General features: G+C 73.7%; 326 protein-coding genes, 3 pseudogenes and 1 riboswitch (1 of these 330 cut by a window edge). Of the genes and pseudogenes, 159 read left to right on the plus strand and 170 right to left on the minus strand.

Going from position 1 to position 354,739, the window contains the following annotated elements:
- The 3 genes from KIS93_RS52255 to KIS93_RS52265 form a co-directional block, all read left to right on the plus strand.
- On the plus strand, positions 1 to 450 hold the final stretch of the coding sequence (locus tag KIS93_RS52255; protein WP_155126669.1) for a bifunctional sugar phosphate isomerase/epimerase/4-hydroxyphenylpyruvate dioxygenase family protein. The gene continues 1,293 nt to the left of window position 1, outside the view; only the last 450 of its 1,743 coding nucleotides appear in the window; its start codon lies off the left edge, out of view; it ends in the stop codon at positions 448 to 450.
- Positions 451 to 539: 89 nt separating this feature from the next.
- On the plus strand, positions 540 to 1,850 hold the full coding sequence (locus KIS93_RS52260) for an MFS transporter (protein WP_080037410.1): 1,311 nt from the start codon (positions 540 to 542) through the stop codon (positions 1,848 to 1,850).
- Entirely contained in the window at positions 1,847 to 2,626 is a 780-nt protein-coding gene (locus tag KIS93_RS52265; RefSeq protein ID WP_080037411.1) for an N-acyl homoserine lactonase family protein, read from the plus strand. The genes KIS93_RS52260 and KIS93_RS52265 overlap by 4 nt, the downstream gene beginning before the upstream one ends.
- 5 nt (positions 2,627 to 2,631) lie before the next feature.
- Here KIS93_RS52265 and KIS93_RS52270 read toward each other — a convergent pair whose 3' ends face one another.
- From KIS93_RS52270 to KIS93_RS52295, 6 genes are all read right to left on the minus strand, one after another.
- On the minus strand, positions 2,632 to 3,333 hold the full coding sequence (locus tag KIS93_RS52270; protein ID WP_080037412.1) for an ABC transporter ATP-binding protein: 702 nt from the start codon (positions 3,331 to 3,333) through the stop codon (positions 2,632 to 2,634).
- Positions 3,330 to 5,135, minus strand: a complete 1,806-nt coding sequence (locus KIS93_RS52275; RefSeq protein ID WP_080037413.1) for a branched-chain amino acid ABC transporter ATP-binding protein/permease — start codon at positions 5,133 to 5,135, stop codon at positions 3,330 to 3,332. Before KIS93_RS52275 ends, KIS93_RS52270 begins: the two co-directional genes overlap by 4 nt.
- Complete coding sequence (locus KIS93_RS52280; RefSeq protein WP_080037414.1) at positions 5,132 to 6,001, minus strand: branched-chain amino acid ABC transporter permease; 870 nt, start codon at positions 5,999 to 6,001, stop codon at positions 5,132 to 5,134. The genes KIS93_RS52275 and KIS93_RS52280 overlap by 4 nt, the downstream gene beginning before the upstream one ends.
- 1 nt (position 6,002) lies before the next feature.
- Positions 6,003 to 7,145 carry an ABC transporter substrate-binding protein gene (locus KIS93_RS52285; protein WP_080037415.1) on the minus strand — a complete coding sequence of 381 codons (1,143 nt, stop codon included), beginning with the start codon at positions 7,143 to 7,145 and terminating at the stop codon, positions 6,003 to 6,005.
- A gap of 110 nt (positions 7,146 to 7,255) precedes the next feature.
- A complete protein-coding gene (locus tag KIS93_RS52290; RefSeq protein ID WP_080037416.1) occupies positions 7,256 to 8,971 on the minus strand; it encodes a thiamine pyrophosphate-binding protein in 1,716 nt (571 codons plus the stop codon).
- Positions 8,968 to 10,416 (minus strand): aldehyde dehydrogenase family protein, encoded by a 1,449-nt coding sequence (locus KIS93_RS52295; protein WP_155126672.1) that lies wholly within the window; start codon positions 10,414 to 10,416, stop codon positions 8,968 to 8,970. Before KIS93_RS52295 ends, KIS93_RS52290 begins: the two co-directional genes overlap by 4 nt.
- A gap of 413 nt (positions 10,417 to 10,829) precedes the next feature.
- On the opposite strand from KIS93_RS52295, the gene KIS93_RS52300 reads away from it, so the two are divergent.
- Both KIS93_RS52300 and KIS93_RS52305 read left to right on the plus strand, forming a co-directional pair.
- Entirely contained in the window at positions 10,830 to 11,987 is a 1,158-nt protein-coding gene (locus KIS93_RS52300; RefSeq protein WP_080037417.1) for a CaiB/BaiF CoA transferase family protein, read from the plus strand.
- A complete protein-coding gene (locus tag KIS93_RS52305) occupies positions 11,984 to 12,730 on the plus strand; it encodes a citryl-CoA lyase (protein WP_080037418.1) in 747 nt (248 codons plus the stop codon). Before KIS93_RS52300 ends, KIS93_RS52305 begins: the two co-directional genes overlap by 4 nt.
- 78 nt (positions 12,731 to 12,808) lie before the next feature.
- Here the strand turns inward: KIS93_RS52305 and KIS93_RS52310 are convergent, their stop codons facing one another.
- A complete protein-coding gene (locus tag KIS93_RS52310) occupies positions 12,809 to 14,947 on the minus strand; it encodes an outer membrane protein assembly factor BamB family protein (RefSeq protein WP_186404951.1) in 2,139 nt (712 codons plus the stop codon).
- A 174-nt stretch (positions 14,948 to 15,121) separates the two neighbouring features.
- Between KIS93_RS52310 and KIS93_RS52315 the strand changes: the two genes are divergently transcribed.
- The gene (locus KIS93_RS52315) at positions 15,122 to 16,063 is read left to right on the plus strand and encodes a ThuA domain-containing protein (RefSeq protein WP_080037420.1); all 942 of its coding nucleotides are present in this window, start codon (positions 15,122 to 15,124) and stop codon (positions 16,061 to 16,063) included.
- 28 nt (positions 16,064 to 16,091) lie between these two features.
- On the opposite strand, the gene KIS93_RS52320 is transcribed toward KIS93_RS52315, so the two are convergent.
- On the minus strand, positions 16,092 to 16,835 hold the full coding sequence (locus tag KIS93_RS52320; protein WP_186404952.1) for a helix-turn-helix domain-containing protein: 744 nt from the start codon (positions 16,833 to 16,835) through the stop codon (positions 16,092 to 16,094).
- A 79-nt stretch (positions 16,836 to 16,914) separates the two neighbouring features.
- Between KIS93_RS52320 and KIS93_RS52325 the strand changes: the two genes are divergently transcribed.
- The 5 genes from KIS93_RS52325 (at position 16,915) to KIS93_RS52345 (ending at position 20,657) form a co-directional block, all read left to right on the plus strand.
- Positions 16,915 to 17,334 carry a VOC family protein gene (locus KIS93_RS52325; protein WP_080037422.1) on the plus strand — a complete coding sequence of 140 codons (420 nt, stop codon included), beginning with the start codon at positions 16,915 to 16,917 and terminating at the stop codon, positions 17,332 to 17,334.
- Positions 17,335 to 17,409: 75 nt separating this feature from the next.
- Positions 17,410 to 17,793 carry a pyridoxamine 5'-phosphate oxidase family protein gene (locus KIS93_RS52330; RefSeq protein WP_080037423.1) on the plus strand — a complete coding sequence of 128 codons (384 nt, stop codon included), beginning with the start codon at positions 17,410 to 17,412 and terminating at the stop codon, positions 17,791 to 17,793.
- Complete coding sequence (cbiE, locus tag KIS93_RS52335) at positions 17,790 to 19,001, plus strand: precorrin-6y C5,15-methyltransferase (decarboxylating) subunit CbiE (RefSeq protein ID WP_186404953.1); 1,212 nt, start codon at positions 17,790 to 17,792, stop codon at positions 18,999 to 19,001. The genes KIS93_RS52330 and cbiE overlap by 4 nt, the downstream gene beginning before the upstream one ends.
- Positions 18,998 to 19,753 carry a precorrin-4 C(11)-methyltransferase gene (gene cobM / locus KIS93_RS52340; RefSeq protein WP_080037424.1) on the plus strand — a complete coding sequence of 252 codons (756 nt, stop codon included), beginning with the start codon at positions 18,998 to 19,000 and terminating at the stop codon, positions 19,751 to 19,753. Before cbiE ends, cobM begins: the two co-directional genes overlap by 4 nt.
- Positions 19,754 to 19,919: 166 nt before the next feature.
- Positions 19,920 to 20,657: a cobalt-precorrin-6A reductase gene (locus tag KIS93_RS52345; RefSeq protein WP_080037426.1), complete on the plus strand. Its 738-nt coding sequence runs from the start codon at positions 19,920 to 19,922 to the stop codon at positions 20,655 to 20,657.
- 1 nt (position 20,658) lies between these two features.
- On the opposite strand, the gene cobJ is transcribed toward KIS93_RS52345, so the two are convergent.
- The 3 genes from cobJ to KIS93_RS63960 all read right to left on the minus strand — a co-directional run bounded on the left by cobJ (position 20,659) and on the right by KIS93_RS63960 (position 25,232).
- Positions 20,659 to 22,287: a precorrin-3B C(17)-methyltransferase gene (gene cobJ, locus KIS93_RS52350; protein WP_080037427.1), complete on the minus strand. Its 1,629-nt coding sequence runs from the start codon at positions 22,285 to 22,287 to the stop codon at positions 20,659 to 20,661.
- A 5-nt stretch (positions 22,288 to 22,292) separates the two neighbouring features.
- Positions 22,293 to 22,913 carry a precorrin-8X methylmutase gene (locus tag KIS93_RS52355; protein WP_080037428.1) on the minus strand — a complete coding sequence of 207 codons (621 nt, stop codon included), beginning with the start codon at positions 22,911 to 22,913 and terminating at the stop codon, positions 22,293 to 22,295.
- A gap of 546 nt (positions 22,914 to 23,459) precedes the next feature.
- Positions 23,460 to 25,232 carry a hypothetical protein gene (locus tag KIS93_RS63960; protein WP_080037429.1) on the minus strand — a complete coding sequence of 591 codons (1,773 nt, stop codon included), beginning with the start codon at positions 25,230 to 25,232 and terminating at the stop codon, positions 23,460 to 23,462.
- Between the two features lie 20 nt (positions 25,233 to 25,252).
- A riboswitch (cobalamin riboswitch) is annotated at positions 25,253 to 25,443 on the plus strand.
- 38 nt (positions 25,444 to 25,481) lie between these two features.
- On the opposite strand from KIS93_RS63960, the gene KIS93_RS52370 reads away from it, so the two are divergent.
- Positions 25,482 to 29,396, plus strand: a complete 3,915-nt coding sequence (locus tag KIS93_RS52370; RefSeq protein WP_080037430.1) for a cobaltochelatase subunit CobN — start codon at positions 25,482 to 25,484, stop codon at positions 29,394 to 29,396.
- Here KIS93_RS52370 and KIS93_RS52375 read toward each other — a convergent pair.
- From KIS93_RS52375 to KIS93_RS52405, 7 genes are all read right to left on the minus strand, one after another.
- Positions 29,351 to 30,868: a cobyrinic acid a,c-diamide synthase CobB gene (locus tag KIS93_RS52375; RefSeq protein ID WP_080037431.1), complete on the minus strand. Its 1,518-nt coding sequence runs from the start codon at positions 30,866 to 30,868 to the stop codon at positions 29,351 to 29,353. The two genes, KIS93_RS52370 and KIS93_RS52375, sit on opposite strands and share 46 nt — an antisense overlap.
- Complete coding sequence (cobO, locus tag KIS93_RS52380) at positions 30,862 to 31,464, minus strand: cob(I)yrinic acid a,c-diamide adenosyltransferase (RefSeq protein WP_080046560.1); 603 nt, start codon at positions 31,462 to 31,464, stop codon at positions 30,862 to 30,864. The genes KIS93_RS52375 and cobO overlap by 7 nt, the downstream gene beginning before the upstream one ends.
- A gap of 2 nt (positions 31,465 to 31,466) precedes the next feature.
- A complete protein-coding gene (locus KIS93_RS52385; RefSeq protein ID WP_155126675.1) occupies positions 31,467 to 33,791 on the minus strand; it encodes a VWA domain-containing protein in 2,325 nt (774 codons plus the stop codon).
- Positions 33,792 to 33,794: 3 nt separating this feature from the next.
- Positions 33,795 to 34,631, minus strand: a complete 837-nt coding sequence (locus KIS93_RS52390; protein ID WP_155126678.1) for a histidine phosphatase family protein — start codon at positions 34,629 to 34,631, stop codon at positions 33,795 to 33,797.
- A 5-nt stretch (positions 34,632 to 34,636) separates the two neighbouring features.
- Positions 34,637 to 35,497, minus strand: a complete 861-nt coding sequence (locus KIS93_RS52395; protein WP_080037433.1) for a CbtA family protein — start codon at positions 35,495 to 35,497, stop codon at positions 34,637 to 34,639.
- 12 nt (positions 35,498 to 35,509) lie between these two features.
- Positions 35,510 to 35,713: a CbtB domain-containing protein gene (locus tag KIS93_RS52400; RefSeq protein ID WP_080037434.1), complete on the minus strand. Its 204-nt coding sequence runs from the start codon at positions 35,711 to 35,713 to the stop codon at positions 35,510 to 35,512.
- A 235-nt stretch (positions 35,714 to 35,948) separates the two neighbouring features.
- Positions 35,949 to 37,154 (minus strand): cytochrome P450, encoded by a 1,206-nt coding sequence (locus tag KIS93_RS52405; protein ID WP_230466041.1) that lies wholly within the window; start codon positions 37,152 to 37,154, stop codon positions 35,949 to 35,951.
- 89 nt (positions 37,155 to 37,243) lie between these two features.
- On the opposite strand from KIS93_RS52405, the gene KIS93_RS52410 reads away from it, so the two are divergent.
- Positions 37,244 to 37,882: a TetR/AcrR family transcriptional regulator gene (locus KIS93_RS52410; RefSeq protein WP_246005496.1), complete on the plus strand. Its 639-nt coding sequence runs from the start codon at positions 37,244 to 37,246 to the stop codon at positions 37,880 to 37,882.
- Positions 37,883 to 37,949: 67 nt separating this feature from the next.
- On the opposite strand, the gene KIS93_RS52415 is transcribed toward KIS93_RS52410, so the two are convergent.
- From KIS93_RS52415 to KIS93_RS52425, 3 genes are read right to left on the minus strand one after another with little or no spacing between them, the layout of a single operon-like run.
- Positions 37,950 to 38,411, minus strand: coding sequence for a hypothetical protein (locus tag KIS93_RS52415; protein ID WP_080037436.1), 462 nt, complete (start codon positions 38,409 to 38,411; stop codon positions 37,950 to 37,952).
- Positions 38,404 to 39,012 (minus strand): RNA polymerase sigma factor, encoded by a 609-nt coding sequence (locus tag KIS93_RS52420; RefSeq protein WP_080037437.1) that lies wholly within the window; start codon positions 39,010 to 39,012, stop codon positions 38,404 to 38,406. Before KIS93_RS52420 ends, KIS93_RS52415 begins: the two co-directional genes overlap by 8 nt.
- Positions 39,013 to 39,046: 34 nt before the next feature.
- The gene (locus KIS93_RS52425; RefSeq protein ID WP_080037438.1) at positions 39,047 to 40,369 is read right to left on the minus strand and encodes a S8/S53 family peptidase; all 1,323 of its coding nucleotides are present in this window, start codon (positions 40,367 to 40,369) and stop codon (positions 39,047 to 39,049) included.
- 120 nt (positions 40,370 to 40,489) lie between these two features.
- Between KIS93_RS52425 and KIS93_RS52430 the strand changes: the two genes are divergently transcribed.
- The 5 genes from KIS93_RS52430 to KIS93_RS52450 all read left to right on the plus strand — a co-directional run bounded on the left by KIS93_RS52430 (position 40,490) and on the right by KIS93_RS52450 (position 47,460).
- Positions 40,490 to 43,174 (plus strand): CHAT domain-containing protein, encoded by a 2,685-nt coding sequence (locus tag KIS93_RS52430; RefSeq protein ID WP_155126681.1) that lies wholly within the window; start codon positions 40,490 to 40,492, stop codon positions 43,172 to 43,174.
- 92 nt (positions 43,175 to 43,266) lie between these two features.
- Positions 43,267 to 44,964 (plus strand): peroxidase family protein, encoded by a 1,698-nt coding sequence (locus KIS93_RS52435; protein ID WP_080037440.1) that lies wholly within the window; start codon positions 43,267 to 43,269, stop codon positions 44,962 to 44,964.
- A gap of 114 nt (positions 44,965 to 45,078) precedes the next feature.
- Complete coding sequence (locus tag KIS93_RS52440) at positions 45,079 to 46,314, plus strand: hypothetical protein (protein ID WP_155126684.1); 1,236 nt, start codon at positions 45,079 to 45,081, stop codon at positions 46,312 to 46,314.
- Positions 46,315 to 46,423: 109 nt separating this feature from the next.
- Positions 46,424 to 46,672: a hypothetical protein gene (locus KIS93_RS52445; RefSeq protein ID WP_186404954.1), complete on the plus strand. Its 249-nt coding sequence runs from the start codon at positions 46,424 to 46,426 to the stop codon at positions 46,670 to 46,672.
- 5 nt (positions 46,673 to 46,677) lie between these two features.
- Entirely contained in the window at positions 46,678 to 47,460 is a 783-nt protein-coding gene (locus KIS93_RS52450; RefSeq protein ID WP_186404955.1) for a sensor histidine kinase, read from the plus strand.
- A gap of 27 nt (positions 47,461 to 47,487) precedes the next feature.
- Here the strand turns inward: KIS93_RS52450 and corA are convergent, their stop codons facing one another.
- The gene (corA, locus tag KIS93_RS52455; protein ID WP_080037443.1) at positions 47,488 to 48,480 is read right to left on the minus strand and encodes a magnesium/cobalt transporter CorA; all 993 of its coding nucleotides are present in this window, start codon (positions 48,478 to 48,480) and stop codon (positions 47,488 to 47,490) included.
- Complete coding sequence (locus KIS93_RS52460) at positions 48,440 to 49,945, minus strand: MFS transporter (protein WP_080037444.1); 1,506 nt, start codon at positions 49,943 to 49,945, stop codon at positions 48,440 to 48,442. The genes corA and KIS93_RS52460 overlap by 41 nt, the downstream gene beginning before the upstream one ends.
- A 65-nt stretch (positions 49,946 to 50,010) precedes the next feature.
- Here KIS93_RS52460 and KIS93_RS52465 point away from each other — a divergent pair, with 65 nt between their 5' ends.
- Both KIS93_RS52465 and KIS93_RS52470 read left to right on the plus strand, forming a co-directional pair.
- A complete protein-coding gene (locus tag KIS93_RS52465; protein ID WP_080037445.1) occupies positions 50,011 to 50,715 on the plus strand; it encodes an ArsR/SmtB family transcription factor in 705 nt (234 codons plus the stop codon).
- Positions 50,716 to 50,818: 103 nt separating this feature from the next.
- Positions 50,819 to 51,184 carry a bleomycin resistance protein gene (locus KIS93_RS52470; RefSeq protein WP_222107973.1) on the plus strand — a complete coding sequence of 122 codons (366 nt, stop codon included), beginning with the start codon at positions 50,819 to 50,821 and terminating at the stop codon, positions 51,182 to 51,184.
- Between the two features lie 19 nt (positions 51,185 to 51,203).
- Here the strand turns inward: KIS93_RS52470 and KIS93_RS52475 are convergent, their stop codons facing one another.
- From KIS93_RS52475 to pdhA, 3 genes are read right to left on the minus strand one after another with little or no spacing between them, the layout of a single operon-like run.
- Positions 51,204 to 52,589, minus strand: a complete 1,386-nt coding sequence (locus KIS93_RS52475) for a dihydrolipoamide acetyltransferase family protein (RefSeq protein ID WP_080037447.1) — start codon at positions 52,587 to 52,589, stop codon at positions 51,204 to 51,206.
- Positions 52,586 to 53,602, minus strand: coding sequence for an alpha-ketoacid dehydrogenase subunit beta (locus KIS93_RS52480; RefSeq protein ID WP_080037448.1), 1,017 nt, complete (start codon positions 53,600 to 53,602; stop codon positions 52,586 to 52,588). Before KIS93_RS52480 ends, KIS93_RS52475 begins: the two co-directional genes overlap by 4 nt.
- Before the next feature lies 1 nt (position 53,603).
- Positions 53,604 to 54,710 (minus strand): pyruvate dehydrogenase (acetyl-transferring) E1 component subunit alpha, encoded by a 1,107-nt coding sequence (gene pdhA, locus KIS93_RS52485; protein ID WP_080037449.1) that lies wholly within the window; start codon positions 54,708 to 54,710, stop codon positions 53,604 to 53,606.
- 134 nt (positions 54,711 to 54,844) lie between these two features.
- Here pdhA and KIS93_RS52490 point away from each other — a divergent pair, with 134 nt between their 5' ends.
- On the plus strand, positions 54,845 to 55,396 hold the full coding sequence (locus tag KIS93_RS52490; RefSeq protein ID WP_418114235.1) for an Lrp/AsnC family transcriptional regulator: 552 nt from the start codon (positions 54,845 to 54,847) through the stop codon (positions 55,394 to 55,396).
- 3 nt (positions 55,397 to 55,399) lie between these two features.
- Here KIS93_RS52490 and KIS93_RS52495 read toward each other — a convergent pair whose 3' ends face one another.
- Genes KIS93_RS52495 through KIS93_RS52505 form a run of 3 tightly spaced genes read right to left on the minus strand, consistent with a single transcriptional unit; the run spans position 55,400 to position 58,582 of the window.
- Entirely contained in the window at positions 55,400 to 56,524 is a 1,125-nt protein-coding gene (locus tag KIS93_RS52495; RefSeq protein ID WP_080037451.1) for an NAD(P)/FAD-dependent oxidoreductase, read from the minus strand.
- A 57-nt stretch (positions 56,525 to 56,581) separates the two neighbouring features.
- Positions 56,582 to 57,460, minus strand: coding sequence for an RNA polymerase sigma factor SigJ (sigJ, locus tag KIS93_RS52500; protein WP_080046563.1), 879 nt, complete (start codon positions 57,458 to 57,460; stop codon positions 56,582 to 56,584).
- Positions 57,461 to 57,505: 45 nt separating this feature from the next.
- Positions 57,506 to 58,582 (minus strand): threonine aldolase family protein, encoded by a 1,077-nt coding sequence (locus tag KIS93_RS52505; protein ID WP_080037452.1) that lies wholly within the window; start codon positions 58,580 to 58,582, stop codon positions 57,506 to 57,508.
- 175 nt (positions 58,583 to 58,757) lie between these two features.
- Here KIS93_RS52505 and KIS93_RS52510 point away from each other — a divergent pair, with 175 nt between their 5' ends.
- Positions 58,758 to 59,552: a class I SAM-dependent methyltransferase gene (locus KIS93_RS52510; protein ID WP_230466042.1), complete on the plus strand. Its 795-nt coding sequence runs from the start codon at positions 58,758 to 58,760 to the stop codon at positions 59,550 to 59,552.
- Positions 59,553 to 59,579: 27 nt separating this feature from the next.
- Here the strand turns inward: KIS93_RS52510 and KIS93_RS52515 are convergent, their stop codons facing one another.
- The 3 genes from KIS93_RS52515 to KIS93_RS52525 form a co-directional block, all read right to left on the minus strand.
- Complete coding sequence (locus KIS93_RS52515; RefSeq protein WP_080046565.1) at positions 59,580 to 59,921, minus strand: TraR/DksA family transcriptional regulator; 342 nt, start codon at positions 59,919 to 59,921, stop codon at positions 59,580 to 59,582.
- A gap of 164 nt (positions 59,922 to 60,085) precedes the next feature.
- Entirely contained in the window at positions 60,086 to 60,463 is a 378-nt protein-coding gene (locus tag KIS93_RS52520) for a hypothetical protein (protein ID WP_155126687.1), read from the minus strand.
- A gap of 62 nt (positions 60,464 to 60,525) precedes the next feature.
- On the minus strand, positions 60,526 to 61,746 hold the full coding sequence (locus tag KIS93_RS52525; RefSeq protein WP_080037454.1) for a cytochrome P450: 1,221 nt from the start codon (positions 61,744 to 61,746) through the stop codon (positions 60,526 to 60,528).
- 75 nt (positions 61,747 to 61,821) lie between these two features.
- Between KIS93_RS52525 and KIS93_RS52530 the strand changes: the two genes are divergently transcribed.
- Entirely contained in the window at positions 61,822 to 62,580 is a 759-nt protein-coding gene (locus KIS93_RS52530; protein ID WP_080037455.1) for a class I SAM-dependent DNA methyltransferase, read from the plus strand.
- Between the two features lie 15 nt (positions 62,581 to 62,595).
- On the opposite strand, the gene KIS93_RS52535 is transcribed toward KIS93_RS52530, so the two are convergent.
- Both KIS93_RS52535 and KIS93_RS52540 read right to left on the minus strand, forming a co-directional pair.
- Complete coding sequence (locus KIS93_RS52535) at positions 62,596 to 64,059, minus strand: aldehyde dehydrogenase family protein (RefSeq protein WP_080037456.1); 1,464 nt, start codon at positions 64,057 to 64,059, stop codon at positions 62,596 to 62,598.
- A gap of 131 nt (positions 64,060 to 64,190) precedes the next feature.
- Positions 64,191 to 65,018 carry an IclR family transcriptional regulator gene (locus KIS93_RS52540; protein WP_230466043.1) on the minus strand — a complete coding sequence of 276 codons (828 nt, stop codon included), beginning with the start codon at positions 65,016 to 65,018 and terminating at the stop codon, positions 64,191 to 64,193.
- A gap of 122 nt (positions 65,019 to 65,140) precedes the next feature.
- On the opposite strand from KIS93_RS52540, the gene KIS93_RS52545 reads away from it, so the two are divergent.
- Entirely contained in the window at positions 65,141 to 66,604 is a 1,464-nt protein-coding gene (locus tag KIS93_RS52545) for an aldehyde dehydrogenase family protein (RefSeq protein ID WP_080037457.1), read from the plus strand.
- Positions 66,605 to 67,074: 470 nt separating this feature from the next.
- Here the strand turns inward: KIS93_RS52545 and KIS93_RS69345 are convergent.
- A pseudogene (locus tag KIS93_RS69345) lies at positions 67,075 to 67,722 on the minus strand (glycoside hydrolase family 11 protein); the annotation flags it as partial.
- Positions 67,723 to 67,983: 261 nt separating this feature from the next.
- Between KIS93_RS69345 and KIS93_RS52555 the strand changes: the two are divergent.
- The 12 genes from KIS93_RS52555 (at position 67,984) to KIS93_RS52610 (ending at position 78,635) form a co-directional block, all read left to right on the plus strand.
- Positions 67,984 to 68,580, plus strand: coding sequence for a TetR/AcrR family transcriptional regulator (locus KIS93_RS52555; protein ID WP_080037459.1), 597 nt, complete (start codon positions 67,984 to 67,986; stop codon positions 68,578 to 68,580).
- Positions 68,577 to 69,578, plus strand: a complete 1,002-nt coding sequence (locus KIS93_RS66620; RefSeq protein WP_080037460.1) for an alpha/beta fold hydrolase — start codon at positions 68,577 to 68,579, stop codon at positions 69,576 to 69,578. Before KIS93_RS52555 ends, KIS93_RS66620 begins: the two co-directional genes overlap by 4 nt.
- A 105-nt stretch (positions 69,579 to 69,683) precedes the next feature.
- Positions 69,684 to 71,309: a TIGR04028 family ABC transporter substrate-binding protein gene (locus KIS93_RS52565; protein WP_080037461.1), complete on the plus strand. Its 1,626-nt coding sequence runs from the start codon at positions 69,684 to 69,686 to the stop codon at positions 71,307 to 71,309.
- Entirely contained in the window at positions 71,306 to 72,238 is a 933-nt protein-coding gene (locus tag KIS93_RS52570) for an ABC transporter permease (protein ID WP_080037462.1), read from the plus strand. The genes KIS93_RS52565 and KIS93_RS52570 overlap by 4 nt, the downstream gene beginning before the upstream one ends.
- Complete coding sequence (locus KIS93_RS52575; protein WP_080037463.1) at positions 72,235 to 73,113, plus strand: ABC transporter permease; 879 nt, start codon at positions 72,235 to 72,237, stop codon at positions 73,111 to 73,113. The genes KIS93_RS52570 and KIS93_RS52575 overlap by 4 nt, the downstream gene beginning before the upstream one ends.
- Positions 73,110 to 74,657 (plus strand): dipeptide ABC transporter ATP-binding protein, encoded by a 1,548-nt coding sequence (locus KIS93_RS52580; RefSeq protein ID WP_080037464.1) that lies wholly within the window; start codon positions 73,110 to 73,112, stop codon positions 74,655 to 74,657. Before KIS93_RS52575 ends, KIS93_RS52580 begins: the two co-directional genes overlap by 4 nt.
- On the plus strand, positions 74,654 to 75,646 hold the full coding sequence (locus KIS93_RS52585) for a putative FMN-dependent luciferase-like monooxygenase (RefSeq protein ID WP_080037465.1): 993 nt from the start codon (positions 74,654 to 74,656) through the stop codon (positions 75,644 to 75,646). The genes KIS93_RS52580 and KIS93_RS52585 overlap by 4 nt, the downstream gene beginning before the upstream one ends.
- Positions 75,643 to 76,230 carry a CMD domain protein gene (locus KIS93_RS66625; RefSeq protein WP_080037466.1) on the plus strand — a complete coding sequence of 196 codons (588 nt, stop codon included), beginning with the start codon at positions 75,643 to 75,645 and terminating at the stop codon, positions 76,228 to 76,230. Before KIS93_RS52585 ends, KIS93_RS66625 begins: the two co-directional genes overlap by 4 nt.
- Entirely contained in the window at positions 76,227 to 76,793 is a 567-nt protein-coding gene (locus KIS93_RS66630) for an alkylhydroperoxidase domain protein (protein ID WP_080037467.1), read from the plus strand. Before KIS93_RS66625 ends, KIS93_RS66630 begins: the two co-directional genes overlap by 4 nt.
- Entirely contained in the window at positions 76,790 to 77,410 is a 621-nt protein-coding gene (locus KIS93_RS52600) for a VOC family protein (protein WP_080037468.1), read from the plus strand. Before KIS93_RS66630 ends, KIS93_RS52600 begins: the two co-directional genes overlap by 4 nt.
- A gap of 23 nt (positions 77,411 to 77,433) precedes the next feature.
- On the plus strand, positions 77,434 to 77,982 hold the full coding sequence (locus tag KIS93_RS52605) for an OsmC family protein (RefSeq protein WP_080037469.1): 549 nt from the start codon (positions 77,434 to 77,436) through the stop codon (positions 77,980 to 77,982).
- A gap of 176 nt (positions 77,983 to 78,158) precedes the next feature.
- Positions 78,159 to 78,635 (plus strand): DoxX family protein, encoded by a 477-nt coding sequence (locus KIS93_RS52610; RefSeq protein WP_080037470.1) that lies wholly within the window; start codon positions 78,159 to 78,161, stop codon positions 78,633 to 78,635.
- Positions 78,636 to 78,637: 2 nt separating this feature from the next.
- Here the strand turns inward: KIS93_RS52610 and KIS93_RS52615 are convergent, their stop codons facing one another.
- Complete coding sequence (locus KIS93_RS52615; protein WP_080037471.1) at positions 78,638 to 79,513, minus strand: sigma-70 family RNA polymerase sigma factor; 876 nt, start codon at positions 79,511 to 79,513, stop codon at positions 78,638 to 78,640.
- 83 nt (positions 79,514 to 79,596) lie between these two features.
- On the opposite strand from KIS93_RS52615, the gene KIS93_RS52620 reads away from it, so the two are divergent.
- Positions 79,597 to 80,046, plus strand: a complete 450-nt coding sequence (locus KIS93_RS52620) for a carboxymuconolactone decarboxylase family protein (protein WP_080037472.1) — start codon at positions 79,597 to 79,599, stop codon at positions 80,044 to 80,046.
- 587 nt (positions 80,047 to 80,633) lie between these two features.
- On the opposite strand, the gene KIS93_RS52625 is transcribed toward KIS93_RS52620, so the two are convergent.
- A complete protein-coding gene (locus tag KIS93_RS52625; RefSeq protein ID WP_080037473.1) occupies positions 80,634 to 81,707 on the minus strand; it encodes a LacI family DNA-binding transcriptional regulator in 1,074 nt (357 codons plus the stop codon).
- On the opposite strand from KIS93_RS52625, the gene KIS93_RS52630 reads away from it, so the two are divergent.
- Positions 81,706 to 82,452, plus strand: a complete 747-nt coding sequence (locus KIS93_RS52630; RefSeq protein WP_155126690.1) for a hypothetical protein — start codon at positions 81,706 to 81,708, stop codon at positions 82,450 to 82,452. The two genes, KIS93_RS52625 and KIS93_RS52630, sit on opposite strands and share 2 nt — an antisense overlap.
- A gap of 43 nt (positions 82,453 to 82,495) precedes the next feature.
- Positions 82,496 to 83,947 carry a Gfo/Idh/MocA family protein gene (locus KIS93_RS52635; RefSeq protein ID WP_230466044.1) on the plus strand — a complete coding sequence of 484 codons (1,452 nt, stop codon included), beginning with the start codon at positions 82,496 to 82,498 and terminating at the stop codon, positions 83,945 to 83,947.
- Between the two features lie 325 nt (positions 83,948 to 84,272).
- Here the strand turns inward: KIS93_RS52635 and KIS93_RS52640 are convergent, their stop codons facing one another.
- The 4 genes from KIS93_RS52640 to KIS93_RS52655 form a co-directional block, all read right to left on the minus strand.
- Positions 84,273 to 84,809 (minus strand): GNAT family N-acetyltransferase, encoded by a 537-nt coding sequence (locus KIS93_RS52640; RefSeq protein ID WP_186404956.1) that lies wholly within the window; start codon positions 84,807 to 84,809, stop codon positions 84,273 to 84,275.
- 22 nt (positions 84,810 to 84,831) lie between these two features.
- Positions 84,832 to 85,593: a FadR/GntR family transcriptional regulator gene (locus KIS93_RS52645; RefSeq protein WP_080037476.1), complete on the minus strand. Its 762-nt coding sequence runs from the start codon at positions 85,591 to 85,593 to the stop codon at positions 84,832 to 84,834.
- A complete protein-coding gene (gene mqo, locus KIS93_RS52650; protein ID WP_080037477.1) occupies positions 85,586 to 87,058 on the minus strand; it encodes a malate dehydrogenase (quinone) in 1,473 nt (490 codons plus the stop codon). The genes KIS93_RS52645 and mqo overlap by 8 nt, the downstream gene beginning before the upstream one ends.
- A gap of 62 nt (positions 87,059 to 87,120) precedes the next feature.
- Positions 87,121 to 88,131 carry a polysaccharide deacetylase family protein gene (locus KIS93_RS52655; protein ID WP_080037478.1) on the minus strand — a complete coding sequence of 337 codons (1,011 nt, stop codon included), beginning with the start codon at positions 88,129 to 88,131 and terminating at the stop codon, positions 87,121 to 87,123.
- A gap of 200 nt (positions 88,132 to 88,331) precedes the next feature.
- Between KIS93_RS52655 and KIS93_RS52660 the strand changes: the two genes are divergently transcribed.
- Positions 88,332 to 89,153 carry a TIGR02452 family protein gene (locus tag KIS93_RS52660; protein ID WP_080037479.1) on the plus strand — a complete coding sequence of 274 codons (822 nt, stop codon included), beginning with the start codon at positions 88,332 to 88,334 and terminating at the stop codon, positions 89,151 to 89,153.
- A 5-nt stretch (positions 89,154 to 89,158) separates the two neighbouring features.
- On the opposite strand, the gene KIS93_RS52665 is transcribed toward KIS93_RS52660, so the two are convergent.
- Genes KIS93_RS52665 through KIS93_RS52685 form a run of 5 tightly spaced genes read right to left on the minus strand, consistent with a single transcriptional unit; the run spans position 89,159 to position 93,785 of the window.
- Positions 89,159 to 90,151, minus strand: coding sequence for a P1 family peptidase (locus KIS93_RS52665; RefSeq protein WP_080037480.1), 993 nt, complete (start codon positions 90,149 to 90,151; stop codon positions 89,159 to 89,161).
- Positions 90,148 to 90,903 (minus strand): hypothetical protein, encoded by a 756-nt coding sequence (locus KIS93_RS52670; protein ID WP_222107974.1) that lies wholly within the window; start codon positions 90,901 to 90,903, stop codon positions 90,148 to 90,150. The genes KIS93_RS52665 and KIS93_RS52670 overlap by 4 nt, the downstream gene beginning before the upstream one ends.
- Positions 90,904 to 90,943: 40 nt before the next feature.
- Entirely contained in the window at positions 90,944 to 91,681 is a 738-nt protein-coding gene (locus KIS93_RS52675) for an ABC transporter ATP-binding protein (protein WP_080037481.1), read from the minus strand.
- Positions 91,678 to 92,778, minus strand: a complete 1,101-nt coding sequence (locus KIS93_RS52680; protein WP_080037482.1) for a FecCD family ABC transporter permease — start codon at positions 92,776 to 92,778, stop codon at positions 91,678 to 91,680. The genes KIS93_RS52675 and KIS93_RS52680 overlap by 4 nt, the downstream gene beginning before the upstream one ends.
- Positions 92,775 to 93,785, minus strand: a complete 1,011-nt coding sequence (locus KIS93_RS52685) for an ABC transporter substrate-binding protein (RefSeq protein ID WP_080037483.1) — start codon at positions 93,783 to 93,785, stop codon at positions 92,775 to 92,777. Before KIS93_RS52685 ends, KIS93_RS52680 begins: the two co-directional genes overlap by 4 nt.
- 231 nt (positions 93,786 to 94,016) lie before the next feature.
- On the opposite strand from KIS93_RS52685, the gene rpoB reads away from it, so the two are divergent.
- The 3 genes from rpoB (at position 94,017) to KIS93_RS52700 (ending at position 102,634) form a co-directional block, all read left to right on the plus strand.
- Complete coding sequence (gene rpoB / locus KIS93_RS52690; RefSeq protein WP_080037484.1) at positions 94,017 to 97,481, plus strand: DNA-directed RNA polymerase subunit beta; 3,465 nt, start codon at positions 94,017 to 94,019, stop codon at positions 97,479 to 97,481.
- A 157-nt stretch (positions 97,482 to 97,638) separates the two neighbouring features.
- Entirely contained in the window at positions 97,639 to 99,075 is a 1,437-nt protein-coding gene (locus KIS93_RS52695; RefSeq protein WP_080037485.1) for a serine/threonine-protein kinase, read from the plus strand.
- Positions 99,076 to 99,313: 238 nt separating this feature from the next.
- Positions 99,314 to 102,634 carry a CARDB domain-containing protein gene (locus KIS93_RS52700; protein ID WP_080037486.1) on the plus strand — a complete coding sequence of 1,107 codons (3,321 nt, stop codon included), beginning with the start codon at positions 99,314 to 99,316 and terminating at the stop codon, positions 102,632 to 102,634.
- On the opposite strand, the gene KIS93_RS52705 is transcribed toward KIS93_RS52700, so the two are convergent.
- Positions 102,627 to 103,631 carry a serine hydrolase domain-containing protein gene (locus KIS93_RS52705; RefSeq protein ID WP_080037487.1) on the minus strand — a complete coding sequence of 335 codons (1,005 nt, stop codon included), beginning with the start codon at positions 103,629 to 103,631 and terminating at the stop codon, positions 102,627 to 102,629. The two genes, KIS93_RS52700 and KIS93_RS52705, sit on opposite strands and share 8 nt — an antisense overlap.
- Positions 103,632 to 103,718: 87 nt before the next feature.
- Complete coding sequence (locus KIS93_RS52710) at positions 103,719 to 104,675, minus strand: GlxA family transcriptional regulator (RefSeq protein ID WP_080037488.1); 957 nt, start codon at positions 104,673 to 104,675, stop codon at positions 103,719 to 103,721.
- Positions 104,676 to 104,799: 124 nt separating this feature from the next.
- On the opposite strand from KIS93_RS52710, the gene KIS93_RS52715 reads away from it, so the two are divergent.
- The gene (locus KIS93_RS52715; RefSeq protein ID WP_186404957.1) at positions 104,800 to 105,273 is read left to right on the plus strand and encodes an AfsR/SARP family transcriptional regulator; all 474 of its coding nucleotides are present in this window, start codon (positions 104,800 to 104,802) and stop codon (positions 105,271 to 105,273) included.
- On the plus strand, positions 105,204 to 105,653 hold the full coding sequence (locus tag KIS93_RS52720) for an AfsR/SARP family transcriptional regulator (protein ID WP_186404958.1): 450 nt from the start codon (positions 105,204 to 105,206) through the stop codon (positions 105,651 to 105,653). The genes KIS93_RS52715 and KIS93_RS52720 overlap by 70 nt, the downstream gene beginning before the upstream one ends.
- Before the next feature lie 15 nt (positions 105,654 to 105,668).
- Here the strand turns inward: KIS93_RS52720 and KIS93_RS52725 are convergent, their stop codons facing one another.
- On the minus strand, positions 105,669 to 106,340 hold the full coding sequence (locus KIS93_RS52725; protein ID WP_080037490.1) for a macro domain-containing protein: 672 nt from the start codon (positions 106,338 to 106,340) through the stop codon (positions 105,669 to 105,671).
- Positions 106,341 to 106,513: 173 nt separating this feature from the next.
- Here KIS93_RS52725 and KIS93_RS52730 point away from each other — a divergent pair, with 173 nt between their 5' ends.
- Complete coding sequence (locus tag KIS93_RS52730; RefSeq protein WP_080037491.1) at positions 106,514 to 108,115, plus strand: ADP-ribosyltransferase domain-containing protein; 1,602 nt, start codon at positions 106,514 to 106,516, stop codon at positions 108,113 to 108,115.
- 2 nt (positions 108,116 to 108,117) lie between these two features.
- Here KIS93_RS52730 and KIS93_RS52735 read toward each other — a convergent pair whose 3' ends face one another.
- The 4 genes from KIS93_RS52735 to KIS93_RS52750 all read right to left on the minus strand — a co-directional run bounded on the left by KIS93_RS52735 (position 108,118) and on the right by KIS93_RS52750 (position 112,802).
- Positions 108,118 to 109,542: an L-fucose/L-arabinose isomerase family protein gene (locus tag KIS93_RS52735; RefSeq protein WP_080037492.1), complete on the minus strand. Its 1,425-nt coding sequence runs from the start codon at positions 109,540 to 109,542 to the stop codon at positions 108,118 to 108,120.
- Between the two features lie 14 nt (positions 109,543 to 109,556).
- Positions 109,557 to 110,387: a discoidin domain-containing protein gene (locus KIS93_RS52740; protein ID WP_080037493.1), complete on the minus strand. Its 831-nt coding sequence runs from the start codon at positions 110,385 to 110,387 to the stop codon at positions 109,557 to 109,559.
- A 13-nt stretch (positions 110,388 to 110,400) separates the two neighbouring features.
- Entirely contained in the window at positions 110,401 to 111,972 is a 1,572-nt protein-coding gene (locus tag KIS93_RS52745) for an alkaline phosphatase D family protein (RefSeq protein ID WP_080037494.1), read from the minus strand.
- Positions 111,973 to 112,064: 92 nt separating this feature from the next.
- Positions 112,065 to 112,802 carry a DeoR/GlpR family DNA-binding transcription regulator gene (locus tag KIS93_RS52750; RefSeq protein ID WP_080037495.1) on the minus strand — a complete coding sequence of 246 codons (738 nt, stop codon included), beginning with the start codon at positions 112,800 to 112,802 and terminating at the stop codon, positions 112,065 to 112,067.
- A gap of 252 nt (positions 112,803 to 113,054) precedes the next feature.
- Between KIS93_RS52750 and KIS93_RS52755 the strand changes: the two genes are divergently transcribed.
- Genes KIS93_RS52755 through KIS93_RS52770 form a run of 4 tightly spaced genes read left to right on the plus strand, consistent with a single transcriptional unit; the run spans position 113,055 to position 119,492 of the window.
- A complete protein-coding gene (locus tag KIS93_RS52755) occupies positions 113,055 to 114,362 on the plus strand; it encodes an extracellular solute-binding protein (protein ID WP_080037496.1) in 1,308 nt (435 codons plus the stop codon).
- Complete coding sequence (locus tag KIS93_RS52760) at positions 114,359 to 115,273, plus strand: carbohydrate ABC transporter permease (protein WP_080037497.1); 915 nt, start codon at positions 114,359 to 114,361, stop codon at positions 115,271 to 115,273. Before KIS93_RS52755 ends, KIS93_RS52760 begins: the two co-directional genes overlap by 4 nt.
- On the plus strand, positions 115,270 to 116,082 hold the full coding sequence (locus KIS93_RS52765) for a carbohydrate ABC transporter permease (protein WP_222107975.1): 813 nt from the start codon (positions 115,270 to 115,272) through the stop codon (positions 116,080 to 116,082). The genes KIS93_RS52760 and KIS93_RS52765 overlap by 4 nt, the downstream gene beginning before the upstream one ends.
- Entirely contained in the window at positions 116,079 to 119,492 is a 3,414-nt protein-coding gene (locus KIS93_RS52770) for a hypothetical protein (protein ID WP_080037498.1), read from the plus strand. The genes KIS93_RS52765 and KIS93_RS52770 overlap by 4 nt, the downstream gene beginning before the upstream one ends.
- A 13-nt stretch (positions 119,493 to 119,505) precedes the next feature.
- On the opposite strand, the gene KIS93_RS52775 is transcribed toward KIS93_RS52770, so the two are convergent.
- On the minus strand, positions 119,506 to 120,333 hold the full coding sequence (locus KIS93_RS52775; protein WP_080037499.1) for a GAF domain-containing protein: 828 nt from the start codon (positions 120,331 to 120,333) through the stop codon (positions 119,506 to 119,508).
- A gap of 45 nt (positions 120,334 to 120,378) precedes the next feature.
- Positions 120,379 to 121,674: a PP2C family protein-serine/threonine phosphatase gene (locus tag KIS93_RS52780; RefSeq protein ID WP_230466045.1), complete on the minus strand. Its 1,296-nt coding sequence runs from the start codon at positions 121,672 to 121,674 to the stop codon at positions 120,379 to 120,381.
- Between the two features lie 469 nt (positions 121,675 to 122,143).
- Here KIS93_RS52780 and KIS93_RS52785 point away from each other — a divergent pair, with 469 nt between their 5' ends.
- Entirely contained in the window at positions 122,144 to 122,452 is a 309-nt protein-coding gene (locus KIS93_RS52785) for a S1 family peptidase (RefSeq protein WP_186404959.1), read from the plus strand.
- A 28-nt stretch (positions 122,453 to 122,480) separates the two neighbouring features.
- Here KIS93_RS52785 and KIS93_RS52790 read toward each other — a convergent pair whose 3' ends face one another.
- Positions 122,481 to 122,786: a hypothetical protein gene (locus tag KIS93_RS52790; protein ID WP_080037501.1), complete on the minus strand. Its 306-nt coding sequence runs from the start codon at positions 122,784 to 122,786 to the stop codon at positions 122,481 to 122,483.
- A 175-nt stretch (positions 122,787 to 122,961) separates the two neighbouring features.
- Here KIS93_RS52790 and KIS93_RS52795 point away from each other — a divergent pair, with 175 nt between their 5' ends.
- From KIS93_RS52795 to KIS93_RS52815, 5 genes are all read left to right on the plus strand, one after another.
- Positions 122,962 to 125,322: a glycoside hydrolase domain-containing protein gene (locus tag KIS93_RS52795; protein ID WP_268967005.1), complete on the plus strand. Its 2,361-nt coding sequence runs from the start codon at positions 122,962 to 122,964 to the stop codon at positions 125,320 to 125,322.
- Complete coding sequence (locus KIS93_RS52800) at positions 125,319 to 126,593, plus strand: glycosyltransferase (RefSeq protein WP_080037503.1); 1,275 nt, start codon at positions 125,319 to 125,321, stop codon at positions 126,591 to 126,593. Before KIS93_RS52795 ends, KIS93_RS52800 begins: the two co-directional genes overlap by 4 nt.
- Before the next feature lie 469 nt (positions 126,594 to 127,062).
- Positions 127,063 to 129,579, plus strand: a complete 2,517-nt coding sequence (locus tag KIS93_RS52805) for a CBM35 domain-containing protein (protein ID WP_222107976.1) — start codon at positions 127,063 to 127,065, stop codon at positions 129,577 to 129,579.
- A 150-nt stretch (positions 129,580 to 129,729) separates the two neighbouring features.
- Positions 129,730 to 130,038 carry an antibiotic biosynthesis monooxygenase family protein gene (locus KIS93_RS52810; protein WP_080037505.1) on the plus strand — a complete coding sequence of 103 codons (309 nt, stop codon included), beginning with the start codon at positions 129,730 to 129,732 and terminating at the stop codon, positions 130,036 to 130,038.
- A gap of 65 nt (positions 130,039 to 130,103) precedes the next feature.
- Positions 130,104 to 130,733: a TetR/AcrR family transcriptional regulator gene (locus tag KIS93_RS52815; protein ID WP_080037506.1), complete on the plus strand. Its 630-nt coding sequence runs from the start codon at positions 130,104 to 130,106 to the stop codon at positions 130,731 to 130,733.
- A gap of 36 nt (positions 130,734 to 130,769) precedes the next feature.
- On the opposite strand, the gene KIS93_RS52820 is transcribed toward KIS93_RS52815, so the two are convergent.
- From KIS93_RS52820 to paaA, 8 genes are all read right to left on the minus strand, one after another.
- On the minus strand, positions 130,770 to 131,618 hold the full coding sequence (locus KIS93_RS52820; RefSeq protein ID WP_080037507.1) for a 3-hydroxyacyl-CoA dehydrogenase family protein: 849 nt from the start codon (positions 131,616 to 131,618) through the stop codon (positions 130,770 to 130,772).
- A complete protein-coding gene (locus KIS93_RS52825; protein WP_080037508.1) occupies positions 131,615 to 132,373 on the minus strand; it encodes an enoyl-CoA hydratase/isomerase family protein in 759 nt (252 codons plus the stop codon). Before KIS93_RS52825 ends, KIS93_RS52820 begins: the two co-directional genes overlap by 4 nt.
- The gene (locus KIS93_RS52830; protein WP_080037509.1) at positions 132,370 to 133,560 is read right to left on the minus strand and encodes a thiolase family protein; all 1,191 of its coding nucleotides are present in this window, start codon (positions 133,558 to 133,560) and stop codon (positions 132,370 to 132,372) included. The genes KIS93_RS52825 and KIS93_RS52830 overlap by 4 nt, the downstream gene beginning before the upstream one ends.
- 29 nt (positions 133,561 to 133,589) lie before the next feature.
- Complete coding sequence (gene paaE / locus KIS93_RS52835; RefSeq protein ID WP_222107977.1) at positions 133,590 to 134,672, minus strand: 1,2-phenylacetyl-CoA epoxidase subunit PaaE; 1,083 nt, start codon at positions 134,670 to 134,672, stop codon at positions 133,590 to 133,592.
- A gap of 3 nt (positions 134,673 to 134,675) precedes the next feature.
- Positions 134,676 to 135,164, minus strand: coding sequence for a 1,2-phenylacetyl-CoA epoxidase subunit PaaD (paaD, locus tag KIS93_RS52840; protein ID WP_230466460.1), 489 nt, complete (start codon positions 135,162 to 135,164; stop codon positions 134,676 to 134,678).
- Positions 135,165 to 135,330: 166 nt separating this feature from the next.
- Positions 135,331 to 136,188 carry a 1,2-phenylacetyl-CoA epoxidase subunit PaaC gene (paaC, locus tag KIS93_RS52845; RefSeq protein WP_246005497.1) on the minus strand — a complete coding sequence of 286 codons (858 nt, stop codon included), beginning with the start codon at positions 136,186 to 136,188 and terminating at the stop codon, positions 135,331 to 135,333.
- 7 nt (positions 136,189 to 136,195) lie between these two features.
- On the minus strand, positions 136,196 to 136,489 hold the full coding sequence (gene paaB / locus KIS93_RS52850; protein WP_080037512.1) for a 1,2-phenylacetyl-CoA epoxidase subunit PaaB: 294 nt from the start codon (positions 136,487 to 136,489) through the stop codon (positions 136,196 to 136,198).
- On the minus strand, positions 136,486 to 137,439 hold the full coding sequence (paaA, locus tag KIS93_RS52855) for a 1,2-phenylacetyl-CoA epoxidase subunit PaaA (RefSeq protein WP_080037513.1): 954 nt from the start codon (positions 137,437 to 137,439) through the stop codon (positions 136,486 to 136,488). Before paaA ends, paaB begins: the two co-directional genes overlap by 4 nt.
- A 104-nt stretch (positions 137,440 to 137,543) precedes the next feature.
- On the opposite strand from paaA, the pseudogene paaZ reads away from it, so the two are divergent.
- Together paaZ and KIS93_RS52865 are read left to right on the plus strand one after the other, a co-directional pair.
- Positions 137,544 to 139,581, plus strand: a pseudogene (gene paaZ / locus KIS93_RS52860) (phenylacetic acid degradation bifunctional protein PaaZ).
- Positions 139,578 to 140,366, plus strand: a complete 789-nt coding sequence (locus tag KIS93_RS52865; RefSeq protein ID WP_222107978.1) for an enoyl-CoA hydratase/isomerase family protein — start codon at positions 139,578 to 139,580, stop codon at positions 140,364 to 140,366. Before paaZ ends, KIS93_RS52865 begins: the two are co-directional and overlap by 4 nt.
- Positions 140,367 to 140,387: 21 nt before the next feature.
- On the opposite strand, the gene KIS93_RS52870 is transcribed toward KIS93_RS52865, so the two are convergent.
- Both KIS93_RS52870 and KIS93_RS52875 read right to left on the minus strand, forming a co-directional pair.
- A complete protein-coding gene (locus tag KIS93_RS52870; RefSeq protein WP_080037515.1) occupies positions 140,388 to 141,260 on the minus strand; it encodes a M23 family metallopeptidase in 873 nt (290 codons plus the stop codon).
- Positions 141,261 to 141,421: 161 nt separating this feature from the next.
- The gene (locus KIS93_RS52875) at positions 141,422 to 141,979 is read right to left on the minus strand and encodes a TetR/AcrR family transcriptional regulator (RefSeq protein WP_155126693.1); all 558 of its coding nucleotides are present in this window, start codon (positions 141,977 to 141,979) and stop codon (positions 141,422 to 141,424) included.
- A gap of 67 nt (positions 141,980 to 142,046) precedes the next feature.
- Here KIS93_RS52875 and KIS93_RS52880 point away from each other — a divergent pair, with 67 nt between their 5' ends.
- The gene (locus tag KIS93_RS52880) at positions 142,047 to 142,787 is read left to right on the plus strand and encodes an SDR family NAD(P)-dependent oxidoreductase (RefSeq protein WP_080037517.1); all 741 of its coding nucleotides are present in this window, start codon (positions 142,047 to 142,049) and stop codon (positions 142,785 to 142,787) included.
- 26 nt (positions 142,788 to 142,813) lie between these two features.
- On the opposite strand, the gene KIS93_RS52885 is transcribed toward KIS93_RS52880, so the two are convergent.
- The 13 genes from KIS93_RS52885 to KIS93_RS52945 form a co-directional block, all read right to left on the minus strand.
- On the minus strand, positions 142,814 to 143,074 hold the full coding sequence (locus KIS93_RS52885) for a hypothetical protein (RefSeq protein ID WP_080037518.1): 261 nt from the start codon (positions 143,072 to 143,074) through the stop codon (positions 142,814 to 142,816).
- 92 nt (positions 143,075 to 143,166) lie between these two features.
- Entirely contained in the window at positions 143,167 to 144,501 is a 1,335-nt protein-coding gene (locus KIS93_RS52890) for a hypothetical protein (RefSeq protein ID WP_080037519.1), read from the minus strand.
- Between the two features lie 78 nt (positions 144,502 to 144,579).
- Positions 144,580 to 145,578, minus strand: a complete 999-nt coding sequence (locus KIS93_RS68565; RefSeq protein ID WP_080037520.1) for an ABC transporter ATP-binding protein — start codon at positions 145,576 to 145,578, stop codon at positions 144,580 to 144,582.
- On the minus strand, positions 145,575 to 146,618 hold the full coding sequence (locus KIS93_RS68570) for an ABC transporter ATP-binding protein (protein ID WP_080037521.1): 1,044 nt from the start codon (positions 146,616 to 146,618) through the stop codon (positions 145,575 to 145,577). The genes KIS93_RS68565 and KIS93_RS68570 overlap by 4 nt, the downstream gene beginning before the upstream one ends.
- A 1-nt stretch (position 146,619) precedes the next feature.
- Entirely contained in the window at positions 146,620 to 147,588 is a 969-nt protein-coding gene (locus KIS93_RS52905; RefSeq protein ID WP_080037522.1) for an ABC transporter permease, read from the minus strand.
- Positions 147,589 to 147,623: 35 nt separating this feature from the next.
- Positions 147,624 to 149,132, minus strand: coding sequence for an ABC transporter permease (locus KIS93_RS52910; protein WP_080037523.1), 1,509 nt, complete (start codon positions 149,130 to 149,132; stop codon positions 147,624 to 147,626).
- A 93-nt stretch (positions 149,133 to 149,225) separates the two neighbouring features.
- Positions 149,226 to 150,926 carry an ABC transporter family substrate-binding protein gene (locus tag KIS93_RS52915; RefSeq protein WP_246005498.1) on the minus strand — a complete coding sequence of 567 codons (1,701 nt, stop codon included), beginning with the start codon at positions 150,924 to 150,926 and terminating at the stop codon, positions 149,226 to 149,228.
- A 580-nt stretch (positions 150,927 to 151,506) separates the two neighbouring features.
- Positions 151,507 to 151,794: a DUF1905 domain-containing protein gene (locus KIS93_RS52920; RefSeq protein WP_080046571.1), complete on the minus strand. Its 288-nt coding sequence runs from the start codon at positions 151,792 to 151,794 to the stop codon at positions 151,507 to 151,509.
- Between the two features lie 106 nt (positions 151,795 to 151,900).
- Positions 151,901 to 152,344, minus strand: a complete 444-nt coding sequence (locus KIS93_RS52925) for a hypothetical protein (RefSeq protein WP_186404961.1) — start codon at positions 152,342 to 152,344, stop codon at positions 151,901 to 151,903.
- A 1-nt stretch (position 152,345) separates the two neighbouring features.
- Positions 152,346 to 152,663 carry a PadR family transcriptional regulator gene (locus tag KIS93_RS52930; protein WP_080037525.1) on the minus strand — a complete coding sequence of 106 codons (318 nt, stop codon included), beginning with the start codon at positions 152,661 to 152,663 and terminating at the stop codon, positions 152,346 to 152,348.
- Positions 152,664 to 152,757: 94 nt separating this feature from the next.
- On the minus strand, positions 152,758 to 153,138 hold the full coding sequence (locus tag KIS93_RS52935; RefSeq protein WP_080037526.1) for a carboxymuconolactone decarboxylase family protein: 381 nt from the start codon (positions 153,136 to 153,138) through the stop codon (positions 152,758 to 152,760).
- On the minus strand, positions 153,135 to 153,965 hold the full coding sequence (locus KIS93_RS52940) for an NAD(P)-dependent oxidoreductase (protein ID WP_222107979.1): 831 nt from the start codon (positions 153,963 to 153,965) through the stop codon (positions 153,135 to 153,137). Before KIS93_RS52940 ends, KIS93_RS52935 begins: the two co-directional genes overlap by 4 nt.
- Positions 153,966 to 153,985: 20 nt before the next feature.
- Positions 153,986 to 155,473 carry an aldehyde dehydrogenase gene (locus KIS93_RS52945; protein WP_080037528.1) on the minus strand — a complete coding sequence of 496 codons (1,488 nt, stop codon included), beginning with the start codon at positions 155,471 to 155,473 and terminating at the stop codon, positions 153,986 to 153,988.
- Positions 155,474 to 155,549: 76 nt separating this feature from the next.
- Between KIS93_RS52945 and KIS93_RS52950 the strand changes: the two genes are divergently transcribed.
- Genes KIS93_RS52950 through hemC form a run of 3 tightly spaced genes read left to right on the plus strand, consistent with a single transcriptional unit; the run spans position 155,550 to position 157,623 of the window.
- The gene (locus tag KIS93_RS52950) at positions 155,550 to 156,242 is read left to right on the plus strand and encodes a hypothetical protein (protein ID WP_080037529.1); all 693 of its coding nucleotides are present in this window, start codon (positions 155,550 to 155,552) and stop codon (positions 156,240 to 156,242) included.
- 54 nt (positions 156,243 to 156,296) lie between these two features.
- Positions 156,297 to 156,641, plus strand: coding sequence for a VOC family protein (locus tag KIS93_RS52955; RefSeq protein WP_080046572.1), 345 nt, complete (start codon positions 156,297 to 156,299; stop codon positions 156,639 to 156,641).
- Between the two features lie 46 nt (positions 156,642 to 156,687).
- The gene (hemC, locus tag KIS93_RS52960) at positions 156,688 to 157,623 is read left to right on the plus strand and encodes a hydroxymethylbilane synthase (protein WP_080037530.1); all 936 of its coding nucleotides are present in this window, start codon (positions 156,688 to 156,690) and stop codon (positions 157,621 to 157,623) included.
- A gap of 4 nt (positions 157,624 to 157,627) precedes the next feature.
- Here hemC and KIS93_RS52965 read toward each other — a convergent pair whose 3' ends face one another.
- The 6 genes from KIS93_RS52965 to KIS93_RS52990 are packed head-to-tail and all read right to left on the minus strand — an operon-like array spanning position 157,628 to position 162,286.
- On the minus strand, positions 157,628 to 158,173 hold the full coding sequence (locus KIS93_RS52965) for a nuclear transport factor 2 family protein (RefSeq protein WP_222107980.1): 546 nt from the start codon (positions 158,171 to 158,173) through the stop codon (positions 157,628 to 157,630).
- Positions 158,174 to 158,175: 2 nt separating this feature from the next.
- Entirely contained in the window at positions 158,176 to 158,367 is a 192-nt protein-coding gene (locus KIS93_RS52970) for a ferredoxin (protein WP_080046574.1), read from the minus strand.
- A complete protein-coding gene (locus KIS93_RS52975) occupies positions 158,364 to 159,686 on the minus strand; it encodes a cytochrome P450 (RefSeq protein WP_230466047.1) in 1,323 nt (440 codons plus the stop codon). Before KIS93_RS52975 ends, KIS93_RS52970 begins: the two co-directional genes overlap by 4 nt.
- A gap of 11 nt (positions 159,687 to 159,697) precedes the next feature.
- Complete coding sequence (locus tag KIS93_RS52980; protein ID WP_080037531.1) at positions 159,698 to 160,474, minus strand: SDR family oxidoreductase; 777 nt, start codon at positions 160,472 to 160,474, stop codon at positions 159,698 to 159,700.
- 14 nt (positions 160,475 to 160,488) lie between these two features.
- Complete coding sequence (locus tag KIS93_RS52985; RefSeq protein WP_246005499.1) at positions 160,489 to 161,685, minus strand: cytochrome P450; 1,197 nt, start codon at positions 161,683 to 161,685, stop codon at positions 160,489 to 160,491.
- A gap of 4 nt (positions 161,686 to 161,689) precedes the next feature.
- Positions 161,690 to 162,286 carry a TetR/AcrR family transcriptional regulator gene (locus tag KIS93_RS52990; protein ID WP_080037532.1) on the minus strand — a complete coding sequence of 199 codons (597 nt, stop codon included), beginning with the start codon at positions 162,284 to 162,286 and terminating at the stop codon, positions 161,690 to 161,692.
- An 84-nt stretch (positions 162,287 to 162,370) separates the two neighbouring features.
- Here KIS93_RS52990 and KIS93_RS52995 point away from each other — a divergent pair, with 84 nt between their 5' ends.
- A complete protein-coding gene (locus tag KIS93_RS52995; protein ID WP_080037533.1) occupies positions 162,371 to 163,348 on the plus strand; it encodes a hypothetical protein in 978 nt (325 codons plus the stop codon).
- 23 nt (positions 163,349 to 163,371) lie between these two features.
- Here KIS93_RS52995 and KIS93_RS53000 read toward each other — a convergent pair whose 3' ends face one another.
- From KIS93_RS53000 to KIS93_RS53030, 7 genes are all read right to left on the minus strand, one after another.
- The gene (locus KIS93_RS53000) at positions 163,372 to 164,118 is read right to left on the minus strand and encodes an enoyl-CoA hydratase/isomerase family protein (RefSeq protein ID WP_080046576.1); all 747 of its coding nucleotides are present in this window, start codon (positions 164,116 to 164,118) and stop codon (positions 163,372 to 163,374) included.
- Between the two features lie 19 nt (positions 164,119 to 164,137).
- Positions 164,138 to 164,764 (minus strand): response regulator, encoded by a 627-nt coding sequence (locus KIS93_RS53005; protein ID WP_080037534.1) that lies wholly within the window; start codon positions 164,762 to 164,764, stop codon positions 164,138 to 164,140.
- Positions 164,765 to 164,807: 43 nt separating this feature from the next.
- A complete protein-coding gene (locus tag KIS93_RS53010) occupies positions 164,808 to 165,728 on the minus strand; it encodes a sensor histidine kinase (RefSeq protein ID WP_186404963.1) in 921 nt (306 codons plus the stop codon).
- 210 nt (positions 165,729 to 165,938) lie between these two features.
- Entirely contained in the window at positions 165,939 to 167,063 is a 1,125-nt protein-coding gene (locus KIS93_RS53015; RefSeq protein ID WP_186404964.1) for an NYN domain-containing protein, read from the minus strand.
- A gap of 100 nt (positions 167,064 to 167,163) precedes the next feature.
- Positions 167,164 to 167,736 (minus strand): dienelactone hydrolase family protein, encoded by a 573-nt coding sequence (locus KIS93_RS53020; protein ID WP_080037536.1) that lies wholly within the window; start codon positions 167,734 to 167,736, stop codon positions 167,164 to 167,166.
- 70 nt (positions 167,737 to 167,806) lie between these two features.
- Complete coding sequence (locus KIS93_RS53025) at positions 167,807 to 171,277, minus strand: WD40 repeat domain-containing serine/threonine protein kinase (RefSeq protein ID WP_080037537.1); 3,471 nt, start codon at positions 171,275 to 171,277, stop codon at positions 167,807 to 167,809.
- A gap of 6 nt (positions 171,278 to 171,283) precedes the next feature.
- Complete coding sequence (locus KIS93_RS53030) at positions 171,284 to 172,585, minus strand: MFS transporter (RefSeq protein WP_155126699.1); 1,302 nt, start codon at positions 172,583 to 172,585, stop codon at positions 171,284 to 171,286.
- Positions 172,586 to 172,940: 355 nt separating this feature from the next.
- On the opposite strand from KIS93_RS53030, the gene KIS93_RS53035 reads away from it, so the two are divergent.
- Positions 172,941 to 173,642 carry a GntR family transcriptional regulator gene (locus KIS93_RS53035; protein ID WP_080037538.1) on the plus strand — a complete coding sequence of 234 codons (702 nt, stop codon included), beginning with the start codon at positions 172,941 to 172,943 and terminating at the stop codon, positions 173,640 to 173,642.
- A gap of 150 nt (positions 173,643 to 173,792) precedes the next feature.
- Entirely contained in the window at positions 173,793 to 174,905 is a 1,113-nt protein-coding gene (locus KIS93_RS53040) for an NAD(P)/FAD-dependent oxidoreductase (protein ID WP_222107981.1), read from the plus strand.
- A 6-nt stretch (positions 174,906 to 174,911) separates the two neighbouring features.
- Here KIS93_RS53040 and KIS93_RS53045 read toward each other — a convergent pair whose 3' ends face one another.
- The 3 genes from KIS93_RS53045 to KIS93_RS53055 form a co-directional block, all read right to left on the minus strand.
- Positions 174,912 to 175,835: a phosphotransferase gene (locus tag KIS93_RS53045; protein WP_186404965.1), complete on the minus strand. Its 924-nt coding sequence runs from the start codon at positions 175,833 to 175,835 to the stop codon at positions 174,912 to 174,914.
- A gap of 38 nt (positions 175,836 to 175,873) precedes the next feature.
- On the minus strand, positions 175,874 to 177,253 hold the full coding sequence (locus KIS93_RS53050; protein ID WP_080037540.1) for an MFS transporter: 1,380 nt from the start codon (positions 177,251 to 177,253) through the stop codon (positions 175,874 to 175,876).
- Positions 177,254 to 177,667: 414 nt separating this feature from the next.
- Complete coding sequence (locus KIS93_RS53055; protein WP_080037542.1) at positions 177,668 to 178,357, minus strand: flavodoxin family protein; 690 nt, start codon at positions 178,355 to 178,357, stop codon at positions 177,668 to 177,670.
- 94 nt (positions 178,358 to 178,451) lie between these two features.
- On the opposite strand from KIS93_RS53055, the gene KIS93_RS53060 reads away from it, so the two are divergent.
- Entirely contained in the window at positions 178,452 to 178,904 is a 453-nt protein-coding gene (locus KIS93_RS53060) for a MarR family winged helix-turn-helix transcriptional regulator (protein ID WP_080037543.1), read from the plus strand.
- 17 nt (positions 178,905 to 178,921) lie between these two features.
- On the opposite strand, the gene KIS93_RS53065 is transcribed toward KIS93_RS53060, so the two are convergent.
- Positions 178,922 to 179,803 carry an aminoglycoside phosphotransferase family protein gene (locus KIS93_RS53065; protein ID WP_080046578.1) on the minus strand — a complete coding sequence of 294 codons (882 nt, stop codon included), beginning with the start codon at positions 179,801 to 179,803 and terminating at the stop codon, positions 178,922 to 178,924.
- A 178-nt stretch (positions 179,804 to 179,981) separates the two neighbouring features.
- Between KIS93_RS53065 and KIS93_RS53070 the strand changes: the two genes are divergently transcribed.
- The 7 genes from KIS93_RS53070 (at position 179,982) to KIS93_RS53100 (ending at position 186,857) form a co-directional block, all read left to right on the plus strand.
- Positions 179,982 to 180,758, plus strand: a complete 777-nt coding sequence (locus KIS93_RS53070) for an SGNH/GDSL hydrolase family protein (RefSeq protein WP_155126702.1) — start codon at positions 179,982 to 179,984, stop codon at positions 180,756 to 180,758.
- Positions 180,758 to 182,017, plus strand: a complete 1,260-nt coding sequence (locus KIS93_RS53075; protein WP_080037544.1) for an acyltransferase family protein — start codon at positions 180,758 to 180,760, stop codon at positions 182,015 to 182,017. Before KIS93_RS53070 ends, KIS93_RS53075 begins: the two co-directional genes overlap by 1 nt.
- Positions 182,018 to 182,052: 35 nt before the next feature.
- Positions 182,053 to 182,649, plus strand: coding sequence for a GerMN domain-containing protein (locus KIS93_RS53080; RefSeq protein ID WP_222107983.1), 597 nt, complete (start codon positions 182,053 to 182,055; stop codon positions 182,647 to 182,649).
- On the plus strand, positions 182,646 to 183,329 hold the full coding sequence (locus KIS93_RS53085; protein WP_080037545.1) for a response regulator transcription factor: 684 nt from the start codon (positions 182,646 to 182,648) through the stop codon (positions 183,327 to 183,329). Before KIS93_RS53080 ends, KIS93_RS53085 begins: the two co-directional genes overlap by 4 nt.
- Positions 183,326 to 184,774, plus strand: a complete 1,449-nt coding sequence (locus KIS93_RS53090; RefSeq protein ID WP_080037546.1) for a sensor histidine kinase — start codon at positions 183,326 to 183,328, stop codon at positions 184,772 to 184,774. Before KIS93_RS53085 ends, KIS93_RS53090 begins: the two co-directional genes overlap by 4 nt.
- A 71-nt stretch (positions 184,775 to 184,845) precedes the next feature.
- Positions 184,846 to 186,660: an MFS transporter gene (locus KIS93_RS53095; protein WP_186404966.1), complete on the plus strand. Its 1,815-nt coding sequence runs from the start codon at positions 184,846 to 184,848 to the stop codon at positions 186,658 to 186,660.
- On the plus strand, positions 186,549 to 186,857 hold the full coding sequence (locus KIS93_RS53100; RefSeq protein ID WP_186404967.1) for a hypothetical protein: 309 nt from the start codon (positions 186,549 to 186,551) through the stop codon (positions 186,855 to 186,857). The genes KIS93_RS53095 and KIS93_RS53100 overlap by 112 nt, the downstream gene beginning before the upstream one ends.
- A gap of 64 nt (positions 186,858 to 186,921) precedes the next feature.
- On the opposite strand, the gene KIS93_RS53105 is transcribed toward KIS93_RS53100, so the two are convergent.
- The 4 genes from KIS93_RS53105 to KIS93_RS53120 form a co-directional block, all read right to left on the minus strand.
- Complete coding sequence (locus KIS93_RS53105) at positions 186,922 to 187,179, minus strand: hypothetical protein (RefSeq protein ID WP_080037548.1); 258 nt, start codon at positions 187,177 to 187,179, stop codon at positions 186,922 to 186,924.
- Between the two features lie 140 nt (positions 187,180 to 187,319).
- Positions 187,320 to 187,898 (minus strand): TetR/AcrR family transcriptional regulator, encoded by a 579-nt coding sequence (locus KIS93_RS53110; protein ID WP_080037549.1) that lies wholly within the window; start codon positions 187,896 to 187,898, stop codon positions 187,320 to 187,322.
- Complete coding sequence (locus KIS93_RS53115) at positions 187,895 to 188,686, minus strand: SDR family NAD(P)-dependent oxidoreductase (RefSeq protein ID WP_080037550.1); 792 nt, start codon at positions 188,684 to 188,686, stop codon at positions 187,895 to 187,897. The genes KIS93_RS53110 and KIS93_RS53115 overlap by 4 nt, the downstream gene beginning before the upstream one ends.
- A gap of 33 nt (positions 188,687 to 188,719) precedes the next feature.
- Positions 188,720 to 189,700, minus strand: coding sequence for a patatin-like phospholipase family protein (locus KIS93_RS53120; RefSeq protein WP_155126706.1), 981 nt, complete (start codon positions 189,698 to 189,700; stop codon positions 188,720 to 188,722).
- 99 nt (positions 189,701 to 189,799) lie between these two features.
- On the opposite strand from KIS93_RS53120, the gene KIS93_RS53125 reads away from it, so the two are divergent.
- Entirely contained in the window at positions 189,800 to 190,468 is a 669-nt protein-coding gene (locus KIS93_RS53125) for a class I SAM-dependent DNA methyltransferase (protein WP_080037551.1), read from the plus strand.
- 12 nt (positions 190,469 to 190,480) lie between these two features.
- Here the strand turns inward: KIS93_RS53125 and KIS93_RS53130 are convergent, their stop codons facing one another.
- Positions 190,481 to 191,776, minus strand: a complete 1,296-nt coding sequence (locus KIS93_RS53130; protein ID WP_230466049.1) for an FAD-binding oxidoreductase — start codon at positions 191,774 to 191,776, stop codon at positions 190,481 to 190,483.
- Positions 191,777 to 191,868: 92 nt separating this feature from the next.
- On the opposite strand from KIS93_RS53130, the gene pdxR reads away from it, so the two are divergent.
- From pdxR to KIS93_RS53180, 10 genes are all read left to right on the plus strand, one after another.
- Positions 191,869 to 193,287: a MocR-like pyridoxine biosynthesis transcription factor PdxR gene (pdxR, locus tag KIS93_RS53135; RefSeq protein ID WP_080037553.1), complete on the plus strand. Its 1,419-nt coding sequence runs from the start codon at positions 191,869 to 191,871 to the stop codon at positions 193,285 to 193,287.
- A 90-nt stretch (positions 193,288 to 193,377) separates the two neighbouring features.
- Positions 193,378 to 194,043: an ABC transporter ATP-binding protein gene (locus KIS93_RS53140; protein ID WP_080037554.1), complete on the plus strand. Its 666-nt coding sequence runs from the start codon at positions 193,378 to 193,380 to the stop codon at positions 194,041 to 194,043.
- Positions 194,044 to 194,134: 91 nt separating this feature from the next.
- Positions 194,135 to 195,457, plus strand: a complete 1,323-nt coding sequence (locus KIS93_RS66640) for an ABC transporter ATP-binding protein (RefSeq protein WP_230466050.1) — start codon at positions 194,135 to 194,137, stop codon at positions 195,455 to 195,457.
- 208 nt (positions 195,458 to 195,665) lie between these two features.
- Positions 195,666 to 197,933, plus strand: coding sequence for an FtsX-like permease family protein (locus KIS93_RS68575; protein ID WP_329607762.1), 2,268 nt, complete (start codon positions 195,666 to 195,668; stop codon positions 197,931 to 197,933).
- Between the two features lie 67 nt (positions 197,934 to 198,000).
- Positions 198,001 to 199,092, plus strand: a complete 1,092-nt coding sequence (locus KIS93_RS53155) for a FecCD family ABC transporter permease (protein WP_080037556.1) — start codon at positions 198,001 to 198,003, stop codon at positions 199,090 to 199,092.
- Complete coding sequence (locus KIS93_RS53160; RefSeq protein ID WP_080037557.1) at positions 199,092 to 199,862, plus strand: ABC transporter ATP-binding protein; 771 nt, start codon at positions 199,092 to 199,094, stop codon at positions 199,860 to 199,862. Before KIS93_RS53155 ends, KIS93_RS53160 begins: the two co-directional genes overlap by 1 nt.
- Before the next feature lie 13 nt (positions 199,863 to 199,875).
- Positions 199,876 to 200,970: an ABC transporter substrate-binding protein gene (locus KIS93_RS53165; RefSeq protein WP_080037558.1), complete on the plus strand. Its 1,095-nt coding sequence runs from the start codon at positions 199,876 to 199,878 to the stop codon at positions 200,968 to 200,970.
- Positions 200,971 to 201,026: 56 nt separating this feature from the next.
- Entirely contained in the window at positions 201,027 to 202,319 is a 1,293-nt protein-coding gene (locus tag KIS93_RS53170) for an MFS transporter (protein WP_222108007.1), read from the plus strand.
- Between the two features lie 84 nt (positions 202,320 to 202,403).
- Complete coding sequence (locus KIS93_RS53175) at positions 202,404 to 203,801, plus strand: FAD-dependent oxidoreductase (protein WP_080037560.1); 1,398 nt, start codon at positions 202,404 to 202,406, stop codon at positions 203,799 to 203,801.
- A gap of 59 nt (positions 203,802 to 203,860) precedes the next feature.
- Complete coding sequence (locus KIS93_RS53180; RefSeq protein WP_080037561.1) at positions 203,861 to 204,199, plus strand: ArsR/SmtB family transcription factor; 339 nt, start codon at positions 203,861 to 203,863, stop codon at positions 204,197 to 204,199.
- 4 nt (positions 204,200 to 204,203) lie between these two features.
- Here KIS93_RS53180 and KIS93_RS53185 read toward each other — a convergent pair whose 3' ends face one another.
- Entirely contained in the window at positions 204,204 to 204,587 is a 384-nt protein-coding gene (locus KIS93_RS53185; RefSeq protein ID WP_155126712.1) for a hypothetical protein, read from the minus strand.
- A 40-nt stretch (positions 204,588 to 204,627) separates the two neighbouring features.
- On the opposite strand from KIS93_RS53185, the gene KIS93_RS53190 reads away from it, so the two are divergent.
- From KIS93_RS53190 to sigJ (KIS93_RS53200), 3 genes are all read left to right on the plus strand, one after another.
- Positions 204,628 to 204,774, plus strand: a complete 147-nt coding sequence (locus tag KIS93_RS53190; RefSeq protein ID WP_155126715.1) for a hypothetical protein — start codon at positions 204,628 to 204,630, stop codon at positions 204,772 to 204,774.
- A 130-nt stretch (positions 204,775 to 204,904) separates the two neighbouring features.
- On the plus strand, positions 204,905 to 205,648 hold the full coding sequence (locus KIS93_RS53195) for an SDR family NAD(P)-dependent oxidoreductase (protein WP_080037563.1): 744 nt from the start codon (positions 204,905 to 204,907) through the stop codon (positions 205,646 to 205,648).
- Positions 205,649 to 205,680: 32 nt separating this feature from the next.
- The gene (gene sigJ / locus KIS93_RS53200; RefSeq protein WP_080037564.1) at positions 205,681 to 206,652 is read left to right on the plus strand and encodes an RNA polymerase sigma factor SigJ; all 972 of its coding nucleotides are present in this window, start codon (positions 205,681 to 205,683) and stop codon (positions 206,650 to 206,652) included.
- Positions 206,653 to 206,995: 343 nt separating this feature from the next.
- Here the strand turns inward: sigJ (KIS93_RS53200) and KIS93_RS53205 are convergent, their stop codons facing one another.
- Entirely contained in the window at positions 206,996 to 207,430 is a 435-nt protein-coding gene (locus KIS93_RS53205; RefSeq protein WP_080046582.1) for a MarR family winged helix-turn-helix transcriptional regulator, read from the minus strand.
- Between the two features lie 95 nt (positions 207,431 to 207,525).
- Between KIS93_RS53205 and KIS93_RS53210 the strand changes: the two genes are divergently transcribed.
- Both KIS93_RS53210 and KIS93_RS53215 read left to right on the plus strand, forming a co-directional pair.
- On the plus strand, positions 207,526 to 208,881 hold the full coding sequence (locus KIS93_RS53210) for an MFS transporter (protein ID WP_186404968.1): 1,356 nt from the start codon (positions 207,526 to 207,528) through the stop codon (positions 208,879 to 208,881).
- A gap of 36 nt (positions 208,882 to 208,917) precedes the next feature.
- The gene (locus KIS93_RS53215) at positions 208,918 to 209,343 is read left to right on the plus strand and encodes a GlcG/HbpS family heme-binding protein (RefSeq protein WP_080037565.1); all 426 of its coding nucleotides are present in this window, start codon (positions 208,918 to 208,920) and stop codon (positions 209,341 to 209,343) included.
- 104 nt (positions 209,344 to 209,447) lie between these two features.
- Here KIS93_RS53215 and KIS93_RS53220 read toward each other — a convergent pair whose 3' ends face one another.
- Together KIS93_RS53220 and KIS93_RS53225 are read right to left on the minus strand one after the other, a co-directional pair.
- A complete protein-coding gene (locus KIS93_RS53220; protein WP_080037566.1) occupies positions 209,448 to 209,813 on the minus strand; it encodes a hypothetical protein in 366 nt (121 codons plus the stop codon).
- Between the two features lie 99 nt (positions 209,814 to 209,912).
- Positions 209,913 to 210,809, minus strand: a complete 897-nt coding sequence (locus tag KIS93_RS53225) for a TIGR03620 family F420-dependent LLM class oxidoreductase (protein ID WP_080037567.1) — start codon at positions 210,807 to 210,809, stop codon at positions 209,913 to 209,915.
- Positions 210,810 to 210,908: 99 nt separating this feature from the next.
- Here KIS93_RS53225 and KIS93_RS53230 point away from each other — a divergent pair, with 99 nt between their 5' ends.
- Positions 210,909 to 211,487, plus strand: a complete 579-nt coding sequence (locus KIS93_RS53230; protein WP_080037568.1) for a TetR/AcrR family transcriptional regulator — start codon at positions 210,909 to 210,911, stop codon at positions 211,485 to 211,487.
- 44 nt (positions 211,488 to 211,531) lie between these two features.
- Here KIS93_RS53230 and KIS93_RS53235 read toward each other — a convergent pair whose 3' ends face one another.
- Together KIS93_RS53235 and KIS93_RS68015 are read right to left on the minus strand one after the other, a co-directional pair.
- Positions 211,532 to 214,873 (minus strand): 3-keto-alpha-glucoside-1,2-lyase-like domain-containing protein, encoded by a 3,342-nt coding sequence (locus KIS93_RS53235; RefSeq protein WP_080037569.1) that lies wholly within the window; start codon positions 214,871 to 214,873, stop codon positions 211,532 to 211,534.
- A gap of 240 nt (positions 214,874 to 215,113) precedes the next feature.
- Entirely contained in the window at positions 215,114 to 216,115 is a 1,002-nt protein-coding gene (locus KIS93_RS68015) for a LysR family transcriptional regulator (RefSeq protein ID WP_080037570.1), read from the minus strand.
- Between the two features lie 229 nt (positions 216,116 to 216,344).
- Between KIS93_RS68015 and KIS93_RS66655 the strand changes: the two genes are divergently transcribed.
- The 3 genes from KIS93_RS66655 (at position 216,345) to KIS93_RS53250 (ending at position 219,755) form a co-directional block, all read left to right on the plus strand.
- Positions 216,345 to 217,034 (plus strand): MFS transporter, encoded by a 690-nt coding sequence (locus KIS93_RS66655; protein ID WP_246005500.1) that lies wholly within the window; start codon positions 216,345 to 216,347, stop codon positions 217,032 to 217,034.
- A gap of 5 nt (positions 217,035 to 217,039) precedes the next feature.
- Positions 217,040 to 217,570: an MFS transporter gene (locus tag KIS93_RS63975; protein ID WP_246005505.1), complete on the plus strand. Its 531-nt coding sequence runs from the start codon at positions 217,040 to 217,042 to the stop codon at positions 217,568 to 217,570.
- Between the two features lie 130 nt (positions 217,571 to 217,700).
- On the plus strand, positions 217,701 to 219,755 hold the full coding sequence (locus tag KIS93_RS53250) for an NACHT domain-containing protein (protein WP_080037571.1): 2,055 nt from the start codon (positions 217,701 to 217,703) through the stop codon (positions 219,753 to 219,755).
- Here KIS93_RS53250 and KIS93_RS53255 read toward each other — a convergent pair.
- Positions 219,721 to 220,608 (minus strand): LysR family transcriptional regulator, encoded by an 888-nt coding sequence (locus KIS93_RS53255; protein ID WP_230466054.1) that lies wholly within the window; start codon positions 220,606 to 220,608, stop codon positions 219,721 to 219,723. The two genes, KIS93_RS53250 and KIS93_RS53255, sit on opposite strands and share 35 nt — an antisense overlap.
- 109 nt (positions 220,609 to 220,717) lie before the next feature.
- Between KIS93_RS53255 and KIS93_RS53260 the strand changes: the two genes are divergently transcribed.
- The 11 genes from KIS93_RS53260 (at position 220,718) to KIS93_RS53310 (ending at position 234,667) form a co-directional block, all read left to right on the plus strand.
- The gene (locus tag KIS93_RS53260) at positions 220,718 to 221,137 is read left to right on the plus strand and encodes a hypothetical protein (protein WP_080037572.1); all 420 of its coding nucleotides are present in this window, start codon (positions 220,718 to 220,720) and stop codon (positions 221,135 to 221,137) included.
- Complete coding sequence (locus KIS93_RS53265) at positions 221,130 to 222,905, plus strand: multicopper oxidase family protein (RefSeq protein WP_230466055.1); 1,776 nt, start codon at positions 221,130 to 221,132, stop codon at positions 222,903 to 222,905. Before KIS93_RS53260 ends, KIS93_RS53265 begins: the two co-directional genes overlap by 8 nt.
- Before the next feature lie 153 nt (positions 222,906 to 223,058).
- The gene (locus tag KIS93_RS53270; protein ID WP_080037574.1) at positions 223,059 to 225,152 is read left to right on the plus strand and encodes a YcaO-like family protein; all 2,094 of its coding nucleotides are present in this window, start codon (positions 223,059 to 223,061) and stop codon (positions 225,150 to 225,152) included.
- The gene (locus tag KIS93_RS53275) at positions 225,145 to 227,097 is read left to right on the plus strand and encodes a TOMM precursor leader peptide-binding protein (protein ID WP_080037575.1); all 1,953 of its coding nucleotides are present in this window, start codon (positions 225,145 to 225,147) and stop codon (positions 227,095 to 227,097) included. The genes KIS93_RS53270 and KIS93_RS53275 overlap by 8 nt, the downstream gene beginning before the upstream one ends.
- Before the next feature lie 35 nt (positions 227,098 to 227,132).
- A complete protein-coding gene (locus KIS93_RS53280) occupies positions 227,133 to 228,062 on the plus strand; it encodes a SagB/ThcOx family dehydrogenase (protein WP_186404969.1) in 930 nt (309 codons plus the stop codon).
- Between the two features lie 185 nt (positions 228,063 to 228,247).
- Positions 228,248 to 228,979 (plus strand): nitroreductase family protein, encoded by a 732-nt coding sequence (locus KIS93_RS53285; RefSeq protein ID WP_186404970.1) that lies wholly within the window; start codon positions 228,248 to 228,250, stop codon positions 228,977 to 228,979.
- Positions 228,969 to 229,148, plus strand: coding sequence for a thiopeptide-type bacteriocin (locus tag KIS93_RS53290; RefSeq protein ID WP_080037577.1), 180 nt, complete (start codon positions 228,969 to 228,971; stop codon positions 229,146 to 229,148). Before KIS93_RS53285 ends, KIS93_RS53290 begins: the two co-directional genes overlap by 11 nt.
- A 119-nt stretch (positions 229,149 to 229,267) precedes the next feature.
- Positions 229,268 to 232,141 carry a lantibiotic dehydratase gene (locus tag KIS93_RS53295; protein WP_155126721.1) on the plus strand — a complete coding sequence of 958 codons (2,874 nt, stop codon included), beginning with the start codon at positions 229,268 to 229,270 and terminating at the stop codon, positions 232,139 to 232,141.
- Positions 232,138 to 233,106: a lantibiotic dehydratase C-terminal domain-containing protein gene (locus tag KIS93_RS53300; RefSeq protein WP_186404971.1), complete on the plus strand. Its 969-nt coding sequence runs from the start codon at positions 232,138 to 232,140 to the stop codon at positions 233,104 to 233,106. Before KIS93_RS53295 ends, KIS93_RS53300 begins: the two co-directional genes overlap by 4 nt.
- Before the next feature lie 8 nt (positions 233,107 to 233,114).
- Positions 233,115 to 233,477 (plus strand): lantibiotic dehydratase C-terminal domain-containing protein, encoded by a 363-nt coding sequence (locus tag KIS93_RS53305; protein WP_222107985.1) that lies wholly within the window; start codon positions 233,115 to 233,117, stop codon positions 233,475 to 233,477.
- The gene (locus KIS93_RS53310) at positions 233,465 to 234,667 is read left to right on the plus strand and encodes a thiopeptide maturation pyridine synthase (protein ID WP_186404973.1); all 1,203 of its coding nucleotides are present in this window, start codon (positions 233,465 to 233,467) and stop codon (positions 234,665 to 234,667) included. Before KIS93_RS53305 ends, KIS93_RS53310 begins: the two co-directional genes overlap by 13 nt.
- 118 nt (positions 234,668 to 234,785) lie before the next feature.
- On the opposite strand, the gene KIS93_RS53315 is transcribed toward KIS93_RS53310, so the two are convergent.
- Positions 234,786 to 235,433, minus strand: a complete 648-nt coding sequence (locus tag KIS93_RS53315) for a GntR family transcriptional regulator (RefSeq protein WP_155126724.1) — start codon at positions 235,431 to 235,433, stop codon at positions 234,786 to 234,788.
- Between the two features lie 101 nt (positions 235,434 to 235,534).
- Here KIS93_RS53315 and KIS93_RS53320 point away from each other — a divergent pair, with 101 nt between their 5' ends.
- From KIS93_RS53320 to KIS93_RS53330, 3 genes are read left to right on the plus strand one after another with little or no spacing between them, the layout of a single operon-like run.
- Positions 235,535 to 236,116, plus strand: a complete 582-nt coding sequence (locus tag KIS93_RS53320; protein WP_080037581.1) for a YbhB/YbcL family Raf kinase inhibitor-like protein — start codon at positions 235,535 to 235,537, stop codon at positions 236,114 to 236,116.
- Positions 236,113 to 236,517 (plus strand): cupin, encoded by a 405-nt coding sequence (locus KIS93_RS53325; RefSeq protein WP_080037582.1) that lies wholly within the window; start codon positions 236,113 to 236,115, stop codon positions 236,515 to 236,517. The genes KIS93_RS53320 and KIS93_RS53325 overlap by 4 nt, the downstream gene beginning before the upstream one ends.
- A 39-nt stretch (positions 236,518 to 236,556) precedes the next feature.
- Positions 236,557 to 237,291, plus strand: coding sequence for a TetR/AcrR family transcriptional regulator (locus KIS93_RS53330; RefSeq protein WP_080037583.1), 735 nt, complete (start codon positions 236,557 to 236,559; stop codon positions 237,289 to 237,291).
- Between the two features lie 104 nt (positions 237,292 to 237,395).
- On the opposite strand, the gene KIS93_RS53335 is transcribed toward KIS93_RS53330, so the two are convergent.
- From KIS93_RS53335 to KIS93_RS53350, 4 genes are all read right to left on the minus strand, one after another.
- Positions 237,396 to 238,253, minus strand: a complete 858-nt coding sequence (locus KIS93_RS53335; RefSeq protein WP_080037584.1) for an NmrA family NAD(P)-binding protein — start codon at positions 238,251 to 238,253, stop codon at positions 237,396 to 237,398.
- A 70-nt stretch (positions 238,254 to 238,323) separates the two neighbouring features.
- Entirely contained in the window at positions 238,324 to 239,130 is an 807-nt protein-coding gene (locus KIS93_RS53340; protein WP_080037585.1) for a siderophore-interacting protein, read from the minus strand.
- Positions 239,131 to 239,143: 13 nt separating this feature from the next.
- The gene (locus KIS93_RS53345; protein ID WP_080037586.1) at positions 239,144 to 240,052 is read right to left on the minus strand and encodes a PDR/VanB family oxidoreductase; all 909 of its coding nucleotides are present in this window, start codon (positions 240,050 to 240,052) and stop codon (positions 239,144 to 239,146) included.
- Between the two features lie 15 nt (positions 240,053 to 240,067).
- Positions 240,068 to 240,712, minus strand: a complete 645-nt coding sequence (locus KIS93_RS53350) for an MSMEG_1061 family FMN-dependent PPOX-type flavoprotein (protein WP_080037587.1) — start codon at positions 240,710 to 240,712, stop codon at positions 240,068 to 240,070.
- A gap of 70 nt (positions 240,713 to 240,782) precedes the next feature.
- Here KIS93_RS53350 and KIS93_RS53355 point away from each other — a divergent pair, with 70 nt between their 5' ends.
- Complete coding sequence (locus KIS93_RS53355) at positions 240,783 to 241,397, plus strand: TetR/AcrR family transcriptional regulator (protein ID WP_080037588.1); 615 nt, start codon at positions 240,783 to 240,785, stop codon at positions 241,395 to 241,397.
- 10 nt (positions 241,398 to 241,407) lie between these two features.
- On the opposite strand, the gene KIS93_RS53360 is transcribed toward KIS93_RS53355, so the two are convergent.
- From KIS93_RS53360 to KIS93_RS53365, 3 genes are all read right to left on the minus strand, one after another.
- Complete coding sequence (locus KIS93_RS53360) at positions 241,408 to 242,514, minus strand: cytochrome P450 (protein ID WP_246005501.1); 1,107 nt, start codon at positions 242,512 to 242,514, stop codon at positions 241,408 to 241,410.
- Entirely contained in the window at positions 242,502 to 242,657 is a 156-nt protein-coding gene (locus tag KIS93_RS63980) for a hypothetical protein (protein WP_222107986.1), read from the minus strand. Before KIS93_RS63980 ends, KIS93_RS53360 begins: the two co-directional genes overlap by 13 nt.
- Positions 242,658 to 242,739: 82 nt before the next feature.
- The gene (locus tag KIS93_RS53365) at positions 242,740 to 243,657 is read right to left on the minus strand and encodes an AraC family transcriptional regulator (RefSeq protein WP_080037589.1); all 918 of its coding nucleotides are present in this window, start codon (positions 243,655 to 243,657) and stop codon (positions 242,740 to 242,742) included.
- Positions 243,658 to 243,739: 82 nt separating this feature from the next.
- Here KIS93_RS53365 and KIS93_RS53370 point away from each other — a divergent pair, with 82 nt between their 5' ends.
- Together KIS93_RS53370 and KIS93_RS53375 are read left to right on the plus strand one after the other, a co-directional pair.
- Complete coding sequence (locus tag KIS93_RS53370; RefSeq protein WP_080037590.1) at positions 243,740 to 244,585, plus strand: NAD(P)H-binding protein; 846 nt, start codon at positions 243,740 to 243,742, stop codon at positions 244,583 to 244,585.
- A gap of 99 nt (positions 244,586 to 244,684) precedes the next feature.
- Positions 244,685 to 245,872, plus strand: coding sequence for an RCC1 domain-containing protein (locus KIS93_RS53375; RefSeq protein WP_186404974.1), 1,188 nt, complete (start codon positions 244,685 to 244,687; stop codon positions 245,870 to 245,872).
- A 16-nt stretch (positions 245,873 to 245,888) separates the two neighbouring features.
- Here KIS93_RS53375 and rodA read toward each other — a convergent pair whose 3' ends face one another.
- From rodA to KIS93_RS53395, 5 genes are all read right to left on the minus strand, one after another.
- Positions 245,889 to 247,049 (minus strand): rod shape-determining protein RodA, encoded by a 1,161-nt coding sequence (gene rodA, locus KIS93_RS53380; protein ID WP_080037592.1) that lies wholly within the window; start codon positions 247,047 to 247,049, stop codon positions 245,889 to 245,891.
- Positions 247,043 to 248,902, minus strand: a complete 1,860-nt coding sequence (mrdA, locus tag KIS93_RS53385) for a penicillin-binding protein 2 (protein WP_230466462.1) — start codon at positions 248,900 to 248,902, stop codon at positions 247,043 to 247,045. Before mrdA ends, rodA begins: the two co-directional genes overlap by 7 nt.
- The gene (gene mreD, locus KIS93_RS66660; RefSeq protein ID WP_155126727.1) at positions 248,784 to 249,566 is read right to left on the minus strand and encodes a rod shape-determining protein MreD; all 783 of its coding nucleotides are present in this window, start codon (positions 249,564 to 249,566) and stop codon (positions 248,784 to 248,786) included. Before mreD ends, mrdA begins: the two co-directional genes overlap by 119 nt.
- Positions 249,556 to 250,476, minus strand: coding sequence for a rod shape-determining protein MreC (gene mreC, locus KIS93_RS53390; RefSeq protein WP_155126730.1), 921 nt, complete (start codon positions 250,474 to 250,476; stop codon positions 249,556 to 249,558). The genes mreD and mreC overlap by 11 nt, the downstream gene beginning before the upstream one ends.
- A 102-nt stretch (positions 250,477 to 250,578) precedes the next feature.
- A complete protein-coding gene (locus KIS93_RS53395; RefSeq protein WP_155126734.1) occupies positions 250,579 to 251,607 on the minus strand; it encodes a rod shape-determining protein in 1,029 nt (342 codons plus the stop codon).
- Between the two features lie 211 nt (positions 251,608 to 251,818).
- Here KIS93_RS53395 and mobA point away from each other — a divergent pair, with 211 nt between their 5' ends.
- Entirely contained in the window at positions 251,819 to 252,736 is a 918-nt protein-coding gene (mobA, locus tag KIS93_RS53400; protein ID WP_080037597.1) for a molybdenum cofactor guanylyltransferase, read from the plus strand.
- 153 nt (positions 252,737 to 252,889) lie between these two features.
- Here the strand turns inward: mobA and KIS93_RS53405 are convergent, their stop codons facing one another.
- Positions 252,890 to 253,732 (minus strand): PaaX family transcriptional regulator C-terminal domain-containing protein, encoded by an 843-nt coding sequence (locus tag KIS93_RS53405; RefSeq protein ID WP_186404975.1) that lies wholly within the window; start codon positions 253,730 to 253,732, stop codon positions 252,890 to 252,892.
- 40 nt (positions 253,733 to 253,772) lie between these two features.
- Between KIS93_RS53405 and KIS93_RS53410 the strand changes: the two genes are divergently transcribed.
- Positions 253,773 to 254,432 (plus strand): VC0807 family protein, encoded by a 660-nt coding sequence (locus KIS93_RS53410; RefSeq protein ID WP_080037599.1) that lies wholly within the window; start codon positions 253,773 to 253,775, stop codon positions 254,430 to 254,432.
- Between the two features lie 10 nt (positions 254,433 to 254,442).
- On the opposite strand, the gene KIS93_RS53415 is transcribed toward KIS93_RS53410, so the two are convergent.
- Positions 254,443 to 254,784, minus strand: a complete 342-nt coding sequence (locus KIS93_RS53415; RefSeq protein WP_080037600.1) for an ArsR/SmtB family transcription factor — start codon at positions 254,782 to 254,784, stop codon at positions 254,443 to 254,445.
- A 103-nt stretch (positions 254,785 to 254,887) separates the two neighbouring features.
- Between KIS93_RS53415 and KIS93_RS53420 the strand changes: the two genes are divergently transcribed.
- Positions 254,888 to 256,333, plus strand: a complete 1,446-nt coding sequence (locus tag KIS93_RS53420) for an MFS transporter (RefSeq protein ID WP_186404976.1) — start codon at positions 254,888 to 254,890, stop codon at positions 256,331 to 256,333.
- A 105-nt stretch (positions 256,334 to 256,438) separates the two neighbouring features.
- On the opposite strand, the gene KIS93_RS53425 is transcribed toward KIS93_RS53420, so the two are convergent.
- The 11 genes from KIS93_RS53425 to KIS93_RS53475 form a co-directional block, all read right to left on the minus strand.
- On the minus strand, positions 256,439 to 257,491 hold the full coding sequence (locus KIS93_RS53425) for a hypothetical protein (protein ID WP_080037601.1): 1,053 nt from the start codon (positions 257,489 to 257,491) through the stop codon (positions 256,439 to 256,441).
- 11 nt (positions 257,492 to 257,502) lie between these two features.
- Positions 257,503 to 257,871 carry a helix-turn-helix domain-containing protein gene (locus KIS93_RS53430; protein WP_155126737.1) on the minus strand — a complete coding sequence of 123 codons (369 nt, stop codon included), beginning with the start codon at positions 257,869 to 257,871 and terminating at the stop codon, positions 257,503 to 257,505.
- Positions 257,872 to 257,891: 20 nt separating this feature from the next.
- A complete protein-coding gene (locus KIS93_RS53435) occupies positions 257,892 to 258,881 on the minus strand; it encodes a LacI family DNA-binding transcriptional regulator (RefSeq protein WP_222107987.1) in 990 nt (329 codons plus the stop codon).
- A gap of 143 nt (positions 258,882 to 259,024) precedes the next feature.
- Positions 259,025 to 260,725, minus strand: a complete 1,701-nt coding sequence (locus tag KIS93_RS53440) for a CBM35 domain-containing protein (protein ID WP_080037604.1) — start codon at positions 260,723 to 260,725, stop codon at positions 259,025 to 259,027.
- Position 260,726: 1 nt separating this feature from the next.
- A complete protein-coding gene (locus tag KIS93_RS53445) occupies positions 260,727 to 262,634 on the minus strand; it encodes a glycoside hydrolase family 127 protein (protein WP_080037605.1) in 1,908 nt (635 codons plus the stop codon).
- A gap of 17 nt (positions 262,635 to 262,651) precedes the next feature.
- Entirely contained in the window at positions 262,652 to 263,458 is an 807-nt protein-coding gene (locus tag KIS93_RS53450; RefSeq protein ID WP_080037606.1) for a carbohydrate ABC transporter permease, read from the minus strand.
- Positions 263,455 to 264,384, minus strand: a complete 930-nt coding sequence (locus KIS93_RS53455) for a carbohydrate ABC transporter permease (RefSeq protein WP_080037607.1) — start codon at positions 264,382 to 264,384, stop codon at positions 263,455 to 263,457. The genes KIS93_RS53450 and KIS93_RS53455 overlap by 4 nt, the downstream gene beginning before the upstream one ends.
- An 11-nt stretch (positions 264,385 to 264,395) precedes the next feature.
- A complete protein-coding gene (locus tag KIS93_RS53460) occupies positions 264,396 to 265,646 on the minus strand; it encodes a sugar ABC transporter substrate-binding protein (RefSeq protein ID WP_080037608.1) in 1,251 nt (416 codons plus the stop codon).
- A gap of 66 nt (positions 265,647 to 265,712) precedes the next feature.
- Complete coding sequence (locus tag KIS93_RS53465) at positions 265,713 to 266,735, minus strand: LacI family DNA-binding transcriptional regulator (RefSeq protein ID WP_080046589.1); 1,023 nt, start codon at positions 266,733 to 266,735, stop codon at positions 265,713 to 265,715.
- Between the two features lie 369 nt (positions 266,736 to 267,104).
- Complete coding sequence (locus KIS93_RS68020; protein ID WP_080037609.1) at positions 267,105 to 268,670, minus strand: ankyrin repeat domain-containing protein; 1,566 nt, start codon at positions 268,668 to 268,670, stop codon at positions 267,105 to 267,107.
- Positions 268,671 to 268,856: 186 nt separating this feature from the next.
- A complete protein-coding gene (locus tag KIS93_RS53475) occupies positions 268,857 to 269,225 on the minus strand; it encodes a VOC family protein (RefSeq protein WP_080037610.1) in 369 nt (122 codons plus the stop codon).
- A 79-nt stretch (positions 269,226 to 269,304) separates the two neighbouring features.
- Here KIS93_RS53475 and KIS93_RS53480 point away from each other — a divergent pair, with 79 nt between their 5' ends.
- Positions 269,305 to 269,586: an NADPH-dependent FMN reductase gene (locus tag KIS93_RS53480; RefSeq protein ID WP_230466058.1), complete on the plus strand. Its 282-nt coding sequence runs from the start codon at positions 269,305 to 269,307 to the stop codon at positions 269,584 to 269,586.
- 167 nt (positions 269,587 to 269,753) lie between these two features.
- On the opposite strand, the gene KIS93_RS53485 is transcribed toward KIS93_RS53480, so the two are convergent.
- Entirely contained in the window at positions 269,754 to 270,236 is a 483-nt protein-coding gene (locus KIS93_RS53485) for a winged helix-turn-helix transcriptional regulator (protein ID WP_080037612.1), read from the minus strand.
- Between the two features lie 134 nt (positions 270,237 to 270,370).
- Between KIS93_RS53485 and KIS93_RS53490 the strand changes: the two genes are divergently transcribed.
- Positions 270,371 to 271,069, plus strand: coding sequence for an SDR family oxidoreductase (locus tag KIS93_RS53490; protein ID WP_080037613.1), 699 nt, complete (start codon positions 270,371 to 270,373; stop codon positions 271,067 to 271,069).
- A gap of 98 nt (positions 271,070 to 271,167) precedes the next feature.
- Here KIS93_RS53490 and KIS93_RS53495 read toward each other — a convergent pair whose 3' ends face one another.
- On the minus strand, positions 271,168 to 271,722 hold the full coding sequence (locus tag KIS93_RS53495) for a tetratricopeptide repeat protein (RefSeq protein WP_222107988.1): 555 nt from the start codon (positions 271,720 to 271,722) through the stop codon (positions 271,168 to 271,170).
- Positions 271,723 to 271,727: 5 nt separating this feature from the next.
- Positions 271,728 to 272,972, minus strand: coding sequence for an FUSC family protein (locus KIS93_RS53500; protein ID WP_080037614.1), 1,245 nt, complete (start codon positions 272,970 to 272,972; stop codon positions 271,728 to 271,730).
- A gap of 169 nt (positions 272,973 to 273,141) precedes the next feature.
- On the opposite strand from KIS93_RS53500, the gene KIS93_RS53505 reads away from it, so the two are divergent.
- The 5 genes from KIS93_RS53505 (at position 273,142) to KIS93_RS53525 (ending at position 279,353) form a co-directional block, all read left to right on the plus strand.
- Positions 273,142 to 273,582 carry a MarR family winged helix-turn-helix transcriptional regulator gene (locus KIS93_RS53505; protein WP_080037615.1) on the plus strand — a complete coding sequence of 147 codons (441 nt, stop codon included), beginning with the start codon at positions 273,142 to 273,144 and terminating at the stop codon, positions 273,580 to 273,582.
- Between the two features lie 82 nt (positions 273,583 to 273,664).
- Positions 273,665 to 274,957, plus strand: a complete 1,293-nt coding sequence (locus tag KIS93_RS53510) for an alpha-amylase family glycosyl hydrolase (protein WP_222107989.1) — start codon at positions 273,665 to 273,667, stop codon at positions 274,955 to 274,957.
- Between the two features lie 97 nt (positions 274,958 to 275,054).
- Positions 275,055 to 277,316: a tetratricopeptide repeat protein gene (locus KIS93_RS53515; RefSeq protein WP_080037617.1), complete on the plus strand. Its 2,262-nt coding sequence runs from the start codon at positions 275,055 to 275,057 to the stop codon at positions 277,314 to 277,316.
- Positions 277,317 to 277,459: 143 nt separating this feature from the next.
- The gene (locus KIS93_RS53520; protein ID WP_080037618.1) at positions 277,460 to 278,428 is read left to right on the plus strand and encodes an alpha/beta hydrolase; all 969 of its coding nucleotides are present in this window, start codon (positions 277,460 to 277,462) and stop codon (positions 278,426 to 278,428) included.
- Positions 278,429 to 278,489: 61 nt separating this feature from the next.
- On the plus strand, positions 278,490 to 279,353 hold the full coding sequence (locus tag KIS93_RS53525; RefSeq protein WP_080037619.1) for an alpha/beta hydrolase: 864 nt from the start codon (positions 278,490 to 278,492) through the stop codon (positions 279,351 to 279,353).
- Between the two features lie 45 nt (positions 279,354 to 279,398).
- Here the strand turns inward: KIS93_RS53525 and KIS93_RS53530 are convergent, their stop codons facing one another.
- Positions 279,399 to 280,184, minus strand: coding sequence for an ROK family protein (locus KIS93_RS53530; protein WP_246005506.1), 786 nt, complete (start codon positions 280,182 to 280,184; stop codon positions 279,399 to 279,401).
- Complete coding sequence (locus KIS93_RS66670) at positions 280,076 to 280,687, minus strand: ROK family transcriptional regulator (protein WP_246005502.1); 612 nt, start codon at positions 280,685 to 280,687, stop codon at positions 280,076 to 280,078. The genes KIS93_RS53530 and KIS93_RS66670 overlap by 109 nt, the downstream gene beginning before the upstream one ends.
- A 55-nt stretch (positions 280,688 to 280,742) precedes the next feature.
- On the opposite strand from KIS93_RS66670, the gene KIS93_RS53535 reads away from it, so the two are divergent.
- Positions 280,743 to 281,366 (plus strand): HAD-IA family hydrolase, encoded by a 624-nt coding sequence (locus tag KIS93_RS53535; RefSeq protein WP_222107991.1) that lies wholly within the window; start codon positions 280,743 to 280,745, stop codon positions 281,364 to 281,366.
- Between the two features lie 28 nt (positions 281,367 to 281,394).
- Entirely contained in the window at positions 281,395 to 282,540 is a 1,146-nt protein-coding gene (locus KIS93_RS53540) for an epoxide hydrolase family protein (RefSeq protein WP_080037622.1), read from the plus strand.
- A 6-nt stretch (positions 282,541 to 282,546) separates the two neighbouring features.
- Here the strand turns inward: KIS93_RS53540 and KIS93_RS68025 are convergent, their stop codons facing one another.
- Both KIS93_RS68025 and KIS93_RS53545 read right to left on the minus strand, forming a co-directional pair.
- Positions 282,547 to 282,669: a hypothetical protein gene (locus KIS93_RS68025; protein ID WP_268966941.1), complete on the minus strand. Its 123-nt coding sequence runs from the start codon at positions 282,667 to 282,669 to the stop codon at positions 282,547 to 282,549.
- A gap of 344 nt (positions 282,670 to 283,013) precedes the next feature.
- Positions 283,014 to 283,988: a helix-turn-helix domain-containing protein gene (locus KIS93_RS53545; RefSeq protein ID WP_080037623.1), complete on the minus strand. Its 975-nt coding sequence runs from the start codon at positions 283,986 to 283,988 to the stop codon at positions 283,014 to 283,016.
- A gap of 86 nt (positions 283,989 to 284,074) precedes the next feature.
- Between KIS93_RS53545 and KIS93_RS53550 the strand changes: the two genes are divergently transcribed.
- Genes KIS93_RS53550 through KIS93_RS53560 form a run of 3 tightly spaced genes read left to right on the plus strand, consistent with a single transcriptional unit; the run spans position 284,075 to position 286,606 of the window.
- On the plus strand, positions 284,075 to 285,259 hold the full coding sequence (locus KIS93_RS53550) for an MFS transporter (protein WP_080037624.1): 1,185 nt from the start codon (positions 284,075 to 284,077) through the stop codon (positions 285,257 to 285,259).
- Positions 285,260 to 285,296: 37 nt separating this feature from the next.
- Positions 285,297 to 286,034, plus strand: a complete 738-nt coding sequence (locus KIS93_RS53555; protein WP_080037625.1) for an alanyl-tRNA editing protein — start codon at positions 285,297 to 285,299, stop codon at positions 286,032 to 286,034.
- The gene (locus tag KIS93_RS53560) at positions 286,031 to 286,606 is read left to right on the plus strand and encodes a helix-turn-helix domain-containing protein (RefSeq protein ID WP_080037626.1); all 576 of its coding nucleotides are present in this window, start codon (positions 286,031 to 286,033) and stop codon (positions 286,604 to 286,606) included. The genes KIS93_RS53555 and KIS93_RS53560 overlap by 4 nt, the downstream gene beginning before the upstream one ends.
- Before the next feature lie 36 nt (positions 286,607 to 286,642).
- On the opposite strand, the gene KIS93_RS53565 is transcribed toward KIS93_RS53560, so the two are convergent.
- On the minus strand, positions 286,643 to 287,449 hold the full coding sequence (locus KIS93_RS53565) for an SDR family oxidoreductase (protein ID WP_080037627.1): 807 nt from the start codon (positions 287,447 to 287,449) through the stop codon (positions 286,643 to 286,645).
- A 63-nt stretch (positions 287,450 to 287,512) separates the two neighbouring features.
- On the opposite strand from KIS93_RS53565, the gene KIS93_RS53570 reads away from it, so the two are divergent.
- The 10 genes from KIS93_RS53570 (at position 287,513) to KIS93_RS53615 (ending at position 298,541) form a co-directional block, all read left to right on the plus strand.
- Complete coding sequence (locus tag KIS93_RS53570) at positions 287,513 to 288,289, plus strand: helix-turn-helix domain-containing protein (RefSeq protein ID WP_080037628.1); 777 nt, start codon at positions 287,513 to 287,515, stop codon at positions 288,287 to 288,289.
- A gap of 104 nt (positions 288,290 to 288,393) precedes the next feature.
- Positions 288,394 to 289,377 carry a sugar ABC transporter substrate-binding protein gene (locus tag KIS93_RS53575; protein WP_155126740.1) on the plus strand — a complete coding sequence of 328 codons (984 nt, stop codon included), beginning with the start codon at positions 288,394 to 288,396 and terminating at the stop codon, positions 289,375 to 289,377.
- Positions 289,374 to 290,405, plus strand: coding sequence for an ABC transporter permease (locus KIS93_RS53580; protein WP_080037630.1), 1,032 nt, complete (start codon positions 289,374 to 289,376; stop codon positions 290,403 to 290,405). Before KIS93_RS53575 ends, KIS93_RS53580 begins: the two co-directional genes overlap by 4 nt.
- Positions 290,402 to 291,160, plus strand: a complete 759-nt coding sequence (locus KIS93_RS53585; RefSeq protein WP_186404977.1) for an ATP-binding cassette domain-containing protein — start codon at positions 290,402 to 290,404, stop codon at positions 291,158 to 291,160. Before KIS93_RS53580 ends, KIS93_RS53585 begins: the two co-directional genes overlap by 4 nt.
- A gap of 331 nt (positions 291,161 to 291,491) precedes the next feature.
- Positions 291,492 to 292,799 (plus strand): MFS transporter, encoded by a 1,308-nt coding sequence (locus KIS93_RS53590; RefSeq protein WP_080037631.1) that lies wholly within the window; start codon positions 291,492 to 291,494, stop codon positions 292,797 to 292,799.
- Positions 292,796 to 293,776 (plus strand): hypothetical protein, encoded by a 981-nt coding sequence (locus KIS93_RS53595; RefSeq protein WP_080037632.1) that lies wholly within the window; start codon positions 292,796 to 292,798, stop codon positions 293,774 to 293,776. The genes KIS93_RS53590 and KIS93_RS53595 overlap by 4 nt, the downstream gene beginning before the upstream one ends.
- Positions 293,764 to 294,798: a DUF917 domain-containing protein gene (locus KIS93_RS53600; protein ID WP_186404978.1), complete on the plus strand. Its 1,035-nt coding sequence runs from the start codon at positions 293,764 to 293,766 to the stop codon at positions 294,796 to 294,798. Before KIS93_RS53595 ends, KIS93_RS53600 begins: the two co-directional genes overlap by 13 nt.
- A gap of 148 nt (positions 294,799 to 294,946) precedes the next feature.
- Entirely contained in the window at positions 294,947 to 296,620 is a 1,674-nt protein-coding gene (locus KIS93_RS53605; protein ID WP_080037634.1) for a PucR family transcriptional regulator, read from the plus strand.
- Between the two features lie 192 nt (positions 296,621 to 296,812).
- Positions 296,813 to 297,664, plus strand: coding sequence for a metallophosphoesterase family protein (locus KIS93_RS53610; protein ID WP_418114285.1), 852 nt, complete (start codon positions 296,813 to 296,815; stop codon positions 297,662 to 297,664).
- Positions 297,665 to 297,752: 88 nt separating this feature from the next.
- On the plus strand, positions 297,753 to 298,541 hold the full coding sequence (locus KIS93_RS53615; RefSeq protein WP_080037636.1) for a hypothetical protein: 789 nt from the start codon (positions 297,753 to 297,755) through the stop codon (positions 298,539 to 298,541).
- A 30-nt stretch (positions 298,542 to 298,571) separates the two neighbouring features.
- Here the strand turns inward: KIS93_RS53615 and KIS93_RS53620 are convergent, their stop codons facing one another.
- Positions 298,572 to 299,702: an aminotransferase class I/II-fold pyridoxal phosphate-dependent enzyme gene (locus KIS93_RS53620; RefSeq protein WP_080037637.1), complete on the minus strand. Its 1,131-nt coding sequence runs from the start codon at positions 299,700 to 299,702 to the stop codon at positions 298,572 to 298,574.
- Positions 299,699 to 300,322, minus strand: coding sequence for a helix-turn-helix transcriptional regulator (locus KIS93_RS53625; RefSeq protein ID WP_080037638.1), 624 nt, complete (start codon positions 300,320 to 300,322; stop codon positions 299,699 to 299,701). The genes KIS93_RS53620 and KIS93_RS53625 overlap by 4 nt, the downstream gene beginning before the upstream one ends.
- Before the next feature lie 109 nt (positions 300,323 to 300,431).
- Here KIS93_RS53625 and KIS93_RS53630 point away from each other — a divergent pair, with 109 nt between their 5' ends.
- Both KIS93_RS53630 and KIS93_RS53635 read left to right on the plus strand, forming a co-directional pair.
- Positions 300,432 to 301,013: an ArsR/SmtB family transcription factor gene (locus KIS93_RS53630; protein ID WP_080037639.1), complete on the plus strand. Its 582-nt coding sequence runs from the start codon at positions 300,432 to 300,434 to the stop codon at positions 301,011 to 301,013.
- Positions 301,010 to 302,299 (plus strand): MFS transporter, encoded by a 1,290-nt coding sequence (locus tag KIS93_RS53635; protein WP_186404980.1) that lies wholly within the window; start codon positions 301,010 to 301,012, stop codon positions 302,297 to 302,299. The genes KIS93_RS53630 and KIS93_RS53635 overlap by 4 nt, the downstream gene beginning before the upstream one ends.
- A gap of 27 nt (positions 302,300 to 302,326) precedes the next feature.
- On the opposite strand, the gene KIS93_RS53640 is transcribed toward KIS93_RS53635, so the two are convergent.
- The 3 genes from KIS93_RS53640 to KIS93_RS53650 form a co-directional block, all read right to left on the minus strand.
- Positions 302,327 to 303,955, minus strand: a complete 1,629-nt coding sequence (locus KIS93_RS53640) for a hydantoinase B/oxoprolinase family protein (protein WP_080037641.1) — start codon at positions 303,953 to 303,955, stop codon at positions 302,327 to 302,329.
- Positions 303,952 to 305,976, minus strand: a complete 2,025-nt coding sequence (locus tag KIS93_RS53645; RefSeq protein ID WP_080037642.1) for a hydantoinase/oxoprolinase family protein — start codon at positions 305,974 to 305,976, stop codon at positions 303,952 to 303,954. Before KIS93_RS53645 ends, KIS93_RS53640 begins: the two co-directional genes overlap by 4 nt.
- An 84-nt stretch (positions 305,977 to 306,060) precedes the next feature.
- Positions 306,061 to 306,420, minus strand: coding sequence for a hypothetical protein (locus KIS93_RS53650; protein WP_080037643.1), 360 nt, complete (start codon positions 306,418 to 306,420; stop codon positions 306,061 to 306,063).
- Between the two features lie 79 nt (positions 306,421 to 306,499).
- Here KIS93_RS53650 and KIS93_RS53655 point away from each other — a divergent pair, with 79 nt between their 5' ends.
- Complete coding sequence (locus KIS93_RS53655; RefSeq protein WP_080037644.1) at positions 306,500 to 307,120, plus strand: YigZ family protein; 621 nt, start codon at positions 306,500 to 306,502, stop codon at positions 307,118 to 307,120.
- A 24-nt stretch (positions 307,121 to 307,144) separates the two neighbouring features.
- On the opposite strand, the gene KIS93_RS53660 is transcribed toward KIS93_RS53655, so the two are convergent.
- Complete coding sequence (locus KIS93_RS53660; RefSeq protein ID WP_080037645.1) at positions 307,145 to 308,374, minus strand: isochorismate synthase; 1,230 nt, start codon at positions 308,372 to 308,374, stop codon at positions 307,145 to 307,147.
- 218 nt (positions 308,375 to 308,592) lie between these two features.
- On the opposite strand from KIS93_RS53660, the gene KIS93_RS53665 reads away from it, so the two are divergent.
- Positions 308,593 to 309,432 carry a GDSL-type esterase/lipase family protein gene (locus KIS93_RS53665; RefSeq protein ID WP_080037646.1) on the plus strand — a complete coding sequence of 280 codons (840 nt, stop codon included), beginning with the start codon at positions 308,593 to 308,595 and terminating at the stop codon, positions 309,430 to 309,432.
- Between the two features lie 10 nt (positions 309,433 to 309,442).
- On the opposite strand, the gene KIS93_RS53670 is transcribed toward KIS93_RS53665, so the two are convergent.
- A complete protein-coding gene (locus KIS93_RS53670; protein ID WP_222107992.1) occupies positions 309,443 to 310,156 on the minus strand; it encodes an HNH endonuclease family protein in 714 nt (237 codons plus the stop codon).
- Positions 310,157 to 310,484: 328 nt separating this feature from the next.
- Between KIS93_RS53670 and KIS93_RS53675 the strand changes: the two genes are divergently transcribed.
- Complete coding sequence (locus KIS93_RS53675) at positions 310,485 to 315,017, plus strand: nSTAND1 domain-containing NTPase (protein WP_080037648.1); 4,533 nt, start codon at positions 310,485 to 310,487, stop codon at positions 315,015 to 315,017.
- A gap of 142 nt (positions 315,018 to 315,159) precedes the next feature.
- Here the strand turns inward: KIS93_RS53675 and KIS93_RS53680 are convergent, their stop codons facing one another.
- On the minus strand, positions 315,160 to 315,465 hold the full coding sequence (locus KIS93_RS53680; RefSeq protein WP_080037649.1) for a hypothetical protein: 306 nt from the start codon (positions 315,463 to 315,465) through the stop codon (positions 315,160 to 315,162).
- Between the two features lie 117 nt (positions 315,466 to 315,582).
- On the opposite strand from KIS93_RS53680, the gene KIS93_RS53685 reads away from it, so the two are divergent.
- The 8 genes and pseudogenes from KIS93_RS53685 to KIS93_RS66675 all read left to right on the plus strand — a co-directional run bounded on the left by KIS93_RS53685 (position 315,583) and on the right by KIS93_RS66675 (position 323,466).
- Entirely contained in the window at positions 315,583 to 315,960 is a 378-nt protein-coding gene (locus KIS93_RS53685; protein WP_080037650.1) for a YbaB/EbfC family nucleoid-associated protein, read from the plus strand.
- The gene (locus KIS93_RS53690) at positions 315,961 to 319,953 is read left to right on the plus strand and encodes a hypothetical protein (RefSeq protein ID WP_080037651.1); all 3,993 of its coding nucleotides are present in this window, start codon (positions 315,961 to 315,963) and stop codon (positions 319,951 to 319,953) included.
- The gene (locus KIS93_RS53695) at positions 319,950 to 320,462 is read left to right on the plus strand and encodes a hypothetical protein (protein ID WP_080037652.1); all 513 of its coding nucleotides are present in this window, start codon (positions 319,950 to 319,952) and stop codon (positions 320,460 to 320,462) included. The genes KIS93_RS53690 and KIS93_RS53695 overlap by 4 nt, the downstream gene beginning before the upstream one ends.
- Positions 320,463 to 320,539: 77 nt before the next feature.
- Positions 320,540 to 321,007 (plus strand): fluoride efflux transporter FluC, encoded by a 468-nt coding sequence (locus tag KIS93_RS53700; RefSeq protein ID WP_080037653.1) that lies wholly within the window; start codon positions 320,540 to 320,542, stop codon positions 321,005 to 321,007.
- Positions 321,004 to 321,360: a fluoride efflux transporter CrcB gene (gene crcB / locus KIS93_RS53705; protein ID WP_080037654.1), complete on the plus strand. Its 357-nt coding sequence runs from the start codon at positions 321,004 to 321,006 to the stop codon at positions 321,358 to 321,360. Before KIS93_RS53700 ends, crcB begins: the two co-directional genes overlap by 4 nt.
- Positions 321,361 to 321,469: 109 nt before the next feature.
- On the plus strand, positions 321,470 to 322,528 hold the full coding sequence (locus KIS93_RS53710) for a class I SAM-dependent methyltransferase (RefSeq protein ID WP_080037655.1): 1,059 nt from the start codon (positions 321,470 to 321,472) through the stop codon (positions 322,526 to 322,528).
- A 24-nt stretch (positions 322,529 to 322,552) separates the two neighbouring features.
- Positions 322,553 to 323,037, plus strand: a pseudogene (locus KIS93_RS63985) (S1C family serine protease); the annotation flags it as partial.
- A gap of 213 nt (positions 323,038 to 323,250) precedes the next feature.
- A complete protein-coding gene (locus tag KIS93_RS66675; RefSeq protein WP_335673940.1) occupies positions 323,251 to 323,466 on the plus strand; it encodes a PDZ domain-containing protein in 216 nt (71 codons plus the stop codon).
- Here the strand turns inward: KIS93_RS66675 and KIS93_RS53720 are convergent, their stop codons facing one another.
- The 6 genes from KIS93_RS53720 to KIS93_RS53735 form a co-directional block, all read right to left on the minus strand.
- A complete protein-coding gene (locus KIS93_RS53720) occupies positions 323,467 to 324,759 on the minus strand; it encodes a glycosyltransferase family 4 protein (RefSeq protein WP_080037657.1) in 1,293 nt (430 codons plus the stop codon).
- Positions 324,760 to 324,924: 165 nt separating this feature from the next.
- The gene (locus KIS93_RS53725; protein WP_080037658.1) at positions 324,925 to 328,065 is read right to left on the minus strand and encodes a S41 family peptidase; all 3,141 of its coding nucleotides are present in this window, start codon (positions 328,063 to 328,065) and stop codon (positions 324,925 to 324,927) included.
- Positions 328,066 to 328,148: 83 nt separating this feature from the next.
- Positions 328,149 to 328,271: a hypothetical protein gene (locus KIS93_RS68030; RefSeq protein ID WP_268966942.1), complete on the minus strand. Its 123-nt coding sequence runs from the start codon at positions 328,269 to 328,271 to the stop codon at positions 328,149 to 328,151.
- Between the two features lie 101 nt (positions 328,272 to 328,372).
- Positions 328,373 to 330,385, minus strand: a complete 2,013-nt coding sequence (locus tag KIS93_RS53730; protein WP_222107995.1) for an elongation factor G — start codon at positions 330,383 to 330,385, stop codon at positions 328,373 to 328,375.
- Positions 330,386 to 331,116: 731 nt separating this feature from the next.
- Entirely contained in the window at positions 331,117 to 331,308 is a 192-nt protein-coding gene (locus KIS93_RS69350) for a hypothetical protein (RefSeq protein WP_420895891.1), read from the minus strand.
- 29 nt (positions 331,309 to 331,337) lie between these two features.
- Complete coding sequence (locus KIS93_RS53735; protein WP_420895892.1) at positions 331,338 to 332,147, minus strand: radical SAM protein; 810 nt, start codon at positions 332,145 to 332,147, stop codon at positions 331,338 to 331,340.
- Between the two features lie 132 nt (positions 332,148 to 332,279).
- Between KIS93_RS53735 and KIS93_RS53740 the strand changes: the two genes are divergently transcribed.
- Complete coding sequence (locus KIS93_RS53740) at positions 332,280 to 332,561, plus strand: DUF3040 domain-containing protein (RefSeq protein WP_080037660.1); 282 nt, start codon at positions 332,280 to 332,282, stop codon at positions 332,559 to 332,561.
- A 544-nt stretch (positions 332,562 to 333,105) separates the two neighbouring features.
- Here KIS93_RS53740 and KIS93_RS53745 read toward each other — a convergent pair.
- The 4 genes from KIS93_RS53745 to KIS93_RS53760 form a co-directional block, all read right to left on the minus strand.
- Positions 333,106 to 334,143: an RNA polymerase sigma-70 factor gene (locus KIS93_RS53745; protein WP_080037661.1), complete on the minus strand. Its 1,038-nt coding sequence runs from the start codon at positions 334,141 to 334,143 to the stop codon at positions 333,106 to 333,108.
- 96 nt (positions 334,144 to 334,239) lie between these two features.
- A complete protein-coding gene (locus KIS93_RS53750; protein WP_080037662.1) occupies positions 334,240 to 334,842 on the minus strand; it encodes a dihydrofolate reductase family protein in 603 nt (200 codons plus the stop codon).
- 9 nt (positions 334,843 to 334,851) lie between these two features.
- The gene (locus KIS93_RS53755) at positions 334,852 to 335,670 is read right to left on the minus strand and encodes a metalloregulator ArsR/SmtB family transcription factor (protein WP_080037663.1); all 819 of its coding nucleotides are present in this window, start codon (positions 335,668 to 335,670) and stop codon (positions 334,852 to 334,854) included.
- A gap of 47 nt (positions 335,671 to 335,717) precedes the next feature.
- Positions 335,718 to 336,464, minus strand: coding sequence for a siderophore-interacting protein (locus KIS93_RS53760; RefSeq protein ID WP_230466059.1), 747 nt, complete (start codon positions 336,462 to 336,464; stop codon positions 335,718 to 335,720).
- A 91-nt stretch (positions 336,465 to 336,555) separates the two neighbouring features.
- On the opposite strand from KIS93_RS53760, the gene KIS93_RS53765 reads away from it, so the two are divergent.
- Complete coding sequence (locus tag KIS93_RS53765) at positions 336,556 to 337,278, plus strand: TetR/AcrR family transcriptional regulator (protein WP_230466060.1); 723 nt, start codon at positions 336,556 to 336,558, stop codon at positions 337,276 to 337,278.
- Here the strand turns inward: KIS93_RS53765 and KIS93_RS53770 are convergent.
- From KIS93_RS53770 to KIS93_RS53780, 3 genes are read right to left on the minus strand one after another with little or no spacing between them, the layout of a single operon-like run.
- Positions 337,267 to 337,749 (minus strand): OsmC family protein, encoded by a 483-nt coding sequence (locus tag KIS93_RS53770; RefSeq protein ID WP_080037665.1) that lies wholly within the window; start codon positions 337,747 to 337,749, stop codon positions 337,267 to 337,269. The two genes, KIS93_RS53765 and KIS93_RS53770, sit on opposite strands and share 12 nt — an antisense overlap.
- 57 nt (positions 337,750 to 337,806) lie before the next feature.
- Positions 337,807 to 338,691: a helix-turn-helix domain-containing protein gene (locus tag KIS93_RS53775; RefSeq protein WP_080037666.1), complete on the minus strand. Its 885-nt coding sequence runs from the start codon at positions 338,689 to 338,691 to the stop codon at positions 337,807 to 337,809.
- Between the two features lie 45 nt (positions 338,692 to 338,736).
- Positions 338,737 to 339,330, minus strand: coding sequence for a TetR/AcrR family transcriptional regulator (locus tag KIS93_RS53780; protein WP_080037667.1), 594 nt, complete (start codon positions 339,328 to 339,330; stop codon positions 338,737 to 338,739).
- Positions 339,331 to 339,426: 96 nt separating this feature from the next.
- Between KIS93_RS53780 and KIS93_RS53785 the strand changes: the two genes are divergently transcribed.
- Genes KIS93_RS53785 through KIS93_RS53800 form a run of 4 tightly spaced genes read left to right on the plus strand, consistent with a single transcriptional unit; the run spans position 339,427 to position 342,247 of the window.
- Positions 339,427 to 339,861, plus strand: a complete 435-nt coding sequence (locus tag KIS93_RS53785) for a nuclear transport factor 2 family protein (RefSeq protein WP_080037668.1) — start codon at positions 339,427 to 339,429, stop codon at positions 339,859 to 339,861.
- Positions 339,858 to 340,670 carry an NmrA family NAD(P)-binding protein gene (locus tag KIS93_RS53790; protein WP_080037669.1) on the plus strand — a complete coding sequence of 271 codons (813 nt, stop codon included), beginning with the start codon at positions 339,858 to 339,860 and terminating at the stop codon, positions 340,668 to 340,670. The genes KIS93_RS53785 and KIS93_RS53790 overlap by 4 nt, the downstream gene beginning before the upstream one ends.
- A 51-nt stretch (positions 340,671 to 340,721) precedes the next feature.
- Complete coding sequence (locus tag KIS93_RS53795) at positions 340,722 to 341,375, plus strand: PadR family transcriptional regulator (RefSeq protein WP_080037670.1); 654 nt, start codon at positions 340,722 to 340,724, stop codon at positions 341,373 to 341,375.
- A gap of 2 nt (positions 341,376 to 341,377) precedes the next feature.
- Positions 341,378 to 342,247 carry an alpha/beta fold hydrolase gene (locus KIS93_RS53800; RefSeq protein WP_186404982.1) on the plus strand — a complete coding sequence of 290 codons (870 nt, stop codon included), beginning with the start codon at positions 341,378 to 341,380 and terminating at the stop codon, positions 342,245 to 342,247.
- 123 nt (positions 342,248 to 342,370) lie between these two features.
- Here the strand turns inward: KIS93_RS53800 and KIS93_RS53805 are convergent, their stop codons facing one another.
- From KIS93_RS53805 to KIS93_RS53825, 5 genes are all read right to left on the minus strand, one after another.
- Positions 342,371 to 343,945, minus strand: a complete 1,575-nt coding sequence (locus KIS93_RS53805) for a penicillin-binding transpeptidase domain-containing protein (protein WP_230466061.1) — start codon at positions 343,943 to 343,945, stop codon at positions 342,371 to 342,373.
- Positions 343,946 to 344,022: 77 nt separating this feature from the next.
- A complete protein-coding gene (locus KIS93_RS53810; protein WP_230466062.1) occupies positions 344,023 to 344,682 on the minus strand; it encodes a lysophospholipid acyltransferase family protein in 660 nt (219 codons plus the stop codon).
- 267 nt (positions 344,683 to 344,949) lie between these two features.
- Positions 344,950 to 345,546: an NUDIX hydrolase gene (locus KIS93_RS53815; RefSeq protein ID WP_080037673.1), complete on the minus strand. Its 597-nt coding sequence runs from the start codon at positions 345,544 to 345,546 to the stop codon at positions 344,950 to 344,952.
- Positions 345,547 to 345,558: 12 nt separating this feature from the next.
- Positions 345,559 to 346,722 carry a sensor histidine kinase gene (locus tag KIS93_RS53820; protein WP_080037674.1) on the minus strand — a complete coding sequence of 388 codons (1,164 nt, stop codon included), beginning with the start codon at positions 346,720 to 346,722 and terminating at the stop codon, positions 345,559 to 345,561.
- Entirely contained in the window at positions 346,719 to 347,372 is a 654-nt protein-coding gene (locus KIS93_RS53825; RefSeq protein ID WP_080037675.1) for a response regulator transcription factor, read from the minus strand. Before KIS93_RS53825 ends, KIS93_RS53820 begins: the two co-directional genes overlap by 4 nt.
- A 101-nt stretch (positions 347,373 to 347,473) precedes the next feature.
- Between KIS93_RS53825 and KIS93_RS53830 the strand changes: the two genes are divergently transcribed.
- Genes KIS93_RS53830 through KIS93_RS53845 form a run of 4 tightly spaced genes read left to right on the plus strand, consistent with a single transcriptional unit; the run spans position 347,474 to position 351,247 of the window.
- Entirely contained in the window at positions 347,474 to 347,995 is a 522-nt protein-coding gene (locus KIS93_RS53830) for a hypothetical protein (RefSeq protein ID WP_080037676.1), read from the plus strand.
- The gene (locus tag KIS93_RS53835) at positions 347,992 to 349,050 is read left to right on the plus strand and encodes an efflux RND transporter periplasmic adaptor subunit (protein WP_080037677.1); all 1,059 of its coding nucleotides are present in this window, start codon (positions 347,992 to 347,994) and stop codon (positions 349,048 to 349,050) included. Before KIS93_RS53830 ends, KIS93_RS53835 begins: the two co-directional genes overlap by 4 nt.
- On the plus strand, positions 349,047 to 349,919 hold the full coding sequence (locus KIS93_RS53840) for an ABC transporter ATP-binding protein (RefSeq protein WP_155126743.1): 873 nt from the start codon (positions 349,047 to 349,049) through the stop codon (positions 349,917 to 349,919). The genes KIS93_RS53835 and KIS93_RS53840 overlap by 4 nt, the downstream gene beginning before the upstream one ends.
- Positions 349,919 to 351,247, plus strand: coding sequence for an ABC transporter permease (locus KIS93_RS53845; protein WP_080037678.1), 1,329 nt, complete (start codon positions 349,919 to 349,921; stop codon positions 351,245 to 351,247). Before KIS93_RS53840 ends, KIS93_RS53845 begins: the two co-directional genes overlap by 1 nt.
- A gap of 51 nt (positions 351,248 to 351,298) precedes the next feature.
- On the opposite strand, the gene KIS93_RS63990 is transcribed toward KIS93_RS53845, so the two are convergent.
- Together KIS93_RS63990 and KIS93_RS53855 are read right to left on the minus strand one after the other, a co-directional pair.
- A complete protein-coding gene (locus KIS93_RS63990) occupies positions 351,299 to 351,886 on the minus strand; it encodes a hypothetical protein (RefSeq protein WP_080037679.1) in 588 nt (195 codons plus the stop codon).
- A 71-nt stretch (positions 351,887 to 351,957) separates the two neighbouring features.
- A complete protein-coding gene (locus KIS93_RS53855) occupies positions 351,958 to 353,940 on the minus strand; it encodes a HelD family protein (RefSeq protein ID WP_080037680.1) in 1,983 nt (660 codons plus the stop codon).
- Between the two features lie 67 nt (positions 353,941 to 354,007).
- Between KIS93_RS53855 and KIS93_RS53860 the strand changes: the two genes are divergently transcribed.
- Entirely contained in the window at positions 354,008 to 354,610 is a 603-nt protein-coding gene (locus KIS93_RS53860; protein WP_080037681.1) for a TetR/AcrR family transcriptional regulator, read from the plus strand.
- Positions 354,611 to 354,739 lie beyond the last annotated feature (129 nt).

Raw genomic sequence — 354,739 nt, forward strand, 5'->3', positions numbered from 1 at the left:
CTCGGCCTGCGCCCGCAGGAGAGCCTGGAGCTGCCGGACCCGTACGGCCTGCTGCGCAGCAAGGCCATGTCGGCCCCGGACGGCGCGGTCCGCATGGTGGTGAACATCGCCCAGGTCGGCGCCGGCCACCTGCCGTGGCAGCACATCGCGCTGGCCTGCGACGACGTCGTGGCGGTGGCGCGCAGGCTGCGGGCGGAGCGGCCGGGCCTGCTGCTGCCCATCCCCGGCAACTACTACGACGACCTGGAGGCCCGTTACGAGGTCGATCCGGAGCTGCGCCGGCTCGGGGTGCTCTACGACCGCGACGCGGACGGCGGCGAGTTCCTGCACCTGTACACGGTGACCGTGGGCCGGGTGTTCTTCGAGCTCGTCCAGCGGGTCGGCGGCTACCAGGGGTACGGCGCCGGCAACGCGCCGATCCGGCTGGCCGTGCAGCACGCGAGCGGGTAATCCCGCGGCAACACCCTTGTAATGTACGAACCAGTGAGTTAGTTTCCTGTAACCGCACTACCCCCCGACGTCACCCTGAGGAGCATATTGTGACGGTGCAGGGCAAACCCCGCAAAGCGGCCATTGCAGCCTGGATCGGCAGTGCCTTGGAGTACTACGACTTCTTCATCTACGGCACGGCCGCCGCGCTGGTCTTCAACAAGATCTTCTTCCCGTCCTCCTCGCCCGCCACCGGGACGCTGCTCGCCCTGGCCACCTTCGGCGTCGGCTACCTGGCCAGGCCGGTGGGCGCGTTCGTCCTCGGGCACATCGGTGACAAGTTCGGGCGCAAGCGGGTGCTGGTCACTACGCTGCTCATGATGGGCGGCTCCACGTTCCTGGTCGGCTGCCTGCCCACCTACGACCAGGTCGGGCTGGCCGCGCCGATCATGCTCGTGCTGCTCCGCCTGCTGCAGGGCTTCTCCGTCTCCGGCGAGCAGGCGGGCGCCAACTCCATGACGCTGGAGCACGCCCCCGAGCACCGCCGCGCGTACTACACCAGCTTCACCCTCAACGGCACCCAGGCCGGCCAGATCATCGCCACCGCGATCTTCCTGCCCATCGCCGCCCTCCCCGAGGAGCAGCTGCTGAGCTGGGGCTGGCGGGTGCCGTTCTGGCTGAGCGTGATCGTGGCCGTGGTCGGCGTCGTCATCCGCCGCACGCTGGAGGAGACGCCCGCCTTCGAGCAGGAGGTCGCCACCAACACGGTGGCGAGGATGCCGCTGGCCGTGCTCTTCCGCGAGCAGTGGCGGGACGTGCTGCGCGTCGTCGTCGCCGCGGTCATCGCCTCGGTCAGCACGATCTTCACCGTGCACGCCCTGTCGTACGCGGTCAACACGATGGGCCTGGAGCGCGGCCCGATGCTCTGGGTCGGCGTGCTGGCCAACGTCGCCGCCGTGATCACGATCCCGCTGTGGGGCAGGCTGTCGGACCGGGTCGGCCGCAAGCCGGTCTTCGTCGGCGGCTCGCTCGGCTGCGCGGTGCTGATGTTCGCCTACCTGTGGTCGATCTCCGCCGGCGACTACCTGCTGATCTTCCTGGCCGGCATCCTGATGTTCGGCGTCGTGCACAGCGCCACCAGCGCCGTGTGGCCCTCCTTCTACGGCGAGATGTTCACCACCCGGGTCCGCCTGTCGGGCATGGCGATCGGCACCCAGATCGGCTTCGCCATCGCCGGCTTCGCGCCCACGGTGGCCACGGCCGTGGCCGGCACCGGGCCGGGCAGCTGGCTCGGCGTCTCGGTCCTCACCGCCGTGGTGTGCCTGGTCAACGTGGCCGCCGTTGCGACCGCGCGGGAGACGTACAAGGTGCCGACCGGGCAGCTCGGGCTCAAGCTTCCGGCCGGACGGGTGAAAGTGTGAGCGCGCGGTACACCGTCCACGCCGTGCGTTACGCCCAGCGGGACGCACGGCGCGGCGAGCACTTCCACGGCCACGAGCCCGGCGGCGACAGCCCTCACCCGACCTCCTACTACGTCTGGGCGGCCGTCTCCGCCGAGCACACGGTCGTCGTCGACACCGGCATCGCGCCGGAGCGGGCGGCTCGCGTCCAGGGCCTCGACTACCGCTGCTCACCCGTCGAGGCCCTGGCCGAGCTCGGCATCGACGCCGACTCGGTCGACCACGTCGTGCTGACCCACCTGCACTACGACCACACCGGCACCGCCCGCGACTTCCCCCGGGCCCGCTACGTGGTGCAGCGGGCCGAGCTGGACTACTGGAGCGGCCCGTGGGCCGAGCGGATCACCCGCGAGCGCTGGCTGCTCGACGACGCCGACCTCGCCCACCTGACCTCCGCCGGGAAGGACGGCCGGGTGGACGTGGTGGACGGCGACGCCGTCGTGGCGCCCGGCCTGAGCGTGCACCTGGTCGGCGGGCACACGGCGGGCATGCAGGTGGTGCGGGTCGCGACCGCCCGCGGCCCCGTGGTGCTGGCCTCCGACGCCAGCCACTTCTACGAGAACATCGAGACCGACCGCCCGTTCCCGATCCTGCACAGCATGCCCGGCATGTACGGCGCCTTCGACCGCATCAAGGAGCTGGCCGGCGGCCCCGGGCTCGTGGTCGCCGGCCATGACCCCCTCGTGCTCGAACGTTTCCCGCTGCGCACCCCCGACGTCGCGGTGATCAGCCCGTAACAGGGTCAGAGGCCGAGGTAGATGCGCCGGACCTGCGGGTCGTCGCTCAGCTCGGCCGAGGTGCCGCTCGCGGCGATCTCGCCGTTCTCCATGACGAGGCAGGTGGTGGTGACGTCGAAGGTGAGCTTGGCGTTCTGCTCGACGAGCAGGATCGCCAGGCCACCGGCGTTGAGCTGCTTCAGCACGCCGGCGATGTCGCCGACGAGCTTCGGCGACAGCCCCATCGACGGCTCGTCGAGCAGCATCACCTTCGGCCGGCACATCATGGCCCGGCCGACGGCCAGCATCTGCTGCTGCCCGCCCGACAGCGCGCCGGCCAGCCGGCCGCGCATCTCGCCCAGCACCGGGAACAGCTCGTACACCTCGTCGATCGGGGTGCGCTTCCAGCTGCTGGTGTACGCGCCGAGCAGCAGGTTCTTCTCGACCGTGAGCCCGGGGAAGACGTGCCGGCCCTCGGGGACGTAGCCGATGCCGTGCCGCACCAGCGTGTGGGCGGGCGCGCGCAGCAGGTCGTGCGCGCCGAACCGGATGGCCCTGGCCTGGCGGGGCGCGAGGCCCATGATGGCCTTGAGGGTGGAGGACTTGCCGGCGCCGTTCGCGCCGATGATGCCGAGCGACTGGCCCGGCTCGACGGTGAACGACACGTCGTGGGCGGCGCGGACGCCGCCGTAGTGCACCGACAGCCCTTCGACGGTGAGTGTGCTCATCTGGTGGCCTCCTCGACGGCGGCTTCCGCGCTCTCCTCGGTCGGCGCGGCCATCGAGTCGCCGAGGTAGGCGGCGACGACGTCCGGGTGCACGGCGACCTCCGCGGGCGGGCCGTCGGCGATCACCTTGCCGCTGGACAGGACGGTGACCTGGTCGCACAGCGACATGACCAGCCCCATGTTGTGCTCGATGATGATCACGGTGACGCCCGCGTCCCTGATGGAGCGGACGATCTCGGCGAGCTGGCGCACCTCCTCGCCGTTCAGCCCGGCGGCGGGCTCGTCCAGCAGCAGCAGGTCGGGTGCCATGGCCATGGCGCGGGCCAGCTCGATGCGGCGCTGGATGCCGTACGGCAGCGAGCGCGGCTCGGCGTCGGCCACCTCCGCCAGCCCGAACCGCTCGATCAGCGCGCCGGCCCGCCGGCGCAGCGCCCGCTCGTAGCCCAGCACCTTCCACGGCACGCTCGGGTAGCGCCAGATCCACCAGGTGCGGGTGCGGTCCAGGCCGAGCAGCAGGTTCTCGCGCACGCTGAGGTCCTCGAACAGGCGCAGGTTCTGGAACGTGCGCGCGACCCGGCGCTGCGCGAGCCGGTACGGCGCCATCCCGGTCACCTCGCGCCCGCGCAGCAGCACCGCCCCCTGGCCGGGCGTGTAGAAGCCGCTGATCACGTTGAACAGCGTCGTCTTGCCCGACCCGTTCGGCCCGACGATGCCGCGGATCTGCCCTTCGGGCACGGTCAGCGACACCTCGTCGAGCGCGACCAGGCCCTTGAAGCGCATGGTGACGCCGCGGATCTCCAGCACGTCCGCCCCGCCGGCGCGGGCCGCCGCCTCGTATGGCTGGAACGGCCCGAGCTGAGCCCGCGAGCCGCCGCCGCGCCGGCGCAGCAGCGACCGGAGCTGGCCCGGCAGGCCCGCCAGGCCCTTGGGCGCGAACACCACCACCAGCACCACCACGAGGCCGTAGCCGAGCTGGGCGTAGCCGGAGGCGTCCAGCAGCGCCTCCCTGACCAACGACAGCGCGACCGCGCCGACGACGCAGCCGAGGATGCTGCTCCGCCCGCCGATGATCACCATGGCGAGCAGCAGGAACATGTTCGCGATGTTGAACGACTCGGGGGCGACGAAGCGGATCAGCCCGGCGTACAGGATGCCGGCCAGGCCGCCGTACAGGCCGGACAGCACGAACGCGGTCATCCGCAGCAGCGGGATCTCCGCGCCCAGCGCCCCGGCGGCCAGGTCGTCGTCCCGCATCGCGCGCAGGCGGCGGCCCAGCGGCGAGCGGACGACGAGCAGCGCGAACGCCAGCGCGACCGCGAAGACGACCAGCTCGACGTAGTAGAACAGGTAGCCGCTGGACAGGTCGACGCCGAACATGGGCGGCACCGGCAGGTCGCTGATGCCCTCGGCGCGCCCGGCGACGTGCGCGTTGGTGACCCAGTTGGTGAACGCCAGCGCCAGGCCGAGCGTGACGATGCCCAGGTAGTGCGACTGCATGCGCAGCGCGGGGATGCCGGCCAGCAGGCCGGCCACGACGGCCGTGACCAGGGCGAGCAGCGCCGCCGTCCAGAAGCCGAGGCCCGCCCGCGTGGTCAGGATGGCGACGGTGTACGCGCCGACGCCGAAGAAGGCGACCTGAGCGAGGTTGATCTGCCCGGCCACCCCCATGGTCAGGCCGAGCCCGACGGCCAGGATCGCGAAGATGATCGCGACGTCGGCGACGTGGATGGCGTACCCGCCCAGGCCGTACGGCAGCAGCCAGGCGGCCACCGCCGCGAGGATGATGAACAGGATGCGTCTCACGCGCGATTCACCGTGGCCTCTCCGAAGATCCCGGTGGGGCGGATCATGACGATGACGGCGAACACCAGGAACGTGACCAGCTCGGAGTACTCCTGGAAGTTGCCCGCGGCGAACGCGTCGAGCAGGCCGAAGGCCAGGCCGCCGACGATCGCGCCGGGCATGCTGCCGAAGCCGCCGAGCATGGCCGCGGCGAAGCCCTTGATGCCCAGGGTGCCGCCCATGGTCGGGTTCACGTACAGCATGGGGCCGATGAGGCTGCCCGCCAGCGCGGCCAGGCCGGCCCCGATGGCGAAGGCCATGGCGTTGCTGCGGCCGACGTGGATGCCGCACGCGGTGGCCGCCTGGTGGTCCATGGCGACCGCCTGCATGGCCGCGCCCCGCTTCGTGCGCTGCAGGAACAGCGCCAGCAGCCCGGTCGCGGCGGCCGCCACGGCGATCACCAGCAGGCTGTAGGTGGGGATGCGGATCCCGGCCACGTCGATCGGCCCCGTCGCGACCGGCGACGGCACGGCGTGCCCGGTCGCGCCCCAGACGAGGACCGCGCCCGCCTCCAGCACCGCGCCGAAGCCGATGGTGCCGATCAGCATGAGCGTGAAGTCCTTGTTCTCCAGCGGGCGCAGGAAGCGCTCGATGACCAGGCCGATCAGGGCCGTCACCGCGATGGCGACCACGATCGCGACCGCGAACGGCAACCGCGTGGCCAGGTAGAAGGTGGAGGCGGCGTACGCGCCGATCATGACGACGCTGCCGTGGGCGAAGTTGACCAGGCCCATGGTGCGGTAGACGATCGAGAAGCCCATCGCCACCAGCGCGTACACCGCCCCGAACGTGACCCCGCCGATCAGGGTCTGGAGGAGGACCTGCACGTCAGCTCGCGGCCTCGGGCACGACCTTGCCGTCCTTGACCAGGCCGATCTTGGTCTCGTGGATGCCGACGCCGTTGGCGTCGTAGGTGTAGGTGCCGAGCAGCCCGGCGCGCTTGACGCCGCGGATGGCGTCGGCCAGCTTCTGGCCGCCCTCGCCCCTGGTCTGCTTGAGCGCCTCGACGAGGATCGAGGCCCCGTCGTAGGCCTTGGCGACGTGCATGCGGGCCTCCTCGTTGTAGGCGGCCTTGTACTTGGCGGCGAACTCCTTGATCTCCGGGGTGGCCTCGTTGCTCAGGTAGGGGGAGCTGACGATCGTGCCTTCGGCGTTCTTCACGCCGGCGGTGGTGGCGTACACGTCGGTGCCGACGGGCGCGCCGCCCGCGAAGACGGCCTTGATGCCCAGCTCGCGGGCCTGCTTGGCGATCAGCCCCGACTGGACCTCCTCGGCGCCGATGAACAAGACCTCGGGGTCCTGCTCGCGGATCTTCGCGAGGTTGGCGTTGAAGTCCTTCTGGTCGGGGGTGACGACCTCGTCGGCGGCGGGGGTGACGTTCCTGGTCTTGAGGGAGTTGAGGAACGCGTCGTGCTCGCCGGCCCCGTAGGCGCCGTTGTTGCTGATCAGCGCGATCTTCTTCATGCCCTTGTCGTCGACGAGGTACTTGGCGAGCGTCTCGTCGAAGGTGACGCTGGTCGGCGCGTTGAGGAAGAGGAACGGGCTCTTCAGCTCGGCCAGCTTGGGCGACTGGCCGGAGGTGATGTTCGGGATCTTGGCGTCCTTGAGTATGGGGGCCATGGCGAGGGTGACCGCGCTCTCGGCGGTGCCAAGCATCGCGACGTACCCCTCGGCGGCGATCTTCCTGGCCACGTTGGTGCCCACCGTGGGGTCGCCCTGGCTGTCGAAGAGGTCGAGCTGGATCTGCCGGCCGTGCACGCCGCCGGCCTTGTTGGCCTCGTCGATGGCGAGCTTGACGCCCTTGTGCTCCCACTGGCCGAGCGAGCTGAGCTGGCCGCTCTGCGCGTTGACGTTCGCGATCTTGATGGGGCCGGTGGCGGTGGCGCCGGACCCGGCCTGCTGGCCGGGCGGGGCGCAGGCGGCGAGCGCCAGCAGGGCGGCGGCCGCGATGGTGGATCTCGTGAAACGCACGGTTCACCTCTAGGGGGGTGGGTGAGAGTTAATTCACGGACTAGTACGTTCGTTATAAGCGACGGGGCAAGCGGAGGGAATCTCGAACGTGCAACGGTTTGCGGGCCCGATCAGTCGGTGAACAGCCCCTGGTAGATGTCCTTGATGTTCCAGTGACCCGGCGTCGGCACCGGCTCGTTGACCATCGGCACGTCGATCACGGCCGGGCGCCGGCTCGCCGCCGCCGCGCGCAGCGCCGCCCCGAGATCGCCGGGCGCGGCGACGGTGTGGCCGTCGGCGCCGCACGCCCTGGCCAGCGCGGCGAAGTCCGGGCTGTACGGCCGCCCCGACGGATCGGTGAAGTCGCAGCCGTGGCTGCGGCCGAAGTGCGCCGACTGCAGGTCCGAGATCGTGCCGTGCGCGCGGTTGTTCATCACCACGAAGATCACCGGCGCGCCCTGCTCGACCGCCAGCGGCACGGCCGGCAGCTGCGCGCTCATGCCGCCGTCGCCGATCAACGCCACCACCGTCCTGCCCGGCCGCGCGAGCTGCACGCCGACGGCGGCGGCCGGCCCGAACCCCATGGTGGAGGCCCCGCCCGGCGTGATGAAACGGCCTTCCGCGGGCAGCTCGTAGCACTGGGCGACGCCGTTCTTGTTCCAGCCCACGTCCGTCACCAGGATCGTGTCCGGCGGCAGCGCGTCCCGCAGGTCGCGCAGGATGCGCTCGGGACGCAGCGGGAAGTCCGCGCTCGCGCCCCGCTCCCTGCTGGCCGCGAACAGCTCCGTGCGCGCCCGCATGATCTGCTCGCGCAGCTCCGCCCGCTCGCGCGCCGGATGCGCCAGCGCGGCTTCCGCGATCGCCTCCGCCGCGAGCCGCACGTCGGCCACGGCGCCGAGCTCCGCCGGGTAGTTGCGGCCGATCTCGGCCGGGTCGATGTCGATCTGGATCAGCGTGCTGCCGGAGAAGTCCCAGGTGAAGCGGGGATCCCAGGAGCTGGCGTCGGTCTCGGCGAACCGGGTGGCCAGCGCCAGCACCACGTCCGCCTCACGTGCGTAGGTGTTGGTCAGCTCCAGCCCCCAGAAGCCCGGCATGCCGATGACCAGCGGATGCGCGTCCGGCACCGTGCCCTTGGCCATGAGCGAGTGCGCGATGGGGATGTCGAGGTGCTCGGCCAGCCGCAGCAGCGGCCCGGCGTCCTCGCGCAGGCCGCCGCCCACGTAGATCAGCGGGCGCTCGGCGCCGGCCAGGCGCGCGGCGATCAGCTCGGCCGTCCCCTGCGGCAACGCCGGCGGGGCCGCGTGGCTGACCGGCGGGAACGGCGCGGCGGGCCGCGAGAAGACGTCCATCGGCACGTTGACCAGCACCGCGCCCGGCCGCCCCGACGTGGCCGTCCAGAACGCCCGCTCGACGAACCGGCCCAGGTCCTGCGCCCGGTGCACGTTCCAGGCCCGCTTGACGAACGGCCGGAACACGCTCGCCTGGTCCGCGTCGGCGTGCAGGTTGATCTCCTGGTGCGGATGCCGGCCGTGATAGTACGACGGGATGTCGCCGGAGATCACCACCAGCGGCACCGAGTCCAGCGCCGCCGTCATCACGCCCGTCGCGGCGTTCGTCAGGCCGGGCCCCACGTGCACGAGCAGCACGCCCGGCTTGCCCGAGGCGCGGGCGTAGCCGTCGGCGGCGTGCGCGGCGGCCTGCTCGTGGCGGGCGATGACGAACCGGATCGGGCTGTCGGCCAGCGCGTCCAGGACCGCGATGTTGGTGTGGCCGCAGGTGCCGAAGACGTACTCGACGCCGAGCGCCTCCAGCTGCCGGACCAGCGCGTGGGCTGCCGTGTCGGTCACTCGTCCCCCCAGATGGACAGGCCCTTGAGCATCAGGGTCTTGGTCACGGTGAAGTCCTCGATCATCCAGCGCGGCGACTCGCGGCCGATGCCCGAGTCCTTCACGCCGCCGAACGGCACGTGGTCGAGGCGGAAGTTCGACGAGCCGTTCACGACCAGGCCGCCGACCTCCAGCTCCCGCCACGCGGTGACGACGCGGCGCACGTCGTGGGTGAACAGCCCGGCCTGCAGCCCGTACGAGCTGCGGTTGCACTCCTCCAGCACCTCGTCGAACCCGTCGTAGGGCAGCACGGCCACCAGCGCGCCGAACACCTCCTCGCGCACCACCCTCGCCTCGGCGGGCGGGGCGACCACCACGGTCGGCGCCATCACGGCGCCGTCGCGGGTGCCGCCGGCGGTCACGCGGGCGCCCTGCCCGGCGGCCTCGGCCGTCCAGCGCACCACCCGCTCGGCCGCGTCGTCGTCCACCATGGAGCCGACGTCCGTGCCAGGGTCCAGGGGGTCGCCCACGGCCAGCGCCTTCACCTGCGTGGTCAGCGCGTCGGCGAACTCCTCGAACCGGGCCCGCTGCACGTAGACGCGCTGCACGGAGATGCAGCTCTGGCCGGAGTTGCTGTAGCCGGTGCGGGCGCACGCCAGCGCCGCCTCGGCGACGTCGGCGTCCTCGCACACGATGGTCGCGGCGTTCCCGCCGAGCTCCAGCATGACCCGCTTCGGCCCGGCCGCGTGCGCGACGGCGTGCCCGGCCGTCACCCCGCCGGTGAAGCTCACCACGGCGATCTCCGGCGCCGCGCACAGCCGCGCGCCCACGTCGGCGCCGCCGTGCAGCACCTGCACCGCCTCGACCGGCATCCCGGCCTCCAGCAGCAGCTCCACCAGCGCCGTGGAGACCGCGGGCGCCTGCGGCGGCGGCTTGACGATCGTGGTGTTCCCGGCCGCGAAGGAGGCGGCGAGCTTGTGGGCGAGCAGGTTCGCCGGGGCGTTGAACGGCGTGATCGCCAGCACCGGTCCGGCCGGGGCGCGCTGCGTGAGCGCCGTGTTGCCGACCCCCCGGCCCCAGCCCGCCACGGGCAGCACCTCGCCGCCGATCGCCCGGGCCTCGGCGGCGGCGACGGCCAGGGTGTCGGCGACGCGCAGCACCTCGCCGCGCCCGTCCTTGAGCGGCTTGCCCAGCTCCAGCGCCAGCAGCCGGGCCAGGCGCTCGCCCCGCTCGGTGACCAGGGCGGCGGCCCGCTCCAGGATTCCGGCGCGGGTGGCGGGCGCCAGCCGCGCGATCCGCCGGGCGGAGCGCCGGGCGTAGGCCAGGGCGGCGGTGACGTCCTCGGGCCGCGCGGTGCGGGCCCGGCTGACGGGCTCGCGTACGTACGGGCCGACGCGTTCGGCCTGCGGGCCGTCGGTGAGCCACTGCCCGGCCACCAAGGATCCGGCTTCGTGGATGGTGTTCATGATGACTCCCACTGAATCCGCTCAGCGGTTCTGATAATCCGCAGTGTGGATTGCCTCACGGTATGAGCCGGGCGAACGTTATGGCAAGAGCGTCGGGCGATCCGCTTGATGGAGCATATGGACCGCTGTGCGGACTCGGTGTTAGCGTACGGCCATGCCTTCGAACAACGGGGGTGTGCGCACAGCACGCCCGTGCGGGCCAGGTGCGCCCACGAGCTGGGAGCGCGGCACCGGGAGAGCGTCGACCTCTACGTGCCGCGCGACGTGCGCCGCGGCCCTGAGGCTGAGCGGCCCCACCGTCCGCTTCGGCGCGGACCGGGTGCGGGAGTTCGCCGCGGATCTGCGCGAGGCGGCCGAGCGGATGTCGCGGCGCGGGTTCGACCATCCTCTGACTTGACTCACATGGAGCGTGCATGCAGCAGTTGCCACTGGACGGCGTCAAGGTCGTGGACCTGACCAACGTGCTGGCCGGGCCGTACTGCAGTTACCAGCTGATGTTGTTCGGCGCGGAGGTGTTCAAGGTGGAGCTGCCCGGCACCGGGGACCTCGCCCGGCGCCTCGGCCCCGACCCCGAGCTCAACCAGGCCGGCACCGGCGCGTCCTTCCTGGCCCAGAACGCCGGCAAGAAGTCCGTCGAGCTCGACCTGAAGAGCCCCGCCGGGCGGGCCGCGTTCGAGTCGATGCTCGCCGGCGCCGACGTGCTGCTGGAGAACTTCAGGGCCGGGGTGCTCGCCAGGCTCGGCTACGGCTGGGAGCGCCTGCGCGAGCTGAACCCCCGCCTCGTCTACTGCGCCATCTCCGGCTTCGGGCAGAGCGGCCCGATGAGCGGCGCGCCCGCCTACGACCAGATCATCCAGGGGCTGTCCGGCATGATGAGCGTCACCGGCACCCCCGGCACCGCCCCGCTGCGCGTCGGCTTCCCCATCTGCGACACCGTCGGCGGGCTCATGGCCGCCCTGGCCGTCTCCGCCGCGCTGGCCGGGCGGCACCGCACCGGGCGCGGCTGCTTCCTCGACCTGTCCATGCTGGAGGCGTCCATCTCCGCGATGGGCTGGACCGTCTCCAACTACCTCGTCAGCGGCGTCGAGCCGGAGCCGATGGGCGACCAGAACGCCACCGCCGCCCCGTCCGGCACGTTCGAGACCGCCGACGGGCCGCTCAACATCGCCGCCAACCAGCAGGCCCAGTTCGAGACGCTGTGCCGGCTCGTCGGGCGGCCCGACCTGCCCGCCGACCCGCGTTTCGCCGGCCGCGAGGCCCGCAAGACGCACCGGCCGGAGCTCAACCAGGAGCTCAACCAGGCGCTGCGGGCCAAGACCGCGCTGGAGTGGGAGGAACTGCTCGCCGCGGAAGGCGTGCCCGCCGCCCGCATCCTCACCGTCCCGCAGGCGCTCGCCCTCGACCAGGTACGCCACCGCGGCTTCCTGACCGAGGTGCCCTTCCCCGGGGCGGGGGAGCGGCAGGTCACCGTCACCGGCAACGGCGTCGTCGTGGACGGCGTCCCGCTGCGCCCGCGCGGGCCCGCCCCGCTGCTCGGCGAGCACAACGCCGAGGTCGAGGCGGCCTCATGAGCACGCACGACGCCGCCGCCGACTGGTGGGGCACCGCGGTCTCGCGGATCGAGCCCGACGTCATCGAGCTGCGCGGGCAGCCCGTGCAGGACCTCATCGGGCGGATCGGGTTCGCCGAGCTGGTCTGGCTCATGCTGCGCGGCGAGCGCCCCGAGCCCCGGCAGGCGGCCCTGCTGGAGGCGGCGCTGGTCTCGTCGGTCGACCACGGGCCGCACGCGCCGTCCATCGCCGTCGCCCGGATGGCCGTCACCTGCGGGGTCGGCCTCAACAACGCCGTCGCCACCGGGGTCAACCTGCTCGGCGACGTGCACGGCGGGGCCGGCGAGCAGTGCGTCGGGCTGCTGGAGGAGATCGTCACGGACGGCGACGCCGCCGCCGTGGTCGCGCGGTGGCGGGCCCGCGACAAGTACCTGCCCGGCTTCGGGCACCGCTTCCACACCCGCGACCCGCGCCGCGACCCGCTGCTCGGCCTCGTGGAGCGGGCCGTTGCCGACGGGGTGGTGGCGGGCGCGCACCTGCGGGCCGCGCTCGACGTCGAACGGCTGATCGCGCCCGTGCCCATGAACATCGACGGCGCGACCGCCGTCGTCTACGCCGAGCTGGGCTTCCCCGCGCCCCTGGCGCGCGGCCTGTTCGTGCTCAGCCGCTCCGTCGGGATCCTGGCCCACGCGTGGGAGGAGAGCGGGCAGGGGCGGCGCAACAAGGGGCCGATCCCGCCGTCCATCCTGCCGACCTGGCTGTGAGCGGCACTCAGGACAGGGCGGGGCCAGCCGCCGGCGGGAGAGCGCGTCCGGGGGCGGCGGTTTCGCCGCCCGCTGAGCTCAGTAGACGACGATCTTGCCGGTGTTCTGCGGGAAGATCGCGTCGTTGTAGAAGAACTCGCCCGGCGTGTCGAAGGTGTGGGTGAACGACTGGCCGGGCATGAGGACGCCGGTGTCGAACTCGTACTCGAAGAACGAGACGGCGGCGTGCGCGAAGGCGTTGTCGGCCGGGTTGACGAACGTGACCGTGGTGCCCTTGGGCACCCGCAGGTGCTGCGGCGCCATGGCGTTCTGGGCGACGGTGTTCTCGGTCGCGCCCGGCCGCTGGTTCGCCGCGTCCCAGACCCGGCCGAGCGTGACCGTGGTGCCGGTGACGGCCGCCGCCCTGATGTCGTTGCGCCGCTTCGGCGGCGTCGGCGCGGGGGCCGGCGGCACCTTGCCGCCCAGCTTGAACGCCCACAGGTGGTCGCCCCTGGGGATGTCCGGGTACGGCAGGCCGTTGCCGCCCGCCAGCACCGCGACGTACTGCTCGCCGTCGATCTCGTAGCTGATCGGGCTGGTGTGCACCCCGGCGCCGCACTGGAAGCTCCACAGGACGCTGCCGTCGGTGTCGTCCATCGCGTGCAGCACCCCGTCCGGGCCGCCCTGGAACATCACCCGGCCCGCCGTCGTCAGGATGCCGTTGCCGTGGGCCAGCGACCACTCCCGGTCCAGCGTCCAGACGGGGGTGTTGGTGCGCGGGTCGACGGCCGCGATGCCGCCGGCGAAGTACTCGCCGAGCGGGCGGGAGGTGTTGACGCGCCCGTCGCGGCTGTTGGAGAAGCCGGAGTTGATCAGCCCGTAGCCGACGTAGATCCAGCCGGTGTGCGGGTTGTACGACAGGTGCGCCCAGTCGGCGCCGCCGCCCGCGCCGGGGAAGATGATCGTGGCCCGGTCCCAGTGCGGCGTGAAGAGGCCGCCCCAGGCGTAGAACGGCACCGGCCGCGTCGCCTTGCCGAACTCGGGCGCCTGCGTGATGAACGGCTTCCCGCCGGGGAACGGCTGCGTGGCCGCCGTCTTCTGCTTCGGGTGCTGCGGGACGGGCCGCTCCTCCATGCCGTGCAGCGGCTCGCCGCTCTCCCGGTCGAGGATGTAGAACATGCCGACCTTGCTGCCGTACACGACGGCCTTGCGCAGGCGGCCCTTGACCTTGATGTCGATCAGCACGGGCGCCATGACGTTGTCGAGGTCCCAGATGTCGTGGTGCACCGACTGGAAGTGCCACCTGCGCCTGCCGGTCTTGGCGTCGATGGCCACGATCGAGTTGGCGAACAGGTTGTCGCCGCCCCGGCTGGAGCCGTCCAGGCGCGGGTAGGAGCCGCCGAACGTCCAGTAGACGAGCCCGAGGTCGGGGTCCACGGCGGGGTGGATCCACGGGACGGCGCCGCCGGTCTTCCACGACTCGCCCTCCCAGGTGTCGTTGCCGAACTGGCCCTCGCCGGGGCACGACCAGAACGTCCAGGCGACCTCGCCGGTGGCGGCCTTCAGCGCGTACGCCCGGCCGCGCGCGCCGCCGGTGCTGCCCTGCATGCCGACGTAGATGAGCCCGTCCCAGTAGACGACCGCGCCGGCCAGCGTCCCGGTCAGCCCGCCGCACTGGCCGTTCTGCGGGTCGCAGCCGCCCGTGTCGCCGCCGCCCTCGCCGTCGGTGATGAGCTGCCGCTGCCAGGCGATCTCGCCGGTGTCCTGCTTCAGCGCGTAGACGATGTTGGCGCCGGAGGTGGAGAAGACCAGGCCCTCGCCGAGCGCGACGCCGCGCATGTTCGTCTGCTTGGTGCCCAGGTTCGTCTTCCACTTGACGGCGCCGGTCCTGCCGTCCACGGCGAAGACGTTCTGCTGGGTCGTCTGGACGTACAGGACGCCGTTCTGCACGACGCAGGTGCTCTGCTGGGCGGCCGACGTGCTGCCGCCCTCCAGGTTGACGTGCCAGGCGCCGCCGAGGCGCCGCACCGTGCGCGGCGTGATCTGCCTCAGCGGGGAGTAGTTGTGGTTGCCCAGGTTGCCGCAGACCTTGGGGAAGTCCTTGCCGGTCACGCCGAGTGCGGCCGGCTGCCGTTCCAAGGGCTCTGCGCGGGCCGGTTCTGCTTGGGCGGGCTCCGTGACGGCCGCGGAGGCGGTGAGGGTGGCCGCCGCGCCGAGGAGGAAGTTTCGTCGTTCCACGGGCACCAAACCTTCATGGTCCATCTGACGGACCGCTAGATCCGTACGACGGACGCACCATAAGTCCGGTCCGGCGGTGAAGGCAAGAGCTTGTCGGCGGAAAGATCCGCAGTTACGCTCAAGCCCCCGAGTGGACCAGTTGATCCATCTGGTGGATCGTCATGCGAGGTGCCCATGCGCAGCAAACTCTCCATCGCCGCCGCGGCCGGGGCAGCGCTCCTGCTGCTCACCGCCACCGCACCCGGCTCCGCCGCCTCCCCGGAACCGGCGCGCGACCTCGGCGACCCCGACTACGGCGTCTGCCGCGGCACCGACCCCCGCTGCTACCACGACTGGGGCAACTTCGACCCGGCCAAGGGCTACAAGCTGCTCGTCTACAGCCGCACCGCCGGCCCCCGCCACGCCCACCTCGGCACCCCGCTCGGCCCCGGCCTGAACCCGCCGCTCAACGCCGACAACGTCGCCGTCAAAGCCATGATCAAGCTCGGCCAGGAGAACGGCTTCACCGTCGACTACACCGAGGACGTCACCCAGCTCTCCTCGGCCGGCCGCCTGCTGAACTACAACGCCGTCATGTTCCTCAGCACCACCCGCGACGCCCTCGACGACGCCGCCCAGACCGCGCTGCGCCAGTACGTCCGCGCCGGCGGCGGCTTCATCGGCGTGCACAACGCCTTCGGCACCGAGTACAACTGGCCCTGGTACGAAGGGCTGCTCGGCAACGCCAACTTCTACGACCACGGCGCCAACCAGCCCGGCACCGTCGTCACCGTGAACCGCCGCGACGCCTCCACCCAGGGCCTGCCCCGCACCTGGGCCTTCACCGACGAGTGGTACAACCTCATCCCCGCACCCACCCGCGTCCGCGTGCTCGCCGAAGTGGACGAGAGCACCCTGGCCCAGGGCGTGCGCGGCAACCTCGGCCACCCCGGGCACGGCGAGCACCACCCCGTGAGCTGGTGCCAGTACTACGACGGCGGCAAAGCCTGGCTCACCACCCTCGGCCACGACGTCAAGGCGTGGACCGACGAGCCCATGGCAGGCGACCAGTACTTCGTCCAGCACCTCCTCGGCGGCGTCAAGTCCGTGCTGGGCCTCGCGCCCTTCTGCCGCTAGCCGTGCCGGGCCTCGCGCCCTTCTGCCGCTAGGCCGGCCCGCTCTCGACCTGCGTGAAGATGCACACGCCCGCCTCGCCGACCGTACGCAACAGGGAGAAGGTGAACCCGCCGGCCGTCACCGGAGCGAACTCCCGCACCGTCCGGCACTCCCACCAGTGCGCCGCCTCGGGCCGCTGCTCGTGCAGCAGCTCCACCACAGCGGCGGCCCGCGGATCGCCCGGGGCAAGACCGGTGCTCGCCCGGAAGTGCTCGTACAGGCCGCGCAGCACCGGCTCCACCTCCGGCCGGCCGGCGGCGGCCAGCGTGATCAGCAGGTTGCGCCGCTCGGCCGGCACGCCCGCCGGATCGCCCCAGAGCCGCCGGTAGGCGTCATTGCAGCCGAGGAGGTCGAAACGGGCGTCCACGGCGGCGGCCGGCGTCCGCGTCCAGCTCTCCAGGAGCGCCCGCGTCGGCTCGCCCAGCACCGCCCCGCCCGGCGCCGGGGGCGGCAGGAACCCCGCCAGCGCCAGCGTGTGGCGGTGCGCGTCGGCGTCCATGCCCAGCACCCGGCAGATCGCGTCGAGCACCTGCCGCGTCGTGCTCGCCCGGCCCTGCTCCAGCCACGTGTACCAGGCGACGCTCACCCCCGCCAGCGTCGCCACCTCCTCGCGGCGCAGCCCCGGCGTGCGCCGGCGCCCCGTGCCGCCCAGCCCGACGTCCTGCGGGCGCACGTGCTCGCGCGCCGCCCGCAGGTGCGCGCCCAGCTCGCGGCGCAGCGCGTCGTCGGTCATGAACGCGATCCTATGAGCCGTACTCATCCCATGAACCACCCCCTGCCTGCACCCGTGCCCTCCCCCTCACGCTGGAGGCATGACCGATCGACTGTGGCGCGAGCGCAACGACTCCTCCGGCCTGACCGAGCCCCGCGTGCTCATCCGGGTCTTCGTCGGCCCTGACGAGCTGGACGGGAGCATCGACTTCTACGAGCGGTTGCAAGGCGTGCGGGCCGACGCCCGCTTCGCCTTTCCGGCGGCGACGCTGGAGCTGGCCACCGTGGGGGCCTTCCTGATCATCGCGGGGGACGCGGAGGCGGTGCGGCCGTTCCGCGACACGGTGGGCACCCTGCTGGTGGACGACGTGCGGCCGTACTACGAGCGGCTGGTGGCCGAAGGGGCGGAGATCGTCTTTCCCCTGCAGGAGGTGCCTACGGGGGCGGGCTTCAACGCCAGGCATCCCGACGGGACGGTGGTGGAGTACGTCCACCACCGCCCCACCCCTGACGGGCGTTGAGCGACCCCCGGGGGCCGTCGCCTCGTCGATGCGGGCCTATACGATGTGCCTCGCTGGAATCACCCGAGGAGGATCGTGAACCTGGCCGAGCAGGGCAGCGCGTTCGCCGCGTTCTGGCAGGAGCGGCACCTGTGCACGCTGTCCACCGCGCGCCCCGGCGGGCCGCCGCACGTGGTGCCGGTGGGCGCGACGCTGGACCTGGAGGCCGGCGTCGCCCGGGTGATCACGTCGGGCACCTCCGCGAAGGCCAGGCTCATCGCCGACGGCGCCTCCGTCGCGTTGTGCCAGGTGGACGGCCGCCGCTGGTCCACCCTGGAGGGCCGGGCCGTCGTCCGTACCGAGCCGGAGGAGGTGGCCGACGCCGAGCGCCGCTACACGGCCCGGTACAAGCCGCCCCGCCCCAACCCCGCCCGGGTCGTCATCGAGATCCGGGTGACCCGCGTCCTGGGCAACGTGTGATCACCGTCGCCGGCATCGGCGCCGACGGCTGGGACGGGCTGCCCGACGCGGCGCGGCGCGCCCTGGAGTCCGCCGAGGTCGTCATGGGCGGCCCTCGCCACCTGGATCTCCTGCCCGCGTCCGTACGGGCGGAGCGGGTGGCGTGGCCGTCCCCGCTGCTCCCGGCGCTGCCCGGCCTCATCGAGCGGCACGCGGGGCGCGAGGTGTGCGTGCTGGCCAGCGGCGACCCCATGTTCTACGGCATCGGCTCCACCCTGGTCCGACTCGTGGGCGCGGCGGGCGTCCGGGTGCTGCCGCACGTGTCGTCGCTGTCGTTCGCCTGCGCCCGCCTCGGCTGGCCGGTCGAGCAGGTCGAGACCGTCAGCCTCGTCGGCCGCCCGCCCGAGACGCTCAACGCCGCCGCGCTGCCCGGCCGCCGCATCGTCGTGCTGGGGGCCGGGCCCGGCACTCCGTCCCAGGTCGCCGCCCTGCTGACCGCCCACGGGTACGGCCCGAGCGCCATGACGGTGCTGTCGGACCTGGGCGCGGCGACCGAGACGATCCAGCACGGCACCGCCGGCACCTGGGCCGGGCCCGCCGCGTCCCCGCTGCACGTGATCGCCGTCGAGTGCGTCGCCGGCCCGGACACCGAGCCCATGGCCCTGGTGCCGGGGCTGCCCGACACCGCGTACGAGCATGACGGGCAGCTCACCAAGCGCGAGGTCCGCGCGGTCACCCTGTCACGGCTCGCCCCGCTCCCCGGCGAGCTGCTGTGGGACGTCGGCGCCGGCGCCGGCAGCATCGCCGTCGAATGGATGCGCAGCCACCCCACGTGTGCCGCCGTCGCCGTCGAGAGCAGGCCCGACCGCGCCGCCGCCATCCGCCGCAACGCCGCCCGCCTCGGCGTCCCGTCCCTGCGCGTCGTCGAAGGCACGGCCCCGGCCGCGCTGGACGGGCTGCCCGCGCCCGACGCCGTGTTCGTCGGCGGCGGCGTCACCGCCCCCGGCCTCCTGGAACGCTGCTGGTCGCACCTGCGCCCCGGCGGCAGGCTCGTCGTGAACGCCGTCACCCTCGAATCCGAAGCCCTCATCGGCCAGTGGTACGGGCGGCTCGGCGGCGACCTCGTACGCCTGGCCGTGCAACGAGCCTCCCCGGTGGGCGGCTTCACCGGATGGCGGCCCGCCATGCCGGTGACCATCTGGTCCCTGACCAGGAAGGACGACACGTGACCGTGTACTTCATCGGTGCCGGCCCCGGCGCCGCCGACCTGATCACCCTGCGCGGGCTGCGCCGGCTGCAGACGGCCCCCGTGTGCCTGTACGCGGGCTCGCTCGTACCCCGCGAACTGCTCGACTCCTGCCCGCCCGGCACCAGGCTCGTCGACACCGCCGACCTGAACCTCGACGAGATCATCGCCGAGCTGGTCGCCGCCCACCGCGCCGGGCATGACGTCGCCCGGCTGCACTCCGGCGACCCGTCCGTCTTCAGCGCCGTCGCCGAGCAGATGCGGCGGCTCGACACGCTCGGCGTGCCGTACGAGGTGGTGCCGGGCGTGCCGGCGTTCGCCGCGGCGGCCGCCGCGCTCGGCAGGGAGCTGACCGTGCCCGGCGTCGGCCAGACCGTCATCCTCACCCGCACCTCCGCCCGGGCCACCCCCATGCCGGAGGGCGAGGACCTGGCCACGCTGGGGGCGAGCCAAGCCACGATGGTGCTGCACCTGGCCGTGCAACGCATCGACCAGGTCGTCGCCGAGCTGCTGCCCTCGTACGGCGCCGACTGCCCCGCCGCCGTCGTCGCCCGGGCCAGCAGGGCCGACGAGATCGTCCTGCGCGGGACGCTGGCGGACATCGCGGACCAGGTCCACGCGGCCGGCATCCGCCGCACGGCCGTCATCGTCGTCGGCCGCGTCCTGTCCGCCACCCACTTCCCCGACAGCCACCTCTACAGCGCGGCCCGCGACCGGGCGCTCGGGGGATCCTGATGCCGTACGGGCGGAACCTGGCGCGGGGCTCGGCACGGGGGCGCGGGATGCGGATGCCGTACGACTGGGATCCGGCGCGTGGCCGGGAGTTGACGTGCGGCCTGAAGCTGGCGTGTGGCCTGAAGCTGGCGTGCGGCCGAGAGCCGGTGCGCGGCTGGGAGTCGGCGTGCGGCGGGTCCTGATCCTTGGGGGCACGGCCGAGGCGCGTGCGCTCGCCGCCGAGCTGACCGCCCTTCCCGGCCTGCACGTCGTGTCGTCGCTGGCCGGACGGGTGAACAACCCGCGCCTGCCCGTGGGCGAGGTGCGCGAGGGCGGCTTCGGCGGCCCGGACGGGCTGGCCGCCTACCTGACCGACGAGCACATCGACGCGCTCGTGGACGCCACGCACCCGTTCGCCCAGCGCATGACCGCGTCGGCCGCCGCCGCCTCGGCCGCCACCGGCGTGCCGCTTCTGGTCCTGCGCCGGCCCGGCTGGCAGGAGAGCGCGGGCGACACCTGGCAGCGGGTGGACTCCCTCCAAGCCGCCGCCGCGCTGCTCCGGCCCGGCGCGAGGGTGTTCCTCACGACGGGCCGCCGCAGCCTCCCCCTTTTCACCGGCCTCCTCGGGGTGTGGCTGCTGGCCCGGTCCGTGGACCCGCCGGAGCCGCCCGTCCCGCCCAACGTGCACGTCCTGCTCGACCGGGGCCCGTACACCGTCGAAGGCGAGCGCGCCCTCATCCGCGAGCACGCGCTCACCGTGCTGGTCACCAAGGACAGCGGCGGCACCCTGACCGCCGCCAAGCTCACGGCCGCCCGCGAGCTCGACCTGCCCGTCATCATGGTGAATCGCCCGCCCCTCCCACCCGGCGTCCACCTCGTGGACACCGTGGCGGAGGCGGCGACCTGGGCGGCGACCCAGACCTGACTCACGGATAACGGCGAGGCGTGTAGACCAGCCCGCGATCGGTGACCCGCGTCGTGGAGGAGCCGACGATCAGCAGGCAGCGCATGTCCACCTGCCCCGGATCCAGCTCACCCAGCGTCGTGACGGTCACGCTCTCCTCATCACCCCCCACGTTCCGCCCGATCACCACCGGCGTGGCCGCGTCCCGGTGCTCCAGGAGCAGGTCACGGGCCGCCGCGAGCTGCCACGTCCGGCTGCGCGACGCCGGGTTGTACAGCGCCAGCACGAGATCCGCCCGCGCCGCCGCCGTCAGCCGCCCGGCCACCACCTCCCACGGCTTGAGCAGGTCGGACAGCGACACCACGCAGTAGTCGTGCCCCAGCGGCGCCCCGACCCGGCTGGCCACCGCCTGCGCGGCCGTCAGCCCGGGCACGATCCGCACCGGCACGTCGGGGAAGTCCTCCGCCGCCTCCATGATCGCGCTCGCCATGGCGAACACCCCGGGGTCCCCCGACGACACCACCGCCACCCGGGCGCCGTCGCGGGCCAGCTCCAGCGCGTGCCTGGCACGCTTGGCCTCCACCCGGTTGTCGGTACGGTGGCGGCGCTGACGCGGGTTCGGCGGCACCCGGTCCACGTACGGGCCGTACCCGACGATGTCGGTGGCGGCGGCCAGCGCCCCCTGGGCTTCGGGCGTCAACCACGACCGCCCGGCCGGCCCCAGCCCCACCACGAGCACTTCCCCCGGCCCTTCGCCGTGCGCCGCGCCAGGCACCTCAGCCCGTACCAGCCCCGGCGTGTCACCCCGCACCGGCCCCGGCGTGTCACCCCGCACCGGCCCCGGGGTGTCACCCCGGACCGGCCCCGGCACCACGCCAGGCGGCTTCTCGCGTGAGGCATCGGCCGCCACCGCTTCGGGCATTTGGAACGCGCGCTCGGCAGGGCTGGTGAGCAACGCCAGCGAGAAGTACGGCACGCCGTCGGCATCCACGTCCTTCAACGGCGCGACCCGCTCGGCCCCCATCGTGGCGCGCTCGACGTACCAGGCGTCGTCCAGCCGCCCGGCCTCTGCCAGCGCGTCGCGTACCTTCCCGAACGTGCGGCCTAGCTTGAGCACCGCCGCCGAGTCCGTCTCCCGCAGCCGCTCCGCCAGCACCTCGGCCGGCAGTGTGCCGGGCAGCACGGTCAGCACCTCGTCCCGCTCCACCAGCGGCCGGCCGAGCACGGCGGACGCGGCGCTGACGGACGTCACGCCCGGCACCACCTCGGTCTCGTAGCGGTGCGCGAGCCGCTTGTGCATGTGCATGTACGAGCCGTAGAACAGCGGATCGCCCTCGGCCAGCACCACCACGGTGCGCCCGGCGTCCAGGTGCGCGGCCAGCCGTTCCGCGCAGTCGGCGTAGAAGTCGTCGAGCGCGCCCTGGTAGCCGCCGGGATGGTCGGTGGTCTCCGTCGTCAGCGGGTACAGCAGCAGCTCCTCGATCTGGTCCCCGCTCATGTACGGCAACGCGATCGAACGGGCGATGCTGCGGCCGTGCCTGGCGGCGTGATACGCGATCACGTCGGCCTCGCCGATCAGCCTGGCCGTCTTCACCGTGACCAGCTCCGGGTCACCGGGGCCCAGGCCGACCCCGTACAGGCGTCCCTTCATCGTCCTCATTCCGTCTCGTCCGCGATGGCGTTGACCGCCGCCGCCGTCATCGCACTGCCGCCGCGACGGCCGTGCACCACCAGGTGTTCCAGGTCGCTGGCGGCCAGCGCCTGCTTGGACTCCGCCGCGCCGATGAACCCCACCGGCACGCCCAGCACCGCCGCCGGCCGTCCCGCACCCTCCGCCACCAGCTCCAGCAGCCGGAACAACGCGGTCGGCGCGTTCCCGATCGCCACGACCGCGCCGTCGAGCCGGTCCCGCCACAACTCCAGCGCGGCGGCACTGCGCGTGGTCCCCAGCCGCTCCGCCAGCTCCGGCACGCGCGGGTCCGGCAGCGTGCACAGCACCTCGTTCCCGGCGGGCAGCCGGCGCCTGGTCACGCCGGAGGCGACCATCATGGCGTCACACAGCACGGGCGCGCCCGCCCGCAACGCCTCCCGCGCCCGCACCACCACCCCCGGCGACCAGGCCAGGTCGCGAACGAGGTCGGTCATGCCGCAGGCGTGAATCATCCGCACCGCCACCTGAGCCACCTCGGGCGGCAGGCCGGTGAGGTCGGTCTCGGCGCGGATGGTCGCGAACGAACGCCGGTAGATCTCGGCGCCGTCACGGATGTAGTCGGTCACGGGTGCTCTTTTCCGGTGGCTGTGTCATCACGGTCGCCTCGCTTGAAGCCGCCGCCGAGCGGTGGCGACGGCCGTCATCGGCACCGCCGCTCGCGCCCGACCGCCGCCGCTCGCACTCGACCGCCGACGGCCGCGCTGGCCGCGCAGGTCGACAGGTCGGCAGGTTGCGCAGGTTGTGCGGCTGATTGTGCGGCTGATCGTGCAGGTAGTGCAGGTCGGCTGATCGTGTTGATCGGCTGGTCGTGCAGGTCGGTAGGTCGCGCTGGTCGCACACGTTGTGCGGCTTGGTAGTGCCGGTCGGTGGGTCGCGCTGGTCGCGCACGTTGTGTGACTGGTAGTGCAGGCCGGCTGGTCGCACAGGTAGCGCAACCGCTTGGTCATGCAGGCCTGCTGGTCGTACAGGTAGCGCAACCGCTTGGTCGTGTAGGCCGGTAGGTCGTGCAGGCCATGCAAGTTGCGCTGGTCGTGCAGGTGGGCACTGGTCGTTGGCTGGGTCCCTCGCCGATATCGTGCGGGTTGACGGGAGCCGACCGTCGGCGGCGGGCCTCACTGGGGCTGCCGGCGGTAGCCGTCGCCGGTGGCGATCACCTCGACGACCCGGCCGCGTGGTAGGCCGCAGCGCCGTTCGCAACCGGCCCAGTGGACGGGCGTCTCGGGGGCGCGGTCCAGGCCCTCCACCCAGCGCCGCGCGTCCGCCTGCACGTCCGCCAGCGCCTTCCCGCAGCCGGGACGGCCGGTGCACGCGGTGACCCCCGCCCAGGGCGAGGCCGGATCGGTGACGAGTCCCGCGTCCGCGAGCGCCCGCTCCGCACGGTCCGCCTCGGCGGGGGAGAGGTCGAGCAACACGGCGGTCCGCCACGGAGTGAACCGCACGGCGGGACCGCTGTCGGCGAGAACCCGGAGTTGAGCGGGCGTCAGCCTCCCGAGCGGCACCAGCACCTCCAACGCCACCCGCCCATCCCGCTGCACCACCCGCCCAGCCCTTCGCAGTCCGTGGGCGGAGTCGTTGGTCGCTGCCTGGATCGCCGGTCCGATGGCCGGATCGTTGGTCGGGTGCTGGATCGTTGGTCCGGTGATCGGTCCGCTCGTCAGCGCGCGAACGTCTGGGTTGGTGGTCAGGCGGGCGGTGATGCGGGCCGGGCCGTTCTCGAGCTCCTGGATGCGCCAGGCGAGCGGGGCGTCGTCCGGACGTTCGTCGAGGAACGCCTCCGCAGCGGCGATCATCAGTGGCACGGCGGCCTCGGGCCCGCAGGTCAGCCCTGTGTCGCAGCCCGCCAGGAGCAACCGTCCCCCGCCGGAGCGACCGTCCCCCTGTGCGTCACCGGAGGGCGCGTCGGCGTGCGGGTCGGCGGAGCGTCCGCTGGCGTGCCCGCCGCCGGAGCTCCCGTCCGCGTGCGCGTCGCCGGAGCTCCCGTCCGCATGCGCGTCGCCGGAGCGTGCGTCCACGTGCGCTTCGGCGGAGCGTCTGCCGGTGTGCCTGCCGCCGGAGCCTTCGCCCGTGTGCATGTCACCGGAGGGCAAGTTCGCGTGCGCGTCGCCGGACGGTGCGTCCATGTGCATCTCGGTGGAGTGTCCGCCGGCGTGCGCCTCGCCCGCGCGCGTCGCGCCAGAGCGTCCGTCAGCGTGCGCACCGGAGCGTCCGTCAGCGTGTGCGCCGGAGCGTGCGTCCGTGTGCGCTCCGCCGGAGCGTCCGCTCGCGTGCGCCGTTCCGAAGCGTGCGTGCGCCTCGCCCGAGCGTGCGTCCCGGAGTGCGGCGCTGGAGGGTGCGTTGTCCCAAGGTGGGATGGTCGGCGCTTCATGGAAGTGCGTGGGGCGCGGCGTGGCGGCAGCATGGTTTGCCACGTACGTCACGTCCGCCCCGAGCCCCGCCACGTCGCCCGTGCCGTCGTCCACCGCGAACAGGAATCGCCCAGGCAGCCCCGCCAGCCGAGGCCGGGAGCACAGGGCCTGGTCGAGGGCGTGGACCAGGGGGGTGGGGTCCAGTGATCCGCCGGTGCGCCGGCCGCTCAGGGGGGAGGCGATGATGTTGCGGACGCGTTCGTGTGCGGGGGATGGGAGCAGGCCCGCCGTTGCGAGGTGGTCGGCGAAGGCGGTGGGGGAGTGGAGGCCGCGGACCTGGAGGTTCGCTCGTGAGGTGAGTTCGAGGACGCCGGAGCCGAATTTCTCGGCGCAGTCGGCGAGCGTGTGGAGCTGGGCGCGGGACGCGGCTCCGCCGGGCAGGCGGACGCGGGCCAGCGGGCCGTCGGCGGCCTCGTGTACCTGTAGCGCGCCCGGACAGGCGTCAGGACGGGTCCGTCCGGAAAAGTCGGCTATGGACACGAAGAGGATGGTAACGCCAGTTCTGGTGGAGGCCGGTCTTGCCGTAGTCTCCTCGTAGGCGACGGCAAGGGAGGAAGCCGGTGTGAAACCGGCGCGGTCCCGCCACTGTGACCGGGGAGCGAGCCCCACCGCAGGCCACTGCCCGGCGACGGGTGGGAAGGCCGGGGTGAGCGCGGATCCGGGAGCCAGGAGACTCCTGCCGTCGCGTCACCCGCGACCGGGGCGAGGACCCCGAGGGAGGAATGCGCCGTGCCTGGCGACAGCCGTACCGTCCTGCTGCTCTCGACATCGGACACCGACCTGCTGAGCGCCCGCGCGAGCGCCGCCCCCTACCGGCTGGGCAACCCCGCCAGGCTGACCCCCGACGACCTGCCCGCGCTGCTGGAGGGTGTGGACGTGGTCGTCGTGCGGCTGCTCGGCGGCCGGCGTGCCTGGGCGGAGGGCCTTGACGCGCTGCTGGCCGGCCCCCGGCCGGTGGTGGTGCTGGGCGGGGAGCAGGCGCCGGACGCCGAGCTGATGGAGCTGTCCACGGTGAGCGGCGGCGTGTGCGCGGAGGCGCACGCGTACCTGGCGCATGGCGGCCCCGCGAACCTGGGCGAGCTGCACGCGTTCCTGTGCGACACGGTGCTGCTGACCGGGCGCGGGTTCGCGCCGCCGGCGCCGACCCCGTCCTGGGGGAGGCTGGAACGGGCGGCCAGGTCGCACACCGGGCCGGTGATCGGGGTGCTCTACTACCGGGCGCACCACCTGGCCGGCAACACCGCGTTCGTGGCGGCGCTGTGCGACGCCGTCGAGGACGCGGGCGGCCAGGCAAGGCCGATCTTCTGCTCGTCCCTGCGCACCGCCGGGCCCGACCTGCTCGACGCCCTGCGCGCCACCGACGCGCTCGTCGTGACGGTGCTGGCGGCAGGCGGCACGCGCCCCGCCACCGCGGGCGCGGGCGGCGACGACGAGGCGTGGGACGTGGGCGCGCTGGCCGCCCTCGACGTCCCGATCCTGCAAGGGCTCTGCCTGACCACCGGCAGGCAGGCGTGGGAGGAGAACGACGACGGCCTGTCGCCGCTGGACGCGGCCTCGCAGGTGGCGATCCCCGAGTTCGACGGGCGGATCATCACGGTGCCGTTCTCGTTCAAGGAGATCGACGAGGACGGGCTGACCGTCTACGAGGCCGACCCCGAGCGGGCCGCCCGGGTGGCCGGCATCGCGGTGCGGCACGCGCTGCTGCGCCACGTCCCGCCCGGCGAGCGGCGCCTGGTCGTCATGCTGTCGGCGTACCCGACCAAGCACTCCCGCGTCGGCAACGCCGTCGGCCTCGACACCCCCGCCAGCACCGTACGGCTGCTGGCCAGGCTCGCCGAGGCCGGCTACGACCTGGGCGACGGCTTCCCCGGCGTCGCCGAGCAGGACGGCGACGCGCTCATCCACGCTCTCATCGCCGCCGGCGGACAGGACCCGGACTGGCTGACCGAGGAGCATCTGGCGGGCAACCCGGTACGGATCTCCGCCGCCTCGTACGAGCAGTGGTACCGCACGCTGCCCGACGACCTGCGGGCCGCGATGGAACGCCACTGGGGCCCGCCCCCCGGCGAGCTGTTCGTGCACGACGGGGACATTGTGCTCGCCGCCCTGCGCGCCGGGAACGTCGTCGTCATGGTCCAGCCGCCGCGCGGCTTCGGCGAGAACCCGATCGCCATCTACCACGACCCCGACCTGCCGCCCAGCCACCACTACCTGGCCGCGTACCGCTGGCTGTCGGCCGAGTTCGGCGCGCACGCGATGGTGCACGTCGGCAAGCACGGCAACCTGGAGTGGCTGCCCGGCAAGTCGGCCGGCATGTCCGCCGCGTGCGCCACCGACGCGGCGATCGGCGACCTGCCGCTCGTCTACCCCTTCCTCGTGAACGACCCCGGCGAGGGCACCCAGGCCAAGCGGCGGGCGCACGCCGTGCTGGTCGACCACATGGTGCCGCCGATGGCCAGGGCCGACACGTACGGGGACATCGCGCGGCTCGAACAACTCCTCGACGAGCACGCCACCATCGCCGCCATGGACCCGGCCAAGCTGCCCGCGATCCGGGCCCAGATCTGGACCCTCATCCAGGCCGCCCGGCTCGACCACGACCTGGGGCTGGCGGACCGGCCGCACGACAGCGAGTTCGACGACTTCCTGCTGCACGTGGACGGGTGGCTGTGCGAGGTGAAGGACGCGCAGATCCGCGACGGTCTGCACGTGCTCGGCCAGGCGCCGGCCGGGCCGGTGCGGGTGGATCTGGTGCTGGCCATGCTGCGGGCGCGGCAGCTCTGGGCGGGCCGCGAGACCCTGCCGGGGCTGCGCGAAGCCCTCGGCCTGGCGGAGGACGGGACGGCGGGGCTGGCGGCCGTGGATCGGGCCGAGGCGGTGGCCCGTGCGCTGGTGGAGGGGATGGAGGAGCGGGGCTGGGCGCCTGAGACGGCACCTGAGGTCGTCCGCGCCGTCCTCGCCGACGCCCTGCCGGACGCCGTTCGGACGCCGCCCGCCGACCGAACGCCGGCCGCGAAAGGGACGCCGCTCGCCGACGGGACGTCGCTCGCCGACCGGCCGCCGCCCGCTGACGGGCCTCCGCCCGCCGACCGAACGCCGCCCGCCGACCGGCCGCCGCCCGCGAAAGGGACGCCGCTCGCCGACCGGACGCCGCCCGCTGACCGGGCGCTGCTTTCTCGCCAGAAGCCGGACGCCGAGCGGGGCGCGTCCGATGACGTGGACGTGTCCCCGGGGCCCGACACCGGCCTCGTCACGCGCATCCTCACCTTCGCCGCCACCGAGATCGTGCCCCGGCTGGCGCGCACCACCGACGAGCTCGACCACGTCCTGCACGCTCTGGACGGCGGTTACGTCCCGGCCGGGCCCAGCGGGTCGCCGCTGCGCGGCCTGGTCAACGTGCTGCCGACCGGCCGCAACTTCTACTCCGTCGACCCCCGCGCCGTGCCCAGCAGGCTGGCCTGGGAGACCGGCCAGGCGATGGCCGAGTCGCTGCTGGAGCGCTACCGCGTCGACACGGGGGAGTGGCCGCGCTCGGTGGGCCTGTCCGTGTGGGGCACCAGCGCCATGCGGACGGCGGGCGACGACGTGGCGGAAGTGCTCGCGTTGCTCGGCGTCCGGCCCGAGTGGGACGACGCCTCCCGCCGCGTGACCCGCCTGGAGCCGATCCCGCTCGCCGAGCTGGGCCGGCCCCGGATTGATGTGACGGTGCGGATCAGCGGGTTCTTCCGGGACGCGTTCCCGCACGTGGTGAGCATGCTCGACGATGCCGTACGCCTCGTCGCCGGCCTGGACGAGCCGCACGAGCACAACTATGTACGCGCCCACGTGGCGGCAACGCTGGCCGGCACGCCGGCCGGCCCTTCGGCGGGCTCAGCGGCGGGCTCAGCGGCGGGGAGTGACGAGCGGCGGGCCACCATGCGGATCTTCGGCTCCGCGCCCGGCGCGTACGGGGCCGGGCTGCTGCCGCTCATCGACAGCCGCAACTGGCGCGACGACGCCGACCTGGCCGAGGTGTACGCCGTCTGGGGCGGCTACGCCTACGGCCGTGACCTCGACGGCGTCGCCGCCCGCCCGCAGATGGAGGACGCCTACCGCCGGATCGTCGTGGCCGCCAAGAACGTCGACAGCCAGGAGCACGACATCGCCGACTCCGACGACTACTTCCAGTACCACGGCGGCATGGTCGCCACCGTCCGCGCCCTCACCGGCAGGGCCCCGGCCGCGTACGTCGGCGACAGTACCCGTCCCGACGCCGTCCGCACGAGGACGCTCTCGGAGGAGACCGCCCGCATCTTCCGCGCCCGGGTCGTCAACCCGCGCTGGCTGGCCGCGATGCGCCGGCACGGGTACAAGGGCGCGTTCGAGCTGGCCGCGACCGTCGACTACCTGTTCGGCTACGACGCCACCACCGGCGTGGTCGCCGACTGGATGTACGACAAGCTGACCGAGACGTACGTGCTCGACCAGGACAACCAGGCATTCCTGGCCGAGTCGAACCCATGGGCCCTGCACGGCATCGCCGAGCGCCTCCTGGAGGCGGCCGAGCGCGGCATGTGGGAGCACCCGGACCCCGACGTGCTGCGCGGGCTGCAGGAGGTCTACCTCAAGACGGAGGGCGACCTGGAGGACGACACCAGCCGCTGAGCCGCCGCCGGGCTGCCCGCCCAGTGCAGGTGCAGGTAGGAGGCCGTCACCAGAGCATCGCCGTACCCGTCGACGCCGCTCCGGCCGCCGGCACCGGCGCGGTCGGCGCCGATGCCAGCGCCGCTCCGATCGGTGCCGCCCTCGTGATGAGGGTCCGCCCAGCGGAACAGCGGCCCGGACGCGTGAGCGACCGCCGTCCGATGGAACTCGTGCCCGCGAAACCGCTCGCCCGGCCTCGTGAGCGGGGTGCGGGCGAGCGCGACGGCCTCCCGGTAGCCGAGCGTGAGCCGGGACGTCATCGACGCCCGGCCGGGCACCCGGCCGCACATGCGCCGCCCGTCCAGCTCCTCGCACAGGTACAGCAGCCCCGCGCACTCGGCCGCGATCGGCCCGCCGAAGGCCGCCACCTGGTCGCGCAGGGGCTCGTTGGCGGCCAGCTCGGCGGCGTACACCTCGGGGAAGCCGCCGCCGATCACCAGCGCGCCGGCGCCGTCGGGCAGGCGCTCGTCGCGCAGCGGGTCGAACGTCACGACGTCCGCGCCCGCCGCCCGCAGCAGCTCCACGTGCTCGGCGTACCCGAACGTGAACGCCGCCCCTCCGGCGACGGCCACCACAGGCCGCTCCCGCCCGCCGCCCGGGGCCGGATCCCCGGGGGACGGGTCCGGCGCCGGCACGGCGACCACCCCGCGATCGGCCGCGTGACCCGGATCCCTGCGGGACGCGGCCGGCACCGCCATCACACCGGGACGGTCCGGATCCCAGGGGGACGCGGCCAGCGGCGGCGCCGAGGCGGCCAGCCGGAGCAGCGCGTCGAGGTCGCACGACCGGGCCACCAGGGCGGCGAGCCGGTCCACCGCGGCCACCGCCTCGCCCCGCCGTTCGGCCGCGGGCACCAGCCCCAGGTGGCGGGACGGCGTGAACACGGCATCGTCCCGCCGCACCGCCCCCAGCACCGGCACCCCGATCCCGGCCAGCGCGGCGCGGCACAACTCCTCGTGCCGCGCGGACCCGACCCGGTTGAGCACGACCCCGGCCACCCGCACCCGCGTGTCGAACGTGGCGAACCCGTGCACCACCGCCGCCACCGACCGGCTCTGCCGCGCCGCGTCCACGACCAGCACCACGGGGGCGTCCAGCAGCCGGGCGACGTGCGCGGTCGAGGCGAAGTCGGTGTCCCCCTTGCCGTCGAACAGCCCCATCACCCCCTCGACCACCGCCACGTCACACCCGGCCGCCCCGTGCAGGAACAGCGGCACCACCCGCTCCTCGCCCTGGAGCCACGGATCCAGGTTCCGGCCGGGCCGCCCGGTGGCCAGCGCGTGGTAGCCGGGGTCGATGTAGTCGGGGCCCACCTTGTGCGGCGAGACCCGCAGGCCGCGCGCCTGCAGCGCCGCCATGAGCCCGGTGGCCACCGTCGTCTTCCCGCTCCCGGACGCCGGCGCGGCGACGACCAGCCGCGGGATCGTCACCACTCGATGCCCTTCTGCCCCTTCTGCCCGGCATCCATGGGATGCCGAACCTTGCCCATCTCCGTCACCAGATCCGCCACCTCGACCAGCCGCTCGGGCGCGTCGCGCCCGGTGATCACGACGTGCTGGTTGCCCGGCCGCGCGGTGAGCGCCGCCAGCACGTCGTCCAGGTCGAGCCAGCCCCACTTCAGCGGGTACGTGAACTCGTCCAGCACGTAGAAGCGGTACGTCTCGGCCGCCAGGTCCCTTTTGATCTGCTCCCAGCCCTCCCGGGCGTCGGCCGCGTGATCCTCCTCGCTGCCCGGCCGCTGGATCCACGACCAGCCCTCGCCCATCTTGTGCCAGGTGACGGGGCCGCCCTCGCCGCTGTCCCCGAGCACCTTGAGCGCCCGCTCCTCGCCGATGCGCCACTTCGCCGACTTCACGAACTGGAACACCCCGACCGGCCACCCCTGGTTCCACGCCCGCAACGCCATGCCGAACGCCGCCGTCGACTTGCCCTTGCCGGGCCCGGTGTGCACGATCAGCAGCGGCCTGGTGCGGCGCTGCCGGGTGGTGAGACCGTCGTCCGGCACGACGGCCGGCTTCCCCTGCGGCACGATCAACCCACCTTCCTGGAAACGCCCGCTCTGTGGTCGTGCTCGGGAGTGCGGGTCCTGCGGTCGTGTCTTGGAACGCGCGCCCTGTGGTCGTGGACGACCGAGCCGAGATCGGTCAGCGAGTCGAGGGGGACGAGCCGCGCCCGCAGCCGGGCCGCCAGCCGTACCGCCAAACCGAGCCGCACCGGGCCGCTCTCGCAGTCCACGACGACCGCGGCCGTGCCGGCCAGCAGGGCCGCCGCGCGTTCCACGTCGCCGCCGGACGTGGCGCGCCCGTCGGTCACCAGGACGAGCAGGGGGCGCCTGGCGGGGTCGCGCAGCCGTTCGACGCGCAGCACCTCCGCCGCCCGCGCCAGCCCCGCCGCCAGGGGCGTGCGTCCGCCGGTCGCCAGCGTACGCAGCCGCGCCGCCCCCGCCTCCACCGACGACGTCGGCGGCAGCGCCACCTCGGCCCCCGCGCCCCTGAACGTCACCAGCCCCACCTTGTCGCGCCGCTGGTAGGCGTCGAGCAGCAGGCTCAGCACGGCTGTCTTGACCGCCGTCATCCGCTTGCGCGCCGCCATGGACCCGCTCGCGTCCACCACGAACAGCACGAGGTTCCCCTCCCTGCCCTCGCGCACCACCTCGCGCAGGTCGTCCCCGCGCAGCACCAGCCCGGGGCCGCCGCGCCCCCGCTCCCGCTGGTACGGCGCCGCGGCCCGCAGGGTCGCCGCCACGTGCAGGTCACGCACCCGCGCGGACGGCCGGCGCGCCCCGGTGCCTCGCCCCTGCGAGCCCCGCGCCCTGGACCGCCGCCCGGCCGCCCCCTCACCCACGCCCGGCACCTCCAGCAACGGCACCCGGTACGGCCGCGCCACCCCGGCCACCCGCAACACCCCGGCCCCGCCATCCACCCCCGCTCCTGCCGAGCCGTCGCCGTCCATCCCGAGGTCCGCCGGGCCGGTCCCGCACCGGTTGCGGTGCGACGCCCGCTCCGCCTCATCATCGGCCGAGGATGAGTGGTGGGCGCCGGGGGTTGCGCCATCGCGCCAACCCTCCGCCGCGGCCCCGGATCCGGGCGGCGGCCGGCGGCGATCGCCCGAATGTCCTCGCCGCCCACCTCCCGTCTGGTCGTCCGGGCTGTCACCGGACACGTGGCCGTCGCCCGGATGGCCGGGGGCGGTGCCGCCGGTGCCAGTGCCGGAGTTGGAGTCGGTGCCGGAGGGCCGGTCCGAGCCGCCGCCGGACCCGCCAGGTCCGCCAGGCCCGCCAGACCCGCCGGGCCCGCCAGGTCCGTCCGGTCCGCCGGACCCGTCGGGGTCGTCATCGTCGTCGCCGGACGTCCGTTCCAGCAGCTCCTCCAGCAGCGCCTCGTCCAACCCCGGCGCGTCGAACGGATCCCGCCGCCTCCGGTGCGGCAGCGACAGCCGGGCGGCGGCGCGGACGTCCTCGGTGGTGACCCTGTCCCGGCCCTGCCAGGCGGCGTGGGCGACGGCGGCGTTCGCGGTGACGAGGTCGGCGCGCAGCCCGTCCACCTCGAACGCCGCGCACACCGTCGCAATCTGCCGCAGCCGCGCGTCCGGCAGCCGCACCTGCGCCACCCGGGCCCTGGCGGCGGCGATCCGGCGGGCCAGCACCGCCTCCGCGCCGGCCCACCGCGCCGCGAACGCCTCGGCGTCGGCGTCGAACGCGAGCCGCCGCCGTACCACCTCGGCGCGTTCGGCGGGGTCGCGGGACGCCTTCACCTCGACCGTCAGCCCGAACCGGTCGAGAAGCTGGGGGCGCAGCTCGCCCTCCTCCGGGTTCATGGTGCCGACGAGCAGGAAGCGGGCCGCGTGGCGGACGGACACGGACTCGCGTTCGACGTAGCACGTGCCCAGGGCGGCGGCGTCGAGGAGCAGGTCGATGAGGTGGTCGTGGAGGAGGTTCACCTCGTCCACGTACAGGACGCCGCGATGGGCGGCGGCCAGCAGGCCCGGCTCGAACGCCTTCACCCCCTCCGTCAGCGCCCGCTCCACGTCGAGGGAGCCGACCAGCCGGTCCTCCGACGCGCCGACCGGCAGCTCCACCAGCGCGGCCGGACGACTGACCCCCTCGGCGCCCGGATCATGCGGCCCATCGGGACACTCGGGCGCCGGCGCCGCCGGATCACACGCGAACCTGCACCCCGGCACCACCTCCACGGCCGGCAACTGCGCCGCCAGCGCCCGCACGATCGTGGACTTGGCCGTGCCCTTCTCACCGCGCACCAGCACCCCGCCGACCCGGGGCGAGACGGCGTTGAGCACCAGCGCCAGCTTCAGGTCGTCGAGGCCGACCACGGCACTGAACGGATAGGTGACGATCAAAGCTCAGACCTTTCGGTTGACGTACGCCACCCGCCAGCCGTCCTGCGCGGCGACCAGCTCGGTGGCGGACAGGGGCGCGAGATCGAACCGGGCGGCACCCACGGGGCCCAGCCCCAGCGCATGCCCGATCGCCGCCCTGATGACCCCGACCTCACAAACCACCACCCCACCCACCCACGCCCCGCCGACCTCCGCCCGCTCGGCGGGCGTGCCCAGTTCGGCGGACCTGCGCGGGCTGGAGGGCGTGTTCGGCTCGGACGGTGTGCGCCGCCCGCTCACTGTGTGCTGGTCGGGCGGCGGATGCTGCTCGGCCGGTGTGTGCCGCTCGGCGGGCGCATGCTGCTCGGCAGGCGTGCGCAGGTCGAACGGTGGGCGCTGCCTTCCCGGCGTGTGCTGGTCGGGCGGCGGATGCTGCTCGGCCGGTGTGTGCCGCTCGGCGGCTGTGGGCTGTGTGGTCGGTGTCGGGGCTCGGGTTGTGTCGAGCCAGGTCGCCACCCGCTGGGCCAGTGCGGCCAGGCTCTCGCCGCCGTGGGGGGTGGCGTGCGGGTCTGAGAGCCAGCGGGCCAGGGCCTCGGGCTCCTCTCTCGCGACCCGTTCGTACGGCAGGCCGCGCCACCGCCCGCAGTCCGCCTCTCCGAGCGCATCGCAGACACGTGGTTGCAGGCCCATGGCGAGGGCGGTCTGCCATGCCGCGCGGGCAGGGGAGACCCACGCCACCCGGCCCGCCACCAGCGGCCGGAGGGCGGCGGCGCGGGTGAGGGCGGCCGGGTCGGCGTCCTCGTCGGCGGGGAAACAGGCGGCGCGCATGCCGGGTGTCGTCGCGTGCCGGATGAACAACACCCGGATCAGCTCGACGATCCCGAAGACGAGGGCAGGGGTGCGGAGGCCGGTGACCCGGGCGTGGTCAGGGGGTGGCGGGCCGCTGCCCGGTCGCCGGCCCAGCCGAACAGCACGCCGAACGCCGCCCAGAACACGAGTTGCGTCCCGAGCGAGGCGATGCGGAACTCCCACAGCAACGCCGCGGGAAACCCGTCGGGCACCTCGTTGACGGCTGGCAGCAGCACCCAGGCCGCGATCACCGGGACGAGGAAGGCGCCCGTGGCGGCGACCCCCCGGACCCAGGGGTCCGGTGATGTGACGCGCCGGGCCGTGGCGACGGCGATGGCCGTGGCGGCGAGCCCGACCAGGACGATCACCACGTACAGGAGCGTGCGGCCGTTGATCGTCTCAGGGTCGCCCACTGCGGGTGGGTTGGCGGGATATTTCAGGAACGGGACGAGCACGACGGCGGTGAAGGCGGCGCCGGCGGCGGCCACCGCCAGCCGTCCGTCCGAACGCGGGCCGACCCGGCCCCGCAGCCCGGCGAACACGAGCGCGAAGACCCCGCCCACCGCGAGCCCGTACAGGCCGGTGGCGAGGAAGAGCCCGGCCTTCTGCACGGGCCTGGAGACCGTGGCCTCATCCCCGTGAGAATGGCCGCCCGCCTCCCCGGAACCAGCCGTGTGGTCGTGCCCGGCCGCCTGGTCGTGGCCGGCTGACTCACCGGTGCCGGTCCCAGCGCCGGTTCCGGCCTTTGCCGCGGCTGCCTCTTCGAGGGCGATCGCGCTGTCCACGTGCGGCTCGCCCACGACGAAGGCGAAGCCGCCCGCGATCAGTCCGGCCAGCAGGCCTGTCAGCAGGCCCCTGACCAGCAGGGTGCGTACCATCGCGCGCGCCGCCTAGTGGCAGGGCACGCCGAGCAGGTGGCGCCCGTCGTGCATCAGCTCGTGCAGGAGCGCCCCCGTCTGGGAGACGGTGCCGTTGTCCATGAGGACGAGGTACGCGACGAGCAGCAACACGGGCACGGCCAGCACCAGCCAGGGGCGCAGGCGGGGGAAGGGAATGGCGGTGGTGGCGGCGGAAGGAGTGGAGGTGCCACTCATCTGATCCTCCTCAGGGTTGACGCGTCCCATACAGCGAGGTCACGGCCGCCAAGCGACCTGGCTCCCGGGATCTGGGTCCCGGATACAGTGGCGCGTCCGCACCGGCATCTCACCGGATTTCCCTTGGACAACCGTGAAATCTACCGGAACGTATCCTTCTATCCGGTTCGCGTCAACATCATGGCCGGTCGCCCGACCCGCCGGATGGGCGGGCAGGCGACCGGGAAGAGGGTTCCTACCAGGTGACGGGCAGCTCGTGCATGCCGTACACGGTGGAGTCGTCCTTGAACGACAGCTCCTCGGCGGGCACCGCGAGCCGCAGGCCGGGCACGCGCCGCAGCAGCGTGTTGAAGACGATCTCCAGCTCGACCCGGGCCAGGTTCTGGCCGAGGCACTGGTGGGGGCCGTAGCCGAAGGCGAGGTGGCTGCGGGCGTCGCGGTCGATGTCGAACCGGTCGGGGTCCTCGAACGCCTCGGGGTCGCGGTCGCCGGCGTTGGCCAGCATGACGACGCCGGACCCGGCGGGGATGACGGTGCCGCTGAGCTCGACGTCCTCCCGCGCGACCCGCGCCATCGCCAGCTCGGCGATGGTGAAGTAACGCAGCATCTCCTCCACCGCGTTCCCGATCTTGTCGGGGTCCGCGCGCAGCGCCTCCATCGACTCGGGGTGCTGGAGCAGCATGTACGTGCCCAGGGAGATCATGTTCGCCGTGGTCTCGTGCCCGGCGATGAGCAGCAGGAACGCCAGGCTGAGCAGCGCCGTGTGGTCGGCCTCGCCGCTCTCGCGCTGCTTGACGATCTGGCGCCCGAGCAGATCGTCGGTGGGCTCCTGCTCCTTGGCCGTGATCAGCTTGTCGAGGTAGATGACCAGCTCCAGCACGGCGTGCTGCCGCTCCTGCTCGGTGGCCGCGCGGTTGAGCAGCTGCGCCGAGTGGACCTGGAAGAAGTCGTGGTCGGAGTACGGCACGCCGAGCAGCTCGCAGATCACCAGCGACGGCACCGGCAGCGCCAGCGCCTTGACCAGGTCGGCGGGGCGCGGGCCGTCGAGCATGGCGTCGAGGTGCTCGTCCACGATCTGCTGGATGCGCGGCCGCAGCGCCGCCATGCGCCGGACGGTGAACTCGCCGATCACCTGGCGGCGGGCCTGGGTGTGCTCGGGCGGGTCCATCTCCAGCAGCATCTTCGGCAGCGGCGAGTCGGCCATCTGCCCGTCGGCCTTGCTCAGCCGGGGCGCGTTGGGGTGGCGGCGGTCGGCGCTGAAGCGCGGGTCGCTCAGGATCGTGCGGATGTCCTCGTAACGCGTGGCCGCCCACGCCTCGCGCCCGGTGGCGAGCATGACCTTGGTGACGGGCTGCTCGCGCAGGAACCGCAGATGCTGCTCGGCGGGGGCGAACGGGCAACCGCGGGCGGTCTGGAGCGTTTCGGTGGAGTCGGTGGTCAAGGCTCTCCCATCAACATGGTGTCCGACAGCACAACTTCCCTACACCTGTAGCCTAACCTTCAATTGTTCGGGAGACTACACTGACGTGCGTGACGACGACCACCAGAGACCGCGGCGAGGAACAGGTCGATCCGCGGGTGCGTCGCACTCAGGCGGCGCTGCGGGCGACTCTCATCGAGCTCGTCCAGCACCGTGACCTGTCCAGGATCAGCGTGGCCGACGTCGCCGAGCGGGCCGGGGTGAGCCGCTCCACGTTCTACGACCACTACCGCGACGTGCACGAGCTGGCCGCGGCGGCCTGCACCGCCATGATCGACGAGCTGATCGAGGCCATCCCCGGCCGCACCCCTGAGGCACCTGCCGGGCACGCGCCGGCCGCCCCGACGGGTCCGTGTGGCCCGGGCGAGACGGAGCGGCAGGGCCCCGAGGTTCCGCCCGACACGCTGCTCACCTTCTTCGCGCACCTCGCCGAGCACGCCAGCCTCTACCGCAGCGTCCTGGGCCCGCAGGGCAGCGCCCGCGTCATGGACCACCTGCGCCACCGCGCCACCGTGGCCGTCTACGCGCACCGCACCGGCACCCCGCCCCCGGCCCGGCCGAGACCCCGCACGACGTGCGGGCCGCTTTCACGGCGGGCGCCCTGCTCAGCGTCGCCACCCACTGGCTGCGGCGCGGCTGCCCCTGCTCGCCCGCCGAGATGGCCGCCCAGACCCTGCCGCTCCTCCTGACCCTCTACCGCGAGGACGACACCGCGCAAAGCGAGGACGACACCGCCTAAGGCGAGGGCGACACCGCCTAAAGCGTGAACCAGCTCGTCGACACGTCGAGCCCCGTCCGGGTACGGCAGTGGAGCCGGAACGGCCCGTCCGGCTTGCCGCGGATGACGAACACCCCCATGTCGTCGATCTCCAGCGGCCCCCCGCTGCCCGCCCGCCCCTGCACCCGGACCTCCCCCGCCTGCGGCGGCACCACCTGCCCGAGCAGGGAGCTGTCGGTGATCTCGAGCTCGATCGTGAGCCGGCTGGCGGCGAACGTGAGTGCCCGCAGCACGGCCGAATCGGCACGCAGGGCCGGCACGGCCTCGGCGTGCACGGCGGAGTCGTAGGTCAGCTCCGCCAGCTCCATGTCGAGGTCGACGTCCCGCCAGGCGAACGCCGCCCGGCCCGCCTCGACGATCTCGCGCGGGACGGCCTCGGCGGCCGTCATGGCCGCGCGCAGCCGGGAGAGGAGCTCGTCATCGTCCCACGCCTCAGACATGGCTTTCACCTTCCCGCACTTCGGCGTCCGCGCTCATCAGCGCGGACAGCGCCGCGTCGGCGCGCAGCCGCGCCAGGCAGCGCGAACGGGTGGGGCCGATGCTGCCGACCGCCATGCCCAGCCGCGCGGAGATCTCGCTGTAGGGGACCTCCCGCACGAGGAGCGACAGCAGGCGCCGGCAGCCGGGCGACAGCTCGGCAAAGGCGGCGCGGAGCACGGCGTTGCGCTCGGCCTCCTCCAGCGCCCGCGCCACGTCGTCGCCCACGTCGTCGCCCTCGTCGCCGGAGACGGCGGCGGCGTCGAGCGGGTACTCGGCGCTGTCGCGCTGGTACCTGACCCGGCGCACGCGCACGCACTCGCGCTTGGTCGTGGTGGCCAGCCAGGAGCCCAGCCGCTCGGGGACCCGCAGGCGGGACAGGTGCTCCACGGCCCGCATCCAGACGTATTGGACGACGTCGTCGATGTCCCTGCGGTCCAGCCCGTACGCCTTGCAGATCGACCAGAGCATCGGCGCGTACCGCTCGACGAGCTGCTCCCACGCCCGCTGGTCACCGTCGCGGGCGCGGATGACCAGCGTGTCGACCGCGATGCTGTCGGGCATGGCACGTCCCTCGCAGGCGCCGCCCGCGTCGCCATCACGTCACTCGCACGATCTCGACGCCGGCGGGCGGGGCGGACTCGTCGGTGTTCGGGGTCTTCCCAGGGTCCTCCCCGAACAGCCCGTCCGCCACCTCCAGGACGGAGATTCCCTTCGTGTACGCCTGCTGCGCGATCGCGCCTCCGGCGTACGCGGCGGAGAACGAGCTGCCGCTCCACGTGGCGTAGCCGGGCGGCGCGAAGCAGGCCGAGCGGTCCGTCACCTGCGCCACCCCCTTCAGCACGTCGAGGTCGGCCATCCAGACCTGGCCGGGCAGGAACAGGCCGCGCAGGTTCACGCCGGGCGCCGTGCAGTCGGTCCAGGGCGCCTCGTCCGGGGTGGGGGAGAAGAACGCGGGCGAGCCGTGCGCGCTCCTGGCCCCGACCGCGATGACGGTGGAGCTGGCGGCCGGCCACATCGGGATGTTCGCCGGCAGCTCGGAGAACTGGGTGCCCTCCGGCGCCTCAGCCATGTTCTGGCCGTTGTTGCCGAGGGCGGCGACCTTCACGATGCCGGCCGTGCGCTCGCAGGCGCGGGCCAGCGCGACCGGCTCCCGGCCGTCGGCGGTGGCGCCGCCCAGCGCGATGATCATCATGTCGAGGTCGTCGTCGAGGGCGCCGGCCATCGCGGTGGCCAGCTTCCACGAGTTCGTGGTCAGCCGCTCCTCGTCCAGCACCGGGTAGACGACGAACTCGGCGTCCGGCGCCTGCCGCGCCGCCACCGAGGCGACGAAGATCGCGTGCCCGCTGAACGACACCCACTCCGGCCGGTCGTCGAGCAGCGCGTCGTCGCCGGCGAGCACGTACCGGCCGGCGAACTTGCGGTGCGCGTGCATGGGCGTGTCGAACACGCCGATGCGCGGCCGGCGGCGCGTCGAGGCCGAGCGCGCGGGCAGGTCGAACGCGGGCGCGGGCCGCACGTCGCCGACGCTGCCCCCGCTGTACGGCGAGCCCTCGATGTTCTCGTACACCCGGTTCTTCGCCACGACCGGCCGGTAGCCGGCGTGCTCGGCGGCGGACTTCTCCCGCACGTGGAACAGCAGCAGGTCCAGGTCGGAAGGCTCCTCGCCGTCCTCGTACGCGCCCACGGCCGCCGCCTTGACCCGCTCCCTGAGCCCGGGGTCGAGCTTGCCGGCGCCCTGCGCCAGCCCGTCGAGCTCGAACAGGTCGAGCCCGAGCCGCCGGTCGGAGGCGACGCGCTTCTGCTCGATCCCGAGCGCGGTGAGCTCGCCGCCCACCAGGCGCACGTCCTTCGGATCGATGATGATCTGGTCACGGAAGAACGCCTCGATCCGGCGCCTGACCACGTTGTAGTCGGCCATCGCTGTCTCCTCGGGTGGGGTGGTGGCGGGGTGGGGTGGTAGCGCGCGCTGAGAAACAGAGAGCAGTTGTCGCCGCCGTGATACATCACACGCGGGCGCTGACGCGGCACACTCCCGTCCGTGAGTCAGAGCCCTTCCGATCCGGGCGCGGAGTTGCTGCGGCTCGCCGAGTCCGACCCCGCGCGCCTGATGAGCGTGGCCGCCGGCGTGGCGCGGCGGGCGCGGGCCGCCGGCGACCTCGGGCTCGCCTCGGTCGCGGCGCGGGCCCTGGGCATCGCGTCGCTGCACGTCACCGACCTGCCGGTGGCCGCGCGGCACCTGCGTGACGCCATCCGGCTGGCCGAGCGGGCCGGGGCGCCGGAGCTGGCCGCGCAGGCGCGCCTGCGCCTGTCGTTCGTGCGCTGCGTGCAGGGACGCATGGAGCAGGCGCTGGGCGAGGTGGACCGGGCGGTGCCCGACCTGCGCGGCGCGGGCCGGGCCAGGGCCGAGGCGCAGCGGGCCGTGATCTTCAACCACCTGCGCCGGCCCGACGAGGCGCTGGCCGCCTACCGGCTCGCGGTGCCCGCCCTGCAACAGGCCGGCGACCACCTGTGGCTGCAACGCGTCCTGTCGAACCGGGCGATCGTGCACGGCTACCGCAACGCGTTCGCCGCCGCCGAGCACGACCTGCACGAGGCGGAGCGGCTGTGCCGGCGGCTCGGCCTCGACCTGTCGCTGGCCATCGTGTGGCAGAACCTCGGCTGGATCTGCGCCCACCGCGGCGACGTGCCGGCCGCGCTGCGCTACCTCGACCTCGCCGAGCGGCGCTTCCGCCGGCTCGGCACCCACCAGCTCTGCTGGACGCTGGCCGACCGGACCGAGCTGCTGCTGTCGGCCGGGCTCATCGCGGAGGCCAGGGAGGCGGCCGAGGAGACGCTGGCGGAGTTCGGGCGGCGCAAGCGCAAGGTGGGGCTGCCCGAGGCCCGGCTGCTGCTCGCGCGCACGGCGTACCTGGAAGGGGAGCACGAGCAGGCCGTGCGCGAGGCCCGGCGCGCGGCGCTGGCGTTCGGCCGGCAGCGCCGGACGGAATGGGCGGTGCTGGCCAGGTTCGTGGCGGTGCGGTCGGCGGCGGCGCTGGAGCCGGGACGCGTGAGCGTCGGGCGCGTCGAGCGGTGCGCGGACGAGCTGGCCGCGGCCCGCTGGCTCGGCTCCGAGGTGGAGGCCCGCATGCTGGCCGCCCGGCTGGCCGCCGCACGCGGCTGGCGCGGGCGCGCCCGCCGCCAGCTCCGGCTCGCCGCGCGGCGACGGCGGCGCGGGCCCGCCATCCAGCGCGTGCAGGCCTGGCACGCCGAAGCACTCGTACGGCTGGCGGACGGCGACCGCCGCGGCGCCAAGATCGCGCTGCGCACCGCGTTACGCGTCCACGACGAGCACCGCGCCACCCTGGGCGCGACCGACCTGCGCGCGCACGCGTCCGGGATCCGCGTCGGGGCGGCCGAGCTGGGCCTGCGGACCGCGCTGCGGGACGGCCGGCCCGAGGAGGTGCTGGCCTGGGCGGAGCAGGGCCGCGCCCGGCACCTGCTCATGAGGCCCGCCCGGCCGCCGGACGACCCCCGCCTGGCCGGCCTGCTCGGCCGGCTCCGGGTGGTGGTCGCCGGGATCCAGGACCGGCGCGCCTCAGGGGAGAGCACCGCCGGGCTCACGGAGCGGCAGGTGGCGCTGGAGCGGGAGATCCGCGACTACTGCCGCCACCACGCCGAAGGCGCCGCCCTCGCAACGCTCGCCGCGCCCGTGCCGCCCCGCGAGCTGGGGCGGGCGCTCGGTGACCGGGCACTCGTCGAGTTCCTGCACGTGGACGAGACGATGTACGCCGTCACCGTCGTCGAAGGGCGGGTCCGGCTGCGCGAGCTGGGGCCGCTGGGGCCGATCCGCTCGCTCGTCGAGCGCGTGCCGTTCGCCCTGCGGCGCATGGCCAGGCGGCAGTCGCTGCCCGGCAGCCAGGACGCCGCCGAGCTGCTGCTGCGCGGCACCGCCGACCGGCTCGACGCGCTGCTGATGCGGCCGCTCGCCGGGGACGTGGGGGACCGGCCGCTGGTGGTGGTGCCCAGCGGGCCCGTCCAGGCGCTGCCGTGGTCGGTGCTGCCGTCGTGCGCGGGCCGCCCCCTGTGCCTGTCACCGTCGGCCACCCTGTGGCACGCCGGCGACCAGGCAGGCGGGACGCGGACGGGAGACCAGGCCGGCGGGACGCGGACGGGAGGCGGGCGGGTGCTGGCGGCGGCCGGGCCCGGCCTGCCCGGGGCGCGCGCGGAGGCCGAGGGGGTCGCGTCCATCCACGCGGTGCCCGCCCTGGTCGACGAGGCCGCCCGTACGGAGGCGGTGCTGGCCGCGCTGGACGGCGCCGGGCTCGCGCACATCGCCGCGCACGGCCACGTCCACCCCACCAACCCGCTGTTCTCCTCCCTGCGCCTGGCCGACGGCCCGCTCACCGTCTACGACCTGGAACGGCTGCGCCGCCCGCCCCGCATCGTCATCCTCGCCGCCTGCGACAGCGGCCGGTTCGTCGTCCGGCCGGGGGACGAGCTGCTCGGGCTCAGCGCCACGCTCCTGGCCCTGGGCACCCGCACGATCGTGGCGCCCGTCCTGTCCATCCTGGACATCGAGAGCACCACCCTCATGATCGCCCTGCACAAGCTGCTGGCCGCCGGCCACTCCACGGCCGCCGCGCTCGCTCAGGCACAGCGGCAGGTGGCGGGGGAGGACCTGGCCGCGTACGCGGTGGCGGCCGGGTTCGTCTGCATGGGGGCGGACTCGACCGTCCCCGGATGACCGCCGCGAACGCACCCGTATCAAGCCGCGGCCCGGACGCTCTGGTGCGGATTGCGGGCGAACCCCGACCCGACGGATGGAGCTGATCGCACATGAACCGTCACCAGCGCGGCGAGTACTACGTCACCCGCGAGGGCGTCTACCGGCCCGGCCAGGGCGCCGGCTGCCGGCCGGCCTCGACGTGGGAGGAGCTGCGCCGCTTCCGCTTCTCCCGGCTCGTCCCCCTCTGCCACGACCGGCCCGTGCCGGCCGGCGGCACCGTGGACACGGCTCTGTCCGAGCGCATCGCCCTGGCCATGACCCCGGACGGCGCCACCGACCGCCCCGACTCCGCGATCCCGGCCGGATACACCTACCTCGGCCAGTTCGTCGACCACGACCTCACCGAGAACAAGACCCGCGGCTCGCTCGGCGAGCGGGTCACCGTCGAGCAGCTCGTCCAGGGCCGCTCCCCGGCACTCGACCTCGACTCCCTCTACGGACTCGGCCCCGGCCACCCCGACAGTGCCAGGTTCTACGAGCCGGACGGCGTGCGGCTGCGCACCGGCCGCACCGCCGGGGTGGACGGGCTGCCCGACCTCGACGGGTTCGACCTGGCGCGGGAGGACACCGAGGAGGGCGGGCGGGCGCTGATCCCGGACGCCCGCGACGACGAGAACCTGGCGGTCGCGCAGCTCCACCTCGCGTTCGTCCGCTTCCACAACCGGATCGCGGGCGATCTCGCGGCGCGGGGCGTGCCCCGGGCCCTGCTGTTCGAGCAGGCGCGGGAGAAGGTCGTCCTGCACTACCAGTGGGTGCTGCGGCACGACTACCTGCCGAGGATCGTCGACCCCGCCATCGTCGAGGACGTCTTCACCCGCGGCCGCCAGTTCTTCGAAGTCCCGCTCGACCCGTACCAGGACCTCTACCGGGGCGGCACCGGGACCGGTCCTGGGGGCGGTCCTGGGGGCGGCGACCCGTACGCGAGCGCCGGGCAAGGGCAGCCGCCCACGATGCCCATCGAGTTCTCGATCGCCGCGTTCCGGATCGGGCACAGCATGGTGCGCGACGCGTACCAGTGGAACAGCGTCTTCAACAGCGACCGCCGGACCGACAACCCCCGGCAGAAGGCGCCCGCGACGCTGCCCCTGCTGTTCAGCTTCTCCGGCACCGCCGGCGTCCTGACCGGCGGCAGGCGGCTGCCGTCCTGCTGGATCCCCGACTGGCGGCGCCTGTTCGACCTCGCGGGCGATGGCGAGGCCGGCCCCGCGTGCGCCCCGCCCGGCGGCCGGGTCAACCGGGCCAAACGCATCGACACGCTGCTGGGCCGCTTCCTAGGGCAGCTCCCGCCCGCCTCGTTCGGCGGCTGCGCGCAGCACGTCCCCGCCATCGAGCGCAACCTCGCCTACCGCAACCTCGTCCGCGCCGACATGGTCGGCCTCGCCGGCGGCCAGCAGGCGGCCGAGTTCATGAAGCTCACCCCGCTCGGCGCCGACCAGATCCTCGCCGGCCACCAGGGCGCCGACCTCACCACGCTCGACGCCGGCGACCGGCACCGGGTCGTCACGCGCACGCCGCTGTGGTTCTACGTCCTGCGCGAGGCGGAGCTCAACGACGGGGTGCTCACCGGCGTCGGCGGCCGCATCGTCGCCGAGGTGCTGCACCGCGCCATGGAGGGCAGCCGGTACTCGATCGTCCGCCGCCCCGCCTGGCAGCCGGACCTGCGCTCGTCTTCCGGCCGGTTCACGATGGCGCATCTGGTGCTGCACGCGTTCGACCACGACCCGCGCCTGCTGAACCCGGTCGGGTGACGCCCTCCGCTCGGGCCTTCGTCTAGTACGTACGGGCGCGCGGCCCTGGTTCACTCCCATACCCCTTGGCGGTGCACCCGCGGCGACCGGCCCGAACCGCCCCACAATGAGCCAATGACCTACCCAATGGAGCCCCACCCCGACGACCCCTGGGGCCGGCCCGCACCCCAGCCCCACGACCACCCCGGCCCGGTCGCGCCGCCTCCCCGGCACGGGGCGCCGGCCGCCCCGCCTCCGGAGTACGGGGGGTGGGGCGACGCCGGCGGCGGGCCACGCCACGGCCCCGGCCGCCCGGAGCCCGGCCCGCAGCCCCGCCAGGGCGGGCCGCCACGCGACGCCTATGGCGCGCCCCCCGACGCGGGACCTTACGGGCCGCCCCGCGACGCTTATGGACCGCCGCCCGATCCGGAGTCCTACGGGCCGCCCCGCGACGCTTATGGACCGCCGCCCGAGCCCGGCCCCTACGGGCCGCCTCACGACGCTTACGGGCCGCCGCCCGACCCCGGCCCCTACGGGCCTCCTCCGCACGCGAACCCCCAGACCACCTACGCCGCCCACCCCTACGACCTGGCCCAGAACCCGTACGACTACGGCGGCCTGCCGGTCAAGCGGCACAACACCCTGCTCATCGGCCTGTCCGCCGGCCTGGGCATCGTCCTCCTCCTGGGCGGCACGGCCGGCGCGGTCGCCTACTTCAACACCACCCGCGCCCAGACCACCGGCCTGTCCGGCACCGGGACGTCCGGCCCTACGACGGCACCCCTGCGATCCGACCCGCCGGCGGCCGAGCCGTCCGAGGAGCCGTCCGGAGAACCATCAGAGGAGGCGTCCGACGGGTCTTCGGGCACCACGCGGGGCACGGCGCAGGCCGCACCCGGCTCGCCGATCGAGCACACCGAGTTCGGCGACTGGAAGTTCCGCTTCGAGGGCGTCAAGTTCGAGGCGAACAAGGTCGGGGGCTGGTCGTACGACACGTGCGACCCGGTGGACGGCCAGGGCGTGCTGGCCAGGAACAAGTGCGAGCGGGCCATCCAGGTCGCCTACTCGGCGTACCGGGGGCACCTGCGGGCGGTGCAGGTGACGATGGCGTTCCCGACGGACAAGGCGGCCAAGGCCGCCGCCGCGCGGCTGGCCAAGCTCGACGCGAGCGCGGTGAACATCCGCAGCGACATGACCCTCGACACGTTCGCGTACGGGCAGATCCGCGCCAACGTCGCCAAGAAGTACGTGATCGCCACCATCGTCACCGCCGACCGGACCGCCAAGCCCAAGGCGGACAAGTTCCACCTGTACCTCCAGGCGGACGCCATGAGCTACTTCCTGCTGCGGGACGTGACCATCACCAGCTGAACCCCGCCGTGCGGCATCCGGGTCCGCTGTCAGGGGGAGGCGATGTGCTGTCAGGATCACCCGTTAGGCGGAGTCGCGGGCGGGGGCGCCGACCCTACGATCGGGGGCCATGACGTGGACGCGGCTGAGGGACGTACGCCTCATTCCCGTGGTGTTCGGACCTCTGGTCGCCGTGCTGGCCGTGGCCGAAGCCCGGCTCGGCGCCCTGCCCGGCGGCGCGTGGCTGCCCGGGGTCGGGATGGGCGCGGCCCTGGTGCTCGCCGCCTGGCGTCCCTGGCCGGCGCCCTCGTCGCGGCCCTCTGCCTGCTTGCCGGCCCGCTCGTCCTCGGCACGCCGGGCAGCTCGGCCGCGACGGTGACCGGCATGATCGGCACGCTCCTCTGGACGGGCTGGAGCGCCGGGCGCGCGGCCCGGCGCTCCCGCGAACACGCGACCCGCCTCGCCGACCTGACGGCGGCGCTGGAGGTGGAGCGGGAGGTGAGCGCGCAGGTGGCGGTGGCGTTGGAGCGCACGCGCATCGCGCGGGAGGTGCACGACGCGGTCGCCCACTCGGTGAGCGTGATGACCCTGCAACTGGGGGCGTTGCGGCGGCTTCTCGGTGACCGGCCGGCCGAGCGGGAGGTCGTGGCCGGGCTGGAGCGGCTCGGGCGGCAGACGGTGGAGGAGATGTGCGGCCTCGTCGGCCTCCTGCGCGAGCGTGGGGACGGTGAGCACGTGGATGGCGAGCACGTGGCGCCGATGCCGACGCTGGTGCGGCTGGACGAGCTGATCGAAGACGTCCGGGAGGCCGGCCTCGCCGTGACGCTGGACGCCCCCGCCGACCTGCCCCGGCTGCCGCCCGTCCTGGACGTCACGGCGTACCGCGTGTTGCAGGAGGCCCTGACGAACGTGCTGCGGCACGCCGACGCCGCCCCGACGGCGGTCGCCATCGGCTACAACGAGCAGGCCCTCACCCTGGAGGTCCGCAACGCCCCGTCGGGCGCGACCGGCGCGCCCGTTCTGGCGGGTGCGGGCGGGCGCGCCGGGCACGGGCTGGTGGGTATGCGGGAACGGCTGGCGATGGTGCAGGGCAGCCTGCACACCGGCCCGGAGCCGGACGGCGGTTTCACGGTACGCGCCCGCTTCCCGCTCCCGCGCACCTGGTGAAGACCTCCCGCTCCCGCACCCGGGGCGTCAGAGCCACCCGCTCCGGCGCAGGAGCCGGAAGACGACGACCACGGCGACGGCCATGAGGATCAGCGCGAGGGGATAGCCGAAGGCCCAGTGCAGCTCGGGCATGTGGTCGAAGTTCATGCCGTAGATGCCGGCGATCATGGTGGGCACGGCGATGAGGGCCGCCCACGAGGAGATCTTGCGCATGTCGGCGTTCTGCTGCATGGCAACCTTGTTCTGCTCGCGCCCGGTCAGCGCCAGGTGGGCGGTCAGGGCGCTGGTGAGGAGCTCGTTGTGCTCGTCCACCTGGGCGTCCACGCGCAGCAGGTGGTCGAGCACGTCGCGGAACTGCTCGCGGGTGGCCGAGCACAGCTCCACCCGGCCCTTGACGATCTCCTCCAGCACCGGGATCAGCGGGTCCTGCGCGGTGCGGAATTCGAGGACCTCGCGTTTGAGCGAGTAGATGTCCTCGGTGGCGTCGGCGTACTCGCCGCTGAAGACACGGCGTTCGAGTGCGATCAGGTCGCCCTCGATCTCGTGCGTGATGCGGCCGTAGTCGTCCACGACCTGGTCGCAGATCGCGTACAGCACCCCGGAGGGGCCGGCGGCGAGCAGGGCGGGGTCGGACTCGAGGCGGCGGCGCACCGCGCCGAGCGGCGCCGCCTGCCCGTGCCGGACGCTGATGACGAAGTCGTGGCCGAGGAACAGGTTGATCTCGCCGACCTCGATGTCGGAGGTCTCGTCGGCGTAGAGCAGCGGCTTGAGCACCACGAACAGGGTGTCGTCGTAGCGTTCGAGCTTGGCGCGCTGGTGGGCGTGGATGGCGTCCTCGACCGCGAGCGGGTGCAGCTTCACCTCGTGGGTGATCAGGTCGAACTCCTCCTGCGAGGGGTCGTGCAGGCCGATCCACAGGAAGGAGTCGCCCCTGGCCCGTGCGGCGTTGAAGGCGTCGCTGATGTCGCCGGTGATGGTCTCACGCACGCCGTCGCGGTAGATCGCCTGGTCCACAATCACACTCGGTATTGTCGCGTACGCGGACAACTCGCCCGCACGGGCCGTCGTCACCGGCCTCGCGCACCGGCCGCCCGCTCCGGCCGCTCGCAAATCCCCCGCGCGGCGGGCGAATGGCGAGGACGGTCAGGGCGGCGGCGAGCAGGAAGGCGGCGGCGCCCGCCACCGCCTGCGCCCGCAGCCCCGCCACCAGCCCGCCGCCGTGCGCGACCAGCGTGCCGACCAGGGCCACGCCGATGGCGCTGCCCGTCTGCCGGGCGGCGTTGAAGACGGCCGACGCGGCCCCGCCCAGCTCGGCGGGCGCCGCCTCCATGACGGCGGCGGTGGCGGCGGGCATCGTGAACCCGGTCCCGAACCCGGTGAGCACCATCGGCGCGACCAGCGCCCAGTACGCCGTGTCCCGGTCGGCGACGAGCCAGCCGAGCAGCCCGGCCGCGCCGAGCACCAGCCCGTACGCCATCGGCACGTGGGGGCCGCGCCGCCCGGCGAGCCGCCCGCCGAGCGGTGAGGCGATCATGGGCATCAACGCCATGGGCAGCATGGCCAGCCCGGTCGGCAACGCGCCGAGCCCCCGTACCTGCTGGAAGTACAGCGGCACGGCGAACAGCAGCCCGTAGAACCCGAGGTTGAGCAGCACGCCCACGACCGCCGACGCGGAGAACCGCCGCTCGCCGAACAGCTCCAGCGGCACCATCGGCGCCCGCGCCCGCCGTTCGAGCAGCAGGAAGGCCGGCAGCGCCAGCCCGAACAGGACGAACCCGCCCAGCGTCAGCGGCGACGCCCAGCCGTGCCCGCCCGCCTCGATCAACGCCCAGGTCAGCCCGCCCAGGCACAGGGCCCCCGTCACCTGGGCGGGCACGTCGAGCCCGGCGCGGGGGCCGGACGGGGCGGGCGCGGGGACGTACCTTCTGGTCAGGTGGAAGCCGAGCAGCCCGAACGGCAGGTTGACGAAGAACACCGAGCGCCACCCGGCGGCGGCCACCAGCACCCCGCCGAGCACCGGCCCGGCTGCGGCGGCGAGCCCCGCGACCATGCCCCACACGCCGAACGCCCGCGCCCGCGCCCCGCTGTCGGGGTAGGCGGCGCGGAGCAGCGCGAGCGAGGCCGGCACCATCATCGCGGCGCCCGCCCCCTGCACCAGCCGGGCGCCGACCAGCACGCCGGCGCTCGGCGCCAGCCCGCACGCCGCCGACGCCACCGTGAACACGGCCAGCCCCGCGAGGAACACCCGCCGGCCGCCGACCCGGTCACCGAGCCCGCCGCCCATCAGCAGCAGCCCGGCGAACGCGAGCGTGTAACCGTCCACCACCCACTGCAGGACGGTCAGATCGGCACGCAGACTCGCGCCGATCACGGGGACGGCGACGGCGACCACGGTGACGTCCAGGATGACGAGGAAGTAGCCCAGGCAGAGCGCGACCAGCGGCCACCTGCCGGCGGAGGAGCGGTGACGTTCGGGAACAGCCATGACCCCAGCCTCGTACGGGATGACTACGGTGCTCGCCGAAGTGTCCCCGGCATAGCCTGGACGTCATGTGGAAGACCGCGACGGAGACCGACATCGCCGAGGTCGCGGCGGCCATCGGCGACCCCTCGCGCGCCAAGGTGCTGCGCGCCCTCGCCGACGGCGGCGCCCTGCCGGCCGGCGCGCTGGCCGCCGAGGCCGGCGTCAGCCTGTCCACGATCAGCGGCCACCTGGCCCGGCTGCGGGAGGCCAAGCTGCTCACCGTCGAGCACGACGGCCGGCGCCGCTACTACCGCCTGGCCAGCACCGACGTGGCCCGCGCGCTGGAGGAGCTGGCCAGGATCGCCCGGCCGCTGCCGGTCCGCTCGCTGAGCGACAGCGTGCGCGCGCACGCGCTGATGCGGGCCCGGCTGTGCTACGACCACCTGGCCGGGCAGCTCGGTGTCGCGCTGCTCGCCGCGCTGGTGGACGGCGGGGTGCTCGACGGCAGCGGCGGCGGCTACCGGATCACCCCGGCTGGGCTCGGCGTGCTGGGCGACTTCGGCATCGACGCCGGCGAGTTCTCCCGGCGGCGGCCCGCGATCCGCTACTGCGTCGACTGGGGCGAGGGCCGCCACCACCTGGCCGGGGCGCTGGGCGCGGCGGTGACGCGGCGGCTGTTCGAGCTGGAGTGGCTGCGCAAGGGGCGGGCCAGGCGGGTCGTGCACCTCACCGACGCCGGCCGCACCGGCCTGCACCGGACGTTCGGCGTCCCCCTCGACTGGGACGCCTGAGCCGCGGGGCGGTTGGGACGGCTGAGCTGAGCGGCGGGCGGGACTTCCGTTCATCCGGAAAGCGGGCCTACCCGGGGCACAATGGGGAGCGAGGAGGTTCGCGGTGGCCGATGGAGTGGTGTTCGAGAGCGTGGCGCCGGTGGTGCCGGTGCGGGACCTGGACGCGGCGATGGAGCGCTACCGGCGGCTCGGCTTCGGCGTGCGCGCCTACGAGGGCGGCGCCCGTTACGCCTTCGTCGAGCGCGGCGGGGTGTCGCTGCACCTGACCGAATGGGCCGAGCACGACCCCAAGCGCAGCGGCGCCGCTGTCTACCTGTACGTGTCCGACGTGGACGCCCTGCACGCCGAGTGGGCGGCGGCCGGCGTCCCGGGGCGGCTCGGGCAGCCCCAGGACACCGAGTACGGGCTGCGCGAGCTCGCCTACGTCGACCCGGACGGAACCCTGCACCGCGCCGGCTCACCCCTCTGAGCCCCTCTTAGACCGTCGGTCAGAGGTCCGCCAGCAGGGTCGCCGGGCGTTCCACGCAGTCGGCGACGTAACGCAGGAAGCCCCCTGCGACGCCGCCGTCGCACACGCGGTGGTCGAACGTGAACGACAGCTGCGTGACCTTGCGGACGGCGAGGGTGCCGTCCAGCACCCACGGCCGGTCGATGATGCGGCCGACGCCCAGGAGCGCCGCCTCCGGATGGTTGATGATCGGCGTGGAGCCGTCCACGCCGAACACGCCGTAGTTGTTCAGCGTGAACGTGCCCCCCGTCAGCGCCTTCGGCGGCAGCGTGCCCTCGCGGGCCAGGGCGGTCAGGCGGGCCAGCTCCGCCGCCAGCTCCGTCAGCGTCATCCGGTGGGCGTCGTGGACGACCGGGACGACCAGGCCGCGCTCCGTCTGGGCGGCGAAGCCCAGGTGGATCTCGGGGTAGCGGACGATCTCGGCGCGTTCGAGGTCCACCGTCGAGTTCAGCTCCGGGTAGCGGCGCAGGCCGGCGACGCAGATGCGGGCCAGGAGCGCCAGCAGCCCGATCCGCCGGTCCGGGACGGCCGCCCGCAGCGCGTCCTTGATCTCCAGCAGGCCGGTCGCGTCCACGTCCACCCAGGTCGTGGCGTCGGGGATCTCGCTCCTGCTCCGGGACAGCTTCTCCGCCACCGCCCGGCGCAGCCCGCGCAGCGGGATGCGCTCCGGCTCCTGGGGTGAGGCGGCGGGCGCACCTTGAGGCGCGGCAGGGGCGGCGGCGGGTGTGCTCGGGCGTGGTTCCGGGACGCGTGCGCCGGCCTCCGCGATGGCCCGCTCGACGTCCTTGCGCAGGATGACCCGGTTCGGGCCGCTGGGAGTGATCCGCGCCAGGTCGAGACCGTTCTCCTGCGCCAGCCTGCGCACCAGCGGCGAGATCACACGCGGCGCCCCGCCCCGGTCCGCGCCGCCGCGCGGGACGGCGGCCGGCCCCGCGGGCTGCGCGTCGGCGTGCGGGACCGCGCTCAGCGCGGCTCCATGGGCGGCGCCGGCGGCGGTGCGACCCCTGCGCCGGCGGCGGCGCCCAGCGAGGTGGCCGGTGCCGTAGCCGATCAGGACATTTCCGGATCCGGCCTGCTCCTCCTCCCGGTACCGCTCCGCCGCCGGGTCGGCCCCGCCGCCCGGGCTGATGGAGATGAGCGGATCACCCACCGAGAGGGTCGTCCCAGCGGGTGCGTGCAGCTCCAGCACCGTGCCCGCGTAAGGGACGGGCACCTCGACGGCGGCCTTGGCCGTCTCGACCTCCACCACGATCTGGTCGACCGCGACCGTGTCCCCCACGGCGACCTTCCAGACGAGAACCTCGGCCTCCGTCAGCCCCTCGCCGAGGTCGGGCAGCCGGAAGAGCTGGGCCTCAAGGGTGTTCACGCGGCCCCCCTCGACAGGTGCCGGACGTCGGGCCGGTCGTCGAACTGAAGCCGGTCCACCGCGTCCAGGATCCGGTCGACCCCGGGCAGGTGGACGTGCTCCAGCTTCGGCGGCGGGTAGGGGATGTCGAACCCGGCGACCCGCAGCACGGGCGCGGCCAGCGAGTGGAAGCACCGCTCCTGCACCCGGGCCGCGATCTCGGCCCCCACGCCCGCGAACCCCTGCGCCTCCTGCACGACCACGCACCGCCCGGTGCGCCGCACCGAGGCGGCCACGGTCTCGTCGTCGAACGGCACGATCGTGCGCAGGTCGACGACCTCCAGGTCCAGGCCGTCCTCGGCGGCGGCGGAGGCGGCCTCCAGGGCGACGGGCACGGAGGGGCCGTAGGCGACGAGGGTGGCGTCGCGGCCGGGCCGCCGCACCACGGCCCGCCCGAACGGGGCCGCCGCGCGCCGCTCCAGCGCCGCCTCGGCCTTGGCCCAGTACAGCTTCTTCGGCTCCAGGAACACGACGGGGTCGGGGTCGGCGATGGCGTCCCGCAGCAGCCAGTAGGCGTCCTCGGGGGTGGCGGGGGTGACGACCTTCAGTCCGGGGGTGTGCGCGTAGTACGCCTCGCTGGAGTCGCAGTGGTGCTCGACCCCGCCGATGCCGCCCGCGTACGGGACCCGGATCACCATCGGCAGCGCCAGCCGCCCGCGCGTGCGGTTGCGCAGCTTGGCGACGTGCGAGGCGATCTGCTCGAACGCCGGGTAGGCGAACGCGTCGAACTGCATCTCCACGACCGGGCGGAAGCCGCCCATGGCCATGCCGACCGCGAGCCCGACGATGCCGGATTCGGCCAGCGGCGTGTCGAAGCACCGCTCCTCGCCGAAGTCCCTGGTCAGCCCGTCGGTGATGCGGAAGACGCCGCCGAGGGGGCCGACGTCCTCGCCGAAGACGAGCACGCGTTCGTCGTCGCGCAGCGCGTCGCGCAGGGCGGTGTTCAGTGCCTGCGCCATCGAGACGGTGGGCATGTCAGCTCTCCTGTGCGTTCAGCTCGGCCCGCAGCTGCTCGCGCTGTTCGAGGAGCTGGGGGGTGGGCTCGGCGTAGACGTGGTCGAAGATCTCGAGGAGGTCGGGCTCGGTGTCGGCGTTCATGCGGGCGCGCAGCCCGGCCGCGAACGTCTCGCCCTGGGTGCGGGCGGACTCGACGTCGTCGTCGGTGAGCAGGCCCCGCCCGCGCAGGTACGTCTCCAGCCGCCGCACCGGGTCGGCCCCGGCCCAGCGGCGCACCTCGTCGTCGTCGCGGTAGCGGCCGGCGTCGTCGGCGTTGGTGTGCGCGTCCATCCGGTACGTGTGCGCCTCGACGAGGAACGGCCCCCGTCCGCTACGGGCGTGCTCGACGGCGGCGCCCAGCACGGACAGCACGGCCACGAGGTCGTTGCCGTCCACCTGCTCGGCGGGCACGCCGTACCCGACGCCCTTGTACGCCAGCGCCGGCGCCGCGCTCTGCTTGGCCAGCGGCACGGAGATGGCGTACTTGTTGTTCTGCACGAAGAAGACCACGGGGGCCTTGAGCACGGCGGCGAAGTTGAGCGCCTCGTGGAAGTCGCCCTCGCTGGTGCCGCCGTCGCCGACGAAGGCCATGGCGACGCCGTCCTCGCCCTTGCGGCGCAGCGCCTCGGCCATGCCGGTGGCGTGCAGCACCTGCGTGGCCAGCGGCGTGCACTGGGGGGCGACGCGGGTGGCGGCGGGGTCGTAGCCGCAGTGCCAGTCGCCGCGCAGCAGCGTCAGCACCTCGACGGGGTCGAGCCCGCGCGCGACGAGCGCGACCGAGTCGCGGTAGGTGGGGAACAGCCAGTCCCGCTCGCGCAGCGCGAGCACGCCGCCGACCTGGCAGGCCTCCTGGCCACGGCTGGAGGGGTAGACGGCGAGCCGGCCCTGCTTGGTCAGGGCGGTCGCCTGGGTGTCGAAGCGCCGCCCCACGACCATCCACCGGTACGCCTCGCGCAGCAGCTCGTCCGGCGGGATGGCGTACCCGGCGGGTGCTTTCACCGCGGTGCCGCTCTCATCGACGAACCGGATGGGGGCCGGTGAGGGCAGCAGCTCCCGCACGGCTTTCGCCGACGTCTTCGTGGACATGGGAGAGCTCGCTTTCTGCCGAGATCCTTCCTGAGGACATTTGTCACAGAAAGCGTCCGCCTGCCTGGCCATCCGTTCAAGACTCGGCGGATAATGAGCGACAAATGGTTCGCAACCCATCTTCGGGAGGCCAATTGTCGTCGGAAGGGGCCCACGGAAGCGGCTGGCCAGGACATTCGGCCGCCGGGCTGGACGCGGTGGATCGGGCGATCATCGCCGAGCTCCTGCGCGACGGCCGGATGTCGGTGCGCACGCTGGCCGAGCGCGTGCACATCTCGCGCGCCAACGCCTATGCCCGGCTCACCCGCCTGATGGACGACGGCGTGATCACCGGGTTCACCGTCGAGCTCGCGCCGCACAAGGCCGGCCTCGGCACGAGCGCGTACGTGTCGGTGACCATCGAGCAGAACTCCTGGCGCGCGGTGCTGGCCCAGCTCAAGGAGATCCCCTTCGTCGAGCACTTCGCCATGGTCGGCGGCGACTACGACATCCTGGTCCTGGTCAGGACCCCGGACAACGAGACGCTGCGGCACGTGGTGCTGGAGCGCATCCAGGACGTGCCGGGCGTGCTGTCGACGCGGACGTGGCTGGTGTTCGACGAGGCGCGGGGCAGCGGCGCCCACTGGAGGGCGCCGGACCAGAGCGGCGGACCGGAGCGCCGGGCCAAGGCGCCGGACCAGGCGTGACGGTCAGAACGGGATCGGCAGGCGGACCATGCCGGCCAGGGCGAGAAGCTGCTCGGCGTCGTCCACCGGCGGCTGGATCCGGCGCATGATCCACTGCTTGACCTCCTTGCCGCGCTCCCCGCTGAGCGCGACCTGCCGGTCCCAGCCCTTCGTGTAGAGGCCGCCGGCGGCCCCCAGGTCCAGGCAGGTCACGTACGGCGCGGGCGCGAAGTCGATCGGCTCCAGGCCGAGCAGGTCGGCGGCGGCGTTGTGGCCGGCCGTCTTGCCCATCGGGGTCGCGTGCTGGCAGCTCTGCATGACGTCGTGGGAGTCGTCGAAGCGGGCCGCCGCCACGTCCCCGGCCGCGAACACCGCGCCCGACGGCTCCTCGACCCGCATCCACCGGTCGACGGCCAGGCGGCCGAGCCGGTCGCGGCGCGCCGGGACCTGCTCGGTGAGCGCGTCGGCCCGCATCCCCGCCGTCCAGATGACCGCGTCGGCGGCGACCCGCGTCCCGTCGGACAGGACCGCTGCGCCCGGCTCGACGGCGTGCAGGGAGGTGCGCAGGCGCACCTCGATGCCGAGCCGGTCGAGGGCGTCCTCGATGGACGGGCGCGGCGTCGGCCCCAGGTCGGGCCCCACGACGTCCGCCCGCTCGACGAGCACCACCCGCCCGCGCCCGGCCAGCTCGGTCGCCACCTCCAGCCCCGTGAACCCGGCCCCGACGACCACGGCCGTGAAGCCCTCGCGGCCCCGCAGGTGGTCGGCCAGCCGCCGGGCACCCCGCAGCGTGTCCACGTCGAACAGCAGCCCGGCCCCCGGCAGCTCCGGCCGCACCAGCCGGCTGCCCGTCGCCAGCACCAGCCGGTCGTAGCCGAGCACGTCCCCGCCGGCGTGCACCTCGCGGCGCTCCACGTCGATCCGCTCCGCCCAGGCCCGCCGGTGCCGGACGTCGATGGGCTTGAGCAGCCCGGCCAGCGGGACGGTCGCCCGGTCGGGCTCGGCCTCGTACATGCGGGGGCGCAGCACGAGCTCGTCGTCCGGCGCGACCAGCGTGATGTCGAGGTCGGCGCCGTCGCGCACGCGCGCGGCCGCGGCCGCCGCCCACACTCCGGCGAACCCGGCACCGAGGATCACGATGTGCGGCATGTGTGTCTCCTTCGTCAGTGACGTCCTGGTGGTCGCCAGGGAGACAACACAGCCCGCTCAAAGGTGACTGAGATGCCGGAGCTTGTCCGGATTCACCACCCGCCAGATGGTGACGATCCGCCCGTCGCGGATCTCGAACGTGTCCACCCACACCGGCACGCCGTCCCGGTAGGTGACCAGCGCCGGCTGCCCGCCCACCTCGATCGGCTCGATCCGCTCGGCCGGGCGCCGCCCCTCGATCCAGGCCAGCATCGAGGCCAGCCGGTCACGGCCGCGCACCGGCACGCGGGCCGCCGTGGTCCTGCCGCCGCCGTCGGCGACGTACACGACGTCCGGATGCAGCACCGCCACCAGCCGGGCCAGGTCGCCGGCCTGGGAGGCGGCGCGGAAGGCGGCGACCACCCGCTCCCGCTCGCCGCGCGCGGCCTCCGGCTCGCGCTCGCGCGCCGCCGCCACCCGGGCGCGCGCCCGCGAGGCCAGCTTGCGGGTGGCCGGCACCGACTTGCCGAGCACCTCGGCGATCTGCTCGAACGGCAGCCCGAACACGTCGTGCAGCACGAACGCCACCCGCTCCGGCGGCGCCAGCTCCCGCATCACCACCATCATGGCGGTGCCCACCGACTCGTCCACGAGCACCGGGCCGGCCGCGTCGGGCCCGGTCAGCAGCGGCTCCGGCAGCCACGGCCCGACGTAGTCCTCGCGCCGCACCCGGGCCGACTTCAGCACGTTGTACGACGTCCGCGCCGCCACCGTGATCAGCCACGCCCGCAGGTCCACCACCCGCTCCAGGTCGTCCGAGGCCGCCGCCGCCCGCAGCCAGACGTCCTGCACGACGTCCTCGGCCTCGGCCACGCTGCCCAGCAGCCGGTACGCGGCGCCGAACACGGCTGGCCGGTGCGACTCCCACTCCTCCCGCAGACGCGGACTCAGCTCCATCCCGCGCATTCTAGGCACGCGCGTGTCCGGCCCCCGAAGGGTGGTTCACTTGGCGGTGCGGACCAGCACGTCGCGGATGAGGGCGGCCACCTCCTCGGGGGTGAAGTCCATCGCGTTCTCGCCGACGGTGACCTCGAAGCTGCAGCGGTACGGGTCGGGCCCGCCGCGCACCCGCCCCCAGAGCTGGACCCCCTGCTCCTCCAGCAGCTCCCGCCCGGCCCGCTCGACGGCCCGCCTGGGCGCCGGCAGGTGCACGTGGAACAGCGGCGTCTGCGGCACGTCGGGCCGGGTGCGGGCGGCGCCGTCGGCGTTGACGGCGGCGGCGATCGCGATCGCGTGCTCCCGGTAGGCGGGCATGCGCTCGGCAATGGTGTCGAGGCCGGTCAGGGCGGCCAGGGCGAGCGGCCACGCGTCGGCGATGCCGCCGCCGAGCCGCTGCCGCCACACCCCGGCGGCGGCCACCGTGGCCGCGTCCGCGGCGAGCACGGCGCCCCGGACGCCTTGGAGGCTCTTGTAGAGGGAGACGTACACGGAGTCGAACAGGCCGGCGATCTCGTTCAGCGGCCGGCGGTAGTACGTCTGGGCCTCCCACAGCCGGGCCCCGTCGAGGTGCGCGGCGGCGCCGGTGGCCCGGACCAGCCCGACCTGCTCGCCCAGCTCGTCCCACTCGGGGAGCAGGCCGCCGAGGTCGCGTTGCGGCAGCTCCCAGACCACCGCCGCCAGCGGCTCGCCGATGGAGGTCAGGTCGTGCGCGGTCATCAGCTCGTACGGGTCGCCGGTGCGGCGGAAGCGCAGCCCGTGGACCGCGTTGTAGCCCTGCTCCTCCCACACGTCGAGGTGGCTGCACGGGTGCCCGGCGAAGGTGCGGCGCCCGCTGCGGTCGGCGTGCACGCGCAGCACGGCCTGCTGCGCCATCGTCCCGCTCGGGAAGAACAGCGCGCGCTCCTTGCCGAGCAGCCCGGCCAGCCGCCGCTCCAGCACCGCGACCGGGCCGTCGGGCCCGTCGGGCGGGGTGTCGTCGTCCACCAGCTCCAGCATCCGCTCCAGCACCACGCGCGGCCTGCGCCGCAGCGGCGCGTGCAGGAACAACGCCCGTCGTACGGGCGGAGGGTCATCGGCCATGTCCGGCTCCCAGCACGTCGTTCGCACGAGCATACCGATCGCCCCTGAGGCGGGGCCCGGACGCGGTCTTGTGGCGAGGAGCGGCCAAGGGGGTGTCCCGGCGGGCTCCGGCTTGTCACACTCGGGGCCGTAGCCGGCCATCGCCGGCGCCGGCCGCCCCTCCGAGGAGACGCCTGTGACTGTGATCGACGACCTGCCCGCCCCGCGTACGGCCGTACCGCTGCTCCTCGGCGCCCTCGCGACGAGCGCGCCGCTCGCCCTGGGCCTGGAGCCGTCCGGGGCGGAGGTGCTCATGATGGGCGCCGGCCTGCCCGTACGGCTGCGCCCGCTGCGCCGCCGCCTGGCCAGGCTCATGTACGACCAGCGCTACGGCGTGAACACCGCGGACTTCGCCGACCTCGCCGACTTCGGCCTCGACCACCCCGAGCGCGTCTACTACTCGCCGGCCCACTGGGGCACGCTGCGCCGGGCGCTGCCCGCCGGCGAGGTCAGCCACCGGGACGTGTTCCTCGACCTGGGCGCGGGCAAGGGCCGCATGGTGCTGGAGGCGGCGGGCAGGTACCCGTTCCGGCGGGTGATCGGGGTCGAGCTGTCGCCGGAGCTGACCGAGGTGGCCAGGGCGAACCTGGCCAGGACCAGGCTGCGGCTGCGCGCCCGCGAGGTCGAGTTCGTCAGCTCGGACGTGCTCGACTACGACATCCCCGACGACGTCAGCGTGGTGTTCCTGAACAACCCGTTCCGCGGCCGCACGTTCGCCGCCGCCATGGAGCGGCTGCTGCACTCGGCCGACAGGAACCCGCGCCCGATCACCCTCATCTACTTCAACCCCGTCGAGGAGGCGCACCTGCTGAGCACCGGCCGTTTCCGTCACCTCCGCACAGTGGCCCGCACGGTCGCGCCGTGGCGGCGGCGCGGGGAGGCGGGCGTGTTCGGCACGACCCGCGTGTACGCGGTGACCGCGCGGGGGTGATCCCTGCCCCCCGCGCGGCCTGGAGGGTTACGCCGTCTCGGCCCGGCGCTGGCAGCCGATGCAGTAGCGGGCCAGCGGGCGGATCTTGAGCCGTTCGAACGGGATGCCCGCCCCGCATTCCCCGCAGCGGCCGTAGGTGCCGGCGGCCAGCCGGTCGAGCGCCTGCGTCAGCTCGGCGATCGCGCGGTCGGCGGTGGTCAGGGAGACGAGCAGTTCCTGCCACGTGTCGTCGGCGCCGGTGCTGTCCTGCGCCTCGGCCCGCAGGCCGAGCAGGTGGCGGCTGCGCCGTTCGAGCTGCTCCTCGATGTCCTGGCGCAGCGCTTGGAGCTGGACGGTGCTGAGGTGTGCGTTGGCGTTGGTGTCGGCCATGGTCGCGAAAGGTCCTTCGTCGCAGGTGGGCACGCTGATGAGGCGGCCGGCACGCACCGGGCCGGCCGTCGTGGGGAGCCGCCGCTTCGCGCGGGCCGCCGTGAGGCGGGCACGCGCGGCAAGGCCCCGCGGACGTCCGCGGGGCTTCAGGGGTGGTGGGGCGGCTAGGTCAGCGGCGGGCTGCGTGACCCGGTGGGCAGGTGGGCGAGCTGCTGCGGGTCGCGGAGCGCGGCCTCGTCGTGGCCGGGCGACGGCAGCAGCGCCGGCTGGGCGGCCTCGGCCTGCCGCTCTCCGCGCAGCGGCGGCCACAGCGACAGCACGTGGTGCTCGCGCACGCTGGTGGCCTGGGGCGGCAGGCCGGCCGGTTCGGCGCCCGGGTCGCCCAGGCTCCACACCTGCTCGTACGCCGTGCCGGACGGCAGGCCGAAGCCGGTGCCGGAGGTCCAGGAGGCGCCGACGACGAGCAGGGACAGCAGGACCAGGCCCATCACGCCGGTGAACGCGATGGACCTTCGTGGTGCGGTGCGCCACGGTCCCGTCATACGGGCGACCATAGCCCAGACGTCGCAAAAGGGCATGTAGTTAAACGGCGCAGCCCTGGTGGTCAGTCGTCCCAGGTGACGGGGAGCCGTTCGACTCCGTAGATGTCCAGGCCGCCGCGCAGCGGCACCTCCGCGGCGGGCACGGCCAGGCGCAGCGTGGGGAAGCGCCCGATCAGCGCGGGGATCGCCACGCGCAGCTCCACCCGGGCGAGCTGCTGGCCCAGGCACTGGTGCACGCCGTGCCCGAAGGACAGGTGCCCGGTGGCGGGCCGGCGCAGGTCGAGGACGTCCGGGTCGGCGAACCTGGCCGGGTCCCTGTTGGCGGCCTGCACCGACACGACGACCGTCTCGCCGGCCTTGACCAGGTGGCCGCCCAGCTCGACGTCCTCCAGGGCGGCCCGCTGGCCGGTGTGGGCGATGCTCAGGTAACGCAGCAGCTCCTCCACGGCCTGGTCGGCCAGGTCCGGTTCCGCCCGCAGGGCGGCGAGCTGGCCGGGGTGGCTCAGCAGGGCGAACGTGCCCAGCGCGATCATGTTCGCGGTGGTGTCGAGCCCGGCGCCGAGCAGGAACGCGCCGACGCCGGCCAGCTCCTCGTCGCCGAGGTCGGTGCCGGTCAGGTCGCCGAGCAGGTCGTCGGTGGGGTGGGCCCGCTTGGCGAGCACCAGCTCGTGCAGGTACTCGGCGAGCGCGCCGAACGCCGCGTGCTGCTCCTCGCCGGTGTGCTCGCCGCCCGCCAGCACCGCCGCGTGCCGCTGGAAGGTCTCGCGGTCGGCGTACGGGACCCCGAGCAGTTCGCAGATCATCTGCGCGGGCACCGGCTGGGCGAACAGGCGCACCAGGTCGGCGGGCGGGCCGTGCTCGGCCAGGACGTCGAGCTGCGCGGCGGTGATCTGCTCGACGCGCTCGGCGAGCAGGCTCATGCGGCGGACGGTGAACTTGCCGATCAGCAGCTTGCGGAAGCGGGTGTGCTCGGGGGCGTCGATCGCGGTGAGGTCGCCGACCGCCCCGGGCGGCATCTCGTCGAACGCCACGCCCGGCAGCGGGTAGTGCATCAGCTCGGGCCGCGAGCTGAACCGCTGGTCGCCCAGCACGGCGCGGACCAGGGCGTGCCCGGTCACCAGCCATCCCTCGTGCCCGTCGGGGAAGGTCAGCCGCTTGATCGGCGCCTGCTCCCGCACCTCGGCCAGCTCCGGCGGCGGGTCGAAGGGGCAGCCGGGGGCGCGGGTGAGGGGCAGCTCGGCCAGCGGCAAGTGAGATTCGTACGTGAACGATGTTCTCTGCATAGGAACACTGTACGCAAACCAGAGACGATGTGCGCGCCTCTGTCGCGAAAAGGCGGTCGCGCTCACAGTGGCCGTATGCCGCAGAACACCTTCGACGCCCGCCTGGCCGAGACCTACGAGGCGAAATGGCCCGAGCTGTTCGACCCCGCCGTGGTCGAGCCGGCCGTCGACTTCCTCGCCGGGCTCGCAGGGCCGGGCGCCGCACTGGAGCTCGGCGTCGGCACCGGACGCCTCGCCCTGCCGCTGCGCCGGCGCGGCGTCCCCGTGCACGGCATCGACCTGTCGGCCGCGATGATCGCCCAGCTCCGGTCCAAGCCCGGCGGGCAGGACGTCGGCGTGACCGTCGGCGACTTCGCCACCACGCGGGTGCCCGGCACGTTCGCCCTCGCCTACCTCGTCCGCAACACGATCACGAACCTGACCACGCAGGACGAGCAGGTCGAGTGCTTCCGCAACGTGGCGGCGCACCTGGAGCCGGGCGGCTGCTTCGTCATCGAGGTGTACGTCCCCGAGCTGCGGCGCCTCCCGCCCGGCCAGACCGTCCACCCGTTCGCCGTGACCCCGGAGCACCTGGGGTTCGAGGAGTACGACGTGGCCGCGCAGCTCGCCGTCTCCCACCACTACTGGACCGTGGACGGGCAGGTGGAGACGTACTCCTCGACCCACCGCTACGTGTGGCCGGCCGAGCTGGACCTGATGGCGCGCCTGGCCGGCATGACGCTGCGCGAGCGCTGGGCCGGCTGGCGGTGCGAGCCGTTCACCGGCGACAGCAGGAGCCACGTCTCCGTCTGGCACAAGCCCGCGACGCGGGGCGCACGTCAGACCGGCGGGTGATGCGCCGGGCGCGCGTCAGAACGGGTAGCGGGGCGGCTCGCCGCGCAGCGTGATCCAGCGGGTCTCCGTGAACGCCTCGACGTTGGCCGCCGCCCCGCCGAAGCGGGAGCCGGTGCCGGAGGCGCGCACGCCACCGAACGGCGCGTTGGCCTCGTCGTTGACCGTCTGGTCGTTGATGTGCACGATCCCCGTCGGGATGCGCTCGGCCACGGCCAGGCCGCGCATCACGTCCCGGGTCACGATGCCGAGCGACAGGCCGTACTCGCCGGCGGCGGCCAGCTCGGCGGCCTCCTCCGCGGAGGAGACGCGGGTGACGGGCGCGACCGGGCCGAAGACCTCCTCGGCGAACGCGGGCGCGGTCAGCGGCACGTCCGCCAGCACCGTCGGCCGGTAGAAGAGCCCGTCGTACGTGCCGCCGGACGCGGCCCGCGCGCCCTGCTCGACGCTCGCGGTCACCAGGCGGTGGATCTTGTCGCGCTGGCCGGCGTCGATCACGGGCCCGAGCGCGACCTCCTTGGTGGCCGGGTCGCCGACGGGCAGCGCGTCGGCCTTGGCGGCCAGCCCCTCCACGAACGCGTCGTACAGCCGGTCGGCGACCAGGTGGCGGCCGGTCGTCATGCAGATCTGGCCCTGGTGGAAGAACGAGCCCCAGGCGGCCAGGTTCACGGCCGCGTCCACGTCGGCGTCGTCCAGCACGAGCAGCGCCGAGTTGCCGCCGAGCTCCAGGTGGGCCCGCTTGAGGTGCTTGCCGGCCAGCTCGCCGATGCGCCGGCCGACGGCGGTGGAGCCGGTGAAGGAGACGACCCGCACGTGCGGGTCCGTGATCAGCGCCTCGCCCACGTCGGGGCCGCCCGGCAGCATCTGCAGCACGCCCGGCGGCAGCCCCGCCTCCTCGAACACGCGGGCCAGCAGCGTGCCGCCGGTGACCGCCGTCCGCGGGTCGGGCTTGAGCAGGACGGCGTTGCCGAGCGCGAGCGCCGGGGCGACCGACCGGACGCCCAGGATGATCGGCACGTTGAACGGCGAGATCACCGCCACCACCCCGGCCGGGACCCGCCGCGCCAGCGACAGGCGCGGCTGCTCCGACGGCAGCACCTCGCCGATCGCCCGCGCGGGCAGCGCCGCCGCCTGGTAGCACTCCTCGGCGGCCACGTGCAGCGCGAACCCCGCCATGCCGGGGACCGCGCCGACCTCGCGCACGTTCCAGCCGCTGATCTCCTCGGCGTGCCGCTGCCACAAGTCGCCGGCCCTGCGCAGGACGGCGGCGCGGGCGGTGTGCGGCAGCGCGGCCCACTCCCGCTGCGCGGCGGCGGCGCTCGCGGCGGCCTCCGCCACGTCCTCGGGCGTCGCCCGCCCCATCCGGCCGAGCTCGCCGCCGGTGGCGGGCTCGACGACCGCGTAGTCGCCGCCGCGGGCGGCCGACCACGCGCCGTTCTTGTAGATGTTCGCCTGCCATTTGACGCTGTCGAGCAGTCCCATGGGCGGTTCCTCCTTGTACGGGCGTCACGGCCGGGCCGGCGGAAGTTGAGGTGACGCTACGGAGGGGACCCCATCAGGGCAACAGAACGTTCGGAGGGCTGGAACGCGATTTCCCCCACCGGAACAGTGAGTCAGGGGCGGTGGCCGAGGCGGCGGGAGATCTCGGCGGTGGTGCGGCGCAGCGGCGGCTCGATGCGGGCCGCCAGCGCCTCGACCGCCGTGGGCGCCACGGTGAGGTGCACGGCGACGTTCACCGCCGCGACCACCTCGCCCGAGCGGTCGCGCACCGGCGCCGCGAACGAGCGCAGCCCCGGCGCCAGCTCCTCGTCGTTGACCGCCACCCCGCTCTGCCGCACCTTGGCCAGCGCCGCCGTGAGCTGCTCGCGGTTCGTGATCGTCTTGGGGCCCCTGCGGGCCATGTCGGTGTGGTCGAGGATCTGCCGCAGCGCCGCCGCGTCCTTGAAGGCCAGCAGCACCTTGCCCATCGACGTGCAGTACGCCGGCAGCCGCGAGCCCACGTGCAGGTTGAGGTCCATGGCCGCGGCGTTGCGCCGGGCGCTGCGGCGGCGGTCGACGTAGACGACGTCGGGGCCGTCGCACAGCCCCATGCTCACGGTGCAGCCCGTCTCGTCGGCCAGCGCCTGCAGCAGCGGGCCCGCCACCTTGCCCAGCTCCATGGAGTCGATCGCGGCGAACCCCAGGTCGGCGGCCCGCGGGCCGAGGAAGTACTTCCTGGTCTCGGGGTCCTGCTGGATGTAGCCGAGCTTGGTGAGCGTGGCGACGTAGCGGTGCGTCGTGCTCTTGTTGAGCCCGACCGTCCGCGCGAGGTCGGCGATGCCCAGCACGGAGCGGTTGCCGGTGAAGGCGGACAGGATGCGCAGGCCGCGCTCCAGCGAGACGGAGAACGAGGCGCCGGCGGCCGGGCGGCCGCGCGGGCGAGGGCTGTCGTCGGCGGTCACGAGGGTCAGAATAGAGGCCTGCCGTTCCGCATGCTCGAACGCTCGTTGGGGGCGTCGCTCGCGGGGTGGCACTCTTACGAGCCGGAGGGGTGACGACGAGCACGCGAGGAGAGACGAGCCTGATGTCCGAGGGGTGGCACGTCGGGCACTTCATCGGCGGGGAGTGGTGCGCGGCCGTTTCCGGGCGTTCCTCTCCGAACCGGTCACCATGGTCGGGCCGGACGCTCGGCGAGGTCGCCGCGGGCGACGGCGAGGACGCCGGGCGGGCCGTCGCCGCCGCGCACGAGGCGTTCGCCGGCTGGTCGCGGGCGCTGCCGGAGCAGCGCCAGCAGGTCTTCCTGCGCGCCGCCGCCATCCTGGAGCGGCGCGGCGGCGAGGTGCTGGCCGCGCTCGCCGCCGAGACCGGCTGCGGCCGCCACTTCGGCGAGATCCAGCTCGACCTCACGGTCAAGCTGCTGCGCCAGGCCGCCCACCTGCCCTACCGGCCGTCCGGCGAGCTGCTGCCGTCCGACGTGGCGGGCACCCAGGCGATGGCCGTACGCCGCCCGGCCGGCGTGGTGGCGGCCATCGCGCCGTGGAACGCCTCGCTCACCCTGTCGGGCCGGGCCATTGCCGGGCCGCTCGCGCTCGGCAACACGGTGGTGCTGAAGCCGTCCGAGGAGTCCCCGTACACCGGGGGCGCGCTGTGGGCGGAGATCATGGCGGAGGCGGGCCTGCCCCCAGGGGTGCTCAACGTCGTCACCCACGCGCCCGGCGAGGCCGGCGCCGTCGCCGACGCGCTGCTGGCGAGCCCGCTCGTCAAGCGGGTCAGCTTCACCGGCTCGACGCCCACCGGCAGGCGGCTGGCCGAGCGGGCCGGCCGCCACCTCAAGCGGGTCCTGCTGCAGCTCAGCGGCCAGAACCCGCTCATCGTGGCGGCCGACGCCGACCTCGGCTACGCGGTGGACGCCGCGACGTTCGGCGCGTTCGTGCACCAGGGGCAGGTGTGCATGTGCGCCCGGCGGATCTACGTCGAGCGCCCGCTGGCCGAGGCGTTCGCCGAGCGGTTCGCGGCCAGGGCGGCGGCCCTGCCCATGGGCGATCCGGCCGACCCCGCCACCGTCGTGGGCCCCGTGATCAACGAGTGGGCGCTGGCCCTGCTCGACCGCCGCGTGAAGGAGGCGGTGGGGCTCGGCGCCCGCGTTCTGGCCGGCGGCGTCCCCGCGCCGCCGTGCTACCCGGCCACGGTGCTCACCGACGTCCCGGACGAGGCGGAGATCGCGCAGGGGGAGACGTTCGGGCCGGTGGTGGTGCTGGAGACGGTGGAGTCGGCCGAGCGGGCCGTCGCCCGCGCCAACCGCTCCGACCTCGGCCTCGTCGCCTCCGTCATCACCGGCGACAGCCGCCGCGGCCTGCGCCTGGCCGCCGCCCTGGACGCCGGCATCGTGCACGTCAACGACCAGCCGGTCAACGACGAGCCGCACATGCCGTTCGGCGGGGTCAAGGGCAGCGGGTGGGGGCGGTTCGGGCTGGGGTTCGCGGCCGAGGAGTTCTGCGAGACGCAGTGGGTGACGGTACGCGACCAGGGCCGCGCCTTCCCGTTCTGAAAATCCCTTGCTGGGACGCGGGGTGGCGCGGCGGCCAGGAGGTACCGCCGCGCCACGGGCTCTTCCCGCGGGTTTCCCGGCCGGGTCAGCCCGCGCTGCAGGAGACCGTCGGCCAGGTGTAGTTGCCGTTGTGCTGGATGGTCACGCCCCAGTTGTTGCCGCTGCCGTTCGGCGTGGCGGTCAGCACCTGGGAACTGGGATAGCTGGCGTTGATGTTCCAGGTGGCGATGACCTTCGCGGGGGAGGGCACGTTCATCGTGACGGTCCAGTTGCTGGAGCCGCTGACCGACACGTTGAGGTTGTAGCGGTCGCTCCACTGCTGGCCCGCGGACAGCGTGGCGGTGCAACCGCCGCCGCCCCGCCACCGCCGCCGCCCCGCCGCCCCCGCCGCCGCCGGAGGAGCCGCCGACCGTGATGTTGGAGTTGCCGCTGCTCTGGTAACCCTCGGTGGCGAGGATCTGGTAGTCATGGGTGCCCAGGTTCATGCCGTAGCGGGCCCAGGCGTCGAAGTGGTTGCCGGCCGTGATGGTGCCGCCGGTCTTCTTCTGCTGGCGTACGCTCCAGTACTGGTTGAAGGTGCGGGTGCCCTCGATGGACGGCGCGTTGTAGCGGGTGGTCTGGTAGATGTCGTACGTGCCGCCGTCGCTGGTGACCGTGCCCTTGTACGTGCCGGTGGGCCGGTAGGTGCCCCAGTTGTCGACGATGTAGTACTCGACGAGCGGGTTCCTCGTCCACCCGTACAGCGTCAGGTAGGCGTTGCCCGACGGGTTGAAGCTGCCGGAGTAGCTGACCGTTCTGCGGCCGCCGGGGTTCCAGCCCTTGCCGGCCACGAAGTTGCCGGTGTTGCGCCACGACGTGCTGTAGTTGCCGCCGGAGCCCAGCTCCATGGAGACCGTGCCCTGGCTGTCGGTCCAGAACGAGTAGAAGTACCCGTTGTTGGTGCCGGTCTGGTTGGTGGTGATGGCCGCGTGCGCGACGCTCGGCAGCATCGCCACGGCCAGCGCCGCGACCACGGCGAAGGCCCGGCCAGCGAGCCGCCTCATGCGTCCGCGCCGGCGGCTCGGTGGGGGGTGGGGGCGTCGTTCATCTGAGTGCTTCCTTCTCGTGAAGGTGGGCATCTTCGAAACTATCGGAACGGTGGCGAAAGTATCGGGCGCATTGTGTGAAGTTGTCAATGTTTCTGGTCAGAGTGTGAGGGGTCGGGTGGGTGGGGAGTGGCGGGGTGGGTGAACGGCCTGGTCAGGGGGCTCACAGGAGGGGGTGTGGGGCGGTGAAACTTTCAGCGTGCCGCCGAAAATTACCGGACCGTCTGGAAAAGAGGATGCTTTCCTAGGAGTATTAGATATAACCTAAGGGCTCTAGGAAAGGGGTGACGTGCATTGGCACGGATGGGGCTGACGGCCGAGCGGGTGACGCTCGTCGGGGCCGAGCTGGCAGACGAGGTCGGGCTCGAGCACGTGACGATGTCGGCGGTGGCGCGCCGGCTCGGGGTGAAGGACGCCAGCTTGTACGCGCACGTCCGCAACCTCGACGACCTGCGCGGCCGGATCGCGCTGCTGGCGGCCGACGAGAAAACCGTCCGCATCGCGGAGGCCACCGCCGGCCGGGCGGGCAGGGACGCCCTCGTGGCGTACGCGAACGCGTGGCGGGCCTACGCCCACGAGTGCCCCGGCCGCTACACCGCGACGCAGACGCCCATGGAGATCGACCCCGAGCTCGTGGCCAGGGCCACCGGGCCCCGGCGGGCGATCGAGCTGACGTACCGCATGCTGCGGGCGTACGAGCTGGACGAGCCCGACCTGACCGACGCGGTCCGGCTGCTGCGCAGCACGCTGCACGGCTTCGTCAGCCTGGAGGCGGCGGGCGGGTTCGCCCACGCCCGGCCGGCGGAGGCCACCTGGGCGCGCAGCCTCGACGCCCTGCACACCCTCCTGGAGAACTGGCCCGCACATCCGACTGAAGGAGATTCGACATGACCGGCACCAGTCCTGCCGTCGGCCACCTGCGCGTGGACGGCGCGAACATCCGCTACGAGGTGCGCGGCAGCGGGCCGCTCCTGCTGCTGATCCCCGGCGGCACGGGCGGCGCCGCCGCGTTCGACGGGGTCGCGGACGACCTGGCCGGCGAGCACACGGTCGTCTCGTACGACCCGCGCGGCCTGTCCCGCAGCCCCCTCGACGACCCGGAGGCCCCTCAGACGGTCGCGCAGCAGGCCGATGACGCGTACCGGCTGCTGGAGCTGCTGGCCCCGGGGGCGCCCGCCCGCGTGGCCGGCTGCAGCTCGGGCGCGATCGCCGCCCTGCACCTGCTCGCCACCCACCCGGAGCGGATCGAGCGCGTCGTAGCGCACGAGCCGCCGCTGGTGGAGGTGCTGCCGGACGCCGCCGTGCACCGCGCGATGCTCGCCCGCGTCACCGACACCCTCCACCGCGAGGGCCTGATGCCGGCGGCGACCATGTTCGCGGCCGGCCTCGCCGCAGAGGCGAGCAAGGACCCCGCTCCCGCAAGCGCCGCTCCCGCAAGCGGCGCCCCGGCAAGCGCCGACCAGGCAGGCGGCACTCCGGCAAGCGGCACTCCGGCAGGCGGCGCCCCGGCAGGCGGCACTCCGGCAAGCGGCGCCCCGGCAGGCGGCGTCTCCAGGAGCGATGCGCCCGCGAGCGCCGCTCCCGTCGAGTTGCCGCCTCAGGCGGCGGCGCGGGCCGAGCGGACGCTGGCCGACCTGCCGTACTTCCTCGGCCGGATCGTTCCCAGCTTCATGACCTACGCCCCCGACCTGGAGCGGCTGCGTACCCTCTCGGACCGGCTGGTGCTCGCGGCCGGCGAGGACTCGCGCGGCGAGCTGCCCCACCGCACCGCCGCCTGCCTGGCCGAGCGGCTGGGCACGGAGTTCGTGCTCTTCCCGGGCGGTCACGTGGGCCTGACCACGCATCCCGCCGAGTTCGGCGCGCTGCTGCGCAAGGTGCTGAACGCCTAGCCACGCCACCCTCGACCAGTCACCAAGACCCCCGACTTGATTTTCTACTATTTAGGTAGGTTAAGCTGGTTTAGCTTCCAGACGTTCATGAAGGGCAGTACCCCCATGTCTCCATCCAGACCGCTGCGCACCGTCGTCACGCTCACCCTCGTGGGCCTCCTCGGCGCCTGTGGCGGCGCCGGGGGAGCCGCCGGCCCGGCGCCCGGCGGCGACGGCACGCCCGTCCAGGGCGGCACGCTCACCTACCTGGAGCATCAACCGCCCACGTGCCTCTACCTGCCCGCCGCCGGCTTCTATCCGAACGGCGGCATCCTCAACCAGATCACCGACAAGCTCACCTGGCAGAACCCGGAGACGCTCGAGATCGAGCCGTGGATCGCCACCAAGTGGGAGATCAACGAGGACGCCACCGAGTACACCTTCCACCTGCGCGACGGCGTCACGTTCAGCGACGGCACCAAGCTGGACGCCGACGCCGTCGCCGCCAACTTCGACGTGTACGGCCTCGGCGACGACAAGCTCAAGCTGCCCGTCGCCGAGTTCGTCAACAACTACGAGCGCAGCGAGGTGCTCGACCCGCTCACCTTGCGCTTCCACTTCGACAAGCCGTCGCCCGGCTTCCTCCAGGGCACCTCGGTGATCGGCGCGGGCCTGGTGTCGAAGAAGACGATCTCGCTGCCGTACGAGCAGCAGTGCCAGCTGAAGAACATCGTCGGCTCCGGCCCGTTCACCCTGAAGAACCAGATCGTCGACAAGGAGGTCGACCTGGTCGCCAGGAAGGACTACAACTGGGCGCCGCCGTCGTCGAAGCACCAGGGCCGCGCGTACCTCGACGAAATCAAGATCATCGTCACGCCGGAGGACAACGTGCGCGTCGGCGCGCTCACCTCCGGCCAGGCCGACATGGTGCGGTACGTGCAGGCGTACGACGAGCAGACCGTCAAGGACGCCGGCTTTACCATCTACGCCGAGCCCACGCGAGGCGTGAACAACGGCCTCTACCTGCGGCCCGGCAACAGCCTCATCAAGGACGTGAACGTCCGCACGGCGCTGCGGCTCGGCACGAACGCCAAGGAGATCGTCGACACCCTCTTCACCGCCAGCTACCCGGTCGCCACGTCCGTGCTCAGCCACCTCGCGCAGGGCTACGTGGACCTGTCCAAGGAGCTCGTCTACGACCCGGCCAAGGCGAACGCGCTGCTCGACCAGGCGGGCTGGGTCAACGGCGCCGACGGCGTCCGCGTCAAGGACGGCAAGCGGCTGCAGCTCGGCGTGTTCGTCTCCGGCCCGCAGCCGCTGTCCAAGCAGACCCTGGAGCTGGTCGCCCAGCAGTGGACGAAGCTCGGCGTCAAGCTGGAGATCCGCCCCGCCGACGCCGGCACCCAGGCCGTCGACATCAAGGACGCCGAGAAGACCGCCATCCAGCACGGCATGGTCGGCCGCGCCGACCAGGACGTGATCAAGAGCCACTTCCACAGCAAGAACCGCGACGTCATCCTGTCCGACGACAAGAAGCTGGACCGGCTGCTGGAGGAGGAGTCCGCCGAGCCCGACGTGAGCCGGCGCAACGCCAAAGTCGCCGAGATCCAGCGGTACGTGATCGAGCAGGGCTACGCGATCCCGCTGTTCGAGGAGCCCCAGGTGTACGGCGCCGCCCCGTACGTGCGCGGCGTGGCCTTCGAGGCGGTCGCCCGGCCGTGGTTCTACTCCGTGTGGAAGGCGCGGCAGTGACCCGCTACCTGCTGTCGCGCGCCGGGCAGGCCGCGCTCGTGCTGTGGGCCGCCTTCACCGCGAGCTACGTGCTCCTGCAGCTCCTGCCCGGCGACTCGATCCTGATCAAGTTCCAGAACCCGGAGCTCGGTCTGTCGCCGCAGCAGATCGCCGAGATCCGCGCGTACTACGCCGGCGCCTCGCCGCTGGCCGACTACGCCCACACCCTGCTCGGCTTCCTGACCGGCAGCTTCGGCTACTCGATCGACACCGGCACGCCCGTGGTCGAGCGGCTGGCCGAAGCGCTGCCCGAGACGGCCCGGCTGGCGTCGGCGGCGTTCCTGCTGGCCGTGGTGATCGCCGTGGTCATCGCGTTCGCGGCCAGCTACAGCTCGGCCTCCTGGCTGCGCGGGGCGCTGCTGTCGGTGCCGTCGTTGTTCATCTCGGTGCCGGCGTTCTGGCTGGGCATCCTGCTGATCCAGATCTTCTCGTTCCGGCTGCGGCTGGTGCCGGTGATCGGCGGCAGCGAGGTGCAGCAGCTCGTCCTGCCGGTGCTGACGCTGGCCGTGCCGATCTCGGCGCCGATCGCGCAGGTGCTGGCGCGCGCCATCGACCAGGTGTACGCGCAGCCGTTCGTGCCGGTGATCGCGGCCAAGGGCGCCTCGCGCTGGTGGATCCTGTGGCGGCACGTGGCCCGCAACGCCGTGCTGCCGACGCTCACCGTGGCCGGGCTGACGCTCGGCGAGCTGATCGCGGGCTCGGTCGTGACCGAGACCGTCTTCGGCCGGGCCGGGATCGGCCGGCTCACCGAGCAGGCCGTCAACGCGCAGGACACGCCGGTGATGCTCGCCGTCGTGGTGCTCGCCGCCGCCGTGTTCGTGCTGGTCAACCTGCTGGTGGACGTGCTGTTCCCGATCCTCGACCCCCGGCTGAAGGGAGCGGCGGCATGACGGGCGCGTCTGTCCCGGGCGCGGGCGGCGTGGGGAGCGGCGGCGTGCCGGTCCCGGCGCGCGTGGCGCGGCGGCCCAGGGGCCGGGTGCCCGTCGGGCTGGTGGTGGCCTGGCTGGTGGTCGGGCTCGTGCTGCTCTGGGCGGTCGTGCCCGGCCTGTTCACCGCGTACGACCCGATCGCCGGCGTACCGGCGGAGAAGCTGCGCCCGCCGGGCGCCGGCCACCTGTTCGGCACCGACGCGGTCGGGCGGGACGTCTTCGCCCGGGTGGTGCACGGCTCGGTGCACTCCCTGTCGGGCGCGCTCGTCGCCGTCGGGGTGGGCCTGCTGCTCGGCACGCTGCTCGGCCTGCTGGCCGGCGCCGCCGGCGGCGTGGCGGACGCGGCGGTCATGCGGGTCGTGGACGTGCTGCTGTCGGTGCCCGGCCTGCTCCTGGCCCTGACCGTGATCATCCTGCTCGGCCCGGGCACGGTGAACGTGGCGATCGCCGTCGGCATCGGCTCCGTCGCGGCCTTCGCCCGGCTGGCCCGCGCCGAGGTCGTCCGGGTGCGGCGCACCGACTACGTGGAGGCCGCGTTCGGCAGCGGCGGCAGGTTCGGCGCGGTGTTGTGGCGGCACGTGCTGCCCAACTCGCTCGGCCCCGTCGTCGCGCTGGCCGCCCTGCAGTTCGGCGCCGCCATCCTGGCCATCTCGACGCTCGGCTTCCTCGGCTACGGCGCCGAGCCGCCCACCCCCGAGTGGGGGCTGCTCATCGCGGAGGGGCGCAACTACCTGGCCACCTCGTGGTGGCTGACCACCCTGCCCGGCGCCGTCGTGGTGGCCGTGGTGCTGGCCGCCGGACGCATCAGCCGCTCGATCGGAAGGGAACGCGGATGAGCCTGCTGGAGGTGCACGACCTCAAGGTCTCCTACGACGGCCGCCCGGCGGTGCACGGCGTGTCCCTGTCGGTCGAGCCGGGCGAGGTCGTGGCCGTCGTCGGCGAGTCGGGGTCCGGCAAGTCCACCACGGCCCACGCCCTCATCGGGCTGCTGCCGTCCAACGCCACCCTGGACGCGGGCCGGATCCTGTTCGGCGAGGCCGACCTGGCCGGCTGGTCGCAGCGCCGCCTGCGGTCCGTGCGCGGCAGCCGGATCGGCCTCGTCCCGCAGGACCCCGCCAACTCCCTCGACCCCGTCAAGACCGTCGGCGCCCAGATCGGCGAGGTGCTGCGCGTGCACGGCGAGCGCGACCGCCGCAAGATCCGTGCCCGCGTCCTCGACCTGCTCGCCCGCGTCGGCCTGCCCGACCCGGAGACGCGCGCCCGGCAGTACCCGCACGAGCTGTCCGGCGGCATGCGGCAGCGCGTGCTCATCGCCGCCGCGATCGCCCTGCGGCCGAGCCTGATCATCGCTGACGAGCCGACCAGCGCCCTCGACGTCACCGTGCAGCGGCGCATCCTCGACCTCATCGACGACCTGCGAGCCGAGTACGGCACCGCCGTCCTGCTGGTGACCCACGACCTCGGCGTGGCGGCGGGCCGCTCGGACCGGCTGGTCGTGATGAAGGACGGCCGCGTCGTGGAGCGCGGCCCGACGTCCTCGGTGCTGGCCGCCCCGCAGGAGGGCTACACCAAAAGGCTGCTGGACGACGCCCCGGCCCTGTCGGCGCGGCCGTTCCCCGACCATCCGGGCGGGCCGCCCGCGATCGTGGTGCGCGACCTGGTCAAGGAGTTCCGCGTCGGGCGGCGCCCGTTCCGCGCCGTGGACGGCGTCTCCTTCGAGGTCACCCGCGGCACCACCCACGCGCTGGTGGGGGAGTCCGGCTCGGGCAAGACGACCACGGCCAGGATGGTCGCGCGGTTCGCCACGCCCACCTCGGGAACGGTCAGCATCGCCGGGGCGCCGGACGGCCGCCGCTTCCGCCGGCACGTGCAGCTCGTCTACCAGAACCCGTACGGGTCGCTCGACCCTCGCCAGACCATCGGAGAGATCATCGAGGAGCCGCTGCGCAACTTCGGGCTCGGCGACCGCCCCGCCCGGCGCGCCCGCGTCGCCGACCTGCTGGAGCGGGTGGCGCTGCCGGGCGAGCTGGCCGCGCGCCGGCCGCGCGAGCTGTCCGGCGGGCAGCGGCAGCGGGTGGCCATCGCCCGCGCGCTGGCCGCCGAGCCCGAGGTGCTGGTGCTCGACGAGGCGGTCTCCGCGCTCGACGTCACCGTGCAGGCCCAGATCCTCGCCCTGCTCGAACGGCTCCAGCGCGAGCTGGGCCTGACCTACCTGTTCATCTCGCACGATCTGGCCGTGGTGCGCCAGATCTCCCACACCGTCTCCGTCATGAGCAAAGGACGCATCGTGGAAACCGGAACCACCCGCCAGGTCTTCAGCGACCCCCGGCACGACTACACCCGAGAGCTGCTGGCCGCGATCCCGGAGCGCGTCCGATGAGGCTGGGCTTCTTCACCCGCCTGCTGGACGACGCGCCGCCCGCCGAGCGCTACCGGCTGGCCGCCGAGCAGATCCGGCACGCCGAGGCGCACGGGTTCGATACCGCGTGGGTGGCGCAGCACCACTTCGACGGCGAGGAGGGCGGGCTGCCCGCGCCGCTGGTGTTCCTGGCCCACGTCGCCGCCACGACCCGGCACATCAGGCTCGGCACCGGCATCATCACGCTGCCGCTCGAACACCCGCTGCGCGTCGCCGAGGACACCGCCGTGCTCGACCTGCTCACCGGCGGGCGGCTGGAGGTGGGCGTCGGCGGCGGCGGCACCCCGTCGGCGTTCGGGCCGTTCGGGCACGACGCCGCCGACCGCGCCGCCCTGTACGCCGAGCACCTGTGGGCGCTGCGCCGCGCCTGGGCCGGTGAGGACCTCGGCGGCGGCAACCGGCTCTACCCGCCCGCGCCCCGCCTGCTCGACGCCGTGTGGGAGGCCACGTTCTCCGTCGCCGGCGGGGCCAGGGCGGGGCGGGCCGGCCACGGGCTGATGCTCTCCCGCACCCAGCCGCGGCCCGCCGAGCGGCCCCAGGCCACGCTGGCCGACCTGCAGCTCCCCATCGTCGAGGCGTACCACGAGAGCCTGCCGGCCGGCGCCACCCCGCGGATCATGGCGTCGCGCACCGCGTTCGTCGCCGACAGCCGCGCCGACGCGCTGCGCTACGCCGAGATCGGGCTCGGCCGGCGCCGGCTGCCGTTCGAGCTGCCCGGCAGTGACCTCGACAGCCGCATCACCGCCTTCGACGTGCACCTCGGCACCCCGCAGGACGTCATCGACAGCCTGCGCGCCGACCCCACCCTGCAGCGGGCGACCGACCTGGTCTTCCAGGTCCACTCGGTCGATCCGCCGCACCCCCTGGTCCTGCGCTCCATCGAACTGCTGGCCACCGAGGTCGCCCCCGCGTTCGGCTGGCGGCCCACCGTCGAATTGAGCAAGAAATGATCACTGACGTCATCGACCACCTGGCCGGGATCACCCCCGGCTCCTCCCTCGACCGGCTGCGCGACCGGCGCCCCGACGCCCGCGAGCACGCCCAGCGCGGCTACGACGCGCTCTTCACCCCCGACGACGAGGGCGAGGTGACGCTCGTCGAGCGCGACGCCGTCGCCGCCTTCGTCACCGGCCTGCACCAGGACCTCACCGTCGCCCGCTTCTACGCCGACCGCCTCGCCGAGCTGTCACCCGGCCTGCTCAAAGCCGTAGAGACCGAGATCGAGGCGGGCCGCGCCACCGGCCCCTACGGCGTCTACGAGGGCGCCCTGGCCGCCGAGAGCCTTGAGGGCCCGCGCTACCGCGCCAGCGACCCGGCCGCGCTCGGGGTCCGGCTGGCCGCCGCGTTCGAGCACGCCCACCTGCTCGTCTTCCGCCCCCGCGAGGCCCGCGCCGACGCGCTGCGCGACCTGCGCGCCGCCGGCTGGAGCGAGACCGGCGTCGTCACGCTGTCGCAGCTCGTCGCGTTCCTCAGCTTCCAGGTACGGGTCGTCACCGGCCTGCGCCTGCTCAACCAGGAAGGGGTCACCGCATGACCGGGTTCACCACGGAACGGCTCGGCTGGCGGCCCTGGCTGGAGCCCCTGACCGAGGACGAGCTGACCGACGCCCACCACGAGGCCCTGGTCGACCGGGCCCGCGCCGCCTCCCCGTACTTCCGGCTGCTCGCCCGCGACCCCGACGTCCTGCACGCCCGCACCAAGACCGACCAGGACATCTTCTACAACCCCGACGGCGGGCTGCCACGCGCCGAACGCGAGCTGGCCGCCACCGCCACCTCCCGCCACAACGGCTGCGTCTTCTGCGCCTCCGTGCACGCGCGCTTCGCCGGCCACTACTCCAAGCGGCCCGGCGACGTGCGGCGGCTGCTCGACGAGGGGGTGGACGCGCGGCAGGACGCCCGATGGCGGGCCATCATCGACGCCGCCGTGGCGCTGGCCTCCACCCCGTCCACGCTCGGCCCCGAGCACCTGGCGGCGCTGCGCGCGGCCGGGCTCGACGACCTCGCCATCAGCGACCTCGTCCACGCGGGGGCGTTCTTCGGCTGGGCCAACCGGCTCATGCTCTCGCTCGGCGAGCCCACCCAGGAGGAGAAGTGACGGAACCTCAGCTCGACCACCTCGTCTACGCGGTGCCCGACCTCGCCGCGGGGGTCGCCGAGTTCGCCGAACGCACCGGGATCACGCCGGTGCGCGGCGGCAGCCATCCCGGAGGCACGGCCAACTACCTCATCCGCTTCGGGTCCTCCTCCTACCTGGAGATCATCGGCCCGGACCCGGAGGCCGGCGTCCGGCCCCGGGCGTTCGGGCTGGAGACGCTGACCGAGCCGCGCCTGGCCGCCTGGGCCGTGCGGCCCGGCGACATCGACAAGGCCGTGCGGCTGGCCCGCGAGCGCGGCCACGACCCTGGCGACGTGCAGCCCCTGTCGCGGCGCACTCCCGCCGGCGAGCTGCTGGAATGGCGGCTCACCCGGCGCGAGGACCCGGCGGAGGTGCGGCCGGTGCCGTTCCTCATCGACTGGGGCGGCACCCGCCACCCCGCCGACTCCGACCTGCCACTGGCCGGCCTGATCTCCTTCTCCGCCGCCCACCCCGACCCGGACGCGCTCCAGCGGGACCTGGCCGCGCTCGGCGTCCGGCTCGACGTCGCCGCCGGGCCCGAGCCGTCGCTGCGCGCTGTCATCGGCACCCCGCGCGGCCACGTCACCCTGCGCTGACACTTCTCCGAGGAGCGTTCTTCATGACCACCCTGCGCGAATACCTGTCCCACAAGCGCGCCGCCCTGCTCGCCCGCCGGGAGGCCCCCGCCACCGGCCCGGTCCCGCTGCGCGCCCGCGTCACCGCCGAGGGCCGCAGCGGCATCCGGCGGATCAGGATCAGGGACTTCCAGCTCATCAGCGACAGCGGCCCCGACTTCGCCGGTTACGACCTCGGCCCCACCTCGCCCGAGCTGCAGACCGGCGTGCTGGGCAGCTGCGTCACCCACATCTTCCTGATCAAGGCGGCCGAGCTGGACGTGCCGCTCGACTCGCTGGAGGTGGACGTGCACGCCGAGTACGACCCCCGCGCCCAGGGGCCGGACGGTGACGTCCCCGTGCATCCGTACGGGTTCCGGTACGAGGTGCGGATCGCGTCGCCCGCGTCCGACGAGGAGCTGAAGGCCCTGCAGGCGGAGGTTGAGCGGGTCTGCCCGATCCTCAACCTGATCCGCAACCCGCAGCCGGTGACGGGCACGCTGGTCCGCACCGACCCGCAAGCGGTGGCGATACCACCGCAGCAGTACGCCTGACCTGGCCGCCGCCACCCCCTAGGGCGAACCCCTGAGACCTGTGGCAGTACGCCGCACCCCCCGCGTACGTGCGACGGCGTACCCCAGGTGTCTCCTCCAGCCCGACGCTCCCCGCCGGTCGGTTCCGCGAACCTGAACCACGACGGAACACCACACCGACAGGCAGGGAGCACACCATGACCACGATCACCACCGCCGACACCATGATCACCAAGCTGTCCGGCTGGCTGGCCCGGCACAGCATCGACGTCCTCCGGGTCAGCCTCGGGCTGGTCTTCGTGGCCTTCGGCACCCTCAAGTTCTTCCCCGGCGTGAGCCCGGCCGAGGCGCTGTCGGTGGCCACGCTGGAGAAGCTGTCCCTGGGCCTGCTGTCCGGCTACGCGGCGCAGGCCGTGATCGCCGCCATGGAGGTCTTCATCGGGCTCACGCTCGTGACCGGCAAGCTGCTCAAGACGGGGCTGGTCGTGATGACGGGCGCGCTCGTCGGGTTCTTCGCCCCGTACGTGCTCTTCTTCACGAACCTGTTCCCCGGCGCCCCCACTCTTGAGGCGCAGTACATCTTCAAGGACATCGTCCTGGCCGCGGCCGCCATGGTGATCGGCGCCCGCGCCCTCGGCGCCCGCCTGGTGCCGTCCCGCGACCGCGCGGTGTGACCTCACCCCGATGCCGGCAGGTTCATCGCCGCGAGCTTCACCGGGTCCACCACCACGGAGATCCGGGCGACCCTGCCCGCCACCACGGTGAACGACATGACCGACAGCGGGCTGCCGTCCTCGCGCCACGACGCGACCGCCGGCAGCCCGTCGACCAGCACCCAACCGCCCCGCGTGGCCGCGCCGGCCGCCATCCGCGCGCTGGAGGCGACCTCCGTGGCGCCGAGCGTGACGACCAGCCCGCCGGGAGTGTCGACGGTCAGCCGGACGTCCGGATCGAGCACCCGCAACAACCCCTCGAAATCGCCGAGACGAGCAGCGGCCAGGAACGCCTGCACCACCTCCCGATGCTCCCGCCCCGACGCCGCCGGCCGCTCGCTCGCCCGCACCTTCCTGCGGGCGCGGCTGGCCAGCATCTTGGCGGCGTCCGCGGAACGGCCCAGGATCTGCCCGATCTCGTCGAACGGCACCCCGAACAGGTCGTGCAGCACGAACGCCAGCCGCTCGCTCGGCCCCAGCGACTCCAGCACGACGAGCAGCGCCAGCCCCACCGAATCGGCGAGCGCCACGTCGTCCTCCGGCGCGGCGCCGCCGGCCGTCCCCTCCAGCTCGGGCAGCCGATCGTCGTACGACGCCTCCGGGCGGGCCTGGCGCGAGCGCAGCACGTCCAGACTGATCCGCCCGACCACGGTGGTCAGCCAGCCGGCGAGGTTGCCGATGGCCGCCGCGTCCTGGCGGGACAGCCGCAACCACGCCTCCTGCACCACGTCCTGCGCGTCGGCGTGCGAGCCGAGCATCCGGTACGCCACCGCGTGCAACCGCTCCCGCTGCCCCTGAAACGCCTCGGCCACCGGCCCCGCCGCACCGCTGTCGGACATGTCGTTACCTTTCTCCGAACTCCTCCGTCATCACTCATGACGCGCCCGGACGGGCACACGTAACCGACGAAGGAGCACCACCGATGCAAGCACGCCTGCGGAGCCGCCCGAACCCCGACATCACCACCGCCGTCCAGCACCTCTACAAGGCGATCCACTCGGCCGGCACCGACCCCCTCCTGCTCGACCTCATCCACCTGCGCGTCAGCCAGGTCAACAGCTGCAGCCCCTGCGTGTACGCCGCCGTGACCTCGGCGAAGCGGCGCGGGGAGAACGACGAACGCCTCCACAGCGTGGCCGCCTGGCGCGAAACCCCCTTCTTCACGGACGCGGAACGGGCCGCCCTCGCGCTGGCCGAGGCCGCCACCCGCATCCAGGACGGCGCACCGGGCGTGACGGACGAGATCTGGGACGCCGCCGCCGCCCACTTCTCCGAGGACCAGCTCTCCTCGATCCTGACGGAGGTCGCCCTCACCAACTTCTTCAACCGCATCAACCGCGCCCTCGGCGAACAGGCCGGCAAAACCTGGTGACCTGCCCCTCCCGGCGCTCGCCCCGGCCACGCCCCGGCCACCCACCCGCCGACCAGTCTCCCGCCCCTGCGCCCAGCGCACTCCACCACCCGCCCGCCGGACAGGCTTCCGCCCCTCGCGCCCAGCGCATTCCGGCACCCGGTCGCCCGACAGGCTCCGGCACCCGTCCGCTGGGCGTGCTGTCGGCACTCGCCTGCCGACAGCCCGCGGCACCGAACCCGCCGAGGCATTGGGCGGCTCGGCTCTGCCGGGCGCTGCGGCGCTTTGTCCCCCGCTGGTCACGCTGGTCACGCTGGTCGCGCTGTGGCCCCGGCCCGTTGGTTGGGCTGGGGCGGGTGGCCCGCTGGGTGTCCTGAGGTGGCGCGACCGGCGGGAGGTGGCGGCGCGTCGGCCGCATACGCGCGTTGGACGGGCATGGCCGCCCGGCCGTCGCCATGGGGCAGCGGCCCGGATGCGGCGGGGCAGCAGGGCAGGCCACAGGCCACAGACCACAGACCACAGACCACAGACCACAGACCACAGACCACCAGGGCACCAGGCCACTGGGCACGAGGACAGCAGGGCGGAGGCGGTGCGTCGGCGCGGGGTCAGCGTGCTTCGTCGGGGGCGGGGCCGGTTGACTCGCGCCAGATGACCTGGGTGAGCGGTTCGTCATCCTCGGGGCCTGGCTCGCCGCGCAGCACGCCCAGCAGCCGGGCCAGCACCCGCCGTCCCAGCCGTTCGTGATCGACGCGGACGGTGGTGAGCGAGGGCGGCAGGAACGCGCCCACGGGGTTGTCGTCCCAGCCCGTGACGCTCAGGTCGGCGGGCACCCGCAGCCCGCGCTCCCACGCGCCCCGGATCGCCCCCGCCGCCACCAGGTCGTTGGCGGCGATGACGGCGGTGACACCGCTGCCGGCCGGCAGGTCCAGCACCGCCTGCCGGGCCGCCGCCGCCGACCACCGGCAGTCGATCACCCCGTACGACTCCAGCCCCAGCCGGTCGAGCGTGTCGAGGTAGACCTGCCGGCGCTCCCGGGCGGAGGCGTGCGCGTAGTCGCCCGCCAGGTGCAGGAACCTCCGGTGCCCGTACGCGGCCAGCCCCTCGACGATCTCGGCCATGTGGGAGGCGTCGGCGAGCTCCCCGACCCCGCGCATGCGGTCGTCGTAGTCGGGCGACACGACGACCGGCACGCTGCCCGGCCGCTGCGTGGGAAGCGACATCCGCGTCAGCGACACGATCCCCTCGAACAACCCGGAGTCGGACAGCTCAAGCGCCCGCTGCGCCCACGTCTGCGGGGAGCCGCCGAGCGTCACGACCTCGACCACGTACCCCGCCTCGTGGGCCGCCGTGGTGGCACCGGCTAGCAGCTCCAGCGCACTGACGGCGGTGCCGGCGGGCAGGAGCATCGCCAGCCGCCCGGTGCGGCGGTTGCGCATGGCGCGGGCGACGAGGTTGGGCCGGTAGTCGAGCTGCTCGATCGCCGTCTTGATGCGCTCGCTGGTCTCCGCCTTCATCCCCGCGCCCCCGAACTTGAGGTACCGCGACACGGTCTGATGCGACACCCCGGCAAGCCTCGCCACCTCCATGATGGTCGGCCGCTTCGCCACCACGCCCCCCACAACGCCCGCCCACTCCACCGCCCACTCCACCGCCGACCCCTCCGCATCGTCCGCCCGCATGGAAGCCGTGTCGTCCCCGGTGGCCGCCCTCTTCGAGCCCGCGTCGTCCCTGGTGTCCGCCCGCTTCGCGGCCGCGCTGTCTGCGCTCTCTGCGCTGTCCGGCCGCTTCGGGGTCGCGCTGTCTGCGCTGTCCGGCCGCTTGGGGGTCGCCTGCTCCATGGTGGCCACTCGCTTCGTGGGCGCGTCGGCGCTGACCGCCCGCTTCGTGGGCGCGTCGTCGGCGCTGACCGCTCGCTTCGACGCTGCGTCGTCCCTGATGGCCGCGCGCTTCGTGGTCGCGTCGTCCCTGGTGGCCGCGTGCTCCGTGCTCGCGTCGTCCCTGGTGGCCGCGCGCTTCGTGGGCGCGTCGGCCGCGATGGCCGCTCGCTTCGAGGCTGCGTCACCCCTGGTGGCCGCGCGCTCAGTGGTCGCGTCGCTCGCGATGGCCGCTCGCTTCGAGGCGGCGCCGTCCTTGACGGCCGATCGCCTCGTGGTCGTGCTCTCTGTGGGGGTCGGCCGCTTCGCTGCCGCGCCTTCCTCGGCGACCGCCCGTTTCGACGCCCGGCCCTTCTTGATGGTCGGTCGCTGCATGGCCGCGCCCTCACTCACCCGGTACTCCTCGCTCGGCCGTGGTCCGCCCGTCCGGTACGCAGCTTCAGGGTATCGGTGGCGGGAGACGTCTTCGCCGTTGGGGATGAACGTTCACTATGAAGCGTTCCCACCCTTCTTGACCTCCAGATGGCGGGTCACTAGCGTGCGTGGATGAACGTTCACTTTAAGCCGTTCAGGCAACACCGAGAAGGACCCCCGTGACCCACCCCGTGGATCAGAACCCCACCGCCCCCGCCCCCGCCTCCCACATCAGCACCGAGCCGGGCGCCGGCGTGGTGCCGCAGTTCGCCGCCCCGCCGCCGTCGCGCGCCCGCCGCCGCTACGCCGTGGCCGGCACCGGGCACCGGGCCGGCATGTACGTCGCCGCGCTGACCGGCGACCACGCCGACGTGGGCGAGCTCGTCGCCTGGCTGGACCCGAACCCGGCCCGCATCGACTACTACGACGCCCAGGTGGGCGCCGCGCTGGGCCTCGACGGCCCGGCCGGGCTGCCGCGATACGTCCCGGGCGAGTTGGCGAAGATGGTCGCCGAGCAGCGCGTGGACGTCGTGATCGTCACCAGCCTCGACCGTACCCACGCCGAGCTGGTCGACGAGGCGCTGCGGGCCGGCGCGGACGTCGTCGTGGAGAAGCCGCTGACCATCGACGCCGACGGCTGCAGGCGCATCACCAAGGCCGTCGCCGACACCGGCCGCGACGTCGTCATGACCTTCAACTACCGGTACGCCCCCCGCAACTCCACGCTGCGCCAGGTCATCGCGTCGGGCGCGATCGGCGAGGTCACCAGCGTGCACTTCGAGTGGGCCCTCGACACCGTCCACGGCGCCGACTACTTCCGCCGCTGGCACCGCGACAAGGCCAACTCCGGCGGCCTGCTCATCCACAAGGCCAGCCACCACTTCGACCTCGTCAACTGGTGGCTCGCCGACACCCCCGCCAAGGTGTACGCGTCCGGCGCGCTGCGCTTCTACGGCGACCGGAACGCCGCCGCGCGCGGCATGGGCGAGCGGCCCGAGCGCGGCACCGGCACCCACGGCGACCCGTTCTCCCTGGACCTGCGCGCCGACCCCCGCCTGGACGCCCTCTACCTCCAGGCCGAGCAGCACGACGGCTACCGCCGCGACCAGGACCCGTTCGCGCCCGGCGTCACGATCGAGGACAACATGGCCGTCCTCGTCAACTACCGCAGGGGCGCCCGGCTCAGCTACTCGCTCAACGCGCACAGCCCCTGGGAGGGCTACCGCGTCACCGTCAACGGCACCGCCGGCCGGGCCGAGCTGGAGGTCGTCGAACGCGGCTTCATCGAGCTCGACGCCGACGGCAACGCCGTCCTCGACCCCTCCGCCACCCCGCTCGGAGCGCACGACCCGCTGCGTCCCGAGGGCGAGCGGCTCGTCGTCCAGCGGCACTGGCAGCGTCCCGAGGAGGTGCCGATCCCCGCCGGGATCGGCGGCCACGGCGGCGGCGACGCCATCCTTCTCATGGACGTCTTCCGCCGCGACCTCCGCATCGGCGACGACCCCCTCGGCCGCGCCGCCGACTACCGCGACGGCCTGCGCGCCGTCGCCGTCGGCATCGCCGCCAACGAGTCCCTTCTGACCGGCCACCCCGTGACCGTCGACGACCTCGACCTCGGCACCGACCTCTGACCCCACCCACCCCCATCGCCGCCGCCCCGCCGCCCACGCCGTTGCCGGGCTCGGGCAGTACGTGCCGGGTTTGAGCACGGGTCGGGCACGGCTCCGCGCCGGCTCGGGCGGTACGGGCAGTGCCGGGCTTGGGCAGGAGGACCGCCGTGACGAGGACGGGCGTCGCGTTCGCCAAGCGGCATCCGGGCCAGGCCGTGCTGTGGGCGGGTCGTGTGGCGTGCGGACCCGGGCGTCCAGCCCGTGGAGTGGGGCGTGCGCGCGGGCTGTGCGGCGTGCGGGCCGTGGCCTGGGGGATGGGCGGGCCGGACGGCGGGTGGGTGGGGCGTCAGTCGAGGACGCGGGTGAAGCGGACGGCCTCCTCGCCGTACCCCATCGCGGTGTAGAAGCGGCGGGCGGTCGTGTTGCCCGCCGCCGTCTCCAGCGTGAGGTGGCGCACGCCCTGCCCGCGCGCCCAGTCCTCCGCCGCGCTCAGGAGCCGCCGCCCCAACCCCATGCGTACGGCGTGCGGGGCCACGGCGAGCTCGCCGACGTAGGCCTCCGTCGGGCCGGTGAAGTGGCGGTGCGTGTTGACGGAGACGACGCCGACGACTTCGCCGCCGGAGGCCTCGCCGTCAGAGATCTCTCCGCCAGAGAACTTGCCGTCGCGGGGCTGAGCGCCGGTGACGGCCACGAACACGGCGCCCGGCTGCCGCTGCTCGGGGACGAAGTAGCCCGCGAGCCACTGCCGGGCCGCCTCCACGACGGCCTCGGGGCCGCGCCACTCCGCCACCCCGCCGGCGAGCCGGGAGACGAGCCGCATGACGGTGTCCCGGTCCTCGGGCCGGGCGGGACGGACCTGGACATTTGGGTGCTCGATGGTCATGGCCTGAAGCATGCCAGCTCGATCAGCCCTGCAACCGGGCGATGGACGCGTCGAGGTGGGTGCGCATGGCGGCCGCCGCGCCCAGGGCGTCCCCTGCGGCGATGGCGTCGCGGATGCGGCGGTGCTCGCCGAGCACCTGGTCGAGGTGGGCGGGGTCGGGGTCGGGGCCGGCGTACGGGCGGGTGATGGCGCCGGGGCCGAGCGTGTCGAGGAGGTCGAGGTAGAAGCGGTTGGCGGTGGCGGCGGCGATGGCGCGGTGGAAGGCGAAGTCGGCCTCGACGGCGTCGCTGGCGCCGCCCCTGACGGTGGCCGTGCGGCGGAGTGCGGCGTCGATGGCGGCGAGCGCGGCGGGCGTGTGGCGGGTGGCGGTGAGGGCGGCGGCCTCCACCTCGATGCCGCGCCGCAGCTCCAGGAGATGCAGCCGGTCCTGCCGGTTGCGGACCGTGCCGAGCGAGTGCGTGAAGTCCTGCGCCGCCGGCCTGGCCAGGACGGAGGTGCCGCGCCCGCGCCGCGTCTCGACCAGCCCGGCCGCGCGCAGCCGCGAGATGGCCTCGCGTACGACGGTGCGGCTGACGTCGAACCGGACGGCCAGCTCCCCTTCGGACGGCAGCAACTCCCCGGGCTGCCACTCACCGCTCCCGATGCCGCGCCGCAGCTCGCCCTCCACCCGATCCGCGAGACTCGCCCCATGACCGGCCGGGCTCGCGCCTTGCCGGGCCGGGCTGTCGCCGTCGGCGCGGCTCGGGGTGCGATCGGTGCGGCTCGTGCCGTGGTCGTCAGCCATGGTCCGCCCCCAGGCCCAGGGCTTCGGTGGTGCGCGAAGTGATGGCGCGGAGCAGGTCAGGGTGGTTCGCCAGGGGGAGGCCGTAGGAGGGGAGGAGGTCGCGGAGGGCGGGCCGCCAGTCCCGTACGTGGTCGGGGAAGGCGCGTTCGAGCACGTCCAGCATGATCGCCACCGAGGCGGACGCGCCCGGGGAGGCGCCGAGCAGGGCGGCGAGGCCGCCGTGGGCGGAGGTGACGACCTCGGTGCCGAACCCGGCGATCGACCCCCTCCCGTTCACCCGCTTGACGACCTGCACCCGCTGCCCGGCGGTGACGAGCTCCCAGTCGCGCGCCCGCGCGTCCGGGGCGAACCGGCGCAGCGCCCGCAGCCGGCCGCCGGGCGTCAGGGCGAGCTGGCCGACGAGGTAGCGCAGGAGGTCGTGGTGGTGGCGGGCGGCGCCGAGGAGGGTGCCGGCGTTGCGCGGGGTGATCGAGCGCGGCAGGTCGGACAGCCGGCCGCGCTTGAGGAAGCGCGGGGAGAAGGCGGCGAACGGGCCGAACATGAGGTAGGTGCGGCCGTCGACGACGCGGGTGTCGAGGTGCGGCACCGACAGCGGCGGCGCCCCGCGCTCGGCGTGGCTGTAGACCTTGGCGTGGTGGCGGGCCAGCAGCTCGGGGTTGTCGGTGCGCAGGAACCGGCCGCTGATGGGGAAGCCGCCGTAGTCGCGGATCTCGGGCACGTTCGCGCTCTGGAGCAGCGGCAGTGTCCCGCCGCCGGCGCCGAGGAACACGAACGGGGCGCGGACGGCGTGCTCGCGGGCGCCGTGCAGGTCGCGTACCCGCAGCAGCCAGGATCGCCCGTCGCGGCGCAGCGCCCGCACCTCGTGCCCGGTGCGCACCTCCACGGCCATGGCGGCGAACAGCCGCCGCGTGAGCACCCCGTAGTCGACGTCGGTGCCGCCGCGGGTGCGGCAGACGGCCATCGGCGCGCGCTCCGAGGAGGAGCGGCCGGCGAACATGAGGGGGAGCCACCGCGCCATGACGTCCCGGTCGGTGGTCAGCTCCATGCCCTCGAACAGCGGGTGATCGCGCAACGCCGCGTACCGCAGCCGCAGGTGCGCGACGCCGGCGGCGCCGTGGGCGAAGGAGTAGTGGGGGACCGGCCGGATGAAGCCGGCGGGGTCGCCGAGCGTGCCCTCCTCGACCAGCCGCGCCCAGAGCTGCCGGGACAGCTGGAACTGCTCGCCGACCGCGACCGCGCCGCTCACGTCGATCGAGCCGGCGCCGGTCAGGGGCGTGTAGTTGAACTCGCAGAGCCCGGCGTGGCCGGTGCCCGCGTTGTTCCAGGGGGACGAGCTCTCCAGGCCGAGGCCGTCCAGCCGGTCGAGCACGAGGATCGACCAGTCGGGCCGCACCCGGCGCAGCAGCACGCCGAGGGTGGCGCTCATGATGCCGCCACCCACCAGCACCACGTCGTAGCCGCTCACCTGATCTCCTCCTAGCGACCTGTCATACAAGAGACACTCCTGTATAACAGGTCGCGGAGGGTTCAGGCGGTGCTGCAGGAGACCGAGGGCCAGGTCCAGACGCCGTTGTGCTGGATGGTGAAGCCGAAGGTGTTGCCGCTGCCGTTCGGCCGCATCGTCATGACGTAGCCGCTGGAGTCCCACGACGGGGTGCCGTTCCAGGTCGCGATGACCTTCTGCGGCCGGTTCAGGGTGACCGTGACGACCCAGGAGCTCGTGCCCGAGACCGTCACCGACAGGTTGAAGCGATCGCTCCACTGCTGGCCCTGTGAGATGGTCGCGGTGCAGGTCCCGCCGCCGGGCGGCGGGGAGGTCGGCGGGTTCGAGCCGCCGTCGGGGGCGACGGCCCGGCCGGTGGCGGGGGAGATCATCCCGGCGCACAGGTTGCGGCTGCGCAGGTTCGCGGCGATCTGCGGGATGGCGGCCAGCGTCGTGGCGTACTGGTCGTGCATGAGGATGACCTGGCCGTTCTGCAGCCGGCCCGCCGCCTGGACGATCTGCGCGGTGCTCGCGCCGTTCCAGTCCTGCGAGTCGACGTCCCAGATCACCTCGGTCAGGCCGAGCTGCTGCTCCACCGACCGCAAGGTGCCGTTCGTCTCCCCGTACGGCGGGCGGAACAGCTTCGGCGCCGTGCCCGTGACCTGCTGGATGACCTGCTGGGTGCGCTGCAGCTCCGACAGCATCTGCGAGCTGCCGAGCTGCGTCAGGTGCGGGTGCGACCAGCTGTGGTTGCCGATCCACATGCCCGCGTCCCGCTGCGCCCTGACCAGGCCCTGGTTGTTCTGGGCGTTCTGCCCGATGTTGAACATCGTGGCGCGCAGGCCGTTCGAGGTCAGGGCGTTGAGGAGGTTGGCGGTGTTGCCGGCGTTCGGGCCGTCGTCGAACGTCAGCCCGACGTACCCGGCGCTGCAGTCGGCGGCGGCGCGCTGGCGGTCGGCGGCCAGGGCCGAGGTGGCGGTGACGGCCAGGCAGAGGGCGAGGAGGGCGCCCAGGAGCCCGGCGGCCAAGGCTGAACCGCGTTTCCGATCGATCATCGCTGATCCCTTGATCGTGGGGGTGGCTTGCGGACATTGTGGGGACGCCTCCGAAACGTGTCAACGGAGGTTGGAAATGTTTCGGCAACAACGCGCTTACCATGCGGATATCCGCAGCTACAGAAGCCGAAATATTTCGGAAGGGTGGTGAAAGAAAAGCGCTTCTTTCACGAAGCGATCACCACCTACGATGAGGACGCGTGAGTGGAAGATTGCGCCAGGTCGCGGCCGACAACGAGCGGATCGCCGCCGAGGGCCGCTACCAGGCCGCCGACGGCACCATCGTCGAGGTGGGCCCCGCGCTGCGCGCCGCGATGGCCGGCACCGTCAGCCATCCGCCCGACGGCCCCCTGGAAAGGGCGGGCGCGGGCACGTACCGGACGGTGTTCGAGGTCACCGGCGAGGGCAGCCTGGGAGCGGCGCGGCGGCTGCACCTCGACGGCGCGGACGGCATCGCGGTGCTCAACTTCGCCTCCGCCCGCAACCCCGGAGGCGGATACCTCAACGGCGCGAAGGCGCAGGAGGAGGACCTGTGCCGGCACGCCCTGCTGTACCCGTGCCTGCTGCGGGCGCCCGACTACTACGCCTCCCACCGCGCCTCGGCCGACCTGCTCTACAGCCACCGTGTCATCTGGTCGCCCGGCGTGCCCGTGCACCGGGGCGAGGACGGGCGGCTGCTGGCCGAGCCGTACCTCGTCTCGTTCCTCACCTCGCCCGCGCCCAACGCCGGGCAGGTGCTGCGGCGCGACCCCGGCGCGGGGGAGCGGGTCCGGCGGGCGCTGGACGAGCGGGCGGGGCGCGTCCTGGAGGTGGCCGGGCATCACGGCGCCCGCGCGCTGGTGCTCGGGGCGTGGGGGTGCGGCGTGTTCCGCAACGACCCCCGCCAGGTCGCCGGAGCCTTCCACGCCCACCTGACGGGGGGCTTCGCGGGGGTGTTCGAGCGGGTGGTGTTCGCCGTGTGGGACAGGAACCCGGAGTCGGCGAACCGGGCCGCCTTCGCCGAGCGGTTCCCGGCAGGGTAGGGCCGTCAGCCCGCCAGCAGCCGGTCGTACGGCACCGCGTGGCTCGTGTGCCCGTGCACCCCGGTCGTGGTCGTCGCCATGAACAACGAGTTCAGCAGCGCCTCCTCGACGGCGTCCATGACCGCCGCGAACACCGGGTCCAGCGCCGCGTCGGGCAGGACCGGCCGCTGCGTGGCGGTGCTGAAGGCGATCGCGTAGTCGCCGCTGCCGTGCGCGTACGACGCCCCCACCCGCCCCATCGCGAAGATCGCCCGGCGGGCGAGGCGGCCGAGCTGCCGGGCGTCGAGCGGCGCGTCCGTGGCCAGCACGATCACGCAGGAGTTGCCCGGCGGCCGCACGCGGGCCGCGCCGGGGACGAGTTCCTCGACCGGCATCGGGACGCCCCGCACGGTCAGCACCCCGCCGAAGTTGGCCTGCACGAGCGCCCCGACGGTCACCGGCATCCCCGCTTCGACCTGCCGGGACGAGGTGCCGATGCCCGCCTTGAACCCCAGGGCCGTCGTCCCCGTGCCCGCCCCCACGCAGCCCTCCGCGGGCAGTCCGCCGGACGCCCCCTCCAGCGCGTCGAGGACGTGCCGCTCGGTGATCGGGCGGCGCCGGATGTCGGACAGGAAGCCGTCGTTCGTCTCACCGACGAGCGGGTTGAAGGACAGCCCGCGGGGATGGGCCCGCATCAGGTACGTGAGCACCGCGTCGGCCGCCCGGAACACCGACAGCGTTCCGGTCAGCACGATGGGCGACTCCAGCACGCCCAGCTCGTCCACCTGGGTCGAGCCGACCAGCTTGCCGTACCCGTTGCCGGTGTGGACGGCGGCGGGCAGCGGGCGCGGCGGCCGGGGGACGACGGCGGTGACGCCGGTGTGCAGATCGGCGCCGTCGTCGATCGTGGTGTGCCCCACCAGGACGCCCTCGACGTCGGTGATCGCGTTCAGCGACCCGGTCGGCAGCGCGCCGACGACGACGCCGAGCTCGCGCGCCCGCGAACGCCCGCTGCTCATGACGCCCGCCCGGGCGACGGCGGAGGCGACTGCTCGCGCGGGGGCGATGGCTCGCGCGAGGGCGACGGCTCGTGCGAGGGCGAGGGCGAGGGCGACGGCTCAGGCGGTGGCAGGTAAGGGCGGAAGTGCTCGGCCACGAGGTCCGCGACGGCGCCGGCGTCGAGGGTGCCGTCGACCTCGATCACGCGGATGCCGAGCCGCCGGGCCGAGAGCACGGCGTCCTCGGCGACGAGCCGGTCACGTTCGAGCCGGTTGCGCTGCGCCCGGTCCGGGTCGCTGACCCCGGCGGGCGCGGCGGCGGCGCGGGGCAGCTCGCGCACCTGCCGCGCGCGGAACTCCGCGGTGGGCACCATGACGACCATCTGCCGGGCAGAGCCGATGATCGGCGCGACCAGCTCGGGCCGCAGCCCCCAGCCCTCGGCGAGGATCGGCCGCCCGGACACCAGGCCGCGCAGGTCGTCGAGCGCCCACCCGAACCGGACGGGAAAGCCGGCCAGCGTCTCCGCCGCCATCTCGGCGGGCGTGGAGCGCACCCACATGGTGTCGGGGTCCGGGCCGCCGGGCGGCTCGCCGAGCAGGACGCGGCGGGCGACGCGGCGGTCGTCGTGGCCGCGGGCGTCGTGGTAGTCGTAGTGGTAGGCGGTCAGCCCGTACCGGCGGGCGAGCAGCCGGGCCACGGTCGACTTGCCGGCCCACTGCCCGCCGCCGATCCACAGGGCGCGGCGCGGCGTCTCATCGGGGTCCCACGTCACGGCCGCCCTCCTCGATGATCTTCCTGCCGTAGGCGAGATCCTAGAGGGCGAGCCGTTCGAAGACGAGCTGGGTGCGCCGCACCGCGCGCACGCCGTACACCTGGGAGATCAGCTCGGGCGTGAGCACCTGCTCGGGCGGGCCGCCGGCGAGCACGCGGCCGGCGCTCATGACGTACAGGCGGTCGCAGAACGCGGCGGCCTGGTTGAGGTCGTGCAGGACGGCCAGCGTCGCGACGCCCAGCTCGCGCACCAGGTGCAGGATCTCCAGCTGGTGCCGGATGTCGAGGTGGGAGGTGGGCTCGTCGAGCAGGAGCAGGCGCGTCTCCTGCACCAGGGCGCGGGCGATGAGCGCGCGCTGCTTCTCGCCGCCGGACAGCGTGGCGTAACCGCGCTCCTCCCCGCCGCCCAGGCCGACGCGGTCGAGGGCCCTGGCGCAGCGTTCCTCGTCGGCGGCGGCGGCCCGCTCGTACGGCGTGCGCCCCATCAGCACGACCTCGCCCACCGTGAAGTCGAGCTCGGCGGGCGTCTCCTGGGCCACGACGGCGGTGCGCCGGGCCGACTCCCGCCAGGACAGGCGGTGCACGTCGTCGCCGTCCACGGTGATGAGCCCGGCGGAGGGCCGCAGCGCCCGGTAGATGGTGCGCATCAGGGTGGACTTGCCGCAGCCGTTCGGCCCGACGAGGGCGACGAACTCGCCGTCGTCCACCACGAGGTCGGCCTCGTGCACGATGGGCCGCCCGTCGAGCCGCACGGAGACCCCGCTCAGGTCGAGCCTCATCCGACCGTCACCGCCCGGTCCACCGAGCGGCGGCGCAGCAGCCACAGGAAGAACGGCACGCCGAACAGCGCGGTGACGATGCTCAGCGCCAGCTCCTGCGGCGCGTTGACGGTGCGCGCGGCGACGTCCACGAGCTGCAGGAACGCCGCGCCGAGCAGCGCCGTGACGGGCAGCACCCGGCGGTGGTCGGCGCCGACGAGCAGGCGGGCCGCGTGCGGCACGATCAGCCCGACGAACGCGATCGCGCCGCTGGTGGCCACCAGCACGCCGACCAGCAGCGAGGTGAGCACGAAGAGCGTCAGGCGCAGGCGGTGCACGTTGACGCCGAGGGAGACGGCGGTCTCCTCACCGGCGGTCAGCGCGTTGAGCTGCCGGTGTTGCAGCAGCAGGTACACCAGCCCCGCGGCGAGGACGGCGGACGGCAGCGGCAGCATCTCCCATCGGGCCCCGCCCAGGCTGCCCATCAGCCAGAACAGCACCTGCTGGGCCGCCCGCCCGCTCTGCGCCTGCTGCAGCACGAAGCTGTAGAGCGACTGGAACAGGTAGGCCAGCGCCACGCCGGCCAGCACCAGCCGGGACGGCGTGATCCGGCCGGCCCGCTGCGCCAGCACGTACACCAGGCCGAGCGCCAGGAGGGAGCCGGCGAAGGCGGCGCCCGACAGGGACAGGCCGCCCAGCGTCGAGTAGCCGAGCACCAGCACGAGCACCGCGCCGCAGGACGCGCCGGAGGAGATGCCGAGCAGGAACGGGTCGGCGAGCGGGTTGCGGACGAGCGCCTGCAGCACCGCGCCGACCACCGACAGCCCGGCCCCGACGAGCAGCGCCAGCAGCGCGCGCGGCAGCCGGTACTCCCAGACGATCTGCTCCTGCACCGGCGTCCAGGTGCGCGCGACCACGCCGGGGGCGAGGTGGTCGGCGACGATGGCCCACGCCTGCGGCAGCGCCACGTGGACCGCGCCGATGCTCACCGCCAGCCACGTCGAGGCGACCACGGCCACCGCCAGCGCGGCGACGAGCAGGATGTAGCGGCGGCGGCGCCGACCGGAAGGCGTGGTGCTCGCGAGGCGGGCGGCCGGTGCGAGGGTGTCGCCGGTCATCCGGTGAACGCGTCCGGGTGCAGGAAGCGGGCGATGTCGACGACGGCCAGGAGGTTGCGGTAGCCGGGGTGCTGGGCCGAGACCGGCAGCGGCAGCACCCGCCTGTCCCTGGCGGCGGGGCTGTTCCTGGCGATGGACAGGGCGTCGGCGGTCTTGGCCGCCACGCTGGGCATCGTCTCGCCGCGCAGGGTGGCGTACTCGCTGACCAGGATGGCCTCCGGCTGCGCGGCGCTGACCTGCTCCACGCTGACCTCGGTGTAGTCGCCCTTGACGGCGGCCAGCACGTTCTGCCCGCCGGCGGCGGTGATCATCTGGTGGGTGATGCCGGAGCCGCCGTAGGCGTTGACGGGGCCCTTGCCGCCGTCGGTGGCCAGCACCTTGACGGGCGGCCGGCCGCTGACGCGCGTCCGGACGTCGTCGAGCTTGCCGCGCAGGTCGGCGACCAGCTTCTCGGCGCGGTCGGGGACGCCGAAGATCCGGCCGAGGTTCTGGATGTCGGTGAAGGTCTTGTCCAGGGTGTACTGGAGCGTCTCCTCGGGGCTGCACCAGCCGCCCAGGATGTAGACGGGGGAGCCGGCCGCGTCCAGCTCCTCCACGGTGGCGTAGCCGCCGCCGGCGTCGAAGCCGGCCATCGCGTTGTCCAGGACGAAGTCGGCGCCCTGGGCGAGCATGACCTCCTTCTGCGGCAGCATGATCGTCGGCGAGATCTCGGGGATCTTGTCGTACTGCTCCTTCTGGCCGGGCAGGAACGCGCTCTCGGAGAAGTTCGTGCGCCCGGCGACCCGGTCGCCGAGGCCGAGGGCGAGCAGGGTCTCCAGGGCGGGGTGGTAGCCGGTCACGACCTTGGAGGGCGGCTCGTCGAAGGTGAGGGTGCGCCCGCAGTTGATGATCGTGACGGGGAAGCCGGCCCGCGGTGCCGCGCCGGTCGCGCTCTCCTGCCGCGCGGCGGGGGCCTGACCGCACGCGGTCAGCGTCAGGGCCGCCATCAGGGCGAGCAGCCTTCTCATGGTTCTCCGGTGGTGAAGGTGGGACGATCGGGGCCCATTGTGCACATACTCCGCAATTGCTAGCAAGTTGCAACTAGGCGGCTCGCCGGCCGCCGGTTTGACTCGGGCATGGGGGGTGTGGGATATTGATGGCGGCAGATGGAGTTGACACACTAATTAGGCGTGGACTTCCGTTTGCCTATTGCGTTATGCTGCCGTCCTTCGCCTTCGTATCCTCCGGAAGGACATCTGTTGGCAGCCTCTCCCAACGCCTCTCCGCACGCCTCCGCTGTACCTGCTGGTCCACGCCGTGTCTCTTTCGCGCGCATTCAGGAGCCTCTGGAAGTTCCCGACCTTCTCGCTCTGCAGACCGAGTCCTTCGACTGGCTGCTCGGAAACGACAGGTGGAAGGCCCGGGTCGAGGCGGCCCGCCAGGCCGGGCGCAGGGACGTCCCGACCCAGTCGGGTCTCCAGGAGATCTTCGAGGAGATCAGTCCGATCGAGGACTTCTCGGGGACCATGTCGCTGTCGTTCCGCGACCACCGCTTCGAGCCGCCCAAGTACTCGGTCGACGAGTGCAAAGAGAAGGACATGACCTATTCCGCCCCGATGTTCGTGACGGCGGAGTTCATGAACAACACCACCGGCGAGATCAAGAGCCAGACGGTGTTCATGGGCGACTTCCCGCTCATGACGCCGAAGGGCAGCTTCATCGTCAACGGCACCGAGCGGGTCGTCACCTCGCAGCTCATCCGCTCGCCCGGCGTCTACTACGAGCGCACCACCGACAAGACCTCCGACAAGGACCTGTACGGCTGCAAGGTCATCCCGTCCAGGGGCGCCTGGCTGGAGTTCGAGGTCGACAAGCGCGACAGCGTCGGCGTGCGCATCGACCGCAAGCGCAAGCAGCCCGTCACCGTGCTGCTCAAGGCGTTCGGCTGGACGGCCGAGCGGATCCTCGAGCGCTTCGGCCGTTTCGAGTCGATGCGGGCCACGCTGGAGAAGGACCACACCGCCGGCCAGGACGACGCCCTGCTCGACATCTACCGCAAGCTGCGGCCGGGTGAGCCGCCGACCAAGGAGTCGGCGCAGACCCTGCTGGAGAACCTCTACTTCAACCCCAAGCGGTACGACCTGGCCAAGGTGGGCCGCTACAAGATCAACAAGAAGCTCGGCCTCGACGTCGACATCAACGTGACCGTCCTGACCGAGGACGACATCGTCGCGATGATCGAGTACCTGGTGCGGCTGCACGCCGGCGACGAGCCCACGGGCCTGCCGCTGGAGGTCGACGACATCGACCACTTCGGCAACCGGCGGGTGCGCAGCGTCGGCGAGCTCATCCAGAACCAGGTCCGCCTGGGCCTGTCCCGCATGGAGCGCGTCGTGCGCGAGCGCATGACCACCCAGGACGTCGAGGCGATCACGCCGCAGACCCTGATCAACATCCGCCCGGTCGTGGCGTCGATCAAGGAGTTCTACGGCACCTCCCAGCTCTCGCAGTTCATGGACCAGACCAACCCGCTGGCCGGCCTGACCAACAAGCGGCGGCTCAACGCCCTCGGCCCCGGCGGCCTGTCCCGCGAGCGGGCCGGCATGGAAGTGCGCGACGTGCACCCGTCCCACTACGGACGGATGTGCCCGATCGAGACCCCCGAGGGCCCCAACATCGGCCTCATCGGCTACCTCGCGTGTTACGGCCGCCTCAACGCCTTCGGCTTCATCGAGACGCCCTACCGCAAGGTCGTCGACGGCAGGGTGACCGAGCAGATCGACTACCTCACGGCCGACGAGGAGGACCAGTTCGTCATCGCGCAGGCGAACTCGCCGCTGACGCCCGACGGCGTGTTCGCCGACCAGCGCGTGCTGGTGCGCACCAAGGGCGGCGAGTTCGAGTACGTCCGCTCGGCCGAGGTCGACTACATCGACGTGTCGCCGCGCCAGATGGTGTCGGTGGCCACCGCGATGATCCCCTTCCTGGAGCACGACGACGCCAACCGGGCACTGATGGGCGCGAACATGCAGCGCCAGTCGGTGCCGCTGCTCAAGAGCGAGGCGCCGCTGGTCGGCACCGGCATGGAGTATCGCGCCGCGACCGACACGGGCGACGTGATCAGCGCGGAGAAGGCCGGTGTGGTGGAGGAGGTCTCCGCCGACTACATCACGGTCATGAACGACGACGGCACCCGCACCACCTACCGGGTCGCCAAGTTCAAGCGCTCCAACCAGGGCACCAGCTTCAACCAGAAGCCGATCGTGGCCGAGGGCGACCGCGTCGAGGTCAACCAGGTCATCGCCGACGGCCCCTGCACCGACAACGGTGAGATGGCGCTGGGCAAGAACCTGCTGGTGGCGTTCATGCCGTGGGAGGGCCACAACTACGAGGACGCGATCATCCTGTCCCAGCGGCTGGTGCAGGACGACGTGCTCTCCTCGATCCACATCGAGGAGCACGAGGTCGACGCCCGCGACACCAAGCTGGGCCCCGAGGAGATCACCCGCGACATCCCCAACGTCTCCGAAGAGGTCCTGGCCGACCTCGACGAGCGCGGCATCATCCGGATCGGCGCCGAGGTCGTGCCCGGCGACATCCTGGTCGGCAAGGTCACGCCCAAGGGTGAGACGGAGCTGACCCCGGAGGAGCGGCTGCTGCGCGCGATCTTCGGTGAGAAGGCCCGCGAGGTGCGCGACACCTCGCTGAAGGTGCCGCACGGCGAGTCCGGCCGGGTGATCCACACGCAGGTGTTCAGCCGGGACGAGGGCGACGAGCTGCCGCCGGGGGTGAACGTGCTGGTCCGCGTCCTGGTGGCGCAGAAGCGTAAGATCACCGACGGCGACAAGCTGGCCGGCCGGCACGGCAACAAGGGCGTCATCTCCAAGATCCTGCCGGTCGAGGACATGCCGTTCCTGGAGGACGGCACCCCGGTCGACATCATCCTCAACCCCCTCGGCGTGCCCGGCCGGATGAACGTCGGCCAGGTGCTGGAGACCCATCTGGGGTGGATCGCCGCCCGCGGCTGGGACATCTCCGGCGTGCAGGAGGCGTGGGCCGAGCGGCTGCGTGACAAGGGCTTCGAGAAGGTCGCCCCGCGCACCAACATGGCGACCCCCGTCTTCGACGGCGCGAACGAGGAAGAGATCATCGGGTTGCTCGGCAACACCATCCCCACGCGCGACGGGGATCGGCTCGTGCAGGGCGGCGGCAAGGCCCGGCTCTTCGACGGGCGCTCCGGCGAGCCGTTCCCGTACCCGATCGCGGTCGGCTACATCTACATCCTCAAGCTGCTGCACCTGGTCGACGACAAGATCCACGCCCGGTCGACCGGCCCCTACTCCATGATCACCCAGCAGCCGCTCGGCGGTAAGGCCCAGTTCGGCGGCCAGCGCTTCGGTGAGATGGAGGTGTGGGCCATGGAGGCCTATGGCGCCGCGTACGCGCTGCAGGAGCTGCTGACCATCAAGTCCGACGACGTTCTCGGCCGGGTGAAGGTCTACGAGGCCATCGTCAAGGGCGAGAACATCCCCGAGGCGGGCATCCCCGAGTCCTTCAAGGTGCTGATCAAGGAGATGCAGTCGCTGTGCCTCAATGTCGAGGTGCTCTCCAGCGACGGCGTGTCCATCGAGATGCGTGACACCGACGAGGACGTCTTCCGCGCCGCCGAAGAGCTCGGCATCGACCTGTCCCGGCGCGAGCCGAGCAGCGTCGAGGAGATCTGACCTCCGGCCCGGGTGCGGCGCCGAAAAACCCGGAGGCGCCGCACTCGGGCAGATCTTCGCTTACTGTGCATTTTGGGGGACGTGCTGCGGGACAATGTCCGGGCCGACGCACACGAAAGCGCGGCGCGACGGGGGAACACGGAGGATGACGCCGGGAATGAGCACGCAGACGCATGAGCACCTAGGCCCGTACCGGGTGGTCAGGAAGATCGGCGAGGGCGGCATGGGGGTCGCCCACCTCGGTCTCGACGGCGCGGGGCGGCAGGTCGCCATCAAGGTGCTGCACCCGCACGTGGCCGCCGACCTCAAGGCGCGCGACCGGCTGTTCCGCGAGGTGGAGACCATGCGGCGGGTGCGCAGCTCGTACGTCGCCGAGGTGCTCGACGCCGAGCTGTCGGGCCCCCGGCCGTACGTCGTGACCCGGTTCGCGCCCGGCCGCACGCTGGAGGACACCGTGCTGTCCGAGGGGCCGCTGCCGCCGCACGAGGTGATCAGGCTCGCCCAGGGGCTGTGCCAGGCGCTGGTCGACATCCACGCGGCCGGCGTGATCCACCGCGACCTCAAGCCGTCCAACGTCATGATCGTCGAAGGCCGGCCGCTGGTCATCGACTTCGGCATCGCGCACCTGGTCGACGCGGCCAGGCTGACGCAGAGCGGCATGTTCGTCGGCACGCCCGGCTACCTCGCGCCCGAGATCATCCGCGGCTCGCACATCACGCAGGCGGCCGACGTGCACGCGCTGGCCTCGACGGTGTTCTTCGCCGCCACGGGGCTGCCGCCGTTCGGCACCGGGACGTTCGAGGCGGTCTGCTTCAACACCATGGAGGGGCGCTCGCAGATCGACAAGGCGCCGGCCTGGCTGCGCGACTGGCTGAGCCGGGCACTGCAGGTCGAGCCGTCGGCCCGCCCCAGCGCGGGCGAGCTGCTGCGCCTGGCCGGGGCGCTCGACCCGGCGGGCCGCGTGCCGCAGGCGCGCGGCGGCCGCACGGTGGCCATGAACACCCTCTCCGACCTGCTCCCGCCGGTCCAGTACGCGCCCAGGCGCGAGGAGGAGGAGCCGCCGCACACCGTGCGGGCCGAGCAGCCGCAGGAGCGCCGCCCGTCGCCGCCGCCGCGTCCGGCGGAGCCGTTCGAGCTGCGGCGCTTCGTCAAGAGCAGCGGGTTCGTCGGCGTGCTCGGCGTGGTGACGCTGGTGGCGCTGACCGTGGCCATGCCCGTCGCCATGGGCCTGCTGGTGGCGGCGCTCACGCTGGCCCTGCGCGCCGGCGACCACTACTTCGCCGAGGAACGGCCGGAGCTGACCAGGGCCGCGCTCGTGGCGATGGGCAACCTGCTGCTGTCGCTGGCGCTCGGCATCGTCGCGGCGGGCCTGCTGCACATGGCGGGCCGGGTGAGCACCAGCCACGCCGAGTCGCTGGCCGCCGGGGCCTTCACGCTGGGGTTGTTCGTGCTGCCCGGCTCGGCGGCGGTGCGGCGGGCCGCCTCGAACGTCCTGGCCCGCCTCCTGCCCGGGCACAGCGCGACGGTGGTGTCGGTGGCCGTGATGGGGCCGGTCGCCCTGATCACGGTGATCATCGCGCTCGTGGGGCTCTGACCACGTAAGGGGCCGCAAACGGCCCGCCGCGGAGCGCAAGTCTTGCGTCTTCTTGACGCAGGCGCTTGCGCTCCGTTTTGTTTCGCCACCCGCGCAGCTCAGAGGCGTCACCAGGGCGAAGATCGATTCTGCGGGTGTCGCTCGCAGTTATTTCTTTGCGCAATCTCGTCGAAATATTGCGGCCATCTGCTCGACATCTTATGGTGCGGCCATCCGTCCTATCGAAGGGCCACCCCCCATGCGAGCACTGTTTGCCGCCCTTGCGTTACTCCTCGGATTCCTCGCGGCACCCGCCGCACACGCCGCCGCCGACACCAACCTCGCCGCCGGCAAGACGGCCACGGCGAGCAGCTTCACCGACGTCTACCGCCCGGCCAACCTCACCGACGGAAACCAGGCCACCTACTGGGAGTCGGCCGGCAACGCCTTCCCGCAGTGGGCGCAGGTCGATCTCGGCGCCGCCGCGAGCCTGAGCAAGGTGGTGCTCAAGCTGCCCTCCGGCTGGCCGAGCCGCACCGAGACGCTGGCCGTCCAGGGCAGCACGAACGGCTCCAGCTTCACCACCCTGGCCGCCTCGGCCACCTACACGATCAGCCCGGCAGCCACCGTCACGCTGCCCGCCGACACCACGGCCCGCTACGTCCGCGTGCACATCACCGCCAACGCCGGCTGGCCGGCGGGGCAGCTCTCGGAGCTGGAGGTGTGGGGGAGTGCCCCGGACAACCCCGGTCCTGGAGGCCCGAACCTGGCTCTCGGCAAGACCATGACCGAGTCGGGTCACACCCACACCTATGCCGCCGCGAACGCCAATGACGACAACCTCCAGACGTACTGGGAGGGCGGCGCCTACCCGGCCACGCTGACCGCGCAGCTCGGCGCGAACGCCGACCTGACGGCCGTCACCCTCAAGCTGAACCCGGACCCGGTCTGGGGCCGCCGCACCCAGACGGTGCAGGTGCTCGGCCGCGAGCAGTCCGCCACCGCCTTCACCACCCTGGCCGCCCAGGCCACCTACACCTTCGACCCGGCCATCGGCAACACGGTGACGATCCCGGTCTCCGGCAAGGCCGCCGACGTGCGCCTGCAGTTCACCGCGAACTCCGGCGCCCCCAGCGGCCAGGTCGCCGAGTTCCAGATCTTCGGCACCCCGGCCCCCAACCCCGACCTCGTCGTCACGGGCCTCACCTGGACGCCCGCCGCGCCCACCGCGACGACCGCGATCACCGTGGCGGCCACGATCAGGAACGCGGGCACCGCCGCCTCCGCCGCGACCTCGGTGAACCTCTACCTGGGCGGCGCCAGGGCGGGCAGCGCCGACGTGGGCGCGCTGGCCGCCGGAGCCTCCACCACCGTGTCTGCGAATATCGGGACAAGGAGGGCCGGTACGTACCAGGTCTCGGCCAAGGTGGACGAGGACGGGAACGTCCCCGAGCAGAACGAGGCCAACAACGCCCACACCGCGCCCACCTCCCTGATGGTCGCCGAAGCCCCCGGCCCCGACCTGCGCGTGCTGAGCATCAGCCCCACCCCGCCGAACCCCGCCGCCGGCACGCGCGTCACGTTCACCGTGGCCGTGCAGAACCGCGGCACCACCACGACCGGCACGACCACGGTCACCCGGCTGACGGTGGGCGGCACCACGCTCGACACCAGCACCGCGGCCATCGCGGCGGGCGCGACCGCGAACGTGGCCGTCACCGGCTCCTGGACCGCCGCCACCGGCGGCGCCACGATCGTCGCCACCGCCGACGCGACCGGCGCCGTCACCGAGACCGACGAGAGCAACAACACGCTCTCGCAGGCGATCACCGTCGGCCGCGGCGCCTCGGTGCCGTACGTCGAGTACGAGGCCGAGTCCGCCGCCTACCAGGGCACCCTGCTGCAGGCGGACCCGCTGCGCACGTTCGGCCACACGAACTTCGCCACCGAGTCGTCCGGCAGGAAGTCGGTGCGGCTCGACAGCACCGGCCAGTACGTCGAGTTCACCTCCGCCAACCCGGCCAACTCGATCGTCGTGCGCAACTCGATCCCGGACGCGCCGGGCGGCGGCGGCATCGACGCCACGATCAGCCTCTACATCGACGGCGCGTTCGCCCGCAAGCTCACGCTCTCCTCCAAGCACAGCTGGCTGTACGGCACCAGCGACGACCCGGAGGCGCTGACGAACACGCCGCAGGCCGACGCCCGCAGGTTGTTCGACGAGTCGCACGCGCTGCTGTCGCGCTCGTACCCGGCGGGCACGAAGTTCCGCCTCCAGCGGGACGCCGGCGACACCGCCGCGTTCTATATCATCGACCTGATCGACCTGGAGGACGTGGCCCCGGCGGCCACCAAGCCGGCCGCGTGCACCTCGATCACCGAGTACGGCGCCGTCCCCGACGACGGCAACGACGACACGGCCGCCATCCAGCGCGCGGTCACCGACGACCAGAACGGCGTCATCGACTGCGTGTGGATCCCGCCGGGCCAGTGGCGGCAGGAGAAGAAGATCCTCACCGACGACCCGCTGAACCGCGGCCCGTACAACCAGGTCGGCATCAGGGACGTGACGATCCGCGGCGCCGGCATGTGGCACTCCCAGCTCTACACGCTGACCGAGCCGCACCTGGCGACGGGCGGCATCAACCACCCGCACGAGGGCAACTTCGGCTTCGACATCGACGACAACGTGCAGATCTCCGACCTGGCCATCTTCGGCTCGGGCCGGATCCGCGGCGGCCCCGGCGGCGCCGAGGGCGGGGTCGGGCTGAACGGCCGGTTCGGCCGCAACACGAAGATCTCGAACGTGTGGATCGAGCACGCCAACGTGGGCGTGTGGGTCGGCCGCGACTACGACAACATCCCGGAGCTGTGGGGGCCCGCCGACGGCCTGCAGTTCAGCGGCATGCGCATCCGCAACACCTACGCCGACGGCATCAACTTCAGCAACGGCACCCGCAACTCGCGCGTCTTCAACTCCTCCTTCCGCACCACGGGTGACGACGCGCTGGCGGTCTGGGCGAACCCGTACGTGAAGGACCCGGCGGTGGACATCGCGCACGACAACCAGTTCCTCAACAACACCGTGCAGCTCCCGTGGCGGGCCAACGGCATCGCCATTTACGGCGGTCACGGCAACAGGATCGAGAACAACCTGATCTACGACACCATGAACTATCCCGGCATCATGCTGGCCACCGACCACAACCCCCTGCCGTTCTCCGGCCAGACGCTCGTCGCCGGGAACGCCCTCTACCGCTGCGGCGGCGTCTTCTGGGGCGAGGCGCAGAAGTTCGGCGCCATCACCCTGTTCGCCCAGAACAGGGACATCACCGGCGTCACCATCCGCGACACCGAGATCCACGACTCGACCTACGACGGCATCCAGTTCAAGGGCGGCGGCGGCGCCATGCCGGACGTCGCGATCACGAACGTGCGCATCGACCGGTCGAACAACGGCGCCGGCATCCTCGTCCAGGGCAGCGCGCGCGGCAGTGCGACCCTGACCGGCGTCACCATCACGAACTCGGCCACCGGCGACATCGTCAAGGAGCCGGGCTCGACCTTCGTGATCAACTGAGGTCCGCGGCCCTGGAGCCGCAGTAGCAGGCCTGGTAGAGGGCGGTGAAGGTGGCCAGGAAGTCGTTCCAGTCGCCGTTGAGGTTGGCCACGAGGATCCGGGTGCCGTCGCGGTCGCCCATCGCGTACGTGATCGAGCCCTGGATGTAACCTCCGCCGCCCCACAGGGTCACCCCGCACGGGAGCCGCTGGGAGTAGACGCCGAGCCCGTAGGCGGTGTCCGGCACCCAGCCGGCGCCGTCCGTCGGGACGGTCGTGAACAGCTCGCGCTGCTGCTCGGCCGGCAGGAGGTGGCCGCGCAGCAGCGCGCCGAGGAAGCGGCGCAGGTCGGCGGCCGTCGAGACCATGCCGCCGGCGGCTCCGGCCCAGCTCAGGTCGGCGCCGGTGACGTCGTGGACGTCCGCCGGGTTGCCGAGCTCGTCGGCCTTGGAGTAGTGCCGGGCGTGCGGGGCGCGCAGCGTGTTGTCGGTGCCCGGCAGATACGTTCCGGTCAGGCCCAGGGGGCGGGCGAGGCGGCGCTCGATCTCGCCGGCGAGCGTGCCGCCCGTCGCCTGCTCGACGATCAGCCCCGCCAGGTTGTAGTTGACCTTGGAGTAGATGAAGCGGGTGCCGGGTTTCTCCGGGGCGGGCGGCGTCTGGCCGGGGAAGGCGTCGGGCAGGCCGCTGGTGTGGTTGAGGAGCTGCCTGATCGTGATCGCGGTGCCGTCGCCGCCGAGGTGCTCCTCGACCACGCCGGGCAGCCACCGCGCGACGGTGTCGTCCAGGCCGAGCCCGCCTTCGGCGGCCAGCCGCAGGACCACCGTGCCGACGAACGCCTTGGTGAAGCTGCCGATGCGGAAGTGCTCGCCGGGCCGGCGCGGGCGGCCGGTCGTCAGGTCCGCCACGCCCGCCGTGCCGGACCAGGCCCGGGTGCCGTCGATCTCCAGCTCGGCGAGGACGCCGGGGCCGCCGCCGGCCACGGCCTGGTCGAGGGCGTGCTGGAGCTGGGCATGCGTCATCGTTCCTCCTGTGCGTGATGGGGGAGCGCCCTTGTCCGGGCATAAGCAACCGTAGTTGACTACATCGGGGTTAGTCAACGCGAGTTGCTAACGTTCGGCCGCCCGGAACCGGGACGGCGGGACGCCCGCCCACGCCACGAACGCCTGGCGGAAGGTCTCGGCGGAGGCGAAGCCGCAGCGGCGCGCGATCGCGGCGAGCGGCTCGCTCGTCCGGGTCAGCAGGTGCGAGGCCACCTCCATGCGCATGTCGCGCACCAGCCGCGACGGGGTCCTTCCGACGTGCTCGGCGAACAACCGGTTCAGATGCCGCTCGCTCACCCCCGCGAACGCGGCCAGCTTCGCCACGCCCAGGTCGCCGTCCAGATGGCCGATGATGTGGTCGATCACCCGCCGCACCACGGCCTGGTCGGAGCGCGGCAGGTTCGTGAACAGGCTGAGCTGCGTCTGCCCGCCCGGCCGCTGCAGGTACGTGACCATGCCCATGGCCACCCGGCGGGCGATCTCGGGCCCGTGGTCCTCCTCGATGAACGACAACGTCAGGTCGAGCGCCGCCGTGACCCCGCCCGACGTGGAGACCTCGCCGTCCCTGACGAAGATCGGCGCCGGATCCACCCGTACCTTCGGGAAGCGCGCGGCGAGCCGGGCCGCCTCGTACCAGTGCGTGGTGGCCCGGCGGTCGTCGAGCAACCCGGCGGCGGCCAGCACCGTCGCGCCCGTGCACACCGACGCCACCCGCCGCGCGAGGCCGGCCAGCCGCGTCACCTGGCCCACCAGCCTGGGGTTGGCGGCGGCGGCCTCGTGCCCCTGCCCGCCCGAGACGATCAGCGTGTCGATCGGGCCCGCCACGCCGTCGAGGCGGCCCTGCCCGCGCACCTCGATCCCGGAGTCGCAGCGCACCGGCCGCCCGAGCGGCGTCACCAGCAGCACCTCGTACGCCGGGCTCGCCCCCAGCCGGTTCGCGTAGTCGAACCCCGACGTCACGGACGCGATGTCCACCAGCTCGACGCCGTCATAGGCCACCATCACGATCAACGGCTCCGCCATGCCAACACGGTAGGCCCGTACCGAGCCGTACGGACAGGATCCCCAGCGGAACGGACGAGCCGCCCGCCATCCCCGCCACTCCGCCCCGCCCGGCACCGATGCTGCTCGGAGGAGGTGAGGTTCGATGCGTGAGCAGCCCGCTCCGGCGCCGCACGGGCTGACCGTGGGGGTGCTCGGCGTGCTGGAGGTCGCCGTGGACGGGCGGCCGGTGCCGCTGACCACCGGCAGGCTCAGGACCCTGCTCGCCGTGCTCGCCATGTCCGCCTCGGCCCCCGTCTCCATGAAGCTGCTCACCGAGGCGCTCTGGCCGGACGCGCAGCCCCGCAACAGCCGCCGCAGCCTGCAGATCTACGCGGCCAGGCTGCGCGAGACCCTGGGCAGGGAACGGATCGAGACCCGCCAGGACGGGCTCCTCCTCCACGCCGACCCCGACGGCGTCGACGCGCTGCGCTTCGAGCGGATCCTCGCCCAGGCGGCCGCCGAGCGCGGCTCCCCCGCGAACGCCCGCTCATCCAGCAGGCCCTGGCGTTGTGGCGGGGCCAGCCGTTCGACGGCGTCAGCTCCCGCTGGCTGGAGGAGGTTCAGGCGCCGCGCCTGACCGAGCGCTATCTCACCGCGCTCGAACGGCGCACCGACCTCGACCTCCTCGCCGGCCGCGCCGCCGACACCGTGCCCGAGCTGAGCGAGCAGGTCGTGCGGCACCCGCTGCGCGAGTCGCTGGCGCTGCGCCTGCTCGTCGCGCTCGACCGCTGCGGCCGCCAGGCCGAGGCACTGCGCTGGTACGCGCGCATCCGCGCCGTCATCACCCGCGAGCTGGGCGTGGAGCCCAACCGCGAGCTGCGCCGGGCGCACGCCGACCTGCTCGCCGGCCGCCCGCTCGACCCGCCCGGCACCGCCCCCGCCCAGGGACGATGGGGTCACCGGCCCGGCGAGTACGGGCTGAACAGGTCGAACGGATTCGGCCGGCCCGGCAGGTGACGCGCGGACGGGCGCTCAGGCGCGGGTGCGGGTGGCCGGGGGCTTGATGCGGACGCGTTCCTGCGGCTCGTTGTCGAGGTCGTCGAGCTGGCCCTGGACCGTGGCGCGCAGCTCGTCGTAGTCGCCGAAGGTGTGGTCGTGGAACAGCGTGTAGCCGCTCCACATGAGGTTCGCGCACACCCGGGGCGGCACCTGGCCGGTGGCGGCGCCCATGCCGACCAGGGCGACCGAGCGGATGCTGCCCGGCTCCCGCTCGTTCTGCATGTGGACGGCCTGGAAGGCGGCGGCGCACGCCAGCGCGACGTTGAGCGTCTGGCTGACGTCTTGGGCCGAGGCCACCATGGTGGGCGTCGAGATGAGGAACCTCGGGTTGGTGGCCCCGGACGGCACGCAGACGGCGCTGCCCACCGGCAGGGAGCCGCCGAACCGGTCGCGGATCGCGCGCTGGACGCGGAGCTGGATGCCGGCCCCGAGGTGGCGCTTGATGGCGGCGTCGACCCCGCCGTCCATGCGGCCGCGCGCGTTGGTGGGGCTCACCCAGGCGTCGGCGTGCTGATCGAGGAGCGAGCCCTTACGGATCTCGACCTCGGGGGTGTCGGCGAAGGCCGCCAGCCACTCCTGCACCACCTGCGGGTTGACGTCGACGAGGACGACCTTGAGCGGTGGCCGCACGTGCTTGACGGTCATGGATCACTCCGGGGGCGATGAGACGGATCTTGTAAGAGGGCACGAAGATAGCGCGCCGTACCGACAATTCCGGATCTTGCGCGGGCCGCGCCGGACGACGTCGCGTCCGGTCCGTACATGCGGCACAATTCCCCCCAATCCGATCTTGTGCCGTCCAGCCTGAAAGCCGACCCATGAGCGACGACAACGCCCCCGCCGACCCGAACGACCCGCTGGCCCTGGCCGAGCTCTTCACCGGCGGCGGGGAGCCGTGGCTGCCGCTGCTGAAGCCGGTCATCGAGGCGCAGCCGGCCGCGGCCACGTTCATCGGCGCGAACCGCGGGCCGAACGTCGTGCCCGTGCGGGAGCTGACCTTCCAGGCGCTCAAGCCGAACCCGCCGCACAAGTGGAAGGTCGTGGTCTTCGGGCAGAACCCGTACCCGCGGGCCGAGAGCGCCACCGGCATCGCGATGTTCGACAACACCTTCCACGACTGGGCCGACAGCCAGTTCGGCAAGACGGTGTCGATCCGCTGCATCATCAAGGCGGCGGCCATGTGGAAGCACGGCATCCCGAAGAAGACGCCGATCGCCGACCTCCGCAAGCTGCTGAAGCAGCACGACACGGTGCAGCCGCCGGAGTGGTTCCAGGCGATGCTCACCCAGGGCGTGCTGCTCCTGAACGCGGCGCTGACCGCCAGCAGCGACGGCGCCCTGGCCACCGACCGGCACACGGCGTTCTGGCGGCCGGTCGTCGAGGAGATCGTCGAGGAGATCCTGCGGGCCAAGCGGGACGCCCCCGAGCAGGACCGGGGCGTGGTGTTCGCATGGTGGGGCGTGCACGCGCGCAGCCTCAAGCAGGTCGTGCTGCGGCTGCAGCGCAAGTACCCCGAGGTCGAGGTGCGGCACCTCGACCACGCCAACCCGGCCGCGCAGGGCGACCTGTTCTGCGACGGCGAGCACTTCGCGCACGTCAACGCCGCCCTCGCCGCACTCGGCGCCGGCGAGATCGACTGGCTGCCCAGCAAGGGCTGGAACGCCGCCGCCGCCGAGCAGGACCCCGGCACGGCGGAGCGGATGGGCGCGTTCATCGCCTCCACGATGGAGCTGCACCAGCTCTACCTGGAGCGCCTGGCCGGCGTCAAGGACGAGGGCCTGGACCTGCCGGCGATCAGCGGCGTCTTCGGCACCCCGCTGCTGCCCTTCCGCGAGTCCGTCGCCCCGGTGGCCAAGCTGCTGGCGGGCCTCGACTGGTACGTGGAGCAGGCGCACCGGTTCGGCGAGAGCCTGCCGGCCGCCGAGAGCTCCGGCCTGTCCGCCGACGAGATCGCGGCCCTGTACCTCTACACCTGCGAGTCGGCCTTCTACCGCCGCATCAACGCCACGCTCCGCGACCCCGACCGCACCCGGATCGTCCCCTACCTGCCGTACCTGCGGTTGCTGTTCTCGGCCGTGTCGCGCCTGCCGGCCCGGACGGAGCCGCTGTGGCGCGGCGTGGCGCTGGACCTGCGGGCGCAGTACCCGCTCGGCCGGACGGTGACGTGGTGGGGCGTGTCCTCGTGCACGTCGGAGCTCGGCGTGGCGCAGGCGTTCCTGGGGCGGCGCGGCAAGCGCACGCTCTTCGAGGTGCGGCCGCGCAGGGCGGTGGGGATCCGCAGGTTCTCCGCGTTCACCGGCGAGGAGGAGTTCATCCTGGCGCCCGGCACGCAGCTGGAGGTGACCGGCGTGCGGGCCGAGCGCGGCGGCCTGTGCACGGTGACGCTGACGGAGCTGGACGAGCAGCCCCTGGTCGCCTGACGTCACGGCTGCACGTGGGTCACCTCCGCGCCGATGAGGTCCGCGACCGCGCGCAGGTCGGCGAGGCGGTGGCCGGTGCCCAAAGCCCAGTGGTGGGAGATGCCGCTGGCGCTCCAGGCGTCGGTCCACTCGCCGGGGTCGCAGCCGAAGTCCACCCGGGAGGTGGTGTTGCCGATCTGCAGCAGCGGCCCGGCCACCACCTCGCCCTCGGAGACGACGAAGCCGTAGCCGCCGTCCCTGGCCTGGCGCAGCCCGAACGCGGTCACCGGCCCCCGCTTGACGTCGAACTCGACCGACACGCCCCAGCCGCGCTTGCCGTGGTAGACGCCCAGCCCGCGCAGCAGCGGCCGGTGGGAGCTGATCGCCAGGTGGGCGGGGCCGTCGTGGCCCATCTCGACGTGGCCGCGGGCGAAGTCGAGCGCCTGCAGCTCGGTGAACGAGCCGCCGCCGCCCAGCCGGTCCATGATCAGCATGGCCAGGGACGTGCGCAGCTCGTACTCGCCGGCGGCCGGGATGCCGCGCGCGGTGAGCAGGGACGCGCCGAGGATCATGCCGGCGCCGAGCCGCTCGTGGATCTCGCCGTCCAGGCCGCGGTGGTAGTAGGCCAGGCTGTCCAGCGCGAAGTCATCCACCAGCCGGTCCAGGCCCACCGAGACGCGGGCCGCCCACGCCAGGTCCTCCTCGTTGACCGACTCGGCCAGCTCGAACACCTCGCGGGCCAGTTCGACCCGCTCGCGGGTCTCGGCGTCGGTGACTTTCTCCGTGCGCACGCGCAGGTCGTCGAACTCCAGCACCTCGACGTGACCGCCGAAGTTGGCGCTGACCAGGGTCAGGTCGGTGGCCACGTCCAGCATGCCCGGATACAGGTGGCCCATCAGGCCGTGCCGCCCGTGACGCAGCGCCGCGCGCACGCCGGCCGCGCGGATCCAGCGGCCGATCCGCTCCCAGGCCCGCTCGTCCTCCAGGTAGCCCGACACCGAGCGGAACGGGATGCCGCAGCGGGTGAACGCGTTGGCCATCTCCGGCAGCGGGCAGGCGCCGCAGTAGGCCAGCCACTGGCCGGTGTCGAAGGTGGCGTGGTCCATCGACTCGGTCGGCTGCAGGTTGATGAGCAGCACCGGCGCGCCGCTGCGCTGCGCGATCGGCACGAGCATGGTGGCCGTCATGTACGTCGTCAGGAACCCGACGATCAGGTCGCAGCCCGCGGCCCGCAGCTTCTCGGCCGCCTGCGCCCCCTCCTGGGCGTCGGAGATGAAGCCGACGTCCACGATCTCCGCGTCGAAGCCGCGCATGCGCTCGGAGACGCGTTCCGCGGAGCGCTGGAGCTGGGGCAGCAGGTCGGGGAACTGCGGCCAGTAGGCGCCCAGCCCACCGGCGACCAGGCCCACCTTGACGCGGCGCGGGGTGATGCGGGGGAAGGTGTTCACGGGGGTTGCTCCCTTCAGCGGGCCTCGACCTCGATGACGCGCGTGTAGTCGTTGGCGCCGTTCGAGGCCAGCGCGACGATGCGGACGGCGTCCGCGGTGACCGGGGCGAAGTCCGAGCGGGCCGTTCCCGCCGTGTTGCCGCGCACTTGGGCGACCGTCTGCCACTGCCCGCCCACCTGCGCCTGCACGTCCCAGTCGCGCAGCCCGTACCGGGAGGCGGGGTAACGCTCGGTGTCCAGCGTGTAGAGGTCCACGCGGGAGACCTGGCGCGGCCCGCCGAGCGCGATCGACAGCGTGTCGGGCCAGGCCCGGGCGGTGGCGTCGTTCCAGCCGTTGCCGCCGGCCCAGCCGTTGGAGGAGCGGTCGCCGTCGGCGACGCTGCACGGCGGGTAGTTGGCGTTGACGTGCTGGGAGGAGGCGGTGACGGGGCGGCGCAGCGCGAGGTTGCCGCCGTTGTCCAGCCCGTCCACGGGCACGACCTCGACCGGCACCTCCAGCGTGCGGTCCTGGGTGCGCAGGCGCAGCCCGTACGTGCCCTGCTGGGTGCCGGGCGGGACGGCGACCAGCAGGCTCGCCATGACCTGGTGGCCGGGCGGCAGGTAGCTGGTCAGCATCGTGCGCGAGGCGGTCAGCGGCGGGTCCACCTCGACGTTCATCGTGGCGTACGACGCCTTGCGCGCGTCGCTGCGCATACCGATCTTGATCTTGGCGGGGCAGGCCGGGTCCACGCCGAGCGGCGCGACCAGCTTGTCCGCGCCCGCGACGGGGGTCAGCCGCTCGGGTGCAGCGGCGGCGGTGGTCGTCACGGCGGCGGCGACGGCCAGGGCGGCGGCGAGAACGCGCATGGTCGGCTCCTTCCTAGAGCACCTGGAGGCCGGGCACGCCGTCGAGCGTGACCAGGCTGGCGCGGGTGGAGACGGGGGCGCCGGGGCGGTCCACGTACGGGACGACCTTGAAGTCCGAGCGCCACTGGCCGCAGGTGACCTCGCAGGAGACGTAGCCGCGCTGGTAGTTGGAGAAGCGCAGGTGCGGGTTGGCCGGGTCGGAGCCGCCGGGCGGGACGCCGGTGGCGGGGTTGCCGTTGCCGCCGCTGCTGACCGAGGTGCAGACGAACTCGACGCCTATGGGCGGCGAGGCCGGGTCGTCGAAGTCGGTGCGCAGGTCGCCGGCGAGGTTGTAGTGGATGTCGCCGGTCAGCACGACGGGGTTGCTGACCCGGCGCTCGACCAGGCCCGTGAGCAGGCGGTCCTTGGCGGCCTTGTAGCCGTCCCACAGGTCCATGCTGAGCCGCTGCGCGGGGCCGGGGTCGTAGTCGAGCTGCATCATGGCGATCTGCTGGGCCATGACGTTCCACTTGGCGCGGGAGGCGCCGAGGCCGTCGAGCAGCCACGCCTCCTGCTCGGCGCCGAGCATCTGCCGGGCCGGGTCGAGCCGGTCGGCGCAGTCCACCTGCTGGCCGTCGCCGCAGACCTGGTCGTCGCGGTACTGCCGGGTGTCGAGCACGTTGAACTCGGCCAGGTCGCCGAAGGTGAACCGGCGGTAGATGCGCGCGTCGGGCCCCTCCACCGCGGGGACGCGGACCGGCATGTTCTCCCAGAAGGCGCGGAAGGCGTTGGCGCGGATGACCAGGTAGTCCTGCTCGGTCACTTCGCCGCCGGGGCCGAAGCGGCCGGCCCAGTTGTCGAGCACCTCGTGGTCGTCCCAGGTGACGATCCAGGGGGCGCGGTGGTGGGCGGCCTGGAGGTCGGGGTCGCTCTTGTAGAGGCCGTACTGGACGCGGTAGCGGTCGAGGGTGTCGCACTGCACCCGGAACTGCTCGGGCACAGGGACGTTGCGGTTGCCGCCCATCGGCACGATGCCGTACTCGTAGATGTAGTCGCCCAGGTGGAAGACCACGTCGGGGCTCTCGTCGGCGAGGTGGCGGTAGGCGCTGTAGTAGCCGTCCTGCCACGAGGCGCACGAGGCGAAGGCCAGCCGCAGCGCGTCGGGGCTGCTGCGCGGCGCGGGCGCGGTCTTGGTGCGGCCGACGGGGCTGAGCTCGCCGCCGGAGCGGAAGCGGTAGAAGTACTCGCGGCCCGGCCGCAGGCCCCTGGCGTCCACGTGCACGGAGTGGCCGTACTCGGGGGTGGCCCAGGCCGAGCCGGCGCGGACGCGGCGGGTGAAGCCCTCGTCCTCGGCGAGCTCCCAGTCGACCCGGATCCGGTTGTACGGCAGGCCGCCCAGCGGCTCCAGCGGCCGGGGCGCCAGCCGCGTCCAGAGGATCACCCGGTCATGGAGCGGGTCGCCGGAGGCGACACCGAGCGTGAAGGGGTAGTCGGTGGTCCGGGCGGTGGCGGGCGCGGTCCACGGGTCGGCCAGGTTCGTCGTGAAGGCGAGGGCGAAGGCGGCGCTGCCTAAGCCGAGGAAACCCCGGCGTGAAGGGTGCGGCATGCTGCTTCCTAGGCTGGGGGACGAAGCCCTCACTTTCTAGCAAGCCGACCGGTTCTTAACAAGATACAAGTTACAAATAACGTCTCTCGGCGTTACATCTCGGCCACGCGGACGTCCGCGTGGTGGTCGCGCAGCCGCTGGAGCAGGTCGGCCGGGGCGTTGGCGTCGACCACGACCACGTCGAAGTCGTCCAGCGGAGCCACCCGATGCAGCGCCACGCGGGCCAGCTTGGAGCCGTCGACGGCCAGCACCCGCCGCGAGCCCGAGCGCAGCATCGCCCGCTTGACCAGCACGATCTCCTGCTCCTGGTGGTAGGCGTACTGCTCGGAGACGGCCGAGGTGGACACCACGACCAGGTCGACGTTCACCGCCTCGACCGCGTCCACGCAGCCGAGCCCCAGAAACGAATCATGCGTGGCGTGATATTCACCGCCGAGCGCGATGAGCCGGAGGTCGCGCTCGCCGGCCAGCAGCCTGATCGCCTCCAGGAAGTTCGTCACCACCGTCAGCGGGGCCAGCTCGCCCAGGTGGCGAGCCACGGCCAGGGCGGTCGTCGAGTCGTCGAGCATCAGCGAGCTGCCCGGCTCGATCAGGCCGGCCACGACCCGGGCGATCGCGTCCTTCTCGGCGGTGTGGGCCTTGAGCCGGTAGGCGATGTTGCTCTCCCACACGTTGCTGGCCTGGGCGGTCGCGCCGCCCCTGACCTTGCGCACCATGCCCTGGCGTTCGAGCTCGTCGAGGTCGCGGTGGACGGTCATCAGGCTCACGCCGAAGCTCTCGGCGAGCTCGGTCACGGAGGCGGAGCCCTGGCGCACGATGTGCTCGGCCATGCCCTGCCACCGTGTGGACCTGCTGGAGGTGTGCTGACGCGAATTCACCAATGTCTCCACCCTGTTCGGACGGCTGCGCATCCTACCCTTGACACCCCGCTCGGGCGACTCGTACCCTCCACCCACCGCCATTTTTAACATGTTTGATTGTTAATTTAACAAGCCTTAAAACGTTCGCATCGCCACCCGGCCCCGTACCGCCGGGTGCTCTCGGGGGATCTCAGCACATCGCACGACCGAGGAGACAGCGACATGACCGACCTGCTGCACCACGCCAGGGTCAGCCGCGGCCAGTTCCTGCGCATGATGGGCGGTCTGGCCGCGGCCACCCTCGCCACCACCGCCTGCTCCACCAGGCCGGAGACCACCGCCACCACCGGCGGCGGCGGGGCCACCACCGAGCTCAAGTTCATCGGCGTGGCCGACCAGAAAGCCCCCATGGACGAGCTGGCCGCCGCCTACGGCAAGGCCACGCCCGCCGTCCGCCTGACCGCCTCCTACGCCCCCACCGACCAGGTGCAGACCTCCCTGCGCACCCAGCTCGGCGCCGGCAACGCCCCCGACCTGCACGTCGTCTACCCCGGCAACGGCAGCGCCATGTCGATGACCCAGATCGCCCAGGCCGGGCTGCTGGCCGACCTGTCGGCGCAGGCGTGGACGAAGACGATCCCCGCCGGCTTCAAGCCCGCCTTCCAGCTCGAAGGCAAGACCTACCTGTACTCGGCCGGATCGTCCGTGATCGGCGCCGTCTACAACAAGAAGGTCTTCCAGCAGGCCGGCATCGACGCGCCGCCCACCACGTGGAGCGAGTTCCTCGCCGTGTGCGACAAGCTGAAGAAGGCCGGGGTGACGCCCATCGCCCTCGGCGCCCAGACGCCGTGGGTCACCCAGCTCATCACGTACGCGCTGGTGCCCTCCACCGTCTACGCCAAGGACCCGACGTTCGACGACAAGCAGCTCGCCGGGCAGGCCACCTTCGCCGGCTCCGGCTGGCACCAGGCCCTGGAGATGTACCTGGAGCTGCAGAAACGCGGCTACTTCAACGACAAGCCGAACGGCACCACGTTCGAGCAGCAGACCGCCATGGTCGCCACCGGCAAGGCCGGCATGGCCGTCCAGGTCTCCGCCGTGCTGCCCGACTTCCGCAAGGCCGCCGCCTCGCCGGACGACCTGTCGATGTTCCCCCTGCCCGGCGCCGACGACGCCGCCCAGGTGTGGATCCCGGCCGGCGTCGTCGTCGGGCTCGGCGCCGCCGCCAAGGGCCGCAACGTCGAGCAGGCCAAGGCGTTCATCGACTTCCTCGGCCGCCAGGAGAACATCAACGCCTGGGCCAAGGCCATCGCGGCCATCCCGCTCACCCAGGACGCGAGCTCCACCATCGACCCGGCCGTCCAGTCGTTCCTGCCCTTCACAAAGGACCGCGCCGTGCCGTTCATGGACCAGCGCTGGCCGAACGCCGAGGTCCAGCCCGTGCACTTCGCGGTCGTCCAGGAGCTGCTGGCCGGCGACTCCACGATCGACGAGGCGCTGAAGAAGATGGACGAGGCGTACCGCAAGTGACTCCCGTAACCGCGGGCCGGGCCCGCCCCGCGCACGTCCGGCGGCGGCGGCGCTTCTCCGCGGCCGCCCCGTCCTGGCTGTTCGCCGCGCCCGCCCTGGCCGTGTACGCGCTGATCGTGCTCTACCCGGCCGTCGCCGGCGTCGTCTACGCCTTCACCGACTGGAGCGGCATCGGCCGCGACATGTCGTTCGTCGGCCTGGAGAACTTCCGCACCCTGCTCGCCGACGAGCAGGCCATGGGCTCGATCGGCAACACGCTACTGCTCACCGTGGCCATCGTGGTCGTGCAGAACGGCGTCGGGCTGCTGCTCGCGCTCGGCGTGCACGTCAAGCTGAAGAGCCGGGCCCTGCTGCGCGTCATCTTCTTCGCGCCCGTCGTCGTCAGCCCCGTCATGGTGGCCTTCCTGTGGAAGTACATCTACAACCCCGACCCGTCGGCCGGCCTCAACGGGCTGCTCGGCCTGCACGTGGACTGGCTCGGAGACCCGTCCATCGCCCTGTGGTCGATCGCCGGCATGGTCGTCTGGCAGAACGCCGGCTACTCCATGGTCATCTTCCTGGCCGGGCTCGAAGGCGTCCCGCGCGAGCTGCACGAGGCCGCCATGATCGACGGCGCCGGCACCGGGCAGCGCTTCCGCTACGTCACCTGGCCGCTGCTCGCGCCCGCCCTGACGATCAACCTGATGCTCTCCACGATCGGTGGGCTGAAGCTGTTCGACCAGGTCTTCGCCGCCACCAACGGCGGCCCCGGGTACGCCACCGAGACGTTGTCCACCGTGCTCTACAAGCAGGCGTTCGTCTTCGGCAAGTTCGGCTACAGCACCGCCGTCGCCCTGGTGCTGGCCCTGTTCGTGGCCGCGGTGTCGCTCATCCAGGTCTCCTACCTGCGCAGCCGGGAGGTGGCGGTGTGAGAAGGACGTTCGTGCTGGAGATCGTCATGATCGCGGTGGCGGTGGCGTTCCTGTTCCCCGTCTACACGCTGGTCTCGCTCGCGCTCAAGGACCCCGGGCAGATCGCCCGCTCGCCGCTCGCCCCGCCGAGCCCGCCCACCCTCGACAACTTCGCCAGCGCCTGGTCCGCCGCCGCGCTCGGCCCGTCCCTCGTCAACAGCACCGTGATCACCGCGGCCAGCCTCGTGGCGCTCATCGCGCTCGGCTCGTTCGCCGCCTACTTCCTGGCCCGCGTGCAGACCCGCCTCGGCTACGGCCTGTACGTCCTGTTCCTGCTCGGCATCGTGCTGCCGTTCCAGCTCGGCATGATCCCCCTGTACGAGCTGGTCAACGACCTCGGCCTGATCGGCACGCACGCCGGGATGATCCTCTTCTACACCGGCATCCAGCTCCCGTTCACCGTCTTCCTCTACACCGGCTTCATCCGGGCGCTGCCCCGCGAGTACGCCAGCGCCGCCCAGATCGACGGCGCCTCCCACCTCGTCGCGTTCACCCGCGTCGTCTTCCCGCTGCTGCGGCCCATCACCGGCACCGTGCTCATCCTCAACGCCGTCTTCATCTGGAACGACTTCTTCACCCCGCTCGTCTACCTCGGCGGCTCCGGCTACGAGACCGTCCCGGTCAGCGTCTTCGCCTACGTCGGCCAGTACGTCTCCCAGCACGGCCTCGTCTTCGCCGGCCTCGTGCTCGGCGCGCTGCCGATCGTGCTGGTGTTCCTGGCGCTGCAGCGCTACGTCATCAAGGGCTTCGCGAGCGGACTCAAGGGATGAACGTCTTCGACGTCTTCCGGCAGCCGCCCCGGGCGTACTCGCCGGCCGCCATCTGGTGGTGGAGCGGCGAGCCGCTGCGCCGCGACCGGCTGCGCTGGCAGATGGAACGGCTGGCCGCCGGGGGAGTGCACAACCTGGTCATCCTCAACCTCGCCCCCTCCGGGCCGACGTTCGGCGCCGACGCCGACGACCCGCCGTTCCTGTCCGAGCCGTGGTGGGAGCTGCTGGACGGGGTGTGCGCGGACGCGTACGAGCTGGGCGTGCGCCTGTGGTTCTACGACCAGCTCGGCTTCTCCGGGGCCGACCTCCAGGCGCGGCTCGTGCAGGAGCGGCCCGACTTCGCCGGGCAGTGGCTCGCCCCCGACGGGACCGTCACCTCGCGCGGCTTCGACTACCTGTCGCGTGAGGCGTGCGCGGTGCTGATCGACCGCGTCCACGGCGCGTTCGAACGGCGGATCGGCCACTGGTTCGGCAAGGTGATCGCCGGGTCGTTCCAGGACGAGCTGCCCGCGCTGCCCACCTGGTCCGCCCGCTTCGCCGACGAGCACCTCGCCCGCAGGGGGCGGCCGTACTCGCCGCAGGACGCTCTCGCCTACCAGCGCACCCGGGCCGAGCTGGCCGAGGAGGCGTTCTTCCGCCCCCTGGCCGAATGGCACGCCCGCCACGGGCTCGTGCACGGCTGCGACCAGCAGGACCCGGCCCGCGCCGGCCACCCCGTGGACGGGGTACGGCTGTACGCCGACTACGCGCGGACCCACCGCTGGTTCGGCGCGCCCGGCTCCGACCACCACGGCGACGCCCGCCTGCACTCCTCCCTCGCCCACCTGTACGGCCGGCCGCGCACCTGGATCGAGGCGTTCCACTCCAGCGGGTGGGGCGGCACGCTGGAGGAGACGTTCGACTGGCTGCTGCCGTGGCTGCGGGCCGGCGCCACCCTCTACAACCCGCACGCCGTCTACTACACGACCAAGCGGGGCTGGTGGGAGTGGGCGCCGCCGTCCACCGACTGGCGGCAGCCCTACTGGCGGCACCACCACGTCTTCGCGGCGGCGGTCACGCGGCTGTGCGCGGCGCTCTCGCTCGGCCGCCACGCCTGCGACGTGGCCGTCCTGCTGCCCACCGCCACCGCCCAGGCCGGCGTCGGCCCCTCCGGCGCGGCCGACGCCGCGGCGGCGCGGGCCCAGGACGTCTACCGGGAGCTGGTCGGCGACATGGCCTGGTTCGCCACCGCGCCCGGGGTGCTGGACCGGCTCGGGCTGGACGCCGACGTCATCGACGAGGACTCGGTGCGGCGCGCGGTCGTCAAGGACGGGCGGCTGACCGTCTCCACCGAGGCGTACCGGGCGATCATCCTGCCCGCCGTCACCCACCTGGACGAGGACGTCGCCGCCCGGCTGGCCGAGTTCGCCGCCGACGGAGGGCTGCTCGTCGCCGTCGGCACGCCTTCCCCGGGAGCCCGTTTCGTGGCTTCCGCCGACCAGGTGGGGGAGGCGCTGGGCGGGCTGGAGCGCCGGGTCGAGGCGCCCGTGCCCGCGCTGGTGCGCGAGGACGGGCCGGCCACGCTCGTGTTCCTGCCCGCCGCGTTCCCCATGGCCAGCCGCATCCGCGTCGGCCGGCCCGAGGAACGCGGGGTGGACCTCGGCTGGCTGGACGCGCTCATCGACTTCGACCCCGCCCGGTACGCGCGGGAGCTGCCGGTCACCGTGCGCGGCGTCACCGGCACGCCGCTGCTGCTGCGGCCCTTCACCGGCGGCGCGCCCGTGCCGCTGCCGCACACCCGCGACGGCGACACCGTACGGGTGGTCGTGCCCTTCGACGACGGGCCCGCCGCGCTGCTGGTGTTCGACGGCACCGACGCCGAGCCCGCGCCGCGGCCCGCGTACCCGGTCTCCCGGGATCTGGATGACCAATGGGACGTCGAGCTCGTCCCCACCCTTGACGACACGTGGTCCGACTTCGGCTCCTCGGGCCTTGAATGCTGGACCTTGCGGACGCCCGGCGGCGAGCCGGTGGACGTCACGTTCGGGCCGCGCGGCGAGCAGCAAGTCGGCGACGGGCCGTGGACGCCCTCCACCTGGTCCGCGTCGCGCGGGCTGCGCAAGGACCCCGTGCACCGCGACACGCTCGGGCCCAAGGGGCGGGTGCCGGTCGAGTTCCTCGCGTTCGGGCGGGTCGCCGCCGGGACGCGGGCGCGCTTCCGCACCGTCATCACCGTCCCCGAGGGCGGCGGGCCGCTCGCCATCGGCGCCGGCGCCGCCAAGACGCTCCGCGTCGACGGGGCCGAGCAGCCGCTCGACGACCGCGGCTACGCGGCCGTCACCCGCTCGCCGCTCCCGCCCGGCGCGCACCTCCTGGAGCTGTCGCTGGTGCCGGACGAGGAGCACGACCTGCGGGCGTACGTCTGCCTCGTGTCCGACCCCGCCGACGCCGTCCGGCCCGAGTGGATCGCGGGCACGCCGCTGGAGACCGTCGTCCACGCCGGCGACGGGCCCGCGCTGCTGCAGGTGGCGTCCACGGCGTTCTGCCGGGTGCTGGTGAACGGGGTCGAAGCGGGCAGGCAGGGCGGTTTCGATCCGTACGCGGAGGCGGACATCCCGCGCCTGCGCCGCTACGACGTCACCCACCTCCTGCGCGAGGGGCCCACCACCGTGCGCGTCGAATCCGACGGCTGGGTCCTGGTGGACGGGCTCGCCGTCTCCGGGCCCGACTGGTCGCCCGCCCCCCGCGTGCGGCGGCGCCAGCACGGCGACCCGGCCGCGCTCTGGCTGCTGCCCCGGCCGCACCCCCTGCCGGAGGCGGGCTGGCTGGACGGCGGGCCGGTCGCGCCGCCCGCCACGTTCGCCGTCCCCGGCGCCCGCCCCCGCACCGAACGCTTCCTGCTCGACCCGCCGCCCGGCGCGACCGGCATCGAGGTGAACGCCCTGGGACCCTGCGAGGTGCGCTGGCCGGGCGAGCGTGGCGAGCCCGCTGAGCGGGGTGGGCCGGTCGAGCTCGTGGTGCGCACCGTGCCGGGCGCGCAGGCGGGCGCGGCGCTCGGCGGGCCCGTCCGGTTCACCTGCGGGCCCGGCCGGATGCGGCTGGGCGACTGGGAGGAGCAGGGGCTCGCCGGGTACAGCGGCGGCGTGCGCTACCGGACTACCGTGGCCGCCTCTTCCGGCCCCGCGCTGCTCGACCTGGGCCGCGTCAGGGGCAGCGCCGAGGTGAGCGTGAACGGGCGGCCCTGCGGCGTGCGGGTGTGCTCCCCGTACGTGTTCGAGGTCGAGCTGGACGACGGCGACAACCGCGTCGAGATCCTCGTCCTCGGCACCCTCGCCCCGTTCATGGACGAGGTCAGCCCCACCCACTTCGTCTTCCCCGGCCAGCGCAGCACCGGCCTGTTCGGCCCCGTCCGCCTGCGCACGACCGGTTAGCGGGCGGCGCCGGTCACGGGTCCAGCAGGCCCGCGAGGTGGCGGCTCAGCAGCCCCAGCAGGAGATGGTCGGCGTGGGTCCACTCGTGGGTGCCGCGACGGTGCACCGACAGCATGCCGAGCGGCGCCCCGTACCGGTCGAGCAGGGGAGTGGAGCACACCGCGCGCACCCCCGCCTCCAGCAGCACCCGGGACGCCGGCGTGCCGGCCAGCTGCGCGTCCTGCTCGACGTCGCGGACGGCGATGGCCGCCCCGGCGCTCAGGGCCCGGCCGCACACGGAGCCGTCGTCATCGACGACGACGGCGAAGAAGTCGAGGAAGGGCTGCTGGAAGCCGCGGTCGGCGACGATCGTCAGCGCGCCCGTGGCCCGGTCGAGCAGTTGCACGTTGCCCATGTCGGCGCCGGTGAGCGCGAGCGCGACGCGCAGCCCGGCGTCCATCATGGCGCCGAGCTCCTCGGGGTCGGCTGGATCGGGCGCGGCCGGATCGGGCGCGGATGGGTCAGGCTCGGCCGGATCGGGCGTGGCAGGGGCGGTGGCGGCTGGGTCGGGCGTGGCAGGGGCGGCCTTGGCCGGAGCGGCGGCCTCGGCTGGAGTGGGGGCGGGCCCGGGTGGAGCAGGTGGAACGACGGTGGCGGGCCCGGCGCCGCGTGGCGCGCCGAACCGCGCGGCGGCGGCCCACTGCCGCTCCAGCCGCCTGCGCGTCTCCACCTCGCGCTGTTCCAGCCGTTGCCGGCTCTCCGCCGCGTCGATCTGCCGTTCCTCCGCGCGGCGGCGCGCGGACTGAGCCCTGGCGATCAGACGCTCCGTTTGTCTCCTGCGGTCGCCGACGTCCGGATCCACGTCTCCGAGTGTCGCCCCGCCCGGGCCGGCGCACCACCGCAAAGGTCAGCGGCGGGACGGCGGGGGGTCGCTCCCCTCGGGGACGCCGGTGAGGGCTTCGGCCTCCTTCCTGGTGTACGGGGTGCCGGGCCACTCGACGAGCAGGACGGTCGCGTCGTCGCGCAGCCGGTGCTCGTGGTAGTCGAGGTGGTGGTGGATGAGCCGCCGCAACGTCTCGGGCACCGGCAGCTCGTCGGCCTGGTGCCGGATGAGGAAGTCGGCGAACCGGTCCATGCCGAACTCCTCGCCCGCGCGGTTGCGGGCCTCGGTGATGCCGTCGGTGTAGAGCAGGAGCCGGTCGCCCGGCTGGAGCTGCGTGCGGCACTCCGTGACCGGCAGGTGCAGGCCGGTGCCCGCCGGCGGCGCCACGTCGCCCTCCAGCTCGATGGTGGAACGCCTGCGGACGATCACGGGCGGGTGGTGGCCGCAGTTGACCCAGGCCAGCTCGCCGCTGGGGATGTCGAGCGTGGCGACGACGCCGGTGGCGAACCGTTCGCCGCCGAACTGCGCCGTGAGCGCCTCGTCGATCCGCCGCGCCGCCCGTACGAGGTCGTGGCCCTCGTGGCGGCTGTTGCGCAGGGTCGTCACGGCGAGGTTGGCGGTCAGCCCGGCCGCGGTGTCGTGCCCCATCGCGTCGAAGATCGCCAGGTGGGCGGTCCGCCCCTCGAAGGCGTAGTCGTACACGTCGCCGCTGACGTCGTACGCGGGCTCCATGACCGCGCTGACGACGAGCCGTTCGGTGGCGAACGTGCGCTGCGGCATCAGCCGCCACTCCATCTCCGCCGACACGCTCATCCGCCGGCGCCGCACCAGCCGGGCGTAGGTGTCGCTCAGCGGCCGCTTGGAGACCACGAGCAGGGCGACCAGGCCGGCCAGGCGTTCCATGTCGCGCAGCGTCTCGGCGTCGGCGCCGGGCGCGGTGACGCGCAGGACGCCGAGCCGGTCGGTGCCGTCCACCAGCGGCACCCACCACCGGCGCGGGTGCCGCGCCGAGGCCGGCAGGATCCGGCCGTGCTGGAACGCGCGGCCGGCGACCGTGCCCTCGATGCCGATCTCCCCGGACTCGCGCTCCCCGGCCGGGGCCGGCTGGGCGATCAGCGGCGACAGCACCTCCTGCTGCAGGTCCGCCAGGTAGATGAGGACGTCGCGCAGCCCCACCCGGCCGGCCTGCTCGGCCACCAGGGCCGGGATCTGCTCCAGCGTGCTCGTGTGACTCGCGGAGATCAGCGCGCCGAACATCGCCGCACGCTGCGCCGCCGGCGCTGCCGAGCCGGACGCCTGCACGCGATTGTGAGCGGTCATGTACCCAACGTAACGGTCCGGGGTCGTCACCCGTGCGGTCATATCGCCGTGCCCCCCGCTCAACTGGTAGGGACATCGGGGGCCCGGCGCGGTTACGGTGGGCGCGGGAGGTTCTCATGAGGTTCTTCCGGCCGGCCGCCGCGATCGTCCTCGCCGCCGCCCTCGTCCTCATCGGGTCGCCCGGCCATGCTCGGGCCGCGCAGGGCGAGATCCGCGGCGGCGACACCTACGTCGTCCAGGGCAAGGGACGCTGCCTTGTGGCGTTCACCGTGCGGCGCGGCACCACCGGCGGGTTCCTCACCGCCGGGCGCTGCGGCCGTCCGGGAGACATCGCCCTGACCGGCTACGGCGGCACGCCGATCGGCGTCTTCGAAGCCTCCTCCTACCCGGGCGACGACTACGCCTGGGTGTCCCTCTACCCCGGCTGGACCCGCGCGGCACCGTCGCCGCCCTCGGCTCCGAGCGCATCGTGCGCGGCGCGGCGTCCGCCGCCGTGGGCGCGGCCGTCTGCCAGGCGAGCCCGGTCGCCGGCTGGCACTGCGGCGTCGTCCAGCAGCGCAACGCCACCATCGCCTACCCCGACGGCACCGTCACCGGCCTGGTCCGCACCAGCGTATGCGCGGAGCCGGGCACGGTGGGCGCGCCGTTCCTGTCGGGCGACCAGGCCCAGGGCATCACCTCCGGAGGCACGGGCAGCTGTGCCACCGGCGGGTCCACGTACTTCCAGCCGGTGGCGGAGGCCCTGTCGGCGTACGGGCTCACGCTCGTGACCGGCTGAGCGCCCTGCCGGCTCAGCGCCGTACGCTTTACCGGCTCAGAGCCAGGCAGCGGACCGTCACCCACGCCGTCCACACCAGCTTCGGGCTCTGCGCGCTCACCGACTCGAACACGCCGCACTCCGTGAACCCGTGCGCCGCCGCGTCGGCCCTGGCGTCGGCCTCGGCGATGGCGAGCGCCGTGTCCTCGTCGAGGCTCTGCCCCATCCCCGTGAACAGCGTGCTGCTCACGACGGCGGCGGCGGAGGCGGGCAGCGTGGCGGCGGCGGCCACGCCGGAGCCCGCCAGCGCGGCCGCGGCCAGCGCGCCGAGCAGCTTCTTCGTCAGGCTTGTCATGGGATCTCCCCTGATGAGTGCGTGATGGACCTGCACTTGAGTGGCGTGACATCCGGTTCCACCCCGTGCCAGGGACGTTCCATCACGACACGCGGGAGGAGTTCACCTCGCCGAAACCTACGGGCGGCCCCCGCTCGGATAGAGTCCCGCCATCCTGGACAACGTCGATCCCTTCATCGGTACGGCGGCCACGGACCTGCCACGCGCGCGCGGTCTGGCCGCCACTTGGTGGTGGCCGAAACCGCAGGTCGGCAACACCCACCCGGGTGCCACGTCACCGCTCGGCATGGTGTCGGCCTGCGCCTACTCCGGCGCGTACCCCACGGGCTACGGCCGGTACGCCAAGAACACCGAGGGCGTGCCCGAGGAGATGTTCGAGCGGCTGCAGGCCTCCGGCTTCACCCACTTCCAGCAGTCCGGCACCGGCGCCATCCGCAAGTACTACAACTACGTCCGCGTCACCCCGATGGTGCAGCCGCTCGACGCGCTCGGCGAGTCCTGGCCCCTGTACGACGAGGTCGCGCGGGCCGGCTACTACGCCGCCACCCTCGACACCGGCATCCGCTGCGAGCTCACGGTCGGCACCAAGGTCGCCGTGCACCGCTACACCTTCCCCGAGCACGACAGCGCCCGCGTCGTCGTCGACCTGTCCTGCGGCGGCCTGGCCATCGAGCTCGGCCAGACCGTGCCGGTGCGCGCCCAGGTCGAGAGCATGGGCCACGGCCGCGCCCAGGGCACGGTCGTGATGGAGGGCGTCCCGCTGTCGGTGTACGTCGAGGTCGACAGCCCCGGCTGGCGGCAGATGCTCTGGTACGACCGGCGCCTCATCGACGGCGGCACCCGCCTCGACTTCGACAGCATCCGGCACACCACGCTGCGCCCCTTCGGCATGCTCTTCATGGGCCCCGCCGCGCCCGGCCAGACCGTCGAGGTGCGGATGGGGTTCTCCCTGCGCGGCTGCGACCAGGCCCGGCTCAACCTCGAACGCGAGTGCGGCCACACCGACCACGCCTTCGACGCCGTGCTGTTCCGCACCCGCGCCCGCTGGGCCGGCCACCTCGACCGCGTCCAGGTCGAGGGCGGCACGCCCGCCCGCCGTACCGTGCTGGCCACCGCCCTCTACCACTCCCTGATCAAGCCGTGCTTCGCCGACGACGAGAGCCCGTTCTGGCCGACCCCCGGCCCGTTCGCGTTCGACGTGTGCACCATGTGGGACATCTACAAGACCCAGCTCCCGCTGCTGGCCGCCATCGCCCCCGACCGCGCCGCCGACCTGCTGGAATCGCTCATCAGAGTGTGCGAGGAGGAAGGCAACTTCCCCATCGGCTACCGCATGTCGCGCGGCGCCGACCGGTTCTTCCGCCAGGCCAGCGCGCTCGCGCACACCGCGCTCGCCGACGCCCACGCGCTCGGCCGCGCCGGCATCGACTGGAGCTGGGCGCTCGTGCACATGGTCGGCGACCTGCGGCGCGGCTACGGCGAGGACTTCTACGAACGCGGCATGGTCCACCCCATCACCCACACCCTCGACCTCGCCTACGCCCACCACTGCACCGCCCAGGTCGCCCGCGCGCTCAACGACCCCGGCCTGGCCGACGACCTGGAAGAACGCGCCCGCCACTGGCGCAACGCCTTCGACCACGGCACCGGGCTGCTGCGCGACTCCGAGTTCTACGAGGGCGGCAAGTGGAACTACTCCTTCCGGCTGCTGCACGACATGGCCGCGCGCATCGCCCTGGCCGGCGGCGACCGCGCCTTCGCCGACCAGCTCGACCGCTTCTTCGGCTACGGCGCCGAGCCCGTCGAACGGCCCGGCCGGCGCCCGACCGCCGCCGAGATGGCCGCCGGGTACGCGCTCAACCGCTTCGAAGGGCTCAACAACGAGCCCGACATGGAGGCGCCGTGGGCCTACCACTACGCCGGGCGCCCCGACCGTACCGCTGAAGTGGTGCAGGCGGCGCTGACCTGGCAGTTCGGCACCGGGCCCGGCGGGCTGCCCGGCAACGACGACTCCGGCGGCCTCAGCTCCTGGTACGTCTGGGCCTCGCTCGGGCTGTTCCCCGTCGCGGGCCAGAACCTGTTCCTCGTCAACGCGCCCGCCTTCTCCCGCGCCGTGCTCAGGGCCGGCGGCAACGAGTTCGTCATCGAGGCCGTCGGCCACCGCGAGACCCCGATCGGCGCCGAAGGTCTCGACCGGGACCCGCCGCCGCAGTACGTCCAGGAGGCCACGCTCAACGGCAAACCCCTGCACGCCACCCACCTCAGCGCCGCCACCGTGCACCAGGGCGGGGTGCTGCGCCTGCGGCTCGGCCCGGAGCCGTCCGCGTGGGGACGCGACCGCCGCCCACCGTCGCTGTCCGACCCGCGCCCAGCCGCCCTCTCCCGCCCGCGCCCGCCCTCCTCGTCCGGCCCGCACCCGCCCGCGTTGTCCGACCCGCGCCCGTCTTCCTCGTCCGGCCCGAACCCGCCCGCCCTGTCCGGCCCGCGCCGGCCCTCCCCGCCTGACCCGCTCTCACCCCCGGAGGAAACGCGATGACTCACCTCCCACGCCGCCTCGTCATCGTGGTCAGGGCCGATCCGGTCATCTGCGGCCACTCCGGCGAAGCACGCAACCTCGCCGAGGTCGCGCTGACCCGGGGATTCGCCGACGTACGGCTGCTGACCTGGCCCATCCCGGCACTGAAGGCGGCGGGGCTGCCGCTCAAGCCGCTGGACCGGCTGCTGCCGTACAGCGACGGGATCACCGTGGAACGGCCCGAGCCGGTCGGCGACTACCGGGTGCCCGACGGGCGCTTCCAGGCCGGGCTGACCGGCCGCCTCGTCGAGCTGCTCGCCGAGCCGTACGCCACCGTCTGCCTGTCCATGTACCTCGCCCCGCACACCTCGGTGGTCGTGGACGCGGTCGCCGCCGCCCGCGCCGCCGGGTACGCGCCCCACGTGCGTACCGTCGCCAAGGCGGTCGGCTCCGACGTCACCAACGTGATCAGGTCCTGCCTGCGGGAGGGCCGGTTCGGGGCGGCGACCGTGCTGTTCACCACGTTCCTGGCCAACGACGAGGTCGTCGCCGTCTCCGACTACACCCGCGAGGAGATCGTCGCCTCCGCCGAGCAGGTGGACGCCCGCTGCGGCACCACGTTCGCCGAGCAGTGCCGGCGCCGCGTCACCGTCAGCTACCCGCCGATCGACTCCTCCGCCTTCCTCGACCCGGACCCGGCGTCGCTCCAGGCCACGCTCGCCGCGCGCGGCCTGGAACGGGACGGGTACCTCCTGTTCCTGTCCCGCGTCACCAAGGCCAAGGGCATCGACGACCTGATCGCCGCCTACGGCCGGATGCGCTGCCGCTCGCGGGTGAAGCTCGTCGTCGCCGGCACCGGGCCCATGCTGGAGCAGGCACGGGCCCTGGCCGGGCGCGACGAGCGGATCCTCTTCCTCACCGACGTGGACGACCGCGAGAAGGTGCTGCTCATGCGGGGCTGCGCGGCGTACGTGCTGCCGACCAAGCCGGAGCCGGACTTCGTCGAGACGTTCGGCATCGCGCTGGCCGAGAAGATGCTCGCCGGCGGCGGCCCCATCGTCACCACCCCGACGGGCGGCACCCTGGAGGCGGTCGGCGACACCGCCGTCATCGTCCCACCCGGCGACGTCACCGCGCTGGCGGACGCGGTGGACCGGGTGGTCCTGGAGCTGTCGGCGGGGGAACGACACGACCTGGAGCTACGGGCCCGCACCCGCGCCATGACCTTCGACCGGACGACGGTGTTCGACGCCCTCTTCCCCCAGGAACCCACCGCCCTCGGCGCCGCCTGACCCACCCGCCCCACCGCCGACCCGCTGTCCCCCGCCCAACCCGCCTACCCCGGCGGCGCCCCGTCGCGCCACCGCCCCGCCTCGCCCCGCCCACCCCACCGGCCCTACCGCCCCCACGGGGCTTGCCTGCCTTGGCGCCGAGCGGGCTCGCCTCGGCACGATCCTCCTTCACCTGCCCCTGACCGGAGCGGGTGTGGGCGGCGTCGCTAACTCTGCCGGTTTCCTCACCAGGCCCTGCACCGTCCGGCGGGCCGGCGCAGCGTGCCCGACGGTGCCAGGGCGTGAAACGTGCGTGTAACGATCCGGTGACGGGGGCTTCCGTCGTCGCGTGTGACCGGTCACGCTAGGCACGCGTGTGACCGGTCACACCCGTGGAGACCCCGTGGAGCCCCCCGAGAGGACACCCATGCAACGACACCGCTCAGCCCGGCGAGCCCTCACCGTCGCGGCCGTCCTGGCATTAACCTCCATGACCGTGATCCAAGGCCCGGCGGCCGCAGCCGCCCCCGACGTCGTCACCGTGAACTTCGCCCAGCGCACGGGCCCCGTCCACGGCGGCGCGACCGGCATGCTGTACGGCCTGTCCGACCCGGGCGTCCCCGGCGGCTCGCTGCTCGCCGGCGCCCGCCCCCGTACCGTCGCCCAGAAGGCCCCCGACGGCGACCAGCATCCGAACGGCGACGCGCTCGTCATCGCCGACGGCTTCTTCGAGGCGGGCGGCGAGGAGATCGTCGTCTACATGCAGGACGTCTACAGCCGCTGGCCGTACGAGAACCTGGGCATCGACGACTACCTGGCCAAAGTGGACACGATGGTGCGCAAGGTGGTGCGCGAACGGCCGAAGGACAAGGCGAAGTTCGTGTGGGTGCCGTTCAACGAGCCCGACGGCATCTGGTACCAGGACTGGGCCACGCAGAAGGAGAAGTTCTACAGCGACTGGAAGGCCGTGGTCGGGCGTATCCGCTCCATCGACCCGCAGGCCAGGATCGTCGGCCCCAACGAGGCCAGGTACAACCCGGGCCGCCTGCGTGACTTCCTCACCTGGGCGAAGAGCGCCGGATACCTGCCCGACATCATGGCCTGGCACGAACTGTCGCGTTCCAGCCTGGCCGACTACCGCGGCCACTACGAGCACTACCGCGCGCTCGAACGCGAGCTGGGCATCGCCCCGCTGCCCGTCAACATCGACGAGTACGGCAACCGGCGCGACATGTCCGTCCCCGGCCAGCTCATCCAGTGGATCTCCATGTTCGAGGACACCAAGGTCGACGCCGACATGGCGTACTGGACCTACGCCGGCAACCTCGACGACCACGCCGTGCGCACCCGCCAGGCCAACGGCGGCTGGTGGCTGCTCAAGTGGTACGCCGACCTGACCGGGCAGACGGTCAGGGCCACCCCGCCCCAGCCGAATGTCCCGGACACCGTGCAGGCGCTCGCGGCCCTCGACGAGTCCGCGCGGCGCGGCACCGTCCTGGTCGGCGGCGGCACCGCGCCCGTCCGCCTCGACGTGACCGGCCTCGACCCCGCCGTGTTCGGCCGGCAGGTGGACGTCCTGGTGTCGAGGACGACCTGGAGCGGGTACGAGGGCGACGCGCTCGAGCCGCCCGTCGTCGCGGCCCGCCGCACCGCCGTGACCGGCGGGAAGCTGAGCGTCGACCTGCCCGGCGGCGATGTCATGGCCGCCTACCGCGTGGTCATCGTCCCGTCGGCCGGGCCCGCCCCCGCCCCCGACGCGCCCTGGACGGCGTCGATCGAGGCGGAGTCCGCCACCCTCACCTCCGCCCAGGTCTACGACCAGGACACCACCGCCGACCCGCAGCGGTACGCCACCTCCGGCAAGCGCGACGTCGGCTCCATGAACAAGCCCGACTCGGCCGTCACGTTCGCCGTCACCGTCCCCCGCACCGGCCGCTACCGCCTCGGGATCTACCACGGCGCCAACAAGGTGCCCGGCCGGCACGCCCTGTTCGTGGACGGCCAGCTCGACCGGATCGTGCAGTACTCCGCGAACCTCGGCTGGACCTACCGGGGCCGCACCGACGTCGAGATCAAGCTGACCGCCGGCACCCACCGGCTCTCGCTGCGCACCAGCGCCGACGGCAGCACCCTGCTGCCCGGCAGCGACGTCACCCTCGACAAGTTCGACCTCACCGAGATCACCGGCCCACGCCGCGCCGTCCACCCGGCCGACGAGGCCCGGCTCTCCGGCGGCGCCCGGCTCACCCGCACCGGCGCCGGCCCCGCCATCACCCTCGGCGGCGACGCCCGCGCCACCTTCTTCGCCGCCGCCGCCGAGGACGGCTACCACGACCTCACCCTGTCCTACCGCGCCGGCCGGGCCGGCGACCTCGACGTCCGCGTGGACGGGCGCGCGGTCCCCGGCGTCCGCGCGGCCCGCCCCGGCGACGGCGCCTCCCGCGTCCGCGTGTACCTCCCGGCGGGCATCTCCAAGATCGACGTAGGCGGGCCGTCCGGGCTCCAGCTCCGCGAGCTGGTCACGGTACGGGCGGCGCAGGCGGACGCGGCGGTCCACCGGGTCGAGGCCGAGCGGGCCCGCCTGTCCGGCACCGCCCACGTCACCGGCGCCACCGGCGGCTCGAACGCCTCCGCCGGCGCGTACGTGAGCGACCTCGGCAACGGCGCCGCCAACACGCTCACCCTCGACCGCCCCGCCGGCTTCGGCCCCGGCCAGTACGTCCTGGTCACCCACTACGCCAACGCCGACAGGAACACCGGCCACCCGTACAACACCGACGTGATCAGCCGCTTCCTCGACATCACCGAGACCGGCGGCGCGACGACGCGCGGCGTCTTCCGGCACAACTACGCCTGGGACAACTTCTGGCCCCAGGCCACCCCGCTCACCCTCACCACCGCGAGCGGTCCGCTCGTCCTCGGCAACGCGAACGCCTTCGGCCCGAACGTGGACCGGCTGGAGCTCGCCCGCTTCGTCCTGGAGGTGGACAACCAGGCACGCACCTAGCGAAGAGGCGGCCCCGGCCGATCGAGCCGGGGCCGCACCAGGGGCCTCCGGCTCCTCGTGGTGCCAGGTGGACACCTGGAGCGCTGGCGTACGGGTGAGAGCGATCGCCATCCTGGTGACGACACATCTCCGAGTCCCCCAGGAGCGAAGATGATCGCCAGGATCTGGCACGCGACCGCCACCCCGGACGGCGCCGACGCCTACCAGCGGCACTTCACCGGCGCCGTCCTTCCGGAGCTGCGCGACACCGGCGGCCACCGGGGCGCCTACGTGTTGCGGCGGACCGCCGGCCGGCACGTCGAGCTGCAGGTCATCACCTTGTGGGAGTCCTTCGAGGCGATCAAGGCATTTGCGGGGGACGACCTCGACGTGGCGGTCGTCGAGCCGGACGCGCGCGCCGTCCTGCTGTCCTACGACACCACTGTCACCCACCACGACGTGCTCACAGCCGTCCCCTGACAGCGCCGGCGCCGATCGCCGACTGCTCGTGCGGGGCGCCGCTCGGCGCGTGAGATGCTGCGAGGATGACCACGACTGAACAGGCCGAACCGGCCCCCCGCCGCCGGCGGGGCCGTCCAGGCCATGACCAGTCGGCGATCCTGCGCGCCGCTGTCGAGCTGTTCAACCGGCGAGGGTACGACGCCACGAGCATGGGCGACCTGGCCAAGGAGCTCGGGCTGACCAAGCCGGCCATCTACCACCACGTCACCAGCAAGGAGCAGCTGCTCGGCCAGGCGCTCGACGACGCGCTCGACGAGCTCACCACCGTCGTCACCGAGGCGACGCGGCGGCCGCCCGGGGTGAGCGCCTACCAGCGGCTGCGCGAGGTGGTGCGGCGCAGCGTGGAGGTGCTGGTGGCGCACCAGCCGTCGGTCACGCTCCTGCTGCGGGTGCGCGGCAACAGCGAGATCGAGCTGGCCGCGCTCGAACGGCGGCGCTGGCTCGACGACCGCCTGGCCGACCTCGTCGCGGACGCCGTCGCCGAGGGCGCCCTGCGCGACGACGTGCCGCCCGCGCTGGTGAGCCGGCTGCTGTTCGGCATGGTGAACTCGCTGGTGGAGTGGTACCGGCCGGGCGGCGCCTACGACCAGGCGATGGTCGCCGACGCGATCACCTCCATCGCCTTCGACGGCCTGGCCCGCCACGAACCCTGAGCCTCACGAGTCCCCGCCACCCGGCCGGTCCTGGTGTCACCAGGTGTAGAAGCCCTGGCCCGTCTTGCGGCCCAGGTGGCCGGCGGCGACGAGGTCGCGCAGGATGCGCGGCGGCTCGAAGCGGGGGCCGAGCTCGCGGGCCAGGTGCTCGGCGATGGCGAGCCGCACGTCCAGGCCGACGAGGTCCGTGGTGCGCAGCGGCCCGACGGGGTGGCGGTAGCCGAGGGTCATGGCGGTGTCGATGTCGGCGGCGCTCGCGACCCCGTCCTCCAGCATCCGCATCGCCTCCAGCGCCAGGCACACCCCGAGCCGGCTGCTGGCGAACCCCGGCGAGTCCGTGACCGTGATCGGCGTCTTGCCGAGCGCCGCCACCCACCGCTGGGCCCGTTCCACCAGCTCGGGCTCGGTACGGGGGGCCGCGACGATCTCCACCAGGTCGCTCACCGGGACGGGGTTGAAGAAGTGCAGCCCGAGGAACCGCCCGGGCGCCGCCAGGCCGGAGGCGAGCCCGGCCAGGGACAGGCTGCTGGTGTTGGTGGCGAGCACCGCCCCGGGAGCCTGCTTCTCGGCCAGGGCCAGCACCTCGGCCTTCAACGCGGCGTCCTCGGGCACGGCCTCGACGACCAGCTCGCACCCGGCCAGCCCGGCCGGGTCGGCGGTGGCCCGCAGCCGGGCCGCGGCCGCCTCCGCCGGCTCGGCCAGCGTGCCCTTCGCGGCGGCCTTGGCCAGGCTGTCGCCGACCCGGGCGCGCGCGGCGGCGGCCGTCTCCTCCGAGCTCTCCACGATCACGACGTGGCCGCCCGCGACGAGGAACGCGTGCGCGATCCCGGCCCCCATCCGCCCGCCGCCGACGACTCCCACGGGCGTGGGCAGGTCACCGCTCATCGCTGCTCTCCCTTCCTGGCGCGGCGCTCCAGGAACGCCGTCATGCGCGCGTGCTTCTCCTCGGTCTCGAACAGCACCGCCTGCGCCACGTCGTCCACGAACGGGTGGGCGGCGCGCGGCGCGTGCAGGACCGCCTTCATCAGCCGGGTCGCCAGCGGCGCCTGCGCCGCGATCCGGTCGGCGAGCCGGTGCCCGGCCGCCTGCAGGTCGCCGGGCTCGACGACCTCGTTGAGCAGCCGCACGTCCAGCGCCTCCGTGGCCGTCAGTACGCGGCCGGCGAGCAGGATCTCCTTGGCCAGCGGCTCCCCGACGAGCGCGGCCAGCCGCCACGCGGCGCCGGCGGCGGCCAGGATGCCGAGGCCCGTCTCGGGGTTGCCGATGCGGGTGCGGGGCGTGCCGATGCGGAAGTCGCAGGCGTAGGCGAGCTCGGCGCCGCCGCCCAGGGCGTACCCGTCGAGCAGGCCGATGGTCGGCATCGGCAGCTTGTGGATCCGGTCGAAGATCTTGGAGTTGATGCCGCGCAGCGCGTCGTCGCGCCCGCGCTCGCGCAGCTGGGCGATGTCGGCGCCGGCGGCGAACGTGGTGCCCTCGCCGACGATCAGGACGATCTTCGGGTCCTCCTCGACGGCGGAGCAGGCGTCGTGCAGGGCTCGTACGAGGTCGCGGTCGATCGCGTTGCGCACCTCGGGCCGGTTGAGCCGCCACACCACCCGGTCCGCGCCCTCCTCGACAAGGAGCGCCTTCCCGCCGCTCATGGCCGCTCCACCAGCAGCGCGCTGCCCTGGCCGACGCCCACGCACAGCGTGGCCAGGCCGCGCCGGCCGCCGGTGCGTTCCAGCCGGCCGAGCAGCGTGACCAGGATGCGGGCGCCCGAGGCGCCGAGCGGGTGGCCGAGGGCGATCGCGCCGCCGTCGGCGTTGACCCGTTCGAGGTCGAGCCCGAGGTCGCGGACGCAGGCCAGCGACTGGGCGGCGAACGCCTCGTTCAGCTCGACGGCGTCGAGGCCGGCGACGTCCCAGCCGGCGCGTTCGAGCACCTTGCGGGTGGCGGGGACGGGCCCGATGCCCATGATCTCGGGCGGCACCCCGGCGTGCGCCGCGGCGACCAGCCGCGCGCGGGGCGTCAGGCCGTGCCGTTCGAGGAAGCGCTCGCTCACCACGACGACGGCGGCGGCGCCGTCGTTGAGCGAGCTGGAGTTGCCCGCGGTGATGACGCCGCCGGGGCCGTGCAGCGGGCGCAGCCGGGCCAGCCGCTCCAGGCTCGTGTCCGCCCGCGGCCCCTCGTCGGCCTCGACCAGAACGTTCTCAGCGGTACCCCCGACCGGCACCGGGACGATCTCGTCGGCGAACCGGCCCTCCTTGGCCGCCGCCACCGCCCGCTGGTGTGACCGCAGCGCGAACGCGTCGCACTCGTCCCGGCTCAGCCCCCAGCGCTCGGCGACGGTCTCGGCGGTCTGCGGCATCGTGGCGGTGGTGGCGGCGTCGAAGCGCGGGTTGGTGAAGCGCCAGCCGATGGAAGTGTCGAAGGTCGCCCCCGGCTTGGCGAACGCCTTCGCGGGCTTCTCCATCACCCATGGCGCCCTGGTCATCGACTCGACGCCGCCCGCGACGACCACGTCCGCGTCCCCGGCGGCGATGAGGGCGCGCGCGGTGGTGACGGCGGTGAGCCCGGAGGCGCACAGCCGGTTGACGGTGAAGCCCGGCACCGAGTCGGGCAGGCCCGCCAGGAGGGCGGCCATGCGGGCGACGTTGCGGTTGTCCTCGCCTGCCTGGTTGGCCGCGCCCAGCACCACCTCGTCCACCAGGCCGGGCTCGATCCCGGCGCGGGCGACGGCCTCCCGCACGACGAGGGCGGCCAGGTCGTCGGGACGGACGTGGGCGAGCGCGCCGCCGTAACGGCCTATCGGCGTCCGGACGCCGGAGACGACGAACGATTCTGGCACGTGCAGCTCCTGTGATCGATGACGGGGCGTCAGGCGTCGTAGTCGACGGTGACCTGGTCGCCGGCCGGGTACGTCTGGCAGGTCAGCACGAACCCGGCGGCGACCTCGGCCGGTTCGAGCGCGTAGTTGCGGCGCATGTCCACCTCGCCGTCCCGTACGACGGCGCGGCACGTGCCGCAGACCCCGCCCTTGCACGCGAACGGCAGGTCGCCCCGGGTGGCCTGGGCGCCGTCGAGCAGGGTCGTCTCGCGGGAGACCGTGGAGGTGGTGCGCAGGCCGTCCAGGACGGTGGTCAGCTCGGTGGTCGCGCCGGCGAGCTGGACGCCGGCGCGGCGGGGCGGCGGGGGAGGGGCGTCGGCGTAGAAGAGCTCGACGTGCACCCGCTCCCCGGGCACGCCGAGGTCGGCGAGCACCGCCCTGGCCTCCTCCACCATCCGGAGCGGCCCGCACAGCCACACGTGGTCGAACACCTCGACCGGGACGAGGCAGGTCAGCAGCCGCCGCAGCCGCTCGCCGTCGAGCCGCCCCGACAGCAGCTCGACGTCGCGCGGCTCCCGCGACAGCGCGTGCACGACCTGGAGCCGGGGGCCGTAGCGGTTCTTCAGGTCGCCCAGTTCCTCGGCGAACATGACGGTGCGGCTGGTGCGGTTCCCGTACAGGAGGGAGACCTGCGCGCCCGGATGGGTGAGCACCGTCGAGGCGACCGACAACATCGGGGTGATGCCCGAGCCGGCGGCGACGCACAGGTGCCGCTCGCCGAGGCCGGGGTCGGCCTGCCAGGAGCCGGTGGGCGGCTGCACCTCGATCACGGTGCCCGGCCGCACCTCGTGCACCAGCCAGGACGAGAACAGCCCGCCGGGGATCTCCCGCACCCCGATGCGCGGCGCGGCGCCGGCGGGGGCGCAGATCGAGTACGAGCGGCGGTGCTCGCGGCCGTCGATCACGCGGCGCAGGGTGAGCGACTGCCCGGCCTTGAACGCGTAGGCGTCGCGCAGGTCGTCGGGGACGGCGAAGGTGATCGCGGCGGCGTCCTCGCACAGGCGGTCCACCGAGGCCACGGTCAGCGGGTGGAAGACGGCGGCCCTGGACGCGGCGGGCGCGAGCATGGTCATCGCTCAGATCTCCTTGACGTGCTCGAACGGCTCGAGACAGGCGGTGCAGCGGTAGAGGGCCTTGCAGGCGGTGGCGCCGAACTCCGAGGTGAGCCGGGTGGCCGCCGACCCGCAGCGCGGGCAGGGCGGCGCGGGGCGCGGCGGGCCCAGCGTGAGCAGCACCGGCCCGGGCCGCCTGGGGGCGGGGCCGGGCGCCGACAGGCCGGCGGCGCGCAGGGCGGCCCGGCCCCGCTCGGAGATCCAGTCGCTGGACCAGGGCGGGTCGAGCACGACCCGCACCTCGACGCGGTCGAACCCGGCGTCCCGAAGGCGGTGGACGAGGTCGTCGCGCATGGTCGCCATGGCGGGGCAGCCGGTGTAGGTGGGCGTGATCGAGGCGACGACGACCTCGCCGTCCGCGTCCCGCTCCACCTCGACGCCGCGCAGCACGCCGAGGTCGGCGAGGGTCAGCATCGGCATCTCGGGGTCCCGCACCTCCCCGGCCACCTCCAGCGCCCGCCGCCCGGCCTCCGTCGCCTCGCAGCCGCGGGGCGTGGCGGAGGGGTGGCGGGTGCCCGGCGTTCCCGCGTCGCGCCGTGCGATCGCGGGCCGGTCGGCGGTCACCAGCGCCCGCTCGGGTGGGCGCGGGCGACGACCTGCATCTCGGCGAGCAGCAGGCTCAGGGCCTCGGTGTGCAGGCCGTCGCGTCCGGTCCGGCCGCCGACGCCCGCCAGGGGCGCCGTCCGGGACGGGGGACGCCGCTGACGGTGAGCACCTGGTCGAGGACCGCGTCCACCTCCTGGCGCAGCTCGGCCGGATCGACGCCGACGCCCGCTCCGGCGAGGGAGCGTTCGAGCGGGTGCGCTGCGACCAGCTCGCCCTGCAGCGGCCACAGGGCGTCGAGCGCGGCGAGCAGCCGGCGGTGCGACTCCTCGGTGCCCTGGGCCAGTGTGAGGAACCAGCGCCCGGCCCAGTCCCGGTGGTAGGCGACCTCCTTGACGCCCTTGCCCGCCACGGCCGCCAGCACGTGGTCCCGGCTCGTCCGCAGCCGCTCCAGCAACGCCAGGCGCGCCGTGGAGAACAGCAGCAGCCGCACCACGACGTGCGCGAAGTCGCCGTTGGGCACCTCGGCCAGCCGCACGTTCCTGAAGTCGCGGTCGTCGCGGAAGAAGGCGAGCGCGTCCTCCGGCGGCACCGGCGACCCCTCGGGCAGGGCGGGCACGACGGCGGGGTCGGCGGCGGCGGCCCTGGCGAGCAGGAGGCGGGCCTGCCCGAGCAGGTCGAGCGCCATGTTGGCCAGCGCGATGTCCTCCTCCAGGTCGGGGGCGCGGCTGCACCACTCCGACAGGCGCTGCGACATGATGAGGGCGTCGTCGCCGAGCATGAGGCAGTACGCGGCCAGCTCGGCGGGGTCCACGCCGTCGGGCGTCGTGGTGTCGACGCCGGCCAGCGGGTCCTCGAAGTCGGTGCCGAAGGCCCACTGGGAGGAGTCGCCGCCGAGCAGGCCGTCGAAGACGCTGCCGTGTTCGTCGCTCATGGGTTCCTCACATGTGGGGGACGTCGTCGGGAATGTCGTAGAACGTCGGGTGCCGGTAGACCTTGTCGCCGTTCGGCCCGAACAGCGGGTCCTTCTCGTCCGGGCTGGAGGCGGTGATGGCGTCGGCGCGGACGACCCAGATGCTGACGCCCTCGTTGCGGCGGGTGTAGACGTCGCGGGCGTGCCGCAGGGCCATCGTGTCGTCGGGGGCGTGCAGCGACCCGACATGCACGTGGTTGAGCCCGCGCTTGCCGCGGACGAACACCTCGTAGAGCGGCCACTCCCGCCGGTCGGCGCTCATCGGGAGTCCCTGAGCGCGGCCTCGCGGGCGGCGAAGGCGGTGGCGGCCTCGCGGACCCAGGCGCCCTCCTCGTGGGCGGCCCTGCGGTGCGCGAGCCGCTGCGCGTTGCACGGCCCGTCGCCCCGGATGACCGCCGCGAACTCCTGCCAGTCGGGCTCCCCGAAGTCGTAGTGCCCGCGTTCCTCGTTCCAGCGCAGGCCGGGGTCGGGCAGCGTCACGCCCAGCGCCTCGGCCTGCGGGACGGTCATGTCGACGAACTTCTGGCGCAGCTCGTCGTTGGAGTTGCGCTTGATGCCCCACGCCATGGACTGCGCGCTGTTGGGCGACTGCGCGTCCGGCGGCCCGAACATCATCAGCACCGGCCACCAGAACCGGTTCACCGACTCCTGCACCATGGCGCGTTGCTCGTCGGTGCCGCGCATCATCGTCATGAGCAGCTCGTACCCCTGACGCTGGTGGAAGGACTCCTCCTTGCAGATGCGGATCATGGCCCGCCCGTACGGGCCGTAGGAGGTGCGGCAGAGCGGCACCTGGTTGCAGATCGCGGCGCCGTCCACGAGCCAGCCGATCGTGCCGACGTCGGCGTACGACAGGGTCGGGTAGTTGAAGATCGAGGAATATTTCTGCCTGCCGCTGAGCAGCAATTCGGTGAGCTCGGCGCGGGAGACGCCGAGGGTCTCGCACGCGGAGTACAGGTAGAGCCCGTGACCGGCTTCGTCCTGCACCTTGGCCAGCAGGATCGCCTTGCGCCGCAGGGAGGGCGCGCGGCCGATCCAGTTGCCCTCGGGCTGCATCCCGATGATCTCGGAGTGCGCGTGCTGGGCGATCTGGCGGACGAGCGTCTTGCGGTAGGCGTCCGGCATCCAGTCCCGGGGCTCGATCCGGTCGTGGCGGTCGATGGTCGCGTCGAACGCGGCCTGCAGGTCCGGCTCCGCCGGGATCGTCGTCATCTTCCCTCCGAGACACATCGTGCTTATTTACTTATCGCTCGGTCAGTAATACCGTGACACGGGTCGGGGTCTTCGCGCAACAGGTCCCGGGGAAAGGAGACAGCGTGAGCGCGCTGCTGGAGAGCTACGCCGCCGGACGATGGTTCCGCGCGGCAGACGACGGTGAACCGCTGCTCGACGCCGCCACGGGCGAGGAGGTCGCGCGGATCTCCAGCCGGGGGCTGGACGTCGCGGCCATGGTCAGGCACGCCAAGGACACCGGCGGGCCGGCACTGCGATCCCTGACCTTCCACGAGCGGGCGGGCCTGCTCAAGGCGCTGGCCAAGCACCTGCTGGAGCGCAAGGAGGAGCTGTACGCGCTGTCCGTGCGCACCGGCGCCACCGCCCGCGACACGGCCGTCGACGTCGACGGCGGCATCGGCACCCTGTTCAGCTACGGCAGCAAGGGCGTCAGGGAGCTGCCGAACGACACGGTCGTCCTCGACGGCGGGCTGGAGCGGCTGGGCAAGGGCGGCACGTTCGCCGGCCAGCACCTCTACACCTCCCGGCCGGGCGTGGCGGTCCAGATCAACGCCTTCAACTTCCCCGTCTGGGGCATGCTCGAGAAGCTCGGCCCCGCCTTCCTCGCCGGGCTGCCCACGATCGTCAAGCCCGCCAGCCAGACCGCGTACCTGACCGAGCTGGCCGTCCGGTACATCATCGAGTCCGGCATCCTGCCCGAGGGCACCCTCCAGCTGCTCGCCGGGTCGGCGCGCGGGCTGCTCGACGAGCTGACGATCCAGGACTCCGTGGCGTTCACCGGCTCGGCGCACACGGCGGGCATCCTGCGCCGCCACCCCAACGTGCTCGACGGCGGCGTGGCGCTCAACGTCGAGGCCGACTCGCTCAACTGCTCGATCCTCGGCCCCGACGTGCGGCCGGACGATCCGGAGTTCGACCTGTTCGTCAAGGGCGTCGTGACCGAGATGACGGTCAAGGCCGGCCAGAAGTGCACCGCCATCCGCCGGGTGCTCGTGCCCACGGGGCTGGCGGGCCAGGTGGTGGACGCGCTGGCCGACCGCCTCGGCAAGGTGGGCGTCGGCGACCCGCGCAACGACGCCGTCCGGATGGGGCCGCTGGCCAGCCTCGGCCAGCGCGAGGAGGTGCGCAAGGCCGTCGAGGCGCTGCTGGCCGGCTCCGAGGTCGCCTTCGGCGACCCCAAGGGCGCGGCCCTGCTCGACGGCGACCCCGAGCGCGGCGCGTTCATGACGCCGCTCGTGCTGCGCGCCCGGCCGGGGCGGTCGAGCCGCACGACGTGGAGCCGTTCGGGCCGGTGAGCACGGTGATCGGCTACGACGGTCTCGACGACGCGGTGGCGCTGGCCGCCAGGGGCAGGGGCAGCCTCGTGGCCTCCCTCGCCACCCACGACCCCGGCGTGGCCCGCTCCGTCGTGCTCGGGCTTGCGCCGTGGCACGGCCGTGTCCTCGTGCTCGACCGCGACGACGCCAAGGAGTCCACCGGGCACGGCTCCCCGCTGCCCGTCCTCGTGCACGGCGGCCCGGGCGGGCCGGCGGCGGCGAGGAGCTGGGCGGCGTGCGCGGCGTCCTGCACCACATGCAGCGCACCGCCGTCCAGGCGTCGCCCGACCAGCTCACCGCCATCACCGGCCGCTGGACGACCGGCGCCGCCCGCACCGAGTCGCAGGTGCATCCCTTCCGCAAGTCGCTGGCCGAGCTGCGGATCGGCGACACGATCGCCTCCGCGCCGCGCACGGTGTCGCTGGCCGACATCGACCACTTCTCCGAGTTCACCGGCGACACCTTCTACGCGCACACCGACCCCGAGGCCGCCGCGCGCAACCCGCTGTTCGGCGGCATCGTCGCCCACGGCTACCTCGTGGTGTCGCTGGCCGCCGGGCTGTTCGTCGACCCGGCGCCCGGCCCCGTCCTGGCGAACTTCGGCGTCGACTCCCTGCGCTTCCTCACCCCGGTCAAGGCCGGCGACAGCATCGCGGTGACGCTGACCGTCAAGCAGATCACGCCGCGCAGCAACGCCGACTACGGCGAGGTGCGCTGGGACGCCGTCGTCACCAACCAGGACGGCGCGCCGGTCGCCACCTACGACGTGCTCACGCTGGTCGCCAAGACCTGGGACGCGTCGTGAACGGGGCCCCGGTCTCCGTCGAGCGCGACGGCGCCGTGGCCGTCGTGACGCTGAACCGTCCCGAACGCCGCAACGCGCTCGACGGCAAGACCAAGACGGCGCTGCGCGGCGCGCTGGAGGACGTCGCCGCCGACGACGTCCGGGCCGTGCTGCTGACCGGCACGGGCGGCTCGTTCTGCGCGGGGCAGGACCTGGCCGAGCACGCGGCGGCGCTGCGCGAGGACCCCGCGCACGCGTTCGACACGGTCGAGGAGGACTACGCGCCCGTCATCAGGCTGCTGGCCACGATGCCCAAGCCGGTCGTCGCGGCCGTCAACGGCACCTGCGTGGGCGCGGGGCTGGCCCTCGCGCTGGCCTGCGACCTGCGGGTGCTCGCGGAGGACGCGGTCTTCGGTACGGCGTTCAGCGCGATTGGCCTGACCTGCGACTCCGGGCTGTCCTCGATGCTCACCCGGGCGGTGGGGGAGTCGCGGGCCAGGGAGCTCGTCCTGCTCGCCGAGCCGTTCGGCGCGGAGCAGGCGGTCACTTGGGGCATCTCGGGGCGGGTGGTGCCGCGCGACGAGGTCGCGGCGGAGGGCCGGGCGCTGGCGGCCCGGCTCGCGGCCGGGCCGACCGCCGCCTACGCCGAGACCAAGCGGCTCATCGCGCAGTCGTGGGAGCGCGACCTCGGGGCTACGCTGCGGGCCGAGGCCCAGGCGCAGGCGCGCCTGGGCCTGACCGCCGATCACGCGGGGGCGGTGGATGCCTTCCTCGGCAAGCGCAAACCCACCTTCGAGGGCCGCTGACCTCGCCAGGAGGGCAGGGGATCAGTCGCAGTGCTCGAAGGGGCTGGTGTAGGTGCTGCTGCCGATCGAGCCGCCCCACTTGACGCACTGCCCGGGGGCCGACCGGATGACGGGCCCGGCGTAGTAGCCGAAGCTGCCCGAGTTCGTCGTCCTGGTCGAGCCCTGCGGTTCGAGGAAGGCCGACATCGACGACGGCGTGCCGACGTTCGTCGTCTTCAGGGTCACGACGCAGTTGGCGCTGTTGCCGGAGTTGTAGAGCAGGTAGACGCGCCCGCCGGTGAGGGCCGCCGAGTCGATGACGCCGTAGCCGCTGCCGCAGACCTCCTCGGGCGTGTACGGGTTGCCGCCGCACGCGTTGGTGCTCGTGATGGCCTTCTTCTGGCCCAGCGACACGGTGACGCCGTCCACGGTGGGGCTGGTGTCGACGGCGCCGGTGGAGGTGCGCTGCTCGTAGTGCAGGTGCGGGGCCGTGGAGCCGCCGGTGGAGCCGACCGTGCCGATCGCGGTGCCCTGGCCGACGCTCAGGGAGCCGCCGGCGGCGCGCACCATGGTGGCGAGGTGGGCGTAGCGGGTCCGGGTGCCGTCGCTGTGCCGGATCTCGATCCATTTGCCGTAGCTGGTGTTGCCGGCGTCGTAGAAGTACGCGGTGCCGGCGGCCGTGGCGCGCACGGTCTCGCCGTTGATGTCGTCGCCCCCGTAGTCCTGCCAGTCGATGGCGCCCGAGGGACTGTGATCGGGCGTCCAGTTGTTGGCGTAGAACGTCTTTCCGCAGTTGAACGGGCTCTTGTGGCTGGTGGCCAGGGTTTCCACGGGGTCCGCGGACGCGGGCCGCGGCAGCAGCGCGGCGGCGAGGGCGAGGGCCGCGAACAGCGCGGCCTTTCCGATCTTGGGCATGCTTCACCTCGTGCGGGAGGGGGGTGGAGGGTAACGGTCGAACGCCCAATCTCTCCGCCCCCGGTGGAGGGGCGGCTTGATCGTGAAGATATCCTCGAAAGTTCTCTTCATCAATCCCTGATGATTGAAACTTTCCGGCTTCCTCGGTGAGGCTCCGGTGCTCAGGTCTCGATGCCGTGCCGGAGCAGGCGCCAGATCCGCTCGGCGGTGCGCGTGCGCTCGTCGGCCGGGACCTCGGTGAGCATGAGGGCGAGCATGCCGACGGCCAGCACCAGGTCATCGGTGCTCACCTCGGCCCGCACCCGGCCCGCCCGCTGCGCCTCGGCCAGCCCCGACTCCAGCAGCCGCGCCAGCCGGTCGCGCACGGCCAGGATGCGCGGGTCGGGCTGCGGCGGCAGGCTCACCATGGTGACGAACGTGGTCTGCGCGACGGCCTGCTCGGTGACCAGCGCCAGCACCTCGTCGAGCGTGGTGCCCGGCCTGGCCGCCAGCGACTCCAGCTCCGCGACGCTGCCCTCGAAGACGGCCAGCGCGAGGCTGACCCGGTCGGGGAAGTGCCGGTAGAGGCTGCCCTGGCCGACCCCGGCCGCCCGCGCGACCTCGGTGAGCGAGGCGTCGTAACCGGCGGTGGCGAAGGCTTCGCGCGCCGCCGCGATCAGCGCGGCCCGGTTGTGCGCCGCGGCCTTCGGGCCGCGGTTGGGTCGACGGGCAGCGGTCACGACGGCTATGGTACCAACCGGACGATACAGTCCGGTTGCGCCCCGATCGAAAGGACGTTCCTTCACCATGACCTTCGACGACCGTGTCGCCCTCGTGACGGGCGCCGGATCCGGGATCGGCCGCGCCATGGCCGTCGCCTTCGCCAAGGCCGGCGCCCGCGTCGTGGCCTGCGACATCGATCCCGACAGCGCCGCGAGCACCGCCACGGACGTCGGCGGCACCGCCGTCGCCGCCGACATCGGCGACGAGTCCTCGGTGGCCGCGCTGGTCGAGACCGCGATCGGCACGTACGGCCGGATCGACGTGCTGTGCAACAACGCCGGGATCATGGACACCATGGCCCTGCCCGCCGACATCCCCGTCGAGCAGTGGGAGCGCGTCCTGCGCGTGAACCTGACCGGCACGTTCCTCGTCACCCACGCGGTCCTGCCGCACATGCTCGCCCAGGGCGGCGGCGCGATCGTCAACACCGCCTCGGAGGCGGGCATCCGCGGCGGCGCGGCCGGCGCCGCCTACACCGCCTCCAAGCACGGCGTCGTCGGCCTGACCCGCAGCGTGGCCTGGGCCTACGCCAAGGACGGCATCCGCTGCAACGCCATCCTGCCCGGCCCGACCATGACGAACATCGCCAACGGCGCCTCCTTCGACCCCGCCGGCGCCGCCCGCCTCGGCCCCGTGCTCGCCCTGGGGGAGCGCCTGGCCCAGCCCGAGCAGATGGCCGAGGCGGCCCTCTTCCTGGCCTCGGACGCCGCCTCGTTCGTCAACGGCGCGATCGTGCCGGTGGACGGCGGCTGGTCGGCCGCCTGACCGCCCCGCCACCGGGGCGGCGGCCGTCAGGAGCACCCGCCCCCGCCGCCGTCGCCCCCCGAGGACCCGCCGCAGTCGCCCCCCGAGTAACCTCCGCCGTCGCCTCCGGAGTAGCCCCCGCTCATGAAGCCGAAGGACGTGCCGCTCGAGTAGGTGCCGCCGGCGTACGGGCGGCCGGACCGCCGCCGGGCGGGACGCGAGCGGCCGGTCAGCGAGGTGACCATGCTCACGAGAATCACCAGGACCGCGAGCACGAAGAACGCCGCCAGAATCGTCGAGAACGTCAAAGGATCATCCCCCCCGGATAGTCCCAGAACCGCCTTTCACCCAAGGTAGCCACGGCCCCTGACGCCGGCGGGGTTCTGCTCCTTTCGATCAGTCATCGCCGCGGCCGCACGATCCGCGCCCACCACAGGAGCACGGCCGCGCAGACGCAGGCGGTGACGAACCACATCGCGGAGACCGGCGTGCCGCTCCTGAGCCCGAGGACGTCACCGGCCGGCCGGTTGAACCACGTGAGGCCCGTCCAGAACGGTTCGAGGAAGAACACCAGGCCGGCCGCGCCCCCGGCGGCGGTCAGCAGCAGCACGCCCATGGCCGCGCCGGCGGCGACCCGCCCGCCGAGCAGCGCGAGCAGCACCAGCACGGCCGGCCCGCCGACCCCGGCGAACGTCTCCACGGCCCGCCACAGCAGCCCCGCCGTCTCGCCCGCCCACGGCGGCGCCTCCACCCGCGGGGTGAGCCACAACGAGTTGCCCCGCAGCAGGTTGACCGTGGCCGGGGCCAGCAGCATCACGCATGCGGCGAGCCCCGTCCAGGCGAAGAGCCGGGACGGCACGGCCAGCCCGGTGCGCGCGGCGGGCCGCGGCTCCATGACGAGTGCGGGCGGCACGGCCAGCAGCGGCGGGGACGGGGCGGGCCGGGCACCCGGGTCGGCGAGGTCGTGGGCGGAGCGCGCCAGCCAGACTGTCAGCAGGACGTCGAAGACCCAGGAGACGCCGTCCTCGACGTCGCCGAACCCGTCCACGAGCGCGAACAGCAGGACCACCGGCAGGAGCAGGAGCGGCGACAGCAGGTGGGCGACGCCGATCCCGACGGTGGACCGGCGGAAGCGGCCGTCACGCCACTGGGCCACCAGCACCATGGCGAGCCAGTACGGCCCGGCCACCGCGGCGACCCACGTGACCACGGGATCCGACGACGGCCAGAGCCGCCATCCGAACTCGTCGGACACCGTATGGTAGGCCCCGACGAGGTGGGCCAGCACGCCCGAGGCCAGCGCGAGGTCCGCCAGGCGGACGGTGCGCCGCAGCACCGGGCCGAGCAGCAATGCGACGGCGGCCAGCACCAGCGCGTCGGCCACGGCCGGCCACCACGGCCAGTCCGGCAGGAGCGCGTAGAGCAGCGACATGGCCGCCGAGGCGTACATGGCCGTCCGCAGCCACCGGACACCCCGCCCCGGCGCGGGCCGCGCGCCCGCCACCGGCCCGCGCAGGCACTGCCACAGCGCCCACGTCATGACCGCGCCCATGGCCACGAGCACGAGCACGTTCTGCCAGGTCACCGCGGCGTCGCCGGCCTCGTGGAGCAGCGTCAGCCGCCACAGCGGCCCGATGTCCCCGCCGGTGACCGCGAGGACGGCGGTGACGGCGACGGCGGTCGCGTACCCGCCCGCGGCGAGCAGGGCGGGCACGGCTGAGCGGTAGCGGCGCATGGGACTCTTCCAGGGGTCGAAGGGGGCGCCTCACCCTAGCGACCGGCGGCGAAGAAGTCGATCTTGACCTGGGCGCGCTCACACGACCTTCGTGTTGACCTCCGGGAAGTGGCAGGCGGCCGGATGGCCGGTGCCCCGGTCGACCAGGGCGGGCTCCTCGGCGGCGCAGATGTCCTGGGCCTTCCAGCAGCGCGTACGGAACCTGCACCCGCTCGGCGGATCCAGCGGGCTCGGCACCTCGCCGGTGAGGATGATCCGCTGCCTGCGGCGCTCCTCCTCCGGGTTCGCCGTCGGCGCCGCTGACAGCAGCGCCTGCGTGTACGGGTGCACCGGCCGGTCGTAGACGTCGTCCCGCCGCCCGGTCTCGACGATCTTGCCGAGGTACATCACCGCGACCCGGTCGGAGATGTGCCGCACCACCGACAGGTCGTGCGCGATGAAGATGTACGACAGCCCGAACGTGTCCTGGAGGTCCTCCAGCAGGTTGATCACGCCGGCCTGCACCGACACGTCCAGCGCCGACACCGGCTCGTCCAGCACGAGCAGCTTGGGCTCCAGCGCGAGCGCGCGGGCGATGCCGACGCGCTGGCGCTGGCCGCCGGAGAACTCGTGCGGGTACCGGTTGCCGTGCTCCGGGTTGAGCCCGACCAGCTCCAGCAGCTCCGACACCTTGGCCGGGCCGGTGTCGCGCCACCGGTCGTGCACCTTCAGCGGCTCGGCGATGATGTCGTTCACCGGCAGCTTCGGGTTGAGCGAGGCGTACGGGTCCTGGAAGACGATCTGCATGTCGCGGCGCACCGCGCGCATCCGCTTGGGCGCCAGCGTGGTCAGCTCCGTGCCCTCGAAGCGCACCGAGCCCGACGTCGGCTTGTGCAGCTGCAGGATGGCCCGGCCCGTCGTCGACTTGCCGCACCCCGACTCGCCGACCACGCCCAGCGTCTCGCCCTGGTCGACGTGCATGGACACGCCGCTGACCGCCTGGATGTGGCCCGACACCTTGCGCAGGAACCCCGCGCCGCGCACGGGGAAGCTCATCACCAGGTCCTCCACTTCGAGGAGGTGCTGCTGATCGCTCATGTGACGGGCTCACTCTCCGTACGGAACAACGCGGTGGGGTCCGCCACCGCGGCCAGCTGGTCCCAGTGGTGGCAGGCGGCGTAGTGCCCGCCCTCGTCGACCTCTCCGAGCGCGGGCTCCTCCGCGCGGCAGCGGTCCTCGGCCAGCGGGCAGCGCGGCGAGAACGGGCAGCCGGACGGCAGGTTGATCAGGGACGGCGGGGCGCCGCTGATCGGCCGCAGCCGCCCGCCGGACGTCTCCAGGGACGGCATCGAGCCGAGCAGCCCCGCCGTGTACGGCATGCGCGGCCGGTAGAAGATGGTGTCGGTGACGCCGATCTCGACCGGTTTGCCGGCGTACATGACGAGCACGCGGTGCGCGATGCCGGCGACCACGCCGAGGTCGTGCGTGATGAGCACGATCGCGGCGTTGACGGCGTCCTTGACCTCCAGGAGCTTCTCCAGGATCTGCGCCTGGACGGTCACGTCGAGCGCCGTGGTGGGCTCGTCGGCGATGATGACGTCCGGGTTGTTGATGACCGCCATGGCGATCATCGCGCGCTGCCGCATGCCGCCGGAGAACTCGTGCGGGTAGCTGCGCAGCCGCTGCTCGGCCTGCGGGATGCCGACCAGGTCGAGCATCTCCCTGGCGCGGGCGAGCGCCTGCTTGCGCGGCACGAGGTCGTGCGCGAGGACGGCCTCGGCGAGCTGGTCGCCGACGGTGTGCACGGGGTTCAGCGCGGTCATCGGGTCCTGGAAGATCATGGCGATCTTGCGCCCGCGCAGGCCGCGACGCCGGCGGGCGGGCAGCTTCAGCACGTCGTCGCCGCGGTAGAGGATCCGGCCGCGGACGCGGGCGCCGCGGGGGAGCAGCCCCATCACGGCCAGCGACGAGACGGACTTGCCGGAGCCGGACTCGCCGACGATGCCGAGCACCTCGCGCTCGTGCAGGGAGTAGGAGACGCCGCGGACCGCCTGGACGAGCCCGTCCTCGGTGGGGAACTCGACGACCAGGTCCTCCACGCGCAGGATCTCACCGGTCTCGCTGGGGTGATTCGTCATGTCAGGCACGCACCCGGGTCTGTCGGGGGTCGAACGCGTCGCGCAGACCGTCGCCGATGAAGTTGATGGACAGCGCGATCGCGATGATGAACACGCCCGGCCACCAGAACAGCCACGGGCGGGTCGTCATCGCGCTGCGGTAGGTGTCGATGAGCTGGCCGAGCGAGACGTCGGGGGGTTGCACGCCGACGCCGAGGAACGACAGCGCCGACTCCAGCAGCACCGCGTTGGCGATGGCCAGGGTCGCGCTGACGATGATGACGCCCACGGTGTTCGGCAGGATGTGGCGGAAGATGATGCGGCTGGAGGAGGTGCCGAGCGCGCGGGCGGCCTCGACGAACTCCTTCTCGCGCAGCGACAGGAACTCGCCGCGGATGAGCCGGCCCAGCGTCGGCCAGGTCACCAGGCCGATGCAGATGGCCAGGACCACGATGCCGGAGTCGCCGAACGAGCGCCCGACGATGGCGGCGATGATGAGGACGGGGATGGTGATCATCACGTCGGTGAGCCGCATGAGGATCGCTTCAACCTTTTTCCTGAAATATCCGGCGAAGGCGCCGGCCAGCGTGCCCACCGTCGTGGCCACGAACCCGACGATGAACGCCACGATGATCGACTGCTGCGTGCCGCGCATGGTGAGGGCGAAGTAGTCGATGCCGATGTTGTCCTGCCCGAACGGATGCTCGCCCCAGCGCAGCCCCTCGCCGCCCAGGAACTGCGGCACCAGGCTCAGCGTCGGCCGGCCCTGGTCGACCACCGCCCCGGTGGCCAGGTAGCTCTTGTCCCACCAGCCGGGCAGCGGCCCGAACCCGATGGAGCTGAACGCCAGCACGACGATGCCGCCGAAGACCAGCATGCCGATGAGCGCCGCGCGGTGCCGGAAGAACCGGCGCCGGACGAGCTGGGTCTGGGTGCGTGCGACGACGGTCATGCCCTGCGCGGCCCCCGCGGCCTGCGCGCTGATCGCCATGGGTGGTTCTCCTGAGTGATCGGTGAACTGCGAGCTCACGACAGCCTGATCCGGGGGTCGAGGTAGGCGTAGATGATGTCGGCGAGCATGTTGAACAGCACGATCGCGCTGCCCGAGACGATGAAGAACGCCATCACCGGAGCCGGGTCCACCTGCTGGAGCCCCCTGAGGAACAGGCTGCCCATGCCCTGCCAGCCGAAGACGTTCTCCGTCACGATCGCGCCGCCGATCACGCCCGCGAAGTCGAAGGCCATCAGCGTGGTGATCGGGATCATCCCGTTGCGGAAGGCGTGCTTGGTGACCACCGTCCGCTCGGGCAGGCCCTTGGCCCGCGCGGTGCGCACGTAGTCGAGGTTCATCACCTCGAGCATGCTGGAGCGGCTGTAGCGCGTGTAGGTGGCCAGCGAGATCAGGATCAGCGCCATGGTGGGCAGCAGCAGGTGACCCGCCACGTCCAGGTTGGTCTGCCAGAAGTCGCCCTTGAAGTTGGGGGTGCTGGAGCCGATCGTGGCGATCGGGCGGCCCCGTACGTAGTCGCTGTAGTCGGCGAATCCGCGCAGCATGCGGTCGAGGAAGGTCAGGCCCGCCGTGACCAGCCCCGTCAGGACGGCGGCGAGGATCGCCTGGCGGCGCAGCAGCCCGCCGAGTGCGTAGCCGAGCCCGGCGCAGACGGCCACCGTCAGCAGCGCCAGGCCGAAGATCTCCAGCCAGCTCGGGTCGGCCAGCACCGGATCCAGCACCTGCGACAGGATCACGCCGATCCCCGCGGCCGAGAGCGCGGCGTAGAGCGGGTCGCGGTGGCGCAGCCCGGAGATCAGGGCGGTGACGCCGACCGCCGTGCCGCCCGCCAGGACCGCCAGGCCGACCACGCCGATGCCCGGATCGGCGAACCAGCGGGTGGCCGACAGCAGCGTCAGCGTCACGGCCGTCGCGGCGGCGCCGAGCGCGAACGCGGCCAGCCGCGCCCGCCGCCCGCCCACGAGGACGGCGGCCCAGATCAGCCCGCCGACCAGGGAGGCGACGGCGATGACGGTGGGCGGGATGACGGGGTCACGCAGCCAGTCGTTGAACTCGATCGCGATGTACTGCTTGAGCATCACCGCCACCCAGAACAGCGGGAGCGAGAAGCAGACGAACGCGGTGAAGGTGACCGAGTAGTCGAAGGTGCTGTACTGGCGCAGCGCGGAGACGATGCCCACGATGACGCCGATGACGACCGCGAGCACGGTCGCGGCCACGACGAGCTGGAGCGTGGCCGACAGGGCGTTGCCGAGCAGGACCGAGACGTCCTGGCCGTCCCGGTTGACGCCGAGGTCGCCGCGGAACAGGTTGCCGAGCCAGCTCAGGTACCTGAGCGGCAGGGGAACGTCGAGGTTCATCCGCTCGATCCGGTCGGCGATCTTCCTGTCCCGGTCGGGGCCCGGCAGCTCCCGCAGGTCCTCCAGCGGGTCGCCCGCGAGCGCCGTCAACGCGTAGATGACCATGGTGGCCGCCAGGAGCACGAAGAAGGAGACGATCAGTCTTCGCGCGATGAAGGCGATCACTCTTATCCCCCTTGGTTCATGTGTGGTGCTGGCGCAGGGCGGAGGACGCGCGCGCCCTCCGCCCCGCGCCGGTGTTCCAGAGTGATCGGGCGGCTACTGGGCCAGGGCCCACTTGTCCATGTTCCAGGTCACGGACGACTGCGCCGGGTTCGGCACGACGTTCTGCAGCTTCTCGTCCCACGCGAGCATGTTCGGGTGGGCGAACAGGGGGATGGTGGCCAGGTCCGACCAGAGCACCTTCTCGATCTCGGCGATGATCGCCGGGTGCTTGGTCTTGTCGATCTCGGCGTTCAGCTTCTTGATCAGCTCGTCGACCTGCTTGTTGGAGTAGCAGCCGTTGTTGTTCTCCTTGCCGGCCTCGCTGCACTCCTTGGCCGTGGTGTACGTCGAGCTCCAGCCGCTCACCTCGGCCGAGCCGGTCCAGGCGAACAGCGCCACGTCGTAGGTGTTGGTGGCCAGGGGGCCGCCGGCCTCGAAGAACTTCTCGTCGCCGGCGTCAGTGATCTTGAAGCCGGCCTTGTTGCAGGAGTCGGCGATGAGCTGCACCTCCTGCGTACGGCGCGGGTTCGGCAGGTTGTGGCCGATCTTGACTTCCATGCCGACCTTGCCGGCCTTCTCCAGCAGCGCCTTGGCGCCCTCGATGTCCGGCTGGGCGTAGGCCTCGGAGCCGCTGCCCTGGGAGACGGTGGCGTAGTCGGCCTCGAACGGCAGCACGTTGCGCACCTGCAGCACCTGCGCCTGCGGCGCGAGCGGCTTGATCAGGTTGTCCACGATGAGCTGCCTGGGCACGCACTTGGCGAACGCCTCACGCAGCGTCTTGTCCTTGAACGGGCTGCTGTCGAAGTTGAAGTCGAGGTGCTCGTAGGTGTAGGCGTCACCCGTCTTCACCGTCACGCCCTGCATGCCCTGGAGCTGGGCGAGCAGGTCGGGGTTCGGCTGCGGCTCGATCAGGTTGACCTCGCGGTTCTGCAGGGCCTGGGCCTGCTCCTCCTGCGAGATCACGCGCATGACCACGGTCGGCGTGGCCGGCTTGGCGCCCCACCACTTGTCGTTGGCCGAGAGGGTCAGCGACTGGCCGGGCTGCATGGCGGAGATCTTGTACGGGCCGGAGGCGGGGAAGAGCGACATGTCCTTGATGCCGCCCTCGATGACCCAGCCCTCGTTGTAGAACTTGATCACCGCTTCGAGCTTCTTGGCGTCCCCCGCCTGCACGGCGGCGATGAAGTCGGCCTCGCTCATGCCCGCGGCCTTGTACGCCACGTGCGCCGGCAGCACGTCGGCGGCGCCGGGGCCGTTGCTCTCCCAGTCGGCGAACGGCTCGGAGTACTGGAAGGAGAACTTCTTGTCGCCCGCCTTGCACGCCGGGGCCTTGACGAGCTCGACGCCGGTGGTGCCGTCGACCTGGAAGCCCTTGATCTTGCCGGACTTGGCCGCCCAGTACAGCAGCGCGTCGTCACAGTCGATGGGGTTGCCGTCGGACCACACGGCCTTGGCGTTGAACTCGTAGTCCACCGTCAGCGGGTCGTCGGAGGTCTTCGTGTACGTGCCGAAGTCCTTGTCCGGGGTCACCACGCCGTTCTCGCCGTAGTACCAGAAGCCGAGCAGCACCCGCTGCATGGCGGTGCTGTTGACCAGGTTGTTCACGGCGATGCTGTTGTAGGAGTTGAACTCCTGCTCGCCGGCGTAGGTGATGGTCTGCCCCGAAGCGGCGCCCCCCGTGGCCGAGGCCGACGGCTTGCTCGCCTCGTTGCCGCTCTGGCCGCAAGCGGACAGCAGAAGCGCGCCTGCTGTCACCGCCGTGAGGAATGTCCCAAGTCTCCGCCTATGGGTCACGACAGCTCTCCTTTGTGTCCGAACTAGGGTCAGCGCTGCTGGTTAATGCGCAACAGGATCATCGGCCAACGTTTCGGACAAATAGCCGCGTCCACACTGTTGCGAACTTGAGATCGATGGCTGTCCGATCTGTAATCAGATGTCAGGGAAATCCACTTTTCGCTGTCCACACTGTAGACAGACCCAGGCTCGGTGTGCCAGGGTTTGCGCAAAAGCCGTCGCAGCGGTGGAAACCCTGCTGAGGGGGCTTTTGGGTGCTCTTAAGGGCGTGGCGAAAGGCGGTCTTTCGTGCTCTTGATAAGGCGTCTTTCCGGCGCTGTCGCGCGCCCGCGCCATTCCTTGGATCCGCGCGCGCCGGACGCGCCGCTCCCCACAACGTGATCAAGCCCAATCCGCTCGGCGGACCTGCCGCCCTTTCGGCCGCGCTTCGGGCGATCACTATTAAGCAATTCAGCCTGGCACCGCTCCGTAATTGAGCGGGCCTTTCCCGGTCGCTCGTAACCGCGTATCGACCCTTGGGCGAATGACGTCCGTGCCGCCCCTAGGGCCCGACGGTCAGGCGGACGGTCACCATGTCACCCACGACGAGCCCCTCCGCCCTGCGCACCCCCGCCTTCACCGGCACGAGATAGCGCCCGTCCTTCGGGAACATCGACGTCTTCCACCGCGTCTCCCGGATCTGCGCGGTCACCGGGATCATGCCCCAGCCGTAGCTCACCGAGGCGGCCACGGCCTCCACGTCCTGGCACTCCTCGTCGGGGACGGTGATGAAATGCCACGGCGCGGGGCCCCGCCAGTACCACATCTCGCCGCTGAACTCGATGTTCACGGCCACAGGATAGGGCCGGGCGGGCGCTCAGGGCATCGCCGGCCGTCGCGCTCGGTCGTTCACCTGACCAGCAGGAGGACCAGCAGCAGCGCGGCCAGGACCGCCATCACGGCACCCAGGACCGGCCCGGACACCCGCCCCCGCCGTCGCCGCCCCTCGACAGCCCCGCCTGCCTCGCGGACAGCGCGTCCTCCCAGTCGCCGAGCGTGTCCCGCTCGGTGAACCGACGGATGACCAGCAGCAGGAACGGCAACGCCACCCCCGCCATCGCGAGCGCGGTACCGATCACCCGGTCGGGAGTGGCCGTCGCCATCCGGACCCCGCCGACGACCAGGACGACCGCCAGGCCGAGCGGCACGACGGAGTGCCGGGTCAGGTTCATCATCAGCGCGGCCCTGAGCGCGCCCAGCGCCACGGACAGCGGCCGGATCCCTGCCTCCGCCGCCCCGTCACCGTCGGCCAGCCACTGCTCCAGGTAACGCTCGCGCCGCGCCTTCCCCGGCAGGATCGCCGCGGCGGTGACGATGACGCCTCGTACCAGCGGATTCACCTCAAACCCCCGGATGGGGGAGTGGCCGGCTCATCGGATCCTGCGCGACGGCGGGCTTGGCGACGGCCCGCCGCGCGGCGGGCAGGGCATCCCCCTTGAGCCGATAGAGCCGCCGCCGCGGCCCCTCCCGAACGAAGTCGTCCTCCCAGGTGGAAACCACCCACCCGCTGCGCTCCAGCCGATCCAGCACGAGGTAGACCGTCCCGGGAGAGCGCCCGCTGGCCTTGACGATCTCCATCGCCCAGCGCGGGTCGAGATCGGCCATCAGCGCCTCGATCACGTCCACGACGGCCGGTGTGATCATCGGCAACGGCTGCATGATCACACTCTACGACCGGAACGCGGCCGGCGCGGCGGCGCCGCACGGCGATCGCACGTCAGGCGGCCCGGCACCGTGCGCCCTGCCCTCCTCGTCACTCGTCCGGCTCGCCGCTCGGCCGCTTCTCGTGAGCCGCGATGAGCGTGTCGATCTGGACGCTGAGGCGGGCGCCCAGGGGCCAGCCGATGTAGTGGGTGAGGAAGATGGCGATCTCGCGCAGCTCGGCGGGGGTGAGGTCGGCGTTGCGGAGCGCGGCCGGGATCTGGATGTCGAGGACGTCGTTCAGGCCCCTGGCGGCCAGGGCGCCCAGGAGCAGCAGGCGCCGGTCGCGCATCGATAGGCCGGGGCGGCACCAGATGTCGGCGAACAGGTGGTCCACCGTGATGCCGAAGAAGTCGCCGGGGCCGTCGTGCACCTCCCAGCCGTAGACCTGGCCCATCATCTCCAGGCCGCGCCGCCGCCTGTCGTCCGTCATGGCCGCTCCTCGAGGCCGAGGTCGGCGGCCAGCCGCTGGTGGGCGAGCCTGGCCAGCGGGGCGTCGACGCCGAGCTCGGCGGCCAGGTCGAGGGCGAGGGAGAGGTCCTTGTCGCCGAGGGCGAGGACGTGGCTCATGATCTCGTGGAGCGGGTCGCCGGGAGGCAGCGGGGCCAGGGTGTCGCGGATCATGAGGGCGCCCGGGCCGCCGGTGACGGCGTCGGAGTGGCGGACGATCCGGCCCAGGGCCGTGAGCGGGATCCCGGCCGCCGCGGCCAGGCGTTGCGCCTCGGCGGCGGCGGCGAAGGAGACGAAGTGCAGCAGGTTGCGGGCCAGCTTGGCGCGGGTGCCCGCCCCGACCGGGCCCATGTGCAGGACCAGCCCCGCCCAGGCGGCGAACGCCTCCTTCACCCGCGCGAACGCCGCCTCGCTGGCGCCCACCATGACCGCCAGCGTGCCCGCCGCCGCCCCGATGAAGCCGCCGCTGACGGGCGCGTCCACGACCTCCACCCCGTACGGCCGCGCGGTCTCGGCCAGCTCGGTCGCCGTGTCGGCGCGGATGGTGGAGTGGACGGCGATGATCGTGCCGGTGGCGCTCGCGGGGATCAGCTCGGCGGCGACCTTGTTCACCTGGGCGTCGTCGCGGACCATGAGCGAGATGAGGTCGGCGCGGGCCACGTCGGCCAGGCGCGCGGCGGCCAGCGCGCCCCGCTCGACCAGGGGTGTCATCGCCTCCGGCCGGACGTCGTAGACGATCAGGCCGGGGCCGGCTAGGCGCCCCGCCATCGGGCCGCCGATCTGGCCGAGGCCGACGAAGCCGTACATCATGGGCCTCCGTCCTGGGGGTGTCATGCGCTCGCCCCCTCCGTACGGCGAGCCGGCTCCGCGATCGACTTGGTCTCGAGGTACTCCTCGAAGCCCGCCACGCCCATCTCGCGCCCGATGCCCGACTGCTTGTAGCCGCCGAACGGCACGTCCGGGCCGTACCAGATGCCGCCGTTGACGCTGACCGTGCCGGTGCGCAGGCGGCGCGCCACCGCGCGCGCCCGTTCGAGATCTCCGGCGTGGACGGCGCCGGACAGCCCGTACGGCGAGTCGTTGGCCAGGCGGACGGCGTCGTCGTCGCCGTCGTGGGGGAGCACCACCAGCACGGGACCGAAGATCTCCTCGCGGGCGGTCCTGGACCGGTTGGTGAGGCCGGTGATCAGGGTGGGTTCGATCCAGAAGCCGCGGTCCCGGTCGGGGCGGTGGCCGCCGGTGGCGAACGAGCCGCCCTCCGCGCGGGCGAGCCGCAGGTACGCCTCGACGCGGTCGCGCTGGCGGGCCGAGATCAGGGGGCCGCAGACGGTGCGGTCGTCGGCCGGGTCGCCGGTGCCGAGGCGGGCCATCGTCCGGGCGGTGAGGTGGACGGCCTCGTCGTGGCGGGCGCGGGGGACCAGGAGCCGGGTGGTGAGGGCGCAGCCCTGCCCGGCGTGGGAGATCGCGGCGAAGGCGGCGTACGCGCACGCCCCGGCGAGGTCGGCGTCGTCCAGCACGACACACGCCGACTTGCCGCCCAGCTCCAGGAACACCTTCGTGAGCGTCTCGGCGGCGCCGCGCATCACCGCCCGGCCCGTCGCCGTCGAGCCGGTGAACGAGACCAGGTCCACGCGCGGGTCGGCGGCCAGGAGCGCGCCGAGCGCGTGGTCGCGGCCGGTGACGATGTTGACGACGCCGGGCGGGAGGTCGGTCTCCTCGACGAGCAGCCGGCCGAGCACGGCCGCGCACCACGGGGTGTCGGGGGCGGGCTTGAGCACGACGGTGTTGCCCGCGGCCAGGGCCGGGCCGAGCTTGGCCAGGGTGATCTGGTGCGGGAAGTTCCCCGGGGTGATGGCGGCGACCACGCCCACCGGCTCGCGCAAGACGTACCGGTCGCTGGCGATGCCCATCGGCGCGGCCCGGCCCAGGTCGCGCGTCCACGCGTAGGTCTCGGCGAGGCCGGCGACCCAGCCGAGGTCGGCCACGGGCTGGTCGAGCTGCGCGCCGTGGGTCAGGAACCGGGGCGCGCCGGCCTCCCTGATCGTGAGCTCGCGCAGCTCGGCGGCGTGCCGTTCGAGGGCCTGCCGGAGCTGGCGCAGGCAGCGGACGCGCAGGTCGAGGTCGCTGGCCCAGCCGGAGGTGTCGAACGCGCGGCGGGCGGCGGCGATGGCCGCGTCGAGCAGGGCGGGGGTGGCGTCGGCGGCCAGGCCGATGACCTCCTCGGTGGCCGGGTCGATCGTCTCGAAGCGCCGGTCGCAGGTGACGGGCTCGCCGCCGATCAGGAGGGGGGAGCCGTGCTCCGCCCACGCGTCGAGCAAGCGACCGCTTGTTATGGACACGTGTCCAGACTACAGTTCACGAGAGACCGTGCAAGGGGGATCGAAGGAGGGACCCGTGTCCCGTGACGACTACTCCGGCGCGTTCGACCCCGGCTTCCGCTTCGAGGACCTGTCCAAGGCCGCGCTCGTCCGCCTCGTCAGGGAGTACGCGCTCATCGTCCACCTGCTCGACCGCTCCTCGCTCATCGCCGTCGGCATGAAGTACGGCCAGGAGGCCGTGGAGGAGATCGCCGTCCAGGAATGGCGCGGCGCCAGCCCCGTCTACACCCGGCGGATCCGCGAGATCATGCGGATCGAGGGCGACGGCGTCTCGGCCATCTTCAAGTGCCTGCAGCTCGACCCCGGCTTCGCCCAGCACTACATGGACGTCGAGTACGAGCTGATCGACGAGTCCCACGGCTTCTTCCAGCTGCGCACCTGCGGGGCGCTGCTCGACGTCGAGCCGTTCGGGGAGCGGGCCGTGCGCGGCATGTGCCACCACATCGAGGACGGCACCTTCGACTGGACCGCCCAGGCCGTCAACCCCAGGGCCCGCATCCGCCCGGTGCACCGGCCGCCGCGCGTGCCGGGCGACCGGGTGCCGCACTGCCGGTGGGAGGTCGTCATCGACGACGACACCGAGCCCGTCGGCGAGGCGCCGATCACCGCGATGACCCGCGCCACCACCGCCGCCCGCTTCCGCTTCCCCCCGATGCGCGACGGCACGCCCCACGTGCCGCGGCCGGATCGCGAGCCCGGCCGGCGATGAGTTCCGGCCGCGGGAACGGTCCTCCTGGTGACACGAGCAGAAGGAGTGGCCGCGGTGGACCTGTACAGCGTGGTGTGCGTGAGTGACGTGGCGGCGTCGCGCAAGTGGTACGAGGCGTTCCTCGGGCGCCCGGCGGACGAGATCATCGGCGCGGAGCTGCTGTGGCGGGTCGGTGAGAACGCCTGGCTGGTCCTCGACGACCGGGACGTGCGGGCGGCGCGGGTGGGCGGCACCATGATCACGCTCGGGGTGGACGATCTCGACGAGATCCTGGCCCGGCTGGCCGCGCACGGCATCGGCCACGAGCCCGTGGAGACGTACGGCAACGGCGTACGCCATGTGGAGATCCTCGACCCCGACGGCAACAGCCTGTCGCTCGCGCAGGCGCCCGTCTCATGACGCGGATTCGACCGAGCCTGGAGGGAACGGCGGATACCATCGACAGATGGCCGTCCCTGAGCTGATCCGCATCGCCACCCGTTCCTCGCCCATGGCGCTGGCCCAGGTGGAGCGCGTCCGGCGCGAGCTCGCCGCGTCGCATCCCGGCGTGCGCACGGAGGTCGTGCCGGTCACCACGTCGGGCGACAGGTGGCCGGGCGCGTTGTCGGAGCTCGGCGGCAAGGGCGCGTTCACGAAGGAGGTGGACGCTCTCCTGCTGGCCGGCGAGGCCGACCTCGCGGTGCACTGCGTCAAGGACGTCCCCGCCGACCGGCCGCTGCCCGCCGGCACCACCTGGGCGGCCTTCCTGAAGCGGGACGACCTGCGCGACGCTCTCGTGCACCCCGGCGGCCTCACCCTCGACGAGCTGCCGCCCGGCACCCGCATCGGCACGTCGTCGGTGCGGCGGGTCGCGCAGCTCGCCTCCTCGCACCCGCACCTGCGTTGCGTGCCGATGCGCGGCAACGCCAACCGGCGGCTGGAGAAGCTCGACGCGGGCGAGGCCGACGCGCTGCTGCTGGCCGTGTCGGGCCTGGAGCGGATCGGCCGCTCCGACCGGATCACCGAGGCGCTGCCGCTGGAGACGATGTGCCCGCCGATCGGCGCCGGCGTGCTCGCCCTGCAGTGCAGGGAGGACGACGAGCAGACCATCGAGGCGGTGGCCGGCCTGGGCGATCCCGACACCTGGCGCGAGGTGACGGCCGAGCGGATGCTGCTGCACGTCCTCCAGGGGCACTGCAACAGCCCGATCGCCGGCTACGCCCGCGCCGAGCGCGACGGCCGCCTGTCGCTGCGGGCCCGCGTCTTCAGCCCCGACGGCAAGACGGTCCTCGACGCGCACGAGTGGGCCGGCCCGCTCGACCCGGCCACGCTGGGCACGTCCGTCGCCGTCGCGCTGCTGCGCCAGGGCGCCCGCCAGGTCATCGACGCGATCCCGCACTGACGGGTCACCACAAGGGCACGGGCGTCTCCGTCCTCGCGTAGTAGCCGGGGACGGGGGCGCCGGACGACGCGCGCTCCAACCGCCGCCGCATCCCGTCCGACAGCACCCCGGCCTTCAGCATCTCGACGAACACGGCCGTGACGTTCCCCAGGTCGAACCAGTCGCGCTGCCAGCACCACCGCAAGCCGCCGCCGTACCGGAACCAGCTCCCCCCGATCCCCGGCACCTCGTACGGGCTGCCGTCCGGCCGGCGGGCGGCGGCGACCTGCTTCCAGAAGCCGACCACCTCGCCCCTGCGCTCGTCGATGAGGATGCTCTGGTACGGATAGGACCACCCGTCCAGGCCGCCCATCTCGGAGCCGAGGGCGAGGTCGCGGATCTCCTGTCGGCCGACGGCCATGAAGTCCTGGCCGGGGCCGACGTTCCAGCCGTAGGTGGCGTCCTCGGTGTAGAGGTCGGCGAGGGGGCGCCAGTCGCCGCGCTCCTCGCACCGCCGATTGGCCTCCAGCCAGCGCCGCACCATCTCCTCCAGCTCGTCACGCGCGTACACGATCAGCCTCCTAGCGTCAGCGCCCGGGTCGGGCAGTATCGGACGGCGGCCTCCACCTGGGCGCGCATCGACTCGTCGGGCTCCTCGACGAGGATGCGCACCTTTCCCGCGCGCGGGACCTCGAAGACGTCCGGCGCCTCCAGCTCGCACATGGCGTGCCCCTGGCACAGGTCCAGGTCGGCTTCGAGCTTCACGACCTGCGCCTGCGGTAGCGGACCCGGCACGGCCGGGCGAGCTGGACGACCATCTTGGAATGGTCGTCGCGGTAAGAATCGGGCGGCTGAGCTGGCTCGAACTCCCAGTCGCGCAGCAGCACCGAGAAGATCGCCTTGAGCTGGATCATCGCGAAGTTCGCGCCCACGCACCGGTGCCTGCCCGCTCCGAACGGCACCCACGTCCACCGGTTGACCAGGTCCTCCTCGCGCGGCTGCGCGTAGCGGGCGGGGTCGAAGGCGTCGGGGTCGGGGAAGTCCTCCGGGATCCGGTTGGAGACGGCGAGGCTGCATCCGACGAGCGTTCCGGCCGGGATGCGGTGCCCGAGCACCTGCTGCTCGGTCTTGGCGACGCGCAGCAGCAGGATGAGCGGCGGGTGCAGCCGCAGCGCCTCCTTGATGGCCGACTCCAGCAGCGGGATCTCGCGCAGCGCCCGGAAACTGACCTCGGCGCCGCCGGCGTACAGCTCGTCCAGCTCGGCCACGACGTCGCGCAGCACGGCGGGGTGGCGCAGCAGCTCGATCAGCGTCCAGGCGGCGGTGCCGGAGCTGGTGTGGTGCCCGGCGAACATCATGGAGATGAACATGCCGGTCACCTGGTCGGCGGTGAAGCGCGGCGTGCCGTCGTCCGCCCGGATCGACATGAGCACGTCGAGCAGGTCCCGCTCCTCCCTGGACGGGCGGGGCGCGGCGGCCCGGCCGCTCATGATGTCCTCGACGAGCGCGACGAGCCGGATCCTGGCGGCGTCGCGGCGGCGGAAGCTGTCGATGTCGGCGTACGGGTCCACGTACGCGATCGCGTCGGTGCCGCGCTCCAGGTCGTGGTAGAGCTCGGCGAAGCGGCGGTCGAGCTGGTCGCGGAAGCGCTTGCCGATCAGGCAGGCGGAGGAGGTGTAGATGGTCAGCTCGGCGAACCAGTCGAGCAGGTCGATCTCGCCCCGCTCGCCCCATCCCGCGACCATGCGCTCCACCTCGGCGGCGATCGTGGCGGCGTGCCCCTTGAGGAACGCGCCCTTCAGCGCCTGGTTGTGCAGGGCCTCGCGGCGCTGCTCGGGGGTGGCGTCGAAGACCACGCCGGTGCCGAAGATGGGCGTCATGAACGGGTACGCCTCCGCCTGGTCCAGCTCCTCGTCGGGGGCGCGGAAGAAGAACTCGTTCGCCTCGGCCCCGGACAGGAGCACGACCGGGCGCCCGGCGAGGAGGAACCGGCCGACGTCGCCGCACTCCGCGCGGACCCGCCGCATCAGCCCGATCGGGTCGCCGCGCAGCTCTTCCAGGTGGTCGGGGCCGCCGGAGACCACGGCCGGCTCCCTCACGGCTCGACCGCCCGTTCCGGCTGGACCTCGACCAGCGTGAGATGCACGCCGCGCGGCGCGGTCACCACCGTCACGATCACGGCCGCGACCTGTTCGGGCTCCAGGAAGTACGGGTGCCGGGCCAGCCCCCAGCCCACCCACTCCTCCAGGACGGCGGCGGTCGTCTCGGCGTCCCACGTCATGCCCATCCCCGTCAGCGTCGGGCCCGGCCTGACCAGGGACGTGCGCACGCCGCTGCCCTCCAGCTCCATCCGCATGGCGCGGGCCATGCCTTCGAGGCCGTTCTTGGCCGCGACGTACGCGCCCATGCGGGGCCGGGGCGAGGGCACCACGTCGGAGGAGACGAGGACCACGTCGCCGCGCGCCCTGGCCACCATGCCCGGCACCACCTGCGAGACCAGGCGGTGCGCGCCGACCAGGTGCACCTGGAGCTGGGCGGCGAACGACTCCGGGTCGAGCTCGTGGACGCGCGCGGCGGCCAGGTCGCCGGCGCCCGACACGACGATCTCCGGGTCGCCGTGCGCGTCGGTGGCCGCCGCCACGAACGCCTTGACCGAGCCGGAGTCGGCGACGTCCAGCGGGAGGGCGACCGCCTGGCCGCCGCGCTCACGGATGGCCGCCGCGACCTGCTCGCAGCGTTCCACGCGGCGGGCGCCGAGCGCCACGGGATGGCCCGCCGAGGCGAGCAGGGTGGCGGTGGCGGCGCCGATCCCGGACGAGGCCCCGCTGACCAGCGCGGGACGGCGTTCGGGGTGAGGGGCGAATCGGGGCATGGAGGACGGACCTCCTATCGGGGGGTGACGGTCACGGGTAACGAGGCGAAGCCCCGGACGTTCACGGAGTGCACGCGCACGGCCCGCTCCGCGTGCACGTCGTACGCCCGGACGCGGCGGACGAACTCGGTCAGCGCCAGCCGCGCCTCCAGCCGGGCCAGCCCGGCGCCCAGGCAGAAGTGCCGGCCGCCGCCGAAGCTGATCAGCGCCGAGGTGTCCCGGCCGAGGTCGTAGACGTCGGGCCGGTCGAACACCCGCTCGTCCCGGTTGGCCGACCCGACGAGCAGCAGCAGGCGCGCGCCCGCCGGGACGACCGTGCCGTGCAGCTCGGTGTCCTCGGTGACGGTACGGGCGATGAGCTGGCTGGAGGTGTCGTACCGCAGCGTCTCCTCCACCCAGGCGGGCACCAGGGCGGGGTCGGCCATCGGCCCGGCGAGCTGGTCCGGGTTGCGCCGGCCCCAGTACAGGGCGTTGGCGAGCAGCTTCGTGGTGGTCTCGTTGCCGGCCACGACCATGAGGAACAGGAAGGCGACCACCTCCTCGTCCGTCATGCGGTCGCGGCCCTCCCCGGCGGCCAGCAGCGCCGAGGTCAGGTCGGAGCGCGGCCTGCGGCGCCGCTCGGCCACCAGGTCCTGGTAGTAGCCGGCGAGCACGAGCGCCGCCTCCATGCCGGCCGGCGGGAGGTCGTTGAGCCCCTTCTCGCGGTGCACGACCAGGTCGGCCAGCCGCCGCACCTCGTCACGGTCGCTCTCCGGGACGCCCATCAGCTCGGAGACGACGTCCATCGGCAGCTTGCCCGCGAAGTCCGCCACCGCGTCGAACTCGCCCGCCTCCAGCGCCGGGCCGAGATGGCGGCGGGTCAGCCGCAGGATGTCGCCCTCCAGCTCGCGCACCCGGCGCGGCGTGAAACCCTTCGAGACCAGGGCCCGCATCCTCGTGTGCGCGGGCGGGTCCATGGCCAGGAACGACATGGTGCGGTGCGCCGCCGGGCCCCACGCGCTCGGGTCGAGCGAGACGCCGTTGGCGCTGGAGAACCGCTCGTGGTCGCGGAAGGCGGCCGACACGTCCGCGTGCCGGGAGATCGCCCAGAAGTCCAGCTCGTCGTTGCGGTACAGCGGCGCCCGCTCGCGCAGCCGCCGGTAGGCGGGGTACGGGTCCTCGTGGAGCGCGTAGTCGTACGGGTCGTACCAGGTGCCCTGCACGGCGACCACCACCTCAGAAGAGCAGCTCGGCCACCTCGGCGAGCCGGTCGGCCATCTCGGCGTAAGAGCTGTAACCCATGCCCGCGTGCAGGAGGGCCCCCGCGTACGCGAACTCCAGGGCGTTGAGCACACGCGCCTCCTCCGGCGTCGGCCGGGCGCCGCTGTCGGCGTCCGGCTTGAGCGCGGCCAGCAGGCGGCGGTGGATCGTCCGGCCGATGCGCAGCCGCAGCTCCCGCACGTCGGGGTCGGTGCCGAGCAGCGCGCTCGTGCACGCGGCGGCCAGCTCCGGCTCGTCGGAGACGAGCAGCGCGATCTCCCGCAGCACCGCGACGACCCGCTCCCGAGGCTGTCCCGCCGACGCGGTGACCGGCGGCAGGGCGCGCAGCCGCCGCCAGAACACCTCGGTCACGAGGTGGTTCCTGGAGGTGAAGTACGTGTACGCGGTGGCCGGCGCGACCCCCGCCCGACGTGCGACGTTGCGGACCGTGAACCCGTCGAACCCGGTCGCCCGGACCTCCTCCACGGCAGCGTCGGTGAGCCGGCGCACCGTGTCGGCCTGCCGCTCGGACAACCGGCGGCGGGTCGGCTCGGTCATCGCTTCACCGGACATGTGTCCAGACGCTAGTTCAGGTACGTGCCCGGCGCAAGGGGCGCTCCCTGACACAGAGGACGAAGGCGGAGATACGCTGCCGCAATGATCGTCAATCTCGTGCTCGCCGCCGCACTCACGGCGACCACCCTCACGCCCGCCACACCCGCCGCGACCGAACGCGTCTTACGGGTCTACAGCAACAACATCGAGAACCTCGTCCGCAACAACCCCGACGGCACCTGCACCCGCATCTCCGGCCCCGACCACCTCACCTCGATGCTGGTCGACGACGCCGGCGCGACCGGCACCTCCGGCGTGCGGGCCCCCGACCTGCTGATCGTCCAGCAGGTACGCGGGACCGGCCAGGCCACCGCCTACGCCGACCAGCTCTCCGCCAAGTTCGGCCACCCGGCCGGCACGTACAAGGCCATCGTCGCCTGGGACGACCCCGAGCCGTGGGGCGGCTCCCACCACTGCAGCCAGCAGGAGCTCGGCGACCTGAAGAAGAAGCAGACCAACGCCATCCTCTACAACACCAGGACGCTGAGCCTGGCCGCCACCTCGAAGTACTGGAGCGCCGGCTGGCTGAAGCCCGGCACCGCCTACGACAACGGGGCCGGCTGCACGCTGTACAAGCCGCCGAGCAACGACGACGGCGCCACGTACGCGTACAAATGGAAGCGCACCAGCGCCATCGCGGCGAAGTTCACCATCAGGGAGACCGGCACGACCGTGTTCGCCGCCACCATGCACCTGCCCGAGCAGAACGGCAAGAACGCGTGCGCGGGCGCCGGCGACACCGGCATCGCGGGCTCCGGCATCCACGTCGGCGCCGACGCCACCAGCCTCATGAACTCCTCCGCCATCCGCGTCATCGGCATCGACGCCAACCGCACCGGCATCGGCCCCGCCACGCTCGGCGGCTTCGGCATGACCGGCTACGGCGCGAAGGCGACCATGGGCACCAAGAAGATCGACTACCTGTTCGTCAAGGGGACGGTGCTGCCGTCGAGCGTCGACCACACGGTCAGCGGCACGAAGTCGAACCACCTCGCACTGTACGGGTTCATCTCCTACTGACCGGCTCCTACTGGGACCGGCTCCTACTGGGACCGGTTCTTACTGAGACCGGCGAGGTAGTCGCGCAGGATCGTGTGCGTACGCTCGGAGCTCCACATCGCCAGCACCTCGGGATCGTCCCGGTCGCGGGCGGCGCGGACGCGTTCGAGCGCGGGGGCGCGGAGCTGGCGCTTGGCGAAGGCGTACACGTCGGGCGGCGCCGCGCACAGCGCCTCGGCCCGCCGCAGCGCCTCCGCGAGCAGCCGGTCCGGCTCGACCACCTCGTGCACCAGGCCGATCGCGACGGCCCGGCCGGGATCCAGCCGGCCGGCCCCGAGCACCATCGCCTCCAGCGCCGGGCCGGCCGCGTGCCGCATGATCTCCAGCGGCACCGTGGGGAACGGCACGCCCGCCGCCAGCTCCGTCAGGCCGATCGTGCCGCCCGCCATCAGCCGGGCGTCGCACGCCGCCGCCAGCACGCACCCGCCGGCCAGCGCGTGCCCGTTCACCGCCGCCACCACCGGCCTCGGATGCTCGAACAGGGCCAGCGCCGCCGCGCTGAGCGCCGGCAGGAACCGCTCGACGTACTCTGGGCCGCCCTCGACGATCCGCTTCAGATCCACCCCCGCCGAGAACGCCCGGCCGCGGCCGGTCAGCACGACGGCGCGGGCGCCCGCGACGGTGGCCAGCGCCTCCGGAACGGCGGTCAGCAGCTCCAGGTCCAGGGCGTTCACCGGGCCGTGCGCCAGGGTCAGGACGGCGATGCCGGCGTGGTCGGCGGTCTCGATCATGGAGCGATCCTCCACCACATCATGTCACCTGGCCAGTGCTCCAGGCCCAGGCGGCGATCCCCACCCGGTTCGCGGCGCCGACCTTGCGCTGGATGTGCGCGATGTGCGTCTTCACCGTGCCCGCGCTGATCGTCAGCTCGGCCGCGATCCTCGCGTTCGTGTGCCCGCGCGCCACCAGGCGGGCGATCTCCAGCTCGCGGGCGGTCAGCGGATCCTCCAGTGGCGGAGGTGGCCGGCGGGTCAAGCCCCGCAGCAGGCGTACGGTCACCTGCGGGCTGATCAGCGTGTCACCCGCCATCGCCGCGCGCACCGCCTCCACCAGCAGCGCGGGGCCCGAACGCTTGAGCAGGAAACCGCACGCGCCCTCGCGCAGAGCCGTGTGGACGTACTCGTCCAGGTCGAACGTGGTCACCACGATCACCCGCGTCTCGGCCGCCAGCCGCCTGGTCACCTCCAGCCCGTCCAGACCCGGCATCCGGACGTCGGCGAGCACCACGTCGGGGCGCAGGTGGCGGGCCAGCTCCACGGCCCGCGCCCCGTCCGCGGCCTCGCCCACCACCGTCATGTCGGGCTGCGCGTCGAGGATCAGCCGGAACCCGATCCGCACGTCGTCCTGATCGTCGGCGAGCAGGATCCGCGTCGTCATCCCGCCTCCCGCGCTGATCGTCCTCGTGCCTTCCGCTCGGCCGTCATGCCGGGATCTCCGTGACGAGCCGCCAGCCGCGGCCGTGCGGGCCCGCCGTCAGGCTGCCGCCGCGGGCCTCCAGCAGGGCGCCCAGGCCGGACAGGCCGAAGCCGCCGATCCTGGTGCTCGGCGAGCTGCCGCCGCCGTCATCCTCCACCCGCACCCGCAGGACACCACCCTCCTCGCCGATCTCCACCACCACCATCGTGGCCCGCGGCGCGTGCCGGCGCACGTTCGTGAGGGCCTCCGTCACCACCCGATAGGCCACGGACGACACCTCCTGCCGCAGGTCCAGACCGGGCGCGACGGCCAGCTCCACCCGCACGTCCGGCGAGAACGCATCGGCCAGCCGCGCCAGCCCCTCGATCCCCGGCCCCCGCTCGCCCAGCGCGTGCACCGTACGGTCGAGCGAGGCCAGCGCCCGCTGTCCGGCGTCCTCGATGCGCCGCAACGCGTCGGCCACCGGCTCCGGCAGCTCGCCCGCCACCACCTGGGCGGCCTGCGCCTGCACCAGCATGCCGTTGACGTCGTGGGCGACGAAGTCGTGCAGGTCGCGGGCCAGCCCGAGCCGCTGCGCCCGGGTGGCCTCCTCGATCGCCCGCCGCCGGTCGTCGTCCAGCCTGCGCAGGTAGAGCCCCACCCCCGTGGCCGCCACGGCGCCCAGCGCCCAGGCCGCGCACGCGCCGACCACGAGCTGCGGCGGGCCCTGCCACACGGCCCGCAACAGGACGAGCGCCACCGCCGACCCGCTCAGCAGCGCGGAGACGGCCGCCTGACGGGCTGGGGAGCGCCGCACGGTGACGGCGGTGAGCACCACGAGCACCGCCGCCTCCGCCACCAGCGCCCCCGCACCGACCCCTGCCCTTCCGGTCAGCGGGTACGCCAGCGTGACGCCCAGCGACACCACCCCGGCACCCCCTGCCACCCGAGCGAGGGTGACCCGGCGCGCCACCCCATCGGTGAGACGCCGAGCGGCCACCCGCCACCCACCGCCACCACGGCCGACCGGCCGCGTCTGCACGCCGCTCGGGCCGCCCGGATCGGTCGGCCGCGCCTCTGCGCCAGCGTGGTTGGCCGGCTGCGCCCCGTGTCGCCGCAGCCGGCTGTTCTGTCGCGCCACTTCACAGGCGCGAGCCTAATCACGCCCCGCGACCGGGCCCGCGACCGGGCCCGTCGCCAGGTCCGGGGCGGGGGCCGCTGGTGGTGGGGCGCCCTGGCCGCAGGTGCGGCAGGTGCCGCGGCGGCGGAGGTGGTAGGCGAGGGTGGCGGCGGCCAGGGCGGCGCCCCAGAGCGGCCAGGTCAGGGACGGCGCCCACGTCGCCCACATGTCCCACTCGAGGTCGTTCGCGAACCGCAGCCGCCAGAAGGTCAGCCCGCCGGAGAACACGATCACCGACACGATGGAGGCGGGGATCACGGCCAGCATGGGCGGCACCCGCCGGCCCGCTCTGAACCAGATCCACCGCGGGTAGACCTCGCCCCACCGTTGCACGAGCCCGAGCGTGAGGATCGCCCCGCCCAGTCCCATCAGGCTCAGGAACAGCCCGGCCCAGCGCAGCCCCGACTCGTCCAGCCAGTGCCAGAACTCGTCGGTGATCCCCAGCGGGATGCCGGCCGCCCAGGCGAAGCGGCTGGCGTCGTAGCCGGCGGGGATGATCGCCGCGACCACCACCGCCCACCGCCCCCAGCGCCGCGCCGCCTCAGGGCTCGTCCACTGCGCGGTACGACCCGCGCCCCGCCCGCAGGTCGTGCACCTGCCGGACGTGCGCCGCTGGTAGGCGAGGGCCGCCAGGGCCCACAGCAGCCCGCCCACCAGCACGAGGAACAGGTTGACCCGTGACCACGGCACCAGCTCCGACATCGGCTGCCCGCCCGGCACGCCGGTGAAGGCCCACACGGCGAGCAGCGGCGCGTAGGCGACCAGCATCAGCACCCGGTTGTCGGGCACCACCACGGTCAGCCCGGCCGCCGCCGCCCACGCGAAGCCGAGCAGCACGGGCCGGCCCCGCCGCACGCCTCGCGCGATGGCCAGCCCGCACGCCGCGCCCAGGAGGCCGAGCACCGCGATCAGCGGCGCCGCCACCTCCCGGGTCGCCGCGCCGAGCACCGACAGGCCGGGCTCCCAGTCGGGGTCGGCCTTGCCGAACGGGAACCCGGTCCCGCCGAGCGCCCAGTACAGCCCGAGCGTTCCATAACACAGCGACCAGCAGGCCGCCGCGTACCCGGCCCAGCGGGGCCAGGTCGCCATGATCTTCCTCATGGCTCAAGCCTCGCGCCGGCCGGCCGCCGCGCCCATCCGCCGTTCGGCAGATCTCCCGCGCGGCGCGGTGCCGCTGATCAGTCCTTCGGCGGAGGAACGGTCACAGGTCGGCGAGGAAGTCCAGGGCGATCGCCCAGGCGCGCTCGGCGGCCTCGGCGTCGTGGTCGGGCAGGTCGGGGTCGGTGAACAGGTGCCCCACGCCCGGGTACCGGAAGACCTCCACGTCGGCCCTGGCCCGGCGCATGGTCAGGTACCAGTGGTTCAGCCAGTCGGCCGGCTCGTACGTGTCGGGGTCGGCGACGTGCAGCTGCACGGGCAGGTCGTCGGCCGAGACCCCGTCGGCCAGGTCGGAGGTGCCGTGCATCAGCAGCAGGCCGAGTGACCGCTCGTCGCCCAGCGCGAGGTTCTGGGCGATCGCCGCGCCGAGCGAGAAGCCCGCGTAGACGAGGCGTTCCTCGGACAGCGGGGCGGCGGCGGCCACCGCCCGCTTCAGCAGCTCGTCGCGGCCGATCTCGTCCTTGATCGCGATCCCCTCCTCGGCGGTGTCCACGACCCGGCCGTCGTACAGATCGGGGACGTGCACCTCGTGACCGGCCGCCCGCAACCTGTCGGCCGCCTGGTGGACGGCGGGGCGGAGACCGTACATCGAGTGGAGGAGGAGAACGCGTGCCATGCGCGCAGCTTAGCCACCGCGCGCGCCCGATGCTGCCAGGAGGCGGTGCAGGCCGGGGCCGGGGCGCCGCTCAGCGGCCGGGCCGCGCGCAGATGTCGCGGTACGGGACGCCGCCCAGGTACTGGGACCACTCCCGCGCCGACAACGTCCGGCCCGCGCGCTCGCACACCAGCGCGGCCACCGCGTCCCCTCTGACCGGGATCGTGGTGATCGTCGCATACCCCCGCACCCCCGCGTACAGGACGCCGTCGTCGGCGCTGAAGCGCAGCTCGTCCCCGAACCCGATCGGCACGGCCGCCAGCTCCTGCCGGGTGGCCACGTCCCAGACGTGCACGGCGTACGCGTCCTCGCGCGACGAGCTGACCGCGGCGACCAGCGAGCTGTCGTGGCTGAAGGCGATGTCGCTGACGGTGAGCGCGCCCGCCGGGCGCAGCAGCGGCGACAGCTCGACGCCCTGGGCGTGGTCCCAGAGCTGCACCGCGGCCGAGCCGAAGGCGGCCAGCGGCCGGGTGCGGCTGACCGCGATGGCGGCGCTCTCCCCGCTGTTGAAGCCGGAGCCGGTCAGCTTGCCGGTGCCGAGGTCGAGCATCCGGCCGACGTTGGTGACGACGGCCGTGCCCGAGTTCGTCACCTCGATGGTGCCGGTCGCGGTGTCGAGCCGGTGCCGCTGGAGCACCTTGCCGCTCGCGGCGTCCAGCACGAGCAGCTCGTTGCGGGCGTTGCGCTCGCTGTTCTCGGCCAGTGACAGCACCAGCCTGCCGCCGTCCGGGGTGAACGCCAGGTCCACCACGCTCTGCATGCGCGGGACCGGCCAGCTCCACGTCGCCCGCCGGGTGGTCAGGTCCCACGCCTGCACGGTGGTCAGGTTCCGCACGCCCACCAGCCTCCTGCCCTGAGGGTCCACCTCGATGGGGGCCACGTCCTGGGAGCCGGGCAGCGGCGGGCCCAGCCGCCGCCCGTCCCAGGTGCGCAGGAGGTCGTCCGGCCTGGCGACGATCATCACGGGGCCGTCGCCGAGACCGGCGATCCGCGCCCGGTCCGGCAGCCTGGCCGTCATGCCGTGGGAGCCGGCGTCGAGCGTCACGATCGCGTGGTCCAGCAGGTAGCGCACGGTGCCCGGGCCGTCGATCCACGCCTGCTCGGGCTCGCCCTCGGCGTGGTAGGTGAACAGCTCCTCGCCGTTGGCGGCGTTCCAGACCCTGATCGTGCTCTTGAGCAGGCCGAGCAGCCGGGTGCCGTCCGCCGACACCCACAGGCGGCCGCCGTCCTCGGACCCCTCCCAGAACGGCTCATCGTCGCCGGCGATCCGGCGGCCGGTGCGCGTGTCCCAGGCATGGATGGTGCCGTTGGCGCAGTACATGCGGGTGCCGTCCGGGGAGAACGCGATCGCCTGGCACTTCCGCGGCGACCACGACCGCACCGACAGGTCGGACAGGCGGATCACCTTCATGCCCTCGTTGAGCCCCCAGCCCGCCACGTACTCGCCGGAGGCCGCGATCGCCGGGGCCGGCGTCGCCTCCATGCGCGGCTCGTACGTACGTCCGGTCCTGACGTTCCACACCAGCTCCACCGAGCCCGACCTCGTCACGCTCACCAGGTCCTCGTTGTCGCCGAACGCCAGGTCCGGGCGCGGCGTGCCCTCCGGCACCGGGTGCTCGCGCAGCTTCCTGCCCGTCATCGTGTCCCAGGCCGACATGGTGAGCCCGTCGAGCACGACGAGGGTCGCGCCGCTCGGGCTGAGCGCCGCCCCTCCCGGCAGCGCGGCGAACCCGCGCGGCCACGTCCAGGACGCCCGCTGCCGCCTGCCCGGCACGTCGTAGACGCGCACGCCGTCCTCGCTCGCCACGACCCTGATCCGGCCCGCGGCCGCCGACGCGCTCGCCGACACGCCCTTGACGGCGGGATCGCGGAAGGCGGCGCGCTCCGGCATGGTCAGCGAGCCCATCAGGCTCCGCCTGGTGTCGGGGCCCGGCGCCAGCCGCCACCCGGCCACGCTCAGCAGCATCGCCGCGACCGGGTCGGTGGTGCGCAGCCGGTCCGCCTGCGCGGCGACCTGGCGGCCGACGGCCTGGTCACGTTGCAGCGCGACGGCCCTGCCCTGCTCGGCCGCCCGCTGCCCCTGCACGAACGCCACGCCCCCGGCCACCACCGCGATCACCAGCAGCCCGGCCAGCGCCGCCGTGACCAAACGCCGCCGCGCCGCCCGCCTGCGCGTCAGCACCGTGGCCGCCTGAAGGAACGAGCGCTCGCTGCTGGTCAGCCGGACGTGCGTGCGCCCCGCCGCCGCCCACGTCAGCACCTGCTCCAGGCGGCTGCCCTGCAACAGGTCGCCGTCCTTGCGCCCGTGCTCCAGCCAGTGGCGGGTGGCCGCCGTCAGCTGCGCGAGCGTGGCCAGGCCCGCCCGGTCGGCGTCCACCCAGCCGCGCAGCCGCAGCCAGGCGCGCAGCAGCGCGGGACGCGACAGCGCGACCGCGCCGTCCCGCTGCGTCAGCAGGTAACCGAACCGGTCCAGGATGCGGCCGATCTCCGGACGGCCGTCGGTCAGCTCGTCCACCGCCGCCCAGCGGATCGTCTCGTGCCCGTCCTCGGTGACCGTCACCAGGCGCAGGAACACCTCGGCCGCCAGCTCGCGCTCCTCCGGCGCCAGCGAGGCGTAGACGTCCTCCGCGATCGTGCCCAGCTCGGGGGCCGGGGCGTCCGGCACGTACATGCCGGCCGCCGAGCGGCTGCCCGCCGCCAGCAGCGACCGCACGTCCGAGCCGGCGCCCGACACCAGCGCCAGCAGCAGGTCCCGCGCCGTCGGGCGGGCCGCCGGATCCTTCTCCAGCGCCGCCGCCACCAGCCCCGCCAGCCGGGACGGCAACGCGCTCAGATCCGGCTGCGCCGACAGCACCCGGTGCATGACGCCGCCCAGATGGTCCGCGTGGAACGGATCCACTCCCGTCGCCGCGAACACCACCACCGCACCCCAGGCGAACACGTCCGCTGCCGCGCCCGCCCGCTGCCCCGTGAACACCTCCGGCGCCATGTAACTCGGCGTGCCCTTCACCTCGCCGCTCCTGGTCAGCGACATGTCGTCGGTGCGGGCGATGCCGAAGTCGATCACCCGCGGCCCGTCCGGGCCGAGCAGCACGTTGTCCGGCTTGAGGTCGCGGTGGATCACGCCCGCGTCGTGCACGGCCGTCAGCGCCGTCGCCACCGCCGTCGCCAGCCGGTACAGGTCGTCCCCCGCGAACCTGCGCCCGCCCTGAACGACGCGGCGCAGGCTCTGCCCCGGCACGAACTCACTGACGATGTACGGCTTGTCCCCGTCGAGGTCGACGGCCAGCACCTTCGTCGTGCAGAACGACGCCACCCGGCGCGCCGCCTCCGCCTCCTTCGCGAAACGGTCCCGCGCCTCGGCGTGCAGCACCTTCACGGCCACCCGCGTGCCGGCGTCGTCGTACGCCTCGTACACGACACCCTGCCCGCCCGCGCCCAGCCGCCCGGCCAGCCAATATCCCCCGATGCGGGGCGGGTCCCCCGGCAGCAATGGATCCACGGCGGGTTAGACGCCCCCGGACCGGCCGAAGTTGCCGCCTCTCTTCGGGGCCGATGAGCCGAAGCCGCCGCCTCTCTTCGCGGCTGGCGGGCCGAAGGTGCGGCTTCCCGCCGCGGCCAGTGCCGCCATCGCGGTCGTGGCCGCCGCGGCGATCGCGATGCCGCCGTGGGCCCCGAACGCGTCCACCGCCTGCCCCGAGGCCGCCGCCGCGACGGCCGAGCCTGCCGCGCTCGCCGAGTTCAACCAGGTGAACGCCTGGGTGAGGACGTGACGGTGCACGGTCGCCTCGGTCAGCACCGTCGCCACCACCAGGATCGGCGGCACCGCCATCCCGGTCAGCGCCACCGACACGCCCATGCCCGGCAGCGAGCCGGCCACGAGCAGCGGCACGCAGCCCAGCGCCAGCGCGGCCGTGCCCACCACGAGCTGCACCCTCGGCGCCGCCCGCCACCGGCGCAGCCCGTACAACCAGCCGGTCAGCAGGCCGCCGCAGCTCGACGCCGCATAGAGCGGCGCGGCGGCGCCGGGCACGCCGTGCTCGACCGCGAACGCCGCCACCGACACCTGCATGGCGCCGAAGAACACCCCGATGGCGAGGTTGAGCCCGGCCAGCACGACGAACCCCGGCCGCACCAACGACCTCCCGGCCCTCGGCCCCACCGCTGCGGAGGCCTTGGACCTCGCTGTGCGCGGCCCCGTCACGGCGGGTGGCGGGGCGGTGCGGCGCTGGGCGGCCAGCGCGAGACCGCCTCCCACCACCAGGCCGGCCGCGAGCACCGACCCGACCTCCGGCCGGCCGCCCGCGCCCACCGCACTCACCAGCACCGGCCCCGCCAGGTACGCGAGCCCGTTCGCCAGCGACTCCAGCGCGAAGCCGCTGGGCAACTCGGCCGCGCGGCCATCCCGCAGCAGGGCCGACCAGCGGGCTGCGGACAGCGCCCCGAGCTGCGGGATGCTCGCTCCGGCCGCCGCTCCCGCCGCCGCCATCAGCCAGCCGGGCCGCCCCTCCGCAACGAGCACGAGCAACGCCAGCACCGAGGCAGCGTGGGCGGCCAGCACCGGCGGCAGCACGCGGCCCTGACCGTAGCGGTCGATCAGCCGTCCGAGCTGCGGCCCCGCTACCGCCTCCGCGACGGCGAAACCGCCTGCCACCAGCCCGGCCAGGGCGTAGGAGCCGGTCCGGCCGTGCACCAGCCAGACGATCCCGAGGCTGGTCATCGCTATGCCGACCCGGCCGACGGCGGCGGTCAGGAAGAAGGCGGCGGCGCCGGGGGTGCGCAGGAGGTCACGGTAGGTCGACGGAAGCACGACGCGTCCCTTTCGCCGCCCGGCAGGGCGGACCACACGGGGTCGTCGGCGTCCGGATGTGCCGACCCGTGGTCGCGCCTGGAACCGTCCAGTGCCGGCGTGGAGTGGGGACGCGCGCCCCACGCCGAGCTCCGTCACCGGGCAGAGGTCTCAAGGTGGATCTTCCGCCCCTGAGCGTAGGCAACCGGGGGCGGTGGCGTCCAGAGAGTTTCCGAACGGGAGTATCTGCAGTTATAAGCTATGAAAGGCTATGAGGCCAGGAAACGCAGAGGGCACCATCTCACCTGCCTCGTCTGCCAGCCGCACAGGAACGATGTAGGTTATAACGGTCATCGGCCGACGGGACAGGACAGCGATGAGCGAATCAGCGGCGGAGCTCTTCACGACCAAGGCGGACTACGCCTACCTCCGCGTCAAGGAACTGATCCTGTCCGGCACCCTGCAGCCAGGCTCGGTCATCCCGCAGGCCCGGCTCGCCCGCGAGATCGGCATCAGCACCACCCCGCTGCGCGAGGCGTTGCGCCGTCTCAAGAGCGAGGGCCTGGTCGAGCTGGACGCGCACCGCGACGCCCGCGTGGCGCCCCTGGCCGCCGAGGAGGCCCGCGACCTGCTGGAGCTGCGCCGCAGCCTCGACCCGCTCGCCGTCGCGCTGGCCGCCGAGCGCCGCACCAAGGCCGACATCGCCACCATGCGCGCCGCCCTCGACGGCCTCAGGCCGCTGCCCGGCAACCCCGCGTACGAGCAGCTCGTCACCCACCGCACGTTCCACCGCGCGCTGTACTCCGCCTCCCACAACGACCTGCTCATCCAGACCCTCGACGGGCTGTGGGACAAGGCCGACCGCTACCGCCGCCTCGCGCTGGAGGTCGAGCGCGGCCAGGAGGCCCGCGACCGCAAGGCGGCCGAGCACGAGGCCCTGCTGGAGTACGTCATCGCGGGCGACGCGGACTCGGCGGCGGCCGTCATGCGCGAGCACATCGACACCAGCCTCGGCGCCCAGGCCGCCTGGCGCCTGCGCAAGCAGCACCCCGACCAGGCCCCGGCCGACGGGTCCTGAGCGGCCGCCGTTCAGGGCTCGTCCGGCCCGGACCGGCGCGGTTGCCGCAGCGCGTCACGTTCGCCCGATCTTGGAGCCTTTGCCTGGCCCGTCCCGCGTGCTTGCATGCTGGGTACGGGCGTTCGCCCGTGATCAGGGAAGGGAGCGTGCGTGAGCATCGGGTCCGTGCAGCGACCCCGGCGCGTCGCCGTGATCGGCGTCGGCATCCTCGGAGCCTGCGTGGGCTGGCACCTGGCGCGGCAGGGCGCCGAGGTGATCCTCATCGACGCGGGACAGCCGGGCGAGGGCGTCACCGACTGGTCCTTCGCGTGGGTCAACGCCAGCAACAAGACCGTGACCAGGCCCTACTACGACCTGAACCGCGCGGGCATGGCCGCCTACCGCGAGCTCGCGGAGACCATCGGCCCGGACTCGTGGTGGCATCCCAGCGGCCACCTGCGCTGGACGGACGATCCGGCGGCGGAGGCGAAACTCTTGGAGACGGCCGGCCTGCTGGCCGAATGGGGTTACCCGGTCGAGGTGTGCACGGGGGCGGAGGCGCGCCGCCGCCTCGAACCCGCGCTCACCCTGCCCGACGAGGCCGCCGTCGTGTACTACCCGGACGAGTCCTGGGTGCACGGGCGCCGCCTCGTCGCCCGCCTGGTCGAGCGGACCGCCGGTGCCGAGCACCGCTTCGGCACCGCGGTCAGCGGCATCGGCATCGAGGGGAGCGTCCGGAGCGTCACGCTGTCCGACGGGAGCCGTCTCGACGTCGACGCCGTCGTGAACGCGGCCGGCCCCAACGCGTCCCGGATCGCCGAGCTGGCCGGACGTCACCTGCCGATGCGCAGGGAGCCCGGCGCCGTCACCCGGATCGGCTGCGACCGGGTGCCGGTGCGGCGGGTCATGCACGCGCCGCACATCGAGATCCGCCCGGACGGGCACGCTTCGATGGTCCTGCACAGCCGCGAGGTCGATGCGCTCATCGACACCGGCGAGGCTCCGGAGCGGCTCGGCCGGCGGCTGCACGAGATGGCGCGGCACGTCCTCCCGGAGCTCGGAGAGGCCCGCGCCGGTGAGACGCGGGTGTCGAACCGGCCCATCCCGGCCGACGGGTTCCCCTCGGTGGGGGCGGTGCCGTCCGTGCCGGGTTACTACGAGGCCGTCACGCACAGCGGCATCACGCTCGGCCCGGTCCTCGGCCGACTGCTCGCCGCGGAGATCCTCACCGGGGAAAGGGACAAGCTGCTCGCGGACTTCCGTCCGGAACGGTTCTCCCCGTGACGATGCCTACCTGGCACCCCAGCGGCGCCGGAGCCAGCCGATCGTCGCCCGCCGCGAGCGCTCGCGGCGGGCGCGCAGGTGGGGAGCGTGCGCCGGGCCGGGCAGGGCCGCCGTGCGGGTCCAGTAGCCGGCCAGCGCGACGAGGAACGCGTCCACCCGCTCGGGCTCGGCGGCCGTGCCGAGCGGGTGACGGGAGAAGATCTCCTCAGGGTCGAGGCCACCCAGGTCGGACAGCAACAGCAGGCACACCAGGTCGGCCCAGGCGGGGCCGGTGCAGGCGCGTCCCCAGTCGATGACCTGGGCCGTGCCGTCCGGGGCGATGGGGAGGTTGTCGTAGCGGAGGTCGAAGTGCAGGAGGGTGTCACCGGTCACCAGCCCGCTCCACGTCGCTTCCACGGAGGCGAGACGGGGCAGGTGCTCGCGTTCCCAGGCGCCGACGCCGTCCACGGTGACCGCGTCCTGGGCGCCGTCGCGTTCCAGCTCCCGCCAGATCTCGCACCGCCCGGCCAGCCGCCCGGCCACGGTCGGCAGGCCGCCGACCGGCGACGGGGTCAGCTCCCGGGCGCACACCGTCAGCGCCGCCAAGGCGGCGGACAGCTCGCCGGGCCGCCACGGCTCGTGCGGCAGCGCGCCCGGCGCGACGTCGAAGCACAGCAGCAGCCACCCGGCCCGCTCGCAGGCGAAGCGCAGCCGCGGCGCGGGCACCGCCCGGGGCAGCGCGGCGACGACCCGCGCCTCGGTGCGGTGGTCGGGCGCGTCGCCGCGTACGGCCTTGATGAACGCCTGCTCGCCGGTGGACAGCGTGACCACGCCGGGCACGCCGCCGGAGAAGCCGCCCTGACGTTCCTCGAACTCCCGCACGACGGCACCCAGCCGGGCCTCGGCCTCGCGTCTCAGGACGGCCGGAAGCGCTGCCCAAGGGGTTCTCATGCGTCCCAGCCAACCAGGTGCGGGAAGGCGCCCGCCCATCACCGATCCCGGCGGCGGCCGTTCGCCGGTTGGCTCGGCAGCAACAGGCTCACGGCCGCGACCGCTGCGCCGAGCCCCGCGGCGATCAGGAACACCCGGTCATAGGCAGCGGCCGATGACCCGCCGGCCGCCGTCGCCAGCGCCGCCAGGCCGACGGAGCCGCCCACCTGCTGCGCGGTGGCCGCGATGCCGCCGACGACCCCGGCGTCACGCTCGGGCGCGCCGGCGGTGGCCGCCGCCATGAGGGTCGGGAAGACCAGCCCGATACCGGCCCCGACCAGGAGGGTCGGCCCGAGCACCGCGGCGGTGTAACCGCTGCCGGCGTCGGCCCAGGCGAGCCAGCCGAACCCGGCCACGAACAGCCCACTCCCCGCGACCACCAGGCCGCGCGCCCCGACGCGCGGCAGCAGGGCCGCGGCCCACCGCGCGACCAGCAGGAACGCCACGGCGGCCGGCGTCTGCCCGAGCCCGGCGGCCAGGGCGCTGTACCCGAGCACGTCCTGGAGGAACACGGCGCTGAAGTACCACATGGCGATGGCGATCGCGCCGAACAGCACGAGCAGGGCGCTGCCGGCGGCCACCCCCCGGATCCGCAGCAGCCGCAGCGGAACGATCGGCTGCTTCGCGACCCGGGCCTCCACCGCGACGAACAGCGCCAGCAGCACCAGCCCGCCCGCGATCGGCCCGGCGACCGCCGCGGACGTCCAGCCGTTCCCGCCGCCGCGCATCACCCCGTAGATCAGGGCGGCCAGGCCGGCCGTGCCGAGGGCCGCGCCGAGCAGGTCGAGCGGTTCCCGGCGGACGGCCGTGCGGGCCAGCGCGACCAGCGCCACCGCGATCAGGGCGGCCCCGATCGGCACGTTGATGAGGAAGACCCACCGCCAGGACAGGCCGGTGGTCAGCGCGCCCCCGGCGAGCGCGCCGGCCAGCCCGCCCACTCCGCCTGAGGCGGACCAGGCGCCGAACGCCCGGGCCCGGGCGCGGGGCTCGGTGAAGTACGTGGTGATCACCGCCAGGGTCGCCGGGGCCATCAGCGCGGCCCCCACACCCTGCACGATCCGGGCGGCCACCAGCACCTCGGCACCGGCGGCCAGCCCTCCCGCGAGACTGGCCGCCGAGAACAGCACCAGCCCCGCGCCCAGCGTCCGGCGCGGGCCGAACAGGTCGGCGGCCCGGCCGCCGAGCAGCATGAACCCGGCGAAGGTGAGCAGGTAACCGTCGACCACCCAGGCCAGCCCGGTGGGGGAGAAGCGCAGGTCGCGGGCGATCGAGGGGAGGGCGACGTTCACGATGGACGAGTCCAGGATGACCATGAACTGACAGGCACAGGCCAGCACCAGGATCATCCAGGCCAGGCGGGCCGATCCGGCGCCCGGCATCCCGGCGCTAACGTCGACGGCTGCGGCCGGGGCATTGTTGTGGGCGGCGGTGGCTGGGGTGGCGGTGGCTGGAGCGCCAGTGTGGGCGTCGGTGGCGGGGGTGGCTGCGGTCGGAGCGCCAGTGTGGGCGTCGGTGGCCGGGGTCGCGGTGGCCGGAGCGCCGGTGTGGGCGTCGGTGGCCGGGGTCGCGGTGGCCGAAGCATCGGTGTGGGCGTCGGTGGCCGGGGTCGCGGTGGCCGGAGCGCCGGTGTGGGCGTCGGTGGCCGGCGTCGCGGTGGCCGAAGCATCGGTGTGGGCGTCGGTGGCTGGGGTGGCTGGGGTCGGAGCGCCGGTGTGGGCGTCGATGGCCGGGGTGGCGGCGGCCGAAGCAGCGGTGTGGGCGGTGGTGGGGGCCGGTGCGCGGCGCGGCTCTGATCATGCGCCACTGGGCACCGCCTCGGTCTCGACGGGGCGGGAGGAGGTGCCGGCCTGGAGCCGGATCGCGGTGCGCGCCAGCCGCGCGCCCTGGTAGCGGGCCGCGCCGAGGACGGCGTCCAGGTCGTCGCCGCCCGGGCCGGAGACGGCGGAGGCGCCGTACGGGTTGCCGCCGCCGGCGTACACGGCCGTGTCGGTGTAGCCGGGGGGAACGATCAGCGCGCCCCAGTGGTAGAAGACGTTGGCCAGGGACAGCAGCGTCGCTTCGTTGCCGCCGTGCCGGTTGTGGGCGGAGGTGAAGGCGGTGACGGGCTTGTCGGCCAGGACGCCCTCCCGCCAGAGCCCCACGGCCTGGTCGAGGAAGTGCTTCAACGGCGCGGCCGGGGTGCCGAAGCGGGACGGGGTGCCGAACGCGTACGCGTCGGCCCACGCCAGGTCCTCGACCGAGGCCGGCGCGACCGCGCCGTTCCCGCCGTTCCCGACGTCAATGGTCGGCTTGGCGACCGCGCCGTTCCCGCCCTCGGTGGTCGGCTCGGTGACCGTGCCGTTGCCGCCGCCGGCGGTCAGCTCGGCGACCGGCCGGAGCCGGATCTCGGCTCCCGCCGAGGCGGCGCCGTCGGCCACGGCCTCGGCGAGGGCGCGCACGGTGCCTGTCGCGCTGTAGTAGATGACGGCGATCTTCGTTGTCATGGAGATCTCCTCAGGACATCGCTAGAATTAGTTACGCGGATAAGATTATGCGCATAACATTATGCGCCTAACGATTGTTGTCAAGGGAGTCGCCGTGGACTACGAGCAGGCCGATGCCGTCAACCAGGCCATCCGCAGGCTGAGCCTGCGCCACCGGGCCAGGGTGGCCGAGCTGCTGGCCCCGCTCGAGCTGCATCCGGGGCAGGAGGCCCTCGTCCTGGAGCTGGCGCGCGGCGGCCCGATGATCCAGGCGAAGCTGAGCGAGGCGCTGGGCATCGAGCCGCCCAGCGTGACGTTGATGGCGCGCAAGCTCGAAGCCGCCGGCTACCTGCGCCGCGGCCCCGCCGCCGCCGACAAGCGGGCCAGCGTCGTCGAGCTGACGGGCAGCGGGCGGGAGCTGGCCGAGCGGCTGAGGCGGATGTGGTGCGACCTGGCGGAGGAGACGGTGGCGGGCCTGCCCGCCGAGGTCGTGCAGGAGGTGCCGGGCCTGCTCACGACGCTGGCCACGAACGTCGACACCCGCCGCAACCGCCGCGCCCCGTCCTGACAGGAGGGCGCGGGCGCCTACTCCAGGATCCGGTCGAGGGTGCGGCGGCCCGTCTCGCTCATGGTCGGGTTGCTGTCGACGTAGTACCAGACCATGCCCATGGCCTGCGCGAACGCCCAGGCCGCGCCCCGCTCCCACTCCAGGTCGCCGCAGCCCAGGGACGTGCGCAGCACCTCGCGAGGCCCGGACTCCAGCAGCGTCCAGGCGCTGACCAGGTCGAGCGCCGGGTCGGCCGGCCCGAAGCCGCCGCCGTCGAGGACGCCGGCGAGGCGGCCGTCCGCGACCAGGACGTTGCCGGGGATCAGGTCGCCGTGGCTCATCACGTCCGCGCCGCCGCGCGGCAGCCGCCGGAAGCGGTCCCACAGGCGGCGCAGCCGCGGCACGTCGAGGAGGTCCGCGCTCTCCGCGAAGCACTTCTCCATCCACGCGTCGTGGTCGGCCAGCTCGCCGCCGCGACCGCCGCCGCTGAAGCGCCGGCCGCGCGTGTCGGTCGCGCGCAGCGCGGCGATGAGGGCCGCCAGGTCCTCCGCGAACGGCTCGGACGCGCTCGGGTCGGCGTCCGTGGCCGGGGTTCCGGGGACCCAGGTCTGCACCGACCACGGCATGGCGTAGCCGGCGCCCGGCTCGCCCAGCGCCACCGGCTCGGGGGTCGGGAACGGCGAGACCCGCGCCAGCTCCGCGCTCGCCCGGGCCTCCCGCTCCAGCGCCGACCGGGCGGCGGCGGGATCGGCCAGGCGCAGGGGGAAGCGGGCGGTGAGGTGGTCGCCGATGCGGACGATGGTGTTGACCGTGCCGCTCGACCGCAGCGGGCGCAGGGGCAGCCCGCGCCACTGCGGGAACTGCTCGCGCACCAGGACGGCGGCCAGCTCGACGGTCACGTCCACCTGGTCGTCGTGCATGGTCACGCGCGCGCCCTTCCTTCCTGGTACGTCCGGTGGAAGCCTGCCGGGCCGCCGAAGATCCTGTCAACGCGATATGCGCCGGGCCCGGACCCGCACGTGACGGCCGTTCCCGCATCATGTGATGAAACGATGACAACGCCGCCCGCCCCCGGATCCGCCTGGTTGCGTGAGGGCCATGCAACCGACGAACCTCACTTCTCGTCTCGCACCGGCGATCCTGCTCGTGGCGGCGCTCGCCGGCTGCGGAGCCTCCGCCACACCGTCCTCCGGCGCGAGCCCGCGGGCGGCGGCCGCGAACGGGGTCAGGGTGTTGTGGATGGGCGACTCCATCGCGGGCGCGCAGGCCCCGGCACTGAAGGCGGCGCTGGAGGCCGGCGGCGCGGCGTTCAAGGACGCCACGTCCGACGGCGGCGGCAACGTCGTCGCCGGCGATCACCCGGTGACGACCATGGCGGCCAAGGACACCTGGAAGACCCTGGGCGAGAACGTGGCCGCCTTCCGCCCGACGGTGATCGCGTACCAGATCACCACCTACGACTGGGGCACCCCCGCCCAGCAACTGTCCGCCTACCGCAAGCTGGCCCGCACGGCGGGGGACGCCGGTGCCCGGCTCGTGCTGGTGTCCGCGCCGCCGTTCAAGCTGGACGAGTTCTACCGGCCGTACGAGAAGGCCATCAGGAGCGCGCCCGAGATGGCCGCCAAGGCCGTCAAGTCCGACACCCGCGCCCGCTACCTGGACGCCTCCGAGCTGTGGGGGGACGACTACGCCGCCGCCAAGGCCCAGCGCGCCAAGGACGGCATCCACTCCTGCCAGCAGGGCTCGGCCGCGTTCGCCACGTGGTTCGGGGGGCGGCTGGGCGAGCTGGCCCGCTTCACCCCGGCCGACCCCGCCACCTGGGCCACCGGCCGGTGGACCGGCGACGAGCGCTTCGTCAAGCTCGGCTGCGGGTGATGGCGCCGGTCACCGGCCCGATGAGGCCGCTCGCCGACCTGCTGAAGCCGGCCGCCGGCCTGGTGCAGCCGGCCGGCGGCCGCCCGCACATTGCCGCGCTGGACGGGCTGCGCGGGCTCGCCGTCGTCGCGGTCCTGCTGTTCCACGCCGGGTACCTGCGCGGCGGCTTCCTGGGAGTGGACCTGTTCTTCGTCCTGTCCGGCTTCCTGATCACCGGCCTGCTGCTGGACGAGCTGGGCAGGCGCGGCCGGCTCGACCTGGCCGCGTTCTGGGGTCGCCGGGCCCGGCGGCTCCTGCCCGCGCTGGCCGTCGTGACGGTGTCGGCGCCGCCGCTGGCGTGGGCGTGCGCCCGGCCCGACCTGCTGGCCCCCGCCCTGAGGGACGCCCCGTGGGTGGCCGTCCAGGGCGTGAACTGGCACTACATCGCCGAACGCATCGGCTACTGGAACGCCTCCGGCACCCGCCTGTTCGCCCACCTGTGGAGCATCGGCGTCGAGTGGCAGTTCTACCTCGTCTGGCCGCTGGTCGTGGCGCTCGCCGGCCGGGGGCCGGGCGGGCCGCGGCGGGTCGCGCTCGTCGCGGTGGCCGGGGCGATCGTCTCGTTCGCGGTCATGCTCCGGCTGGGGGTGGCCGTGGACACGACCCGCGCCTACGAGGGCACCGACACCCGGGCGTTCGCCCTGCTCCTCGGCGCGGCCGCCGCGACCGCACCCGTCCGGAACGCCGTGGCCGCCGTGCCGCGCGTCGCCGTGGAGGTGCTGTGCGGCGTGCTGCTGTGCGGGCTGGTGGCCTCGTGGGCGCTCACCGACGGGGAGCGGGCGCCGGGCCTGTTCCAGGGCGGGATGTTCGCGCACTCCCTGGCGAGCGCCGCATTGATCGTGCTCCTGGCCGCCCTGGCCGGCGGTCCCGGCGGTCTGGTGGGGCGGGTGGTCGGCAGCGCCGTACCTCGTCGGCTGGGCGAGCTGTCCTACGGTCTGTACCTGTGGCACTGGCCGATCTTCCTGCTGGTGCTGCCGCGCGAGCCGGGCGGCGACGCCGGACGGGCGGTCGCCGCCATTGGGCTGTCGCTGCTCGCTGCGGTAGTCTCGAAGGCCGCCGTCGAGGACCCGGTACGGCGGCGCGCCCCCTGGGCCACCGGCCGGCGCGGATGGGCGGCGCTGACCGTCGCGGCGTTGCTGGCGGCGGGCCTGTGGGCGGCGATCCCCTGGCCGCAGCCGGGCGCCGGAACGGTCGACGTGAGCCGGCTCGGCACGCCGTAGCCGGAGACCGCATGCCGAGGATGGGAAGCGAGCACATGCCCAGAAAACCGCCACAGGCCACTCTGGTCACCCGGTGTCGCGTGGCGATGGCGCTGCTCGTCGCGATGGCGCTCGCGGGGTGCGGGATCGCCGACACCGGCGCGAGCCCCGCGGGCGAGCCGGTCAGGGGCGGTCTCACGGCCGACGGCGGCACGCTGCTCAAGGTGTACTTCGTCACCCCCGAAGGCACCTGGCCGGTCTCCCGCCCCGCGCGGGCGGGCGACCGGTTGCGGCAGGCCATGGACGCGCTGCTGGCCGGCCCCACGGCGGACGAGCGGGCGCGCGGGCTGGCCACCGAGCTGCCCGCCGCACGCAAGCCCCTCCAGGCGACCATGTCCGGGGGCACGTCCGGGGGCACGTCCGGGGGCACGTCCGGGGGCACCTCCGGCAAGAGGGTGCGGTTGCACGTGCCGTGGCTGGTGCGCGACCTGCGCCACATGGCGGTGAGCCAGCTCGTCTGTACGGCCGCCGCCGCCGCGGGCGGTGACCCGATCGTGGAGGTGTACGAGCCCGGCATGAAGGGCGACTTCTGGCCGGTCAGATGTGACGCGACCGGCGCGGCCGTCCCCGTCGAGCAGGGAGGCTTCGGATGACCCGGGTGCTGGTGATCGAGGACGATCCGGCCGTGCGCCGGGGCGTGAGCCTGGGCCTGCGCCACCGGGGGCACGAGACGCTGCTCGTCGCGACCGGTGAGGACGGCCTGGCCGAGCTGGTGGCGAGCGCCCCCGACATCGTGCTGCTGGACCTGATGCTCCCCGGCATGAGCGGCCTGGAGACCTGCCGCCGCATCAGGGCGTTCAGCCAGGTGCCGATCGTGATCCTGTCGGCCCGCGACGACGACGTGGACGTGGTGGTGGGCCTGGAGGCGGGCGCCGACGACTACGTGATCAAGCCGGCGAGCAGCGAGGTCATCGAGGCGCGCATGCGCGCGGTGCTGCGCCGTACCACGCAGTCCGCCTCCGACGGCCGCACCCGCAGCACGCACGGCGACCTGCTCGTGGACCGGGTGGCGCTGCGCGTGCTCAAGCACGGGGCGGAGGTCGCGCTGGCGCCGACGGAGCTGAAGCTGCTGCTGTTCCTGTCGGCGGCGCCGGAGCAGACGTTCAGCCGGCAGCAGCTGCTGGAGCAGGTGTGGGAGCACAGCTTCCACGGCGACTACCGGCTGGTGGACGCGTGCGTGATGCGGCTGCGGTCCAAGATCGAGGACGATCCGCGCAGCCCCCGCTACATCCAGACGGTGCGCGGGTTCGGCTACCGGTTCGGGCCGCTGTGATCCGGCCGTCCCTGGTGCGGGGGCTGCGGGCGCAGCTCGTGGTGGCGTTCCTGCTGGTGTCGGTGGTGAGCGCGCTGACCGCGGCCGCGTTCACGTTCCGGCAGGGGCAGAGCGCGATCGTGGCGCGCGCCCAGGCGGACGCGTTGCGGGAGCTGCGCGCGCACGTGGCGGCGCGGGTGCCGGACCTGCCGGCCGATCCGGGCGCGGCGCGGCTGCGTACGCTGGCGGCGCAGCTGGAGCGGGCGGGGGGTGCGCGCGGCTGGCGTACCGCGCTGTCCTACCGGGGCGGCCCGCTGGTGACGGCGGGCGGGCAGGCGCCGCCGCTGCCCGCGCAGCTGCGTGCCGGGGCGGCGTCGGCGGCGACCGCGCTGGCCCAGCGCTTCCATCACGCGGGGACGCCCTGGCTGGCGGTGTCCCTCCCGGTCACCGCCGCGGCCCGCCCGTCGGGCCGTCCGCCGCTCGTGGTGTTCGCCTCCTTCTCCCTGGCCTCCCAGCAGCGGGACGTGGACGCCCTGGCCGCCGCGGCCCGCACGGGGGCGCTGCCCGTCGTCCCGGCCTCGGTCGTCCTGGCGCTGCTGGCGGCGCGCCGGCTGCTGCGTCCGGTACGCAGGCTGCGTTCGGCGGCCGAGCGCGTGGCGGGCGGCAGCCTGGACACCCGCGTGACCGTCACGGGGGACGACGAGCTGGCCGACCTCGGCCGCACGTTCAACACCATGGCGGCGACGCTGCAGGCCGACGCGGAGGCGCTGCGCGCGGTGGAGGCGCGGGCGCGGCGGTTCGCCGCCGACGTCTCGCACGAGCTGCGCACGCCGCTGGCGGCCATGAGCGCCGTCACCGGGGTCCTCGACGCCGACGCCGCCTCAGGACGCCTGGCGCCGCTCACCGCCGAGGCCGTGCAACTGGTCAGCGACGAGACCCGCAAGCTCACCCGCCTGGTCGAAGACCTGATCGAGGTGTCCCGCTTCGACGCGGGCGCCGCCGTCCTGAACCTGGACGAGGTGGACGTGGCGGAGCTCGTCGCCAAGACGCTCGCGCTGCGGCACTGGCAGGATCGCGTCGGCACCGACCTCCCGCCGGGGCTGCGCGCCCGCCTCGACCCGCGCCGCGTGGACGTCGTGCTCGCCAACCTCGTCGGCAACGCGCTGCGCCATGGCGGCCCGCAGGTGCGGGTGCTCGTCCGGGTGCGAACCGACGCCGGCCGGATCGTCGTCACCGTCTCCGACGACGGGCCCGGCATCCCCGACGACCTGCTGCCGCACGTCTTCGACCGCTTCACCAAGGCCGACACCGCCCGCGCCAGGTCCGACGGCAGCGGCCTCGGCCTGGCCATCGCCGCCGAGAACGCCCGCCTGCACGGCGGCGCCCTCACCGCCGCGAACGCCCCCGGCGGCGGCGCCGTGCTCACCCTCACCCTGCCCAGGCAGACCCGGGACGCCGCCGGGTAGCCCCGGAATGTGCACCCTACACATCCTGTGTATAGTCCAAACGGACTTAACAGGCAATAAGGGGACATAACGTGCACTCCGCGCCTCCCTCACACTCCGGCGGCGGGATCGTCAGCGTGCTGGCCGTGGCCGGCATCGTCGGCTCGCTCATGCAGACTCTCGTGGTGCCGCTCGTCGGCGAGCTGCCCCGGCTGCTCGGCGCCGGCGCGGCCGACACCTCCTGGGTGATCACCGCGACGCTGCTGGTGGGCGCGGTCGCCACCCCCGTGGTGGGCAAGCTCGGCGACCTGTACGGCAAGCGCCGCATGATGCTCGCCTGCTCCGTGCCCCTGATCGCCGGGTCGGTGGTGTGCGCGCTGGCCGGCTCCCTCGTCCCCATGATCGTCGGACGCGGGCTGCAAGGGCTGGGCGTCGGCATGATCCCCCTCGGCGTCAGCGCGCTGCGCGACCTGCTCCCGCCCCAGCGCGTCGGCCCGGCGATCGCCCTGATGAGCTCGTCGATGGGCATCGGCGGCGCGCTCGGCCTGCCCCTGTCCGCCGCCGTCGCCGAGTACGCCGACTGGCGGTGGCTGTTCTGGGGCTCGGCCGCGCTGAGCGTGCTGGTCGCGGTGCTGATCGGGCTGCTCGTGCCCGCCACGCCCGCGCACGGCCGGGGCCGCCTCGACGTCACCGGCGCCGTCGGCCTCGGCATCGCGCTCGTGTGCCTGCTGCTGGGCGTCTCCAAGGGCGCCGACTGGGGCTGGGGGAGCGGCACCACGCTCGGCCTGCTCGGCGCCTCCGTCGTGGTCGCGCTGCTGTGGGGCTTGTGGGAGCTGCGCGCCCGCGACCCGCTCGTGGACCTGCGCACCACCGCCCGCCCCCAGGTCCTGCTCACGAACGTCGCCTCCGTCCTGGTCGGCTTCGCCATGTACGCGCAGTCGCTGGTCGTCATCCAGATCCTCCAGCTCCCCGAGGCCACCGGCTACGGCCTCGGCCAGTCGATGCTGGCCGCCGGCCTGTGGCTGGCGCCGTCCGGGCTGATGATGATGGCGGTCTCCTCCCTCGGCGCCCGCCTGTCGGCCGCCCGGGGGCCCAGGACGACCCTGTTCGCGGGTGCGCTGATCATCGCGCTCGGGTACGGAGCCGCGTTCGGCCTCATGGGCTGGGCGTGGGGGCTGATGGTCGCCGGCAGCATCGGCAGCGTCGGCGTCGGCCTGGCCTACGGCGCCATGCCCGCCCTGATCATGGGCGCCGTGCCCCGGAGCGAGACCGCCTCCGCCAACAGCTTCAACACCCTGATGCGCTCCATCGGCACCTCGGTGTCGGCCGCGGTCGTCGGCGTCATCCTGGCGCAGCTGACGGTGACGACGGGCGGGCGCGTGCTGCCGTCGGAGTCGGGGTTCCGTACGGCGCTGCTGGTCGGCTGCGGTGTCGCCCTGGCGGCCGCGCTGGTGACCCTGACCGTGCCCAAGACCCGGCCCGCCCCCGCCCCCGCCCCTTCACCGCCCCCGGCCACCCCGTCGCCCTCCCCGGCCACCCCGTCGCCTTCCCCGGCCGAAACGTCGGCCGCCCTGGCCACGCTGGTCGGCCTGGCCACCTCGACCGTCGTGACCGCACCGCCGGACCCGCCCGCCCGGCCCGCCGTGCCGCCGCCCACCCAGGTCTGGCCGCCCCACCGGTGCGGATCGGGCACGAGGAGCTGGGACCGTGGCGGGACGCGTTCCGCCCGCCCCGCCACGGCCGCCCGGAGACCGAGCAGACCCCGCCTTCCGAAACCGTCGACCCCGAGGACACCATGTACTTCTCCGAGAACACCCCGTACCAGCGGCCGAACCCCACGCCCCTCAGCGAGACCACTCTGCCGCGCGCCCAGCCGGCCGACCAGAGCGCCCAGCTCGCCGCACTGAGCAGGCAGGTCGCCGAGCTGCACGCGGAGAACACCGCCCTGCGCGCCCAGAACCACGGCCTGCGCACCGAGAACGCCGAGCTGAACGCCGCGACCATCGAGCTGCAGGCCCAGAACGCCGACCTGCGCAAGGAGCTCGACGTGCTCATGCAGGGCGTCTCGGCCTGGGTCCAGAACCTGGCCGGCCGCACCGCCTGACCCGCCGCGAAGAGAACGGCGAAAAGGCCCGCCGACCGGAGCCGGCGGGCCTTTTCAGCGGAGATCAGTGCTTCTTGTCGCAGCGCCACTTGTACGTGTAGTGGTAGTGGCCCTTCTTGTGGTAGTGGCCCTTCCACCAGTGGCCCGGCTTGTACCACTTCTTGTACCAGTGCTTGTGCCAGTAGTAACCCGGCGGGCAGCCGACGGACGCGCCGGCCACGGTCGCGTCGCTGGTGACGCTCGCCTGGGCGGGGGACGCCACGGCGAATCCGGTAACGGCCAGCGAAGCGGCGAGAGCGCCGCTCGCGAGGAGTTTCCGCATGATCCCTTCCTTTCGTGAGATTGATAGCCACGATAAGAAGGGCGTAAATCGCGCTCCATGTACTAGTGCACGTTCGGCGGAGCTTATTCGCGCCGCACATTCAGAGATTCACAACGGTCACCAATAAAAAGCCGGCGCATTCAGGCGCTCAGCGACCGCCAGACGCGCTCGGGCAGGACCCGCGCCGCCTCGTCCAGGTCGATCTCCGGCGCTCCCGCCAGCCAGCGCCTGGTCACCTCGGCGACCGGCCCGATCAGCAGCATCTCCACCTGCGCCGCGGGCAGCCGCGCGACCGTGCCGGCGTCCATGTGGCGCTGGATCCAGGCGTTCAGCCACTCCAGCCGGGGCGCCTTGTCGGCCGCGATCCGCTCGGCGTACGGGCCGAGGTCGATCGCGTACGGCGCCGCGTGGATGAAGCGGGCCTGGTCGGCGTGGCCGGCGGTGAAGCCGAGGTAGGCGGTCACCGCCCGGCGGACGCCGTCGCGGGCGTCGGCGGCGTCCTGCACGGCGGCCACCAGCGTGTCGAGCAGCGCCCCCATGCACCGGCTGTAGAGGGCGGCGGCCAGCCCCTCCAGGCTGCCGAAGTGGTGGTAGACGCTGCCCATGCTGACGCCGCTGCGCGTGGTCAGCGCCCTGAGCGTGAAGTCGTCGGGGTAGATCTCCAGGGCCGTGTCGAGCAGTTTCCTGACCGTCTCCTCGCTGCGCTTGTGCCGGGTCACCGCACCGCCGTGAGCGTCTCGGCCTCGGCCCAGACGCGCCGGGCCAGCTCCCCGTCCAGGGCGGGCCCCTGAAGCGGGGCCTCCTCGGCGCGGTCGAAGTAGCGGCCGGTGCCCGTGCCGCCCGCCAGGGCGACGACGGGGCCGGCGCCCTCCTCCGGCGTGGCCCACTTGCGTTTGACGGCCTTGAGCAGCCAGCCGGTGGGGCCGCCGCGATCGCCGAGCCCGGTGCGGATGACGCCGGGGTGCACGGCGTCGATCGTGATGCCCGCCTCCCGCCAGCGCTCGGCGAACAGCGGCACGGTCAGCAGGTTGCACAGCTTCGTGTCCGCGTACGTGCGCATCGCTGAGAAGTCCGCCCCGACCGAGGTGCGCCCCGGCTCGGCCCGGCCCTTGACGTAGAGCCCCGCGCTGACCTGCACCACCCGCCCGAGCCGATCCTCCAGCAGGTGGTTGAGCAGGAACGGCGCCAGGTGGTTGACCGCGAACGACTCCTCCACCCCGTCACTCGTCAGCACGCGGCGGCTGGGCCAGAGGCCCGCGTTGTGGATCAGCACGTCCACGCGCGGGCACCGGGCCCGCAGCTCGTCGGCCAGCCGCCGCACCGAGGCCGTCGTGGACAGGTCGCCCGCCACGAACTCGACGTCCCCCGGGATGCTCTCCGCCGCCCGCCGCCCACGCTCCGGATCCCGTGCGACCAGGAGCACCTTGTGCCCCTCGCCCGCCAGCCGCGAACACACCGCGTGCCCGATGCCGCGGTTCCCGCCGGTCACCACCATCACAGAGGCCATGCCAGAGCATTTTTCTAAAGAATTGCTCTAGTTTCAATGGGCGGCGACACCCTTCAGCACCGCGCTCGCGGCGGCGTGCCCCACCTCGAACGCGGCCCGCAGCAGCGTCGCGCCGCTCTCCAGCCGGCTGATCGCCGGGGAGGTGTCCGGCGGGCGGATGGACAGGACGGCGGGCCCCTCGCTCAGGGACGGGCCGTCGAGGTCGTGCTCGGCCAGGAGGCGGTCGTCGTCGGCCAGCCGCGCGTCCCGCGACAGGAACGCCGTGCGCAGCGCCGGGGTGTGCCGGCGCAGGCCGACCCCGGTGATGAGCCGCGCCCCCCACGACGGCGCCGTGCGCGGGGAGGCCCGGTCGACCAGGCGGCGGGAGCGCAGCACGAGCACGTGCGTGGCGCCGTCCTTCAACGCCTGGCGGAACGGGATCGACTCGGCCACGCCCGCGTCGTACAGGAGCCGGTCGCCGAACGCCACGGGCGGGCCGGCCAGCAGCGGCAGCGCGGCACTGGCGCGCAGCGCGAGCCGCAGGGCGCGCTCGTCGGTCAGCGCCTCGTGCAGGTCCACCGCCTCGCCCGTCAGGACGTCGGTCGCGAGCGGATGGAACTCGATCGGCGCCGCCAGCACGGAGGCGAAGTCCAGCGGGAAGTCGCGGACGTAGACGGTCTCGATCAGGGTCCGCACGTCCACGACGGGGCGGGCACGCAGCACGTTCCCCCGGCGGATCAGCGCCTTCGCGAACGCCGGGTCGGTCCAGCCACGCAACCCCTCGGGGCGCGAGCTCAGCAGCCAGGCGCCCGAGATCGCCCCCGCCGAGGCGCCGTAGACAGCGTCGAACAGCGGCAGCAGCCCGAGCTGCTGGAGCGCCAGCGCCATGCCGGCCGACACGGTGCCGCGCATCCCGCCGCCCTCGATGGCCAGCGCCACCCGGTGGCCGTCGCTCCGCTCGCCGGGCCGGCTCGACTCGGCCGCGCGGCGCGCGAGCACCGCCAGCATCCGGTGCCGGCTCCTGACGTCCTCCACAGCGCATCTCCTCGGGGGCGGGGTCGAAAGGACCACGACAGAGTACGCCGCCGCCGGCGCCCGCCCGCGCGGGGGATCGGTCTTCTAGGATCTTGCCGCATGAGGAGCACGGACGGCACACCGGCGACGGGCGATGGCGACTGGCTGGAGGACACACGGACCTCCTACGACACGGTCGCCGCCGACTACGCCGACCAGTTGCGCGGCGCGCTGGGCGAGCGCCCCTATCTGAGGGCGGCCCTGGCCCTGTTCGCCGACCTGGTACGCGCCGGAGGCGGCGGGCCGGTGGCGGACATGGGCTGCGGACCTGGGCACGTCACGGCCCACCTGCGCGACCTGGGCCTCGACGCCTTCGGGATCGACCTGTCCCCGGCCATGGTGGAGGTGGCCCGGCGCGACCACCCGGGGATCCGCTTCGAGGTGGGCTCGATGACCGCGCTCGACCTGCCCGAAGCCTCGCTCGCCGGGGTGCTCGCCTTCTGGTCGCTGATCCACGTCCCCGACGACGCCGTTCCCGGCGTGTTCGGCCAGTTCCGCAGGGTGCTGCGGCCGGGCGGGACGGTGCTGGCCGGCTTCCACGTCGGCGACGAGTCGCCCCTGAAGACGCAGGGCTACGGCGGGCACCCCATGCGGGTGCACGTTCACCGCCGCCCGCCGGAGAGGGTGGCGGCGTGGCTGCGCGAGGCGGGCTTCACGGTCGAGGCCGAGCTGCTGCTCGACCCGGGCGAGCGCGTCCCGCAGGCCGTGCTCTTCGCCCGCAAGCCCTGACCTCTCGCGCGCTCAGCCGCCGACGGGGACGTTGGAGCGGAAGACCCCGTTCGGGTCGTACCGCCGCTTGACCGCACGCAGCCGCTCCAGCGCGGCCGGTCCGAACGCGTCGGCGGCGCTCTCGTCCGGGTTGAGGAACGTGAGCGGCTTGCGCCCGCTGACCGGCAGCGACTCGGCGAGCGCGCGCTGCCGCCCGGCGACGGCCGCCGCGGTCGCGGGGTCGGCGGGGATGCCGAACATGTAGAGCGCGTAGGGCTCGGTCAGCGGCCCCTGCGGGGTGTCGGACGGCCGGGTGAACGCGCCGCCCAGGTGCCGCAGCTGCACGCTGAGCAGCGGCGCGATCGGGTCGGCGAGCAGGGACTTGGCCGCCGCGTCGTCCAGCTCGGTCAGCAGCTCGGCACGCGAGAGGCCCGGCCCCGGGTCGGTGGGCTCGGCGGTGATGCCACCCAGCTCGGAGACGGCCATGACGCGCCTGCTGTCCGACAGGGGCGGGGCCAGCCGGTCGAGCGGGGCGAGCAGGTCGCGGGCCGCGTCCTCTCCGCCGAGGTACGTGGCGTCCACGGCCACCATGGGGTCGGCGCCGGGGAAGTGCAGCAGGTCCAGCCAGACCGTCAGCTCGTCGGGCGCGCCGGCGGTGATCCGCCGGAAGGCGTCCATGACCTCGGGGGCGTGCCCGCCCGCCCACAGGACCCGGCCGCCGAACAGCCGCGGCGCCGGGTGCAGGGCCAGCTCCAGCGCGGTGGCGACGGCGAAGTCACCGCCGCCGCCGCGCAGCGCCCAGAACAGCTCGGGGTCGGAGCCGGCGGTGACGTGCCGCCGCTGTCCTTCCGCGTCCACGATGTCGAACGCGGTGACCGCGTCGGCCACCCACCCGTGCGCCCGGCCGAACCAGCTCAGCCCGCCCCCGAGCGCCACGCCCGCCACGCTGACCACGGGGGAGCTGCCGGGCAGCCCGGTGAGCCCGTGCGGGGCGGCCGCGGCCTGCACCCGGCCGGACGGCACGCCCGCCCCGACCCGGGCCCGGCGGGCGGCCGGGTCGATCTCCAAGGTGTCCAGGCGGCCGGTGCGCAGCAGGATCGTGCCGGCCGCGCGGCCGGTGGCGCCGTGCCCGTTCGGCTGCGCGGAGACGCTCAGCCCGGCGGAGCGGGCGTGCCGGACGAGCGCGGCGACGTCGTCGGCGTCGGCGGCCTCGACGACGGCCGCGACGGGCTGCTCGACGGCCAGGTTCCAGGGGCGGCGGGCCGCGTCGAAGCCGGGATCGCCGGGCAGCAGGACCGGGCCGCGGACGGCGGAACGCAAGGTGTCCACAAGAATCTCCTCATCAGGGGGAAAGCGCCGCATCGGGTGCGTCGTGCTCCCTACGCTATTGCCGGAAAAGACCCGGTATAGGGTGCATTTCCGTGGCAGATTCCTGGGTCAATCCGGCCGAACGGCTCGGCACCGACCTGCACCTGGACCTGGCCGGCCCCGGCAGCCGCCGCGCCGTCCTCGCCCGCGCGCTGCGCGACGCCGTACGGGACGGGCGCCTGCCCCCCGGCACCCGGCTGCCGCCCTACCGCTCCCTGGCCGCCGACCTCGGCCTGGCCCGCAACACCGTCGCCGACGCCTACGCCGAGCTGGTCGCCGAGGGCTGGCTGGTCGCCCGGCAGGGCTCCGGCACCCATGTGGCGGCCCGCGCCGAGCCCGCCCGGCCGCCGCGCGTACCGGCGAGAACCTCCGCCCGCCCGGCCCCGCCCGCCCACGACCTCCGGCAGGGCCGGCCCGACGCCTCCTCCTTCCCCCGCTCCGCCTGGCTCGCCGCCGCCCGCCGCGCGCTGCACGCCGCCCCGAACGACGCCTTCGGCCCCGGCGACCCGCAGGGCCGCCCCGAGCTGCGCCGGGCGCTGGCCGCATACCTGGCGCGGGTCCGCGGCGTGCGCACCACACCCGACCTGATCGTGATCTGCTCCGGCTTCGCGCACGCGCTGCGGCTGCTGTTCGGCGGCCGGGTGCTGCGCGGCCCCCTCGCCGTCGAGTCCTACGGCCTCGCCTTCCACCGCGCCGTCCTCGCCGCCGCCTCCGTCCGCACGGTCCCGCTCACGCTCGACGAGCACGGCGCCCGCACGACCGAGCTGCACACTCTCGACGGGGTACGGGCGGCGCTGCTCACACCGGCACACCAGTTCCCGACCGGCGGGCCGCTGCACCCCGAGCGGCGCGCCGCCGCCGTGGACTGGGCCCGCTCCTGCGGCGGCCTCATCCTGGAGGACGACTACGACGGCGAGTTCCGCTACGACCGCGAGCCGGTCGGCGCCGTCCAGGGCCTAGACCCCGAGCGGGTCGTCTACCTCGGCTCGGTCAGCAAGAGCATGTCACCGGCGGTGCGGCTCGGCTGGATGGTGCTGCCCGGCCACCTGGTCGCCCCCGTCCTGGACGCCAAGGGCGAGCGGGAGGCGTGGGCGAGCGTGACGGACCAGCTCACGCTCGCCGACCTCATCGAGTCCGGCCAGTACGACCGGCACGTCCGCCGCATGCGCCAGCGCTACCGCGCCCGCCGCGACCGCCTCGTCGCCACCCTCGCCGCCCGGGCCCCGCACATCGCCACCACCGGCATCGCCGCCGGCCTGCACGCGGTGCTGCGCCTGCCGCCCGGGACCGAGCCCGCTGCCGTCGAGGCCGCGGCCCGGCACTCGATCGCCCTGGACGGCCTGGCCGGCTACCGCCACCCCGACGCCACCATGCCGGCCTTCGACGGCCTGGTCGTCGGCTACGCCACGCCGCCCGACCACCGCTACGAGACCGCGCTCGACGCGTTGTGCCGCGTCCTGCCGCCCGCCTGAGCCACCCACAGGGTCTCGGCGCCGCCGACCGCCACCAGCACGTACCGGCGGCCGTTGACGCGGATCGCCGATCGGGAGGATGATCCGCGAATGGCACCTGGACCGGCGCTCGCGTGCCGCGCACTGAGCTGCCGGGCGGGCGGGCGCACGATCATCGAAGACCTCACCCTCGAGCTCGACCGGGCCGAGCGGGTGGCGCTCATGGGCCCGTCGGGCTCGGGCAAGACCACGTTGCTGACCACGCTGGCCGGGCTGCTGCCGCCCGCCGCGGGCCGCGTCCTGGTCGGCGGCGTGCCCCTGGACGAGCAGCCGGAGCTGCGGGCCGGGCTCGCGCTGGTGCTCCAGTCGTACGGGCTGCTGAGCCTGCTCACCGCGGCCGAGAACGTCGAGGTGGCGCTGCGCGCGGCGGGGCGGCCACCGCGCGAGGCGATGGGGCTCGCGGCGCGGGCGCTGGAGCGGCTGCGGGTCGCGAAGTTCGCCGACCACCTGGTGGAGGAGCTGTCCGGCGGGCAGCAGCAGCGGGTCGCGGTGGCCAGGGCGCTGGCGTTGCGGCCCCGGGTGCTGCTGGCCGACGAGCCGACCGCCGAGCAGGACGGCACGCATCGCGCGCTCGTCCTGGACGAGCTGCTGGCGGCTGCCGACGACGGCACCACGCTGGTCATCGCCACCCACGACCCCGAGGTGGCCGAGCGCTGCGACCGGGTGATCGAGCTGCGCGCGGTGGCCCGGCACCGCCGCTCCAGGAGCGGTTCATGAAAACTCGCCATCGCCGCTCCAGGAGCGGTTCATGAAAGCTCGCCATCGCCGCGCCACACGCAGTCCATGAGAGCCGCCGGGAGAGCCGCGCATGAGCGTCGTCAGGTGTGACGGGATCGTCCAGATCTATCGGGCGCGGGACGTCGAGGTCGTCGCCCTGCGCGACGTCGACCTCGTGATCGACGCGGGCGAGACCGTCGCCCTGCTCGGCCCCTCCGGCGCGGGAAAGTCCACGCTGCTGTGGCTGCTGGCCGGGCTGCTGCGTCCGAGCGCCGGCCGCCTGTGGCTGGAGGGCACCGACCTGGGGCGGCTCGACCAGCGCAGGCTCGACCGGCTGCGCGCCGCCCACATCGGCATGGTCCTGCAGAACCCGGCACGCAACCTCATCGGCTACCTGTCCGCCGCCCAGAACATCGCCTTCGCCCAGCGGGCCGTCCGGCGCGACCGCCGGCGGGCCCGCGACCTGCTCGCCAGGGTGGGCCTGGCGGAGGCGGGCGGCCGCCCGGCCGGGCAGCTGTCCGGCGGCGAGCAGCAGCGGCTCTCCCTGGCCGTCGCGCTGGCCAACGCCCCCAAGCTGCTCCTGGCCGACGAGCCCACCAGCCAGCTCGACGAGGAGTCGGGCACCCGGGTGGTCGAGCTGATCAAGGACGTCGCCGCCGCCGAGGGCACGACCGCGGTCGTGGTCACGCACGACACGGCGGTGAGCGAGGCGCTGAGCCGTACGGTGACGATCAGGGACGGCCGGGTCGGCGCCGAGGGCAGGCGCGGCGAGGACTTCGTGGTCGTCGGCCGCGAGGGCGCCGTGCAGGTGCCGCCCGAGTACCACCACCTGCTGCCGCCCGGCTCCATGGCCCGCATCGAGGAGCTGGCGGACGGCATCGCGCTGCGGAGGCCGAGCCGTGATCCTGCGCGGCCTCTGGGAACGCCGGACGCTCTCGCTGGTCGTCCTGCTGATCGCGCTCGTGCCGATCGCGTCGGCCGCCGTCGGCCCGGTCTACTCGGCGGCGGCCCGCACGACGATCGCCAGGGACGCGGTGCGCGCCGCCCCGGTGGAGGGCCGCGGCTGGCGGTTCACGACGACGAAGGGCGGCCTGGAGGCCAAGGTCGCGGCGTTCACGAGGGGCGCGGACTTCACCGGCCGGCCGGTGCTCGGCATGGAGGCGAGCAGCGGGCGGCCGGGGGACCGGCGCGCGTACTCGCTGGTGTGGCAGGACGGGCAGTGCGCGCACCTGCCGCTCGCCGAAGGGCGGTGCCCGCGCGCGGCCAAGGAGGTGATGGCCAGCCAGGCGTCCGGGTTCGAGGTGGGGCAGCGGATCACGCTGTCGGCCGTGGTGAGCGTCGAGTTCACCCCGAGGGGACGCGAGCCGGCGCCGCTGACCGTGGTCGGGATCTACCGGCCGGGCCCCGCTGGTGACCCGTTCTGGTTCGGCAGGACGTTGTTCTCCCCGGACGGGGACCCGGGCCGGGACAAGGCGGACGCGTTGTTCACGGTGCCGGAGACCCGGCTGGAGACGTACAACATCTCCGGAGGGGTGACGAGCGAGGCGGGCTGGACCGACTACGCGATCGTCCCCATCGTCACCGACCGGCTCGACGGCACGGACGTGGAGCGGCTGGCCGCGATGCAGGCCGCCGCCGAGTCCGAGGCGCCGCGCTCGGGCGACATCGTCTTCTCCTGGGTGGGCGACACCGTCAAGGCCATCACGGCGGGCACCGGCGCGCTCGGCGTGCCGACGCTCCTGGTGATCGCGCAGCTCGTCGGGCTCGGCTGGATGCTGCTCTTCCAGACCGTGGGCGACCTGGTCAGGGCGCGCGGCGCGGAGATCGCGCTGGCCCGGCTGCGCGGCCACGGGCGGGCCCGGGTGTGGCGGTTCGCGCTGGCCGAGCCGCTGCTGCTGCTCGCCGCCGCCGTCCCGCTCGGGCTGCTGCTCGGGCACGCGGCGGCGGGCCTGATGATCGGGGCGCTGCTGCCGGCGGGGATCCCGGTCACGTTCCCGCCGGACGCGGCGGCGGCCGGGGTCGCGGCGATGCTGGGCGGCGTGCTCGCGGCGGCCACGGCCGCCTGGCGCACGGCGACGCGGCCGGTCGTCGAGGAGTGGCGGCGCACGCCGCGCCGCACGTCCCGCGGCTGGGTGCTGGACGCGGTCGTCCTCGCGGTCACCGTGGTCGGGCTGGCCGAGCTGCTGGCCGGCGGCCTCATCACGGACGTGTCCGGGCGCGGCCCCGGCGCGCTGGCGGTGCCCGGCCTGGTCGCGCTGGGCGTGGCGCTGCTGGCGGGCCGGGCGCTGCCGGTGCTGGCCGGGCGGCTGTTCGGGGTCACCAGGCGGCGCGGCGGGCTCGGGCCGTTCCTGGCGCTGCGCCAGGTCGCCAGGGGGCCGGTGACCGCGGGCAGCGTGATCGTGCTGGGGGCGGCGTTCGGGCTGGCCACGTTCGCGGTGTCGGCCTGGAGCGCCACGTCCGGCGACTACGCCGAGACGGCCCGCTTCCACAACGGCGCCGCCACCGCCATCACGGTGCGGCCGGTCGAGCCCGGCCGGCTGCTCGCCGCCGTGGCCGCCGCCGACCCCGGCGGCAGGACCGCCGCGCCCGTGATCAAGGTGCCAGGCCCGCCGCAGCTCATCGCCACCGACCCCGCCCGGCTGGCCGCCGTGGGCGCCGCCTGGCGGCCCGACCTGGCCGGCGGCACCTCCCTGGCCAGGGCCGCCGCCGCGCTGCCCACGCCCGCCACGCCCCGGGTGCTCGTGCGCGGCGACCGGTTCAGGGCCGAGGTCACCCACGACCGGCCGCCGCGCGGCTGGACGATCAAGCTGTTCGTCACCTTCCGGGTGCCCGGCCAGCTCCGCCCCGCCCAGCTCCCGCTGGGCGACCTGACCGGCCGCTCCGGCACGCACGAGTGGAACCTGCCGCCCGCCTGCGAGCAGGCCCCGTGCGAGCTGCGCGCCTTCCGCGGCGACCCCGTGCCGCCGCCGGAGTTCGAGGAGTCGGCGTACGTGCGGGTGACCGTCACCGGCCTGGCGGTCCGCGAGCGCGGCCGCTGGCGGGCCCTGCACCTGCCGCCGTGGTCGAACGACGAGAACCCGCTCCAGCGCGACGGCACGTTCGCCGTCACCATGACCGGCAACCAGACGCTGCGCCCCGCCACGTACGACCCGCTGCCGCCCGCGATCGCCGTGGGGCCGGTCGGCAACCGCGTCGTCCCCGGCCTCGACAACGCCTTCGCCGGGCCGGTGCGCACCGCCGTCGCCACCGCCGCCGCACCCGGCCTGACCGGGCCCGGCGTCCTGGTCAACCTGGAGCACGCCGACCGGATCGCGTACGGCGTGTACGACAAGGCCGTCCACCAGGTCTGGACCGGCCTCACCGACACGGCCGCGCTGGAACGGGCGCTGGAGCGGGAGGGGCTGACGGTCGTGTCGCGGCGGCACGTGGCCGACGTGGCCGCGTCGTTCGCCGGCCAGGGGCCGGGGCTGGCGCTGTTGCTGCTGCTGGTCTCCGCGCTGGCGGCGGCCGTGCTGGCGCTCGGCCGCACGGTGCTCGCCCTGCACGCGGCGGCCAGGAGGCGCGGCTACGAGCTGGCCGCGCTGGAGGCGTCCGGCGCCAAGGTGGCGGCGCTGCGGGTGGCGCTGCTGCTGGAGCAGGTCATCACGGTGACCGCCGGCACCCTGGCCGGGCTGCTGGCGGGGCTGCTGGCGGCGCGGGCCGCGCTCGGCAGGATCCCGCAGTTCACCGAGCCGCCCCTCACGCCGCCGCTGCCGCACGAGGTGGCGGCGGCGCCCGTCGCCCTCGTGGTCGGCGGCGCGCTGCTGGCCAGCCTGCTGGCGGCGGTGGTCGTGGCGGAGCTGCTGCTGCGCGGGATCCGGGTGGAACGCCTGCGCGACGCGCCTGCCTGACCGCCGGCCCTCCAGAACGATAACCATCTTCATATTGCGCCTTTTGTGGTGATACGGTCTCCCGGAAATGATTGTCGTTTCCGGGGGAGTGTCCTTGACCACGCCGTCCGAGCCGCCGCCGGCGGCCACGTTCGCGATGCCGCTGACCGTCGCCCTGCTGGCCGGCGTCCTCGCGGTGTCCGTGCTGCTGGCCATCGGGCTGGGCGCCGCCGCCGTCCCGCCCGGCGAGACGCTGCGTTACCTGTGGGCGGCGGTGACCGGCGGCACCATCACGGCCGGCGACGTCACCGCGTACCAGATCATCTGGCAGGTGCGCACGCCGCGCGTGCTCCTCGCGGTCCTCGTCGGGGCCGGGCTCAGCGTCGTCGGCGTGGCGATCCAGGCGATGGTGCGCAACGCGCTGGCCGACCCGTACGTGCTGGGCGTGTCTTCAGGCGCGTCGGCGGGAGCGGTGCTGGTCGGCGTCACCGGCGCGCTCACCGCCCTCGGCGTCTACGCGGTCTCGGCCGGCGCGTTCCTCGGCGCGCTGCTCGTCTCCGCGCTGGTCTACCTGGCCTCGCGCGAGGCCGGCGGCCTGACGCCGCTGCGGCTGGTGCTCACCGGCGTGGCCATGGCGTTCGGCTTCCAGGCCGTGATGAGCCTGATCGTGTACTTCGTCCCGGACGGGGAGTCGACGAGCACCGTGCTGTTCTGGTCGATGGGCGGCTTCGGCGCCGCGACCTGGGGAGCGCTGCCCGTGGTCGCCGCCGCCGTCGCCGTCACCGTCGTCGTGCTGCGCCGACTCGGGCGCAGCCTCGACGTGCTCGCCCTCGGCGACGAGACCTCCGCGAGCCTCGGCGTGGACACCGTCCGGCTGCGGCGCGGCCTGTTCGTGCTGACGTCGCTGGCCACCGGCGCGATGGTCGCCGTCAGCGGCGCGATCGGGTTCGTCGGGCTGGTGCTGCCGCACCTGGTGCGGCTGTGGACCGGCGCGGCGCACGTCCGCGTGCTCACCATCGCGCCGCTGGCCGGGGCGATCTTCATGGTGTGGGCCGACCTCGTGGCCAGGACGCTCGTCGCGCCACGGGAGCTGCCGCTCGGCGTGATCACCGCGCTCGTGGGCGTGCCGGTCTTCGTCGTCCTGCTGCGCCGCCGCGGCTACCTGCTCGGCGGGCGCTGATGGCGCGGCTGCTGCTGGACGGGCTGTCGGTGTCCCTGGGGGAGACCGCGATCGTGCGAGAGCTGACGCTCGCCGTCGCCGAGCGGCAGGTCGTCGGCCTCATCGGGCCCAACGGCTCCGGCAAGACGACCGCGCTGCGCTGCGTGTACCGGGCGTTGCGGCCGAGCGGCGGCGCCGTACGGATCGACGACCGGGACCTGACCCGGATGCCGCTGCGCGACAGCGCCCGCCTCGTTGCCGCCCTCACCCAGGAGGGGCGGGCCGACCTCGACTTCACCGTCGAAGAGGTCGTCGCCCTCGGCCGCGCCCCCCACCTGCGCGGCAACCAGCCCCTCAGCGCCCGCGAACGCGAGCTGTGCCGCCGCGCCATGGCCCAGATGGAGGTGCTGCACCTGGCCGGGCGCGGCGTGCTGTCGCTGTCCGGCGGCGAGCGCCAGCGCGTCCTCGTGGCCCGCGCGCTCGTCCAGGAGCCGCAGGTGCTCGTGCTCGACGAGCCGACCAACCACCTCGACCTGCACCACCAGATCAGGCTGCTGTCCATGCTCAAGGACGCCGGCCCCGGCGTGCTCGTCACCCTGCACGACCTCAACCTGGCCGCCTCCGCCTGCGACCGGCTCGCCGTCCTGTCCCACGGGAGGCTCGTCGCCTGCGGGACGCCCGCCGACGTCCTCACCGAGGAGCTGCTGCGCGAGTCGTTCGGCGTCGAGGCGAGCGTCGTGCCGCACCCGCTGACCGGAGTCCCCCAGGTGCTCTACGCCCTGGGCCCATGAAAGGAGACCGCGCGTGATCCCACGCTCCCGGCTCACCGCCGCCGCCGCTGCCCTGGCCGGCACGCTCCTGCTCGCCGGCTGCGGCGCCCACGTCGCCGACGGCGGGGCCGCCGCCGCCCGCAAGGTGACGGTCAAGAGATGTGGGCAGGACGTCCAGTACACCACCCCGCAGCGGGCCGTCGCCTACGAAGGCGGCAGCGCGGACAAGCTGTTCGCCCTCGGCCTCACCCGGCACGTCCACGGCTACGTCATGCCGCCCGCCAACCCGCCCGTCACCGAATCGCCCTGGGCGGCCGAGTACGCCAAGGTCAAATTCCTCAGCGACGACCTGCTCAACCGGGAGCTCGTCGTGGATGCCAAGGCCGACCTCGTCGTCGCCGGCTGGCGCTCCGGCTTCAGCGACCAGCGCGGCATCACCCCCGCCATCCTCGACGGCCTCGGCATCCAGAGCTTCATGCACACCGAATCGTGCTTCAACTACCCCGGCCACCCCGAACGGGTGCCGCCGTTCGAAGCCCTCTACACCGACCTCGAACGCCTCGGCAAGATCTTCGGCGTCGAGGACCGGGCGCGCGCCCTCATCGACGGCTACCGCAAGCGCGTCGCCGCCGTCCGCGCCCAGGCGCCCAAGGGCGACCCCGTCCCCGTCTTCCTGTACGACTCCGGCACCGACAAGCCGTTCACCGCCGGCAGCCAGGTGCCGCCCACCGACATCATCCGCTTCGCCGGCGGCCGCAACATCTTCGGCGACCTCGACGCGCGGTGGGGCGAGGTCACCTGGGAGGCCGTCATCCAGGCCCGGCCGGAGGTCGTCATCATCCTCGACTACGGGGACAAACCCGCCGCCGAGAAGATCAAGTTCCTGAAGGAGTTCCCCACCACCAGCAAGCTGCCCGCCGTGGTGAACGACCGCTTCTACGTCCTCGACTACAACGAGGGGATCAGCGGGCCCCGCAACATCGACGGCCTCGAAGGCTTCGCCGCCTACCTGCGCGAGCTCGACGGGGCGGGGGAGCGGGGTGCGGCCGGTGGGATCGCGGGCCCGCAACGCTCGGCCAGGCCGGTCGGCTCGGGGGACTCGGTCGTCGTGGCGGGCTCGGCGCCGTGACCGGTGACGCGGCCGCGTCCGGGGGCCGGGGCGCGTCAGCGGCGCCGGCGCGGTCGCTGCTGTGGGAGCGGCGGTTCGTCCTGCTGTGGTGCGGCACCACCGCGTCGGGGCTGGCCACCTGGGCGCTGCCGTTCGTGCTGGGGCTCGCCGTGCTGGACCGCACCCTCAGCGCCGCCGACCTCGGCGTCGTGCTCGCCGCCCGCACCGCCGGCTTCCTCGCCGCGGTGCCGATCGGCGGCGTGCTCGCCGACCGGTACTCCCGCCGGTCGGTCGTCCTGTGGGCGGGCCTGGCAGCGGCCCTCGCCACCCCGGCCATCGCCCTGGGATTCGCCGCCCCGGACGTCGCGGCCGGGCCTGCCGCCCCTGACCTCGCCGCAGGACTCGCGGCCCCGGACGTCGTGGCAGGGCTCGCGGCCCCGGAGGTCGTGGCGGGCGGCGGCGGGTCCGTCGTGCTCATGGCGGTGGCGGCGGCGATCGTCGGGGCCGGGCAGGGGGCGTGCCGGCCCGCGTTCCAGGCGCTCACGGCCGAGGTCGTCGACGGCGGCCGGCGCCGGCAGGCCAACGCCGCCGTCACGCTGGCCGTGCGCGTCACGACCCTGGTCGCGCCCGCGGGCACGGCGCTGCTGGCGTCCGTCCTGGACACCCGGGCGCTGCTGGTCGGCACCGCCCTGCTGTGGCTGATCGCCGCCCTCCTCCCACCCCGAGGTCTCCCCACCCCCGCCCCACCGCCACGGCGGGCGCGGTTGCTGAGGGAGTTCGGTGAGGGGGTGCGGGAGGCGCGCCGGCACCCGTGGTTCGTGGCCGGCCTCGCCGCGCTGGCCGCCGTCATCTTCACGGGGTACTCCGTCACCGGCGTGGCGCTCCCGCTGGTCAGCCGCGACCGGTACGGAACGGAGGCGGTGCTCGCGGCGGCCCTCACCGCCTACACCCTCGGCGCGCTGGCGGGCGCGCTGCTCGTGGCCCGCTGGAGCCCGCGCGCCCAGGGCTGGACCGCCCTGACCGGCCTGGCCCTGTACGGTTGCGCGCCGCTCAGCCTGCTGCTGCCGGTGCACCCGGCGGTGGTCTTCGCCGCCTACGCCGTGGCGGGCCTGGGCATCGAGCTGTTCAACGTGCCGTGGTTCACCGCGACGCAGCGCGAGGTGGAGCCGCGCCTGCTCGCCCGCGTCTCCTCGCTGGACTTCCTGGTCTCCTACGGCCTGGCCCCCGTCGGCCTCGCCTTCCTGGCCCCGGCCGTCGAAGCGTTCGGCCTGGTGCCGGTGCTGGCGGGCTGCACGCTGGTGTGCTTCCTCGCGCCCGCCGTGGCGGCCCTGGCGCCCGGCAGCCGCGGCTTCTCAAGAACGACTGCTTAGACATCCATCTAATTTGACAACCTTCAAATCCGTAGGAGATCCTGCCTGTACTTAGACATTCATCGAAACAGAAGGGGATGTGCCATGAGCGGATGTTGCGGCCCCACCGCCGTCGAGCCGGAGCCCGGCACGCAGGCCGCCCGCCCCGCCGACCTGCCCGTGGTGGTGATCGGCGCCGGCCCGGTCGGCCTGGCCGCCGCGGCCCACCTGGCCGAACGCGGCCTCGGCTTCGTCGTGCTGGAGGCGGGGGACCAGGCAGGGGCGTCGGTGGCCCGATGGGGCCACGTGCGCGTGTTCAGCCCGTGGAAGTACGACATCGACGCCGCCGCCCGCCGCCTCCTGGAGGCGACCGGCTGGACCGCGCCGGACCCCGAGTGGCTCCCCACCGGTGCCGAACTGATCGAGGACTACCTGGCCCCGCTGGCCGGGCTCTTCGGCGACAAGGTGCGGTTCGGGGCGAAGGTGACGGCGATCAGCAGGGTCGGCTACGACCGCGTCCGTACCAACGGCAGGGATCAGGCCCCGTTCCTGATCCGCCTGGCCGACGGAGGCGAGCTGCACGCCCGCGCGGTCATCGACGCCTCCGGCACCTACACCACCCCGAACGTGCTCGGCGCGTCCGGCCTGCCCGCCCACGGCGAGGGCGAGGCCGCCGATCTGATCGACCACGCGCTGCCCGACGTGCTCGGCGCCGACCGCGACCGCTACGCCGGCAAGCACGTCCTGGTCGTCGGCGCCGGCCACTCGGCCGCCACCACCCTGCTCGCCCTCGCCCAGCTCGACGGCACCACGATCACGTGGGCCATCCGCGCGGGGAGCGCGAGCCGCGCGTACGGTGGTGGCGACGCCGACGCGCTGCCCGCCCGCGGCGCGCTCGGCACCCGCCTGCACGCCCACGTCGAGAGCGGCCGCATCCGCCTGGTGACCGGCTTCTTCACCCACGCCGTCGAACGGCACGGCGAGCGCGTACGAGTGATCAGCCGCGCCCCGTCCGGCGCCGAGCAGGCCGTCACCGCTGACCGCGTCGTGGCCGCCACCGGCTACCGCCCCGACCACTCCATCGCCGGGGAGCTGCGCCTCGACCTCGACCCCGTCCTCGGCTCGACCCGCGCGCTGGCCCCGCTGATCGACCCGAACGCGCACTCCTGCGGCACCGTCCCGCCGCACGGCGCCGCCGAGCTGGCCCACCCGGAGGACGGCTACTACGCCATCGGCGTCAAGAGCTACGGCCGCGCCCCCACGTTCCTGCTGGCCACCGGCTACGAGCAGGCCCGCTCGGTGGCCGCCGCCCTGGCCGGCGACTGGGAGGCGGCCCGCGACGTCCGGCTGGAGCTGCCCGAGACCGGCGTCTGCTCCTCCAGCCTGGCCGAGGCGCAGGAGCAGCGGGTCGGCCTGGCCACCGGCATCGGCGGCGGCCTCCTGTCCACCCCGCTCCCGCTGGCCGACGTGTCCGCCTCCCGCGCGGGAGGCTGCTGCGGCTGACCATCCCCTCAGGCGTGCGCGATATCATTTAGACACATGTCGAAGCAGGAGGTGTCGTCGTGACCGCCACCACGGGTGCGTGCTGTGCCCCCATCGCCCGTGAGCCGCTGACCGAGCACGACGCCGCCGAGCTGGCCACGCTCCTCAAGGCGGTCGCCGACCCCGTACGCCTGCGCCTGCTGTCGATGATCGGCTCCCACGCCGGCGGCGAGGCGTGCGTCTGCGACCTGACCGACGCCTTCGACCTGACGGCGCCCACCATCTCCCACCACCTCAAGGTGCTGCGCACCGCCGGCCTCATCGACGGCGAGCGGCGCGGCACCTGGGTGTACTACCGCGTCGTCCCCGAGACGGTGAGCAGGCTCGGCGCCCTGTTCACGCCCCTCGTCACCGTGTGAGCCGTCAGCGCCGCGCCTGCCAGGAGTAGAAGGCGCCGTGCAGGTGCTCGAACCGCTGCTCGACGGCGTCCGCCGACCACTCCACCCCTTCCAGCACCCGGCCGGGATCGCCCTGCGGGCTCCAGGCGTACCCGTAGGGGCTGTGCAGCGACTCGCCGCGCTGGAAGACGACCACACCGCGCTCGCGCCGCACCTCCTCGAACTCCATCCCGCCGACGGTACGCGGCCCCAGCCGCTCTCCCTCCCGCACCGTGCGAGCGAACGCTTCGAGCTGCGCCGACGAGTCGACGAACCGCTGGTCACCGGTGCCACGCAGCGCCACGATCCCTGCGATCATGAGCCCCGCGACGACGAGCACCCCCAGGAACGCCATCATGCGGCCCCTCATCGCACCCTCCCGTCCCGCGGAACCAGCATGATCGTAGACGGTGGACGACGAACCCGCCATGCCGGTCACCGGGCGGCCCCGTGCCCAGGTCGGACAGCCGGCCGTTCACCACCCCCGCGCCGCCCAGCATCTGCCGGAACAGCGCCAGCACGGCGATTACATGGGCTGGTCAAGAGAGGGGCTGTGAGCTGGGCGATATATGCCCGTTGTCCTGGTATTTCCAGCACGGTGAAGCGACGCGAGACTCCACCCACGCCGTCATGTGACCTCGCTCACACCGTGTCACAGCCAGGAGGGGTGCCCCGTCTTGAGAGGGCATGACGAACACACAGCAGACCTCGGTCCTGATCACTGGCGGCAACAAGGGGCTCGGCCTCGAAGCGGGGCGGCGGCTCGGCGAGCTGGGCTGGACGATCTTCCTCGGCTCGCGGGACGAGGGCCGCGGCCGGGAGGCCGCCGACAAGCTCGCCGCCGGCGGCGCGCGCGTGGTCATGGTGCCCCTGGACGTGACCTCCGACGAGTCGGTGGCAGCCGCGGTGCGGCTCGTCCGCGAGCACACCGACCGGCTCGACGTACTGATCAACAACGCCGGCGCGCCCGGCAGGGGCATCACGCCCGCGCAGGCCACGGTCGAGGAGATCCACGGCGTCTACGACACCAACGTCTACGGGCCGATCCGGGTCACGCACGCGTTCCTGCCCCTGCTGGAGGCCGCGGACCACCCGCGCGTGGTCATGGTGTCCAGCGCCATCGGAGCCTTCTCGGTCGTGACCGACCCCGAGCAGAACGCCTTCAAGTTCCACGAGCTGGCCTACAGCTCGTCCAAGACGGCCCTGAACATGATCACCGTCCGGTACGCGCAGGCGCTCCCGCACATCAAGTTCAACATCGCCACCCCCGGAGAGGTCGCCAACCACAAGTTCGCCGCCACCGACATGAACAACCACACCGGCGAGCTCACCGTCACCGAAGGCACCGACTCGATCGTCAGGCTCGCGACACTCGGCCCCGACGGGCCCAGCGGGATCTTCGTCGACCGGCTCGGCCCCATCGCCTGGTAGCCGGAACCTCTCGGATACGCTGGCGCCCGCCGATGAGCACGCCAGCCGAGGAGAAGAGGAAGCCTGTGTCCGGGCCGGGGGATGAGACGAGCGCGAACGCGTACAGGCCGCTACTGTTCTCCATCGCGTACGGGATGACGGGATCCGTGGGCGACGCCGAGGACATCGTGCAGGACGCGTTCCTCGGCCTGACGAAAGCGCAGCAGGCGGGCACCGTGATCGCCGACCGGAAGGCGTACCTGACGACGGCGGTCACCCGGCTCGGCATCGACCACCTGCGGTCGGCGCGGGTACGGCGGGAGACGTACGTGGGGGAGTGGCTGCCGGAGCCGGTCGTCGCCCCCGCCGGCGCGGCCCCCGGGCCCGCCGAGCACGCCGAGCTGGCCGACTCGCTGTCGATGGCGTTCCTCGTGCTGCTGGAGTCGCTGTCGCCGGTGGAGCGGGCGGTGTTCGTGCTGCGCGAAGTCTTCGGGTACGCCTACCCCGACGTGGCGAGGATCACCGGCAAGACCGAGGTCAACTGCCGGCAGATCTTCGCCCGCGCCCGGCAGCGCATCGCCGCCGGAGGGCGCGTGCGCCACAGCGCGCCGCCCCCGGCGCGGCGGGCGCACGGGGAGGAGCTCGCCCGCCGCTTCTTCGACGCCGCCGCCGGCGGCGACCTCGACGCCCTGCTCGGCATGCTCGCCCCCGACGTCGTCCTGCATGGGGACGGCGGCGGCAAGGCGCAGGCGATCGCGAAACCGGCGACCGACGCGCAGCGCGTCGCCCGCCTCCTCATCGCCGGCCTCCGCCGCGTCTCCCTGCTCGGCGTCACCTACCGGCCGGCCTGGGTCAACGGCGGGCCGGGGGTCGTCATGCACGACGCGGAGGGGCGCGTGGCCAGCGTGGTCGGGCTCGACATCGACCCCGACGGCGTGATCCAGGCGATCCACTCGATCGCCAACCCCGACAAGCTCACCCACCTCGGCCCGGTGTCCGACGTGGCACTGCTGCCCCAGAAGTAGCCGGCTCGTCCCCGACGGGCGCACCCTGAAAGCCGGCTGCCCGCAGGCCCGCCCGCCCGCGTGCGCTCGTTCGCCTGTGCTTGCCCGCAGGCCCGCCCGCCCGACCGCTCGTGCTTGCTCACCTGCTTGTGTCCGGGCGCGGGTGTCTGTAGGGCTGCCCGTTCGCGTGCGTCCACTCGCCCGCGCGCTGACTCGCCGGATCCGCAGGCCCGGCCGCGTTCACGGGACCGCTGGTGCCCGCAGGCCCACCCGCCGCGCGCTGACTCGCCTGCGCGCTGACCTGGCCGCGTCCGCAGGTCCGGCTGGGCCCGCAGGTGCGGCCGTGAGGGCTGGCCGGCGTTGGTCAGGGTTTGGCGAGGCGGGTTGCCGTGTCGCTGACGCGGGCCAGCAGGCGTTTCAGGTCCGCCAGCTCCTCGGGGGTGAGGTCGGCGCCGAGCTGGTGGTCGAGCTCGGCCACTCGCGCGTCCGCGCGGTCGAAGAGCTCGCGCCCGGCCTCGGTGAGGCGGATCTCGATGAGGCTGCCGTGCATCGGGTGCGGGCTGCGGGTGATGAGGCCGCGGGCTTCCAGTCGGCCGACGGTGCTGTTCATGGTCTGCGCGGTGACCCCGACCTTGCGGGCCAGCTCGGCCGAGGTGATGCCGTCGTGGTCGCTGAGGATGGCCAGCGCCGACTGCTGTGCCGGCGTCATCCCGTACGAGCGCAGGACGCTCTCCTTGGCGAGCTGGGTGGTCTGCTCGGCGCGTTTGACGTAGGCGAGGAGCCGCTCGGAGTAGTGCACGACGTCCATGCTAGCGGTAAATCATCTTGCGACTATCAGCATGCTTACTGTTAACTATCAGCCATCGAACACCCGACGAGGAAAGGCGGGACGTCATGGCGGGCGAGGAGGCCGGGCAGGACCGGCGGCGGTGGATGGTGCTGGTGGCGGGCATGCTCGCCATGATCGCGGGCTGTGCGTTCCAGTTCGGCCTGCCGTACCTGATCCCCGCGCTGCGCGAGGAGGGTCTGTCGCTGGGAGCGGCCGGGCTGCTCGCGGCGGCGCCCACCGCGGGGCTGCTGGTCAGCCTGATCGCCTGGGGAGCCGCCGCCGACCGGTGGGGCGAGCGGTGGGTCCTGGCCGGGGGGCTGGCCGGGGCGGGCGCGGTGCTGGCCGTGGCGACCCAGGTGCGCGGCGTCGCCGCGCTGGGCATCTGCTTCCTGCTGGCCGGCGCGGCCGGCGGGTCGGTGCACGCGTCCAGCGGGCGGCTGATCCTGGGCTGGTTCGCCGCGCACGAGCGCGGGCTGGCGATGGGCCTGCGGCAGACCGCGCAGCCGATCGGCGTCGCGGTGGCGGCGCTCGTCCTGCCCGCGACGGCCGCGGCGGGGCGGGGGTCCGCGCTGGCGTTCATGGCGGCGTTCTGCCTGGCCGGCGCGGTGCTGGTCGCGGTCGCGGTACGCGATCCGGCCCGGGCGGCGGCGTCCGCGCAAGAGAGCGGCGGGTCGCCGTACCGGACGCCGGTGTTGTGGCGGATCCACGGCGCCAGCGCGCTGCTGATCGTGCCGCAGTTCACGGTGGCCACGTTCGCGCTGGTGTTCCTGGTGGACGAGCGCGGCTGGGACGCCACCCAGGCCGGTCACATCCTGGCTCTGGCGCAGGTCGGGGGCGCGGTGGCGCGGCTCGCCTCGGGCTGGTGGTCCGACCGGGTGGGCGGCCGGCTGCGGCCGATGCGGATCGTGTCCGGGGCGATCGCGGTCGTCGCCGGGGTGCTGGCGGCGGGCGCGGCCGGCGGGTCCGCGATCGCGGTGGGCGCCGTGGTGGCCGCGTCGATCGTGTCGGTCAGCCCCAACGGGCTGGCGTTCACCGCCGTCGCCGAGCACGCCGGGCGCCAGTGGGCCGGCCGCGCGCTGGGCATCCAGAACACCGCGCAGAACGCGGTCGCCGCCGCGACACCCCCGCTCATGGCCGCCGTGATCGGCTCCGGAGGCTACGCCGCCGCCTTCGCGCTCGCCGCGGCGTTCCCGCTGGCCGCCATGGCCGTGATCCCGGTACGCGCGGAGCAGCGACGCTCCGCCGGCCGTGGCGACGCGCCCGAGCAGCGACGCCCCGCCGGTCCCACCGGCGACGCGCCCGAGCAGCGAAGCTCCGCTAACCGCGGCGACGCGTCCGGGCAGCGGTCACCCGCCGGTCCCGCCGGCGCCGTCGAGCAGCGGCGCCCGTCCGGTCCGGCCGAGCCCGTCCAGGCGCGATGACTTCCCCGTTCCCGTCATTCATGTGAGGAGAGACCGATGCAGCACACCATCCAGCGCCCGTCCATCAGCCACGCCGCCGCCCAGGCCGTCGTCGAGGCGGCCGTGCGGGCCGCGCGGGACACCCCGGTCGCGTACGCCGTGGCGGTCGTGGACGCGGGCGGGCACCTGACCGCGTTCGCCCGCATGGACGGCGCCCCCGTCATGGCCATCCAGGTCGCGCAGGACAAGGCGTACACCGCCGCCGGATTCGGGATGAGCACCGAGCGGTGGCACGAGTTCATCAAGGACGACGCCCCGCTCGCCCTGGGGGCGCCGGCCGGGGTCGAGCGGCTGGTGGCGTTCGGGGGCGGGGTGCCGATCATCGTGGACGGCCACGTCGTGGGCGGGGTCGGCGTGTGCGGCGGCCACTGGAGCGACGACGTGAAGATCGCCGAAGCGGGCCTGGCGGCTCTCGACCGGTAGGTTCCGCCGGTCACGTCCCGCCCCAGGCCCGCCTCGCGCGGTTCTGGGGCGGCGGCCGCGCGAGGCGGGCCTGCCCCTCACGGACGCCTTGCCGGGGTGAGGGGTCAGCCGCAGTGCGAGACCCGGGTCACCGAGTACGGCTCGTAGACGGCGGCGTAGAACTTCTTCCTGCCCTTGGTGTGGGCGTTGACCGTCATGCAGCGGTACTTGGCGGCCTTGTCGCCGACCGAGCCCTTGCGTACGAACGTGATCCTGACGCTGACCCGGTGGCTGCAGTGGTTGTTGAAGTAGATCGTGGCGCTGGTGTTGCCCTCGCCCCAGGAGAAGTTCGCCCACTGGCCGCTGGGCTTGGAGCACCGGACGCTGTCACGCTCGATCGCCGCGGCCGCCGCGCCGGTCGCCGGGGTCAGCATCACGGCCGCCGTGGCGGCGCAACCGAGCAGGACGGAGACGAGCTTCTTGGGGGTCATACCTCAGCCTTCGGGAGAGCCAGTTCTTGACAAGCCAACCTATCGGCTTGTCAACGGAAGAGTAAAGGCATTCGGCGGCTCTCCGAGCACAGCCGCGTACTAACCGTAGTGCAGATGTGGTGCGAGCCGTTCGAGGGTGTCGACCGCAGAGGGAAGGTCGCCGGCCAGCGGATGGAGCAGGACGTGGTCGGCCCCCGCGTCCAGGTGCGCGCGCAGGCGGCGGGCGACCGTCTCCTCGTCGCCCCAGGCCAGCGTGGCGTCCACGAGCCGGTCGCTGCGGTCGCCCGCCAGGTCGTCGTCGCCGTAGCCGAGCCGCCGGTAGTTCGCCGTGTACGGGGTCTCGACGTCACGCTGCCCGGCGCGCAGCAGGGCGCGGATGCGTCCCCTGGCCGTGACGGGGTCGGGGTCGAGGACGAGGGCCTGGTGCGGGATGACGAGCGGGCCGGGCCCGAGCGCGGCGCGGGCGACCTCGGTGTGCTCGACCGGCTGCAGGAACGGGTGCACGCCGGACGTCCGCTCGGCGGCCAGCCGGTGCGCCTTGGGGCCGAGCGCGGCCAGCACCCGGGGGTAGGCGACGCCGGGCAGGAGGCGGGCGGCGGCCTCGTCCATGGCGTCCAGATAGTCGCGCAGCCCGCTGAGCGGCCGCTCGCCGGCGCGGCCGCCGAGCCCGAGCACGAGCCGGCCTGGGTACGCCTCGGCCAGCGTGGCCGCCGCCGTGTGCGTGGCCGCCGGTTGCCGGACGCTCACGTTCGCGATGCCCGAGCCGGCGACCAGCCGCTCGGTCGCGGCCAGGACGACCGCGAGCTGTGTGAAGATCTCCCGCCCGCCGGCCGGTGACTCGGTGGGCGGCTCGCCCGTCCACAACGACCGGTATCCGAGCCGTTCGATCCGCGCGAACTGCTCGCGTTGCACGGACACCGGCGTGCCGAGCAGCGTCTGGGGCGCGATCCACACGCCGTACGAGCCGAGCCGGTCCCTGGTCTCCCCGAGGTCCATCACTGTCCACCCTTCGCCATTTACGGAGGCAGCCTCCGCTTGCTCCCCGGGCTACGATACGGAGGCAGGCTCCGATTGGCAACGGGTGAAGGAGACGGCATGGACCGCGAGACGACCACCAGGCCGCTGCGGGCCGACGCCCGGCGCAACCGCGACCGCCTGGTGGCCGAGGCCCGCGCCGCCTTCGACCGCGACGGCGTCGCCGCGTCCCTGGAGGACGTCGCCGCCCGCGCCGGCGTCGGCATCGGCACCCTCTACCGGCACTTCCCCACCAGGGAGGCGCTGCTGGAAGAGGTGCTGCGGGAACGGTTCGACGCGCTCGGCGCCACCGCCCGCGCCCTGCTCGACCACGCCTCACCCCGGGCCGCGCTGCGCACGTGGGCGCGCGGCTTCGCCGAGGCAGGCACCACGTTCCGCGGTCTGACGGCCGCCCTGTCGGCGACCCTGCGCGACGAGTCCTCCGCCCTGCACGCCTCGTGCGCCTCCATGCGCGCGGCGGGGCAGGCCCTGCTGGCCCGCGCCCAGCGCCACGGCGACATCCGCGCCGACCTGACCGTGGCCGAGCTGACCACGATGGTGTTCGGGGTGGCGTGGGCCCACGAGCAGAGCCCGCCCCAGGCCCCCGCCGACCTCGACCGCCTCCTCGACCTGCTCTTCGACGGCCTCAGCCCCCGATAGCGAGGCCGCCCGCTCAGCGCGAGCGGGCGGCCTGCGTTGCGGGGTCAGGAGACCGGTTCGATCCACACGTTGCGGAAGCGGGGGTTCTCGCCGGGGTCGCCGTGATCCTGCAAGCGGATCGCGCCCGACGCCGCGCTCTCCGGGAGGTGGTCGCCGGTGCCGCCGTCGATGGGCACGTCGTCGTGCACCGTGACGCCGTTCCAGACGACCGTCACCCGCGCGTCGTCGGTCTTGACGCCCGCGCTGGTGTAGCGGGCCGCGCGGAAGGTGATGTCGTAGGTCTGCCACGTGCCGGACGCGGTGGCCATGTTGCGGTCGGGGGCGCGCTTGTTGTAGATGGCGCCCGCCTCGTTGGCGGCCGGGGTGGTGTCGCCGTACGACTCCAGCACCTGCACCTCGTAGCGTTCCTGGAGGAAGACGCCGCTGTTGCCGCGCTGCTGGCCGGTCACGTCCGGCGGGTAGTCCGGCTCGTACCACTCCACGTGCAGCTTGAAGTCGCCGAACGTGCGCCGGGTGCGGATGTCGCCGCCGTACGCCTCGATGGAGCCGTTCGCGATCGGCCACGTGGCCGCCCCGCCCGACCGTTTCTCCCAGGCGGCGAGGCTGGAGCCGTCGAACAGGGTGATCCGCTCCGCCTTCGCCGCCGTGAGGTGGTCGAGGCTGAGCCCGCCCTTGTCGCCGGCGTCGTACCGGTAGGCGATCTTGTTGGCGCCGCGCTTGAGGTCGAGCGGCTCGGTCTGGACGGCCCAGTCGTCCCAGCCGCCGGTCGCGGCCAGCCGCACCTGCCGGACCTTCGCGCCGTTGACGTACACGCTCACCGACGTGCCCTCGGGGGCCGCGTAGCGGAGCCCGACGTTGTGCCGGCCGGCGGTGTCGGCCCGGACGGTGAACGTCGTGCTCGCGCCCTGCGCCGTGTAGCCGCCGACAAAGCCCTTGCCGGTGTAGCCCTGGTGGTCCGTGCTCACCGCCGCGCCGCCGCGCAGCGCCGCCTGCTCCGCCTCCTGCACCGGGCGGGCGGACACGGTGATCGCGTCCAGGTTGACGTTGCCCGCGTCGCCGCTGTCGTAGGTGTAGGCGATCGTGTTGGCGCCCGCCTTCAGGACGAGCGGCTCGATCCGGGTGGCCCACTGGTCCCACGTCTCCGTCGTGGCCAGCGGCACCTGCCGGACCTTGGCGCCGTTGACGTACACGCTCAGCGACTTCGTGCCGGGCGCCGGGTGCGGGCCGTTGGAGTAACGCAGGCCCACCTGGTACGTGCCGGCCTCCGGGACGCGCACGGCGAACCGCGTCGAGGCGCCCGCGCTCCAGTAGCCGTCGACGAAACCGCTGCCCGAGTAGCTGGCGTGGTCGGTGTTCAGCTTCGCGCCGCCGCTGGGCGACGCGCTCTCCGCCTCGTACGTGGTGTCCGCCACCGCCTGGCCGCCGGCCAGCGAGTTGAGCGTGTACCACGCCTCGGTGCTCCACAGCGGCTGCCCCGACGCCGAGCTGAACGGGCGCGGCGAGCGCAGGTGCACCACGCGCCCCGGCTTCAGCCCGTCGATGGCGAGCCGGACCTTCCTGCCGCCGGCGGTCAGCTTGGCGGCGGTGACGGTCAGCGGCTCCTCGTCCACCTTCGGGCCGCCGTAGGTGGAGGCCGCCACGTACCGCCACTGGACGGCCTGGTAGCGGGAGGCCAGCGAGGCGGCCGTCTCCGCCGACAGCGGCTGGGTGTACTCCAGCTCGAAGCCGCCCTCCACGGCGCGCATCTTGAGGATGTCGAACGCCTTGCCGTCGCCCGGCGTCAGCTTCTGCAGGCCGTAGGTGAGCTTGCCCGGCTGGCCCCAGTTCCCGCCGGCGCCCAGCCCGCCCGCGTAGATGGCGCCGTCGGGGCCGAGGCTGATCCGGTTGACCCCCGCCTCCAGCCCCTGCGTGAAGCGGAAGACCGCACCCTGGTACTCGCCGCCGACCTTCTCCAGGTACGCGCGCTGGATCCCGCCGTACGTGACGTCGCCGAACAGCACCTGCCCCGCGAACCTGCCCCGCTTCAGCACCACCGGGTTGCTCGGCGAGTTGGCGATCTCGTTGTGCGGCAGCCACAGCACCGGCGCGCTCACCGGCTGCTCCTCGAACGGCCCGTCGGGGTTGGTGTAGTGGTTGAAGAAGCGGTCCTTCTTGATGTGGACGAGCTTCGAGGCCGGCAGCCAGCCGCCCTGGTTGTCGGTGACGAACAGCTCACCCTCGGGGCCCCAGCCGATGCCGTTCGGCGTGCGCAGGCCGCCGGCCAGGTACTCGACCTTGCCGGTGGCCTTGCTGACCTTGATGGTGGTGCCCCTGTCGCGCACGGGCTGCGGGTCGGTGGTGGCGCCGCCGAAGTCGATGGCGACGGACAGGTTGATGTAGAAGTGGCCGTCCCGGTAGAGCATGCCGAACGCGAACTCGTGGAAGTTCCCCCCGAACGGCCAGGTCGCCACGGTACGGAGGTCGTCGGCCACCTCGTCCCCGTTGGTGTCGTTCAGCTCCACCAGGCGGGACTTCTCCGAGACGTACAGCTTGCCGTCCACGTACTTGATGCCCATGGGCTCCTGCAGCCCGCTCGCGATCCGCTTGGTCGTCACCCGCTCCGGCGACGTCGCGCCCGTGACGTTGCCGAGCAGGTAGACCTCGCCGAGCCGGTTCTCGGAGCCGCCCCACGTCGCGATCGCCAGCCGGCCGTCCGGCAGCCAGTCCATCGCGCTCACCTGCGGCTCGAACCCGGCCGGGCGCAGGTCGGTGAGTGTCAGGTCAGGATGTACGGACTGCAGCGGCAGCCCGTCGCCCGGCGAGTCGGCGCCGCTCTCGCACTCCTTGCGGCCGGGGGCGGTGACCCGCACCACGTCCGCGTCCGTGCTGAGCACCGAGGTCGGCACCAGGGCGAAGTCGGCGGCGCCGGGCGGCTTCCACTCCAGCTTGAGCTGCTGGCCGTACAGGTGCTCGAAGTGGTCGACGCGCAGCGCGTGGTAGCCCGGGGTGAGCGTGATCGTGCCGTCGATGGCGATCGGGCCGTGCCGGCCGTCGTTCGTGACCACGACGGTGTCGTCGATGCGCAGGCGGGAGCCGTCGTCGCTGGTGAGGCGGAACTCGTACGTGCCGGCCGCCGCGATGTTGATGTTGCCGACGACCTCGGTGACGAACATGTCGGTCAGGCCGAAGTCGGCGTCGGAGGTCCAGTCGATCGTGGGCATCAGCTTGTCCACGTTCGGGGTCTGGCCGGGCTTGAGCGTGCAGAGCTTGGACAGCTCCACCTGGACGTCGTACGTGCGCAGGGTGACGCCGGGCTCCTGCGGGGGGACCTCGGCGTGCGCGGGGGCGGGGACGACCAGGCAGGTGAGGAGGAGCGCTAAGAGGGATAACAGGGGGATTTTCCGCATGACCTATCCCATCTCGGAGGGGGGTGCCGCGTTTGCCGGCGCGGGCGGCCGTGTCGGCGGATGCTGGGGGGTCATCCGCTGGGAGGTGAAGGGAATTACGCTGCTCTGCGCCGTAATATAAGACGAGATCTTCGCCTTGCCCATAGGCTTCCGCCGAAAATCGATGAAAGTCGTGATATGTCGGGGCGGAAGGGGCGCGCGGGCGCGCGCAGGGGTGCGGGGGCGGGCGGCCTACGCAGGCTAAGAGGCGGGTGCTGAGCGGGCGGCGGCCGCGACTTCCGTGGCCTTGCGGACGAAGCAGGCGACGGCTCCCGAACGGGCCTCCTGCGGCCAGGCGACCGACAGCGTGACCGGCTCCAGGTCCTCCACGGCCCGGTAGGCGATCTCGGGCCGCGGGTAGCGGCGCGCGATCGAGGCGGGCAGGAACCAGACGATCGAGCCCAGCTCCACCAGCTCGAAGATCTGCGTGATGTCCAGGGCGCCCTGCCGGGAGGTGGTGACGCGCTCGCGCCGGGCCGCGTCCTGACCGGGGACGGTGGCGGCGGCGACCGCGCCCGTGCCGGCGCCCAAGCCGGCGCCCGCGCCGGTGTCCGAGTCGAGCCCGGCGCCCGAGCCGGCGTGCGGGGACGGGAGCCCCGACTGCTCGACGAGCGCGCCGCTGGGCAGCCGGCGGCCGGCGAAGTCGGACAGCCGCAGGCTGGGGCGGGCGGCGAGCGGGTCGCCGGCCGCGAGCGCGACGAGGCGGGGCTCGGTCAGCAGCGGCTCGTGGTCCAGGCCGCGGTCGTCGAACGGGCCGCTCACGAGCGCGACGTCGGCCCGCCCGTCGCGCAGCGCCGGAGCCTGCTCGCCCCGCGCCCCGTGCACCAGCTCCACCACGGGCGCGATGTCCTCGCTGTGGTAGGCGGACAGGATGCGGGGCAGCAGCCCGGCGTCGTGGTCGGCCTTGAGCGCGAGCCGAAGGCGAGGCTCGGGCCGGCCCGCGTGCCGGGCGCGCCGGACGGCGGCGTCGATCGTGTCGAGGGCGATGCGGGCGTCGCGCAGGAAGACCTCTCCCGCCGGGGTGAGCGTGACGTGACGGGTGGTGCGTTCCAGCAGCCGCACGCCGACGCGGCGCTCCAGCCGGCCGATCGCGCGCGACAGCGGGGGCTGCGCCATGCCCAGCCGCTCGGCCGCCCGCCCGAAGTGCAGCTCCTCCGCGACCGCCACGAAGTATCTGAGCTGCCGCACCTCCAGATCATTCATCTCCGCAAGGCTATCAATACTGATCCGATCGATCCTTCAGGTCCTCCCCGGTGAGCGGTTGACTGGACCCCGCGGCCCCATCGCCGGGCCGCCGACCCCCGTGATCCCGCACCGGGGTCCTTCCTGTCTTGAATCCGTCCGTCATGGAGACATTCATGATCGTCAATATCGTGCCCGCCTGCCCGGGCGCCCCCGTACGCACCCCTCAGTCCGGCGGGCGGGAGGGCAGGTGAAGACCGACCTCAGCCGGGGCTGGCGCACGCACGCGGCGGTCCTCGCGTTCGGGACGTTCGCCGTCGGTACGGACGGCTTCGTCGTCGCCGGCATCCTGCCCGAGATCGCCCGGTCCCTCGACGTCAGCGTGGCCGCGGCGGGCCAGCTCGTCACCGTCTTTTCCATCGCCTACGCCGTGCTGGCCCCGGTGCTCGCCACCCTGACCGCCGGCTGGTCGCGGCGCGTCGTGCTGCCCGCCGGGCTGGCGCTGTTCGCCGTGGGCAACGTGATCACGGCGCTGGCGCCCTCGTACGCGCTGGTGCTGGTGTCGCGGGCGGTCGCCGCGGGCGGGGCGTCGCTCTACGCGGCGACGGCCAGCGCCACGGCGGCGGCGATCGCCGGGGACGAGCGCCGCGGCCGGGCCATCGCGATCGTCATGCTCGGCCTCACGTCGTCGCTCGCGCTGGGCGCCCCGCTCGGTACGGCGGTGGGGCGGCGCTCGGCTGGCGGGCCACGATGTGGCTGGTCACGGCCCTGGCCCTGGTCGTGGTGCCGATCATCGCGGTCCGCCTGCCCGACGTGGGCGGCGGCCCGGCCGGCGGCTGGCGGCAGCGGCTCGCCCCGCTCGCCGACCGGCGGGTGCTCGGCGTGCTCGCCACCACGGTCGTCGCGTTCACCGGCATCTACGTGCCGTACACGTACCTGAGCGCCGTGTACGAGCCCGCCACCGGCGGCCAGGGCAGCCGCGTGGCGGTGCTGCTGCTGGTGTTCGGGGTGGCCGGCACCGTGGGGAACCTGCTGGCGGGGCACTTCACCGACCGCACCGGCCCGCGCCGCGTCGTGATCACCGGCACGCTGCTCCTCACCCTCGTCTTCCTGCTGGTGCCGGCGCTGCGCGGCTCGTACGCGACGGCGGTGGCGGCCATCGCGGTCGGCGGTGTGTTCTCCTTCACCGTCACCACGCCGCAGCAGCACCTGATCATGAGCTACGCCCCGCCGGGCACGCAGCCCATGGCCGCCTCCCTGAACCAGTCCGCCCTCTACCTGGCGGTCTCGCTGTCGGGCGCGGCCGGCGGGCTCGCCCTCGACGCCGGCGGAGCCACGCTCCTCCCGCCCCTTGCGGCCGTGTTCGTCGCCGCCGCGGCCGTCCTCACGTGGCTGTTCGGCCGGGCGGACGCACGGAGGCACGACCGGGCGGACGCCCGGAGGGACGGCCGGGTGACCTCGGAGCCGCGAGGGTGACCTCCGCCGTCGCCTCCGCCGGCAGCGGACGATGAGGCGGCCGGGCTAGGGACATCCCCGGCCCACCACCTGAGGCGCCGCCCGCGCCCGGGGGTCTACGGTGCGGGGACCCGTACAGGCAGGGGAGCGCATGGGCCGGATCAGGCTGTCCACGATCGTCTTCGGCGCGCTCGCCCTGGCCGCCTCGATCATCGCGGCGGTCCTGATCGTCCCGCTGCTGCGTCAGGCGGAGGTCGGCGACATCGATCCGCTCGGCGCGACGATCGGGCTGGTGTCGCTGGCGGTGAGCGTCCCGTCCCTGTGGCTGACCTGGCGCGGCCTGCGCCTGCAACGGGAGGAGGAGGCGGGCGCGGTCGCGGACCGGCTGGCGGGCATGGTGATGACGGCCGAGTCCAGGACGTGGAGCCAGCTGCTCGGGGCGGACGAGAGCGCGATGGACGTCGCGTTCGAGCTGCGGGAGGCGCCCGCGCGCAACGCCCAGGGCGCCGGCCGCACAGGCACGCTGGACGGGGTGATGGACTACTTCCGGGGCCTGCGCCCCCGGCGGCTGATCATCACCGGCGCCGCCGGCTCGGGCAAGACGGTGCTGGCGGTGAAGCTGATGATCGCCATGCTCAGGGAGCGCCGCCCGGGCGAGGCGGTGCCCGTACGGCTGTCCGCCGCCTCCTGGGACCCCCGGATGAGCACGGACGACTTCCTGACCGCCCACCTCGTCGGGAACTTCCACCTGTCCCGCCCCGCCGCCGCCAAGGTCGTCGAGCGCCGACTGGTCGTGCCGGTGATCGACGGCCTGGACGAGATGGACCGGAGCCCGTCCCCCGAGTACGCCTCCCGCGCCGGCCACGCCATCCGCGCACTGAACGACTACCGCTACGCCGACACGAAGGCCGACGTCGTCGTGACCTGCCGCTCCGGCCACTACGAGGCGCTGGCGGCGCGCGACGTGCGGCTCAGGGACGCGGCCCGGGTGGAGCTGCGCCCGCTGCGACCGGCGGACATCGCCGCGTTCCTGCACGACCGGGCGGACGATCCCGGCCGCTGGCGTCCCGTCCTGGACGCCGTGCGCGCCGCGCCCGCCGGCGTCCTGGCGTGCGGCCTGCGCACGCCGTGGCGGCTCACCGCGGCCGCGGTCGTGTACGAGCAGCGCGACCCGCGCGGCGCCTACGCCCGCGACCCCGCCGAACTGCTCGGCCCCGGACTCGCGACGGAGGAGGCGATCCGCGCGCACCTGGTCGGCTGGTTCGTGCACGCGGCCGTGCGCTCGCATCCCGGGCATCCCGGGTACACGGTGCGCAACGTCCAAAGGTGGCTCTCGGCCCTGGCCGGTCACCTGGACGAGGCCGGGGGAGCGGCGAAGTCGGACCTCGTCCTGCACGAGCTGTGGCCGCTGGCGGGACCGCGCAGCGCGCGGATCGCCGGCACGGCCATCGCGGCCACGATCGCGCTGGCCGTGGTCGTGGCGTCGCTGGCCTGGATGCCGGAGGGCTTTCCGTTCGCGGCCGTGCTGGCGGCGGTGATCCCCTTGATCACCTCCAGCTGGAGCGCGACCCAGGACGCCCCGAGCTGGGTCGACGTGGCGCGGCTGCGCACGGCGCGAGGGCGGCGCGAGTTCGCCAAGGGGCTGCTCGCCGGCCTGCTGCTCGCGTTGTTCGGGCAGTCGGTGAACGCCGTCGTCCACGCCTTCTGGCGGCACCCCGACCTGGCCCTGCTGGAGGGGTGGCTGCTCTTCGGGATCCCCCTGGGCCTGGTGCTGGGGCTCATGTCCGTCGGGACGGAGCAGGCGCCGGAGCCGCGCGGCATCGTCCGCTCTGACCTCGTGATCGCCCCCGCGGGCATGCTCACCATCGGGCTCTGCGCCTTCCTGCTCTTCCTCGGATCGGGCCTGGACGGGAGCACCAGTTTCGCGTTCGCGTTCCTGACCGTGTCGTCCGTGTCGTTCGTCGCCACCGCCACCGGCGCGCCCGTCGGCGTCGTCGGGCTGCGTTACCTGGGGCTGCTCGCCGCCACCCGGCGCTGGAACAGGCGGTGGCTGCCGTGGCGGCTCGGCCGGTTCCTGGCGTGGTGCTGCGGCGCCGGGCTGATGCGGCAGGCGGGCGTCTCCTACCAGTTCCGCCACCGCGAGCTTCAGGACCACCTGGCGGACGCCGGGCCTACGGCGCGGGAGCGGCCCAGTCCCAGCCGGTGATGGTGGCGCGCATCAGCCGGGCCGCCGTGGACAGGTGGCTGTCGGCCCCCCAGTACAGGGTCACCGTGCGGCGGCAGCCGGGATCGTCGACGGGGATCCAGACGCCGGCGGTCTGCGCGGCACTGTGGCGGGCGAACCCGGGCACCAGGCCGACCCCGAGCCCCGCGCTGATCAGCTGCGCGATCGCGCTGGGCTCGTCGCTCTCGCACACGATCCGCGGCGTGAGCCCGCGCGCGGCGAAGAGGCGGTCGAGCAGCCGCCGGATCCAGTGCCCTTTGCGGGCGGTGATGAACGGCTCGCCGGCCAGCTCGTCGACGCTCACGGACGCCCGGCCCGCCAGCCGGTGATCGCGCGGCGTGCCCACCCCCACGGGATCCTCGAACAGCCGCACCGACTCCAGGCCCTCCACGGGGATCGGCTGCGAGGCCACGCACAGGTCGACGTCCTGGGCGCGCAGGCGGCGCGCCATGTCCTCGGCCGGGGTCCAGTGCAGGCCGACCTCGATGCTGGGGTGCGCGCGCTTGAAGGCCGCCAGCGGCCCCGTGAGCGTGAGGAACGTCTCCGACGCCAGCCGCACCCCGCCCACCCCCTCGCTGACGGCCTCCGCCACCGCCCTCCGCCCGGCGTCGAGCTCGCCGAGCGAACGCTCGACGTAGTCGCGGAAGAGCCGGCCCGTCTCGTTCAGCCGGAGCCGGCCCGCCCGCTCGAACAGCGGCGCGCCCAGCTCGCTCTCCAACCGGCTGATGGTGCGGCTCAGCGACGGCTGGGCGACGCGCAGCTCGTCGGCGGCGCGGCTCAGGTGCTCAAGCCGCGCGACGACCACGAACTGCCGGAGCGTGTTCAGGTCCATCATGCCTCCCGCGACATAACGTCATAGCGATATTGATCTTAGACAGGATAACTCCGGGATCATATCGTCGAGCGTGCTCGACAAGCGAGACCAGAGTTTGAGGAGGCTCCTGATGGCCACCGTGGCCGACAGCCTGAGATCCGCCACGTCCCCCGCGGGATGGACACTGCGGGCCGTCGTCAGCGCGCACGCCGTCGCGATCGCCGCGCAGCCGGTGTTCGCCGGCGTGTACCTGACGGGTGACTACGACAGCCTGGGCCGGCACGCGCTCGGCGCCGACGTCGTCACCTCCATCGGCTACGTACAGGTCGTCGTGGCGATTGTGATCTGGGTACGGCTGCGCCGCGCGTGGCCGTTCACCGGCACCCTCGCGATCGTGGCGGCCGAGACCGTGCAGTACTTCGCCGGGCTGGACGGGGCGCTGTGGCTGCACCTCCCGCTCGGCGTGATGACCGTCGCGGCGGTGGTCGTGCAGTTCATCGCCGTCTGGCGCCGGCCCCTCGCGCGCCGGATCGAGGCCGATCATGGCTGAGCGCCAGGAGGAGCGCGGGGCGAGCACGGCGGGACGCGAGGAGGAGCGCGGGATGAGCACGGCGCGGCGCGAGGAGGAACGCGGGACGAGCACGGCCCCGCGTGGAATGAGCCGGCGGCGGGTGCTGGGGATCGGCGGGGCGCTCGGGCTGATGGCGGCCACCGCCCTGTCCACCTCGGCGGCGCTGGCCCGGCGGCCGTCGGTCACCGGCGCCGAGCTGCGCAGCGCCGTCCCGCTGCCGCCTCCGTACCAGGTGCCGCTGCCGATCCCGGCCACGCTGGAGCCGGTCGCCCCCGGGCGTTACGAGATCGTCCAGCGGGAGGCGAGCGCGGAGATCCTGCCCGGCGTCAGGACCCCGCTATGGACGTACGGAGGCACGTTCCCCGGACCCACGATCGAGTCGCGCCGCGGTCGGCAGATCACCGTCACGCACCGCAACGAGCTGCCCGTCCCGACGGTCGTGCACCTGCACGGGGGACGCACGCCGGCGGCCTCCGACGGCTACCCCACCGACCTCGTCCTGCCCGCGGGCTGGACGGGAACCACCGCACACGCCGGCCACGCCGCCGAGCCGGGGCACGGCACGCAAGCGGGTCACGGTGCCCAGGCGGGTCACGGCACGCACGGCGGGCACGGCATGCAGGCGGGTCACGGTATGCAGGCGGGTCACGGCATGAAGGACGCGCGGGCGGTGGTGACCGAGCTGACCCGCGACTACACCTTCCCCCTGGACCAGCGGCCCACCCTCCTCTGGTACCACGACCACCGGATGGACTTCACCGCGCCCGCGATCTGGCGCGGCCTGGCCGGGCTGCACATCGTCCGTGACGACGCCGAGGAGGCGCTCGGCCTGCCCGCCGGGCCGCGCGAGCTCCCCCTCATGATCGCCGACCGGGCCTTCGCCGCCGACGGCAGCTTCCTGTACCCGTCCCTCGACCCGACGCTGCGGGAACGGCCGGGCGTGCAGGAGCCGTACCTCGCCGGCGTCCTGGGTGACGTGATCCTGGTGAACGGCGCGCCGTGGCCGGTGCACGAGGTCGACGCGGCCCGCTACCGGCTGCGCGTCCTGAACGCCTCGAACGCCCGCCACTACGAGCTGGAAGCGGTCACCGACGACGGGCGCCGGCTGGACCTCGTCCAGATCGGCGCCGACCAGGGGCTGCTCGCCGCGCCGGTCACGCACCGGCTCCTGCCGATCGCGCCCGCCGAGCGCTACGACGTGGTCATCGACTTCTCGGGCGTTCCGGTCGGGAGCCGGGTCAGGCTGCTCAACCGGCTGGGCACCGGCCGCACCCGTGACGTGATGGCGTTCCGGGTCGCGCGCAAGGCCGCCGACGACAGCCGCGTCCCGGGCGTCCTGTCCACCGATCTGCCGGCATGGCGGCGGTCCGACGCCGTCAGGGTGCGGGACTTCGCCTTCCGTGCCGGGCAGATGCACGGGGGGCGTGGCTGGCTGGTGGGCGGGCTGCCGTTCGACCCGGCGCGGGCCGACGTCACCACCGGTCTGGGCGATGTGGAGGTGTGGCGGCTGGTCGCCGACGTCCACCATCCCGTGCACCTGCACCTGGTCGGCTTCCGCGTACTCTCGCGCAGCGGCCGGCCGCCCCTTCCGCACGACGTCGGTCTCAAGGACACGGTCTCCCTGCGCCCGGGCGAGGCTGTGGAGATCATCACGCGCTTCGACGGTTACCGGGGACGCTTCCTCTTCCACTGCCACAACGCCGAGCACGAGGACATGGCCATGATGGCCAATCTCGAGATCGTGTGACTTTCCGGTAAGTGACATTCCGTAATCGAAAATGAGAAATGGCGATTATAACTGCCATCGGGCGCACTTAAAAGGGGTGATATGGGGTTTACATAAACGCTTTCCATTCGTAATATCCCACTCATGGGAGCGCTCCCAAAAGCCGATTCGGCGATGAGACCGCAGCTTAGGGACGACGTACGGTTCGTCGAATGCCCCGACGGCGCCTACGTCCACAGCGATTACGGTGCGTGCACCCTGCGGGGCCGGCAGGCGTACGCCTGGCTCACCCGGCTGGCCCCCGCCCTGACCGGCCACCACACCCTCGCCGAGCTCACCGCGAGCCTCCCCGCCGACCGAAAGACCATGGTCGAGCGCCTGGTGGGACAGCTCGCCGAACAGCGCTTCGTGGTCGACGCCCGCCACCCCCGGCCCCACGGGCTGACGGAGGCGGAGCTGCGCGCGTACGCGGAGGAGATCGCCTTCATCGGCTACGCCCTCGACTCGCCCGAGGAACGCTTCCAACGCATCCGGCACGCCCGGCTGGCGCTGGTGGGGGAGGGGCCGCTGCTGGAGGCGCTGGCGGCGGCCTGCGTCGGCTCAGGCTGGCGCCACGTCACCGTGATCACCCCCGCCGCCGACCAGGCCGGCTCCGGGCGGTCCGGTGATCGGGGCGGCTCCGAGCGGGTCCGCCGGGTCGCGGATGCGGCCCGGCGCGATCCCGCCCAGGAGGTCCGGACACTGCCCTTCTCCCGCGACCTGCGGACGATCGCCGGGAACGCCGACATCGTGCTCCAGGTGGGCGCGGACCTCGACGAGCTGGTGGCGACGGCCCGAGCCTGCGAGGCCGCCGGGATCATGCTGGGGCAGGCACTCGTCCGCCCGGCGGAGGTCTGGATCGGCCCGGTGGGGCGCCCCTCGGAGACGGCGGCCGAGTCGGGCTGGCACCGGCTCGCCGGGCTGCCCGCCGCGACCCCTGCCCCGCCCGACGAGGACCTGCTGACCGGGCCGGTGCCCACGGTGGTCGCCGCCATCCTGGCGCTCGCCTGCTTCAGCCGCGTGACCGGCCTCGACACCGGCTCGGAACGCGAGCTCGTCCGGGTGGACCTGCGCACGCTCGACACCCTCCCGCACCGCTTCCTGCCCCACCCGCGCGCCACCACCACCCGTCCTCAGCGGGTCGCCCTTGAGCCGATCAGAGAGCTGACAGAGGAACTGACAGCCCTGCGCGCAGCGGCGCCCGCCCACGCGACAGCGCCCGCGACGCCCGCCCAGGCAGCGGCGCCTCACCCAGCGACGTCTGCGATGCCCGCCCAGGCGGCACCCGCTGTGGCGGAGAAGGCGATGGCTGCCGTCGAGGCGGATGGGCTGCTCGCCCTCACCGCCGAGCTGGTCGACTCCCGGCTGGGCGTGCTCGGAATGCTCGACGAGCAAGCCCTGACGCAGTCGCCGGTCGCGGTGTGCCAGGCGGTCGTCTCCGACCCGTTCGGTGTGCTGCCCGGCTGGGCGCCGGCGCGGCAGGCGTTCGGCTGGGGCCCCGATCAACGGACGGCCCGGCTGCGGTGCCTGCTCGCCGCCCTCGCCACGTACGGTGTGCCGGCCCTGGACCACCCCGACGGGGAGGGGGTGGTCTGGGGCGTGAACCTGCCGGACGGCCGGCCACGCACCGTGCCCACCACCGCCCTCCACCTCCCCAGTCCTCCAGCCCAACCGGCCGCGGAGGGGCTGGCGCCGGTCGGGGCCGGGGCCGGGTTGAGCTGGGTGGAGGCGTTGGCCGCTGGGCTGCGGGCCCACTGCGAGGACCTTCTGCGCGATCGCCTCTCGAACGCACCTCAGGCGGCGACGCCCACCGCGCCGATCGACCTCCCGCACGACGAGGAGGCCGAGGCGTTGCTGCGGCAGGTGGCCCTGGCAGGCGAGACGCCGGACATCCACGATCTCACCGCCGTCCTCGGCGTCCCCGCCGTCGCCCTGACGGTCCCCGGCCAGGAGGCGCAGGTGTCCGTAGCCGCCACCCTCCGCGACGCGCTGCGCGACGGCTTGGAACGGCTGCTGCTCCGCTGGCAGTCCAGGGCTCCCGGCCAGCACGTTTACGCACGACCCCACCCCCTGTGGCCTCCGGATGGCGACCCGGCCGAGGCCGTCCGGGTGATGGCAGGGGCGTTGCGCCGGTCGGGGAAGGTGCCGGTGGCGGTGCCGTCGCACGCGGATCCGGAGGTGTCCCGGTTGCTGCCGTTCGTCGTCCGAATCGTGCTGCTCGATGACTGAGGTCGTCGTCGCGCCCGCCGCGGACCCCGGCCTGGTGACCGTCCTGGGGGAAGGACGCCTGCACGCGGCGATCAGGCAGGCACTGGCCGCCGAGCCGGCCGGCGGCGCGATCGTGGTGGCGAGCGACGCCGACGACGTGCGGCCGTACCCGGCGGTGGCCAGGCGGGCGGCGGAGCGGGCCGTGCCGTGGCTGCCGGTGCGGGTCGAGGCGGGCTGGGCGCTGGTCGGCCCGGCCGTCCGCCCCGGTAGGCCGGGCTGCCCCACGTGCGTGGCGCGCAGGCGGGCCGGCAACCGCCCGGACGCGCAGGCCCGCGACGCCCTGCGCGCGAAATGGGCCGCCGACCTCGACTCCCGGCCGACCACGCTGCTCACCCCGCTCGTGTCGCGCACGGTCGCCGCGCTGGTCGCCGACGAGGTGCGCCGGCTGCGCCGCGACCCCGGCTCCGCGCGTACCGACGGCGCGCTGCTGAAGGTCCGCCTGCCGACCGGCGCGGTGCGCCGGCACACGTTCCTGCCCGACCCGCTGTGCCCCGACTGCGGCACGCGAACGGACGACGGGCCGCACGCCGGACGGTACGTCCCGCGCCCGGCGCCCAAGCCGGACCCCGGGACGTTCAGGGTCGGCGGGATCACCGGCAGGGGAGCGGAGCTGGAGCGGCTCTTCGTGGACGCGGAGACCGGCATCGTCCAGGCGGTCGTGGCGCAGGAGCGCGGCGGCGGCCCCATGGCGGTGGCGCGGCTCAGCCCGTCCCGCACGGAGCACGAGAGCCACCACGGCTACGGCCGCAGCGACGACTTCGCCTCCGCCCGCGCCACCGCCGTCGCCGAGGCGCTGGAGCGCATCGCCGGCATCCATCCGCGCAGCCGGCGGACCACCGTCCGCGCCGCGTACAGCGACATCGCCGGCCACGCGCTCGACCCGCGCACGCTCGGCCTCTACCCGGACGACTGGTACGACCAGCCCGGCTTCCTGTTCACCCGGTTCGACCCGGAACGCCCGACGACGTGGGTGTGGGCGTACTCGTTCGGCCGGGACGCGCCCGTGCTGGTGCCGGAGAGCTACGCCTTCTTCGGCCCCCGCCCCCGCGACGACCTCGGCTTCGCCTACGAGTGCTCCAACGGCTGCGCCCTGGGCGGCCACCCGGCCGAGGCCGTCCTGTACGGGCTGCTGGAGGTGGCCGAGCGGGACGCGGCCCTGGCCACCTGGTACGCCCGGCTGCCCGTCCCGCGCGTGGACCTCGGCTCGGCGGCCGACCGCCGCATCCCGATGCTCGCCCAGCGGGTACGCGACCGGCTGGGCTACGACGTGCACGCGTTCGCGGCGCTGATGGAGCAGCGGGTGCCGGTGTTCTGGGTGATGGCCGTGGACGCGCTCGGCGGGCCCGGCCGCCCGTACGCGCTGTGCGGCTCCGCCTCGCACCTCGACCCGGAGCGGGCGCTGCGCCGCGCCCTTGAGGACCTGAGCCCGATGCTGGCCAGCCACCTCGAACGCTACGACCCCGCCACGTCCGCGCGGTTCGTGGCCGACTCCGACCAGGTGCGGCTGCTGGAGCACCACCCCCTCACCTACGCGCATCCGGACGCGTTCGGCCGGCTGGCCTTCCTGCCGCTGGACGGGCCCGCGCTGCCCCTGTCCGAAGTGACGGCCCGCACCGCCTGGCCCCGCCACGACGACCTCTGCGCGGACGTGGCCGAGCTGGCCGGCCGCTACCTGGCCACCGGCCTCGACGTGATCGCCGTCGACATCACCTCGCCCGAGGCGCGGGTGTGCGGCATGTACGCGGCGAAGGTCCTCGTGCCGGGGACGGTCTCCATGACGTTCGGGCACCGCTACCGGCGCGTGCACGGCCTGCCCCGGCTGCTGACCCTGCCCCGGCTCCTCGGCCACCGCGAACGCGACCTGCGCCCCGAGGACCTGAACCCGTACCCGCACCCGTTCCCCTGACCGGCCCCCACCGAAGGAAGCGAGGCAGAGCCCGCGTGCACACGACCACGGCTACGAGCACGGCTACGAGTGCGGCGCCCGGCGCGGCGACGAGCCGCTACCTGGCCGCCATGCGGAACCGGGGCCCGCTGACCATCGACTGGGCCGCCGCCCCGACCCGCCACAAGCGCTACCCGGCCGCCGAACGCGTCCGCCTCCCCTGGACAGGGTCCGGGCGCGGGCTGCTGGGCGAGCTGCTGCGGGACCTGCTCGGGCTGACGCGGATCGTCTGGTCCCATCACCTCGGCGACGGTGGCGAGCCTCTGGGACGTCCCCCGATGCTGCTCGCCGGCCGGCCCGCACCGTCGGGCGGCGGTCTCTACCCGATCGAGGCGTACGTGGCCGCGCGCGAGCCGCACCTGCCCGCCGCCCTGTACCACTACGACCCGGTGCACCACGTGCTGGAGCGCGTCCGCGGCGGCGACCACGTCCCGGCGCTGACCGGCCTGCTCGCGGGCGGCCCTCGGGCGGACGTGGTGATCGTGCTGTCCGCGGTGTTCTGGCGGTCGATGTTCAAGTACGGCGACTTCGGCTACCGCCTGATCTGCCAGGAGACCGGGGTGCTCATTGCGCAGGCGCTGGCCGTGGGGGAGCGGCTGGGGCTGGCCGGCGGGGCGCACCTGCGGTTCGCGGACGGCCAGGTGGACCGGCTGCTCGGCCTCGACAGCACCCGCGAAGCGACCCTCGCCGCCCTCACCCTCACCCTCCCGCCCACGAACCCCCACCCCCCGGCCCCGCACCGCCCCTTGCCTCACAGGAGCAGCCGACCGCCTCCTCGCAGCCGACCACCTTCCCGCAGCCGACCGCCTCCTCGCAGCCGACTGCCTCCGCGCCGCCCCCCGCCTCGCAGGAGCAGCCGGCCGTCTCCCCGCAGCCGATCACCTCCCGCGCCCCTGGGCCGCTGCCGCCGTCGCCTGATGAGCTGATGTCGCGGCCGACGGCGGGCGAGAGCAGACCCCTTCCCCAGGCCATGCCTTCCGACGGCCTCGCCGCGGCCTGCACCGAGCCTGCGCGCTCGCCTTCCCCGACCCGCCCGCCCCCGCGAACGGGCCTCCCCGCACGCTCCCGCAGCCGCCCGCTCATCGGACCGGCCCGCCCGCCACGTCCGCCCGTGCAAGCGACCCACCCCCTTCCCGCCCTCCGGCCCGCGCCCCGCCTGACGGGAGCCGTCGCACGCCGCGCCTCGCCCATCGCCGGCTACCGCCCGGTCCCCCTCCCGGCAGGAGCGCTCGGGGCGGTGCTGGCGGCGGCCTGCGCCGGCTACCCGTCCGACCTGCCCGGCACCAGCGCGGGGCCGGCCGCGACGGCCGTGTGCGTGCTGTCCCTGCGCGTGGACGGCCTGCCGCGCGGCGCCTACTGGTACGACCCGGCCGGCCACACGCTGCACGCGTCGGCCACCTCGATCGACGCCGTGACCACCGGCCCCCTGCTGCCCAACACCCGGGTGGCGCTGCGCGGGGCCGCCGCCGTGCTGATCCCCGTGGGGGACCCGGTCGCCGGCGCGCCCACGTTCGGCGACCGCTGGTACCGCATGCAGCAGATGGAGACGGGCCTGATCACCCAAAGGGCCGCGCTGGCCGCCGCCGCGCTGGGCCTGGCCGCCCGCATCCACTCCGACGGCGCGAACGAGACCACCGACGACGTGCTCGGCCTCGCCCGAACGCCCTTGAGGAGCCTGTCCTTCCTGGTGATGGGCACCCCACCGACCGGCGGGCCCCTGGTGACCCGCCCGATCCCCGCCCCCGTCCACGAGGAGGTGATGGACGCTCCGACGACACAGCGTGACCCGTTCGACGGCTTCGTACCGAAAGAAAACACAGAAGGAGATGCACATGTCCGCTGAGAACCTGAAGCTCGACCTGCGCGGCCTGGAGATCGACTCGATCGACGTCGTGTCGGCCGACTCCATCGTGGCGGAGGGCCACGGCACCATCGAGACCGGCGCTTCGTCCTCCCCGGGCTACTGCTCGTCGTACCTGACGGCCATGAGCTGCTGGGCTCCGGAGCTGTAGAGCCGGCGTCGGCCCTCCGGTGAGCCCGTCGCGGCCACCGGGATGACGAGCAGGGTCGAGGGCGCCCGTGCCGTGGGCGCCCTCGGCCCCTGACGAACCCTTCCGAGGAGCGCGTTCCATTGACCCAGGTAGCGCACGTCGTCCCCGTCGCGGGGGACGGTGACCCTGTAAGGCTCGCTGATCCCGATTATGCACTGTCGCCCGTCCTGGCCGTTCGCGTCGCGGGGCTGCCCGTGGCCGGGCTCGAACGGATGCGGTGCACCCGCACGTGGCGGCTCGTGGACGAGCTGACGAACGTCACGTCCCGGCTGCGGCGGGAGGGCGCGGAGCTGTCGGATCCGCTGCACGAGGTGATCGGCGGCGTGGCGGCCGGACCGCTGCGGGCCGGGCTGGTGGCGCTGCGGCGCGCGGTGTTCGCGGGGCGGCGGCCCAGCGGGCGGGCCGCGTCCGCCGAGGTGCTGGCCGCCCTGCCCGCGGACCTGGCCGCCAGGATCGGCGCGTGGACCACCCTGAGGCGGCGCGCCGACGAGCTGCGCGCGGCGCTCCCGGACGTACTGGCGGAGGAGACGCGCGAGAAGACGGCGGTGCTGCGCGCGGCGGTGTCCGACGCCGGGTTCCGGCACGGGCTCGCCCAGGGCAGCGCCGTGCTGGCCGGCCGCCTCGAAGCCTGGCTCGCCGGGCCCGCCGACCGGCCGCCCGACCGTCAGGAGCTGCTGCGGCTGGCCCGCTACCTGGCCAGGGCCAGCGTCAAGACCAGCCCGTACGCCACGTTCACCCTCAGCGGGCTCGGCCGGTGGGACACGGACGGGCCGGCCGTGCGCACGGGCGGCGAGCCGTCCTGGCAGCTCATGGCCGAGCTCGACCGGGCGGTCCTGCGCCCGCTGTGGGCCGTGCTGACCCGGCACCGGCGGGTACGGGAGCGGGCCCGGCTCCGGGTCAACCCGTCCGCCGCCGACGACGGCGACCGCATCTGGTTCCTCAGCCCCGGGCCTGGCGAGCCCCTTTCCTCGGTTCCCGCTACCCCGCAGGTCCGGCAGGCCCTCCACTGGGTACGCCGGCACCCCGACGCCACCCTCGCCGCCGCCCCCGGCATCGAACCCCTGGCCGAGGCGGGGCTCCTGGAATACGTGCCGCCGTACGACGAGCAAGGGCCCGATCCCTTGGGGGAGCTGGCGTCGTGGCTGGCGGCCGACGGCCCGGCCCCGTACACGCTGGCCGTGACCCGCGCCGCCGCAGCCCTGCACGCCTCGAACGGCGCGGACGCGTCCGCAGCCCTGCACGCCTCGAACGGCGCGGACGCGTCCGAAGCCATGTGCGGCCCGGACGGGGCGAACGCGCCCGAACCCCAGCCCAGCCCGAACGGCGCGAATGTGCTCGAACTCCTGCAGATGGAGCCTGGCGACGGCGGGAAGACGACCGAGGCGGCGCCCGACGGCATGGCTGCGGCACCTGGCGGCATTGCCGCGGAACCCTGCGGGATCGCTGGGACGTCGGGCGGCGACCCGGAGACCGCCGAGATCGTCCGGGCGGCGCTGCGGGAGGTGCTGCCGCCTGGGCCGTCCCTGCCCGACAAGAACCTGCTCTGGCACAGCGCCGTCATCCCCGGCGTCGCCGGACGGCTGAACGCCACCGCCTGGCGCGGCGTCTGCGACGACCTCGACGCGTTGCGCGGGCTGCTCGGCCTGTTCGACCCCGACCTGCCCGTCAAGATCGCCGCCGCCGCGTACTTCCTGGACCGGTTCGGCCCCACCAGCCGCCTCCACGCCATGGCCCTGTACCGCGACATCCACAGCGGCACACCGGGCGCGGGCAGCGCGCTGCTGCGCGCCATGCTGCGCGACCCGGTCGCGGGCACCCGCGCCCTTCCGGACACCGACCCGCCCCCCGGCCTGAGACGCCTCACCGAGCTGCGGCGCGGCTTCTGGGAACGCCTCGGCGCAGGCCCCATCCCGAGCGACGTGAGCACGAGCGACCCGATGCCCGGCACAGCCAGCCGCGTGGCCGTGGTGGATCTCACGGCCGCCCGGCTGGCCGACCTGGCGGAGGGCTGGCCGAGCTTCGTCCGTCCGCCCGGCTCCATCTGCTGCTACGTCCAGGCCGTGCCGGACCCCAGCGGCGTGCGCGCCGTCGTCAACTCCGTCTCCGCCGGGTACGGTCGCGGCCTGTCGCGGCTGCACCGGCTGGTCACGCTGGCCGGCGGCGAGGCGCCGCCCGTCGCGGACCTGCGGGCGGCGCAGGGCGAGGTCATGGTGGCCGAGTGCCGGGGTCTCGTCGGCGGCGGGCTCAACGTCCGGCCCGCCACGGCCGACGTCGCCCTCGACCACCCCTTCACCGCCCCCGACTCGCACCTCCCACCGGTCACCCCGGCGGAGCTCACCGTCGCCTACGACCGGGAACACGACCGCCTGACCCTGCTCGACCGCGCGGGCCGCCCGGTACGGCCCGTGCACCTGGGCATGACCGCCCAGTACTGGTTGCCGCCGTGGCTGCAGTTCCTGGTGCGGGTGTTCGGGGAGCCGTCCACGGCGATGGTGCCCGGCTGGGTGTTCCGCACCCGCGGCGAGCCGCCCGCCGAGGGCGCGGTGGAGCGCTGGCCCCGCATGGACATCGGACGGGTGACGGTCGCACGGGCGGCCTGGCGGCTGCGGGCCGGGGCGTTCCCGGTGCCGGCCAAGGGGGAGAGCGAGGCCGCCTACCTGCCCCGGCTGGCCGAATGGCTGTCCCGGCACGGGATGCCGCGCCGCTTCTTCGCCCGGGTCGTGGACCTGGGACAGGGCCTGCTGGCGGGCCTGCTGAGCAAGGACCGCAAGCCCATGTACGTGGACGTCACCGACCCCCTGCTGCTGACCGGCTTCGTACGCACGCTCCGCGACCCGGCCGCCCTGCTGGTCCTCGAGGAGGCCCTGCCCGACCCCTCCCAGGCCCCCCTGTACGGCACCGACGCCCGCGTCACCGAGTACGTCATCCAGCTCTCCACCAGGCCGACATCATGACGGCGACCCCCACGCACCCGAGCGACGCCGAGCACCACCGCCCCGACGCAGCCGCCGCCAAGCCCGACGCCCGGCCTCGCCGGCCGGATGCCGCATCTGACGGTGCCCGGCCCCACCGGCCGGACGGCGCGCCCGGCGCCGTCCCGCCTCTCCGGTCGGGTGGCGCTCCTGACGTTGCCCGGCTGGACGCTGAGAACCGGTGGGTCAGCGCGCACCTGTTCCACTTCGGCGACCTCGACCCGCTGATCACCGGCGTGGTGGACCCGGTGACGCGGGAGCTGGTGGCCGACGGCACGATCCGCCGCGCCTTCTTCCTGCGCTACTGGGAGGGCGGCCAGCACGTACGCCTGCGCCTGGAAGTGCCCGACCCCGCACGGCAGCAGTGCGTCCGCGACCTGGTACGCGAGCGGGCGGCGGCCCACTTCGCCGGCCACCCGTCCCCGGAGGTGGACCCGGCGGCCTACCGGGCCTTCGCCGCCGCCATGGCCCGGGGCGAGCGCCGCGCCGACTACGACGAGCGGCTGCACCCGCCCGGCACGGTGGCGTTCATCGGCTACCGGCCCGAGTACGAGGCGTACGGCGACGCCGCCTGCGTGGCCGCCGCCGAACGCCACTTCGCCGTGTCGAGCCGCCTCGCCCTCGACGTGCTGGGCGCCGGCACGGACATGGGCCGCCGCACGGCGATCGGGCTGGCCGCGCTCACCATGGCGATCGCCGCCTGCGAGCCCGACCTCCCCTCCGCCGCCCACCGCCTCGCCACCGCCACCCGCGCCTTCGACCCCCTCCCACCACCCACCCTCCGGCCACGGATGCTCGTGCCCCCGTCACACCGCCGATCGGGGCAGTGCCTTTCGGGACCCCGGCTGAGGCGGCGCCTCCCGGGCCGATGCCCGGCATCCGTTCGGAAGTGGTGTCTTCCGGCACCGGCCCCCGCACCCTGGCTGAGGCGGCGTTTTCCGGGGTGACCGCTGCCATGGAGGAGGACTGGCGGCGGCGTGAGAAGGCGTTGCTCGCGCAGACCAGAAGGCTGTGGGACGCGCCGGAGTCCGCCGGCGGGTTGCTGGCCGCGTGGGCGTCGTCGCTCCGTGCCCTGCGCGACGACCTCGACGCCCTGCACGCCGAGGGCCGCTGTGCTCCTCGCGACTCGGGCTCGCCGCACGCGCTGCTCGCGCTGGCCGCGCCGCCCGAGCGGCGCACCGTGTCGCTGATCCTGATGCGGTGCGTCCACCTGTTCCACAACCGGCTGGGGCTGCGTGCCGGAGCCGAGCAGCACACGACGTTCCTGGCGGGCCGCGCCGTCGCCGGCCTCGCCGACCCCAGGAGGTGGTCCCCCTGACCCGCTCGCCCGCGTCCGAGGCCCCGGCGTGCTCGCCCGCGCCCGACACCCCTGCCTGGCACTGCGTGCACGTCTACTACCACGCGCCCGACAAGGACGCCCTGCTGCTGGACGCCGTGCGGCCGCTGCTCGACGGTCTGCGGGGCGAGGTCGCGGCGGCGTACGTGCTGCGGCACTGGAGGCAGGGCCCGCACCTGCGGATCAACGTCAAGGCGGCGCCGGCCGTGTGGGAGCGGGTGGTGCGCCCGCGGGTGGACGAGGTCGTCGGCGGGTACCTGCGTGAGCATCCCTCGAGGGCCGCGCTCGACCCGGACGAGAGCCTGCCCCGGCATCGCCTGCTCGCCATGCGGGAGCAGGAGCGCGGGCCGCTCACGCCGTGGCCGCCGGACAACTCCATCCGCGACGCGCCGTACGACTCCCGCCGGCACGTCCTCGGCACCGACGAGGAGGCGGACCTGCTGGCCGCGTTCTACGTGGACGCCAATCCGCTGCTGTTCGACATGCTGGAGCACGTGCGGGCGGGGCGCGACGGCAAGACCGGGCTGGCGCTGAGTCTCATGCTGACCATCGCGCACACCTCGCAGCGCATCGACCGCAGCTACCTGTCGTTCCGGATGCACGCGGAGGGGTACCTCACGTGGGCGGCCGACCCGGGCGCCGCCCGGGCGTCCTTCGAGCGCACGTTCCGCGAGCGGCGCGCGGCGCTGACGCGGCGGGTCCGGGACGTCGTCGCCTGCCTCGACGACGCCGGTGCCCCGCCTGTGCCGTTCGTACGGGAGTGGGCGGCGCTGCTGGAGCGGTACCGGCCGGAGATCGCGGCGATGATGGAGGACGGGCGGCTGGTCCAGCCGACGATCGAGCCGGGTGAGGCGTTCGCGGCCCGGCCCGGGGAGCCGCGCGCGCCGCAGCGTGAGCCGAGCGAGTTGCAACGCCTCGTCTTCGACAACCCCGCCTACCACGAGGCGATCTTCAGCAGCCCGGCCTTCCGGCGGTACCGGGTGCTGCTCAACTACACGTATCTGCATCTGACGCGGCTCGGGCTGACCCCGCTCGACCGGTTCAGGACGTGCCACCTGCTGGCGGACGCGGTGGAGGAGGTCTACGGCCTGTCGGGGCTGGACTCGCTGCGCCGCTTCGCCTCGGCCGGGGCCGGAGCGACGGCCGATGGGGGCACCCAGCCCGTGACGTGATCCCCGCGAGGGCATGAGCCGCGCCGCCGGGCGTCTCAGGGCAGACGGTCATGCCGACGGCGGGCAGTGTCAGGGGCGGGTCGTCAGGGGTGGGTGGTCGGGGGTCGGGGGTCGGTGGTCAGGGGCAGGCGATCAGGCCGGCGGCGGTGAGGGTCAGGTGCCGGGCCAGGACCTCGGCGGCGGTGTCGGCGTCGCGGGCCAGGGCCACCTCCTCCAGGCGGCGGTGCTCCGCCAGCCCGTCCCGCTCCGGCGTGCGCTGGGCCGACCAGCGGCGGGCGAGCTCGCTGGCCGTCCACAAGCGGTCGAACGTGTCCAGCAGGACGGGGTTGCCGCATCCGTCCAGCAGGGTGCGGTGGAAGACGCGGTGTGCCTCCGACCAGGCGCTGCTGTAGTACTCGCCTTCCTCCGGCACGTACGCGGGGGTGCGGGCGAGGCGGTGGTGGGTGGCGCGGACGCGGGCCTCCCAGTCGAGGTCGCCACGCTCAATGGCCAGGCGCAGCATGGCGGGCTCGATCGTGCGGCGGGCCTCGGCGATCTCCTGCCAGCGCCGGTCGGAGAAGTGGGGGACGGCGAAGCCGCGGTTCGGCAGCCGGACCGCGATGCCCTCGCCGACCAGCCGCACCAGGGCTTCGCGTACGACGGCGAGGCTGACCTGGTGCTGCTGGGCCAGCTCCTGGGGCTTGAGCGCGGCGCCGGGGGCGTACTCGCCTCTCATGATCGCCTCTTGGAGGCGGGCGTGGACACGCTCGGAGAGCATCTGCGTCATGCCACCATCATAGACGATTTGCCAAATAATCGATTATTTGTGTTATCGTCGATCGTGCCGCGATCGAGGCGGCATCCCCACTTCCGTAGAGGAACGACACGATGAGCTTGAACAACCCCTTCGCCCGCCTCCCCGAGGTGCCCTCCTTCACCGTCACCAGCGCCACGCTGGCCGACGGCGAGCCCTGGCCCGCCGCGCAGCTGTCCGCCGCTCTCCCGGGCGGCGGGGACGTCTCCCCGCACCTGTCCTGGAGCGGCGCGCCCGAGGGCACGAAGAGCTACGCCGTGACGGTGTACGACCCGGACGCGCCGACGGGCTCCGGGTTCTGGCACTGGGCCGTGGCCGACATCCCGGCCGGCGTCACCGAGCTGCCCGAGGGCGCCGGCGACGACACGGGGTCCGGCCTCCCCGCCGGCGCCTACCAACTGCCGAACGACGCCCGCCTGCCCCGCTACATCGGCGCCGCCCCGCCGGCCGGGCACGGCCCGCACCGCTACTTCGTCGTGGTGCACGCCCTCGACGTCGAGCACATCGGCGTCCCGGCCGACGCCACCCCCGCCTATCTCGGCTTCACCATCTCCGGCCACGTCCTGGCCCGAGCGGTCCTGACGGCCACCGCGGAAACCGCCCCCGCGGAGACCGCCCCCGCAGAAGCCGCGACCGCCACCGCTGGAGCCTCATGACGGTCACCCCGATCGAGCTGTTCGACGCCGGCATCCACCTGCGCCAAGGCGGCCGCATCCACGCCGGCAAGGCCCCCATGGATCCGGGCCGTGACGGCTGGCAGCTGACGGCGTTCCACGCCAAGACCGGTGCCGACGTGCACGCCGACCACTGGCAGGTGAACACCGAGGCCGAGGAGGTCGTCTCCTGCATCATCGGCAAGATCCGCCTCTACCTGTGCCCCGAACGTCCGGGAGGCCAGGAGGAGGAGATCAGGCTGACGGCCGGCACCGCCGCGATCGTCCCGCGCGGCCGGTGGCGCCGGATCCAGCTCGACATCCCCAGCACGATCATGACGATCACCCTCACGGGCGGCGCACGGCTGGAGGAACGCGCCGGCCGCTCCGCGAAGGATCGGTGATACTCACATCGATACGACCAGGCCGGTATCATCGCCCTCATGGCCAGGAGAACGAAGGCGGGCACCCCCGCCCCGGAGGGGCCCGCCGGCGGGCGGGAGCTGACCCGTCAGCGGGTGATCGAGGCCGCGGCCGACCTCCTGGCGCGCGAGGGGCGCGAGGCGGTCACCACCCGCGCGGTCGCGGCGGCGGCCGGGGTGCAGCCCCCCGCGATCTACCGCCACTTCGACGACATGGACGGGCTGCTCGACGCCGTGGCCGAGCACGGCTACGCCAGGTTCCTGGAGGCCAAGCGCGCCTTCCCCACCCCCGAAGACCCGGTGGAGGACCTGCGGGCGGGGTGGGACCTCGCGGTCGAGTTCGGGCTGGCCAACCCGGCGCTCTACGCGATGATGTACGGCGAGCCCCGGCGCGGCACGAGCTCGGCCGCGTTCAGGACCGGCATGGAGATCCTCCACGGGCGGATCCGCCGCCTGGCCGCCGCCGGCCGGCTGCGCGTGGACGAGCAGCTGGCCGCCGCCCTGATCCACGCCACGGCCCGCGGCGCGGTGCTCACTTGGCTGTCGCTGCCCGCGGACCGCCGCGACCCGGCCCTGCTGAGCACCATGCGCGAGTCCATGGTCACCGCCGTCACGACCGAACGCCCCGCCGTCCGGGAGCCGGGCCCGGCGGGTGCCGCCCGGGCCCTGCGGGCGGCGCTGCCCCAGCAGACCGTGCTCAGCGAGGCCGAGCAGCGGCTCCTCGGCGAATGGCTCGACCGCCTGGCCGCCGGCTGACGGCCGGGCCCGCCGCCCCCTGAGGCCGGATGCTCGCGCAGGCCGCTGCCGCCGGGCCGGCGGTCTCGCGCACGTCCGCATAAGCCCCCGCAAAGCACCCGTCGTCACGTCAGGTGCTTGCGCAGGGCGCTCTCCAGGGAGATGGGCTCGCGGCCGAGCAACGTGCCCAGCGCCGGATCGACGGCGGCGAACTCCCCGGCGCGTGCGGCCAGGAAGATGTCGATCAGGTGCCGCGCGTACTCGGCGGGCACCCCGTGCTCCGTCAGCTGCTCCTGGAACCGGTCGTCGGGTACGGCGACCCGGGTGACGGCCCGCCCGGTCACCTCGCCGGCGACCCGGGCGAGGTCGTCGAAGGTGAACGCCCGCCCCGCCGTGAGCGGGGGAGTGGGCCCGTCGAAGCGCCCCTCGTCGGCCAGGACGGCGGCGGCCGCCTCGGCGAGGTCCTCGTGGAAGGTCCAGCTCACCGGCCCGTCGGCGGGCAGCGCGAGCTGGTCGCCGTGCCTGCCCTGGTCGAAGAACCGCAGCGCGCTGGCCGCGTAGAACCCGTTGCGCAGCGCGGTGTACGGCACGCCGCACCCGCGCAGCGCCTCCTCGGTGGCGGCGTGGTCCCGGCACGCCTGGAAGTGCGAGGAGGCGCTCGCGCCCATGTGGCTGGTGTAGAGGACGCGGCGGGCGCCCGCCGCCACGGCCGCGTCGATCGCGGCGCGGTGCTGCCCCACGGCGTCGGCGCCGAACCGGTCGATCGAGACGACCAGCACCTGGGTGGCGCCCTCGAAGGCGTGGGCGAGCGTGGCGGGGTCGGCGAAGTCGCCGCGCCGCACGCGCACGCCCTGGTCGGCGAACGCCCGCGCCTTGCCGGGGTCGCGCACGCTGACGCCGATCCGGTCAGCGGGAACGCGGGTGAGCAGCCGCTCGACGATCTGGCGCCCGAGCTGTCCGGTGGCGCCGGTCACGATGATCATGTACGTACTCCCATGCGTTGGAAACGCACCAAGAGTATCACTGGAAATATCAATGGAAACAGCAAGAGAGTTACATTGATATCGCCCTGCCGTGCCGCCAGTAGCCGAAGAACGCGACGTCCCCCTTGGCCGCGCCCCGCTCGGTCACCAGATGCCGGCGCAGCCCGGTCGCCAGGCGGGACTCACCGGCGACCCACGTGTAGAACCGCCCCTCGGGCAGAGAGGCCCGCTTGACGGTCTCCAGGGCCAGCGCGCCCGGGGTGGCGCCGGAGCCGTCCCGGGCCAACCAGTGGATCCGCACCCCCTCCGGCGCGGTCACGTCCGTGCGGATGTCCGCGCTCGACGGCACCTCCAGGAAGACCTCGGCGACGAGCGAGGCCGGCGCGCTGTCGAGGATCGCCAGGATGGCGGGCAGCGCGCTCTCGTCCCCGGCGAGCAGGTGCCAGGCGGCGCCGGCCGGCGGCAGGTAGGAGATGCCCATGTCGAAGATGCCCGCCGGGTCGCCGGGACGGGCCCGCTGCGCCCACGCCGAGGCCGGGCTCTCGTCGCCGTGCAGGGCGAACTCGATGTCCACCTCGTTCGCCTCCGGCCGGGCCCGCCGGATCGTGTAGTTGCGCACCCACGGGCGGCGCGACTTCGGCTGCAGGAGCACCTGCGCCATCCACGCCTCGTTCGACAGGGTCGGCATCGTGAGCCCCGGTTGCCCGTCGCGGGGGAAGAACAGCCGTACGGTCTGGTCGAAGCCCGTCGGGCGCAGCCGCTCCAGCTGGGGGCCGCCGAGGGTGACGGTGGTGAAGTGGGGGCTCAGTCGGGTGTTCCTGACGACCTCCAAAGTGATCATGTGCCGGGATTCGGGCATGCGTACCTTCGGCAGCACCGGAAAACGCTCCTTAGAGGTCGAGGACGAGGCGGGCCGAGCGCGAGCGGGACACGCACGCGTACATGCGGCCCGGCGCGGCGCCCACGTCGTCGCGGTGCTCGGGTTCGCCCTCCAGGACGGTCACCTCGCAACTGCCGCAGACCCCCTCCCGGCACCCGGCGGGCACGGGCAGGCCGGCGTGGGTCAGGGCGTTCAGCAGCGACTCGCCGGCGGGCACCGGCACGGTCCGTCCCGACCGGGCGCACACGACGTCGAACGCGGTGTCCGGGGCGAACGTCCTGGGCCGCGGGCGGAACCGCTCGACGTGCAGCCGTTCGGCGGGGAAGACCGCCTCGCAGGCGTCCAGCAGGGAAGTGGGGCCGCAGCAGTACACGACGGTCTCCGGCGCCAGCCCGGCGGCGAGCGCGGCGAGGTCGGGGCGGCCGTCGTGCCCGGTGGCCACGACCGTCACCCGGTCGCCGTAGGCGGCGCGCAGCTCGCCGGCGAACGGCATGGACGCGTACGTGTGCCCCGCGTACACCAGCGAGCAGGACGCGCCCGCGTCGGCGGCGGCCCGCAGCATCGGCAGGATGGCGGTGATGCCGATCCCGCCCGCGAGGAAGAGGTAGGAGGGGGCGGGGACGAGCGGGAAGGTGTTGCGCGGCAGCGACACCTCCAGCGTGCGGCCCGGCCGCAGGTAGCGGTGGATGTAGTCGGAGCCGCCCCGGCTGAGCCGTTCGTGGCGCACCGCGATCCGGTAGCGCTCGCGGTCGCGCGGATCGCCGCACAGGGAGTACTGCCTGGTCAGCCAGTTGGGCAGGGCGAGGTCGACGTGCGCGCCCGGCTCCCAGGGGGCCAGCGGGCCGTGCGCGCCGCGCAGGGTGAGGGCGACGACGTCCTCGGCGGGACGGTCGATGCGGTCGAGGATGGTGAGCTGCATGGTCGTCCGTCCCTGTCAGTACAGCTGCCGGTAGCCCTCTTCGAGGCGTGCCTCGAGGAGCCGCGGATCGATGTCCATCCCGAACTGCGCGGCCGCCACCTCGCCGAGCGACGGCAGCTCGTCGGCGAGCGCCTGGCTGGCCGGGTCCCACAGGCGGGAGCGGATGAGCGCCCGGCCGCAGTGGAAGTAGACCTCCTCGACCTCCACGGCGATGGCCAGCTCCGGCTCCCGCGCCTCGGTCTGCATGCGAACGAGCACGTCGGGCTCGTCGGTGGCGTACGCGCGGCCGTTGACGCGCAGGGTCTCCCGCGAGCCGGGGACGAAGAACAGCAGCCCGATCCCGTCGTTCTCGGCGAGGTTGCGGAAGGAGTCGGCGATCCGGTTGCCGGGCCGGTCGGGGATGGCGAGCAGGTGCTCTCCGAGAACCTTCACGAAGCCGGGGTAGTCGCCGCGGGGCGAGCAGTCGGCCCGGCCGGACGCGTCGGCGGTCGCCATCGTCAGGAAGGGTGAGTGGGCGATGAAGCGGCGGGAGTGCTCGTCGATGTGGTCCTGGATCTTGCTCTTGATCATCGCGTCGGGCTCGCCGAGCCGGTCGCGGACCTGTTCGATGGACACCCGGCGCGGCCGCCGCTCGATGAGTGGCGCATTTTGCCTGGTCATGGCACCATTATGAGCAATCATTCAGTTCTTGCGCTACTCGCTTTCGGCGCTCTTCCGCAGGAGGTCAGCGGTGTCGAGGGACCCACGGCTTCACCCGCGCAAACAGCCGCGCCAGGTCCGCGCCGAGCTCACGCGCCGGCGCATCCTGGAGGCGGCTGCTCAGGTTTTCACCGAGTACGGCTACGCCGCCGGCACCACCAACCGCATCGCCGAGTACGCGGGCGTGTCGATCGGATCGCTGTACCAGTACTACCCGAACAAGGACGCGATCCTGCTGGAGCTGATGCTCGCCCACCTCGACAGCGGCGAGGAAGAGGCCACCCGCCGCCAGACGGGGGAGCTGCCGGGCACGGCCGAGGGCCTCATGCGCCTGTTCGTGCAGGCCGCCATCGCCAACCACCTGGAGGACCCGCGGCTGCTGCGCGTCATGGTCGAGCAGGCGCCGCGCTCCCCGGAGCTGCTGCAGCGCGTCTACCAGTTCAAGAACGAGCGCAACGCCCACACCCGCGACCTGCTGCGCCGCTACCGGGAGGTGCGGGTGTCGGACCTCGAGACGGCCGCCCGGATCATCAACGCCACGATCGAGCTGGTCGTCCACCAGGTCGTGGCCGAGCACGAGCCCATCGACCTGCAACGCCTGGAGGACGAGCTCGTCGCGATGTTCACCCGCTACCTGACGGCCTGAACGGCGGGGCTCACGCCCAGGTGACCGGCAGCGAGTGCACCCCGAAGATCAGCATCTCGTCGCGCACCGGCACCTGCGCGGCCGGCACCGCCAGGCGCAGGCCCGGCAGGCGGGTGATCAGCTCGCCCAGCCCGATGCGCAGCTCGATCCGGGCGAGCTGCTGCCCGAGGCACTGGTGCACGCCGTGCCCGAAGGCCAGGTGCGGCGTGCGCGGGCGGCGCAGGTCGAGCATGTCGGGGTCGGGCCAGTGGCGCGGGTCCCTGTTGACCTCGGGCGTGGCGATCACCACGGTCGCGCCGGCCGGCAGGTCCACGCCGCCCAGCGTCACCGGCTCCTTGGCGACCCGGCTGACCCCGAGCTGGATGATCGACAGGAACCGCAGCAGCTCTTCCACCGCGTCGCCGATCAGCTCCGGCTCCGCGCGCAGGGCCGCGAGCTGGTCGGGGTGCTCCAGCAGCGCGAACGTCCCGAGGCCCAGCATGTTCGCCGTGGTCTCGTGGCCGGCGGTGAGCAGGAGCAGGGCGACGTCCACGAGCTGCGCGTCCGTCAGCGGCGGGTCGGCGTCGTGGACGAGCCCGGACAACAGGTCGCCGGCCGGGTTCGCGCGCTTGGCCGCCACGAGCCGCGCCATGAACGCGTGCAGCCCGGCGCGGGCCGCCGCCTGCTCCCGCATGGTCGCGCTCGCGCTCAGCCCGACCGCCGTCCGCTCCTGGAACTCCGCGCGGTCGGCGTAGGGGACGCCCAGCAGCTCGCAGATGACCAGCGACGGCAGCGGCAGCGCGAACGCCGGCACCAGGTCGGCCGTCCGGGTGCCGGCCGCCTGCATCGCCTCGACGTGCTCGACCGCGATCTGCCTGACCCGCGTCTCCAGCTCCCGCATCCGCCGCACCGTGAACTGCCCCGTCAGCACCCGCCGCAGCCGGGTGTGCTCGGGCGGGTCCATGAAGACGAAGGCCCCGTCGGTGCGCTCCCCCTCGGGCGGGGCCTGCGGCGGCCGGAGCGAGGTGGCGTCCCGGTGCCGCAGCTTGTCGGCGCTGAACCGGGGATCGGCCAGCACCGTACGGGCCTCATCGAACCCCGTCACCAGCCAGGCCCGCGCGCCGTTCAGCAGCTCCACCTCCCGGACCGGGCCGTGCCCCGCAGGCCGGGCGGCGGGGAGAACGGGTCGCGCCCGCGCTCCACCAGGTCCGCCGGCAGGATCCGCCGCATCGTGGCGGTGCTCACGCCCGCGGGCTGCTCGGTCAGGCTGTCGTCGGTCATCGGCGTCCCGTTCTCAATAGGGTACGTTCGCGTATCTAACGGAGGACACCGTAGATCACCGAAATAAGATACGCAAGCGGATCTAAACGGCGCGGCGGTGATCAGTGGGGCGGACGCCGCGCAGCCGCTTGAACGCCACGCTCAGCGCGAACGCGTTCGCGTACCCGACCCTGCGCGCGATCGCGGCCACCGTGAGGTCGGTCTCCCGCAGCAGGTCCGCGGCCAGGGCGACGCGCCAGCCCGCCAGGTACGCCATGGGCGGCTCGCCGACGAGCGCGGTGAACCGCCGGGCCAGCGCCGCCCGCGACACCCCGGCCTTGGCCGCCAGCTCCGCCACCGTCCACGGATGGGCGGGCGCGTCGTGCAGCAGCCGCAGCGCGGCGCCCGCGACCGGGTCGTCCAGCGCCCGGCACCAGCCGGGGACGCTCGCGTCCCGGCTGGCGAACCAGGCACGCAGCGCGGAGACCAGCATCAGGTCCAGCAGGCGGTCCAGCACGAGCTGCTGCCCCGGCCGGTCGCGGGCGATCTCCTCCGCGACGACCCCCGCCGAGGGGAACGGGCCCGCCTCGGCCGGCACCACCAGCACCGGCGGAAGGGCGCGCAGCAGCCGCTCGCTGAGCTCGCCCCGGCGCTCGAACGTCCCGCTGACCAGCACGGCACCCTCGTCGCCCGGGGCGTCGCAGGTGAGGGTGGCGGCGCGCTCGACGCCTCCCGCGCCCGGGCAGTAGTCGGCGGCGGTCACCTCCAGGGCGGGCGCGGTCGCCGGGTCGTCGGCCACCGTGTAGGGCGCGTCGCCCCGGACGACCGCGATGTCACCGGCCGCGAGGCGTACCGGCTCGTGGCCGTCGGCGACCACCCACGCGTGGCCGCGCAGCATCGTGGCCAGCGTCAGCGGGGCGCCGCTCGCCATCCGCAGCGCCCACGGCGGGCGGATGACCGCCCGCCGGAAGACGGCGCCGCGCGCCCGCACCTCCGCCAGCAGCTCCGACACGGCATCCACGACCGCCAGCCTAGACGCTGAGACATCGACATGAGGCTTCCAGCCATGGAACGTCTCAGCCCCGGCCGGTTGACTGGGCGCCATGTCTGAGCAACCGATTCTCGTCACCGGAGCGACCGGCAAGACCGGCCGCCGCGTCGTACGCCGCCTGCGCGCCCAAGGACTGCCGGTCCGGGCGGCCGCCCGCGGCGGCGAGCACGCCTTCGACTGGGCCGACCCCGGCACCTGGGACGCCGCCCTGCGCGGCGTGCGGGCCGCCTACATCGTGCAGGTGGACGGCACGAAGCTGGTGCGCCCGTTCGTCGAGCGGGCCGCCCGGCACGGGGTGCGGCGCGTCGTCCTGGCCTCGGGACGCGGCATCGACCTGCCCGGCTACGCCAACGACCGCGACGGCGTCCTGGAGGGCCTGCTCGACAGCGAGGCCGCCGTGCGGGAGAGCGGCCTGGAGTGGACGATCACCAGGCCGGGCTGGTTCGCGCAGAACTTCAGCGAGGGCTTCTTCGCCGACGCCGTCCGCGCCGGCGAGCTGCGGCTCCCGGCCGGCGACGGGGCCGCCAGCTTCGTCGACGCCGAGGACATCGCCGCCGTCGTCGCCGCCGCGCTGACCGGGGACGGGCACGCGGGCCAGGTCTACGAGCTGTCCGGCCCCGAGGCGGTGACCCTGACCGAGGCGGCCGCCACCATCTCCGAGGCCACCGGCCGAAAGCTCCGGTACGTGCCGATCTCCCCCCGGGAGTACGTCGCGGAGCTCGTCCAGCAGGGCTGGCCGGCCGCGGACGCGGCGGCGTTCGCGGACGTCATCGAGCCGCTCAGGAACGGCACGGACGCCTACGTCTCCGACGGGGTGCCGCGCGCGCTCGGCCGCCCCGCGAGGACGTTCGCCGCGTTCGCCAAGGCCACCGCGGCCGAGGGCGGCTGGCCCGCCTAGGCCGCCGGGGCAGGCCGGAACGCATGGAACGGGATGGAACGCCCCTTGGTCCGAGGCGCCGTCGTCCGAGGACGGCGCTCGTTCACGAAAGGGACACTCATGCCACCATCCCACGGACTCGCCCGGCGATTACGAGCGGCACTGGCCGCCGTCGCCGTCGTGGCGGGCCTGACGGCCGCCGCCCCGGCCGCGCACGCCGCCGCGCCGGCCACCCATGCCATCGCCTGGGGCAAGGGCGGCTTCGGCCAGCTCGGCGACGGCGGCTACGCTGACCAGCACCTCCCCGTCAAGGTCCGCGGCGAGGAGGCGGGCTTCACCGAGGTCGCGGGCAGCCTCACCCACTCGCTGGCCATCGCCGCCGACGGCACGGTGTGGGCCTGGGGCCAGAACAACAACGGCCAGCTCGGCGACGGCACCCACACCGACAGCAACGTGCCGGTCAAGGTGCCGGGCCTGTCCGGCATCGCCGAAGTCGCGGCCGGCTGGGGCTTCAGCCTGGCCAGGAGCGCCGACGGTCACGTGTGGGCGTGGGGGACGAACTACGCCGGGCAGCTCGGGCTGGGCACGTTCGGCGGCTCGTACGCCACCCCGCAACCCCTCCCCGAGCTGCGGAACATCACCCACATCGAGGCCGGCTGGTTCCACAGCATGGCCCTGCGCAACCACTTCACCGTGCTCGTCTGGGGGGACAACGCGCGCGGCCAGCTCGGCGACGGCACCGGCGTGGCCAAGGCCGCCCCGATCGAGCTGACCGGCCTCGGGGGCGAGAGCGGGCCGGTCTTCGACATCGCCGCCGGCTTCTACCACTCGCTGGCCGTGCGCGGCGACGGCACCCTGCTCTCCTGGGGGGCCAACAACTCCGGCCAGCTCGGCAACGGCACCACCTCCGTCACCGCGTCGTACAGCCCGGTGCCCGTCATCGGCCGGTACGGCCAGGTGCGGGCGCTGGCGGCCGGATGCCAGCAGAGCTACCTGGTGGACGGCTCCGGCCAGGTGTGGGGCTGGGGCGACAACACCCACGCCCAGGTGGCGCACACCGGCACGGTCGTCAAGCAACCGCAGCCCATCCCTGGCCTGTCCGACGCCAGGGACGTGGCGGCGGGCTGCGCCTTCGGGCTGGCGCTCACCTCGTCCGGCAAGGGGTACGGCTGGGGCCAGTACACCTCCGGCCAGACCGGGACCGGCGTGCCCGTGCCGATGCCGGTGTTCCCCGTCGTGTGGGACACCGGCTTGACGTTCATCGCCGCCGGAGGCGACCACGGCCTGGCCGTCCGGCAACTGAACTGAGAACCCCGCGGACCGCTCACCGGGCCGGCCAGGCCCGGTGAGCGGCCCGCAGCGCGGAGCCGGCCAGCGCGTCGGCCCGCGGGCGCCGCCGGTGCACCGCGATCAGCACCCCGGCCGCCGCCATGCAGGACACGATGGACGAGCCGCCGTACGACACGAACGGCAGCGGCACCCCCACGATCGGCGCCAGCCCCAGCACCATGCCGACGTTGATGAACGTCTGCGCCCCCAGCCAGCAGGCGATCCCCGCCGCCGCCAGCGTCCCGAACGGCGTCAGGCTCTCGCCCGCGATGCGCAGCGCGCGCCGCAGCACCGCCCACAGCAGGACCAGGATCAGCGCCGCGCCGGCGAAGCCCAGCTCCTCGCCGGCGATGGTGAAGACGAAGTCGGTGTGCTGCTCCGGCACGAACCGCCCGCCGGTCTGCTCGCCCTGGAACAGCCCCCGGCCGAACAGCCCGCCGGAGCCGACCGTCACCAGCGCCTGGGCCGCGTTGTAGCCGGCGCCCTGCGGGTCGGCCATCGGGTCGGCGAACGTCAGCAGCCGCTGCACCTGGTGCGGCCGCAGCAGCCCGAGGAACCAGGCCGCCGCCGCGGCGGCCACGCCCGCGCCCGCCAGCAGGAGCAGCACCCGGCGCCGCACCCCGGCCACGACCAGCATGCCGCCGGCCGTCACCACCATGATCATCGCGGTGCCGAGGTCCGGCTGCGCCATGATCAGGCCCAGCGGCAGCGCGGCGACGACCAGGGCCGGCAGCACGCGAGGCCCGCGCCGGCCGTCGGCGCGGTCGCCGAGCAGCACGGCCAGCATGAGCACCAGCGCGACCTTGGCCGGCTCCGACGGCTGCAGGTCCAGCCCGCCCAGCGACAGCCACGACTGCGCGCCGTTGGCCGTGCGGCCCAGCGGCGTCAGCACCGCCGCCAGGCCGAGCAGGGAGACGGCGTACGCGGGCAGCGTCCAGGCCCGCAACGCGGCGGGCCCGGCCAGCGCCAGCGTGATCATCACGGCCAGGCCGACGAGCACGTGCACGACCTGGCTCTTCAGGTACGTCTGCGGGTCCTGGCCCGCCACCTGCATGCGGGGTCTGGTCGCCGACCAGACCAGCAGGACGCCCAGCACGCCGAGCGCGGTCACGGGCACGAGGACGCGCCAGTCCAGCCGGCGCAGCACGCTCACCATCGCTTGTCCCGGGGCAGGGCGGGCTTGCGGCCCTCCAGGCCGTACATGCCGGACCAGATCTCCCGCACGGCGGGCGCGGCGGCCTCGCCACCGCCGCCGCCGCGCGAGACCACGACGACCACCGCGTACCGGGGCTTGCCGGCGGGCGCGAACGAGGCGAACCAGGAGGTGTCCTCCGCCCCGTACGCCTCGGCGGTGCCCGTCTTGCCCGCCACCGGCAGCTTGCCGAGCGGGAACCCGTCGAAGGCGCCGGCGGCCGTGCCCGACCTCGGCACCTCGGCCAGGGCGCGGCGCATGAACTCCAGCGTCGCGGCCGGGACCGGCAGGCGCCCGGCGACCGGCGGCGTCACCTCGCGCAGCAGCGTGCCGTCCGGGCCGCGCACCTCCTTGGCGACCCGCGGGCTGAACAGCGTCCCGCCGTTGGCCAGCGCCGCGTACGCGCGCGCCAGCTGCAGCGGCGTGACCAGCACGTCGCCCTGCCCGATGGAGAAGTTCGCGGCGTCGCCGGCGGTCCACACGTAGCCGTGCGCGCAGTTCTCCGCCGCGACCGCCTTCAGGTAGGCCGCCCTGGCGGCGTCCTTCTCCTGCGGGTATCCGGTCCGCGCCGCCCTGCACGACGCGTCCTTGGTCTGCTTCCAGTACGCCTTCTTCCACGCCGGGTCGGGCACCCGCCCGGCGGCCTCGCCCGGCAGGTCCACCCCCGTCGCCACGCCGAACCCGAAGCCCCTCGCCATGTCCTGCATCGCGGTGCCGCCCTGCAGCCGCTCGGCGAACCGGTAGAAGATCGTGTCGCACGAGACGACCAGGGCCCGGCGCAGGTCCATGACACCCAGATCGGCGCCGCCGTAGTTGCGGAAGGACCGGTCACCGATCCGGTACGAGCCCGGGCAGTCGTAACGGCCCCGCAGGTCGTAGCCCGCCTTCGCGGCGGCGGCCGTGGAGACCACCTTCCACGTGGAGGCCGGCGGCCACAGCCCCTGCACCGCCCTCGACACCAGCGGGCTCCCTGCACCCGACGTCAGCCGCCGGTAGTCGGCCTCGCCGATGCCGCCCGTCCAGATCTCCGGATCGTAGGAGGGGGCGGCGGCCAGGGCCACCACGCGGCCGGTCCGCACGTCCAGCACCACCGCCGCCCCCGAGTCGGCCTTGCCCGCCTTGCGCACCGCCCGTTCCAGCGCCCGCTCCACGACCGCCTGCACGTCGGCGTCGATGCTGGTCACCACGGTCGCGCCGGGCGTCGCCGGCTGCTCGCCGAGCGTGCGCAGCACCTGCCCCGCGCTGTCCACGACCACCTTCCTGCTGCCCGGTCTCCCGCGCAGGTCGCTCTCGTACGTCGCCTCCAGCCCGTCCTTGCCCACCAGGTCGTTCGAGTCGCCGGGGGCGAGGTAGCCGAGGACGTGCGCGGCCAGCGCGCCACGCGGATGGTCGCGCACCGGCCGCGGCTCGGCCGTGATGCCGGGAAAGTCCTCCGGCCGCTCGGCGATCTGCATCGCCTCCCGCTCGCCGACGCCCTCGGCCACCGGGATCGGCTCGTACGGCGAGCCCGCCCAGCACGGCTGACGCGTCCGCGGCCCGCACAGCCGCATCCGGTCTTGAAGGTCCTTGTACGGGCGGCCGAGCGCCTTCGCCAGCTTGCGCAGCGTCGCCCGGCCCCGATCGGGCTGCCGGGTCAGCGCCACCCGGTCCGCGAACACCGTCATCGCCGCCCTGTTCCGGGCCAGCGGGCGGCCCCGGTCATCGAGGATGCGCCCGCGAACCGCCGGGACGACGACGTGGCGTACGTGGTCGGCGACCGCCGCGGCCGTGTACCGCTCGCCGTCCAGGATCTGCACCTGCCAGAGCCGGCCGAGCAGGACGAGGAACAGCGCTGCCACCAGCACGTGGGTCAGCAGCAGCCGGAAGGGTTGAGAACGTCGCATCGGAGTGCCTTCTGAACGGTGCCCGGCCACGCCCGGCGATCAGCAGCCACACCAGGGGGCCGGCGAGCAGGTTGAACGGCAGAGCGGCCAGCGGGGCCCGGCCCGGCCAGCCGTCCAGGAGGAGGCCGGGGTGCTCGGGCAGGCCGTCGAGCAGCAGGGCGTACGCGGTGGCGGCCAGGCTGCCGACCGCGCCCCCGACGAGGGCGGTGGCCCATCCGGGGGTCAGGCGGCGGTCGCGCGGACGGCCCGGGAAACGCGTGCCACGCCCGCCCAGGCCGGTGCCGACGCCGCGCAGGCCGGTGCCGGCATCGCGCGGGCCGGTGCCCCCGTCGCGCAGGCGAGCGCCCAGCAGGCCCATGCCGTAGCCGAGCAGGCACAGCAGCAGGGCCGTGCGGCCGACCGGCGGGGGCGCGGGCGGGACCAGGTCCGCCAGGAGACCCACGGCGAACCCGGTCACCGCCCCGGCGTTCGGCCCCCACGCCAGGCCCGCCGTCACGGCCACCAGCATGACCAGATCGGGCCGGACCGGCAGCCGCTCCAGAATGGCCACCTGGAGCAGCGGGGCCAGCACGACCGCCGCCGCGACCCTAATCCGCATCAGTGATCACGCCCAGCACGTCGAGGGTGCTGAAGGTGACGGCGGGGCGTACCAGAGCGGTGCGGGTGAGCTGGTCGCGGACGGGATCGACGCGTTCGACGGTCCCCACGGGGATGCCGGGCGGGTAGGGAGAGCCGCCGCTCGACCCGAGCGTCACCACCTGCTGCCCGGGACGCAGCGGCGCGTCGGCGTCGAGCAGCCGCAACGAGAGCAGCCCGTCACCCCGACGACCGGTGACCGTGCCGATCTCGTTCGGGCCGGCCGTGCGGACGCCGACGGAGGCGTGGGGGGCGGTGAGCAGCAGGACGGTGGCGACGTCCGGGCCCGCCTCGACCACCCGGCCCACCAGGCCGTCGGCGGTGACCACGGCGAGGTCGGGCCGCACGCCGTCCCGGGTGCCCGCACTGATCGTCACCACGTCCCCGCGCACCGCGACGACGTCGGCGGGCACCAGCGTCATGCGCGGATGGGCGGCCTGGAGCCGGTCGCGGCCGGCCTCGCGGGCACGGGCCGCGCGTTCGGCCCACAGCTCGGCGGCCAGGCGGGCGTTGTGCCGTTCCAGCTCCTGGACGCGTACCTGATCGTCACCGGACAGGGCCCGCGCGGGCGCGGTGACCGCCGCGAGCACCTGCTCGGCGGGCCCCGCCACAGCGGCGCCGGCGGTGCGCAGCACGGAGGCGTGCCCGCGCAGGTCGGCGGTGGCCAGCACGACGGCGCTCAGCGACAGCACGACCACCACACGGCCACGCCGCCCGGCGGCGCTCCTGCCCGCCACCCGCCCGGAGCCGGACACCCCGCGCACCCGGCCGGAGCCGCCGAACGGGCGCAGGCGGGGCCGCCGCTCCACGCGGGGGAGAGCACGCAGGGTCCGCTCCACGCGGGGGAGATCGCGCAGAGTCCGCACGGTCATCTCGTCGTCATCTCCTCTACATCACCGCGTTCATCCCGGTGTCCATCGCGGCGTCCGTCGCGGCGTCCGTCGCGGCGTCCGTCGCCGCGTTCGTCGATGCGTTCATCTGCGGGGCTCCGGCATGAGCACGCCCTGCAGCCGGTCGAACTCCTCGACGCAGCGCCCCGAGCCGAGCACCACCGAGTGCAGGGGGTTCTCCACCGTCCTGATGGGCATGCCGGTCGCGTCGCCCAGCCGCCGGTCCAGCCCGCGCAGCAGGGCGCCGCCGCCGGTCAGCGTGATGCCGCTCTTGACCAGGTCGCCGGCCAGCTCGGGCGGGCACTGGTCGAGCGCCGTCTGCACGGCGTCGATGATGGCGTGCACCGGCTCCTCGATCGCTTCGCGCACCTCGCCCGCCGAGATGGTGACGGTCCGCGGCAGGCCGCTGACCAGGTCGCGGCCCCGGATGTCGGCCTTCGGCTCGTCCCGCTGCGGCCAGGCGAAGCCGAGCGCCATCTTCACCTCCTCGGCGGTGCGCTCGCCGAGGAGCAGCGCGTGCTCCTTCTTCACGTACTGGATGATCGCCTCGTCGAGCTCGTCACCCCCGACCCGCAGCGAGCGGGCGGTCACGATGCCGCCGAGGGAGATCACCGCGACCTCCGTGGTGCCGCCGCCGATGTCGACGACCATGTTGCCGACCGCCTCGTGCACCGGCAGCCCGGCACCGATCGCGGCGGCCATCGGCTCCTCGATGATGTAGACCTTGCGCGCCCCCGCCTGGTAGCCGGCCTCCTTCACGGCGCGCTGCTCGACCCCCGTGCAGCCGCTCGGGATGGCCACGACCAGGCGCGGCTGCGTGAAGTGGCGGCGGCGGTGCACCTTCTGGATGAAGTAACGCAACATCTGCTCGGCCACTTCGAGGTCGGTGATGACGCCGTCGGCCAGGGGCCGGATCGCCACGATGTGGCCCGGGGTGCGGCCGATCATCTGCTTGGCCTCGTGGCCGACGGCGACGATCTTCTCCGTCCTGGTGTTCACCGCCACCACCGACGGCTCGTCCAGGACGATGCCGCGGTTGCGGACGTACACGAGCGTGTTGGCCGTGCCCAGGTCGACAGCCATGTCACGGCCGAGGAGATCGAGCAAGGACATGTCTCCCCCCATGAGAGAACGCCCGGCCCTCCGCCCGCGCCCGACGGGTCGAGAGCGCCGGACGTCCATCAGTTCGACCAACTCTCCCTGTCTGAGTCGAGAAAAGTTATAACCGAAATATCAGCTTTTCTGCAAGACGATCATGCGATTTGCCGCTGGTCGGCGATGGCCCCAACCGTCGGCCGGCGGCGGCGTGGCCTAGCATGCGGGCATGCGGACTGCGGCGGGCGTGGTGCTCGCGGGTGGGCGCTCCACGCGGATGGGGCGGCCGAAGGCGTGGCTGGAGTGGCACGGCTCGACGTTGCTGTACCGGGCCGCCGCCATCCTCGCCAGGACGGTCGGCGGGCCGGTGGTCGTCGTCGCCGCACCCGGGCAGGAGCTGCCGCCGCTGCCCCCGGGGGTCTCGGTGGCCGCGGACCCGGTGGAGGGGCTGGGCCCCATGCAGGGGCTGGCCGTGGGGCTGGCGGCGGTCGCAGGCAGGGCTGAGGCGGCGTTCGTGTGCTCGACGGACCTGCCGTTCCTGCACCCGGCCTTCGTCCGGCGGGTCCTGCGCGGCCTGACCCCCGGGGTGGACGTCGCGCTGCCGGTCGCCGGGGGTTTCCGGCAGCCGCTCGCCGCCGCGTACCGGACCTCGCTGGCGGGGCTGATCAAGGACCTGCTGGACGCGGGGGACCTGCGGCCGGGCATGCTGTTCCAGCACTGTGAGGTGAGCCGGCTCGGCGAGGAGGAGCTGCTGGCCGATGCCGAGCTCGCCCGGCACGACCCGGCGCTGGAGTCCGTCCTGAACGTCAACTCCCCGGACGACTACGCGACCGCCAGGGCCCGCCGCCCGCCGCGGGTCGTCGTGGAGGTCTTCGGCGCCCTCGCCGGGAACAGCGGAGAGGGGACGCGCGCCGCTCGCGCGGAGAACGATGGGGACGGGCCGCTCGCCATGCGAGCCGAGCACGGCGGAGACGGCACGCACACCGTGCCCGCCGCCACGCTCGGGGCGGCGGCGAGGGCGGCCGGGCTGCTCCTGGACCGGCACGTGGTGGTCGCGCTCAACGGGCACCGGGTCACCCCCGACGAGGCGCTACCTCTGGTGGCGGGCGACACCGTCGCCTTCCATCCGGCCGGCGCTGACGGCTGAGGCCGAGGCGCACGCGCTGGTCGCGACCGCCGCCCGCTGAGGCCGAGGCGCACGCCATGGTCGCGAGCGCCGGCCGCTGAGGCCGCGGCGCACGCCATGGTCGCGAGCGCCGGCGGCGGCCTGGCCACCCCGTGCCCGGCGCCGGACGGAGGGCTACGCGCCCGCCTCCGCCAGCAGCCGGGCCACGTACTCCTGGGAGGGCGGCCCGCACCGGGCGAAGACCTCGCCGATGGCGGCGTGCAGGGCGGGCAGGGCCCAGTCGGGCGGCAGCAGCTCGGCCGGGAGCGGCGGGACCCGCACCGTGTCCACCAGCGCGCCGCCGAACAGCCGGACGTAGGCGGCCAGCGTCGCCCCGTCCGGCTCGGGAGGGGCGGTCCAGGTCCGGACGGCGGCGCTCAGCCGGGCGGTGTGGTCGCGGAAGCGGCCGTTCAGCTCGCCCAGGTCCCACGCGCGGTAGGCGATCTCGGCGGCGTCGGCCGCGGACAGCCCGACGTGCCCGTAGTAGACGGTGCCGGCCGGGGGCGGGCCGCCGAGTTCGGCGGCGAGCTGGGCGCGCCGGTCGGTGGGGGAGATCAGCACGCCCGGCTGCATGAGCCCGTAGCGGGCCAGGGTGGCGGCGCGCCGGAGCCGGTCGCGGTAGGCCCGCTGCGCCTCGGGCACGGTGTAGAAGATCGCGTGGAAGCGGCCCTCCCAGGTGGGTGGCGGCGTGCCGCGCCGGTCGCCGGCGCGGCGGAAGTCGGCCAGGAAGTTGCCCGCGAGGTGGTAGTCGGCGCCCCGGCCGCGCGGTGTGGCGGTGAGCAGCCCGTCGCCGCGCATCCTGGCGATCAGCGAACGTGCCGCGCCCGCGCTCAGCCCCAGATCGGTGAGCAGCCGCACCAGGACGACCCCGGGCAGGGACTCGCGCCGCGCGACCCCGTACAGGAAGGGGACGAGCGCGGTGTTGGCGCCCCGCGAGACATTGGCCGGGCCCTCATGACCTGTTACGCTTTCGCTCACGGTCGTGAGTGTATACGGCACATGAAGGGCGGGCTCGAAGATGACGGAAAGCCAGGACCGGCGTGGCAAGGCCCTGTCGTCGCTGCTCAACCTCCTCCCGTCGGTCCTGTTCGGCGTGGTGCTGCCGTTCGTGACCTACGGGATGCTGACCGATCGCGGCTACGCGCCGGTGACCGCGCTGCTGCTGGCGTCGCTGTGGCCGGTCGCCGACCTCGTCCTGTACCTCGCGGTGAAGCGGCGGGTCGACGAGTTCGGCCTGATGATGCTGGTCCTGCTGCTGCTCGGGGCGCTGGGCGCGCTCGTGTTCGACAGCACCCGGCTGTTCTTCGTCAAGGACTCCGCGATCACCGGGCTGCTGGGGCTGACCTTCCTGGGCAGCCTGGCGCTGTCCCGGCCGATCATGTTCTACCTGGGCAGGAAGTTCGCCACCGACGGCACGCCGGAGAGCCTCGCCTACTGGAACGGCCTGTGGCGGTACCCGGGCTTCCGCCGCACCCAGTACCTGCTGACGGGGGTGTGGGGCGGCGCCTTCCTGCTGGAGGCGATCGTCGGGGTGCCGCTGGCGTACGTGCTGCCGACCCAGGCGATGCTGCTGGTCGGCAACGTGCTGCCGATCGTGGTGGTGGCGGCCCTGATCACCTGGACGATCTTCATGGCGAAGCGGGGACGCGCCCGCATGGCCGCGGCCCAGTCGCAGTGACCGTACGGCGCTAGCGGGGGCGGGCCGCGGCGTGGCCCTCGTCGGTGCGGGCGCCGGACAGGATGGCGTCGAGCAGCCCGGGATAGCGGGCGTCCAGGTCGTCCCGCCGCAGGACGAGCAGGTTCTCCCGGCCTGAGGGCTGCTGCCAGATGATGCCGCTGTCGCGCAGCACCCGCCAGTGGTGGGTCATGGTGGACTTCGCGGTGATGCCCAGCGTGTTCAGGACGCTGGTGCAGTTGTGCTCGCCGCCGGCGTCGAGGATGCGGACGACGGCCAGGCGCACGCCGTTCCCCAGTGCCGACAGGACGTCTTCGATGCGGATCTGGTCGCGGTCGGGATGACGGAAGGCCATGGTCCAACTGTACCGCGATTGTCGAACTATCGCCCATTCGTCTGGCATAGTACGACTGTACGTAAATACGCGTACTGTCATTGCCTCCCTTGAAGGGCGTTACATGTCCACTCCCTCCGTGCTGCCCGCACCCTCGGCGGGCGCCGTCAAGCCGCGACTCGGCTGGACCCTGGCGCTCCTCGCCCTGGCCCAGCTCATCTACGCGCTCGACCTCAACATCGTGTTCGTCGCGCTCCCGCAGATCGGCGCCGACCTGGGCTTCCCCGGCCAGACCCAGCAACTCGTGGTCAGCGCCTACGTCGTCTTCGCCGGCGGATTCCTGCTGTTCGGCGGCCGGGCGGCCGACCTGCTCGGCCGCCGCCGCGTCTTCGTGCTCGCCCTGACCCTGTACGCGGTCTCGTCGCTGGCGGGCGGCCTGGCCGGCAGCCCCGCGGTCATCATCGTCGCCCGGGCCGTGCAGGGCATCGGCGGCGCGCTGCTCCTGCCCGCCACGCTGGCCCTGCTCAACAGCCTGTTCGCCGAGGGCCCGCAGCGCAACCGCGCGCTCGCGGTCTGGGGCGGCGCCGGCGCCAGCGGGCTGACCATCGGCGCGCTGCTCGGCGGCCTGCTCACCCAGCACTTCGGCTGGCCCGCCGTCTTCTACGTCAACGTCCCCCTGGCCGGGCTGGTCGCGCTGGCCGCCCTGGCCGTCATCCCGCGCGACCCGGCCGGGGGAGAGCGGCGCAGGTTCGACATCCCGGGCGCGCTGACCGTCACCGGCGGCTCGACCCTGCTCGTCTTCGCCCTGGTCGAAGGGCCCGAGCTGGGCTGGGGCAGCCCGCTGGTCGTCGGCGCCTTCGTGCTGGCCGCCGTACTGCTGGTGGTCTTCGCGCTGGTCGAGGCCCGTAGCGCCGACCCGCTCATGCCGTTCCGGCTGTTCCGCAACCGCAGCCTCACCGTCGGCATGCTGGTCACCTTCATCTACATGGCCACCTTCGGCGTCCTGCCGTACTTCCTCACCGTCCTGATGCAGAGCATCCACGGCTACAGCGCCCTGCAGACCGGCCTGGCCTTCCTCATCCCCTCCCTGGCCATCGCGGCCGGCACCCAGACCGGCGAGCGGCTGGCCACCCGGCTCGGCACCCGCGCCACCCTGCTGATCGGCTTCGCCATCGGCGTGCCCGGCACCGCCGTCCTCGCCCTCGGCTTCGACGCCGAGGCCTCCTACGGGCTGCTGGTGCCCGGCCTCATCGTCTCCGGCCTCGGCCAGGGCATCGTCTGGACCGCCATGTGGATCGCCGCCGCCACCGGCACCGCCGCCCACGAGCAGGGCGTCGCCAACGGCATCGCCTCCACCGCGCTCAACATCGGCAACGCCATCGGCCTGGCCGTCTTCACCGTCATCGCCGACCTCGGCACCGAGAGCAAGACCGGCCAGGCCCTGCGCGCGGCCACGGCCGACGGCGAGTTCCTGGTCGTCCTGCTCACCGCGGCCGGGATGATCGCCGGCCTCCTCATCACGCTCGCCCTGCGCCGGCGCGGCGAGGAGGCGCCCGCGACCGTCGGCTGACCACTCCGACCGGCGGCCTGCGGCTGCCGCCACGGCCGGAGCACCCTGGCACGACGGCCCCCAGGTGCTCCGGCCCCCCAGGCGCTCCGGCCCCGCCGCCAACGATCACGCGGCGAGGGTGGCCGCCAGCGGTGCGCCGAGCTGGATGTCGAAGTACGCCACGAGATCGCCCGCGTGCACCCGGCCCAGGTCCGCGTCGATGACGACGATCGTCCCCGCCACGATGCCGGTGAACCCCGTCCCGGACCGCCGCGCCTGCTCGATCCGCGCGGTGACCGGCCCGCGCACGGCCTCGCTCAGGAAGGTGAGCCCGCGCGGGAACTCCTCGGTGAGCGGGTGCCGCTGCCGCCCCGCCTGGATCGAGCTGCCGATGCCGAACCGCGCGGTGACGATCTGGTCGCCGCGGAGCGTGACGCGGAAGTAGCCGTTGGACTGGACGCGGGTGCACGACTGCTGCGGCGGGTAGAAGCAGTCGTACCCGCCCGCCTTGAGATCGTCCACGGCGGAGCTCATCGTGGTCGCGTAGTGCTCGGCGCCGAACGGCCAGCGCCGCACGGCGGCGCCGGCGGCGGTCACGAGCAGGCCGTCGAGGTCGGAGAAGCCGTAGTCCGCGTGCTCGTCGCGCCAGGAGGTGCGGGGAGCGCCGTCGTCCCACACCACCGGGTCCGGCTGGGCGCGGGCGAACGCGTCGATCTCCCGCCGAGCCCGGTCACCGGCGCCGGGCCACACCGCGTCGAGCGCGGGGGCCGCGGCGTCGGCGACCTGGGGCGGCTCGCCCCGCTGGTACGTCCCGGCCTCCGGCGTGGGAAACCACGCCCAGGCGAGGCGGTCCTGCCGGTCGAGCAGGAACTGCGCGACCTGGGGCCGCACGCTGCCCGTCTCGTCGCGGTGCCCGATCCTGCACCACAGGGCCCGGCCGTCGGCGTTGCTCCTGACCTGCGCGCAGAACCAGCCCGTCCGCGTCAGCGGCCGGGTGAGCGCCGCGGCCGTCCCGCCGGCCGGGACGGGGACGGCCCGCGAGTCCTCGTCCGCCGCCGCGTGCGCGTACACCCGGTCGGGGGGCAACGACGGCGGCTCCGGCGACGACGCGCAGCCGGCCGGCGCCGACAGCCCGAGGAGGGCGGCGAGCACGATCGTCCTGACCTTGATGGAGCGCACGGACGGGTAGCTTACGAGTAAACCGCCGGTAGGGTGCGGCCCTCCCCGCACCCGGCCCGGTCCACGATCCACGCGACGACAGGGACGTCACCACAGTCCTTGACCACGACGATCGCGCCGCACCCGGCGGCGGCGAGCCGGCGCAGCGGCCGGGCGGCGGTGGTGCCCAGCACCTGGGCGGGCGCCCACCGCTGCCCCCAGCGGAACGTCCGCGCCCCCATCCGGTAACGGCCGCCGTCCTCGCGGTGCACCAGGCCCGGATGGGCGAGCCGGCCCAGCAGCCTGTGCGTGGTGGCCTTGGGCAGGCCGGTGGCCATGGCGAGCTGCGTCAGCCCGGCCTCTTCCCGCCGAGCCGGCTCCTCCAGCACGTTACTCGCCACGCGGAGCGACGGTCGCGAGGTCAGCGGGTGGATTCGCGGATCACGAGCTCGAACGGGGCGACGTACTCGCCGGTGGGCCGGGAGGGGGCGTGCACGCGCTGCACCACCAGTTCGACGGCCTTCTCCGCCATCCACCGGTGATCGGGCGCCACGGTCGACAGCGACGGGACGAGGAACCGGGCCTCGGGCACGTCGTCGAAGCCGATGAGGCGGACGTCGTCCGGGACGCGCAGGCCGCGGTCGGCCAGGCCGCGCAGGACGCCGATGGCGATCGTGTCGGTCACCGCCACCAGCCCGTCCACCTCGTGACCGGAGTCGACCATGCGGTGCGCGGCGGCGCGGCCGGCTTCCATGGTCATGCGGTCGAGGGGGAAGAGCAGGGGCGGGTCGGCGGCCAGGCCGCGTTCGGTGAGGGCGTCGAGGTAGGCGTGGTAGCGGCGGGTCACGACGTTCACGCCTTCACGGGCGGGGCCGGAGACGATGCCGATCCGGCGGCAGCCCTGGTCGGCGAGGTGGCCGGTGGCCGCCTTGATGCCGGCCTCGTTGGGCATGGAGACGTGGTCGAACCGGCCGCCGAAGTCGCGCTCGCCGAGCATGACGATGGGGTAGCCCGCCTCGGTGAGCCGCTCGTCGAGGCCGTCGAGGGCGACGGCGCTGAGGATGAGGCCGTCGAACTGCAGGAGGCGGGAGTGGGCGAGGGCGTCGGCCTCGCCGGTCTCGGCGGCGCCGGTGCGTTCGATGGCGACGTGGTAGCCGCGGCGGGCGGCCGCGTCGATGACGAGGTCGGCGAGGTGGCTGAAGTAGGGCAGATCGATCTCGGGCACGGCCAGGCCGATGACGCCGGTGCGCCCGGACTTGAGGGTGCGGGCGGAGACGTTGACGCGGTAGCCGGACTCGCGGATCGCCTCCAGCACCCGCTGGCGTACGAGGTCGCCGACGCCGCCGCGGTTGTTGACCACGTTGGAGACGGTCATCTTCGACACCCCGGCGAGCCGGGCAACGTCCTCCATGGTCACCATGTCGCGCCCCGTGTTCCGTGGGTTCGTCGTGGCCGTTCCTGACGGAGGCCGTCGTCGGTCCCCGAGTTTATCGCGGCGCGGACGGTCTCCGAGCGCGGGCCGGAGGGCCCGGCGGCGCCGGGCCCTCCGACGACTCAGGTGAGCTGGATGTAGTCGAGCTCGGCGTACCCGGTGCCGCCCGCGAAGTAGGGCGAGCCCTTGGCCAGGCGGATCACGTTGTAGCCGGCCCGGAGCGTCACGGTGGTGCTGACCGTGGCGCCGAACTGGCCCCACCCGGCGGTCGGCGGGTAGCTGACCGTGCTCCAGGCGCCGCCGTTGTAGGCCAGGCCCTGGGTGGCGGTGGCGCCGGTGCCGTTGGCGTAGCCGATCGTCATCGTGTACGCGCGGGCGGTCGGCACGTTGACGACGAAGTCGACGTAGCTGTCGGTGCGCGGGGTGCCGGAGTTGTCGATGCGGCCGACGTACCCGCCGCCGGACGCGCTCGCGGAGGTGAGCCGCTGGGCGCGGAAGACGGAGGCGTTCTCGGCCTCGTAACGCTGCTGGTAGGCGGGCACGCCGGCGGCGGGCTCGACGACGAGCTGGTACGCGCTGGTGGCCACCATGTTCGGCACCGAGACGCTGAGCTGGCCGCCCGAGACCGTGCGGGTGCCGGTGGAGACGGTGGTGGGGGCGGCGACGCCGGTGAAGCGGCCGCCGGCGGGGGTGGACAGGAGGGTGACGCGGACGCTGGAGCCGAGCGCGCCGAGACCGGTCAGGTTGATCGTGTTGGTGCCTGCCTCGTCGCCGAAGACGACGTTGACGATCTTGCGGGTGGGGTCGTAGGCGGCGAACCCGTCCAGGCCGCTCTGCCCGCCCGGCGTGGTGGTGACCATGTTGCCGGCCATGTCGCCGTACCACTTGTAGAGCCACCACGTGCCGGTCGGCTGGTTGTTGTTGACGACCAGGCCGTTCATGGTGCCGTACTCGTACCAGAAGGCGCGGTGCGCGGACTCGACGCCGGCCCGCTCGAACTTGGCGACGTAGCTGGCCACCCGGCCGGGCACGTCCACCTCGGCGGGGGCGGCGTACTCGTTGATGGAGATGCGGCGCGGGCTGATGCCGAGCGCGGCCTCCAGGTTGCGGTAGTCGGCGATGTCGCCGGCGATGCGGGCGGGGTTCTGCAGCTCGTGCCAGCAGATGATGTCGGGCAGCGTGCCGGTGTCGCGGGCGTGGGTGAGGAACGACTGCATCCACGAGCGGCTGTAGACGGCGGTGCTCGGGCCGACGATCGGCGTCTGCGGGTCGAGGGCGCGCACCGCGCGGAACGTGCGCGTCCAGCCGTCGTTGAACGCGCCGGCGGCGGCGGTGTTCCAGGTGTAGTCGGGCTCGTTCCAGAGCTCCCAGCCGATGACGTTGGTGACGGTGGTGGCGTTGAGCCGGGCCCGGACCATGGTGTCGACCTTGGCCAGCCAGTCGTTCCAGCTCACCCACTTGTAGGGGAAGTCGGGGTAGATGTCGGGCATCCGGATGAACTCGCCGGCGCCGACCCGGGTGGCCTGCGGGGCGACGAGCAGGGAGTCGCCGCCGGGCGGCTGGCCGTTGGGCTTCTGGCCGACGCCGGGCGCGGGCTGCGTCAGCGAGTTCATCTTGATGGGCAGCAGCGTGGAGTCGGCGGGGCGGGAGTTCTCGGCCAGGCCGTACAGGCCGCCGGAGGCCACGTGGGTGACGGGGCGGAACGGCTGGGCGACGTTGACGGTGAGGGTGGCGCCGGCCGCGGCGGCGGGGGAGGCCGCGACCGTCACCGACGTGGCGACGACAGTGAGCGCTAACATCAGCGAGCTGGCACGTGGACGCATGTCACTCTCCTTCGGGGTGGGGGGTGAAGGCGGGCAGCCATACGCGCATGCCCGCCGGGCCCCGCCGGGCCCAGGAGTGGTAGGGCCGCAGCGGGAGGTCGATCCATCCGGCGTCCGCTGGCGGGGCGGCCGGGCGGGAAAGGTAGGGCCAGTCCCCGCCGGGGCGGGCGGGGAGCAGGGCGCGGACCAGGGTGCCGCCGTCGCCGGCGCGGGGCGCGCAGCCGGGGTCGATGACGAGCGCGTCGAGGGCGTCGGGGTCCGGCAGGTCGCGGGACTCCGCGCACAGGACCTCGGGGCCGCGCTCGACGGCGACGCAGCCGCGCACCGCGTCGATGCGCGGGTCGGGCCAGGTGAAGCGGGGCTCGACGGGCAGGTCGAGGGTGATGAGCTCGCCCGCGCGGAAGGCCCGGCGGACGCGGACGAGGCCGGGGGAGACCTGCCGGGTGCGGCCGTCCTCGGTGAGGGTGGCGCCCGCCGCCCAGGAGGGGACGCGCAGGGTGAGTGTCCACGGGCCGGGGGTGCCGGCCGCGACGCGCAGGCGGACGGTGCCGGACTCGGGGTAGCGGGTCTCGACGTCCACGCCGACCGGCCGCCCGTCCGGCAGCTCCGCGCGGATCTCGCAGGAGGCGTACTGGTGCAGCTGCAGCCCGTCGTCGTCGGTGGTGGCGAGGTAGCCGTGCAGGCTGGCCAGGGTGCGGGCGACGTTGGTGGGGCAGCAGGAGACGTCGAACCAGGCGGCCCTGGTGCCGCCCTCGGCGCGCGGGCTCACCTCGTCCGGGTCGGCGGGCCGGCCGGGCGTGCGCTGGTGCAGCGGGTTGGCGTAGAAGAACGCGCGGCCGTCGGAGCTGGGCGAGGTCGCCACGACGTTGTAGACGGTGCGCTCGACGAGGTCGGCGTAGCGGGGCTCGCCGGTGGCCAGCAGCAGCCGCCACGACACCATGATCGACGCGACGCCGGCGCAGGTCTCGCAGTAGGCGCGGTCCGGCGGCAGCTCCCAGTCCTCGCCGAAGCCCTCGTCCTGGTGGCGCGAACCCATCCCGCCGGTGATGTACGTCCGGCGCGCGACCGAGCGTTCCCACTGCCGCTCCACCGCCCGCAGCAGCTCGTCGTCGCCGCGCTCGACCGCCACGTCCACGGCCGCCGCCGTGAGGTAGAGGGCGCGCACGGCGTGGCCGCGCCACACCTCGGCCTCGCGGATCGGGACGTCGTCCTGGAAGTAGGCGCGGCCGAGCGGGATGTCGCGCAGCGTCCCGTGCCCGCGCCGGTCGAGGAACAGCCGGGCCTGCTCGACGTAACGCTCCTCGCCCAGGGCGCGGCCGAACTCGGCCAGGCCGACCTCGATCTCCGGATGGCCGCAGATCCCGGCCCGCCCGTCCGCGCCGAACGTGCGGCACACGTGGTCGGCGGCCCGCCGCGCGAGGCGGACCAGGTCGTCCTCGCCGTGCGTGCGCAGGCGGGCGACCGCGGCCTGCAGCAGGTGGCCGGTGTTGTACAGCTCGTGGCCGCCTTCGAGGTCGCTGTAGCGGGGTGGCTGGTCGCCGTGGCCGAAGCAGGTGTTGAGGTAGCCGTCCGGGTCCTGGGCGCGGGCGATGCGGGTGGTGAGCCGCTTGATCGCGGCCTCCGTCTCCGGGTCGCCGGTCCGGGCCGCCTCCCAGCACAGGGCCTCCAGCAGCTTGTAGACCTCCGAGTCGGAGAACGGCCAGCCGGGACGGTCCGGCCCGGTGGTGCCGTCGGCGACCCGGTCGAAGTTGGCCAGCCAGCCGAGGCGCTCCATCCACGACTCGCAGTGGGCGAGGGTGGCCGTGGCGTTCACGGCCTGCCGCTCGCCCCAGAAGCCGCCGGTGAGGGTGACCTGGGCGAGCCCGAGGGGGCGCACCCGGCCGTGGGAGGGCAGCACGGGGCTGCTCATAGGGCGAAACCTTTCTGTCAGTCCTTGACGGCGCCCGCGGTGACCCCGGCGGCGATGTAACGCTGCGCGAGGACCAGGAGGAAGGCCGCGGGCACGGACGCGATCACGGCGGTCGCCATGATCGAGTTCCATTGGGTGGTGTTGTTGCCGATGTAGCGGAAGATGCCGAGCGTGATCGGGATGACGTCGCTGTTGCGGTTGAGCGTGGAGGCGAAGATGAAGTCCGACCACGCCCACAGGAACGTGAACAGCGACACGGTGATCACGGAGTTGCGGCTGAGCGGCAGGATGATCGAGCGGAACGTCCGCCACGTGCTCGCCCCGTCGAGCTGCGCCGCCGACAGCAGCTCGCCGGGGATGCCCGCCATGAACGCCCGGAACAGCAGCACCCCGAACGGCACGGCCAGCGTCGAGTCGGCCACGATGAGCCCCGGCACGGTGTTGAGCAGCCCGAGCCTGATGTAGATCGCGTAGAAGCCCATGGCCATGACGACCGCCGGGATCATCTGCGCGACCAGCAGCAGGAAGTCGATCGCCCGCCCGCCCCGCGGCCGCAGCTTGGCCAGCGCGTAACCGGCCGGCAGCGACACCGCCAGCGTGAGCGCCACCGTGCCGAGGCCGATGAACAGGCTGGTCGCCAGGGCCGGCAGCTGCTGGCCGAACGCCGCCGCGTACCCCTCGAACGTGGGGTTCCACGGGAACCAGTGCGGCGGGTCGGCCCGCATGTCGCCCGTCCGCGTGAGCGAGACGTTGACCATCCAGTAGACCGGGAAGAGCATCAGCGCGACCAGCACGATGCCCGCCAGGGTCTTCCAGTGCCTCATGCCCGCTCCTCCCCGCGCTGCAGGCGGACGTGGATCAGCCCGGCGGCGAAGGCGATGAGGATCAGCAGGTTGCCGACCGCCGCCGCCGGGGAGAAGTCCGGCTGGCCGGTGCCGAACGCCTCCCGGTACGACCAGATCGCCAGCGTCGTCGAGGCGTCGGCCGGGCCGCCCCTGGTCATGATCCAGATGATGTCGACGACCTTGAGCGTGTAGATGAGGCCGAGCAGCAGCGTGATCGCCGACACCGGGCGCAGCAGCGGGAACGTGATGCGCCAGAACCGCTGCCAGGCGTTCGCGCCGTCCAGCCCGGCGGCCTCGTACAGGTCGGCCGGGATGTTCTGCAGCCCCGCGTACAGGATGACCAGGTTGAACGGCACCCCGAGCCAGATGTTGGCGATCGTGACCGCCAGCAGCGAGGTGTCGGGCGAGGTCAGCCAGTTGATCTGGCCGATCCCGAACGCCTGGAGCGCCGCGTTGACGATGCCGTTGTCGCTGTTGAGCATCCACGACCAGGTGGACGCCGAGACGATCAGCGGCAGCAGCCACGGCACCAGGAACATCGCCCGCAGCACCGCCGACAGCCGGAAACCGCGGTGGAAGAAGACCGCCAGCGCCAGCCCGACCGCGTACTGGGCGGCGATGGACACTAGCGTGAACAGCGCCGTGTTGCCCAGCGCGCGCAGGAACGCGTCGTCGGACAGGATCGCGGCGTAGTTGTCCAGGCCGGTGAACTCCGGGTTGCCCTGGATGAAGGCCCGGGGCGTGTAGTCGTGCAGGCTCAGCTCGATGTTGCGATACAGCGGGTAGGCGTAGAAGAGCAGCAGGTAGACCAGCAGGGGTGCGAGGAACGCCAGCGCGGTCCAGCGCACCGGCCGCCGCGCCGCCCGGTGTCCCGGGCGGGCGAGCGCCCCGACAGTGGAAGCCATGGACGATCCGATCAGTTGCCGGTGGCCTGCTTGGCCTGGGCCTGCGCCTCCTTGAGCGCGTCGGCCGGGCTCGCCGCGCCGCTCAGCGCCTTCTGCACGCCGGTCCACAGCGCCTCGGAGATCTTCGGGTACTTGGTGCCGAGGTTGTCGCTGGTCCGGCCCTTGGCCGACTGCACCGCCGCGACCCACGGCTTCAGGCTCGGCTCCTTGGCCAGGATCGCCTGCTGCCCGTCGGCGGTGGACGGGATGTAGTACGCGAACGTCGTGCCGGTCTCGACCAGGCCCTCGGGCGTGGTCATGCACTCGAGGATCTTCTTGGTCACGTCGTAGCGCTTGGTGTCCTTCTGCACCGGCACCGTGATGAACTCGCCGCCCGTCGGCGTGGGCGCGGTGCCGCCGGCCTTGGCCGGGATCTGCACGATGCCGGTCGGGAAGCCCGCCTTGGCGGCGCTGTCGATCTGCCAGGTGCCGTTCTCGGCGAAGGCGAACTCGCCGGTCAGGAACTCCTCCCAGGTGGTGTTCTGGGAGTTGCTGATGACGGAGTTGGGCGCCAGGCCGTCCTTCAGCCAGGAGCTCCACAACTGCAGCGCCTCGACCGCCTGCGGCGAGTCGAGCTGGGTGAGCTGCGCGCCGGCGCCCCAGAACCAGGGCAGGAACTGGAACGAGCCCTCCTCGGTGCCGATGGCCGCGAACGTGATCGGCTTCTTGCCCGCCTCCTTGACCTTCTTCAGCGCCGCGTTCAGCGACACCCAGTCCTTGATCGTCTCGGGGTCCACGCCGGCGGCGTCGAGGATCTTCTTGTTGTAGTAGAGGGCGAGGGTGTTGGCGCCGATCGGGATGCCGTACGTCTTGCCGTCCAGCTCGCCGGCGGTGATGAGGTTCTTGTCGAACCGGTTCACTTCGAGGCCGAAGTCGGACATCGCGGTCAGCATCCCGGCGTCCGCCAGGGTGGAGACGGCCGGGTTGTCCAGCAGGATGACGTCGGGGGCGTTGCCCTCCTGACCTGCGAGCAGGGCCTGGTTGGTGAGGGCGGTCGTGTCGTAGGCGGTGCGCTGGATGGTGACGCCGGCCTGCTGGCCGCAGGCGCCGACCCGCTTGGCCCACGCGGAGCCCGCGTCGTGCTGCGGGTAGGGGTCCCACCAGGTGTACGCGCCGCCCTTCGCCTCGGCCGTGGTGGCGCCTTGGGGCGGGGTGGAGGCGCAGGCGGTCAGGGCCAGGACGGCGGTGCCGAGAACGGCGGCCTTCGCGGACGTACGGTTCATCCGAGTACTCCAGTGTTAGCGCTCACAATGAGCGCCCTAGAACGGGTAGGGCTGTCTTCCCCGAGGTCAGCGGGGGAGTGGGGGTGCGGTGCTGCCGAGCGAGACCAGCTCGGGAGAGATGAAGCGCACCACGAACGGCTCCTCGCGCGCCGCCTGGGACTCCACGCGGCGGACGAGCTGGCGCACCGCCATGGCGCCCAGCCGGTCGGGTGCGCTCTCGATGTGCGAATAGGGCAGGGAGAAGGTCGCGGCGAACTCGGCCGAGTAACGCCCGATGACCGACAGGTCCTCGGGCACCCGCAGCCCCCGCGCGTAGGTGACGGAGGGCAGCGCCGCCGCGGCCGCCTCGTTGTTGATCAGCAGGCCGGTGGCCTCGGGATGGGCCTCCAGAAGCTGGTTGAGCAGCCGCCCCACCGCCGGCTGGCGGGACTCGCCGTAGACGGCGTGCAGGGTCACGCCGCGCTGGCGGGCGCGTTCGAGCGCGGCGTCGCGCAGGCGCCACACGTACGCGCCGCCCCGCTCCACCACGTGCTCCGGCTGCGAGACCAGGATGAGCTCGCGGTGGCCGAGCCGGTGCAGGTGGTCCACCATGACCCGGCCCGCCTCCTCGAAGTCGAGGTCGAACACGTCCAGCCCCGAGCAGTCGCCCGGCAGGCCCACCAGCGCGCCCGGCTGCGGCGCGGCCCGCAGGATGGGCAGGCGGGCGTCCTGCTCGGCGATGTTCATCAGGACGACGCCGTCCACCATGCGCGAGTCGGTGACCCGGCGCAGCGCCCGCACCCCGTCGGCCTCCGTGACCAGCAGGGTGTCGTAGCCGAGGTCGCGGGCCGTGTTCGTGACGCCCAGGATGTACTGCATCATCGCCGGCGCGAACTCGTCCTCGTGGAACTGGGCGAGCAGGCCGAGGACCTTCGTCTGGGCGGTGGCCAGGGCGCGGGCGCCCGCGTTCGGCGTGTACGCCAGCGCCTCGGCCGCCGCCAGCACCCGCCGGCGGACCTCGTCCGAGATCGGCCGCTTGCCCGAGAGCGCGTACGACGCCGTGCTCCGGCTGACGCCGGCCTCCCGGGCCACGTCCCCGATCGTCGCCACTTCCACCTCCACTCGTTCGTCGAACCGGTTCGACGATCTGCCGCTCAAACTCCTTCACCGTTGGCCGGGTCGTGTGCTCGGTGGCTTGTCGGGCAGGCTTCCGCTGGCACGTGGCCCGGGATCTCACGGGCCGGCCGCCGTCGCTGTTAGCGAACCGGTTCAACGAATGACCTAGACAATCCCGCCAACGGCGGTGACGGTCAAGGCGGCACGTCCCGGCTGATGCCGAATCGTGACCTGCCGCCACCCGCGCCCCCGGCCCGCCCGGGGCGCGGGGTCGCTGTGCGACGGGGGCTCGATCGGGTGATGGGGCCGTTGTGCCATCGGGAGCCGATCAGCTCGCGGAGCCGCCGTGTGCTCGGGAGCCGATCAGTTCGCGGAGCCGCCGTGTGCTCGGGCGTCGAGCAGGTCGCGGAGCCGCTGCGCCACCGGGTCGTCCGGGCGGGCCGGGTAGGCGATGCCCAGCCAGCCGCTCGCGTCCAGCCGCAGCAGGTCGTCGCGTACGGACGGGTCGGCGCCGCGTTCCAGGAGCAGGCGGGCCACCCCGAGCCGGCCGCCGAGGATCGCCCAGTGCAGGCCGGTCCGACCGAGGTAGGGCGCGACGTCCGGACGCACGCCGCGATCGAGGAGCCACCGCACCACCTCGATCCGGCCGTGCTGGCACGCATGCACGAACGCCTCACCCACGATCTCCTCCGGATCGCCGGTCGGCGGCAGCCGCGAAGGGAAGCCCGCGCCGGTGTCGGCGAGGTCGGGGCGCGCCGTCGCGGCGCCCGGGAGCAGGCCGCCGTCCACACCGAAACAGCCCCGCACCAGGTCCAGCCGCCCGCAGGCGGCATACGTCCACAAGGCGCCAGGGACGATCGCGCGCTCGGCGAGCAGATCGACCACCTCCGTGTGACCGTGGTAGACGGCGTGCTCCAGCGGAGTGGCGCCCCACTTCCGCACACCGGCGTCGGCGCCCGCGTCGAGCAGCAGCCGCACGCAGGCGACCCGCCCGGAGCGTGCCGCCTGCACGAGCGGAAGATCCAGGTCGGTGGCCTTACCCAGCAGGACCTCGGCGGCGGCACGCGGCACACCCAGCTCCTTCCCGAGCCGGACACCCGGGAACGGCTCGGGTCCCGCGAGCATCTGCAGCAGGACGTCGGCCTGCCCGGCCGTCAGCGCGGCGAGCCGCCCGACGTCACCTGCCAGCAACGCCTCCACCTCCCGCCGCAACCGCCGCCGCGCCTCCCGCCGCTCGCCCAGCTCGCGCCGCGACTTCTCGGTGTACGACACGAGCTCCTGCCACGTCGGGAACCCCAGCTCCCGCGCGATGACCAGCCGCGCGTCCCGAAGCCCGGCGCCCACGCCGGAAGCCTGGCCGGCGGTCGTGCCGGTGTCCGAGGAGACGGTGGCGGCGGTCGCGCCGGCGTGCCCCGGCAGGGCGCCGGGAGGCGTGTCGGCGTGCCGGGGGACGTAGGCACGCAACCGCCGCAGCGCGCCCGGATCGCCGCGGCGCAACTCGGCGAGCAGGGTGGCGGCCATGGAGTCGTAGATGCCGGGCCTGACGCCCATGAGGCGGGAGACCGGCCGATCAGCGGCGCCGCCATGACCTTCGACGTGGGCGCGGAACTCTGCCCAGGTGCGGAACCCGTGCTCCTGCGCGAGCACGAACTGAGCGTCGCTGAGCAGGAACCGCCCGGCGGCCCGGTCGCCGAGCACGTCGACCGCCCTGGCCACGGCGGCCGGATCACCCGCCGCGTAGGCCCGCCGCAGCTGCTTGGCCTGCTTGCGGTAGTACTCCAGGCTGGGCCAGGCCGGCAACTCGAAGTGGCGCCCGAAGTGGTGCTCGGGACGCTGCTCGAAGCGGTGCTCCGGATGGCGATCGGAGTGGTGCTCGGGCTGGCGCTCGGAGTGGTGCTCCGGATCGCGTTCGGGATGGCGTTCGGGCATCGCGACCTCCTTCGTCGCCGAGGTCCGCTCGCCCGGCCGGAAAGAGGTGGCTCTCGCCCTGTACGGTGACGCGCTGATCGAGGTGGGAAGATCCCTGCCCGCGGACTGGCAGCGCCCTCGCACGCTCCCTCCAGAGTAGTGACGGGCTGCGCGCGCGGGCAACCGCCGCCCGTTGCGCTGAGGGGGTCAGGACGCGGCGGCCTCGCCTCCGATGGAGGCGGCGGCCTCGCCGCCGATGCCCATCTCGTTGCCGTCGGCGTCATGGAAGACCCATTTGCAGACGCCGCCGTGCCGCTCCACGTCCACGGGCCGCAGCCCGCGTTCGGCGATCCGGTCCACCTCTGAGGCGGGGTCGTCCACCCAGATCATGCCCACCCCGCCTCCGGCGCGGGCGGCGTCCTCGATGACGTACACGTACCGGTCGTCGGCGAGCTGCCACACCGCTTCGGCGTCGTGCGGCCAGAACGACGGCTCCCTGCCGAACAGCTTCGTGTACCACTCGACCGCGCTCTTGCAGTCGCGGACGGGGATGCCCGCGAAGATGCCCACTGCCATGGCCGATCTCCTCTCCGCCGGAGCTCGTGCAAGCCCGGCTCGCCGAAGAGGAGACTCCGCGCGTCCACGGAACTCATCGGTGCCGGACGGGCCGCCGCGCCGTATGGTGACGCCCGAGCACCACCATTCCACGTCGGGCGTGCTGAAGAACGCGATCGACTACCTGTTCGCCGAATGGAACCACAAGGCGTTCGGCATTGTGTCGTACGTGCGGACGAACGTGGCGCTGTCCCTGTTCACCGACTTCCAGGACTTCAGCGAGCTGGCCGCCGGCGACCGGCAGGCGGCGACCCTGGCGACGATGCTCGACGAGGTCGTGGCCTGGAGCCGCGCCCTGGCCCCGCTGCGCCAGGCGGCCTGACCTCCATGGGCGAAACGGGGTCGTCAAAGCCGTCGACCACATGGGCTACCACGACCTGGAGGAGAGCGCCCGCCCGGCGCTACGCGCGCCATGCTGGACCGCTTCCCCGAGTCGCGGCGCGGCCGGGACTTGCTCGGCGCGCGGGGCGGGAAGGTGCGCGGCGGCGGTCAGGCCGTTTCGTAGGGAGTGCCGGTGGTGAGGATGCTCACCTCGCTCGCGGGCACCTCGCGGCCGTCCTCGTCGAGGAATCCCACGTGGACGGGACGGTCACCGTCGCTGGTCCGGCGCACCGCCGAAGGGCCGGAGGGGCGGGGAAGGTGGTGGTCGCCCCACTGCTGGAGCGCGGCCAGCACCAGCCGCAGGTCCCGCCCGGACTCCGTCAGGTGGTAGCTCTGCCGCGGCCTGCTGCCCGGCTCGCGGTAGGTCCGCGTATCCAGGACGCCGGCCGCGACCAGCAGTTTCAGGCGGGCGCTGAGCAGGTTGGAGGCGATGCCGAGAGAGGTCTGGATCTCGGCGAACCGGTGCCGGCCCGCGAAGATCTCGCGCAGCACGAGGAAGGTCCAGTGGTCGCCGAGGATCTGCAGGCTGCGCTCGATGGAGCAGGCCGGCTCGTCGTCCAGGGGCCCGGACCACTGCCGTCTGACCGCCACTCCCCACCTCCTCCGATACGGGGCATCCCGCGATGCCGCCGACAGTCAAGCTTACCTCTTGGCTTTTCTTTTGCTACTCAGGTGTGCCATGCTGGCTTGTAGATTTAAAGACAGCATATAGCCGAGGAGAAGACATGGACATCAAGGGATCGATCGCCCTCGTCACCGGGGCCAACCGTGGCATCGGACGCGCGTTCGCCCGCGCCCTGATCGAGCACGGCGCCAAGAAGGTCTACGCCGCCGTCCGCGACCCGGCCGCCGTCACAGACCCCGACGTCGTTCCCCTGCGTCTGGACGTCACCGACGAGCAGAGCATCACCGCGGCCGCGGCCCTCGCCGGCGACGTCACCATCGTCATCAACAACGCCGGAGTCGGCGGCGCCGGCACGAAACTGCTGGAGGGCGCGTTCGACGGCGCCCGCCACGCCATGGACGTCAACTACTTCGGCACCTGGGCGGTCGCCCGCGCCTTCGCCCCCATCCTGGCCCGCAACGGCGGGGGAGCCCTGGTCAACATGCTGTCGCTGGCGTCCTGGTCCAGCCGGCCCGAGTTCCCCGGGTACGCGGCGTCCAAGGCCGCCCAGTGGTCCCTGACGGACGCCCTGCGCAAGGGGCTGCACGGGCAGGGGACGCTGGTGGTCGGGGTGCACGCGGGCTTCGTCGAGACCGACCTCAGCGCCTGGACGGACGCGCCGAAGATCAGCGCCGACACGGTGGCCGAGCTGACCATGGACGCGCTGCTCCACGACCGGCCCGAGGTCCTGGCCGACGAGCAGAGCCGCACGGTCAAAGCGGCCCTGTCCCAGCCGGTCGGCACCCCATCCGGCCTCTGAACGGCCGGGCTCCGTCGGGCCGCGAGCCGTTCGTCCCCGCACCCCGGAAAAGTGCGGAGAGCGAGCTTCTCAGGCCCGGCACCACCGCACCCGCGCGGTCAAGGCCGCGGCCCGGCCTCTTCCGGCTCGTTCCCGACCGCGCCTGACCCGCCGCCGCCAGGGGCGACGGTCTCGCCCAGGTGCTCGGCCACCCGCTCCAGGCCGTCCTTGACGAGCTGCCCGTACGCGTCGTCGGCCAGCGCGCCGATCCCGGCTCTGGCGTGCTGGAAGTGCTCACGGGCCCGCTCGAGATCGCCCAGCTTGCGATAGCACTCACTCAGGTTCAGGTGCAGCGACGGATACAGGCCCGCCACCGAGAGCGGCACCCCGGCCCGCGCCACCTGCTCGTCGGTGACCCGCCCGGCGGCGGACAGCGCCCGCAGGTCCCACTCCAGTTCCTGACGCACGTCATCCTGGACGTCGGCCATCGAGTGGGCGAGCACGCAGACGTGCAGGGGATCGCCCTGCTCGCCACCGATGTCGTCCCAGATCTGCTGGAACAGCTCGCGGGCGGCGTCGGGCCGGCCCTGGTGGTGATGTAACTCCACGCCCTGGCCGATGCGGGTCAGTGTGGGATCGGCGGTCATCCGCGGCTCCTTCACCGTCGTGGTCACCGCGGTCAGCCTAGTTGCCCGCAGTGGATCATGCGTGCCTCGCTGATCGCGTCCGCGAGCCGGCGGGCGGAACCGAACCCGAGGCGTGCGCCCGCGCGGACCGTCGGCTCCAGGAGCGCGAGTTCCCGCTCCGCGTCGCGCAACCGCGCTCGCGCTGCCGCCGCCGGCGCGTCGTGCGGCGCCGCGGGTCTGGTGTTCGCCGCCGCTGACGTGGCGCGTGCCGACGGCATGCTGTGTGACGACGTCGCGGCCAGCTCGGCGGCGGCTGCTCGGAGGCGGCCGATGCGGGCGCGGACGGTGTCGGAGGTCCGTACGGGCAGGATCGCCCAGGCCGCGAGCACGCCGATGGCGCCCCCGGCGAGGATCCCGCCGAGGCGATGGAGCAGCAGGTCCGTGCCGGTCTGGCCGAAGTAGCCGTACAGGAAGGCCAGCGCGGCGGTGAGGCCGGCCGCCCAGAACGCGTGGCCCAGGTCGCGCAGGGCGGAGGCGACGGCGAGGACGGCGAAGACGGCGACGATGCCACGGCTGTCGCCGGGCCCGGCCCATCCGGTGGCCACGGTGGCGAGAACGGTGCCGGCCAGGGCGCCGAGGACGCGCTGGGTGCCCTTCCAGAGCACGTCTCCGCGGTTGCGGTTCCCGCTGTGGACCACGAGAACGGTCAGCACGGGCCACACGAGATGGTCGGGATCAAGCCACTGCGCTACGGCGAAGCCGGCCAGGGTCGCCGCCCCGAGCTGAACGGCCATCCTCGTGCTCGCCGCCCTCCGCCACCCACCCGCCGTCGCGCCCCCTGCGGCCCCCCGGCCCTCGCCCGCGCGGGGCGTCGTGGCCCAGGCGGTGGCGACGGCGGTGGCGAGGAGCATCCAGGCCAGGAAGTCCCAGGTGCTGGCGAGCGGCAGCGGGTGGACCAGGATCGCCATGAACGGCAGCGCCGCCATCGTCCCCGCGGAGCGCCACCGCGTACCGAACCGGCGTGCCCAGACCGGGATGGCGACGCCGGCGGTGAAAGCGGCGGCGCCCAGGGCGCGGCGCCAGTCGGCGTGGTCGAGGAGCATCCCGCACCCGACCGCCGCAGCCGTCCCGGCGCCGAGGGCCGTCAGCGCCGTCGGCAGCTCGCCGGGCCGCAACCGGGCCAGGCCGCGCGGGAGGGCGAGCGCGAGCATGACGGCGAACACGACCGCGTCCACCGGGACGGCCAGCCACGTGCGCAGGTGCATCATCGACCAGAAAGCGGGCAGTACCACCGCCATCGTTCCGGCGCCTGTTCGCGCGGCGGCCACCGCCATCGTTCCGGCGCTTCTTCGCCCGGCGGCGATCGCCATCGTTGCGGCGCTTGTTCGTGTCGCGGCGCGCCAGGGGGACCGCATCCTCCACCACCTCCCGCCCTCACCCGATTTAGTAAGTGATAGCGTAATAAATGTGGATGAGGAAACCTACCGGGAGGCGATGGCGCCGCGACTGCGGGCCGCGGTATTGCGGCTCGCGCGGCGTCTGCGGGTCGATCGGGAGCAGTCGGCGCTGAGCAACAACAAGATCGCGGTGCTCAGCCATCTCGCCCGCGAGGGGGAGAGCACCCCGTCCCGCATCAGCCGGGACGAGCGGCAACATCCGCAGTCGCTCACCCGCGTGTTCGCCGAGCTGGCCGCCGACGGCCTGATCGAGCGCGTCGTGGACCCGGACGACGGCCGCCGCAGCAGGCTGAGGCTCACGCCGGCCGGCAGGAAGGCGTTCGAGGAGGACATGGCCCTGCGCGACCGCTGGCTCACCGCCGCGCTCGACGGCTTCACCCCGGACGAGCTGCGCCTCCTCGACGACGCCGCCCGGCTTCTCGACCGGATCGGAGCCCCTCGTGAGTCCTGAGCCCGTCAACCGGCCGGAGCGCCTTGTGAGTCCTGAGTCTGAAGACCGGTCAGAGCCCGTTCAGCATCCCGAGCCCGCGTGGGTGAAGCACGCGATCTGGTGGCGGATCTATCCGCTCGGCTTCGTCGGCGCCTTCCCCGAGCCGCCCACCGGCCCCGCCCGCCCCGGCGAGCACCGGCTGCTGCGGGTGATCGGCTGGCTGGATCACGCGGTGGCGCTGGGCGCGTCGGGGGTGGCGCTCGGCCCGATCTTCGCCTCCAGCACCCACGGGTACGACACGCTCGACCACTTCGCCATCGACCCGCGCCTCGGCGACGACCGTGACTTCGACAAGCTCGCCGCGGCGGCCCACGAGCGCGGCCTGCGGCTCCAGCTCGACGGCGTCTTCAACCACGTCGGCCGCGACCATCCCCGCGTCCGGGAAGCGTTGCGGCAGGGGCCGGGCGGTGCGGCGATGCGCTGGTTCCGCAGCTCCGCCGACGAGCGGGGGCGGGTCCGGCTGGACACGTTCGAGGGGCATGACCAGCTCGTCGCGCTCGACCACGACGAGCCCGGCGTGCGCGCGTACGTGATCGACGTGATGCGGCACTGGCTCGACCGGGGCGCGGACGCGTGGCGTCTCGACGCCGCCTACCAGGTCCCCGCAGAGTTCTGGGCGGAGGTCCTGCCGGAGGTGCGCCGCAGCCATCCGGACGTCTGGTTCGAGGCGGAGGTCATTCACGGCGACTACGCCGCGTTCGTGGCTGGGAGCACCGCCGACACCGTCACCCAGTACGAGCTGTGGAAGGCGATCTGGTCGAGCATCGAGCACCACAACTTCTTCGAGCTCGACTGGGCGCTGCAGCGGCACAACGCGATGCTGGCCACGTTCGCGCCCGCCACCTTCGTCGGCAACCACGACGTCACCCGCATCGCCAGCCAGATCACCGACCCCCGCCACCTGCCGCACGCCGTCGCCCTGCTCGCGCTCCTCGGCGGCACCCCTGCCGTCTACGCGGGTGACGAGTTCGGCTTCCGCGCGACCAAGGAGGAGCGGGCCGGCGGCGACGACGCGATCAGGCCCGCCTTCCCGCCGCCCGGCCCTGACGCGGTCGAGGCCGCCGACGCCGGCATCCTGCGGCTCCACCAGCGGCTGCTCGGGCTCAGGCGCCGGCACCCCTGGCTGCACCGCGCCCGCAGCCGGGCGGAGGTGCTGCGCAACCGGCAGTACGTCATCACGCTCGCGGCGGACGGCCATGAGCTCGCTCTCGCGCTCAACCTGGACGACGCCGAGCTTCCCCTCCCTCCCGCGCCGATCCTGGACTCCGACGCCGCCACGGCGAACCTCACCGGGGCGGTCGCGCCGCACGGCTGGGCCGTCATGTCCCCGCCGTGAGCGGGCACGACCGGCATGTGAGACGGCCGGGCGGGGCGCGCCGCCGCCATGTGATGATCGTGCCCCTGGCGGGACCGTCGTGCGGGGGCTTTGCGAAATGGCTGAGCGGGATTTCGGCTCCCGGTTGCGGGAGCTGCGCGCGCGGGCGCGGATGACGATCGAGGAGCTGTCGGACGCCTCAGGGGTGAGCGTCCGGGCGATCGGCGACATGGAGCGGGGCAAGGTCGGCTCACCGCAGCGCCGCACCGCCGAGGCGCTGGCCGACGGCTTGAAGCTGGCGGCCGGCGACCGGGCGGAGTTCCTCGCCCTGGTGCGGCCCCGGCCCCGCGCGGGCGCGCTGGCCCAGCTTCCGGCCGCCCTGCCGGTGTTCACCGGCCGCCGCGCCGAGCTCCGGCAGGCGCTCGACCTCTTGGACCAGCAGGGCGAGCGGGCGCGGACCGTGGTGATCGGGGCGATCGGCGGGATGGCGGGCGTGGGCAAGACGGCCCTGGCCCTGCACTGGGCGCACCGGATCGCGGGCGCGTATCCGGACGGGCAGCTCTGGGTGGACCTGCGGGGTTTCGACCAGAGTGACCAGGTGCTGGATCCGGGGCAGGTCCTGGGCGGCTTCCTGCTCGCGCTGGGCGTCGCGGACAGCCGGATCCCGGCCGCGACCGACGACCGCGCCGCGCTGTTCCGCAGCAAGCTGGCCGGGCGGCGGGTGCTGGTCGTCCTGGACAACGCCCGCGACAGCGAGCAGGTCCGTCCCCTGCTGCCCGCCACGCCGGGCTGTCTGGCCATCGTCACCAGCCGGAACCAGCTCACCGGCCTCGCCGCCACCCATGGCGCGCGCACGCTGACCCTGGACGTCTGGACGGCCGCCGAGACCAAAGAGGCCCTGGCCCGCAGGCTGGGGGAGCAGCGGGTGGCCGCCGAGCCGCAGGCGGTGGCGGAGATCGCGGAGCTGTGCGGGCACCTCCCCCTGGCGGTGGCGGTCGTGGCGGCTCGTGCCGCGGCCCGGCCCTCGTTCGCGCTCGCCGAAATCGCCGCCGAGCTGCGCGCCGCGCACGGCACCCTGGACGCCTTCCACACGCCGGACGGGATCGACCCGCGCGTCACGTTCTCCTGGTCCTACCAGGCGCTCAGCCCCGACGCCGCCCGCCTGTTCCGGCTGCTGGGCCTGCACCCTGGCCCGGACATCACGCTGCCGGCCGCCGCCTCGCTCGCCGCCCTGCCGCCCCGCCGGGCCCGTGCCCTGCTGGACGAGTGCACCGCCGCCCACCTGGTCACCGAGCACGCGCCGGGCCGCTGGCGCCTGCACGACCTGCTGCGCGTCTACGCGGCGGAAACCGCGGAGGAGCACGAGGACGCCGCCGAGCGCAGGCAGGCGTTCCACCGGCTGCTGGATCATCTCCTGCACAGCGCGCACGCCGCCGACAAGATCATCTACCCGGTCGTCTCCACGCCCATCGAGCCGCCGCCCGCCCAGCCGGGCACGGTCGTGGACGTCTTCCACGACCGCGAGCAGGCGGCCGCCTGGTACAACCGGGAGCTGCGCGTCTTCTGGGCGGCGCAGCAGCGGGCGGAGCTCCTGGGCGGGTTCGACGTTCATGTGTGGCAGCTCGTCTGGACCACCGTGGACACCTTCATCGACCACGCGTGGTCCCTCGGCCGGGAGTCGCTGGCGTACCTGACCCGTGCCGCCGACGCCGTGCGCCGCGATCCCGGCGGAGAGCCGTACGCGAGCGCCGTCGTGGGCTGGGTGGCCCGGCAGGAGCACCACCTCGGCCGGTCCGAGGCGGCCAAGGAACGCCTGCGCGCGCTCCTGCGCGCGCCCGGCACGCTCGCCCGCCCGCTGGACCAGGCCCGCCTCCACCACGACCTGGGCTGGCTGCACGGCAAGCTCGGCGAGCACGACGACGCCCTCGCCCACGCCCTCGCCGCCCTCGGCCTCTACCGCGACGAGGGCAACCGGCCCGGCGAGGCCAGGGAGCTGGCCTCCGTCGCCTGGTACCAGGCTCTCCTCGGCCGGTACGACGACGCCCTCGCCCACGGCGAGCAGGCCGTCGCCCTCCTCGCCGAGCAGCGGATGACGGCCAGCGAAGCCTCGGCGTGGGACACCCTCGGCTACGTCCACCACCACCGCGGCGACCACCACCGCGCGATCGACTGCTACCGGCGCTCCCTCGGCCTCTACCGCAACACCGGCCGCTCGCACCTCGAGGCCGAGGTCCTGGAGCACCTCGGCGACACCTACCACGCGCTCGGCGACGCGGACGCCGCGGGCACCACCTGGCAGCAGGCCCTCGACCTGCTCATCCCGCTCGACCACTCCGGCGCCGACCGCCTGCGCACGAAGCTCTCCGTCCCCCCGGCGTAGAACGCACCGGGCCGCCCGGAGGAACGGTTTTCTGCCTCCGTTCTGCCTGGAGCCGGGCGCCGCCGGCTGCTTGGCTGGTCACACCGGCCGGTGCCGCCACCACCGGCCGAGACATCTCGCCATCCACGACGAACAGGCAGAACATGACCGACCACGTCCCCCTCGGGCCCGTCCTGGAGCCCGCCGCGGCCCGCTTCGCCGAGGCGACCGCGCAGCCGCCGTTCCTCTTCCAGCTCCCTCCGGAGGAGGGCCGGAAGGCCGTCGACGACGTCCAGTCCGGCCCGACCGCCAAGCCCGCCGTGGACGAGGAGTGGATCACGATCCCGGGAGGGCCCACCGGGCAGGTCAGGGCCCGCATCGTCCGCCCGGCGGGCAGCACGGGCGACCTGCCGGTGATCGTCTACATCCACGGCGCGGGCTGGGTGTTCGGCAACGCCCACACCCACGACCGGCTGGTACGCGAGCTGGCGGTCGGCGCGGACGCCGCCGTGGTCTTCCCCGAGTACGACCGGTCACCCGAGCACCGCTACCCGGTCGCCGTCGAGCAGTGCTGGACGGCGGCCCGGTGGATCGTCGAGGAAGGCGCCGGCAGGAGCCTGGACGCGGCCCGGATCGCGGTCGCCGGCGACTCCGTCGGCGGCAACATGAGCGCCGCCCTGACGCTGCTGGCCAAGCGCCGCGGCGGCCTGCCGCTGGTGCGGCAGGTGCTGTTCTACCCGGTGACGGACGCCTCCTTCGACACCGGCTCCTACGAGCGGTTCGCCGAGGGGTACTTCCTGCGCCGCGACGCCATGCGGTGGTTCTGGGACCAGTACACCACCTCCCCCCAGGAGCGGGCCGAGATCACCGCCTCCCCGCTGCGCGCCACCACGGAAGAGCTGGCCGGCCTCCCGCCGGCGCTGATCATCACCGCCGAGGCCGACGTGCTGCGCGACGAGGGCGAGGCGTACGCCGGCAAGCTGCGCGCCGCCGGGGTGCCGGTGACCGCCGTGCGCTACCTGGGCATCATCCACGACTTCGTCATGCTCGACGCGCTGCGCGAGACGCAGGCGGCCTCCTCCGCGATCGAGCTGGCCGCCGTCACGCTGCGCCGCGCCCTGCACGAAGGCTGAGCGGACGGCCACGACCGCCGTCCCGGCCACGCCCCACCCCTCTCTTCCGAAGGACGGAACCATGTCATCGACTTCCGAGGCGTCCTACGCCCGTGACCTCGCCCAGATCGAGCAGGCGAACGCCTCCGGCCGGATCCCGGTCGTCTTCGTGCACGGCCTGTGGCTGCTGCCCACGAGCTGGGACCGGTGGGCGCAGGTGTTCGCCGAGGCCGGCTACGCGCCCGTCGCGCCGGGCTGGCCGGACGACCCCGCCACCGTCTCCGAGGCGAACGCCCACCCCGAGGTGTTCGCGCACAAGACCGTCGCCCAGGTGGCCGACCACTTCGGCGACCTGATCGGCAAGCTGGACCGCAGGCCCGCCGTCGTCGGCCACTCCTTCGGCGGGCTCCTCACGCAGATCCTCGCCGGGCGCGGCCTGTCGTGCGCCTCCGTCGCCATCGACCCCGCCCCCTTCCAGGGCGTGCTGCCGTTGCCGGTCTCGGCCCTGCGCTCGGCCGCGCCGGTGCTCACCAACCCGGCCAACGTCCACCGCGCCGTCCCGCTCACCTACGAGCAGTTCCGCTACGCCTTCGCCAACGCCGTCAGCGAGGAGGAGGCCCGGCACCTGTACGAGACGTTCGCCGTCCCGGCCCCGGGGGCGCCGCTGTTCCAGGCCGCGGTGGCCAACTTCAACCCGTGGAGCGAGACCAAGGTGGACAGCACCGCCGAGCACCGCGGCCCGCTGCTGCTGATCTCCGGCGAGAAGGACCACACCGTGCCGTGGGCCATCACCCACGCCTCCTACAAGAAGCAGGCCCGCAACGAGCACCACGTCACCGAGATCGTCGAGATGCCGGGCCGCGGCCACTCGCTGACCATCGACAGCGGCTGGCGGGAGGTGTGCGACACCGCCCTCACCTTCGTCCAGCGCTTCGCCCACGCCTGACAGGAGCGGTCGTCCCGCACGGCCGCTCGCCGCCGTGAGAGCCCTTCACGTGGACGAGCGCAGGGCCGCCCAGGCGGTCAGGCCGTCCTCGGTGAGCACGTGGTCGAGCCCGGTCACCACCGCCCCGTGCAGGGCCCCGTCCCGGCCGAGGGCGGCGGGCAGCACGGGCGGCGGGGCCGGGCGGCGGAACCGCATGAGGCCGTCGGCCAGGGCGGCGGAGAACTCCGGCTCGGCCGCCGCCCGGAGCGGCTGCGCGAGGCCGCCCAGCGTGACGACGGCGGGATCGAGGGCGTTGATCAGCCCGGCGAGGCCGCGGCCCAGGCGGGTCGCGGCGCGGCCGACGGCGTCCCGCACGGCCGGGTCGGCGGGGGCGCGGGCCAGGGCCTGCTCGGCGTACGTGCGGGGGTCGCGGGGCGGCGGGTCGCCGAGGTGGCGGGCGATGGCGCGCCCGTCGACCTCCAGGTCCCAGCACCCGGAGGCGCCGCACGGGCAACGCAGCCCGGGATCGCCGAACGGCAGGTGCCCGAACTCCCCGCCCGCGCCCGTCGCCCCGTGCAGGGGCCGGCCGTCGAGGACGAGGGTGCCGCCGACGCCCACCTCCACGGTGACGTGCAGAACGGCCGCCGCCCCCGCCGCGACGCCGTGCCGCGCCTCGGCCAGCCCGGCGAGGGTGGCGTCGTTACCGACGAGCAGCGGGGCGGACGCGTCCCCGGCCCGCGCGATCAGGCCCCCGCGTTCCCGGTCGGGACGGCTGGGTCCGCCGCGTCCCCGGTCGGCGCGGCCGGAACCGCCGCGTCCCCGGCCAGTGCGGCCAGGTCCACCGCGTCCCAGCCGAGGACGGAGGACTGGACGACCGTGCCGTGCCGCACGGTCGCGGCGACCGCCACGGAGATCGCCCGGACCCGCTCGCCGTAACGGTCGCGCAGGCGCCCGACTGCCCGCGCCACCGTCTCCATCACCCGCTCGGGCGCCCGGCTGTGGTGGGGGCCGCCGTCCGCGACGACGGGCCGGCCGTCGAGGGCCGCGACGGCGCAACGCCAGTCCTCCTGCCGCAGGTCGACGGCGATGACGACGGGCCCTTCAGGGTGGGGGACGAGGACGCTGGTCGGGCGGCCCCGTGAGGCGGGGGCGGCGGGGGTCTCGGCGAGGAGGGCGAGGTCGCGCAGCCGGGAGGTGATCTCCGTGGCGGAGCCGGTGCTGAGGCCGAGCCGCCGCGCGACGGCCGCCCTGGTCACCCCGGGCTCGCGGCGCATCTCGTCGAGCACGGCCAGCGCGCCGCGCCAGCGGAGATCCGTGGCGCGCGCGGACCGGGAGCGGCTCCGTGCGGTTGCCATGCGTCCTTCCCCTTCCTTTATGCTCGATACGCGAGTTTAATCGAAGGGGGACACCGTGCGACCAGATCTCACCGCGATCCGAGCGGTCCTGCTGGACATGGACGGCACCCTCGTCGACTCCGACGCCTCGGTCGAGCGGGCCTGGACGCTCTGGGCGAAGGAGTACGACGTCGACCTCGGCGCGGTGCTCGCCGTCGCCCACGGCAGCCCGGCGGCCCGTACGATCCGGCGGCTCCTGCCCGCCCTGGACGACGAGGAGGTCGCGGCGGCGACGCGGCGGCAGCACGCCCTGCAGCACGAGGACCTGGCCGACGTCACCGCGGCGCCCGGCGCGCACCCGCTGCTCGCCACGCTGGCCCGGCTCGGGCTGCCGTGGGCCGTGGTGACCAGCGCCGACGGCCGCCTGGCCAGGGCGCGGCTGCGGGCGGCGGCGATCGACGCGCCCCTGCTCCTGACGATCGACGACGTGCGGGCGGGCAAGCCCGACCCAGAGGGCTACCTGGAGGCCGCGCGCCGCCTGGGGGTGGCGCCGTCCGCCTGCCTGGTGGTGGAGGACTCCGAGCCGGGGCTGGCCGCGGGCCGCGCGGCGGGCATGCCGGTCGCGGCCCTGCGCGGGCTGCCCGGCGACCTGTCCCTGCCCGGCCTCGACCGGCTGGCCGACCTGCTGCGGCGGCCGTGACACCGTTCCGTCCGACGAGGAAGGCAGCATGTCCGATCACGTGACCCCGTTCCGGCTCGACATCCCCGAGGCGGACCTGGACGACCTGCGCGAGCGGCTGCGGCGCACGCGCTGGCCCGAGAAGGAGACGGCCGGCGACTGGTCGCAGGGCGTCCCGCTGGGCTACCTGCGCGAGTTGTGCCGGTACTGGGCGGAGGAGTACGACTGGCGCGCCACCGAGCGGCGGCTGAACGCGTTCCCGCAGTTCAGGACGTCCCTGGACGGCCTCGGGACGCATTTCCTGCACGTCCGCTCACCGCACGAGGACGCGCTGCCGATCGTCCTGACGCACGGCTGGCCGGGCTCGGTCGTGGAGTTCCTCAAGGTGATCGGCCCGCTCACCGACCCGACCGCCTACGGCGGGGACGCCCGGGACGCCTTCCACGTCGTCTGCCCGTCCCTGCCCGGCTACGGCTTCAGCGACAAGCCGGACCGTCCCGGCTGGGGCGTCGAGCGCATCGCCGACGCCTGGATCGAGCTGATGGCCCGCCTCGGTCACGACCGCTACGGCGCGGCGGGCTCCGACTGGGGCACGACCATCAGCACCCTCATCGGCCTGCGGGACCCGGCCCACGTGGCCGGCATCCACCTCGTCCCGCCGCTGGCGGGCCCGGACCCGGCCACGTTCGGCGACCTCACCCCGGCCGAACGGGCCGCGATCGCCGACCTGGAGCGGGGCCGGGAGGACGGGGACGGGTACTCGCTGGAGCAGTCCACCCGGCCGCAGACCATCGGCTACGGCCTCGTCGACTCGCCGGCGCTGCTGTGCGCGTGGATCGTCGAGAAGTTCCGGTCGTGGACGGACGCCGAGGTGCTCACCCGCGACGAACTGCTCGACAACCTCATGCTCTACTGGCTGCCCGGCACCGGCGCGTCCGCCGCCCGGCTCTACTGGGAGAGCTTCAAGGCCGTCCAGCGGCTCTTCACCGCCGCCCCGACGGATCGGGTCACCGTCCCGACCGGATGCTCGATCTTCCCCGGGGAGAACCCGCGGCCGTCGCGGCGGTGGGCCGAGCAGCGCTTCACGAACATCCTGCACTGGAACGAGCCGGACAAGGGCGGCCATTTCGCCGCCTTCGAGCAGCCCGGCCTGTTCGTCGAGGAACTGCGTACCTTCTTCCGGAAAGTAAGGTGAACCCTCTCAGGCCAGCAGGCCGCCGATCGCGCGGCGGACCTTGCCCGCGACGCCCGGCTCGCCGAGGCGCAGGGCGAGGTCGGCGGCGTTCAGCAACGCGTCGATCCGGAACGCGGTGAGCTCGCGCACCGGCCACACCCGCATCCCCGGCGGGCGCTCCGGGCAGGTGCGCCGCCAGGCCCTTGACCAGCTCGGCGGCCAGCACCGCCTGGCCCGCGAAGAGCGCCGCAGCCCGCTCGATCGCGGCGCGGTCGGGCGCGCGCCGCCACAGGTCGTACGCGCCGCAGGACACGTGCGGGAGGTCAGGGCCGAACTCCGCGACCCGGCCGTCGAGGGTGTCGGCCGCCGTCGCCCCGATGGTGGCGGTGCTCAGGTACGCCAGATCGGGCTGCACGCGGCGGAGCAGCCCGGCGAGCCGCTCGCACCAGCCCATGTCCGCGTAACCCGGGCTGCGGCCGTGGGTGCCGGCGCTTTCAGCAGGACAGGCGGGTCTCGTGGAAGGCCCTGCGGTACTCGGTCGGCGTCACGCCGACCGCGCGGATGAAGTGGTGGCGCAGGTTGCCCGCCGAGCCCAGCCCGCACTCCTCGCCGACCCGGTCCACCGGCAGGTCCGTGGACTCCAGGAGCTGCCGGGCCCGCGCCAGCCGCTGTGCGTGCAGCCAGCGCAGCGGCGTCGTGCCGGTCGCCTCGTGGAAGCGCCGGGCCAGGGTGCGCGGGCTCAGCCCGGCCTGCCTGGCCAGCTCGGCGACGGTGAGCGGCCGGTGCAGGCGCCCGGCCGCCCACTGCAGCAGCGGCGCGAGCCCGTCGCCGTCGGTGCGGGGCATCGGGGCGTCGATGTACTGGGCCTGGCCGCCCGGCCGGTGCGCCTGGACGACGAGGCGGCGGGCCACCTGGTTGGCGACCTCCCAGCCGAGGTCCTTGCGGATGACGTGCAGGCACAGGTCCAGCCCGGCGCTGCGGCCCGCGCTGGTGAGGATGTCGCCGTCGTCCACGTACAGGACGGACGGATCCACGTGGACGCGCGGGTGGCGGGCGCGCAGCAGGTCCGTCCGCATCCAGTGCGTGGTCGCGGTGCGGCCGTCGAGCAGGCCCGCCGCGGCCAGCGCGAACGCGCCCGTGCAGAGCGACAACATCCGCGCGCCCCGCTCGTGCGCGGCCCTGAGCGCGTCCAGCAGCTCCGGGTCCAGCCGGGCGTCCCCGTCCACGTAGTCGGCCGGGAGTGCGGGGACGACGACCGTGTCCGCGCTCACCAGCGCGTCCAGCCCGTACGCCGGCGTCAGCGCGAACCCGTGACGGGTGCGGACCGGCCCGGCGGCGGCCGGCCGCAGCTCGTACCAGGGGTCGGCGAGATCGAGCCGCTCCAGGCCGAACGTCTCGCACACGATGGACAGCTCGAAGATCGGCATGCCGTCGATCACGGCCAGCGCGACCACTCCGGGGCTCCTCATGCCTTCCACCCTAGCGGCAGGATTTTGACGAAGGTGGGCAGTCCTGCCACTCGTGGCGGAAGATCCCCTTCGCCAGGGTGGGGTGAGTGAACGACATCACCATCAAGGCCGGGGTCATCGGTCTCTGTCTGGCCGCGTCGGCCACGCCGTCCCCGCTCTACAAGCTCTACGCCGCCGCCTGGGCGATCCCCACGTCCACGCTGTCGCTGATCTACGCCACGTACTGCCTGGGGGTGCTCGCGGCGCTGCTGCTGTTCGGGCGGATCTCCGACTCGTGGGGACGGCGCCCGGCCATCCTCGCCGGGCTCGCCGGGCTGCTCGTCTCGCTGGGGCTGTTCCTGACGGCGTCCGGGGCGGGCTGGCTGTTCGTCGCGCGTGGCCTCCAGGGCGTGGCCACCGGCGTCGCCATCAGCGCCGCCGGTGCCGCCCTGATCGACCTGCGCCCCGCCACCGCCGGGGTGCTCAACACGCTGGCCAGCGGGCTCGGCATGGGCGGCGGCGGGCTGCTCGGCGCCGTCCTGGTCGAGTACGCGCCCGCGCCCCTCCTGACGCCCTTCGCCGTCCTCGCGGTGGTGACCCTGCTCCTGCTCGCCGGCGTCTGGCGGCGGCCCGAGACGCTGGGCGCGCGGGCCGGCTTCCGGATGGCGGCGCCCGGCGTGCCGAAGGACATCCTGGGCTCGTTCGTGCTGTCCGGGCTCGGCGTGACGTCGTCGTGGTCGATCGTCGGGCTGTACCTGGCGCTGGTGCCCGCGCTCGCGCCCGCCCTCATGGGGTCGGCGGGGAACCTGCCGGGCGGGCTGGCCATCTTCGTCATGGGCACGGCCGCCGCGCTGGCCCCCACCCTGGCCCGCCGGCTCCCCGGCCCCGCCGGCGGGCGCGGCCTGCCGGTGCTCGCCCAGCTCTCGACCGGCATGCTCGTCCTCGCCGCCGGCGTCGCCCTGCTCGCCCTGTCGGTCTCGGCGGGCAGCGCGACCGGGTTCATCCTGTCCAGCGTGGTCATCGGCCTCGGCGGCGGGCTCGGGCTCGGCGGCTCCCTCGGGCTGCTGGGCGCGGCGGCCCCGCCCGAGCACCGCGCCCGCGTCATGTCCGCGTTCTACGTCGTCGCCTACGCCGCCATCTCCCTGCCCGCCATCGCCGCCGGCTTCGTGGTGCGCGCCTCGGGGCCGGTCGCCACGTTCCGCGGGTTCGGCGCGGGCATCATCGCCGTCGCCCTGGCCACGTTCCTCCTCGCCCGCACCCGCACGCGACGCGCGGCAGAAGCGCGACTCTGACCGCTCCTCCGCAGCCGACGTTCGTTATGATGAACGTATGGTTCACCTTAACGAGAAGCAGGATGCCCTCTACCTGGAGGACACCTACCTCACCGCCATCGACACCAGCGTCACCGCGGCCGGGCGCGACGAGACCGGCGGCGCGTGGGTCGCCCTGCGCCGCAACCTCTTCCATCCGCAGGGCGGCGGCCAGCCCGCCGACCGCGGCCGGCTGGGCGAGCACGAGGTCGTCCCGGTACGCGACCCCGCGACCGGCCTGGTCGTGCTCCGTGCGGGAGAGGGCGCGGCCGAGGGTGCGGGCGCCGGGCTGGACGGCCTGGCCGAGGGCGATCTCGTGCACGCCCGCATCGACGCCGGCCTGCGCCTGCTGCACGCCGCGCTGCACACCGCCGGTCACCTCGTCGAAGCGGCGGCCAGGGCCGAAGGCTGGACGCTCGCGGGCAACAACCACTTCCCCGGCCAGGCCCGCGTCGAGCTCACCCCGCCGGGAGCCGAGGCCGCGGCGCGGCTGACCGACGCGGGGGAGAGGGAGCGGGCCGCCGACCGGCTGCGCGCGTTCGTCGTCGCGGCGGTGGCCGACGACCTGCCGGTCACCGCGCACCACGACGACGAGGGGCGCCGCGTCGTACGGATCGGCGACGTGCACGCCGCCCCCTGCGGCGGCACCCACGTACGCAGCCTGGCCGACCTGCTTGAGGTGACCATCTCCGGCGTGAAGCTGAAGAAGGGCCGCGTCCGCGTCTCCTACTCCGCCGCCCACAGGCCGCCGCGATGAGCGCGCCCGGCCGGGACCGCCGCCCGGCCAGCAGTGCCGCCGCCGCGGCCGGAGCCCAGATCCAGCGCCGCCGGCAGCAGCGCGGCATGAGCCAGGCCGAGCTGGCCCGCAGGACCGGGCTGAGCAAGGCGACCCTGTCGCAGCTGGAGGCGGGCCTCGGCAACCCCACCCTCGACACGCTCGACGCGATCGCCGTCGCCCTGGCCATCCCGCTCACCGACCTGCTCATCCGCCACGGCGACCCCGCCACCGTGCACCTCGCCTCGACGGCCGCCCGCGAGAGCGAGCCCACCCGCGAGCTGCTGCGCCGCATCAGCGGGGGCCACAGCCTGGAGATCTGGCGCCTGCGCCTGCCGCCGGACACCGCCGTCGACGGCGTCCCCCACGCGCCCGGCACGACCGAGCACCTGCTGGTCGCCTCCGGCAGCCTCTTCGCCGGCCCGGCCGACGATCTCCGCCACCTGCGGCCCGGCGACATGCTGGCCTTCGCGGGCGACGCCGCGCACCGCTACAGCACCGGCGACACCCCCGCCGACGTCACCGTCGTCATCGCCTCACCGGTCGCCGGCTGAGCGACCGGCCACCGCCCTCTGGGTGGCGTGCTCCGGTCAGGCCTTGGCGGCCAGCGACCGCCACGCGTTCCAGGTCTCCAGCCGCTGCCGGTAGGCGGCCTCGACGACGGGATAGGGGTAGGTGCCGAGGAAGAGGCGCAGGGGCGGCTCGTCGGTGTCGACCAGTTCGAGGATGACGCCGGCGGTGGCCCGGGGGTCCTGGGGCGCGCGGGCGGTCGCGCCGGCCTGGCGGGCGCGGCGGATCGGCTCGTAGGCGGCGATCGGTTCGGTACGGACGGCCGACGCGCCCGACCAGTCGGTGCCGTAGGGGCCGGGCTCGACGATCGTCACGTGGATGCCCAGCGGGCCCACCTCCTGGGCGAGCGCCTCGCTCATCCCCTCCAGCGCCCATTTCGAGGCGTTGTAGAGCCCGAGCGTGGGGAAGGCGGCCAGGCCGCCGAGGCTGGAGACCTGCACGATGTGCCCGCCGTTCTGGGCGCGCAGCAGCGGGAGCGCGGCCTGGGTGACCCAAAGGGGGCCGAGCAGGTTGGTGTCGAGCTGGGCGCGGGCCTGCTGCTCGGTCACCTCCTCGACCATCCCGAACAGGCCGTAGCCCGCGTTGTTGACGACGACGTCGAGGCGGCCGAAGGCGTCGGCGGCCTGCCGTACCGCGGCGGTGACGGCGTCCCGGTCGGTGACGTCGAGGGGGAGCGGCAGGACGGCGTCCCCGTACGTCTCGGCAAGCGGACGCAGGGCTTCGGGACGGCGCGCCGTGGCGGCGACGCGGTCGCCGCGGGCGAGGGCGGCTTCGGCCCAGATGCGGCCGAAACCCCGGGACGCGCCGGTGATGAACCAGTTCTTCATGCGTTCCAGCCTGTACGGGCCGCCGGTGCGCAACCAGCACCCCGCCAGGGTTACCCTGCCGGTATGGCCGGTGACAACGCCCTGGGCGAGTTCCTGAAGGCCCGGCGGGGCCGGATCCGGCCCTCCCGGCAGAGCCCCGGCCGCCGCCGGGTCGCGGGGCTGCGCAGGGACGAGCTGGCCCGCCTGGCCGGCATCAGCGAGCCGTACCTGACCCGGCTGGAGCAGGGCGTCGACCGGCATCCGTCGCCGCAGGTGCTGCGGGCGCTCGCGCGGGCGCTGGAGCTGGACGCCGACGCCGCGGCGCACCTGCTCGCCCTCGCCGCCCCCGATCCCGCGCCGCTGCCGGAGGCCGGGGTCAGCGCGGAGGTGCACCGGCTGCTCGACGCGTGGGTGGGCAGCCCGGCGTACGTGCGCGACCGGCGCTTCGACGTGCTGGCCGCCAACAAGTGGGCCCGCGCGCTCGCCCCGATGTACGAGCCCGGCCACAACCTGGCGCGGGAGGTGTTCCTCGACCCCGGGGCCCGCCGGCTGTTCCCCGACTGGGAGCGGATCGCCGCTCAGACGGCCGCGGCCCTGCGTGCCGAGTCCGACCCGCGCGATCCGCGGACGGCCCGGCTCGTGGCCGAGCTGGAGGCCGACGAGCACTTCCGCCGCCTGTGGGCGCTGCACGACGCGCGCCCCGCCCGCGACGAGCTCAAGCGGTTCGCCCATCCGGTCGTCGGGGAGCTGGCCCTGCGGCGGCAGGCGCTCACCGTCGGCGGCGCCGAGCACCAAGTGATCATCGTCTACCAGGCGGAGCCGGGAAGCTCCTCCGAGTCCGCGCTCGCCCGGCTGCTCTGACCGGCGGCGGCTCCGCATGCCGCCGCGTATAAGTCAGCATGTCTATACAAACAGATGACATTGGGGTAGAACCAGGGCGAGCCCGTTGGTCTTGGAGGTGTCCTGTGAGACGTACCCCGATCGTGCTGGCCCTGCTGGGCGCGCTCGCCGTGACCGGCTGTTCCTCTTCCGGGGCGGGAGGGCAGCAGAGCGCCGCCCCGCCCGCCTCCTCCGCGGCCCCGCAGGGCAGCGGCGCGAGCTTCGCCGTCATCACCCACGGCGCCCCCGGCGACTCCTTCTGGGACGTGGTCAAGAACGGCGCGGAGGCCGCGGGCAAGCAGTACGGGGTGCGGGTCACCTACCAGGGTGACGGCGACCCGGCCAAGCAGTCGCAGCTCATCGACCAGGCCGTCTCCGAGAAGGTGGACGGCATCGTCGTGTCGATGGCCAACCCCGACGCGCTGAAGGAGGCCATCGGCAAGGCCGTCAGCGCGAAGATCCCCGTCGTGACGATCAACTCGGGGGCCGACTTCTCCAAGCAGTTCGGCGCGATCACGCACGTCGGCCAGTCCGAGGACGTGGCCGGGCGCGGCGCGGGCGAGCAGCTCAAGGCGGCCGGCGTCACCAAGCTGCTGTGCGTCATCCACGAGGCCGGCAACGTCGGCCTCGACCAGCGCTGCAAGGGCGCCGAGCAGACGCTGGGCGGCACCGTCGAGCGGCTGCAGGTGGACGTGAGCAACCTGGCCGACGTCACCTCCAAGGTCACCGCGAAGCTCCAGTCCGACCAGCAGGTCAACGGCGTGCTGGCGCTCAACCCGGCCATCGCCGTCGCCGCGAGGGACGCCATCAAGGACGCCGGCTCGCAGGCGAAGCTGGCCACGTTCGACCTGTCGGCGGACGTGGTGACGGCGATCAACGACGGAGAGGTCCTGTTCGCCGTGGACCAGCAGCAGTACCTCCAGGGCTACCTGCCGATCACGTTCCTGAACCTCTACAAGAGCAACCTCAACACCGTCGGCGGCGGCCTGCCGGTCAACACCGGGCCCGGGTTCGTCACCAAGGACAACGCCTCCCAGGTGGCCAAGCTGGCCGAGGCGGGCACCCGATGACGGTGGCGGCCGACGAGCGGGTCGCCCGCGTCGGGATGGCCCGCCGCCTGCTCATCCGGCCCGAGCTCGGCGCGGTGGTCGGGCTCGTGGTGGTGTTCGTGTTCTTCGCCGCGCAGTCGCCGGTGTTCCGCTCGCCGGACGGCATCGCCAACTGGCTCGACCCGGCCGCCACGCTCGGCATCATGGCGGTCGCGGTGGCGCTGCTGATGATCGGCGGCGAGTTCGACCTGTCGGCGGGCGTGCTGACGGGCACGAGCGGGCTGATCCTGGTGACGCTGGCCACCCGGTTCGGGTTCAACGTGTGGCCGGCCATGCTGGTGGGCCTGGTCGTGGCGCTGGCCGTCGGGCTCGCCAACGGGCTGGTCGTCACGCGGACGCGGCTGCCCAGCTTCATCGTGACGCTGGGCACGTTCCTGATGCTGCAGGGCGTCAACCTGGGCGTGACGAAGGCGATCACCGGGACGGTGCAGGTCAGCGGGCTGCGCCGGGCCGAGGGGTTCGAGGTGGCGAACGCCGTCTTCGCCGGCACGATCGACGTCGGCGGCACCTCGTTCCGGGTGGCGATCCTGTGGTGGATCGTGGTGACGGCGGTGGCCACGTGGGTGCTCATGCGCTCCAGGGCCGGCAACTGGATCTTCGCGGTGGGCGGCAACGAGCAGGCCGCGCGCGCGGTGGGCGTGCCCGCCGCCCGTACGAAGATCGCGCTGTTCATGACGACGGCGTTCGCCGCCTGGCTGGTCGGCTCGATCCTGGCGCTGCGCTACACCTCCGTGCAGGCCAACATCGGCATCGGCCAGGAGTTCATCTACATCATCGCCGCCGTCATCGGCGGCTGCCTGCTCACCGGCGGGTACGGCTCCGCCATCGGGGCCGCCATCGGCGCGGTGATCTTCGGGATGGCCGACAAGGGCATCGTGTTCCTGGGCTGGGACGCCGACTGGTTCAAGTTCTTCCTGGGCGCGATGCTGCTGCTCGCGACGCTGGCCAACCGCCTGGTCCGGCGGTACGCGGAGGAGGTGCGGCATTGACGATCCTCGAGACCAGGGGCATCGGCAAGACGTTCGGCTCGGTGCTGGCGCTGCGGGAGGTGTCGATGAGCGTGGCGGCCGGGCAGGTGCTGTGCGTGCTCGGCGACAACGGCGCCGGCAAGTCCACGCTCATCAAGATCCTGTCGGGGGTGCACCGGCACGACGCGGGCACGTACCTCGTGGACGGGCAGGAGGTGAGCTTCGCCAGCCCCCGAGAGGCGCTCGACCGCGGCATCGCCACCGTCTACCAGGACCTGGCGATGATCCCGCTCATGTCGGTCTGGCGGAACTTCTTCCTCGGCTCCGAACCGCGTAAAGGTCTGGGGTTCGACGTGGCGAAGGCCAGGCGGGTGGCGCGCGAGGAGCTGCGCGCCATGGGCATCGACATCCGCGACGTGGACCAGCCCGTCGGGACGCTGTCCGGCGGCGAGCGGCAGTCGGTGGCCATCGCCAGGGCCGTGTACTTCGGCGCCCGCGTCCTCATCCTCGACGAGCCCACCTCGGCGCTCGGCGTCAAGCAGGCGGGCGTGGTGCTGCGCTACATCGCCCGCGCCCGCGACCGGGGGCTCGGCGTCGTCTTCATCACCCACAACCCGCACCACGCCTTCCCGGTGGGCGACCGGTTCCTGCTGCTCAACCGGGGCACGAGCATGGGCGAGTACGGCAAGGACGACATCACCGCGCAGGAGCTGACCGCCCTGATGGCGGGCGGGGCGGAGCTGGAGGAGCTGGCGCACGAGCTGCGCCGCGAATGAGCTTGGCCGACTTTTGACGTGCCCGGGTGGTCAGCCGGACCTGCGGGCAGGCAGAAGAACAGCATGACCACCACGCCGGCTCGGCAGGTGCGGGTGTCCCGTTTGGAGCCGTGGCCGGGCCGCCCGCCGGGCCCGTTATTACGCGGCGGCGCGGCCGGGCGGGCCGCCACGCGCGGCCCGCACCGGCTCTAAGGGCGGGACGCAGGCCCGCACCGGCCCGGAGGGCGGGACGCACAGGTCAGAGGGGCCGGACAGGGCGGGACGCACAGGCGCGGCGCCACCCGCCCGCCATAAGGTGCGGCCAGATTCCGCCCCCCTCAGTAGGAGCACCATGACCGCCATCGACTCACCGAGCCTGCCGATCGGCGCGGCGTTCGACCGCATGCCGTTCACGCGCAGGCACGTGCTCATCGCGCTCGCGCTGTTCGTCGCGTTCGTCATCGAGTCGTGGGAGCAGCTCGCGCTCGTCTACGTCTCCGGCGACCTCGGCGCGAAGCTCGGCATCGACGAGGCGGGCGTCGGGGTCGTGCTGTCGGCGGTGGCGTTCGGCATGATCCCCGGAGTGCTCGTGTGGGGGCCGGTCGCCGACCGGATCGGGCGCCGGCCGACGGCCTTCTGGTCGCTGCTCGCGTACGGGGTGGTCGCCCTGGCCTCGGCGTTCGCCCCGAACGCGACCGTGCTGGTGGCGCTGCGGGTGGCCTCCGGGCTGGCGCTGGCCGGCGTCTACACGATCACGTTCCCGCTCTTCCTGGAGCTGCTGCCGACCCGGCACCGCGGCCGGGCCGCCGTCTACCTGTCGATCGGGTGGCCGATCGGCATGCTCGCCGCGATCGGCGCGTCCATGGGGCTGGGCGGGCTCGGCTGGCACGTCGTCGTGATCGCCAGCGCCGTGGCCGGGCTGTGGGCGTTCGCGATCAGGGCGTGGGTGCCGGAGTCGCCGTACTGGCTGGCCGCGCGCGGGCGGCAGGAGGAGGCGCGGGCGGTGCTGCGCTCGCTCGGCAGCCCCGACGCCGAGGCGACGTTCACGGTGGCCCGGCACCGGGCGGGGCGGCCGCTGGACCTGTTCAGGGGCGGGCTGGCGCGCATCACGCTGGTGATGCTGGCGCTGAACTTCGTCTTCAACTGGGGGTACTGGGGCCTGCAGACGTGGCTGCCCACGCTGCTGCAGGAGCGCGGGCTGACGCTGTCGGCGTCGCTGGGGTTCGCCGCGCTGAGCGCGCTCATGATGATCCCCGGGTACGTGAGCGCGTCGCTGCTGACCGGCCGGTTCGGCCGCAAGCCGGTCTTCCTCGTGTACGTGGTCGCGGCCGCGCTGGGCGGCCTCTGGTTCGCCACCGCCGAATCCTCCTTCGGCCTGTACGCGGGCAACTTCGTGCTGGCGTTCTTCAGCATGGGCGCGTGGGGCGTCTGGAACACCTGGAACGGCGAGTTCTACCCGACCGCCCTGCGCGGCACCGGCTACTCGTGGGCGACGGCGGCGCAACTCGTCGCCACCACCGTGGCGCCGTCGGCCGTCGGCGCGCTGCTCGCCAACGCCACCGGGTTCACCGCTACCATGCTGATCATCAACGCGTTCATGGTGGCGACCGCGCTGCTGGCTGTGCCGTTGCCCGAGACGGAAGGGCGCGAGCTGGAGTGATCCTCGGCGTCGCCCTCGGGGAGTCCGCGCCGGCGGTGGTGGCGGTCCGCGACGGCGCTGCCTCCTGGCCGGTGCCCCGCGGCGTGGCCCGTACGGCGTCGCGCGCCTGCGTGGCGGCCGACCTCGGCGGGGTGCGCCCGGCCGCGGTGGCGGCGATCCGGGTGGGCGGGCCGTGCCCCGAGGCGCTGCGGCCCGTCGTCGAGCCCGGCGTCGCCACGATCGTGCGCGGCGGCCACAGCGTGACAGGCCGGCCGCTGGCGCCGCTCGACACCGAGGCGGTGCGGCGGTTCGCGGCCACGTGCGGGCTGGCCGACTTCGCCGTGACCGCGACCGGGTCGCCGATGCTGGCCGATCACGAGCTGGAGGTGGCGGCCATCGTGGCGGCCGAGGTGCCGCAGGCGCGCATCACGCTGTCGTACGAGTTCGGCTACCCCGGGCTGCGCGAGCGTGAGGCGGACGCCATCCGCAACGCGGCCCTCGGGCCCGAGGCGGGGCGGATCGCCGACGACGTGGCGCGGGAGCTGCCGGGGGTGCCGGCGTACTTCGCCCGGACGGGAGGCGGGCTGGTGTCGGCGCACTACTTCCGGCGCTTCCCGCTCACCTGCGACCGGGGGGCGGCGGCCAGCTTGGCGCGGGGGCGAGCGGCGCTTCGCGAGCGCGCGGACGCGGCTTCGGGTGGGGGCGGTGACGCGGGCCCCGGCCTGGCGGAGGTTCCGGACGGTGTGGCCGCCGCGTACGGGGCGGCGCTCGGGCGGCCCGAGGCGCACGTGGAGCGGATCGTGCTGGCCCGGGGGCGGGCCGAGCTGGACCGGGTGCTGCGGGACGCCAGGGACGAGGCGCTCACCCGCGTCGTCAGCGCGGGCGCCGCACCGGGATCGGCCGCGATCGACGAGATCACCGTGAACCCGCTGTCGTACCTGCCCGACGGCCTCTACCGGGTGCGGGTGACGGCGGGCGGGCGGCCGTGGGCCGGCTGATCGACCGCGACGGGCTCGGCCGGTTCTCGGCGGGTTCGCGGCTGTTCGCGACCGGGGCGGCGCAGTCGTCGTACAACCTGGCCTACGACTGGGCCGCCTCCGTCGTCGGGCCCGGCGTGGAGCTGGTGGCGGCCGGCGAGCTGGCGCCCGACACCTTGTGCGTGGTGGTCAGCCTGGTCGGCTCCACCACGGCGCTGGGCGAGCAACTGCCGGCCGGGGACGAGCCGGAGCGGGCCGTCCGGGCGCTGGAACGCAGGCTGGGGGAGCGGGCCGGGGCGGTGGCGGCGCTCAACCTGGCGGCCGAGAACGCCCTGATCCCGCTCATCGCGGCGGCCGGGCTGGGGCTGCCCCTGGTGGACGGCGACGGTACCGGACGGGTGTTCCCGCTGGTGGAGCAGACCACGTACACGCTGGGCGGGATGAGCGCGGCGCCGCTGGCCCTGGCCGGCGGGCTCGGGGAGCTGGTGCTGCTGGAGACGGCGGCCGACCGGGTGGAGGAACTGCTGCGTCCCGTGGTGCTGTCGGTCGGCGGCTGGGCGGTCGCGGCGTGCTACCCGATGGCCGCGCGCGACCTGGCGCGGGTGCTGGTGCCGGGCACGGTGAGCCTCCTCATGCGGGCCGGCGAACCCGGCGCACCCCGCTCGGCGGCGGCCCCGTACGGGGTGCGGACCTTGTGCCGGGGACGCATCCAGGCGGTCGAGGGCAGCACGGGACACGGGGGCGAGCTGGCGCTGCCGTCGCTGCCGTCCAGCATCGTGCTGCGCGAATCGGAGGGGCTGCGGCGGCTGGTCCGGCTGGAGGCGCACAACGAGATCGTGCTGGCACTGGCCGACGGGGCGGTGGTGGCGACGGTGCCGGACCAGATCTGCATGGTCTCGACGGCCGACGGGATGGTGGTGGACGTGGACAAGGCCGAGCCCGGCCTGGAGGTGGACATCATGGTGGTCAGGGCCGCACCGGTCTGGCACACGGACCAGGGCCTGGCCCTGGGCGGCCCACGCGCGTTCGGAATCACCCTGTGACCGGCACCCGGGGGCCTGCGGCGCGGGGCCGGTGGCGTGCGGCGAGATGCGGATGCTCCGTGCTGCCGGGCCGTGCGGTGAGAAGCGCGTGCTCCGTGCTGCCGGGCCGGTGGTGTGCGGTGCCGGGCCGTGCGGTGGGGAGCTCGGGATGAGCGGGGTGCGGGGGCCGGGGTGGGAGGCGCCGGTCACGGTGGCGGAGCTGGTCAACGCGGGGCCGCTGGCCGGGGCGCGCATGTACGGCGCGGGCGAGAACCCCGTGCGCGGGGTGCGGATCGTGGACGAGCCGTCGGTGTTCGCCACGGTGACGCCGCACACGGCGGTCGTGCTGATCGGGACGGCGGCCAGCGGCGGCTGGGCGGTGGAGATGGCCATGCGCCGGGCCTGGGAGCAGGCGGCGGCGTGCGTGATCGCGCCCGCCGGCGGGCTGAGCGAGGGCTCGGGCGAGGTGCTGGCCGAACGGCTCGGCGTCACGCTGATCTTCGTGGACGAGGACCCGCTGGTCGTCGCGGTCCGGGTCGCGTCGGCCGCGTCCCGGCCTGACGCGGCCCGCACCCAGCTCGTGGCCCGCTGCGCCACCCGCCTGGCGGAGGCGGGCGCGTCGGCGCGCCGGGTGCTCGGGGTGCTGAACGCGGAACTGCCGGGCACCTCGGTCGCCTTCCTCGACCGGTACGGCGCCACCCTCGCGGGCCGCCGCGACGCGCTCACCGACCAGCCCACCCGCCGGGAGACGCCGCGCGCCGCGATGGGGGACACCTCCCGTGACAAGCCGCACGAAGCATCGCGGGACACGCCCCTTGAAGCGTCGCGTGCCGTATCGCGCGAGGCACCGCATGAGGGGACGGGCGAGACCGTATCCGCCGGTCGGAGCCGGTGGTCGGCCGAGGTGGAGGTGCCGGACGAGGAGGGCGGCGTGCTGGGGACGCTGGTCGCCGCCGGTTCTTCCCGGTCACCGGGTTGGCCGGCGGTGGTGCGTACCGTGCTGGAGCTGGCGGTGGCCCCGCTGACGGCGTGGGCCGCGCGGGAACGCCTGCGCGCCTCCCGCGACTTCGCGCTGCAGGCATCCCTCGCGGAACGCCTCCTCACCGAACCCGAACCCGAACCCGAACTCGGCTTCGACCCCGCACCCCGACCCCAGGGCGGGGTGGAGGACACCGACAGTGCGCGGGCGGCCGCGATCGCGCTCGGCTGGCCGATCAGGGGCCCGCTCACCGCGTACCGGATCCGCCCGCTGGCGGAGCCCGGCCAGGCGGCGCCGGTGGGGCCGGGTGACGGGCCGCTCGCGTACACGCTGATCACCGCCGCTCTCGGCCAGGTGCCCGTCCTGACGAGGGGGGACGGCTGGGCGGGGTGGTCGGCGCTGGGCCCGTCCGACCTGGCGGAGCGGCTCGGGCAGGCGCTGCGGAGCATGCCGTGGCCGTGCGCCGGAGGAGCGGGCGCGCAGGTGGAGGGGCTGGGCGGGCTGGCGGAGTCGCTGCTGGGCGCGGAGGCGGCGGCGTACGTGGCGGGAGGCGCGGGAGTGGTGCGGCGGGCGGACCGGATGGGCCCGGCGGAGCTGCTCGGCGCGCTGCCGACGGCGGCGCTGCGGGCGCCGGCGGCGGTCGTGCTGCGCCCGCTGCTGGCGATCGACCGGGACGGCACGCTGCTGGAGACGCTGGGCGCGGTCCTGGACGAGGGCGGCGCGCTGAGGGCGGCCGAGCGGCTGGGCGTGCACCGCAACACGATCACCACCCGCCTGGACCGCATCAAGTCCGCCGGTTTCGACCTCGACGACGCCCCCACCCGCCTGGCCTTGCAGCTCGCCTGCCACGTGATGCTCCGCTGAGCCCACCAGATGCGACGGCGGACGCCGCGCCAAGCCCATCGCACCCAGCCGGACGCCCAGCCGGACGCCCAGCCGACGTCGCGCCAGATGCCGCCGGATGCCGTGCCGTGCGGTGCCGTGTGCCGTGCTCGATGCCGCGCCGAGAGGCCGCGTGGCATGCTCGTAGACGGCACCCCCCGGAAGGAGGCCCCGTTGGCGGAGGCGGAGCTGTCAGGCGAGAGCAGGCTGCTGGCGGTCAGCGACCTGCACGTCGGCTATGCCGAGAACAGAGCGATCGTGGAGGAGCTGAAGCCTTTCACGCCCGGCGACTGGCTGCTGGTGGCGGGCGACGTGGGGGAGCGGCTGGAGAGCATCACGTGGGCGCTCGGCCTGCTGGCGAGCCGGTTCGAGCGGGTGGTGTGGGTGCCGGGCAACCACGAGCTGTGGACGGTGCCGGGCGAGCCGCCCGAGCTGCGGGGCGTGGCGCGTTACGAGCACCTGGTGAAGGTGTGCCGCGAGCTGGGCGTGCTCACGCCGGAGGACGAGTACCCGCTGTGGGCGGGCGCGGGCGGCCCGGTGCGGGTGGTGCCGCTGTTCCTGCTGTACGACTACACGTTCCTGCCGCCGGGTCACCACACGAAGGAGAGCGCGCTGGCGTACGCCCACAGCACGGGCGTGGTCTGCACCGACGAGTACGTCCTGCACCCGGACCCGTACCCGTCGCGGGAGGCGTGGTGCCAGGCGCGGGTGGCGCTGACGCGGCGGCGGCTGGCGGAGCTGGACGACGACGTGCCGCTGGTGTTCGTCAACCACTATCCGCTGGTACGGGAGCCGACGGACGTGCTGCGGTATCCCCAGTTCGCGCAGTGGTGCGGCACGACCGCGACCCGCGACTGGCACCGCCGCCACCGCACGGCCGCGATGATCTACGGCCATCTGCACATCCCGCGCGTGACCTGGTACGACGGGGTGCGTTTCGAGGAGGTCTCACTCGGCTACCCGAGGGAGTGGAAGCCCCGCCCGGGCAACCGCCGCCTGCTGCGCGATGTACTGCCGGCCTCGTAGACCTCTGCGCGGCCGATCTTTCGATGGTCGCGTCCGGCCCGTGCTCCTGGCGTGATCCGGCGGCGGCAGGGTCAGGATCATGAGAAGGATGCTCGCGATTCTGGTGGCCTGTGTCGCTCTGCTGTCGGGCGCCGCTTCCGCGCAGGCAGGGACCAAGGATCCGGTCCAGGCGCTGAAGGCCGTCCTGGGGCCCGGTGAAGGCGTGCACTTCACCGAGACGACCACTCTTCTGGACGGCGCCGACGAACGGGCGGAGCGCCGCCGCAAGGGGACGTTCGTGTTCGACGCCAAGGGCGGCGTCGAGGCCCTGGACGTCACCACCACGGGAGGTGAGCACGGTCCCGAACGCGTCATCGGTTTCAACCACGACATCGGCGGCACCGGCTACCAGTCCGGCGGTCTCGTGGGAAAGTGGCTGAAGAAGGGCAAGACCTGGTGGAAGGACTCCCACCAGCTTCACCTCTGGCACACCGAGCTGCTCGGCTACGACGAGCAACTCGTCAACCCGGGCGAGCCCGCGACCCTGGCCGCCCTGCTGAAGAACGGGCGGCGCAGCGGGGACACCGTGACCGGCACGATCACGTTCAAGCAGCTCGAGCGGGTCTCCCGCTGGGCGGAGCACGCCACCCACATCCGCTGGGACTCGGACACGAGACTCGGCTACACCGTCACGCTGACCTCCTCGGGCCTGGTCAGCAGGGTGCGCAGCGTGTTCACGTTCCCCGACGGCGTGGACGAGCTATCGGGCAGGACCCTGCACGTCGACACCCGCTACGACCGGTGGGGCGGCGCAGTGTCGATCAAGGTACCCGACCCGCGCAGGACGACCAGCGAGCTTTGCATCGAAGGCCACTGCAACTGGCGCCTTCCCGGCTGACGGCGGCGACGTCCACGCGGCCTGCCGCCGTCATAGCCCTTTGAGGTAGGCGGCGAAGGCGTTCAGGGCGGGCTCGGGGTCGGCGCGGCCGACGCCGATCCTGAACCGGTCGGCGGGGGTGTCGGTGAGCTGGGACCGATAAATGCTGGCCGGAAGCAGCAGCACGCCCGCGCGTTCGACCAGATCCGTGCAGAATGTCTCGACGCCCTCGGGGCCGAGGTAGCGGGGGAAGGCGACGCAGCCGCCGTCGGGGGCCCGCCATTCGAACAGGTCGCTGAACTCGGTGAAGAACGCCTCGAAGCGGGGCAGGTTGGCGGCGATGATGGCGCGGTTGCGTTCCAGGATGCGGTCTCGGGCCTTGAGGGCGATCCGGGCGAGCACTTCGCTGGGCGCGGCGTTGCAGATGGTGGTGTAGTGCTTGGCTCGTTCGAGGCGGGCGCGCACGGCGCGGTCGCGGCAGGTGATCCAGCCGATGCGCAGGCCGGGCAGGCCGAGCGACTTGGAGGTGACGTTCAGCGACAGGGCGGTGGGGGACAGGTCGGCGGCCTGCGGGAGGGTGCGGGCGGGGTCGAGCTCGAGGCCGCGGTAGACCTCGTCGCTGAACAGGTGGATGCCGCGCTCGTCGCACATGGCGGCCAGGCGGGCGAGGTCGGCGGCGGGGATGAGGGCGCCGGTGGGATTGTTGGGGAAGTTGATCGACACGACGCGCGTGGTCGGGCGCAGGGCGGCCGCGACGGCGTCGAGGTCGAGCGCCCAGTCCCGGCCGGGGTCGAGGGCGACGCCGGTGACCTCGCACAGTGACAGGGGCACGGTCTCGGCGGCCTGGTAGTTGGGGGTGATGACGACCGCGTGGTCGCCGGGGCCGAGCAGCACCTGCATGGCCAGGTAGAGCGCTTCCTCGGCGCCGGCGAAGCAGATGACGTCGTCGGGGCCGGCGGTGTCGTACGTGGCGGCGATGGCCTGGCGCAGCGCCGGGTCGCCGTACGTCTCGGTGTAGCCGAGGGAGAGCGTTTCCCAGGCGTGGGCGTCGTCGGGGTCGGCGAGGGCGAGCAGCTCGGACATGGTCATGGTCTGGGCGTCGGAGGCGGTGAGGTGGTGCCGCGCGGTGAACTCCCAGCGCGAGAAGTAGACCTCCAGCCTGAAGTCGGGCAATCGGGTCATGGTCGCGGGCTCCTTCTGTGCTCGGCGAGCAGCGCGTACAGGGTGGATCGGGAGATCTTGAGCGCGCCGGCGACGACGGGGACGGCGCGGCGCACGGCGAAGACGCCCGCCGCGTCGAGCTCGGCCAGCAGGGCGAGCCGGTCGTCGCGGGTGAGGCGCTCGGCCGGACGCCCGTGCTCGCGGACGTACGCGCCGACGATCTGGTGCACCCGCTCGGCCCAGTCCTGCTCGAACAGGGCCTCGGGGCGGGGCGCGGTCGGCGCGGCGAACGCGGCCAGCAGCGCGGCGGCCTGTTCGAGCGGGGTGCGGTCGAGGTTGACGCAGAGCACGGCCGACGGCTCGCCGTCGTCGTCGCGCAGCACGGCGCTGACGGAGGACAGCCGCCGCCCGTCGGACAGCAGCTTCTCGTACGGGCCGTAGACGTCGTCGCCGGCCGGGTCGAGGCGCTTCAGCTCGCCGAGCATCGACGGGTCGCCGGTGGCGCGCCTGGACAGGGGGTTCCACACGGCGAGGACGCGGTCGGTGGCGGCGTCGTGCAGGACCACTTCGGCGTGCGGCGCGAGCAGCCGGGCGATGGCCGCGCCGACCGGCGACCACCTCCGCACGCGGGGATCCGTCATGGTCGGATGGTACGTCCACCTCGGACATTCCGTCCAATTCGTCGGATTGCCAACAGTTCTTCGCGAACAACCCTTTGCGAAGAAGTGTTTGCGGTCTAGGCTCCGGAACATGAACGAACCCGACAAGAGCGTCGTCGTCCTCGACGCGCGCGGCCTGCGGGCCCTGGCCCACCCCGTCCGCGTCCAGCTCGTGGACCTGCTGCGCAAGCACGGCCCGTCCACCGCCACCCGCCTGGCCGAGCGCCTGGGCGTGAACTCCGGCACGGCCAGCTACCACCTGCGCCGGCTCGGCGCGGCCGGGTTCGTGGAGGAGGACCTGGAGCGCGGCAACGCGCGCGAGCGGTGGTGGCGCTCGGTGCACCGCATCACCCGGCTGACCGGCGAGGAGCTGGCCGAGCGGGAGCCGGAGGCGGTGCTGGCGTACATGCAGTCGATCGCCGCCCTCTACAACCTGCGCGTCCAGCGGGCGCTGAACGAGATGCAGACCATGCCGAGGGAGTGGCGCGGCATCCTCGACCTCAGCTCGTACGCGCTGCGCCTGACCCCCGAGGAGGGCCTGCGGCTGCGCGAGGAGCTGGGCGAGGTCATCTCCCGCTACCGCAGGGACGTACCCGGCGAGGCGGCCCCCGACGGCGCGGCCCGGGTCTCGCTCATCACCGAGGTCCTGCCGGAGCCGCTGGAGGAGCCGTGACGTCCCGGTCGTTAGCGGGCGTGCTGGCGGCCATCGCGGTGGCGCTGACCGGGACCCGGGTCTCGGCGATCGCGCTGCCCTGGTTCGTGTACGTCAGCACCGGCAGCGCCGTGTACACGGGGATGGTGACGTTCGCCGAGATGGCCCCGTACGTGCTGGTCAAGGCGCTGGCCGGGCCGATGCTCGACCGGGTCGGGCCGCGGCGCGTCTCCTGGGCGGCCGACGTGGTGAGCGCGGCGGCGGCCGGCGCGCTGGTGCTGCTGCACGCGCTCGTCGCGCTGCCGCCGGGCGCCCTCGTCGCGCTGGTCGCGGTGATCGGGGCGGCGCGGGGGCCGGGCGACCTGGCCAAGGAGATCATGATCCCGGAGGCGGCCGAACGCGGGCGGGTGCCGCTGGAGCGGGCCACCGGCCTCATGGGCGTCACCGAACGGCTGGCCCAGACGGCGGGCCCGGCGGCCGGCGGCGCGATCGTCCTGGCGGTCGGGCCGATGGCGAGCCTGGGCGTGAGCGCCGGCTGCTTCGCGCTGGGCTCGTTGATCGTGGCCTGGGCGCTGCCGGCCGGCATGGGTCACCGGGCGCCGGCGGCGTCACCCGCGCGGGAGGGCTACTGGCGGCGGTTCGGGCAGGGCCTGACGTTCCTGCGCGGCCAGCCGCTGCTGCTCGCCCTGGCCGTCGTGGTCGGCGTCACGAACCTGCTCGACGCCGCCTTCTCCCAGGTCCTCGTGACCGTGTGGGCCAAGGAGTCCGGTCACGGGCCCGGCGTCGTGGGCCTGAACAGCAGCGTGATGGGCCTGACGGCGGTCGGCGGCAGCCTGCTCGCGGCGGCGCTGGCGCACCGGATGCGGCGGCGGCCGGTGTTCTTCGTGGCGTTCCTGCTGGCCGGGCCGCCACGCTTCCTCGCGCTGGCGGCCGGCCTGCCGGTGTGGGCGATCGTGGCGGTGTTCGCGGTGAGCGGGTTCGCCGGCGGCTTCCTCAACCCGATCCTGGGGGCGATCACGTACGAGCGGGTGCCGCGCGAGCTGCTGGGCCGGGTGGGCGCGCTGGGGACGTCGCTCGCGTGGGCGGGCATCCCCCTCGGCGGCCTGCTGGCCGGGGCGGCGGTGTCCCTGGCGGGCCTGGCGCCGGTGCTGCTGGCCTGCGGCACCGCGTACGCGCTGGTCACGAGCGTGACCGGCCTGCGCCGGGAATGGCGGGAAATGGACCGCCTCCGCGGCCGTCCGGCCGCCGCCCCAGTGCCAGGAGGAGGCACCGGGACACCGGCCGGAGGATCACACGGGCCCGGCTGAGCGGGGTCTGGTGAATCAGGGTGCAGGTCAGCCGGTGACCATGCCCTGGGCCAGGTCGGCCGCCGTCGCCTCGGGGTCGCGCAGCTCCGGTGGGCCGTAGCCGCCGCCTCCGCCCGACTCGCACCGCAGCACGTCCCCCGCCCTGACCGGCAGCGCGTTCGCCTTGAGCATCTCGCGTTCCCCGGGCGTGCCCGGGTTGAGGGTGACGCGCGGGGGTGCGCCCGCGTGGCCGCCGGCCAGGCCCCAGGCCGGGGTGACCGAGCGTTCGAACCACAGCGACAGCGACGTGTCGCCGCAGAACTCGTACTCCCGCACCACCCCGTTCCCGCCGCGCCACTGACCGGCGCCGCCGGTGCCGGGGCGGATCTCGTAGCGGGTGACGCGGACGGGGAACAGGGTCTCCAGGACCTCGATCGGCATGTCGCGCAGCGAGCCGTTGACGTTGTTGATCAGGCAGGTCTCGCCGTCGCCGCCGTCCCAGGCGCCCCAGCCGCCGACGGTGGCCTCCTGGGAGACGTACAGCTTGCCGGTGCGCGGGTCCGTGCCGGTGAACTGCACGATCATCGAGTCTCCGTACGAGGCCGCGGCCGCCTTGTCCGGCATCGCCGGGGCCAGGGCCTTGACCACCAGGTCGATGAGCAGCCCCAGGTGGGAGTAGTAGTACTGGCAGGCGGCGGGCGACTCGGCGGCCAGCATGGAGCCGGGCCTGGTCTCGACCGACAGGGGGCGGAAGGAGCCGCCGTTGAGCGGCACGTCGCCGGAGACCAGCAGCTTGTAGCCGACCCGGACGGCGGCCACGGCCTGGGCGGCGCCGCAGTTGATGGGGCCGAGCGCCTGGTCGGCGCAGTCGGTCAGGTCCACGTGCATGCTCTCGCCGGACACCGTGACGGTCACGGTCACGGGCAGCGGGGTGTGGAGGTCGATGCCGTCGTTGTCGAGGAAGCCGGAGGCCGCGTACACGCCGTCGGGGATGGCGGCGATGGCGGCGCGTTCCATGCGCTCGGTCTGGGCGAAGATCTCGTCGCGGGCGGCGTGCACCGCGTCCAGGCCCCAGCGGGAGACGATCTCGCGCAGCCGCCGCTGGCCGGTCATCGCGCAGCTCACCTGGGCGCGCAGGTCGCCGAGGGTGGCGTGGGGGAAGCGGACGTTGCGGGAGATGACCTCGTGCAGGTCGCGGCAGGGCTCGCCGCCCGCGTACACCTTCACCGGGCCCAGCCGCAGGCCCTCCTGGAAGATGGAGGTGGAGTCCATGGAGCCGCCGGGGTCCTTGGAGCCGACGTCCAGCCAGTGCGCCCGCGACGCGGCGAACCCGGCCAGTTCGCCGTCGCAGAAGATCGGCCCGTAGACGGTGACGTCGTTGAGGTGGGTGCCGCCGATGTAGGAGTCGTTGAGCACCCACACGTCGCCCTCCTGCCAGACCTCCCGCCCGTACAGGCGCTCGGTCTCGCGGGTGCACACCTCCAGGTTGCCGAGGAAGATCGGCAGCCCGGACGACTGGCCGAGCACGTTGTGGTCGCGGTCGAGCAGCGCGACGGCGCAGTCCTTGGCCTCGTAGATGACGGGGGTGTAGGAGCTGCGGATGAGGGTGGTGTTCATGTCCTCGGCGGCCTGGAGCAGCGCGCAGCGGATGATCTCTGTGGTGACGGGGTCGATCACGCGTTCACTTTCATGATGAGGAAGCCGTTGTCGTCCACGGTGGCCACGCAGCCGGGCGGGATGACCGTGGTCGCGGTCTCCTCCACCACGATGGCGGGGCCGGCCAGCTCGCCCTCCAGGCCGGCGCGGCGCAGCACGGGGGTGCGGTGCACCGCGCCGTCGAAGATGACGTCCCGTACGTCGGGGGCCGCGCTCTCGGCGGTGACGGCGGCCGGGGCGGCGGTGCGCGGGAACGAGCCGAACCCGGTGCTGCGCAGCATGACCAGCTCGACGGGCGCCTCGGGGGTGGCGTGCCCGTACCGGGCGGTGTGCGCCTCGGCGTAGCGGGCGGCGAGCCGCGCGAGGAAGCCGGGCTCGGCCGGCTCGGCGGCGTCGCGCAGGGGGATGGTGAGCGTGTAGTCCTGGCCTTCGTAGCGCAGGTCCACGGCGTGCTCCACCCGCCGCCGCTCGCCGGGAACGCCCTGCCCGGCGAGCGCGTCGAGCGCTTCCCGCTCCAATGCCGCGAGATTTCGGGACATGTCGGCGCCGTCGAGGGTGTCCTGCGGCCGGAAGTACGGATGCGTCAGATCCCTGCGTACCTCCGCCTCCAGCATCCCCCACGCCGAGAACGCCCCCGGGAAGCGCGGCACCACCACCTCGGAGATGCCCAGCTCCCGCGCGATGAACGCCGCGTGCATCGCCCCCGCCCCGCCGAACGCCACCAGCGCGAACTCCCGGGGCTCCACCCCGTGCTCCACCGTCAGCGTCCGGATCGCCTGCGCCATCTTGGCGTTGGCCACGTCGCAGATGCCCTCGGCCAGCGCCAGCGGATCCAGCCCCAGCTCCCCGGCCAGCTCCGCCACCGCCACGCCGGCGGCCTCGGTGTCCAGCGTCATCAGCCCGCCGGCGAACCACGCCGGATCCACCCGCCCCAGCACCACGTTCGCGTCGGTGACGGTCGGCTGGGTGCCGCCCCTGCCGTAGCAGGCCGGCCCCGGCACCGCGCCGGCCGACTCGGGGCCGACCCGCAGCGCCCCCGCCTCGGCGTAGGCGAGGGAGCCGCCGCCCGCGCCGATCGTGTGCAGGTTCACGATCGGCATCAGCACCGGGTAGCCCTCGATGCGCGCCTCGCTGCTGACGTCGGGCCGGCCGTCCACGACCAGCGACACGTCGAACGACGTGCCGCCCATGTCCACGCAGATCACGTTGCGGTGATCGAGCAGCCGGGAGGCGGCCACCCCGCCCATCGTCCCGCCGACCGGGCCCGACAGCAGCGTCTGCAGCGGGCGGCGCATCGCGTACGAGGCGTTGACCAGCCCGCCCGACGACTGCATCACGTGCACCGGCACCGCCAGCCCGCGCTCGGCGAAGCGCCGCTCGATCCCGGCCAGGTAGCGGCGCACCACCGGCCCCGTGTACGCCTCCAGCACCGCCGACGACGTCCGCTCGTACTCCCGCCACTCCCGCGCCACCTCGTGCGAGAGCACCACCAGCACGTCCTCGCCCAGCTCGGCCCGCAGGATCTCGCCCGCCCTGACCTCGTGCGCCGGGTTGACGTAGGAGAACAGCAGGCAGACCGCCACCGCGTCGAACCCCTCGGCGCGCGCCCGCCGCGCCGCCGCCCGCACCGACTCCTCGTCCAGCGGCGCCAGCTCCCGCCCCTGGTAGTCGAGCCGGCCGCCGGCCTCCATGACGTCCTGGCGCGGCACCAGCGGCTCGGGCTTGCGGTAACGCAGGTCGAACATGCGGTCCCGGTTGCCCCGGGCGATCTGGTAGACGTCCCGCCCGCCCCTGCTCGCCAGCAGCAGCACCCGGGCGCCCTTGCGCTCCAGCAGCGCGTTGAGCCCCTGAGTGGTGCCGTGCACGAAGAACGAGATGCCGGCCGGATCGTCCACGACCCGGCCGAGCGCGGCGAACACGCCGTCGGCCAGATCCCCCGGAGTGGTGGGCGCCTTCGAGGCCGTCACGGCACCCGTCCGCTCGTCGTAGCACACGACGTCGGTGAAGGTGCCGCCGATGTCCATGGCGACGCGATAGCTCATGGAATGCACCGTAAGGGGCGAATGGAGCGGCCGTGGTGTGCGGCCCGCACACCACGACGCGCCCGGCAGTGCATCCCGCAGGGGTCAGTGGCCCGACTCGGCCAGGTGCTCACCCCCGACGGCCACCGGACGCTCCCCGGCGGCGGTGACCCTGGCGAGCATCGCGGCCACCTCCCGCCGCAACAGCGGGTCCGCCCGGAACTCCTCCATGATCGCGCTTCGCAACGCGGCCCGGCCCGACTCGTCGTCGGGCTTGGCGCCGGCCACCCGGCCGATCACCCCGTGGGCGCGCTCGTCTCCCCGGCCGAAGACCCGCTGCAGGATGCGCGAGCCGCGGGCCACCTCCGTGTCCGCGGCCAGCTCGCTGGTCTTGGCCAGCACACCCGTGCCGTAGGCGTCGATCGCCGCCGTGACGAAGGGCATGACGTCGTCCGCAGTGTCCATGAGACCCTCCCGTAGGTCCTTACGGATGACGCGATGGTAGCTCGCGGAGCCGCGGCGGCGAGGGCATACCCTTGCGACTGTGCCTGCCCCGTACCTCACACTCAAGACCGTCGTCGAGCACGAGACCGAGGCGCGGCGCTCGCGCTTCATCTGCGCGGTGGCCCCGGCGCGCACGGTCGAGGAGGCCGCCGCGTTCATCGCGCGGCGGCGCGCCGAGCATCCCGCCGCCACCCACAACTGCACCGCGTACGTGATCGGGGAGCGCATCCAGAAGGGCGACGACGACGGCGAGCCGGGCGGCACCGCGGGCACGCCCATGGTGCAGGCGCTGGTGGGCCGCGGGTTCAGCGACGTGGTGGCGGTGGTGACGCGTTACTTCGGCGGCACCCTGCTCGGGGCGGGCGGGCTGGTGCGCGCCTACGGCTCGGCCGTCACCGAGGCGCTCGACCGGGCCGAGCCCGTGCGCATGGTGCCGGCCAGGCTCGTGCGCGTGGCCGTCGCGCACGACCAGGCCGGGCGGGTGGAGAACGACCTGCGGGCCTCGCGCCACGCGGTGCGGGAGGTGACGTACGCGGGCGAGGTCACCTTCGACGTCGCGGTCGGCGCCGACGAGGTGGCCGCCTTCACCGACTGGGTGGCCACCCTGACGGCCGGCCGGGCCCGCGTGGACCTCGGCGAAGACCTCCACGTGCCGGCGTGAGCCTCCACGCGCCTACCTGACCGATCAGCCTTCCAGGGCGTACTGCATCACGCGGAACTTCGCCTGCGCCTCGGCCAGCTCCGCCGCCGGGTCGGAGTCGCCCATGATGCCGCCGCCCGCGAACAGCCGCGCCCGCCGCCCCTGCACCTGCCCCGACCGCAGCGCGATGCCCCACTCGCCGTCGCCGTTGGCGTCGATCCAGCCGACGGGGCCGGCGTAACCGGCGCGGTCCATGCCTTCCAGCTCGCGGATGACCTGGATCGCGGTCTTGGTCGGGGTGCCGCCGACGGCCGCCGTCGGGTGCATCGCGGCCACCACGTCGAGCACCGACGCCCCGTCGGCCAGCCGCCCGGTGACGTGGCTGGCCAGGTGCTGCACATTGGGCAGGACCAGCAGCTCGGGCTCGTCGGGCGTGGTGAGCGAGGAGCACAGGGGCGCCAGCGTGTGGCGCACGGAGGCGATCGCGCACTCGTGCTCGTGCCGGTCCTTCGCCGAGGCGAACAGCGCCGCACCGCGCGCGAGGTCGTCGGCGGGGCCGGTGCCGCGCGCGGTGGTGCCGGCCAGCACCAGCGACTCGATCTCCTGCCCCGTGCGCCGGATCAGCAGCTCGGGCGTGGCCCCGACCAGGCCCGCCACCGAGAACGTGTAGCACTCGGGGTAGCGGGCGGCCAGCCGCGACAGCAGCAGCCGCACGTCGATGGGCCGCTCGGCGGTGGCGACGAGGTCGCGGGCCAGCACCACCTTCTCCAGCTCGCCCTCGCGGATGCGCCGCGCGGCCCGCGCCACCACGTGCTCCCACTCGGGGGCGGTGAGGCTGCCGTCACCGTAGCTGATGCGGCCCGGGTCGCGGACCGGGGTGAACGACTCCAGCGGCGCTTCGCCGACCGTGGTCAGCCAGGCGTGGCCGTCGCGGCGGGCGAGCACGGCCCGCGGGACCACGAGAACGGAGCCGTGGGAGTCTTCGTCGAAGGTGAAGCTGCCGAAGGCGACCGCGCCGGAGCCGGGGGTGCGTACGTCGTCGTGCACCTGCGCGTCCCCGAGCACGGTGGCCAGCCACTGGCGGGCCCAGGCGAACCGGCCGGGCCCCGGGGGCACGGCCACGCGGGCCGCCTCTCCCCATCCGACGAGGCCCTCTCCATTCCTGATCCACGCGTAGGGGGCCGTACGGGGGAGGGAAGCCAGCAGGTCACCGGGGTCGCCAACAGGGGTGGTGCGAACCGGCAGCGGGCGGGTTGTTCCGAGCGCGACACTCACCCAAGACACTCTATGCGGGAACTGAACACGTTCGACTCGGACCCCCGTGAATGCGGGGTTACGGGCAAAGAAGCCAGAAAAAACCGGGTGTCCAGGAGTATTGGGACGGACCAGATTCGGTCTGGCCTGTCAAGCGGCGATATGAAGTCGGTCCTGAACTGGCAGACCTTGCCCCGAGGCCATGGTGAGCCGATCATCGGCTCCCTACCTTGGAGCCCATGATCGCTCGCCTGGGGCCCGCGCTGGCCGCCGCCGTCGTCCTCACCGCTTCGGGCCCCCTCCCCGCCTCCGCCGCCTCCGCGCAGCCCGTGCCCCGCGTCATGGCCGCGCTCGGCGACTCCATCTCCACCGGCTTCAACGCCTGCGGCTTCTACGTCTCCTGCACCGCCCGCTCCTGGTCCACCGGTGACAACGGCGAGGTCGCCAGCCACTATGCCCGCCTGGCCAAGCTCTCTGGAACGCTCCACAACCACAACCTCACCTTCGCCGCCCCCGGCGCGACCAGCGCCGACCTGCTCGGGCAGATGCGCCAGGCGATCGCGGCCAGGGCCGACTACGTGACGATTCTCATAGGCGCGCAAGACGCGTGCACCCGTACCGAGCAGGCGATGACCCCCGTCGTCACCTACCGCAAGCGCCTCGACGCGGCGCTGGCCGCACTGCGCTCCGGCGTGCCCGGGGCCCGCGTCTTCTTCGCCAGTGTCCCCGACGTGCGCCGGCTGTGGCAGGTCGGCAAGGACAACGCGCTGGCGCGCACGTTCTGGACGACCGCCCGCCTGTGCCAGTCGATGCTGGCCGCTCCCTCCTCCACCGCGCGCGCCGACGAGCAGCGCCGCTCCCGGGTGCGGGCCCGCGTGATCGCCTACAACCGGGCCGCCGCCGGGGCCTGCGCCGCGTACGGGCCGCGCTGCCGCACCGACGGCGGAGCCGTCTTCTCCTACCCGTTCACCCTCGACCACGTCAGCAAGTGGGACTACTTCCACCCCAACACGGCCGGGCAGAAGGTGCTGGCCGAGCGCACCTTCACGCGGGGCTTCACCTGGATCGACCCGCGATAGCCGCCCCCGGTCACCGGCACTGCGCCAGCATCGTCTTCTTGTCGGGCGGCGTGACGGGAATGTCGTACTTGAGCGCCACCTGGGCCCACCGGGTGACGTAGGCGCAGCGCACCTCCCGGCGCGGCGGCAGCCAGCTCGCCGGCCCCGAGGCGTCCTTCTGCTCGTTGGCGTCGCCGTCGACGGGCAGCAGGTTCAGCGGGTCGTTGGCGAAGTCGAGCCGCTTCGCCATCGGCCACTTCGGCGCGCCCATCCGCCACCCGTAGTTCAGCGGCACCACATGATCGACCTGCACCTCGTCCGCGTTGTCCTTGTGCCAGTAGATGAGCCGCCCGGTGTAGGGGTCGGTCAGCTCCATCGAGACGACCTCGCAGTCGGAGCCCGCCCTGAACTTCACGTTCCGCCCGTCACGGGCCAGCAGGTCGTCGCGGGTACGGCAGCCGTTGCGCGCGTACGGCACCCCGATCGCGTCGTCGGCCCAGTTCTCGCCGTACCGGGTGCGCTCGTAACCGGTGTTGGGGCCGAGCGCCTTGACCCGCAGCCGCTTGATGAGCCCCCGTGCCTCCGACTTCTCCGCGTCGGAGACGATGGGTGCCAGACCCGGCAGAGTGCCGCTGACGTTGCCCAGAGGGCTGGCCGCCGTCGCCGGCGGGGTCTTGGCACTGCCGATGAAGGAAACGACGATGACGGCTCCGGCAAGGAGCGCCACAGCGTCCTTGGTGCTCAAGCGCGCCTCCATGAGCTCCAGGTTGTCTAGAGAATTTCCCGGCATCGGCTGTTTTGACACAGGGAGGGTTGTGTGACGTCTCGTCGCCGGCCTTCCGGAATCGCGCGAGCGTGTTCTCGCGCAAGGCGTTGCGGCCGAGCGTCCGCGCCGCCACAGCGTGAGCTTGTTCGGCCAGGTGCACACTGGGGATGAGAGGGGCGGCAATGGCGGAGCGGGAGACGATCGGCGTGGCCGGGCAGAAGCAGCCCTACGGCCGCGGCGGCCGGAGCGTCAGAACCCCGCGGGAGACGAGGCGTGATGCCGGCCGCCCCGGATGCGATACCCCTATGTGAGCGATGAGCGGGACGGGGCGGATCCGTCGGCGTCCATGCGCGGCGGCGTCGCCCGGGCGATGCGTTCGGCCACGGCACGGGCCCGGGAGTGGACCCCGCCGGCGCTGCTCGCGGTGCTGTCGGCCGGGGCCTTCGCGCCGCTGCTCGTCCCGGCGCTGGGCGGTTCGGCGCTCGCCGTGGCCGCGATCGGGGCGGTCACCGCGGTCGGTGGGAACCTGCTGACCGACGTGGTGCGGGCCGGCCTGGACAGCCTCAGACGCGCGGGCGGCGAGCCGTCGCGGGACGCCCTCGAGAACGAGCTGGAGCGCCGCATCCGGGAGGCGCTGGAGGCCGGCGGGCAGGACGCCACCGAACTGCGCGCGGAGATCGCGCGACTGCTGCGCGAGCACGGGCTGGTCGGCGCGGCGATCGAGGAGGCCGTGCGCACCGGCAACCGGGAACTGCAGGTGGCGCTGGCCGAGGGGCTCTCCGAGCTGGGTGCCGAGTTCACCGAGTTCGCGTTCGTGCTGTCGGAGGTGGACGACCGGCTGAGGTCGATCCGCGAAGGCGTGGACCAGCAGCGGGCCCAGCTGCAGGTGGCGGTGGGCCTGCAGTACCGGCAGGCGACCGACACCCGGCTGCTGCTGGAGCAACTGGCGGTGATCGAGAGGCGGACGCGGCGGGCGGACGCGCCGCAGGAGGCAGGCGGGCCGGGCTGGTCCGGCGGGAGCCCGTACAAGGGGCTGGCCACGTACACGGAGGCGGACGCCGGGGTGTTCGCCGGGCGCGAAGTCGTCACCTCGCAGCTGGCCGGCATGCTGTCCGAGCGGCTGGCCGGGCCCGGCCTGGTGGTGGTGACCGGCGCGTCCGGAGCGGGCAAGTCCTCGTTGCTGCGCGCCGGGCTGTTCGCGGCGATCGCCCGCGGCGACCTGTCCGGGCAGGCCCGGCACTGGCCGCGGCACGTCCTGGACCGGCCGACCCGCTCTCCGCTGTCCGTGCTGGCCTCGCTGCTGGCGGGGCTGGCCGGGCTGGACGCCCCGACGGTGCTGGCGGCGCTCCGGCGTGCCCCGCAGGACGCGTCCCTGCTGGCCCGGCAGGCGGTGGACACCGACGCGCGCAGGCGGGAGCTGCCCGCCGAGGTCACCGCCGGCTGCCGGCTGATCCTGGTGGTGGACCAGTTCGAGGAGGTGTTCGCGGACGAGAGCGAGGAGGCCGCCGCCGAGCGGGCCGCGTTCGTCACCGCGTTGCACGCCGCCGCGACCGTCCCGGCCGGGGCCGCCGGCCTGCCCCCCGCGCTCGTGCTGATCGCGGTCCGGGGCGACGTGATCGACAAGTGCGCCGACCACCCGGAGCTCGTGACCGCCCTGCGGGAGGGGCCGTTCGTCCTCGGCCCGATGACGGAGCCCGAGCTGCGGGCCGCGATCACGGTGCCGGCCCACGCCGCCGGGCTCGACGTCGAGGCGGGCCTGGCCGACACGATCCTCGGCGAGCTGCGCTCCTCGTCCGGCACGTTCGACGCGGGCGTCCTGCCGCTGCTGTCCCAGACGATGCTCACCGTCTGGGAGCACCGCGAGGACCGACGGCTGACCCACCGGGGATACGCGGTCACCGGCGGCGTCACCCATGCCGTCGCGAGCAGCGCGGAGGCCGCCTATGACAGCCTTGACCCCAGCCGGCGGGAGCTGGCCCGCCGGCTGTTCCAGCGGCTGACCGCCGTCTCGGGGGAGGCGCGGCTGACCCGCCGCCCGGCGACCCGCACCGCCCTGACGCAGCTGGACGGCGGCGCCGCGCTGGACGAGGTGCTGGAGGTGTTCGCCCGGCGCCGCCTGATCGTCATCGACGCGGGATCGGTGCAGATCGCCCACGACGCCCTGCTGCAGCGCTGGCCCCGCCTGCACGGCTGGCTGGAGGCCGACCTGGCCGGGCACGCCCTGCGCGGCCAGCTGCTGGAGGACGCCGAGGACTGGGAGCGGAACGGCCGCGACCCCTCGTACCTGTATCGGGGCGAGCGGCTGGCCGCCGTCCTGCACGCCCGGACACGCTGGCAGGACGGCCCGCTCGCCGGCGCCCCGCGCCTGTTCCTGGACGCCGCCGTCCGCGCGGACACCCGCGGCAGGCGGCAGCGGCGCCTCACCCTCGCCGCCCTGTCGGCGCTGTTCCTGGCCGCCCTCGTCCTCGCCAACGTCGCCCTGGTGCAGGGCGGCGCGGCGCGTCAGCAGGCCACCCTGGCGCAGGAACGGCTGCGCGTCGCCCTGGCCCGGCAGCTCGTCGCCAAGGCCGAGGCGGCTCTGGGCTCCGACCCCAGGACCGCGCTGATGCTCATGGTCGCCGCGCACCGTGTCCACGGCGACGCCGAGACGTACTCCTCGCTGCAGGAGGCGATCACCACCACGCCGTACGCCGGGCAGCTCACCGGCGTGCGCGACCAGGTCCACTCGCTGGACTACTCCGCCGACGGCCGCCACCTCGCCGCCGGCTTCACCAACGGCACCATCATGCTGTGGGACGTGCGCGACCCGCTGCGGCCCCGGCAGGCCGGCGCGCCGTTCATCGCCTTCGAGTCCCCCGCCACCGTCACCTTCTCGGCGGACGGCGGTCGCCTCGTCACCGTCGGCTCCGGCGGCGAGGTCGTGATCTGGGACCTGCGCGACCCGGCGCGCCCCCGCAAGCTGGGCACGCCGGTGGCGGGCAAGAGGTACCGCCAGGGCGGCGCGTGGGTGTCGCCGGACGGCGCCGTGCTGGCCACCTCATGGAAGGACCAGCCCCGGCTCCAGCTCTGGGACCTGCGCGAGCCCGGCCGGATCCGCAGGCTCGGGCGCGCGATCGACGTCAACGGCGGGGAGGTCTCCGCCCTGGCGTTCTCCGCGGACGGCGCCACGATCGCCGCCGGCGGAGGCGGCGAGAAGCCGGTCACGCTCTGGGACGTCGGCGGACGGAAGGCGCCGCGGCTGCTCGGCCGCATCCCGCCCCCGCACAGGGACCTGGTGGACAATCTCGCCTTCTCGCCCGACGGCAGGATGCTCGCCGTGAGCGGGACGCTGCGCGGCATCGCGCTGTGGAACGTGAGCGACCCGGCCGAACCGCGGGCCGCCCGTGACGTCGTCCGTGTCGCGTTGGGCTCCCGGGTGCGGTTCTCCCCTCGAGGCGCGACCCTGGCCACGACCGGCGGCCGCGACACCGGCCTGCTGCTCTGGGACGTCACCTATCCGGACTTTCCCAACCGGACCGAACGGCTGGTCGCCGGGCGTAACGACACGACCATGACGTTCTCCCCGGACGGCGGCATGGTCGCCAGCGGGAGCGAGGACGGCCACGTCACCCTCTGGAACCTGGACCGCGCCGGCCGCCCGCGCGCCTTCGGCCGCCCGTTCGTGGGACACCAGGAGGGCCGCTACCCCGACATCTACGGCCTGGCCATGTCGGCCGACGCCACGATGGTCGCGACCAGCGGCCGCGACAGCACCGTCGAGGTATGGGACATCGCCGACCGCGCCCGGCCGCGCCGGCTGGCCGTGCTGAAGGGGCACACCGGCGAGGGGATCGAGGGCGTCGCCTTCGCCCCCGACGGCAGGATCCTGGCCACCGGCGGCGTCGACCAGAACGTCTTCCTGTGGGACCTGACCGACTGCGCCCGCCCCCGCCGCCTGCGGACCGCGCTCACCGGGCCGACGAACATCATCCGCTCCCTGCTGTTCACGGACGGCGGCAGGACGCTCATCGTGGCCGGCGACCAGGCGACGATCTTCTGGGACGTGCGGGACCCCGCCCGGCCCCGGCAGATCGCGCACGTCCTCGACGAGGAGGGCGTGCTCGCCATCCGGCAGGTGAGGGACGGCCGCGTGCTGGCCGTCGTCCGCGGATCCGGCACGTACGCGACGCCGGCCGTCGCTCAGCCGGCCGTCTCACCGACTCAGACAGGTGGCTCCAACGGTGCCGCCGAGGCGCGGCCCGGCCGACCGACGGACGGGCCCGGGGATCCGGACGGCGCCCGGCTGTGGGACCTCACCGACCCCCACCACCCTCGCCGCGTCGGCCCGGCCCTCGTGGGCCACGCGGCCGAGGTGCAGAGCGCGGCGCTGTCACCGGCGGGCGACCTGCTCGTCACGGGCGACCGCGACGGGGTGGCCATCCTCTGGGACGCCGGTGACCCGGCCCGCCTGCGGCGCCTCGGCGACCCGCTCACCCCGCACGGCAGCCTCATGTCGATCAACATGGCGTTCGCTCCCTCGACCGACATCATGGCGACGGGAGGCATCGACGGCAACGCCTACCTGTGGGACCTCGGCAACCGGATCCTGCCCCGGCGGCTCGGCACGGCGCTGGCCGACAACCTGGACACCGTCGGGCACCTGGTGTTCGACCGCGAGGGGGAGCTGCTGGCCACCGCGGGCGCCAGGGGCGACGTCGTCCTGTGGGACCTGCGGCCGACGTACGCCCTGCGCGCCCACCTCGACGAGACGGTCTGCCTGGTCACCGGCGGCGGCCTGGATCGCGACCAGTGGGGCCGCTACCTGCAGGCGCTGCCCTACCGGGACACCTGCCCCCCGTGACGGGTTCCCGGCCGCGTCCGGCGCGTGAGCCGGTCGTGATCGCGAAACGTCACCGGAGCCACCTGGCCCTGGTCGGCTCTCCCCGGCAGGCGTCGAGCGGTTGGACGTCGCCGTCCAGTGGCCGAACGCCGTCCCACCGTCGTCAGCCGCGGATCGTCGAGGCGTCGTCGCCGTCGCGGTAGGTGCGCAGTGCGCGCAGCAGCCGGGACTCCTGCCGGCCGAGCGCGCCGGCCAGCAAATCCAGGCCGGCGCCGATGGCGTCGAGCCGGGTCCCGCGCGCCTGTCGGTAGCCGCGGCCGTAGTCGTCGTCGCCCACGGCCGTGCGGGCGGCGCTCGCGGACGTCTCGTAGCGGGCGCCGGTGCCGGACACGCGGCCCGCCACGTCGCTCGTCCCGCGCGCCAGGCGGCGCAGCTCGCTCTTGCTGTAGACGACCCCGTCGAACTCCATCAAACAGCAGCGTAGCCCGTTATCGCCCGCTAAATGTGGATCTAGGCCGCGAAAGTGGGAGAGGATGGGACAGTCTGGAGGCCCTTGAGGTTCGAGTGGCGGATGTGGAGTCGGCGAATGGCGTCGGATGAGCAGTGGCGGCTGCTGGAGCAGCTCGTCCAGGAGGTCGACCAGCAGACCGAGCAGCTCAGACGGATGCAGGAGAGGATGCGGGACCTGTCGGCGACGGCCACGTCGAAGGACGGCATGGTGACCGTCACCGTCGGCCCGCGCGGCGAGGTGCGCACGATCGACCTCGACCCGCGCGTCTACCGCAAGCTGTCGCCGTCGGAGCTGTCCGACACGATCGTGGCGCAGATCGGCGACGCCACCCGGCAGGTCTCCGGTGAGCTGAAGGAGCTGATGGCGCCCCTCGTCCCTGACCTGCCGTTCGAGGACCTGTTCGGGGACGGGACCGGCTTCGAGTCCTTCCTGCCCCGGCCCGGAACGTCCTAGATGGGGCTCGACCTCAGCCGGGTGCCCGAGGTGGTCAGGCCGATCGCGCAGCCGCTGACGGGCGGGGCGCTGCCCGAGGCCGACGTCGCCGGGATCATCGCCGAGGCGCGGACCATGGAGGAGCTCGCCGACACCCTGGCCGAGATCAGGGCCGACGACGCGGGCGCGGTCATGCGGCTGCTGCGCGACGGGGTCTGGAAGGGGGCCGCGAAGGAGACGTTCGAGCAGGTCTTCGCCGCTCTCAGCGGGAACGACGACAGGCCAGGCTCCCCGCAGGCCCTGCTCGACCTGCTGGAGCAGGCGCTGCGGGAGGAGGCGCGGTCGCTGCGCGAGCACGGCGTGCGGATGCAGCACACCGAATGGATGATCTACGCGTCGCTGGCGCTGCTCGGCGCGATGATCGTCAGGCTGCTGGTCTGGATCTACGTGAACGGCCCCGCCGTGCTCGGGCTGATCCAGCACCACACGCTGCTGACCAGGGTGAGCATCCAGACGCTGAAGCGGCTCGTCCTGATCGACATGCTGCGGTTCGGCGGCATCATGGGCGGCCTGGACCTCGGCGTGCAGGTGGCCCAGCAGCTCTGGGGCGTGCGTGAGGCGGGCGACTTCGACTACGCCTCGCTGGCCATGTCGGCCGGCAGCGGCGCGCTGACCGGGGCGCTCTTCGCCGGCGCGAACGCGGGGCTGTCGCGGCTGCTGAGCCGGGAGATGGTGTACGTCGCCTCCAAGACCGAGCTCGCCGTCCGCGACAAGGTCGTGGCGCTCGGCCAGAGCATGTACGGCCAGGCGCTGCTGGGCGGCGTGACGGGCACCGCCGGCGCGGTCCCCGGGCTGGCGCTCAGCGGGCAGCTCGACGCCGCGCACCTCGGGTACACGTTCCTGTCGGGCGTCGCGGGCGGCCTGGACGTGCCGGCTTCGGCCAGGGTGAGCTACCGGCCGCTGCCGGACGCCGCCGAGCTCGGCGGGCGGCCCGGCGGCTCGCCTCCCGGGCCGCACGACGGCACGACCCTCGCCCGTCATGGGCAGGACCCGCCGCACGACGGCGGCATCGGGTCGGTCGGTGACCGCTCGCCTTCGCCGGCGGGCGAGACGGGGAGCGGCACGCTTCCGCCGCCTCGGGGCGAGACGATCGTGGGCGAGGTCGTCCGGCGCCGCGACACGCCGCTACCTCCCTCACCGACGCACGTGGCGGGCGGATCAGTGGAGCGGCCTGCGTCCGGTCCCGCCGTCGCCGAGCGCGGTCCGGTGCACGTCCCACCGGACCGCGGCACCCACCCGGTGCCGGACCAGCAGGCGTCCACGACTGCCCGGCCGCATCCCGGACAGTCGGAGCCGCCCCCGGTACCGGCGGCCCGCCCGGCCCCCGGTGACCGCCTGTCCGACGGATACGCTCCCATCGCGGATCCGCGCCCGCGCAACTTCGCCGAGGCCGCGGCGATCGTCCACCGCTGGACGCCCGGCGACGGCGCGCAGAACCGCATCGAACAGCTGCTCAACGGCCGGCACACGGACGACGGCCCGCCGGACCCGCAACTTCTGGAGCACGGCCGGCACATCATGCGGGGCCTGCCCGTCCAGGACCGAAGCGACGCGACCGCCGCCACGCTGGCCACGATGAGCACGAGCCTGCGCGCGGAGAACGCGACCAGGGCCGTCGACGACCTGGCGACGCAGCTCTTCGGCGCGCGCCGCGACATCGACGCCCTGGTCGACCTCTACCGCGAGGCCCAGAGCCAGGGCATGGCCCCGGAGGCCGCCCGCGGCCGCGCCGAGGTGGCCGACGTGCTCGCCAGGACGATGGCGGCGGATCGCCACCGCTGGCTCGGCCACCTGCACCGGGCCGTGCTGCCCACCACGACCGCCGGGGACGCGCGCGCGGCCGGGATCATCGTGGAGGCGATGGGGCCCCTGGTCACGGCGAGCACGGTCAGCGCGTTCACCCGGCCCCTGATGCAGAGCGCCGGGGTGCAGACCGTCGGGCAGCTGCTCCCGCTCGTGCGGTCGGCGCACGACCACGGCTTCCTGCCTGCGGCGACGACCGGGGAGCACGCCTTCCAGGAGGCCATGCGGAGCTTCCGGGAGACCGATCCGCGGCTGTGGGACGGCCTGCTGGTGGCCGACAACTACAACCTGACCGGCCTCGGCGACGACGGCACCCGGCTGCTCGCGTCCCTGAACGACATCGTGCGGCATCCGGAGACGGGCATGGGACGGCGGGTCGTCCTGCCGCTGGAGCGCCTGGCCACGGAGGTCGGCCAGGCGGGCTCGGTCGAGCAGCTCCTCCGCCTGGCCGGGGACGCGCCCGGCTCGGCGCACGCCGCCGGCGTGCGCGAGCTGATCGAGCTGCTGACCGCGCACCGGTCGCGGGACCCCTACCTGTGGGACGGGCTGCGCCTCGCCACCGAGTACGGCCTCCCGCGAACGGCCGACGCCGAGGCGCGGGCGCTGGCCCGGCTCGCCGAGATCACCGCCGCGGAGTCGCCGTCCCGGATCTGGGTGTTCGACCCGCTGCGCCGCCTGGCCGACCAGGCGGGGCTCGGCCACTCCGTGGAAGAGCTGGCCCGGCGGACGGCCGAGGCCGGGCGGAGCGGCCTCGACCTCTTCGGCCCGATCGACCGGCAGCAGGTGCTGGACGCGTTGGCGCCGTCCCGGGCCGTGGGCGAAACCCCCGCACCGCGCGTGGACGGAAGCAGCACCCCGAACGGGTGGGGGAGCCCGAGGAGCCTGCACGACCTGTCCCCTTCGGCCGTGCGGGAGGCCAGGGAGGCGGCCAGCGCGCACCACGCCCAGGCCCAGCGGGAACACCACCAGAACCGGTCGCGGTTGCGCCGCGCTCTGGCGCCAGCCTTCGGCACGGACCCGCGGATCATCGCCGAGCGGCGGATGATCGCCTCGCTGGAGGCCCGCGCGCGGGCGTGGCAGCGCTGGCCGGACGCGCCCGAGGTGTCGTTCACCCGCGACTTCGCCGCCTACAGAAGGGCCTACGACCGGGCGGTCGCGCGCGGCCTCGCGGGCGAGGAGGTGATCCCCTACTTGTACGAGAACGCCACCGCCTCCCTGGGAGCGCGCGACGGCGGGCGCGGCTTCGGCCTCGAGATCGAGTACGACCTGCCGGGCGGCGTCATGACCGACCGGGCGCTGGCCATTCCCCGCGCCCTGCACGACGCCGGCCTGACGGCCGACGCCTCCGCGCACGCCTACCACACCTCCAGGGACAGGGGCTACCGCTCCGGCCCGCCCGGCGGGCGCGGCCTGTGGCTGCTGGAGAAGGACGGCACCGTCCTGGGGGAGCTGGTCTCGCCCATCCTGTACGACGAGCCGGAGACGTGGGAGAACCTCCGCCTGGCCTGCGAGATCATCCGGGCACACGGCGGCGTCGCGAGCGTCAGGACGGGCGGGCACATCCACGTGAGCACGCACGACTACGACCACATCGTGGCGAACTACACCAGCGTGCTGGACTACGCGGGCCGGCACACCGACACGCTCTACCGGCTCGGGCACAATCCGGAGCAGGAGGGCCACCGGGGGCAGAAGTGGTGCCGCCCCCACCCGCCGCCGTCCACGGGCTACAGCTCGATCGCGCAGGTGACCGGTGTGCACGGGCGCGAGTCGGCGGTGAACACCTTCGGCGTGGCGGGGCGGCCGACGGACCACATCGAGTTCCGGATGTGGGACGGCTCGCTCGATCCCGCCGTGATCCAGTCGCAGGTGAAGGTGTCGCTCGCGCTGGTCGAGGCGGCGTTCCGCAACGCGATCCTGGACCTGCCGCCGAACGACGGCCGGCACGACGCCCTGGGCGCCCACGCCGGGCTGCGTCCTTTCGGTTCGGCGGCGGACGCCACGCCGGAGGGCAGCCTGTCCTTCAGGCGGCTGATGGACGAGCTCTTCTGGCGCGCCGCCGACAAGGAGCAGCTCACCGCCCTGTACGCGATCACGCGCTGGGCCGATCCGCAGGAGGACGAGTCACCGGACGGGACACCGGCCCCATGACCGTGATCATTCGCAACGTCCCGGAGGCCGAGGCGCCGCCCCCGGCACCGGTGAACGCGGCGGGCCGTCCCTACCGCTACGAGATGATCCACGCGGGCGGCGCCCTGCGCGGCTACGCCGACGAGCCGTCCGAGCTCGTCGGCATGCTCGTGCCCGGCTACCCCGGCCTCGCCACCGCCGCCGAACGGGCGGCGGCGCGGCTGGAGCTCGCCCTGGACGTCCAGGTCAGGCTGCAGGCCCGGCTCGCGGCCGGCCGGCTCGAGGCATGCGCCGAGGCGGAACGCGCGGTGCTGCTCGGCGGCCGCCACGAGCCCCCGGCCCCGGCCAGCTGGACGGCCCCGGTCCCGCTCGTCCTGGTCGCCTCCTTCTACGCGCCCGACGGGGCGCTGCCGAGACCGTCCGGCCCTGCGGAGCTGCAGGTCTGGCTCGACCCGGCCGACGACTGGACCCTGCTGACCACTTTGCACACGGCCGGCGTGATCACCGTGGGCGCCCGCGACACGACCTGATCGCACACACAAGCCCCGTATGAGCTGCTACCGGGGCGGGCACGTCCCTCCGTGCACCTGGAGGTAACGTGCCCGATATGACTGATCGTCCCATCGATCCGGACGTCGATCTCCACGTGCCGGCCCAGCGGGCCGAGCTGCACTGGCCGGTGCCGGCCGCGATCGCGGCCGGCGGCGCGCTCGGCGCGCTGGCCCGCCACGCCGCGCAGACGGCGCTGCCGGTCGAGGTCGGCGGGTTCCCGTGGGCGACGTTCCTGGTCAACGTGTCCGGATGTCTGCTCATCGGGGTGCTCATGGTGACGATCACCGAGGTGCGGCGGGCACATCGGCTGGTCCGGCCGTTCCTCGGGGTGGGGGTGCTGGGCGGCTACACGACGTTCTCGACGTACGTGGTGGACGTGCAGCGGGCGGTCGCGGCCGGCGCGCCGGTGACGGGGCTGGTCTACCTGGCCGCCACCATGCTGGCGGCGCTCGCGGCCGTGGCGGCGGGCATGTGGCTGACCCGGCGCGTCGCCGGCGTCAGGGCGGGGGCGGGCGCGCGATGACGGTGCTGCTCATCGTGCTGGGCGCGGCGGTCGGGGCGCCGCTGCGCTACCTGGCCGACCGGGCCGTGCAGGCGCGCCACGACACCGTCTTCCCCTGGGGGACGCTGACGGTCAACGTCGCGGGGTCGGCGCTGCTCGGGTTCCTGGCCGCGCTGCCGGCGCAGGGCCCGGTGATGGCGCTGGCGGGCACGGGGTTCTGCGGGGCGCTGACGACGTACTCGACGCTGGGCTACGAGACGGTGCGGCTGGCGGAGGAGGGAGCCCGCTTCCACGCGGTGGCCAACGCGGTGGCCAGCGTCGTGGCCGGGCTCGGCGCGGCCTACTGCGGGGCGGCGCTGGCGCAGGCGCTCTGAGCCCCGCCCGCTGGAACGGCGGGGCACCTGATGGAACGGGATGGCACGCCTCCAGGGAAAACGGGGGCGGCACGGCCGGTCGCCGGTATCCACCAGGGAGGACACGACGATGAACGAAGAACGCCTCATGGAGTTCCTCGGCAGGTTCGTCAGCGACGTCGGCGCCACCATCACCGCGGGCGGCGTCGTCATCGGCGACCGGCTCGGCCTCTACCAGGCACTCGCCGACCGGCCGCACCTGCCGGACGAGCTGGCCGGGCGCACCGGCACGGCGCCGCGCTACGTCGAGGAGTGGCTGCGCGGCCAGGCGGCCGGCGGTTACGTCGAGTACGACGCCGCGACCGGCCGCTACTTCCTGACCGAGGAGCAGGCGTACGCGCTGACCGACCCGGACGGCCCCGTGCTCGGCGGCTTCCAGCTCGCGCTCGGCGCGCTGAAGGCGGAGCCGCGGATCACCGAGGCGTTCCGCACCGGCAAGGGGTTCGGCTGGCACGAGCACGACGGGGACGTCTTCGCCGGCTGCGAGCGCTTCTTCCGCTTCGGCTACACCCACAGCCTCGTCGGCGAGTGGCTGCCCGCGCTCGACGGCGTCGAAGGCGCGCTGCGCTCCGGCATCAGGGTCGCCGACGTCGGGTGCGGGCACGGCGCCTCCACCACGATCATGGCGCAGGCGTTCCCGGCCTCGGCGTTCGTCGGCTGGGACTACCACGGCGCGTCCGTGGGGGAGGCCCGCCGGCGGGCCGAGGCGCTCGGGCTGGCCGGGCGGGCGGAGTTCCGGGTGGGCAGCGGGCAGACGTTCGACGGCGGGCCGTACGACCTGGTGACCACGTTCGACGCGCTGCACGACATGGGCGACCCGCTCGGCGCCGCCCGCCGGGTGCGCGAGCAGTTGAGCGACGACGGCACCTGGATGATCGTGGAGCCGGCGGCGGGCTCGTCGCTGAGCGAGAACCTCAACCCGGTGGGCCGCGCCTACTACGGCTTCTCGGCGTTCCTGTGCGTGCCGAACGCGCTGTCGCAGGAGGGCGGCTACGCGCTGGGCGCGCAGGCGGGCGAGGAGCCGGTGCGGCGGCTGGCGGCCGAGGCCGGGTTCGGCCGGTTCCGGCGGGTGGCGCAGACCCCGTTCAACATCGTCTACGAGGCACGCCCCGGAGGAGTTACCGTGTAAGCAGGTAATCATCTGGAGGCTTCCATGGCGGACCCCCTCGACGCCTACTCCCAAGTCGTGACCTCCGTGGCGGCCGAGCTGCTGCCCAAGGTGGCTGGCGTGCGGACCCGCCAGGGCAGCGGGTCCGCCGTCGTGTTCACCGCCGACGGGTTCCTGCTGACCAACGCGCACGTGGTCGGCTCCGCCCGCTCCGGCACCGTGTCGTTCGCCGACGGCTCCTCCGGCGAGTTCGAGGTGGTCGGGCGGGACCCGCTGTCGGACCTGGCGGTGATCAGGGCGCAGGCGGCCACGCCCCGCCCGCCGAGCTGGGCGAGAGCGACGCTCTCGTGGTGGGGCAGCTCGTCGTCGCCGTCGGCAACCCGCTCGGACTCACCGGGTCGGTGACCGCCGGCGTGGTGTCCGGCCTCGGGCGGTCGCTGCCCGCGCGCAGCGGCGCCGGCATGCGGCTGATCGAGGACGTCATCCAGACCGACGCCGCGCTCAACCCCGGCAACTCCGGCGGCGCCCTGGCCGACTCCCGGGCGCGGGTCGTCGGCATCAACACGGCGGTCGCCGGCATCGGCGTGGGGCTGGCCGTGCCGGTGAACGGCACGACCCGCTCCATCATCGCGGCCCTGATCAGGGACGGCCGGGTCCGCCGGGCGTTCCTCGGCCTGGTGACCTCGCCGGCGCCGCTGCCCGAGGAGCTGCGGCGGCGCACCGGGCAGAGCGCGGCGCTGCGCGTGGTCGAGGTGGTGCCGGGGTCGCCGGCGTACCGGGCCGGGCTGCGGGCCGGCGACCTGGTGCTGAGCGCCGGGCGTACCCCGGTCGGTGACGCGCAGAGCCTGCAGCGGCTGATGTTCGCCGAGGCGATCGGGCGGCCGCTGCCGATCACCGTCTACCGCAACGGCGCCCTGGTCGACGTCATCGCCGAGCCGGTCGAGCTGACCGGCGTGTGATCACGGGCAAGGGGGCGGCAGCTCGGGCGAGGTGGCCGGGCGGGAACGGGCCTCGCGCCGGGCCAGCAGGTCGGCCAGCAGCGCGTCCCACTTCTCGCCGATGACGTCCACGTCGTACGTGCGGGCCGTCTCCAGCGCCCGCGCGGCCAGGCCGCGGCGCAGCGGCTCGTCCTCGATGACCCGGATGATCGCCTCGGCGAGGTTGGCGTTGGTCCGCGGCTTGACCAGCAGCCCGTCCACCTCGTGCGTGATCATCTCCTTGGGCCCGTGCGGGCTGTTGAAGCTGACGATGGCCAGCCCCTTGGCCATGGCCTCCAGGATCGTCATGGGGAAGCCCTCATGCCGCGAGCTGAGCACGTAGATCGACGCCTTCTCCAGCTCGGCCCCCACGTCGCTGGTCGGCCCCGGCAGCTCGACCTTGCCCTCCAGGCCCGCCTCGGCGATCTGCTGGCGCAGGTTGGCCTCCTGCGGCCCGGCGCCGTAGATGCGCAGCGTCCAGTCGGGGTGGGCGGCGGCGACCGTCTCCCAGGCGGTGATCAGCCGGTGGAAGCCCTTGATGCGGGTCATCCGGCCGACCGCCACGGCCACCTTGGAGTCGAGCTTGGAGACGTCGCCCGACATCGGCGGCACCGCGTTCGGGATGCGCGTCAGCTTGCGCGGCTTCTTCGGCAGCGTCTCGCGGTAGTCCTTCAGGTCGGCCTTGGTGAGCGTGACCAGGGCGTCGAGGCGGCGGTAGCGCCACTTGATCAGCTCCTGGACCGGCTCGGGCTGGGTGCGCAGGGCCACGTGCTCCTGCCCGATCGTGATCACGCCGGGCTGCGCTAACTGCGCCATCGCCAGGTTCAGGCCCGGCCGGGTGGCCATCAGCACGCCGGTGTCCAGGGAGCGGATGTAGCGGGCCAGCTTGAAGTCGGTCCACAGGTTGAAGCGGTGGTAGGCGTTCTCCTCCTTGGGGATCAGCTTGCTCGGCATCTTCGACAACATCGCGCGCAGCGGGTCGTGGCCCGGGTCGAGCCGGTCGTCCAGGAAGCGGAACTTCACGCGCGGGTCAATCGGGAAGAACGGCTCCTCCGCCTCCTTCAAGATGGAGACGATCTCCACGTCATGGTGCTCGGCCAGGTAACTGGCCAGGTTGAACACGGTCCTGATCGTGCCGCCCATGCCGTAGGCGTGCAGCAGCAGGATGCGGACCTGCCGGGTCGAGGGCGGCGGCGCGCTGCTCGCCTTGCGCCTGTTGTATCCCCGGTACAGCCGTCGCATCGCCGACTTGCCCTTGCGTGCCAGTGCGCGCACCTGACAGATCCCCCTCAGTAGCGGAAGCAGTCTTCTCAACACACGTGGCCGGTGGTGAGAACGGTTACCTCACCACCGGCCCATTGTCTTTCCGTCGGCGGAGTGCATGTTGTTCATCCCCGATGCACTATCCCCACCTATGATCTTTAGACGCCGGAAAGGTGATTAAGGTTGCATGCGCGGCCTGTGCCGGGGATCGGGCGTGTGCGGCGGGTGTTGGGCCAGCAGTTCCAGCGTGACGTCGATGGCCCGTTCGAGCTGCGTGTCCACACCTCTGGCGTAGTCCTGCGGGGTGATGTCCACCTCGATGTCGGGATCCGTCCCGTAGTTCTCCACCTGCCAGCCCACGTCGTCGAAGGCGAAGGAGAACTCCGGCTGCGTCGTCACCGTCCCGTCGGCGAGCGTGTGGCGCGGCCAGATGCCGATCACGCCGCCCCACGTGCGCTTGCCGACCAGCGGGCCCAGCTTCAGCAGCTTGAAGGTGTGGCTGAAGATGTCGCCGTCCGAGCCGGCCCACTCGTTCGTGATCGCCACCAGCGGGCCGCGCGGCGACTCCGGCGGGTACGGCTCGGCGTCGCCCCACCGCGGGTAGTCGTAGCCCAGCCGCCGCCTCGACAGCTTCTGCAGCAGCAGCGACGACACGTGCCCGCCGCCGTTGAAGCGCACGTCCACGATGAGCGCGTGCCGGTCGTACTCGGCCAGGAACCCCCGGTGGAACTCCCCGAACCCCTCTGTCCCCATGTCCGGCACGTGCAGGTAGCCGATCCGGCCGCCGGAGCGCTGGTGGCACCGGGCGCGGTTGAGGTTCACCCAGTCGCGGTAGCGGGCCGGCCGCTCGTCGGCCAGGGCCTTCACCGTGACGGTGAAGACGCGCTCCTCGCGGCGCAGAGTCAGCTCCACCTCCTCGCCGGCCTGGTTGACCAGGCGCTCGTTCGGGGTGGCCGTCCCCACGCCGATCGGGGCGCCGTTGATCGCCAGGACCGCGTCACCCGTACGGACGTCCAGCCCCACCCGGTTCAGCGGCGAGGTCGCCTCCGGGTCCCACGGGTCGCCCGTCACGATCGCGGCGATGTGGTAGACGCCGTCCACCAGCCGCCAGTCCACGCCCAGCTTGCCCTGGCTGTAGTCGGGGCCGGGGCGGTACTCGCCGCCGCTCTCGTACGCGTGGCTGGTCGCCAGCTCGCCGTGCAGCTCCCACAGCAGGTCGGAGAACTCGCCCCGGGTCGTCACCCGCTCCACCAGCGGCCGGTACCGGTCGTACACGGCGGCCCAGTCGACGCCGGCCATGTCCTCGGTCCAGAAGTTCTCCCGCTGCAGCCGCCACGCCTCCCTGAACATCTGCCGCCACTCCGTCTCCGGGCACACCGACACCTTGATGCGCGACAGGTCCACCCAGCCGCTCTGCCGCCCCGGGGACTCCTCCTCGCCCGGCACCTCGCCCGCCTTCACCACGCGCAGCCTCGACCCCGCCCGGTACAGCAGCGTCTTGTGGTCACGCCCCAGCTCGAACCCGCACACCCCGTCGGCGAACGTCTCGCTCTCGCCCTTGGCGAAGTCGAACAGGTGCAGCGTGTCGTCCCCGTGCAGCGGGCTGGTCAGGATCAGCGCCTTGCCCTTCAGCCCCGCCACCTGCTCGTAGCGGCCCTCCGGCAGCGGGAACGCGGTGACCCGGCGGCTCAGCCCGTCCACGTCCACGCGCAGCGGCTCCGGCTCGTCCCCGTCCTCGCCGTCCTCGCCGTCCTCCGCGTCCTCGTCGTCGTCCTTGTCGTGCAGCGGTCGCGGCCTGGGCACGAACGGGTCCGGCACGTCCGCGCGCAGCGCCACCGCGTACGGGCGGGTGCCCAGCGGGAAGCCCAGGTCGAACTGGAGCTGGTCGTAGACGGGGGAGAAGGCGCGCTGGCCGATGAAGTACAGGTACCTTCCCAGGGGGTCGAAGGCCGGCATCGAGTCCTTCAGCACCGGCTCGCTGGCCTGCGCCGTCCGTCCCGTTCCCGGATGGTGCAGCTTGATCGCGGTGGTCTGGGCGTTCAGCGGGCTCGCGTACGCCAGCCACTCGCCGTCGTGCGACCACGCCGGATCCTCCGGCGGCCCGTGCGGGTTCGCCTCCACCAGCTCAGAACGCCCGCTCTCCAGGTCCAGCAGGTGCAGCTCGTGGCGGTGGTTGACGACCGCGACCCGGTCGTGCGCCGGGTCGGGCACCAGCTCGTTGATCCGGCCCAGCCGGGCCACCTCCGTGCCCGGGCCGCCCTCGCCGCCCTCCAGGACGACCAGCTTCTCCTCGTCGCCGTCGTCGCTGGCCGCCGCGATCAGCCGCACCCCGTCGTTCAGCCAGGTCAGGAAGCGGTAGCGGACGCCGTCGGAGGAGCCGTGCTGGCGTACCGGGCCCTCCCAGTTCGCCATCGCGTACGCCTTGCCGCGCGCCGTGATCGCCAGCGCGCTGCCGTCCGGGCTGAGCGTGGCACTGTCGAGATAGTCGGCGGCCTCGACGAACCTGCGGTTGCGCTGGGTCCTGGAGCTGGCCAGGCGCACCTCCAGCCGGTGCGGCGGCTCGCCCGGCTCCAGCAGGTACAGGTCCGCGCCCGCGTGGTAGACCAGCCGCCGGCCGTCGCCCGACAGGTTGCGGGCGTAGTAGTCGTCGTGATGCGTGTGCCGGCGCAGGTCCTGCCCGTCCGGGGTGCACGAGTAGACGTTGCCGACACCCTCATGATCGGAGATGAAGCACACCCGGTCGCCGCTCCAGCAGGGCGCGGCCAGGTTGCCCGGCAGCCTGATCAGCCGCCCGAACTCGCCGTCGCCGCGCCGGTCGATCCACAGGTCGCCCACCGTCCCGCCGCGGTACCGCTTCCAGCGCGCCGGATCCGCCGTGTTGCGGCCCAGCACGATCATGTTCTCCGGTCCGTACGCGATCTCGTTCGCCGGCCCGTACGGCAGCCGCTCCGGCACCCCGCCCGGCGCCACCCGGTGCAGCCACTTTCGGCCCTCGAACGGCTGGGACTGGTCGCTGGCGTACAGGATGCGGCCCTGCGGATCCCATCCGGTCACCGTGCAGCGGGCGCCGTGGAAGGTCACCCGGCGGGCCGCGCCGCCGCCGGACGGCATCACATACACCTCTTCCTGGCCCTCCTCGCGGCCGACGAACGCCAGCTGGTCCCCGCGCGGGGAGATCCGCGGGTAACCGGCCTCGGCGAGCCCGGCCGTCAGCCGGAACGCCCGCCCGCCGCGGGCCGAGACCATCCACAGGTCGTCCTCGGCGGCGAAGACCACGACGTCCTGGAAGACGGTGGGGAAACGCAGGTAAGCCGACATGGCAGCTCCACTGGTCGATCGGACAGCCGGGGCACCCCGCGGGCCGCGGCCGTCCGATCACGTCACCGTCGGGCGGCCGATGCTCAGCCTTCGTCGGTGCCCTTCCGGCCTTCCCGCTTCGTCTCCTTGGCCTGCCGGTTCGTCTTGATGGCCTGCTTCTTGGACTTGCCGGACTTGGACGCGGGTTTCTTCTTCGTGTCAGCCATTGGAATTCCCCCCTGTAACGGACGAGATGCACCTGATTGGTACACCAAGCCCCTTAATACCCATCTAGCGCCGAAACCCGACATACCACGTATCCGGGTCGTCATCTGAGGGGACGATCACCTGCGGGCTCCGACCACCACACCCCCTCCCCATGCGACAACCCGGGCAGCCGCCGCTCCACCTCGTGCACCACCGCCGCCGGGATCTCCCCCTCCAGCACCCACCCCTCACCGTGCCGGCGCGCGTCCCGCACCTCCCCGCCCAGCCCGGCGAGCTGCGCCGACACCGGCCCGAACGCCTCCAGCGGCACCTCCGCCTCGAACCGGTGACACGGCTCGTACACGACCGTGCCCGCCCGGCGCAGCGCCCGCGCGAGCACGATCGGCGTACGCCGGCGAAAATCCCCCGCCACCGTGACGGGTGAGGAGTAACCGGTCCTGGTCAGCGTCACCAGCACGTCCGTCACCGGCCACCCGTGCGGCCCCTCCCGCAGCGCCAGCCGGACGCTCTCCTCGATCGCCCGGTGAAAGGCCAGCGGCAGCGACCCCAGATCCACCTCCAGCCGATAACCGACCCCCGACCCTCTGGGCGCGGGCTCGACCCGCAGGCCGACGGTGGCCATGAACGCGTTGCGACCCTGGCGCTGCATCTCCTCGACCGCCTCGCCGGTGCCCGCCGGGCGCTCGAAGTACACGGGGCGGCTCGGCTCGAACACCGCCTCCACCCCGAAATCCCGCGCCAGCGTCTCCCCGATGACCTCCTTCTGCACCTCGCCATAGAGCAGGACCGACGTGTCGCCGCCGGCCAGCGTCCGGGTGCCGATCAGCGGGTCCTGCTCGGCCAGCGCCAGCAGGGCGGCATGCAGCCGCGGCTCCTGCCCGGGGACGCGCGGCCTGACCACCGTCTCCAGGCTCGGCGGGGTGAAATGCCGCGCCACACCCGCCCGCTCCGGCTCGCCGAGCCGGTCGCCGACCCGGATCTCGGGCACCCCCCACACCTTGACGATGTCGCCGGCCAGGGCCCGGGTCTCGCGTGGATCACCCGCCACGGCCAGCGCGGTCAACCGGCCTTCGTACGCATGCGGGCCCGGCCCGCCATCCACGTCCCCGTCGCCGCGCCGCCTCGTGCCGGCGGGGTTGCCCGCCCCGTGGTTCATGCCCGCCTCGCCATCTGCCCTCGTACCGGCAGGCTTGCTCCCGGCTGGAGGCTTGCTCGCGGCGCCGCCGCTCTGCCCCTGTCCCCGATAGAACGTCAGCGGCTCCCGCACCCGCAACACCCCGGACCGGACCCGCACATAAGCCACCTTCTCCCCGGACGGCGCACGCTCGATCGCGAAAACCGTGCCCACGGCCGGGCCCTCCTGGGCGACCCGCGGCACGGCGGGGAAGAACTCGGCGACGGCGTCCAGCAACTCGGGCAGCCCCTGGCCGGTGATCGCCGAGCCGAACAGCACCGGATACGCCACACCTTCACCGCACTGCCGCGCCAGCACCGCCCGCACCGCCGCGTCATCGGGCGCCTTGCCCTCGACGAGCAGCTCCAGCAGCTCGTCGTCCCGCTCCGCGAGCACCTCCGCGGCCTCGTACGGATCGGCGACGGGACGGGTGACGGCGCGAGGACCGCCGATGCCGTCCACGGTGTTGAGCGGGACGCAGGACGGCCAGAGCCGGCGCCGGATGTCGGCGAGGAGGTCGTGCTCCCGAGCCCCCGCCCGGTCGATCTTGTTCACGAAGATCAGGGTCGGCAGGCGCAGCTTGCGCAGGGTCCGCATCAGGACCCGGGTGTGCGGCTGCACCCCCTCGACGGCCGACAGCACCAGCACGGCGCCGTCCAGCACGCCCAGCGCCCGCTCCACCTCGGCCACGAAGTCGGCGTGCCCGGGCGTGTCGACCAGGTTGACCCGCAGGCCGCCCAGGACGAAGGAGGCCACGGCGGTGCGGATGGTGATGCCGCGCCGGCGTTCGATCTCGCCGGTGTCGGTCTGCGTGCTGCCGTCGTCTACGCTGCCGAGCCGGTCGATGACGCCGGTCTCGAACAGCAGCCGCTCAGTGAGGCTGGTCTTTCCCGCGTCCACGTGCGCGAGGATGCCGATGTTCAGGACATGATCGATCAAGGAGCCCTCGGGAAACTCTCGTCCGGATGCTGTGCTGGGAGATTCCGAGGTCGCGCCGCATCCCAAGCTCCTTGATCGCCGTCCGATCGTGCCCGGCCATCCTGCCACCGGGCTCGCCACCCGATCCAACGATTTTCCGCCTCACGCGTCCCCACCTCACGCGTCCCCGCGCGACGCGTCCCCACCTCACGCGTCCCCACCTCACGCCCCCCACCTCACGCGCCCCACCTCACGCGCCCCACCTCACGCGCCCCCACCTCCGCCCCGTGCCCCCGCCGCATGCGCCCCCGCCCTGCGCTGCACGTGCCCCACGTGCCTGTGCTCTGCGCCCGCGTGCTACCGCCCCACACCCACGCGCCAGCGCTCCACACCCACGTGCCAGCGCTCCACGCGCCAGCGCCCCGCATGCACCGCCCCACGCCCACGCCCACGCCCCAGCACCCCGCGCGCCACCGCTCCTCGTACCACCGCCCCACGCCCACGCCCACGCGCCAGCGCCCCGCGTGCCACCGCTCCGCGTACAACCGCCCCACGTCCGCATGGCACCGCTCCGAGCCGCACGGGCACCGCTACGGCCGTGGGCGGGCGATCCTCCCACGGCGGCGTCTGCGACGGCGCGTTCCAGCCCCTCCGGGTGATCGGCGGTTCCCGCTGGGCGGTCAGCGGAGTTCACCGCCCCAGCCATCGTGACGGCGTGTTGCGAGGCGGTGCGGTGCGCCGAGGCAGGGGTGTCAGAGGAGGCGGAGTTGCTCGGGCTCCTCCGGGAGCGCGGGGCGATGGCGGGGGACGCGGCGGGCCATGGCCGGGGTGGCGCGGCCGACCCCGTGGCGTTCGGCCAGCTCTTTGACCAGGCCCGTGATCCGCTGCTGGTACGACTTCGGCGCGTACGCCCCCCGTCCGTACAGCTCCAGGTAGCGCGGCACCAGGCGCGGGTGCTCGCGCGACAGCCAGCTCAGCCACCACTCCCGCGCCCCGGGCGCAGGTGCAGCACGATGGGGGCGATGTGGGTGGCGCGGGCGGCGGCGATCTCCTTGACGGTGCGTTCGAGCTGGGCGGGGGAGTCGGTGAGGTAGGGCAGGATGGGGGCCATCAGGACGCCGCAGGCGATGCCGTTGTCGTTGAGGGTCGCGCAGGTTTCGAGGCGGCGGCGCGGGTTGGGGGTGCCGGGCTCGACGGCGCGCCAGACCTCCTCGTCGACGAACCCGACCGAGACGTTGGCGCTGACGTCGGTGACGTCGGCGGCCTCGGTGAGCAGGTCGAGGTCGCGCAGGATCAGGGTGCCCTTGGTGAGGATGGAGAACGGGTTGGCGGCGTCGCGCAGCGCGGCCAGGATGCCGCGCATCAGCCGGTAGCGGCCCTCCGCGCGCTGGTAGCAGTCGACGTTGGTGCCCATGGCGACGTGGTGGCCGCCCCAGCGGGGTGCGGCGAGCTCCTTGCGGGCGAGTTCGGCGGCGTTGACCTTGACGACGATCTTCGAGTCGAAGTCGGCGCCGGAATTGAGGTCGAGGTATTCGTGGGTCTTGCGGGCGAAGCAGTAGACGCAGCGGTGGCCGCAGCCCCGGTAGGGGTTGATCGTGTAGTCGAACGGGACGCGGCTCGCGCCCGGGACCCGGTTGATGATCGATCTGGCCCGGATCTCGTAGAAGGTCATCCCCCTGAAATCGGGCGTGTCGAACGTGCGGGTGACCGCGCCGCGGGCGAAGAGCGGCTCGGTCGGGTCGGCCCCGCCCGGGGCGGTCAGGCGGAGGTTGTCCCAGCGCATGGCATGATTAGAACAGCAGTTCGAGCTTGATCGCAAACTGAAAAGAGGGTGCAATTAAGTGGTCAGGCGGAGGCTAATGATCTTCATGGTTGGGCAGGAAGACGCCACAGAGCTTGCGTTCGGGAGGTACCCATGGCCTGGTCGCAGGACGAGGAGCGGATGCTGGCCCAGATCGAGCAGCACCTCGTCGATGACGATCCGCGACTCGTCGCTCGGCTTGAGTCGTTCAACGAACGGGTGCGCCGCAGCGAGGCGAGGTCGAGCGGGCAGCGCACGCCGAGGCGGCGGCCACGCCGGACCACGGTCATCATCCTGATCAGCTGGCTGCTCATCGCCACGCTGGTGGCCACGCTCCTGATCATGCTCCTCCGGCACGAGGCCGCCGCGGCAATGGCCCTGGCCGTAGCCTTCTGACCCACCCAACGCCAGGGCCCTCCTTGTCCCGGCCGCCCCCTGTTCCCGGCCTTCCCATCGCCGGCTGATGTCCCCTACCGCACGCACCTCTTGGCTGTGCCGCGCACAGCTCCTGCCGCTGTCGGCCGCGCTGCCCGTGACTGGTGGGTCGTGCGCCTGCGGCTGCTGGGCGTTCCGCGCACGGCTCCTGAGGCTGTCGGCCGTGCTCCCGGCCGGTGGGCCGTGCGCTCGCAGGTCGGGGGCTGTGCTCGCTGCGGCCTGCCGGTGAGGTGTGACGGCTGCGGGTGGTGGGACATGACGGCTGCGGCCGGTGCGCTGTGCCGGTTGCGGCTGCGGCTGCTGGGCCTTGCTGGCTGTGTGCGGTGCAGGACTGGCTGCGTGCGGGTGGGCGCGTGCAGCCCGCCACGTGCAGGGCTGGCTCCGTGCCGCTGGGTGGGCCGCCCGCAGCGCTCCTGGCTCTGCTGTGCGCAGCTCCTGTCGCTGTCGGCTGCGCTTCCGTGCTGTGGCGTGCCGTGCGTGTGGGGCCGGCTCTGCGCCCCCGCGATCAGCGGTGCAGGCTGGTCTCCTGTTCCATGTGGGAGAGCTTTTCCGGGTTGCGTACGGCGTACAGACCCGTGATGAGCCCCCCTTCGATGCGCAGCGCCACCACCGTGTCGAGTTCGCCCTCGATCCGGACGACCAGCGCCGGGTAGCCGTTGACCTGGGCCGCCACCAGCGACCTGGTGCCGGAGATCCGGCTCAGGACGGTGGCCACGTTCTCGGCGCCCACGATGGGTGCCAGGGCCGCCTGCTTGATGCCGCCGCCGTCCGTCAGCAGGACGACGTCGGGGGCGAGGATGTTGAGCAGGCTCTGCAGGTCCCCGGTGTCCACGGCGCGCTGGAAGGCGGCGAGGGCGTCGCGGGACTCGGCGGGTGAGACGGGGCCGCGCGGACGGCGGGCGGCGACGTGGGCGCGGGCCCGGTGGGCGATCTGGCGGACGGCGGCCTGGGTCTTGCCGACGGCTTCGGCGATCTCGTCGTAGTCGAGGTCGAACACCTCGCGCAGCACGAACACGGCCCGTTCGGTGGGTTGCAGCGTCTCCAGGACGAGCAGCATCGCCATCGACACGCTCTCGGCCAGCTCGACGTCCTCGGCCACGTCGGGCGAGGTCAGCAGCGGCTCCGGCAGCCACGGCCCGACGTAGGACTCCTTGCGGCGGCCGAGCGTGCGCAGCCGGGCCAGCGCCTGCCGGGTGGTGATCCGCACCAGGTACGCCCGATGGTCGCGCACCTCGTCCAGGTCCACGCCGACCCACCGCAGCCAGGTCTCCTGGAGGACGTCCTCGGCGTCGGCGGCCGAGCCGAGCATCTCGTAGGCGACGGTGAACAGCAGCCTGCGGTGCGTGACGAACGCCTCGGTCGCGGGATCGGGACGATCGCCCGCGCCCGCAAGGCGGTCCCCGCGCGAAGGCGAAGGCTCCTCGGGGCGGTCGCCGGCGCCCGCAAGGCGGTCCCCGCGCGAAGGCGAAGGCTCCTCGGGGTGATCGCCCGCGCCCGCAAGGCGGTCCCCGCGCGAAGCCTCGGGTTCCGGTGTGTCGGCCATGGACGGCTCCTGTTCACTCTCGACTGTCACGTTCACCAGATGCCGCCGCCCCCTGGTCTGTGACAGCCGCGCACAGTGACCCGCGTCACATGCCGCTCACCGCACCCGGTCGTACACCAGCGACAGCGTCCCATGCTCCCCCGCGGCCTGCCTGACCAGGCTCCACTGCGCGGCGGGCAGGCCGTCGTCGAAGAGGCGCGGCCCGCCGCCGAGGAAGACCGGGAAGATCGTCAGGGCCAGCCGGTCGACCTTGTCGGCGGCCAGGAGCGCCTTGATGACGCTGGCGCTGGACAGGACGAGGATGTCGCCGCCCGCGTCCGCCTTGAGGGTGTCGGCCACGTCGGCGGCCGGCCGGTCGGCGATCGTCGTGCGCTCCCACGGCGCTTCGCGCAGGGTGGAGGAGAGCACCACCTTGTCGGCGTCGACGAGCCACTTGGCGAACCCCTCGTCGCGCGGGTCCGCGCCCTCCATGCCGATCACGGTGGGCCAGAAGCCGAGGAACCCTTCGGCGTTCACGCGGCCGAGCAGCGCCGTGGTGGCCGGCTGCCAGAGGCTGGTGAGGTGGTCGCGGGCGACGTCGGTGACCGCGTACGGCATCACCCAGCTCATGTCGGCCGGGTCGTCCTGGCGGGCGTAGCGGCCGTCGAGGGAGAGGCTCATGTTGGTGACGACCCTGCGGCCGGTGCTCTGCTGTGTCATGTCGTGCTCCTAGAGGTCGTGGTCGAGGGTGGCGGCGAGCTTGTCGAGGCTCTGGCCGAAGCCGAGCTCGATGCCCGCGATGAAGTCGGCGGATTCGACGGTGCTGCCGGTGACCCGCCAGTGCGCGTCGAGGTCGGTGCCGGTGGCGGTGGGCCGCAGGGTGAGATCGACGTGGGCGTTGAAGGCGAGGCCGCCGCCGGGGAGTCGGGGGGAGAGCCGGTAGGAGAGGCGTTCGCCGGGGGTGACGTGCTCGACGACGCCTTCCGCGCGGCCGGCGACCTGGTCGGAGCCGTCGGTGTCTTCGATGTCGCGGTATTCCTGGACGATCCGGCCGCCGGGCCGCGCCTCGAAGACGAGCTCGGAGACGCGCAGGTCGTCGGGCGTCCACCAGCGGGCGAGCAGGGACGTCTCGGTCAGGTGCCGCCACACCAGCTCGGGCCCGCCCGCCAGCGACCGCTGGAATCTGAACGACCGCCCGTCGGCCCAGCCCGGCTCGGCCGCCTCCTGCCGTGCCGCGTCGAGGCTGAGCGCGTATCGGTCGAAGGTCTCGCGGGAGCCGCCGGCCTGGTCGGCGGTGTCGGCCAGGCGGGTGAGCGCCCCGGCCAGCTCGCGCAGGGGCGCGGAGCGCAGCGCGTAGATGCGGCGCTGACCGGTGCGTTGCGAGGTGACGAGGCCGGCGCGTTCGAGCGCTTGCAGGTGCTTGGTGGTCTGCGGCTGGCGCGCCCCGGCGAGCTGCGCGAGGACGCCGACCGGGCGGGGCCGCTCGGCCAGCAGGCTCACGAGCCGCCAGCGGGCCGGGTCGGCCAGTGCGGTGAGGAGTGCCTCCATGAGGAGAAGTATTCACCGTGGAGAATATTCGTGTCAAGGAATATCTCTCAGTGCAGGCCGCGCTTGCCCGGGGCCCAGAACGGCTTGACGTGGATGGCCTTGCGGGGCCAGTTGCGCTCGCGTACCAGGTAGTCGCGGATCATCTGGCACGTACGGGCCTCACCCGCCAGGTAGGCGGCGCCGGTGTTGCCCGGCAGCTCCAGCCCGGCCACCGCGGCGAGCAGCGTCTTCGAGGCGCGGCCCGGCGCGCCGCGGCGGTGGGCGCGCCGCAGCTCGTGCGGGCCGGGCATGGGCGGGTCGTGCTCGGGGGACTCACTCTCCAGCACCCCGTGCACCCGCGCGCCCGCCCCGAGCGCGCGCAGCATCGGCCCGAACGCCGCGCTCGCCGTCTCGTCGCCCGCGAACAGGTGGAACGGCGCCTCGTCCCGGACGAAGAAGTCGCCCTGCGGCCACCAGAACGTCACCGCGTCCCCCGGCGCCGCCTCCTGGGCCCAGCGCAGCCCGATGCCGTCCCCGCCGTAGAGGTGCGCGCGCAGCTCCAGCGCCCGCCGGCCGGGGTCGAGGTCCCAGATCGTGTACGTGCGCAGCGTCTCCGACGGCCGCAGGATCCCCTGGACGGACAGCGGGTCGTTGATCTGCACCCGGATGTGCTGGCCGGGCCGGTAGGGGAACGCGATCGGCGTCTCGGTGGCCAGGCGGATGCGCCGCATGGTGGGCGTGACGAGGCCGGTCTCGGTGACCCGGGCCTGCATGACGTACTTGGCGAAAGCGCCGGCCAAGGGGTTGCGTGCCACGACATCTCCTTACGATCACTAAGAATACTTAGAGGCATTAAGCAAACATAGATGCCCTAAGATGTCAAAGGATCGCGAGGAAGGTGGGCGAGTGGCGGCACAGAGCGTCGGCAGGCGCGAACGAGTACGGCAGGCGACGCTGGCGGAGATCCGCGCGGCGGCCCGCAGGCTGCTGATCGAGCAGGGGTCGCAGGCCGTCACGATCAACGCGGTGGCCAGGGAGATGGGCATGAGCGGCCCGGCGCTCTACCACTACTTCGCCGGGCACGACGAGCTGGTCGGCGCGGTGACGGCCGACTTCTTCCGCGAGCTCACGGCGGCGGTGGAGGCCGGGCGCGACTCCCATCCGCCCGGGGAGCACGGGCCGCGGCTGCTGGGGGCCTGCCGGGCGATGCGGCGCTGGGCCGTCACGCACCGGGCGGAGTTCGGGTGGGTGTTCGCCAGCCCGATCACCGCCGAGCGGCGGCCCGACTCGCCACGCGAGCTGGCCGGGCGCGACTTCGAGCAGGTCTTCCTGGAGGAGGTCGCCGAGCTGTGGCGGAGCCGGCCGTTCCCGGTGCCCGCCCCAGGGGAGCTGCATCCGTCCATCAGGTCGCAGCTGCGCGCGTACGCGGACGCCACGGGCATGGGGCTGCCCGTGGAGGCGATCCACGTGGTCATGTCGTGCTGGATCAGGCTGTACGGCCTGCTCTGCATGGAGGTGCTGAACCAGCTCGACTTCGTCTATCCGGACATGGAGGCGGTGTTCGAGGAGTGCCTGCGCGAGATCGCGCCCCGGCTCGGCCTCGACTACGAAGGCCCGTCAGACCTCTGACGAGGCCACCCGGACGGTCGGCTCGTGCCGGACGGGGAAGTTGACCGAGGAGGCGATGAAGCACGACTCGTGGGCGTCGGCGTGCAGGGCGAGCGCCTTCTCGGCCATCTCCTGGGCCGCCACGGTGACCGCCGGGCGCAGCACCACCTCGGTGAATCGGCCGCCGTCGGCGGTCGTGGCCATGGTGCCGGTGGCGGTGTCGGTGTACGCGGTGACGATCACACCTGCCATGGCGCACTTGTGGAGGTACCACAGCATGTGACACTGCGACAGGGAGCCGACCAGGAGCTGCTCGGGGTTCCAGCGGGCCGGGTCGCCACGGAAGGCGGGGTCGGAGCTGCCCGCGATCACCGGCGGGCCCTCGGCCGACAGCTCGTGCTCCCGCCCGAAGTCGCGGTAGCCGCTGGTGCCGGTGCCCTTGTTGCCCGTCCAGGTGACGACGGTCTCGTAGTGGTGCTCGCGGCTGCTCATGAACGGCCCTCCTCCTGATCGCCTCAACCCGAACGTTATCGAACCGGCCCGCGAGCCTCAGCGGCCGGTGCCGTGGGCGCGCAGGGCGGCGATCACCCAGGCGAAGGCGGGCACCGCCGGCTCCGCGCGCGGGTGGCCGTTGAGCTCGGCCAGCAGCGCCCAGTACCGCTCCACCCGTTCGTCCGCCACGGTCTCCATCCACTCCAGCAGCTCGGCCCGGTCCGCCGCCGGGCCGGCGACCCGGTCGAGCACCGCGCGCCCCGCCGCCGACGCCGGGTCCACGCCGTCCGCCAGCGCCGGCCCGGCCTGGGCCAGCACCCGCGCCCGCAGCTCGTACGCCGGCAGCGGCCCCTCCCCGGCCAGCGCGATCCGGCGCAGCCGCCGGCGGAAGTCCTCGTCGGAGATCAGCTCGGCCAGCTCCACCCACGCCCCCATCTGGGCGGGGGAGGGGGAGTCGGGCAGCTCGCGCATCCAGCCGGCGATGACGGCGGCGTCGCCGTCCGGCTCGATCCCGTCGAACGTCCCCGACACGAACTCCGTCACGATCTCCCGCCGTTCGGCGGCCGAGAGCTGGGCGAGTCTGTGCAACATCAACGTCTCCTCGTTCGTGGTGCCACGTTCGGAGATCAGGCTCAGCACGGCCCTGCGTGCCCGCAGGGCCCGCAGCTCGGCGTCCACGGCGCGTAACCGCAGCCGCGCCACCTCGGCCACCGTGACCCGCCGCGCCAGGACCTCCTGGACGGTGTCCAGCCCGACGCCCAGTTCGCGCAGCATGCGCACCAGGCCGAGCCGGGTCACGGCGGCCTCGTCGTACAGGCGGTAGCCGCCCGCCGACCGGCCGGTGGGCGGCAGCACGCCGCTGTCGGACCAGAACCTGATCGTCCGCACCGGCAGCCCGGTGCGGCGAGCCAGCTCGCCGATCGTGTAGAGCCCGTCACTCACGCCTGGCAGCCTGCACCTTCCACCCGCTGGAGACTCAAGCTCGTTTTACGTGCGGGCCCGCAACGCGGCGAGCAGCGTGTCGGCGAGCGCGTCGAGATAGCCGGGCCCGGCCTCCACGCCCCGGACGGTGAGCCGCCAGTAGATCGGGGCGGCGACCAGGTCGAGGGCGAGCTCGACGTCGGTGTCCGGGGGCAACTCGCCGCGCTCGATCGCGCGCTCGAACATCGGCCTGGCCCGCTCCCGCCGCGGCGTGCCGATCATGGCGATGCTGGCGTCCGCCAGCTCGGGGTTGCGGGCCGCCTCGGCCACCAGGTCCGGCAGGATCCTGCGGAAGCGGGGGTGGGTCATCCACTCCATCAGGACGTCGAGGATCGCGCGCACGTCGCCGCGCAGCGAGCCGGTGTCGGGGACGGTCGCGGAGCCGACGGTGAACTCCGAGATGACCGACATCGCCATCTCCTGCTTGGACGGCCAGCGGCGGTACAGCGCGCTCTTGCCCACGCCCGCCCGCTTGGCGACCGCCTCCATGGACAGCCGCCCGTAGCCCTGCTCGGCCCACTCGTCCAGCACGGCTTCGGTGATGGCCCTGGTGACGGACGGCTGCAGGACGGCTGCGCCGGTCGGGGTGCGACGTGTCATGAGGGTGAGTCTAGCGAGTGGACGGGACGGTTCCGTCCCGTGGTACGTTGACGACGAGACGGGACCGTCCCGTCCGAACGTGAGGAGAATCCCTTGATGAACGCACGTGAGCTGGTCGACCACGCCCTCGACCTGCTGCTCGCCAAGGACATGACGGCCTTCGCCGGGCTCTGGGCCGAGGACGGCGTGATCGAGTTCCCCTTCGCCCAGCCCGGCTACCCGCAGCGCGTGGAAGGCCGGGCCGCGATCCACGAGTACCTGCGCGACTACCCCGACATCCTGGACATCCGGGAGATCACCTCGAAGACCGTGCACCAGAGCGTCGATCCCGCCGTGGTGATCGTCGAGATGGAGGTCGCCGGGGTCGTGGCCGCCACCGGCCGGCCGTACACGATGCGGTACATCGCGGTGATCACCGTGCGCGACGGCGAGATCCGCAGTTACCGCGACTACTGGAGCCCGCTCGCCGCCGCCGAGATCATGGGCGGCACGGACGCGCTGAACGACGCCTTCTCCGGCGGTGCCCGATGAGCGGCGTGCTCGTGCTCGGGGCGACCGGCACGACCGGCTCCCGCGTGGCCGCCTTCCTGCGCGGGCGCGGCGTGCCCGTCCGCACGGCCAGCCGCAGGCCCGATCCGCGGCACGTGCGCTTCGACTGGACCGAACGGGAGACGTACGCGCCCGCGCTGCGCGGCGTCTCGGCCGTCTACCTCGTCGGCCCGGTCGGGGTCGCCGACCCCGTCCCCTTCGTCGAGCCGTTCCTGGAGGAGGCCGTGCGCCAGGGGGTGCGGCGGGTCGTGCAGCTCAGCTCGTCCGCCGTGCCCGAGGGCGCGCCGGGGCTGGGGGAGGTGCACCGCCTGGTCCGGACGATGGCGCCCGAGTGGGCGGTGCTGCGGCCGTCCTGGTTCATGCAGAACTTCACCGGGCCGTCCCTGGAGCTGCGCGAGCGGGACGGCGACCTGCTCTCCGCGACCGGGAAGGGGCGCGTCGCGTTCGTCGACGCGGGCGACATCGCCGCCGTCGCGGGGCACGCGCTGACCGACGAGCGGTCGCACGACACCGACCACGTCCTGACCGGGCCGGAGGCGCTGAGCTACGACGACGTCGCCGCCCTGCTGACGCAGCGGCACGGCCGCCCGGTGCGGCACCGGGCGGTGCCGGTGGAGGAGCTGGCCGGGCACTTCGCGGAGCGCGGCTTGTCCCCGGAGTACGCCGCCCTGCTGGCCGCGCTCGACGACGACATCCGGGGTGGCGCGGAGGACCGCGTCACCGACACCGTCGAACGCGTCACCGGCCGCCCGCCCCGCTCCTTCCGTGAAGCGATCCTTGCGGACGAATAATCGCCTACGTATACTCGCAGACGAGTAAAGAAACGAAGGCGGTGAGCGGAGATGCCCCGACGGCGTCCGGTGAGCAACCTGCTGGCGCTGGCCGTCCTCACCGTGGTGACCCAGCGCCCGATGCACCCCTACGAGATGGCCTCCGTCCTGCGCGCCCGCGGCAAGGACCAGGACATGCCGATCAAGTGGGGGTCCCTCTACACCGTCGTGCGCAACCTGGAGAAACACGGCCTGCTGGAGGCGGTCGAGAGCGGCAGGCAGGGGGCCCGCCCCGAGCGGACCGTCTACCGGGTCACCGACGCGGGCCGCCGCGAGGCCGACGACTGGACCAGGGAGCTGCTGGCGGAGCCGCGCCGGGAGCCGTCGGCGTTCGAGGCGGGCCTGTCGGTGATGGGCGGGCTCGGCCCTGATGAGGTCGCCTCCCTGCTGCGGCGGCGGCTGGAGCTGCTGGAGGAGCGGATCGAAGCGGATCGGCGGGAGCTGGAGGCACACCGGGCCGAGGTGCCGCGGCTGTTCCTCGTCGAGTCGGAGTACGCGCTGGCGCTGCTGGAGGCCCAGGCCGCCTGGGTGGCCTCGGTGCTGGCCGAGCTGGACGGGGGCACGTTCCCCGGCCAGGAGGAATGGCGGACATACCACCAGTCAGGCGAGATGTCGCCCGACGTGGCGGCCCTCGCGGAGCGCGGCCGCCCGGAAGAAGGGGAATGAGTATGGCCACGACCAGCACCACCGGCACCATCACGGCCGCCGACGGCACCACGATCAGCTATCGCGAGGTCGGGCAGGGCCCCGGCCTGGTGATCGTGCACGGCGCCATGCAGACCGGCCACAGCCAGATCGACCTGGCCCGCGCCTTATCCACAGAGTTCACCTGCTACCTCCCCGACCGTCGCGGCCGGGGCGGCAGCGGCCCCGCCGGGGCGGCGTACGGGATCGAGCGCGAGGTCGAGGACCTCGACGCGGTGCTGCGGGCCACCGGCGCCCGGTACGCCGTGGGCGTCAGCTCCGGCGCGATCATCACCCTGCACACCGCGCTCGCCCGTCCGGGCGCCCTGAGCAAGGCCGTCCTGTTCGAGCCCCCGCTGGGCCTGGGTGACGTCGACCTGGGCGGCGTCCTGGAGCGCTTCGACCGGGAGATCGCCGCGGGCAGGACGGCGGCGGCGCTGGTCACGGGCATGCGGGCGGCCCGGCTCGCCCCGCCGCTGTTCGCCGCGCTGCCCCGCCCCGTGCAGGAATGGCTGACGGGGCTGATGCTGAAAAGCCAGGACAAGGGCGGGGGTGCGGAACCGACGTTCGGGGAGCTGGCCCCGACCCAGCGGCAGGACATCACGCTCGTGGCCGAGGCCACCGGGGACCTGGCGAAGTACCGGCCGGTCGAGGTCGAGACGCTGCTGCTCGGCGGCACCAGGAGCCGGCCCCACCTGCGGGCCGCGCTCGCCGGCCTGGAAGGCGTCCTGCCGCACGCGCGGCGGGTGGAGCTGGTAGGGCTCGATCACGGCGCCACGCAGAACGCCGCCCAGCGCGGCCGGCCGGAGCAGGTGGCGGCGGAGATCCGCCGCTTCCTGCTCGCGGCAGCTTGAGCGTCCGTCAGCCCGGCTCCCGGCAGCTTGAGCGTCCGTCACGCCCGGCTCGCGGGAGCTTGAGCGCCGTCAGCCCGTCACCGCCCGCCGAGGGCGCGCCGGCTGCTGAGCGACCGGCACGCGTCAGAGGTTCTTGAGGAACGTGGCCGCGACCGGCGCGGCCACCGCGCCGCCGCCGCCTCCGCCCTCGACGACCACGGCGAAGGCCACGTCCCCCTTGAACCCCATGAACCAGGCGTGCGTGTCCAGCTTCTCGCCGGTGCCGAACTCGGCCGTGCCCGTCTTGCCGTGGGTGCCGGCGGGCAGCCCCGCCGACTTGGCGGTGCCCTTGGTGACGACGGCCGACATCATCGAGTGCAGCCCGGCCTTCACCCCGCTGGGCAGCTTGCGTTCCTCGGCCTTCTGCTTGATCGCGGGCACCAGCGTCGGGGGACGCCAGGTGCCGTCGGCGATGGCGGCGGCGACGGAGGCCATCGACAGCGGGCTGGCCGTGATGCGGGCCTGGCCGAACGATTCGGCGGCCAGCTCGGCGTCGGATTCGGCCTTGGGGAAGCTGGGCCTGGTGGCGGGCACCCCGATGTTCAGCGGCTGGTTGAAGCCGACGTCCTCGGCCGCCTCCAGCAGCTTGTCGGCGCCCAGCTTCGACTTCGCCAGCGGCGCGAACGTCGTGTTGCACGAGTGGGCGAAGGAGTCGAGGAACGAGATCGACCCGAACGCCTCCTCGTCGGAGTTGCGGATCGGCAGCCCGCCGACGTTGACGTTCTTGGGGCAGGTCACGGTGTCCTGGGGCGACACGCCGGCCGCGAGCAGCCCGATCGCGGTGACCGCCTTGAACGTGGAGCCGGGCGGGTAGCGGCCGTCGAGCGCCCGGTTGAACCCGCCCACGTTGTTGACCACGGCCAGGATCTCGCCGGTCGAAGCCTTGATCGCGACCAGGGACGTGGGCTTCTTCATGTGCTTGACGGCGGTGACGGCGGCGGCCTGCGCCTTCGGGTCGAGCGTGGTCTCGACGGGCTTGCCCTCGGTGCCCTCGATGGTCTCCAGCGTCTTGTCACCGAGCTTGATCTCGGTGGTGGGCGTGCCCGCGAGCTGCTCCTGGAAGGTGGCCTGCAACCCGTGGGCCCCGATGGGCTGCCCGACCTTGTAGGAGGAGCCGAGCCTGGCCACGTCCTTCTTGGTCGCCTTCTCGAGGTAGCCGACGAGCTGCTGCACGGAGCCGCCGACCGTGCCGGTGTCGATGCGCCCGCCGTCGGCGTCGGTGATCTCGGCGCGCTGCGGCCACTTCGTCTCCAGCGAGAACGTGGCTCCTTCGGTCATCGACGGGTGCAGCGTGGCGGGCTTCCAGTCGACCTTCCACGTGCGGTCGGCCACCACCAGGTCGATCCTGCCCTGGTAGGTCCACTCGCCGACGTTCTTCATGTTCAGGGTGGCGGTGTAGGGGACGCTGGCGCGGCCGTCGCCCTCGGTGACCTTGCCCAGCTTGATCGCGGCCGACTCGACGGCGAGCGCGGTGCGCTGCTGGTCGTAGGCGGTGAGCTGCTTCGGCGTGGCCAGCAGGGCCGCCATGGCGGTCTTGTCACCGGCCTGCCAGGCCGCCGCGAAGCGTTGCGCGGTCTCGGCCGGCGTGCCTCTCGTGTGCAGTACGTAGTACGCGCCACCGGCCGCGGCCCCCACCGCGAGCACGGCCGACACGGACACGATCGCGATCGTACGACCCCGCGCCACTGATCAGCCCCCTGCTTCTCGACGACAGGTGTCAGAGCCTAGCGTCCAAATCAGGACATTCCATTGGAAGCCTTGTAACTGGCCGCGTACGTCGGCACGTACTCCTGGCCGGACAGCCGCTGGATGGCGGCCATGATCTCGTCGGTCACCCGCCGCCGGTCACGCGCGCTGGTGTGCTCGCCCTCGAACCGCATCGGCGCCCCGATGGTGATGCCGATCGGCGCCGGCCTCGGCACCTTCGAGCCGAACGGCAGCACCTTCTCGGTGCCGCGCAGCGCCACCGGCAGCACCGGCGCGCCGGTCTTGAGCGTCAGCCAGGCCACGCCGACCTTGCCGCGGTAGAGGCGGCCGTCGGGGGAGCGGGTGCCCTCGGGGTGGATGCCGAACAGCTCGCCCCGCTCCAGCAGCGCGGCGGCGTCGTCGAGCATGGCCTGCGCGGCGTGCGCGCTCTCCCGGTCGATCGGCAGGCTGCCGCCCAGCCGCATGAAGAAGCCGGAGACGGGGTTGCCGTCGAAGTACTCGTTCTTGGCGGTGAACGTCACGTGCCGGGGCAGCAGCGCCGGCAGCAGGAACGAGTCGAGGACCGACAGGTGGTTGGCGGCCAGGATCGCGGGCCCGCTCCTCGGCACGTGGGCCGCGCCCGAGATGTGAGGCTTGCACATCGCGTGCGCGAGCGGAGCGGCGGCGAACTTGACCACTTCGTACAGCAACGAGCTCTCCTGATCATCGGGCCGGTGGCCACCCCACCATAGGGCAGGCGCCCCGCCGGTGCGGCGGGACGCCTGGGAAAAGCTGTTAGGCCGATGTGGCGGTCGCCTCCTCGGCGAGGTGCACAACACGGCTCCAGCCGGACGGTATTCCGTGAAGGCGGTAATTTGCGGCCCGGGGGACACTAACCACATCGGCAATCTTGAGTTAAGCACACCGCCCGGCCCTGAAGGTAATCGCGCTCTCCCCTCGGGCCGCCCCTGGCAGGCTTATGTCCTGGTCCAGTGCGGTTGCGCCACATCGAAGACGCGTTGCTCCCGCCCCCGCAGCGCCACCTCCGCGAACTGCCACAGGATCGCCCCCGTCGGCGCGTGGATCACGATGGACGGCCCCAGCGGCATCTGCAGCAGCTCGCCCCGCCAGCGCGGCACCCCCGGCGCGAGGAAGCGCTCCAGCGGCACCGCGTGCACCGACGCCACCTCCCGGGGGTCGGGCACCGGCCGCTGCCGGCCGCCGAACGCCACCACCGGCGTGATCACGAACCCGGAGTCGGTGACGAAGTCGTCGAGCAGCCCGGCCACCTGGACGCCGGTGATGCCGGTCTCCTCGGCCAGCTCGCGCAGCGCCGCGTCCTCAGGCCGCTCCCCGTCGTCGGCCCGCCCGCCGGGCAGCGCCCACTGGCCGGGGTTGCGGCCGCGCGCGGCCCGCCTGATCACCACGACGTACGGGGCGCCGTCGCGGTCTTCCAGCACGCACACGGTGACGCCGGCCCTGCGCACCCCGCCGGCCGGCGGCACCTGCCTGCGCTCGAAGGCGGCCAGCCGGGCGGTGACCTGCTCGCGCAGCGTGTCGATGGGCGTCAGCACCGCTCCAGGATCTCACGCCGCCGCGCGCGGCAGCCGTACCTCCACCCGCAGCCCGCCTTCGGAGCGCGCCCGCGCCGTCACCGTGCCGCCGTGCGCGCTGACGATGGCCCGCACGATCGACAGCCCCAGCCCCGAGCCCTGCGAGGAGCGCACCCGGTCGCCCTGCAGCCGGCTGAACGGCTCGAACAGGTCCTCCACCTCGTACGCGGGCACCAGCGGCCCGGTGTTCTCCACCACGATCGAGCCATCCGCGACGGTCAGCCAGACGTGCCCGCCGTGCACGTTGTACTTGATCGCGTTCTCCACCAGGTTGACCACGCACCGCTCCAGGAACAGCGGATCCCCCTCCACCAGCGCGGGCCGCAGGTCCTGGTGCAGCGTGACCGGCCGCTTGCGCGAGCGCGGGTCGATCTGCTCCAGCACCGTCCGCACCACCTGCTCCAGGTCCACCGCCCTGCGCACGGTGAGCTCCTGCTCGGACTGCGCGAGCAGGAGCAGCCCCTCGATCAGCCGCTCGTAGCGGGCGTTGGTGCCCAGCAGCGCCCTGGCCAGCGCCTTCAGGTCCTCCGACGCCGCCGGCTCCTCCAGCGACACCTCCAGCACCGTACGGTTGACGGCCAGCGGCGTGCGCAACTCGTGCGAGGCGTTGGCGATGAAGCGGCGCTGCGCGTCGAACACCCGGCGCAGCCGGTCGAGCATCGCGTCGAACGTGTCGGCCAGCCGCCGCACCTCGTCGGGCGGGCCGCGCAGCCCGATCCGCTCGTGCAGCGTGCTCTCCGACAGCCGCTGCGCCGTCTCCGTCACCCGGTCCAGCGGGCGCAGCGCCCGGTCCGCGACCACGTACCCGAGCAGCAGCGCGATGATCCCCACCAGGATCATCACCAGCATCGACCAGCGCACCATCTCGCTCAGCACGCCGTCCACCCGGTACTCGATCTCGGCCCGGAACACCACGTCCCCCTCGGCCGGGTACGGCGCCGGCGCGGCGGCCCCCGGCGGCGGGCCCGTGACGCGCACGGGGCCGACCGCGAACTTCTGCGCCAGGGCCCGCGCGGTGATCCAGTACGTGAGCCAGAGCAGGATCGAGCCCGCGACCAGGAACATCCCGCCGAACAGCAGGGTCAGCCGCAGCCGTAACCGCCGGGCGTTCCACCACCGCAGAGCACGGGCGGTCACAGCCGGTATCCCTTGCCGGGCACGTTGTGGATCGCCGCCGGCAGGCCGAGCTTCTTGCGCAGCGAGGTGATCGTGACGCGCAGCGCGCCCGTGCCGGGCTCGGCGTACTCGTCCCACACGCTTCTGCGCAGCTCGCCGGAGGTGACCAGCGCGCCGTCCGCGCTCAGCAGCACCCGCAGCACGTCGAACTCCTTGCGGTTGAGCGAGACCGGGCGGCCGTCCCTGGCGACGGTGCGGCGGGCCGGGTCGAGCGCGATGCCGCCGCGTTCGAGCAGCGGCGCCGCCGACCTCGCCGAGCGCCGGGCCAGCGCCCTGACCCGCGCCACCAGCTCGGCGAACGCGAACGGCTTGACCAGGTAGTCGTCCGCCCCCAGCGCCAGCCCGCCCACCTTGTCGCGGATCTGGCCCGCGGCGGTCAGCATGAGCACCCGCCCGCCCCGGCCGTCCGCGCGCAGCCGCCTGCACACGTCGTCGCCGTGCACGCCGGGCAGGTCACGGTCGAGCACCACGACGTCGTAGCCGACGTACGACGCCATCTCCAGCGCCTCCTGCCCGTCGTAGGCGACGTCCACGGCGATCGCGTGCAGCCTCAGACCGTGCGCGACCGCGTCCGCCAACCGCTCTTCGTCCTCGACGACCAGCACTCGCATGCCCCGAGCGTGGCGGATCACGTGTTAGCGGCGGATAAGGGTTTATCCGGTTCTAGCACCCCGTCGTCTGAAGTGGGGCCGCACCTTCAGAAGGAGGACTCATGAAGGCACGGCTACTGCTGGCCGCCGCGGCACTGGCACTGAGCGGGTGCGGCGCCCCCGCCGCCCAGGACGACGGCGTGGTCAGCGCGGGCGGCGGGACGGCGTCCGCGACGCCCGCGGCCAGCCCGTCGGCGTCGCTGGACCCGGACCAGGCGGCGCTGAAGTTCGCGCAGTGCATGCGCGAGCACGGGATCGACATGCCCGACCCGCAGGAGGGCCGGATCATGCTCAAGATCCCCAAGGGCATGGACCAGAAGAAGGTCGAGCAGGCGCAGAAAGCCTGCCGGCCCATCATGGACGCCGTCGTCAACGCGGGGGAACGGCCCGCCGACGCCGCCGGGTTCGACCAGCTGGTCAAGTTCGCGCAGTGCATGCGCAAGCAGGGCATCGACATGGCCGACCCGCAGCCCGGCCAGCCGCTGCGGTTCGACGGCAGGGGCCAGTCGAAGGAGAAGCTGGAGGCCGCGCAGAAGGCGTGCGAGGAGTACGCGCCCGGCTTCGCCAAGAAGGAGACCCCATGAGGAAGGGCCTCCTGCTCGGCGGCGGCACCCTGCTGGCCCTCGCCGCGACCTGGACCGCCGTCGCCGCGCTCAACGACGTAGGACCCGGCGCCGCGACACCGTCGAGGCCGCCGGTCCCCGCCACCGCCGACGTGACCAGGCAGGACCTCGTGGAGACGAAGACGGTGTCCGGCTCGCTGACGTACGCGGGCGAACGCCGGATCCCCTCCGGCGCCTCCGGCACGGTGACCTGGGCGCCCGCCCAGGGTGCGGTGATCCGCCGCGGCCGACCGCTGCTCAAGGTGGACAGGAAACCCCTGGTCCTCATGTACGGGCGGCTGCCGCTCTACCGCACCCTCCAGCGCGGCGTGTCCGACGGGCCCGACGTCGAGCAGCTCGAACGCAACCTCAAGGCGCTCGGCCACGGCGACTACCTCACCGTGGACGACCACTTCAGCTACGCCACCGAGCAGGCCGTCAAGGAGTGGCAGGACGAGCGCGGGCTGGCGGAGACCGGGCGGGTCGACGCGGCCCAGGTCGTCTTCCAGCCGGCCGCCGTACGCGTGACCGGCGTCGACGCCGAGCTCGGCGACAGGACCACGCCGGGGCGGCAGGCGCTCACCGTCAGCGGCCTGCGCCGCCTCGTCCACGTGGACCTCGACACCGGCGACCAGGCACTCGCCCGCAAGGGCGCCCCCGTGACCGTGACGCTGCCCGGCGGCGAGCGCGCCAAGGGCGCCGTCACCTCCGTCGGCACCGTCGCCGAGACCTCCGGCGACGAGCAGGACCCCACCACCACCATCGACGTGGAGATCACGCTCGCCAAACCGCCCAGGAGCCGGCTCGACCAGGCGCCGGTGGAGGTCGAGATGCAGAGCGAGCGGCACAAGAACGTGCTGGCCGTCCCGGTCGAGGCGCTGCTGGCGCTGCGCGAGGGCGGCTACGGCGTCGAGGTCGTCGAGGGCGGCACCTCCCGGGTCGTCGCGGTGCGCACGGGGGCGTTCGGGGGCGGGCTGGTGGAGGTCGAAGGGCCGGGGCTGGCCGAAGGCATGAAGGTCGGGGTGCCGGCCACATGAGCACGCCCGCACCCGGCGCCCAGCCCAGCCCCGGCCCCAGCCCTGAGCGCGGCCACGAGCGCGGCCACGAGCGCGGCCCTGAGCGGGACCCCGAGCGCGGCCACGAGCCCGGCTCTCAGCGTGGTCCTGAGCGCGGCCGGGAAGGCGGCGGGCCGGGGGAGCGCATCGTGGAGCTGTGCGGGGTGAGCAAGACCTACCCGGGGGACGTGCACGCGCTGCGCGGCGTGGACCTGACCGTCGAGCGCGGCGACCTGCTCGCCATCGTGGGCCCGTCCGGGTCCGGCAAATCGACCATGCTCCACCTCATCGGCACCCTCGACCGCCCGACCACCGGCACCGTCCGGGTCGCCGGGCACGACGTCGCGCGGCTGACGGACCGGCAGCTGTCCGCGCTGCGCTCGCGCCACATGGGGTTCGTCTTCCAGCAGTTCCACCTGGCGCCCGGCGTCAGCGCCCTGGACAACGTGGCCGACGGCCTGCTCTACACCGGCCTGCGCCGGCGCGCCAGGCGCGAGCGGGCCGCCGCCGCGCTGGAGCGGGTCGGGCTCGGCCACCGGCTGCGGCACCGCCCCTCCGAGCTGTCCGGCGGCGAGCAACAGCGCGTGGCGGTGGCCCGCGCCGTCGCCGGTGATCCGCCGCTCCTCCTGGCCGACGAACCGACCGGCAACCTCGACTCGGCCGCGGGCGGGGACGTCCTGCGCGTGCTGGCCGCGCTCCACGAGTCCGGGACGACGGTCGCGATCATCACGCACGACGCCGAGATCGCCGGCTGGTGCCTGCGCCGCGTCCGCCTGCGCGACGGCCTGATCGTGGACGGCCACGAGCACGAGCACCTCAGCCCCGTGGCCCTGCTGAAGGGAGCCCCTTGATGACGGACGACACCCCGAACCCCCCGCCCGCCTCGGATCGGCCGGCGCTGAGGCGACCAGGACCGGAGCGGTCCGAGCCAGGGCGGCCTGGAGTGGAGCGGCCGGGGGCGGAGCGGCACGAGCCGGTGTGGCGGGTGGACGAGCCGCTGGTGCCGGGGCGGCTCGGGGTCGCCGACGTGGTGCGGGTCGGGGCGGCCGGGTTGCGGGCCAGGCCGACCCGGGTGGTGCTGTCCGCGCTCGGCATCGCCATCGGCATCGCCACCATGATCGCCGTGATCGGCATCTCGTCGTCGTCCCGCGAGCAGCTCCTGCGGCAGCTCGACCGGCTCGGCACGAACCTGCTCACCGTCACCCCGGGCAGGACCATGTTCGGCGAGGACGCCAAGCTGCCCACCACGGCGCTGGCCATGGTGCAACGCATCCGCCCCGTCCGCACCGCCGCCGCCACCGGCACCGTCGAGGCCACCGTGCGCCGCAACGACCGCATCCCCGAAGCCGTCACCGGCGGCATCGCCGTCCAGGCGGCCAGCACCGGCCTGCTGGACACCCTGGAGGGCGCCGTGGTCAAGGGCGCCTGGCTGAACGACGCCACGGCCCGGCAACCGGCCGTCGTCCTCGGCGCGACCGCCGCCGAACGGCTCGGCCTGGCCAGGACCGGGGTGCGGGTGTGGATGGGCGGGCGGTGGTTCACCGTCATCGGGATACTCGGGCCGATGCCGCTCTCTCCCGAGATCGAGCGCTCCGCCCTGGTCGGCTTCCCCGCCGCGCGGGAACTGCTCGGCTTCGACGGCTACCCCACCAGCATCTACGAGCGTTCCTCCGACGCGACGGTGGAGCAGGTGCGCGAGGCGCTGCCCCGTACCGTCAACCCGGAGAGCCCCGACGAGGTCACCGTCAGCCGCCCGTCGGACGCGCTGGCGGCCAAGGCCGCCGCCGCGGGCGCCTTCACCGGCCTGCTGCTCGGGCTCGGCGCGGTGGCGCTGCTCGTCGGCGGGGTCGGCGTGGCCAACACCATGGTCATCTCGGTCCTGGAACGCCGCCGCGAGATCGGGCTGCGGCGCTCCCTGGGGGCCACCCGGGGGCAGGTACGCGTCCAGTTCCTGGCGGAGTCGCTGCTGCTGTCGGCACTGGGCGGGGTGGCGGGCGCCGTCCTCGGCGCGCTGGCCACCACCGTGTACGCGGTGTCGCGTGGCTGGCCGGCCGTCGTGCCGCCCTGGGCGCTCGGCGGAGCCGTCGTCGCCACCCTCGTGATCGGCACGGCTGCGGGCATCTACCCGGCCATGCGCGCCGCCCGCCTGTCACCGACCGTCGCGCTGGCCGCCGCCTGAGGGTGTCATCGCGAGGTGACCTGAGGGGTCATCGCAAGGTGAGCTGCGGGGTCATCGCGGGGTGAGCAGGATGCTGAGCAACGTCCCCAGCAGCATCCCGGCCCCCGCCGCGATCGCGGCCCACCGCCCCAGGGGCTCGCCCCGCACATGCCCGACGACCCCCAGCACGACCCCGGCCAGGCCGAACAGGACCGGCAGGTAGAGCACGGCCACGGCCCCGCAGACGCACCCGATCACGGACGCGACCTGATCCACCACCTTGGGCCCCCGCACCCCGGCCCCTTGCACCCACCGCACCGCCCCGCCGAGACCGGACACGGCACCGTCGCCCGGACCGGGCGGGGCACCGCCGTCGGCCGCGCCACCGCGATCGGTCGCGCGGGGCGCGTGGCCTGTGCCATGTGAGGCGTCGGCGCCATGAGGCGGGGTGCCAGCGGTGGCCGCGCCGGCGTCGTCGGTGGCGTCGCTCCGTGCGCTCGTGTCCTCGCCCTCAGACGGGCTGCTGCCGCCGGGCGTGCCACCGCCGCTCGGCGGGCCGCTCCGGTCGGCGGAGGGCGTGTCGCCGGCGTCGGGGGAGTGGTCCTCGCCTGACGCGCGGCCCGCGTCCGGCGGGTGGTCGGCGGCGGGCGGTGGGGGCACGCGGGGCTCCTTTCGGAGGGTGCACACATCACACACCGGGCGGAAGCGTCATGTCGAGAAATATGTGCATTTCAGGAGGCATGGGCGAGTTGCGGCGGAAGGGGGCGGGTGTGGATGACGTCGAGGCGGGAGACGGCGCGGGTGAGGGCGACGTAGAGCCGGTTGAGCCCGCGCCGCTCCGCCTCCACGATGGCGGCGGGCTCGGCGACGATGACGTGGTCGTACTCCAGCCCCTTGCACAAAGAGGCCGGCAGCACGCTGAGGCACCCGTTCACGTCGAGGCCTTCGTTCCACAGTGCGGCGGTGATCGCCTCCGTGTCCGCGTCCGCCGTGATCACCCCGATCGACCCCTCGAACGCGAACGCCTCCCGCACCGCCTCCACCACCCCCTTCTCCAGCCCGGGCACCCGCAGCACCCGCAGCCGCCCGTCGGAGCGGTACGAGCGGGTGGCGGGGACGTCCACGGGCAGGGCGGCCAGCAGGGTGTTGGCCAGCTCCACGACGGCGGCGGGCACCCGGAAGCCGGTGGTGAGCGCGATGACCCGGCCGTCGGGCTTGCCGAGCAGTTCGAGGCGTTCGGGCCAGGACGTGGCCGCCCACGGCGTGGTGCCCTGGGCGAGGTCGCCGAGCACGGTCAGCGAGCCGTGCTCGCTGCGCCTGGCCACGGCCCGGCACTCCATGGGGGACAGGTCCTGGGCCTCGTCCACGATGACGTGGCCGTAGCCGCGCGGGCGTTCGATCATGGCGGCGAGCTCGTCGAGCAGCACCAGGTCGGCGGCCGACCACTTGGCGCTCTTGGCGCTGCGCGGGGGCCTGCGCCAGGTCAGGGCGGCGCGTTCGGCGTCGGTGAGCAGGCCGGCGGCGGGGTCGGGGGCGCCGGGGGAGGGGCCGCGCAGCAGCTCGTACAGGACCTCCTCCGGTTTTGCGGACGGCCAGACCTGGTCGAGCCACGGGGTGACGCCGCGCCCGATCTTGCGCAGCCAGGCGGCGTTGGCGGTCTGTCCGCGTGCCTCGGCCTGGCGGCGGATGGCTTCGACGACGCGGGCCCTGACGCGTTCGCGGCCGACGCCGTAGGGGAGGGATTCGCGGCGGGTGTCGTCGACGACGCGGCGCAGCTCGTCCTCGTACACCCGCCAGCGGTAGGAGCCGTCGGGCACCGCGACCGGCTCGGCCGGCTTGGCGATCCGCCCGTACAGGGCCTTGTGCAGCACCCGCGCCATGCGGGCGTCGTGCTTGACCACGGCCGTTGCCTCGTCGTCGGTGGCCGTGACGGGGACGGTGGCCAGCAGTCGCTCCAGCGTCGTCTGCTCGACGTCCACCTCGCCGAGCGCCGGCAGGACGGCCGAGATGTAGCCCAGGAAGGCCCGGTTGGGGCCGAGGACGAGCACGCCGGCGCGTTCGAGGCGCTGCCGGTGGGCGTAGAGCAGGTACGCGGCCCGGTGCAGGCCGACCGCGGTCTTGCCGGTGCCGGGGGCGCCCTGGACGCAGATCGTGGTGTCGAGGCCGGCGCGGACCAGGTCGTCCTGCTCGGGCTGGATGGTGGCGACGATGTCGCGCATGGGGCCGACGCGGGGGCGTTCGATCTCGGCGGCGAGGATCTTGCTCTCGCCCTCCTCGCCGCGCGAGAGGCGTTCGTCCTCGAAGCCGGTGAGGGTGGTGCCGGACCAGCCGAAGCGGCGCCGCACGTCGACGCCCTGCGGGTCGCGGGCGCTGGCCCGGTAGAAGGCGCGGGAGACGGGCGCGCGCCAGTCGATCACGACGGGCGGGCCGCCGTGCTCGCCGGTGATGTGCCGGCGGCCGATGTGGTACGCCCGGCCGGCGTGCTCGGCGGAGCCGGGGCCGAAGTCGAGCCGCCCGAAGAACGGCGGGCCCTCGGGCTCCTCGCTCAGCTCCTTGGCCAGGCTCTTGAGGTGCCGGCCGAGGCGTTCGGCGCTGTAGCGGTCGCCGGCCACGGTCTCTCCGACGATCACGTTGTTCCGCGCGCCGTCCAGCATGCGGCGCAGGCCGGCCTTGCAGCGTTCGACGTACTCCCGCTCGTCGTCGAGCGTCGCCATCACACCTCCCAGAAGTGTTAACTCGGTTAAGATATTAACCAGGTTAACACTTTGCTAGGCTGTGCTCATGACGGGACTTCGGGAGCTGCAGCGGCGGCGCGTGCGCGAGGCCATCTCGACGGCGGCCATCACCCTCTTCCTGGAGCGCGGCTTCGACGAGGTGTCCGTGGCGGAGATCGCCGCGGCGGCCGGGGTGTCGAAGCCGACCCTGTTCAAGTACTTCGCCACGAAAGAGGACCTCGTCCTGCACCGGATCACCGACCACCTCGGCGAGCCCGCCCGGGTCGTGCGCGCGCGGGCCGAGGGGGAGCGGCCGGTGGCGGCGCTGCGCCGGCACTTCCTCGACGGGCTGGCCCGGCACGACCCCGTCACCGGGCTCAACGACGACCCCGAGGTGGTGGCCTACCACCGGCTGGTGTTCTTCGGCGCGCCCAGCCTGCTCGGGCGGCTCCACCAGTTCATGGCCGAGGACGAGGAGGCGCTGGCCGAGGCGCTGGCGGAGACCACCGACGAGCTGACCGCGCGGCTGCTCGCCGGGCAGGCGGTCGCCACCCAGCGGGTGCTGGCGCGGCGCAACTGGCAACTGCTCGCCGACGGCCGGCCCATGGCCGAGGTCGAGGCGGAGGCCGTGCGCGCGGCCGAGCAGGGCTTCGGGATGTTGCCCGGCTGATCCACCCAGCCGTCTCACACAGTCACCCGGTCTCACGCCCCCTGCGGATATCGCATGGCGGGAGGAGTTTAAGCAGGTGAGAGGGGGTGAAATTGTTACTCTGACAACCCCTTCACGAATTGCAAATTT

The sequence above is a fragment of the [Actinomadura] parvosata subsp. kistnae genome, from assembly GCF_900323885.1.
In the GTDB taxonomy this organism is placed as follows: domain Bacteria; phylum Actinomycetota; class Actinomycetes; order Streptosporangiales; family Streptosporangiaceae; genus Nonomuraea; species Nonomuraea composti.

Excerpts from the sequence above, each read along its gene's own strand:
- KIS93_RS52270 (WP_080037412.1), bottom strand. The coding sequence starts at position 3,333 with ATGAGCACACTCACCGTCGAAGGGCTGTCGGTGCACTACGGCGGCGTC.
- KIS93_RS52295 (WP_155126672.1), bottom strand. The coding sequence starts at position 10,416 with ATGAACACCATCCACGAAGCCGGATCCTTGGTGGCCGGGCAGTGGCTC.
- KIS93_RS52300 (WP_080037417.1), top strand. The coding sequence starts at position 10,830 with ATGCAGCAGTTGCCACTGGACGGCGTCAAGGTCGTGGACCTGACCAAC.
- KIS93_RS52305 (WP_080037418.1), top strand. The coding sequence starts at position 11,984 with ATGAGCACGCACGACGCCGCCGCCGACTGGTGGGGCACCGCGGTCTCG.
- KIS93_RS52315 (WP_080037420.1), top strand. The coding sequence starts at position 15,122 with ATGCGCAGCAAACTCTCCATCGCCGCCGCGGCCGGGGCAGCGCTCCTG.
- KIS93_RS52320 (WP_186404952.1), bottom strand. The coding sequence starts at position 16,835 with ATGACCGACGACGCGCTGCGCCGCGAGCTGGGCGCGCACCTGCGGGCG.
- KIS93_RS52325 (WP_080037422.1), top strand. The coding sequence starts at position 16,915 with ATGACCGATCGACTGTGGCGCGAGCGCAACGACTCCTCCGGCCTGACC.
- cobJ (WP_080037427.1), bottom strand. The coding sequence starts at position 22,287 with ATGAAGGGACGCCTGTACGGGGTCGGCCTGGGCCCCGGTGACCCGGAG.
- KIS93_RS52395 (WP_080037433.1), bottom strand. The coding sequence starts at position 35,497 with ATGGTACGCACCCTGCTGGTCAGGGGCCTGCTGACAGGCCTGCTGGCC.
- KIS93_RS52400 (WP_080037434.1), bottom strand. The coding sequence starts at position 35,713 with ATGAGTGGCACCTCCACTCCTTCCGCCGCCACCACCGCCATTCCCTTC.
- KIS93_RS52415 (WP_080037436.1), bottom strand. The coding sequence starts at position 38,411 with ATGTCTGAGGCGTGGGACGATGACGAGCTCCTCTCCCGGCTGCGCGCG.
- KIS93_RS52420 (WP_080037437.1), bottom strand. The coding sequence starts at position 39,012 with ATGCCCGACAGCATCGCGGTCGACACGCTGGTCATCCGCGCCCGCGAC.
- KIS93_RS52425 (WP_080037438.1), bottom strand. The coding sequence starts at position 40,369 with ATGGCCGACTACAACGTGGTCAGGCGCCGGATCGAGGCGTTCTTCCGT.
- KIS93_RS52435 (WP_080037440.1), top strand. The coding sequence starts at position 43,267 with ATGAACCGTCACCAGCGCGGCGAGTACTACGTCACCCGCGAGGGCGTC.
- KIS93_RS52440 (WP_155126684.1), top strand. The coding sequence starts at position 45,079 with ATGACCTACCCAATGGAGCCCCACCCCGACGACCCCTGGGGCCGGCCC.
- KIS93_RS52445 (WP_186404954.1), top strand. The coding sequence starts at position 46,424 with ATGACGTGGACGCGGCTGAGGGACGTACGCCTCATTCCCGTGGTGTTC.
- KIS93_RS52450 (WP_186404955.1), top strand. The coding sequence starts at position 46,678 with ATGATCGGCACGCTCCTCTGGACGGGCTGGAGCGCCGGGCGCGCGGCC.
- KIS93_RS52460 (WP_080037444.1), bottom strand. The coding sequence starts at position 49,945 with ATGGCTGTTCCCGAACGTCACCGCTCCTCCGCCGGCAGGTGGCCGCTG.
- KIS93_RS52465 (WP_080037445.1), top strand. The coding sequence starts at position 50,011 with ATGTGGAAGACCGCGACGGAGACCGACATCGCCGAGGTCGCGGCGGCC.
- KIS93_RS52480 (WP_080037448.1), bottom strand. The coding sequence starts at position 53,602 with ATGCCCACCGTCTCGATGGCGCAGGCACTGAACACCGCCCTGCGCGAC.
- pdhA (WP_080037449.1), bottom strand. The coding sequence starts at position 54,710 with ATGTCCACGAAGACGTCGGCGAAAGCCGTGCGGGAGCTGCTGCCCTCA.
- KIS93_RS52495 (WP_080037451.1), bottom strand. The coding sequence starts at position 56,524 with ATGCCGCACATCGTGATCCTCGGTGCCGGGTTCGCCGGAGTGTGGGCG.
- sigJ (WP_080046563.1), bottom strand. The coding sequence starts at position 57,460 with ATGGAGCTGAGTCCGCGTCTGCGGGAGGAGTGGGAGTCGCACCGGCCA.
- KIS93_RS52505 (WP_080037452.1), bottom strand. The coding sequence starts at position 58,582 with ATGGCCGATGACCCTCCGCCCGTACGACGGGCGTTGTTCCTGCACGCG.
- KIS93_RS52515 (WP_080046565.1), bottom strand. The coding sequence starts at position 59,921 with ATGGCCGACACCAACGCCAACGCACACCTCAGCACCGTCCAGCTCCAA.
- KIS93_RS52520 (WP_155126687.1), bottom strand. The coding sequence starts at position 60,463 with ATGACGGGACCGTGGCGCACCGCACCACGAAGGTCCATCGCGTTCACC.
- KIS93_RS52525 (WP_080037454.1), bottom strand. The coding sequence starts at position 61,746 with ATGCAGAGAACATCGTTCACGTACGAATCTCACTTGCCGCTGGCCGAG.
- KIS93_RS52530 (WP_080037455.1), top strand. The coding sequence starts at position 61,822 with ATGCCGCAGAACACCTTCGACGCCCGCCTGGCCGAGACCTACGAGGCG.
- KIS93_RS52535 (WP_080037456.1), bottom strand. The coding sequence starts at position 64,059 with ATGGGACTGCTCGACAGCGTCAAATGGCAGGCGAACATCTACAAGAAC.
- KIS93_RS52545 (WP_080037457.1), top strand. The coding sequence starts at position 65,141 with ATGTCCGAGGGGTGGCACGTCGGGCACTTCATCGGCGGGGAGTGGTGC.
- KIS93_RS66620 (WP_080037460.1), top strand. The coding sequence starts at position 68,577 with ATGACCGGCACCAGTCCTGCCGTCGGCCACCTGCGCGTGGACGGCGCG.
- KIS93_RS52565 (WP_080037461.1), top strand. The coding sequence starts at position 69,684 with ATGTCTCCATCCAGACCGCTGCGCACCGTCGTCACGCTCACCCTCGTG.
- KIS93_RS52575 (WP_080037463.1), top strand. The coding sequence starts at position 72,235 with ATGACGGGCGCGTCTGTCCCGGGCGCGGGCGGCGTGGGGAGCGGCGGC.
- KIS93_RS52580 (WP_080037464.1), top strand. The coding sequence starts at position 73,110 with ATGAGCCTGCTGGAGGTGCACGACCTCAAGGTCTCCTACGACGGCCGC.
- KIS93_RS52585 (WP_080037465.1), top strand. The coding sequence starts at position 74,654 with ATGAGGCTGGGCTTCTTCACCCGCCTGCTGGACGACGCGCCGCCCGCC.
- KIS93_RS66625 (WP_080037466.1), top strand. The coding sequence starts at position 75,643 with ATGATCACTGACGTCATCGACCACCTGGCCGGGATCACCCCCGGCTCC.
- KIS93_RS66630 (WP_080037467.1), top strand. The coding sequence starts at position 76,227 with ATGACCGGGTTCACCACGGAACGGCTCGGCTGGCGGCCCTGGCTGGAG.
- KIS93_RS52605 (WP_080037469.1), top strand. The coding sequence starts at position 77,434 with ATGACCACCCTGCGCGAATACCTGTCCCACAAGCGCGCCGCCCTGCTC.
- KIS93_RS52610 (WP_080037470.1), top strand. The coding sequence starts at position 78,159 with ATGACCACGATCACCACCGCCGACACCATGATCACCAAGCTGTCCGGC.
- KIS93_RS52615 (WP_080037471.1), bottom strand. The coding sequence starts at position 79,513 with ATGTCCGACAGCGGTGCGGCGGGGCCGGTGGCCGAGGCGTTTCAGGGG.
- KIS93_RS52620 (WP_080037472.1), top strand. The coding sequence starts at position 79,597 with ATGCAAGCACGCCTGCGGAGCCGCCCGAACCCCGACATCACCACCGCC.
- KIS93_RS52630 (WP_155126690.1), top strand. The coding sequence starts at position 81,706 with ATGGAAGCCGTGTCGTCCCCGGTGGCCGCCCTCTTCGAGCCCGCGTCG.
- KIS93_RS52625 (WP_080037473.1), bottom strand. The coding sequence starts at position 81,707 with ATGCGGGCGGACGATGCGGAGGGGTCGGCGGTGGAGTGGGCGGTGGAG.
- KIS93_RS52640 (WP_186404956.1), bottom strand. The coding sequence starts at position 84,809 with ATGACCATCGAGCACCCAAATGTCCAGGTCCGTCCCGCCCGGCCCGAG.
- KIS93_RS52645 (WP_080037476.1), bottom strand. The coding sequence starts at position 85,593 with ATGGCTGACGACCACGGCACGAGCCGCACCGATCGCACCCCGAGCCGC.
- KIS93_RS52655 (WP_080037478.1), bottom strand. The coding sequence starts at position 88,131 with ATGATCGATCGGAAACGCGGTTCAGCCTTGGCCGCCGGGCTCCTGGGC.
- KIS93_RS52665 (WP_080037480.1), bottom strand. The coding sequence starts at position 90,151 with ATGAGCAGCGGGCGTTCGCGGGCGCGCGAGCTCGGCGTCGTCGTCGGC.
- KIS93_RS52675 (WP_080037481.1), bottom strand. The coding sequence starts at position 91,681 with ATGAGGCTCGACCTGAGCGGGGTCTCCGTGCGGCTCGACGGGCGGCCC.
- KIS93_RS52680 (WP_080037482.1), bottom strand. The coding sequence starts at position 92,778 with ATGACCGGCGACACCCTCGCACCGGCCGCCCGCCTCGCGAGCACCACG.
- KIS93_RS52685 (WP_080037483.1), bottom strand. The coding sequence starts at position 93,785 with ATGAGAAGGCTGCTCGCCCTGATGGCGGCCCTGACGCTGACCGCGTGC.
- KIS93_RS52695 (WP_080037485.1), top strand. The coding sequence starts at position 97,639 with ATGAGCACGCAGACGCATGAGCACCTAGGCCCGTACCGGGTGGTCAGG.
- KIS93_RS52700 (WP_080037486.1), top strand. The coding sequence starts at position 99,314 with ATGCGAGCACTGTTTGCCGCCCTTGCGTTACTCCTCGGATTCCTCGCG.
- KIS93_RS52705 (WP_080037487.1), bottom strand. The coding sequence starts at position 103,631 with ATGACGCATGCCCAGCTCCAGCACGCCCTCGACCAGGCCGTGGCCGGC.
- KIS93_RS52710 (WP_080037488.1), bottom strand. The coding sequence starts at position 104,675 with ATGGCGGAGCCGTTGATCGTGATGGTGGCCTATGACGGCGTCGAGCTG.
- KIS93_RS52715 (WP_186404957.1), top strand. The coding sequence starts at position 104,800 with ATGCGTGAGCAGCCCGCTCCGGCGCCGCACGGGCTGACCGTGGGGGTG.
- KIS93_RS52725 (WP_080037490.1), bottom strand. The coding sequence starts at position 106,340 with ATGACCGTCAAGCACGTGCGGCCACCGCTCAAGGTCGTCCTCGTCGAC.
- KIS93_RS52730 (WP_080037491.1), top strand. The coding sequence starts at position 106,514 with ATGAGCGACGACAACGCCCCCGCCGACCCGAACGACCCGCTGGCCCTG.
- KIS93_RS52740 (WP_080037493.1), bottom strand. The coding sequence starts at position 110,387 with ATGCGCGTTCTCGCCGCCGCCCTGGCCGTCGCCGCCGCCGTGACGACC.
- KIS93_RS52745 (WP_080037494.1), bottom strand. The coding sequence starts at position 111,972 with ATGCCGCACCCTTCACGCCGGGGTTTCCTCGGCTTAGGCAGCGCCGCC.
- KIS93_RS52750 (WP_080037495.1), bottom strand. The coding sequence starts at position 112,802 with ATGGCCGAGCACATCGTGCGCCAGGGCTCCGCCTCCGTGACCGAGCTC.
- KIS93_RS52755 (WP_080037496.1), top strand. The coding sequence starts at position 113,055 with ATGACCGACCTGCTGCACCACGCCAGGGTCAGCCGCGGCCAGTTCCTG.
- KIS93_RS52770 (WP_080037498.1), top strand. The coding sequence starts at position 116,079 with ATGAACGTCTTCGACGTCTTCCGGCAGCCGCCCCGGGCGTACTCGCCG.
- KIS93_RS52780 (WP_230466045.1), bottom strand. The coding sequence starts at position 121,674 with ATGACCGCTCACAATCGCGTGCAGGCGTCCGGCTCGGCAGCGCCGGCG.
- KIS93_RS52790 (WP_080037501.1), bottom strand. The coding sequence starts at position 122,786 with ATGACAAGCCTGACGAAGAAGCTGCTCGGCGCGCTGGCCGCGGCCGCG.
- KIS93_RS52800 (WP_080037503.1), top strand. The coding sequence starts at position 125,319 with ATGACTCACCTCCCACGCCGCCTCGTCATCGTGGTCAGGGCCGATCCG.
- KIS93_RS52805 (WP_222107976.1), top strand. The coding sequence starts at position 127,063 with ATGACCGTGATCCAAGGCCCGGCGGCCGCAGCCGCCCCCGACGTCGTC.
- KIS93_RS52810 (WP_080037505.1), top strand. The coding sequence starts at position 129,730 with ATGATCGCCAGGATCTGGCACGCGACCGCCACCCCGGACGGCGCCGAC.
- KIS93_RS52815 (WP_080037506.1), top strand. The coding sequence starts at position 130,104 with ATGACCACGACTGAACAGGCCGAACCGGCCCCCCGCCGCCGGCGGGGC.
- KIS93_RS52820 (WP_080037507.1), bottom strand. The coding sequence starts at position 131,618 with ATGAGCGGTGACCTGCCCACGCCCGTGGGAGTCGTCGGCGGCGGGCGG.
- KIS93_RS52825 (WP_080037508.1), bottom strand. The coding sequence starts at position 132,373 with ATGAGCGGCGGGAAGGCGCTCCTTGTCGAGGAGGGCGCGGACCGGGTG.
- paaE (WP_222107977.1), bottom strand. The coding sequence starts at position 134,672 with ATGACCATGCTCGCGCCCGCCGCGTCCAGGGCCGCCGTCTTCCACCCG.
- paaC (WP_246005497.1), bottom strand. The coding sequence starts at position 136,188 with ATGAGCGACGAACACGGCAGCGTCTTCGACGGCCTGCTCGGCGGCGAC.
- paaB (WP_080037512.1), bottom strand. The coding sequence starts at position 136,489 with ATGAGCGCCGACCGGCGGGAGTGGCCGCTCTACGAGGTGTTCGTCCGC.
- paaA (WP_080037513.1), bottom strand. The coding sequence starts at position 137,439 with ATGACGACGATCCCGGCGGAGCCGGACCTGCAGGCCGCGTTCGACGCG.
- KIS93_RS52870 (WP_080037515.1), bottom strand. The coding sequence starts at position 141,260 with ATGCCCAAGATCGGAAAGGCCGCGCTGTTCGCGGCCCTCGCCCTCGCC.
- KIS93_RS52880 (WP_080037517.1), top strand. The coding sequence starts at position 142,047 with ATGACCTTCGACGACCGTGTCGCCCTCGTGACGGGCGCCGGATCCGGG.
- KIS93_RS52890 (WP_080037519.1), bottom strand. The coding sequence starts at position 144,501 with ATGCGCCGCTACCGCTCAGCCGTGCCCGCCCTGCTCGCCGCGGGCGGG.
- KIS93_RS68565 (WP_080037520.1), bottom strand. The coding sequence starts at position 145,578 with ATGAGCGATCAGCAGCACCTCCTCGAAGTGGAGGACCTGGTGATGAGC.
- KIS93_RS68570 (WP_080037521.1), bottom strand. The coding sequence starts at position 146,618 with ATGACGAATCACCCCAGCGAGACCGGTGAGATCCTGCGCGTGGAGGAC.
- KIS93_RS52905 (WP_080037522.1), bottom strand. The coding sequence starts at position 147,588 with ATGGCGATCAGCGCGCAGGCCGCGGGGGCCGCGCAGGGCATGACCGTC.
- KIS93_RS52930 (WP_080037525.1), bottom strand. The coding sequence starts at position 152,663 with ATGCAGCCGTTGCCGATGATCACACCGGCCGTCGTGGACGTGATCGAG.
- KIS93_RS52935 (WP_080037526.1), bottom strand. The coding sequence starts at position 153,138 with ATGACGGACGACAGGCGGCGGCGCGGCCTGGAGATGATGGGCCAGGTC.
- KIS93_RS52940 (WP_222107979.1), bottom strand. The coding sequence starts at position 153,965 with ATGATGTACGGCTTCGTCGGCCTCGGCCAGATCGGCGGCCCGATGGCG.
- hemC (WP_080037530.1), top strand. The coding sequence starts at position 156,688 with ATGGCCGTCCCTGAGCTGATCCGCATCGCCACCCGTTCCTCGCCCATG.
- KIS93_RS52980 (WP_080037531.1), bottom strand. The coding sequence starts at position 160,474 with ATGCCCCGATTCGCCCCTCACCCCGAACGCCGTCCCGCGCTGGTCAGC.
- KIS93_RS52990 (WP_080037532.1), bottom strand. The coding sequence starts at position 162,286 with ATGTCCGGTGAAGCGATGACCGAGCCGACCCGCCGCCGGTTGTCCGAG.
- KIS93_RS52995 (WP_080037533.1), top strand. The coding sequence starts at position 162,371 with ATGATCGTCAATCTCGTGCTCGCCGCCGCACTCACGGCGACCACCCTC.
- KIS93_RS53000 (WP_080046576.1), bottom strand. The coding sequence starts at position 164,118 with ATGATCGAGACCGCCGACCACGCCGGCATCGCCGTCCTGACCCTGGCG.
- KIS93_RS53005 (WP_080037534.1), bottom strand. The coding sequence starts at position 164,764 with ATGACGACGCGGATCCTGCTCGCCGACGATCAGGACGACGTGCGGATC.
- KIS93_RS53015 (WP_186404964.1), bottom strand. The coding sequence starts at position 167,063 with ATGAGGAAGATCATGGCGACCTGGCCCCGCTGGGCCGGGTACGCGGCG.
- KIS93_RS53020 (WP_080037536.1), bottom strand. The coding sequence starts at position 167,736 with ATGGCACGCGTTCTCCTCCTCCACTCGATGTACGGTCTCCGCCCCGCC.
- KIS93_RS53035 (WP_080037538.1), top strand. The coding sequence starts at position 172,941 with ATGAGCGAATCAGCGGCGGAGCTCTTCACGACCAAGGCGGACTACGCC.
- KIS93_RS53045 (WP_186404965.1), bottom strand. The coding sequence starts at position 175,835 with ATGAGAACCCCTTGGGCAGCGCTTCCGGCCGTCCTGAGACGCGAGGCC.
- KIS93_RS53050 (WP_080037540.1), bottom strand. The coding sequence starts at position 177,253 with ATGCCGGGCGCCGGATCGGCCCGCCTGGCCTGGATGATCCTGGTGCTG.
- KIS93_RS53055 (WP_080037542.1), bottom strand. The coding sequence starts at position 178,357 with ATGACAACGAAGATCGCCGTCATCTACTACAGCGCGACAGGCACCGTG.
- KIS93_RS53065 (WP_080046578.1), bottom strand. The coding sequence starts at position 179,803 with ATGCACGACGACCAGGTGGACGTGACCGTCGAGCTGGCCGCCGTCCTG.
- KIS93_RS53070 (WP_155126702.1), top strand. The coding sequence starts at position 179,982 with ATGCAACCGACGAACCTCACTTCTCGTCTCGCACCGGCGATCCTGCTC.
- KIS93_RS53075 (WP_080037544.1), top strand. The coding sequence starts at position 180,758 with ATGGCGCCGGTCACCGGCCCGATGAGGCCGCTCGCCGACCTGCTGAAG.
- KIS93_RS53080 (WP_222107983.1), top strand. The coding sequence starts at position 182,053 with ATGCCCAGAAAACCGCCACAGGCCACTCTGGTCACCCGGTGTCGCGTG.
- KIS93_RS53085 (WP_080037545.1), top strand. The coding sequence starts at position 182,646 with ATGACCCGGGTGCTGGTGATCGAGGACGATCCGGCCGTGCGCCGGGGC.
- KIS93_RS53100 (WP_186404967.1), top strand. The coding sequence starts at position 186,549 with ATGTACTTCTCCGAGAACACCCCGTACCAGCGGCCGAACCCCACGCCC.
- KIS93_RS53105 (WP_080037548.1), bottom strand. The coding sequence starts at position 187,179 with ATGCGGAAACTCCTCGCGAGCGGCGCTCTCGCCGCTTCGCTGGCCGTT.
- KIS93_RS53115 (WP_080037550.1), bottom strand. The coding sequence starts at position 188,686 with ATGGCCTCTGTGATGGTGGTGACCGGCGGGAACCGCGGCATCGGGCAC.
- KIS93_RS53125 (WP_080037551.1), top strand. The coding sequence starts at position 189,800 with ATGAGGAGCACGGACGGCACACCGGCGACGGGCGATGGCGACTGGCTG.
- KIS93_RS53140 (WP_080037554.1), top strand. The coding sequence starts at position 193,378 with ATGGCACCTGGACCGGCGCTCGCGTGCCGCGCACTGAGCTGCCGGGCG.
- KIS93_RS66640 (WP_230466050.1), top strand. The coding sequence starts at position 194,135 with ATGAGCGTCGTCAGGTGTGACGGGATCGTCCAGATCTATCGGGCGCGG.
- KIS93_RS68575 (WP_329607762.1), top strand. The coding sequence starts at position 195,666 with ATGCAGGCCGCCGCCGAGTCCGAGGCGCCGCGCTCGGGCGACATCGTC.
- KIS93_RS53155 (WP_080037556.1), top strand. The coding sequence starts at position 198,001 with ATGATTGTCGTTTCCGGGGGAGTGTCCTTGACCACGCCGTCCGAGCCG.
- KIS93_RS53160 (WP_080037557.1), top strand. The coding sequence starts at position 199,092 with ATGGCGCGGCTGCTGCTGGACGGGCTGTCGGTGTCCCTGGGGGAGACC.
- KIS93_RS53175 (WP_080037560.1), top strand. The coding sequence starts at position 202,404 with ATGAGCGGATGTTGCGGCCCCACCGCCGTCGAGCCGGAGCCCGGCACG.
- KIS93_RS53185 (WP_155126712.1), bottom strand. The coding sequence starts at position 204,587 with ATGAGGGGCCGCATGATGGCGTTCCTGGGGGTGCTCGTCGTCGCGGGG.
- KIS93_RS53195 (WP_080037563.1), top strand. The coding sequence starts at position 204,905 with ATGACGAACACACAGCAGACCTCGGTCCTGATCACTGGCGGCAACAAG.
- sigJ (WP_080037564.1), top strand. The coding sequence starts at position 205,681 with ATGAGCACGCCAGCCGAGGAGAAGAGGAAGCCTGTGTCCGGGCCGGGG.
- KIS93_RS53210 (WP_186404968.1), top strand. The coding sequence starts at position 207,526 with ATGGCGGGCGAGGAGGCCGGGCAGGACCGGCGGCGGTGGATGGTGCTG.
- KIS93_RS53215 (WP_080037565.1), top strand. The coding sequence starts at position 208,918 with ATGCAGCACACCATCCAGCGCCCGTCCATCAGCCACGCCGCCGCCCAG.
- KIS93_RS53220 (WP_080037566.1), bottom strand. The coding sequence starts at position 209,813 with ATGACCCCCAAGAAGCTCGTCTCCGTCCTGCTCGGTTGCGCCGCCACG.
- KIS93_RS53225 (WP_080037567.1), bottom strand. The coding sequence starts at position 210,809 with ATGGACCTCGGGGAGACCAGGGACCGGCTCGGCTCGTACGGCGTGTGG.
- KIS93_RS53230 (WP_080037568.1), top strand. The coding sequence starts at position 210,909 with ATGGACCGCGAGACGACCACCAGGCCGCTGCGGGCCGACGCCCGGCGC.
- KIS93_RS53235 (WP_080037569.1), bottom strand. The coding sequence starts at position 214,873 with ATGCGGAAAATCCCCCTGTTATCCCTCTTAGCGCTCCTCCTCACCTGC.
- KIS93_RS68015 (WP_080037570.1), bottom strand. The coding sequence starts at position 216,115 with ATGAATGATCTGGAGGTGCGGCAGCTCAGATACTTCGTGGCGGTCGCG.
- KIS93_RS53250 (WP_080037571.1), top strand. The coding sequence starts at position 217,701 with ATGGGCCGGATCAGGCTGTCCACGATCGTCTTCGGCGCGCTCGCCCTG.
- KIS93_RS53255 (WP_230466054.1), bottom strand. The coding sequence starts at position 220,608 with ATGATGGACCTGAACACGCTCCGGCAGTTCGTGGTCGTCGCGCGGCTT.
- KIS93_RS53260 (WP_080037572.1), top strand. The coding sequence starts at position 220,718 with ATGGCCACCGTGGCCGACAGCCTGAGATCCGCCACGTCCCCCGCGGGA.
- KIS93_RS53265 (WP_230466055.1), top strand. The coding sequence starts at position 221,130 with ATGGCTGAGCGCCAGGAGGAGCGCGGGGCGAGCACGGCGGGACGCGAG.
- KIS93_RS53270 (WP_080037574.1), top strand. The coding sequence starts at position 223,059 with ATGAGACCGCAGCTTAGGGACGACGTACGGTTCGTCGAATGCCCCGAC.
- KIS93_RS53275 (WP_080037575.1), top strand. The coding sequence starts at position 225,145 with ATGACTGAGGTCGTCGTCGCGCCCGCCGCGGACCCCGGCCTGGTGACC.
- KIS93_RS53290 (WP_080037577.1), top strand. The coding sequence starts at position 228,969 with ATGTCCGCTGAGAACCTGAAGCTCGACCTGCGCGGCCTGGAGATCGAC.
- KIS93_RS53300 (WP_186404971.1), top strand. The coding sequence starts at position 232,138 with ATGACGGCGACCCCCACGCACCCGAGCGACGCCGAGCACCACCGCCCC.
- KIS93_RS53305 (WP_222107985.1), top strand. The coding sequence starts at position 233,115 with ATGGAGGAGGACTGGCGGCGGCGTGAGAAGGCGTTGCTCGCGCAGACC.
- KIS93_RS53315 (WP_155126724.1), bottom strand. The coding sequence starts at position 235,433 with ATGACGCAGATGCTCTCCGAGCGTGTCCACGCCCGCCTCCAAGAGGCG.
- KIS93_RS53320 (WP_080037581.1), top strand. The coding sequence starts at position 235,535 with ATGAGCTTGAACAACCCCTTCGCCCGCCTCCCCGAGGTGCCCTCCTTC.
- KIS93_RS53325 (WP_080037582.1), top strand. The coding sequence starts at position 236,113 with ATGACGGTCACCCCGATCGAGCTGTTCGACGCCGGCATCCACCTGCGC.
- KIS93_RS53330 (WP_080037583.1), top strand. The coding sequence starts at position 236,557 with ATGGCCAGGAGAACGAAGGCGGGCACCCCCGCCCCGGAGGGGCCCGCC.
- KIS93_RS53335 (WP_080037584.1), bottom strand. The coding sequence starts at position 238,253 with ATGATCATCGTGACCGGCGCCACCGGACAGCTCGGGCGCCAGATCGTC.
- KIS93_RS53345 (WP_080037586.1), bottom strand. The coding sequence starts at position 240,052 with ATGCAGCTCACCATCCTCGACCGCATCGACCGTCCCGCCGAGGACGTC.
- KIS93_RS53350 (WP_080037587.1), bottom strand. The coding sequence starts at position 240,712 with ATGACCAGGCAAAATGCGCCACTCATCGAGCGGCGGCCGCGCCGGGTG.
- KIS93_RS63980 (WP_222107986.1), bottom strand. The coding sequence starts at position 242,657 with ATGACCGACGACAGCCTGACCGAGCAGCCCGCGGGCGTGAGCACCGCC.
- KIS93_RS53370 (WP_080037590.1), top strand. The coding sequence starts at position 243,740 with ATGTCTGAGCAACCGATTCTCGTCACCGGAGCGACCGGCAAGACCGGC.
- KIS93_RS53375 (WP_186404974.1), top strand. The coding sequence starts at position 244,685 with ATGCCACCATCCCACGGACTCGCCCGGCGATTACGAGCGGCACTGGCC.
- rodA (WP_080037592.1), bottom strand. The coding sequence starts at position 247,049 with ATGGTGAGCGTGCTGCGCCGGCTGGACTGGCGCGTCCTCGTGCCCGTG.
- mreD (WP_155126727.1), bottom strand. The coding sequence starts at position 249,566 with ATGCGGATTAGGGTCGCGGCGGCGGTCGTGCTGGCCCCGCTGCTCCAG.
- mreC (WP_155126730.1), bottom strand. The coding sequence starts at position 250,476 with ATGACCGTGCGGACTCTGCGCGATCTCCCCCGCGTGGAGCGGACCCTG.
- KIS93_RS53395 (WP_155126734.1), bottom strand. The coding sequence starts at position 251,607 with ATGTCCTTGCTCGATCTCCTCGGCCGTGACATGGCTGTCGACCTGGGC.
- mobA (WP_080037597.1), top strand. The coding sequence starts at position 251,819 with ATGCGGACTGCGGCGGGCGTGGTGCTCGCGGGTGGGCGCTCCACGCGG.
- KIS93_RS53410 (WP_080037599.1), top strand. The coding sequence starts at position 253,773 with ATGACGGAAAGCCAGGACCGGCGTGGCAAGGCCCTGTCGTCGCTGCTC.
- KIS93_RS53415 (WP_080037600.1), bottom strand. The coding sequence starts at position 254,784 with ATGGCCTTCCGTCATCCCGACCGCGACCAGATCCGCATCGAAGACGTC.
- KIS93_RS53420 (WP_186404976.1), top strand. The coding sequence starts at position 254,888 with ATGTCCACTCCCTCCGTGCTGCCCGCACCCTCGGCGGGCGCCGTCAAG.
- KIS93_RS53435 (WP_222107987.1), bottom strand. The coding sequence starts at position 258,881 with ATGGAGGACGTTGCCCGGCTCGCCGGGGTGTCGAAGATGACCGTCTCC.
- KIS93_RS53440 (WP_080037604.1), bottom strand. The coding sequence starts at position 260,725 with ATGCGTCCACGTGCCAGCTCGCTGATGTTAGCGCTCACTGTCGTCGCC.
- KIS93_RS53445 (WP_080037605.1), bottom strand. The coding sequence starts at position 262,634 with ATGAGCAGCCCCGTGCTGCCCTCCCACGGCCGGGTGCGCCCCCTCGGG.
- KIS93_RS53450 (WP_080037606.1), bottom strand. The coding sequence starts at position 263,458 with ATGAGGCACTGGAAGACCCTGGCGGGCATCGTGCTGGTCGCGCTGATG.
- KIS93_RS53455 (WP_080037607.1), bottom strand. The coding sequence starts at position 264,384 with ATGGCTTCCACTGTCGGGGCGCTCGCCCGCCCGGGACACCGGGCGGCG.
- KIS93_RS53460 (WP_080037608.1), bottom strand. The coding sequence starts at position 265,646 with ATGAACCGTACGTCCGCGAAGGCCGCCGTTCTCGGCACCGCCGTCCTG.
- KIS93_RS68020 (WP_080037609.1), bottom strand. The coding sequence starts at position 268,670 with ATGCCCGAACGCCATCCCGAACGCGATCCGGAGCACCACTCCGAGCGC.
- KIS93_RS53475 (WP_080037610.1), bottom strand. The coding sequence starts at position 269,225 with ATGGCAGTGGGCATCTTCGCGGGCATCCCCGTCCGCGACTGCAAGAGC.
- KIS93_RS53490 (WP_080037613.1), top strand. The coding sequence starts at position 270,371 with ATGGACATCAAGGGATCGATCGCCCTCGTCACCGGGGCCAACCGTGGC.
- KIS93_RS53500 (WP_080037614.1), bottom strand. The coding sequence starts at position 272,972 with ATGGCGGTGGTACTGCCCGCTTTCTGGTCGATGATGCACCTGCGCACG.
- KIS93_RS53515 (WP_080037617.1), top strand. The coding sequence starts at position 275,055 with ATGGCTGAGCGGGATTTCGGCTCCCGGTTGCGGGAGCTGCGCGCGCGG.
- KIS93_RS53520 (WP_080037618.1), top strand. The coding sequence starts at position 277,460 with ATGACCGACCACGTCCCCCTCGGGCCCGTCCTGGAGCCCGCCGCGGCC.
- KIS93_RS53525 (WP_080037619.1), top strand. The coding sequence starts at position 278,490 with ATGTCATCGACTTCCGAGGCGTCCTACGCCCGTGACCTCGCCCAGATC.
- KIS93_RS66670 (WP_246005502.1), bottom strand. The coding sequence starts at position 280,687 with ATGGCAACCGCACGGAGCCGCTCCCGGTCCGCGCGCGCCACGGATCTC.
- KIS93_RS53540 (WP_080037622.1), top strand. The coding sequence starts at position 281,395 with ATGTCCGATCACGTGACCCCGTTCCGGCTCGACATCCCCGAGGCGGAC.
- KIS93_RS53545 (WP_080037623.1), bottom strand. The coding sequence starts at position 283,988 with ATGAGGAGCCCCGGAGTGGTCGCGCTGGCCGTGATCGACGGCATGCCG.
- KIS93_RS53555 (WP_080037625.1), top strand. The coding sequence starts at position 285,297 with ATGGTTCACCTTAACGAGAAGCAGGATGCCCTCTACCTGGAGGACACC.
- KIS93_RS53560 (WP_080037626.1), top strand. The coding sequence starts at position 286,031 with ATGAGCGCGCCCGGCCGGGACCGCCGCCCGGCCAGCAGTGCCGCCGCC.
- KIS93_RS53565 (WP_080037627.1), bottom strand. The coding sequence starts at position 287,449 with ATGAAGAACTGGTTCATCACCGGCGCGTCCCGGGGTTTCGGCCGCATC.
- KIS93_RS53570 (WP_080037628.1), top strand. The coding sequence starts at position 287,513 with ATGGCCGGTGACAACGCCCTGGGCGAGTTCCTGAAGGCCCGGCGGGGC.
- KIS93_RS53580 (WP_080037630.1), top strand. The coding sequence starts at position 289,374 with ATGACGGTGGCGGCCGACGAGCGGGTCGCCCGCGTCGGGATGGCCCGC.
- KIS93_RS53590 (WP_080037631.1), top strand. The coding sequence starts at position 291,492 with ATGACCGCCATCGACTCACCGAGCCTGCCGATCGGCGCGGCGTTCGAC.
- KIS93_RS53605 (WP_080037634.1), top strand. The coding sequence starts at position 294,947 with ATGAGCGGGGTGCGGGGGCCGGGGTGGGAGGCGCCGGTCACGGTGGCG.
- KIS93_RS53615 (WP_080037636.1), top strand. The coding sequence starts at position 297,753 with ATGCTCGCGATTCTGGTGGCCTGTGTCGCTCTGCTGTCGGGCGCCGCT.
- KIS93_RS53620 (WP_080037637.1), bottom strand. The coding sequence starts at position 299,702 with ATGACCCGATTGCCCGACTTCAGGCTGGAGGTCTACTTCTCGCGCTGG.
- KIS93_RS53625 (WP_080037638.1), bottom strand. The coding sequence starts at position 300,322 with ATGACGGATCCCCGCGTGCGGAGGTGGTCGCCGGTCGGCGCGGCCATC.
- KIS93_RS53630 (WP_080037639.1), top strand. The coding sequence starts at position 300,432 with ATGAACGAACCCGACAAGAGCGTCGTCGTCCTCGACGCGCGCGGCCTG.
- KIS93_RS53645 (WP_080037642.1), bottom strand. The coding sequence starts at position 305,976 with ATGAGCTATCGCGTCGCCATGGACATCGGCGGCACCTTCACCGACGTC.
- KIS93_RS53650 (WP_080037643.1), bottom strand. The coding sequence starts at position 306,420 with ATGGACACTGCGGACGACGTCATGCCCTTCGTCACGGCGGCGATCGAC.
- KIS93_RS53665 (WP_080037646.1), top strand. The coding sequence starts at position 308,593 with ATGATCGCTCGCCTGGGGCCCGCGCTGGCCGCCGCCGTCGTCCTCACC.
- KIS93_RS53680 (WP_080037649.1), bottom strand. The coding sequence starts at position 315,465 with ATGGAGTTCGACGGGGTCGTCTACAGCAAGAGCGAGCTGCGCCGCCTG.
- KIS93_RS53685 (WP_080037650.1), top strand. The coding sequence starts at position 315,583 with ATGGCGTCGGATGAGCAGTGGCGGCTGCTGGAGCAGCTCGTCCAGGAG.
- KIS93_RS53690 (WP_080037651.1), top strand. The coding sequence starts at position 315,961 with ATGGGGCTCGACCTCAGCCGGGTGCCCGAGGTGGTCAGGCCGATCGCG.
- KIS93_RS53695 (WP_080037652.1), top strand. The coding sequence starts at position 319,950 with ATGACCGTGATCATTCGCAACGTCCCGGAGGCCGAGGCGCCGCCCCCG.
- KIS93_RS53700 (WP_080037653.1), top strand. The coding sequence starts at position 320,540 with ATGACTGATCGTCCCATCGATCCGGACGTCGATCTCCACGTGCCGGCC.
- crcB (WP_080037654.1), top strand. The coding sequence starts at position 321,004 with ATGACGGTGCTGCTCATCGTGCTGGGCGCGGCGGTCGGGGCGCCGCTG.
- KIS93_RS53710 (WP_080037655.1), top strand. The coding sequence starts at position 321,470 with ATGAACGAAGAACGCCTCATGGAGTTCCTCGGCAGGTTCGTCAGCGAC.
- KIS93_RS53725 (WP_080037658.1), bottom strand. The coding sequence starts at position 328,065 with ATGTCGGCTTACCTGCGTTTCCCCACCGTCTTCCAGGACGTCGTGGTC.
- KIS93_RS68030 (WP_268966942.1), bottom strand. The coding sequence starts at position 328,271 with ATGGCTGACACGAAGAAGAAACCCGCGTCCAAGTCCGGCAAGTCCAAG.
- KIS93_RS53735 (WP_420895892.1), bottom strand. The coding sequence starts at position 332,147 with ATGCGCTGGGACAACCTCCGCCTGACCGCCCCGGGCGGGGCCGACCCG.
- KIS93_RS53740 (WP_080037660.1), top strand. The coding sequence starts at position 332,280 with ATGGCCTGGTCGCAGGACGAGGAGCGGATGCTGGCCCAGATCGAGCAG.
- KIS93_RS53745 (WP_080037661.1), bottom strand. The coding sequence starts at position 334,143 with ATGGCCGACACACCGGAACCCGAGGCTTCGCGCGGGGACCGCCTTGCG.
- KIS93_RS53750 (WP_080037662.1), bottom strand. The coding sequence starts at position 334,842 with ATGACACAGCAGAGCACCGGCCGCAGGGTCGTCACCAACATGAGCCTC.
- KIS93_RS53755 (WP_080037663.1), bottom strand. The coding sequence starts at position 335,670 with ATGGAGGCACTCCTCACCGCACTGGCCGACCCGGCCCGCTGGCGGCTC.
- KIS93_RS53770 (WP_080037665.1), bottom strand. The coding sequence starts at position 337,749 with ATGAGCAGCCGCGAGCACCACTACGAGACCGTCGTCACCTGGACGGGC.
- KIS93_RS53780 (WP_080037667.1), bottom strand. The coding sequence starts at position 339,330 with ATGACACGTCGCACCCCGACCGGCGCAGCCGTCCTGCAGCCGTCCGTC.
- KIS93_RS53785 (WP_080037668.1), top strand. The coding sequence starts at position 339,427 with ATGAACGCACGTGAGCTGGTCGACCACGCCCTCGACCTGCTGCTCGCC.
- KIS93_RS53790 (WP_080037669.1), top strand. The coding sequence starts at position 339,858 with ATGAGCGGCGTGCTCGTGCTCGGGGCGACCGGCACGACCGGCTCCCGC.
- KIS93_RS53795 (WP_080037670.1), top strand. The coding sequence starts at position 340,722 with ATGCCCCGACGGCGTCCGGTGAGCAACCTGCTGGCGCTGGCCGTCCTC.
- KIS93_RS53800 (WP_186404982.1), top strand. The coding sequence starts at position 341,378 with ATGGCCACGACCAGCACCACCGGCACCATCACGGCCGCCGACGGCACC.
- KIS93_RS53825 (WP_080037675.1), bottom strand. The coding sequence starts at position 347,372 with ATGCGAGTGCTGGTCGTCGAGGACGAAGAGCGGTTGGCGGACGCGGTC.
- KIS93_RS53830 (WP_080037676.1), top strand. The coding sequence starts at position 347,474 with ATGAAGGCACGGCTACTGCTGGCCGCCGCGGCACTGGCACTGAGCGGG.
- KIS93_RS53835 (WP_080037677.1), top strand. The coding sequence starts at position 347,992 with ATGAGGAAGGGCCTCCTGCTCGGCGGCGGCACCCTGCTGGCCCTCGCC.
- KIS93_RS53840 (WP_155126743.1), top strand. The coding sequence starts at position 349,047 with ATGAGCACGCCCGCACCCGGCGCCCAGCCCAGCCCCGGCCCCAGCCCT.
- KIS93_RS53845 (WP_080037678.1), top strand. The coding sequence starts at position 349,919 with ATGACGGACGACACCCCGAACCCCCCGCCCGCCTCGGATCGGCCGGCG.
- KIS93_RS53855 (WP_080037680.1), bottom strand. The coding sequence starts at position 353,940 with ATGGCGACGCTCGACGACGAGCGGGAGTACGTCGAACGCTGCAAGGCC.
- KIS93_RS53860 (WP_080037681.1), top strand. The coding sequence starts at position 354,008 with ATGACGGGACTTCGGGAGCTGCAGCGGCGGCGCGTGCGCGAGGCCATC.